General features: G+C 69.8%; 415 protein-coding genes, 15 tRNA genes and 3 pseudogenes (2 of these 433 running past the window's edge). 213 read left to right on the forward strand and 220 right to left on the reverse strand.

Annotated elements, in window-relative coordinates:
• Positions 1-210: the start of an SDR family oxidoreductase gene (locus EV186_RS20515; RefSeq protein WP_133850926.1), read on the reverse strand. 471 nt of this gene lie to the left of the window's left edge; 210 of the gene's 681 nt are visible here — the first part of the coding sequence; its start codon is at positions 208-210; the stop codon falls past the left edge of the window.
• A gap of 56 nt (positions 211-266) precedes the next feature.
• Between EV186_RS20515 and EV186_RS20520 the strand changes: the two genes are divergently transcribed.
• The 4 genes from EV186_RS20520 (at position 267) to EV186_RS40540 (ending at position 7,442) form a co-directional block, all read left to right on the forward strand.
• A complete protein-coding gene (locus tag EV186_RS20520) occupies positions 267-653 on the forward strand; it encodes a winged helix-turn-helix transcriptional regulator (protein ID WP_133850927.1) in 387 nt (128 codons plus the stop codon).
• A 475-nt stretch (positions 654-1,128) separates the two neighbouring features.
• Entirely contained in the window at positions 1,129-3,351 is a 2,223-nt protein-coding gene (locus EV186_RS40535; RefSeq protein WP_133850928.1) for a glycoside hydrolase family 6 protein, read from the forward strand.
• 21 nt (positions 3,352-3,372) lie between these two features.
• Positions 3,373-6,036, forward strand: a complete 2,664-nt coding sequence (locus tag EV186_RS20530) for a glycoside hydrolase family 48 protein (protein WP_133850929.1) — start codon at positions 3,373-3,375, stop codon at positions 6,034-6,036.
• Positions 6,037-6,062: 26 nt separating this feature from the next.
• A complete protein-coding gene (locus EV186_RS40540; protein ID WP_133850930.1) occupies positions 6,063-7,442 on the forward strand; it encodes a GH12 family glycosyl hydrolase domain-containing protein in 1,380 nt (459 codons plus the stop codon).
• A gap of 175 nt (positions 7,443-7,617) precedes the next feature.
• Here the strand turns inward: EV186_RS40540 and EV186_RS20540 are convergent, their stop codons facing one another.
• Positions 7,618-8,010 (reverse strand): ArsR/SmtB family transcription factor, encoded by a 393-nt coding sequence (locus tag EV186_RS20540; protein WP_243754162.1) that lies wholly within the window; start codon positions 8,008-8,010, stop codon positions 7,618-7,620.
• 55 nt (positions 8,011-8,065) lie between these two features.
• On the opposite strand from EV186_RS20540, the gene EV186_RS20545 reads away from it, so the two are divergent.
• The 3 genes from EV186_RS20545 to EV186_RS20555 are packed head-to-tail and all read left to right on the forward strand — an operon-like array spanning position 8,066 to position 10,434.
• Positions 8,066-9,034 carry a quinone oxidoreductase family protein gene (locus EV186_RS20545; protein WP_133850931.1) on the forward strand — a complete coding sequence of 323 codons (969 nt, stop codon included), beginning with the start codon at positions 8,066-8,068 and terminating at the stop codon, positions 9,032-9,034.
• Between the two features lie 45 nt (positions 9,035-9,079).
• Positions 9,080-9,853, forward strand: coding sequence for an MBL fold metallo-hydrolase (locus tag EV186_RS20550; RefSeq protein WP_133850932.1), 774 nt, complete (start codon positions 9,080-9,082; stop codon positions 9,851-9,853).
• A complete protein-coding gene (locus tag EV186_RS20555; protein ID WP_133850933.1) occupies positions 9,853-10,434 on the forward strand; it encodes a TetR/AcrR family transcriptional regulator in 582 nt (193 codons plus the stop codon). The genes EV186_RS20550 and EV186_RS20555 overlap by 1 nt, the downstream gene beginning before the upstream one ends.
• On the opposite strand, the gene EV186_RS20560 is transcribed toward EV186_RS20555, so the two are convergent.
• Both EV186_RS20560 and EV186_RS20565 read right to left on the reverse strand, forming a co-directional pair.
• Entirely contained in the window at positions 10,421-10,852 is a 432-nt protein-coding gene (locus EV186_RS20560; RefSeq protein WP_133850934.1) for a PaaI family thioesterase, read from the reverse strand. The two genes, EV186_RS20555 and EV186_RS20560, sit on opposite strands and share 14 nt — an antisense overlap.
• Positions 10,849-11,616 (reverse strand): class I SAM-dependent methyltransferase, encoded by a 768-nt coding sequence (locus tag EV186_RS20565; protein WP_243754163.1) that lies wholly within the window; start codon positions 11,614-11,616, stop codon positions 10,849-10,851. The genes EV186_RS20560 and EV186_RS20565 overlap by 4 nt, the downstream gene beginning before the upstream one ends.
• Before the next feature lie 108 nt (positions 11,617-11,724).
• Here EV186_RS20565 and EV186_RS20570 point away from each other — a divergent pair, with 108 nt between their 5' ends.
• Complete coding sequence (locus tag EV186_RS20570; protein ID WP_133850935.1) at positions 11,725-13,503, forward strand: hypothetical protein; 1,779 nt, start codon at positions 11,725-11,727, stop codon at positions 13,501-13,503.
• Between the two features lie 3 nt (positions 13,504-13,506).
• Here EV186_RS20570 and EV186_RS20575 read toward each other — a convergent pair whose 3' ends face one another.
• A complete protein-coding gene (locus tag EV186_RS20575) occupies positions 13,507-14,787 on the reverse strand; it encodes a hypothetical protein (protein ID WP_133850936.1) in 1,281 nt (426 codons plus the stop codon).
• 92 nt (positions 14,788-14,879) lie between these two features.
• Complete coding sequence (locus EV186_RS20580) at positions 14,880-15,875, reverse strand: alpha/beta hydrolase-fold protein (protein WP_243754164.1); 996 nt, start codon at positions 15,873-15,875, stop codon at positions 14,880-14,882.
• Between the two features lie 89 nt (positions 15,876-15,964).
• Here EV186_RS20580 and EV186_RS20585 point away from each other — a divergent pair, with 89 nt between their 5' ends.
• Both EV186_RS20585 and EV186_RS20590 read left to right on the forward strand, forming a co-directional pair.
• Positions 15,965-16,486, forward strand: a complete 522-nt coding sequence (locus EV186_RS20585) for a MarR family winged helix-turn-helix transcriptional regulator (RefSeq protein WP_133850938.1) — start codon at positions 15,965-15,967, stop codon at positions 16,484-16,486.
• A gap of 4 nt (positions 16,487-16,490) precedes the next feature.
• The gene (locus tag EV186_RS20590; protein ID WP_133850939.1) at positions 16,491-18,083 is read left to right on the forward strand and encodes a gamma-glutamyltransferase; all 1,593 of its coding nucleotides are present in this window, start codon (positions 16,491-16,493) and stop codon (positions 18,081-18,083) included.
• Positions 18,084-18,093: 10 nt separating this feature from the next.
• On the opposite strand, the gene EV186_RS20595 is transcribed toward EV186_RS20590, so the two are convergent.
• Together EV186_RS20595 and EV186_RS20600 are read right to left on the reverse strand one after the other, a co-directional pair.
• Positions 18,094-18,711, reverse strand: a complete 618-nt coding sequence (locus EV186_RS20595) for an SAM-dependent methyltransferase (protein ID WP_341815241.1) — start codon at positions 18,709-18,711, stop codon at positions 18,094-18,096.
• A gap of 573 nt (positions 18,712-19,284) precedes the next feature.
• Entirely contained in the window at positions 19,285-20,196 is a 912-nt protein-coding gene (locus tag EV186_RS20600; RefSeq protein ID WP_133850941.1) for a LysR family transcriptional regulator, read from the reverse strand.
• Between the two features lie 71 nt (positions 20,197-20,267).
• Between EV186_RS20600 and EV186_RS20605 the strand changes: the two genes are divergently transcribed.
• Both EV186_RS20605 and EV186_RS20610 read left to right on the forward strand, forming a co-directional pair.
• A complete protein-coding gene (locus tag EV186_RS20605) occupies positions 20,268-21,194 on the forward strand; it encodes an SDR family NAD(P)-dependent oxidoreductase (RefSeq protein ID WP_133850942.1) in 927 nt (308 codons plus the stop codon).
• Positions 21,191-22,003 carry an SDR family NAD(P)-dependent oxidoreductase gene (locus EV186_RS20610; RefSeq protein WP_133850943.1) on the forward strand — a complete coding sequence of 271 codons (813 nt, stop codon included), beginning with the start codon at positions 21,191-21,193 and terminating at the stop codon, positions 22,001-22,003. Before EV186_RS20605 ends, EV186_RS20610 begins: the two co-directional genes overlap by 4 nt.
• Positions 22,004-22,017: 14 nt before the next feature.
• Here EV186_RS20610 and EV186_RS20615 read toward each other — a convergent pair whose 3' ends face one another.
• A complete protein-coding gene (locus tag EV186_RS20615) occupies positions 22,018-22,233 on the reverse strand; it encodes an antitoxin (RefSeq protein WP_133850944.1) in 216 nt (71 codons plus the stop codon).
• A 494-nt stretch (positions 22,234-22,727) separates the two neighbouring features.
• Here EV186_RS20615 and EV186_RS20620 point away from each other — a divergent pair.
• From EV186_RS20620 to EV186_RS20670, 12 genes are all read left to right on the forward strand, one after another.
• A tRNA-Gly gene (locus EV186_RS20620) sits at positions 22,728-22,800 on the forward strand.
• A gap of 23 nt (positions 22,801-22,823) precedes the next feature.
• Positions 22,824-22,895 (forward strand) — tRNA-Arg (locus tag EV186_RS20625).
• 5 nt (positions 22,896-22,900) lie between these two features.
• Positions 22,901-22,972, forward strand: a tRNA-Glu gene (locus tag EV186_RS20630).
• Positions 22,973-22,978: 6 nt separating this feature from the next.
• Positions 22,979-23,052 (forward strand) — tRNA-Leu (locus EV186_RS39005).
• A gap of 10 nt (positions 23,053-23,062) precedes the next feature.
• Positions 23,063-23,139, forward strand: a tRNA-Leu gene (locus EV186_RS20635).
• Position 23,140: 1 nt separating this feature from the next.
• Positions 23,141-23,214, forward strand: a tRNA-Gln gene (locus EV186_RS20640).
• Positions 23,215-23,226: 12 nt separating this feature from the next.
• Positions 23,227-23,309 (forward strand) — tRNA-Leu (locus EV186_RS20645).
• 188 nt (positions 23,310-23,497) lie between these two features.
• On the forward strand, positions 23,498-23,815 hold the full coding sequence (locus EV186_RS20650; protein WP_243754165.1) for a tetratricopeptide repeat protein: 318 nt from the start codon (positions 23,498-23,500) through the stop codon (positions 23,813-23,815).
• A 6-nt stretch (positions 23,816-23,821) separates the two neighbouring features.
• A tRNA-Ser gene (locus EV186_RS20655) sits at positions 23,822-23,907 on the forward strand.
• An 8-nt stretch (positions 23,908-23,915) separates the two neighbouring features.
• Positions 23,916-24,005, forward strand: a tRNA-Ser gene (locus EV186_RS20660).
• A 15-nt stretch (positions 24,006-24,020) separates the two neighbouring features.
• Positions 24,021-24,092, forward strand: a tRNA-Arg gene (locus EV186_RS20665).
• A gap of 91 nt (positions 24,093-24,183) precedes the next feature.
• Positions 24,184-24,256 (forward strand) — tRNA-Val (locus tag EV186_RS20670).
• A 263-nt stretch (positions 24,257-24,519) separates the two neighbouring features.
• Here EV186_RS20670 and EV186_RS20675 read toward each other — a convergent pair.
• Genes EV186_RS20675 through folE form a run of 3 tightly spaced genes read right to left on the reverse strand, consistent with a single transcriptional unit; the run spans position 24,520 to position 26,894 of the window.
• Positions 24,520-25,122: an endonuclease gene (locus EV186_RS20675; RefSeq protein ID WP_133850945.1), complete on the reverse strand. Its 603-nt coding sequence runs from the start codon at positions 25,120-25,122 to the stop codon at positions 24,520-24,522.
• A gap of 9 nt (positions 25,123-25,131) precedes the next feature.
• Positions 25,132-26,262, reverse strand: a complete 1,131-nt coding sequence (locus tag EV186_RS20680; RefSeq protein ID WP_133850946.1) for an NAD(P)/FAD-dependent oxidoreductase — start codon at positions 26,260-26,262, stop codon at positions 25,132-25,134.
• A complete protein-coding gene (gene folE / locus EV186_RS20685; RefSeq protein ID WP_424983040.1) occupies positions 26,259-26,894 on the reverse strand; it encodes a GTP cyclohydrolase I in 636 nt (211 codons plus the stop codon). The genes EV186_RS20680 and folE overlap by 4 nt, the downstream gene beginning before the upstream one ends.
• A 63-nt stretch (positions 26,895-26,957) precedes the next feature.
• On the opposite strand from folE, the gene EV186_RS20690 reads away from it, so the two are divergent.
• Positions 26,958-27,623 carry a helix-turn-helix transcriptional regulator gene (locus tag EV186_RS20690; RefSeq protein ID WP_133850947.1) on the forward strand — a complete coding sequence of 222 codons (666 nt, stop codon included), beginning with the start codon at positions 26,958-26,960 and terminating at the stop codon, positions 27,621-27,623.
• Between the two features lie 5 nt (positions 27,624-27,628).
• On the opposite strand, the gene EV186_RS20695 is transcribed toward EV186_RS20690, so the two are convergent.
• The gene (locus tag EV186_RS20695; protein ID WP_133850948.1) at positions 27,629-28,198 is read right to left on the reverse strand and encodes a dihydrofolate reductase family protein; all 570 of its coding nucleotides are present in this window, start codon (positions 28,196-28,198) and stop codon (positions 27,629-27,631) included.
• Positions 28,199-28,307: 109 nt separating this feature from the next.
• On the opposite strand from EV186_RS20695, the gene EV186_RS20700 reads away from it, so the two are divergent.
• The 7 genes from EV186_RS20700 (at position 28,308) to EV186_RS20725 (ending at position 33,320) form a co-directional block, all read left to right on the forward strand.
• Positions 28,308-28,985: a SanA/YdcF family protein gene (locus EV186_RS20700; RefSeq protein WP_243754166.1), complete on the forward strand. Its 678-nt coding sequence runs from the start codon at positions 28,308-28,310 to the stop codon at positions 28,983-28,985.
• Positions 28,986-29,036: 51 nt separating this feature from the next.
• Entirely contained in the window at positions 29,037-29,747 is a 711-nt protein-coding gene (locus tag EV186_RS20705; protein ID WP_133850949.1) for a MerR family transcriptional regulator, read from the forward strand.
• Positions 29,748-29,757: 10 nt separating this feature from the next.
• A complete protein-coding gene (locus EV186_RS20710) occupies positions 29,758-30,453 on the forward strand; it encodes a TetR/AcrR family transcriptional regulator (protein WP_133850950.1) in 696 nt (231 codons plus the stop codon).
• A gap of 97 nt (positions 30,454-30,550) precedes the next feature.
• Complete coding sequence (locus tag EV186_RS39010; protein ID WP_166659248.1) at positions 30,551-30,718, forward strand: hypothetical protein; 168 nt, start codon at positions 30,551-30,553, stop codon at positions 30,716-30,718.
• The gene (locus EV186_RS20715; RefSeq protein WP_166659249.1) at positions 30,715-31,419 is read left to right on the forward strand and encodes a response regulator transcription factor; all 705 of its coding nucleotides are present in this window, start codon (positions 30,715-30,717) and stop codon (positions 31,417-31,419) included. The genes EV186_RS39010 and EV186_RS20715 overlap by 4 nt, the downstream gene beginning before the upstream one ends.
• A gap of 22 nt (positions 31,420-31,441) precedes the next feature.
• On the forward strand, positions 31,442-32,485 hold the full coding sequence (locus EV186_RS20720) for a hypothetical protein (RefSeq protein ID WP_133850952.1): 1,044 nt from the start codon (positions 31,442-31,444) through the stop codon (positions 32,483-32,485).
• A gap of 43 nt (positions 32,486-32,528) precedes the next feature.
• On the forward strand, positions 32,529-33,320 hold the full coding sequence (locus tag EV186_RS20725) for an isocitrate lyase/PEP mutase family protein (protein WP_208115748.1): 792 nt from the start codon (positions 32,529-32,531) through the stop codon (positions 33,318-33,320).
• Here the strand turns inward: EV186_RS20725 and EV186_RS20730 are convergent.
• Together EV186_RS20730 and EV186_RS20735 are read right to left on the reverse strand one after the other, a co-directional pair.
• Positions 33,313-33,975, reverse strand: coding sequence for a response regulator (locus EV186_RS20730; RefSeq protein ID WP_208115700.1), 663 nt, complete (start codon positions 33,973-33,975; stop codon positions 33,313-33,315). The genes EV186_RS20725 and EV186_RS20730 overlap by 8 nt on opposite strands.
• Positions 33,975-35,105 carry a sensor histidine kinase gene (locus EV186_RS20735; RefSeq protein WP_133850955.1) on the reverse strand — a complete coding sequence of 377 codons (1,131 nt, stop codon included), beginning with the start codon at positions 35,103-35,105 and terminating at the stop codon, positions 33,975-33,977. Before EV186_RS20735 ends, EV186_RS20730 begins: the two co-directional genes overlap by 1 nt.
• A gap of 93 nt (positions 35,106-35,198) precedes the next feature.
• Between EV186_RS20735 and EV186_RS20740 the strand changes: the two genes are divergently transcribed.
• From EV186_RS20740 to EV186_RS20770, 8 genes are all read left to right on the forward strand, one after another.
• Entirely contained in the window at positions 35,199-35,405 is a 207-nt protein-coding gene (locus EV186_RS20740; protein WP_133851383.1) for a hypothetical protein, read from the forward strand.
• Positions 35,406-35,483: 78 nt separating this feature from the next.
• Positions 35,484-36,275 carry an ABC transporter ATP-binding protein gene (locus tag EV186_RS20745; RefSeq protein ID WP_133850956.1) on the forward strand — a complete coding sequence of 264 codons (792 nt, stop codon included), beginning with the start codon at positions 35,484-35,486 and terminating at the stop codon, positions 36,273-36,275.
• Complete coding sequence (locus EV186_RS20750) at positions 36,268-36,975, forward strand: ABC transporter ATP-binding protein (protein ID WP_133850957.1); 708 nt, start codon at positions 36,268-36,270, stop codon at positions 36,973-36,975. Before EV186_RS20745 ends, EV186_RS20750 begins: the two co-directional genes overlap by 8 nt.
• A 17-nt stretch (positions 36,976-36,992) precedes the next feature.
• On the forward strand, positions 36,993-37,124 hold the full coding sequence (locus EV186_RS40545; protein ID WP_279538312.1) for a hypothetical protein: 132 nt from the start codon (positions 36,993-36,995) through the stop codon (positions 37,122-37,124).
• Between the two features lie 17 nt (positions 37,125-37,141).
• Positions 37,142-37,993 (forward strand): branched-chain amino acid ABC transporter permease, encoded by an 852-nt coding sequence (locus tag EV186_RS20755; RefSeq protein ID WP_133850958.1) that lies wholly within the window; start codon positions 37,142-37,144, stop codon positions 37,991-37,993.
• Positions 37,993-39,048, forward strand: a complete 1,056-nt coding sequence (locus tag EV186_RS20760) for a branched-chain amino acid ABC transporter permease (RefSeq protein WP_133850959.1) — start codon at positions 37,993-37,995, stop codon at positions 39,046-39,048. The genes EV186_RS20755 and EV186_RS20760 overlap by 1 nt, the downstream gene beginning before the upstream one ends.
• A complete protein-coding gene (locus EV186_RS20765) occupies positions 39,045-40,373 on the forward strand; it encodes an ABC transporter substrate-binding protein (protein WP_133850960.1) in 1,329 nt (442 codons plus the stop codon). Before EV186_RS20760 ends, EV186_RS20765 begins: the two co-directional genes overlap by 4 nt.
• A gap of 158 nt (positions 40,374-40,531) precedes the next feature.
• On the forward strand, positions 40,532-41,146 hold the full coding sequence (locus tag EV186_RS20770; RefSeq protein ID WP_133850961.1) for a TetR/AcrR family transcriptional regulator: 615 nt from the start codon (positions 40,532-40,534) through the stop codon (positions 41,144-41,146).
• A gap of 20 nt (positions 41,147-41,166) precedes the next feature.
• Here EV186_RS20770 and EV186_RS20775 read toward each other — a convergent pair whose 3' ends face one another.
• Together EV186_RS20775 and EV186_RS20780 are read right to left on the reverse strand one after the other, a co-directional pair.
• The gene (locus EV186_RS20775) at positions 41,167-41,763 is read right to left on the reverse strand and encodes a GNAT family N-acetyltransferase (protein ID WP_133850962.1); all 597 of its coding nucleotides are present in this window, start codon (positions 41,761-41,763) and stop codon (positions 41,167-41,169) included.
• A 22-nt stretch (positions 41,764-41,785) separates the two neighbouring features.
• Positions 41,786-42,988 carry an FAD-dependent monooxygenase gene (locus EV186_RS20780; protein ID WP_133850963.1) on the reverse strand — a complete coding sequence of 401 codons (1,203 nt, stop codon included), beginning with the start codon at positions 42,986-42,988 and terminating at the stop codon, positions 41,786-41,788.
• A 97-nt stretch (positions 42,989-43,085) separates the two neighbouring features.
• On the opposite strand from EV186_RS20780, the gene EV186_RS20785 reads away from it, so the two are divergent.
• On the forward strand, positions 43,086-43,664 hold the full coding sequence (locus EV186_RS20785; protein ID WP_133850964.1) for a TetR/AcrR family transcriptional regulator: 579 nt from the start codon (positions 43,086-43,088) through the stop codon (positions 43,662-43,664).
• Positions 43,665-43,832: 168 nt separating this feature from the next.
• Here EV186_RS20785 and EV186_RS20790 read toward each other — a convergent pair whose 3' ends face one another.
• Positions 43,833-44,927: an FAD-dependent monooxygenase gene (locus tag EV186_RS20790; protein ID WP_133850965.1), complete on the reverse strand. Its 1,095-nt coding sequence runs from the start codon at positions 44,925-44,927 to the stop codon at positions 43,833-43,835.
• Between the two features lie 76 nt (positions 44,928-45,003).
• Here EV186_RS20790 and EV186_RS20795 point away from each other — a divergent pair, with 76 nt between their 5' ends.
• On the forward strand, positions 45,004-45,585 hold the full coding sequence (locus tag EV186_RS20795; protein WP_243754167.1) for a TetR/AcrR family transcriptional regulator: 582 nt from the start codon (positions 45,004-45,006) through the stop codon (positions 45,583-45,585).
• Here the strand turns inward: EV186_RS20795 and EV186_RS20800 are convergent.
• The 4 genes from EV186_RS20800 to EV186_RS20815 all read right to left on the reverse strand — a co-directional run bounded on the left by EV186_RS20800 (position 45,530) and on the right by EV186_RS20815 (position 47,618).
• Entirely contained in the window at positions 45,530-45,823 is a 294-nt protein-coding gene (locus EV186_RS20800) for a DUF397 domain-containing protein (protein WP_424983049.1), read from the reverse strand. The genes EV186_RS20795 and EV186_RS20800 overlap by 56 nt on opposite strands.
• The gene (locus EV186_RS20805) at positions 45,705-46,610 is read right to left on the reverse strand and encodes a helix-turn-helix domain-containing protein (protein WP_133850968.1); all 906 of its coding nucleotides are present in this window, start codon (positions 46,608-46,610) and stop codon (positions 45,705-45,707) included. Before EV186_RS20805 ends, EV186_RS20800 begins: the two co-directional genes overlap by 119 nt.
• Before the next feature lie 99 nt (positions 46,611-46,709).
• The gene (locus tag EV186_RS20810) at positions 46,710-47,102 is read right to left on the reverse strand and encodes a DUF6292 family protein (protein ID WP_208115702.1); all 393 of its coding nucleotides are present in this window, start codon (positions 47,100-47,102) and stop codon (positions 46,710-46,712) included.
• 72 nt (positions 47,103-47,174) lie between these two features.
• Complete coding sequence (locus EV186_RS20815) at positions 47,175-47,618, reverse strand: Hsp20/alpha crystallin family protein (RefSeq protein ID WP_133850969.1); 444 nt, start codon at positions 47,616-47,618, stop codon at positions 47,175-47,177.
• Positions 47,619-47,712: 94 nt separating this feature from the next.
• On the opposite strand from EV186_RS20815, the gene EV186_RS20820 reads away from it, so the two are divergent.
• From EV186_RS20820 to EV186_RS20835, 4 genes are all read left to right on the forward strand, one after another.
• Complete coding sequence (locus tag EV186_RS20820) at positions 47,713-48,306, forward strand: HSP18 transcriptional regulator (RefSeq protein WP_133850970.1); 594 nt, start codon at positions 47,713-47,715, stop codon at positions 48,304-48,306.
• Between the two features lie 283 nt (positions 48,307-48,589).
• Positions 48,590-48,985, forward strand: coding sequence for a YciI family protein (locus EV186_RS20825; RefSeq protein ID WP_133851384.1), 396 nt, complete (start codon positions 48,590-48,592; stop codon positions 48,983-48,985).
• Between the two features lie 16 nt (positions 48,986-49,001).
• On the forward strand, positions 49,002-50,318 hold the full coding sequence (locus EV186_RS20830) for an RNA polymerase sigma factor (protein ID WP_133850971.1): 1,317 nt from the start codon (positions 49,002-49,004) through the stop codon (positions 50,316-50,318).
• 308 nt (positions 50,319-50,626) lie between these two features.
• On the forward strand, positions 50,627-51,202 hold the full coding sequence (locus EV186_RS20835; protein WP_133850972.1) for a TetR/AcrR family transcriptional regulator: 576 nt from the start codon (positions 50,627-50,629) through the stop codon (positions 51,200-51,202).
• Here the strand turns inward: EV186_RS20835 and EV186_RS20840 are convergent.
• Both EV186_RS20840 and EV186_RS20845 read right to left on the reverse strand, forming a co-directional pair.
• Positions 51,165-52,391, reverse strand: a complete 1,227-nt coding sequence (locus tag EV186_RS20840; protein WP_133850973.1) for an MFS transporter — start codon at positions 52,389-52,391, stop codon at positions 51,165-51,167. The genes EV186_RS20835 and EV186_RS20840 overlap by 38 nt on opposite strands.
• 61 nt (positions 52,392-52,452) lie before the next feature.
• Positions 52,453-52,938 carry an MgpC family cytadherence protein gene (locus tag EV186_RS20845; protein WP_133850974.1) on the reverse strand — a complete coding sequence of 162 codons (486 nt, stop codon included), beginning with the start codon at positions 52,936-52,938 and terminating at the stop codon, positions 52,453-52,455.
• A 174-nt stretch (positions 52,939-53,112) separates the two neighbouring features.
• Between EV186_RS20845 and EV186_RS20850 the strand changes: the two genes are divergently transcribed.
• Positions 53,113-53,490 (forward strand): acyl-CoA thioesterase, encoded by a 378-nt coding sequence (locus tag EV186_RS20850; protein ID WP_133851385.1) that lies wholly within the window; start codon positions 53,113-53,115, stop codon positions 53,488-53,490.
• A 128-nt stretch (positions 53,491-53,618) separates the two neighbouring features.
• Positions 53,619-54,182: a hypothetical protein gene (locus tag EV186_RS20855; protein WP_133850975.1), complete on the forward strand. Its 564-nt coding sequence runs from the start codon at positions 53,619-53,621 to the stop codon at positions 54,180-54,182.
• A gap of 5 nt (positions 54,183-54,187) precedes the next feature.
• Here EV186_RS20855 and EV186_RS20860 read toward each other — a convergent pair whose 3' ends face one another.
• The 4 genes from EV186_RS20860 to EV186_RS20875 are packed head-to-tail and all read right to left on the reverse strand — an operon-like array spanning position 54,188 to position 58,921.
• Positions 54,188-55,618, reverse strand: a complete 1,431-nt coding sequence (locus EV186_RS20860; RefSeq protein ID WP_133850976.1) for an aldehyde dehydrogenase (NADP(+)) — start codon at positions 55,616-55,618, stop codon at positions 54,188-54,190.
• Positions 55,619-56,740: a hypothetical protein gene (locus EV186_RS20865; protein WP_133850977.1), complete on the reverse strand. Its 1,122-nt coding sequence runs from the start codon at positions 56,738-56,740 to the stop codon at positions 55,619-55,621.
• A 25-nt stretch (positions 56,741-56,765) separates the two neighbouring features.
• Positions 56,766-58,022 (reverse strand): glucarate dehydratase family protein, encoded by a 1,257-nt coding sequence (locus EV186_RS20870; RefSeq protein ID WP_133850978.1) that lies wholly within the window; start codon positions 58,020-58,022, stop codon positions 56,766-56,768.
• On the reverse strand, positions 58,019-58,921 hold the full coding sequence (locus tag EV186_RS20875) for a 5-dehydro-4-deoxyglucarate dehydratase (RefSeq protein WP_166659250.1): 903 nt from the start codon (positions 58,919-58,921) through the stop codon (positions 58,019-58,021). Before EV186_RS20875 ends, EV186_RS20870 begins: the two co-directional genes overlap by 4 nt.
• A 117-nt stretch (positions 58,922-59,038) precedes the next feature.
• On the opposite strand from EV186_RS20875, the gene EV186_RS20880 reads away from it, so the two are divergent.
• Positions 59,039-59,821 carry an IclR family transcriptional regulator gene (locus EV186_RS20880; protein WP_133850979.1) on the forward strand — a complete coding sequence of 261 codons (783 nt, stop codon included), beginning with the start codon at positions 59,039-59,041 and terminating at the stop codon, positions 59,819-59,821.
• Between the two features lie 10 nt (positions 59,822-59,831).
• Positions 59,832-60,629: an NAD-dependent epimerase/dehydratase family protein gene (locus tag EV186_RS20885; RefSeq protein ID WP_279538313.1), complete on the forward strand. Its 798-nt coding sequence runs from the start codon at positions 59,832-59,834 to the stop codon at positions 60,627-60,629.
• Between the two features lie 195 nt (positions 60,630-60,824).
• Here the strand turns inward: EV186_RS20885 and EV186_RS20890 are convergent, their stop codons facing one another.
• Entirely contained in the window at positions 60,825-62,009 is a 1,185-nt protein-coding gene (locus tag EV186_RS20890) for an alginate lyase family protein (RefSeq protein WP_133850980.1), read from the reverse strand.
• Positions 62,010-62,308: 299 nt separating this feature from the next.
• Here EV186_RS20890 and EV186_RS20895 point away from each other — a divergent pair, with 299 nt between their 5' ends.
• Together EV186_RS20895 and EV186_RS20900 are read left to right on the forward strand one after the other, a co-directional pair.
• Positions 62,309-64,081: a glycoside hydrolase family 2 protein gene (locus EV186_RS20895; protein ID WP_133851388.1), complete on the forward strand. Its 1,773-nt coding sequence runs from the start codon at positions 62,309-62,311 to the stop codon at positions 64,079-64,081.
• Between the two features lie 345 nt (positions 64,082-64,426).
• Complete coding sequence (locus EV186_RS20900; RefSeq protein ID WP_133850981.1) at positions 64,427-66,025, forward strand: RICIN domain-containing protein; 1,599 nt, start codon at positions 64,427-64,429, stop codon at positions 66,023-66,025.
• Positions 66,026-66,629: 604 nt separating this feature from the next.
• Here the strand turns inward: EV186_RS20900 and EV186_RS20905 are convergent.
• The 4 genes from EV186_RS20905 to EV186_RS20920 all read right to left on the reverse strand — a co-directional run bounded on the left by EV186_RS20905 (position 66,630) and on the right by EV186_RS20920 (position 73,165).
• A complete protein-coding gene (locus tag EV186_RS20905; protein ID WP_166659251.1) occupies positions 66,630-67,751 on the reverse strand; it encodes an HNH endonuclease signature motif containing protein in 1,122 nt (373 codons plus the stop codon).
• A 236-nt stretch (positions 67,752-67,987) separates the two neighbouring features.
• Positions 67,988-68,884: an ROK family protein gene (locus EV186_RS20910; protein WP_133850983.1), complete on the reverse strand. Its 897-nt coding sequence runs from the start codon at positions 68,882-68,884 to the stop codon at positions 67,988-67,990.
• A complete protein-coding gene (locus tag EV186_RS20915; protein WP_133850984.1) occupies positions 68,881-71,727 on the reverse strand; it encodes a glycosyl hydrolase 2 galactose-binding domain-containing protein in 2,847 nt (948 codons plus the stop codon). Before EV186_RS20915 ends, EV186_RS20910 begins: the two co-directional genes overlap by 4 nt.
• A 19-nt stretch (positions 71,728-71,746) precedes the next feature.
• A complete protein-coding gene (locus EV186_RS20920) occupies positions 71,747-73,165 on the reverse strand; it encodes an APC family permease (RefSeq protein WP_133850985.1) in 1,419 nt (472 codons plus the stop codon).
• A 152-nt stretch (positions 73,166-73,317) separates the two neighbouring features.
• Between EV186_RS20920 and EV186_RS20925 the strand changes: the two genes are divergently transcribed.
• Positions 73,318-74,481 (forward strand): ROK family transcriptional regulator, encoded by a 1,164-nt coding sequence (locus EV186_RS20925; protein ID WP_133850986.1) that lies wholly within the window; start codon positions 73,318-73,320, stop codon positions 74,479-74,481.
• 159 nt (positions 74,482-74,640) lie between these two features.
• On the opposite strand, the gene EV186_RS20930 is transcribed toward EV186_RS20925, so the two are convergent.
• Complete coding sequence (locus EV186_RS20930) at positions 74,641-75,114, reverse strand: anthrone oxygenase family protein (protein ID WP_133850987.1); 474 nt, start codon at positions 75,112-75,114, stop codon at positions 74,641-74,643.
• Between the two features lie 65 nt (positions 75,115-75,179).
• Between EV186_RS20930 and EV186_RS20935 the strand changes: the two genes are divergently transcribed.
• From EV186_RS20935 to gndA, 3 genes are all read left to right on the forward strand, one after another.
• Positions 75,180-76,193 carry a glutathione S-transferase family protein gene (locus EV186_RS20935; protein ID WP_133850988.1) on the forward strand — a complete coding sequence of 338 codons (1,014 nt, stop codon included), beginning with the start codon at positions 75,180-75,182 and terminating at the stop codon, positions 76,191-76,193.
• A 142-nt stretch (positions 76,194-76,335) separates the two neighbouring features.
• Entirely contained in the window at positions 76,336-76,965 is a 630-nt protein-coding gene (locus EV186_RS20940) for a hypothetical protein (RefSeq protein ID WP_133850989.1), read from the forward strand.
• Positions 76,966-76,986: 21 nt separating this feature from the next.
• Entirely contained in the window at positions 76,987-78,423 is a 1,437-nt protein-coding gene (gndA, locus tag EV186_RS20945) for an NADP-dependent phosphogluconate dehydrogenase (RefSeq protein ID WP_133850990.1), read from the forward strand.
• A gap of 17 nt (positions 78,424-78,440) precedes the next feature.
• On the opposite strand, the gene EV186_RS20950 is transcribed toward gndA, so the two are convergent.
• Positions 78,441-79,502 carry a LacI family DNA-binding transcriptional regulator gene (locus tag EV186_RS20950; RefSeq protein ID WP_133850991.1) on the reverse strand — a complete coding sequence of 354 codons (1,062 nt, stop codon included), beginning with the start codon at positions 79,500-79,502 and terminating at the stop codon, positions 78,441-78,443.
• 67 nt (positions 79,503-79,569) lie between these two features.
• On the opposite strand from EV186_RS20950, the gene EV186_RS20955 reads away from it, so the two are divergent.
• Positions 79,570-80,763 (forward strand): MFS transporter, encoded by a 1,194-nt coding sequence (locus tag EV186_RS20955; RefSeq protein ID WP_133850992.1) that lies wholly within the window; start codon positions 79,570-79,572, stop codon positions 80,761-80,763.
• On the opposite strand, the gene EV186_RS20960 is transcribed toward EV186_RS20955, so the two are convergent.
• The 4 genes from EV186_RS20960 to EV186_RS20975 all read right to left on the reverse strand — a co-directional run bounded on the left by EV186_RS20960 (position 80,749) and on the right by EV186_RS20975 (position 83,369).
• Positions 80,749-81,264 carry a hypothetical protein gene (locus EV186_RS20960; protein WP_133850993.1) on the reverse strand — a complete coding sequence of 172 codons (516 nt, stop codon included), beginning with the start codon at positions 81,262-81,264 and terminating at the stop codon, positions 80,749-80,751. The genes EV186_RS20955 and EV186_RS20960 overlap by 15 nt on opposite strands.
• Complete coding sequence (locus EV186_RS20965) at positions 81,261-82,022, reverse strand: bestrophin-like domain (RefSeq protein ID WP_133850994.1); 762 nt, start codon at positions 82,020-82,022, stop codon at positions 81,261-81,263. The genes EV186_RS20960 and EV186_RS20965 overlap by 4 nt, the downstream gene beginning before the upstream one ends.
• Positions 82,023-82,212: 190 nt before the next feature.
• On the reverse strand, positions 82,213-82,935 hold the full coding sequence (gene dprE2, locus EV186_RS20970; protein WP_133850995.1) for a decaprenylphospho-beta-D-erythro-pentofuranosid-2-ulose 2-reductase: 723 nt from the start codon (positions 82,933-82,935) through the stop codon (positions 82,213-82,215).
• The gene (locus tag EV186_RS20975) at positions 82,932-83,369 is read right to left on the reverse strand and encodes an SRPBCC family protein (protein WP_133850996.1); all 438 of its coding nucleotides are present in this window, start codon (positions 83,367-83,369) and stop codon (positions 82,932-82,934) included. The genes dprE2 and EV186_RS20975 overlap by 4 nt, the downstream gene beginning before the upstream one ends.
• A gap of 105 nt (positions 83,370-83,474) precedes the next feature.
• Between EV186_RS20975 and EV186_RS20980 the strand changes: the two genes are divergently transcribed.
• Positions 83,475-85,172: a hypothetical protein gene (locus EV186_RS20980; RefSeq protein ID WP_133850997.1), complete on the forward strand. Its 1,698-nt coding sequence runs from the start codon at positions 83,475-83,477 to the stop codon at positions 85,170-85,172.
• Here the strand turns inward: EV186_RS20980 and EV186_RS20985 are convergent.
• Positions 85,169-85,564 carry a RidA family protein gene (locus tag EV186_RS20985; RefSeq protein WP_133850998.1) on the reverse strand — a complete coding sequence of 132 codons (396 nt, stop codon included), beginning with the start codon at positions 85,562-85,564 and terminating at the stop codon, positions 85,169-85,171. The two genes, EV186_RS20980 and EV186_RS20985, sit on opposite strands and share 4 nt — an antisense overlap.
• Before the next feature lie 43 nt (positions 85,565-85,607).
• Between EV186_RS20985 and EV186_RS20990 the strand changes: the two genes are divergently transcribed.
• Positions 85,608-86,030, forward strand: a complete 423-nt coding sequence (locus EV186_RS20990) for an SRPBCC family protein (protein WP_133850999.1) — start codon at positions 85,608-85,610, stop codon at positions 86,028-86,030.
• A 112-nt stretch (positions 86,031-86,142) separates the two neighbouring features.
• Here the strand turns inward: EV186_RS20990 and EV186_RS20995 are convergent, their stop codons facing one another.
• The 8 genes from EV186_RS20995 to EV186_RS21030 all read right to left on the reverse strand — a co-directional run bounded on the left by EV186_RS20995 (position 86,143) and on the right by EV186_RS21030 (position 94,661).
• Complete coding sequence (locus EV186_RS20995; protein WP_133851000.1) at positions 86,143-87,180, reverse strand: WD40/YVTN/BNR-like repeat-containing protein; 1,038 nt, start codon at positions 87,178-87,180, stop codon at positions 86,143-86,145.
• A 79-nt stretch (positions 87,181-87,259) separates the two neighbouring features.
• Positions 87,260-88,066 (reverse strand): S1 family peptidase, encoded by an 807-nt coding sequence (locus EV186_RS21000; protein ID WP_133851001.1) that lies wholly within the window; start codon positions 88,064-88,066, stop codon positions 87,260-87,262.
• 392 nt (positions 88,067-88,458) lie between these two features.
• On the reverse strand, positions 88,459-89,445 hold the full coding sequence (locus EV186_RS21005) for an SMP-30/gluconolactonase/LRE family protein (protein WP_133851002.1): 987 nt from the start codon (positions 89,443-89,445) through the stop codon (positions 88,459-88,461).
• Positions 89,446-89,452: 7 nt separating this feature from the next.
• Positions 89,453-90,097 carry a histidine phosphatase family protein gene (locus EV186_RS21010; RefSeq protein WP_133851003.1) on the reverse strand — a complete coding sequence of 215 codons (645 nt, stop codon included), beginning with the start codon at positions 90,095-90,097 and terminating at the stop codon, positions 89,453-89,455.
• Positions 90,098-91,159, reverse strand: a complete 1,062-nt coding sequence (locus EV186_RS21015) for a phosphotransferase family protein (protein WP_133851004.1) — start codon at positions 91,157-91,159, stop codon at positions 90,098-90,100.
• Positions 91,156-92,370: an acyl-CoA dehydrogenase family protein gene (locus tag EV186_RS21020; RefSeq protein ID WP_133851005.1), complete on the reverse strand. Its 1,215-nt coding sequence runs from the start codon at positions 92,368-92,370 to the stop codon at positions 91,156-91,158. The genes EV186_RS21015 and EV186_RS21020 overlap by 4 nt, the downstream gene beginning before the upstream one ends.
• Complete coding sequence (locus tag EV186_RS21025; RefSeq protein WP_133851006.1) at positions 92,303-92,983, reverse strand: hypothetical protein; 681 nt, start codon at positions 92,981-92,983, stop codon at positions 92,303-92,305. Before EV186_RS21025 ends, EV186_RS21020 begins: the two co-directional genes overlap by 68 nt.
• Positions 92,984-93,044: 61 nt before the next feature.
• On the reverse strand, positions 93,045-94,661 hold the full coding sequence (locus tag EV186_RS21030) for an AMP-binding protein (protein ID WP_133851389.1): 1,617 nt from the start codon (positions 94,659-94,661) through the stop codon (positions 93,045-93,047).
• A gap of 644 nt (positions 94,662-95,305) precedes the next feature.
• Here EV186_RS21030 and EV186_RS21035 point away from each other — a divergent pair.
• Both EV186_RS21035 and EV186_RS21040 read left to right on the forward strand, forming a co-directional pair.
• Positions 95,306-96,979, forward strand: a complete 1,674-nt coding sequence (locus EV186_RS21035) for a bifunctional 3'-5' exonuclease/DNA polymerase (protein WP_133851007.1) — start codon at positions 95,306-95,308, stop codon at positions 96,977-96,979.
• A complete protein-coding gene (locus tag EV186_RS21040; RefSeq protein ID WP_133851008.1) occupies positions 96,976-97,830 on the forward strand; it encodes a phosphotransferase family protein in 855 nt (284 codons plus the stop codon). Before EV186_RS21035 ends, EV186_RS21040 begins: the two co-directional genes overlap by 4 nt.
• Positions 97,831-97,840: 10 nt before the next feature.
• On the opposite strand, the gene EV186_RS21045 is transcribed toward EV186_RS21040, so the two are convergent.
• From EV186_RS21045 to EV186_RS21055, 3 genes are all read right to left on the reverse strand, one after another.
• On the reverse strand, positions 97,841-98,359 hold the full coding sequence (locus EV186_RS21045; RefSeq protein ID WP_133851009.1) for a hypothetical protein: 519 nt from the start codon (positions 98,357-98,359) through the stop codon (positions 97,841-97,843).
• A 76-nt stretch (positions 98,360-98,435) separates the two neighbouring features.
• On the reverse strand, positions 98,436-99,449 hold the full coding sequence (locus EV186_RS21050; RefSeq protein ID WP_133851010.1) for a tetratricopeptide repeat protein: 1,014 nt from the start codon (positions 99,447-99,449) through the stop codon (positions 98,436-98,438).
• 55 nt (positions 99,450-99,504) lie between these two features.
• The gene (locus EV186_RS21055; protein ID WP_133851011.1) at positions 99,505-100,143 is read right to left on the reverse strand and encodes an FMN-dependent NADH-azoreductase; all 639 of its coding nucleotides are present in this window, start codon (positions 100,141-100,143) and stop codon (positions 99,505-99,507) included.
• Positions 100,144-100,224: 81 nt separating this feature from the next.
• Between EV186_RS21055 and EV186_RS21060 the strand changes: the two genes are divergently transcribed.
• The 3 genes from EV186_RS21060 to EV186_RS21070 all read left to right on the forward strand — a co-directional run bounded on the left by EV186_RS21060 (position 100,225) and on the right by EV186_RS21070 (position 103,310).
• Positions 100,225-100,716, forward strand: coding sequence for a MarR family winged helix-turn-helix transcriptional regulator (locus tag EV186_RS21060; protein ID WP_133851012.1), 492 nt, complete (start codon positions 100,225-100,227; stop codon positions 100,714-100,716).
• Positions 100,717-100,779: 63 nt separating this feature from the next.
• Positions 100,780-102,081: a glycosyltransferase 87 family protein gene (locus EV186_RS21065; RefSeq protein WP_133851013.1), complete on the forward strand. Its 1,302-nt coding sequence runs from the start codon at positions 100,780-100,782 to the stop codon at positions 102,079-102,081.
• 11 nt (positions 102,082-102,092) lie between these two features.
• Entirely contained in the window at positions 102,093-103,310 is a 1,218-nt protein-coding gene (locus EV186_RS21070) for a multidrug effflux MFS transporter (RefSeq protein ID WP_133851014.1), read from the forward strand.
• On the opposite strand, the gene EV186_RS21075 is transcribed toward EV186_RS21070, so the two are convergent.
• Positions 103,274-104,503 carry an NAD(P)/FAD-dependent oxidoreductase gene (locus tag EV186_RS21075; protein WP_133851015.1) on the reverse strand — a complete coding sequence of 410 codons (1,230 nt, stop codon included), beginning with the start codon at positions 104,501-104,503 and terminating at the stop codon, positions 103,274-103,276. The two genes, EV186_RS21070 and EV186_RS21075, sit on opposite strands and share 37 nt — an antisense overlap.
• A gap of 201 nt (positions 104,504-104,704) precedes the next feature.
• On the opposite strand from EV186_RS21075, the gene EV186_RS21080 reads away from it, so the two are divergent.
• Complete coding sequence (locus EV186_RS21080) at positions 104,705-104,920, forward strand: hypothetical protein (RefSeq protein ID WP_133851390.1); 216 nt, start codon at positions 104,705-104,707, stop codon at positions 104,918-104,920.
• On the opposite strand, the gene EV186_RS21085 is transcribed toward EV186_RS21080, so the two are convergent.
• On the reverse strand, positions 104,921-105,580 hold the full coding sequence (locus tag EV186_RS21085; protein ID WP_133851016.1) for a response regulator: 660 nt from the start codon (positions 105,578-105,580) through the stop codon (positions 104,921-104,923). It abuts the gene before it with no gap.
• The gene (locus EV186_RS21090; protein ID WP_133851017.1) at positions 105,577-107,190 is read right to left on the reverse strand and encodes a sensor histidine kinase; all 1,614 of its coding nucleotides are present in this window, start codon (positions 107,188-107,190) and stop codon (positions 105,577-105,579) included. The genes EV186_RS21085 and EV186_RS21090 overlap by 4 nt, the downstream gene beginning before the upstream one ends.
• A 154-nt stretch (positions 107,191-107,344) precedes the next feature.
• Between EV186_RS21090 and EV186_RS21095 the strand changes: the two genes are divergently transcribed.
• The 3 genes from EV186_RS21095 to EV186_RS21105 are packed head-to-tail and all read left to right on the forward strand — an operon-like array spanning position 107,345 to position 110,067.
• Entirely contained in the window at positions 107,345-108,148 is an 804-nt protein-coding gene (locus EV186_RS21095) for an ABC transporter ATP-binding protein (RefSeq protein ID WP_133851018.1), read from the forward strand.
• Complete coding sequence (locus EV186_RS21100; RefSeq protein ID WP_133851019.1) at positions 108,138-108,998, forward strand: ABC transporter permease; 861 nt, start codon at positions 108,138-108,140, stop codon at positions 108,996-108,998. Before EV186_RS21095 ends, EV186_RS21100 begins: the two co-directional genes overlap by 11 nt.
• 40 nt (positions 108,999-109,038) lie before the next feature.
• Positions 109,039-110,067, forward strand: a complete 1,029-nt coding sequence (locus EV186_RS21105; protein WP_133851020.1) for an ABC transporter substrate-binding protein — start codon at positions 109,039-109,041, stop codon at positions 110,065-110,067.
• A 155-nt stretch (positions 110,068-110,222) separates the two neighbouring features.
• On the opposite strand, the gene EV186_RS21110 is transcribed toward EV186_RS21105, so the two are convergent.
• Positions 110,223-111,695: a glutamate-cysteine ligase family protein gene (locus EV186_RS21110; protein ID WP_133851021.1), complete on the reverse strand. Its 1,473-nt coding sequence runs from the start codon at positions 111,693-111,695 to the stop codon at positions 110,223-110,225.
• A gap of 48 nt (positions 111,696-111,743) precedes the next feature.
• Positions 111,744-113,279 carry a helicase HerA-like domain-containing protein gene (locus EV186_RS21115; RefSeq protein ID WP_133851022.1) on the reverse strand — a complete coding sequence of 512 codons (1,536 nt, stop codon included), beginning with the start codon at positions 113,277-113,279 and terminating at the stop codon, positions 111,744-111,746.
• Between the two features lie 85 nt (positions 113,280-113,364).
• On the opposite strand from EV186_RS21115, the gene orn reads away from it, so the two are divergent.
• The 4 genes from orn (at position 113,365) to EV186_RS21135 (ending at position 114,713) form a co-directional block, all read left to right on the forward strand.
• The gene (gene orn / locus EV186_RS21120) at positions 113,365-113,967 is read left to right on the forward strand and encodes an oligoribonuclease (RefSeq protein WP_133851023.1); all 603 of its coding nucleotides are present in this window, start codon (positions 113,365-113,367) and stop codon (positions 113,965-113,967) included.
• Positions 113,968-114,033: 66 nt separating this feature from the next.
• A tRNA-His gene (locus EV186_RS21125) sits at positions 114,034-114,106 on the forward strand.
• A 219-nt stretch (positions 114,107-114,325) separates the two neighbouring features.
• Positions 114,326-114,571: an RNA-binding S4 domain-containing protein gene (locus EV186_RS21130; RefSeq protein ID WP_243754168.1), complete on the forward strand. Its 246-nt coding sequence runs from the start codon at positions 114,326-114,328 to the stop codon at positions 114,569-114,571.
• 69 nt (positions 114,572-114,640) lie between these two features.
• Positions 114,641-114,713, forward strand: a tRNA-Lys gene (locus tag EV186_RS21135).
• Between the two features lie 209 nt (positions 114,714-114,922).
• On the opposite strand, the gene EV186_RS21140 is transcribed toward EV186_RS21135, so the two are convergent.
• On the reverse strand, positions 114,923-115,351 hold the full coding sequence (locus EV186_RS21140; protein WP_133851024.1) for an SRPBCC family protein: 429 nt from the start codon (positions 115,349-115,351) through the stop codon (positions 114,923-114,925).
• A 183-nt stretch (positions 115,352-115,534) separates the two neighbouring features.
• Here EV186_RS21140 and EV186_RS21145 point away from each other — a divergent pair, with 183 nt between their 5' ends.
• The 4 genes from EV186_RS21145 (at position 115,535) to EV186_RS21160 (ending at position 120,714) form a co-directional block, all read left to right on the forward strand.
• The gene (locus tag EV186_RS21145) at positions 115,535-116,341 is read left to right on the forward strand and encodes a helix-turn-helix transcriptional regulator (protein ID WP_133851025.1); all 807 of its coding nucleotides are present in this window, start codon (positions 115,535-115,537) and stop codon (positions 116,339-116,341) included.
• A 441-nt stretch (positions 116,342-116,782) separates the two neighbouring features.
• Positions 116,783-118,363 (forward strand): TROVE domain-containing protein, encoded by a 1,581-nt coding sequence (locus EV186_RS21150; RefSeq protein WP_133851026.1) that lies wholly within the window; start codon positions 116,783-116,785, stop codon positions 118,361-118,363.
• 8 nt (positions 118,364-118,371) lie between these two features.
• On the forward strand, positions 118,372-118,584 hold the full coding sequence (locus EV186_RS21155; RefSeq protein ID WP_133851027.1) for a hypothetical protein: 213 nt from the start codon (positions 118,372-118,374) through the stop codon (positions 118,582-118,584).
• Positions 118,585-118,941: 357 nt separating this feature from the next.
• Positions 118,942-120,714: a glycoside hydrolase family 3 protein gene (locus EV186_RS21160; protein ID WP_133851028.1), complete on the forward strand. Its 1,773-nt coding sequence runs from the start codon at positions 118,942-118,944 to the stop codon at positions 120,712-120,714.
• Positions 120,715-120,851: 137 nt separating this feature from the next.
• On the opposite strand, the gene EV186_RS21165 is transcribed toward EV186_RS21160, so the two are convergent.
• Positions 120,852-121,169 (reverse strand): DUF4190 domain-containing protein, encoded by a 318-nt coding sequence (locus tag EV186_RS21165; protein WP_133851029.1) that lies wholly within the window; start codon positions 121,167-121,169, stop codon positions 120,852-120,854.
• 225 nt (positions 121,170-121,394) lie between these two features.
• A complete protein-coding gene (locus tag EV186_RS21170; RefSeq protein WP_133851030.1) occupies positions 121,395-124,679 on the reverse strand; it encodes a glucodextranase DOMON-like domain-containing protein in 3,285 nt (1,094 codons plus the stop codon).
• A gap of 302 nt (positions 124,680-124,981) precedes the next feature.
• On the opposite strand from EV186_RS21170, the gene EV186_RS21175 reads away from it, so the two are divergent.
• Positions 124,982-128,308 carry a S8 family serine peptidase gene (locus EV186_RS21175; protein ID WP_243754169.1) on the forward strand — a complete coding sequence of 1,109 codons (3,327 nt, stop codon included), beginning with the start codon at positions 124,982-124,984 and terminating at the stop codon, positions 128,306-128,308.
• Positions 128,309-128,378: 70 nt separating this feature from the next.
• On the opposite strand, the gene EV186_RS21180 is transcribed toward EV186_RS21175, so the two are convergent.
• A complete protein-coding gene (locus EV186_RS21180) occupies positions 128,379-129,629 on the reverse strand; it encodes a helix-turn-helix domain-containing protein (RefSeq protein ID WP_133851032.1) in 1,251 nt (416 codons plus the stop codon).
• On the opposite strand from EV186_RS21180, the gene EV186_RS21185 reads away from it, so the two are divergent.
• Positions 129,628-130,287, forward strand: a complete 660-nt coding sequence (locus tag EV186_RS21185; protein ID WP_133851033.1) for a hypothetical protein — start codon at positions 129,628-129,630, stop codon at positions 130,285-130,287. The two genes, EV186_RS21180 and EV186_RS21185, sit on opposite strands and share 2 nt — an antisense overlap.
• A 74-nt stretch (positions 130,288-130,361) precedes the next feature.
• Here the strand turns inward: EV186_RS21185 and EV186_RS21190 are convergent, their stop codons facing one another.
• The 4 genes from EV186_RS21190 to EV186_RS21205 all read right to left on the reverse strand — a co-directional run bounded on the left by EV186_RS21190 (position 130,362) and on the right by EV186_RS21205 (position 135,646).
• Positions 130,362-132,095: a proprotein convertase P-domain-containing protein gene (locus EV186_RS21190; protein WP_133851034.1), complete on the reverse strand. Its 1,734-nt coding sequence runs from the start codon at positions 132,093-132,095 to the stop codon at positions 130,362-130,364.
• Between the two features lie 65 nt (positions 132,096-132,160).
• Positions 132,161-133,036: an XRE family transcriptional regulator gene (locus tag EV186_RS21195; protein ID WP_133851035.1), complete on the reverse strand. Its 876-nt coding sequence runs from the start codon at positions 133,034-133,036 to the stop codon at positions 132,161-132,163.
• Between the two features lie 43 nt (positions 133,037-133,079).
• Positions 133,080-134,861 carry an endonuclease/exonuclease/phosphatase family protein gene (locus EV186_RS21200; RefSeq protein WP_133851036.1) on the reverse strand — a complete coding sequence of 594 codons (1,782 nt, stop codon included), beginning with the start codon at positions 134,859-134,861 and terminating at the stop codon, positions 133,080-133,082.
• 221 nt (positions 134,862-135,082) lie between these two features.
• Positions 135,083-135,646, reverse strand: a complete 564-nt coding sequence (locus EV186_RS21205) for a TetR/AcrR family transcriptional regulator (RefSeq protein WP_133851037.1) — start codon at positions 135,644-135,646, stop codon at positions 135,083-135,085.
• A 96-nt stretch (positions 135,647-135,742) separates the two neighbouring features.
• Between EV186_RS21205 and EV186_RS21210 the strand changes: the two genes are divergently transcribed.
• Both EV186_RS21210 and EV186_RS21215 read left to right on the forward strand, forming a co-directional pair.
• The gene (locus EV186_RS21210) at positions 135,743-136,582 is read left to right on the forward strand and encodes an SDR family NAD(P)-dependent oxidoreductase (RefSeq protein WP_133851038.1); all 840 of its coding nucleotides are present in this window, start codon (positions 135,743-135,745) and stop codon (positions 136,580-136,582) included.
• 327 nt (positions 136,583-136,909) lie between these two features.
• Complete coding sequence (locus tag EV186_RS21215; RefSeq protein WP_208115705.1) at positions 136,910-137,308, forward strand: winged helix-turn-helix transcriptional regulator; 399 nt, start codon at positions 136,910-136,912, stop codon at positions 137,306-137,308.
• Here EV186_RS21215 and EV186_RS21220 read toward each other — a convergent pair.
• Both EV186_RS21220 and EV186_RS21225 read right to left on the reverse strand, forming a co-directional pair.
• A complete protein-coding gene (locus tag EV186_RS21220) occupies positions 137,275-138,504 on the reverse strand; it encodes a GGDEF domain-containing protein (protein ID WP_166659253.1) in 1,230 nt (409 codons plus the stop codon). The genes EV186_RS21215 and EV186_RS21220 overlap by 34 nt on opposite strands.
• Before the next feature lie 1,546 nt (positions 138,505-140,050).
• Positions 140,051-141,370, reverse strand: a complete 1,320-nt coding sequence (locus EV186_RS21225; RefSeq protein ID WP_166659254.1) for an MFS transporter — start codon at positions 141,368-141,370, stop codon at positions 140,051-140,053.
• Between the two features lie 245 nt (positions 141,371-141,615).
• Here EV186_RS21225 and EV186_RS21230 point away from each other — a divergent pair, with 245 nt between their 5' ends.
• The 3 genes from EV186_RS21230 (at position 141,616) to EV186_RS21240 (ending at position 144,586) form a co-directional block, all read left to right on the forward strand.
• Complete coding sequence (locus EV186_RS21230) at positions 141,616-142,329, forward strand: class I SAM-dependent methyltransferase (RefSeq protein ID WP_133851041.1); 714 nt, start codon at positions 141,616-141,618, stop codon at positions 142,327-142,329.
• A 37-nt stretch (positions 142,330-142,366) separates the two neighbouring features.
• Positions 142,367-143,548, forward strand: coding sequence for a glycoside hydrolase family 3 N-terminal domain-containing protein (locus EV186_RS21235; protein WP_424983175.1), 1,182 nt, complete (start codon positions 142,367-142,369; stop codon positions 143,546-143,548).
• Positions 143,549-143,629: 81 nt separating this feature from the next.
• Positions 143,630-144,586, forward strand: coding sequence for a hypothetical protein (locus tag EV186_RS21240; protein ID WP_133851042.1), 957 nt, complete (start codon positions 143,630-143,632; stop codon positions 144,584-144,586).
• A 267-nt stretch (positions 144,587-144,853) separates the two neighbouring features.
• Here EV186_RS21240 and EV186_RS21245 read toward each other — a convergent pair whose 3' ends face one another.
• The 4 genes from EV186_RS21245 to EV186_RS21260 all read right to left on the reverse strand — a co-directional run bounded on the left by EV186_RS21245 (position 144,854) and on the right by EV186_RS21260 (position 149,998).
• Positions 144,854-145,687: an SMP-30/gluconolactonase/LRE family protein gene (locus tag EV186_RS21245; RefSeq protein WP_133851043.1), complete on the reverse strand. Its 834-nt coding sequence runs from the start codon at positions 145,685-145,687 to the stop codon at positions 144,854-144,856.
• Between the two features lie 55 nt (positions 145,688-145,742).
• Positions 145,743-146,420 (reverse strand): hypothetical protein, encoded by a 678-nt coding sequence (locus EV186_RS21250; protein WP_133851044.1) that lies wholly within the window; start codon positions 146,418-146,420, stop codon positions 145,743-145,745.
• A complete protein-coding gene (locus EV186_RS21255) occupies positions 146,417-146,629 on the reverse strand; it encodes a hypothetical protein (protein ID WP_133851045.1) in 213 nt (70 codons plus the stop codon). Before EV186_RS21255 ends, EV186_RS21250 begins: the two co-directional genes overlap by 4 nt.
• Positions 146,630-146,692: 63 nt before the next feature.
• A complete protein-coding gene (locus tag EV186_RS21260) occupies positions 146,693-149,998 on the reverse strand; it encodes a GH92 family glycosyl hydrolase (RefSeq protein WP_133851046.1) in 3,306 nt (1,101 codons plus the stop codon).
• 259 nt (positions 149,999-150,257) lie between these two features.
• Here EV186_RS21260 and EV186_RS21265 point away from each other — a divergent pair, with 259 nt between their 5' ends.
• From EV186_RS21265 to EV186_RS21280, 4 genes are read left to right on the forward strand one after another with little or no spacing between them, the layout of a single operon-like run.
• Positions 150,258-151,244: a LacI family DNA-binding transcriptional regulator gene (locus EV186_RS21265; protein WP_133851394.1), complete on the forward strand. Its 987-nt coding sequence runs from the start codon at positions 150,258-150,260 to the stop codon at positions 151,242-151,244.
• Positions 151,245-151,261: 17 nt separating this feature from the next.
• On the forward strand, positions 151,262-152,020 hold the full coding sequence (locus tag EV186_RS21270; protein WP_133851047.1) for an ATP-binding cassette domain-containing protein: 759 nt from the start codon (positions 151,262-151,264) through the stop codon (positions 152,018-152,020).
• The gene (locus EV186_RS21275) at positions 152,017-153,048 is read left to right on the forward strand and encodes an ABC transporter permease (protein ID WP_133851048.1); all 1,032 of its coding nucleotides are present in this window, start codon (positions 152,017-152,019) and stop codon (positions 153,046-153,048) included. The genes EV186_RS21270 and EV186_RS21275 overlap by 4 nt, the downstream gene beginning before the upstream one ends.
• An 11-nt stretch (positions 153,049-153,059) precedes the next feature.
• Positions 153,060-154,052: an ABC transporter substrate-binding protein gene (locus tag EV186_RS21280; RefSeq protein ID WP_133851049.1), complete on the forward strand. Its 993-nt coding sequence runs from the start codon at positions 153,060-153,062 to the stop codon at positions 154,050-154,052.
• 112 nt (positions 154,053-154,164) lie between these two features.
• Here EV186_RS21280 and EV186_RS21285 read toward each other — a convergent pair whose 3' ends face one another.
• On the reverse strand, positions 154,165-155,439 hold the full coding sequence (locus EV186_RS21285) for a GGDEF domain-containing protein (protein ID WP_133851050.1): 1,275 nt from the start codon (positions 155,437-155,439) through the stop codon (positions 154,165-154,167).
• Between the two features lie 477 nt (positions 155,440-155,916).
• Positions 155,917-156,798, reverse strand: coding sequence for an SDR family NAD(P)-dependent oxidoreductase (locus tag EV186_RS21290; protein ID WP_424983178.1), 882 nt, complete (start codon positions 156,796-156,798; stop codon positions 155,917-155,919).
• Between the two features lie 356 nt (positions 156,799-157,154).
• On the opposite strand from EV186_RS21290, the gene EV186_RS21295 reads away from it, so the two are divergent.
• The 3 genes from EV186_RS21295 (at position 157,155) to EV186_RS21305 (ending at position 161,660) form a co-directional block, all read left to right on the forward strand.
• Positions 157,155-159,350, forward strand: a complete 2,196-nt coding sequence (locus tag EV186_RS21295; protein ID WP_133851052.1) for a phospholipase A2 — start codon at positions 157,155-157,157, stop codon at positions 159,348-159,350.
• Positions 159,351-159,691: 341 nt separating this feature from the next.
• A complete protein-coding gene (locus EV186_RS21300) occupies positions 159,692-161,119 on the forward strand; it encodes an LCP family protein (protein WP_133851053.1) in 1,428 nt (475 codons plus the stop codon).
• A 73-nt stretch (positions 161,120-161,192) separates the two neighbouring features.
• On the forward strand, positions 161,193-161,660 hold the full coding sequence (locus EV186_RS21305; protein ID WP_133851054.1) for a helix-turn-helix domain-containing protein: 468 nt from the start codon (positions 161,193-161,195) through the stop codon (positions 161,658-161,660).
• Here EV186_RS21305 and EV186_RS21310 read toward each other — a convergent pair.
• Entirely contained in the window at positions 161,657-163,129 is a 1,473-nt protein-coding gene (locus EV186_RS21310; protein WP_133851055.1) for a flavin-containing monooxygenase, read from the reverse strand. The two genes, EV186_RS21305 and EV186_RS21310, sit on opposite strands and share 4 nt — an antisense overlap.
• A gap of 46 nt (positions 163,130-163,175) precedes the next feature.
• Between EV186_RS21310 and EV186_RS21315 the strand changes: the two genes are divergently transcribed.
• A complete protein-coding gene (locus tag EV186_RS21315) occupies positions 163,176-163,805 on the forward strand; it encodes a TetR/AcrR family transcriptional regulator (RefSeq protein WP_341815269.1) in 630 nt (209 codons plus the stop codon).
• 78 nt (positions 163,806-163,883) lie between these two features.
• Positions 163,884-164,246 (forward strand): hypothetical protein, encoded by a 363-nt coding sequence (locus EV186_RS21320; protein ID WP_133851057.1) that lies wholly within the window; start codon positions 163,884-163,886, stop codon positions 164,244-164,246.
• On the opposite strand, the gene EV186_RS21325 is transcribed toward EV186_RS21320, so the two are convergent.
• Complete coding sequence (locus EV186_RS21325) at positions 164,243-164,464, reverse strand: DUF3618 domain-containing protein (RefSeq protein WP_133851058.1); 222 nt, start codon at positions 164,462-164,464, stop codon at positions 164,243-164,245. The two genes, EV186_RS21320 and EV186_RS21325, sit on opposite strands and share 4 nt — an antisense overlap.
• 98 nt (positions 164,465-164,562) lie before the next feature.
• Between EV186_RS21325 and EV186_RS21330 the strand changes: the two genes are divergently transcribed.
• Positions 164,563-164,636 (forward strand) — tRNA-Leu (locus EV186_RS21330).
• Positions 164,637-164,721: 85 nt separating this feature from the next.
• Positions 164,722-165,981: a tyrosine-type recombinase/integrase gene (locus EV186_RS21335; protein WP_133851059.1), complete on the forward strand. Its 1,260-nt coding sequence runs from the start codon at positions 164,722-164,724 to the stop codon at positions 165,979-165,981.
• On the opposite strand, the gene EV186_RS21340 is transcribed toward EV186_RS21335, so the two are convergent.
• Positions 165,978-166,778: a hypothetical protein gene (locus EV186_RS21340; RefSeq protein WP_133851060.1), complete on the reverse strand. Its 801-nt coding sequence runs from the start codon at positions 166,776-166,778 to the stop codon at positions 165,978-165,980. The two genes, EV186_RS21335 and EV186_RS21340, sit on opposite strands and share 4 nt — an antisense overlap.
• A gap of 201 nt (positions 166,779-166,979) precedes the next feature.
• Here EV186_RS21340 and EV186_RS21345 point away from each other — a divergent pair, with 201 nt between their 5' ends.
• Positions 166,980-167,561, forward strand: coding sequence for an NUDIX hydrolase (locus EV186_RS21345; protein ID WP_133851061.1), 582 nt, complete (start codon positions 166,980-166,982; stop codon positions 167,559-167,561).
• Here the strand turns inward: EV186_RS21345 and EV186_RS21350 are convergent.
• Both EV186_RS21350 and EV186_RS21355 read right to left on the reverse strand, forming a co-directional pair.
• A complete protein-coding gene (locus EV186_RS21350) occupies positions 167,508-168,638 on the reverse strand; it encodes an NsdA family TPR-like regulatory protein (RefSeq protein ID WP_133851062.1) in 1,131 nt (376 codons plus the stop codon). The two genes, EV186_RS21345 and EV186_RS21350, sit on opposite strands and share 54 nt — an antisense overlap.
• 149 nt (positions 168,639-168,787) lie before the next feature.
• Positions 168,788-169,159, reverse strand: a complete 372-nt coding sequence (locus tag EV186_RS21355) for a helix-turn-helix domain-containing protein (RefSeq protein ID WP_133851063.1) — start codon at positions 169,157-169,159, stop codon at positions 168,788-168,790.
• Between the two features lie 155 nt (positions 169,160-169,314).
• Between EV186_RS21355 and EV186_RS21360 the strand changes: the two genes are divergently transcribed.
• Genes EV186_RS21360 through EV186_RS21380 form a run of 5 tightly spaced genes read left to right on the forward strand, consistent with a single transcriptional unit; the run spans position 169,315 to position 173,081 of the window.
• A complete protein-coding gene (locus tag EV186_RS21360) occupies positions 169,315-169,596 on the forward strand; it encodes a helix-turn-helix domain-containing protein (protein ID WP_133851064.1) in 282 nt (93 codons plus the stop codon).
• Positions 169,590-169,961, forward strand: a complete 372-nt coding sequence (locus EV186_RS21365; RefSeq protein WP_133851065.1) for a WhiB family transcriptional regulator — start codon at positions 169,590-169,592, stop codon at positions 169,959-169,961. Before EV186_RS21360 ends, EV186_RS21365 begins: the two co-directional genes overlap by 7 nt.
• Positions 169,958-170,287: a hypothetical protein gene (locus EV186_RS21370; protein ID WP_133851066.1), complete on the forward strand. Its 330-nt coding sequence runs from the start codon at positions 169,958-169,960 to the stop codon at positions 170,285-170,287. Before EV186_RS21365 ends, EV186_RS21370 begins: the two co-directional genes overlap by 4 nt.
• Positions 170,284-171,009: a hypothetical protein gene (locus tag EV186_RS21375; RefSeq protein WP_133851067.1), complete on the forward strand. Its 726-nt coding sequence runs from the start codon at positions 170,284-170,286 to the stop codon at positions 171,007-171,009. The genes EV186_RS21370 and EV186_RS21375 overlap by 4 nt, the downstream gene beginning before the upstream one ends.
• Positions 171,006-173,081, forward strand: a complete 2,076-nt coding sequence (locus tag EV186_RS21380) for a P-loop NTPase family protein (protein ID WP_133851068.1) — start codon at positions 171,006-171,008, stop codon at positions 173,079-173,081. Before EV186_RS21375 ends, EV186_RS21380 begins: the two co-directional genes overlap by 4 nt.
• A gap of 154 nt (positions 173,082-173,235) precedes the next feature.
• On the opposite strand, the gene EV186_RS21385 is transcribed toward EV186_RS21380, so the two are convergent.
• From EV186_RS21385 to EV186_RS21395, 3 genes are read right to left on the reverse strand one after another with little or no spacing between them, the layout of a single operon-like run.
• On the reverse strand, positions 173,236-173,838 hold the full coding sequence (locus EV186_RS21385; protein ID WP_208115706.1) for a hypothetical protein: 603 nt from the start codon (positions 173,836-173,838) through the stop codon (positions 173,236-173,238).
• Complete coding sequence (locus tag EV186_RS21390; RefSeq protein ID WP_133851069.1) at positions 173,835-174,098, reverse strand: hypothetical protein; 264 nt, start codon at positions 174,096-174,098, stop codon at positions 173,835-173,837. Before EV186_RS21390 ends, EV186_RS21385 begins: the two co-directional genes overlap by 4 nt.
• On the reverse strand, positions 174,091-174,384 hold the full coding sequence (locus EV186_RS21395; protein ID WP_133851070.1) for a hypothetical protein: 294 nt from the start codon (positions 174,382-174,384) through the stop codon (positions 174,091-174,093). The genes EV186_RS21390 and EV186_RS21395 overlap by 8 nt, the downstream gene beginning before the upstream one ends.
• A gap of 146 nt (positions 174,385-174,530) precedes the next feature.
• Here EV186_RS21395 and EV186_RS21400 point away from each other — a divergent pair, with 146 nt between their 5' ends.
• Positions 174,531-175,700 carry an NsdA family TPR-like regulatory protein gene (locus EV186_RS21400; RefSeq protein ID WP_133851071.1) on the forward strand — a complete coding sequence of 390 codons (1,170 nt, stop codon included), beginning with the start codon at positions 174,531-174,533 and terminating at the stop codon, positions 175,698-175,700.
• A 29-nt stretch (positions 175,701-175,729) separates the two neighbouring features.
• Here the strand turns inward: EV186_RS21400 and EV186_RS21405 are convergent, their stop codons facing one another.
• Both EV186_RS21405 and EV186_RS21410 read right to left on the reverse strand, forming a co-directional pair.
• Complete coding sequence (locus EV186_RS21405) at positions 175,730-177,004, reverse strand: hypothetical protein (RefSeq protein ID WP_133851072.1); 1,275 nt, start codon at positions 177,002-177,004, stop codon at positions 175,730-175,732.
• A 1,042-nt stretch (positions 177,005-178,046) separates the two neighbouring features.
• On the reverse strand, positions 178,047-179,117 hold the full coding sequence (locus EV186_RS21410) for a competence protein CoiA family protein (RefSeq protein ID WP_208115707.1): 1,071 nt from the start codon (positions 179,115-179,117) through the stop codon (positions 178,047-178,049).
• Positions 179,118-179,712: 595 nt separating this feature from the next.
• Between EV186_RS21410 and EV186_RS21415 the strand changes: the two genes are divergently transcribed.
• Positions 179,713-179,958 carry a hypothetical protein gene (locus EV186_RS21415; RefSeq protein ID WP_133851074.1) on the forward strand — a complete coding sequence of 82 codons (246 nt, stop codon included), beginning with the start codon at positions 179,713-179,715 and terminating at the stop codon, positions 179,956-179,958.
• Positions 179,959-181,391: 1,433 nt separating this feature from the next.
• Here the strand turns inward: EV186_RS21415 and EV186_RS40810 are convergent.
• From EV186_RS40810 to EV186_RS21440, 4 genes and pseudogenes are all read right to left on the reverse strand, one after another.
• Complete coding sequence (locus tag EV186_RS40810; RefSeq protein WP_133851075.1) at positions 181,392-182,339, reverse strand: cold-shock protein; 948 nt, start codon at positions 182,337-182,339, stop codon at positions 181,392-181,394.
• Between the two features lie 488 nt (positions 182,340-182,827).
• The gene (locus tag EV186_RS21425) at positions 182,828-183,022 is read right to left on the reverse strand and encodes a hypothetical protein (protein ID WP_133851076.1); all 195 of its coding nucleotides are present in this window, start codon (positions 183,020-183,022) and stop codon (positions 182,828-182,830) included.
• Positions 183,023-184,015: 993 nt separating this feature from the next.
• Positions 184,016-184,846 (reverse strand): alpha/beta fold hydrolase, encoded by an 831-nt coding sequence (locus tag EV186_RS21430; protein ID WP_133851077.1) that lies wholly within the window; start codon positions 184,844-184,846, stop codon positions 184,016-184,018.
• A gap of 134 nt (positions 184,847-184,980) precedes the next feature.
• Positions 184,981-185,634 (reverse strand): annotated as a pseudogene (locus EV186_RS21440) (ATP-binding cassette domain-containing protein); the annotation flags it as partial.
• 233 nt (positions 185,635-185,867) lie between these two features.
• Between EV186_RS21440 and EV186_RS21445 the strand changes: the two are divergent.
• Entirely contained in the window at positions 185,868-186,650 is a 783-nt protein-coding gene (locus EV186_RS21445; RefSeq protein WP_166659255.1) for a winged helix-turn-helix transcriptional regulator, read from the forward strand.
• Between the two features lie 202 nt (positions 186,651-186,852).
• On the opposite strand, the gene EV186_RS21450 is transcribed toward EV186_RS21445, so the two are convergent.
• The 11 genes from EV186_RS21450 to EV186_RS21500 all read right to left on the reverse strand — a co-directional run bounded on the left by EV186_RS21450 (position 186,853) and on the right by EV186_RS21500 (position 202,389).
• A complete protein-coding gene (locus EV186_RS21450; protein ID WP_166659256.1) occupies positions 186,853-187,296 on the reverse strand; it encodes a Tn3 family transposase in 444 nt (147 codons plus the stop codon).
• A gap of 168 nt (positions 187,297-187,464) precedes the next feature.
• Positions 187,465-187,842 carry a hypothetical protein gene (locus EV186_RS21455; RefSeq protein WP_133851079.1) on the reverse strand — a complete coding sequence of 126 codons (378 nt, stop codon included), beginning with the start codon at positions 187,840-187,842 and terminating at the stop codon, positions 187,465-187,467.
• 900 nt (positions 187,843-188,742) lie between these two features.
• Complete coding sequence (locus EV186_RS21460) at positions 188,743-190,638, reverse strand: PEP/pyruvate-binding domain-containing protein (RefSeq protein ID WP_133851080.1); 1,896 nt, start codon at positions 190,636-190,638, stop codon at positions 188,743-188,745.
• A complete protein-coding gene (locus tag EV186_RS21465; protein WP_133851081.1) occupies positions 190,635-191,153 on the reverse strand; it encodes a dCTP deaminase in 519 nt (172 codons plus the stop codon). Before EV186_RS21465 ends, EV186_RS21460 begins: the two co-directional genes overlap by 4 nt.
• Entirely contained in the window at positions 191,150-191,683 is a 534-nt protein-coding gene (locus tag EV186_RS21470; protein WP_133851082.1) for a dCTP deaminase, read from the reverse strand. The genes EV186_RS21465 and EV186_RS21470 overlap by 4 nt, the downstream gene beginning before the upstream one ends.
• On the reverse strand, positions 191,674-192,258 hold the full coding sequence (locus EV186_RS21475) for a P-loop NTPase family protein (RefSeq protein ID WP_133851083.1): 585 nt from the start codon (positions 192,256-192,258) through the stop codon (positions 191,674-191,676). The genes EV186_RS21470 and EV186_RS21475 overlap by 10 nt, the downstream gene beginning before the upstream one ends.
• The gene (locus tag EV186_RS21480) at positions 192,242-193,390 is read right to left on the reverse strand and encodes a hypothetical protein (protein WP_133851084.1); all 1,149 of its coding nucleotides are present in this window, start codon (positions 193,388-193,390) and stop codon (positions 192,242-192,244) included. The genes EV186_RS21475 and EV186_RS21480 overlap by 17 nt, the downstream gene beginning before the upstream one ends.
• 33 nt (positions 193,391-193,423) lie before the next feature.
• A complete protein-coding gene (locus EV186_RS21485; RefSeq protein ID WP_133851085.1) occupies positions 193,424-194,644 on the reverse strand; it encodes an MFS transporter in 1,221 nt (406 codons plus the stop codon).
• Between the two features lie 599 nt (positions 194,645-195,243).
• Entirely contained in the window at positions 195,244-195,462 is a 219-nt protein-coding gene (locus tag EV186_RS21490) for a hypothetical protein (protein ID WP_133851086.1), read from the reverse strand.
• Complete coding sequence (locus EV186_RS21495; RefSeq protein ID WP_133851087.1) at positions 195,459-199,964, reverse strand: molybdopterin cofactor-binding domain-containing protein; 4,506 nt, start codon at positions 199,962-199,964, stop codon at positions 195,459-195,461. Before EV186_RS21495 ends, EV186_RS21490 begins: the two co-directional genes overlap by 4 nt.
• Before the next feature lie 517 nt (positions 199,965-200,481).
• Complete coding sequence (locus EV186_RS21500; RefSeq protein ID WP_133851088.1) at positions 200,482-202,389, reverse strand: S9 family peptidase; 1,908 nt, start codon at positions 202,387-202,389, stop codon at positions 200,482-200,484.
• Positions 202,390-203,061: 672 nt separating this feature from the next.
• Between EV186_RS21500 and EV186_RS39495 the strand changes: the two genes are divergently transcribed.
• On the forward strand, positions 203,062-203,676 hold the full coding sequence (locus tag EV186_RS39495) for a hypothetical protein (RefSeq protein ID WP_208115708.1): 615 nt from the start codon (positions 203,062-203,064) through the stop codon (positions 203,674-203,676).
• Between the two features lie 808 nt (positions 203,677-204,484).
• Here EV186_RS39495 and EV186_RS21510 read toward each other — a convergent pair.
• The 3 genes from EV186_RS21510 to EV186_RS21520 form a co-directional block, all read right to left on the reverse strand.
• On the reverse strand, positions 204,485-205,327 hold the full coding sequence (locus EV186_RS21510; protein WP_133851089.1) for a hypothetical protein: 843 nt from the start codon (positions 205,325-205,327) through the stop codon (positions 204,485-204,487).
• 976 nt (positions 205,328-206,303) lie between these two features.
• Entirely contained in the window at positions 206,304-206,939 is a 636-nt protein-coding gene (locus EV186_RS21515) for a hypothetical protein (RefSeq protein ID WP_243754172.1), read from the reverse strand.
• Positions 206,940-207,193: 254 nt separating this feature from the next.
• The gene (locus EV186_RS21520) at positions 207,194-207,844 is read right to left on the reverse strand and encodes a TetR/AcrR family transcriptional regulator (RefSeq protein WP_208115709.1); all 651 of its coding nucleotides are present in this window, start codon (positions 207,842-207,844) and stop codon (positions 207,194-207,196) included.
• A gap of 55 nt (positions 207,845-207,899) precedes the next feature.
• On the opposite strand from EV186_RS21520, the gene EV186_RS21525 reads away from it, so the two are divergent.
• From EV186_RS21525 to EV186_RS21540, 4 genes are all read left to right on the forward strand, one after another.
• Positions 207,900-208,379, forward strand: a complete 480-nt coding sequence (locus EV186_RS21525) for a methyltransferase family protein (RefSeq protein WP_208115710.1) — start codon at positions 207,900-207,902, stop codon at positions 208,377-208,379.
• Between the two features lie 76 nt (positions 208,380-208,455).
• Positions 208,456-209,430 carry a 5'/3'-nucleotidase SurE gene (surE, locus tag EV186_RS21530; protein WP_133851091.1) on the forward strand — a complete coding sequence of 325 codons (975 nt, stop codon included), beginning with the start codon at positions 208,456-208,458 and terminating at the stop codon, positions 209,428-209,430.
• A 118-nt stretch (positions 209,431-209,548) separates the two neighbouring features.
• A complete protein-coding gene (locus EV186_RS21535) occupies positions 209,549-210,604 on the forward strand; it encodes a carboxymuconolactone decarboxylase family protein (protein ID WP_133851092.1) in 1,056 nt (351 codons plus the stop codon).
• 46 nt (positions 210,605-210,650) lie between these two features.
• The gene (locus EV186_RS21540; protein ID WP_133851399.1) at positions 210,651-211,475 is read left to right on the forward strand and encodes a DUF72 domain-containing protein; all 825 of its coding nucleotides are present in this window, start codon (positions 210,651-210,653) and stop codon (positions 211,473-211,475) included.
• Between the two features lie 56 nt (positions 211,476-211,531).
• Here EV186_RS21540 and EV186_RS21545 read toward each other — a convergent pair whose 3' ends face one another.
• The 4 genes from EV186_RS21545 to EV186_RS21560 all read right to left on the reverse strand — a co-directional run bounded on the left by EV186_RS21545 (position 211,532) and on the right by EV186_RS21560 (position 216,580).
• Positions 211,532-212,962 carry an MFS transporter gene (locus EV186_RS21545; protein ID WP_166659257.1) on the reverse strand — a complete coding sequence of 477 codons (1,431 nt, stop codon included), beginning with the start codon at positions 212,960-212,962 and terminating at the stop codon, positions 211,532-211,534.
• 118 nt (positions 212,963-213,080) lie between these two features.
• Positions 213,081-213,842 carry an SDR family NAD(P)-dependent oxidoreductase gene (locus tag EV186_RS21550; protein ID WP_133851093.1) on the reverse strand — a complete coding sequence of 254 codons (762 nt, stop codon included), beginning with the start codon at positions 213,840-213,842 and terminating at the stop codon, positions 213,081-213,083.
• Positions 213,843-213,884: 42 nt separating this feature from the next.
• Positions 213,885-215,159, reverse strand: a complete 1,275-nt coding sequence (locus tag EV186_RS21555) for a class I SAM-dependent methyltransferase (RefSeq protein ID WP_133851094.1) — start codon at positions 215,157-215,159, stop codon at positions 213,885-213,887.
• Between the two features lie 23 nt (positions 215,160-215,182).
• Positions 215,183-216,580: an FAD-binding oxidoreductase gene (locus EV186_RS21560; RefSeq protein WP_133851095.1), complete on the reverse strand. Its 1,398-nt coding sequence runs from the start codon at positions 216,578-216,580 to the stop codon at positions 215,183-215,185.
• Between the two features lie 260 nt (positions 216,581-216,840).
• On the opposite strand from EV186_RS21560, the gene EV186_RS21565 reads away from it, so the two are divergent.
• On the forward strand, positions 216,841-217,794 hold the full coding sequence (locus tag EV186_RS21565; protein ID WP_208115711.1) for an acyl-CoA desaturase: 954 nt from the start codon (positions 216,841-216,843) through the stop codon (positions 217,792-217,794).
• A 17-nt stretch (positions 217,795-217,811) separates the two neighbouring features.
• Here EV186_RS21565 and EV186_RS21570 read toward each other — a convergent pair whose 3' ends face one another.
• The gene (locus tag EV186_RS21570; RefSeq protein ID WP_243754174.1) at positions 217,812-218,300 is read right to left on the reverse strand and encodes a MarR family winged helix-turn-helix transcriptional regulator; all 489 of its coding nucleotides are present in this window, start codon (positions 218,298-218,300) and stop codon (positions 217,812-217,814) included.
• A 58-nt stretch (positions 218,301-218,358) separates the two neighbouring features.
• Between EV186_RS21570 and EV186_RS21575 the strand changes: the two genes are divergently transcribed.
• A complete protein-coding gene (locus EV186_RS21575) occupies positions 218,359-220,401 on the forward strand; it encodes an MMPL family transporter (protein WP_133851096.1) in 2,043 nt (680 codons plus the stop codon).
• A gap of 10 nt (positions 220,402-220,411) precedes the next feature.
• On the opposite strand, the gene EV186_RS21580 is transcribed toward EV186_RS21575, so the two are convergent.
• Positions 220,412-222,895: an ATP-binding protein gene (locus EV186_RS21580; RefSeq protein ID WP_133851097.1), complete on the reverse strand. Its 2,484-nt coding sequence runs from the start codon at positions 222,893-222,895 to the stop codon at positions 220,412-220,414.
• Positions 222,896-223,015: 120 nt separating this feature from the next.
• Here EV186_RS21580 and EV186_RS21585 point away from each other — a divergent pair, with 120 nt between their 5' ends.
• The 5 genes from EV186_RS21585 to EV186_RS21605 are packed head-to-tail and all read left to right on the forward strand — an operon-like array spanning position 223,016 to position 240,843.
• Complete coding sequence (locus EV186_RS21585) at positions 223,016-227,878, forward strand: non-ribosomal peptide synthetase (RefSeq protein ID WP_166659259.1); 4,863 nt, start codon at positions 223,016-223,018, stop codon at positions 227,876-227,878.
• Positions 227,875-239,175, forward strand: coding sequence for a non-ribosomal peptide synthetase/type I polyketide synthase (locus EV186_RS21590; RefSeq protein WP_133851099.1), 11,301 nt, complete (start codon positions 227,875-227,877; stop codon positions 239,173-239,175). The genes EV186_RS21585 and EV186_RS21590 overlap by 4 nt, the downstream gene beginning before the upstream one ends.
• Positions 239,172-239,384 (forward strand): MbtH family protein, encoded by a 213-nt coding sequence (locus tag EV186_RS21595; protein WP_133851100.1) that lies wholly within the window; start codon positions 239,172-239,174, stop codon positions 239,382-239,384. Before EV186_RS21590 ends, EV186_RS21595 begins: the two co-directional genes overlap by 4 nt.
• Before the next feature lie 41 nt (positions 239,385-239,425).
• On the forward strand, positions 239,426-240,097 hold the full coding sequence (locus EV186_RS21600) for an alpha/beta fold hydrolase (protein WP_243754176.1): 672 nt from the start codon (positions 239,426-239,428) through the stop codon (positions 240,095-240,097).
• On the forward strand, positions 240,094-240,843 hold the full coding sequence (locus EV186_RS21605) for an SDR family NAD(P)-dependent oxidoreductase (protein WP_133851101.1): 750 nt from the start codon (positions 240,094-240,096) through the stop codon (positions 240,841-240,843). The genes EV186_RS21600 and EV186_RS21605 overlap by 4 nt, the downstream gene beginning before the upstream one ends.
• 16 nt (positions 240,844-240,859) lie before the next feature.
• On the opposite strand, the gene EV186_RS21610 is transcribed toward EV186_RS21605, so the two are convergent.
• The 5 genes from EV186_RS21610 to EV186_RS21630 all read right to left on the reverse strand — a co-directional run bounded on the left by EV186_RS21610 (position 240,860) and on the right by EV186_RS21630 (position 245,560).
• Positions 240,860-241,798: a DUF5829 family protein gene (locus EV186_RS21610; RefSeq protein ID WP_208115712.1), complete on the reverse strand. Its 939-nt coding sequence runs from the start codon at positions 241,796-241,798 to the stop codon at positions 240,860-240,862.
• A gap of 55 nt (positions 241,799-241,853) precedes the next feature.
• Positions 241,854-242,489: a hypothetical protein gene (locus EV186_RS21615; RefSeq protein ID WP_133851102.1), complete on the reverse strand. Its 636-nt coding sequence runs from the start codon at positions 242,487-242,489 to the stop codon at positions 241,854-241,856.
• 1 nt (position 242,490) lies between these two features.
• Positions 242,491-243,186, reverse strand: coding sequence for an L-threonylcarbamoyladenylate synthase (locus EV186_RS21620; RefSeq protein ID WP_133851103.1), 696 nt, complete (start codon positions 243,184-243,186; stop codon positions 242,491-242,493).
• A 118-nt stretch (positions 243,187-243,304) separates the two neighbouring features.
• Positions 243,305-243,757, reverse strand: a complete 453-nt coding sequence (locus tag EV186_RS21625) for a MarR family winged helix-turn-helix transcriptional regulator (protein ID WP_243754177.1) — start codon at positions 243,755-243,757, stop codon at positions 243,305-243,307.
• A gap of 9 nt (positions 243,758-243,766) precedes the next feature.
• Complete coding sequence (locus EV186_RS21630) at positions 243,767-245,560, reverse strand: ABC transporter ATP-binding protein (RefSeq protein ID WP_133851104.1); 1,794 nt, start codon at positions 245,558-245,560, stop codon at positions 243,767-243,769.
• Between the two features lie 422 nt (positions 245,561-245,982).
• Here EV186_RS21630 and EV186_RS21635 point away from each other — a divergent pair, with 422 nt between their 5' ends.
• Positions 245,983-246,849 carry a sugar phosphate isomerase/epimerase family protein gene (locus EV186_RS21635; protein WP_133851105.1) on the forward strand — a complete coding sequence of 289 codons (867 nt, stop codon included), beginning with the start codon at positions 245,983-245,985 and terminating at the stop codon, positions 246,847-246,849.
• Positions 246,850-246,909: 60 nt separating this feature from the next.
• Here the strand turns inward: EV186_RS21635 and EV186_RS21640 are convergent, their stop codons facing one another.
• The gene (locus EV186_RS21640; protein ID WP_133851106.1) at positions 246,910-248,220 is read right to left on the reverse strand and encodes a CHAP domain-containing protein; all 1,311 of its coding nucleotides are present in this window, start codon (positions 248,218-248,220) and stop codon (positions 246,910-246,912) included.
• 10 nt (positions 248,221-248,230) lie between these two features.
• Entirely contained in the window at positions 248,231-248,536 is a 306-nt protein-coding gene (locus tag EV186_RS21645; protein ID WP_133851107.1) for a hypothetical protein, read from the reverse strand.
• Positions 248,537-248,715: 179 nt separating this feature from the next.
• Here EV186_RS21645 and EV186_RS21650 point away from each other — a divergent pair, with 179 nt between their 5' ends.
• Positions 248,716-249,327, forward strand: coding sequence for a hypothetical protein (locus EV186_RS21650; RefSeq protein ID WP_133851108.1), 612 nt, complete (start codon positions 248,716-248,718; stop codon positions 249,325-249,327).
• A 120-nt stretch (positions 249,328-249,447) separates the two neighbouring features.
• Complete coding sequence (locus EV186_RS21655; RefSeq protein ID WP_133851109.1) at positions 249,448-249,651, forward strand: hypothetical protein; 204 nt, start codon at positions 249,448-249,450, stop codon at positions 249,649-249,651.
• A gap of 44 nt (positions 249,652-249,695) precedes the next feature.
• Here EV186_RS21655 and EV186_RS21660 read toward each other — a convergent pair whose 3' ends face one another.
• Positions 249,696-252,653, reverse strand: coding sequence for an AfsR/SARP family transcriptional regulator (locus EV186_RS21660; protein ID WP_166659260.1), 2,958 nt, complete (start codon positions 252,651-252,653; stop codon positions 249,696-249,698).
• A gap of 213 nt (positions 252,654-252,866) precedes the next feature.
• Between EV186_RS21660 and EV186_RS21665 the strand changes: the two genes are divergently transcribed.
• Together EV186_RS21665 and EV186_RS21670 are read left to right on the forward strand one after the other, a co-directional pair.
• Complete coding sequence (locus EV186_RS21665) at positions 252,867-253,565, forward strand: vWA domain-containing protein (RefSeq protein WP_133851111.1); 699 nt, start codon at positions 252,867-252,869, stop codon at positions 253,563-253,565.
• A 44-nt stretch (positions 253,566-253,609) separates the two neighbouring features.
• Positions 253,610-254,542: a hypothetical protein gene (locus EV186_RS21670; protein WP_133851112.1), complete on the forward strand. Its 933-nt coding sequence runs from the start codon at positions 253,610-253,612 to the stop codon at positions 254,540-254,542.
• On the opposite strand, the gene EV186_RS21675 is transcribed toward EV186_RS21670, so the two are convergent.
• Complete coding sequence (locus tag EV186_RS21675; RefSeq protein ID WP_133851113.1) at positions 254,533-256,002, reverse strand: glycoside hydrolase family 3 N-terminal domain-containing protein; 1,470 nt, start codon at positions 256,000-256,002, stop codon at positions 254,533-254,535. The genes EV186_RS21670 and EV186_RS21675 overlap by 10 nt on opposite strands.
• Positions 256,003-256,069: 67 nt before the next feature.
• Here EV186_RS21675 and EV186_RS21680 point away from each other — a divergent pair, with 67 nt between their 5' ends.
• From EV186_RS21680 to EV186_RS21700, 5 genes are all read left to right on the forward strand, one after another.
• Positions 256,070-256,729, forward strand: coding sequence for a DNA alkylation repair protein (locus tag EV186_RS21680; RefSeq protein ID WP_133851114.1), 660 nt, complete (start codon positions 256,070-256,072; stop codon positions 256,727-256,729).
• A 30-nt stretch (positions 256,730-256,759) separates the two neighbouring features.
• A complete protein-coding gene (locus EV186_RS21685) occupies positions 256,760-257,230 on the forward strand; it encodes a GNAT family N-acetyltransferase (RefSeq protein WP_133851115.1) in 471 nt (156 codons plus the stop codon).
• A gap of 69 nt (positions 257,231-257,299) precedes the next feature.
• Positions 257,300-257,815 carry a GNAT family N-acetyltransferase gene (locus tag EV186_RS21690; RefSeq protein ID WP_133851116.1) on the forward strand — a complete coding sequence of 172 codons (516 nt, stop codon included), beginning with the start codon at positions 257,300-257,302 and terminating at the stop codon, positions 257,813-257,815.
• A gap of 74 nt (positions 257,816-257,889) precedes the next feature.
• Positions 257,890-260,952 (forward strand): ATP-binding protein, encoded by a 3,063-nt coding sequence (locus tag EV186_RS21695; protein ID WP_133851117.1) that lies wholly within the window; start codon positions 257,890-257,892, stop codon positions 260,950-260,952.
• A 77-nt stretch (positions 260,953-261,029) separates the two neighbouring features.
• Positions 261,030-262,427, forward strand: coding sequence for an FAD-binding oxidoreductase (locus tag EV186_RS21700; protein ID WP_133851118.1), 1,398 nt, complete (start codon positions 261,030-261,032; stop codon positions 262,425-262,427).
• On the opposite strand, the gene EV186_RS21705 is transcribed toward EV186_RS21700, so the two are convergent.
• Positions 262,424-263,110, reverse strand: coding sequence for a class I SAM-dependent methyltransferase (locus EV186_RS21705; protein ID WP_424983182.1), 687 nt, complete (start codon positions 263,108-263,110; stop codon positions 262,424-262,426). The two genes, EV186_RS21700 and EV186_RS21705, sit on opposite strands and share 4 nt — an antisense overlap.
• A gap of 168 nt (positions 263,111-263,278) precedes the next feature.
• Between EV186_RS21705 and EV186_RS21710 the strand changes: the two genes are divergently transcribed.
• Positions 263,279-264,532 carry a right-handed parallel beta-helix repeat-containing protein gene (locus tag EV186_RS21710; RefSeq protein WP_133851120.1) on the forward strand — a complete coding sequence of 418 codons (1,254 nt, stop codon included), beginning with the start codon at positions 263,279-263,281 and terminating at the stop codon, positions 264,530-264,532.
• Positions 264,533-264,536: 4 nt separating this feature from the next.
• On the opposite strand, the gene EV186_RS21715 is transcribed toward EV186_RS21710, so the two are convergent.
• Positions 264,537-265,064, reverse strand: a complete 528-nt coding sequence (locus EV186_RS21715; protein ID WP_133851121.1) for a dihydrofolate reductase family protein — start codon at positions 265,062-265,064, stop codon at positions 264,537-264,539.
• Positions 265,065-265,172: 108 nt separating this feature from the next.
• Here EV186_RS21715 and EV186_RS21720 point away from each other — a divergent pair, with 108 nt between their 5' ends.
• From EV186_RS21720 to EV186_RS21740, 5 genes are all read left to right on the forward strand, one after another.
• The gene (locus EV186_RS21720) at positions 265,173-265,754 is read left to right on the forward strand and encodes a TetR/AcrR family transcriptional regulator (protein WP_133851122.1); all 582 of its coding nucleotides are present in this window, start codon (positions 265,173-265,175) and stop codon (positions 265,752-265,754) included.
• A 36-nt stretch (positions 265,755-265,790) separates the two neighbouring features.
• Positions 265,791-266,297, forward strand: coding sequence for a winged helix-turn-helix transcriptional regulator (locus EV186_RS21725; RefSeq protein WP_133851123.1), 507 nt, complete (start codon positions 265,791-265,793; stop codon positions 266,295-266,297).
• Entirely contained in the window at positions 266,294-266,791 is a 498-nt protein-coding gene (locus tag EV186_RS21730) for a PaaI family thioesterase (RefSeq protein ID WP_166659262.1), read from the forward strand. Before EV186_RS21725 ends, EV186_RS21730 begins: the two co-directional genes overlap by 4 nt.
• Positions 266,792-266,906: 115 nt before the next feature.
• Positions 266,907-268,331, forward strand: a complete 1,425-nt coding sequence (locus EV186_RS21735; protein WP_133851124.1) for an FAD-dependent monooxygenase — start codon at positions 266,907-266,909, stop codon at positions 268,329-268,331.
• 70 nt (positions 268,332-268,401) lie between these two features.
• Entirely contained in the window at positions 268,402-268,743 is a 342-nt protein-coding gene (locus EV186_RS21740; protein ID WP_133851125.1) for a hypothetical protein, read from the forward strand.
• 5 nt (positions 268,744-268,748) lie between these two features.
• Here EV186_RS21740 and EV186_RS21745 read toward each other — a convergent pair whose 3' ends face one another.
• On the reverse strand, positions 268,749-269,669 hold the full coding sequence (locus tag EV186_RS21745) for an NADP-dependent oxidoreductase (protein ID WP_133851126.1): 921 nt from the start codon (positions 269,667-269,669) through the stop codon (positions 268,749-268,751).
• A gap of 101 nt (positions 269,670-269,770) precedes the next feature.
• On the opposite strand from EV186_RS21745, the gene EV186_RS21750 reads away from it, so the two are divergent.
• Together EV186_RS21750 and EV186_RS21755 are read left to right on the forward strand one after the other, a co-directional pair.
• Positions 269,771-270,712: an AraC family transcriptional regulator gene (locus EV186_RS21750; protein WP_133851127.1), complete on the forward strand. Its 942-nt coding sequence runs from the start codon at positions 269,771-269,773 to the stop codon at positions 270,710-270,712.
• A gap of 76 nt (positions 270,713-270,788) precedes the next feature.
• Positions 270,789-271,712, forward strand: coding sequence for an XRE family transcriptional regulator (locus EV186_RS21755; RefSeq protein WP_133851128.1), 924 nt, complete (start codon positions 270,789-270,791; stop codon positions 271,710-271,712).
• Between the two features lie 51 nt (positions 271,713-271,763).
• On the opposite strand, the gene EV186_RS21760 is transcribed toward EV186_RS21755, so the two are convergent.
• The 5 genes from EV186_RS21760 to EV186_RS21780 all read right to left on the reverse strand — a co-directional run bounded on the left by EV186_RS21760 (position 271,764) and on the right by EV186_RS21780 (position 278,956).
• Positions 271,764-275,114 carry a protease pro-enzyme activation domain-containing protein gene (locus EV186_RS21760; protein WP_133851129.1) on the reverse strand — a complete coding sequence of 1,117 codons (3,351 nt, stop codon included), beginning with the start codon at positions 275,112-275,114 and terminating at the stop codon, positions 271,764-271,766.
• A 226-nt stretch (positions 275,115-275,340) separates the two neighbouring features.
• Positions 275,341-275,712: a nuclear transport factor 2 family protein gene (locus tag EV186_RS21765; RefSeq protein ID WP_133851130.1), complete on the reverse strand. Its 372-nt coding sequence runs from the start codon at positions 275,710-275,712 to the stop codon at positions 275,341-275,343.
• 63 nt (positions 275,713-275,775) lie between these two features.
• The gene (locus EV186_RS21770; RefSeq protein ID WP_133851131.1) at positions 275,776-276,792 is read right to left on the reverse strand and encodes an amidohydrolase family protein; all 1,017 of its coding nucleotides are present in this window, start codon (positions 276,790-276,792) and stop codon (positions 275,776-275,778) included.
• A 14-nt stretch (positions 276,793-276,806) separates the two neighbouring features.
• Positions 276,807-278,459, reverse strand: coding sequence for an MOSC and FAD-binding oxidoreductase domain-containing protein (locus EV186_RS21775; protein WP_133851132.1), 1,653 nt, complete (start codon positions 278,457-278,459; stop codon positions 276,807-276,809).
• A complete protein-coding gene (locus tag EV186_RS21780; protein ID WP_133851133.1) occupies positions 278,459-278,956 on the reverse strand; it encodes a CGNR zinc finger domain-containing protein in 498 nt (165 codons plus the stop codon). The genes EV186_RS21775 and EV186_RS21780 overlap by 1 nt, the downstream gene beginning before the upstream one ends.
• 89 nt (positions 278,957-279,045) lie before the next feature.
• On the opposite strand from EV186_RS21780, the gene EV186_RS21785 reads away from it, so the two are divergent.
• The 5 genes from EV186_RS21785 (at position 279,046) to EV186_RS21805 (ending at position 282,706) form a co-directional block, all read left to right on the forward strand.
• Positions 279,046-279,894, forward strand: a complete 849-nt coding sequence (locus EV186_RS21785; RefSeq protein ID WP_133851134.1) for a DUF427 domain-containing protein — start codon at positions 279,046-279,048, stop codon at positions 279,892-279,894.
• Positions 279,895-280,019: 125 nt separating this feature from the next.
• Positions 280,020-280,445 (forward strand): VOC family protein, encoded by a 426-nt coding sequence (locus EV186_RS21790; protein ID WP_133851135.1) that lies wholly within the window; start codon positions 280,020-280,022, stop codon positions 280,443-280,445.
• 39 nt (positions 280,446-280,484) lie between these two features.
• A complete protein-coding gene (locus EV186_RS21795) occupies positions 280,485-281,270 on the forward strand; it encodes an LLM class flavin-dependent oxidoreductase (protein ID WP_133851136.1) in 786 nt (261 codons plus the stop codon).
• 202 nt (positions 281,271-281,472) lie between these two features.
• Positions 281,473-281,595, forward strand: coding sequence for a hypothetical protein (locus tag EV186_RS40550; protein ID WP_279538314.1), 123 nt, complete (start codon positions 281,473-281,475; stop codon positions 281,593-281,595).
• 241 nt (positions 281,596-281,836) lie between these two features.
• Positions 281,837-282,706, forward strand: a complete 870-nt coding sequence (locus EV186_RS21805; protein ID WP_133851407.1) for an exodeoxyribonuclease III — start codon at positions 281,837-281,839, stop codon at positions 282,704-282,706.
• Positions 282,707-282,976: 270 nt separating this feature from the next.
• Here EV186_RS21805 and EV186_RS21810 read toward each other — a convergent pair whose 3' ends face one another.
• On the reverse strand, positions 282,977-283,339 hold the full coding sequence (locus EV186_RS21810) for a hypothetical protein (protein ID WP_133851138.1): 363 nt from the start codon (positions 283,337-283,339) through the stop codon (positions 282,977-282,979).
• Between the two features lie 201 nt (positions 283,340-283,540).
• Between EV186_RS21810 and EV186_RS21815 the strand changes: the two genes are divergently transcribed.
• From EV186_RS21815 to EV186_RS21830, 4 genes are all read left to right on the forward strand, one after another.
• Positions 283,541-284,230 carry a glycoside hydrolase family 75 protein gene (locus tag EV186_RS21815; protein ID WP_133851139.1) on the forward strand — a complete coding sequence of 230 codons (690 nt, stop codon included), beginning with the start codon at positions 283,541-283,543 and terminating at the stop codon, positions 284,228-284,230.
• 18 nt (positions 284,231-284,248) lie between these two features.
• On the forward strand, positions 284,249-284,632 hold the full coding sequence (locus EV186_RS21820; protein ID WP_243754178.1) for a hypothetical protein: 384 nt from the start codon (positions 284,249-284,251) through the stop codon (positions 284,630-284,632).
• Positions 284,625-285,011, forward strand: a complete 387-nt coding sequence (locus EV186_RS21825; protein WP_133851140.1) for a hypothetical protein — start codon at positions 284,625-284,627, stop codon at positions 285,009-285,011. Before EV186_RS21820 ends, EV186_RS21825 begins: the two co-directional genes overlap by 8 nt.
• 142 nt (positions 285,012-285,153) lie before the next feature.
• Positions 285,154-286,380, forward strand: a complete 1,227-nt coding sequence (locus EV186_RS21830; RefSeq protein WP_133851141.1) for an RNA polymerase sigma factor — start codon at positions 285,154-285,156, stop codon at positions 286,378-286,380.
• Here EV186_RS21830 and EV186_RS21835 read toward each other — a convergent pair.
• The 3 genes and pseudogenes from EV186_RS21835 to EV186_RS21845 all read right to left on the reverse strand — a co-directional run bounded on the left by EV186_RS21835 (position 286,358) and on the right by EV186_RS21845 (position 290,667).
• Positions 286,358-287,551: a glycoside hydrolase family 64 protein gene (locus EV186_RS21835; protein WP_208115713.1), complete on the reverse strand. Its 1,194-nt coding sequence runs from the start codon at positions 287,549-287,551 to the stop codon at positions 286,358-286,360. The genes EV186_RS21830 and EV186_RS21835 overlap by 23 nt on opposite strands.
• Positions 287,552-287,629: 78 nt before the next feature.
• Positions 287,630-289,708, reverse strand: a complete 2,079-nt coding sequence (locus tag EV186_RS21840) for a molybdopterin-dependent oxidoreductase (RefSeq protein ID WP_133851142.1) — start codon at positions 289,706-289,708, stop codon at positions 287,630-287,632.
• A pseudogene (locus EV186_RS21845) lies at positions 289,705-290,667 on the reverse strand (TIGR03619 family F420-dependent LLM class oxidoreductase). Before EV186_RS21845 ends, EV186_RS21840 begins: the two are co-directional and overlap by 4 nt.
• Between EV186_RS21845 and EV186_RS39015 the strand changes: the two are divergent.
• The 3 genes from EV186_RS39015 to bcp all read left to right on the forward strand — a co-directional run bounded on the left by EV186_RS39015 (position 290,649) and on the right by bcp (position 292,031).
• Positions 290,649-290,822 carry a hypothetical protein gene (locus tag EV186_RS39015; protein WP_166659263.1) on the forward strand — a complete coding sequence of 58 codons (174 nt, stop codon included), beginning with the start codon at positions 290,649-290,651 and terminating at the stop codon, positions 290,820-290,822. The pseudogene EV186_RS21845 and the gene EV186_RS39015 sit on opposite strands and share 19 nt — an antisense overlap.
• A 181-nt stretch (positions 290,823-291,003) precedes the next feature.
• On the forward strand, positions 291,004-291,540 hold the full coding sequence (locus tag EV186_RS21850; RefSeq protein WP_133851143.1) for a hypothetical protein: 537 nt from the start codon (positions 291,004-291,006) through the stop codon (positions 291,538-291,540).
• A gap of 17 nt (positions 291,541-291,557) precedes the next feature.
• Positions 291,558-292,031 carry a thioredoxin-dependent thiol peroxidase gene (bcp, locus tag EV186_RS21855; RefSeq protein WP_133851144.1) on the forward strand — a complete coding sequence of 158 codons (474 nt, stop codon included), beginning with the start codon at positions 291,558-291,560 and terminating at the stop codon, positions 292,029-292,031.
• Positions 292,032-292,035: 4 nt separating this feature from the next.
• Here the strand turns inward: bcp and EV186_RS21860 are convergent, their stop codons facing one another.
• The 6 genes from EV186_RS21860 to EV186_RS21885 all read right to left on the reverse strand — a co-directional run bounded on the left by EV186_RS21860 (position 292,036) and on the right by EV186_RS21885 (position 298,413).
• Positions 292,036-292,656 carry a GTP-binding protein gene (locus EV186_RS21860; protein ID WP_133851145.1) on the reverse strand — a complete coding sequence of 207 codons (621 nt, stop codon included), beginning with the start codon at positions 292,654-292,656 and terminating at the stop codon, positions 292,036-292,038.
• Positions 292,637-293,008 (reverse strand): DUF742 domain-containing protein, encoded by a 372-nt coding sequence (locus tag EV186_RS21865; protein ID WP_133851146.1) that lies wholly within the window; start codon positions 293,006-293,008, stop codon positions 292,637-292,639. The genes EV186_RS21860 and EV186_RS21865 overlap by 20 nt, the downstream gene beginning before the upstream one ends.
• 14 nt (positions 293,009-293,022) lie before the next feature.
• Entirely contained in the window at positions 293,023-293,433 is a 411-nt protein-coding gene (locus EV186_RS21870; protein ID WP_133851147.1) for a roadblock/LC7 domain-containing protein, read from the reverse strand.
• Positions 293,434-293,459: 26 nt separating this feature from the next.
• Complete coding sequence (locus tag EV186_RS21875; protein WP_166659264.1) at positions 293,460-295,853, reverse strand: sensor histidine kinase; 2,394 nt, start codon at positions 295,851-295,853, stop codon at positions 293,460-293,462.
• Positions 295,854-296,044: 191 nt separating this feature from the next.
• Complete coding sequence (locus EV186_RS21880; protein ID WP_133851149.1) at positions 296,045-296,959, reverse strand: terpene synthase family protein; 915 nt, start codon at positions 296,957-296,959, stop codon at positions 296,045-296,047.
• Positions 296,956-298,413: a hypothetical protein gene (locus EV186_RS21885; RefSeq protein WP_166659265.1), complete on the reverse strand. Its 1,458-nt coding sequence runs from the start codon at positions 298,411-298,413 to the stop codon at positions 296,956-296,958. Before EV186_RS21885 ends, EV186_RS21880 begins: the two co-directional genes overlap by 4 nt.
• Positions 298,414-298,730: 317 nt before the next feature.
• Between EV186_RS21885 and EV186_RS21890 the strand changes: the two genes are divergently transcribed.
• Entirely contained in the window at positions 298,731-299,546 is an 816-nt protein-coding gene (locus EV186_RS21890) for a class I SAM-dependent methyltransferase (protein ID WP_208115714.1), read from the forward strand.
• Positions 299,547-299,594: 48 nt separating this feature from the next.
• Here EV186_RS21890 and EV186_RS21895 read toward each other — a convergent pair whose 3' ends face one another.
• From EV186_RS21895 to idi, 4 genes are all read right to left on the reverse strand, one after another.
• Entirely contained in the window at positions 299,595-301,265 is a 1,671-nt protein-coding gene (locus EV186_RS21895; RefSeq protein WP_133851151.1) for a GMC oxidoreductase, read from the reverse strand.
• The gene (locus EV186_RS21900; RefSeq protein ID WP_133851152.1) at positions 301,262-301,774 is read right to left on the reverse strand and encodes a nitroreductase family deazaflavin-dependent oxidoreductase; all 513 of its coding nucleotides are present in this window, start codon (positions 301,772-301,774) and stop codon (positions 301,262-301,264) included. Before EV186_RS21900 ends, EV186_RS21895 begins: the two co-directional genes overlap by 4 nt.
• Positions 301,775-301,803: 29 nt before the next feature.
• Entirely contained in the window at positions 301,804-302,841 is a 1,038-nt protein-coding gene (locus tag EV186_RS21905) for a polyprenyl synthetase family protein (RefSeq protein WP_243754179.1), read from the reverse strand.
• Positions 302,842-303,155: 314 nt separating this feature from the next.
• On the reverse strand, positions 303,156-303,746 hold the full coding sequence (idi, locus tag EV186_RS21910; RefSeq protein ID WP_133851154.1) for an isopentenyl-diphosphate Delta-isomerase: 591 nt from the start codon (positions 303,744-303,746) through the stop codon (positions 303,156-303,158).
• Between the two features lie 165 nt (positions 303,747-303,911).
• On the opposite strand from idi, the gene EV186_RS21915 reads away from it, so the two are divergent.
• Positions 303,912-304,877 carry a serine hydrolase gene (locus tag EV186_RS21915; RefSeq protein WP_133851155.1) on the forward strand — a complete coding sequence of 322 codons (966 nt, stop codon included), beginning with the start codon at positions 303,912-303,914 and terminating at the stop codon, positions 304,875-304,877.
• Here the strand turns inward: EV186_RS21915 and EV186_RS21920 are convergent.
• The 9 genes from EV186_RS21920 to EV186_RS21960 all read right to left on the reverse strand — a co-directional run bounded on the left by EV186_RS21920 (position 304,870) and on the right by EV186_RS21960 (position 311,946).
• Complete coding sequence (locus tag EV186_RS21920) at positions 304,870-305,433, reverse strand: cysteine hydrolase family protein (protein ID WP_133851156.1); 564 nt, start codon at positions 305,431-305,433, stop codon at positions 304,870-304,872. The two genes, EV186_RS21915 and EV186_RS21920, sit on opposite strands and share 8 nt — an antisense overlap.
• A 4-nt stretch (positions 305,434-305,437) precedes the next feature.
• Entirely contained in the window at positions 305,438-307,132 is a 1,695-nt protein-coding gene (locus EV186_RS21925) for an MFS transporter (RefSeq protein ID WP_243754180.1), read from the reverse strand.
• Positions 307,129-307,575: a MarR family winged helix-turn-helix transcriptional regulator gene (locus tag EV186_RS21930; RefSeq protein ID WP_243754181.1), complete on the reverse strand. Its 447-nt coding sequence runs from the start codon at positions 307,573-307,575 to the stop codon at positions 307,129-307,131. Before EV186_RS21930 ends, EV186_RS21925 begins: the two co-directional genes overlap by 4 nt.
• Positions 307,568-308,251 carry a VOC family protein gene (locus tag EV186_RS21935; protein ID WP_133851157.1) on the reverse strand — a complete coding sequence of 228 codons (684 nt, stop codon included), beginning with the start codon at positions 308,249-308,251 and terminating at the stop codon, positions 307,568-307,570. Before EV186_RS21935 ends, EV186_RS21930 begins: the two co-directional genes overlap by 8 nt.
• A gap of 252 nt (positions 308,252-308,503) precedes the next feature.
• Positions 308,504-308,842, reverse strand: a complete 339-nt coding sequence (locus EV186_RS21940) for a DUF488 family protein, N3 subclade (RefSeq protein WP_133851158.1) — start codon at positions 308,840-308,842, stop codon at positions 308,504-308,506.
• Between the two features lie 12 nt (positions 308,843-308,854).
• The gene (locus EV186_RS21945) at positions 308,855-309,742 is read right to left on the reverse strand and encodes an RNA polymerase sigma-70 factor (protein ID WP_133851159.1); all 888 of its coding nucleotides are present in this window, start codon (positions 309,740-309,742) and stop codon (positions 308,855-308,857) included.
• On the reverse strand, positions 309,742-310,104 hold the full coding sequence (locus tag EV186_RS21950; protein WP_133851160.1) for a DoxX family protein: 363 nt from the start codon (positions 310,102-310,104) through the stop codon (positions 309,742-309,744). The genes EV186_RS21945 and EV186_RS21950 overlap by 1 nt, the downstream gene beginning before the upstream one ends.
• 70 nt (positions 310,105-310,174) lie before the next feature.
• Positions 310,175-311,182, reverse strand: a complete 1,008-nt coding sequence (locus tag EV186_RS21955; RefSeq protein ID WP_133851161.1) for a PHP domain-containing protein — start codon at positions 311,180-311,182, stop codon at positions 310,175-310,177.
• Positions 311,182-311,946: a fumarylacetoacetate hydrolase family protein gene (locus tag EV186_RS21960; protein ID WP_133851162.1), complete on the reverse strand. Its 765-nt coding sequence runs from the start codon at positions 311,944-311,946 to the stop codon at positions 311,182-311,184. The genes EV186_RS21955 and EV186_RS21960 overlap by 1 nt, the downstream gene beginning before the upstream one ends.
• A gap of 100 nt (positions 311,947-312,046) precedes the next feature.
• On the opposite strand from EV186_RS21960, the gene EV186_RS21965 reads away from it, so the two are divergent.
• Positions 312,047-312,691 (forward strand): S1 family peptidase, encoded by a 645-nt coding sequence (locus EV186_RS21965; protein WP_133851163.1) that lies wholly within the window; start codon positions 312,047-312,049, stop codon positions 312,689-312,691.
• On the opposite strand, the gene EV186_RS21970 is transcribed toward EV186_RS21965, so the two are convergent.
• Positions 312,688-313,230, reverse strand: a complete 543-nt coding sequence (locus EV186_RS21970; protein ID WP_133851164.1) for a lipoprotein — start codon at positions 313,228-313,230, stop codon at positions 312,688-312,690. The genes EV186_RS21965 and EV186_RS21970 overlap by 4 nt on opposite strands.
• A gap of 219 nt (positions 313,231-313,449) precedes the next feature.
• On the reverse strand, positions 313,450-315,090 hold the full coding sequence (gene cimA, locus EV186_RS21975) for a citramalate synthase (protein WP_133851165.1): 1,641 nt from the start codon (positions 315,088-315,090) through the stop codon (positions 313,450-313,452).
• Positions 315,091-315,529: 439 nt separating this feature from the next.
• Here cimA and EV186_RS21980 point away from each other — a divergent pair, with 439 nt between their 5' ends.
• Positions 315,530-317,575 carry an acyltransferase family protein gene (locus EV186_RS21980; protein ID WP_243754182.1) on the forward strand — a complete coding sequence of 682 codons (2,046 nt, stop codon included), beginning with the start codon at positions 315,530-315,532 and terminating at the stop codon, positions 317,573-317,575.
• A gap of 194 nt (positions 317,576-317,769) precedes the next feature.
• Here the strand turns inward: EV186_RS21980 and EV186_RS21985 are convergent, their stop codons facing one another.
• From EV186_RS21985 to EV186_RS22000, 4 genes are all read right to left on the reverse strand, one after another.
• Positions 317,770-318,807, reverse strand: a complete 1,038-nt coding sequence (locus tag EV186_RS21985; protein WP_133851166.1) for a 3-isopropylmalate dehydrogenase — start codon at positions 318,805-318,807, stop codon at positions 317,770-317,772.
• Positions 318,808-319,007: 200 nt separating this feature from the next.
• Entirely contained in the window at positions 319,008-322,430 is a 3,423-nt protein-coding gene (locus tag EV186_RS21990; protein ID WP_133851167.1) for a S8 family serine peptidase, read from the reverse strand.
• Between the two features lie 215 nt (positions 322,431-322,645).
• Entirely contained in the window at positions 322,646-324,244 is a 1,599-nt protein-coding gene (gene serA, locus EV186_RS21995; RefSeq protein ID WP_133851168.1) for a phosphoglycerate dehydrogenase, read from the reverse strand.
• 157 nt (positions 324,245-324,401) lie between these two features.
• Complete coding sequence (locus EV186_RS22000) at positions 324,402-324,680, reverse strand: DUF397 domain-containing protein (RefSeq protein WP_133851169.1); 279 nt, start codon at positions 324,678-324,680, stop codon at positions 324,402-324,404.
• 240 nt (positions 324,681-324,920) lie between these two features.
• Here EV186_RS22000 and EV186_RS22005 point away from each other — a divergent pair, with 240 nt between their 5' ends.
• Positions 324,921-325,259, forward strand: a complete 339-nt coding sequence (locus EV186_RS22005; protein WP_208115716.1) for a hypothetical protein — start codon at positions 324,921-324,923, stop codon at positions 325,257-325,259.
• A 145-nt stretch (positions 325,260-325,404) separates the two neighbouring features.
• Positions 325,405-326,667, forward strand: a complete 1,263-nt coding sequence (locus EV186_RS22010) for an ankyrin repeat domain-containing protein (RefSeq protein ID WP_133851171.1) — start codon at positions 325,405-325,407, stop codon at positions 326,665-326,667.
• Positions 326,668-326,972: 305 nt separating this feature from the next.
• On the opposite strand, the gene ilvC is transcribed toward EV186_RS22010, so the two are convergent.
• The 3 genes from ilvC to EV186_RS22025 are packed head-to-tail and all read right to left on the reverse strand — an operon-like array spanning position 326,973 to position 330,409.
• Positions 326,973-327,986, reverse strand: a complete 1,014-nt coding sequence (ilvC, locus tag EV186_RS22015; RefSeq protein ID WP_133851172.1) for a ketol-acid reductoisomerase — start codon at positions 327,984-327,986, stop codon at positions 326,973-326,975.
• A gap of 34 nt (positions 327,987-328,020) precedes the next feature.
• Complete coding sequence (ilvN, locus tag EV186_RS22020; protein ID WP_133851173.1) at positions 328,021-328,527, reverse strand: acetolactate synthase small subunit; 507 nt, start codon at positions 328,525-328,527, stop codon at positions 328,021-328,023.
• Positions 328,520-330,409, reverse strand: coding sequence for an acetolactate synthase large subunit (locus EV186_RS22025; RefSeq protein WP_133851174.1), 1,890 nt, complete (start codon positions 330,407-330,409; stop codon positions 328,520-328,522). Before EV186_RS22025 ends, ilvN begins: the two co-directional genes overlap by 8 nt.
• Positions 330,410-330,796: 387 nt before the next feature.
• Between EV186_RS22025 and EV186_RS22030 the strand changes: the two genes are divergently transcribed.
• Together EV186_RS22030 and ilvD are read left to right on the forward strand one after the other, a co-directional pair.
• Positions 330,797-331,267, forward strand: coding sequence for a PH domain-containing protein (locus EV186_RS22030; protein ID WP_133851175.1), 471 nt, complete (start codon positions 330,797-330,799; stop codon positions 331,265-331,267).
• Positions 331,268-331,355: 88 nt separating this feature from the next.
• Positions 331,356-333,200, forward strand: a complete 1,845-nt coding sequence (gene ilvD, locus EV186_RS22035; protein ID WP_133851176.1) for a dihydroxy-acid dehydratase — start codon at positions 331,356-331,358, stop codon at positions 333,198-333,200.
• Between the two features lie 481 nt (positions 333,201-333,681).
• Here ilvD and EV186_RS22040 read toward each other — a convergent pair whose 3' ends face one another.
• From EV186_RS22040 to EV186_RS22050, 3 genes are read right to left on the reverse strand one after another with little or no spacing between them, the layout of a single operon-like run.
• Complete coding sequence (locus tag EV186_RS22040) at positions 333,682-334,242, reverse strand: P-loop nucleotide/nucleoside kinase family protein (RefSeq protein WP_133851177.1); 561 nt, start codon at positions 334,240-334,242, stop codon at positions 333,682-333,684.
• The gene (locus EV186_RS22045) at positions 334,239-334,982 is read right to left on the reverse strand and encodes a DoxX family protein (RefSeq protein ID WP_243754183.1); all 744 of its coding nucleotides are present in this window, start codon (positions 334,980-334,982) and stop codon (positions 334,239-334,241) included. Before EV186_RS22045 ends, EV186_RS22040 begins: the two co-directional genes overlap by 4 nt.
• Positions 334,983-335,040: 58 nt before the next feature.
• The gene (locus EV186_RS22050; protein ID WP_243754184.1) at positions 335,041-335,964 is read right to left on the reverse strand and encodes a 2-hydroxyacid dehydrogenase; all 924 of its coding nucleotides are present in this window, start codon (positions 335,962-335,964) and stop codon (positions 335,041-335,043) included.
• 46 nt (positions 335,965-336,010) lie between these two features.
• Here EV186_RS22050 and EV186_RS22055 point away from each other — a divergent pair, with 46 nt between their 5' ends.
• Positions 336,011-336,985, forward strand: a complete 975-nt coding sequence (locus tag EV186_RS22055) for an alpha/beta fold hydrolase (RefSeq protein ID WP_133851178.1) — start codon at positions 336,011-336,013, stop codon at positions 336,983-336,985.
• 42 nt (positions 336,986-337,027) lie between these two features.
• Here EV186_RS22055 and EV186_RS22060 read toward each other — a convergent pair whose 3' ends face one another.
• Positions 337,028-338,662: a hypothetical protein gene (locus tag EV186_RS22060; RefSeq protein ID WP_133851179.1), complete on the reverse strand. Its 1,635-nt coding sequence runs from the start codon at positions 338,660-338,662 to the stop codon at positions 337,028-337,030.
• Positions 338,663-338,811: 149 nt separating this feature from the next.
• Between EV186_RS22060 and EV186_RS22065 the strand changes: the two genes are divergently transcribed.
• Genes EV186_RS22065 through EV186_RS22075 form a run of 3 tightly spaced genes read left to right on the forward strand, consistent with a single transcriptional unit; the run spans position 338,812 to position 341,338 of the window.
• Positions 338,812-339,270 (forward strand): hypothetical protein, encoded by a 459-nt coding sequence (locus EV186_RS22065; RefSeq protein WP_133851180.1) that lies wholly within the window; start codon positions 338,812-338,814, stop codon positions 339,268-339,270.
• A gap of 45 nt (positions 339,271-339,315) precedes the next feature.
• Positions 339,316-340,494: a PQQ-dependent sugar dehydrogenase gene (locus EV186_RS22070; protein WP_133851181.1), complete on the forward strand. Its 1,179-nt coding sequence runs from the start codon at positions 339,316-339,318 to the stop codon at positions 340,492-340,494.
• 52 nt (positions 340,495-340,546) lie between these two features.
• Entirely contained in the window at positions 340,547-341,338 is a 792-nt protein-coding gene (locus EV186_RS22075; RefSeq protein ID WP_133851182.1) for a class I SAM-dependent methyltransferase, read from the forward strand.
• 208 nt (positions 341,339-341,546) lie between these two features.
• Here EV186_RS22075 and EV186_RS22080 read toward each other — a convergent pair whose 3' ends face one another.
• From EV186_RS22080 to gatC, 6 genes are all read right to left on the reverse strand, one after another.
• A complete protein-coding gene (locus tag EV186_RS22080) occupies positions 341,547-342,176 on the reverse strand; it encodes a chorismate mutase (protein WP_243754185.1) in 630 nt (209 codons plus the stop codon).
• 246 nt (positions 342,177-342,422) lie between these two features.
• The gene (locus EV186_RS22085; protein ID WP_166659266.1) at positions 342,423-343,004 is read right to left on the reverse strand and encodes a chorismate mutase; all 582 of its coding nucleotides are present in this window, start codon (positions 343,002-343,004) and stop codon (positions 342,423-342,425) included.
• Positions 343,005-343,096: 92 nt separating this feature from the next.
• Positions 343,097-344,602, reverse strand: a complete 1,506-nt coding sequence (gene gatB, locus EV186_RS22090) for an Asp-tRNA(Asn)/Glu-tRNA(Gln) amidotransferase subunit GatB (RefSeq protein WP_133851184.1) — start codon at positions 344,600-344,602, stop codon at positions 343,097-343,099.
• The gene (locus EV186_RS22095; protein WP_133851185.1) at positions 344,599-344,793 is read right to left on the reverse strand and encodes a hypothetical protein; all 195 of its coding nucleotides are present in this window, start codon (positions 344,791-344,793) and stop codon (positions 344,599-344,601) included. Before EV186_RS22095 ends, gatB begins: the two co-directional genes overlap by 4 nt.
• Complete coding sequence (gene gatA / locus EV186_RS22100; RefSeq protein WP_133851186.1) at positions 344,790-346,310, reverse strand: Asp-tRNA(Asn)/Glu-tRNA(Gln) amidotransferase subunit GatA; 1,521 nt, start codon at positions 346,308-346,310, stop codon at positions 344,790-344,792. The genes EV186_RS22095 and gatA overlap by 4 nt, the downstream gene beginning before the upstream one ends.
• On the reverse strand, positions 346,310-346,609 hold the full coding sequence (gatC, locus tag EV186_RS22105) for an Asp-tRNA(Asn)/Glu-tRNA(Gln) amidotransferase subunit GatC (RefSeq protein WP_133851187.1): 300 nt from the start codon (positions 346,607-346,609) through the stop codon (positions 346,310-346,312). The genes gatA and gatC overlap by 1 nt, the downstream gene beginning before the upstream one ends.
• Before the next feature lie 222 nt (positions 346,610-346,831).
• On the opposite strand from gatC, the gene EV186_RS22110 reads away from it, so the two are divergent.
• Positions 346,832-347,485: an ACT domain-containing protein gene (locus EV186_RS22110; protein ID WP_133851188.1), complete on the forward strand. Its 654-nt coding sequence runs from the start codon at positions 346,832-346,834 to the stop codon at positions 347,483-347,485.
• Positions 347,486-347,550: 65 nt separating this feature from the next.
• Here EV186_RS22110 and EV186_RS22115 read toward each other — a convergent pair whose 3' ends face one another.
• From EV186_RS22115 to EV186_RS22145, 7 genes are all read right to left on the reverse strand, one after another.
• Positions 347,551-347,976, reverse strand: a complete 426-nt coding sequence (locus EV186_RS22115) for a hypothetical protein (RefSeq protein ID WP_133851189.1) — start codon at positions 347,974-347,976, stop codon at positions 347,551-347,553.
• Entirely contained in the window at positions 347,973-349,145 is a 1,173-nt protein-coding gene (locus tag EV186_RS22120; RefSeq protein ID WP_133851190.1) for a putative T7SS-secreted protein, read from the reverse strand. The genes EV186_RS22115 and EV186_RS22120 overlap by 4 nt, the downstream gene beginning before the upstream one ends.
• Complete coding sequence (locus tag EV186_RS22125) at positions 349,145-349,471, reverse strand: hypothetical protein (protein ID WP_133851191.1); 327 nt, start codon at positions 349,469-349,471, stop codon at positions 349,145-349,147. The genes EV186_RS22120 and EV186_RS22125 overlap by 1 nt, the downstream gene beginning before the upstream one ends.
• Positions 349,472-349,676: 205 nt before the next feature.
• Positions 349,677-350,183, reverse strand: a complete 507-nt coding sequence (locus EV186_RS22130) for a GNAT family N-acetyltransferase (RefSeq protein WP_133851192.1) — start codon at positions 350,181-350,183, stop codon at positions 349,677-349,679.
• Positions 350,176-352,284 (reverse strand): NAD-dependent DNA ligase LigA, encoded by a 2,109-nt coding sequence (ligA, locus tag EV186_RS22135; protein WP_133851193.1) that lies wholly within the window; start codon positions 352,282-352,284, stop codon positions 350,176-350,178. Before ligA ends, EV186_RS22130 begins: the two co-directional genes overlap by 8 nt.
• 119 nt (positions 352,285-352,403) lie before the next feature.
• The gene (locus EV186_RS22140; RefSeq protein WP_133851194.1) at positions 352,404-352,706 is read right to left on the reverse strand and encodes a DUF6199 family natural product biosynthesis protein; all 303 of its coding nucleotides are present in this window, start codon (positions 352,704-352,706) and stop codon (positions 352,404-352,406) included.
• 97 nt (positions 352,707-352,803) lie between these two features.
• Complete coding sequence (locus EV186_RS22145; protein ID WP_166659267.1) at positions 352,804-353,487, reverse strand: hypothetical protein; 684 nt, start codon at positions 353,485-353,487, stop codon at positions 352,804-352,806.
• A gap of 147 nt (positions 353,488-353,634) precedes the next feature.
• Here EV186_RS22145 and EV186_RS22150 point away from each other — a divergent pair, with 147 nt between their 5' ends.
• Positions 353,635-354,297: a YdcF family protein gene (locus tag EV186_RS22150; RefSeq protein WP_133851195.1), complete on the forward strand. Its 663-nt coding sequence runs from the start codon at positions 353,635-353,637 to the stop codon at positions 354,295-354,297.
• 58 nt (positions 354,298-354,355) lie between these two features.
• Here the strand turns inward: EV186_RS22150 and EV186_RS22155 are convergent, their stop codons facing one another.
• The 3 genes from EV186_RS22155 to EV186_RS22165 are packed head-to-tail and all read right to left on the reverse strand — an operon-like array spanning position 354,356 to position 357,674.
• Complete coding sequence (locus EV186_RS22155; protein WP_133851196.1) at positions 354,356-355,087, reverse strand: succinate dehydrogenase/fumarate reductase iron-sulfur subunit; 732 nt, start codon at positions 355,085-355,087, stop codon at positions 354,356-354,358.
• Positions 355,084-357,006, reverse strand: coding sequence for a fumarate reductase/succinate dehydrogenase flavoprotein subunit (locus EV186_RS22160; protein WP_133851197.1), 1,923 nt, complete (start codon positions 357,004-357,006; stop codon positions 355,084-355,086). The genes EV186_RS22155 and EV186_RS22160 overlap by 4 nt, the downstream gene beginning before the upstream one ends.
• Complete coding sequence (locus tag EV186_RS22165) at positions 357,006-357,674, reverse strand: succinate dehydrogenase cytochrome b subunit (protein WP_133851198.1); 669 nt, start codon at positions 357,672-357,674, stop codon at positions 357,006-357,008. The genes EV186_RS22160 and EV186_RS22165 overlap by 1 nt, the downstream gene beginning before the upstream one ends.
• A gap of 71 nt (positions 357,675-357,745) precedes the next feature.
• Between EV186_RS22165 and EV186_RS22170 the strand changes: the two genes are divergently transcribed.
• Both EV186_RS22170 and EV186_RS22175 read left to right on the forward strand, forming a co-directional pair.
• Entirely contained in the window at positions 357,746-358,645 is a 900-nt protein-coding gene (locus EV186_RS22170; protein WP_133851199.1) for a LysR family transcriptional regulator, read from the forward strand.
• A 4-nt stretch (positions 358,646-358,649) separates the two neighbouring features.
• Positions 358,650-359,381 carry a methyltransferase domain-containing protein gene (locus EV186_RS22175; protein WP_133851200.1) on the forward strand — a complete coding sequence of 244 codons (732 nt, stop codon included), beginning with the start codon at positions 358,650-358,652 and terminating at the stop codon, positions 359,379-359,381.
• Here EV186_RS22175 and EV186_RS22180 read toward each other — a convergent pair whose 3' ends face one another.
• Entirely contained in the window at positions 359,382-360,416 is a 1,035-nt protein-coding gene (locus EV186_RS22180; protein WP_279538315.1) for a methionine synthase, read from the reverse strand.
• Positions 360,417-360,478: 62 nt separating this feature from the next.
• Here EV186_RS22180 and EV186_RS22185 point away from each other — a divergent pair, with 62 nt between their 5' ends.
• Positions 360,479-361,375: a serine/threonine dehydratase gene (locus EV186_RS22185; RefSeq protein WP_133851201.1), complete on the forward strand. Its 897-nt coding sequence runs from the start codon at positions 360,479-360,481 to the stop codon at positions 361,373-361,375.
• A gap of 17 nt (positions 361,376-361,392) precedes the next feature.
• On the opposite strand, the gene EV186_RS22190 is transcribed toward EV186_RS22185, so the two are convergent.
• From EV186_RS22190 to EV186_RS22200, 3 genes are all read right to left on the reverse strand, one after another.
• Positions 361,393-362,175: a hypothetical protein gene (locus EV186_RS22190; protein ID WP_133851202.1), complete on the reverse strand. Its 783-nt coding sequence runs from the start codon at positions 362,173-362,175 to the stop codon at positions 361,393-361,395.
• 73 nt (positions 362,176-362,248) lie between these two features.
• Complete coding sequence (locus tag EV186_RS22195; protein WP_133851203.1) at positions 362,249-362,767, reverse strand: SRPBCC family protein; 519 nt, start codon at positions 362,765-362,767, stop codon at positions 362,249-362,251.
• Complete coding sequence (locus EV186_RS22200) at positions 362,764-363,090, reverse strand: ArsR/SmtB family transcription factor (protein ID WP_133851204.1); 327 nt, start codon at positions 363,088-363,090, stop codon at positions 362,764-362,766. Before EV186_RS22200 ends, EV186_RS22195 begins: the two co-directional genes overlap by 4 nt.
• Positions 363,091-363,143: 53 nt before the next feature.
• Here EV186_RS22200 and EV186_RS40130 point away from each other — a divergent pair.
• The 3 genes and pseudogenes from EV186_RS40130 to EV186_RS22210 all read left to right on the forward strand — a co-directional run.
• A pseudogene (locus tag EV186_RS40130) lies at positions 363,144-363,299 on the forward strand (sigma factor); the annotation flags it as partial.
• A gap of 34 nt (positions 363,300-363,333) precedes the next feature.
• Positions 363,334-363,723 (forward strand): hypothetical protein, encoded by a 390-nt coding sequence (locus EV186_RS40135; RefSeq protein ID WP_243754215.1) that lies wholly within the window; start codon positions 363,334-363,336, stop codon positions 363,721-363,723.
• 16 nt (positions 363,724-363,739) lie between these two features.
• Positions 363,740-364,204, forward strand: a complete 465-nt coding sequence (locus tag EV186_RS22210) for a hypothetical protein (RefSeq protein WP_133851206.1) — start codon at positions 363,740-363,742, stop codon at positions 364,202-364,204.
• A 66-nt stretch (positions 364,205-364,270) separates the two neighbouring features.
• Here the strand turns inward: EV186_RS22210 and EV186_RS22215 are convergent, their stop codons facing one another.
• From EV186_RS22215 to EV186_RS22245, 7 genes are all read right to left on the reverse strand, one after another.
• Complete coding sequence (locus EV186_RS22215) at positions 364,271-364,558, reverse strand: hypothetical protein (RefSeq protein ID WP_133851207.1); 288 nt, start codon at positions 364,556-364,558, stop codon at positions 364,271-364,273.
• 44 nt (positions 364,559-364,602) lie between these two features.
• Complete coding sequence (locus EV186_RS22220; protein ID WP_133851208.1) at positions 364,603-365,772, reverse strand: EndoU domain-containing protein; 1,170 nt, start codon at positions 365,770-365,772, stop codon at positions 364,603-364,605.
• On the reverse strand, positions 365,765-366,067 hold the full coding sequence (locus EV186_RS22225; RefSeq protein ID WP_133851209.1) for a type VII secretion target: 303 nt from the start codon (positions 366,065-366,067) through the stop codon (positions 365,765-365,767). The genes EV186_RS22220 and EV186_RS22225 overlap by 8 nt, the downstream gene beginning before the upstream one ends.
• A gap of 139 nt (positions 366,068-366,206) precedes the next feature.
• Entirely contained in the window at positions 366,207-367,145 is a 939-nt protein-coding gene (locus tag EV186_RS22230) for a cobalamin-binding protein (RefSeq protein WP_133851210.1), read from the reverse strand.
• An 83-nt stretch (positions 367,146-367,228) separates the two neighbouring features.
• Positions 367,229-367,912 (reverse strand): VC0807 family protein, encoded by a 684-nt coding sequence (locus tag EV186_RS22235; RefSeq protein WP_133851211.1) that lies wholly within the window; start codon positions 367,910-367,912, stop codon positions 367,229-367,231.
• Positions 367,909-368,871 carry a permease prefix domain 1-containing protein gene (locus tag EV186_RS22240; protein ID WP_133851212.1) on the reverse strand — a complete coding sequence of 321 codons (963 nt, stop codon included), beginning with the start codon at positions 368,869-368,871 and terminating at the stop codon, positions 367,909-367,911. The genes EV186_RS22235 and EV186_RS22240 overlap by 4 nt, the downstream gene beginning before the upstream one ends.
• Positions 368,871-369,212 (reverse strand): PadR family transcriptional regulator, encoded by a 342-nt coding sequence (locus EV186_RS22245; protein ID WP_133851213.1) that lies wholly within the window; start codon positions 369,210-369,212, stop codon positions 368,871-368,873. The genes EV186_RS22240 and EV186_RS22245 overlap by 1 nt, the downstream gene beginning before the upstream one ends.
• A 238-nt stretch (positions 369,213-369,450) precedes the next feature.
• Between EV186_RS22245 and EV186_RS22250 the strand changes: the two genes are divergently transcribed.
• Positions 369,451-370,437, forward strand: coding sequence for a helix-turn-helix domain-containing protein (locus tag EV186_RS22250; protein ID WP_133851214.1), 987 nt, complete (start codon positions 369,451-369,453; stop codon positions 370,435-370,437).
• A gap of 30 nt (positions 370,438-370,467) precedes the next feature.
• Here EV186_RS22250 and EV186_RS22255 read toward each other — a convergent pair whose 3' ends face one another.
• Positions 370,468-371,724, reverse strand: a complete 1,257-nt coding sequence (locus tag EV186_RS22255; protein ID WP_133851215.1) for a hypothetical protein — start codon at positions 371,722-371,724, stop codon at positions 370,468-370,470.
• Between the two features lie 129 nt (positions 371,725-371,853).
• Entirely contained in the window at positions 371,854-372,300 is a 447-nt protein-coding gene (locus EV186_RS22260) for an iron chaperone (protein ID WP_133851216.1), read from the reverse strand.
• 157 nt (positions 372,301-372,457) lie between these two features.
• On the opposite strand from EV186_RS22260, the gene EV186_RS22265 reads away from it, so the two are divergent.
• On the forward strand, positions 372,458-373,201 hold the full coding sequence (locus EV186_RS22265) for a class I SAM-dependent methyltransferase (protein WP_133851217.1): 744 nt from the start codon (positions 372,458-372,460) through the stop codon (positions 373,199-373,201).
• 27 nt (positions 373,202-373,228) lie between these two features.
• Here the strand turns inward: EV186_RS22265 and EV186_RS22270 are convergent, their stop codons facing one another.
• Positions 373,229-373,720 (reverse strand): MarR family transcriptional regulator, encoded by a 492-nt coding sequence (locus EV186_RS22270; RefSeq protein ID WP_133851218.1) that lies wholly within the window; start codon positions 373,718-373,720, stop codon positions 373,229-373,231.
• Positions 373,721-373,769: 49 nt separating this feature from the next.
• On the opposite strand from EV186_RS22270, the gene EV186_RS22275 reads away from it, so the two are divergent.
• Positions 373,770-374,636 carry an NAD(P)H-binding protein gene (locus EV186_RS22275; protein WP_133851219.1) on the forward strand — a complete coding sequence of 289 codons (867 nt, stop codon included), beginning with the start codon at positions 373,770-373,772 and terminating at the stop codon, positions 374,634-374,636.
• On the forward strand, positions 374,633-375,577 hold the full coding sequence (locus EV186_RS22280; protein ID WP_133851220.1) for an alpha/beta hydrolase: 945 nt from the start codon (positions 374,633-374,635) through the stop codon (positions 375,575-375,577). Before EV186_RS22275 ends, EV186_RS22280 begins: the two co-directional genes overlap by 4 nt.
• A gap of 11 nt (positions 375,578-375,588) precedes the next feature.
• Here the strand turns inward: EV186_RS22280 and EV186_RS22285 are convergent, their stop codons facing one another.
• Positions 375,589-376,491 carry a DMT family transporter gene (locus EV186_RS22285; RefSeq protein ID WP_243754186.1) on the reverse strand — a complete coding sequence of 301 codons (903 nt, stop codon included), beginning with the start codon at positions 376,489-376,491 and terminating at the stop codon, positions 375,589-375,591.
• Between the two features lie 82 nt (positions 376,492-376,573).
• Here EV186_RS22285 and EV186_RS22290 point away from each other — a divergent pair, with 82 nt between their 5' ends.
• Positions 376,574-377,446, forward strand: a complete 873-nt coding sequence (locus tag EV186_RS22290; protein ID WP_133851221.1) for a LysR family transcriptional regulator — start codon at positions 376,574-376,576, stop codon at positions 377,444-377,446.
• Positions 377,447-377,451: 5 nt separating this feature from the next.
• On the opposite strand, the gene EV186_RS22295 is transcribed toward EV186_RS22290, so the two are convergent.
• Positions 377,452-378,918 carry a serine/threonine-protein kinase gene (locus EV186_RS22295; protein WP_208115718.1) on the reverse strand — a complete coding sequence of 489 codons (1,467 nt, stop codon included), beginning with the start codon at positions 378,916-378,918 and terminating at the stop codon, positions 377,452-377,454.
• A gap of 132 nt (positions 378,919-379,050) precedes the next feature.
• Between EV186_RS22295 and EV186_RS39020 the strand changes: the two genes are divergently transcribed.
• A complete protein-coding gene (locus EV186_RS39020; protein WP_166659269.1) occupies positions 379,051-379,203 on the forward strand; it encodes a hypothetical protein in 153 nt (50 codons plus the stop codon).
• A gap of 1 nt (position 379,204) precedes the next feature.
• On the opposite strand, the gene EV186_RS22300 is transcribed toward EV186_RS39020, so the two are convergent.
• Positions 379,205-380,629, reverse strand: a complete 1,425-nt coding sequence (locus EV186_RS22300; protein ID WP_243754187.1) for a DHA2 family efflux MFS transporter permease subunit — start codon at positions 380,627-380,629, stop codon at positions 379,205-379,207.
• 86 nt (positions 380,630-380,715) lie between these two features.
• On the opposite strand from EV186_RS22300, the gene EV186_RS22305 reads away from it, so the two are divergent.
• Entirely contained in the window at positions 380,716-381,447 is a 732-nt protein-coding gene (locus tag EV186_RS22305; protein WP_133851222.1) for a TetR/AcrR family transcriptional regulator, read from the forward strand.
• On the opposite strand, the gene EV186_RS22310 is transcribed toward EV186_RS22305, so the two are convergent.
• The gene (locus tag EV186_RS22310) at positions 381,429-381,797 is read right to left on the reverse strand and encodes a YrdB family protein (protein WP_166659270.1); all 369 of its coding nucleotides are present in this window, start codon (positions 381,795-381,797) and stop codon (positions 381,429-381,431) included. The two genes, EV186_RS22305 and EV186_RS22310, sit on opposite strands and share 19 nt — an antisense overlap.
• Positions 381,798-382,119: 322 nt before the next feature.
• Here EV186_RS22310 and EV186_RS22315 point away from each other — a divergent pair, with 322 nt between their 5' ends.
• The 3 genes from EV186_RS22315 to EV186_RS22325 all read left to right on the forward strand — a co-directional run bounded on the left by EV186_RS22315 (position 382,120) and on the right by EV186_RS22325 (position 384,830).
• Positions 382,120-383,052 carry a hypothetical protein gene (locus EV186_RS22315; RefSeq protein WP_133851223.1) on the forward strand — a complete coding sequence of 311 codons (933 nt, stop codon included), beginning with the start codon at positions 382,120-382,122 and terminating at the stop codon, positions 383,050-383,052.
• 116 nt (positions 383,053-383,168) lie between these two features.
• Complete coding sequence (locus EV186_RS22320) at positions 383,169-383,756, forward strand: TetR/AcrR family transcriptional regulator (RefSeq protein ID WP_133851224.1); 588 nt, start codon at positions 383,169-383,171, stop codon at positions 383,754-383,756.
• Between the two features lie 48 nt (positions 383,757-383,804).
• On the forward strand, positions 383,805-384,830 hold the full coding sequence (locus tag EV186_RS22325; RefSeq protein ID WP_133851225.1) for an LLM class flavin-dependent oxidoreductase: 1,026 nt from the start codon (positions 383,805-383,807) through the stop codon (positions 384,828-384,830).
• Positions 384,831-385,232: 402 nt separating this feature from the next.
• Here EV186_RS22325 and EV186_RS22330 read toward each other — a convergent pair whose 3' ends face one another.
• A complete protein-coding gene (locus EV186_RS22330) occupies positions 385,233-386,354 on the reverse strand; it encodes an HNH endonuclease signature motif containing protein (protein WP_166659271.1) in 1,122 nt (373 codons plus the stop codon).
• A gap of 332 nt (positions 386,355-386,686) precedes the next feature.
• Here EV186_RS22330 and EV186_RS22335 point away from each other — a divergent pair, with 332 nt between their 5' ends.
• Complete coding sequence (locus EV186_RS22335) at positions 386,687-387,370, forward strand: LysE family translocator (RefSeq protein ID WP_243754188.1); 684 nt, start codon at positions 386,687-386,689, stop codon at positions 387,368-387,370.
• Between the two features lie 75 nt (positions 387,371-387,445).
• Here the strand turns inward: EV186_RS22335 and EV186_RS22340 are convergent, their stop codons facing one another.
• Complete coding sequence (locus EV186_RS22340) at positions 387,446-387,907, reverse strand: hypothetical protein (RefSeq protein WP_133851227.1); 462 nt, start codon at positions 387,905-387,907, stop codon at positions 387,446-387,448.
• Positions 387,908-388,217: 310 nt separating this feature from the next.
• Here EV186_RS22340 and EV186_RS22345 point away from each other — a divergent pair, with 310 nt between their 5' ends.
• Positions 388,218-396,794, forward strand: coding sequence for a SpvB/TcaC N-terminal domain-containing protein (locus EV186_RS22345; RefSeq protein WP_166659272.1), 8,577 nt, complete (start codon positions 388,218-388,220; stop codon positions 396,792-396,794).
• A 67-nt stretch (positions 396,795-396,861) separates the two neighbouring features.
• Here the strand turns inward: EV186_RS22345 and EV186_RS22350 are convergent, their stop codons facing one another.
• Complete coding sequence (locus EV186_RS22350; RefSeq protein ID WP_133851228.1) at positions 396,862-397,452, reverse strand: TetR/AcrR family transcriptional regulator; 591 nt, start codon at positions 397,450-397,452, stop codon at positions 396,862-396,864.
• A gap of 421 nt (positions 397,453-397,873) precedes the next feature.
• On the opposite strand from EV186_RS22350, the gene EV186_RS22355 reads away from it, so the two are divergent.
• From EV186_RS22355 to EV186_RS22395, 9 genes are read left to right on the forward strand one after another with little or no spacing between them, the layout of a single operon-like run.
• A complete protein-coding gene (locus tag EV186_RS22355; RefSeq protein WP_243754189.1) occupies positions 397,874-399,217 on the forward strand; it encodes an MFS transporter in 1,344 nt (447 codons plus the stop codon).
• Positions 399,214-399,669, forward strand: coding sequence for a MaoC/PaaZ C-terminal domain-containing protein (locus tag EV186_RS22360; protein WP_133851230.1), 456 nt, complete (start codon positions 399,214-399,216; stop codon positions 399,667-399,669). The genes EV186_RS22355 and EV186_RS22360 overlap by 4 nt, the downstream gene beginning before the upstream one ends.
• Complete coding sequence (locus tag EV186_RS22365) at positions 399,662-400,384, forward strand: SDR family NAD(P)-dependent oxidoreductase (protein ID WP_133851231.1); 723 nt, start codon at positions 399,662-399,664, stop codon at positions 400,382-400,384. Before EV186_RS22360 ends, EV186_RS22365 begins: the two co-directional genes overlap by 8 nt.
• Positions 400,381-401,994 (forward strand): AMP-binding protein, encoded by a 1,614-nt coding sequence (locus tag EV186_RS22370; protein WP_243754190.1) that lies wholly within the window; start codon positions 400,381-400,383, stop codon positions 401,992-401,994. The genes EV186_RS22365 and EV186_RS22370 overlap by 4 nt, the downstream gene beginning before the upstream one ends.
• Positions 401,991-402,779 carry an enoyl-CoA hydratase/isomerase family protein gene (locus tag EV186_RS22375; RefSeq protein WP_133851232.1) on the forward strand — a complete coding sequence of 263 codons (789 nt, stop codon included), beginning with the start codon at positions 401,991-401,993 and terminating at the stop codon, positions 402,777-402,779. Before EV186_RS22370 ends, EV186_RS22375 begins: the two co-directional genes overlap by 4 nt.
• Positions 402,776-403,279: a MaoC family dehydratase gene (locus EV186_RS22380; protein WP_243754191.1), complete on the forward strand. Its 504-nt coding sequence runs from the start codon at positions 402,776-402,778 to the stop codon at positions 403,277-403,279. The genes EV186_RS22375 and EV186_RS22380 overlap by 4 nt, the downstream gene beginning before the upstream one ends.
• A complete protein-coding gene (locus EV186_RS22385; protein ID WP_133851233.1) occupies positions 403,276-404,811 on the forward strand; it encodes an acyl-CoA carboxylase subunit beta in 1,536 nt (511 codons plus the stop codon). Before EV186_RS22380 ends, EV186_RS22385 begins: the two co-directional genes overlap by 4 nt.
• Entirely contained in the window at positions 404,811-406,517 is a 1,707-nt protein-coding gene (locus tag EV186_RS22390) for an acetyl/propionyl/methylcrotonyl-CoA carboxylase subunit alpha (RefSeq protein WP_133851234.1), read from the forward strand. Before EV186_RS22385 ends, EV186_RS22390 begins: the two co-directional genes overlap by 1 nt.
• On the forward strand, positions 406,514-407,326 hold the full coding sequence (locus tag EV186_RS22395) for an HpcH/HpaI aldolase/citrate lyase family protein (protein WP_243754192.1): 813 nt from the start codon (positions 406,514-406,516) through the stop codon (positions 407,324-407,326). Before EV186_RS22390 ends, EV186_RS22395 begins: the two co-directional genes overlap by 4 nt.
• A gap of 48 nt (positions 407,327-407,374) precedes the next feature.
• On the opposite strand, the gene EV186_RS22400 is transcribed toward EV186_RS22395, so the two are convergent.
• Entirely contained in the window at positions 407,375-407,815 is a 441-nt protein-coding gene (locus EV186_RS22400; RefSeq protein WP_133851236.1) for a hypothetical protein, read from the reverse strand.
• 290 nt (positions 407,816-408,105) lie between these two features.
• Between EV186_RS22400 and EV186_RS22405 the strand changes: the two genes are divergently transcribed.
• Both EV186_RS22405 and EV186_RS22410 read left to right on the forward strand, forming a co-directional pair.
• Positions 408,106-408,300 carry a hypothetical protein gene (locus EV186_RS22405; RefSeq protein WP_133851237.1) on the forward strand — a complete coding sequence of 65 codons (195 nt, stop codon included), beginning with the start codon at positions 408,106-408,108 and terminating at the stop codon, positions 408,298-408,300.
• A gap of 95 nt (positions 408,301-408,395) precedes the next feature.
• Positions 408,396-408,821, forward strand: a complete 426-nt coding sequence (locus EV186_RS22410) for an STAS domain-containing protein (protein WP_166659273.1) — start codon at positions 408,396-408,398, stop codon at positions 408,819-408,821.
• Between the two features lie 65 nt (positions 408,822-408,886).
• Here EV186_RS22410 and EV186_RS22415 read toward each other — a convergent pair whose 3' ends face one another.
• Entirely contained in the window at positions 408,887-409,684 is a 798-nt protein-coding gene (locus EV186_RS22415) for an immunity 49 family protein (protein WP_166659274.1), read from the reverse strand.
• A 1,087-nt stretch (positions 409,685-410,771) separates the two neighbouring features.
• Here EV186_RS22415 and EV186_RS22420 point away from each other — a divergent pair.
• The 10 genes from EV186_RS22420 (at position 410,772) to EV186_RS22465 (ending at position 422,528) form a co-directional block, all read left to right on the forward strand.
• Positions 410,772-411,233 carry a hypothetical protein gene (locus EV186_RS22420; RefSeq protein WP_133851240.1) on the forward strand — a complete coding sequence of 154 codons (462 nt, stop codon included), beginning with the start codon at positions 410,772-410,774 and terminating at the stop codon, positions 411,231-411,233.
• Entirely contained in the window at positions 411,230-413,557 is a 2,328-nt protein-coding gene (locus EV186_RS22425; RefSeq protein ID WP_133851241.1) for a hypothetical protein, read from the forward strand. Before EV186_RS22420 ends, EV186_RS22425 begins: the two co-directional genes overlap by 4 nt.
• A gap of 188 nt (positions 413,558-413,745) precedes the next feature.
• Complete coding sequence (locus EV186_RS22430; RefSeq protein WP_133851242.1) at positions 413,746-414,318, forward strand: hypothetical protein; 573 nt, start codon at positions 413,746-413,748, stop codon at positions 414,316-414,318.
• 470 nt (positions 414,319-414,788) lie between these two features.
• Positions 414,789-416,375, forward strand: coding sequence for an SAVED domain-containing protein (locus EV186_RS22435; RefSeq protein ID WP_208115720.1), 1,587 nt, complete (start codon positions 414,789-414,791; stop codon positions 416,373-416,375).
• 8 nt (positions 416,376-416,383) lie between these two features.
• Positions 416,384-417,334, forward strand: coding sequence for a hypothetical protein (locus tag EV186_RS22440; RefSeq protein WP_133851244.1), 951 nt, complete (start codon positions 416,384-416,386; stop codon positions 417,332-417,334).
• Positions 417,335-417,403: 69 nt separating this feature from the next.
• Positions 417,404-418,357, forward strand: coding sequence for a hypothetical protein (locus EV186_RS22445; RefSeq protein WP_133851245.1), 954 nt, complete (start codon positions 417,404-417,406; stop codon positions 418,355-418,357).
• On the forward strand, positions 418,354-419,406 hold the full coding sequence (locus EV186_RS22450; RefSeq protein ID WP_133851246.1) for an ImmA/IrrE family metallo-endopeptidase: 1,053 nt from the start codon (positions 418,354-418,356) through the stop codon (positions 419,404-419,406). The genes EV186_RS22445 and EV186_RS22450 overlap by 4 nt, the downstream gene beginning before the upstream one ends.
• A gap of 103 nt (positions 419,407-419,509) precedes the next feature.
• Positions 419,510-420,514, forward strand: coding sequence for a nucleotidyltransferase domain-containing protein (locus EV186_RS22455; RefSeq protein ID WP_133851247.1), 1,005 nt, complete (start codon positions 419,510-419,512; stop codon positions 420,512-420,514).
• Positions 420,511-422,070 (forward strand): ThiF family adenylyltransferase, encoded by a 1,560-nt coding sequence (locus EV186_RS22460; RefSeq protein ID WP_133851248.1) that lies wholly within the window; start codon positions 420,511-420,513, stop codon positions 422,068-422,070. The genes EV186_RS22455 and EV186_RS22460 overlap by 4 nt, the downstream gene beginning before the upstream one ends.
• Positions 422,067-422,528: a Mov34/MPN/PAD-1 family protein gene (locus EV186_RS22465; protein WP_133851249.1), complete on the forward strand. Its 462-nt coding sequence runs from the start codon at positions 422,067-422,069 to the stop codon at positions 422,526-422,528. The genes EV186_RS22460 and EV186_RS22465 overlap by 4 nt, the downstream gene beginning before the upstream one ends.
• Here EV186_RS22465 and EV186_RS22470 read toward each other — a convergent pair.
• The 3 genes from EV186_RS22470 to EV186_RS22480 form a co-directional block, all read right to left on the reverse strand.
• Positions 422,495-422,815, reverse strand: a complete 321-nt coding sequence (locus EV186_RS22470) for a WbqC family protein (protein WP_243754193.1) — start codon at positions 422,813-422,815, stop codon at positions 422,495-422,497. The two genes, EV186_RS22465 and EV186_RS22470, sit on opposite strands and share 34 nt — an antisense overlap.
• 369 nt (positions 422,816-423,184) lie before the next feature.
• Positions 423,185-423,259 (reverse strand) — tRNA-Arg (locus EV186_RS22475).
• Between the two features lie 15 nt (positions 423,260-423,274).
• Positions 423,275-423,772, reverse strand: a complete 498-nt coding sequence (locus EV186_RS22480) for a pyridoxamine 5'-phosphate oxidase family protein (protein WP_133851250.1) — start codon at positions 423,770-423,772, stop codon at positions 423,275-423,277.
• A gap of 256 nt (positions 423,773-424,028) precedes the next feature.
• On the opposite strand from EV186_RS22480, the gene EV186_RS22485 reads away from it, so the two are divergent.
• Positions 424,029-424,322, forward strand: coding sequence for a hypothetical protein (locus tag EV186_RS22485; protein ID WP_424983140.1), 294 nt, complete (start codon positions 424,029-424,031; stop codon positions 424,320-424,322).
• On the forward strand, positions 424,319-425,356 hold the full coding sequence (locus tag EV186_RS22490; protein WP_133851251.1) for a GNAT family N-acetyltransferase: 1,038 nt from the start codon (positions 424,319-424,321) through the stop codon (positions 425,354-425,356). The genes EV186_RS22485 and EV186_RS22490 overlap by 4 nt, the downstream gene beginning before the upstream one ends.
• A gap of 85 nt (positions 425,357-425,441) precedes the next feature.
• Here EV186_RS22490 and EV186_RS22495 read toward each other — a convergent pair whose 3' ends face one another.
• Both EV186_RS22495 and EV186_RS22500 read right to left on the reverse strand, forming a co-directional pair.
• The gene (locus tag EV186_RS22495) at positions 425,442-427,775 is read right to left on the reverse strand and encodes an ABC transporter permease (protein WP_133851252.1); all 2,334 of its coding nucleotides are present in this window, start codon (positions 427,773-427,775) and stop codon (positions 425,442-425,444) included.
• Complete coding sequence (locus tag EV186_RS22500) at positions 427,772-428,461, reverse strand: ABC transporter ATP-binding protein (protein WP_208115721.1); 690 nt, start codon at positions 428,459-428,461, stop codon at positions 427,772-427,774. Before EV186_RS22500 ends, EV186_RS22495 begins: the two co-directional genes overlap by 4 nt.
• A gap of 289 nt (positions 428,462-428,750) precedes the next feature.
• On the opposite strand from EV186_RS22500, the gene EV186_RS22505 reads away from it, so the two are divergent.
• Positions 428,751-429,542 carry a sensor histidine kinase gene (locus EV186_RS22505; RefSeq protein WP_243754194.1) on the forward strand — a complete coding sequence of 264 codons (792 nt, stop codon included), beginning with the start codon at positions 428,751-428,753 and terminating at the stop codon, positions 429,540-429,542.
• A complete protein-coding gene (locus EV186_RS22510; RefSeq protein WP_133851253.1) occupies positions 429,539-430,195 on the forward strand; it encodes a response regulator in 657 nt (218 codons plus the stop codon). Before EV186_RS22505 ends, EV186_RS22510 begins: the two co-directional genes overlap by 4 nt.
• Here the strand turns inward: EV186_RS22510 and EV186_RS22515 are convergent.
• Positions 430,159-431,712, reverse strand: a complete 1,554-nt coding sequence (locus EV186_RS22515) for an amidohydrolase family protein (RefSeq protein WP_133851254.1) — start codon at positions 431,710-431,712, stop codon at positions 430,159-430,161. The genes EV186_RS22510 and EV186_RS22515 overlap by 37 nt on opposite strands.
• A gap of 40 nt (positions 431,713-431,752) precedes the next feature.
• Here EV186_RS22515 and EV186_RS22520 point away from each other — a divergent pair, with 40 nt between their 5' ends.
• The 3 genes from EV186_RS22520 to EV186_RS22530 all read left to right on the forward strand — a co-directional run bounded on the left by EV186_RS22520 (position 431,753) and on the right by EV186_RS22530 (position 434,033).
• Positions 431,753-432,472: a MerR family transcriptional regulator gene (locus tag EV186_RS22520; protein WP_133851255.1), complete on the forward strand. Its 720-nt coding sequence runs from the start codon at positions 431,753-431,755 to the stop codon at positions 432,470-432,472.
• 70 nt (positions 432,473-432,542) lie between these two features.
• Entirely contained in the window at positions 432,543-433,577 is a 1,035-nt protein-coding gene (locus EV186_RS22525; RefSeq protein ID WP_208115722.1) for a hypothetical protein, read from the forward strand.
• A 135-nt stretch (positions 433,578-433,712) separates the two neighbouring features.
• The gene (locus tag EV186_RS22530; protein ID WP_166659276.1) at positions 433,713-434,033 is read left to right on the forward strand and encodes a hypothetical protein; all 321 of its coding nucleotides are present in this window, start codon (positions 433,713-433,715) and stop codon (positions 434,031-434,033) included.
• Between the two features lie 3 nt (positions 434,034-434,036).
• On the opposite strand, the gene EV186_RS22535 is transcribed toward EV186_RS22530, so the two are convergent.
• The 6 genes from EV186_RS22535 to EV186_RS22560 all read right to left on the reverse strand — a co-directional run bounded on the left by EV186_RS22535 (position 434,037) and on the right by EV186_RS22560 (position 440,168).
• Positions 434,037-435,677: an ABC-F family ATP-binding cassette domain-containing protein gene (locus EV186_RS22535; protein ID WP_133851257.1), complete on the reverse strand. Its 1,641-nt coding sequence runs from the start codon at positions 435,675-435,677 to the stop codon at positions 434,037-434,039.
• Positions 435,674-436,600, reverse strand: coding sequence for an epimerase (locus tag EV186_RS22540; protein WP_133851258.1), 927 nt, complete (start codon positions 436,598-436,600; stop codon positions 435,674-435,676). The genes EV186_RS22535 and EV186_RS22540 overlap by 4 nt, the downstream gene beginning before the upstream one ends.
• Before the next feature lie 90 nt (positions 436,601-436,690).
• Entirely contained in the window at positions 436,691-437,719 is a 1,029-nt protein-coding gene (locus EV186_RS22545; protein WP_133851259.1) for a thiamine-phosphate kinase, read from the reverse strand.
• Entirely contained in the window at positions 437,716-438,279 is a 564-nt protein-coding gene (dcd, locus tag EV186_RS22550) for a dCTP deaminase (protein WP_133851260.1), read from the reverse strand. The genes EV186_RS22545 and dcd overlap by 4 nt, the downstream gene beginning before the upstream one ends.
• On the reverse strand, positions 438,279-438,968 hold the full coding sequence (locus EV186_RS22555) for a hypothetical protein (protein ID WP_208115723.1): 690 nt from the start codon (positions 438,966-438,968) through the stop codon (positions 438,279-438,281). Before EV186_RS22555 ends, dcd begins: the two co-directional genes overlap by 1 nt.
• 33 nt (positions 438,969-439,001) lie before the next feature.
• Positions 439,002-440,168 (reverse strand): helix-turn-helix transcriptional regulator, encoded by a 1,167-nt coding sequence (locus EV186_RS22560; protein WP_133851262.1) that lies wholly within the window; start codon positions 440,166-440,168, stop codon positions 439,002-439,004.
• Between the two features lie 395 nt (positions 440,169-440,563).
• On the opposite strand from EV186_RS22560, the gene EV186_RS22565 reads away from it, so the two are divergent.
• Both EV186_RS22565 and EV186_RS22570 read left to right on the forward strand, forming a co-directional pair.
• Positions 440,564-440,830: a hypothetical protein gene (locus EV186_RS22565; protein ID WP_133851263.1), complete on the forward strand. Its 267-nt coding sequence runs from the start codon at positions 440,564-440,566 to the stop codon at positions 440,828-440,830.
• Between the two features lie 2 nt (positions 440,831-440,832).
• The gene (locus EV186_RS22570) at positions 440,833-441,333 is read left to right on the forward strand and encodes a hypothetical protein (protein ID WP_133851264.1); all 501 of its coding nucleotides are present in this window, start codon (positions 440,833-440,835) and stop codon (positions 441,331-441,333) included.
• A gap of 173 nt (positions 441,334-441,506) precedes the next feature.
• Here EV186_RS22570 and EV186_RS22575 read toward each other — a convergent pair whose 3' ends face one another.
• Positions 441,507-443,849: an alpha-L-fucosidase gene (locus tag EV186_RS22575; RefSeq protein ID WP_133851265.1), complete on the reverse strand. Its 2,343-nt coding sequence runs from the start codon at positions 443,847-443,849 to the stop codon at positions 441,507-441,509.
• A 299-nt stretch (positions 443,850-444,148) separates the two neighbouring features.
• On the opposite strand from EV186_RS22575, the gene EV186_RS22580 reads away from it, so the two are divergent.
• A complete protein-coding gene (locus tag EV186_RS22580; RefSeq protein ID WP_133851266.1) occupies positions 444,149-445,516 on the forward strand; it encodes a sensor histidine kinase in 1,368 nt (455 codons plus the stop codon).
• Complete coding sequence (locus tag EV186_RS22585) at positions 445,516-446,208, forward strand: response regulator (RefSeq protein WP_133851267.1); 693 nt, start codon at positions 445,516-445,518, stop codon at positions 446,206-446,208. The genes EV186_RS22580 and EV186_RS22585 overlap by 1 nt, the downstream gene beginning before the upstream one ends.
• Here EV186_RS22585 and EV186_RS22590 read toward each other — a convergent pair.
• Positions 446,174-448,594 (reverse strand): bifunctional lysylphosphatidylglycerol flippase/synthetase MprF, encoded by a 2,421-nt coding sequence (locus tag EV186_RS22590; protein WP_133851268.1) that lies wholly within the window; start codon positions 448,592-448,594, stop codon positions 446,174-446,176. The two genes, EV186_RS22585 and EV186_RS22590, sit on opposite strands and share 35 nt — an antisense overlap.
• A complete protein-coding gene (locus EV186_RS22595) occupies positions 448,591-449,817 on the reverse strand; it encodes an alpha/beta hydrolase (RefSeq protein ID WP_166659277.1) in 1,227 nt (408 codons plus the stop codon). Before EV186_RS22595 ends, EV186_RS22590 begins: the two co-directional genes overlap by 4 nt.
• Positions 449,818-450,181: 364 nt before the next feature.
• Here EV186_RS22595 and EV186_RS22600 point away from each other — a divergent pair, with 364 nt between their 5' ends.
• Positions 450,182-451,303 (forward strand): HNH endonuclease signature motif containing protein, encoded by a 1,122-nt coding sequence (locus EV186_RS22600; protein WP_166659278.1) that lies wholly within the window; start codon positions 450,182-450,184, stop codon positions 451,301-451,303.
• A 333-nt stretch (positions 451,304-451,636) separates the two neighbouring features.
• Here EV186_RS22600 and EV186_RS22605 read toward each other — a convergent pair whose 3' ends face one another.
• From EV186_RS22605 to EV186_RS22620, 4 genes are all read right to left on the reverse strand, one after another.
• Entirely contained in the window at positions 451,637-451,822 is a 186-nt protein-coding gene (locus EV186_RS22605) for a hypothetical protein (RefSeq protein ID WP_133851271.1), read from the reverse strand.
• Positions 451,823-451,956: 134 nt separating this feature from the next.
• On the reverse strand, positions 451,957-452,982 hold the full coding sequence (locus tag EV186_RS22610) for an LLM class flavin-dependent oxidoreductase (protein ID WP_133851272.1): 1,026 nt from the start codon (positions 452,980-452,982) through the stop codon (positions 451,957-451,959).
• Entirely contained in the window at positions 452,982-453,497 is a 516-nt protein-coding gene (locus tag EV186_RS22615; RefSeq protein WP_133851273.1) for an SRPBCC family protein, read from the reverse strand. The genes EV186_RS22610 and EV186_RS22615 overlap by 1 nt, the downstream gene beginning before the upstream one ends.
• A gap of 2 nt (positions 453,498-453,499) precedes the next feature.
• Positions 453,500-454,003: a winged helix-turn-helix transcriptional regulator gene (locus tag EV186_RS22620; RefSeq protein WP_133851274.1), complete on the reverse strand. Its 504-nt coding sequence runs from the start codon at positions 454,001-454,003 to the stop codon at positions 453,500-453,502.
• Positions 454,004-454,063: 60 nt separating this feature from the next.
• On the opposite strand from EV186_RS22620, the gene cutA reads away from it, so the two are divergent.
• Positions 454,064-454,381 carry a divalent-cation tolerance protein CutA gene (cutA, locus tag EV186_RS22625; RefSeq protein ID WP_133851275.1) on the forward strand — a complete coding sequence of 106 codons (318 nt, stop codon included), beginning with the start codon at positions 454,064-454,066 and terminating at the stop codon, positions 454,379-454,381.
• On the opposite strand, the gene EV186_RS22630 is transcribed toward cutA, so the two are convergent.
• A complete protein-coding gene (locus EV186_RS22630; protein WP_133851276.1) occupies positions 454,356-454,931 on the reverse strand; it encodes a TetR/AcrR family transcriptional regulator in 576 nt (191 codons plus the stop codon). The two genes, cutA and EV186_RS22630, sit on opposite strands and share 26 nt — an antisense overlap.
• A 97-nt stretch (positions 454,932-455,028) precedes the next feature.
• On the opposite strand from EV186_RS22630, the gene EV186_RS22635 reads away from it, so the two are divergent.
• The gene (locus EV186_RS22635; RefSeq protein ID WP_208115724.1) at positions 455,029-456,456 is read left to right on the forward strand and encodes an MFS transporter; all 1,428 of its coding nucleotides are present in this window, start codon (positions 455,029-455,031) and stop codon (positions 456,454-456,456) included.
• Positions 456,457-456,507: 51 nt separating this feature from the next.
• On the opposite strand, the gene EV186_RS22640 is transcribed toward EV186_RS22635, so the two are convergent.
• Both EV186_RS22640 and EV186_RS22645 read right to left on the reverse strand, forming a co-directional pair.
• A complete protein-coding gene (locus EV186_RS22640; protein ID WP_133851277.1) occupies positions 456,508-456,960 on the reverse strand; it encodes a globin domain-containing protein in 453 nt (150 codons plus the stop codon).
• 20 nt (positions 456,961-456,980) lie between these two features.
• Positions 456,981-457,808, reverse strand: a complete 828-nt coding sequence (locus EV186_RS22645) for a hypothetical protein (RefSeq protein ID WP_133851278.1) — start codon at positions 457,806-457,808, stop codon at positions 456,981-456,983.
• A gap of 341 nt (positions 457,809-458,149) precedes the next feature.
• On the opposite strand from EV186_RS22645, the gene EV186_RS22650 reads away from it, so the two are divergent.
• Positions 458,150-459,008, forward strand: partial view of a transcription termination factor Rho, short form gene (locus EV186_RS22650; protein ID WP_133851279.1) — the 5' portion only. The gene runs 248 nt beyond the window's last position; 859 of the gene's 1,107 nt are visible here — the first part of the coding sequence; its start codon is at positions 458,150-458,152; its stop codon lies off the right edge, out of view.

Consider the following 459,008-nt stretch of genomic DNA (forward strand, 5'->3'; position numbering starts at 1 on the left):
GGTGGAGATCACGTGGTCGAAGGCGCCGAGCGTCGCCGCGGCCCGGGCGATGGTGGCCTCGTCGGTGACGTCGATCCGGACGTCGGGACCGGATCGGGTGGCGACGACGACTTCGGCACCGGCCTGCTCGGTCCGCCGGACGAGCTCGGCGCCGATGGCGCGGGCACCGCCGATGACCAGGATCCGATTGCCTGTCAGGTTCTCGCTCATGGCCGTGACGGTATAGATTTGCTACCGGTATCTTCAACGCTACCGAGAGGACCCTCGTGGGCAAGGCGTACAACGTCATGGCGGCGACGTGCCCGAGCCGCACCGTGCTGCACCGCATCGGGGCGCGGTGGACGGTGTTCGCCGTCAACGCGCTCGAGCGCGGCCCGATGCGGTTCACCGAGCTCAAAGCCCACATCCGCGGCATCACCCCCAAGGCCCTCACCGAAACGCTGCGCGCCATGGAGGCGGACGGCCTGCTCACCCGCACCGACCTGGGCGGCAACCCGCCGCACGTCGAATACGCCCTGACCGAACTCGGCCGTTCCCTGCTGGTTCCGCTGCGTGCGGTACGACAGTGGGCCGAGGCGCACGTCCCGGACATCCTCGCCGCACGCGCACGAGCCGGCGTCGAGGCTCCCAACGAGGCCGGCGCCACGACCTGAGGCCAACAGGCTCCGTGGCCTCATATTCGACGGCGAGCCGCCGCCTTCACGAACACATCCAGATCGTCACGGATCCGTTGCCGCGCAACGTCGACCTGCTGACGCGAGCGCTTGTCAGCGACTCCGGGTCACCTATTGACATCTACCTGTAACATATCCGTGTGTGGGAGCGCTCCCACAGATCGGGCCCTCAACGGGGCCACGGCTGAAGCAAGCGTACTCATGGGGGCGTGGCGGCGAAGCCGGCGCGCCCAGGCCCGATGTTGCCGATGTCGGGCAGTAGATGCGGCGAGGCAAGCCTTTTTGCGTGCTGCCTGCCTCGTCGCGGCCTCCCCACCCCATCCGCATCTCCGAATCGCACACACACGGAACGCTCTGGGAGCGCTCCCAGAAATGTGATCAACCGGCGTACCACACCGGTCCGTCCACTTCGGATGGTTCGGGGATCCGCCGCTGCCCAAAAAGAAGGAGAGCCATGAGAATCAGAGCACGAAGGCGGTCGTGGGCCGCGGGCGCGGCGCTGGCCATCGCGGCCGCGTCGCTGTCGCTGACCGCGGCGGCCGTCCCGGCCAGCGCGGCGACCCTCGACAACCCCTATGCCGGCGCCACGCCCTATGTGAATCCCGAGTGGTCGAGCCAGGCGGCGGCGGACGGCGGCAGCGCGATCGCCAACCAGCCGACCTTCGTCTGGCTGGACCGCATGGCCGCCATCGGTGGTGTGAACGGCGGCATGGGATTACGCGCCCACCTCGACAAGGCGTTGAGCCAGGGCGCCAACCTCATCCAGTTCGTCATCTACGACCTGCCCAACCGCGACTGCGCGGCGCTGGCGTCCAACGGCGAGATCCCCTCGGGTGGGCTGAGCACCTACGAGCACAGCTACATCGACCCGATCGCGGCGATCATGTCCGACTCGAAGTACGCCGGCCTGCGCATCGTCAACCTCATCGAGCCGGACTCGCTGCCGAACCTGGTCACCAACGCCGGCAGCCAGGCCGGGTCCACCGACGCCTGCCGGCTGGCCAAGCAGACCGGCGACTACGTCAACGGCGTCGGTTACGCGCTGGGCAAGCTGGGCGCGCTCCCCAACGTCTACAACTACATCGACGCCGGTCACCACGCCTGGCTGGGCTGGGACACCAACTTCAGCCCGTTCGGTGACGTGGCCCTGCAGGCCGCCACCAGCAATGGCGCCAGCGTCAACGACGTGACCGGGTTCATCACCAACACGGCGAACTACAGCGCCTTGAAGGAGCCCTACTTCACCGTCAACGACACCGTCAACGGCCAGACCGTGCGCCAGTCGAAGTGGGTGGACTGGAACTACTACGTCGACGAGCTGCCGTTCGCGCAGAACCTGCGGACCATGCTGGTCGGCAAGGGTTTCAACGCCGGCCTCGGCATGCTCATCGACACCGGCCGCAACGGCTGGGGCGGCGCGAACCGGCCGACCCACACCAGCACCGCCACCACCGTGGACGCCTACGTCAACGAGTCGCGCACCGACCGGCGCATCCACCCCGGCAACTGGTGCAACCAGGTGGGTGCGGGCATCGGTGAGCGGCCGAAGGCGGCCCCCGCCTCCGGCGTCGACGCCTACGTCTGGGCCAAGCCGCCGGGTGAGTCGGACGGTGCCAGCCAGCCCATCGCCAACGACGAGGGCAAGGGCTTCGACCAGATGTGCGACCCGACCTACGGGGGCAATGCACGCAACGGCAACAACCCCACCGGCGCGATGGACGGGTCCCCGTTGGCCGGGCACTGGTTCTCCGCCCAGTTCCACCAGTTGCTGGCCAACGCCTACCCGCCCATCGGCACCAGCAACGACACCACCCCGCCGTCCGCACCGAGCGGCGTGACCGTCACCGGCACCACGTCCAGCAGTGTCTCGCTGTCCTGGTCGGCATCCACCGACAACGTCGGCGTGACCGGCTATGACGTGTACCGCAACGGAAGCAAGGTCGGAACCGCATCCTCGACGACCTTCACCGACACCGGCTTGACCGCGAGCACGCAGTACACGTACACGGTCAAGGCGCACGACGCCGCCGGCAACGCCTCGACCGCGTCCAGCCCGGTCACCGCGACCACGCAGAGCGGCAATGGTGGCGACACCACGCCGCCGTCCACGCCGAGCAGCGTGACCGTCACCGGCACCACGTCCAGCAGCGTCTCGCTGTCCTGGTCGGCATCCACCGACAACGTCGGGGTCACCGGATACGACGTGTACCGCAACGGAAGCAAGGTCGGAACCGCATCCTCGACGACCTTCACCGACACCGGCTTGACCGCAAGCACGCAGTACACCTACACCGTCAAGGCACACGACGCCGCGGGCAACGCCTCGACCGCGTCCAGCCCGGTGACCGCGACCACGCAGAGCGGTGGCACCGGCAACGGCTGCACCGCCACCTACCACGTGGACAACGACTGGGGCAGCGGCTTCACCGCGACCGTCACCGTGAAGAACACGGGGACGGCGACGACCCGCTCCTGGAAGGTCACGTGGGCCTGGGGCGGCAACCAGCAGGTCACCGGCTCCTGGAACACCAGCCTGACCCAGTCCGGCACCGGCGTCACCGCGGGCGACCTCGGCTACAACGGCGCGGTCGCGCCCGGCCAGACCACCACCTTCGGTTTCCAGGCCACGTACTCCGGCAGCAACCCCGCTCCGACCTTCACCTGCACCGCCGGCTGATCGGCACCCGAGGAGAAACCCATGACACGCCTGAACCGCAGACGGTTCGTGACGGCGGTCGGTGGTGCGCTGCTCGGCTTGGCGACCGCGTCCGAGGTCGCCAAGGCCGAGCCGCGCACGCTCGGCCGCACCCAGACCACCACCGCCACGGCCACGGCTGCCACGTCCAACGCCGCGGCCGACGAGTACGAGCAGAGGTTCCTCGACCAGTACAACAAGATCAAGGACCCGGCCAACGGCTACTTCAGCAGCGCCGGGGTCCCCTACCACTCGGTCGAGAAGCTGATGGTCGAGGCGCCCGACCATGGCCACCAGTCCACATCGGAGGCTTTCAGCTACTGGATGTGGCTGGAGGCCACCTACGGCCGGGTGACCGGCGACTGGGCGCCGTTCAACAGCGCGTGGTCGGCGGCCGAGAAGTACATCATCCCCACCCACACCGACCAGCCGTCCAACGACTCCTACAACGCGAGCAAGCCCGCGACCTACGCCCCGGAGTGGTCGAGCCCGAACAACTACCCCTCGCCGTTGGACAGCAGCGTCGCGGTGGGGTCGGACCCGATCGCCGGCGAGCTGAAGTCGGCGTACGGGACCTCCGATGTCTACGGCATGCACTGGCTGATCGACGTGGACAACGTCTACGGCTACGGCAACACCGCGGGCACCGGCGGTGAAGCCGGCCCGAGCGCGCCGGGACCGTGCTACATCAACAGTTATCAGCGCGGCGCGCAGGAGTCGGTGTGGGAAACGATCCCGCAGCCGTGCACCGACCAGTTCAAGTACGGCGGGCCCAACGGGTACCTGGACCTGTTCGTCAAGGACCAGAGCTACGCGAAGCAGTGGAAGTACACCAACGCACCGGACGCCGACGCGCGCGCCATCCAGGCCGCGTACTGGGCGCAGCGGTGGGCGACCGCGCAGGGCAACGGGTCGGCGATCTCCGCCTCGGTGGCCAAGGCCGCCAGGATGGGCGACTTCCTGCGCTACGCCATGTTCGACAAGTACTTCAAACGCGTCGGCAACTGCGTGGACGCCAACGTCTGCCCGGCGGGCAACGGCCGCGAGGCCCAGCACTACCTGCTCGGCTGGTACTACGCGTGGGGCGGCGCGGAACCGGGCGGCGGCTGGGCGTGGCGCATCGGTGACGGCGCGAGCCACACCGGCTACCAGAACCCGGTGGCGGCCTTCGCGTTGTCGTCGGTGTCGCCGCTGGTGCCCAAGGGGTCCACCGCGCAGTCGGACTGGTCCAAGAGCCTGGGCAGGCAGATCGAGTTCCTGCGCTGGCTGCAGTCCGCCGAGGGCGGCATCGCCGGCGGCTGCACCAACAGCTGGGACGGCCAGTACGGGACCCCACCCGCGGGCACGCCCACGTTCTACGGCATGGCCTACGACTGGGAGCCGGTCTACCACGACCCGCCGAGCAACAACTGGTTCGGCATGCAGGCATGGGGGATGGAGCGCTGGGCCGAGTACTACTACATCACCGGTGACAGCAAGGTCCGGCCAGTGCTGGACAAGTGGGTGGCGTGGGTGTCCGGTCAGGTCACGGCCGACCCGGCAGCGGGCACCTTCAAGATCCCGTCGACCCTGGCGTGGACCGGCCAGCCGGACACGTGGAACCCGGCGAGCCCGGGCAGCAACACCGGCCTGCACGTCAGCGTCACCGACTACAGCCAGGACGTGGGCGTGGCCGCGGCGACGGTCAAGGCGCTGCTGTACTACGCGGCGGCGACCAACGACACCGCCGCCAAGGCCAAGGCCAAGAACCTGCTCGACGCGATGTCGGCGCACGCCGAGTCCAAGGGCGTCACCACGGTGGAGACCCGAGAGGACTACAAGCGCTTCGGCGACCAGGTGTACGTGCCGTCCGGCTGGTCGGGCACCATGCCCAACGGCGACAAGGTGCAGCCGGGGGTCACGTTCATCGGCATGCGGTCGTTCTACAAGACCGACCCGCGCTGGCCGGACGTGCAGGCCTACGTCAACGGCACCGGGCCGGCGCCGAAGTTCACCTACCACCGGTTCTGGGCGCAGGCCGATGTCGCGATGGCGTTCGCGGTCTACTCCGAGCTGTTCGGTGGTGGCGGTGGCGGTGGCGACACCCAGCCGCCGACGACACCGACCGGCGTGACGGTGACCGCCACGACCTCCGACAGCGTGTCGCTGTCCTGGTCGGCGTCCACCGACAACGTCGGTGTGGCCGGCTATCTGGTCCAGCGCAACGGAATCCAGGTGGGTTCGGTCGCCACGACCGGCTTCACCGACACCGGGCTCGCGGCCGGCACGGCCTACAGCTACACAGTGCGGGCCCGGGACGCCGCGGGGAACCTGTCGACCGCGTCCAGCGCGGTGACCGGCACGACCAAGCCGGGCAGCACCGGCGGCTCGGTGACCGCGTCGTACCACGTGGACAACGACTGGGGCAACGGCTTCACCGCCACGATCACCGTGCAGAACAAGGGAACCACGGCGATCAGCGCGTGGGAGGTGAAGTGGACCTGGGGTGGCAACCAGCAGGTCACCAACAGCTGGAACGCCGGCCTGGTCCAGAACGGGACCGGCGTCGACGTCCACAACCTCGGCTACAACGGCTCGATCGCCCCGGGCCAGTCCACCACGTTCGGCATCCAGGCCACCTACAGCGGCAGCAACCCCGCGCCGACGTTGTCGGCGAGCGGGAGCTGACCGCGGCGAGGAAAGAAGGTCAGACCATGCGTGCATCCCGCGGTCTTCGCACCGCGCTCGCCGTGGTCGCGACCGGCGCGGCGGCCGCGTCGGTGCTCGTGCTCGGCACGGCACCGGCGTCGGCCGCCACGGTCAGCGACTGCACCCAGTGGGGCACCACCGAGCTGCAGGGTGGCGAATACACCTACCAGCAGAACGAGTGGAACTCCACGGACACCCAGTGCGCCGCCATCGACACCAGCACCGGCGCGTGGACCATCACCAACGCGGGCTTCAACCTCAGCGGCGGCGCCCCGGCGACCTACCCGTCCGTCTACAAAGGATGCCACTGGGGCGCGTGCACCGCAGGCAGCGGGCTGCCCATCCAGGTCAGCCGGCTGGGCAGCGCGCGCAGTTCGTGGTCCACCACGCAGCCCGGTTCCGGTGCCTACGACGTGGCGTACGACATCTGGTTCAACTCCACGCCGACCACCGACGGCCAGCCGGACGGCACCGAGCTGATGATCTGGATCAACAGCCGGGGCGGCGTGCAGCCCTTCGGCAGCCAGACCGGGACGGCGCACCTGGCCGGCCACTCGTGGAACGTGTGGACCGGCAACCAGTCCTCCTGGAAAATCATCTCCTACGTGCTGCAGGGCGGCGCCACCTCGGTCAGCGACCTGGACATCAAGGCGCTGGTCAACGACTCGGTGGCCCGCGGCTCGCTCAACCCGGCGCACTACCTGATCGACGCCGAGGGCGGTTTCGAGATCTGGCAGGGTGGCCAGGGCCTGGCCAGCAACAGCTTCTCGTTCTCGGCCTCGACCGGTGACAGCGGGGACACGACCCCGCCGTCGGTGCCCGCGAACCTGGCGGTCACCGGCACGACGTCGAGCAGCGCGTCGTTGTCGTGGCCGGCGTCCACCGACAACGTTGGCGTCACGGGATACGACGTCTACCGCAACGGGACGCGGGTGGGCAGCACACCGTCCACTTCGTACACCGACGCCGGGCTGGCCGCGACCACGGCCTACACCTACACGGTGCGGGCCCGGGACGCCGCGGGCAACGTGTCGGCGTCCTCGGCGCCGGTCACCGCGACCACGTCCGGCGGGAGCGGCGGCGGTGGCTGCAAGGCCGGCTACCACGTGGACAACGACTGGGGCAACGGCTTCACCGCGACGGTCACGGTGACCAACTCGGGGTCCTCGGCGCTGTCCGGCTGGCACGTCGGCTGGGCGTGGAGCGGCAACCAGCACGTCACCGGCTCCTGGAACGCCGGCCTCACGCAGAGCGGGAGTTCGGTGTCGGCGAGCAACCTGAGTTACAACGGCTCGGTCGCCCCCGGGCAGTCCACGACCTTCGGGTTTCAGGCCACCTATTCCGGTGCGAACCCGGCGCCGGCCCTGACCTGCGTGGTCGGCTGAGGAAGATCGTGGTGCCCGGCCGCCACCAGGCCGGGGACGGCACTTCAGTTCAAGTCCCGTCGGGGCTACACAGTGCGGCAAGGGCGTTGACGTAAGTCAGCGCCCTTGCTCGCGTCTGGCGGGTTTCGTCGAACATTTCCTGTGGGGCTTGGCGAACACGTACTGACTGCCGCGGTCAGGCTTGGGATGAAGTCGCCGGATCTGGTGCGGTGGCTTGGCGTTCGTAGGACGAGACGATCGTGTCCAGCAGCGCTGGGTAACGGGCGTCGAGGTCGTCGCGGCGCAAGGTCGTCCAGCGGCGGTTGCCGTCCTCCCGCTGGTGGATCACGCCCGCCTCGCGCAGCACCCGGAAGTGGTGGGTCAGCGTGGACGGCGCGACGTCGACGGGGAACGTGCCGCAAGCCCGCTCCGGGTCGGCGAGCAACGTCCGCACGATCGTCATCCGGGTCGGGTCGGCGAGCGCGTGCAACACGTCGAGCACGTCGAAGTCCTCGATCTCGGGGTGCACCAGCGGGGCGTTCCGGCGGCTTGAGCGGGCCATGTGGTCGTCACCTCTTTCGACGTTCATAGTACATGTGGTACGACTTATCACGTACGACGAACGTCGAATGAAGGAGCGGGCGATGCGAGCCCTGGTGATGACCGGACCGGCCGACGGGCCGGAGCTGACCGAAGTGCGAGAGGTCGAGGTGCCGCGGCCCGGCCCCGGCGAGGTGACGATCCAGGTCAGCCACGCCGGGATCAACTTCCTCGACGTCATGGCCCGGCGCGGCGATCCCGGCTACACCACCGGCTGGCCGCACCGGCCGGGCAAGGAGGTCAGCGGCACCGTGCTCGCGGTCGGCGACGGCGTGACCGGGCTGTCCGCGGGCGACCGGGTGGCCGCCTTCACCGCGGGCGGCGGGCTCGCGGAGGTGGCCCTCGCGCAGGCGTCGCTGACGGTGCCCCTGCCCGACGCGGTGCCCTTCGCGGTCGCGGCGGGCGCACCGCTGATGCTGAGCACGGCGTTGCTGCTGCTGACCGACGCGGCCCGGTTCGTCCCCGGTGAGCGGGTGCTGGTGCACTCGGCCAGCGGTGGCGTGGGCGGCGCGGTCGCGCAACTGGTGCCCGCGCTCGGCGGCGGCACCCTGATCGGCACGGTCGGCCGCGCCGGCAAGGTCGACGCGACGCGCGGCTACGACGCGGTCTTCGCGCGCGACACCGACGACCTGGCCGCCCGGATCGGCGCGGTGGACGTCGTGCTCGACCCGCAGGGCACCGCGCTGCTCGACCTCGACCTGGCGGTCGCCGCGCCCGGCACCCGGATCGTCCTGTTCGGCAACGCGGGCGGCGGCACGCGCGGCGACCTGCCCCCACTGTCCACTTTGGCCCGTGGCAACCTGAGCATCGCCGGGTTCAGCATCAGCAGCCTGTCGGTGAGCGCCCCGCACCGGGTCGCGGCCGGGCTGCGCCGCGTGCTCGACCTCCTCGCCGCGGGCTCCGTGACGGCCCCGGTCACCGAGGTCGCCCTCGACGACGTCGCCGCGACCCACCAGGCCCTCGCCGAAGGGCGCGGCACCGGCAAGTACGTCGCACGCGTCCAGCAGGCGTAGCAGGCGGGCTCGCGCTGGCGGCCGGACACCTGACACAGTGGACCGGTGCTGAATCAGGTTGCCGACGGCGTCTGGGTCCGGCAAAGCGAGTGGGTCTGGAGCAACACGACCGTCGTGCGCGTGGCGGATGGGTTGATCCTGGTCGACCCCGGCATCGACGGGGCCGAGCTGACCGCACTCGCCGACGACGTGGACCGGCTCGGCATCCCGGTGGTCGCCGGGTTCTCGACCCATCCCCACTGGGACCACCTGCTCTGGCACCCCCGGTTCGGCGACGTGCCGCGCTACGGCACCGCCGCCTGCGCCCAGGCCGCCGCCGAAGCCCGGCCGCGGGCCCAGGAGATGGCGGCCCAGGAGATGGCGACGCAGAGCGCGACGGGCATCCCGCTCGAGTTGATCGGGCTCCTCACCCCGCTGCCCGCGGACGGCGGACCCGTGCCGGGCCAGATCATCGAGCACGACGCGCACGCCGTCGGCCACGCCGCGCTCCTGCTCGCCGATCGTGGCGTGCTGCTCGCCGGCGACCTGCTCTCCGACGTCCTGATCCCCCTGCTCGACGCGCGCCGTCCCGGCCAGCTGGACGCCTACGCGACGGCGCTCGACCGGCTGGGCGAGGCCGCGCGGCACGTCGACGTCCTCATCCCCGGCCACGGCGCCGTCGCCGGCGGGCCCGAGGTGGCGGCCCGCCTGGCCGCCGACCGCGCCTACCTCGACGCGCTGCGGCGCGGGGAGGAACCGGTCGACCCGCGTCTGGACCAGGACTGGCTCGCCGGCCCGCACCGGTCGAACCTGGAACAGGCCCGGCAGAACGCCACGTGATGGGGCGGCCTCCCGCGCACTCCGCGGACGAGTTCGTCGACGCCGCCGTGCGGTTGTTCGCGTCCGGCGGGGCCCGTGCCGTCACGATGACGTCCGTGGCCCGCGAGCTCGGTGTCCACAGTGGATCGGTCTACTACCGGTTCCCCGATCGGCCGTCGCTGTTGTCCGCGATGTGGCTGCGGACCGAGCGGCGGTTCAACGACGAGTTGCTGCGGCTGGTCGACGAGCACCCCGGCGCCGAGGGGGTCGTGCTGGTGAGCGGGTGGATCGTGGACTGGTGCCGGGACAACGTCGAGCAGGCCGCCGTCCTGCACGCCGGCGTTCGCGCCTTCTCGCCGCACACCTGGCCGCAGCAGGCCCGCACCGAGCTCGCCGAGCACAGCGCGGCACGGGATCGGCAGACAGCGCGCGTGGTGCGGGCGGTGGGCGCGGAGACCGGGCGGGACGCCGACGAGATCCTGCTGGCGCTGATCGACCTGCCGATCTCCGTGGTCAGCCGCTACCTGGCCCGCGGCACCGCGCCGCCGCCGTCGGCCACCAAGCTGACCAGGCGGATCGCCAAGCTGATCATGGCCGGCTGACCTTCGTCGCGACGATCGTGCCCTGCGCGACCGCGCACAGCACCGGCTCGCCGTCGGGCGGGACGACGCGCAGCTCGGCCGTGCACACCGCCTGGTGCGCATTGGCATGCACGACAACGGCTTCCGCGCGCAGCACGCCGTCACGGGCGGCGCGCAGGTAGCTGATCGTGAACCCGGCCGTGACGACGCTGGGGCCCAGCACGCTGCCGCCGGCGAACGTCAGCACGTTGTCGGCCGCGTAGGCCAGGACACCGCCGTGCACGACGCCGAACTGCTGCCGGTGCAGGTCCTTGATCTCGATCTCCAGCGTGGCCGCGCCGGGATCGAGCACCGTGCACCGGGCGCCGACCTGCCCGTTGAACGGCTGCGCGGCCAGCACGGCGTTGCCGAGCTCGACCGTGGGCCGGAAGCCGGTCATGACGCGATCACCAGCCGGTAGCCGACGTCCAGCGTTTCCCGGGTCAGCAGGTCGTCGTGCCTGCGGTGCCACGCGCCACTGCGCAGATCGGCGGCCAGCCGGGCCATCGCCGGGCGCACCACGGTCTCCGGCAGCGAGGCCACGCCGGACATGCCGGCCCGCACGCCCTCGTCGAGGTAGGCCTCAGGCCGTCGCCAGTACGCCGCGAGGAAGCCGTCCGTGCAATCCCACGGCACCTCGACCACTTGCACCTCGACGACTTGCACCTCGGCAGCGCCGAACGCGGCCAGCACCGTGTCCACTGTGGCCAGTCGGCGCTCGCGGACGGCGATCTCGGGCAGGTAGTCGGCGACCAGCCAATAACGCGCCATGACCTCGACGTCCCAGGTGAGCACCACCTGCCGCCGGGCAACCCGGCGCAACTCGGCCAGGCCCGCCACCGGATCGGCCCAGTGGTGCACGGTCAGCAGCGCCAGCGCGACGTCGAACTGGTCGTCACGGCAGGGCAGGGCCTCGGCGGTGGCCCGCACGACCGGCGCCGAGCCGGGGCCGCGCTGACCCAGCATCGTGACGGACGGTTCGACGGCCAGCACCTGCCGGTCGGTGGGTTCGTAGGAGCCGGTCCCCGCCCCCACGTTGAGCACCGAAGTGGCGGTGCCGAGCGCGGCGTGCACCTGGCGGCCGATGGTGCGGTCCGGACGACGCACGTCCGCATAGCCACGACCGAGGACCCGGTACGGGTCGATCAACAAGGGCTTCGACACAGTTTTTGAGGATACCCCCAAAAAACCTGTTCGAGATCAAGGTGTTGCGTAACGGCTGGCGGTCGGTGGCGATGTCCTCCCCAGATCGCTACTGGGGAGTACAAGTTCATGACACTGGTCCAAACCGCGCGGCACGCGCGTCCCGCGGGCAGGCGTGCCGTGCGCGTGGCCGTTCCGGGTGCCCTCACCACCGCCGCGGCGGTGGTCGGGACGGTCCCGCTGCTGATCCAGGCGGTCCTGGCGATGCAGGGCTACTTCGCCCAGGACGACTTCCTGATCACGTACCTCGCCGCGCACAGCTCGCCGGTCTCGCCGTCGTTCCTGTTCCAGGACTACAACGGCCACGTCTCGCCCGGCATGTTCCTCTACGCCTGGCTCGTCACCGCTGTCGCGCCGCTGAACTTCCCGGTGGCCATGGTGCCGCTGCTGTTGATGCGCGCCGCGACCGTGGTGTTGTTCTGGCGGCTGCTGGTGCGCGTGTTCGGCCGGCGGTGGGCGCTGCTCGTGCCGCTGGCCGTGCTCAGCGGCTGCGTCGTCGTGCTGTTGCCGACGCTGTGGTGGGCGTACGCGATCGAGCTCGTGCCCTGCCAGCTCGCCCTGGTCTGCGCGCTGCACGCCCTGGTGTCCTACCTGCGCGGCGGCGGTTTCCGGCCCGCCGCGTACACGGTCGGGTGGGCGGTGGCCGGGCTCGCGTTCTACGAGAAGGCGCTGCTCTTCGCGGTCGTGCTGGTGGCCGTGACCGCACTGCTGACCCCCGGCCGGCTGCCGCTGGTGACCGCGCTGCGCGCGCACTGGCGGCTGTGGCTCGCCCACGCCGCGGTCGTGCTCGGGTTCCTGGCGCTGCACAGCGCCGTCTCGACGACGTCGGTGCGCACGGGCGCGGTGGCGGGCGGCGCACTGCTCGACCTCACCCGCCGGGTCGTCGTCGACACGTTCCTGGTCGGTGTGTTCGGCGGACCGTGGCGCGCGGTGCACGCCGCCGGCGCGACACCGTCCACCGGCGTGCTGGTGTTCGTCTGCGTGGCCACCGCGGCGCTCGTCGTCGGCGGCCTCTGGGCGCGGCGGGCGCGGGCGGGGCTGGCCTGGGCGCTGCTGGGCGGCTACCTGCTGCTGGACGTCGCGATGGTCGCGCTGGTCCGGCTCGGGCAGATCGGGCCGGTCATCGGCGCTGACCCGCGCTACACCGCCGACGCCATCGTGGTCGGTGCGCTGCTGGGTGCGTTCGCGTTCCTGCGACCGGGGCGCGACCCCGCACCGCCGGCGTGGGAGCGACCGCTGGCCACCGGTCTCGCCGTCGCGGTCCTTGCTGTCTCCACCGTCACGCTGCTGCGCCTCGCACCGGAGATGCGGTTCACCGAGGCACGGTCCTACGTGGACACCGCGTCGGCCGCGGTCGCCGCCGATCCGGAGCTCGTCGTCTACGACGCGAACGTGCCCGACGACATCATGATCAGCTGGTTCGGCGACGACGGCCGGGCCTCGCGGGTGCTCGGGCTGCTGCCGCACCCGCCGAAGTTCGACGCCCAGACCGAGCGCTTGCAACTGCTCGACGCGAGCGGCAGGCCGCACCCCGTGACCACGTTGCAGTACGCCGTGCCGGCCGCAACCAAGGGCCCCGTCAAGGATTGCGGCTGGCCGATCACCGCGACGCCCACGTCCATCCAGCTGCAGTCCCCCGTCGCCGACCGACGCGTCGTGATGCTGGACTACTACACGGCGGACACGGGAGCGGGCGTGCTGGTCACCGGCGCGGTGCGCACCCCGGTGCAGTTCCGCGCCGGCCTGCACCGGCTGTACGTGGTCATCGACGCGGCCTACGACCGGGTCGAGGTCAGCGGCCTTGGCACCCCGGTCTGCCTGGCCGGCCTGCTCGTCGGCATCCCCTGATCCTCAGGTCTTGTCCAGGGTTCCGTCGCTCCAGTAGGTCCACGAGTCCACGGCGCCGATCGGGTAGCGCGCGGCGTTGTCCTCGAGGGTCTTGCCCGTGGCCAGGTCGACGACGGGCGCCTGGTCGGTCGTCTTGAGGTAGATCCTGCCTCGGTACACCGCTTGCACGACGGCTTCGAGCTGGTAGGCCTTCTGCGCGTCGAGGATCCACGCGGGACGGCCGGTCGTGGTGTCCAGCACGCCGAAGGGCTCGACGCGCTGGGTGTTGCGGTCCGAGATGCGCCCGAGCGGGAAGACCAGGTCAGAGCGCGGGTCGGCGGCCACGACGGTCGCGGGCAGGGTGCGGTCGGCGCCGGTCCGTGCCTCGTAGGTGGACTCCTTGTCCGACGTGCTGGCGGTGATGCGCACGTACTTCTGCTTCTCGGCCTGCTGCGATGTGCCGCCGTTGGCGTCGATCGCGATCACCTCGATCGACGGGCACGGCGTGCCCATGGACGCGGAGTTGGTGGTGTGCAGCGTCTTCCCGGTCGCCACCTCGACGTCGAGCGCGACCTCGCACGGCGTCTTGTGGTCCTCCTGGGTGCCGGAACCCTTCGTGAACACCGTGACGGCGCCCAGCACCGGGCCCTGGATCCAGCCCTGCTTCTGCCACAGCTTCGCGCCGGTCATCGCGTCGAATGCGTAGCTCGTGGCGGGCGCTTTCGTGGTCGTGTCGGTGGCGAACGCGACCGCCGCCCCGTCGGGTGACCCGGTCAGCTTGTGGGGCGCCGAACCGGTCTGGTCGTCGCCGCGCAGCACTTCGGTGGTGTGCAGAACGGTCTGGCTCGCCGGGTCGATCGCCGCGAGCAGAATGACGAACTGCTGCGGGTCCAGCCCCTTCGCCTCCTCACGCACCTGCACCGCGGCCGCGATCAACGGCTTCGCCTCCGTGCCGATGCTCGTGTAGGACTCGCCGACGACTGCCTTGTCGGGGAACAGTTCGGCGGCTTTCAGGGTGACCGGCCCGTGCCCGATGACGTACAACTCGATCGGCCCGTCGACCCGCGGGTCCTCGCTCGTGTTGAACGGGCGCTTGTACAAGAAATGCCCGAACGGCTCGTAGTCCGGACCGACGGTGACCGCGGCGGCGCTCGCGGTGGAGGTCTGTGGGGCGCTCGTCGTCGACCTCGGCGCACCCGCGGTCGCCGCGCCGGTGCCGGTCGGCGTCCCGGCGGTGGCCTGGCAGGCGCCGAGCAGGCCGAGCACTCCGATCAACGCACCGCACATCCGGATCCGCTGCGCCATGTCTCCCCTTGGTGGACCTCGATCTCGGCAGGCAACGACCGTAGATCGCCGAGGGAACCCTTTGGGTTACCGATCCCGGCCGGCCAGGCGGGTCAGGCCAGCTTGTGCGCCAGCCACGCCAGGGCCAGCGGCTGGCGGTACTCGATGCCGTGGTGGCCCGCGTCGAAGAACTCCAGGTGGATGGATTCCTCCGCCACACCAGCGTCGAGCAGGGCGTCGTGCAGGGCTTGGGTGCCCAGGTCGAGGAACCACTCGTCGCGCGTGCCGGCGTCGAGCCAGATGGCGTGCAGGGAACGCAGGGCGTCGGCGTGGTTCGGGGCCATGCGCACCGGGTCCCAGGCCAGCCAGCGCGACCAGATCTCCGGGATCGGCGCGCCGGTTCGCGGGTTGAACGGCAGGAGCGGGGTGCCGTCGGTGTCCGGGGAGAAGCACGCGGAGACACCGAGGATTTCCAGCAGGCGCAGGTCTTCGTCCTTGGTGAAGGCGACTCGCGACGTGAAGTCCTGCCACCACGCGAAGATGTCGCCGTCGTAGGCGCGCAGGTGGCGGGCGGCCCACAGGAAGTGCGGGAGATATTGGGCCTCGGAGAGCGCGTCGCCCGAGTGGGCGGCGAAGGCGCCGAAGAGGTCGGGGCGGCGCATCGACGTCATCGACGCGCCGAAGCCGCCGCTGGACTTGCCCGCGATGGCGCGGTGGTCGCGGGTCGGCCGGGTGCGGTAGTGGGCGTCCACCCAGGGGACGACCTCGTCGCAGAGGTAGGAGTGGTAACGGCCGGTGCCGGCCGAGTCGACGTACTGGCTGCCGCCGTAGGTGGTCCAGGCGTCGACGAAGGCCAGGATCATCGGTGGGGCCTCGCCCTTGGCGAAGACCTCGTCGATGCGGACCGGCACCGGTTTGCGGTACGGGGCGGGGTGATTGCTCCACGCGGGCAGCGTGCCGCCGAAGCCCAGCAGCATGTACACGACCGGGTAGTGCCGGTCTCGGTCCTCGTCGTAGCCCGGCGGTGTGTAGACCCAGAGCGGCCGTACGTGCGGATCGCCCAGCGGGTTGTCCCGCAGCAGGTCGCTGTCGATGGTGTGTTCGTTCATCCTGCCCGCGAACTCCGGTGGCCACAGTGGCATACAGACGCCTCTCGTTTACTATGAATTCGTACTGTTCGAACTGATAGTATATGGATATGAAGGATTCCGTCGACAGACATATCGAGCACTGGGTGCGCGAGGTGCCCGACCTCGACGCGGACATCGAGGGCGCGATCACGCGGATGCAGGTGCTCGTCCGGCTGCTGCAGCGGCGCAAGGAACAGGCGCTGGCCGCGCAGAAGCTGAAGGGGTGGGAGTACGACATCCTCTGGCGGCTGCGCTCGGTGGGCGCGCCGTACCAGGTGACGCCCACCTGGCTGGCCCGCGCGCTGGACACCCACCCCGCCACCCTCACCAGCCGGCTGGACCGGCTCGAGGACTCGGGTCACCTCACGCGCACGCACGACCCGGACGACCGGCGCCGGCTGCTCGTGCGCCTGACCAAGAAGGGCCACAACGCCTGGGCGGCCACCATCGACGAGCAGGCGGTCACCGAGCGCGCGCTGCTCGGCGCCCTGACCGACGGCGAACGCCAGCGGCTCTCGAACCTGCTGCGCAAGGTCGTGTCCGCCGTGGAAGAACACGAGCCACCGCTCATGCCGCCCGTGGAAAGCTGAGGGTGTGGATCCGGAAGCCTGGGACAGCGAAGAGGTGCACCGCTACCTGACCCTCGGCCTGGACAAACCGGACCTCGACGGCGCTTCGGGCACCGGCACCAAGGCGATGGTCGTCGGGTCGACCGGACCGTTCGCGCAGCTGGCCGGGCGCAAGGCGCTCGAGGCGGGCGGCAGCGCCACCGATGCGGTGATCGCGACCGCGCTGACCCAGATCGCCCTGGCCGCCGGTTCGTGGGTCAGCTATGCGGGCGTCTTCCACCTGGTGCACGCAGGCGAAGACCGGACGGACTCGTTGAGCGCGGGCTATGCCACGTTCGCCGAGGAGGACGACGCGGCGAGCATCCCCAAAGCGCCCGAACCGAGCGGGCGCACGGCCCTCGTGCCGGGATTCATGGCCGGAATCGCTTCCGCGCACGAACGATTCGGTGTGCTGCCCTGGGCCGACCTGTTCGCGGCGGCGATCCACGTTGCGGAGCAAGGGTTTCCGGTCGGCGCGCTCCGCGCGGGCCAGTTCGCTCTGCGCAAGGACGTGCTGCCGGAGTCGTTCCGCGCGCAGCGCGGCGACACCTTCCGCCAGCCTGAACTCGCCACGACGTTGCGTGCCGTCGCCACCGAAGGCGCCGACTGGATGTACCGCGGGCCGTGGGCACGCGAGTTCGTCGCGGTCGTGCGTGCCGCTGGCGGCAAGGCCACAATGGACGATTTGGCGCGGTACCAACCGATTTGGGCGGATCCGCTCACCGTCGGCTTCCGCGGCACCGAGGTGCACACCATCGCACGGCCGGACACCGGCGGCGCCGCGCTCGCCGCGGCCCTGCGCCTGGCCGAGGACGTCGACGGCGATCCGCTCGAGGATCCCCGGGCGCTGCACGACCTGATCAAGATCACCCGCCAGGCGATGCGGCCCGGCAGCCACTCGGACTTCGTGCTCGCCGTCGACGAGCGCGGTAACGTCGCCGCCGCCTGCCACACGATCAACACCAGCCTGTGGGGCAGCACCGGGTTGTTCGCCGGCGGTGTGTCCATTCCGGACTCCGCCTGCTTCCAGCAACGCGCCCTGGCCGGCCTCGGGCCGGGTGAGCACCTGCCGTGCCCGGTGAACCCGGCGATCGCGTTGCGCGACGGACGGCCCGTGCTCGCGTCAAGCAGCATCGGCACCGGTCTGCAGTGCGCCACGCTGCAAGGCGTCCACGCGGTGCTCGGGCTCGGCCTCCCGGTGGACGAAGTCGTCCGGCGCCCGATGTTCCACGGTCCCGACTACCTCGCCGGGGACACCGTAACGACCACGTTGCAGGAGCGGCTCAAGGGCAAGGCGGTCGGATCAGCCTGGCAGAACGCGGTGGCCCGGGCGAAGGACGAGGGTGTGCCCCGCGAGCAGGTGTGGGACTACGTGATGGCGGCCGTGCCCCAGGTCATCGACGACCGGTTCGACCCGGCCGTGGTGCGTGCGACCGAAGAACTCGGCCAGGCGCTCGCTCCCCGGCCGCTGTCCGAACCGACGATGCCCCGTGGGTTCTGGGGCGGGATCCAGCTCGGCGACGGGCCGCTCGTCGGCGGGCGCACGCCGTTCTCGGGCGGCACCGTCGAGGGGCTCTGAGCCCCGGAGGTCACGGGATGGCAAGCAGGTCTTCGTGTTCGACGACCACGTGCGGCTCTTGCGACGATCGGCGCCGACGCCAGTCCCGCACCGCCTCGGCCAACTCCGGACGCCAGTCGCAGGCGGCGCCGAGCCAGCCTTCGAGCCACTGATCGAAGAGTTCGCCGGGCGTGAGCCGCCACGGGCTCGGCGCGCGGGTGACGGTGTACCCCAGCCGCGCGAATTCCTCGGCCGCCCAAGCGATCCCGTCCGGCCCGAGCAGGCGACGACCGCCCACTGTGCGCCTTTGGTGGGCGTTGAAGGCGGCCACCAGCTCGTCGTCGAGCGGGTCCGGCGGCGTGAAGCGGACCTTGCCCACGACGGACAGCGTGAAGAGGGCGGCGCACCGCGCGCCGGCGCACGACTCGACGAGGCCGGTGATCTCCTCGGCGGTCAACAGGTCGAGCACGGCCGAGCCGGTGACGAGGTCGGTGCCTGCGAGATCGTCCGCGCTCAAGGTGGTGAAGTCCCGCAGATCGGTGACCGCCCCCGGCACGGTGGCGGCCGCGATGGCCAGCAGGTCCGGGTCGTGATCGGTCAGGATCCACCGGGGCGAACCGGAAAGCCGCGCACCAAGCCACCGAGCCATGGCGCCGGTGCCGCACCCGAGGTCCCGCACCACCAACGGAGCCGACGGCAACCTCGCCGGCAAACTCCCGTCCCGAGCTGCCGCATCCGCCGCTTCCCGCACCGCCAACCACTCCGCGGCAAACCCAGCACCCATACTCCCGACCCTACGACCCTCCCTCCACCCCCCACCCATTCATTCCTCATGAATACGAGGCCGCGCGGAGGGAAACCGCAGGTCAGGCGCATTCCACCCCTCGCCGGCCGACGGAATTAGCGGGCTAATTCCGCACGAGCGAGCCGGAGGCGACCCGCGGCGGGACGAACGCGAAGCGGAACGCATTCATTCCTCATGAATACGAGCGCGTAGCGAGCAGAATCCCAGGTCAGGCGCACTGCATCCCGCGCCAGCCCCGGGAACTAGCGGGCTAATTCCCTCCGGGGTGGGGTGACGAGGCGTCGGCAGATGACTCGGAGCCACGACGCATTCATTCCTCATGAATACGAAGATGTGCCAGACAGAACCGCAGGTCAGGCGCACTCCGCCCCTCGCCGACCGCGGGAATTAGCGGGCCAATTCCCGTGGGGAAGCGGGTCAGGACTCGGATTCGAGGGTGGCGGTGCGGAGGGCGGCGGCCAGGCGGGCGGCGGGTTCGGAGACGGGGCCGGGGAGGCGGGCGAGGAGGATCCGGCGTTGTTCGCTGGGGCCGCCGCGCACGGGCAGGACGCGCACACCCGGCGGCGCCACCTTGGCCACCGGGGCGGGCACGGTCGTGATGCCGAGACCCGCCGCCACCAGGTGGAGCTTGGCCAGCCAGTCGCGCGCGGTGTGGACGATCTCGGGCCGTTCGTTCAGGCCGGGCCACACGCCCATCAGCAGTTCGCCGCCCGCCCCGGCGATCCAGCGCTCACCGTGCAGGTCGGCGACGTCGACGAAATCGCCGTGCGCCAATGGATGGGTGCTGGACAGCGCGATGCGCAGGCTGCGTTCGGTCAACGTCTGCAGTTCCAGCGGCGGCGTCTCGGCATCGGGCGAGCGGAACGGCGGGCCGGACGCCAGTAGCGCGAGATCGACGGTGCCCGCCCGCAACGCCCGGGTCAGGGCCGGCGTGCCGCCCTCGCGGGTGAGCACCGTGATCGCCGGGTCGGTGCGGCGCAACGCGGCCAGCGCGCGCGGCACCAGCCAGGCCCCGGCCGTCGGGATCCAGCCGAGCCGCACCGTGCCCGCCTCCTCGGGCAGGCCGGCCAGCTCGCGGCTCGCGGCATCGACTTCGTCGACGGCGGCGGCTGCCCGGCGCACCACGATCCGGCCGGCCGGTGTCAACCGCACGCCGTCGTGGCGGCGTTCCAGCAGTGGGGTGCCGGCGGCGCGTTCCAGTGCGGCGATCTGGCGGGACACCGCGGACTGCGTGTAGCCGAGCGCGGCCGCCGCGGCGGTGAGCGTGCCGCGTTCGGCGACCTCACGGAACACCCGCAGCGCGACGAGGGAAGCATCGGCGAAGGCCATGACACATACGCATACCATGGTTGCGCTTTTCTCGCTTTTCGCATGCACCAGCCGCGCCTAACGTCGAAGGCATGAGCTTGATCGAAACCCCGTTCGGATTCACCAGCACCGCCCTGGACGTGGTCGAGGGCATCGACCTGACCGGACGGCGAGCCGTGGTCACGGGCGCGTCGTCCGGCATCGGCGTGGAGACCGCGCGCGCCCTCGCCGCGACCGGCGCCGAGGTCACCCTGGCCGTCCGCGACACCGAAGCCGGCCACCGCACGGCCAAGGACATCGCCGCCACCACGGGCAACGAAGACCTGCACGTCCACCCGCTCGACCTGACCGACCTGGACTCGGTCGCCGCGTTCACGTCGGCGTGGGACGGGCCGCTGCACATCCTCGTCAACAACGCCGGGGTGATGGCCTGCCCGGAGCGGCACACCCCGCAGGGCTGGGAGTGGCAGTTCGCCACAAACCACCTCGGGCACTTCGCGCTGGCCACCGGGCTGCACGACGCCCTGGCCGCCGACGGCGCCGCCCGCATCGTCTCGGTGAGCTCGACCGGCCACCAGCGCTCGCCGATCGTGTTCGACGACGTCCACTTCGCGTTCCGGCCCTACGACCCGTGGCTGGCCTACGGCCAGTCGAAGACCGCGAACGTGTTGTTCGCGGTCGAGGCCACGCGGCGCTGGGCGGACGACGGCATCACCGCGAACGCCGTCATGCCCGGCGGCATCTTCACCAACCTGCAGCGCCACACCGGCGGCCGCGGCACCGGCCAGACGCCGCTCGAACTGATGAAGACGCCGGCGCAAGGCGCGGCGACGTCGGTCCTGGTGGCCACTTCCCCGCTGCTGAAGGGGATCGGCGGGCGCTACTTCGAGGACTGCGCCGAGGCCGTCACCATCGACCGCCGCGGTGAGGCGCCGCCGTTGCACGGTGTCGCCCGCTACGCGCTGGATCCCGAAGGCGCGCAACGGTTGTGGGACCTGTCGGAACGGAGCGTGGCATGACGGTCGCACTGGTCACCGGCGCCACCCAGGGCCTCGGCCTGGCGCTGGTCGAAGGGCTTGCCCAGCGTCTGACGCCCGAGGACACCGTCTACCTCACCGGCCGCGACCTCGGCCGGATCAACCAGGCCGTCGAGTCGCTGCCCGGCGGGGGCGCCCAGGTGCGTGGCGAGGTCTTCGACGTCGCCGAGCCGATGGCCGCCGCCCGTCTCGCCGACCGGCTGGGCGGGGTCGACATCGTGTTCGGCAACGCCGTCATGCGCGTCGGTCCCGACGACGATCCGCGCTCGATCGTCGAGGCGTACACGGAGGTCAACAACTTCGGCACCACACGGTTGTTGCGTGCCTTCGCCCCCATCATGCGCGACAACGGGCGCCTGATCGTCGTGGCCAGTTCCCTTGGCACGCTGCGCCAACTCGCACCGGTGCTGCACGACCGCTTCGACGGCTTGTCCTCTTTGGACGAGGTGGACGAGCAGGTGGCCGCGTGGCGGGATGCCGTGCTGGACGGCAGCGCACGCTCGGGCGCGTGGCCGGGATTCGTGAACATCCCGTCCAAGATCGCGCAGGTCGCCGCCGTGCGGGCGCTGGCCGAGCAACGCCGGGAAGACGACGCCGCCCGCGGGATCCTCGTCGCCGCCGCCTGCCCCGGCATGATCAACACACCGACTTCGGCACTGTGGTGGGACGTCAGCGACGCGCCCACGCCCGCGCAGGCCGCCGTCGCCCTGCTGGAGCTCGCGTTCCAGCCCGTCGACCCCGACCGCTACGGGCAGCTGGTCCGCCACGGCAAGGTCGTGCCCTGGCGGTAGCGCCGATCGCCTGCCTAGGGTCGACCCGCGTCCGGCCGCTGCCCGGTGAACGAGCGGACCTTGTGCATGGCGGTGTCGATCTGGCGGCGATAGCGGCCCTTGGTCTGCTTGTCGATGAACGCGCCCGCCTTCGCCGCGGCCTGGTTCACCTTGTCCGGGTGGCGCTTGGCGTAGTTCGTCGCGGCCGCCGCGGCGCCGGCGACGGCGGTGAGCTTCCTGAGCATCGGCATGACTGGTCCTTCCTGTCGGTGCTTCTCTCACCCAACGAACTACCCACCCGCCAAAGTTCCCAACCACGAATCGCCAAATAATGATTGACGGCCATCGGTGAATCGGCCATAGTGAAAACACACACCGACCACGAGGACCCGGGAGAAGCGATGTCGAGCATGCGAGAGCGAGGGTCGCAGCGCCAGCAGTCAGGCGCCGTGGCCGTTGCCGCGCGCCTGCTCGGCCGGCGGCAGTCCCTCGCGTGGTCCAGCGAGATGCTTCTGACCTGGGAAGGCTCTCCTCCGTGACGTAACCAGCGTCACGCACGGGAGCCGCCCATCGCACAAGCGATCCGGGCGGCTTCTTCTATTTCCCATGCAAAAAACAAATCGGTGAGCTTCGGAAGCGGCGTGGTCTCCAAAACCGCGGCGAGAGGGTTCGACACCTTCCACCGGTGCTTTACCGCGCAATTTCGGCGCCTGTTCTTTCACAACTCCACAGCGGAGCAAGACATGCGGTCGTGGTGAACTCGGCGGACACGCCAGGCTTCCACCCTGGAGCAGCGGGTTCGATGCCCGCCGGCCGCTCGGTTGAGCCTGCGGCTCAACGGACCCCCATAGCTCAACGGAGAGAGTGCGGCGCTACGAACGCCGAGGTCGAGGTTCGATTCCTCGTGGGGGTGCGCATGGCGCGTTGGTCCAGCGGTACGGATGCCCGGTTCTCGTCCGGGGGACGCGGGTTCGACTCCCGCACGCGCTGCGCCAGGCGGTTCTAGCCCAACCGGGAGAGGCACTTGGTCGAGGGCCAAGCCAGTCGGGGTTCGACTCCCCGGAACCGCACGCAAGACAAGCCCCTGTATCCCAACTGGCAGAGGACGCACGCTCAGAACGTGTGGGGTCCAGGTTCGAATCCTGGCAGGGGTACCAGTGCCCGTTGGTCCAGATCGGCAAGGATGCCGGACTCTGACTCCGGAGACCGAGGTTCGAACCCTCGACGGGCAGCGCAGGACATCGGCCCCCGTGGCGGAACGGCAGACGCACGCGGCTCAAACCCGCGGGCCCGCACGGGCGTGCAGGTTCGACTCCTGCCGGGGGTACTCAGCCGGTGCGACGGCGGCGACTTCCTCGCCACGGCGGCGACCATAGCCAGGCTGACCAGCGACAACACGGGCACGGCAGGGCGTGGCCGCGGCGGTTCACGCGAAGGAGTGAGCACGAGGGAATGTGGAGCCGCACCCCGTCGTTCCAGCGGTTGGTTGAACAGTCAACCAATTAGGAGGAAGCAGTGGACGGGACCTTGTTCGGTCGCTACCGCTACGCCGGGATGTTGTTCGACGACCGGCAGTACAGCGCGGCCGCGACGGAACTGGCGGAGCTGGTGACGGAAGAGCCGGACAACACCGCGATCCGGCTGCTGCTGGCCCGCGCGTACTACCACTCGGCGCAGCTCACCCGCGCCGAGGCGGAACTGCGCGAGGTGCTCCAGCGCAACCCGGCGGACGCCTACGCCCACCTGATGCTGGGCCGGGTGTTGCAACGCCAGAGCAGGCACGACGAGGCCGCGAGCAGTTTGCGGCTCGCCGCGGCCATGAGCGGTGAGTGAGAACTAGGAGGGCTGGCTGAGTGGCAAGGCACCGGGTTGCTAACCCGAGGTCCGGGTCTCCCCCGGCGCGCGTTCGATCCGCGCGCCCTCCGCGTTCTCGGGAGGATTGGCCGAGCCCGGTAAGGCAGCTGTTTCGAAAACAGTGGTCGGCGTGACGAGCGCCGCGCAGGTTCGAATCCTGCATCCTCCGCTCAGCGAAGTTCCCGCCCCTGTGGTCCAACGGACACGACTCCGCTCTCCGAAGGCGGCAATGCAGGTTCGACTCCTGCTGGGGGCACGGCAAAACCTTGGGGTACGCGCCGGCGCGCAGGTCATCCTTGCAAGATCACCGTGGGGGGTTCGACACCCTCGTACTCCACTTCGCACGCGCGCGTGTGGCTCAGCGGCGAGAGCATCCCGGTCACATCGGGGAGATCCCAGGTTCGAGTCCTGGTACGCGCACGGTCTTGTTCGAACGCGCGGGGCCCAGTGGCCAGCCGGGGCTCATAACCCCGGCCCGCCTGGTGCGACACCAGGACGCGCGACCATGCTCCGCTGTGGACGACCTGTTCGCATTCATACACTACGAATGCAAACAGTACGATTTCGTAGTAAATCCCATCAGGATCTACCGACCTTGGGCTCCCCGAGCGGTCGAGACCGAGCTACTTCGCATCGATACACTACGAATCCAAACACTATGATTTCGTAGTAAATGAGCGGGTTCACTTCGTGTCGAGGCCGTACCGGACCAACGCCGCCGCCAGCACCGCCGCCTGATCCGGCTTCACCCTGGCCGCCAACTTCGCCGGATCCGTCGGCAGACCGGCCTTCTTGGCCGCGTCGAGGGCCTTCTTGTCGAAGCTTGGCCGCAGGAACGGCCACACCGCCTGGGCCTCGCGGCAGAAGATCTCCGCACCCGTCGGCCCGATCTTCGGGAACTCCTCGAGCAGGCCGCGCACCTTCCCCGGGTCCTGGTCGGCCTCGGCGGCGAGCTTGCGCAGGTCGTCCTTGTACCGCTCGTGCAGCAACTCGGCCCCGTCCGCGAGGTACCGCGCCGTGCTCTCGTCATAGCGCTTGTACCCACCGCGCCCGAGCACGTCGACCCGTTGCTGCCAGGTCGAGTCACGCAGTTTCGCCGGCGTCTTCCACCCCGCGTCGAACAGGCAGCGCGCGGTCCGCACGGCGATGTCCGCCTTGATCCGGCCCGACAGCAACGTGGTCAGCACCAGCAGCTGGTAGAGCGGCCCGGGCTTGTCGGTCAGCTTGATGCCGGCCTCCTCCGCGTAGCTCGGGCCGTACCGCGAAAGCAGCTCCTCGACGTCCACAAAGTGCGGTTACCCGGCGGCACCCTTGGCAAACGACGTGCCGATGCTGGCGCGGATCGCGTCGCTCGCGTCCCAGTCGTTGGCGTGCATCGCCGCGACGACCACGCCATCGCGCTGCCAGTACGCCCGGAACGCCCCGGCGAGGTCGCCCTCGATGGTCACCTCGTCGTACCCGGCCGGGCCGACGTGGCCGACGTACTCCATCCCGAGGTCGTACTGGTCGGTGAAGAAGTAGGGCTGCCGCTCGTAGGGTGAGTCGTCGCCCAGCAGGTTGTGCGCGACGGTCTTGCCTTGCTCGATGGCGTTGTCCCAGTGCTCGACCCGCACGCGGTGCCCGAGGACCGGGTGGTCGTGGTTGGCGATGTCCCCGATGGCGAACACGTCCGGCGAGGACGTCCGCAGGGTCGCGTCGACCAGCACGCCGTTGTCCACGGCCAGACCCGCGTCGGCGGCCAGCTCGACCGACGGGACCGCGCCGATCCCGACCACGACCAGGTCCGCGGCGGCGAGGTCCGCGGCCGTCACCGCGGCGCCGAGTCGCAGGTCGACGCCGTGCCCGCGGTGCAGGTCGGCGAACGCCTTGCCGATCTCGGGCCCGAGCACCGCGTGCAACGGCTGCTCGGCCATCTCGAACACGGCGACCGCACAGCCCATCGACCGGGCCGCCGCCGCGACCTCGAGCCCGATCCAGCCGCCACCCACGATCGCGACGGACGGCGAAGAGGACAAGGCTTCCCTCAGCCGGCGGCTGTCCTCGATGGTGCGCAGGTAGACGACCGGCTTGCCGCACTCGTCGGCCAGCCGCATCCGCCGCGGCGACGAACCCGTTGCCAGCACGAGCTTCTCGTACGGCTCCTCGCCGTCGGCCGTGCCCAGCACGTGCCGGGCCGGGTCGATGGCCGTGACGCGCGTGCCCCGGCGCACCACGACGTCGTGTTCCCGATACCAGTCGAGGTCGTGCACGAACACCGAGTCCGGCTCGTCGTTGCCGAGCAGCACACCCTTGGACAGCGGCGGCCGCTCGTAGGGCAGGTGCGGCTCGGCGGCGTAGATGGTCACCGGGCCCTCGTGGCCGCGTTCCCGCAGTTCGGTCGCGACGGTGGCGCCGGCGAGGCCGCCGCCGACGATGGCGATGGTCATGGGTTGGTCCTCGCGTTCTTGGTCAGGGACAGGAATTCCGCGCGCAGGGCCGGGTTCTCCCGCACGTCGCCGTACAGCGCCGAGGTCACGGTGTGGGTGTTGCGTGCCCGCGCGCCGCGCAGGCTCATGCACGCGTGCTCGGCCATGACGACGACGCCGACACCCTTGGGGGCGAGGTTGCGGTTGAGCTCGTCGGCGATCTGCTTGGTCAGCCGCTCCTGGGTCTGCGGGCGGGCGGCGAAGAAAGCGACCAGCCGGGCGAGCTTCGAGAGCCCGAGGATGCGCTCCCCCGGCAGGTACCCGACGTGCGCGACGCCGGTGAACGGCAGCATGTGGTGCTCGCACAGCGACCGGAACTCGATCCCCTCGACGACCACGAGCTCGTCGTAGTCCTGGTCGTTGGGAAACGTGGTCATGTCGAACTCGGGCACCGTGAGCATCTCCGCGAACGCGTGCGCCATCCGGCGCGGCGTGTCCTCGGTCGCCTCGCTCGACACGTCGATGCCCAGCGCGACCAGGAAGTCGGCGGCGGCCCGTTCCGCGGCGGCAAGGTCGACGGGCGCGCCCGCATGGCTCAGGCGCGGGCGGAGCTTGCTGACCGTGGCGCTTCTATCGGAGAGGGAATTCGTCACTAGAAGAACGTAGAGCGCCGAGCCATGTATAGTCAAGCAAGTTCTCTTTTAGAGAGGAAGCCCATGGACGCGGCCGACATCTCGGGCATCGGCGCCCTCGCCGAGCCGGTGCGCCGCGCGCTCTACACCTACGTCGTGTCCCAGCCCGACGCCGTAGGTCGCGAGGAGGCGGCGTCCGGCGTGCACGTCCCGGTGCACACGGCCAAGTTCCACCTGGACCGCCTCGTCGACGACGGCCTGCTCGAGGTCGAGTACCGGCGGCTGAGCGGCAAGACCGGGCCCGGCGCCGGTCGCCCCGCCAAGCTCTATCGGCGCTCGGACCGGCAGTTCACCGTGTCGCTGCCCGAGCGCCGCTACGACCTGGTCGGCGACCTGCTGGCCTCCGCCGTGCAGCGCGCCGCCGAGGGCACGCCGCTGCCCGAGGCCCTGCACGAGACCGCCCACGCCGAAGGCCACAAGCTCGGCCGGACCGCCGAGCCGAGCGAGGCGCCCCCGCTCGACCGGCTCGCCGACACCCTCAAGGACCAGGGCTTCGAGCCGCGCACCGACGGCGACACGCTCGTGCTGGCCAACTGCCCGTTCGACTCTCTGGCCCAGAAGCACACGGAGCTGGTCTGCGGGCTCAACCTTTCCTACGTGCAAGGTGTCGCCGACGGGCTCGGCTGCCCGCGCGTGCGCGCCTTCCTGGAACCAGAGCCCGGCCACTGCTGCGTGAAGGCTATTTCTTGAGCTCGCTATTTCTTGATCTCGTAGCGCAGCAGCACCACGCCGTTGTCCGCCACAACAGCGTCGACCAGCGCCAGGTCCTGGCGATCGGTGAAGATCCGGGTCCCGGTGCCGCGGGTCGCCGGGCAGACCAGCAGCCGGACCTCGTCGACGACGCCGGCCGCCAGCAGCGAGCGCATGAGCGTCAGGCTCCCCCACAGCCAGAGGTCCTTGCCGCGCTGTGCCTTGAGCTCGCGGATGGTGGCGATCGGGTCGCGGGTCACGGTCGCCGCGGGGAAGTCGCCCCACGGGGCCTCGTCGAGCTTCGACGAGGCGACGAACTTGGTCAGGTTGTTGAGCTTGCGGCCCCATTCGCCCTGGTCCTCGGCGTGCGGCCAGTAACCTTTGGACTGGTGGTAGGTGTTCGCGCCGAGGATCATCGTGTCGATCGAGTCGCCGAAGGCCATCATGGCGTTCTGGAAGGGGTTGTCGGTGACCTCGTCGTCGAACGGCTCCCCGGACACGAAGCTCAGGCCGCCATCCTCCTCGGCGGCGATGTTGTCGACGGTGACCCACTGCTGGACGATGAGCTTGCGCATGGCTGTCCTCCCGTTGCTTGCGGCTTCTGCCCCAGGGACGGAACCGCCACGACGGTCTCGACACCTTCGCCTTGGCAACTTCGGCGGTGGTCCACGCGTCCCAAGGGGCATGGGGTGGATCCGGGGGTTGTGGCGGCGCGCGTGGGTGCGGCGCCCGTTGCTCGTGGCCATGGTCGTGGGGCCCGCAGCGGTCGTGGCGATGGTGGCGTCGTGGTTGTCGATCCGGGTCCTGACCGGCGACCGCGTCTATACGGCGGCGACCGTGCCGCCGGCGCCGGTGGGGATCGTGCTCGGCGCCCGCGTGCTGCCCGACGGCACCCCGCAGGCCTACCTCGAGTCACGGCTGCAGGCCGCGAAGACGTTGTACGACACCGGGAAGGTCCGCGTCCTCCTGGTGACCGGGGACAACGGCTCGGTCCAGTACGACGAGGTCACCGCGATGCGGACGTGGCTGACGCAGCACGGCGTGCCCGCGGACAAGGTGGTGGCCGACTACGCGGGGTTCGACACCTACGACTCCTGCACCCGGGCCGCGCGCATCTTCGGGGTGAGCAAGGCGATCGTTGTCACGCAAGACTTCCACGTGCGGCGTGCGATCTTCTTGTGCACCCGGGCGGGGATCGACACGAACGGCGTGGTCTCCCCCGCACCGGACAACGACTTCCGATACCAGGTTCGTGAGGTGGCCGCGTCCCTCAAGGCCGTTGTGGACTACCTCGTCCAGCCCGATCCGAAGTACCTCGGCCGCCAGGAGACCGGCGTGACCACCGCGCTCGCGAGCAAATGACCATCCAGTTTGCTTGACCTTCGAGCCGGGTCGAAGGTTTAGCGTTGGCGCATGCGGATTTCCGAGCTGGCCGAGCGGTCCGGGGTGCCGGCGAGCACCCTGCGGTTCTACGAGGCGCAGGGGCTGCTGCCCGCCGAGCGCACCCCGGCCGGTTACCGGGTCTACGACGAGCGGGACGTCGAGCGGGTGGCGTTCATCGCCGCCGCCAAGCGGCTCGGCCTGTCGTTGGCGCAGGCCGGTGAACTTCTCACGACGTGGGACGACGGCGTGTGCACGCACGTGAAATCGGACCTGCGGCCGCGGCTGGCCGAGCGGCTGGTCGAGGCCGACCGGCACGCGGCCGAGTCGACGGCGTTCGCGGTGTCGTTGCGGGCCGCGTTGGCCCGGCTCGACACGCTGCCCGATCGGGCCGGTCCGTGCACTGAGGACTGCCTTGCCCGCGACGTCCCGGTCGCTTGCTCACTGGGTGAGACCGAACTCGGCGACCGCGTCACCCGGTGGCGGGACCTCGTCGCCGACGCGACGCGCGTCGAGCTGCCCGGCGGCGTGCGGCTGACGGTGCCGGTCGACCGGGCGGCGGCGATCGCGGAACTGGCCGTCCAGGAGCAGCGGTGCTGCCCGTTCTTCGACTTCCGGTTGCACCTGGACGGCGCATCGTTGCACGTAGACGTGCTCGCGCCGGCCGAAGCGGCCGAGTTGGTGACCGATCTCTTCCCACCGTCGCGTTCGGACGGTGAGGTGCCGATTTCCCCTATGCCATAACCTGAATGGCGTGACGGGCAACGACGGTGCCGGAGACGGGCGGGCCACTCGCTGGGCCGGTCAGCGCGCCAAGCGGCGGGCGGAGATCGTCGCCGCCGCGCTCGACGCCATCAAGGCGCACGGGCCCGGCGTGTCCACCGAGCAGATCGCCGCAGGTGCGGGGATCGCGCGCACCCGGCTCTACCGGCACTTCGACGACGCCGACGACCTCTACGACGCGGTCGCCCAGGGCGCCGCGCAGGCCATCATCGAGCGGATGGTGCTGACGTTCGCGAGCCCGCGCGGCAGCGCCCAGGACCTGATCACCAAGTCGGTGCGCACCTACGTGGCGTGGTTGATCGAGAACCACGCGCTCTACCAGTACGTGGTCCTGCGCACCGTCGACGCCGTGTCCGGCCGGGACCCGCTGATCGTCGACGTGCGTGCGGCGATCAGCGCGCCGATGCGCTCGCTGCTCGCCGGCTACCTCGGGGTGTTCGGCCAGGACCCGGCGATCGCCGATCCGATCGCGTTCGGCATCACCGGGCTCGTCGAGTCGGCGACCAACCGGTGGCTGGCGCACCCCGGTCCGCTGGACCTCGACGCGCTCGTGGGAAACCTCTCCGGTTGGGTTTGGGGCGTGCTCGACGCTGCGCTGCGTAACCTCGGCATCCAGATGGACCCCACGGCACCCCTGCCAGAAGTCGCAGGTGAATCACCCGCCTGAGGTATCGAATCCGTCTTTTGCATGCGGTTCACTACCAGGTGTTACTGGTACAGTGGTGTAACTGTTACTCGCGGAAGCACCCGAACGGTGCAACGCAATGGAGGGCGGCTCGGTGCCGAACAAGACAGCGCAGCCCGACTGGCTGGAAACGGCGGCGAAGGAAGCGCGGGAGGTGATCGCGCGCCTGCACGCGGAGGCCAAGGCCGCATTCGATGCGATCGACGCGTCCGCGCCCGTCGCGCCGAAAGCGGAGACCGGGTCGTGAGGCCGGCCGCCGCCACCCGCCCGCACCTCGCGGCCGTCCCGTCCACCGGTCCTTCGGCCGCACCGGACGTGCTGCGCGTCCTGGTGGTCGACGCCCTGCCGCTGGCGGGCTTCGGCCTGCGGGCGTTGGTCGACAGCACGGCGGGCCTGTCGTGGTGCGGCGCGGTCAACAACATCGAGACGGCCCTGTCCGTGGCGGCCCGCCTGCGCCCGCACGTGGTGCTGATCGACAGTTGCCTGGACCCGGGGGCCTCCGGTGCCCGGTCGTTGCTCGCCACGGAACGGGTGGGCACGGTGATCGGCTTGGTGCACAACGACAATCCCCAGGCGGCGCAGTACGTGCGGGCGGCCCGCGCTTCGGGCGTCTCCGGTCTGGTGGCGCGTTCGTCGGCCCCGGGCGTGATCGTCGCGGCCGTGCGCGCGGCGCACAGCGGCCGCCCGTTCCTCGACCCCGAACTGGCCGGCCTGCAGAGCGCGCTGGCCGTGGAGACCGAACACCGGATGCCGTTGTCCGAACGGCAGCGCCAGATCCTGCACCTGATCGCGCAGGGCCGGCGCAACGGGGACATCGCGGAGTCGCTGTTCGTGTCGGTGGAGACGGTGCGCACGCACGTGAAGGAGATCCTGCGCCGGCTCGGTGCCCACGACCGGGCGCACGCGGTGGCGCGGGGTTACGAGGCGGGCCTGCTCGGCAAACGCTGAGCGCTGACATACCGTTGTCGGCATGGGTGCCGGACGGTCGTCGCTGGGGCGGGTGCAGCCGTACCTCGGCCGTTGCAGCCTGGCCGACGCCATCACCAACCGCGAACGGTTCGGTGGGGTCACCCTGCAAGGCGTCTCCGGGCTCACGGTCGCCCGCAAACTGGCCGCCGCCAATGCGCTGTCCGGCGTCGACCTCGACCCGGCCGCCTACTTGGCTCGTGGCACCGCCCGCAAGCCACCGGTCGTCGAAGGCCAGCTGGGTCTGGACCTCGACCTGCCCGAGTTCGACTGGGTCCAGGCCCAGGCCGAGCTGGGGCTCAGCGTGGTCCGCACCCCTGGCACCCGGTTGCGGGCGGGCGACCTCGACGCCCTGAAGGCCGAGCTCGACCGCGACCACCGCACCCCGGTCTCCGTCTCGCTGGTGCTGGACGGCGGCTGGCTCGGGTCCAAGCACAGCGGCGCCCTGGCCGAGGCGGTCCGGGCCGCGGACCGGGACATCTCGCTGGTCCTGAGCGCCCCGATCGACCCGGTGAACTCCTCCTACAAGGTCTTCGCCCTGCAACGACTGCTGCGCTGGAGCACCCGAACCGGCCGGAAGCTGGAACTGCTGCGCACCGGACCGGTCGGCATCCCGGCGATCGCCGCGGGCGCGTCCCTGGCCGCCATCGGCCTGTCGTCGTCGACCCGGCACCTGGGCGGCCCGATCGCGCGCCGGGCCGACGGTGTCCGCCCCAAACGCAGCCCCCAGGTGTTCGTGCCGCGGCTGCTGAGCTGGCTGCGCGGCATCGACGTGGCCCGCGGCGAGCTCCGCTCGTGCGAATGCGACGCGTGCACGAGCGCGGGCAGCGGCCTGGAACGCTTCGACGTCGCCTTCGACTCCACCGTGCCGACCGCGATCCGCGCCGCCGCCCGCGACCACGACTCGCACGCCTTGGCCCAGGTCGTCACGTCGGTGCGCACGGCGTCCGATCCCAAGGGCGAGCTGGCGCGGCTGCGCAAGGAGGCGCACGAACTGGCCGCTGACCTGGGCCTGGCCGTCCCGAAGTGGCTCGGGAACTGGGACTGACCGGTTTCTGTCGGTGGGTGCCGCTAACGTGCGCCGCGTGACGATGGATGTGGAGAAGGCCAAGGCGTTCCGCGCCTTGCACGAGGACTCGCTGCTGGTGCTGCCGAACGCGTGGGACGCGGGCAGTGCGGCGGTGATCGTGAATGCCGGAGCGAAGGCCGTGGCGACCACCAGCGGCGGCGTCGCCTGGTCCCTGGGGAAGGCGGACGGTCAGCAGCTGGGCCGCGCGGAGATGGTCGAGGTGGTCCGCCGCGTGGTGGCCGCGGTGGACGTGCCGGTGACGGCGGACATCGAAGGCGGCTACGGCCCCGCGCCGGACGACGTGGGCGCGACGATCGCCGCCGTGGTGGCGGCGGGTGCGGTGGGCGCGAACCTGGAGGACTCCAAACCGGACGGCACCCTGTTCGCCATCGCGGAGCAGGCCGAGCGCCTGAAGGCGGCCCGGGCGTCGGCGCCGGCGGAGTTCGTGCTCAACGCCCGGACCGATGTGTTCTTGCTGGGCGACAAGGACTTCGACGACCTGCTGGCCCGGGCCCGGGCCTACGCGGAGGCGGGCGCGGACTGCTTGTTCGTGCCGGGCTTGATCGACCTCGACGCGCTGCGCTCGCTGGTGGACCAGTCGCCCTTGCCGATCAACGTGATGGGCTTCCCCGGGGTGGCCTCGCCCAAGGAGCTGGCGGCGATCGGGGTGCGGCGGCTGAGCGTGGGGACCGCGGTGGCCCAGGCCGCCTACGGCACGGCCGCGCGTGCGGCCAAGGCGTTGCTCGAGGAGGGCAGCTACGACGCGCTCGCCGACGGTCCCGACTACGGCACCATGAACTCCCTGTTCACCTGAGCCGTCCCAGACCTGCCTCCTGGGCCAGGATCGCCGCCTGGACCCGGGAGCGCAGGTCCAATTTGGACAACACCCTGGACACGTGGGTCTTGACCGTGGTCTCGCCGATGAACAGGCGCGCCGCGATCTCGGCATTGGACAACCCTTCGCCGAGGCACGCCAGCACGTCCCGTTCACGCGCCGTCAACACGTCCAGCGACGGCACCGACGACACAGACGGCACCGACGCCGCTGGTCCCCCGGCGGCGAAAGCCGAGATCAGCCGGCGCGTCACCTGGGGCGCCAGCACCCCCTCCCCGGCCGCCACCAACCGGACCGCCTCGACCAGCCGAGCCGCCTCCACCGACTTCAGCAAGAACCCGGCGGCCCCGGCCCGCAACGCCGCATACACGTACTCGTCCAGGTCGAAGGTGGTGAGCACCAGCACCTCGCACACCCCCGCACCGACGATGGCCCGGGTGGCGGCAATCCCGTCCATGCCGGGCATCCGCACGTCCATCAGCACGACGTCCGGACGCAGCGCGCGGGCCTTGGCCACCGCGTCGGCGCCGTCGACCGCCTCACCGACGACCGAGATCCCCTCGGCGTTGGCCAGGATGAGCACGAGCCCGGCCCGCACCGCGCCGTGGTCGTCGGCGACCAGAACCCGGACCATCACGCCTCCACCGGCAGTTCGGCCTGCACCCGCCACCGGGCACCGTCGCGCCCGGCGGTCAACGACCCACCGACCACCTCCGCACGCTCCTTCATGGTCAGCAACCCGATTCCTGGTTCCTCGACCGCGGCACCGGTGAGGTCGTTCGCCACGAAGACCACCACCGAGCCGCCCGAGCACCGCACCTCGACCCGCACCGCGGCCCCGGGTGCGTGCTTCATCGCATTGGTCAACGCCTCCTGAACGATGCGATAGGCGGCCAGGTCCACGGCCGCGGGCAAACGACCCTCACCCAGGTCCACCGAGGCGGACAGCGACATTCCGCCGGCCCGGGCCGAGGAGAACAAGGCTGACAACTCGGCGAGCCGAGCCGGCGCGGCAACCGCGTCCTCGCCGCCGGACGACCGCAGCAACTGGATCATCGCCCGCATCTCGTCCAACGCGCTCAGGCTGTTCTCGCGCACGGCACGCAGGACGTCGAGGGACAGGTCCGAACGCAGGGACAACGCCGCCTCCGACTGCAGCGCGATGGCCGACAGGTGCCCGGCGATCACGTCGTGCAGGTCGCGGGCCATCTGCGCGCGGGTGGCGGCCACGGCCGCGACCCGGTCCAGCTCGGCGATCCTGGCCAGCTGCGCCACGCTCTCGTGGTGCTGGCGGACATTGGCCGCCCACCACACCGGCACCACGACGATCGGCAACGCGGCCAGGCACGACACCAGCGTCGTCCGCCAGTCCGGGGCGACCAGCAACGCGAGTCCCACCGCGACGACGGTGCCCAGCGCGGCCAACGGTTCCCAGCTCACCCGCCGTGGCCCGTACAGGGTGGCCGCGTACAAGAGGTCGGCGAACACGATCAGCACCGGCATCGTCAGGCCGAACACGCCGTCGAGCGCGAGCAGCGCGCCACCGACGGCCAGCACGGCCAACGGCGCCCGGCGGCGGAAAAGCTCCACGACGCACAAGCACCCGAACACGACCGGGTGCAGCCACCCGGCGTGGGGGCCGGTCGTGTACAGCGGGTTCAGTCCGATCAGGTACAGCAGCACACCGATCGCGACCGAGCCGGCCACGATCACCGCATCCTGTTGCCATTCCGGCAAGTCGCGCAGCCGCACCACGCCACCCATCCGATCACAGCAGCTCAGCCCGCCGCATCCGACGAACTGATGAGCACCGACGGCCGACGCGCGAGCCTGCCCGCGACCGCCAGGCTCGATGCCATGGCAACGGAGAACAAGTGGGCGCCGTGGTGGGTCTACGTCGTGGTCATCGTCGGCTGCAACTTCGCCAAGCAGCGGCTGATCGAGGACCGGGTCCCCGGCGCGGCGAACGTCGCGATCACCGTCGTGATGGTCGCGGTCCTGGTCGCGGCGATCACCGCCATCCACCGGGCGCGTCCCGGACGAGGGGCCGGGACGCGCCCGTAGGCAAAGAGGCCCTTGACATCCCTTGTGATGGCCATCACCCTTCGTCATACCGTCCGGTCGGTATGACGAAAGGCCTACATGACCAACGCCGAACAACCGCTGCTGAGCGTGGCCGGGGTGACCGTGCGGTTCGGCGGGCTGGTCGCCCTGAGCGACGTCTCGCTCGAGGTCGCCCCGCGCACCGTCGTCGGCGTGATCGGGCCGAACGGCGCGGGTAAGACCACGTTGTTCAACGTCGTCTGCGGCTTCGTCCGCCCCAAGCAGGGCACCCTGAGCTGGCGCGGCACCACCTTGCGCAACCACCGCCCCGACCAGCTCGCGAACCTCGGCATCGCCCGCACGCTGCAGGGCCTCGGCCTCTTCGCCGGGCTGAGCGTGCTGCACAACGTCATGGCCGGCGCCGATCGCACCGCCAAGTCCGGCCTTGCCGCGAGCGTGCTCGGCAGCCGGGGCGCGGCCCGCGGCGAGCGAGACCTGCGGGCCAAGGCGATGACCGCGCTGGCGACGCTCGGCATCGCCGACACGGCCCACCGCTATCCCGGCGAGCTGCCCTACGGCGTGCAGAAACGCGCCGCCCTCGCCCGCGCGCTGGCCGCCGAGCCGGAGCTGTTGCTGCTCGACGAGCCGGCCAGCGGACTGTCCGAACAGGACATGGCCGAGCTCGTCACGCACCTGCGCACCCTGCGCGAGGACATGGCGATCATGCTGGTCGAACACCACGTCGACCTGGTGATGCGGGTGTGCGACCGGGTCGTCGTGCTCAACTTCGGCGAGGTCATCGCCGAAGGCGATCCCGCGAAGGTGCGCAACGATCCGCTGGTCACCGAGGCCTACCTCGGCGACCCGGCCCGGGAGCGCGACAGTGCTTGAGGTCGAGGGGCTCACCGCAGCGTACGGGCCGGTCCGCGCGCTGGACGACGTGACCATGAGCATCGCGCCCGGCGCCATCACCGCGGTGCTCGGCGCCAACGGCGCGGGCAAGACGACCTTGCTCCGCACGCTCAGCGGCCTGCACCCGGCCAAGAAGGGCCGGGTGCGCATGGACGGCACGAACATCACCGCCCTGGCCGCCGATCGCATCGCCCGGCTGGGCATGGCCCACGTCCCCGAGGGCGGCGGCGTCCTGACCGAGCTCACCGTCGAGGAGAACCTGCGGCTGGGTGCGTTGTGGCGCAAGGACAAGCGCGATCGCGCCAAGGCGTTCACCGAGGTCTACGAGCTCTTCGAACCACTGGCCCAGCGGCAGCGCAAACCCGCGAGCACCCTGTCCGGCGGCGAACGGCAGATGCTCGCCATCGGCCGCGCGCTGATGGGCCGCCCGCGCCTGCTGCTGCTGGACGAACCGTCGCTCGGCCTCGCGCCGATGATCACCGCCAGCATCATGCGTGTCCTGGACGACCTGCGGGCACAGACCGGCCTGACCGTGTTGCTGGTCGAGCAGAACGCCCGCAGCGCACTGTCCATTGCCGACCGTGGGCTCGTGCTCTCGCTGGGCCGGGTCGTGGCCAGCGACGAGGCGAAAACGCTTGCGGCCGACGACCAGCTCCGGCACGCCTACTTGGGCTTCTGAAAGCAGAAAGGGCACCCATGACCCCCGACCGTCCCGCGCTCACGATCGGCGACGCGCGCACCGGTCCGCCGCTCCCGCCGCTGCCGGGCCGATCCCCACTGCGCCCAGCAGGCACGAACAAGCCCGTGACCCGGCACCTCGGTTTCTGAAGCAGAAAGGCGACCGCGTGGACCGGTTCCTCGACCTCACCCTCAACGGCATCTCCAGCGGCGCGGTCTACGCCGCGCTCGGGCTGTCACTGGTGATCATCTACCGGGCGACCCGGGTGGTGAACTTCGCCCAGCCCGCGCTCGCCCTGGTGGCGGTCTACCTGGCGTACGCGGTCAACAAGGCCACCGGCAACTACTGGCTCGCCTTCGCCGTCGCGCTGGGGGCCGGGGTGGTCATGGGCGCGGTCGTGGAACGGGTGCTGATCCGGCCGGTGCAACGCAAGAGCGAACTCAGCGCGATCATCGTCACCCTCGGCCTGCTGCTCGTCCTGCAGGCGCTGGTCGGCATGATCTGGTCGAACGAACCGCACGCGTTCCCCTACGCCTTCGACTTCCGCGGCCGCTTCTCCACCAACGACGCCTTCGCCGTCGGCCTCGTCGTGGTCACCGCGTCCGCTCTGCTCCTGTTGTTCAAGGTCACGCCGATCGGCTTGAAGATGCGGGCCTCCGCCTTCCGCCCGGACGTGGCGAGACTGCTCGGCGTGCGGGTCGGCCTGATGCTCACCCTCGGCTGGGCGCTCGCCGCGTTCGTCGGGTCGATCGCCGGGATGATCGCCACCGCACCGTTCCTGTACCCCAACGTGCTGGACGGCGTGTTCGTCTACGCCCTGACCGCGGCGGTGATCGGCGGGCTGGACAACCCGATCGGCACGATCATCGGCGGGTTCGTGCTCGGCGTCGGACTGTCCTATGTGTCCGGCTACTTGGGACCGGAGCTGGTCACCATGGCCGCGCTGGCGATCCTGGTCGTGGTGCTGGCCGTGCGGCCCAACGGCCTGTTCGGCACGACGATCGCGAGGCGGGTCTGATGGGGGCCGACACCGTGACCAAGCCCGCGACCCGGACGACCGCGCAGGCACGGCGCGCGATCCCGCCGCTGCTGCTGCACCTCGGCGCGGCGATCATCGCCCTGGTCCTCGTGGTCGCGCTGACGCTGGCCACCGACCCGTTCACCAACCTGCGCATCGCCACCGTCGGCTACTACGTGCTGGCGCTGGCCGGACTCGCCGTCCTCACCGGCATGGGCGGCCAGATCTCCTTGGGCCACGGCGCTTTCCTGTTCATCGGCGCCTACACCGTGGGCCTGCTCGTGATCCACGCGCCGAGCCTGCCGATCTGGGCGGACCTGATCGCGGCGGCCGTCGCCGGTGGCATCGCGGGGTTGCTCACCGGCGCTGCCGCCGCGCGGCTGCACGGCCCCTACCTGGCCGGGGCGACGCTCGCGCTGGCCGTCGGGCTGCCCGCGATCACGCAGCGGTTCCCCGACTTCCTCGGCGGCAGCAACGGGCTGAGCTTCACCGTCAACAGCGAACCAGCCGGCCTCGCCGTGCCCAGCACCCGCTGGCAGGCGTGGCTGGTCTGGCTGACCGTGCTGATCGCGTTGGTGCTGCTGGCCAACATCGCCCGCGGCCGCCTCGGCCGGCGGATGCGTTCGGTGCGCGACGACGAGGTGGCCGCCTCGCTCGCGGGCATCCACGTCGGCCGCACGAAGATCGTCGCGTTCCTGATCAGCGCGGCCTGCGGTGGCCTCGCCGGTGGGCTGCAGGCGTTCCTGCTCGGCACGGCCGCGCCCGGCTCGTTCACCCCGGCGCTGTCGCTGAGCCTGCTCGCCGCGCTGGTGCTCGGCGGGATCGGCAGCCTGTGGGGCGCGCTCTGGGGCGCGCTCGCGCTCGTCTACTTCCAGGCCTGGGCCGAGGACGTCTCCGACGCGCTGCAGTTGCCGACGCCCGTGGCCAACAACCTTCCGCTCGCGCTGTACGGGGTGATCCTCATCGTGATCACTTTCGTTGCGCCGCACGGCATCCAGGGCGGGTTGCGCCGTCTCGGCGCGCTCGCCCATCGCACCCGAGGAGGAAACCGATGAGACGATCCATCCGGTTGGGCACGGTCCTCGCCGCGGGCACGCTCGTGCTCGCCGCGTGTGGCGGTGCGGGCGAGACCGGCGGCGGGGGTGGCGGAAAACCGGCGTCGGGGGCCAACGCGACCGCGGGCGTCACCGACACCAGCGTCGTCATCGGCACCCACCAGCCGCTCACCGGTCCCGCCGCGCCCGGCTACAGCAAGATCTCCGTCGGCGCCAAGGCCGTGTACTCCTACATCAACGACGCGGGCGGCATCAACGGCCGCAAGATCGACTACCGGGTCGAGGACGACGGCTACAACCCGGCGAAGACCGTCGAGGTCGTCAAGAAACTCGTGTTGCAGGACAAGGTGTTCGCCATCGTCGGCGGCCTCGGCACGCCGACGCACTCGAAGGTCATCGACTACCTCAACACCGAGGGCGTGCCCGACCTGCTGGTCTCCTCCGGCGCGCTGATGTGGGACGACCCGGTCAAGCACCCGATGACCTTCGGCTTCCAGGTCGACTACACCCGCGAGGGCAAGATCCAGGGCAAGTACATCAAGGACAACTTCGGCGGGAAGAAGGTCGGCGACTTCTTCCAGAACGACGACGTCGGCCGGGACGCCCAGGCCGGGCTCGACCAGTTCATCAAGGACCAGACGGTGTCGCGGCAGGGCTACGACACGGCCAACACCGACGTCGGTCCGCAGATCTCGGCGCTGAAGTCCTCGGGCGCCGAGGTGGTCGTGTGCTCGTGCATCCCCGCGTTCGCGGCGCTGATGATCCTCACCGCGGCCAAGCTCGGCTACCACCCGCAGTTCGTGATCAGCAGCATCGGCGCCGACCCGGCAACGCTTTCCGGGCTGCTGACGCAGTTCGCGAAGCAGGCGGGCTCCACAGTGGACGGCAACGCCTTGCTCAACGGCATCATCGGCACCGGCTACCTGCCCGGCGTCGGGATGGCCGACGACCCGTGGACCACGTTCTTCAAGAAGATCCACGACAAGTACATCCCCGGCGAGGCCTTCACCGACACGCTGGTCTTCGGCATGGCGCAGGCCTACACGTTCGCCCAGGCGCTCAAGCTGGCCGGGCGCGACCTGACCCGCCAGAAGGTCGTGGACGCGATGGCGTCCGGGCAGATCGCCGGGCCGGGCCTGATCCCGTTCGGGTTCTCCAAGGACTCGCACTCCGGGTACACCGGCGCGCTGGTCTTCAAGCTGGACGGCAAGGGCAAGGAGACCGTCCTGCGGCAGCCACAGGTCACCGACCGGGGCACCGGCGCGGTCACCGCGGCCACCGGTCAGCGGCAGACGCCGGACCAGGTCGCCCTGGTCAGCGGGTGACGTGAGTGGTGCCTGCCGGTTGCGCCCCGGCAGGCACCACCCGCCGTTTAAGGTGTGCGGGACCGGAGGGAACACAGCATGAGCGAAGCTTGCGAGCGAATCGTGTATGCCATGCGCCAATGGGATCGGGCGCAGGCTCGCGGCAGCGAGACGATCGCATGACGACAGCGGGGAGCAGCGTCGACGCGGCCGCGGAGGCCCTGCCGATGCGGGACCGGATCCTGCGCACGGCCGCCGTGCTGTTCGCGGAGAAGGGGTTCGAGGCGACCTCGGTCCGCGAGATCGTCGAGGCGGCCGGCGTGACCAAGGGCGCGCTCTACCACTACTTCGACTCCAAGGACGATCTGCTGTCGGAGATCTACACCCGGATGCTGCGGATGCAGACCGAGCGGATGGAGCGGATCGCCGCCAGCGACCGCCCGCTGCGCGAGCGGGTGCACGCGATCATGGCCGACGTGGTGCTCACCAGCGTGCAGAACTTGGCGGACGCCACCATCTTCTTCCAGTCGATGCACCTGCTCCAGCCCGAGAAGCAGGCGCAGGTGCGCGCCGAACGCAGGCGCTACCACCAGCGGTTCCGCGGCCTGATCGAGGAAGGCCAGCGCAGCGGCGAGTTCCGTGCGGACGTCCCCGCGGACCTCGTGGTGCACTACGGTTTCGGCGCCGTGCACCGGTTGAGCATGTGGTACCACCCCGACGGCGAGCTCACCGGCGAGCAGGTCGGCGGCTACTTCGCCGACCTGTTGCTCTCGGGCCTGCGCCGGGAGGACTAGCCCGGCGAATCAGTCCGGGATCAGCCGAAGGCCAGGCGCTTGCCCGGCGTGCCGGGCTCGATCAGCTCGAACTTGCGCGTGAGATCGGTGCGCGCCAACAGCTCCACCTGCTGGGTGAACGGCTCGCTCGTGACATAGACCGTGTTCTCGAGCTGCCACGGCCCGGCGAACCACGCGCGGAGCGCCGCAAGAAGCCGTTCGTCCATTCCCGACTCCATCCGGGATCGGCGAACCCAGAAGAAGACGACCGCGTCCACGTCGCCCCACTCGTCGCCGCACTCGTCACCGCCGACCGGGAGCACCGTGGCGTTGGCGAGGAACTTGGCGCTCGTGGCGAAGACGTAGACGCAGCCCAGGCACTCGGTGCCCGCCGGGTCGAGCACCGTGTACGAGAATGCCCGACCCGCGGCATGGCGTTCTTCCATGTCGACGAGGTCCTCGCGGTTCTCCGCCACCGTGAAGTCGTCCTCGGGCCACGTCGACTGCCGCCACAACCGCAGGTGTTCGCGGGTGTCCATCACGGCGTCGTAGTCCAGTTCCGCGTCGTCGGCCACGATCGGACGCAGGACGAACTCGTCGGTCCGCAATTCGGCGGGCACCGGTTCGATGAAGGGCACGTGGCTCACGCTAGGGCGACCCTCAAGCGGTTTTGGTGGCCACCGAGGCCGCCGGCGCCGCCGGGTAGTCCGGCAACGGCGGCTTGTTGGCCGCGCGCAGGGACAACCAGGTGAACAGCCGCAGCATCGGCCCGCCGGTCAGCTTCTTGTACATCTTGTTGCGCTGGGCGATCTTCTTCGCCGACGTCGGCGCCAGGAACGGACCCGCGTTCTTCGCCTGCTTCTGCCCGGCCGCGGCGGCGGGGCGCAGCATCTTCTCGTAGTTGGCGAACGCGGTGTGGTGATCGGGCGCGGTGGCCAGCTCACCGGCCAGGATGTAGGCGCCGATCATGCCGAGCCCGGTGCCGGACCCGCCGATGCCCGCCGACCACGCCGCGTCGCCGAGCAGCACGACCCGACCCTGGGACCAGCGCTCCAGCGAGATCTGGCAGAGCGTGTCGAAGTACAGGTCCTCGACGCTCGCCATGTGCTCCAGCAGTTCGGGCACCCGCCAGCCCGCGCCGGTGAAGGCGTCGGCCACCAGCCGCTTCTGCCCGGCCGTGTCGCGGTGGTGCAGGTCCGGGCGCGCCATCTCCATCACGAGGCCGACGTTGACCGCTTCGCGATTGCGCCCGCTGCTCACCAGGACGCCCAGCCCCGGCCGGTTGTAGATCAGGCCCAGGTGGTCGAGCCCGAACGTGTTGGGTGCGTCGAACCCGGCGAGGACGTACCCGGTGTCCTTGCGGAACCGCTCTTCCGGGCCGAAGAGCAGCGCGCGCACCCCGGAGTGCGTGCCGTCGGCGCCGACGACCAGGTCGAACCGGCGCGTCGAGCCGCTCGCGAACGTGACGTCGACGCCCGCGCCGTCGTCGTGCAGGGCGGTGATCCAGTCGCCGAAGACGTACTCGGCCTTGTCCTTGGACTTGTCGTACAGGATCCGGGTGAGGTCGCCGCGCTCGATCTCGACGTCGCCGCTGAAGAACGCCGAGGGCAGCGCGGCCACCCGCTCGCCGCGCTCGTCGATGACGACCTGCTCACCCATGGCCGTCTGCAGCGCCCGGACGTCGTCGAGGATGCCCATCTTCGCCAGCAAGGTCGTCTGCTTGCCGCGGAAGTCGACGGCGCTGCCGCCCTCGCGCAGGGCAGGCGCGCGCTCGACGACGGTGACGTCGAAGCCGCGGTTGCCGAGTTCGTGGGCGAGCGCCGGGCCGGCGATGCCGGCTCCGGACACGAGAACGCTGGTCATTTCCTTCTCCTCCAGTTGGTGGCTGAGCAGGACTGTACAAGCGGTTTAACCATTTGGTCAATCCAGTTGGTCAAACCAGTTGGTCTAGACTGCTCGCATGGGCAACCGGGAAGACCTGCTGGCAGGCGCCGTGACCTGCTTGAAAGAGCGCGGCTGGGCACGCACGACCGTGCGCGACATCGCCGCCGCCGCGGGCGTCAGCCACGCGGCGATCGGCTACCACTTCGGGTCGCGCGAGGAGCTGTTGTTCCAGGCGTACGTGCAGGCCATGGACGAGTGGGGCGGCGAGATGACCAAGGCGGTCGAGGCGGCGGCCGCGCGTGGTGCCGACCGCAAGGAGCAGTACGCCGCGCTGTGGGACGAGCTCGCCGCGTCCGTGCGGACCAACCACCAGCTCTGGCTGGCCTCGGTCGAGGCGTCGGTGGTGGCCGAGCACAACCCGCAGATGCGCGAACTCATGACCAGCGCCATGCGCGAGGGCCGGCGCGGGCTGGCCGCGGGGCTGACCGAGATCCCCGAGGACGACGTGGACGACAAACTCGAGTTCAGCGTCGGCGCCGTGCAGATGGCGCTGGTGTCGGGGCTGATGTTCCAGTGGCTGTTCGCCGGCGAGAAGTCGCCGAGCGGGGCAGATGTGGTTGCCGGGCTCACCGCCCTGGCGGATCAACTCCGGTAGGCGGCGGTCGAGCGCTTGGTCGAATTCGTGGCTTGGTCGAATTCGTGCGCGAGACGGAGGCCCACCCTCCCGGGGGCTCCCCCTTGACCAGTCTATCGAGGTCAGCGGGGGTGTGGTGGGGCGAGCGCGGATCTGTGGACAACTGGTCGCCTGTGGAAAAGTGGGTCGTCAGGCGGCGTTCGGCAGGACGCGTGCCGCGAGGTTGCGGGCGGCGAGGCCGAGGCGCGTCTTGGGCACGAGCAAGGCCGCGGAACGCTTGATGGCGCGCTGTTTCGGCAGCACGCGGGCGCGGTGCTCGGTCTCGTAGCGGGCGAACCCGGACCCGTCGGCCAGCGCCGTCGCGAGGCTGTGCGCGCCCGCGATCGCGAGGCTGGAACCGTCGCCCAGCAAGGAAACGCAGGAGGCCGCGTCGCCGAGCAACGCGATCCGGTCCCGTGACCACGACGGCAGGTCGACCACGCTGACCGCGTCGAAGAACACGTCGTCGGCCGCGCGGAACCGGTCGAGCAGGTGCGGCACGCGCCAGCCGAGGTCGGCGTACGCCTCGGTGACGATTCGCTTGTGCTGGGCCGGATCGCGGTGCTCGAAGCCGTCGAGCGTGGCACGGAAGATGAACGCCACCAACGCTTTGTCGCGTCCCGGATGGATGGAGACCATGCGGCCGGGCGTGTTCTGGATGAGCACGTCGTGCGGGTGGTCGACCGGCTCGCCGAGCGGGGTCGTGGCGACGTGGATGCCGGTCGGGCGCACGTAGTCGCGCTCGGGACCGAAGGCCAGGCGCCGGACGTTGGAGTGCAGGCCGTCCGCGCCGATCACCAGGTCGAACCGGCGCGGCGTCGCGTGGTCGAACGTGACCTCGACGCCGTGCTCGTCCTGGCTCAGGCCGGTGATGGCATCGTCGAAGAGGTATTCGGCGTCGTCGCGGGCGGCCTCGTGCAGGACGGCGGCGAGGTCGGCGCGCGGCACCTCGACCTCGTTGACCTCGTTGCCGCGCGCGGCGGGCATGGCCATCGTGGCGACCTGGCGGCCCTCGGCGTCGAGCAGCCGCATCCTGGTCGTCCTGGTGGCGACCTCTTTCAGACGCGGCAGAACCCCCATCTTCTCGACGACGGGCACGGCCGGCCCACGCACGTCGACGGGGTTCCCACTGGAACGCAGGCCGCGGGACCGTTCGACGACCGTCGGCGCGAAGCCGTTGCGCGCCAGGAAGTAGGCGAGGGTCGAGCCGGCCACACCGGCTCCGGAGATCAGCACTGTTCGCATGCCGACCACTGTAACGGCAGTCATTGCAGATTTGCAATGACTGCCGATTTGCGGTGAGTGCCGTATGCTTCCCCGCATGACTCTGCGCGAGCGCAAGCGAGCCCGGACCCGCCAGGCACTGGTGGACGCGGCGACGGAGTTGTTCGAGCGCCAGGGCTACGACGAGACGACCATCGCCGACATCACGGCGAAGGCCGAGGTCGGCGCCCGGACGTTCTTCAGCTACTTCGCCAGCAAGGAAGAGCTGCTGTTCCCCGAGTCCGACGAGCGCGTGCAGGCGACCCTGGCCGCGATCGCGGACCGGGGTGCGGACGAGGGACCCGCCGAGGTGTTGTTGCGTGCGTTGAGTGGGGCGAGCGAGCGCAGCGACGACATGGTCAGCCCCCTGGCGGCGTTGCGCTTGCGGTTGGTCCAGACGGTGCCCGCGGTGCGCGGGAAGGGACTGCAGTTGCAGCTGGATGCGCAGCGGGAGATCGCGCGGCACCTGGCCGACGCGTTCCCGGAGCTCGACTACGTGCGCGCGAGCGCGCTGACCGGCGCCTTCATCGGCGCGATCACAGCGGTGCTCTACGCGCTGCTGGAGGAGGGCGACCCGGCCGTGCTCAAGACAGCGGTGCAGACGGCGGCCGAAGTGGCCCTGGAACCGTGGCGACGCTGAGGAAGGATCGCCAGGAGTCGAAGGGAACGAGAAGCCGGGGCCCGGCCGAGTTCTTGGAGTCGCGCACAGCGGCTTGAAGCTGGTCGAGCGCCACCTCTACGCAGTCACTGTTCCCGGTATCACCGCTGAAGGTGCTCTTCCTCCACTGCGCGGAGTCCATGTGTGCTGCTCCCTCGGTCGTACTCGTCCGCCAAGGCGGCGATGAACTTCCGAGATTGTTCCACGTTCGCTGCGACATCGGCGAGATGACGCACGAGCCTGTTGTAGCGCGCGACGAAGTCTTGATCCTCGAACCAGAAGGACGCCACAGCAAAGTTGTCCAGGTGAACGAGCGTCTCATGCTCATCGAACTCAAAGACACGGAACGAGCCAAGCAGGGTTGGGTGATCGCCGATCGAGCCGGGAATCACCCGAACCTCGACGTTCGGAGCGTGGCCCTCCAAGGCAAGCGCAAGCATTTGCTCGCACATGACGTCGGTGCCGCCGATCACCGTGCGGAGCGCCTGCTCGTGGATGTAGAAGCAAAAAGCGCAATCGCTACGACTGAGGACCCAGCGTCGATCCACCCTCGTCCGAACGCTCACGTCGACGTCTTCTTTGGTGTAGGTAAGGTTTCCGCCGATCAGCGTCCGCGCATAACGCTCGGTCTGCAGCAGGCCGGGAATGACCTGCGACTCATAGCTCGTCGACACGTTCGCGGTGGACTCGTGATAGAGCAGCGAGCTGAGCGCATCTGGGACCGACTCGCCGAATGGTGTCATCCAGAAACCTGGATTGTTCCTCGTCTGCCGACACCGGTCGATCAGTGGCACCGCAACTTCGCGCGGCACCTGGAGTTTGCCCAAGTACCAGCACACATCGGCGACGTCCAGGTGCACCTGGCCCGACTCGATGCGTGAGATCTTGGTCGGGTCCCAGCCCGTTCGGAAGGCGACACTGCGACCCGTCAGACCGGCTTCCTTGCGCAGATTCCGCAGCGCCGCACCGAGTTCGCGGTATCCGGCGGGGGCGTTCGTCCTTCCCATGCCCACAAGCTAGAACGCCCCGACCGCAGATAAAAAGACCAAGCGCGCGAAGCCACCCCAAAGGATCACCCGTTGGCACCGTGCCAATTCGGGGACGGCTCACGTTTCGCGCGTCAGGTACTCGTCCAAGTCGTTGGTGGGCGCGAACTCCGGCGGCCGCATGGTCGGCCGCCACCCGGACCGCACCGCGTCCACGAACCGCTTCACCTCGGCCGGGTCCGCGACCGCGTGCACGCCGCCGAGGTAGCCGAGCACGTTCACCTCGTCACCCGCGCCGGTCTCGACCGCCGCCGCCCAACCGTGCCGCTCGTCCCACAGCAGCGCGAGCTCGCCGTCCATGTGGCCCGGCGCGCCGCCGTCGAGGGCCACGTAGGCCGACGCCGGCGGGTCGAGGTCCACGGTGACGGACTCGATCCCCACACCCAAATATTCCGCGACCGCGCCCAGGTACCCCCACAACGCGGCCGGTGCGAGGAGTTCGGCGGTCAACATGGCGCTCCCTTCGGTGCCGTGCCACGGGCGATCGCGGTGGCCGGGCTCGTGGACCCGGCCACCGCGACGTCCTCAGGCTTCGATTTCGGTGCGTTGGGTGCCGCTGCCCGAACCGATCGCGATGCGGCGCGGCTTCGCCTTCTCGGCGATCGGGATGCGCAGCGTCAGCACGCCGGCGTCGTAGTCGGCCTTGATGTCGTCGGTGACCAGGGTGTCGCCGAGGAAGAGCTGGCGGGAGAACACGCCCAGCGGGCGCTCGGCGATCTGCATCTGCACGTTGTCACCGGTGGCGGCCGGACGGCGCTCGGCCTTGACGGTCAGCACGTTGCGCTCGACGTCGAGCTCGATCGCGTCGGGCTCGATGCCCGGCAGGTCGAAGCAGACGACGAACTCATCGCCCGAGCGGTAGGCGTCCATCGGCATCGCCGCGGGCTTCGACCACGTCCCAGTCGTCGCGCCGAACAGCTGCTGGGTCAGCCGGTCGAACTCACGAAACGGGTCGGTGCGCATCAACATCGGGGTTCCCTCCTCGTCTTCAGGTCTGGTGTCAACACGCACCTCTGTTTTAACATGTCGTCGAAACGATGACAAGCGGAAGGTCGTCAAAGCGATGACAGACGTCGGGGACACGGTCGCGAGGGTCGAACGGATCGTCGACGGGGCCGCGGAGCAGACCCGCGAGCAGCTCTTGTGGGCGCTGAACACCCTGCGGCTGCTCCGCGACGAGCTGGCCACGTGGGAGCCCGAGTTGATCACCGCCGCACGGTCGGCCGGCACGAGCTGGGCGGAACTGGCGCCCGCGCTCGGCGTCGCGAGCAGGCAGGCGGCGGAGCGCCGTTACCTGCGGCTGCGCCCGTCGGACACCGGCGCGACCACCGGCGAGGCCCGGGTGGCGGCCGAGCGGGGCAAGCGCGCGGCCGACCGGGCCGTGGCGTCCTGGGCGCGGGAGAACTCAGCGGCCCTGCGCATGCTCGCCGGGCAGGTCAGCGCGGTCACCGGCCTGGACGCGGCCGGCACCCGCAGCACCAGCCAGGTCGCCGAGGCCCTCGGCCACCACGACCCGGCCACCCTGCTCGGTCCCCTCGACGACGCGCGCGAGCACCTGGTGGCCAACCACAGCGACCTGGCCGAGCGCATCTCCGAGGTCACCCAGCAAACCGGCGCCCTGCGCCTCCACGTAACCCGCACCCGCGACCCCAAATAACCCCCACCGGGTGTGTCCCCCACTCACGCCGGGCGTGTCCCCCTTTCCGACCGGGCGTGTCCCACACTCAGGTCGGGTGTGTCCCACACTCAGGCGCCCCGTGTCCCACATTTCGTGCGCGCCCAACGTGGGACACACCCCACGCGAACGGGGGACACACCCTGCGGGAACGGGGGACACACCCGGAGAGGGAAATAACCTCGCGGTGGGTGTCCGGTTGACCGGGACGACTCCGACGTCCCTGCTGAAAGGCCGACCGACGAAGGAGACCACCGTGAAGTACATGATCCTCACCTACGGCTCGCAGCAGGACTACGACGGCATGTCCGGCAAGACGACGGACACCGAGTGGACCGGCGACGCGTTCGCCAAGATGGCCGAGTTCATGAACGCGTTCAACAAGTCACTCGCCGACTCCGGCGAACTGGTCGAGACCCGGGCGTGCGCCGCACCCGTGCACACCCGGCGCGTCGGCCCCGGCAACGTGGTCACCAACGGCCCGTACGCCGAGACGCAGGAAGTGCTCGCCGGCTACTGGATCGTCGAGTGCGACAGCTTCGACCGGGCCACGGAGATCGCGCTGCGGCTCGGCGAGTGCCCCGCGCCGGAGGGCATCACGGCCACGGCGTACGCCGACGTCCGCCCGATCATGGACGGCGCCGACGACATCGGCCTCTGACCCGGCCCGCGCGGACATGGCCGCCAACGACCGGACCCCCGAGAACCCGGCAGCCACCGACCCGGCCCCCGAGAACCCGGCCGCCGAGAGTCGGCCCGTCGAAGCCGCCGAGGACCGGGTCCCCGAGGGCCGGGTCGCCGAGGACCTGCTGCGTGGTTTCGCGCCGCGGGTCCTCGGCGCGGTCGTGCGCCGCTACGGCCACTTCGACCTCGCCGAGGACGCCACGCAGGAAGCCCTGCTCGCCGCCGTCACCCAATGGCCTGCCCAAGGCACGCCCGACGACCCCGCGGCCTGGTTGATCACCGTCGCGTCCCGGCGGCTGACCGACCTGCTGCGTGCCGAACAGGCCCGGCGCGCCCGCGAGGACAAGTGGGTCCTCGACCCAGCCCCCGAAGTGTCCACTGAGGACGATTCGCTGGTTCTGCTGTTCCTGTGCTGCCACCCGGCGCTGAGCCCGGCCTCGCAGATCGCGTTGACCCTGCGCGCGGTCGGCGGCCTGACCACCCTCGAGATCGCGCGCGCGTTCCTGGTGCCCGAGGCGACGATGGCCCGGCGGATCACCCGCGCCAAGCAGACCGTGCGCGACCACGGCGTGCCGTTCCGTTCGCCGCCGCCATCCGAACGCACCACACGCCTGGCCGCCGTGGCGCACGTGCTCTACCTGATCTTCACCGAGGGCTACGCCAGCACGTCCGGGCCCGAGCTGCAGCGCGCCGACCTGTCCGCCGAAGCCATCCGCCTGGCCCGGATGCTGTTCGGTTCGGTGCCCGACGACCCGGAAGTCGCCGGGCTGCTGGCGTTGATGCTGCTCACCGACGCCCGACGCCCGGCGCGGGTTGGCCCTGGTGGCGCGTTGATCCCGATGGCCGAGCAGGACAGGTCGTTGTGGCACAAGGACTTCATCGACGAGGGCGTTACCTTGATCACGTCTGCCCTGGCCCGGCGCACGCCCGGGCCCTACCAATTGCAGGCCGCGATCGCCGCCGTCCACGACGAAGCCCCGACGGCCGAGGCGACCGATTGGCCGCAAATCGAGGCGCTGTACACGAAATTGCTGGAAATGGCCGACAACCCGGTGGTGGCGCTGAACCACGCGGTCGCCGTCGCGATGGCCCGCGGCCCGGTCGCCGGCCTGGATCGCTTGGCGGTCCTCGCTTCCGACGACCGCATCGCCGACGACCACCGCTTTCACGCGGCCCGCGCGCACATGCTGGAAATGTCCGGCAATCCCACCGAAGCACGCGCCGCTTATCTCGCGGCGGCCGAGCGCACCATGAGCTTGCCGCTGCAACGCTACTTGCACCAGCGCGCCGGACGTCTTGCCGTGACATGACAATCCAGAACGTCCCACCTAACCGGGTGATTCGCGCACACCAATGCAAGAGTGGTCTTGCCGACATCGAGTGGCCCTTGCATACTCGGGTGCCTGAGTGAACCCGTTCACCCAGGGGTCGGTGAACGCTGGGAGCGTGGCGGCCGGCCGTGCGCAGGTGTGGCCAATGCGTGACTGGTGGGGTGGCGCGGTCGCATCCGCCGCCGGTGCCGCAGGAGCAACGTTCACCAACGGGGCACGCGTGCCCTGGTGGCCGGCGGGGTACGCCTCGTCGGCCACCGTCCGCACCCGTGGTGCATAGTGTCGCGGTGATCAAGAACACCCGCGAACGGATCATGGCGGCCGCACTCGACCTGTTCGCGGAGCGGGGCGTGCTCGGCACCCCGGTGACGTCGATCGAGGCGGCCGCGGGCCTTTCGCCGGGCAGCGGCAGCTTCTACCGGCACTTCAAGGACCGCCAGGAGTTGCTGGCCGCGGTCGTCGAGCGGGAGATCACCCGCGTGGCCAAACTCCCGGTGGACCCGTCGACCACCGACGGCACCCGGGCCAGCGAACTCGCCGCCCAGCTGTGCAACGACCTGGCCTTCCTCGGTGAGCTGCGCCGGCTGATCGCGATCCTGTTCTGGGAACGGGGAAAAGCGCCGGACGTGGCCGAACGCGTGCGTTCCCTGATGGTCGAACGCGGCGTGGAACTCGGCATCGCGGAGCTACTTTTGACCGATCCAATCGACGTCGTTCGCGCGGACCCCTCGGCCGCATCGACGGTGATGATGTGCGCGATGGTCGGCTATTTCCTGAGCATGGAGTACTTTGGCACGCCACCGGCCGAAGTGGATCCCGACCGCTTCACCCGGACACTGGCGCGGTTGCTGGTGCGGGGCTGACCACGCTCGGGTGGAACACCCGCCACGTGGTCGCCGTGACGGCCACCGCGACGAAGAACCCCAGCCAGTACGGCGCGGTGATCCCGAAGGCCGAGGCCAGCACGCCGCCCATCATCGCGCCGACGCAGTTGCCGCCCGCCGCGATGAAGAGCCCGGTGCTGCCGACCCGGCCCAGCATTTCCGGCGGCGTCAGGCGTTGGCGCAGCGAGCTCGCGACGATGCCCCACAGCGAACCGTGCACGCCGAACGCGAAGAGGATCACCCCGACCGCGTAGGCGTTCGGCACCGCGGCCAGGACGAGGTGGGTCGCGGTCTCGACCAGCAGGCCGATGCGCAGCGTCCAGGTCGGGGTCAGCCAGCGGATCAGCGGATCACCCAGCACCGAACCGAGCACGCCGCCCGCCGCCACCGCGGTGAAGAGCAGGCCGTAGCCGACCGCGTCCAGGCCGAGTCGTTGCCTGGCCAGCAGGACCAGCATGGCGGTGGCCGCGGTGAGGGTGAGGTTGAGCAGGCCGATCAGGATGGCCATGGTGCGCAGCAGGCGCTGGCGCATCAACCAGCGGAAACCGTCGGCGATGTCGCCGTGGAACGTCCGCGCTTTCGTCTTCTGCGCCCGGTAGGTGCCGGCGATGAGCGCCAGCATCAGCGCGCTCAGCGCGTAGGTGGCTGCGTTGAGGAAGAACGGCAGGCCGGCGGCGATCACGAAGAGGAAGGCGCCCAACGGGCCCGCGACCATGCCCTGCATCAGCTGGGTGCCGCCGAAGAGCCAGCCGTTGGCCTTCTCGAGCCGGCCGTCGACGACCACCGCCGGGATCATCGCCTGGCTGGCCGAGCGGAAGACGACTTCCCCGCTGTTGATGAGGAACAAAACAACGTAGAGGAAGGCGACGTTGGCCAGGTTCAACGCCATGGCCGTGGCCAGCACGCCGACGGCGAGCACCCGGAAGCCGTCGAGGACGATCATGAGCTTGCGCCGGTCGACCCGGTCGACCAGGACGCCACCCGGGAGCGCGAACAGCAGCCAGGGCAGCCAGGAGACCGCGAACGCGCCGGAGACGACCAGCGGATCGGTGGTCCTGGTGGCCACGAACAGCGGCGCGGCGACGGTGGCCACGCCGCTGCCCAGGGCCGAGGTGGTGCTCGCGGTCCACAGCCGGAAGAAGTTCGCGCCCAGTCCTTGCTCCCCCATGGGGTTGGACGCTAACAGCGCCGGCCTGGCTGGCCGGCGCTGTTTTCCTTACGGCATAACGTCAGTAGACGGTGATGTCCCAGTGGTTGCCTTCGTCGCAGTAGAGGTTGCCGGAGGCTGCCTTCCACTGCGGGTAGCCGTCACCGCGGTAGCCGATGTAGGTGAAGGAGTTGTGGATGTAGCCGTCGATGCAGCTGTTGTGCGAGATGTCGACCTTGTAGCCGTTCCAGTGGCTGTAGGTGCCGGACGCGTGGCCGGTCTCGGTGCCACCGGTGATGTTGATGGCGCAGCCGCTGGCGTTCTTCAGGGTGATGATCGTGTTGACGGTGCCGGAGTTGATCTGCTCGAACGAGGTGCACGTCGAGTTGTAGCGGTCGGTGCAGCCGCCACTGGAGCTCCACGTGATGCCCGCGCTGCGGAAGGCGGACGCGGCCTGGGACTGGGTCATCTTGTAGCCGCTCGCGTCCGCGGCGGGGGCGGCGAACACGAGGGCGGCGGCGGTCGCGGTGCTGACACCGGCCGCGGCGAGTACGGGGGCGAGGCGCATCGGGGGATTCCTTCGAACTCGGGGGAAGGTTCGGGGGACTCCGTTGATGGTGCCGTGCGTTCGTGAATTACTCACTAGTTGAGTGTGAAGTTCGTCCAGAATACGCAGACTGCTCGACCATTCGTCCCAGCGCGATAGGTTGGTCGGGTGGCCGATTCGAACCCTTTGGTGAAAATGCCCCTGCGGGTGCGCTACCACGAATGCGATCCGCAGGCCGTGGTCTTCAACGCCCACTACCTCGCCTACGCCGACATGGCCTGCGCCGAGGTCTTCCGCGAGCTCTTCGGCAGCTACCAGGCCGTCCTCGACCGTGGCTTCGACATGGTGGTCGCCGAGTCGAACGTCCGGTACCTGGCGCCGTGCCGCTACGACGACGAGTTGCTCGTCTCCGCGTACGTCGAGCGCGTCGGCACCACGTCGCTGGTGCTGCGGTTCGAGGTGCAGAACGGCGAACTGCCGGCCACGGAAGTCGTCAACCGCTACGTGTGGATCGACCAGGCGACCAAGCGCCCGGCCGCGCCGCCCGAGGACATCAGAGCCGCCTTCCGCTAGATGGCCCTGCGGGCATGGCGGTGTGCCCGATAGTGATCATCGAGCGGGCCGATCTTCGGACCTCGACGCTCATACAGTGCTGGCACCACCAGCGGGTGGGTCCTCTCGAGTTCCCCGAAAGGCCGTCGATGAACGAGACTCCGAAAGAGATCAGCAGGCGCGGCGCCCTGGTGGGCGGGCTGGTCGGCGCCGCGGCGATACCCTTGCTGGGACTCGGCTCGATCGCCCAGGCCGCAGGCCTTCCCGACGCTTTCGGACCGCTGCACCACGTGGGAGTGGCCATCGCGCCGAACTTCGACGAAGTGCTGGCCAAGCTGACGGCGACCATCGGTCTCGAGTTCTACCAGCCGGTGGTGGAAACCCTCACGTTGCGCGACGAAGCCGGCCACGTGCACACCTACACCGACCGGTTCACGCTCAGCAAGGGCCCCGAACCGCACGTCGAACTGCTCGACCCGGTGCCGGGCAGCTTCTTCGGCGCGAACCCGGCGCACCCGGTCGTCGAGCTCGGCTACGTCGTGGGTGATCGCCTCGCCGAGCTGTCCGCGATGCTCACCGCCAACGGCATGCCCCTGCTCGGCACCATCGCCGTCGACCCGCAGCCGGGTGCCGTGGGCGTCGCATGGCACCAGGTCTCCAACAACTTCCTGATCGAACTGCTGGCCGACGACCCGGTGGCCTCCATGGCGTGAAGGGCTCAGCTGAGCTTGCCGTCGACGCGTCGCGGGAGCTGCCAGGGGTTGGCCTCCCGCAACGCGGCGGGCAGCAACACGTCGGGGAATCCCTGCCACGCCACCGGCCGCAGGAACCGTTCGATGGCCGCCGTCCCGACCGACGTCGTGGTCGGCGCGGTCGTCGCGGGGTACGGGCCGCCGTGCTGCTGGGCCCAGCTCACCGTCACCCCGGTCGGCCAGTCGTTCCACAGCAGGCGACCGGCCAGCGCGGTCAGCACCGGCATCAGCGCCGCGACCAGCGGGGCCTCGGACTCCTCGCCCTGCACGGTCGCGGTCAGGCCCGGCTGCAGCCCGGCGAGCAACGCGATCAGCTCGTTGACGTCGGCGTACTCGACGACGATCGACGACGGGCCGAAGCACTCCTCGTGCACGGTCTCACCACCGGCGACGAAGTCGGCGGCGCCGATGGCCAGCAGCGTCGGCGGCCCGTCCGCGACCACCCGCATGCCGGACACGTCACGCAACGCCGAAAGCCCGGCGGTGAAGCCTTCCTGGATCTTCTCGGTCAGCATCTGCCCGGCGGACGCGCCCTCGACGGCGCCGCGCAACGCCTCGGTCATGCCGTGGCCCTCGGGCAGGAACAGCAGGCCGGGCTTGGTGCAGAACTGGCCGGTACCCAGGGTGAACGAGCCGGCGTACCCGGCGGCGATCTCCGCGCCACGCGCCGCGGCGGCACCCGGCGTGACCACGACCGGGTTCACGCTGCCGAGCTCACCGTAGAACGGGATCGGCACGGGCCGGGCGTTGGCGATGTCGAACAACGCGCGCCCGCCGTTGACCGAGCCGGTGAACGAAGCCGCCGCGATCCGCGGGTCCTTGAGCGCCGTGACGCCGACCTCCACGCCGTCGATCACCGCGAAGATGCCCTCGGGCGCGCCGGCGCCGACCAGCGCCTCACGCAGGATCTCCCCCGTCCGGTCGGAAAGCCGCGGGTGGCCGGGGTGGGCCTTGAGGATCACCGGGCACCCCGCGGCCAGCGCCGACGCGGTGTCCCCGCCGGCCACGCTGAACGCGAACGGGAAGTTGCTGGCCGCGAACACCAGCACCGGGCCGATCGCGATCTTCATCCGCCGGATGTCCGGGCGCGCGCCCATCGGCCACGCCGGGTCGGCGTGGTCCACGGTGGCGTCCAGGAAAGCGCCGTCGGCCAGCACCTCGGCGAACAGGCGCAGCTGGAACGTGGTGCGCGCCAGCTCCCCCGCGAGCCTCGGCTTCGCGGGCAGGTGCGTCTCGCCGGCGGCGAGCTCGATCAGCTCGTCGGCGGCGGCGTCCAGCGCGTCGGCCGCGGCGGTCAGCCACGCCGCGCGCTCGGCCGGCGTGCTTACGCCCGCCGGACCGGCCGCCTCGGCGGCAGCGGTCAGTACCCGTTCCAAAGCCTCTGGCGCTGTGTCCACTTAAGACCTCCCCGCGGCTTGTGCGGCTTGGACGGCCGTGCGCATGTCCGCCCAGCGGGCCGGACCGGCGAGGCCGAGGTGGTAGAGGTGCAGTTCGTCGGCGCCCGCACCGGCGAGATCGCCTACGTAGCCGGCGATGTCGGGCACCGGGTTCGCGGCGACGGCGGTGATGTAGCTGCCGATCGTGGTGTCCCCGAGCGTCGCCCGCGCGGTCGCGACGGTGTCCACGCTCGCCTGGCCCACCGCCCAGCCGGGCAGCACGACGGCGTCCACATCGGACGCGGCCGACGGCGTGAAGCCGGGCAGCGCGCCGGTCACCCACGGGTCGACGGAACCGTGCAGGACGGTCCGCACGCCTTGCGGCACAACGGAAAGCACGGCCTTGCGCAGGGTGTCGGTGGCCCGGTGCCGGGTCGCGAGCAGCTCCTCGGTCAGCGCCGGGGGCAGCTGGTCCTCGGTCGCGGTGAGGTCGCCGGTGGCGATCAGCCGCCGGACCTCGTCACGCAGCGCGCGCAGCGTCGCCGGATCGTCCACACAGGACGGGCAGCAGCAGATCGACAGCAGCCGCATGGCCGCGGGCGACCACACCGCGTCGGTCTTCTCGTGGTGGTTGTGGTGCGCGCACCCCATCTGGCCGCAGGACTCGAGGATCACCGACGCGACGTCGACGTCGCGCAGCGACTCGGCGACCACGGAGGCCGAGTACTCCTGGACCTCCGGGTGCGACGGGCAGAGCCCCCACCGGTACCGCTCACCGAAGCAGTTCTGCACGGCCAGGCCCGGGTTCAGCTCGCCGAGCAGCGAGTTGTGGGTCAGCACGACCCACGCCGCAGCCGGGATCCCGGCCTCGTTCAGCGTCCGGATCGCGTCGCCCGCGATGTCCTCGGGCATCCAGTTCGCGGCGCGCGGGCGCAACGCGCCCCAGACCTCGTCTCGCACCGGGCGGTAGAAGGCGCCGTGCGGCGCCATGACCGTCGTGTGGTCCGGCGACCACGGCGTCGCCGCGCGCGTCGCGTGGTACGACGTGGCGACGGCTACCTCGGCCACGCCGAGTTCCCGTACACGTTCGACGAATCCAGTCTCCTGGACATCCCAGCCGTACGCGTACCCCGTCACCAGCATCGCTCAGTCACCCCACATCGCTCGGCTACCACCGTGCCGTATTCGGATCGAAGGTTCCGGTGAACCGGCGCATGTAGGTCACGTCGTCACGCTTGGTCTGTCCACATCGGACATACTGCTCATGCAGCCTGGCCAGCGCGTCGGGATCCAGCTCGACGCCAAGACCCGGGCCTTGGGGCACCGCGACCTTGCCGTCGCGGAACACCAGCGCACCGGGAACCACCACATCCTCAGTCTTCCACGGCCAGTGCGTGTCGCACGCGTAAGAGAGGTGTGGTGTGGCGGCCGCCACATGAACCATGGCCGCGAGGCTGATCCCGAGGTGGCTGTTCGAGTGCATCGAGAGCCCGACGTCGAACGTCCGGCACAGCACCGACAGCGCCTGCGTGTCGCGCAGGCCGCCCCAGAAGTGGTGGTCCGACAGCACGATACCCACCGCACGCTGGCGAAACGCCGGCTCGACGTCGTCGAACCGGATCACGCACATGTTCGTGGCCAGCGGCATGGACGCGTGCTTGGCCACCTCGGCCATGCCCTCGATGCCCGGCGTCGGGTCCTCCAGGTACTCGAGCACGCCGTCGAGGTCCCTGGCGACCTTCTTGGCCGTCTCGACCCGCCAGGCGCCGTTCGGGTCGATCCGCAGCGGGTGGCCGGGGAAGGCGTCGGCCAGCGCGCGGATGCCCTCGACCTCCTGCGCGGGCTCGAAGACGCCGGCCTTGAGCTTGATCGCCGTGAAGCCGTACTCGTCGATCATGCGCTTGGCCTCGCCGACCAGCGCCTCGGGCGTGGTGACCTCGCCCCACGCGTCGTGCTCGGCGCCCAGGTGGCCGCCGAACTTGTAGAAGAGGTAGGCGGAGAACTCGACCTCGTCGCGGGCCTTGCCGCCGAGCAGGTCGGCCACCGGGCGGCCGAGCGCGTGGCCCTGCGCGTCGAGCATGGCCACCTCGAACAGCGAGTAGACGCTGGCGATCGTCTTGCCCGAGGAGAACCCGCCGGTCAGGCCGTGCTCGTCGACGAACACCGCGCCGCCGAGGGCCTCGGCGACCTTGCGGCGCAGGCCGGGCAGGTCGAACACGTCGTGCCCGGCCAGCAGCGGCACCACCTTGCGGGCCTGGTCGAGGAAACCGCTGTCGCCGTAGGACTCGCCGAGCCCGACCACGCCGTCCTCGCAGACCAGCTGCAGGACGCTGCGCAGCGCGAACGGCTCGTGCACGCCCATCGCGTTGAGCAGGGGCGCGTCGGCGAACGCGACCGGCGTGAGGACCGCTTCCCTGATCTTCACTTGGCCACCTCCGCGTAGCCGGCGTCGACGATGGCCGCGAGCCGGTCGAGCTGCTCGGGCGTCGGCTCCACGAACGGCGGCCGGACGCTGCCGACCTTGTGCCCGCGCATGCGTGCGGCGGCCTTCACCAGCGACACCGCGAACCCCGGCGTCTCGTCGCGCAAGGCCACCAGCGGCAGGTAGAAGTGCTCGAGCAGCTGGTCCATGGTGTCGTCGTCGCCCTCGGCGAGCGCCCGGTGGAAGCGCGTCGCGATCTCCGGCGCGAAGCAGTGCACGGCCGAGGAGTACCGCGCGACCCCGATGGCCGCGTAGGCCCGGGCAGCGACCTCGGCGGTGGGCAACCCGTTGAAGAACAAGAACTCCGGGCGCCGCGCACGGATCGTGGTGACGATCCGGGTCATCAGGTCGACGTCGCCGAGCCCGTCCTTGAGCCCCACGACGGCCGGGATGTCGAGCAGCGCGGCGGCCGCGTCCGCGGTGTAGCGGCCGGAGCCGCGCTGGTAGACGATCACCGGGATCGTGCTGTCGTGCACGGCGTAGCGGACGTGCTCGACCAGGCCCGACGGCGGGCCGGTCACGAGGTAGGGCGGGAGCAGCAGGACGCCGTCGGCGCCGGCCTCCTGGGCCGCGGCGATCCCGGCCCGCGCGGTCGCCGCGCCACCGCCCGCGCCGACCCAGACCGGCACCCGGCCGCCCACCACGTCACGCGCGGTGCGCAGGAGGGTGAGGTGTTCGTCGGGGCTGAGCGAGCTGAACTCACCCGTGCCGCACGCGACGAACAACGCGCCCGCACCGTGTTCGACGTGCGCCTCGACGCCCTCGGCGAACGCGTCCAGGTTCACCTCGAGGCTCTCGGTGAACGGGGTGAGCGGGAACGCCAGCAGCCCGGTCAGGTCCACACGCAACTCCTCGAGATGTTCACATATAGGAACGTTCACTGCTATCGTGAACGCATTCGGTACGCTAATGTCGCGCCGGACACGTGTCAAACGACGCAAAACCGCAGGAGGTTCCCCATGTCGGAGGCGACCGTCGTTGAGCCATCCGGCGTGAAGTCCGCCCGCCGGGCCGTGGACCTGCTGGAAACCTTCGCCGCGGGCGAGGTCTGGCTCTCCCTGGCGGACCTGCACGCACGCACCGGCTTCCCGCGCTCCAGCCTGCACGGACTCGTGCACACCCTCCTGGACGCGGGCTGGCTGGAGGCCGACCCGAACACCGCGCGCTACCGCCTGGGCGTGCGCGCGCTCATGTGCGGCACCGCGTACCTCGACCGCGACCCGGTCGTCCCGTTCGCGACCGAGGCGCTGGAACAACTGCGCGAGCAGACCGGTTTCACGGCCCACTACGCCCGCCGCGACGGCGTCCAGGTGGTGTACCTGGAGACCCGCGAGTCGCACCGGTCCACCCACCTGATCTCCCGCGTGGGCCGCACCCTGCCCACGCACGCGACCGCGCTGGGCAAGGCGTTGCTGGCCGAGCTGACCGCCGACGAGATCGACGCCCTGCTGCCACCGATCCTGCACGGCCTGACCCCCAACACCATCACCTCGCGCGACGCCCTCCACGAGGAATGCGCGCTGACCCGCGAGCGTGGCTGGGCCTCGGAGGTCGAGGAAGGCTCGATGGGCGTGCGGTGCGTGGCCGCGGTCATCCCGTACCGCATCCCCGGCACCGACGCGATCAGCTGCTCCATGCCGGTCGACGAGGCCGACGACGCCGCCGCGACCCGGGTCGGCGAGCTGGTCGCGGAGACGACCGCTCGCCTCGGCCAGCGCCTGCGCCGGGCCGGAATCCGTTGAGAGGACTGCAGTGGAACGAATCCTGATCACCGGTGCGGCCGGCATCGTCGGCACTTTGATGCGGCCGCGGCTGCGCAAGGACGGCCGGATCCTGCGGCTGCTTGACATCGCCGCGGTCGAGCCTTCCAGCGACGACGAGGTGATCACCGCTTCGGTCACGGACGCCGCGGCGATGGCTGAGGCGTGCGTCGACGTCGACGCGGTGATCCACCTGGGCGGGCACAGCCGGGAGAACAGCTGGGAAGAGATCCTGTCGGTCAACATCAACGGCACCCAGGTGGTACTGGACGCCGCGCGTGCCGCCGGAGTCCCGCGGGTGGTCCTGGCCTCGTCGAACCACGCGGCGGGCTTCCGCCCGATCGACGCGGAACTGCCCGCCGATTCGAGCCCGCGGCCCGACACCTATTACGGCGTCGGCAAAGCGGCGATGGAGGCGCTCGGCAGCCTCTACCACTCGCGGTTCGGCATGGACGTGATCGTCATCCGGATCGGCTCGTGCTTCCCGGACCCGTTGAAGCTGGGCAAGCGCGGCCTGACCACGTGGCTCTCCCCCGACGACGGCGCCCGGTTGTTCGAGGCCTGCCTGAGCGCGCCGTCGCCGGGATACCGCGTGATCTGGGGCGTTTCGAACAACACCCGGCGCATCTACTCCCTCGACGAGGCCCGAGCCCTGGGCTACGAACCGAAGGACGACGCCGAGTCCTATGCGGACCAACTGGCCGACGCCCCGGACCCTTCGGGAGTCGCCGCCGAATACGTAGGCGGCCCCTTCTGCACCGCCCCCCTAGGCCACTACAACCCCCTCTAGCCAAGCGTGTCCCCCACTCCCGCCAGGCGTGTCCCACATCCACGCCGGGTGTGTCCCACGCTCGCGTCGGGTGTGTCCCACGCTCGCGTCAGGCGTGTCCCACGCTCGCGTCGAGTGTGTCCCACACCTGAGTGTGGGACACACCCGGTCCCAACGTGGGACACACCCGCGCTGAACGTGGGACACGCCCGGGGCTCAGGCGGGGTTCTCGGCGTGGGTCAGGGTTTCCCAGGCCACGAACAGGTTGTTGCTCCCCGCCGGCCGGTTGCCCTCGGTCAACGCCTGCGTATTGGTCATCGCGATCCCGAGCCGGGTGTGCAGGGCGTTGAAGCCGACCTCGGTGACCGGCCCGAGCCCGCGCTTCACCGACCCGTCGCACAACCACGACGGCACCGCGGCCCCGCGCTCGTAGAGCGCCTGGAACCCCAGCGCGTACCGCAACCGCGTGCCCACGTCGGTCTGGTACAGGTCCTCGCCCTGGATCCACGCGGTCTCGGCAACGTCCGAAATGGACGCGATCCCGTACCCGGTGTGGGTGAAGTCGCGGCAGGTCTCCTGGGTCAGGCCCTGCACGAACGTGCTCTGCCCCTGCCAGTAGCTGACGATCTCGTCGCGGGTGTCGAGCCCGCTGCCCGGCACGGTCTTGGGCAGGGCACCGTCGCTGGTCAGGTACACGTACGCCGCCGTGCGGTTGCGGAACCGCGCCATCGCGCTGTCGTAGGCGCTCTTGTCGTCGAGGAAGACGGAGATGCCGACCGCGGCCTCCATCATCACGAGCTCCCAGTTGCCGTTGCTGTTGCTCCCGCCGGCGACCTTGGACAGGTAGACGTTGCGCAGCATGGTCTTGAACCGGTCGATGCTCGACGCGGACCAGCCGCCGTAGGTGTAGCGGATGATCTCCGCGGCCCGTGGCCACACCGCACCGGCCCAGCCGGTCTGCAGCGGCGCGTTGGAGTTCGTGTGGTTCTGGATCACCGCAGACCAGGCGTCCATGATCGAGATGGCCTTGTCGGCGTAGCGGCTGTCGCCGGTGAGGTACCAGGCGAGCGCGTCGGTGTAGGCCGCGATGGCGTCCTCGCGCTCGTCCGTGCAGCCGTAGTTGGGATTGGAGTAGGAACCGCATTCCACGATGGCCCGCGGTTTCGGCTGCCGAGACAGAGAAGCGTAGGAACTGCCCATCATCTGGTCGAATGCCGACGACCAGGGTTGCGCGCCGGAATTGACCTTCGCTTTCACGAAATCGAGTTGTGCCCGGCTGACGAGCACGCCCGGATGGCTGAACGCCGCCGGTGCCGCTTGTGCCTGGAGCGGGCCCGTGACCAGCGCGGCAACCCCGACGACCAGCGTGAGGACACACGTGGCCTTACGACGGAGGGACATGGTTCTCCTTGGACGAGCGTCAAAGGTCGAAGTGAGCAGGATCACTCCAGTTTCGAGACGTTCGTGCGCAACTGTCAAGACTCTTTCCAGTTGTTTGCCTATCCATTCCGGAAAATGTCATCACCGTGAATAGCCGTTCATCATGCTGATCAGCCACCGATGAATCTTGATCGGAGGTGTTGACTGTTGGTTCCTGACGTTCGATCCTGTTGGTTCGTGGATCGTTGACAGGATGGGGGCAGCACCTGATGCGGCGACGAACGGTGGCTCTGGTGACCGGTGTGCTCACGGCGGGTTCCATGATCATGGCTGGGCCGGCGCAGGCCCACGACGCGGGCGGCTGGCACCCCAAGCCACCGCCGCTGGCCACCCCGTGGACCCACGAGGTTGGCCCGGACAACGCCCTGCCCGAGTACCCGCGCCCGCAACTCGCCCGCGACCAGTGGCAGAACCTCAACGGTGTCTGGCAGTACGCGGCCGCCACCAGCGACCAGCCGCCCATCGGCCAGGACCTGGCCGAACGCATCCTCGTGCCGTACCCGCCGGAGTCCGGGCTCTCGGGCATCCAGCGCCACGACGACGCCATGTACTACCGGCGCACGTTCACCGTTCCCGGCAGCTGGCACGGCGAGCGGGTCCTGCTCAACTTCGGCGCCGTCGACCAAGTCGCGACCGTGTGGGTCAACGGGAAGCAGGTCGCCACGCACGCGGGCGGTTATGCCGCGTTCAGCGCCGACATCACCGACGCGTTGCGCGGGCACGGCCCGCAGGAACTGATCGTCGGCGCGGTGGACCGCAACCAGAACGGCGACTTCCCGATCGGCAAGCAGCGCACCACCGGCGACGGCGGCATCCTGTACCAGGGTTCGTCGGGCATCTGGCAAACCGTGTGGCTGGAACCGGTTCCGGAAACGCACGTGTCCACACTGGACATCACCCCGGCCGCGGACGGCACCTTCACCATCACCGCGCGGGCGACCGGCGACGCCCCAGTCGAAGTCGTCGCTCGCACCCCGCACGGTGCGACGGCCGGGACCGCCACCGGCCGGACGAACACGGCGCTCAAGGTGAAGATCCGCGATGCGCACTGGTGGAGCCCGGGGGACCCGTACCTGTACACGTTCAGCGTGACGGCGGGCCAGGACAAGGTGACCAGCTACGCGGGCCTGCGCACGATCAGCCTGGTCCGCGACGATGCCGGGCGCCCGCGGATGGCCCTGAACGGCAAGATCCTCTTCCAGTACGGCCCGCTCGACCAGGGCTTCTGGCCGGACGGCCTGTACACGGCGCCGACCGACGAGGCGCTGCGCTACGACATCGCCGAGACCAAGGCGTTGGGCTACAACATGATCCGCAAGCACACGAAGGTCGAGCCGGACCGGTGGTACTACTGGGCGGACCGGCTCGGCATGCTCGTGTGGCAGGACATGCCGGCGCTGCCGATCGACCTCGCCATCCCGCCGGAGCAGACCCCGGAGCCGAACGCGGCACAGCAGGTGAACTACCGCGCCGGGCTGGACGAGCTGATCGCGCAGCACCGCAGCGTCACGTCGATCGTGAGCTGGGTGCCGTTCAACGAGGGCTGGGGCGAGTTCGCGACGGCGGAGATCGCCGACCACGTGAAGTCGCTGGACCCGACCCGCTTGGTGAACGCGGACTCGGGCGTCAACTGCTGTTACTCCAAACCGGACTCCGGCGCCGGGGACATCTACGACGACCACACGTACGTCGGCCCCGGCACGCCGGCGGTGCGCGACGATCGGGCCATTGTGGACGGTGAATACGGCGGTCTGGGCCTGGTCGTCGACGGCCACCTGTGGCCGGGCAACCCGCACGCGTACGAGATGGAAGACACCAAGGCGCAGTTGACGACCAGGTACGGCGAGCTGTCCAGCAAACTCGAGGACCTGGCGGCCAACGGCGCCCTGTCGGCGGCGGTCTACACGCAGACGACCGACGTGGAGAACGAGGTCAACGGCCTGCTGACCTACGACCGCAAGGTGGTCAAGTTCGACGCGACCGCCATCCGCGCGGACAACCTGCGCGTCATCGCGGCGGGCTCCGCCACCTGACCAGGTTCGGCTCGGCGGGTTGGCGCGGGCGCTCCGCCACCCGCCCGCGCACGGGACTCCCCGCCGAGCCGAACCGCCCCACCCGGGCGTGTCCCCCCTTCCCGCCGGGCGTGTCCCCCGTTCCGGCCGGGTGTGTCCCCTCTTCCCGCGGGGTGTGTCCCCCGTTCCCGCCGGGTGTGTCCCCCGTGCCGGTTGGGTGTGTTCCACATTCGTGCTCGTCCCCGAGGAGGGACACGGGCGCGTGGCTACCCCGAACGGCCGATTGACCGGGGATTTGGTGAATCTCTACCGTCAAAGCAACGCTTTGGGTAATCGATTTCCCGGCCTTCGTCCGAGGAGTGCGCGATGCGTGCTGCCAGATCGATCCGTGCCCTGTTCGCGATGATCGTCGCCCTCGGGCTGGCCATACCCGCACAAGCAGCCGCGTCGCAAGTGCAGCTGGCGACCACCGGCCAACTGCTGCGCAACGACACCGGCCTCTACCCGCGGGTGATTCGGCTCCAGCACTCTGGCGCGGCCAACGGCCAGCTCATCGCCAGCGTCGTCGGCTTCGACGGCGGCGGGAACGGCGCCATCTACCGCAGCACCAACGACGGTGCCACGTTCACCCAGATCGGCGCCGTGCGCGATCAGGCGGCGCCGCTCGGGATCTGCTGCAATTCGCTCTTCGAGTTGCCCAAGCCGATCGGCGCGATGCCCGAGGGCACGCTGATCTGGTCGGTCTCCATCGGCCAGGACGCGCCGAACCGGCGGATGACGATCAGCCTGTGGCAGAGCCAGGACCACGGCGTGACCTGGTCGTTCCTCTCCACCTGCCAGAACGCGCCGAACACCGGCGGGCTCTGGGAACCGGAGGTCTCGGTGGACACCGAGGGCGACCTCGTCTGCCACTACTCCGACGAGACCGACCCCGCGCACAGCCAGAAACTGGTCGAACGCTTCTCCTCCGACGGCATCCACTGGAGCCAGGTCTACCCGACCGTCGCGCCGCCCGCGCAAGGCTTGCGACCGGGCATGGCCGTCGTGCGGCGGTTGGGCAACGGCCTGTTCTACATGACGTACGAGATCTGCGGCACCGGCAACCAGTACGACTGCGCGGTGCACTACCGAACCTCGGCCGACGGCGCGAACTGGGGGCCACCGGACGACCAGGGTCCGCTGGTCAGGACCGCGACCGGCCAGTACTTCACCCACGCGGCGACGCTCGCCGCGGCCAGCAACGGCCGGCTGCTGGTCGTCGGCCAGCAGTTCCGCGAGGCCAACGGCGCCATCGCCACCACCAGCGGGCGCACCGTGCTGGTCAACACCGAGGGCGGCGGCAACTGGTTCCCGATCAACGCGCCGGTCGCCGTGGACAACCCGCCGAACAATTACTGCCCCAACTACAGCTCCCCGCTGCTGCCGTCCACCGACGGCACCCGCGTGCTCGAGATCGCCACCGCGTATGACGGCACAATCTGCAAGCCCTACTACGCAACGGGTTCCGCCCAGGGCACCCAGGACTCGACGGGGTTCGGCCTGGTCAGCGGGCGCACCTATCGGCTGATCAACGTCCTGAGCGCGAAGTGCCTCGACGTGTCCGCGGACTCCCGCGTGCCCGGCGGCAACATCCAGCAGTGGGACTGCAACGGCCTGGGCCCGCAGAACTTCCTGTTCACCCAGGTCTCCCCGGGCGTGTTCACGTTGCGCGGCCAGAACAGCGGCCTGTGCGTTGGCGTCGACGGCGGCGGTACCGCGCCGGGGACCAACGTGAGCCAATGGGATTGCGGCGGGGCGGCCCAGCAGTGGCGCCCGATCAACGAAGGCGATGGTTACTGGAGTTTCCGCAGTGCCAGCGGGAACTGCCTTGATGTGGCGGGAGGTTCGGCGCAGGCGGGCGCGAATGTGCAGCAGTGGACGTGCAACCGGTTGTCGCCACAGATCTGGAAGCTGGAGCCTCGCTGATCTGTCGGTTGCTGCACCGGAGGCTGTCCCTGGCGGTGCGGCTGCGGGGACCACGTGAGCCAAGTGGGGCTACTGGAGGTTCTGCAGGACCAGCAGGAGACCGGCGGCTCGCGCAGGCTGCGGCCAACGTGCAGCAGTGGACGTGCAGCTGGCTCTCGCCCCAGATCTGGAGGCGGGAGCCCGGTGATCCCGGGGTTGCCGCAGGGGCTACCGCGCCGGGGCGACCTGGCAACAGCGCCCGACCGCGAAGCTGATGGGGTATTCGCCGCGACAGCGGCGCCTTGGTGTGGAGGGGGCTCGGTGCAAGCGGGGGTTCCGCAGATGGAAGTTGGGAGCCGCTTGGGCCGGGTGGCTCCGGGGTGCTGCTCTGGGCCGGTGAGACGTGTGGCGTTCGGTTGGGTGGCGTGTCGCCGGGGCTGCCGCGGGTGTTTCGCCGCGCGGTGGTTGGGACGGCGTGAGGTCGGGGCGGCGAAACACCCTTGCCACCGGGGCCGTGGTGGTTGCGCTGCGGGGGTGGCCCGGTTGAGTGGCTGCGTTGCGGTGGATGGCCGGCGGCGGCGTGGGTGGTCCATTGGTGGTCTGGCGCCGCTGAAGTCAGTTCCGTTTAAACGGCGTGCCTCAGCCACGGCGGTTTAGTGAAGACCGGCAGGCCGTTGTCCATATGCACCGTCCACCCGGCATGGTGGATTAGGCGATGATGGAATTGGCATACCAACACCATGTTGTCCAGCCTGGTCGGACCGCCGTCAGCCCAATGTTGTACGTGGTGGGCCTGACATTGGTTCGGCGTTCGCTCACATCCCGGGACCGCGCATCCCTTGTCTCTGATGGCAAGTGCTCTACGCAATCGCTTGTCGGCTAGGCGTTTCGACTCACCGATATCGATTGGCTGGGACTTACTGCCCAGCACGACCGGGATGATTTCGGCGTCGCAAGCGAAACGACGGGCCTGCTCCGGAGTCATCCACCGAGCGTCGTCGAGAGTGGCCTTGCCGATCGCGGTCTGCAAGGTCTCCAGGGACACGGTGACCGCGATGTGCGGGCGCTCGCCACCCTCGATCGGGGCCTGCCCGGAGTCGGCGGCGAAGCGGATCACCTCGGCCAGCGCGTCACCCTGACGCTCCACCAGCGTGCGGTCGTCGCCGGGCTGCGGGGCGGTCAGCGACGACAACAGAGGGCGCAGGACAGCAGCCGTTTCGGCGCCCAACTTGAATCGGCCCTCCAGCGAGCCGTCCTCGTTCTCCTGCAGGTCCAGGATGTTCTGGGCCTCCACCACAGTCGAATCGACTGGCTTGGGACCATCGGGATCCAGGGCGTCGACCATGCGCTTGCCCAGGCGGGCAAGCTGGGCGGGGTTGAATTCGCGGGCCAGCTCGGCCAGGTCAGCTTCGACTTGGTCGGCGTGCTCATGGGGCACCGCCGCGACTGTCTTCGCGATGCGGGTGACGTGCTCAGTGGAGATCGCACCCTCGGCCATCGCCGCACGGGCAGCGGGAAGCTGCGGCGGGATCACCTGACCGGTGATGCCCATCTTCGGGCACACCAGCGAAACCTGAGTCTCCAACTGCTTCGCTTCGCGTCGACCCACCCGCAACGCATCCATCAGAAACTGCCACAAATACAAATACCCGGACTCACGCCAATCAACCCGAGAAATCGAATCCAGGATCGCCAAATCAAGCCGCCGACGTTCGGCGACAAGCGACTGAAGCTCCCCCAGATCCATAACCCAATCATACCACAACATACGACCAAACGGCCTAACAGCAAACGGGCTCAACCCGACAAACCAACGCAACCGCAGCCCGGCAACACAAACCCACGAAAGGGCGAAACCACACCGCCCCCTCAACCTCGTCCGGGCGCCCTTTAGCACGCTGCGGTCAGGGTCAAGGGTTGCGAAGCAATCGGCGAAGCCGACGCCGAAGGCGCCCTTGACGCTGACCGCAGCGTGTTAAACACTCAAGCCCGAGGTTGAGCCCCAAGCGCCTGCAGAGCCAAAGCCAAAGCCCCCCGCAAAGAAGCATCAGCCCCAAAATGCGCAGGAACCACCTTGGGCGGAAACGGCACAGCCTGCGCCAACCGCCGCCGCAACGCGGGCAACACGAAATCGGCAGCCCCGAGAAACCCGCCACCCACAGCCATCAACTCCGGATCAACGGCGATGGCCAGGTTCGCCACGTGCACGGCCAGCTCGTCCAGGGCATCGTCGACCAGAGCCGAAGCGCGGGAGTCCGTCTGAGCCAAGGCAAACAACTGCGCCGCAGACGTGGGCACGCCGAACAGGGAAGTTGCACGGCGCCCCAACCCGATGCCGCCGACCGCTTCCTCCAGCGGCGCCGCGCCCGAGGCGAAGGCGTCCGGCGCGGACCGGTCGCGCACGTTGTAGCCGAATTCGCCCGCGGCGCCGTTGGCCCCGCCCAGCACCCGCCCACCGATCAGGATGGCCGCGGCCAGGCCGGTGCCGAGCGACAGGTAGACCGCCGGGTCGGCCTCGCCGAGCACCCCCCAGGTGTACTCGGCGAGGCCGGCGGCTTTCGCGTCCGTGCCGACGGCGACCGGGACCGCGCCGAACTCGGCGGTGACCAGTTCGGCCAGGCGTAGGTCACCCCAGCCAGGAACGTTGGGGGCCAACAGGATCCGGTCCGGCAGCACGATGCCCGGGCTGCACACGCCCACCGCCGCGGGGTTCGGTGCCAGCTCCCGCCCAGCCCGCAACGCGCGCTCGACGGCTTGTGCGGCACCGGATCCCGCGTCGGTGTCCAGGCGTGTGCTCGCCAGCAACTCCCCCGTGGGGGCAGCGACTCCGACGGCGATCTTCGTGCCGCCGAAGTCGATGCCCAACACCGCGTCCGTCATCCCGCGGCGACCCCGCATCGCCCACGTGGCGCGGCCACCACCAGCCGCTGGGTGTTCGCACCCCGCACGCTCACCACCGGCGCCGCGCCGTGCAGGTCGGCCGCGCGGTAGGTGGTGGTGATCGTCTGCGACTCACCGGGCCACAACGTCAGGTCGTTGTCGTCCCAGAGCGCGGCCGCGACCTGGTTGTCGCCGGGCTGTTCGTGCCCGTCCGCCGTGCCGCGTCGGAGATCTGCCCGCAGGAAGAAGCCGACCGCGGGCTTGGTGGACGTGTTGGTGATCGTCACCGTGGTGGCGGTGTCCGCACCGTCCGGGCCGGGGCGAGCGTCGGTCCGCGCGGTCACCTTCAGCTGAGCCGCGTCCAGGTTCTGCAGGTCCTGGTATGCCGCGTACTGGCTGAGCGTCGCCTGCGGGTTGCCGTAGGACGACGGCCAGTCCACCACGTCGCGCTGGCTGGAGATCCAGTAGACGTTGCGGTCGACGACCGTGCCGCCCTTGCGCACCAGCAGTTCCACAAAGGACACCTTGGCCTTGACCGGCGGAGTAGTCGTCGCCGGTACCGAAGGCGTCAGCACCTTGGTGCGGACTTGCTGGCTGGCCAGGTCGATGCCGTGCGCGGTCTGGTCGTCGAGCAGCTTGCCCGCCGTGTCGTACACCTTGGCTTGCACCGACAAGCCCTTCTGCGCCCCGGCGCCCAGGTTGTCCAGCGCGACCGTGCCGTCGTCGTAGGTGTAGATGGCGTGCACGGGGGCGTTGGCCTTCTTGGCCCCGAAGAAGCTGCCGGGCTGGTCGCCGTCGGCGTTGTAGAGCGACCACAACAGCGTCGGCCAGCCCTTGTTGAGCTGCCAGTAGATCACGCCGGTGGACGGCGCGTCCTTGTTGGTGGAGTGGGCGAGGAACGCCTCGAACTGCGAGCGGGTGTTCTCGTAGTTGGCGATCTGCGCGGTCTGCACGTAGGAGTCCAAACTGGACCACTGGCCGTAGCGGGTGGCCATGGCCTGGTCGAACGTGTAGAGCGTGCCGAACTTGTAACCGCCGTGCCCGGGTTCGTAGTTGGCGTGGTACTGGTTGTAGTCCGGCTCCTGCCAGAGCTTCGCCTGCTCGTCCGGGGTCAGGAACCGCTGGATCGAGTCCATTGTGGGCACCGTGTCACCGGCGCTCTGCTCGCTCGCGAAACCCCACGACCCGCCCACGTTGGTGCGGCTGTCGTCCTGCGGGTCGTAGTGCGTGGTGTCGTACCAGTAGCTCGGCGGCACCCAGTCGTACGGGCCTTCCTTCTCTCCCGCGGGCCCGAGCTTCTCGGTGCTCTTGTACTCGGCCGAGGCGATCAGCGGCTCCTGGAAGTCGGCCTCGTGGAAGCCGTTGATGGACTCCGTTTCCTGCCGGGGGATCGGGTTGTTGTCGCTCCAGCCGTAGTTCAGCACGCTCGGGTGGTTGCGCAGCCGCTGGCCCAGCGTCAGCGCCGAGTCGTGGATGACCTGGTAGTCGTGCTCGGTGACGCCGTTGCCGCTGCTGGGCAGCTCCCAGCGGTCGCAGCACATGAACCCGGCGTCGATCAGGATGCCCGCGCGGTCCATCTGCTGGTAGAAGTCGTCGGGCATGTCGTGGCCTTCGAGGCGGATGCCGTTCAGGCCGAGGTTGCGGATCAGCGCGATCTGGTGCGCCACATCGACTTTCGAGTACCGCAGGAACAGCTCCGGCGCGTACCCGCCGGCCCGGAACACGATCGGCTTGCCGTTGACGGCGAACTGCCGCACGCCGTCCGGTGCCTGCGGCGCCGCGCCGATCAGCTTGGTGCTGATCGTCCGGATGCCGAACGTGTCGCGAGTGGACTGTGCGGACAGCTCGCCCGAGCGCACCGAAGTGTCCAAGGTGTACAGCGGCTGCGCACCCATCCGGTACGGCCACCAGACCTGCGGGTGGTCGAGCGTCACCACCGGGAACGTCACCGTCGTGGTCTGGTGCGCGGCCACTTGCACGCTCGCGTGCACCACGATGGGGGAACGCGCGCCCGGTGGCGTGATCGTCGCGGTGGCGGCCACCGAGCGGGCCTGGTCGGTGTCGTTGGTGACGTCGGTCTTCACGGTCAGCTCCGACCGGGTCACGTCAGTGTTGTTTTGCTGCACGACGTGGGCGTTCGTGTCGGTGAGCCCGTCGGTGACGCGCAACTGCACCGGGAACTGGATGCCGGTGTTGTTGTCCGGCGGGATCTGGTTCCAGTCCGCGTCGTCGAGGGTGAACATCTTGTTGGGGTTGTTGGGGTGCATCTCGATGGCCAGCGCGTTCGGCCCGTCGTGCACCAGCGCGCTGACGTCGAAGGTGCGCTTGACGAACGCGCCCGTCACCACGTCGTGCCCGGCGACCTCGGTGCCGTTGACCCACACGTCACCTTCGCCGACCACACCGTTGAGCACGAGGTCGGCGTGCTTACCGGCCGGCGCTGTGAACTCCGTGCGGAACCACCACGGCACCGCGAACCGCGGCACCGTCACCGGGCCGCGCTTGCTCATGTAACCGAAGCACTGGCGCATGTTGTCGCCGACGAAAACATTCGGGCATTCGCCGTTCTGTAGCAGGGCGCCGAGTTCCGTGCCGGGTGCGCCCGCGTCGTCCGGGTGCACTTTGAGCCACGCGGCCGTGTCGAAACCCGGGGCCGAAACCTGCGCCCCCGGTTGAGTAGCGACCGCACTGCTCTGCACCTGCCAGCCGGCGAGGCCGAGCGTGGTGAGGCCGTCTTCACCCGCGTGCGGGTGGCCGTGCTCGGGTGCGGCACTCGCCGTCACCGGGCCGAGCGCGGCCACAAGAGCGGCGGCGGCCACGAGAGCGAGCCGTTTGCGAGCCATGGTGGGGTGTCCTCCCGGGTCAGCCCGCGGTGGCGGGGACGGAGTCGTCGGAATCGGACGCGTACTGCTCGTTGATCTCCTTGGGGCCGAACGGCCACGTGTGCTCGGCGCCCGCCCAGATCAGGAACGCGACGCCGCCGATGACCAGCCAGATGAGCGAGAGCCAGATCGACTGCCAGTTCGCGGACTTGTAGATGTAGACCCAGCCGACCAGCACGATGATCGCGGGCACCGGGTAGAGCCACATTTTGTACGGCCGGCGCAGGTGGGGTTGCCTGCGCCGCAACACAACCAGCGCGGCCACCTGCGCGATGCCCTGGATGAGCACCAGCACGGCGAGCGCCGCGTTGATCACGTCGGTCAGCGTGAACAGCGAGCCGACCGCGGTGATCACGCCCATGGCGAACAGGCCCAGCGTCGGGAAGTTCATCCGCGGGTGCAGGCGGGCGAACACGGGCAGGAACACCTTGTCCCGCGCGGCCTCGTACGGCACTCGCGAGCCGCCGAGCAGGCCCGCGAACACCGAGCCAAATGCTGTGATCACGATCGTGACCGTGAAGATCTTCGCGGCCGTGCTGCCCCAGGTCATCTCCAGCACCGTGGACGCGAAGTACGGCGAGGACTGGATCTTGTCGGCGGGCAGCACCCCGAGCACGCCGAGCTGGAACAGGAAGTACAGCGTCATGATCCCGAGGATCGCGGTGATGATCGAGCGGGGCAGGGTGCGACCGGGGTCGCGCAGCTCGGCGCCGAGGTAGGCGGTCGTGTTGTAGCCGAGGTAGTCGTAGACCGCGACGATCAGGCCGGCGCCGAGGCCCGCCCAGAACGCCCCGCCGAACAGGTGGAACGCGCCCGGGGTGTAGGCGAAGGCCAGGCTGCCGTGGAAGTGGCTGAACGCCGCGATGATCACGCCGATGATCGAGATGAGCATGATCGCGAAGAGCGCGGTGGTCAGCTTGCCGATCTGACCGATCCGCCGGTACAGCGCGACGACCACGACCACGGTGATGCCGATGCCCACGAGGTGCCCGAGCGTCGACGTGCTGCCGTCGGCGGTGAGCATGGCGGGCCACAGGTAGCCCAGGTACTGCACGAGGCCGATCACGCCGGTGGACATGATCAGCGGGATGAAGAGCACCGCGCTCCACGCGAAGAGGAACGGCATCAGTTTGCCGGTGCGGTACTGGAAAGCCTCACGAAGGTAGATGTAGGTGCCGCCTGCGCCCGGCATGGCGGCGCCGAGCTCGGCCCACACCAGGCCGTCGCACAACGCGATGAGCGCGCCGACGATCCAGCCGAACATCGCCTGCGGCCCGCCCATCGTCGCCACCATCGCGGGGATCGTGACGAACGGGCCGATGCCGCACATCTGGGTCATGTTGATCGCAGTCGCCTGAACGGGGCCGATGCGCCGCTCGAGACGCGGGTCTGCTGCCACCGCTGGCCTCCCTGTCAGAAGTTCGTAAAGTTTCTTAACATACGTGGAAGCGCGAGGGAAGAGCCCGATCCCCGTAAACTCGCGAACCAGGGAGTCGAGAGGTGGGGAACGTGACGGCGGGTAGTGGACCGCTGGTGGGTACGCCCGCGAACATGCGGCAGCTCAATCAGCGGGTGGTGCTGGAGCGATTGCGCACGGGCGGTCCCGCGACCCGCCCCAGGATCGCCACCGACACCGGGCTTTCCAAGCCGACGGTCGGCCAGGCGCTGCTGGACCTCGAGCAGGACGGCCTGGTGCGCACGGCCGGCCGCAGCATCGCGGGCCAGGGCCGGGCGGCGGTCGTCTACGAGGTGAACCCGTCGGCCGGGCACGTGCTCGCCATCGACATCGGCCGCCGGCACATCCGCTTCGCGGTGGCCGATCTCGCCGGCGAGGTCGTGGCGCGCCTGGACGAGCGCAACCGTGCCCGCTCAGCGCGCGCGCTGGTGCGGATGGTGCGCGAAGGCGCGGACCGCGCGGTCGCCGCGGCCGGGCTGACCCACGCCGACGTCGTGAGCACGGTGGTCGGCAGCCCCGGCGTGCCGGACCCGCGGGCCAAGGCGTTGCACCAGGCCCCGAACCTGCCCGGCTGGGAACGCAAGGGCTTGCTCAGCGAGCTGGAGGCGGAGCTCGGCCCCGGCCTGATCGTGGAGAACGACGCGAACCTGATCGCCCTCGGCGAGCACGAAGCCGGTGCCGCGCGGGGTGTCGACGTGTTCGTGTGCGTGCTGATCGGCACCGGCGTCGGCATGGGCATCGTGGTGAACGGCAGCCTGTTCCGCGGCGCGCACGGGGCGGCGGGCGAGATCGGCTACCTGCCCTACGGCTGGCCCGCGCACGGGATGCCGGACGCGTCCTATGTGGCCCCACCGCAGGGGATGTTGGAGGCTGCGGCCGGTGCCGACGCCGTCGTGCGCAGCGCGGTGGAGCACGGCCTCACCCAGGTGCGCACCGCGAAGGACGTGTTCGACCTGGCGCGCGACGGCGACGCGGCGGCGAAGCAGGCCGTGTGGGAGGAAGCCGCGCGGCTGGCTTTCCTCGTGTCGTCGGTGGTCGCCGTGGTGGATCCGGAACTGGTCGTGCTCGGCGGCGGCGTCGGCACGAGCACCGATTTACTGGTCGGCCCGCTGCAGGAGGCGCTCGCGCGGACCACGCCGCTGACGCCGACGATCGTCGCCGGGCACCTCGGCGAGGACGCGGTGCTCACCGGCGCGATCACCATCGGGTTGCGCCACGCACGGGAGATGGTCGTCGACCGCCGCCGCGCCCGGGCCTAGGCGCTGTCCTGTGGATCTCGGTCGATGGGCTTCGTGATCGAGGTGGTTGCTGGCAAGGCGGCGGGAAGCCCTCGGACCGGAGGTACTCGGGCTTTCCGCCAACGCCGCCAGGGGCCGCCTCGGCGCGAAGACCGCGACCACGGATCCGCAGGACAGTGCCTAACCCAGGGACAAGATCATCAGCACGGTTCCGGCGATCGCCGCCACCGTTCGCAGGTGGTTCCACGGCACCCACTTGGCGAGGAACTCCGCCCAGTAGGCGTGCCCGGCTTCGTCGTCGCGGTGGCGGTCGAGTGCGTTGTTGAGCGGCACGTTCACGACCGCGGTGACGCCGAACGCGCCGACGACGTAGAGCAGGGCGCCGATCGCGCGCAGAACCTCGTGCGGCTGGTCGGCGAACAGCGTGCCGATGGCCAACGCCAGGCACACCAGGCCCGTGCCCACGAACACGAGCAGGAACACCGGGTTCTGGATGAGCCGGTTCACCTGCTGCATCGCACGCATGCCCTCGCCCGCCGGCTGCTTGCGCAGCGCGGGCATGACCGCCGTCGAGAAGGCGAACAGCAGCCCACCGATGACCGCGCTGCCGGTTGCGCCGACCACGGTGCCCGCATAGGTGAGTCCGGTGACCACGCCTGTCCCCTTCGTCCGGTTTCCTGCGAAGGCTACCCGGCGGCGCCACTGGGTAAGTTCGAACCATGGACGCCAGTGCGACACCCACCGAGGAAATGAAGCGCGACCCCATGCACTTCACCGACCGGATCACGCCAGGTGGCGACTGGCCGGTGCAGGCGGGCCGCTACCGGCTGGTGATCAGCCGCGCGTGCCCGTGGGCGCACCGGGTGGTGCTCGCCCGGCGGCTCTACGGGCTGGACGAGGCCATCTCGCTGGCCGTGACCGATCCGGTGCAGGAGATCATCGACGACGAGAACCACTGGGTGTTCACCTCGCGCACCGGCAGCCCCGACGACAAGGACCCGGTGCTCGGCATCCACGCGTTGCGCGAGGCCTACCTCGCCCGCGAGCCCGGCTACGACGGCGGCGTCAGCGTGCCCGGCCTCGTCGACGTGCCGACCGGGCACCTGGTGAGCAACGACTTCAACCAGCTGACCCTCGACTTCGGTACGGAGTGGACGGAGCTGCACCGCGAAGGCGCGCCCGACCTGTACCCGAAACACCTGCGCGACGAGATCGACGCGCTGAACGAGGAGATCTACAACGACGTCAACAACGGCGTCTACAAGGCGGGGTTCGCCCCGACCCAGGCCAGCTACGACCGCGCGGTGCACGCGTTGTTCGCCCGCCTCGACCGGCTCGAGGACCGGCTCACCCGCCAGCGGTTCCTGCTCGGCCCCACCATCACCGAGGCCGACCTCCGGCTCTGGCCCACGCTGGTCCGCTTCGACGCCGTCTACCACGGGCACTTCAAGTGCAACATCCGCAAGCTGATCGAGTACCCGGCGCTCTGGGCCTACGCGCGTGACCTCTTCCAGCAGCCCGGCTTCGGCGACACGGTCAACCTCAACCACATCCGCGAGCACTACTACGCGGTGCACACCGGCATCAACCCGACACGGATCGTCGCCGCCGGCCCGGACCCGGCGCAGTGGCTGACCCCGCACCACCGCGAGGAACTGGGCGGCCGGCCGTTCGGCGAGGGCACGCCGCCGGAGCCGCCGCCGCTGCCCGACCGTGTTCCGCCGGTGGTTTGATGCCGCGCCGCCGCGAAAGGTTGGAGGGTCGCCGAAGAAATTTGCATCCGCTCTGACCTGGGGAAACACGCCGGTGCAACACACAACCTCCGCGTCACCGATACGTCTTTGAGCTCAACGACTGAGCGAGAGGACTACAACGATGAACGCGAACTTGCGAAGACTGGGCGGCTGGCTGGTCTGCGTGCCGGTGGCGGCACTCGGGCTCGCCGCGTGCGGCAGTCCGCACTCCACCGGTTCGGCCAACCCCCTGCCCGCGAAGGCCACCTCGACGCCGACGACCACGTCGTCGAGCAAGGCGCACGACGCCGGCGACGACCACTCGTCGGACTCCGGCAGCTCCGGAGGGTCCGGCAGTTCGGGTGGCTCGGGCAACTCCGGTGGCTCCGGGTCGGGCGGCTCGGGTTCGGGCGGCTCGGGCGGTGGCTCCGGCGGGGGCAGCAGCCAGCCGACCGCGAAGGTCGTGAGCCTGACCGTGGTCCAGCAGCCGAGCTGCCCGGTGAACGGCACCCCGGAAGCACCGTTCAGCTCGCCCGGCAACCCGGTCGTCATCTCCTGGAAGGTGTCCGGCGCGGACGGCGCCGCGATCGGCGTGGACAACCCGGGCACCTACGGCGCCTACGGCAGCAACTACCCGCAGAGCGGCACCGAGACCTTCCAGTTCGGCTGCGGGAGTGACAACGGGACGACGTCGCACCAGTTCACCGTGTGGCCCAAGGACCACCCCGAGACGTCCAAGACCATCACCGTCACCGCCAGGAACAACCCCTGATCCGTGGTTAGTGTGGGTGCCATGGCGAACAACCCCGATGCGACGATCGGTGTCACCGGCCTCGCGGTGATGGGCAGCAACCTGGCGCGCAACCTCGCCCGGCACGGCTTCCGGGTGGCAGTGCACAACCGCAGTCCACAGAAGACCAGAGATCTGATCGCCGACCACGGCGGCGAAGGCGACTTCGTGCCGAGCGAGTCGCTCGCCGAGTTCGTCGGGTCGCTCTCGCGCCCGCGGGCCATCATCGTGATGGTCAAGGCGGGCGCGGCGACCGACGCCGTGATCGACGAGCTCGTCCCGTTGCTCGACCGCGACGACATCGTGGTCGACTGCGGCAACGCCCACTACATGGACACCCGTCGCCGTGAACAGGCACTGGCCGTGCGTGGCCTGCACTTCGTCGGCTGCGGCGTGTCCGGCGGCGAGGAAGGCGCACTGCACGGCCCGAGCATCATGCCAGGTGGTTCGGCGGCGTCGTACCAGAAGCTGGGGCCGATCCTGACCGCCATCGCGGCCACTGTGGACGATGTGCCGTGCTGCGTCCACGTCGGCCCGGACGGTGCGGGGCACTTCGTCAAGATGGTGCACAACGGCATCGAGTACGCCGACATGCAGCTCATCGCCGAGTCCTACGACCTGCTCCGGTCCGGGCTCGGTGCCGGGCCGGCGGAGCTGGCCCAGACCTTCACCGAGTGGAACGAAGGTGATCTCGAGTCGTTCCTGATCGAGATCACCGCGCAGGTCCTCGGCCACACCGACGGGCGGACCGGCAGTCCGTTCGTCGACGTGGTGCTGGACCAGGCCGAGCAGAAGGGCACCGGCCGCTGGACCGTGCAGAGCGCGCTGGACCTGGGCGTGCCGATCACCGGCATCGCGGAGGCGACGTTCGCCCGGTCGCTGTCCGGGCACGCCGAGCAACGCGACGCCGCGGTGAGCGCCTTCGGCGCTGACGAACCCACTGGCTGGGCCTCCGACGGCTTCGTCGACGACGTGCGCCAGGCGCTGTACGCGTCCAAAGTGGTCGCTTACGCGCAGGGCTTCGACCAGATCGCGGCGGGCAGCGCCGAGTACGACTGGGACATCGACCTGGGCGCCATGGCCACCATCTGGCGTGGCGGCTGCATCATCCGGGCGAAGTTCCTCGATCGCATCAAGGAGGCCTACGCGGATCAGCCTGCGTTGCCTTCGCTCTTGGTGGCGCCGTACTTCGCCGACCTGGTGGCCAAGTGCGTGCCGAGCTGGCGGCGCGTGGTGGCGGCGGCGAGCACGCACGGCGTTCCGGTTCCGGCATTCGCGTCCTCTCTGTCGTACTTCGATGCGTTGCGGCGGCGGCGTTTGCCCGCCGCGTTGATCCAGGGCTTGCGGGACAACTTCGGCGCGCACACCTACCGGCGCGTGGACGCAGAGGGCGCCTTCCACACGTTGTGGGCCCGGGACCGTTCCGAACAGTCTCGATGAAGAACAGGCTCGATGAATCAGTGTGGTGCGGGGGCCGTACTCCCCCGCACCACCAGCTCCACGGGTAACGTCGCCGACATCGGCGACGCGCCCTCGAGCATGCGCAACGCGAACTGACCGGCCAGCCGTCCTTTGCCCGCAAGGTCCTGGCGCACGGTGGTGAGCGCGGGTCGCGACCACGCGGCCGACGGCACGTCGTCGTACCCGACTATGGACAGGTCACCCGGCACGTCAAGGCCGAGTTGCTCGGCCACGGACAACGCGGCCAAGGCCATCTGGTCGGACATGCACAGCAACGCCGTCGGCCGCGGTGTCCGGTCCAGCAACGCGAGCGCGCCCGGCCGTGCGTCCGCAATGGACGGTCCGGCCGACTCCCAGATCGCCACGGACTTGATCCTGGCCGCGGCCAGGGTGTCGAGGTAGCCGGCGAAGCGTTCGCGGGCGTGGCGCGCCTTGCTCTCCCGCGCCTGCGTGAGGCTCAACTCCCCGCCACCGGCGTTCAGGCAGCACGTGGACAGGATCGCGAACCGGCGGTGGCCGAGCTCGACCAGGTGCGCGGCCGCTTTCGCCGCGCCTGCGCGGTCTTCGACCCGCACGCTCGACGCGCCCTTGGCCACCGGCTGGTCGATCACCACCAACGGCAAGCCCCGCTGGCGCACCGCCCGCAACGACGGTGCGCCGTCCAGCAACGAGTACGCGACGACGACGTCGGCCTGCGCGCTCAGGACGCGTTCGGCCGTCGGCCCGTTGCCCTCGGCCGCGCCGGGCAGCAACAGCAACGCCTTGTCCTCCGGGTCCACCGCCGTGGCCAGCGCGTCCAACGTCAGCGACAACGCCGGATCCGAGAAGGCCGACGACAGCCCGGATCCGAGCAGCACCGCGATCGCCCCGGTGCGGCTGGTGGCGAGGCTGCGCGCGGTCGGGTTCGGCCCCGGGTAGCCGAGCTTGCGCGCCTCACGCAGCACCTTCACCCGCAGCTGCGCGGACAGCTGATCGGGGCGGTTGTAGGCGTTGGACACCGTCGCCCGCGACACACCACAGGCGTGTGCCACCTCGTCGAGCGTCGGCCGTTTGGTCATGTCCGGCATCGTAACGGGTGGACTTTCTGAAGCGCTTAAGTCAGCATGGCAGCAGGGAGGTCTGCCGATGGGACGCGACCGCATCGCGGTGTTCGCCGTGTTCGCCCTGAACGGGGCGGTGCTCGGCTCCTGGTCACCACGCGTGCCCGCGATCGCCGAGCAAGTGCACGCATCGCCTGGCGCACTGGGCATCGCGCTGCTGGGCGCGAGCATCGGCATGATCATCGCGGCGTCGCTGGCCGGACGGGCGATCGAGCGGATCGGCGCCCGCGCGGCGGTCGCGGCCGGGGTCGTGGCATCGGTGTTGCTGTTGCCGGTGATCGGCACGGCCACGTCGATCTTCGTGCTGGGCCTGGGGCTCGCCGGGCTGGGCGCGAGCGTGGGCACGTGGGACGTCGCCATGAACATCGCGGCGGTCGCGGTGGAACGCAGCGCGGCCAAGCCGTTGATGCCGATCATGCACGCGGGGTTCAGCGTGGGCGCGCTGGTCGGCTCGGCGCTGGCCGGGCTGGCCGCGGGCAACCACTGGACACCCGGCAGCCACCTGCTGGTGGCGTCGGCGGTCACGTTGTTGTTGCTGCTCACCGTGATCCGGTCGGTGCCCGGCGTCGAGCCGCGGACCCAGGCACAGACGCAGCCACGGGCACGCGGCAGCCTGCTCCGGCGGCCGCTGTTGTGGCTGCTCGCCTCGATCGCGTTGTGCTCCGCGATCGCCGAAGGCGCCAGCACGGACTGGTCGGCGCTGCTGATGGTGACCGAGCACGGCGTCGACCAAGGCGCGGCAGCACTGGCGTACTCGGTGTTCTCGCTGGCCATGGCGGCGGCCCGGTTCGGCGGCACGTGGCTGCAACAACGCTTCGGCGCGACCGCGACGCTCGTCTTCGGCGCCTCGGCCGCGGCGGTCGGCTTGCTGCTGACCGCCGTCCTGCCCTTCGCGGCGGCCGGGTACATCGGCTTCGGCATGGCGGGCGCGGGCCTGTCGGCGGCCTTCCCGGTGGCGCTCAGCCTCGCGGGCCACGCCGGCCGGCGATCCGACGGCAGCGGCGGCGAACGCGAACTCGCTTTTGTCACGATGATCGCCTACAGCGGTTTCCTGATCGGACCGCCGGTGATCGGCGGGATCGCGCAGCTGACGTCGCTGTCGTGGTCGTTCGTCGTGGTGGCGGTGGTCGCGGGGATGATCGTTCCTTCAGCGTTGCTGGCGGCCCGCTCCGGCGCCCGCGAAACCCGGCGCGTGAGTTCCCGCTCAGCGGGCGCGTGACCGGCGGCCGGAGCGCGCAGCGGCGCCCGCACCGGCCAGCAGGACCACGAGGGTCATCGCCCACCGGCGCTTCTTCTTCGTCGCCTCGTGGTTGTCCCTTTTCACCGCAACGGCCTTGGTCGGCAACGCGATCGTCGTGACCGGTGGCACGACCACGGCCTTGCGGGGCGTCGTCTTGGTGGTGGTTCTTGTGGTGGTGGTGGTCGTCGTCGTCGGCGCAATCGTGGTGCGCCGCGGAGTGGGGGCGGCGGGCGGCGGCGGGGGTGCGGGCGGCCGCGCGGGCGGCCTGGTCGGGGGTGGACGAGTCGTCGTCGTGGTTGGTGGTGGCGGCGTTGGTGGTGGCGTCGTGGTCGGCGGCGGGCGGGTCGGCCGGGGCGGCGGCGGATGCCCGGCAGCCAGCGGCGGGTGCGCCACCACGCCACCGCTCAGCACCTGGCCGAGCACCACCAGCACCAGCCCGACCATCACGCCGAGAACGACCGCGGGCAGCACCCGCTTCATCGCAGTCGCGCGGCCGCGGCGTCGAAGGCCGCGGGCTCGACCCGAGGCCCGCCGCTGAACGGGTTCTGCAGCTGCGCCGTCGCGAACAACAACAACGCGAGCGTGCCGGCGAGGATCGCCACGATCAGGATGTGCGTCAACGGCCGCGGCCCACCGAACATCAGCGGCAGGGCCACCGTCATGACGCTGCCCGCGATCAACGCGAACCACACCACCGAGCTCACGCCGGCGCTCTGCGCGGCGGTCAACCGCGCCTCGCGTTGCTGGTAGACCTGCCAGAGCTGGTTCGCCGCCTCGGACTTGCGATCGCCCGTCCAGTCGTCGTCGGCCTTGGCCGCGTCCACGGTGCGGCGCAGCTGGTCGAGTTCGGCCCAGCCCTTGCCGTCGACGTCGCGGCCCTCCCGCATGGCCGGCCATTCCTCGGTCGAGACGGTGGTCAGGTACTGGCGGGCCTGCGCACGCACATCGTCGCCGACGGGCGCGGGTAACGCATCGGCCGCCCACGTGGTCGCGACCATCGCCTCGGCCTCGGCGTACGAGCCGTCCTCGGCCGCGGAAACGGCGTCGAACAACGCGATCAGGACGAAGGCCAGGAGAACGGCCTGCAGGCCACCCACGATGGTGAAGACCTGACCGGCGGCCTCGTTGTTCTCCATCACGCCGTCGGACGCGCCGATCCGGCGGACCAGGTAGGCGACCACCCCGGCCACGATCGCGGCGCCGAGCACCCAGATCACGCCCTGGACATAGATCGACACCAGCGTTCCTTCCCCACCGTCAGTACATAGTGGACTGTCCACTGAGGATCGGAGCAGTGGCCGTCACGTTCCCTCGAAGACGTTAATGAGAACGGCGACGGCGTGACAAGGTGACCCGGCGAAAGCACTCGGTAGAGGGGCGCCGGTACACCGGTTCGGCGCAATGCGACCAGGCGCGGGACGCTGAGCGTCACCTGGGCAGGCGACGCCAGATCACCTGTGGGAGCAATCTCATGACGAAGAACACCGGACGGAGCATCCCCGGCACCCAGACGACGTCCTTGCCCTTGCGCACTGCGGCAACCGTGGCATCGGCCACCTGATCGGGCGTACTCGACAGCGGCGCCGGGGCCATGCCCGCGGTCATCCGGCCGATCACGAAACCCGGACGGACCAACACGAGCCGGACGCCCGTGCCGTGCAACGCATCGGCCATGCCGCTGGCGAAGCCGTCGAGCCCGGCCTTCGCCGAGCCGTACACGTAGTTCGCCTTGCGCACCCGTACCCCGGCCACCGACGAGAAGACCACGATCGTGCCGCTGCCCCGCTCGCGGAACCGGGCGGCCACCTCGGTCAGGATGCCCACGTGCGCGAGGTAGTCGGTGTGCACGATGGCCATCGCGTGCGCGGCGTCGCGCTCGGCCCGGGCCTGGTCGCCGAGGATGCCGAACGCGACGACCACCGTGTCCGGCAGGCCGTGCTGCTCGGTCACCTGGTCGAGGAACGCACCGTGTCTTGCCACGTCGTCCGCGTCGAACTCCACCGTCGCGACCTTCGCACCCGCCGCGGTCAGCTCCGCGACCTCGGCGTCGAGGTCGTCGCTGCGCCGCGCAGCCAGCACGAGGTCGCCGCCGAGCCGCTTGGCCACGGCGACACCGATCTCGCTGCGCCCACCGAGCACCAGGGTGCTCATGTGCGGAGCAGGCCGTCGAGGCGATCGAGGGTGGCCCTGATGCCTTGCTTGTTCTTGCCGGGGAAGCCCAGGAGCTCGATGCCCTTCGGGACCAGCGCGGTGGACCAGTCGAAGGTCTCGGTCACCTCGGTGCGTCCTTCGCCGGCATCCTTCAGCGACCAGCGCCAGCGGTGGCCGAAGAAGTGCCGCCACGCGATCAGCGTGCCGTCCTCGAACTCCACCACCGTGTTGCGGATCCGGTACGGCAGGCCCAGCTTCATGTCCATGCCGAACTTGGCGCCGAGCGAGAGCCGCTCGGGATTGCCGCCGCGCGCCGCGCGAACCGTGCCCGAGCCGTCGATGCGTGGGTGCTGGGCGGGATCGGCGAGCAGGTCGAACACCGCCTGCCGCGGCGCGTCGACGACCTTGGTCACGGAGATGGCGCGGTCCGGCATGCGCTGACCCTACGCGACCCCGGTGCGACCGAATCCAGGGCAACCTTGCATCCTGGTCAGGCGTGGACAGGGTCGGGGGACCCGGATGACCGAGGGGGCACAACCTTGAGTGCCGACACAATGGCCGCTCGCACGACCGAACCAGTCGAACCGCCGAAGACCACGGCGAACCTGTCGCGGCGGTGGGCGGCCGTGCTCGCGGTCGTGGTGCCGACGCTCGTCACGTGCGTGCACGCGCTGGGTTATGGCCGCTGGCTCGTCGACGACGCCGGGATCACGTTCGCCTACGCGCGCTCGGTCGCGCAGGGTAACGGTCCCGTGCTGCAGCCCGGCGCCACGGCGGTCGAGGGGTACTCCGACCCGGCCTGGCTCGGCGTGCTCACGGTCGGGCGCTGGCTCGGCCTGTTCGACCACGGCGCCTGGTTCGGCATCCCCGACTACGTGTTGTTCCCCAAGGGCATCGCGCTGCTCTGCTGCATCGGCGTCTTCGTCGCCCTGTACCGCACGGCGGCCGCCGTGACGGAGCGCCCCGCGCTGGTCGCCGGGGTCGCCGGCGTGATCACGGCGCTGGTGCCCTCGTTCGTCATCTGGTGCTTCTCCGGTCTGGAGAACTCGCTGCTCGCGCTGGCCGTGGTCAGCCTCGCATCGGTCCTGGTCCGGGCCGCCGCGTCGGGCACACTCGCGCGCCCGGGCGTGGCGATCGCCTGTGGTGCGCTGGCCGCACTGGCCGCGTTGACCAGGCCGGACGGCGCCCTCTACGCGGCCGCGTATCCCCTGGTCGCGCTGCTTTTCGTGACCCGCCCGGCGCTGCGCCGGACGCTGTGGGTGGTGCCGCTGTCGGTCGTCACGTTCCTGATCCCGTGGGGTGCCTACCTGGCGTGGCGCATCGCGGAATTCGACGCGGTCGTGCCGAACACCGCGCTGGCCAAGGGCCAGTCGGCGCCCACCGTCGACAGCATCCGCAAGGCCGTGGACCTGGCGAGCTACCTCGGCTGGCCGCTGGTGCTGGTCGCGGTCGTGTGCCTGGGCGCGGCGCTGGCACGGCCGTCGCGGACCAGGACCGGGCTGGTCGCCCTGCTGGTGCCGTTGGTGCTGGCCATCATCGGCTTCTCGGTGTTGTTGCAGGACTGGATGCCGCAGTACCGGTTCGCGACGCCGGTCTGGCCGCTGGCCGCGCTGGCCACCTCGATCGCCGCCGCGCACCTGCTGCCGCAGCTGGCCGTCCGGGGGCGGGCCGCGCTCGCCGTGCTCACCGCCATCGCCTGCACGCTGGCCGGGATCTCGTGGTGGCAGAACTACGACGAGTTCTCCACCGGCCCGACCGTGCCGCTGTGCGTGGTCGTCCAGCAGGCGCAGGAGTACGACGGTTACGCGCGGATCATGGGCGTGCGGGACGCGACGGTGCTGCTGCCCGACATCGGCGGCACCGCGCTCGCCGGCAACCTGCGGGTGGCCGACGTGGCGGGGCTGGCCGACAAGCGCATCGCCCAGTTCTGGAGCGACGAGGACATGGCCGGCCTGCGCGACTACGTGTTCACCGAGCTGCAGCCCGCGGTGATCCACATCCACGGCTCGTGGGCGAACGCCACCGGCCTGCTCGACGACCCGCGCATGCAGACCGACTACCTGCGGCTGCGCTGGACGTCCGCGACCGGCGCCAACCTGGTGCGCCGCGACCTGATCCCGAACCCGGCGGTCCAAGACGAGCTGATCAAGTTCGCCCGGCACTCGGCCACGGTCCAGGCCCAGCTCGGCCCCCAGCGAACCCGCTCCTGCGGTGACGTCCTGCGCCCTGAGGCCTAACCGACGGCGGTCACGTCCACCTCGACGAGCTGGCCGGTGAACCCGAGCTGGGCGACGCCGAGCAGGGTGCTCGCGGTGGTGAGCATGGCCGCGACCGGCGATTCGCTCAGGCGCGTCCACACCGCGGAGAGGTCCTCCTGGCGCGGCGAGACCACGTAGATGACGGTGCGCACCACGTGTTCGGGCTTGAGGTCCACACTGGACAGCGCGAGTTCGATGTTGCGCACCACGGCGTCGACCTGGGCGAGCAGGTCGCCCGCGCCCACCATGTTGCCGTCGGCGTCGAGCGGGCACTGCCCGGCGAAGTGGACCGTGCGCTCGCCGGTCGCGATCGTCACGTGGCTGTAGCCGGGCGGGGTGTGCATGCCGTCGGGGTTGCGGCGCTCGATCATGCGGTCTCCGGAATTGTCGGTGGGCGGTGCCAGACTCGCGCCCATGAGTGAGGTGGGACGCACGCAGGATGTCGGCTACGAGGTCGGCGTGTCCAAGACATTTGACGCAACGCTGGACCGGGTGTGGCAGCACTTGGTGAGCCCGGCCGGCTTCGGCACGTGGGTGGGCGCCGGTGCACGCCTGCCCAGCGGTCGCGGTGAGCAGTACCAAGCCGACGACGGCACCACGGGCGAGTTACGCAGCCTGCATACCGGCGACCGCATCCGGGCGACGTGCCGGCCGCCGGGCTGGACGCACGACACGACCATCCAGCTCACGGTCCGCCCGGCCGCCGGCGACCGGACCACGGTCCGGCTGCACCAGGAGTGGCTGGCGGACGCGCACGAACGGGAACAGCAACGCGAACACTGGCGGGCCGTGATGGCCAGATTGGAGCAGGACCTGAGCATCCCGACAACTGAATAGGGTGGCGTGGCCTGGCTGAATCACGCTGTCTTCGAGCCGGCTGGTCTCGAGCCCCGGTTCAGTGGATCCGGTTCGGTGGCACAGGACTTGGTTCCGTGACCCAGGTCTTGGTTCAGTGGCGCAGCACCACCACGCGACCGTCCACACCGGAGCCCCAGCACGCCTGGTCGCGGGTGCACTCGACCGAATCCAGGCTGCCTGAGTCGAAGCGGTGCCAGCTGCGGCCACCGTCCGCGGAGATGTCGCTGCCCGTTGGGCCGACGGCCAGTGCGACCCGGCCGGTCAACCACGCCGCGCCGGAGCGGTACTCGCCGGGGCCGGTGGCGGCGTGCCACGTGCGGCCACCGTCCGCGGTCAGGGCGAGGGCGTCCGGTGCGGAGTCGGGCACGGTGTAGTCGCCGCCGATGGCCAAGCCGTGCCGCGGGTCGTGCATGGCCAGGGCGTAGATCCCGGCGCTCGGCCCGCTGCGCACCGGCGTATCCGTGGCTTGCCAGGTGTGGCCACCGTCGCGGGAGTGCAGCACCCGGGCGGTCGCGCCGCCGCCGGTCGCGAGCCACGCATCGCGTGGGCCCGCGGTGACCAGGCACGTGCCGCTCGCGGCGAAGCCGAACTCGCCGTCCAGCGCGGGCGGCATCCCGGCGGGGTCGTCGACGGCCCATGAGGCGCCGCCGTCGGAGGTGCGGATGATGCGGAACTTGCCGTCCACCGGGTCGGACATGGCGATCCCGTGGCTGCGGTCGAAGAACGCCATGCAGTCGTAGAAGGCGCGGTCGTCGGTGTTGGTGAACCCGACCTGCCAGTGCGCGCCGCCGTCGGTCGTCCGGTAGACCCGTGACTGGTCGCCGGGGCCGATGGTCAGCGCGACCGCGTTCCGGGCATCGAACGCCTCGATGTCGCGGAACTGCAGGGCCGACGCCCCGGCAGGCGACACGTCGATCCAATGACGGCCGCCGTCGGTGGTGCGTAAGACCGTGCCGGACGTGCCCGCGACCCAGGCGACGTCGCGCGACACCGGCGCCAGCCCGCGGAACTCCGCGGTGGTGCCGGTCGGCCGCTCCTGCCAGCTCGGCAGCCGGGGATGCGCCGAAGCCGACGGAGCGAGAGCCACGACGGCCGCGGAAACGGCCAGCAGCGTGAGAGTTCGCCTCATGCCGACGCAGGTTATGCCCGCGGCGCCGAACAAGGAAGACGGTCCGGCGGGCGAAAGGAGAACCCGCCGGACCACCCCGCTATGGCAAGGAGTTCGCCGCGGCCAAGATCTGCGACGAGTACGTGCTCACCTGGGTGTAGACGCCGGGGAAGCCAGGCTCGGCGCAGCCCTCGCCCCAGCTGACGATCCCGACCTGGACGACACCGGACGTCGTCGACTTGATCATCGGGCCACCGGAGTCGCCCTGGCAGGTGTCGACGCCACCCTGGTCCATGTAGCCGGCGCAGATCATCGCGATGTCGACGAAGTTGTCGCCGGCGGCGCGGTACGCGCCACCGCACACCGAGTCGCTGACGAACGGCACGGTCGCCTTCAGCAGGTACCGCTGCTGGGCGCCGCCCTCACGCGTGGAACCCCAGCCCATGATCGTGAAGTTGCCGTTGTCGGCCGACGTGTCGCTGGCGAGCGTGATGTGCGGCTGGGTCACCGGCGAGGCCAGCTTGATCAACGCCCAGTCGTTGCCCTGGTCGTAGTTGACGTAGTTCGGCGACTGGTAGACGTAGGTCGACCGGACCTTGACCGCACTACTGGACTTGAGGTCCACAACGCCGAGCGTGGCCGTGATGGACGTGTTGTTGCCGGTGCCGCTGACGCAGTGCGCCGCGGTCAGGATCACCCGGTCGGTCAGCACCGAACCGCCGCACCCCATGGACAGCCGCACCATCCAGGGGAACTCGCCCTGGCTGGCCCTCGAGCCGCCGACCACGTTGGGGGACGCCGACGGTCCCGGCGACGCCGCCATGGCGGGCGCGTCGACCAGGGTCAGCGCGAGCGCGGCGCCGGCCGCGACGACCACCGCCGATCTGAGGATCTTGCTCAACCGCATGCGAAACCAGCCTCCTGCAGGGAAGGAACCGGATGAAGGTGACGAACCTGGTGAATCGTCAACCCATTCGCACCGTATGCGGCAAACAGCGACCGAACCCAGCGACTGGGAACGTCAGCCCTCGTTCGGCCTAACTCACCGGTGCCGCCCCCAAAGACAACCTTGAGCCCCCGAACCGACCCGAATCTCCCCGACGAGCCCGCAATCCGACCTACGCCACCCCTGCCCAAAACTTCGCGCGCGCGTAGCAAGCCCCCACCCTCCACCGGGGGCTCCCCTTCAGCCAGTCTATCGAGGTCAGGGGGCTGGCAGGGGCGCGAAGCCGGATCTGTGGACAACCGGGTGCCTGTGGAAAACCCAGTCCGCGGGAGCACCGCCAGCGGGTGAACAGGTCAGCGGGAGAAGGAGGCCACCGCCCGCCGGTGCAGGCTGCCCAGGTACACGGTGCCCTTGTGCTCGCGCACGCCGGTGACCATGTGGAAGTCGTCGCGCTTGCCGTAGTACTCGTGCACGGTGCGCCCGGTGTCCCCGTCGACAGCCCGCACCCAGATGCACGCGCGTTCCTTGGGCCGCACGGCCTCCGGCAACGCCCAAATACCCTTGCGCAGCAATGGGTTCATCCGGTGCGCGCGGTCCAGCAGCCGGTTGCGTGGGCTGGCCAGCGCCACCCAGATCAGCCCGTCGCTGCCCGTGGCGATGTTGTCCGGGAACCCGGGCAGGTTCTCCACCAGCGCCTCGTCGGCACCGGCGCGCGACCCGGTCAGCCACACCTTGTCCAGTCGGTACGACCCGGTCTGCGCGACCACCACATAGGACTCGTCCGGGGCCAGCGCGACGCCGTTGGCGAACTGCAGGCCGTCCAGCAGCACCGTCACGTCACCGGATGGCACCCGGCGCAGCAGGCGCCCGGTGCCGCTGTGCTCGATCAGGTCGGCCGTGTAGTGGTCCAGGTCGAAGCGCGAGGTGCTGTCAGTGAAGTAGACCGTCCCGTCGGCCGCGACCGCCGCGTTGTTGCACACCCGCAGGTCGTCGCCGCGCGGCACCAACGTTTCCAGCTCGCCGGACGTGCGGTCGGCCAGCAGCAGCCCGCGCGAAGCGTCGCACACCAGCAACCGGCCGTCGGGGTAGAACTCGAGACCGAGCGGACGGCCACCCGTGTCGGCCACGGTGTCCAGGCGCCGGCCATCGGCGGTCAGCCGCAGGATCCGGCCGTCCTCGACCCCGGTGTAAACACTGCCGTGCTCGGAGACCAGCACGTCTTCGGTGCCGCGCCCGTTCACCTGGAGGATCGTCAGCTCCGGCAGGTTGGACTTCGGCGTAGAGCGCAGCGACAGCTTCGGCGGCTGCCACACCACCGGGTCGACCTTCGGCTTGCCCATGATCTCCCTAGCGGTAGGTCAGCAGGTCGCGCGCGGGCCCGTCGAAATGCCCGTGCTCGTTGAACGATACGAGGGAAGTGCCGGACCGGCCGGTTACCAGCGTGGTGATGGACGCGTTGGCCACCACCCGGTTGACTGCCAGGAAACCGCGCGGCGGCAGCTCGAGCAGCCGCGCGCAGATCGACGCGATCACCCCACCCGAGGTGAACACGACCGCCGTCTCCCCCTTGCCCAGCCCGGCGACCAGTTCGTCGAGGGCGGCCACCGCGGTGTCGGCGAACGCGGCGAACGTGCCCGCGGCACCCGCGTCCGCGCCGTCCACGATCCACGCGTGCAACACGCGGTCGAGCGCGGCCTGGAACTCCCGCGGCGAGCTCACCCGCGCGTCGGCCGCCAGGTGCGAGACAAGCGCGAGGTGGTCGTACTCGTTCCAGCGGGGATCGACCTGGACGTCGGCGTCCGGCAGCGCGAGCTTCGCCGTGACCTGTTGGCGGCGCAGGTTGCCCGACCACACCGACACCGGCGTGACCTCGCGGCGGCGCAGCTCGTCGCCCACGGCCGCGGCCTGCCGCTCGCCCGTCGGCGAGAGCACGTCGTAGTCCTCGGCACCGAACGACGCCTGACCGTGCCGGACGAGGTGGACCGCCCCCATCTACAGCCCTCCGTGTTCGATCACCTGACGGCAGCGCCACTCCATGTAACCCACGAACATCCAGTAGTCCTTGAACCTCGGGTTCGTCGTCTGTCCGTTGTGGAACCGGTAGTAGATCTGCTGCATGATCACGGCCAGCCGGAAGAGGCCGAACGCCTGGTAGAAGGCGTAGTTCTCGGTCGGCAGGCCCATCAGCTTGCAGTAGCGGTCCCACATCTCGCGCCGGGTGGGCATGCCGGGCAGGTTGCTCGGCTGGCGCCGGGCCAGCTGGTAGACCTCGTCGTCGTCGGCCTGCACCCAGTACGCGAGCGTGCCGCCCAGGTCCATCAGCGGGTCGCCGAGCGTGGCCATCTCCCAGTCGAGCACGCCGATGATGTCCAGCTCCGGTGAGAGCACGGCGTTGTCGAAGCGCCAGTCGTTGTGGATCACGCACGTGCGCACGTCGTCGACCTGGTGCTCGGCCAGCCAGGCCATGACCGCTTCGAGGTCGGGCACGTTCTCGGTGCGCGCGGCCCGGTACCGGCGGGTCCAGCCCTCGACCTGGCGCCGCACGTAACCGGCGCCCTTGCCCAGCTCGGTGAGGCCCGCCTCGGCCGGGTCCACGCGGTGCAGCTCGGCGAGCCGGTCGATCAAGGCGGCGCCCAGACCGGCGGCATCGGCCTCGGTCAGGTGCAGACCCGGCGGCGGGTCGCTGCGCAGGATGATGCCCTGGATCCGCTCCATCACGTAGAAGTCGGAGCCGAGCACGCCCTGGTCGTCGCAGAAGCCGAGAACCGTTGGCACGTAAGGGAACACCGGCTTCAGCGCGCGCTGCACCCGGAACTCGCGGCGCATGTCGTGCGCGGACGCGGCCTTGTGCCCGGCCGGTGGCCTGCGCAGGATCAGCTCGCGATCCGGGTACCGCAGCAGGTAGGTCAGGTTCGACGCGCCACCCGGGTACTGCCGCACCTCGGGCGGCGCGGATGGCAGGTCGGCGACCTCGCCCTTCAACCAGGAGTGGACGGCCGCGACGTCGAAGGCGTCCTCGGTGCGCAGCTCCCCCGGCTCGTCGACCGCGGTCATCGCTTCAGCCCGTACTTCTGCAGTTCGAGGCGGGCGACGAGGCCCAGGTGCACCTCGTCGGGACCGTCGGCCAGGCGCAGCGCCCGGGCCCCGGCGTAGGCGGCGGCCAGCGGGACATCGTCGGTCATCCCGGCGCCACCGTGCAGCTGGATGGCCATGTCGATCACGTCGAGCGCCATGCTGGGCACCAGCGCCTTGATCTGCGAGACCTCCGAGCGCGCGCCCTCCAGGCCCACCGTGTCGAGCTTCCACGCCGTGTTCAGCACCAGCAGCCGCGCCTGGTCGATGGCGATGCGGGCGTGCGCGATCCGCTCCCGGTTGCCGCCGAGGTTGGCCAGCGGCTTGCCGAACGCCACCCGGTCCACCGACCGCCGGCACGCCAGCTCCAGCGCCTTCTCCGCGAGGCCGATCAGCCGCATGCAGTGGTGGATGCGGCCCGGTCCCAGCCGTCCCTGGGCGATCTCGAAGCCGCGGCCCGGGCCGGCGATCACGTTGTCCAGCGGCAGCGTGACGTCGGTGAACGTCACCTCGCCGTGCCCGAACGGCTCGTCGAGCCGGCCGAACACCGGCAGCATCCGCTCGACCGTCACGCCGGGGCTGTCGGTGGGCACGAGCACCATGGAGTGCTGCGCGTAGCGGTGCGCGGACGGGTCGGTCAAGCCCATGAAGATGGCCACCCTGCAGTTCGGGTGGCCGATGCCGGAGCTGAACCACTTGCGCCCGTTCAGCACGACCTTGTCACCGTCGACCACGGCGGTGGCCGCCATGTTCGTGGCGTCCGACGAGGCGACCTCGGGCTCGGTCATGCAGAACGCCGACCGGATCTCCCCGCGCAGCAAGGGGTCCAGCCACTGCCGTTGCTGCGCCGGGCTGCCGTAGCGGTGCAGCACCTCCATGTTGCCGGTGTCCGGGGCGCTGCAGTTGAACACCTCGGGCGCGAGCACCGAGTGGCCCATGGCCTCGGCGAGCGGCGCGTACTCCACGTTGGTGAGGCCCGCGCCGTGCGTCTCATCCGGAAGGAAGAGGTTCCACAGCCCCTGCTCGCGGGCCTTCGCCTTGAGCTCGGGAACGATCGGCAGCACGACCCAGAGATCCGGCGCCGCATGCAGTTCCCGCAGGTAGTCGCCCTCGACCGGGTCGATCTCAGCGCTGATGAACGCCTGAACCCGCTCGAGGTAGTCCGCCGCTCGCGCCGAGTGCGTGAAGTCCATGCGGGTCAACATACCGCGCGGTCGGACGGGAAACAGCGATCAACGCGATGGCCACCGCCACGCCGCCGAGCACCATCGGCCAGGCCACCTGCGTGGCGATCGTCAGGCTGCCGGCCAGGTAGAGCAGGGCCGCCCAGGCGAGCACCTCGCGGCGCACGGCCAGGTGCAGGAGCAGCACGGCGATCGCGGCCATCCCCAGCATGGGGACGACGCCGTAGAAGAACGCCTCGAAGCCGGGCAGGTCGTGGATGGACTTCGAGATCGGGCCCATGCCGGCCCGGCTGTCCGCGCGGAAGCCGACGATCAGGTCGATCACCATCTGGCCGAGGATCGCGACCGTCCCGAGCACCCCGGCGACGCCGACGACGTCCACCCCGATGCGTTCGGGGGTCGTGCGCGCCGCGCGCCGGCTGCGCGACCAGAGCGCGGCGAGCACCACGCCGAGCCCGAGGTTGCCGAGCACGTAGCCGCCATGCGCGACCGTCCACACGGTCAGCGCGGTCGGCCAGTCCAGGTCCGGGTGGCCCTTCCACCCGAACTTCAACGCGACGACGCCGACCAACAGCAACACCGGAGCGGCGACGAAAGTCCTTCTGAGCCAGGGATTTGTCATGGGCAAAGCCTGGCGTCCCGGTCTCGGGCGGACATCCGGCAAAGACCCCGCTCTTGATCCCCTAGGGGTGCTCGGCGAGTTCCCCGCGCAGGACCTTGCCGGTGGCGTTGCGCGGCAGCTCGTCGAGGAACACGACCTCGCGCGGCACCTTGTAGCGGGCGAGGTTCGCGCGCACGTGCGTCTTGAGATCTTCGGCGCTGACCGCGTCCCGGTCGCGGACCACGACGAACGCACGCAGCCGCTGGCCGAACGTCTCGTCGGGCACGCCGATGACGGCCGCTTCCGTGACGCCCTCGAACTCGACGAGCAGGTGCTCGATCTCGGCCGGGAACACGTTCTCCCCGCCGGAGACGATCATGTCGTCGTCGCGGCCGTCGATGAACAGCAGGCCCTGCTCGTCGAAGTGGCCGATGTCCCCTGTGGACAGCAGGCCGTCGACGATCTCCTTGGTGCGGCCGTCGCTGTAGCCGCTGAAGGAAAGCCCGCTCGCCACGAACACGCGGCCGGTGACGCCGGGCTCGGTGATCCGCGCGCCGTCGTCGTCGAGGATGGCGACCCGGCAGCCGACCGGCGCCCGGCCCACCGTGCCCGGCGCCGCGGCCCAGTCCGCAGGCGTGGCGACGCTGGCGACGGCGACCTCGGTGGACCCGTAGAGGTTGTGGATCACCGGGCCGAACGCCTCGGTCGCCCGGTTGCCGAGCTCCGGGGCGAGCGCCGAACCGGCGCAGAAGATGATCCGCAGCGAGCCGGTGTCGTAGCGGTCGAGCACGTCCGGGCCGAGGTCGACGATGCGCTGCAACATCGTGGGCACGACGACCAGCGCCGTGCACCTGTTGTCCTGGATCGCTTTCAGGGTGGATTCGGGGTCGAACCGGCGGCGCAGCACGACCGTCGAGCCGAGGCCGAAGGACAGGATGAACTGCGAGAGCCCGGTGCCGTGGAACAAGGGCGCGGCGAGCATCGTGCACTCGCCGGCGCGCAACGGGATCCGGTCGAGGAACTGCGCGGCGACCAGGGGCGAGCGGATCTGCCGTGGGGCGCCCTTCGGCGTGCCGGTGGTGCCGCTGGTGAGCAGGGTCAGCGAGCCGGCGGTGCGCGGGAGCGGCACCGGGCGGTCGCTGGTGCTGGTGATCAGCTCGTCGAGCGTCTCGACCGGGAACGTGCCGTGGCCGTCGACCCAGGCGAGGTAGCGGGGCAGGTCGAGCGTCTCGGCGAGCTCGGTGAACTCCTGGTCATGGATGAACGCGGCGACCTGCTCGCGCTCGGCGACGTCGGCCAGCTGCGGGCCGGCGAACCCGGTGTTCATGAGCAGCAGCTTGGCGCCGAGCTTGCCGGCCGCGAGCATCGTGTCGACGGCGCCGCGGTGGTCGCGGGCGAGCAGGGCGAGCACCGAACCCGGCCCGACGCCGCGGTCGGCGAGCGCGCGGGCCAGGGCGTTGGAGCGCAGGTCGAGCTGGCGGTAGGAGAGCTCGCCCAGCTCGTCGACCAGCCCGATCGCCCGGTGATCCCGTGCGGCCGCCACCTGCGCCGCACCGGCGATCGGGCCGAGGTGGCGCACCGCGAGCACCGACCGCACCACGAGATCAGGCCGCGTCACAGGCACCAACCCGGCGCGGCGCAGCACCTCCACACTGCGCACCACAATCGGCACCTGCTCGAGCGGCCCGAGCGGCCCCAGTCGCCCGAGCTGCCCCAGTGCGGCGTCGAGCACCTGACTTAGCCTGCCGATCACGGCGCCTCCCCGGTTCGTGGCCTACCTGCTGGTCACCTTCCCCAGCCACGCCGAGTCCGTCAACTCATCCTCAACGCGTGTGTCCCCCGTTCCAGCAGGGTGTATCCCCCGCTCCCGCCGGGCGTGTCCCCTGTTCCGGCCCCGCGAGTCCCCCGTTCCCGCCGGGCGTGTCCCCCGTTCCCGCTGGGTGTGTCCCCCGCTCCCGCAGGGCGTGTCCCCCGTTCCTGCCGGGCGTGTCCCCCGTTCCAGCAGGGTGTGTCCCCTGTTCCGGCCCCGCGAGTCCCCTGTTCCGGCCCCGCGTGTCCCCCGTTCCCGCCGGGCGTGTCCCACGTTGGCGTGGGGTGGGTTCGGTTTGGTCTCGGGGTGGGCAGCGGAGCCTTTCGGGGCAACCAAACGCGACTCCGCGTCCGTGCAGGGTGTGTGCCCCCGTTCCGCTCCCGTGAGTCCCATCTTCTGTCCGGGCTTGTCCGCGCGGAGCGGGGGACACACCCGGACGGAGCAGGGGACACACCGGGGCAGAGCGGGGGACACACCGGGTCGGAACGGGGGACACGCCTTGGTCGGCGGGAGTGTCGGTGGGGTGGCGCAGAATGCGAGGTGTGCTGGTCGTGGTGGCTCCCGAGGCGAACGGGGTGGGCCGGGTTCGCGTGGTGGGCGAGCCGGGCGACCTGACCGTGCGCTTGGCCGAGTGGATGGCCGAGACCGAGCGCAACCACCGGCCGCGCTGGGTGTTGCCGTCGGCGGCCGAGGTGTACCCGGGGCTGTTGAAGGCGGGCGCGCGGATCGAGCGGTGCCACGACCTCACGCTCGCGGAGGGCATCCTGCTCGGCTTCGCCGGCGAGCACCACCGGCCACGCAACCCCGTCGCGGCCTGGGCGCGGGCCCACGGCGGCCCTTCGTCCCCCGAACCACCCGACCCGCCGCCGCCCGAGCGGGACGAACCACCCGCGTTGTTCGAGGCCGACCGTCGGCCGGCCATTGCCGGGCTCGACCCGCTCGACTGCGCCGAAGCGGTCTACGCCGACCAGCAGCGGCGCACCGACCAGACCGCGCACCCCGACCGGCTGCGGCTGCTCATCGCCGCCGAGTCGGCGGGCGGGCTCGCGGGTGCGGAGATGACGCACTTCGGGTTGCCGTGGCGGGCCGACGTGCACGAACAGCTGCTCACCGACCTGCTCGGGCCGCGCCCGCCGAGCGGGGCGCGGCCGAAGGTCTTGCAGGAACTGGCCGAGGAGATCGGCGCGGCCTTCGGCGGGATCACGCTCAACCCCGACCACCCACCGAGCGTCGTGCGCGCGTTCCAGCGGGTGGGCATCGACGTCTCGTCGAGCCGCGCGTGGGAGCTCAAGCAGGTCGACCACCCGGCGGTGGCGCCATTGCTGCACTACAAGGAACTCTCGCGGCTGTACGTGGCGCACGGGTGGTCCTGGCTGCACTCATGGGTCCACAATGGACGTTTCCGGCCCGAGTACGTGGTCGGTGGCGTGGTGTCCGGGCGCTGGGCCACCCGAGGCGGCGCGGCGCTGCAGTTGCCGAGGGCGTTGCGGACCGCGGTGCGCGCCGATCCGGGGTGGACGTTGGTGGTCGCCGACGCCGCGCAGCTCGAACCCCGGGTGCTCGCCGCGTTGTCGGCGGACCGCAAGCTGGCCGAGGTGGCGGGCTCCACCGACCTCTACGCCGGGCTGGCCGAGGACGCCTTCGGCGGTGACCGCGGGCAAGCGAAGATCGCCATGCTCTCGGCCATGTACGGCGGCACCAGCGGCGGGGCCGGGCCGTTGCTCGCCGTGCTGCGCAAGCGTTTCCCCGAGGCGGTCGGTTACGTCGAGGAGGCCGCCCGCACCGGCGAACGCGGCGGGATCGTGCGCTCGCGGCTCGGCCGCACGTCGCCCGCACCCGGCGAGGCACGCCGCGAGCTGATGGAGAGCGAGAGTGGCGACGAGACCGTCGAGCGCCGGGCCCGGCAGGCGGCCCGCGAATGGGGCCGGTTCACCCGCAACTTCGTGGTCCAGGCCAGCGCGGCCGACTGGGCGTCGACCTTGCTCGCGACGCTCCGGCGCCGGCTGGCGGCCACGGCCCCGGCCGCCGAACTGGTCTTCTTCCAGCACGACGAGGTCCTGGTGCACTGCCCGGCCGACCAAGCCGAAACGGTCGCCGCCGAGGTGACCGCCTCGGCGCAGGAAGCGAGCGACCTGGTGTTCCCCGGCACCGCGGTGCGCTTTCCCTTGCAGGCCAACATCGTCGACTGCTACGCGGACGCCAAATGACCACGCTCAATGACTGGCTGGCCACCGTCCTACCCGGACCGGCGCCGCACATCCAGCCGCTCGCGGGCGGCTACCGCAACACCACGTTGCTGCTGACGCGCGACAACCAGCGCTGGGTCGTGCGCCGGCACCGGCACGGCAACCGGGCCGCGGTCGAGGTGGCGATCGCGCAGCGGGTGGCGGGAATCGTGCCGGTGCCCGCGGTGCTGGCCGCCGATCTCGATGGCTCCGCGAGCGGGATACCGACCTTGCTGCTCGACTACATCGACGGCAGGCCACCCCACCACGCCTGCGCCGACGCCGGACGAAAGCTGGCCGCGATCGGCACGGTGACCTTCGACCACCCAGGGACCTTCGACCGCCCCGGCGCACCGGACACCCCGGACCTCGTCCCGTCGCCCGACGGCATGCCCGGCTCGCTCCCGGAGTTCGTCGCCGAGTGCATGCGCTCGCCCCACGTCCGGCTCACCACCCCCGAACGCGACGCACTGATCCGCCTCGCCGAGCGGTGGTCGCCGCTGATCCCCCGCGACGCCGCCCACCTCGTCCACTCCGACTACAACCCGAAGAACCTGTTGGTGCGCAACGCGACCGTGGTCGCCGTGCTCGACTGGGAGTTCGCCTACAGCGGCAGCCCGCTGGCCGACGTCGGCAACATGCTGCGGTTCGCCGAGGAACCGGAGCACACCGAATTCCTCCGCGGCTACCGGGAAATCGCCGAGCTCCCCGACGACTGGCGCGCCATCAGCAAGGCCCTCGACCTGTTCGCGCTGGCCGAGTTGCTGACCCGCGAAGAAACCAACCCGGTCACCGAGGCGGTGACCGGGTTGGTACGCAAGATGATCTCTTAGCCCTGGGCGCTCAGCCTTGGGGGCCGAACGACTGCTGCGGACCGAACCCGCCCTGCGGCGCACCGTGACCGGGCTGCTGGTAACCCTGCGGCGGCATCGGCTGGCCGTAGCCGGGCTGCGGGCCCTGCGGCCCCTGGGACATCGGCTGGGGCATCGGCTGCGGCATCGGACGACCCGGCATCGGGCCCTGGCCCATCGGAGCCTGGGCCATCGGAGCCTGCATGGCCGGCATCGGGCCGGAGTTCGGGGCCATGGGACCGGCCGGCGGGCCGGCCTGGTAACCGGGCTGGGGCTGGAAGCCCTGCTGCGGCGCGAAACCGGGCGCGGCCGCGGGCTGCGGAGCCGGGTCCTTGTCCTTGCTCAGCGCCATCGCGAGCACGAGGACGAGCACGCCGGCGCCGCCGACGATCAGGCCGAGGGCGGGCTGCATCGGCTCAGACCACATCAGGATGCGGAACTGGATGTCCGTGAAATGCAGGATCGCCGAGACAAAACCGAAGAACATCAAGGTGCCGCCGAGCCTGACCATGCCGATCTCCACACACGAGGGGGTTTGCCGTTATCGACGCGCGGACCCCACCCCAGGTTCCGTCGACACAGGACCGTTATCTGGCCCGCACCGGCCGGATGCCCAAAGTGGCCAAACCGGACGCGAGCAGCGAACACACGGCCACCGTCACGAGCAAACCGAGCCCCCAGGCGCTCACCGCGATCGTCACGCAGGCGAGCACCAGCAACACCAAACCCAACGCGGTCAACGCACACGCCCCAGCCAGCACCGGACTGGCCCGCACCAGGGCCACCGGCGCGACCCGGGCCGGGGCGGGCGCGGCGAACCAGCCACGCACGCCCAGGTAGGCGAGCAGCACGAGCAACAACACCCCGGCCCACGCCAGGACATGCGAAGGGCTGGGGATCCCGGCCAGGATCAGCACGAAGCTGCCCACCGCCTGCCAGCCCGCGACCCTGCGCACGATGAGCAGCAACGCCCTGCGCGACGTCCGCCTGCTGCGCGGGGGCGGCGGCTGCGCGGCCGGCAACGCCGGGGCCGGGGTGCTGCCGACGGTCCCGGCGAGGCCGCGCAGGCTGGTCCGGGCGTGGTCGCTGGTCGGGTCGATCACCAGCGCGCGCCGGTACGCCTCCCGCGCGGCCGCCACGTCGTGGGCGTGCAGCGCGACGTCGCCGAGGACTTCGTAGGGTCTGGCCACGCCGTTGGACAGTTCGGCTCCGCGCCGGGCGGCCTGCACGGCCTCGGCCGGGTTCATGCCGTCGAGCGCCTCGGCCAGGGCGACGTGGCTGCGCCACTCCTCCGGGTCGCGGCGCACCGCCTCGCGCGCGGAGATCACCGCCTCCTCGCGCCGGCCCAGCTCGATGAGCGCCAGCGACGCGAGGCGGTGGCCCCACGACCGCTCGCCGAGGGTGATCGCCCGCTTCGCCGCGTCGAGCGACTCGTCGGCGTGCCCGGCGTCCAGGCAGGCGGCCGAAAGCCGGCACCACGCCTCGGAATTGTCCGGGTTTTCCGCGAGCACCGGCCGCAGCACCGCGACCGCCGCGAGCGGCTGGCCCGCGGCGGTCAGCTCCGCGGCACGCCGCAGAGCTGCGGTGATCGGCTCGACCATGCCCGCCAGTCTGGCACCACCGAGGCCGTACGGAGGGTAATGACCCGAACCCGGATCAGGCGGAGCGAGCCAGCTCACGCACGGTCTCGTGCGCCGCGCGCCGGGACTGGGCCGCGAAGTCCTTGAACTGGGCCAGTGCGGGCACCGTGTCGGCCAGGGTCATCTCGGTGTGCACGAAGGTGATGTCGAGCAGGCCGATCTGGCCCAGCACACCACGCAGGTAGGGCTCCTGGAAGTCGAGCGGTTCACGTGGCGTGCCCGGCGCGTACGAGCCGCCGCGCGCGGTCGCGATGATCACCTTCTTGTCGGACAGGATGCCGCGCCCGGTCGCCGGGTCGACGAAGTGCGCGGGCACGAACAGCCGGTCCATCCACGTCTTGAGCAGGGACGACACCGTGAAGTTGTACATGGGCGCGCCGATCAGGACGGTGTCCGCCCAGTGCAGCTCGTCGAGGAGATCCGCGGTGTGCTGGAACGCCTGCCGCTGCTCCTCGGTGTGCTCCGCGGGGTCGACCTGGGCCGCGGCGTGCGCGACGGCGTCGAGGTGCGGAACCGGGTTGCCGGCGAGGTCGCGGTAGCGGTAACCGCCGTCCGGGTGGGCCGCGCGCCACGCGTTCGCGTAGATCGCGGTCACCTCCTTGGACACGGACGCGGCACCTCGGAGGCTCGAGTCGATGTGGAGCAAGTTCGTCATGGCCCAAACGTACGACCTGAGATGTTCTCAGTCAAGATGAGTTTGAGTGAGAACATCCGGCATTCACGTATAATCGGACCCATGACCAGCGTGGACTCGGGCAACCCCTGCCAGCGCGCGGCGTTGCAGGAGTCGGACCTGAACTGGCTCATGCACCGGGCCGCCCACCGCCTGGGTGCCGCGCTGGACGAACGCGCCCAGCAGCACGGCGTCGGCATCCGCGGCTACGTGGTGCTCACCGCGCTGCTCGAGCAGCCCGGCCGCACGCAGCTCGCGCTCGGGCACTCGCTCGGCCTGGACAAGACCACGCTGACCGCCCTGCTGGACAAGATGCAGGCCGGCGGCCTGGTCGTGCGCCGGGACAACCCGGGCGATCGCCGCTCGCGCATCCCCGAGCTCACCGACACCGGCCGGGAAGTGCAGGCCACGCTGGCCGGCGAGCTCGCCGAGGTGGAGCGCCAGGTGCTCGGCGGCCTGTCCCACGCCGAACGCGACCAACTGCGGGTGATCCTCGCCAAACTGGTGGCCCCGGCCCTCGACGGCACGCCGGACCCCGGCGGTTCCTGCCTGTAGTACCCGGTAGCGGAGCTGTTAGCCTGCGTGGCCGGCGGAGCAGCCAGATCGGCGGGAGCAGACGTGGGTTCGGGGGACAACGACGCCAAGCCGCGCCCGGGCCAGGTCGACGCCAAGAACGCGGACCCCGGCCGGGTGGACGCCTGGGTCAGCCGCCGGTTCTGGCTGGTGCTGACCGTCCTGGTCCTGGTCATGGCCGCGGCGTACGTCACCGACGCCGTGCTCCTCGTCCGCGGGCTCGACCTGCGGGTCTACCGCGCGGGTGGCTACGCCTGGCTGCACGACGTGCCGCTGTACTCCGACCGCTTCCCGCCGCTGCTCGGGGTCAGCCAGCCGCTGCAGTTCACCTACCCGCCGATGTCGGCGATCCTGTTCGTGCCGATGGCGCTGCTGCCGTTCACGTTCGCGCTCGTCGTGCACGAAGTGATCAGCATCGCGTCGCTCTTCCTGACGTGCCTGCTGGTCGGCTACCACCGCTTCGCGAGCCCGCGCACGGCCGTCATCGCCTCGCTCGCGATCACCTCGGTCGCGCCCGCGCTCGAGCCGGTGCGCGAGACGCTGCACTTCGGCCAGATCAACCTGCTGCTGATGCTGATGATCGCGGTGGACTGCCTGCTGCCGCGCGACCGGCTGCGCTGGCTGCCGCGTGGCGTGCTGACCGGGATCGCCGCCGCGGTCAAGCTCACCCCGGCCGTGTTCGTGCTGTACTTCCTGGCCCGCAAGGACTGGAAGGGCGCGGCCACCAGCGTCGGGACGTTCATCGCGGCGGCCGGCCTCGCGTTCGCGCTGGGCCCCCGCGACAGCAAGGAGTACTGGCTGCACGCGTTGCTCGACCCGGACCGGATCGGCGAGATCGTGTTCTCGCACAACCAGTCCTTCAACGCCACGCTCTACCGCCTCGGCCTGACCGGCGAGCTGCGTTCGGCGTTGTGGCTGTTCGCGGCGCTGGTCATCGTGGTGCTCGGTGTGCTGGCCGCGCGCCGGGCGTTGCGCCAAGGCGACCAGCTCGGCGCGATGTTCGTGGTCGCGGCCGTCGGTCTGTTCGCCTCGCCCGTCTCGTGGGACCACCACTGGGTCTGGATCGCGCCCGCGATGTTCGTGCTGGTCTCGGCGATCCGGCGCTCGCCCGGCTGGAAGCGCTGGGTGTCGGTGCTGATCATCGCGTTGTACGTGCTGCCACCGCACGCGATCCTGCCCAACATGGACGACGCCGAGCTGGAATGGACCTGGTGGCAGCACCTGATCGGCAACACCTACCTCTACACCGCGGTCGGGGTCGTCATCTACGTGCTCGTGCGGCGCGCGCCCGCCGCGACGGAGACCACGGCGACCACGCCGGCGAAGCAGGCAGCACGCGCTAGGTAGCCTGGGTTCCCGTGTCCCGTGGCCGAACCCTCCGCTTCGCGCTGATCCTCGGCGGCCTGTCCGCTTTCGGCCCGCTGTCGATCGACATGTACCTTCCCGCGTTCCCGTCCATGGCGCACGAGTTCCAGACCGGGCAGTCGCAGGTGCAGCTCACGCTGACCGCGTTCATGATCGGGATCTCCACCGGCCAGGTGATCGCCGGCTCGCTCTCCGACGCACTGGGCCGGCGCCGGCCGCTGCTGGTCGGGCTGGTGCTCTACACCGTGTGCTCGGTCGCGTGCGCGTTCGCGCCGACGATCTACGCCCTGGCGGGATTGCGCCTGCTGCAGGGGTTCGGCGCGGCGGCGGGCGTGGTGATCGCGCGGGCCGCGGTGCGCGACCTGTACTCCGGCATCGAGCTGGCCCGGTTCTTCTCGCTGCTGATGTTGGTCAACGGGCTCGGCCCGGTGCTGGCGCCGCTGATCGGCGGCCAGCTGATGCGGTTCACCACGTGGGTGGGCGTGTTCGTGGTGCTGACCGGCTGCGGGCTGGTGCTGCTGCTCGCGTCGGCGTTCGGGCTGCCCGAGACCCTGCCGGACCGGTTGCGCGGGCCGGTGCGGCTCGGCTACACGGTGCGGGTCTTCGGCAGGCTGCTGGTCGACAAGTCGTTCGTCGGCTACGCGCTGTCGGCCGGTCTGCTCTTCGGCGCCATGTTCGGCTACATCGCCGGGTCGTCGTTCGTGCTGCAGGGCCTGTTCGGCCTCTCCCCGCAGGCCTACAGCCTGGTGTTCGGCGTCAACTCGGTCGGCATCGTCGCGATGGGCCAGGCGAACCGGTTGCTGCTGCGCCGTTTCGACCCACGTGCCATCCTCGGCGCCACGCTCGTGGTCGCCGCCGTCGGCGGGCTCGGCGTGTTCGTCGCCGTGGTCGCGCACCTCGGTCTCTTCGGGCTGCTTGTGCCGCTGTTCGTGACGGTGGCGAGCATCGGACTGGTGTTCCCCAACAGCACGGCCCTCGCACTGGCCGAGCACCCGGACACCGCGGGCAGCGCGTCGGCGTTGCTGGGGCTGCTGCAGTTCCTCATCGGCGGGCTGGTGGCGCCGTTGGTCGGCATCGGCGGCAGCGCGCTGCCCATGGGGCTCGCGATCGGCGCGCTGCCGCTCGCCGCCGTGCTGGTGTTCCGGTTCCTGACCCGGCCCGTCGAGACCGCGCCTCAGACGAGCGAGGACAGCTCCGCGCCGGTCAACTGATCCGCCGTCACGGTCATGTCGCCGTCGACCAGCGCCTGCAACGCCTCGCCGTCGTCCCACATGTTGACGTTCATGGCGGCCAGCACCTTGCCCGCACGCAACCAGAACGCGGTGAACTCGCGTGCCTTGAGGTCACCGCGCACCACCAGCTCGTCGGTGAACGGGTTGGCCAGCCCACGCACCTCCATGCCCAGGTCGTACTGGTCGGAGAAGAAGTACGGCGTCTTCGTGTACGGCGTGGTCTCGCCGAGCAGCGTGCCCGCCACGTGCGTGCCCTGGTCCTTGGCGTTGGCCCAGTGCTCGACGCGGATCCGCCGCTCGTAGCGCGGGTGGTAGTGCGCGGTGATGTCGCCGGCCGCGCAGACGTCGGGCGCGGACGTGCGCAACGCCGAGTCGACGTCGACGCCACCACCCGCGACCGAGTCCGACAGCTCCAGCCCGGCCGCCTTGGCCAGTTCGAGGCGCGGCGCCGCACCGACCGCGACCAGCACCAGGTCGGCCTTCAGCGTCTCGCCGCCGGCCAGCCGGACGCCGGACACCGTGCCCTCGCCGGTGAACCCCTCGACGCCCACGCCGAGGCGCCAGCTGACGCCGTTCTCGGCGTGCAGGTCGCGGAACACCTCGGCGCACTCGTCGCCCATGCTGCGGTGCAGCGGCAACGGCAGGGGGTCGATCACGGTGACGTCCGCGCCGTGCTTGCGGGCCGCGGCGGCCGCCTCGCAGCCGATCCACCCGGCGCCGACGATCACCACCTTCGTGCCCTCGGTGAGCAGGTCACGCAGGGCGCGCGAGTCGTCGAGGGTGCGCAGCGTGCGCAGGCCGTCGAGGTCGGCGCCGGGCACCGGCAGGCTGCGGGGTGCCGAACCAGTGGCCAGCAGCAGCCGGTCGTAGGGGTGTTCGGTGCCTTTGTCGTCGACCACGACGCGGTTGCCCAAGCGCACGGCGGTCGCGGTGGCGCCGGAGACCAGTTCGATGTCGTGCTCGGCCCAGAACTCCTTCGGGCGCACCCAGTCCGGCTCCTCGGCGTCGCCGAGCAGGATCTGCTTGGACAACGCGGGCAACTCGTACGGCGGGTTCGGATCGTTGCCGATGATCGTGACCCCGCCGTCGTAGCCACGCTCCCGCAGCGCGGCGGCGGCCGAGCCGCCCGCGAGACCGGAGCCGATGATCACGATGCGCTGTGGTGAGGTCACGATGGAATCTCCTTCGCCGGAAGCCGTGACTGAGGTCGTGCTTGGGCCGTTAGGGGGACGATCGGCCCTCCGCCAAGGAAAAGTACGGGAAAACCCGTGCGGCCGCGTCATGACGGGCTACCGTGCCCGTCGCACTTGTGTGTCGTACTGGCGGGTATGGCATCGCCGCAGGTGACAAGGTCGGTTCGCGTGGAGGTTGCTTTGAGTGCCCACAGGGAGTGGACGGTGGATTGCCTCGACATCGCGGGCCGCCACCGCGATCTTCAGGTCTTCGTCCGCCAGGGCCGGGTCGTGCTGGTGGCGCCGCCCGGCGAGATCGCCTTCCTGACACCGTTGGACGTCGGCCGGTTGCGTGCCGCGCTGCGCGACGCCGTGATGGATGCTTCCGAAGAACCCAGCAATGCCAAGAACAAATAACTAGCCGCGCCAGGTGTACTCGTGTTCGGGTCGGCCGGTGGTCCCGTACCGCAGACCCATGGCCGCCGTGCCGTCGGCGGCGAGCGCGGCCAGGTAGCGCTGGGCGGTCGCCCGGCCGATGCCCAGTTGCGCGGCGATCTCCGCGGCCGAGCGGGAACCGTCGGCCGAGCGCAGCGCGTCGGCGACCAGTCGCGCGGTGACCGGTGACTGTCCTTTGGGGACAGATGGTTTGTCGCCGTCGTGCAGCACCCGCAACGCGCGGTCGATCTCGTCCTGGTCGAGGTTCTTGTCCCCCGCCGCGAGCAGGCCGCGGTAGCGGGCGTAGGCGGTGAGCCGGGCCGCCAGGTCGGCCGCGGTGAACGGCTTGACCAGGTAGTTCAACGCCCCCGCGGCCAGCGCCGCACGCACGGTCGGGGCGTCGGACGCGGCGGTCAGCATGATCGTGTCGACCCGGAGGTCGGCCAGCAGCTCGATGCCGAGCTGGTCGGGCAGGTAGGTGTCCAGCAGCACCAGGTCCGGCTTCAGCTCCGCGACCTTGGCCCGGGCCTGGGCCGCCGTGCGGGCCGTCCCGACCACCTTGAACCCGCCGACCTGTTCGGTGAACGCGGCGTGCACGGCCGCCACCCGGAAGTCGTCCTCCACGACCAGTACGCCGATCATGTGGACACCACCGTGTCCACGACCAGGGCCGTTGGCAGGACCGCGACGAACACCGCGCCGGCGCCCGAGCCGCCGCCCCGGCCGCCGGGATCGGCGAGCCGGACGTCGCCGCCGAGGCTGCGCGCGGCCTGGCGGGCCAGGGCCAGCCCGAGCCCGTGCCCTGCGCTGTCCTTTGTGGACACCCCGTCGTGGAAGACGGTGTCGCGCAGCGGCGCGGGCACGCCGCCACCGCTGTCAGACACCGAGACGTGCAGCGTGTCGCCGTCGGCGAGCAGGTCCACCTCAACCCAAGCGGGGCTGCGGGCGCCGACCCGCGCGGCGTCCAGCGCGTTGTCGACCAGGTTGCCGAGCACCGTGGTCACCTCCAGCGGCACCCGCACCCGGCCGGGCACCCAGCTGGTCTCCCCGACGTCCAGCCGGACGTCCTTCTCCGCGGCCGCCGACGTCTTCGCCGCCAGGAACGACTGCAGCACGGGATCGCGCACGGCCTGTGCCGCCGCCCCGAGCCCCTCGATCGGCCCGCTCGACAACGCCTGCAGGTACTCCACCGCCTCCGCGTGGTGACCCATCTGCAGCAGGCCCGACAGCGCGTGCAGCCGGTTCGCGAACTCGTGGCGCTGCGCCCGCAGCCCGTCGGTGAGCCCGCGCACCGAGTCGAGTTCCCTGGTCAAGGTCTCCAGGTCGGTGCGGTCCCGCAGGGTCACCACGACGCCGAGGCGCCGCCCGCCGCGTTCGACCTGACGGCTGTTGACCACGAGCACCTTGTCCCCCGCGACCGTGATCATGTTGTCCACAGTGGACTCCTCGGCGAGCACCGCCCGCAACCGGCCCGGCAGGTCCACCTCGTCGACCGGGACGCCGGTCCGCGCCGTCGGGCCGAGCAGCCGGCGGGCGCCTTCGTTGCAGACCGACACCTTGCCGTCGGCGTCCACGGCGAAGACGCCCTGGTCGACGCCGTGCAGCACGGCCTCGTGCTCCTGCACGAGCTCGGCGAGCTCGTGCGGTTCGAGGCCGAGCGTGCGCCGCTTGAGCAGCCACGTCAGCAGCCACGAGCCGAGCACGCCCAGCAGCAGCGCGACCCCGGCGACCAGCGCCGCGACGCCGAGCAGGTTCATCAACGCGGTCTGGACGTCCTCGGCGTCGAACCCGACGCTGACCTCGCCGACGATCCGGTTCCCGTCGCGCACCGGCACCTTCGCCCGCGCGGACAGCCCGAGCGTGCCGCGCTCCACGGTCAGCACCTCCTTGCCGGCCAGCGCACCGGACGGGTCGGTGCTCACCAACCGGCCGATCTGGCCGGGGTCGGGGTGCGCGAGCCGGATGCCGCGGTCGTCGGTGATCACCACGAAGAGCGCCATCGTCGCGGCCCGGTTCCGCTCGGCGATCGCGGGCAGCACCCGCCCCGGGTCGTCGGCCGCCACCGCGGCCCGGACCTGCGGATCGGCGGCCACCAGGCGTGCCACAGCCAGCGCGCGCTGCTCGAACTGGTCGGTCATCGTCTTGTCCAGCAGCCACCCGACCAGCGAGAACGCGACGCCCAGCACCAGCGTCACCAGCCCGATCTGCAGGGCCAGGATCTGCCGCGCGAACCTCGGCTTCCTTGCCGACATAGCTGAAGAAGGTAACTCCAAACGGCCGCGAGCAATAAGCGCAGAACGCGCGCAACGCGGCTTTGACGGGTAACGGCCGCAAGCGTGCCCGGGGTGACCGGCGCCACTTAACGTCCCGGAAACCCTCCAGTGACGTGACAGGAAATGAGAAGCCATGGACCCCGTGATCGAACTGCGGCAGGCCACGAAGCGCTTCCGCAGCTCCTCCGGCGGTGTGCACACCGCCGTGTCCGACCTGACCATGACCGTGGCGGCGGGCGAGTTCGTCGCGGTCGTGGGGCCCACGGGCTGCGGCAAATCGACCACGCTCTCGCTGGTCTCCGGCCTGGAACCGCCCTCGGCGGGTGAGGCGCTGGTCGGCGGCAGCCCCGTGCGCGGCATCCCGGACGGCGTCGGCTACATGTTCCAGCAGGACGCGATCATGCCGTGGCGCTCGGTGCTCGACAACGTGGCCGCCGGCCCGCGCTACCGCGGAGCGACCAAAGCGGAGGCACGGGCCAAAGCCCGCGACTGGGTCGACCGGGTGGGCTTGAGCGGGTTCGAGCGGTACTACCCGCACCAGCTCTCCGGCGGCATGCGCAAGCGCGTCGCGCTGGCCCAGACGCTGGTCAACGAGCCGCGCATCCTGCTGATGGACGAGCCGTTCAGCGCCCTGGACGTGCAGACCCGCGGCCTGATGCAGGACGAGCTGCTGCGCCTGTGGTCGGGCAGCGGCGCCGCCGTCATCTTCGTCACCCACGACTTGGAAGAGGCCATCGCGCTCGGCGACCGGGTGCTGGTGATGACCGCGAGTCCCGCGACCGTGAAGGGGTCGTTCCCGGTGCCGCTGCCGCGCCCGCGCGACGTCGAGGAGGTCCGCCTGACCGCGGAGTTCCTGGAGATCTACCGGGAGATCTGGGACTCGCTGCGCGAAGAGGTCGAGACCGCTCGCGAACGGGGTGCCGCGAATGTCGCATGACACGCTGGTGCAGCCCGTGACCGCCGAGTCGCCCTTGCCCGATCCCCGGCGGGCCGCGACCAAGCGCCGGTACACGGTCTGGAGCATCCGGGTGCTGCTCGTCGTCGCCGTGCTGGGCAGCTGGGAGTACTCGGCCTCGACGTTCCTCGACCCGTTCTTCTACTCCAAGCCGTCGCTGGTCTGGCAGAAGCTCGTCGACTGGTTCACCGTCGGCACCAGCCAGGGTTCGATCTGGGAGCAGATCGAGGTCACCCTGGAAGAAGCGCTCGGCGGGTTCGTCCTCGGCGCGATCGCCGGCGTCGTGCTCGGCATCCTGCTCGGGCGCAGCCGCCTGCTCTCCGACATCTGCGCGCCGTTCATCAAGGCGGCCAACGCCGTGCCACGCATCGTGCTGGCGTCGCTGTTCGTGATCTGGTTCGGGCTGGGCATGTCGTCGAAGATCGCGACCGCGTTCGTGCTGGTGTTCTTCGCGGTGTTCTTCAACGCCTTCCAGGGTGCCCGCGAGGTCGACCGCAACCTGGTCGACAACGCCCGCATCCTCGGGGCGTCGCGCACCCAGGTGCTGCTGACGATCGTCGTGCCGAGCGCGACCTCGTGGATCCTCGCGTCGCTGCACTCGGCGTTCGGGTTCGCGTTGATCGGCGCGGTCGTCGGCGAGTTCACCGGTGCCGACAAGGGCCTCGGCCTGCTCATCAACCACTCCCAGGGCACGTTCGACGCGGCCGGCATCTACGCCGGGATGATCGTCATCACGGTGCTCGCCTTGCTGGCCGAATGGGGCCTTTCCGCGCTGGAGAAGCGCTTGCTGAAGTGGCGGCCGCCGGCCGCGGGCAACGAAATGCAGATCTGACAATGCCTATTGTGATTGGGGTGTGTCCACAGTGAACAAGATGCGGACGATCGCCGTGCTCGCGACCGCCGGGCTCGCGATGGCGGGCATGGCGGCCTGCCGGGACTCCCGCGACGCGGGTGGTGACGGCGGCCCGGTGACGATCATGGTCGGTGGCATCGACAAGGTGATCTACCTGCCCGCGAAGCTCACCGAGCAGCTCGGCTACTTCAAGGACGCGGGCATCGACGTCAAACTGAACACCGAACCCGCGGGCGCCACCGCGGAGAACTCGCTGATCAGCGGCGATGTACAAGGTGTCGTCGGGTTCTACGACCACACCATCGACCTGCAGACCAAGGGCAAGTGCGTCGAGAGCGTCGTGCAACTGGCCGACGTGCCGGGCGAGGTCGAGGTGGTGGCCACGAGCAAGGCGGCGGAGATCAAGTCACCCGCCGACTTCAAGGGCCGCAAGCTCGGCTTCACCAGCCCCGGCTCGTCCACGGACTTCCTGACCCAGTACCTGGCCACCAAGGGCGGACTGTCCACAGCGGACTACACGGGCGTCAAGGCCGGGGCCGGTCAGACCTTCATCGCCGCCATGGACAACGGCGGCATCGACGCGGGCATGACCACGGATCCCACGGTCGCGCAGCTCGTCGCGACCGGCAAGGGCAAGGTCATGCTGGACATGCGCACCGAGCAGGGCACGCAGGCCGCGCTGGGCGGGCTGTACCCGTCGAGCTCGCTGTACATGGACTGCGCGTTCGTGCAGGCGCACAAGGACACCGTGCAGAAGCTGGCCAACGCGTTCGTCAAGACGCTTCAGTGGATCCACGCGCACTCGCCCGCCGAGATCGCGGCCAAGATGCCCGCCGACTACGCGGGCAGCAACAAGGAGCTGTACGTCAAGGCGATCGGCGACTCGAAGGGCATGTTCAACAGCGATGGGAAAATGAAGACCGAGGGCGCGCAGAACGTGCTGAACGTGCTCGGCCAGTTCTCCCCGAGCGTGAAGCCCAACAAGGACAAGGTCGACCTGACCAAGACCTACACGACCGAGTTCGTCGACAAGGCTCCCCAAGCCTGACACCCAACCCGGGCGTGTCCCCCACTCGCGCACGGTGTGTCCCCCCTTCCGGCACCCCGTGTCCCCTCTTCAACGGGGGACACACGGGGTCGGAACGGGGGACACACCCGGTTCGAACGGGGGACACACCCGGCGCGAGTGTGGGACACGCTTGGTCAGGACCAGGTGTGGACGGGTTCGTTGGAGTGCATGTGGCTGGCGTAGCGCCGCACCATCTCGCGTAAGGCCTGCGCTCGATCGACCCCGCTCGACTGCTCGAGCGTACGCACCGTCTCGACCTGCCACGTCGCGCCGTTGCGCCGGGTGATGCACCGCTGTTCGATCACCCCGAGCAGCCGGTCCCGGTCCTCGGCCGACACGCCCCAGCGCTCCAACCCGATGTGCGCCAACGGAAGCAGCCGCCGCAGCACCAGCTCGGTCACCGGCACGTCACCGACGCCGGGCCAGAACAGCTGCGCGTCGATCCCGTTGCGGGCACCGGCGTGGAAGTTGTCCGTGGCCGCCTGGAAGCTCATCTGCGTCCACAACGGACGGTCCTCGTCGGCCAGCGCGCGCACCAGCCCGAAGTAGAACGCGCCGTTGGCCAGCACGTCGACCACGGTCGGGCCCGCGGGCAGCACGCGGTTCTCCACGCGCAGGTGCGGGCGCCCCTTCGCCACGTCGTAGATCGGCCGGTTCCACCGGTAGATCGTGCCGTTGTGCAGGCGGAGCTCGGCCAGCTGCGGGATGTCGCCGCTCGCGAGCACCTCGGCGGGGTCCTCGTCCTCGGTCAGCGGCAGCAGCGCCGGGAAGTACCGCGAGTTCTCCTCGAACAGGTCGAAGATCGAGGTGATCCAGCTCTCGCCGAACCACACCCGCGGCCGCACGCCCTGCTCCTTGAGCTCGTCGGGGCGGGTGTCGGTGGCCTGCTCGAACAGCGCGATCCGGGTCTCCGCCCACAGGTTCTTGCCGTAGAAGTACGGCGAGTTCGCGCCGACCGCGACCTGCACTCCGGCGATCGCCTGGCTGGCGTTCCAGTAGCTCGCGAACGTGTCCGGCTCGACCTGCAGGTGGTACTGCACGCTGGTGCACGCCGCCTCGGGCACGATCGTGTCCGCGTGCGTGGCCAGCCGTTCGGCCCCGGTGATCGCGATGTCCAGGTCCTCGCCGCGGGCGGCGAAGATCTGCTCGTTGAGCAGTTGGTAGCGCGGGTTCGCCGAGATCGTGTCGATGGTCATGTGCTTGCGTGCGAGCGTCGGCAGGATGCCGATCATCACGATGTGCGAGCCCGCCCCGCTCGCCTTCTCCTGCGCCTCGTTGAGGCTGGCCCGCACGTTGTCCTCGAACGCCTGCAGCCCGCCCTTGGACAGCGGCCGCGGCGCCAGGTTGATCTCGATGTTGAACTGGCCCAGCTCGGTCTGGAACGCCTCGTCGGCGATGGCCTCCAGAATCGCCGCGTTGCGCATCGACGGGTCGCCCGCGTCGTCGACCAGGTTCAGTTCGATCTCCAGGCCGGCCATCGGCCGGTCCATCTCGAACATCTGCTCGGTCAACATCTGCGCGAACACGTCAAGGCACTGGCGCACCTTCTCCCGGAACCGCTGCCGGTCGGCCCGGGTGAACACCGTCTGTTCGACATCCCTGCCCATACGTCAAGCCTGACCTGTGATCGGCCCGAGCGCTAGATCAATCGGCCATCAACGCTTGCGACGTGTCCCGAAAAGACCGCGGGTGATCTCCCGGCCCAGCGCGCTCGCCGTCGACCGCAGGAACGACTTGACCGCCGAGTTGCCCAGCGCCTTCTCGAAGAACCCGGGTTCGTCGTGCTCGGGCTCCGGCTGCTTCTGCTCGGGTGTCAGCTCCGGCTTCTGCTCCGGCGGCGGGGTCGCCTTCGCGGCCATCAGCTCGTAGGCCGACTCGCGGTCCACCGTCTGCGCGTACTTCTCGTGCAGGGGCGACGACGCGGCCGCCGCCTTGATCGCCTCGTCGCCGATCGTCCCCATCAGCGAGCGCGGCGCCCGCAGCCGGGTCCACGCGACCGGCGTCGGCGCGCCCTTCTCCGAGAGCACGGTGACGATGGCCTCACCGATGCCCAGCGAGGTCAGCGCCTCTTCCAGGTCGTAGTTCTTGGTCGTCGGGTAGGTCTTGACGGTCTTGGCCAGGGCCTGCTGGTCCTCCGGCGTGAAGGCCCGCAGCGCGTGCTGCACGCGGGCGCCCAGCTGCGACAACACGCCGTTGGGCAGGTCGGTGGGCAGCTGCGTGCAGAAGAAGACGCCGACGCCCTTGGACCGGATCAGCTTCACGGTCTGCTCGATGCGGTCGAGGAACGCCTTCGACGCGTCGTGGAAGAGCAGGTGCGCCTCGTCGAAGAAGAACACCAGCTTGGGCGCGTCCAGGTCACCCGCCTCGGGCAGTTCCTCGAAGAGCTCGGCGAGCAGCCACATCAGGAACGTCGAGAACAACGCCGGCTTGTCCTGCAGGTTCGTCAGCTCGAGCAGGCTCAGCACGCCCCGCCCGCGGTCCTGGCGCATCAGGTCGGCCACGTCCAGCTCGGGCTCGCCGAAGAACTCGTCGCCGCCCTGGGCCTCCACAGTGGACAACGCGCGCAGGATCACCCCCGCCGTCGCCGGGGACACGCCCCCGAGCCCGCGCAGGTCCTCCTTGCCTTCGTCGCCGGTCAGGTACGTGATGACCGAGCGCAGGTCCTTGATGTCGAGCAGCGGCAGGCCCTTGCCGTCGGCCCAGTGGAAGATCAGCCCGAGCGTCGACTCCTGCGTCTCGTTGAGCCCGAGGACCTTCGACAGCAGGATCGGCCCGAACCCGGACACGGTCGCCCGCACCGGGACCCCTCTGCCGCTGGTGCCGAGCGACAGGAACTGCACGGGGAACGCCGTGCCCGCCCAGTCGTCGCCGGTGTCCGCGGCCCGCGCGGTGATCTTGTCCGAGGAATCCCCCGGACGGGTCAGCCCGGACAGGTCACCCTTCACGTCGGCGAGCAGCACCGGCACCCCCGCCGCAGACAACTGCTCGGCGAGCAGCTGCAGGGTCTTGGTCTTGCCTGTGCCGGTCGCGCCGGCGACCAGCCCGTGCCGGTTCACCATGGCCAGCGGAACGCGGACCTTGGCGTTCGGGTCGGCGTGGGCGTCCAGGACCACCGTGCCCAGCTCGACCGCCGCGCCCGAGGTCGCGTAGCCCGCCGCGATCTCGCTCGCGGCCGCGTTCTCGTCCGTCATCTCCGGCCTCCTGCCTGGTCGCGGCCCGAGGGTAAACAACAACTGCGGATCCGGCCCGTCGGCGACCAGCGCTAACATCCACGGGGTGACCGACCGGCTTGTGTGGATCGACTGCGAGATGACCGGCCTCGACCTGCGCTCCGACGCGCTGATAGAGATCGCGGCCCTGGTGACCGACTCCGAGCTCAACATCCTGGGCGACGGGGTCGACGTGGTGATCCACGCAAGCGACGAACAGCTGGCCGGCATGCCCGACGTGGTGCGTGAGATGCACGCCAAGTCGGGCCTGACCGAGGAGGTCCGGCGCGCCGAGGTCAGCCTGGCCGAGGCCGAGAAGCTGGTGCTCGACTACGTGCGCGAGCACGTGCCCGAGCCCGGCACCGCGCCGCTCGCGGGCAACTCCATCGCCACCGATCGCGGCTTCATCGCCCGGGACATGCCGGCGCTGGACAGCCATCTGCACTACCGGATGGTGGACGTGTCGTCGGTGAAGGAGCTGTGCCGGCGCTGGTACCCGCGCATCTACTTCGCCCAGCCCGGCAAGGGCCTGGCCCACCGCGCGCTCGCCGACATCAAGGAGTCGATCCGCGAGCTGGCCTACTACCGGGAGACGGCGTTCGTGCCCCAGCCCGGGCCGACGAGCGACCAGGCCAAGGCCGTGGCCGACCGTCTGCTGGGCTCCGAGTAACCCGTTGCTAGGTGCCCCCGGGCACCCGGTACGATGTGTCTCGCTGCTTCCGACGAAGCAGCAATGGTGGGTGTAGCTCAGTTGGTAGAGCACCTGGTTGTGGTCCAGGTGGCCGCGGGTTCAAGTCCCGTCACTCACCCGGCAGAGCCGGCCCATGCCCGCGGAGAGCGCGGACCATGGGCCGGTTTCGTGTTTCTTGTGGGGGCCAAGCCCCCACACCCCTGGCCGGAGGGCTTCGCCCCCGGACCCCCATCCCCGCCGGCGGGATGTGCACCCCGGACCCAACGCCTCTGGACGGAGGGCTTCGCCCCCCAACCCCACACCCTGGCCGGAGGGCTTCGGCCCGCACCTTCATACGATGGCGAGGTTTGACATGCGCGACAGTGAGATCCGCGACATCGAAATCCGCGACGAGATGATCCGGCTCGGTCAGCTGCTCAAGCTGGCCGGCATCGCCGAGGACGGCGTGCACGCCAAGGACCTCCTCGACGCCGACGAGGTCACCGTCAACGGCACGATCGAGTTCCGCCGCGGCCGCCAACTCCACGACGGCGACGTCATCCAAGTGGGAAACGAGCAGGTCAGAGTGGTCGCGCGGCCATAGTGGATACCCGTTTTTGCCCCCGGTCCACGGCATGCTAAGTTTTCTCCCGTCGCCGGAGCGATCCGGCGAGCGCCGCTAGCTCAACTGGCAGAGCAGCTGGCTCTTAACCAGCGGGTTCGGGGTTCGAGTCCCTGGCGGCGCACAGTTTGTGCAGAACGGCACCATGATCATCAGCCACTTGGCGATCATGGTGCCGTTTTGCTTTCGTCTTTGGTGGACCGTCTTCTACGGCACCCAAGCCCACATCCACCACGTCGGCCTCTACCTACCGCGAAAAGAGCACCAAGCCGATTCGCTGGGGTGACCGCTTCCGTTCGCCCGACAGCACCGACGCCAGCCGCTGCGAGGACATCACGCTCGCGATCCATGCCGCGGATCGTGAGTGTCATCAAGGGTCCGTTTGATGACTTCCAGGCCGTGCGACATCGCGTCGGCCATTGACGCGCTCAGCTCGTCGGGGAGCACGTCGCGGATCCACACCAGCCGGCACCGCCGCTCGCCGTCGGCAACGACCTGCATGGAGGCGTTGTCGTGTTCCGGCTGCACGTCGCCGCCGACGACCGCGTAGACGATCCGGCGCGTATCGTGATCAACGCTGACGCGTCGTTCCCGGACCACTGTGCCGTTGACGAAGGTGACGATCCGGCAGTCGCCCTCGGCCTGGGTGTCCAGCACGAACCCCGGCGCCATCCGCGAGGGCCCTGCGGCGAAGTCGCCGATCACCTCCCACACATCCTCGGCACTGGACTCGATCACGATTTCCTTGCTGATGGACGCCATATCTCCTACCTGTGTTTTCTCCGCACTGCGTCAAACGGTGAGCTGGGTCAGCCACGAGCGGCAAGGCACAGAAGGTGGCCCTGCGACTCCTTCGGGTCCGGTGCGCACAAGCCTGCCCCGAGCCGCCCCGCGGGTCTTGAAGATCCTTGCGGGACTGTCAGACCCTCCGCATAGCCTCCGCAGGTGCTCTCCTTCGTTGATCTCGCCACCCGGCCGGAGTTCACCGTCGCAGCAGTCGATTGCCGAGACGACCACCGCGGCTGGTCGACCGAGCAGCCGCGCGAGGACGTGCGGCTCGTGCTCGTGCGCCACGGCGGTTTCCGCCGCCGGGTCCGCGGTGCCTGCGCGGACCTCGACCACACCGTCGGCTACCTCGGGGTGCCCGGCGAGGAGGAGCACTTCGCCCATCCCGCCGGCGGCGACCGGTGCACCTCGATCAGCCTGACACCCGCGCTCTGGCGCACCCTGGCCGGCGACAAACCACTGTTGGAGCGCTCATCGCTGTATGTGGACGGCAGGCTCGACCTCGCCCACCGACAACTCCTCGCCGCCACCCGCGCCGCCGACACCGACTACGCGGCGACCGAGAGCCTGATCGGACTGCTGGCCACGATCGTCCGACAGGTCGTGGCCACCACCACCCCGGACAACGACCGAGCAGGCATCGGTGACCGGGCACTCGTAGCCCAAGCCCGCGGCGTGATCGCCGACGGCCACCCCGCAGCGGCCGGCCTGGTCCCGCTCGCCACCCTGCTGGGTGTCTCGCCCTACCGGCTCAGCCGCGCCTTCACCCGCGAACTGGGGGTGTCACTGACCCGCTACCGCAACCGCGTCCGCGTAGTCCACGCGCTGGACCGGCTGGAGGCAGGTGAATCCAGCCTCGCCGTCCTGGCCGCCGACCTCGGGTTCGCGGACCAGGCCCATCTGTGCCGAACCGTGCGCGAACACCTGGGACACACCCCGACCGCACTGCGCAGACTGCTCTCCTGACGCCACGGGAGAAACTGCAGGCAAGAAACCCATAACACGACGACGTCACTCGGCCGGCCGATCGCCCGCTGGTCGATCACACTGCGACGGGGGGCAAGCGGGTGATCAAGTAGTTGGGTGGGGACCAGCACAATTTTCGTCCATGCCCGGACGGGTGTCCCGCTACCTCAGAGCGCCGCTAAATCCGTTGGTGGGCAGGCTGTAGCGGGTTACGCTTCTGGTAGTTGGGGATGCGGGCCGGAGTTTGTCGGTTACCTAATCTCAGGGTCACGGGTTCGAATCCCGTCCGGCGGTGCCGGTAGCTCAGTTGGTAGAGCATGAGGCCCCATCCGGCAGGCGATCACACGCCCGCAACCCCGTTCTCCCCTCAGCGCAGTTAATTCCGTTGGGCGCCAAGCTGTAACGCGTTACAGTTCTCCTCGTCAAAGAGAGGGGGAAGACGTGGACATCTTGAAGAGCATCGGCCTGCGGCGGACCAAGCAGACCGAGCAGGCGGACCCGCGCCAGGTGCCGAACAGCGCCGGTGGCTTCACCTTCGCCATCGACGACATGGCCCGGCTGCGCCGGTTCCTCGTGCTCGGTGTGGACGGTGGCACCTACTACGCGGGCGCACACGAGCTGGCCAAGGACAACGCGGCCGTCGTGCTGGAGCTCGCGGCGAGCCGCACCGCCGATGTGGTCGCGGAGATCGTCGCGGTGTCCACCGCGGGTCGCGCGCCCCGGCAGAACCCGGCGCTGTTCGCGCTCGCCGCGGCCACCGCGCTCGGCGACGAGGACGGCCGCCGTGCCGCGCTGGCCGCGCTGCCGCTGGTCGCCCGCACCGGTACCCACCTGTTCCTGTTCGCCGGCTACGTCGAGCAGTTCCGCGGCTGGGGCCGCGGCCTGCGGCGCGCGGTCGCCCGGTGGTACACCGACGCGCCCGTGGCCAAGGTGGCGTTCCAGGCGGTCAAGTACCGCCAGCGCGAGGGCTGGTCGCACCGCGACCTGCTGCGGCTCGCCCACCCGGCGACCGCCGAGCCGGACCGCAAGGCGCTGTTCGACTGGATCTGCGGACGCGAGTCCGCGCCGGCCGAGCACGACGCACTGCGGATCGTCGAGGGGTTCCAGCGCGCGCAGGCCGCGACCAGCGGCTGGGCGCGGCTGGTGACCGAGTACGGCCTGTCGTGGGAGATGCTGCCGGACCCGGCGCTGGACGACGCGAGCGTGTGGGAGGCGTTGCTGGACAAGGGAATGCCGCCCACCGCGCTGATGCGCCAGCTCCCCCGGCTGACCCGGCTCGGGCTGCTCGCGCCGACCTCGTCGCGGACCGCGGCGGTGGCGAAGCGGCTGGCCGATCCCGAACGGCTGCGTTCGGGGCGCGTGCACCCGGTGAACGTGCTGGTCGCGCAGCGCACCTACGCCTCCGGGCAGGGCGCCCGCGGCTCGGCCACGTGGGAACCGTCGCGGCCGATCGTGGACGCGCTGGACGCGGCGTTCTATGCGGCGTTCGGGGCGGTCGAGCCGACCGGCAAGCGGACCATGCTCGCGCTGGACGTGTCCGGGTCGATGGCCATGCCGATCTCCGGCATGCCGCTGAGCTGCCGGGAGGCTTCGGCGGCGCTCGCGCTGGTGACGGTGGCGACCGAGGCCGCGTACGAGGTCGTGGGGTTCTCGACGAGCCTCACGCCGCTGGCGATCTCGCCGAGGCAGCGGCTCGACGACGTGCTGCGCACGGTGTCGGGCCTGCCCTTCGCCGGGACCGACTGCGCGCTGCCGATGGTGGATGCGTTGCGGCGCAAGGCGGAGATCGACACGTTCGTCGTCTACACCGACAGCGAGACGTGGTACGGCGACATCCACCCGCACCAGGCGCTGCGGCGCTACCGCGAGCGGATGGGCATCGACGCGAAGCTGGTCGTGGTCGCCATGACGTCGACCGGGTTCAGCATCGCCGACCCGGACGACGGCGGCATGCTCGACGTCGCCGGGTTCGACTCGGCGGTGCCGACGGTGATCGGCGACTTCGCCCGGGGCGACAAGTGAGCGGTGGCGTGTCCGATGCTCGCGCGCAGCAAGCGCGCGAGCACCACCGCGCCGCCCAAGCCGCGCAGGAGGCGGCGAAACAGCACCAGCGGCAACGCAACGAGCTGGTTCGCCGCCTCCGCGCGGAGGATCCGCAACACTGGACATATCAGGCAATCGCCCGCGCGGTGGGGTGCAGCCCGGAGCTGATCGCCGCGATCATCAAGGAGCGCACGCCCTGATCGGGCCGGCCGGCACGGGCAGGACCGCTCGGGCGCACCTTCCTATTCCTTGCGAACGCGCGCAGGGCCGGAGTCGTTCCTGCGGTGCACCGCAAGGTTGCAGTGCCCGGGGCAATAGTGCGCCGCATGGTGGGGTTTGCGACACAGCCGTGCACCCACAAGGTTGCAGTCCCGGGGCCGGCGTCGACCGTAATCGAGCGGCCTACCTGCGAACGCACCCGTGCCCGGAGTCGTTCCCGCGTGCACCGCAAGGTTGAAGTCCGGGAACAGGCGTTGACAGGCACCAGACCGCGAGGTCGAATACTCCCAGTCGGGGCCCACCATCTGGTTAGAGATTGACATCCCCTGGGAGGGCACATGGTGCTCCGCCGGTTGACCGCACTGCTCGCCGTGACCGGCACGGCAGCCGCCGCATTCGCGTTACCCAGCGCGACCGCGGCCGCGAAGCCCACATCTCTCGACAGCCGCATCAAGGCGGCGATGGCGTCGATGACGCTCGAGGAGAAGGTGGGTCAGATGTTCGTGACCTACGCGTACGGCTCGACCGCGGACACCACCACGGCCGCCGACGTCGCCCAGAACCAGGCGCTCTACGGCGCGGACGTGCACAACGGCGCGGAGCTGGTCCGCAAGTACCACCTCGGCGGCATCATCTACTTCGCCTGGTCGAACAACCTGCAGAACCCGCAGCAGATCGGCGCGCTGTCCAACGGCCTGCAGCAGACGGCCATGAGCGCCGCGAACCCGATCCCGCTGCAGATCAGCACCGACCAGGAGGGTGGCACCGTCACCCGCATCCTGTCCGGCGCGGTGTCGCCGGGCAACATGGCGATCGGCGCGACCCACAACCCCGTCTCGGCGTACTCCGCGGCCGCGGTCACCGGGTCCGAGCTGCGGGCCATGGGCATCAACCTCGACGACGCACCGGTGGTGGACGTCAACACCAACCCGCGCAACAGCGCCGACGGGCCGCGTTCGTTCGGCGACCGCACCCTCGCGGTGTCGCTGGACTCCGCCGCCGCGGTGGCCGGCTACCAGAACTCGGGCGTCGCCGCGCAGGCCAAGCACTTCCCCGGCCTCGGTGACACCGAGGTCAACACCGACAACGGCGTCGCGGTCACCAACGAGACCCGCGAGCAGCTGATGTCGATCGACGTCCCGCCGTTCCGCGCGGCCATCGCCGCGGGCACGAAGTCGATCATGGCGGCGCACATCGTGGCGCCCGCGCTGGACCCGTCCGGCGCGCCCGCCAGCCTCTCGAAGCCGATGATCACCGGCATCCTGCGCGACCAGTTGCACTTCGACGGCGTCGTGGCCACCGACTCGCTCGGCGCGGGTGCGCTCGCGGACATCCCGAAGGACCAGATCATCCTGCGGGCCGTCGACGCCGGCGACGACGAGCTGCTGATGCCGGAAAGCCTGCCGATCGCCTACGACGCGCTGCTCAACGCGGTCAAGACCGGCGCGATCCCCGAGTCGCGGATCGACCAGTCGGTGTACCGGCTCCTGCGGATGAAGTTCGAGGAAGGCCTGTTCGACAACCCGTACACCACGGCCGACAAGATCACCGCGACCGTGGGTGCGCCCGCGCACATGAACACCATGGCGTCGATCGCGCAGAAGTCGATCACCCTGTTGCGCAACCAGGACGGCGTCCTGCCGATCGCGGCGAACTCCGGCAAGCACGTGCTGGTCGCCGGTTGGGGCTCGACCACCACGCGGACGCTCACGGATGCGTTGACGGCCAAGGGTTTGACGGTGCAGCGGTTCTGGACGGGCAACCCGAGCCAAGCCACCATCGACGCGGCCGTCGCGGCCGCCAAGGCCAACGACCTGACCGTGGTGACGTCGTACAACGCGTGGGGCGACACGACGCAGCAGAGCCTGATCAACCAGCTGCTGGCCACCGGCAAGCCGGTGGTGGTCGTGTCGATCGGCGGGCCGTACGACATCGCGTACTACCCCTCGGCGCCGACGTACCTCGCGACCTACGGCTACCAGGCCGTGTCGATGAACGCGCTGGCGAACACCCTGACCGGCACCGAGCCGACCGGCAAGCTCCCGGTGACCATCCGCTCGGCGGACGGCACCACGACCCTGTTCAAGTACGGGTCGGGCAGCGGGTTCTGACCGACCGGGCGGGATCCGCGTTCGCGCGGGTCCCGCCCGTCGCGGGCACGCCGAGGATCACCGAATGCCGGCGACGCTCCGACGGGCACCGCGTTACCAAGCGTCCAGTTTCTGTCCACTTTCGAGCGATGCGGCCGTCAGTGGACCGTGCCGAGGAACGCGATCGTGAAGAACACCGAGGGCACCAGGCCGATGATCCCGCACACCAGCCCGGTGATCGCCAGCCCGCGCCCGCTGTACCCCGAGGCCGGGTTCCCCGTCTGCGCCATGCCCACGCCGGACAACGCGACCGCGAGCGCCCCGAGCACGACGGACCCGATCGGGATCCACCACCCGACGACGGTGATGATGCCCAGCACCATGCCCGCGACGGCCATGCCGCTGGTCCGCTGCTGCGGCATCGGCTGGTAGGGCCCTGGGAACTGGGGCTGGTTCGAGTACTGGGGGTAGGACACCAGGGCCTGCCTTGGGCTGGAGGGAAGTTCACCCTCATTGAACCCGACCCGTGCCGAGGCCGGGCGGGAACGCCGGAATTACCCCGGACCGGGTGCCCCGAGCAGAGACCCGCCCCGATCGTTCAGGTGCCCGGATTCGGTGACGCCTCCCAAGCCAATGCACACCAGGCCGCGCCCGAACCCACGCTCCGGCCTCACGCCTGAGGCCGGAGCGCAAGAACCGAGTCAGGCCACCGGCACCCCACGCACCGCCACCGGGCCGAGGGTCGGGTTGAGTTCGGTCGCCTGGTCCACCCCGGCCGGCACGAGCACGTCCATCGCCTTCGGCATGGTTGCCGGGTCCGCGCCGCAGATCGGCTCGGTGCCGCCCACCGCGCACACGCCGAACGTGTACGGGCCGGGCGTCGGCGTGAACGGGCGCGCCTGGTCGGGGCTGTTGCCGTCCTGCCCGGACAGCACGACCGCCACCGTCCACCCCGGACCCGGCGTGCCCAGCGCCGCCTTCGGCACCGAGATCGTGATGGTCCGCGAGCCCTGGCTCGCCTGCACCGACGCACCGCCCAGCGGCGTGTGGCCCGGGTCGGTGAAGATCGGGTCGGCGAAGCCCTGGACCTCGACCATCCGGCTCCACGCGTCCTGTCCGGCCACCGCGTACCCCCGTGTCGGGAACGGTGGCGCCGTCGACGTCGTGGTGGCCGCCGGGTCGTGCAGGTAGACGTCCAGCAGTTGCGCGCCGAACGGCGACCCGAAGGTCGGCGAGAGGTCGCGCAACGTCGTGCGGAACACGATCGTGTTGCCCGAGTCCAGCACCTGGAAGCGCTGGATGTCGAACGCACCCGCGTGGAAGTCACCCGCGGTCGGGTACGCGAACGTGCCCGGCCCGTTGTCGTCGCCGGACGGGTCGGTGACGTCCATCAGCACGGTGCCCTGCACGAAGTCCGACACGATCGTCGTCTGCGCGTAGCCCGTCCCGGCGGCCGAAGTGGCCGTCGCGGTGATCACGTTGCTGCCCAACGGGGTCGACACGGTCACCGAGTACGTGCCGTCCGCGGCGGCCACGGTGGACACCACGGACGTGGCGCCGCCACTGTCCACAGCGGACGCCGCGACGTCCACCCGCGATCCGGCCGGCGCCGTGCCGGTCACCGAGGCCGTCGGCGTCGCAACGGAACCAGGGCCGGTGACGGTCACCGACAAGGCGGCGGGCGCGTGGTGGCGCACATAGCGGTCAGAGGTGTTCGACGGCTGCTCGACCGGCCTGCCCGCCTGGATCCCGCGGGCCAGCCGCACGTACTGCGACTGCGCCCACGTCAGCGGCGCCACCGACCCGACCGACTCACCGTTCTCGAAGCCAAGGGAAGCGGTCGCCGGGTCCGTGCCGAACGGCGACGCGGCCAGCGACGGGTCCTCCCAGATCTGTTCCGGCACCAGCCCGACGCCGTAGGCCTGCGCCCGCATCGCGTCCAGGAACGCGGCCGCGCCCCGCCGGTCACCGACGGTCAGCCGCTGCTCGCCGCGCTCCCCGCCGAGCACGGGCCACAGGTGCCCGGAGCCGGCATTGCCGGTGGGCCAAGGCCTCCCGCTCGGCGAGCAGTTCGTCGGGTCCGGCTCGTAGCAGTCGCCGTAGCCGTCCTCGCTGCCCGCGGTGGCGGTCCCGTAGCGGTACCAGCCGGGTCCGGTCGCGGTGTCGCGCTTGATCACGTCGTCCACAACGGACAGTGAACGCCGCACATCGGGGTCGTTCGGCGACAACTCGCCGAGGCGCACCAGCTCCAGGAAGCCGCCGTCGACGACGGAACGCTGGTCCACGTCGATCGAACCGTTGCCCAGGTTGTAGGTGGTGGCGGCGTTCGGGTCGCCGTTCTTGGCCAGGCGGATGAAGTAGCGCCCGTCGCCGTACGGGCCGGTCGTGGTGACCGCCCAGTCCTTGATGGACCGCTGGAAGTGGTCCGCCGCCGCCCGGTAGACGCGGGCGTGCGCCGGGTCCTGGTTGCGGTCGGCGATGTCCCCGGCCGACAGCAGCCCCGCGATCTCGGCCGCGATGGTCGACGGCGAGTACCCGCCCTGCTCCTCCCAGCGCTCCGAGCCGAACGACGGGCCGTGCGCGACGAGGAAGTCCGCGGCCGGGCGGATGTGCCCGGTGTAGAGCGCGTGGTCGCGGTCGAGGCCGGTCTGCAGCGCCAGCAGGATCGGGTACGCGGTCTCGTCGAGCTGGTCGCCGCCGGAGTCCGGCGCCTTGCGGCCGTTGAGCATCGAGTTGCGCGGGAACCGGCCGTCGGCTTGTTGTTGCTTGCTGAACAACCAGCGCACCGAGGCCCGCGCCGTCGACAGGTCACCGGCGGCGAGCAGGCCGGTCACGCTCTCGTACAGGTCGCGGGAGAAGATCTCGCGGTAGGAGCCGAAGTAGACCGGTTTGCCGCCCGGCGCGTCGCCCGCGCTGATCGCCTGACCCCACGGGCTGCCGAGCGAGGCGACCACGGCCCCCGGGAACGTCTTGTCCTCACTGGCTTTCAGCACGTTCGCCGACAGCAGGTAGTTGGGCGCGTCCGCAGGATCGACTCGGTGCAGGTGCCGGTCGTAGTCGCGCCATTGGTCGACGTATTGGTGGTAGCTCGAGGCGAACGACGCGTGCGCACCCGCGCTCGCGGTGCGCACCGCGTCGGCCGGCGTCCGACCGAAGCCGAGCGCCAGGGTGACCGCCTTGCCGGGACGCACGTCGAGTTGCGCGGTCTGCACGACGTTCCCGTTGGGCGCGTCGGTGGACGTGTCGGTCAGCTTGTGGGCCGCGTCCAGCTGGTTCAGGCCGTCGGTGGGCGTGCCCGCGTACCCGCTGCTCGTGGTCAGGAACCGCTTGTCGGCCACCAGCGCGGCGGACAGCGGGACGGCGTAGTCGCGGTTCGGCGCGCTGGTCACGGTGTTGGTGTCGGTACTGACCAACGCGGTGCTCGCGGGGTCGACCGACGCCGTGTCGCCGCCGCCGTTGACCGGGCCGCCACCGCCGTTGCCGTTCACGCTGGCGTCGTAGCGGACGTAGAGCTTCAGGTCCTTGCCGTTGCCGTGCAATGGATCCAAGCGGGTGCGCATGAGCACGCCGGTCCGCGCCGGGTCGGCGATGTAGTCGGTGACGATGCGGTAGCGGCCGTTGCGCGCGGTCGAGGTGACCTGGCAGGCCATGCCGCCGTCGTCGGTGGTGCGCACCTGGTAGGTGGTGTCGCGGGTCTGCAGATCGGTGAAGCTCGCACCGTCGGTCACCAAGAATTGCAACGTCTCGACGTTGGTGTTGTCGATCGTCGGCGCGTAGACGTCGGAGAGAACGCCGTTCGCCACGGTGTACCAGGCTTTGCTGGTGGTGTTGCGTGCGGTGCCGACGCAGTCCTTGCGGGCGACGTCGAAGTGCGAGAGCGCTCCCGGCGCGCCGGGAGCGGGGGCCGCGACCGCGGCCGGGACGACCCCGACCAGCGCGAACCCGAGCGCGAGCACGGACAGCAGAGCGGCACTGGACCGATTCATACCGGGCATCTCACCACCATCCGGCGCCACGCGACAGCGGCCGAACGGTCTACCCGCGCCGACGATCACGCATAAATTGTCCTTTTTAGCCGGAATTTGTACCGACGAAAGGACCTTGTGTTTTGCACAACTATCGGAAATAGTTCGTTCACACGTCATGGATGAGGCAAGCAGTGCTGCATTCCGTCGGGGGACGTGATTGGAGTATTCGCCCCATACGGAAACGGGAGCTGCACATGCGGCGTTCCACCCTCCGCGTCCGCACCGCGACAGGTGCGGCCGGCGGTTTGGTCCTGGCTTGCGTGGTCCAATTGACCACCGGCCAGGTCGCGAACTCGGCACCGGCACCAGCCGGCGCACCCCAGTCGGTGATCGTGGTCCTCGCCGACCAGCTGGCCGACGCCCCCGCCGCCAAGGCCGACAGCGGCCACCGGCACAGCAGGGCGACCGCCACCCAGGACGCCGTGCTCGCCCGCCTCGGCGGACCCGCACCGGCCAAGGTCAAGCACTTCACGCTGGGCAACGCGTTCTCCGCCACGGTGACCCCGGCGCAGGCCGAAGCCCTGCGCCACGATCCGGCGGTGGCCTCCGTCGTGCCCGACGCGCCGGTCGACCTGCCGGACAACCCAACCCCGGCGACGGCGGGTGGCAAGGCGGCGCCGAGCACCCCGAAGTCGCTCACGGCCGACCCGGGCGCCATCTGCCCCAGCGACCCGGCGAAGCCGCTGCTCGAACCCGAGGCGCTCACCTCGATCCGGGCGGCGAGCACCGACGGTTCGGCCAGCGCGGCCGACCTCGCGGACGGTTCTGGGGTGAAAGTCGCATTCCTGGCCGACAACATGGACCCGAATTACGCCGACTTCATCCGGCCGGACGGCAGTCACGTCTTCTCCGATTACCAAGATTTCTCCGGGGACGGTCCGAACACGGCCGATTCCGGTGCGGAAGCATTTGGTGACGCTTCGTCGATCGCCGCGCAGGGCGTCGTCGTGCACGACCTCTCGCAGTTCGTGAACCAAGCGCACCCGCTGCCGCCGGGCTGCAACATCGTGGTCAAGGGTGTCGCGCCGGGCGCGAGCCTGGTCGGGCTGAACGTCTTCGGCGGGACCGCGACCAACTCCGCGGTGCTGCAGGCCATCGACTACGCGGTGACCGTCGACCACGTCGACGTCATCAACGAGTCGCTGGGCCTGAACCAGTACCCGGACTACTCGATGCGCAACCTGTTCCAGGTCTTCAACGACAACGCGGTCGCCGCGGGGGTCACGGTGACCACGTCCTCCGGGGACGCGGGCATCACCAGCACCATCGGCAGCCCGGCGACCGACCCGCTGGTCATCTCCGCGGGCGCGACGACGGACAACCGCCTGTACGCGCAGACCTCCTACGCCGCGTTCCCCTTCTCCAACGGCAAGTGGATCAGCGACAACATCTCCGCGCTGTCCTCGTCCGGCATCACGCAGAACGGCCGCACGATCGACCTGGTCGCCCCCGGTGAGGGCAACTGGGCGGACTGCTCGCCCGCCTACGCCGAGTGCCGCAACTTCCAGACACCGCCGCAGCCGACGGACCTCGAGTCCTTCGGTGGCACGAGTGAGTCGGCGCCGCTGACCGCAGGCGTGGCCGCCTTGGTCATCCATGCCTACCGCGGCACCCACCACGGCCAGTCGCCGAGCCCGGCGCTGGTCAAGCAACTGATCACCAGCACGACCAGGGACCTCGGCCTGCCCGCCGACGAGCAGGGCACGGGTCTGCTCGACGCGCGTGCCGCCGTCGAGGCCGCGCTGACCTCGCCCGGTTCCACCGGCGCGCCGGTCAACGTGAGTTCGAATATTACGATTTCGAAGGATCAGGTCACGCTGACCGGCGCTCCGGGCAGCACGCAGAGCACCGGCGTCAAGGTCACCAACGTGGGCACCAAGAAGCTCACGGTGGCCACGGGCACCCGGACGTTCGTGCAGCGGTCGACGCACACGCAGAACATCGCGTTCGGGCCGACGGCCACGCCGTTCCCCTACTACAACGGCACGACGTGGCGGTCGCAGCTGGTGCAGTTCGACGTGCCCGCCAACGCCCAGCGGTTGCTCGCCCGCATGGCGTGGACCGGTGGCGCGTCGAAGGTCGTGCGGCTGACGCTGCTCGCCCCGGACGGCACGTTCGTGGCCAACAGCAGGCCGCAGGGTGGTGCCGCGAGCGCCAACTACGCCAATGTGGACGTTCGCAGCCCGCGGGCCGGTACGTGGACCGCGGTCCTGTACTCCTCGACGGACACGCACGGCTACACCGGCAACATCACCCTCGCGACCGACACGCAGCGGACCCAGACGGTCGGCACGGTCTCGCCCGCCACGTTCACCCTGAACCCGGGCCAGTCGAAGAACGTCACCGTGAAGCTGCCGACCCCGGCCAGCGGCGGGGACGCGACGTACTCGACGACCTTCGCCAGCTCCGACGGGCACAAGACGTCGATGTCGGCGGTGATGCGCAGCCTGATCCCGACCGACGGCAACGGCCGGTTCGGCGGCACCATCACCGGCGGCAACGCCCGCGCGGTCTCCCCCGCGCAGACGTTCAGCTACGAGTTCGACGTGCCGAAGGGCAAGAAGGACCTGAGCGTCGCCGTGCAGTTGGCGGACGCGGGCACCGTGGTCGACGGCGTGCTGGTCGACCCCAACGGTGAACTCGCCGACGTGAACAGCAACGTCTTCCTCGGCGACGGCGGGGACCTGCTCCAGGGCGACACCATCCAGATGACCGACGCGGCGCCGTTGCCGGGTCGCTGGCAGCTGGTGATCGTGGTGCAGAACCCGGTCGCCGGGGATGCGCTGGAGCAGCCGTTCACCGGCCGGGTGACATTCGACAAGGCGTCGGTGAAGGCGAACGGGCTGCCGACGTCGGCCAGCACCAAGCTGCCCGCGGGCAGCACGCTGAAGGTGCCGGTCAAGGTGCGCAACACCGGTGTCGAGCCGATCGCGGTCGGCGTCGACCCGCGCACGAACGACCAGCAGGTGTTGCAGCCCAACGTGATCCAGGGTCAGACGGAGTTGCCGCTGCCGACCCCGGGTGCCGACGAGCCGATCTACCTGGCACCGCCGGACACCTCGAGCCTGACGGTGGCCACCTCGTCGACGTTGCCCGCGCAGGTCGAGCTGCAGAGCTCGGCGGCAGGCATCGACGTCTTGGGTGACCTGAAGGCGGCCCAGAACGGCAGCACGGTGTCGGTGGCGACGGTCTCGGAGAAGAAGGGTTACATCTCCAAGGGCATCTGGTTCGGCTCGGTGCAGGAGATCGGCCCGTTCGGTCCCGACGGCGCGCCGTCCGGGCACGTCAGCTACACGCAGTCGATGACCACGGCCGGCTTCGACCCGTCGGTGACCTCGAGCACCGGCGACCCGTTCGACCTGGCCATCGACCCGAACGGCACCGGCGGCACGCCGACGACCATCAACCCCGGCCAGACGGCGACGATCATGGTGACGATCAAGCCGTCCGGTGCTCGCGGGACGGTCGTGCGCGGGCACCTGAACCTGGTGACGGTGCCGGTGCTGCCGACCGGCAACACCGGACTGCCGTTCTACGGCACGGGTGAGGTGATCTCGGCCTTGCCATACGCGTACAAGGTCGGCTGATCACCGAGTGAGGGAGAGGGCCGTCGGCGTGCATCGCGCGCGCCGACGGCCCTTCCCTTTGCGTCGTTTCCTAGAACTGGATGCCCGCCCATCGCGCGAAGTCGGCCAACGAGTCGGTGGTGCGGCGGTCGGCGGTCGCGATGGCCAGGACCGTCTCGCGTACCGACGGGTGGTGCCGGGTCGAGAACGGCGCAACCCGGCGGGCGGTGTTCAGCTCCGCCACGCACCGCTCCCGGTCACCGTGCAGCAACCATGCCCGGGCCTGGTCGATGTGGTGGTGACCGAGGCGTTCGGGTCGGGACTGGTTGGCGAGCCGGACCTCGCTGCCCCGGCGCAGGGCTTCGGCTCCGTCGGCCGCCTCGACCGGCACCGCGCACCAATGCACCGCGACGTTCAGCTCGGACGGGTCGATCCCCCGGTACTCGGAGCTGGACGTCCCGCAGGAGCGGGCCTCGGCCACGTGTTCATCGGCAAGAGCCAGGTCCCCACTCCGGGCGGCGAGGACAGCACTGCGCAAGTGCAGTTGCGTGGAGACGGCGGACCGGCCATCGAGATCGCGGCGGGCCCGCTCCAGGAGCCGCAAGCCGTCGGCATACCGACCGGCCCGAAGGTGGATCGACGATCGGTGAAAGGCACTGATGGCCTGCCGGATCGGATCACCCATCGCCTGGGCCAAGGCGATGTGCCGTTCGGATGCGACGGCGGCCAAGTCGGCCTGCCGGAAGCGACCGGCGACCGTGGCCGTGAGGCGGTAAGCGTCGTGCAACGCTGCCTGGGCACGCGCGCCGGCGGCACCCGTGGCCTCTGCCATGACGTACAGGTGGTGCAGCAGCGCCGCCAGGTCGACCGCCGCCGTGGCGTACGCGGTCGATCCGGTGGCGGTCCCCGCCGCCCGTTCCAGAGTGCGGTTGATCGCGTCCAATCGGCGGTCGACGAGGTCCAGGGTGATCGGCTCGCCCTCCGGCCGGGGATCGTCCCAGGCGTCCACGGCTGCACGGAGCACCATCAACTGTCCGTAGTCGGGCTCGTCGACCAACGGCTCGTCGGTGCCGAACAAGGTGTTCGGGTGAACACCCAAGGCTGAAGCGGCCGCAGCGACGAACGGCGCGCTCGGCGCGACAACACCGCGTTCGACCTGCTTGACCAGCGACACCGAGTAGTGGACGGCCGCCGCGAACTGCACCTGGGTGAGTCCACGAACTTTCCGCAGACGTGCCAGGCGTGCGCCTACCCGTTCCTCCGTGGCCATAGCCCGAGGGTAACCCCGATTGTCCTTTCGTTGTCCGTTCGCCGCTGCTGCGGACCGTAGCTTCCGACGCATGCACTTGATCTCCTCCGAGGCTCGCGCACAACACACCAACGGTGGCGAGCACCTCGTTCGCGGTCCGCTCGGTCCGGTGCCCTATGTCGCCCGATGGAGTGGCGAAAATGTCCTCGAGGCACCTCTTGTCGAGACACGACAAGGCATCGCCTACCGCGATGAGTCCTCAGTGGACCGCGACGGCCACGGACTGCTGTGGTCGCGGGTCACCTCGCGCCCCGGCGCCGGCGAACCGCTCTACCGCCAAATGCACCCACTGCGCCAACGCCGCGCCATGCGACGCCTGCTCTGCCAAGTCTGCGCCGGACCCGCCGACCACAACCAGCACGGCACCCTCTGGCTCATCCACGAGCAACCCCACCCCTGGCCCGGCTGGCCCGAACGCGCCCAGACCACCCACCCGCCACTGTGCTTGCGTTGCGCCCGCATCTCCGTCAAGGCCTGCCCCTCACTGCGACCGGCCCACGTCGTCCTCCGCGCACACTCCTTCGTCAGCGGCGCCTGGGGCGGGCTCTACCGCACCGGCTGGCCCAACCCACACCCATTCCTCACGGGCGCCCACACCCTGCAGTTCGGCGATCCCCGCATCCGGTGGCTGCAAGCCGACCAACTCACCCGCGAACTCGTCGGCTGCACCATCATCGGCCCGGAGGGCTGAGCGTGCCCGGTCCCACGGCGCGCCGAGAGGCCGGGCCGCGGTGCAGCGGTCCGGCCTCATCGAACCCGGGCCGGTCAGAGGGTCAGGGACCAGCCGTTCAGGGTGCCCGTGTCGCCCGCGCCCCAGTCGGCGATGCGCAGCTTCCACGTTCCCTGCGCCTGAGCCGAAACCCCTTGCACCGCAAAGGTCTTCGTACCGGACCAAGCCGTGCAGGTCGAGCCGCCCGAAGACTTCAGCGGGTACCACCAGCCCGATGGCGACACCAGCTGGACGTCCAGGTCCTCCGCGCACGTGTGCTGGATCGACGCCGTCACCGTGACCGTGCTCGCGGCCGGCCCGCTGAGCGTCACCGACACCGGGCTCGTCACGGTCTTGTAGTCGGCGATCGCGTAGTGGGCGTTGCTGGTGAACGTGCGCCCGGTGCTGCCCGGCTGGGTCCGGGCGGTCACCGGAGTGCTTGCCGCGGAACGGTTCCCGGCCGCGTCGCGGGCCTTGACCGTGAACGAGTAGGCCGTGTCCGGCGTCAATCCCGTGACCGTGGTCGACGTCCCGGTCACCGCGCCGCCCGGGCTCACCTCATAGCCGGTCACGCCGACGTCGTCGGTCGACGCGTCCCAGCTCAGCGACACGCTGCTCGAGGTGGTCGCGGTGACCCGCACGTTCGCGGGCGCGCTCGGCGGGGTGGTGTCGGTTGAGCCGCCACCACCAGTCACCAGCGTCAGGTTCCACTTGGTCAAGGCCTCGATCACCGGCTGGAACAGGGACATGTCGCCGTCGCTGGGATTGTCCACGCACTGCGACGGGCCGCCGTCGTGCAGGCCGGTGGCCTTGTCGCCGAGCAGCCAGCCCCCACCCGAGTCGCCGCCGAGCGAGCACGCCGTGGTCCACGTCAGGTCCTCGATCACGAGCCCGCCGCCGTAGTCGACCGCGCGGTGGGTGTACTTCACTTCACCGCACTGCCAGTGCGAGGTGTTGCCCGAGTGGCACACCGTGTCGCCGACCATGGCCTCCTCGGCGCCGCTGACGGTCACGGCGGGCTGGCCCCACGTGTTGACCGAGGGCGACAACGTCCAGCCAGGCTCGGTCGCCGCGACCACGCCCATGTCGCCTTCGCTGCCGTTGACGCTGTGCGAACCGCCCACATTGGACGTCCCGATGCGGTTTTGCTGGCCCGACGCACCATAAGCAGGCTGGTTGACGTCGTTGGTGCAGTGCCCCGCGGTCAGGAACTGCTTGGCCCCGCTGGCATCGGTGACCGGGAAGCCGACCGAGCAGTTGCTCTCGCCGCCCGGCCACCACGGGTTGCCGGTGCTGATCGTGCCGGACTGCTGGTGCGGCATCGACTTCGTGTGCACCACGCGCACCCCCAGCGCGGTCGCCTTGGCCTCGAAGTCCGCGGTCGCCTTGGTGGCACGCGCGTCGTCGACCGACACGGTCACCTCGTTGGCGCGCACGTCGGTGCCCCAGCCGAAGACGCCGGGCACGCCGTGGCCGACCAGGGCTCGCACCTGCTGGGTGGTCTTCTCGAGCTGCTGCCTGCTGTGCCGCACCACGACCGGCACCGCGCCGGCCGCTTCCGCCTGGCGCGCCGCCGAAGCCGTGGTGACGGCCACGGTCAGCCGTCGGGTCTTCGCGTCGAACCACTCGCCCGCGAGCTGGTCCTTCAGACCGGCCGGCAAGGACGCGGCGAGGCCGTGAGCTTGTTGTTGGCTCGCCGCGAGATCAGGGACCGGGGTGGCGTCCGCCGTGGGCACGAACACGATCGCGGCGAGCAGGGCGAGCCCGCTCGCCGCCGCGAATTGTCGCATTGGTGGTCTCCCTTCGATTTCGTTCGAAGATAAGACCGAAACGGCCGATCACGACCATTTAACAGTTAAGATCCCCACACCCACCGGAAACCGTAGCAACCCGGACCGAAGTCCAGGGCGACACCGTGGACAGACGGGCCAACCCGAACGGGCAGAACGTCTTCCGCGCTGGTGTAGCGCTCACAGGAAACGGGCAGCTCCCCCTGGAAACACACCTCGAGCGCATACTCCCGCACTGGAAACCGGAATTTCCGCTCGTAGTTCGTGGCCAGCGGATACGGCTCGCGATTCTCGATCACGTGCTCGGTGATCACCGTCTCGCCCCGGAACAACGGCCGGTCGAACACCAGCTCGGCGACCAGCAGACCGTCGCCCTCGCGCCCGACCACCCGGCCCAGCCTGCAGTTGCGCAGCGGCCGGACCCGCGGCAACGGCCGGTCGTGCTCGTCGATGTGCAGGATGACCACCCAGCGATCCGGACCGTCCGCCTCCGCACGCAACACCTGGCGCGAGACGAAGGAGACTTCTCCCCGCTCGGCGCCGACGGTCACGATGTCGTGCTGGCTGATCCGCGCGAGGCGCTCGTCCCAGCGGGTGTCCACCCCGCGCACCACGTCATCCACAGTGGACCGGACGGGCCAATACGTTGCCAGCTCACGGTGTTCGCGCAGCCGCGCCCGGCCCCGAGCCTTAGGTGGTGGCAGCAGGGCGGCGAGCGAGCCGGTCGGCACCTGCAGCACGTCTTCCAAGTGCCGCAACGCGATCAGCGACTCGCGCCGCTCCGGGCGGCTGCGCCCGGACTGCCAGTAGCTGAGCGTCGCCATGCTGACGCTGACCCCGCGCTCGCCGAGCCGGGAGCGGATCCGGTCGAGCCCGAGCCCCCGCGCGTGGATGGCCGCACGCAGGGCCTGGGCGAACGTCGGGTGCGCTTCGGCGCTCATCCTCACACGGTAATCGGCCAATCCGCCGAAAAGGAACGACCTGTTAACTGTTAAAGCGCACGGTGAACGCGACCATGAGGTGGTCCGACGCGGTCGTCCTGGGCGCCACGATGTCGGACGTCGCCAGTTCCCGGGTTACGAAGACGTTGTCGATCTGCTGCTTCGGCGCCTCGGCGGGTGACGTCGGGAAGGGCCGCACCTGGGCCAGGCCATCGGTGAACTGCTTCATCGCGACCATGCGCGGGTCGCCGGGCTCGAGGTTGAAGTCGCCGGTGACGACGACCGGCAGCTTCTGCTCGGCGATCAGCGCGGCCAGCTGGTTGGGCTCGGCCGCCGGGATGCCGTCCGAACCGGGCTGGAAGTGCGTCGTGACGTCGACGATCGGGCCCTGCGGCGTGTCGACGGTCGCGCGCAGGATGCCGGTCTGGGGTGCGATGTCCTTCTCGGTCATCGGCGTCGCGACGACGTCACGCAACGGCAGCCGCGACAGGATCGCCAGTCCCCACAACGGGTCCTTGGCCGGGAAGTAGTGGATCGCCATGCCGAGCCGGTCGGCGATCAGGCGCAGCGCGTCGTGGCCGCCGGTGATCATCATGCCGCGGTCGACCTCTTGCAGGTTCACGATGTCGGGGTGCTGGGCGGCGATCTGGTCGGCGATCACGTCGGGGTCGAAGCGGCCGAGCGCGGAGATGCCCGAGCGGATGTTGTAGTGCACGATCCGCAGCTGTGGCCCGGCTTGGGCGGGCGTCACGGGCACCGGGGTCTGGACCACCGCCGCCACCACGCCGGCCGCGGCGACCACGACGCAGCCGAGGGCGACCTCGCGCTTGGGCATCGTGGCGCGACCCCGGCCTTGCGCGGCGACGAGCACCGCGGTCACGAGGGTGAAGGCGGGCAGGTACACGCGGCCGAAGGAGTCGAAGGACGTGTTGTAGCCGGCGACCAGCAGGAAGAACACGAACACGCCCGCGAACCCGGCCAGCCCGCTCCGCTTGCCGTTCGGGGTTGCCGCTGCGGCGAGGGTGGCGGTCAGGGTGAGCGCGACGAGCGCCTGCCCGGCGAGCGCCCACACGGGCAGCGTGTTGTCGGCAGCGCGCGGGAGGTCCGCGAGCGCGGTGCCGACGACCAGCCCGACGGGCGCGACGAACCGAGGCAGCCGGATCACGGCTCCTGCGGCCGCCGCGACGGCGATCAGCGCTCCCGGCCACCAGTCCGTGCCGGCGGCGGCCCACGCCCGGCCCACGTTCGTGACGACCTGGGTACCCAGCAGCACCGCGGGTCCGAGCGCGAACCACAACGCTCCACCGCCTTGGCCTTCCGCGGCGAATGCCGTGCCGTACAAGGCGACCGCCGCAACTGCGAGCAGCACGAGCCACGGCACCACGCCGGTGAGCCACATGAGGTCGACGGATTCGGCGGCCAGGCCGAGGACGACGGTCAGCGCCAGGGCGACGCCGAACCCGGTGGCGACGTGTTCGCCGGGCCAGCCGCGGGTCGCTGCCGAGACGAGCCAGCAGAAGCCGGCCAGCACGGCGATGCAGGAGGCGTAGAGCTGGACCTGGCCGGTGGCCTGGGTCTGCAGCACGATCCGGGCGACGACCTCGACGCCGATGGCGGCGACGGGCACCGCGCGGCTCCTCGCGAGCGCGGCCATGAGCACCGGCGGGACCACCCAGGCGAGCGCGAAGAGGACGAAGACCCAGTCGGGAGTGCTGCCCGCGGACCCGAAGATCGTGGTCATGGTGGGCAGCCATCCGCGGATGGTGTCGATCAGCAGGAACCCGCCGAACGCGACCGCGAGCACCGTCGCACGATCAGACCGCATCCGTGAACTATGAAACAGATTCACGTTCAGGGCAAGACTACGAACGGCGGCTGGTCCGGACCGAGTTCCGCAGGACGTTCTACCGACTTTCGCGAAGCCTCGCGTAGGCCAAGCCCCACCCTCCCGGGGGCACCCCTAATGCCACTCTATCGGGTTTGAGCTGGGAAAACAGCGAGCGGCTGGGATCTGTGGACAACTCGATGCCTGTGGAAAACCCCGCCTCAAGCGAGCAACGCACGGACCGCGTCGGTGATCACCTTGCGGCGGTGCTCGACCGTCTCCGAGCGCACGAGGTCGTGGTACTCGGGGGTCATCGCGGTCCACATCCCCGCGATCGTCAGCACCAGGGCCAGCAGGTCCGCCGGGTCGAAGCGGCTCGGGAGCACGCCGTCGGCCTGGGCTTGCGCGATCGCGTCGACCTTGCCCTGGTTGGCTTTGAGGATCGACTGCAGCGGCTCGGAGGTCTCCGCTCGCTCCAGCCGGTACCAGCTGGCGATCCGGGTCAGCTCCGGGTGCCGCAGGTACCCGTCGAAGAGCCGGCCGGCGTACTCCGGCAGGTCGGCCGGGTCGATCGGCACCTCGCGCAGCGTCTGCGCCACGAACTCGTCGAAGACGGCGTCGAAGAGGCCTTCCTTGCTGCCGAAGTAGTGGTAGATCTGCGCCTTGTTGGCCGCCGCCGCCGCGGCGATGCGGTCCACGCGGGCGCCGGCGATCCCGTACTTGGCGAACTCCGCCGTCCCTGCGTCCAGCAGGCGGCGTTTCGTCGCCTCAGCGTCTCCGACCATGAGCTCGAGCATACTCAACTAACCGGATAGTTGACAGGCGGGCGACCCAGTGCAACTCTCGTAACTAACCATTCAGTTAGAAGAAGGAGACAGCAAATGGGCAAGGTCTGGTTCGTCACCGGGAGCTCGCGCGGCCTCGGCCGGTCGATCGTCACGGCGGCGCTCGAAGCAGGCAATCGGGTCGCGGCATCCGCACGGAACCCCCGCACGCTCGACGACCTCGTCGCGAAGTACGGCGAGCAGATCCACCCGATCGCGCTCGACGTCGCCGACCAAGCGGCAGCCGAGCAGGCGATCAAGGCGGCCGCCGAACACTTCGGCCGCCTGGACGTGGTGGTCAACAACGCGGGCTACGCGGACGTGGCCGCGATCGAGGACGTCGAGCTCGACGCCTTCCGCAGGCAGATCGAGACCAACTTCTACGGCACGGTGCACGTCACCAAGGCCGCGGTCCCGGTCCTGCGGGCGCAGGGCGGCGGGCACATCGTGCAGATCACGTCGATCGGCGGCCGGGTCGGCACGCCGGGGCTCGCCGCGTACCAGAGCGCGAAATGGGCGGTCGAGGGCTTCTCGGAGGTGCTCGCGAAGGAGGTCGCGCCGTTCGGGATCAAGGTCACCCTGGTCGAACCGGGCGGCATCCGCACCGACTGGGCCGGCTCGTCGATGACCATCCCGCCGATCAGCGAGCCGTACCGGCAGACGGTCGGCGCGATGGTCGAGATGCGAGAGGACTTCCCGTCGAGCGCACCGATCGACCCGGACAAGGCGGCCGACGCGATCGTGCGCATCACCGGCGTCGAAGAGCCCCCGCTGCGGCTCCTGCTCGGCCGTCAGGCGACCGCACTGGCCGCCGCCACCGCCCGGGCCCGCGACGAGGACGACGCCCGCTGGCGCGAGCTGAGCGAGTCGGTGGAGTTCGACGACGTTCCCGCCTGAGGCGGGAGCGGGGGACGGTGAACGGGAGTCGGAGCGCGTCGCCGGCGCGCGTTCCAGGCGACCAAGCGAACCGATCCCGTCCACGCCCCCCGAAGCCGCAAGCCGCGGTGACCGGGTCGGCATTGCCAGGCGAGCACTCGGCTGCCGCCCCACCGTCAGGCGACCGTCCAAGCCACCGCGACTTGCGTACCAGGGACTCGGTACATCCCTGGTGCCCTCTAGGAATACCCGGCGGGGTCCGGCTGAGTGCAACGTAAGCGCTCGCGCACGTTGGGCTCAGTGGGGGCGACCTGCCACAACAGTCCCCCGATCGTGTTAGCTGTCGGCATGACGAAGTGGGACGTCCCGTACCGGCAGGGCGTTCACGACGCGATGACCGTGCTTCGGGGACGATGGACCGTGGCCGTGCTCGCGGCCCTGGCGCTCGGCGAGCGGCAGTACGGCGAATTGCTCGCCGCGGTGAACGAGGTCGAGGAGCGGGTCGGGTGGGTGTCGCACGAACGCCCGCTGACCGAACGCACCCTGACCGACACCCTGCGCCGCGCCAACACCGACGGGCTCGTGCAGCGGCGCGCTGAACCAGGGCGCTTCGGCGCCGTCTGGTACGGGCTCACCCCGATGGGCCGGTCGCTGCTGCGGGCCCTGCGCCCGCTCGCGGAGTGGGCGCAGCAGCACCGCGAGCAGATGGAGAATCAGCCGGCCGAGGGCCGCACCGCGCGCACCTGATCGCGCCCGGCGTCCTTCGCCGCGAACATGGCGTTGTCGGCCGACATCAGCACCTCGTCGACCTGGCTGCCGTGATCGGGGTAGGTCGCGGCCCCGATCGACACGCTCAGCTTCAGGTCGGGCAGCAGCTCGCCGGTGTCGGCGTCCTCGATGCGCAGGGCACGCACCCGGCGGCAGATCCGCTCGGCGACGTCCACCACGTCGGTGGCCTTCGTGTCGGGCAGCAGCACGACGAACTCCTCGCCGCCGAAGCGCCCGCAGAGGTCGTCGGCGCGGACCTCGGCACGCATGGCGTCGGCGACCAGGCGCAGCACGTGGTCACCGGTGAGGTGGCCGTGGCTGTCGTTCACGCTCTTGAAGTGGTCGATGTCGACCAGCAGGACCCCGAAGGTGCTGTCGTGCCTGCGCGCGCGGTCGAGTTCGGCGGCCGCGAGGTTGTGCCAGCTCGCCGCGTTGAGCAGGCCGGTCTTCTCGTCGGTGGCCGCCGCGTGTTCGAGCTGGCGGATCAGCACGCTGCGGTGCAGCACGTAGAGCGGGAGCAGGACGAGCACCAGCAGGTAGGGCTGCCACAGCAGCAACGCCCCGGCGAGCACGCCCATGCAGAGGGTCGCGTACTCGATGCTGTTCTCCTGCCAGGTACCGATCAGCTGGCGGGCCGACCGGTCACCCGAGAGCAACGCGATCGCGACGCCGACGATCCCGGAGTTGATCACCGAGTACGTGACGATCACCAGCACGCCCCACACCAGGATCATCGGCCCGGCCATGGCCAGCACGCCGCCGGTCGGCACCGCTCGCGCCAGCGCCCAGACCGCGAGGCAGGACAGCACGGCGTTGCTCGCGCTGAACACGGCACGGTAGGTGTGCATCCCGGACAGGTTGCGCCAGCTGCGCAGCCAGAGGTGGCTGTAGAGCAGCGTCGTCGTGGCCGCGGCGAGGCCCGGGCTGGTGGTCACCGCGGCGGCGATGATCCACACCGAACTCAGGTTGACGTGCAGCGTGTCGGCGAAGCGCCGCCGCTTGCGCTCGACCTGCCGGGTCAACTCGGCTGAGGCCAGCCCGAGCAGCACGATCCCGCCGACGTGGCGCAGATCGGTCGCCGAGGTCGGGTACAGGACGAAGGCGAGCACCAACGCGAACGCGGCGAGCACGTCGACCGCGAGCACGAAGACGACGCCTCGTTTCGGCAGCGTCATGAGCACCCGGCGCGACCTGCGACGATCGCCTTTTCCTACCGCTCGTTGCAGCACACTCATAATGGTCCCACTCGCGTCCCCGGATGCCGAGTCCATGCTGGTCGCTGGGTCCGCCGGCGATCGATCCGGCGGGAAGCTGGTTCGGCGACGCCCCGAGAGGAGGTGCCGGCCATGCGCAGCAAGGACCTCTGACTGTTCCGTCCTGACCTCGAATATTTCATCGCACAACGAACACATTTCATCTCACCCCGGGCAGCGGGAGGGACCGCCATGTGCAGCAAGGATCGCTGACCGGCTGATCCACCCCCGACCCCCACCGCACGCGAAAGGAGCCCGCCGTGAGCAAGGACCTGTGAACACCGACCAGTCGCTACCGCATCAACCCTGGAGGTGACCCCCATGAGCAGCAAGGACCTGTGAACGGCCCCGGCATCCGCCACTGCCACCTCGAGAGGAAGGAACAAGTCGTGAGCAAGGACCTCTGAGTACCCACGAACGCCCGCATCACACAACTCGATGAAGGAGACCCCCATGTGCAGCAAGGACCTGTGACCGAACGGCCTACTCGCCCCACCGGAAAGGAGCGCCCCGTGAGCAAGGACCTCTGAACCCCCGGCCCGCACACCCCAGCCACGAAGGGAGACGGCAGTGCACAGCAAGGACCTCTGACCAGCCCCAGTCACGACCGCTCGACGAGAAGGGAGCCCGCCGTGAGCAAGGACCTCTGAACGCCCAGCGTCCCTGTCCCACGAGCCCAAGGAGATCGCAATACGCAGCAAGGACCTCTGGCCAGGCCCCGTCACAACCGCTCGACAAGGAGGGAGCACGACGTGAGCAAGGACCTCTGAACCCCGAACCCCCACACCAGAACCGGCGAAGGAGGCAGCAATGCACAGCAAGGACCTGTGATCAGCCCTCACCACGACCCCACCAGGAGAAAGGAGCGCGACGTGAGCAAGGACCTCTGAACGCCCGGCGCCCCCGTCCCACGAGCCCAAGGAGATCGCAATGCGCAGCAAGGACCTCTGATCAGACCCCGTCACGACCGCACCACAAGAAAGGAGACCGCGGTGAGCAAAGACCTCTGAACGCCCAGCGCCCCCGTCCCACCAGCCCAAGGAGATCGCAATGCGCAGCAAGGACCTCTGACCAGCCCCCGTCACAACCGCTCGACAAGGAGGGAGGACCTCGTGAGCAAGGACCTCTGAACCCCGAACCCCCACACCAGAACCGGCGAAGGAGGCAGCCATGCACAGCAAGGACCTGTGATCGCCCCGCACCACGACCACATCACCAGAAAGGAGCACCACGTGAGCAAGGACCTCTGAACCCCCAGGCCCACCACCACGACGACCAACGGAGACCGCCATGCGCAGCAAGGACCTCTGACCAGCCCGACCCACCACCGCTCCACAAGAAGGGAGCCCGCCGTGAGCAAGGACCTCTGAGCACCTGCAAGTTCCCCCGCCCACCGGTGCCACACCAACCCGTGCGGTGTCGCCCCGGGACGAAGGAACTCCAGGCATGTGCGACAAGGGCATCTGACTCAGTCCCCATCATTCGACGTCGACAATGGTCGCCCTTGCCCGCCGATCGGCGGGGACGCCGGCCGCGTATCACCGTCCGCGCTGGTGTCCGTCCGAGAGGAGGTACCTGAGATGCGCATCAATGGCATCTGATCGTCGTCCGTCATGTGTGGCTCGGCGCGGTCGTTCTCGGCGCGGGAACGACCGCGACCCCACCACACGCCGACGCAGGAGGCGAGCACCACACCCAGCAGACCCGCCCCGCCCACGGCCCGGAAGGGGCCGGTCAGCTCGCTCAGCGCGCCGCCGAGCACGACAGCGAGCCCTTGCGAGGTGTAAAGGCTCGTCGCAAGCCGGCCCATCACCAGGCCGCGGCGCTGGTCGGGCACCAGCTCGACCAGCAGGGCCTGCGCCTGGATCAAGTACGCCGTGGAGAGCCCGCCGGTCACGGCCCACAGGATCAGCGACGGCACCAGCGCCGGTCCCGCGCTGCAGAACAGCAGCGGCACGCCGGCGAGTGCCGCGAGCAACACCATCGAGTGCCAGGTCGGGGTGCTCCCGCGGCGGGCGAGCAGCCACGCGCCGAGTGCGCTGCCCAACGGGTCCGCGGCCATGAGCAACCCCACGCCGACCGGCCCGGCGCCGAGCGCGTCTCCATACGGCGCCGCGAGGCCTTCGGGCACCACGAACAAGCCGACCAGCATCACCATCGCGAAGATCGGTAACACCCCGGCGAACGGCGCCACCGGCGCGTCCGGTCGGGACACCGGTTCCTCGGGTTGCGCGGCGACGGCCGGACGAGCCCGGACGCCGGTGAGCACGATCAGGGCGCTGAGCGCGAACGTGCCCGCGTTGAGCCCGAGCACTGCGGCGGGCGGCACCACGGCGAGCAGCAGGCCACCGCACGCGAACCCGGCCAGCTGCGCCACCTGTGTGCTGGCCGCTCGCAACGACATCGCCGACACGTACTGCTCTTTGCCCACCACGGTCGGCAGCAACGACAGTTGGGCGGCTTTGAACGGGCCCGACGCCATGCTCAGCAACGCCACGAAGGTCCACAACACGCCGAGCGGCACGCCGGGCAACGCCATCAAGGCGGCCAGCACCGCCCGGACGACGTCGGTCACGACCAGGACGGCCCGCCGGGGGAAGCGGTCGGCGAGGCCGGAGAGGAAGGCACCGCCGAGCACGGCGGGCGCGAAGGTCAGCGCATAGGTGAGCGCGGCCAGCATGGCCGACGACGTGCGGCCGTAGACGAGCACGGCGAGCGCGACCCGGGCCAGCTGGTCGCCGAGGATCGACAGCAGCTCGGCCAGCCAGAGCGCGCGGAATTCCGGCACGCGCGCCACGGCTGCGAAGCCGGAGCCACGTCCGTCTGCCCTCGCCAATCCAGCCCCCTTTCTGCGGCACCTCGCCGAACCGCACCGGACGCCAGAAAACGAACGTAGGCTGACGATGCGGGGCATTCACCAGCCAGCTCTGACAACCACCCGCATGTAGTAGCCCGGTTACTCTGAGTCACTCACCACCGTACACGACAGCATGGTCGGCCGGATGGGTACAAGGTCGCCAGTAGGGTGGTGCGATGGATTCGGCGACTTCGGCCACTTCGGCGACCACCCCGGACCCCGACGAGCGCGCCCGGGCCCTCGCGGCCGTCTCGCTCGAGCAGGGCGACCCGACCGGCTGGTTCGAGCGGCTCTACGCCGAGGCGTCCGAGGGTTCGGCGGTGGTTCCGTGGGACGTCGGCCACCCGCAGGCCGTCCTCGTCGACTGGGCCCGTGAGCGCCGGGGCGAGGGCCGATCGGCGCTGGTCGTGGGCTGCGGGCTCGGCCGCGACGCCGAGTTCTTTTCCGGTCTGGGCTACACGACGACGGCCTTCGACATCTCCGAGAGCGCGGTGCGCACCACACGCGCCCGCTTCCCGGACTCCCGCGTGGAATACGTGATCGCCGACCTGTTCGACGTGCCGGCCGCGTGGCGCCGCGGCTTCGACCTGGTGGTGGAAAGCCTGACCGTGCAGTCGATGCCGCGCAGCGTGCGCGAACGCGCGACGGCCGCGGTCGCCGAGTTGGTCGCCCCGGGCGGGACGCTGGTGGTGAGCGCCGCGTGCCGGCCGGACGGGGCAGCCGACGATGCCGACGATGCCGACGATGCCGAGGCCGGTCCGCCGTGGCCGTTGACCGAGAAGGAGATCGCCGCGTTCGCGACCGGCGGCCTCACGACCGTGTCGATCGAGCGGAAGCCGCCGGCGGGACCCGGCGGGTTCGACCGCTGGATCGCGGAGTTCCGGCGGTAACCCGGTGCGAGTCGCCCGCAGGAGGAGCACCAGCCGGCTGTTGGTGACGGTCGCGGCCGGTGCCGTGCTCGCGGGGCTGGTGGTCGGCTGGGCCGAACACGAGCAGCCGGACCGCACGGTCGAGGGATCGCCGCTGGCCGCCACGCCCTCGTCGCCGACGCAACCGACGACGCAGCCGCCGCAGTCCGTGCCGCCGCCGGTCAGCACGACGTCGCGCGGCGACACGCCGTCGTGCGACACGGTCCTGGCGAAGCTGCCGGAACGCACGCGCCTCGGGCAGTTGCTGGTGACCGGCGTTCCCGGTGGCAGCGCGGAGAAAGCGACCGAGTTGGTGCGCGATGCCCAGGTGGGCGCGCTGTTCGTGCACGACAACGCCATGGCCTTGTTGTCCCGCAACGCACTCGCGCCGGTGGTCAAGGCGGGGAAGGTCGCGCCGCTGATCGCCGTCGACGACGAAGGCGGTCGCGTGCAGACCATCGACCCGGTCGCGGGCGACCTGCCGAGCCCGCGGGCGATGGCCGCGAGCATGACGCCGCGACAGGTGACCGACGTCGCCGCCAAGCGTGGCCGGTACCTGCGGGCGGCCGGGGTGACCGTGGACTTCGCGCCCGACGCGGACGTGAGCGACGAGCCGGACGATGCCGTGATCGGCGACCGGTCGTTCAGCAACGACCCGGCCAAGGCACGCAAGTACACGGTGGCGTTCGCCAAAGGCCTCGCCGCGTCCGGGGTGTTGCCGGTGCTCAAGCACTTCCCGGGGCACGGCCACGGTTCCGGCGACTCGCACAAGGGCACGGTGACCACGCCCCCGCTGGCCCAGCTCGAGCGCGACGACCTGGTGCCCTACCAGAACATCGGTGACTACGGCCCGGTCGCGGTCATGCTCGGGCACCTCGACGTGCCGGGCCTGACCAACGGCACGCCCGCGAGCCTGTCCCCCGCCGCGTACAAGCTGTTGCGCGAGAAGTACGCCTTCGACGGGCTGGCCGTCACCGACGACCTCGGCGCCATGCGGGCCATCAGCGCGCAGTACGACCTGCCCGAAGCGGTGTTGACGGCGATCAAAGCGGGCGCTGACATGGCGTTGTGGTCCTCGGGTGAACGCGCGAGTGAGGTGCTCGACCGGCTGGTGCGGGCCCAGGATTCCGGTGAACTGGAGGCGAGTCGCGCACAGGATGCCGAAGCACACGTATTGGCCGCCAAGGGCCTTTGCCACTAGATCTGGTTCGGCTCCAGGCCGCAGGGCCGTTCGTGTATAGCTGGTTTCGCAAGTTGCATCGACGTGGTTAACTGCCCCGCCGTGGACCCCCGGATCGTGGAAGTGGCGCGCACCGTCGTGGTGGACCGCTGCTTCGACGACCTCGCCCTGGACACGGGCATCGAGGTGGTGCGGGAAACCGCGTTGAACGCGGGCATCGCGCTGCTGCGGGAGACCCGCACCGACTACGACCTGCGCGCCCAGCGGGTGACCGCCCTGGCCGACGCGGCGATCGGGCAGTCGCATGACATCGGCCGGCTCTACCACGCCGGCATGTCGCGAGAAGACGGCGCGGACGTCCACTTGTGGCTCGGCGCGACGATCGTGGCCGAGGCGTGGCAGATCCGCGGCATCGGCGGCACGGACGCCGACCGCCTGGGCCTGTTCCAGGACATCCTGCGCGATGCCCAGGAGCCGCTGCTCACCGCCGCCGACCTCGCCCCCGACGACCCGGTGCCGTGGGCGATCCTGCAGAACTACGCGATGGGCATGGGCCTGGACCGCGCGAACCTCGACTCGTTGTGGTCGCGCGTGGCCGACCGCTGCCCGACGTTGTTCTTCGGCAACGTGCGCCGCCTGCAGGCGTTGGCCGCCAAGTGGGGTGGCTCGCACGAGGAGATGTTCGCCTTCGCCCGCGCCGCTTCGGTGTCGGCGCCGGCCGGTGATCCGTTGAGCGCGATGTTGCCGCTCGCCCACGCCGAATACCTTGCGGCGTCGGGGATTTCGGCGCGCCGGCACTTCAATGCAAACGTGGTCGACGAACTCGTGGCCGCCGAGAGCCGGTGGCGTGCGGCCGCCCGGCCGCGGCCGGATTCGTTGTGGGCGCACAACATCTTCGGGTGGGCGATGCTGCGGGCCGGCGAGGACGTGCGCGCGGTGTGGCACCTGTCGCGGGTGAACCGGCGCCCGAGCTCGATCCCGTGGGCCTACGAGGACGACCCGGCCTTGGCCTTCGCCAGCGCCCTGGTCGCCCTGGGCATGACCGTCGCCCAACGCTGACCCCAGCGCGTGTCCCCCGCTCCCGCACGGTGTGTCCCACACTCCCGCACGGTGTGTCCCACACTCCCGCTGGGCGTGTCCCCCACTCCCGCTGGGCGTGTCCCCCACTCCCGCTGGGCGTGTCCCACATCCGCGTAGGGCGTGTCCCACATCGCCAACGTGGAACTCGCCGGGTCAGAACGTGGGACACACCAGGTCCGAACGGGGGACACGCCGGGTCCGAACGGGGGACACACCCAGCCCCAATGTGGGACACGCCCGGGTTTGTCAGGAATGGGTGGCGGCGGGAACGTCGACTTCCATGGTCAGGATCTCCCCGGTGCGCTCCGAGCCGGCCAACCGCTTCAGGTTGGCCATGCCGTCGGCGGCACGCCACTCGGCGGTCAAGACGAACAACGTCCGCCCCTCGGGTCCGCCGAGCGCCAGCGCGAACGGCGCCCGGTCGACACCGAGCGTCACGCGCTGCAGGACCTCCCCGCCATCGGCGACCCGGACGACCTCGTTCCCGCCCGTGGACACCCACACCGCACCCGAGGCGTCCAGGCAGATCCCGTCCGGTCCGAGCCCGTCGGCGAACACGCGCCGCCCGGACAGCGAACCGTCCGCGGCGATGTCGAACGCCGTGAGCCGCCCGGCGAACGACTCCGAGATGATCAACGTTCGGTTGTCCGGCGTGACGACCATGCCGTTCGGGAACTGGATGTCCCCCGCCACCTGGCGCACCTCACCAGCCGGGGTCAGCAGCTTGATGTAGCCCGGCTTCGGTTCCTCACCGCCGCGGAAGTCGAAGTCGGCGCCGTTCAGGTAGACGTTGCCGCGCCCGTCGACCACGATCTCATTGGCCCGCTGCGAAGCGTGCACGACCGCGGACCCGTCCGGCCGCAGGGAACGCACCTTGTCCCCCGTAACCAGAAGCGTCCCGTCGGGCAGCCAGTCGATCGAGTAGCCCATCAGGAACTCGCTCGGGCTGGGCAACGTCTCCACGTCGCCATCCATGTCGACGGCCACGACCTGCTGTTCGACCCAGTTGCAGAACCACAGCCGGCCGTCGTGCCAGCGCGGCGACTCCGGGATGCCGAGGCCCTTCAGCAACACGTCCATGAGGTTCTCCTTCGCGTAGGCGGTCACCACCTACACGAACGGGCCCCGCCGAAATCTACGAGAGCCGGGCCCGTTGTTCGGGACTCAGGTGCGCGAGCAGGTCGGCGAACTGCTCGTCGAGCCCGTCGGCCGCGGCGACCAGCGCGGCGGCCTGCTCGTCGGTCAGCATCGCGGCGATCTCGTCCAGCCGGTCCTTGGCGTCGAGCACGAACCAGACCTGCAGCATCGCCGCGCCGTCCAGCGCCGACATCGTCGCGCGCAGGGTCGCCGCCGGCAGGTGACCGACGAACTCGCCCATGGTCACCCAGTCCTCGCGCCGGGCCAGCTCCGCCGCCACCTCGACGATCTTGGCGGCCGGCACGCCGACCACGACGTCAGCGGTCCGCATCGGGTCCAGGTGCTGGGCCACGTCGGCGAGGAAGCTCGCGGGCAGCCGCCCGGCCAGCTCACCGGCCTTCTCCGGCGAGAGCGACTCCGTGGCGCGCGCGGCCAGCATCGGCGACAGCACCTTCTCCGCCACCTTCGCCGAGATCGCGGCCGGGATCGTCCGGGCGAGCAGGCCGACCCGGGCGAACGCCTCCCGGTCGGCGGCGAACAAGCGCTCGCCGACCTGCCCGCGCAACGCCCGCAAGTCCGCCGGCGCGGCAGCCTCCAGGCCGGACAGCCGGGCCGGCGGCACGCCCAGCAACCGCCCCAGCTTCATCAGTTCGGCGTGGGTTTCGGCCGCGGTCATCCCACGAGCACCTTGCGCACGATGCCGCGCACCGGGAATGGCACGTGCTTGAGCGTGGCCTCGAACGCCTCGCCCAACTGCTGGGCCTGGTTGCGCCGGGCCTCACGCACCAGCCCCGCCAGGTCGGCGAGGGTGTCCTCGGGCAGCGCGGCGATGCCCGCCGGGGGCTCGGCGCGCAGGGCGTCCCGCAACTGGTCCAGACCGTCCATGCGGCCACCCTAAGCCACGACCCGCCGCTCCTGGTGGGGAACGGCGGGTCGTGGCGGGACGGGTCAACCAGCGGTGATGGTGAACACGTGCAGCGTTCCGCCGTCCACACTGGACGGCAGGGTCACGCTGGCGACCTGCTTGGCCGGGTCGAGCGCGATCGGCTCGGTGGCGAACAGGTACGTGGTGATCTGCTGCGACGTACCGCTGACCGCGTTGCGGTACGGCAGTTGCGCCGCCACCCGGTTGTTGAACGCCACCGGCTCGGAGCCGGCGCCCAGCGTCCAGTCCGAGAAGCCGACGTCCGCGGTCTGCGTGCTGCCGTCGGTGTAGGTGATCGTCATCGTGCCGTGGGTGTCACCGTTGGCCGCCGACCCGAGCATGGCCAGCTTGGTCGCACCCTGCGGCGCCGCCAGCTTCACCGTCTGCCCCGATGCGATCGCGTTGTCCGGCTCGCCCGGCGGCACCGACGGCCAGACGTGGTTCAGCCCGTCCACTGTGACCGTCGCCCCCGGGGTGACGCCCTTGCTCGCCAGCGCGTCGGCCGAGAAGCTCCAGCCCACCTGGTCGAAGTTGGCGATGGCCTGGTCGGAGTCCGGCGAGATGCCCGCGTTGTTGTACGCGGCCCGCAGGCTTCCCGGTTCGGCGACGAGCACCTGCAACGCACCCGCGCTCAACGCCGTGCCACCTGGCCCGGTGTACGAGATCGGGATGCGGTACGTGCCCTCCGCGGTCCCGGCCGACACCGACACGGTCACCGGCACGGTTGCCTTGCCACCGGCGGGAACGACGACGTCGCCGCTGGCCGGGGCCACGGTGAACCCGCTCGGCGGGCTGGCGGTGAACGACACCGTCGCGCCCTTGCCCGAGTAGTCCTGCGCGCCGATGTTCGCCGTGGCGCTGCCGCCGGCCGGGATGACCAGCCGGCCCGGGTCGACGTAGCCGCGCTGGCCGACCTCACCGTCGCGGAAGGACGGCGGGGCGTCCTCGGGCTTGCTGCCCCAGCTCGGGTCCGGAGTGGACGAGAGCTGGAAGTCGACGGTGCCGCCGGTGTTCACGAACGACTCCGGCAGGTAGGTCGACGTCGTGGTCTGGCCGTTGACCTTGAGCCCGGTGACGTACGGCGAGTTCGTGTCCGCCCCCGCCCCGGTGATCGTGATCTTCGCCCCGGTCGGCCGGGTGATCACGACTTGGGAGAACAGCGGGCTGTTCAGCACCAGCTCGGCGCGGCCGGGGATCATCGGGTACATCCCCATCGCGGCCCACACGTACCACGACGACATCTGGCCGAGGTCGTCGTTGCCGACCAGGCCGCTCTCGGTCGGGTTGTAGAGCTCCTGCTCCACCCGCCGGGTCAGCGACTGCGCCTTGTACGGTGCGCCGGTGTAGTCGTAGAGCCACGGCGTCTGCATCGTCGGTTCGTTGCCCAGGAAGGCGTACGGCTCGTCGGTGCCCGCGTTGAGCTGGGTGAAGAAGTCGTCCAGCCGCGGGTTGACCGCGTCCTTGCCGCCCATCGCCGTGACCAGGCCCTCGACGTCGTAGGGCACCATCCACGTGTACTGGGCGCCGTTGCCCTCCACCCAGCCGTCCATGCTGGCCGGGTTGAACGGCGAGGTGAACGAGCCGTCGCTGTTGCGCGGCCGGAGGTAGGCCGTGCTCGGGTCGAACAGGTTCTGCCAGTTCTGCGCCCGCTTCATGAACGTCTGACCGGCCGCGGGGTCACCGGTGCGGTTGGCCAGCTGCGCGATGGCGAAGTCGGCCGAGGTGTACTCGAGCGTGGTCGCGCCCGCACCCCAGACGCCGTCCGCGCCCATCGGCACGTATCCGTCCTTCATGTACTCGACAAGACCCGGTCGTTCCTCGTAGCCCTGGGTCGGTTGCGTGGCACCACGTTCCATCAGCAGCAAGGCCTTCTTGGCGTCGAAGTCCTTGGCCCCGAAGGCATAGGCGTTGGCGACGATGATGTGGTACGGGTCGCCGTTCATGACGCCGGTGTAGCCGTTCGCCACCGTCCAGCGGTCCCAGGACCCGCCCTGCTCGGCGAAGTTCACCATCGACGTGGCGATGTCCGCGCCCGCGGCCGGGTCCAGCAGGTCGAGCAACTGCGACTGCGAGCGGTAGACGTCCCAGCCGGAGAAGTTCGTGTAGATGTTGTGGCCCTTGGCCGCGGTGTGGATCCGGCCGTCGAAGCCGGGGTAGCGACCGTCCACGTCGGAGAACACGTTCGGCTGCACGAGCGAGTGGTAGATCGCCGTGTAGAACGTCGTGCGCTCGGCGTCGGTGCCACCAGTGACCGCGATCTTGTTCAGCTGCGCGTTCCACGCGCCGCGCGCGGCCGCCGCGATGGTGTCGAACGACTTGGTGCCGCTTTCCTTGGCCAGGTTGGCCTTCGCACCGTCCAGCGACACGAACGAGACGCCGACCCGCATGGTCACGTCGGGCTTGGCGAACGTGACGTAGCCGCCGCTGCCCGGACCCGACACCGTGGTGTCCGCCGGTGTGGCGGCGGCGCGCGCCTGCGCCTTGGGCTTGCGCTGGCTCTGCGCCTGCAACGTCTTCGGTGCGTCCACAACGGACAGGTCGGCCTTCGGGTTCGCGCCGCCGCGGACCTCGTTGCGCCCGGGCGTGACCGCGCCGTTCTTCCAGGTGCCGATGGCGGCGAAGTCCTGGGAGAACGTGGCGTGGAAGTAGACCCGGTAGGTGTGGTCGGCCCCGCAGAAGCGGCCGCTGGTCACCCAGCCGTCGATGGAGTTCCTGCCGATGACGGTCTCGGCGTCGTCCGCGCCCGCGATCGACCCGGACGTGTTGACCAGCATCGTCGCGGTCTTGCCCGCGGGGAAGGAGAACTTGCCGATGCCGCTGCGTTGGGTGACCGAGAGGTCGGCGCCGGCGCCGGAGTCCAGGCGCACCGCGTAGTGCCCGGCGGTGACGGTCTCGTTCGCGTGGGAGAATTTCGAGACGTAGCGGTTCGGGTCGGTCGCCGGCGAGGTCGTGACGTCACCGGGGAACGGCATGAACGGCACGTCTTGGTAGGTCGAGCAGCCCGCGCCGGACAGGTGGGTGAGGCTGAACCCCTTGATCCGGTTGTCGTCGTAGAAGTAGCCGCCGTGCTGCAGCGTGACCGTGTCCGGGCTCCACTGCACCATGCCGAACGGCACGTCGGCGCCGGGGAAGGTGTTGCCCGCGCCGCCGCCGGTGCCCTGGTCCGGGCCGCCCGGCTTGGTGCCGACGTAGGGGTTCACCCACTTCGCCAGGTCGGTGTCGGCCTTCGCGGCCGGTGCGGCGAACGCGAGCTGTCCCGGGACCAGCGCGGCGAGCACCGCGAGCCCGAGCGCGGCCGCGCCCGCCTTCCGCAAGCTTCTGATGGTCATCCCGCATCGCCTCCAGTGCGGCATTGACAACCTTGTCGGCAGGGATTCACCGCATCGGACACACTGCTGAGACTTGGTCACCGAAGTCAAGCTTCCGCCCGTTTAGCCCGCCGAATCGAACCCGAAGGCACCAACATCGACAAGGGACCACCGATCGGACCGTTGACAAACCGAGCGCTGCCGTTGTGCAATCCGCCGCACGATGACAACGATGTCCAGCACCAGCGACGGGCCTCGGCCGCCCACACGCCGCGCGACGATGAGCGATGTCGCGCGGCTGGCCGGGGTCAGCATCAAGACCGTGTCGCGGGTGGTGAACAACGAGCCCAGCGTGCACACGGAGACCGCCGCGAAGGTGCTCGCCGCGATCGAGCGGCTGGGCTTCCGGCGCAACCTCGGCGCCCGCAACCTGCGCCGCGGCTCGTCCAGCGGGATCATCGGCCTCGTCCTCGAGGACGTGGCGAACCCCTTCTACTCCGGGCTCACCCGGGCCGTGGAGGAGATCGCGCGCGCCACCGGGCGGCACGTGCTGACCGGCTCGTCGGACGAGGACCAGGACCGCGAGCGCGAGCTGACCCTGGAGTTCTGCGCCCGCCGGGTCGATGGGCTGATCATGATCCCGGCCGGGGAGCGGCACGGCTACCTGGTGCCGGAGATGCAGGCGGGCACGCCGGTCGTGTTCGTGGACCGGCCGGCGGGTGACATCGTGGCCGACACCGTGCTGGTGGACAACATCGGCGGCGCGGCCGCCGCGGTCACCCACCTCGCGGCCCACGGCCACCGCAAGATCGGCTTCCTCGGCGACGCCGAGGAGATCTTCACCGCACGCGAGCGGTTGCGTGGTTTCCGCGAGGGCTGCGGGAACGCGGGCATCCCGTTCGACCCGCGGCTGGTCGCGATGGGCCCGCACACCCAGGAGGGCATCACCGCGATCGTGCGCGAGTTCGTCCTCGGACCGACCGGGGCGACCGCGCTGGTCAGCGGCAACAACCGGATCACGGTGAACGTGGTGCGCGCGATCGCCGGCCTGCCACGCCGTCCAGCCCTCGTCGGCTTCGACGACTTCGAACTCGCCGACCTGCTCGACCCGCCGGTCACCGTGGTCGCGCACGACGCGGACGCGTTGGGCAGCGCGGCCGCGAACCTGCTGATGGCCCGCCTCGACGGCGACACTTCGGCGCCCAAGCGGCAAACCCTGCCCGTGCGGTTGGTCCCGCGCGGCTCCGGGGAGACCCCGCCACCCTGAACCACGACAGGAGGCCAATGCCTGTTCTCGAAGCACATGAGCTCGTGAAGCACTACGGCTCGGTGGAGGCCTTGCGCGGCGCGGACTTCACCGTCAACGCGGGCGAAGTCGTCGCGCTCATCGGGGACAACGGCGCCGGGAAGTCCACTTTGGTCAAATGCCTGTCCGGTGTCGAGCAACCCGACAGTGGCCAGATCCTGTTCGAGGGTGCGCCGATCCGTCTCGAGTCGCCGGTCGCCGCTCGGCGCCTGGGCATCGAGACCGTCTACCAGGACCTCGCCGTGGCTCCGGAGCTCGATCCGGCCGCGAACCTGTTCCTGGGCCGGGAAGTTCGGCGGTCCGGGCTGCTCGGCAAGCTCGGGATGCTGGACAAGGCCGAGATGCGACGGCGTGCCACGGCGGAGTTCGCGCGGCTCGGCGTGACGCTGCAACGCATCGACGTGCCGATCGGCTCGCTTTCCGGCGGCCAGCGGCAAAGCGTCGCGGTCGCCCGGTCGGTGGTGTGGGCCAGCAAGGTCGTGTTCATGGACGAACCGACCGCGGCCCTCGGTGTGGTGCAACGCGAACGCGTGCTCGACGTGATCCGCCGGGTCCGCGACGAGGGCATGGCCGTGGTGCTGATCAGCCACAACATGCCCGAGGTGCTCGCGGTGGCCGACCGGGTCGAGGTGCTGCGCCTGGGCCGCCGGGTCGCCCGGTTCACCGCGGCCGAGGCGACGCTGGCGGACCTGGTCGGCGCGATGACCGGGGCGCTGACCCAGGAGGAGACGCGGTGACGGCGGAGGAAGAGGTGGTCAACGGCGGCGCGATCGAGAAGCCGACCCTCGGGGCGCGGCTGCTCGGGGCGAACACGTTCTGGATCGGGCTCGTGCTGATCGCGTTGTGCGTGGTGTTCGGCGTGCTGGAGCCCACGGCGTTCCTGACCTTGTTCACCGTGCAGACGCTGCTGATCGAGACCGCCGTGCTGCTCGTGCTCTCGGTCGGGATGACGTTCGTGATCATCACCGGCGGCATCGACCTGTCGGTCGGTTCGGTGCTGATCTTCTCCGGCATGGTGTCGGCCAAGGCCATGGAATGGGTGTCCGGCGGGTCTTCCACGAACGCGGGCTGGGGCGTGATCCTCTTCGGACTCGTCGTGGCCATCGTCGCCGGCACCGCGTGGGGCATCCTCAATGGACTGTTGATCGCGGCCGCGAAGATCCCGCCCCTGATCGTCACGCTGGGCACGCTCGGCGCGGCGCTGGGCGCGGCCAGCCTGCTGAACAACGGCTCGGACATCCGCACGCTGCCCAGCACCATGCGCACGACGATCGGCTACGGGACGTCGTTCGGGTACGTGCCGAACCTGGTGATCGTCGCCGTCGTGCTCACGTTGATCGGCGCGTGGCTGCTGCACACCACGGTGTTCGGCCGGCACACGTTCGCGGTCGGCTCGAACGCCGAGGCGGCGCGCCGGTCGGGCATCGGCGTGACCCGGCACCTGACGTCGATCTACACGCTCACCGGCGCGCTGGCCGGGGTCGCGGGCTTCATGTCGTTGGCGTACTTCGGATCCACGACCATCTCGGCGCACTCGACGGACAACCTCAACGCGATCGCGGCGGTCGTGATGGGCGGCACGAGCCTGTTCGGCGGCGTCGGGACGGTGCTCGGCACGGTGATCGGGGTCTTCATCCCGGCCGTGCTGAAGAAGGGCTTCAACATCATCCACGTGCAGGACTTCTGGCAGATGATCGCGGTCGGTGCCGTGCTGATCGCTGCGGTCTGGTTCGACCAGCAGCGTCGCCGCTCGCGCAACAGGTGAGGAGTGATCTGATGACCCATCGACCGATCCTGGCGGTCGCCGCCGCCGGCGCGGCCGTGGCCCTGCTCGCGGCGTGCGGCGGCGGGCAAGTCGGCCAGACCCCTGGCGGTTCTGCCGGTCCCGCGCCAGGCAACAAGAACCTCGTGCTGGTGCCGGGCGTGCAGAACGAGCCGTTCTACATCTCGATGCAGTGCGGTGCCCAGCAGGAGGCGGCGAAGCTCGGGTACAAACTGGACACGCAGGCACCGCAGAAGTTCGACGCGTCGCTGCAGACGCCGATCGTGAACGCCTTGGGGGCCAACAAACCCGCCGCCCTGCTGATCGCGCCGACCGACGACGTCGCCATGGCCACGCCGATGACGACGTTGAAGAACATGGGCGTGAAGATCATCGAGGTGGACACGGCGTTGCAGGACAAGTCGGTGGCCCAGTCGAGCATCTCGTCGAACAACGCCGAGGGCGGCAAGCTCGCAGCGGACACGCTGGCCGGATTGTTGAAGGGGCAGAAGGGTTCCGTGCTGGTGCTCGACACCATCGCCGGCACCTCCACGACGAACGCGCGGGCCAAGGGCTTCACCGACGAGCTGGCGAAGTACCCGAACCTGAAGTCGGTCGGCGTGCAGTTCACCCAGAACGAGCCCGACCAGGCCGCCTCGAAGGTGACGGCGGCGTTGTCGTCCACACCGGACCTGGTGGGCGTCTTCGCCACCAACCTGAACACCGGTGAAGGTGCGGCGACCGGCCTGCACAACGCCGGGAAGATCGGGAAGGTGAAGCTGGTCGGCTTCGACGCCAGCCCGTCGGAGGTGGACGGGTTGAAGTCCGGCGACTTCCAGGCGTTGATCGCCCAGGACCCGGCGGGAATCGGCAAGCAGGGCGTGGATCAGGCCGTGGCCGCGGTGGAGGGCAAACCGGTGCAGCGCACCATCGACGCACCGCTGGTCGCCATCACCAAGGACGACATGGACTCGAAGTCGCAGTACTTCTACAAGTCCTCCTGCTGAATGCCATGAATGTCGCATTCGGGGCGTTGGGCGTCCCGAATGCGACATTCAAGGCAGTGCAAACCAACAGCCCTCGAGGTCGGCAGACCAACCCAGCAACACGCCTGGAGGGTTAGGCGGTGGTGAAGTCTTCGGCGGCGCGGACCTGGTCGCGGCCGCCGTTCTTGGCCTCGTAGACGGCCGCGTCGGCGCGCTGGAGCAGGACCTCGAGGTCCGGCTCACCCATCCAGTCCTCGTAGCCGGCCACGCCGATCGACGCCGTGCGGTGGTCGATGATCACCGGCTGGCCGCGCTTGTCGGTCGCCGCCACGCTCATCGCGGAGATGCCCAGACGCACGCGCTCGGCCACCATCACCGCGTTGGTGATGTCGGTGTCCGGGAACAGCAGGACGAACTCCTCACCGCCGAAGCGGCCGATGACGTCGCCTTCGCGGACGTGGGTGCCCAGCACCTCGGCCACCGTGCGCAGCACGGCGTCCCCGGCGGGGTGGCCCCACGTGTCGTTCACGTGCTTGAAGAAGTCCAGGTCGAGGATCGCCACGGCGAGCTTGCCGCCCGCACCCTGGCGACGCACGCGGGCGATCTCGCGCCCGGCCTGCTCGTTCCAGCCGCGCGAGTTCAGCAGGTCCGTCTTCGGGTCGGTGCGGGCGTCGCCCCGCAGCCGTTCGATCTGGCGGATCGCCCAGTCGCCGGTGCACAGCAACGGCACCACCAGCAGCGGCGCGAGCCACGCCCACGACGCGGCCAGGGTCACCACGGCGGCGAGGCAGAGCATCAAGCCGAGCAGCAGGTTGTCCGACCGCGAGCCGATCATCATCGACAGCGTGGCCTTCGGCGCGGTCAGGCCGATCACACCGGCGATCACGATGGCGCCGATCAGGAAGTACGCGACAGCGCCGATCGCGGTGACCGCGACCGCCTGGTTCGACGACGCCGTGAGGTCCCACGACGGCGTGCCCAGCCCCACCACCAGCGACGTCACCAGGACGCTCAGCACGACCTCGGCGCTACCGAAGACGTAGCGGTATAGGGGGCGGCGGCGGATGGGGTACATCAGCACGCGCAACCAGAGCACGAGCAGTACGGCGTACAGCGGCGGCAGCAGGATCCCGGCGGGGAAGGTCCACACGACCGTGGTGTCCACGTGGGGACCGGCGCTGTTGTCGCGCCGGCTCTCCTCGGCTCGCCTCGAGAACCACACGTGCACCGCGGCACACGCCATCAGCAGACCGAGATCCCGCAGGTCAGCGAGCCCGGGCGTGCGCGCGATCGAGGCGAGCACGCCGGTGGCCAGGACGACCAGGGCCTCGATGGACAGCAGGTAGGCCAGCGCCGGCTTGGGCAGCGACCAGAGGCCCCACGTGCGAAATTGAAACTTCCTTTGCACAATTGAGCCCCCGGGGTGTTCACTGCCTCCCGGGTCGGTCACACTTGACGTGGCTTCGGATTCGTTTGGATCATGGGATGGCGCGAGGGACTCGGCCTCGCTCGCGCGGTCTTCTCGAGGAGGTGCGGTCGATGCGGAACCGCGACTGGTGAGCTCCACCTTCTCATCATCCTGCCGGCGCGCAGTGTCCGCCGGACCAGCTGCTACCTGGGGAGACGTGCGATGAACGAACCGCTTAGCGGTGACCATCGCACCCCCTCCCGCGGCGACAACGGACCCCGGCCCACGTCGCGCTCTACCCCTACATCGTCTCACATCTCGGATCCGTGACCCCCGGAGATACTGGTTTTTCACCAGGATCCGCCGATTGACCGGACACAGCCCAGGGTAGCGAATCGACTACCAATCGCAGCGGCCGAATGGCCTAAAATACAGTCTCATTCCATCCGAACGGCGGGGGCCATTCGGATGTTCGGCCTAAGCGCTGCGCACCGGGGAGAGCCACTTCCGCAGCAACGGGGGCTGCCGCTTCTCCAACCCGTAGGGCTCGAGGTGAGCCCGGAACACCTCGGTGAACGCGTGGGTGACGCCTTCGACGTCCCACGAGGACCGCTCGAGGATGGGTTCCTTGAAGTAGGGCTGCCCGACGATGTGCAGCTGGGGGCCGTTGCAGCGGACCAGCTGGCCGGTGATGCCGGCGGCGGCGTCCGAAAGCAGGAACAGCACCAGCGGCGCGATGAGCGACGGGGTGCGCTCCGGCGGGCAGTTGCGTGCGGCCCGCGCGGACGCCCGCACCATGCGCGTGTGGGCCAGCGGGCAGACGCCGTTGACCCGGATGCCGGCCTCCTCGAGGTCCAGCGCCCACGAATACGTCAGCGAGGCCACCGCACCCTTTGTCGCGGAGTACGTACCGAGTGAGCGCTGGCCCAGAGACGCTCCCGATGAGATGTTCACGATCGACCCACCGCCGGTGGCCCGCATCGCCTTGATGGCCGCGACGCCCGGGTAGATCACACCGAGCACGTTCACCTCGACCATCCTGCGGACCTGCTCGGGGTCCTCGTCCCACGGCAGCGCGTCGTTGTTCAGGCCCGCGTTGTTCACCAGCCCGTCGACCCGGCCGTACTCCTCGACGCACCCGTCGATCAATGCCTGCGCCTGCGCCGGGTCGGCCACGTCGTGCCCGCTGACCCGCGCGGCGCCGCCTTCCTCGCGGATCGCCACGGCGACCTGCTCGGCCATGTCCACGTCGATGTCGTTGACCACCACCGCCGCGCCCGCACGCCCGGCGTGGCGCGCATAGGCCTCGCCGAGTCCCCGGCCTGCCCCGGTCACCACGACCACTTTGCCGTCCAGCATGGGTTCCACCTGCCCTCCCCTTGAGACCTGCCCCGATGCCAAGTCTTGGGGAGCGGTGACCACCCCGGTGAGCACGCTCGGCGAGCGGCCGTGACAGTGCGCCGAACGCCAGCACGGGCGACTACCCCGTAGGTACCAAGCGGCTGTACCGCCACCCCGAATTTTGGGCCGAGCGCGAGCTGGCCCAGGCGGCGCCGGCGGTGATCGAGGCGGAACGCCGAAACGCGTGGGCTGTCAGCCGCACCCAAGGGGAACGAGACGCAGCTCAACCGCGGAAAACCCCGCCACCCGCGGCCGACAACGCCCGGCAACCGGGCTCGGAAAACCCGGGGAGGCGGGACTGTAGCCTGGCTGGGATGCGCGTTCCAGCCACGGTTCCGGGTCCGGCACGGCGGTCGCCCCGGCCGGACTGGGCCGGGCACGGCCCGCTGTCCCGGTTGCCCAGGCTGCTCTGGGCGTTCGTGGTGATCCTCGCGGTGCTGGCGTTCGGCGTGGTGGCCTCCAGGCCCGCGGCGCCCCCGGACGACCGGCAGCTCTCCCCCGACGTCGCGGCCGCGGCCCAGGCCATCGACGACCTGCTGCACCCCGGCGCACCCGGGCGCGACGCGGTCGCCGACCTGCCGCCCGACTTCACCGCGGTCAGCCACGTCGTGCCCGGGCACATGCTCGCCCCTGACGGCACGGTCCGGTCGGTGCACACCGACGGCGGCTGCTCGACGCCGTGGGGCGACGACAACACCAAGTGGAACTACGGCGTCAGCTGCAAGGCCCACGACCTCGGCTACGACCTGCTGCGCTACGCGGCGGCCAAGGGCGAGCCGCTCGCGCCGCAGATCCGCCGCGACCTGGACAACCGGCTGTCCTACGACATGCACCACATGTGCGACATCGACCCGCAGAACTCGGCGGGCACGTGCCGGGTGGTCGCGTCGATCTACTCGGCCGGTCTCGTCGTGAACTCCTGGCACCAGCGCTGGGGCCCGCCGCGCGGCGATCCGTTCGGGTCGTGGGCGCTGGGCCTGCTGGTGATCGGGCTGCTGCTGGCCGTGCGGGTGCCGGGGCTGGCCCAGCCGCGCTCGCGGCGCAAGCGCGGCACCGTCGAGCTGACCGCGCACCGGCACGACCCGGCCCCGGCCAGCCCGATGTCGGCGTTGCGGGTGGCGAGCCTGGGCGCGATCGTGCTCGGCGAATCGGTGCTCGCGCTGGTGCACTGGGGTCCGGGCGAGCCGTCCTGGGTGTGGCCGCTGACCTGGCTCTTCCAGCTCGCGCCGCTGTTCTTCTTCGCGGGCGGGCACGCGAACCTGCTGGCGTGGCGGGCGACCCGCGCACAAGGTGGCGGGTTCGGCGCGTACCTGGCCGGGCGGGTGTGCTGGCTGATCCGGCCGGTGCTCGCCTTCGTGACCGCGTGGCTGCTCGTGCCGCTCGCGCTCGAGCTCCTCGACGTCCCGTCGGCCGCGGTCAACGCGGTCGGGCGCCTGGTGATCCAGCCGTTGTGGCTGCTCGGGCTGTACCTGATCGCGGTGGCGCTCACGCCGTTGCTGGACGCCGTGCACCGGCGCCTGCCGCTGACGTTGACCGCCGTCGTCGTCATCGTGGCGGTCGTGGTCGGCACCATCGGACGCACCGCGGTGGCGGGCGAGGTGTCCGGCGTCGTGCTCGCCCTGCTGTTCCAGCAGCTGGCCATGCTCTACGCCGACGGGCGGCTGCGTGCCTTGCCGCGGTGGGCCGGAGCGGCCGTCGCGGTGCTCGCGCTCGGCGGGCTGATCGCGTTGACCACGGCCGGCGGTCACCCGAAGATGCTGATCGCCGAGCCGACCGAGAGCGCGGTGCTGGCGCCGTCGATCGCCGGGGTGATGCTGCTCGGGCTCGTGCAGCTCGGCATCGTCCTGACCTACCACGGCGGGGCGCCGAAGCCCGGGCCGCGGCTGGCCCGGATGCTCGGCGCCGTGCGGACCGCGCCGATGACCGCATACCTGCTGTACCTGTGCGCGGTGCTGGTGGTCGCGGGCGTGATCGGCGCGATCCGGGTGTCGGGTGGTCCCGCGATCGCCGCGGCCTGGCTGCTGCGCCCGCAGACGTGGTTCGCGGTGTTGCTGGTCCTGGTGCCGACGATCGTGGTGTTCCTGTGGTTCGAGCGGCACCGCCCGCTGACCATGCCGGTGCCGCGGCCGGGCTCGCTGACCGACGGCATCGCGGCCAGCCTCGGCGTCGGGTACGGCGCGCTGGGCGTGCTCGGGTTCGCCGTGACCAGCCTCACCGGCGTCGACCAGACCCCGGTGCTCTTCGGGCTGCCGCTGGACCCGATGACCAACCTCATCCACCTGCTCCTGGGTTGGTACCTGGTGCACACGGTGCGGATCGGCACCGGCTCGCGGCCGGGTCCGTGGCTGCTCACGGCCGTGGCCTGCTGGCCACCGATGATCGCCACGTCCGGCATCGCCGTGACGGCCGTGCACGGCGCCACCATGGCCGTCGCCCTGGTGTGTGCCCTGGTCACGCTCGTGCAAGCGGCCCGTGAGCCGCTCGCGTGGGGCGCCGAGGCGGCCGGGTGAACAAGGCGTCGAGCGGTATGTGCCACCCTGTGCACAACCCACGGCGCTGCCCGGGCGTCTGATCCTGTGTCGGGGGCATTGCATCAGTCGGGAGGAACAGCGTGGAGTACCGGCCGCCGCGGTCGAACGACCCCGCGGGCCGATACGGCAGGCCCGCACCGGGGCGTGACCGAGCAGGCTCGGCGGGACGACCCCAGGGGTACCGTCCCCCGCCGCCACGCGACCGCGGCTCCCACCCATCGCGCCCACCTGTCGCACGCCGGCCCGCCCCGCGTCGATCCGGGCCGCCGCCGCGCTCGTCGTCGGGGGCCAAGGGCGCGCTGATCGGCGGCCGCACGCTGATGGCGCTGATCTCCGTGGCCGTCCTCGCCGTCACCGGGTTCTACTGGACCCAGGTCTCCGACATCAACGACGGCGTGACCACGGTCGACATCGGCGAAGGCCCCACCGAGACCGGCAAGGACGGCGCGATCGACATCCTGCTGGTCGGCATCGACGCCCGCACCGACGCGCAGGGCAAGCCGCTCCCGCAGGACAAGCTCGCCATGCTGAACGCGGGCGTGAGCGACGGCCAGCTCAACACCGACACCCTGATCCTGATCCGCATCCCGAACGACGGCCGGGCGGCCACCGGCGTGTCGATCCCGCGCGACTCCTACGTCGACATCCCCGGATTCGGCCAGCACAAGATCAACTCGGCGTACGCGCGGGCGAAGATCGCGAAGGCCAACGAACTGCGCAGCAAGGGCGAGACCGGCTCGAAGCTCGAGGTCGACTCCAACGCCGCGGGCGCGGTGGAGCTGATCGACACCATCGAGCAGCTGACCGGCGCGGAGATCGAGCACTACGCCGAGGTGAACCTGCTCGGCTTCTACGACATCAGCAACGCGGTCGGCGGCATCGACGTCTGCCTGAACAAGGCCGTGAACGACCGCTACTCCGGCGCGCGCTTCGGCGCCGGCGCGCAGACCGTCCAGGGCGCGCGGGCGCTGGCCTTCGTCCGGCAGCGCCACGGGCTGCCCAACGGCGACCTCGACCGGGTCGTGCGCCAGCAGGTGTTCATGGCCGGCATGGCGCACAAGGTGTTGTCGAGCGGCACGCTGACCAGCCCCGGCAAGATCAAGGCGCTCAAGGAGGCCGTGCGCACCAACGTCGTGCTCAGCAGGGGCTGGGACGTGTTCAGCTTCGCCCAGCAGATGGCCGGGGTCACCGGCGGCAACCTGCAGTTCAAGACCATCCCGACCGTCCGGCCGGACCTGCCGACGCCCAGCGACGGCAGCGCGGTCGAGGTGGATCCGGAAGCGGTGCGCAGCTTCTACTCGGGGATCATCACGCCTGCGACGACCGGCTCCTCCTCGTCGTCGGCCTCGCCGTCGAGCAGCAGTTCCGGCGGCGACCCCGGGTCGGTGAGCGTGACCGTGCAGAACGCGTCGTCCACCCACGGCCTGGCCAAACAGATGGGCGACCAGCTGGCCCAGCAGGGCTTCAAGGTGCCGTCGACCGGCAACGCGCCGCAGCACCAGACCACGTCGGAGATCGACTACGCCCCCGGCGAGAAGACCAACGCGCAGGCGGTGTCGAAGGCGATGGGCGGCGACATCACCATCTACAAGTCCGACGACTCGCTGAGCCCCGGGCACGTGCGCGTCGTCCTCGGCGGGGACTTCCACCCCGGGCCGCCGCAGCAGTTGGGTCCGAGTGGTCTGCTGCGCCTTGCCCCACAAGCCGCTCCCAAGGTGGGTTCGAACGGAGCACCCTGCGTGAACTGATCGTCCGTCACCCGAACGGAGCAACCTTGCGCATACCCGCGTAATAAGTCGCCCGTTCGTCGCTCTCCCAGCCGTGCACATCGACGTGGTGAGCTACCAACGCGTTCTCGGCGACGAGATCCGGCGCCTGCGCAAGCAACGCGGCTGGACCCGCAAGGAGCTCAACGACCGCCTGCAGAGCGACATCTCGCTGCAGACGCTGGCGACCTACGAGCTGGGCACCCGGCAGATCTCGGTGATCCGGCTGGTCGAGCTGTGCCTCGCGCTCGGCGAGCAGCCCCACGAACTGCTCGCGCGCGTGCACGAACGCGTGTTCGCCGGCGAGGAAAGCGGCCGGCTGCGGGTCGACCTGCGTGCCGTCGTACGGGACACCCAGCCCGAACTGCTGCCGTTGCGCCGGTGGGCGCTGGGCCGGCTGAACGACCCGGACAGCTCGTCCGAGGTGAACCTGGACATCGCCGCCCTGGAGCGCATGGCCGAGCTCAGCGGGATCGAACTCGTCGACCTCATCGCCCGCCTGCGCAACCTCGGCGGCGCCTAAGCAGCGCGCGCGCTCAGCTCGTAGGCGGCCGGATCGACCTTGCGGGTCTGCAGCCAGTACCGCCAGGTGAACCCGGGCCAGATCGTCCGGTTCACGCCTTGGGAGTCCAGGTACCAGCTCGTGCAGCCACCCTGCGTCCAGACGCCCTTCTCCAGCTGGCCCAGGATCTCCGCGTTGAACCGCTGCTGGACGCCGGGCCGCACCTCGACCGCGTCGGCGCCGTGCTTGTCGGCAAGGCGCATCGCATCGGAGATGTAGCGGATCTGGGCCTCGATCATGAACACCACGGAGTTGTGCCCCAGGCCGGTGTTCGGGCCGAGCAGGAAGAACAGGTTCGGGAAGCCGTTGACCGCGATCCCGTAGTAGGTCGAGATGCCGTGGGACTGCCACTCCTTGGCCAGGTCGCGCCCGTCGCGCCCGGTGACGTTGAGGTAGTCGAAGGCGTCGGTCACGTGGAAGCCGGTGCCGTAGATGATCGCGTCGACCTCGTGCTCGACGCCGTTGCCGTCGACCACGCTGTGCTCGCGGACCTCGGTCAGCCCGTCGGTGTTGAGGTGGACGTTGTCCCGGTTGAACGTCGGGTAGTAGTCGTTGGAGATCAGCACGCGCTTGCAACCCATGACGTAGTCGGGGGTCAGCTTGCGCACCAGCTCGGGGTCCTTGACCGCGCGCTTGATGTTCGCCGCGGCCAGCTTGGAGGCGAACTTCAGGATGCCCTGGTGGCCGTTGAAGCCGACCGCGCGCACCTCGTTGATCCAGTACAGCAGCGCGCGGTAGGCGTTGAGCGCGGGCGGGACCGCGGCGAAGAGCCGCTTGGTCCAGTCGGGCATCGCGTGGTCGGGCTTGGGCATGACCCACGGCGGCGTGCGCTGGAAGAGCGTGAGCTCGGCGACCTGCGGCGCGATCCGCGGCACGAACTGGATCGCGCTCGCCCCGGTGCCGACCACGGCGACCTTCTTGCCGGTCAGGTCGAAGTCGTGGTTCCAGTTCGCCGAGTGGAACGTCGTGCCCTGGAACTTCTCGATGCCGGGGATCTCCGGGATCGACGGGATGTGCAGCGCCCCGATGCCGGCCACGAAGTACTGGCAGACGTACTCGCCCCGCGAGGTCTGGACGTACCAGCGGTGGGTGTCCTCGTCCCAGCGCGCGCCGCTGACCTCGACGCCGAAGTCGATGTGCTTGCGCAGGTCGTAGCGGTCGGCGACCTCGCGCATGTAGGCCCAGATCTCCGGCTGGGAGGCGTAGGACCGCGACCACTTGGGGTTCTGGTCGAAGGAGAAGGAGTACATGTGCGACTGGATGTCGCAGGCGCAACCCGGGTAGGTGTTGTCGCGCCAGGTGCCCCCGACGTCGTCCGCCTTCTCCAGGACCACGAAGTCGTCGCGGCCGTCGCGCTTGAGCTGGATGGCCATGCCGAGCCCGGAGAAACCGGTGCCGACCACCACGGTGTGGAACTCGCGCTTGCTCATGGCCTGTACCTTACTACGAGTAGGTTACTTGCGGTAGAGTTTGGTGGTGACCTCAGCGGAACCCCGTCGCAAGCGCATGCCACGAGCAGAGCGTGAGCGGCAGATGCTCGCCGTGGCCGAGGAGATCTTCGCCGCGCGCGGCTACCTGAACACGTCGGTGGACGACATCGCCGAGCGCGTCGGCGTGTCCAAACCGATGATCTACGAGTACTTCGGGTCCAAGGAGGGCCTGCTGCTCGCGACGTTGCGCCAGGCGCGGGGCGAGCTGTTCGAGGCGTCCTCGCGGGCCGTGGTGGGCGCGGCGACCGCCGAGGAGGCGTTGCGCCGGGCGATGACGGCGTTCTTCCGGTTCGTGGACGAGCACCGCAGGTCGTGGGAGCTGCTGCGCAACGAGACAGCGCTGGCCGGCACCGGCGCGATGGCCGAGGTCGAGGCCATCCGGAACGAGCAGAGCCAGCTGAACGCGACGCTGATCTCGGCTTTCACGCCGGAGGTGCCGCAGCGGCAGTTGGAGGTGCTCGCGGAGACGCTCGTGGGGGCGTGCGAGCGGGTGGCGTTGTGGCACGTGCAGCGCGAGGACAGCACGCCGGAGGCCACCGCGGAGTACCTGATGAATGTGATCTGGGCCGGGATGGCGGGACTGGCTGACTCATACGGCGTGCGGGATCCGAAGTGAGCGGGTTAGCTGCGTCATGAAGCGGTTGCAGGGGCGTCGCTTCAAGTGAGTGCGTGACCACCGAGGGGCAGGAGCACCATGGACCCCATCCAGGCCGAATACGAACGCGACGGCGATGATTGGACGATCAAGGTCAGCACCGGCGAGAAGTCGCTGACCGGGCAGGCGCCGGGCCTGATCGCGGCGCGGGACCGGGCGGACCAGCTGGTTGAGAAGCTGGTGCCAGGCGTCGAACACCCCACAGTGGTGCACCTGCTCAATGGTGACGCCCTGGAATTCACGACGGCGTACCTGAACGCCCGCCTGGCCCCGGCCGAGAAGGTCCCGGCGCAGGCGACGTCTCCGGAGAAGCCTTCGCCCAAGCCGGTCCCGTCGCCGCCGAAGAAGAAGGAGAAGGAGGCGGACCAGGCCAAGGAGGCCCAGCCCGCCCCGCCGGCCTAGCGGAACAGCTTGCGAACCACCAGAACCCCGACGAGTACGCCCACGCCGATCAGCGCGTACTTGACCTTGGGGTCATCGAACTTCGAGCGCACCCCCGCCTTGGCGTTCTCGACGAGGCGCTGCGGGCTCGCTTTGGTGCCGAGCTGGTCCAGCGTGACGGCGAGCGCGTCCCGCGCTTGCTCGATCTCGCGCTGGATGGTGTCTGGGTCCCGGGCCACCTGTCGTCCTCCTCGAACTGTCGCAGGTGGCCAACGGTAGATCACACGGTCGAGGGCCGCCGCGCAGGCCACGCCGGGATCGCTAGGGTGGGAGGTGCGGGGCTGTAGCCCAATTGGCAGAGGCACTGGATTTAGGTTCCAGCCAGTGGGGGTTCGACTCCCCTCGGCCCCACCGCAACTGACCAGCTCATATATCAACTCTTGCATGGGTAACTTTGACCCTTGGGCATGAGTTTGGGCATGAGTATCATGGAGTCATGGCTTCGTCACGCTCTGCTAGTCGCCCGAAGGGCAACATCGAAGAGCGCGCTGGCTCCTTGCGCGTCCGCGTCTTCGCCGGCAACGACCCGGTGACCAACCGGCAGGTCTACCTACGCGCGACCATCCCCGGCACGTCTGACGCGTCCTGGCGCAAGGCCGAGAACAAGCTGACGGAGTTCCGCGCCCAAGTCATCAAGCAGCGCACCGTGGCCTCAACGGTCCCGTTCGCACACGCCGTCGACGAGTGGATGAAGACCAGCGAAGTAGTCGACAGCACCCGCGACGGCTACGTGAACTACATCGAGCGCTACATCCGTCCCGCGCTCGGCAAGGTGGCGGTCCGCAAGATCGACGCTCGCACGCTCGAAGGCTTCTACGCCGAGCTGCGCCGCTGCCGAAAGCGCTGCGACCGCAAGCCCTTCATCGAGCACAAGACGGAAGAGGAACACGACTGCGCCAAAGCAGGCTGCAAGGAACACGTCTGCAAGCCGCTGGCGAAGTCGACCGTCCGCCAAATCCACTCCATCATCAGCGGCACTCTGTCGGCTGCGGTCCGCTGGGACTGGATCGACTCAAACCCAGCTCAAATCGCCCGGCGTCCGCGCCCCAAGCCACCGGAGCCTGACCCGCCGACCCCGGCCGAGGCCGCCAAACTCGCCGAAGCCGCGTTCAAGCTCGACGAAGACTGGGGCGTGTTGGTCTGGCTCGTCATGACCACCGGCATTCGCCGCGGCGAGCTGTGCGCCCTGCGCTTCTCGCGAATCGACTTCGACGAAGGCGTGATCGACCTCCGCAAGAACTGGGTCAACGGCAAGGAGAAGGACACCAAGACCCACCAGAGCCGCCGCATCGCCCTCGACACGGAAACCCTCGTCCTCCTCAAGGAACAACGCGAGCGGGTCAAGGCACGTCGCGCCAAAGCCGAACTCGACTTCTCCGACGACCTGTTCGTCTTCAGCAGCACTCAGGCGCCCGACCACTCCAAGCCCTACCCGCCGAACGCCATCACCCAGCGATACAAGGACATGGCCGCCCGCGAAGGCGTGAAGACCCACTTCCACGCCCTACGCCACTACTCAGCCACCGAACTCCTATCCGCAGGCGTAGACCTCCGCACCGTCGCGGGCCGCCTAGGTCATGGTGGCGGCGGCGCAACGACCCTCCGCGTCTATGCGGCCTGGGTAGCAGCATCAGATCGCAAGGCCGCAGAGATCCTCGCCTCGCGAATGCCCAAACGGAATAAGACCTTCGACTAAACGCGCAGGTTCGCGGATGACAGCGAGATTCCCCACGTCACGATTGCAAGCACGCCAAACTGAACTAACGTGACAAACTCCGGCTCCAACGAGTCTTCACCGGTAAAGATCATGGTTGCAGAGGTTCCGGCAACGCAAGTCATTGACGTAACGATGGTGCTGATCGACAAGATCAATATCATCTTTTGGCGGACCTTACGCCGGATGAGAGCCTTCCGGGCACGCCACGTGGCCGCAGCCCCCACGGCGAACGTCACTATCACCAGCGCATATGCAACAAAGTCGACAGTGTGAAACCCGGCCGCGCGACCATACCTATGAACCTCTTGGTCGGCGGCGCCACCATATAAAAGAAAGATGACCAATGGGGAAATCCCAAACACAATACTCGACCGTATCACCGACGTCGTGATCCGCAAGACCTTCTTTGAGCCACGGTCAGGCGTCGTGGCACGCAGCAAAACCAATATTGAATAGAAGAGCATGTTTCCCGCTACGCAAAACCCCACACCTGCAACCGTCTCAAGCGAAGCACCCCTAGCGTTGTGTTCACCTTCCCCTGCAACGATAGCGTAGTCCAAACTGGTGGCAATAAGTCCAATAAATGAGGCTATCAGCGGGGCAAAACTAAAGACTACCACTTTGCCGCTTGCGGACTTGGGAGGCGTAGTAACCAGCGCTATAATCCCAACAAAAGCAAAGCCAGCTAGTACTCCCGCCAACTGCGAGTAGAGTCCCGCGATTGTTCCGTAGTCTTGAACCGCGTCAGATGGCCCCGACTGACCTAGGTAGATCATCAAGCCTCCGCGGAACATGAGGATCGGCGGGCTGGGAGAATCAATCTTGATGTCGACCGGAGATGGCCGCCGTTACTGATATTGTCCACGCTCAACTCGATTGGACGAATCCAACGAAGGCAAGTAGCAAAACTGTCATGTTTTTGACCACGTAGACCCCTGCTGAGCGGAGGCACGCCCATACGGCCGTAGGCTGCCGTCGTGGCTGAGGAACACGGAGCGTGGAAGACGTACGGCGAGCGGCTGATCTACGACAACCAGTGGGTCAAGCTCGGCCTAGCCGACGTACAGGCCCCCAACGGCGAACGCTGGGACTACCACGTAGTCCACCTGGCCAAGATCGCCATCGGCCTGGTCGTGGACAACAGAGACCGCGTCCTCATGCTCTGGCGCTACCGCTTCCCCACCGACCAGTGGGGCTACGAACTCCTCGGTGGCCTCGTCGAGGAGGGCGAACACCCCGCCGACACCGCCCGCCGCGAGGTCGAGGAGGAGACCGGCTACCGCCCAGTCGGCGAGCCCGAGCACCTCGTCAGCTTCGAGCCACTCCCCGGCCAGGTCACGGCGGACACCGATGTCTACCTCTGGCGGCAAGCCGAGAAGGTCGGCGAGCCCACCGACACGGAAGAGGTCGGTCGCCTGGAGTGGGTGCCGCTCAGTCGCATCATGGAGTTCGTCCAGCGCAAGCAGATCCTCGGCGCCGGCGCCCTTGTCCCCCTGCTGCTCTACCTAGCGACGCGCGGAACGACCGGTGGGCAGGACGACCCCATTGAGCCTGCGTAGCTGCCGGTCCGACTTGATCTGCGACGCCAACCGCTTGGCCTGCCGTGCATAGGCCAACGTGGCGTCGCGATCCCCCGTCGCGGCATAGGCGTTCGCGAGATCGACCAGCAGCGACGTTCGCGCCCGCATGAACTCCTGCGGCAACCGCGGGAGCGCATCGCCGAGCTGGTCGATCGCGTCGGACTCGCCGAGCTTGCTCAGCGCATGCCCACGCCAGCGGTCGAGGTGCCCCGGCCCGAGGAACAAGAACGGCAGCGCCGGGTCCACGGGATCGTTCGGCAGCAGCGCGTCAGCCTCGTCGAAGGCCCGCAACGCCTCGGCACGGCGGCCAACCGCGGCAAGACCCTCGCCATGTGCTGCGGCGAGCCACGCCCGCAGCAGCCGAGGCGCCGAAGCCCCAGCCGTCCGCGCCTCCCCGAGCTGCCCGACCGCCGCCTCCATCTCACCGATGTCGATCAGGATGAACGCCTGCTGTGCGGTGGCATGCGCCAGCAGTACCGATGATCCGGCCTCGCGCGCCCCAGCCTTGGCCTTCTCGTGGTGATCCCACGCCTGCCGAATCGCGTTGCGGTCCAACGCCTCCCACCCGGCCAACGCGGACGCCTCGGTCAGAACGCCGGCCAGCGCCTGGCGCTGCCCGCGCGTGGTGCTGTAGTCGAGCAGCCGCTCGATCTGCGCGATCTGACTCCGCAGCTCGTCGAGCACGGCAATGCCGCCGAACTTGCGGTCGACATGCCGCGCGTTCTCGACCTGCTGTCGGAACAGCTCGACGGTCCCGTCATCGACTGGGCGCGCGATGGTGAGCCGCGACCGTAGTTCCTCGACCTCGCTGTCGTCCAGCTCGGCAGGGAAGCCCAGCTCCTCGTTCGTGAGCCCGTAGACGTCCCGGAACAACCGCTGGTAAGTCGGACTGACCGCCGTCCGGCCGTTCTCCCAGCTCGACAACTTCGTCTTCAGACTGCTCGCAGTCATCACCGGAATACCCAGCATCTCCGCACGCCGGAGCATCATTTCGATGACCGCACTCGCGGAGTAGGCGCGCTGGCGACGCACCTCTTGCAGCCTGGTCGCAGGCATCGAACCATCCCCCTGGATATCCGCTGTGACCTGCGGAGTTAATTCGAGTTATCTCCTACCGGGTTAACCGCAGCCAGCTGTTTAACGGCACGAATCCGCCGTTTCCTTGAGGCATGAATGAACGCCGAAACGCCGCCACCGGGAAGCCTCTACTTCCCTCGGTTGGACCGCTCGATCGCCGCGGTCAGCTCGTCGAGACGCTTGGTGATCTCGCGCAAGTGGTCCTCGATGGCCGCCAGCCGCGCGGGCACGCCGTCGCCGCCGTAATCGATTGGATCATCCGGGGCCGGCGGGTTGTGTCCGAGCAGCACGGCGGCCAGATGACGCGGGTGCCAGCCGAGCGCGACGGACAGCGCTTCAAGGGTCCGGCCGCTGCGTCGACGCTGGACGGTGTTGCCGCGGAGCTCGCGCACGATGGACAGCGCGATGTTCGACCGCTCGGCCAGCTCGCGCTGGTTCAGCCCGAGCTCGGTCAAGCGCTCGTTGATCGCCTTCGCGACCGCCGCCCAATCCTCCGACACGTATTCCTCCGCGGTCCGCCTGAACATCGACTTTAACGGGACCACCCCATTTCGCGGGTGCGGGTTCGCCCGCGATTAGGCCAGACGTGTCTTCACTAGTGCCGATATCGGCACTTCATTAATACTTTGTCACCACTTACCTCAAGGAATCTTCCATGAACACACCCTTGTCGAATGCCGGAGACCCGGCGTTCTACACAGTCCGAGAGGCCGCGCGGATTCTGCGCGTGGACTCGTCAACCCTCTACCGGGCGATCAGGGAAGACGCGTTCCCTGCCGTCCAGGTCCGCACTCGCTACGTGATCCCGGCCGCGGTGCTGCACAAGCTGATCGTCGAGGCCGAGGCGTTCGGCGGCCGGGTCGACCCGGCCGCGATGGCCGCCGAGCAGCGCACGGCCCGCGAGGTCGCTCGCCTCCGCGGAGGTGCCGCATGGTGACCTCGGATGATCACTGGCGGTTCGTCGGCATCGCATGGCGGCTCGACCGTCTGCGCTGGGTGCCGCGAGACGTGCTCGCCGACGTCGTGATGAAGGACGGCGAATGCGTGTGGGCGTTCGCTGACGGCGACCCGCCCGAGCTGACCGGCCACGACGGCATCGACCGCGAATTGGCCGCCCGGCTGTGCGCACGCTGCCCGGTCCAGGACGAATGCCTGGAACTCGAGCTGCGCACGGCCGGCGAGCACACCACCGGCGTGTGGGGCGCGCTCAACGAGCGTGACCGCCGCGCCCTCTACCCCCACTGGCGTCAGCGCGGCGAACGCGCCGAGCCGCTCGACGAGGACGGAGGCGAGGAGCAGTGAACGAGATCAGCGTGACGCCGACGCAGCTCCTCGCCGGGGTCGGCGTGCTGGTGGTCCTGCTCTGGGTCTGGCGCGCGAGCGCACGCCGAGCCAAGGCCGCGGCCGAGGCAGCTAGGAACGGCGCACGGCTGCTGTCGCTTGCCGGGCGCGTGCTGTTCACGGCCGGGCTGATCGTGGGCGTGCAGTGGATCGTGATCCTGCACCCGGAGAACAAGTGGCTGTTGCTTACGGCGCTTGGACTTCCGGCGTTGTTCGCAGCGCACGCGCTCACTCGCGCGCTCACGGTGACCACTGTGGACAGTCCACGCAGGAGGGGTCGGCGATGAACGAGAGGAGGACCAGGGTGGCCGCCACGCGGCGGCCACCCGCCCCCGCCCAGCGTCTTGCCCGTGAGGCAGCAGAGGCAGCGGAGTTGCGCGCGTACCAGACCGACCCGGACGTGATCGCGCTTCAGGTCGAGCGCGTGCGGTCCCAGGTGGACCGCTTGTGCTGGACCGGCATCGTGCTCGGCTTGGCGTTCACGATGACCAATGTTCAGACGTTCGCCGCGGCCGGCACGGCGGCCTGGTCGCTACCTTGGCTGGCGGCATGGCTGCTCGATCCCACGGTGTCCGTCGTGTTGCTGGCGATCCTTCGCGCCGAGCAGGTGACCGCGAGATACCAGGTGCGCACCGGAGTGTGGGTGCGCCGGGCGAAGTGGCTCACGCTCGCGGCGACGTATCTCATGAACACTTGGGCGTCCTACGCGGCCGGTTCGCCGGCCAGGATCGTGCTGCACTCCGTACCGCCGCTCGTCGTGTTCGTGGCAGCCGAGGCCGTGACCGATCTGCGCGACAAGCTCACGGAGGCCGTGAACGCCGCGTTCGCCGAGGCCGTTCATGAACGCCCGCGCCCACGCCGATCGTTCACGGACTACCTCATGGACGCTCGGCGCGCGTGGAAGCCGGGCACGAAGGTGACGCCCGCGTGGGTTCGCGAGGTCACCAAGTGCTCGCGCGGCCTGTCCTCGCGCGTCGCCGCCGCGCTCGCCGAGGAGGTGCGTTCATGAACGGCACCGAATCGAACGAAGTCGTGGATGTCGGTCCCGTGTACGACGGTGAACTGGTCGACGAGTCGGAGGCGCAGTACACCTCGCCGAGGCTCGGCCGGTTCGCGTCGTGGTGGCTGCGATCGCCCCGCGTTCCGATGTGGCTCAAGGACCGCCGGCAAGCGCGGCAGGCCGCGAAAGACGCCGCTGCTGCGGTCCTCCGTTCACCGTGGCGGTACCTGCTCGCGGTGTGCCGCGGACTGCTCGCGGCCGCGCGGTGGTGGCGTCGATGGGTGACGGTGCGGGACTTCCGCGAGGCCGCTGAGTCGTCGGAGAAGTTGGCGGACAAGTTCACGGAGATCCGCGCGCTGACCTTGTTCCGTTGGAAGGTGACCGGGGCTGTCATGGTGGCGTCCGCCGTCGCGGTGGCGCTCGTGGCTCTGGTGTACGGCCACCGAGGTTTGTGGATCACGGCTGGTGTCACTTCTCTTGGGCTCGCGATCCTCGGCCGTCGCCGCGACGGCGCACCCGGCCGCAAGGCTGTGCTGGCAGGCCCGCGGTCGTTGTCATGGACCATGGACCCGCAAGTCCTGGTCGACGCGTTCCGGGACGCGAAGCTGATCGGCAAGGACGAGCTGCTGCGTCTGGTCGAGCGGGCAACCCGGGTCGGCGACGGTTGGGCGATCACCGTCGACCTGCCCGCGACCCGCAAGGCCGCGGACGTCATCAAGAACCGGGAAGCGCTGGCGTCCGCGCTCGCTGTCGACGAGGTGCAGCTCATTGCCGAGCGTGTACGCGGGAACGGCGGCCACGCCGGGCGGGTGTCCATGTGGGTCGCGGACTCCGATCCGTACGCCAAGCCTCCGTTGCGGACACCGTTGCTTGCCGCGCAACGCTGGGACGCGTGGCGTCCGGTGCCGTTCGGACGCGACGCGCGAGACCGCAAGGTCGACCTGCCGCTGGTCTGGACGTCGCTGCTCGTCGGCGCAATCCCCAGGCAGGGCAAGACGTTTGCGGCCCGGCTCGCCGCGGCCGGTCTGATCCTCGACCCGCACACCCGGCTCTACGTCGCGGACTTCAAGGCAGGCAAGGATTGGGATGCGGCAGGAAAGGTCGCGCACCGGTTCATGTCCGGCGACGAGGCGGAACACGTGGTCACCCTGGTCGGCTGGCTCGCCGAGCTTGTCGCCGAGGTCCAGGGGCGATACCGGCGCATGCGCGAGCTGGACGACACGGTATGCCCGGAATCCAAGGTCACCCCTGCCATGTCGCGGGACAAGTCGCTGAACATGCCGATCACGGCGGTGTTCATCGACGAGGTACAGGTTCCCTTGGAGGACCGGACGCCGATCGAGGTCGAAGGCAAGCGCTTGGCGGCCGGCGACTACATCGGCGAGCTGCTGACGTGGCTCGCCAAGAAGGGGCCGGCCGCCGGGATCGTGCTCGTGCTGGCCACGCAGCGGCCGGACTCGAAGACGATTCCGTCGGGCCTGCGCGCGGTCCTCGGCTCGCGGTTCGCGCTGCGGGTCATGGACTGGCGGGACTCCAACATCGTCCTCGGCGAGCAGATGAACACCCGCGGCTACGACAGTTCGCGGCTGCTCGCGTCGCACAAGGGTGTGGGCATCCTGCGCCCTGACGGCGAGGCGCAGGCAGGCGCGGACGTGCTGGCCTTGACGGTGCGCACGTACTACATGCCGAACGAGGACTGGCGCGAGCTGTGCGGCCGAGGCCGAGCGCTACGGGAGGCAGCCGGAACGCTGACCGGTCACGCGGCCGGGCACGACCTGCCGCCAGCCACGCCCGTCCTGTCGATCGGCTCAGTGCAGGAGGTCCGCGGACCGGTCCTGCCGGAACCGTTGGCGTCGGTGGTGGCGTACCTCGGCGACGACCTCGACGACCGCGAGTTCGTACCGACCGCCGAACTGGTGGACGCGCTGGACGTCGAGCCGAACGCGTTCGGCAGAGCTATGGCGGACCTCGGCTGCTCGTCGACACGAGACCGGATCACCGGCGACGACGGCGAAGCACGACGGGTCCGCGGGTTCCGAACAGCCGACATCCGAGCCGCGATGAGCCGGGACGGCAGGTGATGGAGGCGTCCCAGCAGCGGGGACGGCACGATATGCGCCCTGAGCTGGGCAGACAACAAAAGGGACGGCTGGGACGGCACCGCAAAGTGCCGTCCCAGCCGTCCACTTGTGGGGTCGGAACGCCCCTGAAGAGAGGCGCCCGGATGCCGTCCCGCTACGGCAGGTCCTCGAACGGGATGATCACGCAGTCGCCCAGTTCGCGGATGAGGTTCGTCGCGCGAACCCACGACACTGCCGGGTCGTCGAAGGCGACCGTTGTCGGCCCGACCGGAACCGGTCGACCGCCGCCACTGCGGTAGAGCATCCCGCGAACCCCGACGACCGGACACGACCCGACGCGGACCACCACGGCGCCGCGGCGCAGCGCCGGGCACAGCTTCGCCGACAGCCGAGCGCACGGAGCGCAGATCGGCGGCTCGGTGACGCCCATGCGATTCGGCCACGAGGGCCAGTCATCACGGTAGTCCCTGAGAATCCACAGCACGCCGTCCTCGTTCCGGCCGGCCGGACCGGCACACACCTGGCAGAGGAGCCGCGACATGGCTCGCCGCTGCCGCTGAGGATGGATGCGCCCGAACTCGGGTCGCCCATGCCGGAGGCGGAGTGGCGTCCGTGCCCACAGCACGCCATGACTGTCCCGGTCGCCGATCGTCTCGTCCGCGTAGCCGATCCCGCGCGAGTGCTCGATGAGCGCGTACGGCAGCTCCTGCTCCTCGGTCCACGCCGTGATGTACGGCGCCACGATGGCGGCCGTCACGACCGCTCCATCCGTGCATTGCGAAGGGCGTCAGTCAGCAGAACCGGCGCGGGCACGTCGAGGCAGCGGCACAGCTCAAGCAGCCGGACCACGGTGAGCTGCCGCGTGCCGTCCTCGTAGGACAAGAGGGTGCGCCCCTTGATGCCCGAAGGCAGGCAAGCGACGAGCCGAGCGCGCGACCACCCCCGCGCCTCACGGCGACGCCGCAACTCCTCACCCAGAGCCCGCGACACGTACCGATCAGCCCTACGGTTACCCACGGCCATCACCCTCGGCTTCCCGCCGCCGCGCCCGCGCTTCGATCGCGTCAGCAGCCGCTGAGACGAGATGCGCGAGCGACCACTCCTGCTCGACCGAGAACCCTCCGGTTCGGTAGTCGTCGGCCTTGCAGTAGTCGAGGATGTACTGGGCGATCTCGTAGTTGACCAGGCTCAACTCGCTCATCAACTGGCTGTCGGCTACCGAGATTCCGCCGGTCGGGATGATCGGCCGGCCGGTCGCCAACGATTCGAGCGGTCCCCACCCCGTTCGGTCGACGTTCGTCATGTTGCCCTCCTGCTTCCCATCACGCGCGCGCCCGCGACGCGCCACGAGACACGTACCGTGTAAGACTGAAATCAGTCTTCAGTCGGCACTTGTTCGGCAGAATGACAAGCGCATGCCATTGGGGTGACACACGTGAGGGGAAGGCAATGCCACTGGAGCAACAACCTGCGGCCAGGACGCTCCTGGAGCACCTGATCCGAACCGAGCGCGGCGAGACCTACGAAGAGTTCACCGAGTTCGCCGAGGGGTTCGCCCGCCGCAACCACCTGCCGGGCACCCTCAGCCTCCGCCACCTACTCCGCCTGGCCGCCGGCCGCCGCCCTGACGGCGGCCCACTCGGCAAGCCCCGCCCGGCCACCGCGGGCCTCCTGGAACGAATCTTCGGCGTCCCCGTGGCCGATCTCCTCCGCCCACCGAGCCCCGAGACCGACGATCACACGGCTCTGGAACTCCGCCAGCGTCTGAACGCCGCCCGCCACGTCGACATGGCAGTAATCGACCTCCTACGCCAACAGCTCGACGCCCTGCGGCGTCTGGACCGCCAGATGGGCGCCATCGTCGCCTACGACGAAGTCTGCGCCAAGATCAATCAAATCCATCAGCTCCACACCCACAGCCTCACCCCAAATGTCCGAATCGCTCTAGCCACCTTGCTAGCTGAACTCAACGCGTTGGCTGGCTGGGAAGCTCTCGACCGATACCAGCTCACCGATGCGTGGGAACACCATGAACGTGCCAAGCAAGCCGCAAACGAGGCTGAGTCGCCCAACCTTTACGCTCACGCCATGGCGCAACAAGCGTCGATCCTGACGGATCTTGCCGAGCCAAATGCCGCGATTGATCAGCTCGCCGCAGCCCGCAGCATGGTCAAACGAACCGCTCCGGCCGTTCTCCGAGCATGGCTTGCCGCCGCTCATGGTGAAGGCTTGGCAAACACCAACAACCGTGACGCGGCTCTTCGATCCTTCGATCGGGCCGAGCATCTACGGCCGGCCGACCCGACCAATGTCACGCTACCATTCCTATTCCTTGACGGGGTACATCTTCAACGCTGGCGAGGCCACGCTCTTTCCCGCCTCGGTGATACCAATGCGATAGACACGCTAACGAACGCGCTCAGTAGCCTCGATCCGACATTCAGCCGTGCCGAGGCGGCTCTCCGCATCGACCTTGGTATTGCATTGTGGTCACTGAACGAGCGACAACAAGCACAAGATCAGATTCATCGTGCTAGTCATATCGCCAAAGATATAGGTTCGGTTCGTCAACAAATAAGAGGCCGTGCGATCGCAGTCAACAGCAGTCACCTAATGTAGGTGATAGTCACGAAACTAACCTGGCAGCACTAGAGGCCCAGTTGCACCAGTGCGTAGCTAAACGACTTCGCCAGAGTAACTACCGAGTCCATTACGCGCACGTTCTTCTCCCAGAACCCTATCGGTACTGAATGTTCTGACGTCCGCGTGAACCCTTCCAAAAGCTCCACAACTTTCCGATCATTAAAGTTCAACGAAGGAGAGTTGCGGTCTCCATAACTACGGAACAGCAGCATCTCCGCGCCAGACAAGGCTCTTCCGTCAAGCCTGACGCGAAACGTCTTGCCTAGCGAGAAAATATCATGAAACGCCTGATTCCGGGCATCGGATATAGTCTTTCTGTAAGACTCGAATGAGACTTTGCTACCATCGCCCATATAGGTTGGCATTGACGACACTTCGGTGTACAGAGCAACCTGATCGGCGATCGTCATCCACAACAATATCGGTTTCAAATCGGACAACCCTTGAACCAGGCCCGCAAAGACGACCGCCCCATCCGCGAAGTTGTACGCAACTCGCAATATTTCGTGCCTAATCTCGTCGTTCAACGGGTTGTCAAGATAGCGTTCCAAGTAGGAGCCATAGCTAGCCCTCTGCTTCTCAAGCTGCCTGACTACATTGCTCAGTATGGTGTCTCCCGAAATATCGGAAAATGTGCGCAGGGAAATCGGCGCGTACGACATATTGCGCAACTTGACGTGTTCGCGCTTGAACGCGAGAGACAGGCTTTCAGGATCGACCCCCGATGCCACCAGAGACTTTGACGCCTCAACCCAGATAGCATCGATATCATCTAGGCTATTCACCACCAAGCGGTCACCAACGACTTCAGCGGAGCCCTCTTGGCGAGGATCATAACCGATCGCTCTAATCGACCCCCTACCACCAATCTCAATTTCGACCGCCTCATCCTGCTGTATCTCTGACACGAGCGCGAATATAATTGAGCCCAGATTTGCGCGCTCTTCGGCTATCTCCTGACGCAGGTCTGAGAGTTCCACTTTTCCGTCGAGCTGCTTCTCGGAAAGCTTCTTCGTGTCTCCCCTCAGCTGCCCAGGGTTCAAGACAATAACCGGGTCCCTCTCAGCAACACCTTCCTTGACGATTCTGACGCCGAGATATTTCGAGCTCTTAGTCGTCGATGCCTTCCCTCGATGGAAGTACGAGTTGTTTACAACAACGAGGTCACCTTCACTTGCCTTATGTCGGTCCAGCTCGAATTGCCAGAATTCCGAGCGGGTTAGCGCTGCTACTTGTTCACGAACGCAATCCCTGACATTGATGGCCGTCTTCCTTGCCATGCTTCTCCCTACTAGCGGGGTCATTTTGCTTGTTATCGCCCGGTTACCGGGCGCTGACATGTGTTACACGTTCGCCGACAAGCTAAGCGCACATCTATCAGCCGCGTCGGGCCAGACTCCGGTACACACGAACACCGAAGAATGCGCCTCAGGCAAGAGAGAAACGGACGCACACTTGCCGACCGGCACGAATGCTATACAAGATTGACTCGAACTGAAGGTCATTGGACCGTGGATATTGAGCCTCCCAACTAAGAAGGAGAGCCGCTGCCCGTTCGTCGCTCAAGGAAGGTAGCGGCATCTTGTCTATGCTTGCGTCGATTCCACTGGACGTTCGGGTGAGTAAAACCCAAACCGAGCAATCACGACCTGACCACAGCGATGCGGTCGCAGCCTCAATCAACTCATGGTCCGCTTTACGACGAGCTAACGTGATACCGCCAGCACGGTCGTGTGCGGGCAGAAAGAGCACAGTCGGATCTAGCGAATTCGCCGGGACCAGCATGTCCGGATCCGGCAGGTACAACTTGACATGCGAGCCGGGATGGCCGTCCGCGTCGATGATTATGATGCCACTGGACTCCACCGGACGACCAGCCGTCCGTAGCACGGGGGCATACCTCGACATGTCCACTTCCCACAGTGACCCGACTCTGGTCTCGCCGATCCTCACCTCAACTTCCGCGTGACCAAGGTTCACGACGACGTCGTCCAACCGCAGCGACCTCGGCCCTGTACGACCGCGATCAGCGATTACCTCCCTCAGCGCCCGCGCATCCTGAGCGGACGTACGTACCTCGATCCAACGGTCGCCGAAGCTAGTCCCACGCAACGCTGCCTCAGGCACAGGTCACCGCCTCCTCAGGGCCACGAGTCTGCCTTCAGCGTGAGCAGGAGATTCCGCTCACCGCATGTGAACAGCATCGTCAACGGGCCTGGGCGCGATACATTCCTCCAGCCGCACCTACGCTGACCAGCAATTGCATCCCTTCGTGGCAGTCTCGCTGCGTGCCGACGAACAGGACCTTCTCAGCGAGGGCGGTTAGTCCCACTTGAATCGCAAACTTGACGTCAAAGGGATCGGATCGCACCTCTGGCACCCATCACGGCCCGGCCGGCGCAGAAGGAGCTTCTGGCCGCAGCTGCGACAATGGGTTGGTGCCTCAGGCAGGCCAGGAGCAACCAGGTCCGCATCGAAGAGCCCGCCATCATGTTTGGGGCTCAAGCATTCTTGCGAAAGCTGCTGCCGCAGGGTCCGTTCGATCTGTTCCTTCTGACCGGCACGATATAGGTCGTCCCTCCCCGTCAGCTCGCGGTAGAGATCAAGGCTCTTCGGCGGCACGATGTAGATCTGCTTGCCGTTCCAGCGCATCGGCACTGCCTGCCGCGCTGGCATCATCGCCGCTACATCATCGATAGTGAGCCCTGCCCAGGGTTCATGCTGGGGGTGGTACCTACCGCAAGGACGTTTGTTTCGATCGGGGCATCGATCGAACACCCCAGCGGTGCATCTCGCCGCGGAGATGGTCCGCAAGCCGCGCGCGGCGGTAGCGGCCCTACGATGCGGCAGGCTGGTCCAGCCGATGCTGTTACAGCCGACGGAAGGCACCTCGAAGAACCACTTGGGTTGCGCGTCGGAGTCGGCGAACCAGACGGGCAGCCAACCCGCCTTGTAGGACTTCGTCGTGCGGGCCTTGGCGTGCGCAGCGGTGATATGGGAACGCTGAACTTCGACGCCGGTCTGGCAGGGACCCTTTATAGCGACGTCCAGGACGGTCTTGCCCGCCGTGCGGAATTCCTGTTCGGCCTCGAAACCGGCGTCGGTTGCCGCGCGGCACCAGTAGTCTTTCTGCCGACGATGCTCATCGCTTTCCAACCGGATCTCATGGTCTCCATGACCACCACCCGGGAAGTGGGCAGCCCAGAAGGTGTCACCACGTTTGCGGATGTACATCTCGTCCGCACCGTCTTGCGCCGGTCGCAAGCACAGCAGAACACGATCTCCACGGTCGATCTGGCCATGAAGTGCCGCGATCAAGGCGAAGTCGGCCGGCGACAGCCTGGACAAGTCCAGCTGCCGATCGTCAGGAACGAAGCGAACATCGGTGGTCATACTGCGCACCTCCATCGCCCAATGCCAGCAGCCATCGGAGACAACCAGCACCATCGAACGCTGACCCTGCCCCGGTCACGAGTAGATCCCGCTCGAACACGTCGCGCGTGCCACTCCGCAACCCACCCTCAACCATGGCACAGGGGACCGACAATTTTGAGGTTGATCAGAGGCCGGAGCGTCGTGTTCGTTACGCTGGCGACTGTCTGCCCTGCCCCGTCTTCTTGATTGTTTTTACCTTCGCTGCGGCGGACTTTGGCATCGCCCGTCCGGACTTCGTCTTGGTGATCGTTCTCGTAGCCGCGGTCTTTCCTGCGCGGCGCTTCGTGAGGTCGGTAATCGCCCCTTGTCGACTCCGTGTCCTGCCAGCTGTCGACTGCGTCTTCGTAGTCCTCGACGACTTCGCAGCAGCAGCCTTCTTCGGAGCTGCACTGGGTTCTTGTAGGAGCTGAGACACCCGTTGAGGCGAGATGCCCAACAGCGCTGCAGTATCTGCGCCCGTGAGACCAGCGGCTGACAGTTTGGCCGCAACTTGACGTGATACCCGCGCTGTCTCTCGCTGCACCTCGGCCAGTTGCTGCACGAGCGTGCGAGCGTGCCTAACCTCCGCAGGGGGAACAGCGCCGACCACGAACTCGACCTCTACCGACGGACTGTCGATCTCGAGCATAGCTTCGACCAGATCGACGGCCATGGCCTTGGCCTCGGCGGCGTTATGACCCTGGGTGACGCCGACGCCATCGACATCAACGACCCACCACCTACCCTCGCGGATGGCGGTGGCCTTGAATACTTGCTGGTTCACTGCTTCAACCATCCCTTCGGCAGGCATGCGATCTGACGTTCAATACTGTCGACTACCCCTGGCGTGATCGTCCCGTGGCGAGGCAGGGCGGTCCGGTGTATGCCGCACGCGCAGGCGTAAACCTCATGGTTGCCCTTGTTGCGAACCGACGTGCATCCGTTCGCAACAAGCCGGTCCGCCACCTCGCGTCTTCGCATCGACTTAAACACCACAACGGTAAGTCTAGCCCCCCTAGATGTCAAGGTAAAGGGGGGCTAGAGAAGCGGCGCTGCGGTGCAGCCCTCCACATCGATGCGGGATAGTCGACTCGCAGCGTTAGCAGTGTCACATGATGCCTGTTGCTGGTCCGTGCATCGAGTTGCGGCGCGAGCAGGCCGCCTCGGCGTGAGCCTTGGGCATGAGCGTGGGCATGAACTGACGCCCAACGGTGCCTCTGGCGTGCTGCGGAGAGTCACCAGAGCCGCTCATGCCCAGGTCGCCACCTGGTGCCGCGGGTTGTAGTCGATTTAGGTTCCAGCCGGTGAGGGTTCGAATCCCTTCAGCCCTACTAGCTCTGACCAGCGGTAACACTCGGTTTCGACCGCCGCTGAGCTGACCTCTGGGTGCGAAAACGGGTGCCAACATTCCACTCAGTTCAGCGGCTCGAGAGTGCTCAGGAGGCACCTGCCACCGACAAGCCTGACTACGACGGACCGCAGCCAGACGCGGTCACGCCGACCGAACGGCCGCCGGCCATACCCGCACAGCGGCAGATGAGCTCGTTTGGGTGAGAGCGGATGGCATGTATCGGGTCTACTTCGTGGTGAGCTGTCCAGTCGTGCCTGTGCGGCACTACTTTGGCCTGCACCGGCCTTTGGATCCCTGTCCCTACGCCTCAATGTGGAGGAGCGGCCTTCGGGTTGGGAGTGGCAGACTGCGTTGATGACCCTGGAGGCGGAGTTCCAGCGAGCCTGTGAGGAAGCCGTCGAGGAGTGCCGGCGACTGGGGTACGTGCCGACCGCGTGGATCGCCATGATGAGAGGGCCTGGGGGTGCTGCCGCGGCTGCTCGTCGTCTTCTAGCTAGTGGTGACATTCAGAGTGGGTTCGAGCGTCTGATTCGTATGGGCCGTCGGGATCTAACGGTTGAGCAAGCTGTTCTCGACGACTATTGGCGGCCGTTATTTAGCGAACTCCATCGCGACGCGGCGCGATGGAGGCTTGCGCAAGCAGGTGGCAGCGACTGCATGCCCCACGAGTAGCAACTGCTATTCCGTGTGGGACGAGATCGCTTCTGCCGCGAGTACCAACGCACCCTACGCGGCATGAGCGGACGTTCGTCCGCAGCTCTCAGCGGCTTAGGCCCGTTTCTGTCGTTGGGCGCTGGCTTGAATAGTTTGGGAGGCTGCAGCCGCGTTGCTGACGGCACCATCGACGGGGATGAACGAGCACTCTCGTCGGGAAGTGATCAGCGGTCGGTGGGGCCGCCTCTTCAGAGGCGTTCGATGCGGTCGGCCTGCGGGCCCCGGTCGCTCTGACGCACCGCGTACCGGACCCGGTCACCCTTCTGCAGCGGCTCCGACCCCATGATCACGGACACGTGGGCGAAGAGATCGGCGCCGCCTGCGTCCGGGGTGATGAAGCCGAAGCCGCGGTCGCCGTCGTAGCGCGCGACGACGCCCTCGCCGCCTCGTACGGGCACGTCCCGCGCCGCCGGCGCTGCGGCCGCGGCAGGTGCCGACCGCTGCGGCGCCGTCTGGGGCTCGGCGCCCCGGACCAGGTGCACGTCGCGGGCCTGCGGGCCCTTGTCTCCACTAGCCACCTCGTAGGCGACGCGGTCGCCCTCTGCGAGCCACGTCAGCCCCTCGGCCAGGGCCCGGACGTGAACGAAGACGTCCCCGGCGCCGGAGTCGGGGTTGATGAAGCCGAAGCCCTTGTCCTCGTCGTACCAGGCCACCGTGCCGTCGGCACCGTCCGCGATACCAGCCGCAGCGGGTGAGCCGGCCCCTGCTCCCAGCGGGATCACGTGCCCGGCCTGCGGGCCGCGCTCGCCTTCGACGATCAGGAAGGCCACTCGCTGCCCCTCGGTGACCACGCCGCCGGTCACGATGGCGGAGCTGTGCACGAAGATGTCGGCGCCGCCGCCATCCGGCGACGCGAAGCCGTACCCCTTGCCCGGCTCGTACCAGTTGACGGTGCCGAGCAGGCCCACGGCGCTGCCGGTGGCCGCATCGGCGGTGACGCGAACGCGCAGCGCCTGGGGCCCGCGGTCGTTCTCGCCGACCTCGAACACGACGGCCTGACCCTCGCGGAGCACTTTCGCGCCGCTGTCCTCGACGATCTCGGAGGCGTGCACGAACACGTCCAGCGAGCCGTCCTCGGGCGCGAGGAAGCCGAAACCCCGTTCGGCGTCGAACCAACGGACGGTCCCTTGCGGCATCAAAGGCTCCAGGTCGAGAGGGCGGGCACTGGCCCCCAGTCTCTCTGACAGACTTCCGGTCCGTCGGGCCGGGCCTACAGGCGGGCGGTGCGGAGCCAGGGACGGGCCGTTGGTTCACCTAGCGACACGCCGAGTTTTGAGACCAGGTCTAAGCACAGCGCCACCGACCGCTGGGTGCGAGTTTGGGTGCGAACGTGCGGCAACTGGTGCCCCTGCTGCCTCGATCCGGTCCTCGCGAGCCCTCGTATGCCCTGGTCGCACGCTGGTGCAGCGGGTTGTAGTCGATTTAGGTTCCAGCCGGTGAGGGTTCGAATCCCTTCAGCCCCACTAGCTCTGACCAGCGGAAACGCTCGGATTGGCCGCCACAAAGCTGACCCCTGGGTGCGAGAACGGGTGCCAACATTCCACTCAGTGCAGCGACTTGAGTGTGCTCAAGAGGCATCTGGCGCCGAGGTCCGCGGTGGCAGAGGCGCGCTGAGCGCTGGAAATCATGGTGCAAACACGTGGGCCAGTTCAACGACTCTGCTGTCAGAGTCGGCCTTCATCCGCTCGACTATCAGGGCGAAGCGCTTTCTGTCCGGCTCCGCCACGTTCAGCAGTTCAAGGGCACCTAACCGCACCATCGGCACGTCGTCGTCGAGGAGGACGTAGATGATCCAAAGTTCCTTTCCGTAGCTCGTCATAACAGAGACCGTGCAAGGAAGGTTCCGTCGGCTCGATCGGTATGCCCAAGGCGATCTCCACCAGGAGGTTCACGACGTGCTCACGGACGAACGCTGGCCGCTCGGTCGCCAGCCCCGCCAACAGCGGCCCGATCACCCACCTCGCCGACTCGAACAAGGTGCCCTGCAAGACAACGCGATCGTCCAGGCGCCAGTATGCATCGAGGACCTCACCCTCGGAGCTCGCGTCCAGAAGATCACGCATGGCGTCGGGAGCGAACTCCGCACCGCCGTTCGCGGAACGGACGTCAGCCCACGGAACTGAATCGACAAGAACCCTCGAAATCACGGTTAAACCCTTCTCGATCCCAGCGCCCCTCATTCGGGCATCAGGAACGGCCACGAGATCAACCTGATACCGGCGCCTCGACACTGCGCGTACCTCTACAACTTTCCGACACCATACGCACCAGATTGAGGCAGCCGGCGAGACCGCCTAGCACAGAACCACCAATCGCCAGCGGTGAGAACGGGTGCGTAGATTCCGCCCAGAGTCGCAGGTTGAGTGTGCTCCCAACGCATCGACGGCTGAAGGCGCCTCCTCGGCACCATAGGCATCACGGCTTGAAGCCAGCAAGCCACCGGCCGCTGCACCGTCGACCCGCTGGGTGCGAGTTTGGGTGCGAACGAGCGGCAACTGATGCTTCTGCTGCCTCGATCCCCTTCTCATGGGCCTGCTTCTGCCCTGGTCGCGCACCGGTGCCGCGGTTTGTAGTCGATTTAGGTTTCAGCCAGTAGGGGTTCGACTCCCCTCAGTCCCACCAAGCTTGACCAGCTCATATATCAATTCTTGCATGGGTAATTTTGATTGGTGACGAGCACGCCCAGGATCAGGCGTGTGATGCCGCCGACGACATCAACCTCGGCACCACCTGTCCGCCCCGTGTCCCTGGCGCGACGAAGATCTGCTTGCGCGGTGCGCAATCGGTCTTCCCGCACCACCTCGCGGGCCTCTCAGTGTTCGCTGCTGAAGAACCGTAGCAACAGTGGGCCGATGGTCTGTGGGTCGACGACGTGATCCGGCCCGTCGAGGGTCTCCCGTTGAGCGTGGGGTAGTAGGTCTGCAAGCTCGTCGGCTGCGCGGTCGAAGAAGTCCGAGGGCAGGCCTGCCATGTAGGGGACCGTGATCGGTCCTCCGGTGGTGACCAGGACCGGTTGGGTGACCGTTGCCAGTCGATCGGTCGGCAACTGGTAGCGGTTGTGGAAGACGCTGTCGTGGACCAGCGTGGGCGCGAGGGCGACCGAATCCGCCCAATGCGACGTCTGCTTGCCTGCCGCTTTCCTGGCCGCGATGTTGTCGTCGGAAGCGCCGGACAGGCGCATGAACAGTTCGAGAACCTCCTCGTCTCGCCCGGCGTCGAAGGCGTGTCGGGTGTCCGCGATGTACTCCTCGAATCGCGGGCGTATGTCGTCCCCGACCGCGTAGGGCACCTCCCACACGGCGATCGTGTCGATGGCTGACCCGGCCGCGGCTTCCAGCGCCAGCGCGCCACCAGAGGACGCCCCGAACAGGTGTGCCGAGCCACCCGCCTCCGCGATCAACGCATCCAGGTCCTCGATCTCTCTTTCCACGGCGTAGGGCTCGGTGAAGCCGCTCGCGCCGCGCCCCCGACGGGCATAGTTGTAGACCGTGAAGTGCTCGGCGAGAGCAGGTACCAAGGGAGCGTTCTCGGCTCCGTCGTCCAGCGCGCCGCCTACCAGGACAACAGCCGGGCCGCTTCCCTTCCGGTCGTAGGCGATGGTGGTGCCATCGTTTGATGTCACGCGAAAGTCCATCTCGTTCATCTCACATCTCCGTTCGAGAGGTTTGTCTCAGCGCCTGAGCAGCGTGCCGACGACGGCCTCGGTGCGCGACCACCGCGCCCTTGCGATCACGGCCGCCACGACGAGACAGGCGAGCGGCAGCCAAGGGCTCTGCTCGAGCCCTCGGCGATCACCTTCCCGTGGTCGATCACCGCTATCCGGTCGGCCAGCTGGTCGGCCTCGTCGAGGTACTGCGTGGTCAGCAACACGGTGGCGCCCTCGGCGACCATGCCCCTGACGATCTCCCAGACGTGGTTCCTGCTGCGCGGGTCGAGCCCAGTCGTGGGCTCGTCGAGGAAGATCAGTTCGGGGGTGACGACAAGGCTCGCCGCGATGTCGATGCGCCGGCGCATCCCGCCGGAGTACTTCTTCACCTGCCGATCGGCTGCCTCGGCAAGACCAAACGCGTCGAGCAGGTCGGCCGCCCGCTCCCTGCCTCGGCGGCGTGAGTAGCCGAGCAGCCTGGCGAGCAGCACAGGTTCTCCACCCCGGTGAGGTCCTCGTCAACCGACGCGAACTGCCCGGTGAGGCCCACCCTGCTCCGCACCGCCTGGGCGTCACGCACGACGTCGTAGCCGAGCACTTGCGCCTCTCCGGCGTCGGGGTGCAGGAGCGTCGCCAGTATGCGGATCGTGGTGGTCTTGCCCGCCCCGTTCGGACTGAGCACGCCGTACACGCCCCGGCGCTCACGGCCAGGTCCACACCGGCGACCGCGTGGGTCTTGCCGAGCTCTTCTTCAACCCGCTCGTCTCGATCGCGAACTTTCCCATGGGTTCGATTCCTTCTCTCGGTGTTGCGAACGGATTGGTTGAGCACGGTGCGCGGCCAGCGCCTCGGCGAGTGGGGCGTTCTCCGTTCCGTCGTCGAGACCGCCGCCGACCAGGATCACCGGGGGCCGTCGCCGTGCGTGTGTAGCCGATGACGGTGCCGTCGGCGGAGGTCACAGTGACCATACTCCTAATGTAGGAGCATGAACACCTGTTGTGCAAGTACACTCGGGTGCATGAGCAAGAAGCGGTTGTTCGACGACCCCTGCGGCATCGCGCGAGCGCTGAACGCGGTCGGCGAGCGGTGGGCGTTGCTCGTCGTGCGGGAGCTGGTCTTCGGCCCGAAGCGCTACTCCGACCTGCACCGCGGGCTGCCGCAGATGAGCCAGAACGTCCTCGCGCAGCGGTTGCGCGAGCTCGAAGCCGACGGCCTGGTGCGGCGAAGGCGCCTGGGACCGCCTGCGCCCGCCGCCGTGTATGAACTCACCGAGCGCGGGCAGGAACTGGAGCCCGTGCTCCGCGCGCTCGCCCACTGGGGCAGCCGCGCACCGCTGCCCGAGGACGGCGCGGCGGAACTGAGCGTCGACGCGCTGCTGTTCGCCCTGCGCGCCACCTTCGATCCGGCACTGGCGGGTGAGCTGTCGCTGCGCTGCCAGCTGGACGTCGCGGGCGATCGGTTCCGCATCACCGTTGCGGGCGGGCGCCTCGAGTTGGACCGCGGTGAGCACGCCGAACCCGATGCGTTGCTGACCGTGCCGGAGGCGGCGACGTTGCGCGATCTGGTGTTCGCTGGTGCGGCGCTGCACGACGCCGTCGAGCGGGCAGACACCGAGGTGGCGGGCGATACCGCGCGGCTCGCCGCACTGCTGCGCTGCTTTCCCGCAGCCGTGCGGTATCCGGCGCCACAGGACCCCGGGCCGCCGGATCCCGTGTCGCCGGGCCCCGTTTCACCTAGCCCCGAGTCACCGAACGCCGAACACCCGGATCCCGCCGTCAGCGCAAGAAGTCGTCGGGGGTGAGCGGCAGTCCGCGGACCCCGGACACCGGTGGCGAGGTTACGCCGGCCGACAGTTCAGACTCCGCGGGCTCGCGGAACTCATCGCCGAGACGACGACGCACCACTTGGATAGCGACCCGCAGCTCAACGCCTGGCGCTGGTCCACGACCGAGCATGATCGACTGTTGCAATAGCCCATCCTCCAACGGACGGATGTCCCTGTGTCAGCTCGTCATCAGGCTGAGGCGGTGCTGCATGTTCAGCCGGATCTCGCCGTAGGGCGCGATGTGGGTCCAGAACAGCGGGGTTAGGCCGCGGTGGTCGACCTCGGTCATTTGGTCGGCCCAAGCCTTGTCGGCCAGGACGTCTTGGACCATCAGAGTGTTCACGTACACCAGCGCTGATTGCAGCACTCTCAGGCACAGCACCGACAGTTCCTGTTCGTCGCGTCGGTTGGTGGCGATGTCGCCGCCCTGCCGGTGCGCAGCACGGCTTCCTTCAGCATGTCGATCAGCGGCACCGTGCCCCACCGGGTCCGGATCTCCGACTTCAACGCCCGGAGGTTCTTCGGCTCCGGGGCGGCATCCAGAGGAGTCAGTTTGATCGCGCCCCTGCTTGCTGCGGTCGCGGAACTCCACCCATCCGAGCTGGTCGGCCTGATCGTTCAACGCGGCGAGCTCCCCGCCCTCACTAGCCACACCACCGTGTAGGTGGCCATGCCCATCACGACCAGGAGTAGAAGCACCTCGCAGATCCTGCGTGCATTCCTCCGGCGCTTACGCACGGCAATCAACTAGCCGCCAACCAGGAGAGCCAGCACGACTTGGAGGACCAGCTCACCCGCCAGGTCGAAGGGCTTGAGATTGAGAAAACACCAAGAAAACCGTGCTCGTCACGAGATCTCGCATCAACGAGCGGAACGGTCGGCGATGCTTGCGCGGCTCGGCCATGCGGAACAACGGGACAAACCCCGCAATGATCCTCCAGTAGGCCGATTCGCCAAGCAGGCGACCATTCCAGATGCCGACAGCAGCACCAAGCCAGTGCACCCCGACCAGCCACACCACGTAGAGAAGCACCGACCCCGCGACCTTGACCCGCCAGAACGACCTGGCAGCGCCCGCCAGCCCCATCCGGCCGGACTTCGTAGCGAGACCCAAGGTTAGTAAACAGCCGAACAAGATAAGGGTAGCGAGCTGGCGATTGTCGAACACCTGGGCGCATCCTCCACAAAGCGACCATCATCGCCAAGTTGGCGCCGTACTAAGAAGTCGGTTCCACCAACCAGCCGTTATAGGTTTGCCCGGCATCCTTAGTCCCACCGGAACCGTGGACTTGAGGCCATGGGAATCGGCTCGCACTTCTGACACCCGTAACGTCCAGGTCGGGGAAGAAGGAGCATCTGCCCGCAACCCCGGCAATGGGTCGGCACCTCGAGTGCAGCAGGTACAGCCATATCTACGTCGATCAGCCCACCGTCGTGTTTCGGGCTCAGGCATTCCTGCGGCGACGGCTGGCGCCGGCTCCGTTCGGCGTGCTGCTTCTGGCGCCTCTACTGCCTCGATCTGGTCCTCGTGAGCCTGCGTCTGCCCTGGTCGCACGCTGGTGCCGCGGTTTGTAGTCGATTTAGGTTCCAGCCAGTGAGGGTTCGAGTCCCTTCAGCCCCACCTATCTTGACCTGCGGAAACGCTCAGGTCGGGCTGCCGTCGAGCTAACCGCTGGGTGCGAAAACGGGTGCCAAATTCCACTCAATGTAGTGGCTTGGGAGTGCTCCAGAGGCATCTGACGCCGACAGCCCGGCCATGACGGACCGCAAGGTAGGCGCGATCACGCCGACCGAACGGCCGCCAGCCATATCTGCACAGCGGCAGATGAGTGCGTCGATGGCGGCGCCCCGACACTCGCGCGGCGGCTGCACACCCGTCGCTCTCGTTGGGCGACGGTGATGGACCGTGAAAGTCTCCGAAGACCTGAATACGGCGTTCGGAGTGTCCGCACCCGATCACGTGAATTCGCCCGGCTCGGGCGTGACCAGCACCGGCGTCCGGCCCACGTGTCTTGGCCCGCACGTTCGAGCATGGTTGCGGTCCGGCGATCCGGACAAAGGTGCTGAGCTAATGTCTCCGCATCGACCCGGTGAGGACCGCGCCGTGCACCAAGTCGACAACGCAGTCCTCCGGCGGCAGGTTCCCGGTGCCGACGATGGCCGCCGGCACACCCGCCTCGCGCAGCAGGATGCCGAGATGGCTGAGCAGCGCACCTTCCTCGAACACGAAACCGTCAACCTGGCCGATGAGCAGCGACAGCACCGCGATCGGCCGAGCCGCCGCGACGATCAGCCCGTCACCGTCACCGTCACCGCCGCCGTCGGAGTCTGGGTCGATGCGCAGCCGGTCCCGGAGCTGGCGCACCAGCAGCGCCTCCTCGGTGGCTGACACCGGTTGCGCGATGCTGATGATCGGCGCGATGCTGGACTCGGTGAGCACGTCGTCGATGTCCAGATGCCGCACCCGGCCGCTGGCCAGGCCGGCGCTGAGTACCCGGCCGCCGAGCGCCGTCGGCGCACCGGCCTCCCCGGTGCTCGGCGCGGAGTAGTCGACGAAGATCAGCCGACCGTCGCTGATCACCCACTCCAGCACTGCGCGCGGGTGCAGTCGCCGCGCGTGCTGGCGGCTGGTGGCCGTGAGCGCCGCCGCCTGCGCGGCTCCCACCAGCCGGTCGAGCTGCTCGGCGTCGACCGGGCTGGCCTCGCCGAATCCCCGGTTGACCGCGAGCAGGCCCTCGTCGGACGCCTCCACGTAGACCGATCCGTCGGCGGCCACAGTGGACAGCAGCGCGAGTTCGCCGTGGATGTACTCGCGGCACAGGAACGCGAACACCCCGTCGGTGCCGTCGGCCAGCATCCGCACGGTGTCCGGCAGCTCGGCGCGGGTGAGGATGTACTGGCGCTGGGTCGGACTGGAGTCGACCACGACCCTGGCCGGCAGTTCCGCGCTCCAGGCCGCCAGCGCGTCGAACGCGGCGCCGGTGTCCCAGTTGACCAACCAGCCGCCGGGCACCGAGGCGCCCTCGGCCAGCGCGATCGCCCTCGGCAGCCGGCGCTTGGCCCGGATCCGGGTGTAGTCCTCGGCGCAGTCGCCCAGCAACAGGTCGTGCTGGTCGCCCTCGTACAGCGGCGACACCCGCAGTCCGTCGGTCGGCGCGGCCGCCCCGACAACCGCGGTGCGCGGCCGGACCTGCACGACCCACAGCCGTTCGCCGTCCCAGGCCCACTCCACGTCGTGTCCGGAGCCGTCCCGGGACAGCTCGACCAGCGCGGCGGACAGTCGGGCCCGCCAGCCGTCGACGGCGGTACGCCGGTCGAGGCGTTCGCCGGTGGGCACCGCCAGCCCTCCCATCAGGTCGGCGCCGTGTCCGGACACCCACTCGACGTAGGCGTCACCGGACGGCTCGCTGAACGCCACGCCGGCGGTGACCGGCCGGATCGCGTGTTGCACCAGCACGCTGAGGTGGTCGATGCGCGGCACCCGGCCGATCCGCCGGTACTGCCGCAGCGCCCGCGCGCCGAAGCCGGAGCACCAGACCTGCCAGACCGCCGCGACGATGTCGGCCTCGGCGACGTCGACCAGGCTGTCGAACACCCCGGCGAAGCTCAGGTTGGCGGAGTCCTCATCGGACGAGCTGCTGCGCACCACAACCAGCGGCCCCAGCCCGGTGCTCGCGGTCAGCAGTGCGCCGGCCCGCTGCACGTTGGGGCGCAACGGTTGCAGCAGCGCGTCGAGCTCGGCGGTGAGCCGGTCCAGCGCCGGCTCGTCGGCGTCGTCCACCCGACACAGCAGGTCGGCCAGCCGGGCGCGGGTGCTGTGGTCCAGACAGTGGGTCAGCCAGCTGCCCGGCACCAAGAGCCCGTCCGGCACCGACACCCGGGTGCACACCCGGGCCAGCCCGGCCGCCTTGTTGCCGTGCGCTTCCGGCTCGCCGGCCGCGGCCAGCGCGACGAAACCGTTCACTGGAAACTCCTGTACAGCATCGAACTACGCGGGCCGGTGGCGTGCTGGTACTTGCCGTCGTAGAGCGAGATGTCGCCGATGGTGCGCCACCACATCATCTGCCCGATCTGCATGCCCTCGTAGACGATCACGTCGTGCGTCGGGTAGAGCTGCAGCGTCCAGCGCCCGATGAACCCGATGTCGCCCAGCGGCGCGGACAGGTTGATGAACAGCCCGAGCCGGGCCACCGACGACCGGGCGGCGAAGGTCGGTACGAAGTGCTCGCTGCCCATCACCTCGCGGGTGGCGGCCAGGTACAGCCGGTTGGCCTGCAACCGCAGCCCGTCGGCCGGGATGCGCAGCTCCTCGGTGCGGTTCTCCCGGCTGGCGTCGAGCACGTCGTCGGCATAGATCACCAGGCGATCGGACAGGGTGAAGTTGTAGCTGTTCGGATTCACCGCGGTCTCGTCGAACGGATCGATGACGATCCGGCCGGCCCGCTGTTCGAGGGTGATCTGGTTCCCGGACAGGATCATCCGGCAGGCTCCCGGACCAGCCGGCTCTGCAGGACCGTGCGGGAGTTGGCGTAGCGGCCGGTGTAGGGCAGCACCGCGCCGTCGACCGACCAGAACGCGACCTTGCCCATGCGCATCCCGGCGTGCAGCCGGATCGCCTGGGCCACCCGGATCTCCAGTGTCCAGCGAACCACCGCGCCGGTGTGCCCGAGCGGCGCGCTGACCTGGACCCACACCCCGAGCGCGGCCACCGACAGGTTCCCGTACAGCTCGCAGGCGTGCCGGTTGCTGCCGATCACCTCCATCGTCTCGCCGAGGTAAAGCCGGTTCGGCCGCAACACGACACCGTCGGCTGGAATCCGCCGAGACGCGATCGGGGTGATCGGCTGCCGGGCGTCGAAGCCGGCATCCGCCCCGGCAGCACAGTCCAGCAGCCGGTGGCCGAGCCGGAAGCCGTAGCTGTTCTGCTCGATCTGGGCCGGATCGAACGGTTCGATCGAGACCACGCCGCGTCGGTACTCGTCGGCGATCTCGGCACCGGTCAGCAGCACCGGGCGACCTCGATCAAGTCGCGGCTCAGCTCACGGCAGAAGTCGCGCAGGTGCGCCAGACCGGGCCTGCTGTTGTCGAACTCGAGATCGCAGGCGATGGCGTCGAGCCGGAACTCCCGCTCGTCGTCGACGACGCTGATGTCGTCGCGGCGGCCGAGCCGGTGCTGGCGCACCACGCGGTCGCAGCGCAGCCGGACGAACCGGAACCCCAGCTCGCGCAACCGGACGGCGTCCACCGCGTGGTCGCGCAGGTCGGCGTTGATCACCACGGTGTCCGGCGGGGTGTCGGCCAGCGCGGCTTCGAACAGGTCGACCAGCGCGGTCGGCCGGATCCTTCGGATGTTGGTGGCCAGCGCGAACATCAGCTGCTGATCCTGCTGATCGGCCGCCTTCGGCTGACCGATCGTGCGGTACAGCTGGTCCTGCAGTTCGCGCAGCGGCGCTGCCAGCGCGATGAGGCGGGACCGGCGGCCGGCCGCGGCGAGGTACTCGGTCAGCAGCTCGGCGGTGGTGGACTTGCCGCTGCCGGTCGCGCCGACGAGACAGATCCGGCCCTGGTCAGCGAACACCGGCATGCTGTCTCCGCAGGAAGGTCAGCTTCGACTCGTGGCGCTGGTAGTGCACGATCGACCGCCGGTCGAAGAAGTCGTTCAGCAACGTCCGCAGTATCGCCAGGTCGGTATGCACCTGCCGGTAGTCGACCGGGGCCAACGACTGACTGAACCGGTACTCGACCTCGCACTGGACGAGCTCGGCCAGCCCCGGTAGCGCGGCCCCGGCGTCATCGACGATCGTGCTGTGGTCGTAGGAGATGACGAACGCGTTGCCGGTCTCGATCGACTCGACGCACACGTCGTGGCGCGCGCGGCGGAAGCTGGCGTGCCAGGCCGGGGTGAGTCCGAGCACGCCGCGCAGGTACTCGTCGAAGTCGGTGACGGCGACGCCGCGACTGCGCAGTTCGGGTCGCTCATCGCTGTCCACTGTGAAGATCTTGCGCTTCACCGTGTACCGGCCGTCGGTGGTCGGGATGAACGAGACGTAGCCGGCGTCCGCCGTCGGCTGCTCGATGGCATAGACGTGGTTCATGAAGTCCCAGGACTGGATGCCCTCATCCTGGAACTGCACCAGCCAGCCGGGCAGTCGGCCCGAGTCGGCCAGCTCGTAGGTGTCCCTGGCCAGTCGGCCCACATCGGGATTGTCGACCAGGGTGAATTTGTGTTCCAGTTCGACGTCCGGCAGTGATTTGACCTGATAGCAAAAGTGGTTGTTCACCTTCAGGAAGTGCTCGTCGGCGGCGGCGAACAGCGCGCGCACCGCTCCGTGGCGGGGAATCGGCGAACCGGGCACCCTGATGAATCGGTGTCGGTCGGCGCAGCTGCTGACGCGCAGGTACATCCGCACGCCGTCGGCGGCCTGCCGGAGCAGCCCGATGGGAGTGTTCGTCCCCTGCCGCAGCAACTCGGCGGGCGAGTGCATCGCCTCGGCGAGCACCGTGCCATCCTGGTCCAGCGTCCTGGACCGGACGGTCGGGCAGCCGACCTCGTCGAGCAGATAGAGCTGACTGTCGTCGACGGCCGGGGCGAATGCGTCTGTCGGACAGGCCAACTCGACGATCTGCCATTCGGGTGGCCGCCGAACGGATGAACGAAGACGGTCGGCGCCGACCACTAACCATGTCAGCGAAGTGTCAGGCACCGGCGTCCCCATCTCCCGTGGCCGAGAATCGGCAGAAGTTCGATGCTAGCCGCGCGTGATCGCCTTATCCACCGCCAATGAGACGGGTCTGAGCGCCAGCGCGGCGAGCAGGATCAGCGCGCCGAGCGCCGGCCAGCCCGCGTCGCCGAACTGGTGCAGCGCCCACACCACCACGAACGGTCCGAGTAGTTGCGGCAGCGAGATGTACATCGACCAGACCGACTGGTTGTGCGCGGTGAGGTCGTGTTTGCGCAGGCTGACCGACAGTCCCCAGGTGGCGGCCGACACCAGCAGCTCACCGATCGACAGTGCCGCCACGGCCAGCAGCAGCAGCCCGACGCCGACCGTCAGCTGGGTGCTGGTGCGTGCCCCCGCGTAGAACAGCAGGCACGCCACCGCCAGCACCGACCCGCCGATCACCCCGGCCCGGCAGGCGCCGCGGATGTCGGAGGTGCCGCGGCTCAGCCGGATCTGCAGGACGATCGCGATCGCGGTGTGCAGCGCGAGGCAGAAGCCGATCAGCCACCGGTGCTCGGCGAAGTGGCTCAGTACCAGCAGCGGCAGACCGATTGTCAGCACGCTGGTACAGGTGAACAGACAACCGAGCAACAGCCCGACCACCGCGTACTGCCGGCTACGCACCGGCGCCGGCCGGCGGCTCGCCGGGGCCGTGCTGCTCGCCGGCATCCGGTACGCCAGCACCGCGGCGAACAGGAACGACAGTGAGTTCGCGGTGACCATCAGGTACAGGCTCACCCGACCGGTCGAGTCCAGCAGCGCGAGCGCGCCGAGCAGTGAACCGGCCGAGAACGCCACGTTGTAGACCGACCGGTTGTACGCGGCGATCCGGACCCGCTGCGACAGCGGCGCGAACGCCAGCAGCACCACCTTGCGGACCGGGCTCTCCCAGCCGTCCACGACCAGGATGAACACGCTGAGCACCAGGAACTCGGTGTACCCGTCGATCAGCAGGTAACCGGGGAAGGCCAGCCCGCGCAACAGGTGTACCAGCACCAGACTGCGCCGGTGACCGAGCCGGTCGGACAGCCGACCGAGTGGCACCCTGGTGAGCACGCTGAGCACCCCGCCGATGCCGAGCGCGACGCCGATCTGCGTTGGGGTGACCTCGACAACGGTCACGAACAGGACCACGCTGACCGTCAGGAAGCTGCCGGTGCCGAGCGAGTCGATCGCGGTGATCGTCGCGTAGCGGCGCTCGTGCGGGCTGGCCGGCAACCAGCCGCGAACCCCCGTCCCCGCCGCCACACATGCCTCCTTCCCGGCTCACCATCGCGAAGGGCGGCACGGGCCAGTAGCTCGGCGATCTGGACGGCGTCGAGCGCCGCGCCCTTGCGCAGATTGTCATTGCAGGTGAACAGAATCAAGCCCGTGGCCGTCCGGCACGCTGCGGGTGGGCGGTAACGGATGGCCCAAAGTCGTCGACGTTGAGGCGACGGCGCATCGCGCTGGTAGTCAGTTCGGCGGCACCCTAGGACGCCACTGCGTCCGCCGCCACTGCGGTGGTCGCTCTACGTCGGCCGGGACTTCGCTTGGCTGATCACCGGCTCAGATACCGGTCTCGGACGCATGAATGTGGGCATGAACTGGTGTCCAGTACTGCCTCCAAGGTGCTGCGGAGAGTCACCGGAGCCGCTCATGCCCAGGTCGCCAACCGGTGCCGCGGGTTGTAGTCGATTGAGGTTCCAGCCGGTGAGGGTTCGAATCCCTTCAGCCCCACCGAGGTTGACTTGCGGTAGCGCCACATAGGACTGCCTGGTAGTTGATCTTTGGGTGCGGGAACGGGTGCGTAGATTCCGCTCAGAGCCGCTGCTCGAGTGTGCTCTCGAGGCATCGGATGGCTGAAGTCACCCGGCCATGTCGTGCCGCGGCCGTGCGACAACTCCGAGCCGGATCCCGGCGACCGGTGCCGGAAGAACAGGTCCTCCAGTCGCGAACAGCGCGTGCGGCGCCGGGTAGACCAGGCCGCGCTGGACGTGCTCCCAGAGGTCGTGGCTGCGCACGTCCGCGGCGGCGACTGTCATGGACGCGGTGGATTGTTCTTGCCGGACAAGCGAGTCGGTCATGAGGTGCTCGCATTTCCTTGGGACAGGTCGACTTCGCACGCCCGGCGGACTTCCTGCACCGTCGCCGGAGCGTCCATCCGGAACAGTCCGTCGAGTCCGCGTTCGAGGCGGGAGGCGCGCACGGCGTCCTTCACGGCGAGGAACACGCTCGTCGCCAGGACCAGTGGTGGCTCGCCGACCTCCTTGGCGGACAACACGTTCGCCGGGTTCTCCGGCACGTCGGGGGCAAGGTTGCGTGGGAACAGGTGGGTGTTGAACTCCAGCGGGATCGTCGTGACCGCGGGTGGCTTGTACCGCCAGGTGTTCACGGTGTTGAGCCTGCCTTCGTCGTCGCCTTCCGGCTGGTACACCAGGTCCTCGGTCAGCACGTAGCCGATGCCTTGCACGAACGCGCCTTCGACCTGACCGATGTCCAGCGCGGGGTTGAGGCTCCAGCCCATGTCGTAGGCGATGTCGGAGCTCAGCACCTTGACCTCCCCGGTGAGGATGTCCACCTCGACCACCGAGCACGCCGCGGAGTAGGTGAAGTCGCAGAACTGATTGACCGCACCGCCCGGCGCGGCGTCCCGGTCGACCGTGATGCCGGGGATGTCGTGCTGATCCTTCATCGGCTTGTAGGTGAGCGCGGTCAGCGGTGTTTCGCCGCCCTGCATCGGCGCGGTGAACGACACCACCAGGTCGACCCTTTGCTGGTAGGCGACCTGGACGAGGTTCTGCCAGATCAGCCGCGTGATGCCGGTGGCCCGGTTGGTGACCGGTGTGGCCCAGCCCTGCTTGCCGTAGTTCCAGAAGTCGATCTGGCGCTCGCAGCACCAGTCCGGCCCGTTCTCCGCCAGCATCCGGTAGCCGAACTCGGTGAGCCGGGCGCGCAGCTGCTCACACACCTGCTTGACCGCCTCCGCGCTGTAGGACGTGCCGGTGGAGGCGCCCGTGCTCGTCGGGTTCGGGATCACCCCGGTGTTCGGGCCCTCGATCCGCAGCAGGTCGAACGGCACGTTCAACATGTACGAGGCGGCCTGCTCGACCCGGGTGTTGAGCCCTTGGCCCATCTCCACGCCACCCTGGTGGATCACCACGCTGCCGTCACCGGCGTACACCGCGGCGTAGGCGACCGCCTGTTCGAGCTGGACGAGGTTGTAGCCGGAGCCGTACTTCACCGGCACCATCGCGATCCCGCGCTTGCGCCACCGGTTGGTCCGGTTGAAGGTGTCGACCACGACCTTGCGTGCGTCGTACCTGGCTTCCTTGCGCAGGTACGCCCAGACCTCACGCATGTAGCAGTAGGTCAGGGCCTGCCCGAACGGCGTCACGTCGCCGCGCTTGTACAGGTTGCGCTCCCGGACCACCGCCGGGTCGAGGCCTGCAGCGAACGCGGCGTCGTCGATCGCGTTCTCGGTGATCAGCTTGCCCTGGATGTCGCCGAACGCCCGGAACGCCGTGCTCGGCGCCTTGTTCGTGCGGCAGACGTCGATCTGGTTGCGGAAGTTGTCGACCTGGTAGGCGTTGTCGGCGCGCAGTTGCAGGCAGTTGGTGACGACGAAGGAGCAGTCGTAGAACGCGCCGCCGTCGGCCCACATCGCGGTGTCCAACCCGTGCAACACACCGGTCTTGCGGTCGATCGCGACCTGGTAGGCGCCGTACACCGCGTGCCGCTTGCCGATCATGCCGGTGTCCGTGTCGCGCGGCAGCACCAGGCGCACCGGCCGGTCGAGCGCGTTGGCGGCGACGATCGCGGGCCCGACGACGAACCTGGCCTGCTCGGTCTTGCCGCCGTAGGCGCCGCCGACCTGCGGCACGTCGACCTCGATGCGGTGGTACTCCACGCCGAGCGCCATCGCGGAGGTCTGGTGCATCTCCATGGGGCTCTGGGTGGACGGGATCACCCGCCAGCGGTCGCCGTCCACCGGCTCGACCACGCACGCCTGCGTCTCCATGTAGAAGTGCGCCTGACCGCCCGTGGTCTGCGTGTTGGCGACGATGACGCACTCGACGTCGTCGATCTTCGTGGTCCTGGCCGACGGCGTGCGGTCGAACGGCTCGCGCTTGGCCACCCAGGACAGGTCCGAATCCGGCCGGTTGATCTGCCACACGTGCGAGTTGAAGTTCGCGGTCGTCGGGTAGTCGGGGAAGATGCTGCCCTGCTTGACGGCGTGCTCGATGGTCAGCACCGGACGACGCCAGTGCGACGGCCACTGCGTGACGTCCGTGTAGTCGACGCATTGCTCGCTCACGAACGCGGCGATGTCGACCGCCTGCTGCTCGGTCTCGGCCACGACGAGCACGATCGCCTGCCCGACGTAGTTGACCATGTCCACCGCGAGCAGCGGCTGATCGCCGCCCATGCCTTGCATGTTGATGCCGTGGGGTGGCACCTGGTCGTGGCCGACCAGCCCGACGAACCCCGGCTGGTGCCCCGTCAGGTACTCGGCGAGGGCCGCCTGGTCGACCGGATCGGCGCTGCCGGGCAGGTGGAAGTGGAAGTTCGCCAGTGCGGCACGGCTCGCCACGAAGGCGGCGTTCACCGTGCGGGCAGGCACCTGCGTCTCGTGCGTGTAGGTCACCTTGCCGGTCGCCTGGTAGAAGGCCATGAGCTTGATGTAGGGCTGGGAGACCGGCGCCTTCCAGTCCTGGATGACGTAGGTCTGCCTGCCGCCCGACAGTTCCCAGCGTCCCCAAGTGCTCTCCCCCGCCGACTTGTCGGCCACGGGCACCTGGTCGGGGGCGACGCCCAGCAGCGCGTTGACGATCGCCTTGTACAGGAACGCGACCGCCAGCTCGGTGCGGTATTCGTCCGTGATCCCCTCCCAGGGCACCTGGGTCATCCGGTCGTGCCAGCGGGCGAGCTCCGCTGCCACCTCCGTGCGCAGGGTCGCGGCCAGCTGGGGGAAGTCGTTGAGGGACAGGGGTTTGTTCGCCAGTTGGGCCTCGGTGCGCACCGGCCGCCACGGGAAGGGCGCGATACCGCCGTAGACGATGGTCGCGGTGTCGACGCCCTGGCCTTCGAGCCGCAGCATCGTCGTGCCGTTGACCAGCGAGTGCGCGTTGACGTCGCGCAGGGCGACCTTCTGCGCGAACACCCTCGTGACCGGGTCCGGCGGCAGCGGCAGCACGTAGCTCAGGATGACGAGGCCGGCGAGCTTGCCCGAGTCGGCGCGGACCTCGTCGACCAGCTCGGCCACGGCCATCTCACGGGGTTCGTCATCCTGCAGCGCCCACCACACCTTCACCCGGGCGCCGAGCGCGACGATCACGGTGAGCAGGTCGGACGGGAAAGGCTCGCCGACCTGGATGTGCTCCAGCACCAGCATGGTGTTGCCGCCGATCGTGGCCGCGTTGCGCACGATGGCACCCGCCGTGCGGCGGGCCATGAGCCACAGGGCCCCCGCCGCGGTGTGCTCCGCCATGCCCCGGGTGCGGCGGATCTCGTCGAGCTGGTCGATCAGCTCGGCGTAGGTCGTGGACGCGCCGACCTCGAGGGCCTGGGCGGTCGCGGACGTGTGGTGCAGCTCCGGGACGATCTGGATGTCGATCAGCACCTCGGCGGCGCGCACCTCGTCCGGGTAAACGCCGTAGGAGGTGTTGCCGTTGACCATTCTGGTGCACTTGCCCACGAACTCCCGCAGCAACGCCCCGAGCTCTGCCAGCGTGGCGGGCCGTGCCCACACCCGGCCGTCGCTCTCGAACCGCTGGGTCCCCGGCGGGGGCCCGTCGTCGGGCGGCAGCGCGATCTTGGGCCGCGCGGCCGGGACCATCGCCGAGAGCGCTTCCTCGGGCATGCACTTCATCCGGGCCGACTCGTCCTCGGAGGTCCAGTCACTCGCGAAGGTCTCCATCCCGGTCAGGATCGGCCGGTACCCGGTGCAGCGGCACAGGTTGCCGTCGAAGACGTCCTCGATCTGGCGTTTGGTCGGCTTGGGGTTCTTCTCGAGCAACGCGCTCATGTTCATCACGAAGCCGGGCGTGCAGTAGCCGCATTGCGTGCCATTGTTGATCGCCAGCCGGTGGGCGACCGGGTTCATGCCTTCCAGGGCGGTGCCCGGCGGTACCTCGTCGATGCCTGCGCCCGCGTCGAGCGCCCGCGCCGTCGCGGTTTGCGCCTCGCCCCGGGACTGGCTGGCAGCCTTCGCCGCGTCCGCCTCGCGACTGGTGACGTAGGTGGGCGGCGCCGCAGCGCGGGAGTACGCCAGTTGGTGGGCGAGGTGCTCGGGGGCGGGCCGCGTCGTGTCGCCGGTGCCCTCGATGGTCGTCACCGACAACCCGTCCAGGGCGCAGACCGGGCGAAGGCACGAGTTGATGGAGCGGTGCGTGGCCGCACCGGACTTGGCATCGCGGCTGGAGAGGATCACCGTGCAGGCGCCGCAACCTCCTTGCCCGCACCCCTTCTTCGCGCCGGTCAACCCGACTTCCGGCGAACGGAGGTAGTCGATGAGGAGCAGGTCCGGCGACGGGTTCTCCAGCGTCACCAGTTCGCCGTTGAGGAAGAAAGAAATGGTGTCGGTCACAAAATATCAAGCTAATCCGGCGTATTGTTTCGTCCACCGCCGAACTTGGTGGCGTTCCGGCGGCCGATACCTACGGTGACGACCATCCCAGCACTTCATTGTGAAGCCTCACTCAACAGTGCAAAATACCGACAGATCATGATGCGGGCGGTCCTGGTGCCGTCGCTGCCGTCCTCGCTCGGCTGAACTCGAACGAGAACGCTCGATGATCTTCTTATTTACTAACGATTATTCCGTTGTCGCCGATCTTCGCAACTCCTGCCCGGAGTGTTACGAGAATGGCGTACCCAATTGTGTGGAGTTGCCGGCAGGCGCCCGTGATGTGATCCTCCCGAACTCCCGGTGGGCAACCCGTCCGGACCTCAGCAGCGACGGCTTCCAGCCGTTGCAGGCGGTTCCACTGGAACAGGTGCAACAGCTGCGGTGCCGGCAATTCTGGCCGTCATACTTCCGTGGTGCAGGTGCAGGTGCAGGTGCGGGTGCACGGGTCGATGCGCGGAACGACCAGGTATCCCTGTCAGGGCTGGAGCCAGCGCTCGAACCAGGCACGGGTGCGACGCAGGATGTCGAGTTGGTGGTTGCGTTCCCGGATCGAGTGGCCCTCTCTGGGGTAGATCACGAACTCGTGCACGGCACCGAAGTGGCGCAGTGCCCGGTGAAAGTACACGGCTTGGCCGAGCGGGACGTTGGTGTCCTCGGCGCCGTGCAGGATGAGCACTGGGGTGCGGATGCGGCTGGAGAAGGAGATCGGGCTGAGCGCGTCGTGCGGGTGCGGGCCGATCCCCTCCCACCCGATGCTGCCGCCAAGCGCGCCATCGAGCTGGCCGTACTCCCCGGTTGCGGCGAGCATCCCCCAGTCTGTGATACCCGCGTCGACCAGCGCGGCGCGAAACCGGTTTGTCTGCCCGATTGCCCAGGCGGCCATGAATCCACCGTGGCTCCCGCCGGCGATGCCCAGCCGGTCGGGGTCGGCGATGCCCTGGTCGATGAGCAGGTCGATGCCGGTCAGGATGTCGGTCCACTCCTCTCGGCCGACCCTGCCCGCGACGCTGGCGGCGAACTCGTGACCGTGGCCCTGACCGCCGCGCGGGTTGGGCAGGAACACCGCGTATCCGTCGGTGGCCAGCCACTGTGCCCGTGCACCGTAGAACGAGAACAACTGGAGTTGATCGGCGTACCGGTCGTAAGGGCCACCGTGCACGATCGTGACGAGCGGGAACGGGCCATCCGAAGCGGATTTCCCAACCGGTAGTACCAGCAGACCGTCCAGTTCGAGTCCGTCGACGGCACGGTAAGCCAGCGGTTGCTGGGTGCCGAACGTGATGCCGTCGAGTTCGGGGCGCGTGTCCGTGACCTTTCGCAGCGGCCCGACTGGCGGGCCGATGTGGATGTTCGTGGGTTGGTAACGGGTACCGGTCAGTGCCGCGATCGTCGTGCCCGCGGGGTTGGTGGTGAGGGAGTCGAGGCGGCCGGGGTGCTGCGACAGCGGCGTGGAGCCGTCGGGATCGAGCCGGGCGAGGGTCGTGTTCAGGCCGTCGGCGAACACGACCAGAGGGGCGGCGTCGGTCTGGCGTAGTTCGGTGGGGCACATCGGGAGGTTGGCGGTGCGGTTGCGTCGGACGCGGCTGCTGATGGCCAGGTCGAACACCGCGGTGCCGGCGTGGAGGACCGGTGGGGTGAGGGCGATGTAACCGAGGTGCCAACCGTCTTCAGCCGGCCACCAGGCCAGCGATTGTGCTTCGACCTCGACCGGTCCAAGGTCCTCAGCGGTCCCCGTTGCGAGGTCGAACAGGTGCAGCTGGCCGGTGCGGGGGCCGTAGTCCTTGTCGGCGCTGGCCTGGGTGAGCACGGCGAGCGGGCCACCGTCGGGTCGTTGCCGCAGTTCCACGACGTGCCGGTCACCGAACACACTCGGAGTGGTGACCTGGCCGGCGCGCAGGTCGAGCAGGCGCAACCGGGCACGCGGTTCGCTTTCACCGACGACGATGGCGTCGTCGCGGTCCTGGGCGCGGCGCGTGTCCTCCTCGGTGGGCTCGTCCTCGGCGAGCAGAGCGACAAGGCTGGGATCGGCGAGCGGCAGGTGGTCGATGATGCCGGCGCGCCAGCCGGTCACCGCGATCACCACGCCGTCGGCAGGGGTGAACCGGTGCAGCTGCGGAGTGCCACGCTCCGCGCGGTCGGACAGGAAGTACAGCGTGCGCGAGTCCGCGGACCAGCGGGGTCGGGACTCCGTCGCGGTGTCGGCGGTTACCCGATGCCACTCACCATCGCCTTCGATGTCGGCCAGCCAGAGCGCGGTGTCGAGGTGGTCACCGATTCGGCTGATGGGGGCGAGAACGTAGCAGAGCAGTTGCCCGTTCGGAGCGAGAGCAGGGGCTTGCGGGACGCGGCCCTCGACCACGAGTTCAGCGGTCAAACCTGTCATGTGATCAGTGTGCCCAACGTCAACAGCGCACCACGTTGACGAGTCGGTGCGCTCGGTCCGCTTGGCCAAAGCGTGCAGCCGCACCGACGGGTGCACACCCCACGCGCCCAGTCAGTCAAGGTGCAGACAAGCGCAGCCAACACAGGCCAAATCCGGCCAGTGCGCTCGCACTCGTCCCGCGCACCGAGCCCACCACCATTAGAGCCGCGCATGGGCATGAGTGTGGGCATGAACTGGTGTCCAGCACTGCCTCTAGCGCGCTGCGGAGAGTCACGAGATCCGCGCATGCCCTGGCCGCCAAGCAGTGCCGCGGGTTGTAGTCGATTTAGGTTCCAGCCGGTGAGGGTTCGAATCCCTTCAGCCCCACCAATGTTGACCAGCAGGAACATTCGGCTGGACTGTCATCAAGGCGACCCGTGGGTGCGAGAACGGGTGCGTACATTCCACTCAGTGCGGTGGCCTGAGTGTGCTCTCGAGGCACCGGGCGACGGAAGGCTGCCGGATACGTCGTGCCGCAGCCGGCGATCATCCCAAACTCGCAACCGCCAGACGGGTGCCCCGCACGTCGGCATGGGAGTGCAGTCCATCGTGCGAGCAAGGCCGCGGTCGTAGCGATGCGGGTGGCACGGCGATACTGGTGTTGATCGAAATAGCCACAAGTGGGAGTTAGATGTGATCGAGGCGGTGCACTTTGTCGTCACGGCGTTGACCGCTGGCGCTGAGGCGAAAACCAGCGAGACTGCATCGACCGAGTTGGTGGACGCATACTCGGACATGAAGGCGCTGGCGCTTCGGCTGCTGCGCCGTGCCGGCTCAGCACCGATCATGGTGGCTCACATGGTGGAAGCAGACTTGATCAAACTGACCACGATGTCAGAGCGGAAGGAACTCGAGGCTGTTTTCCGCGCCGCGAGAGCCGAGTCGGACATGGAGTTGCTGGCGGCGGCCCTCAAGGTCCTGGAGTTGCTCGACCCAGCCGGTCGGAAGGCGGACGAGTATCGGGCGCTGCTGCGCGATGACACAGCATTCCAGATCTTGGGCACCGCTGAAGCAATCGCCTACCTCCAGGAGATTGCCCAGGAGATGATTCTCCTTTTCCCCATCACGATGGGAGAGGCCATCGGGCGGATCAACCGACACTTCGCGGAACACCGGTTCTTCAGTCCCATCTCGGTTTCCAACCTTCTCCACGAAGAGCAAGACACGTGGGCCAAACACATCTACTACGGCAGAGACACATTTTGGTGGTTGGGCAAGGACGACCTCGAACCTCTACCTTATCCCTAGCAGGCCATCCTGTATCTACTCGACGGGACATCGTATCCGACATGCCGGTACGCCACCTCATGCGCACCCGCTCCTCCGCCGTAACCTGCCAACCGCCCGACATCATCTGGTCCCTTGGTTACTGTTCTCGCCACCGCCACAAAACGGGTCTGCCGTTACAACTGATTCCTCATCTAAAGGGTCGCGATCACTCAGCCGTCGGCATAAGCGCATGTTAACTGCCACAGGATCCCGATTCGATAGAGACGCGAGAGACAAACGAACTCGATGCCGACCTTGTCAGTGCATTGGCTCTACGGCTCCTCAGTACGTGCGCAGGCCATGCCTGGCGCGTTGGCCATGAGCTCTGGGCCGCCGTAGAGCTCGATGCCCGCGCCCTGTCGCAGACCAGCGATCGGGGTGCATTCACAGCGCTGCCAGCGGCGCCATCCAGCACCGCACGCCGATCGCTGGTGTGCGAGTTTGGGTGCGAGCGTGCGTCAACGGATGCCTCTGATGCCTCGATCGGGCCTTCTTGAGTCCGCGTCCGCCCTGGTGGGGCATCAATGCCGCAGTTTGTCGTCGATTTAGGTTCCAGCCGGTGAGGTTTCGAGTCCCTTCAGTCCCACTAGCTCTGGCCAGCGGAAACACTCAAGTCCCGTCGCCGCCGAGCTGACCTTTGGGTGCGAGAACGAGATCACGCCGACCGAACGGCAGTCGGCCACGTCCGCACAGCGGCAGAAGCGGATGTTCGTGGTTAGGTGAATCAGGTCGGCGGCAACAGCGGGCCTGATGTCTGCGTTGGCCTACGACCCGTAAGGGTTCCGCGCTATGCGGGACAGCTGTGGTGGAAGGTCGTTACTGTCGGGCCGATCGTGGTCGCGATGACGCCGTCGTCGGTGATCACCGGTGCGCTGAAGCCGTTGGAGTCCGCGCTGGTGACGAGGGTGTGCGTAAGGACTCCGTTGTCCCAGACTCCGAGCGCCTCGCTGCCGTCGGCGGTGCGGTAGGTGCCGGCCGTACGGGTGCCGGAATCGACGACGGGTCCGGTTGCCCATCTATCCAGCTGGCGGACAATCGTGCCGGACAGGTCCCATTCGATGGTGACGAATTGGTCGTTCTCGTACTTCTCGCCCGCGATGCGGCCGTTGCGGAACGCGTTGACGTAGTCGGTACCCAGCGCGAGCTTGGTCATCGTTCCGTCCGGATACCGTACGAAGTAGTCAGTTTGCGACGTCGACGCACTGATCAGGATGCGGCCTTGCTCATCGATCTCGACCGGGCTGACGTAGCCGTAGGCGGCGGGATCGGGATTGACCGTCAGCACCGTTCCCGGTGCGGAGGCCCGCCAGATCGTCAGGTCGAAGGTGTCGCCGATGCCACCTGCGGTCCCGACGATGTCGCCGGTGTCGTTGATGGAGAGGGCTCGCGCGGTCCGGTGGCCCGGCGGTATCGGCAGAGCGGTGAACCGGCCGTCGCGGTAGACGACCGCGTCGTCGGGTACGCCGTCGGCGATGGTCATGCCGACCGCGGTGCCGGTGGAGTTGATGTCGTTCAGTTCGGTTTGCTGACCGAACGCCCGGCCAAGATCTTCGGCGACACCGTTGTGCCAACGGATCGTGCCGGAGGAACCGCTGCCTGCCAACCAACCGCCGTTCGCGGCAGCGGTCACGTGCCCCCAGGACTGCCCGGCGGGCAACGGCAGAGGGGCCTGCGTCCAGGTGCAGTCGTCGGCGTCCCGCGCCGTGGCGATGCCTGATGTGACCGTCAACGTCGAGGCCAAGACCGCTGTGGCGGTCAGAACTGCCTTTTGTGTGCGTTTCATGGTTCCCCTCGTTCGCAAGACATCGCGGCCGCCTCCGCACCGACTCCTTTACGTCTGCGTCAGACGAAGCAGTCCGCAGTGGGCAGCGCATGTTGGAAGTCCTTACCTGCAGCACGCTCCGCAACGTCATTCGGTTGCCTGCCGTGCCCTCCCGAACTCAGATAGACCCATTCCTTTGCCTACAGACCGATCGACACCAAACCATCGCTCGTGGTCACGGGCCGCCCAGCAGCCAGAAGTACCTCGAACGGCAGGGTGCAACTTGGGCAAGGAACACACTCAACTCGGCATGAGCGGATGTTCGTTGGCAAGGTTCCAGTATCAGGTCGCCGCAAGGCCAACCTCGATGCCGGCACCTCGACACTGCGCGCGACCTCCGCACCCCCACACCCTGCGCAGCCCACCTTGAAATCAGCAATGAGACCACCTCCGGTACAACGCCGCCGATCGCTGGGTGCGAGTTTGGGGGCGTACGTGCGGCAACTGATGCCTCTGCTGCCTTGATCCGGTCTTCTTGAGCCCGGGTCTGCCGTGGTCGCACGCTGGTGCCGCGGTTTGTAGTCGATTTAAGTTCCAGCCAGTGGGGTTCGACTCCCCTCGACCCACCCGCAACTGACCAGCAGAAATATCCGTCTGCACGCTCGTCAAGAGGGCCCGCGCATGCAAACATTCCACTCAGTGCGCCGACGTACGCCGAGCGCGGGGCTACTGGCCGCTGTCCGCGATAGCTCTGGCTCAACGGAGACTTGACAGGAGGTACGCGCCGGATCCGGTTTTGCAGTGCGGCGGATGGTGGCGTTTCGCGTGGCGGCTGTTGTCCGCATTAACAATGCGGTCTGGTGATGTCGGCTGGGAATCGGGGGTCGATTTCGTAGTGGGTGTCGAATTGGCTGCTGAAGCCGGTCACGCGGACGGTCTGGCCCACGGCGAGACCGCTCAGGTCGATGCCGGTCTGGGTGTTGACGAAGATCGTGAGCTCACCGGAGCCGTCGTCGACGAGGAACTTGAAACCGAACGGTAGGTCCGACTCCGGTGCACTGGTGATCCTGGCGACGACGGACACCAGCAGTCCCTCGGTGTCTTCGCCGACGGCCCCGGTGCGCACCTTCCGGGGATCGATCGCGGCACCCTTGCCGTGCACGTGGACCGCGGCCGGATCGGCGGGGACGAGGATGCGCAATCCGAAGCTGTCAGCCAGCGTCCCGGTCGCGTGCACTCTGGCTCCCGGCGAGACATGCAGGTCGACCGCGACGCTGACATAGATCCCGGCGCTGTGGTCCTGGATCGCGAAGCCCTTATCGAAGAAGCTGGACTCGAACGCACCCGACGGAGTTGTGGCCACGCCCTCGAGCGTGACCACCGTGTCCGGAGGCAAGGTCCGGGCCCTCGCAATGGACACCACGTGGCGCGAGGTGTCCGTCGCCTGCGCAGATGGTGCCAAACCGACGCTGACCAGCACCAAGAGCAACGCCGCAATACCCGATCGCCGAGAGAACATGTACCGATCTCCATCCCATGCTCGAAATGGCCGGCTCACAGGCGCGTCACCTGGCGCTGGTAGTCGGTTTGGAACTTTCCCGGATATCTCGGAGGAATGAGTGCCCCCAGCTTGGTGAGCCACCCGGCCAGCCTCATCAGGATTATCAGGAAACCCCACCGAGCGGCTACGGCGATTGGACCTCAATCCATGCACCACGACGATGACGATTTTTTTCAGGCGCGTCGGTCGTTGGTGAGGATGGCTGCGGCGACGGTTTCCACGTACCACTGCTGGAACCGCTCGGCGGACCAGCCGCGGCGGCGGACCAGCCAGTCGTAGTTGTGCACGTCCATGGCCAGCCACAGCACGTCGGCCACGGTGTCGATTGTGTGGTCCGTTCGCAGTTCGCCGGTCTCGGCGAGTTCGGCGGCGAACCTCGTCATGCCGGTGCGCCGGTCGTCCATGTTCTTGCGCCAGATCGCCGCTGCGTCGGGGTCGGCGGTGGCGGCAGCCGCGAGCGCCAGCATCACCTGGGTCTGCCTGGCGTGGATCTCGGCCAGGTGCCGGGCATAGCGGCGCAGTTTGCTCCGGGCATCGGGCAGCGCACGGATCTCCGCCACGAACGAGCGCTCCGACAACTCGACCGGTTCGTCGTCGCCGGCAATGGTGACGTCGACCAGCGCCGAGAGCAGCGCCTGCTTGCTGCCGAACACCTTGTACACCGTCTGGATCGCCACGCCGGACTCCGCGGCGACCTTCGTCAACGGGGTTGCCGCATACCCCGGGTCGACGAAGAGGGTTGCCGCCGCGTCCAGGATCGCGCGCCGGGTCTGCCGGGCCTGTTCTTGCCGGTGTGCTGAGTCGTAACGCCTCTTGACAGCCACGGGTCGAGTGTAGTGCTCTATTGGATAGAGCAAGCCTCTACCCAAGGAGCCCGTCATGCCAGCTGACACGAAGACCCAGCGCGGCGCGCGAGTGGTCCTGATCCCGCCGCCGCTGTACTACGTCGCTGGGATCGCCGCGGGCATGGCGGTCAACGCCCTGGTCGCGTTTCCGGTCGGCGGACGTCCGGTCACGGTGGCCGTCGGGGCGGTGATTGCCGCGCTCGGATTGGCGTTGGCGTTCACCGGCGTCGCCGCGGTGATCAGGCACCGCACCACGATCGTGCCCCACCACCAGGTCGCCGTCCTGCTCACCGAAGGCGTCTACCGCCTGTCCCGCAATCCCATGTACACCGGCTTGGCCACGGCATACGTCGGCATGGCGCTGGTGTTCGGCTCCTGGTGGCCGCTGGTGCTCTTCCCGCTCGTCGTCCTCGTCGTGCGCGCACTGGTCATCCGACCGGAGGAGGAGTACCTCGCCCAGCGGTTCGGCCGGGACTACGCCGATTACGCGGCACGTGTGCGCCGGTGGCTCTAACGTCACCAATGTTTCGCTAATGCGCACCGTGCCGCCGTTACGCTGCTCCTCCATTCTTGATCCTTGAGGAGACGCGATGCGGTTGAAGGCTTTGCGAGTGGCGGTCGTGGCGGTGGTGGTCCTCTCGATGGCTGGGGCCGCGCAGGCCAGCCCGCAACACGAGCGGCCGGTTTCGTTGGCAGGCAAGAAGATCCTGCTCGTCAACGACGACTCGGTGCAGGCGGCGAAGCCCGACGGCTCGGACGGGCGCGGGCTGTACGTGCTGCGCCAACGGTTGTGCCGCGCCGGAGCCGACGTGGCGGTCGTCGGGCCGTGGCTGCCGCAGGGCGGCAAGAGCCGGGCCATTTCGGGTTCGCCCGCCGTGTCCGTCGCCGCGCCGTTGGCCGTGCCCGCCGAGTTCGCCACCGACTGCGCGACCGCGCCCGCGCACGGACTGGTGCTGGGCGTGTGCCAGGGCAGCGGCCCCTGTGGTCCGACCACCCCGTCGGTGACGCCGGCGGACGCGGTCGATCTCGCGCTGACTGCCCTGCTGGCGCAACGCCTCGGCTGGAACGACGGGCCGGACATGGTCATTTCCGGGATCAACGCCGGCCCGAACACCGACTTCGCGATCAACGGGTCCGCCACCATCGGCGCGGCCACCGCCGCGGTCGAACGGAAAGTGCCCGCCATCGCGGTCAACGCCGGCACGGGCGTCGCGACCCGACCGACGACGGAAACCTATGGTGCCGCAGCCGACGTCGTCGTCCGGCTGCTCACGCTGCCCCGCGTTTGGGCCTACGTGCGGGACATGGTCCTGTTGAACGTCAACCAGCCGGACGTCCAGCCCGGCGACGGACCCGCACCGGTGCGCTGGACGTCGGTCGGCCGGGCGACGCAGGGCCGGGCCGGCTACACGCCGACCGGCGACGGCACCTACCAGTTCGCGTACACGCCGGAAACGCCGACGCCGACGTTCGAGCCGGGCACTGACACGAAGGCCTTGCTCGACGGGTACGTGAGCGTGTCGCCGGTGGTCGTCGACCGCACCTACGCGGGCCGCTCGCACTGACGAGATCCTTTTGGGGGCGCGCCGCGGTTCGACTGTGGCGCGCCTTCAATTTGAACACCTGGCGAGTGCGGCGCAACGGCGGTTACGGTCGGCTTTCTGCCTCCGAATGGAGAGATCCATGAGCAGGTTGACGTTGGCCGTGCTCGGCGCGCTCGGGAACACCCAGGTGAAATACGTTCGGCCGGTCCGGTTCGGTGCGGCGCAAGGGTTGGTCGCCGAGGTCTATCGGCAGATCGAGCGCGATTTCGGTGTGCTCGCCCCGCCGATGACGCTGCATTCACCGGCGCCGGCCGTGCTGGCCGGTGCGTGGTCGATGTTGCGGGAGACGATGCTCGTGCCTGGTCACGTTGACCGGGTGGTGAAAGAGGCGATGGCCACCGCTGTGTCCGTCGCCAACACCTGTCCGTTCTGCGTGACGGTGCACGGCAGCACGTACGGGGGCATGACCGGGAACAGCGTCGAGACCATCGATGATCCGGCAGTTACGTGGGCGCGGGCGAGTGTGCACGCGGACACCGCGGCGAGCGCCGGCATCCCGTTCACCGCGGCGCAGGCACCCGAGTACCTGGGGCTCGTCACCATGATGCAGTACCTCAACCGGATGGCGAACGTGTTCCTCGGCGAGGTCCCGTTGCCGCCGGGTACGCCCCGGTTGGCGCTCGGTGGTGTGATGGGTGTGCTGGTGGGGTTGATCAAGTCAGCCGCTGGCACGGAGCCGGCGCCGGGCCGCTCGCTCGCATTGTTGCCCGAGGCGTCGCTGCCCGCCGAGCTCGGCTGGGCTGCCGCAGCTCCGACCGTGGCAGGGGCCATGGCAAAGGCGGCTGCGGCGGTCGAGGAGGCCGGCAGCCGAGCGGCGCCCGCCCAGGTGCGGGACCTGGTGCGGGCCGAACTGGCCGGCTGGCGGGGTGAACCCAAGGGGATCAGCCGGGCCTGGGTCGACCACCTGGTGGCGGCGCTGCCCACCGCGCGGCGACCGGCCGCCCGGCTCGCGCTGCTGGTCGCGTTCGCCTCGTACCAGGTCGACAAGCGGGTCGTGGCGGACTTCCGGCGGACGGATCCGTCTGACGCCACCTTGGTCGAGCTGGCGGCGTGGTCGGCGATGGCGGCCGCCCGGCGGATCGGCGAGTGGGCCGCACCCTCCGACAGCGCCGAACCGGGATATTTTGAGCCGTGATCGAGGGGAGCTGACGCCAGTGCCACGTCTTCACGTCGGCTGCGCGATGTGGACGCACAAGGCGTGGCCCGGGCGGTTCGTGCCGCAGGCGCTGCCGGCGAAGGAACGCCTGCGGGCCTACGCCGGCTGGTGCAACGCCGTCGAGGGCAACACCACCTTCTACGCGACCCCGACCCGCGACACCGTCGCGACTTGGGCGCAGCAGATCGACGCCGACTTCCGGTTCGTGGTCAAGCTGCCCAAGGTCGTCACGCACGAACGCCGGTTCGCCGGTGTCGAGGCCGACATGCGGGCGTTCCTGGACGCGATCGAACCGCTCGGCGAACGGGCGGTCCTGTGGACCCAGTTGCCTGGCTCGTTCGGCCCGTCGGACGTCGATGCCCTCGGCCGCTTCCTGCGCCGGCTCCCCTCCGACCGTCGGCGCGCGGTGGAGGTGCGCCACCCGGAGTTCTTCACCGACGCCCGCTCGACGTCGCTGCTGGAGCGAGCGCTCACCGACGCCGACGCCGAGTGGGTGCCGTTCGACACCACGGTCTTCTTCCGGAACCCGCCGACCAGTGAGGCCGAGCGGGAGACCTGGCCCAAGAAGCCGCGGGTGCCGCGGCGCACCCGGGCGCTGACCGACCGGCCGATCGTCCGCTACCTGGGCCGGGATTCGGTCGAAGAGACGGTCGCGGGCTGGAAGCCGTGGACCGCGGTGGTCGCCGGCTGGCTGCGCGAAGGCCGGTCGCCGACGGTTTTCGTGCACACCCCCGACAACAACGAGGCACCGGCGCTCGCCCGCCGGTTCCACGACGACGTGCGAGCGCTGGTGCCGGACCTCGAGGCACTGCCCGAGCCGGAGCCGGTCGCGCCCGCGACCCTGTTCTGAGGCAGGCCGGAGGGCCGGGCTCGTCATCGAGCACCGGCCCTCGAACGAACCTCGGCTCAATTGCCGGGTTCCTGCGGTGCTTTGCGGGGCATCAGGGCGACGACCGGGATGCTCAGGGCGGTGACGGCCAGGACGACGACGAGGCTGACCGTCATCGCGTGGTCCAGTCCGGAGCTCGCGGCCTGGAAGAAGATCGACGTGAGCGCGGCCGAGCCGATCGCCGAGGCGAGCTGCTGGATCGAGCTGAACGAGCCGCTGGCGCTACCGGCTTCATCGGGCTTCGCGTCGCCGAGGGCGACCACGGGGATCGTGGCGAAGCTGAGGCCGATGCCGACACCGATGACGATGAACGCCGGCGCCAGCGTCCAGAGGCTGATGTTCGTACCTGCGTCCGCCACGAAGGCCAGCACCCAACCGCAACCGACGAGGTCGACGGCGAGGCCGATGAAGACCAGGGTGCGACCGAGCTTGACGACCAGGCCGCCCATGGCGGCGAACCCGGCGACGACGAGCCCCACGGTGATCGGCAGCAGGCCGAGCGAGGCGTCCCTCGCCCCGACGTGCAGGCCCTCCTGCAGGAACAGCGACAGCACGAAGAGCAGGCCGGTGCCCGCCGCGACGGCGACCAGGCACACGAGCAGGCCGGACGTGAAACCCCGGTTCTTCAGCAGCGACGGCTTGATGAGCGGGTGGGTCGCGGTGCGCTGGCGATGGGCGAAGGCGGCGAAGAACAGGACTCCGATGGTGATCGAGGCGACGGGGACGGCGCTCCAGCCGTTGGTCGAGCCCTCGATAAGGCCGTACAGCACGCCGATCATGGTCACCGCGAGCAGGCCGGAGGCCCGGCCGTCGACGACGGTGGAGCGGTCGGCGTCGTCGTCGCGCGGCAGGATCCGGCCGGCGATGATCATGCCGACCACGCCGAGGATGATGTTGATCAGGAAGATCGGGCGCCAGGACAACCCGAAGACGTCGGCGCTGATGAGGAACCCGGCCAGGATCGGGCCGCCGACACTCGAGAGGGCGAGCACGGGACCGAACATCCCGAAGGCCTTGGCGAGCATGTCGCGGTCGAACGCCTTCGTCATGGTCGCCATCCCCTGCGGGATGAGCAGCGCTCCGAACGCACCCTGGGCGACCCTGGCGACGATGAGCAGGGCCGGGTCCGGCGCGAAACCGGCGACTGCCGACGCCACCGTGAACCCGCCCATGCCGATCAGGAAAAGCCTGCGCTGGCCGAACTTGTCCCCCAGCCGGCCGCCGACCACGAGCAGCACGCCCATGGCCAGCATGTACGCCGTTCCCAGCCACTTGATCAGGCCCACGCCGCCGTCGAGGTCACCGGCGATGGTGGGGGCGGCGATGTTGGTGACCGTCGAATCGATCACGTCGAGGGCGTCGGCGAGCAGCACCAGCGCCAGGATCGCCCACATGCGGCGACCGGAGCTGCGTGCGGTGGCCGTGCCCGGCTTCGTCAAGGTGGTCATGAGGAGCGTCCTTGCCTTCTGCGCCGGCCGCCCCGGCTGGGCAGCCTCTCGCCCCTCCTACGAACGCCCCCGACCCGATCCGACACCGCCTCGCAAAATTTCTTCGGGAAGAATCCGTTCAGCGTTTGCGCAGGCGCAGGGAGGTCCAGCTGGCGTCCGCGATCCAGCCGCCGTCGACGGGGAGCTGGGCGCCGTTGATGAAGCCGCTGCGGGCCGGGTCGGCGAGGAACGCGACGGCGGCGGCGATGTCCTCGGGGGTGGCGAAGCGGCCCATCGGGACCCGGTCGGTGACGTCCTGGTCGGTGTAGCCGCCCGAGGCTTGGTCGGCCGCGTCCATTTCGGTCTTGACCCAGCCGGGGCAGACGGCGTTGACGCGGACGCCGCGGCCGCCCCACTCCGCGGCCAGAGTCTTGGTCAGGCCGATGAGGCCGTGCTTGCTGGCGTTGTAGGCCGACCGGTCGGCCACCGCGTGCAGGCCCGCGATCGACGCGATGTTGACGATGGAACCCGCGCCTTTCTCGAGCATGCGCCGGCCGAACCGCCGGCACAGCAGGAACGGGCCGGTGAGGTTGACGTCCAGCACGCGGCGCCACTGCTGCGCGGTCGTCGTCTCGGCGGCCTCCAGCAGCGAGATGCCGGCGTTGTTGACCAGGACGTCGACGTCCTCGACCCGCGCGGCCAGGCGCTCGACGTCGTCCTCGCTGGCGACGTCGCAGACCACGGCGGTGGCGGCGCACCCGCGGTCACGGAGTTCGCCCAGGAGCTCCGTCTGGTCCTGGACGTCCACGAGAACGAGGTCGTAGCCCTCGCCGGCCAGCGTGCGGGCGACCTGCCTGCCGATGCCCATCGCCGAGCCGGTGACCACCGCGACCGGAGCCATGTCGTTCCTCCCAAGATGATCGGACCGGCTCCGGTGGGAACGTCAGAGACCCCAGTCGGGGCGCAGGTTCATGTTCGCGGTCCCGTCCGGTGCCGGTTTGACGCCGAGGAGCTGGTGCAGTTCGAGTCCGTGGCGTTCGAAGGCCAGCTGGGAGCTTGCCAGGTACAGCGCCCACGTCCGAACCCGGCCGAGGCCGGCGTCCTCGACCGCCGCGTCCCAGTTCTCGTCGAGGTTGGCGCACCAGGCGGCCAGCGTCTTCCCGTAGTGCTCACGCAGGTTCTCGTCGTGGCGGATCTCGAAGCCGTTGTCCTGCATGGCACTGGCGATCTCGCCGATGCCTTCCAGCTCCCCGTCGGGGAACACGTAGCGCTCGAAGAACGGGCCGAGCCGGTGGGACTCGGTGGTGGTCGTCCGGGTGATGCAGTGGTTGAGCAGCCGGCCGTGCACGCGCAGCTTGCTCGCGAGGAACCGGAAGTACGCCGGGAGGTTGCGGGCGCCGATGTGCTCGGTGAGCCCGATGGAGGACACCGCGTCGAAACCGGTCTCGGTGACGTCGCGGTAGTCCAGGTGGCGGACCTCGACCCGGTCGGTGAGCCCGGCCGCGGCGACCTGCTTGCGCGCCCACTGCGCCTGCTCGCGCGAGAGCGTCACGCCCAGGGCGGTCACGCCGTAGTGCTCGGCGGCGTGCATGACCATGCCACCCCACCCGCAGCCGACGTCGAGCAACCGCATGCCGGGTTCGAGCCCGAGTTTGCGGCAGACGAGGTCGAACTTGTGCGCCTGCGCGGTTTCCAGCGAGGCGTCGGCGGTCGGGTAGCACGCGCACGTGTAGGCCATCGACGGGCCCAGCACCAGTTCGTAGAACCGGTTGGACACGTCGTAGTGCGCGGCGATCGCGGCCTCGTCGCGACGGCGTGAGTGCCGCAGCCCGGACACGACGCGCCGCAGCTTGCTGGGCAGTTCCTCCGGCGGCGGGGACACCGGGCGCAGGTACTGCGGTGCGAGTTCCCGCAGCAACCGGATGCCGTCCTGCCAGCGCAGGGTTTCCAGCAACGGCAACATCACCTCGAGCACGGCGTGGATGCCGCCCGTGACCCGCAGGTGCCCGGTCACGTAGGCCCGCGCGAGCCCCAGTTCCCCGGGCGCGGACAACAGGTAGCTCAACGCTTTCGGGGACGTGAGCTCGAACCCCACGGGCGCGGCGGGATCACCCGCGACGCTGCCGTCGTAGAGCTTCACCGCCAGCGGGGTGCCGGGCGGGATGAGTCCCTCGAACGCCGCGGCGAGCGGACGGGAACCGGGTTCTCGGCGGAGCATGCCGTTCACCTCCAGGCGGGGTTTCAACGCCCGCGGACGCACTTGTCGTACAGGTCGGGTAGCCGGGCACCAGGGTCGTAGCGCTGCTTGAGCCCGCGGTAGACGGGGCCGTTGTAGAGCGACCAGAACTCGTCCTGCGGGTAGAAGCTCGCCGAGTAGAGCGACTTGCGCCCGCCCATCTCCGCCACCGTCCGCTCGATGAGCCGGTTGTGGGTGTCGGCGGGCTCGCCCGGGTCGAGCGCGACCGAGGACCAGAAGCCGAAGTTCACGTACAACGTCTCGGGATCCAGGTCGTACAACGGCCACTGGGTCCGGTCGCGTTGGCGGATCGGGCAGACCCACACCGGCGAGATCGGCACCTCCTTGTGCAGGAAATCGAGGAAGTCCGCGGCCCGGTCGACCGGCACCTCGATGTCCTGCACCACCACCTCGCGATCGGGCCGGCCCCGCAGCCGCTCCCACCGAGCGGCCAGGTTGTGCCTGCGCTCGAAGGCCACCGCCTTCCAGTAGACGTCCGAGCGAAGCCGTTTGCGGCCCAGCAGCAGGCGCACCAGGCGGTTCTGCACGCCGAGGGCGGCCGAGCACCAGAACCAGTCGGTGTCCCAGCGCCACAGGTAGTCCCGGGTGGTCAGGTAGTCCTCCCCGCGGCGCTGGATCGAGCGGTAGTAGATGTCCAGCCAGGTGTAGTCGCTGGTGTGCGGGGCCTCGTCGACGAACGTGCCGACGGTCAGGTAGTGCTCGTCGGAGGCGAAGACGGTGCCGTCGACGAAGTCCACGGGCTCGCCGTCGTGGCTGCGCGTGGTGCAGACCTCGGCGAGCTGGGCGAAGTAGCTCTCGGCGCTGGTGTGCCGGAGGTGGCGCAGGCGCACGAAGGGCCGCACGGGTTCCAGCGCGATCCGCACCCGGGTCGCGTACCCGAGGGTGCCGTAGGAGTTCGGGAAGCCGTGGAACAGCTCGCGGTGCTCGTTGTCCGGCCGGGCGAGCACCACCTCGCCGGCGCCGGTGAGCAGTTCCAGCTCGAGCACCGACTCGTGCGGCATGCCGTTGCGGAACGACGCGGACTCGATGCCGAGCCCGGCGACCGCGCCGCCCAGCGTGATCGTCTTGAGCTGCGGCACCACCATCGGCATGAGCCCGAACGGCAGCGTGGCGTCGACGAGCTGCTCGTAGGTGACCATGCCCTCGACGTCCGCCGTGCGGGCATCGGGGTCGACGTGCAGCACGTGGGTCAGGTCCGACACGTCCAGCGTTCCCGCCCCGGTGCGGGTGCGGAACAAGTTCGACGTGCCCTTGGCCAGCCGGACCGGCGCGCCGTCGGGCAGGCCGCTGACCTGGTCGCGAAGCCGGGCCACGCGCTCGGCGTGCGGCGCGGACGTGGACGTGGTCGTGGTCGTCGGGCGGTGGTCCTGCATGGAGGCCATGTTCGTCCTCCGACGTACGTTGCGCCACACGGCATCCCACACAGCGGCGCCCGGGAACCAATCCAGCCGCCGGACGTTGTACTGGGTAGGTCGTAGTCGAGCAGGGTCCGTGCCTCAGCGCACGCGAGCTGCCGACGATGGTAGGTAGCCGCTCCTCTTGCACTCGCGCGTGGACGAGCCGATGCAGTCGCCGTCCACCCCCGGCCTGGGACGTTCCGAAGCGTCCGGCCCCTGTTCCCGATCGCACGTGAAGGCTGTTCATGACTCATGCTGTACAAGATCGTCCGGCGCCCACCCGGCCCGCTCCCGAGCCGATGCTGGCTGGTGAGAAGACCCGGTTCGAGAACTTCCTGGTGAAGTTGTTCGCTGTGGTGCCGTTGCTCGCGGTGGCCGCGGCGGTGCCGCTGGCGTGGGGGTGGGGACTGTCCTGGACCGACATCGGGCTGGCCGCGGGGTTCTACTTCCTCACCTGCCTGGGTGTGACGGTCGGGTTCCACCGCTACTTCACCCATGGCGCGTTCAAGGCCAACCGGGCGTTGCGGATCGCGCTGGCCGCGATCGGCAGCATGGCCATGCAAGGACCGGTGATCGGCTGGGTGGCCGATCACCGCCGCCACCACGCCTACGCCGACCGCGAGGGCGACCCGCACTCGCCGTGGCTGTTCGGCACGTCGGCCGCCGCGCTGGCCAAGGGGTTCTGGCACGCCCACATGGGCTGGATGTTCGGCCGCGACAAAACCAATCCCCGCCGGTTTGCCCCCGACCTGCTCGCCGATGACGACATCACCCGCGTCGACAAGCTCTTCCCGCTGCTGACCGTGGCCACGCTGCTGACCCCGGCCCTGCTGGGCGGGCTGATCACGATGTCCTGGTGGGGTGCGCTGACCGGGTTCTTCTGGGCCGGGCTGGTCCGCGTCGCGCTGCTGCACCACGTGACCTGGTCGGTCAACTCCATCTGCCACATGATCGGCGAGCGGCCCTACGCCGCCCGCGACAAGTCCGCGAACTTCTGGCCGCTGGCGATCCTGTCCTGCGGTGAGTCCTGGCACAACTCGCATCACGCCGACCCCACCGGCGCCCGCCACGGCGTGGGCCGCGGCCAGATCGACATCTCCGCCCGCGTGATCTGGATCTTCGAAAAGCTCGGCTGGGCCACCCAGGTCCGCTGGCCCCGACCCGAACGCTTCGCCAAACTCGCCAACAAGCCGGCGTGACCCTCGGGTAGCTGTCGCTACTTCCTCGGCTTCGTCGCGGTCGCGTCCGTGCTGCCGTCCGCGGCGGCCCGGGTCGCGGCCGCGACTTCGGTCAGGAATTCGGCCACCAGGGCGCGTTGCTCGGCCGGGTAGCGCTCGATGGCCGGTCGCAGGTGCTTGGCCAGCGGGGCGAACAGCGCCCGCCCCACGTCCAGTGCGGTGTCGGTGAGCTCGAGGTCGACCCGGCGGCGGTCGACGGTGCTGCGCACCCGCCGGACGTGACCGGCGCTCTCCAGCCGGTCGAGCAGCGCGCTGGTGGCCGGGGCGCTCAACTGGAGCCGGCGGCTCAGCCGCCCCGGGGTCATCGCATCACCGGACTGGCCGGCCTCCATGATCGCGCCCAGGGCGTTCAAGTCGGTCCGATGCATCTCGTTGTCGGTGCCGAAGGCCGAGATGTAGCGCTCGGTCTCCATGGTGAAAAGGCGCAGCAACCGCACCAGGTGATCGACGCTCGACGTGTCCGGCACGACGCCCCCTTTGCCTCTCACCCTGCCGATCGCCGGATCCTATCCTAGTCTTTCCACCGTGGAATCATTCCAGCGTGGAAGTAAACGGCGATGGCTGTTACCGGCCGTCCTGCTCGTCCTGTGGCTGGGCGTCGGCGGCGTGGCCGGTCCGTTCGCCGGGAAGCTCAGCGAGGTCGTGGAGAACGACAGCGCCGCCTTCCTGCCGAAGAGCGCCGAGGCGACGCAGGCCCAGGACCAGGCCCGGGCGTTCGCCGACCGCGACGTGCTGCCCGCGATCGTCGTCGTGGAGCGCAAGGCCGGGCTCACCCGTGAGGACAACGCCTTCCTGGCCGATCGTGCCGCGCGCATCGCACGCGTGCCGGGCGTGGCCGGTCCGCCGTCACCACCCATCCCAGCGCCCCGCGACGCGCAAGCCGCGCAGGTCGTGGTGCCGGTGGACGCGAACCAGGACCCGGGTGCGGTCACCACCGAGGTCCGCTCCGTCCTGCGGGGCGCGCCGCCCGGGCTCACGGTCGCGGTCACCGGCCCGGCCGCGCAGATCGCCGACCTGGTCACCGCTTTCGGCGGCATCGACGGCGTCCTGCTGCTGGTCGCCGCCGGGATCGTCGCGGTGATCCTGGTCCTGGTCTACCGCAGCCCGCTGCTCCCGGTGCTGGTGCTGGTCTCCGCGGTGTTCGCGCTCGGCCTGGCCAGCCTGGTCGTGTACCTGCTGGCCGACAACGACATCATCGAGCTGAACGGGCAGAGCCAGGGCATCCTGTCGATCCTGGTGTTCGGCGCCGCCACCGACTACGCGTTGCTGCTGGTTTCCCGCTTCCGCGAGCAACTGCGCGAGTCCGCGAGCCGGTTCGACGCCATCAGGATCGCGCTGCGGGCCAGTGCCGCCCCCGTTCTCGCCTCAGGCGGCACCGTGATCCTCGGTGTGCTGTGCCTGCTGCTGAGCGACCTGAACTCCAACCGCACCCTCGGCCCGGTGGCCGCGATCGGCATCGCCTCGGCCCTGCTGACGTCGTTGACGTTCCTGCCCGCGGCGCTGGCGCTCACCGGCCGCGCCGCGTTCTGGCCGGCCCGGCCCGAGGTCGGCTCCGAACACCCCGAGACGAGCGGCGTGTGGGGGCGCATCGCGCGCTTCGTCGGGGCCCGGCCACGCTGGACCTGGATCGGGGCCGTGCTGGTGCTGGCGGCGGGTGCCGCCTTCGTCCCGCAACTGAGGGCCGAGGGGACCGCGCAGTCCGACGTGTTCCTGCAGCAAGTGGAGTCCACCACCGGGCAGGACGTGCTGAGCGCGCACTTCCCCGGCGGCACGGGCACGCCGACGACGGTGATCACCAACGCGAGCACCGCACAGGCGGTGCGGAACGCGGCCCTGGTCGCCGGGGTCGCCGAGGCCGAAGTCCAGCAACCGGCGGTGAACGGCCGCATCCGGGTGAACGTGGTGCTGCGCGATGCCGCCGACTCCACGGCAGCGACCGCGACCGTCCACAGAGTACGGACGGCCGTGCACGCGGTGCCGGGGGCGCAGGCGGTGGTGGGCGGTCAGACCGCGGTCCAGCTGGACACCCAGGCCGCGTCCGAACGCGACCGCGCGGTGATCATCCCGATCGTGCTGGTGGTGATCTTCCTGGTGCTGGCCGGGCTCCTGCGCGCGCTGCTGGCCCCGGTGTTGCTCATCGCGACCGTGGTGTTGTCGTTCGCGGCGACCATGGGCGTGTCCGCCCTCGTGTTCAACCACGTCCTCGGCTTCCCCGGCGCCGACCCGGTGGTGCCGCTGTTCGGCTTCGTCTTCCTTGTCGCGCTGGGGATCGACTACAACATCTTCCTCATGACGCGGGTACGGGAGGAAACGCTGACGCGGGGCACGAGATCGGGCACCCTGCACGGGCTCGCGGTCACCGGCGGCGTCATCACCTCCGCGGGGATCGTGCTGGCCGCGACCTTCGCCGCGCTCGCCGTGATCCCGATCCTGTTCCTCGCGCAGATCGCGTTCATCGTCGCGTTCGGCGTGCTGGTCGACACCCTGCTGGTGCGGACTCTTCTGGTGCCGGCGTTGACGATCGACATCGGGCGGGCCGTCTGGTGGCCGGCACGGCGCGCACCGTGAGGCCGGCCGATCAAGCCGAACGCAGGCGGTCGCGGACGGTGTCGGCGCGCGGGGAGTCGAGTTCGGTGTAGAGGCGCAGCGCCTGTTCCCAGTGGTCGCGGGCGGCCGCCGGGTTTCCCAGGCGGGTCAGGGCGTCGCCGATGCCGGTGTGCGCCCTGGCCCGTTCGGCGGGGGCGCCCAGCTCCTCGGCCAGGTGCTCGGCTTCGGTGTGCAGCCGGGCCGCCTCGTCGGGCTGGCCCATGTCGAAGCGGGTCTCGGCCAGCCCGTTCAACGCCTGCGCCTCGCCGTCGCGCGCGCCCATGGCGCGGGCCATGCGCAGCGCCCGCTCGTGGTGGTCCAGGGCCTCGGCGTGGCGGGCGAGGTCCCGGTACACCTCGCCGATGTTGTACAGCGCGTCGCGCTCGCCGTCGTGGTTGCCGGTGGCCCGGTACTTCGCCAGCGCCTGTTCGTGGTGGTGCAGGGCTTGTTCGTGCATGCCGAGCTGGCGGTAGATCCCGCCCAGCTCGTCGAGGGCGTTGCCCTCCACCACGTCGTCGCCGATGGCACGGGCCGCGGCCAGCGCCTGCTCCTGGTACTCGCGGGCCGTGGCCAGGTCGCCCAGTTCGGCGCGGACCAACCCGAGGTTGCCGAGGATCCGCGCCTCGTCGATGCGGTCGCCCATCCGGCGGGCCAGCGCGATCGCCCGCTGCAGGTGGTGTTCGGCGGTCTCGTAGGCGCCGGTGCGCCAGTGGGCGATGCCCAGGTTGTTGTGCGCGCCGCGTTCGGCGGCGTCGTCGGCGCAGGACACGGCCACGTCCAAGGACTCCTGGTAGTGGCGCAGGGCGCGCTGGTGCTCCCCCAGCCGGTCGCACACCGTGCCCAGGTAGCGCAGCGTCCGGGCCTTGGCCGCGCCGGTCGCGGCGGCCGCCGCGCTCTCGTGCAGCAGCCGGCCGTCGTGGTAGTGACCGCCCACGTCCAGGTGCCGCCACAGCACGTCGGCCATCCGGGCGGCGTGCTCGGGATGACCGTTGCGGGCCGCCCACACCGACGAGGCGATCAGGTTGGCGTGCTCGGTGGCCAGCCACGCCGTCGCCTGCTCCTCGTCGGCGAACACCGGACGGCTCGGTGCGGGCACCAGGCCCGGCCAGCGCTGGTGGACCGCCGCCTCCGCGTGCTCGCGGAAGTGCTCGAGCAGCCGCGCCACCGCCGCGTCGCGCTCCTCGTCGGTGCTCGCCTGCTCGGCGGCGAACTCGCGGAGCAGGTCGTGGAACTCCCAGCGGCCGGGCGTGGGCTGGGCGAGCAGGTGCACGCTGACGAGCAGGTCCAGCGACTCGGGCGTGGCGCCGGCGAGCACCGCGGCCGAGGCCAGGTCGAAGTCGTGGCCCGGGTGCAGGGCGAGCAGCCGGAACACCCTGGCCGTCGCCGGGTCCAAGGCGTCGTAGGACCACGCGCAGACGTCGCGGATGTTGGAGTACGGGTCGGCCGGATCGCCGTCGAGGGCGTCCAGCGGGCGATCCGCGGCCAGGTCGGCGACGAAGTGGTCGAGCGACTCGGACGCCTCACGGGCGGCCCGGTCGCCCACGATCGCCAGCGCCAGGGGCAGGCCCGCGCAGCGGTGGACGAGCGCGGTCACGGCGCTCGGGTCCGCGGCGACTCGCTGCGCGCCGACGAACCGGCCCAGCACGGTCGCCGCGTCCTCGTCGGGCAGGCCCCGCAACGTGATCCGGTGTGCACCGTCGCGGATGGACAGTCCACGCAGCTGGCTGCGACTGGTGACCACGGCCATCGAGGCCGACCCGGCGGGCAGCAGCGGCCGGATCTGCGCCACGTCACGGGCGTTGTCCAGCACCACCAGCACCCGCTTGCGGCTGAGTTCACCGCGGTAGAGCGCCACCCGTGCGTCCAGCCGGGCCGGCAGCTTGTCCGCCGGTTTGCCGAGGGCGTCGAGGAACAGGCCGAGCACCTGGGACGGGTCCACCGGCGGCGCGAGGCCGTAACCGTGCAGGTCCACGTAGAGCTGGCCGTCCGGGAACCGCTCGGCGACCCGGTGCGCCCACCGCACGGCGAGCGTCGTCTTGCCCATGCCGCCCATGCCGTCGATCACCACGAGCGCGCCCGGCTCCGTGGCGAGCACTTCGTCCAGGCGGGCGAGTTCGGCCTGCCGGCCGACGAACAGCCCGCCGACGGCCGGGAGCTGCGCGGGCGCGGTGGCGCGGGGTTGCCACTGCGGGGCCGTGCGGGGCCGGTAATGGTCGATGAATTCGCGCCGCGCCGAATCGTTCAATCCCAGCGCGTCAGCAATCGATTCCAGAGAGTGAAGCCGGGGCCGGCGCACCAGTCCACGTTCGATGTCACTGATGCTCCGCGCGGTGAGACCAGCGAGCGCCGCCAATTCTTCCTGCGTGTAACCGGTCGATTGGCGAAGCGTCACCAATAGGGATACATGCTGGTCCAGCCCCTGCACAAGGCCGACCCTACCCGAAGGTTCCGGACAAAACTTCAGGTTGAACTTCATGGCCGCGGATACCTCGGCCACGTTGGATTGTCTGGCTTGCCCTGTGGGCCCGGCTCGGGAACGCGCACAGCCAAGCGTGGGTCGAACCCAATTTCCCGGCAAACAAAGCGAGGTCTTCACGTGGCTGCCCCGGCGCAACCGATCGATCACGTCTCCGCGGGCCGCCCGTCAGTGCTCACCGAGTTCGACCGCTGGGTGCGCGAACGGCCGCAGGCACCGGCGGTGCTCACCGCGACGGAGTCGTTGAGCTACGCCGAACTCGACGCCGCGGCCGACGCGGTCGCCGCGCGGCTGGTCGCCGCGGGCGCGACGCCGGGCCGCATCGTCGCCGTGGTCGCGGACCTCTCCGCCACGTTGGTCGTCGCGGAACTGGCGGCGATGAAGCTCGGCTGCGCGTTCCTGCCGATCGCGCCGACCGACCCGCTCTCGCGCACGCGCACCGTGCTCGACGAGGCGGACGTGGTCGCCGTGGTCGCCGACCGGGAGCTCGACGTGCCGAGCCTGCTCATACCGGACGTGCTCGTGCCGGACCTGGCCGAGCGGTCGGCGGAGCACTTCACCGACGACCCGCACCCCGAGCAGCTCGCCTACGTCATCTACACGTCGGGTTCGAGTGGCCGGCCGAAGGGCGTCCAGGTGCCGCACCGCGGCCTGGCCAACGCCGTGGCCTGGGGCAGACGGGAGTGGGAGCTCGGCCCGGACGACCGGACCGCGCTCTTCGCCAGCCCGGCGTTCGACGCCAGCGTGCTGGAGATCTGGAAGACCTTCGCCACCGGCGGCGCGCTGGTCATCCCCGGCGCCGACGACCGCGGCTCGATGAGCGCGCTGCGCGACTGGCTGGTGCGCCGCGGCGTCACCCACTGCGACCTGCCGACGGCGGTGGCCGAGGGCGTGGTCGAGCTCGACTGGCCCGCGGACACCAAGCTGCGCGTGCTGCGCACCGGCGGCGACCGGCTGACCCGCTTCACCCCGCCGGGGCTGCCGTTCCTGTTCGTCAACGAGTACGGGCCGGCCGAGTGCAGTGTGGTCGCGACGTTCTCGATCGTGCCGACGGTCGCGGACGGCGTGCCGGCCATCGGGACGCCGGTGGACGGCATCGAGGCCCTGGTGCTCGACGAGGACCTGCGCCCGGCGACCGAAGGCGAGATCTACCTCGGCGGCGCGGGACTCGCCCGCGGGTACCTCGGCCGGCCGGGGCTGACCGCGCAGCGGTTCGTGCCGGACCCGCGCGGTGGCGGCGCCCGGCTCTACCGGACCGGCGACCGGGCGGTCGTGCGCGAGGACGGTCAACTGAGCTTCCTCGGCCGCGGCGACAACCAGGTGAAGATCCGCGGCTACCGGATCGAGCTGGGCGAGATCGAGACCGCGCTCAACGGGCACCCGTCGGTGCGCAAGGCGGCCGTGCTGGCTCGCCAGGACCAGCCGGGCGAGAAGGAACTCGTCGGGTACGTCGCGCTCGAGCCGGGCACCGACCCGGACCTCGCCGCGTACTTGCGTGGCGCGCTGCCCGAGTACCTGGTGCCGGCCCGCTACGTCGTCATGGACGAACTGCCGGTGACCGTCAACGGCAAGGTGGATCGCCGGGCGCTGCCCGCGCCGCCGCGCCTGGCCGGCGACACCACCGCGCCGCGCACGCCCACCGAGCACGCGATCGCCCGGTTGTGGTGCGCGGAGCTCGGCCTGGACTCGGTCGGGGTGTTCGACGACTTCCTCGCGATCGGCGGCCAGTCGCTGATGGCGTTGCGGATCGCCACCCGCGTCGAGCAGGAGCTGGGCAAGCCGGTCCGCGCGCACCACCTCTTCGCCAACCCGACCATCGCGGCGCTGGCCGCGGTTGTGGACGAGCTGGCCGTGACCACCGTCGACGACACCACGACCGACGAACCCGTCGTTTCCTTTGCCCAGCAACGGCTCTGGTTCACCGAGCAGCTGCTGCCGGACACCTCGCGGCACACCGAGGCGATGGTGGTCGGGCTGTCCGGTCCGCTCGACCGCGCGTCGCTGCAGGCGGCGGTCGAGGAGATCATGCGGCGCCACGACCAGTTGCGCGCCGGGTTCACCGCACGCGAAGGGCAGCCGGTGCCGTTCGTGGTCGACGACGTCACGGTGGCGATCCCCGAGGTCGACCTGCGTGATCGTCCGCCGTCCGCGCGCGACGAGCTGATCGAGTCGTTCGCCCACACCGTGTTCGACCTGACGCAGCCGCCGCTGATCAAGTTCGCGCTGCTGCGGCTGGCCGAGCACCGCCACGAACTGCTCTTCGCCACCCACCACATCGCCTCCGACGGGTGGTCCGCGCGGGTGTTCGTGCACGAGCTCGGCGAGCTCTACCGCGCGTTCGTGGCCGGGCTCCCCTCGCCGTTGCCGCCGCTGGCCGCCACCTACGGCGACATCGCCCGGCGCCAGCGCGCCCAGCTGGCCAGCGGCCGGCTCGACGACGGTCTCGCGTTCTGGCGCGCGCTGCTCGACCCGCCGCCGGCCGAGATGCCCCTGCCCACCGACCGGCCCCGGCCCAGCGAGCCGACCCACCGCGGCAAGCGGCTGGACCGCGCCGTGCCCGCCGAGCTGTGGGACGCCGTGCAGCGCCTGGCCCGCGACCACGGCGCGACGAACTTCCACGTGCTCTTCGCCGTGTTCCAGGCGGTGCTGCGCCGCTACACCGGCCAGGACGACCTGGTGTCGGCCATCGCGGCGGCCGGGCGCGAGGACCCCGACGCGGCGGGGTTGCTCGGCTTCTTCGTCAACACGCTGCCGGTGCGCACCGACCTGGCCGGCGACCCGTCGTTCGCCGACCTGCTGGACCGGGTGCGCGGCGTGCTGCTCGACGCGACCAGGCACGGCGAGGTGCCGCTCGAGCGCATCGTCGAGCACGTCGGCGCCGACCGGGACCTCAGCCGCCACCCGCTCTTCCAGACGATGTTCGTGCTGCAGGACACCGTGGCGCCGGTGCACGCGGGCGAGCTCACGGTGAGCCTCGGCCCCGAGTACGACAACGGCATGGCGAAGCTCGACCTGCTGATCAACTTCGACTTTCCCTTCGGCAAGCCGATGCTGACCGCCGAGTACGCGACGGAGTTGTTCGACCCGGCGACCATCGAGCGGATCCTGCGCCACTACGAAGACGTGCTGTGGTCGGTCACCGCGGACCCGGGCGTGCGGCTGTCCGAGCTGCCGCTGGGCCACGACGAGGTCGGCTTCGTCGCGCCGCGCCCGACCGAGTGCCTGCACACCCTGGTCGAGCAGCAGGTCGCCCGCACCCCGCACGCGATCGCGCTGGAGTGCGCGGGCGCCACGCTCACCTACACCGAGCTGGACCGGCGGGCCAACGCCGTGGCGTGTGCGCTGGCCGAGCTCGGCGTCGGGCCGGACGTGCTGGTCGCGACGCACCTGGAGCGGACGCTGGACCTCGTCGTCGGCATCCTCGGCGTGCTCAAGGCGGGCGGCGCGTACCTGCCGCTCAGCATCGAGGACCCGGCGGCCCGTCAAGCCGCGATCCTCAGCGATGCCAAGGCATCGGTGTTGCTGACCGACGGCTCACACCCCGACGGGGTCACCACCCCGCACGTGCTGCAGCTCGCCGACGTCCCGCCCGGCACCGACCGGCGACCGAATCCGGTGCTGGACGTGGAGAACCTGGCCTACCTGCTCTACACGTCGGGCTCGACCGGTCAGCCCAAGGGTTGCGCGATGCCGCACCGGGCCGTGATCAACATGCTGACCTGGCAGCGCACCGACGGCGGATTGGGCGCACCGGCCCGGGTTTTGCAGTTCACCGCGCTGACCTTCGACGTGTCGATGCAGGAGATCTTCGGAACCCTCGCGGTCGGCGGCACGGTCGTGATGGTCGAGGACACCGTGCGCCGGGATTCCGTGTCCCTGCTGGACTTCTTGTGCGACAACAGGATCGAGCGGCTCTTCCTGCCGTTCGTGGCGCTCAACGAGCTGGCCGCCACGATCGCGCGCACCGGCCGGATCCCGGCGCGGCTGGTCGACGTCGTCACCGCGGGCGAGCAGGTGCAGGCCAACGAGAACGTCGTCGGCATGTTCACCAAGCTGCCGCAGGCCCGCCTGCACAACCACTACGGGCCGACCGAGACCCACATCGTGGTGGCCTGCACGCTGGACGAGGACCCGGCCCGGTGGGCGCCGCTGCCGCCGATCGGCGTGCCGGTCAACGGCGTGATCGCCCGCGTGCTCGACGCGCACGGCGCGGTGGCCCCCGTCGGCGTCGTCGGCGAACTGCACATCGGCGGCCACGGGATCGCGCACGGCTACCTGGGCAAACCGGTCCAGACCGCGCAGCGGTTCATCCCCGACCACGACGGGAAACGGCTCTACCGCACCGGTGATCTCGCCCGCTGCGACGCCGACGGCGTCATCTGGTTCCTCGGCCGCACCGACGACCAGGTCAAGATCCGGGGTTACCGCGTCGAACTCGGCGAGATCGAGGTCGCGCTGGCCGAGCACCCGGAGGTCGCGGCCGCCGCGGTCGTCTACGACAAGGCGGCCCAGCGCCTGGTCGGCTACATCCTGGCCGAGGACGACGACCGGATCGTCGCGCAGTGCCGGGAACGGCTCAGCGCGCGGCTGCCCGGCTACATGGTGCCGTCGGTGATCATGGCGGTGGCCACCCTCCCCCGCGGCAAGACCGGCAAGCTCGACCGCAAGAGCCTGCCGGAACCGGTCGTGCACACCACGGCCACGCCCGCGCAGAGCGCGCTGGAGGCGGTCGTCATCGCCGTGTTCGCCGAGGCGCTGGACCTCGACCGGGTCGGGCGCGACGACGACTTCTTCGACCTGGGCGGCCACTCGCTGATCGCCACCCGGCTGGTGGCGTTGCTCGGTGAGGCGCTGGGCGTGGCGGTGCCGGTGCGCGACCTGTTCATCAACCACACGCCGGGCAAGCTGGCGGCGCAGCTGCACGACGCCCACGGCTCCACTGTGGACGACGTGGCCGCGGCCCTGCTCGGCGGTGCGCGATGAGCGTGCAGGACGGCGTCACCCCGGACGTCAGCATGGCCGCGCTGCGGCAGGTGCTGCGGGCCCGGACGCGAAACGCGAACCAGATCCCGCGGCGCGGCGGGACCGGCCCCGCGCCGATGTCGTTCGCGCAGGCGCGGATGTGGTACCTCGACCGGCAGGCGCCCGGCGCGACCAACTACCTGCTTCCGTTGGCGTACTGGCTGTCCGGGCCGTTGGACGTCGCGGCGCTGCGGCGCGCGCTGACCGCGCTCGCCGCCCGGCACGAGAGCCTGCGCACCACCTACGCCGGTGACGACGACGGCGCCGACGGCGCGCTGGTGCAGATCGTCGCCGAGCCCGCGGACGTGCCACTGTCCCTTGTGGACACCACCGAGGCGGAGCTGCGCGGCCAGCTGGCGGCGGAGCTCGCCCGCCCGATGGACCTCGCCGCCCAGCCGCCGGTGCGCGCCACGCTGTTCCGGCTCGACCCGGTCGACCACGTGCTCGTCCTGACGCTGCACCACATCGCGACCGACGCGCGCTCGATGGACATCCTCGTCAGCGAGCTCGGCGACCTCTACCGCGGCGACCGGGCCCTGGCCGAGCCGGCGCTGCAGTACGCGGATTACGCCGTGTGGCAACAGGAACGGTTTGCCGGGCCGGAGCGCGAACGGCAGCTGGCGTACTGGCGCGCGGCCCTCGAGGGTGCGCCGACCGTGCTCGACCTGCCCACCACGCGACCGCGTCCGGCGACGCAGTCCGACGCGGGCGCGGTCGTGGAGTTCGCCTGGCCCGCGCCGCCCGGCTTCGCGGCGTTGTGCAAGCAGCACCAGGCGACCCCGGCCATGGTGCTGTTCGCCGCGTACCAGGTGGTGCTGGGCCGCTACACCGGTCGCACGGACCTGCTCACCGGCATCTCCATCGCCAACCGGGAGCGCCCGGAGGTCGCCGGGGTGGTGGGCCTGTTCCTGAACACGCTCGCCATCCGGACGTCGCTGGCCGGTGCGCCGGACTTCGCCACGGTGGTGGAACGCGTCCGCGACACGATGCTCGGTGCGTTCGAGCACCAGGACCTGCCGTTCGAACACGTCGTCGAGGCGCTGCGCCCACAGCGGCTGCCGGGCCGCACGCCGCTGGTGCAGGTGCGGTTCGCCTACCAGGACGGCGAGGTGCCGCTGCCCGACCTCGGTGACGTGGCCGCGACCGCCGTGGACGTCCCGGACGACACCACGAAGGCCGACCTCAGCCTGATCGTCCGCGGTGCGCAGGCATGGCTGCAGTACAGCACCGACCTGTTCGACGAGGACGCGATGCGGCGGCTGGCCACGCACCTGCGCCGGGTGCTGGACGCCGCGGTGGCCGAGCCGGACCGGCCGGTGCACACCTTGCCGATGGTCGCCGACGAGGAGGTGGCGCCCGGCATCGGCGCGCCTTTGCCGGCCGAGACGCCGTCGCTCGCCGAACTGTTCGCCCGTGCGGTGGCCCGGGTTCCGGACGCCGTGGCGGTCACCTCCGGCGCGCAGACGATGACCTACGCCGAACTCGACGCCGCCGCCGAGGCGTGGGCGCGGGCCATCCACGCGCGCGGCGTCGGGCGCGGCGATCTGGTGGCGTTGTGCCTCGACCGCGGGATCGACCTCGTGGTCGGGATGCTGGCCGTGGCCAGGACCGGCGCGGCCTACCTGCCGCTGGACCCGGCGCACCCGGTCGACCGGCTGCGCTGGGTCGAGCAGGACGCGACGCCGGCGCTGATCCTGAGCCGGCCCGGGATCTTCGCCGGTCCCGTCGTCGACGTCACCGCCCCGCAGTGGCCTGGTGCCGCGGCGGCGTTCGAGCCGGTTCGCACCGGGCCGGACGACGTGGTGTACGTGATCTACACGTCCGGCTCGACCGGGCGGCCCAAGGGCGTGCTGGTCACCCAGCGCGGCGTCGCGACCTACGTCGGCTGGGCCGGCGGGAACTACCCGCTCGAAGGCGGGTCGCCGGTGCACTCGTCGGCGGCCTTCGACATCACCGTCACGAGCCTGTTGGTGCCGCTGCTCGCGGGCCACGGCGTGCACCTGCTGTCGGGCGGCGCCGAAGCACTCGGCGAGTTGTTGCGGTCGCGGTCGGAGCCGTTCGGGCTTGTGAAGATCACCCCGGCGCACCTGGACCTGCTCGCCGGGCAGCTCGAGCCGGGCGAGGCGGCCGGGCGGGTGCGCGCGATCGTCTCCGGTGGCGAGCAGCTGACCGCGGAGCGGCTGCGGTTCTGGCGGGCGAACGCGCCGGACACCAAGCTCTACAACCACTACGGGCCGACCGAGACGACCGTCGGCTGCGCCGGGTACACGATCCCGGACGACTTCCCGGACTCCGGCGCGGTCCCGATCGGGCGGCCCGTCACCGGCGCCCGGCTGTACGTGCTGGACGCGGCGTTGCAGCCGCTGCCCGCGGGCGTGCCCGGCGAGTTGTACATCGGCGGCGCCGGGGTGGCGCGCGGGTACCTGAACCGGCCGGGCCTGACCGCGCAGCGGTTCGTCCCCGATCCGTTCGCCGGTAGTGGGCAACGCATGTACGCCACCGGCGACCTCGCGCGGTGGCGACCGGACGGCACGCTGGAGTACCTCGGCCGGATCGACCGGCAGGTCAAGGTCAACGGCTACCGGATCGAGCCGGGCGAGATCGAGCACCTGCTGGCCCGGCAGCCGTCGGTGACCGCGTCGGTGGTGAAGGTCCGCGAGGACGAGCCGGGCGATCGGCGTCTGGTGGCCTACGTGGTCGGTCAGGCGACCGAAGCCGCGTTGCGACAAGCGCTGGGCGAGGCGCTGCCCGCGTACATGACGCCCGCCAACTTCGTCTTCCTCGACGCCCTGCCGCTCACCGCGAACGGCAAGGTCGACCACGCCGCGTTGCCGTCGCTGAAGCAGGCCCGGACCGCGCCCGCGCCGGTGACCGGTGGGGTCACCGAGGTGCTGACGCGGATCTGGGGTGAGCTGCTGGGCCGCGAGCACGTCGGGCTCAACGACAACTTCTTCGACCTCGGCGGCCATTCGCTGCTGCTGCTCAAGATGCACCGCAAGCTCCGCACGGAGTTCGGCGAGCGGGTCACCGTCACCGATCTGTTCCAGCACACCACGATCAGCGCGCTCGCGCGGTTCCTCGGCGCGGCGGCACCCGCGCCGAAGGCCGCGGCCAAGACCACGGTGAGCACCGGCGACATCGCCATCATCGGGATGGCGCTGCGGTACCCGGGGGCGAGCAACCCCGAGGAGTTCTGGTCGACGATCACCGCGGGCACGGACGTGGTGCGCCAGTTCAGCGCCGAGGAGATGATCGCCGACGGCGCCGACCCCAGCTGGCTCACCGACCCCGACTACGTCACCTCGGGGGCCGTGCTCGACGGGCTCGACCGGTTCGACGCGGCGTTCTTCGGCATCAGCCCGCGCGAAGCGGAGATCCTCGACCCGGGCCACCGGCTCTTCCTGGAATGTTGTTGGGAGGCACTGGAAACCGCCGGGCACGCCCCCGAGCAGAGCGGCCGCAAGGTCGGGGTCTTCGCGGGCGCGAGCCGCAGCATCTACCTGACCGAGAACATCGCGGCCGCACCGGACGTGGCGCGGGCCATCGGCGAGTACCAGCTGCAGCTGGCCACCGACAAGGACTACCTGCCGATCCGGGCGTCCTACAAGCTCGACCTGCGTGGCCCGAGCATCAGCGTGAACACCGCGTGCTCCACGTCGCTGGTCGCCGTGCACATGGCCCGGCGCAGCCTGATGGCGGGCGAGTGCGAGGTGGCCATCGCGGGCGCGGCGAGCATCGACCCGCAGCAGCGCCGCGGCTACCGCTACGACCCCGGCGGCATCATGTCGCCCGACGGCCACTGCCGGCCGTTCGACGCGGGCGCCCGCGGCACGATCTCGTCCAATGGCGTCGGTGTCGTCGTGCTGAAGCGGCTGGCCGACGCCCTGCGCGACGGTGACCCGATCCGTGCGGTCATCCGCGGTTCCGCGGTCAACAACGACGGCGGGGCCCGGGCCGGGTTCAGCGCACCCGGGGTCGACGGCCAGGTCGACGTCATCACCAGCGCGCTCGCCGACGCGGGGGTCTCGCCCCGGTCGATCGGCTACGTCGAGGCGCACGGCACCGGCACGGTGCTCGGCGACCCGATCGAGGTCAGCTCGCTGACCAAGGCCTACCGGGCCAGCACCACTGACACCGGGTACTGCGTGCTCGGCTCGGTCAAGGGCGTCATCGGGCACACCAGCGCGGCGGCCGGGGTCGCCGGGCTGATCAAGACGGTGCTCGCCATGGAGCACAAGACGTTGCCGCCCAGTGTCAACCTGGTGGAACCCAATCCCACAGCAGACTTCCCGGCGAGCCCGTTCCGGTTCACCGCCGCGCCCACGCCCTGGGTCGCGGACGGTCCGCTGCGGGCCGGGGTCAGCTCGTTCGGCATGGGCGGCACCAACGCCCACGTCATCCTGGAGCAGGCACCGCCGGTCGAGGCGCCCAAGCCGACGACTGCGCCGACGGCCGAGCCACAGCTGGTCGTCTTGTCCGCCAAGACCCCCACGGCGCTCGATGCGATGGCCGCCCGCCTGGCCGACCACCTGCCCCAGGCCGAGCTGGCCGACGTGGCCGCCACCCTCCAAAAGGGACGGACGCGCCTGACCCACCGCCGGTTCGTGGTGGGCAGCAGCCGGGAATCGGTCGCCGAGGCGTTGCGCCGGCCCGACAGCCCGCGCACCGGCACCGACCGCGACCTCGCGTTCGTCTTCCCGGGCCAGGGCGCGCAGTACCCAGGCATGGGCGCCGGGCTGTACGCGACGCCGGGCGTCTTCCGGGACACCGTCGACACCTGCGCGGACATCCTGCGGCCGCTGCTCGGCATCGACCTGCGTGACGCGCTCTACGGCGACGGACCGTCACTGGACGAGACGTGGCTGACCCAGCCCGCGTTGTTCGTCACCGAGTACGCGCTGGCCAGGATGCTGATCGCGCGCGGGGTGTCCGCGACCGCGTACGCCGGGCACAGCATCGGCGAGTACGTCGCGGCGTGCCTGTCCGGGGTGTTCTCCCTCGAGGACGGCCTGCGGCTCGTCGCCGCCCGCGGCCGGTTGCTGCAGGACCTGCCCGCCGGCGCGATGCTCGCGGTGGCGTTGCCGGAGCACGACGTCCTCGACCTCGTCGGCGGCGACGTGTCGCTGGCCGTAGTGAACGGGCCGTCGGCGTGTGTCCTCGCCGGACCGCGCGCGGCGCTGGAACCCGTTGCGGCACAACTGGAAGCACGCGACGTCGGGCGCCGTTGGTTGCGCACGTCGCACGCCTTCCACTCGGCCATGGTCGAACCGGCGGTGGACGGGCTGCTCGCCGAGGCGAGCCGGGTGACGTGGCACGCGCCCGAGCGGCCCTACCTGTCCAACACCACGGGCACGTGGATCACCGCCCAGCAGGCGACCGACCCGCACTACTGGGCGACGCACCTGCGCCGGCCGGTGCGGTTCGCCGACTGCGCGGCCGAACTCGTGCGGGCCGGGCTGATCACGGCCGAGGTCGGGCCGGGCAACTCGCTGAGCAAGGTGATCCGCCAGTCCAGTAGCCACCAGAGCAGCGGCGACGCGGTGCCGATGATGCGGCGCGGCACCGACGACGTGACGACCTTGCTGTCCGGGATCGGTGGCGTCTGGGCCGCGGGCGCGCCCGTCGACTGGACCGCCTTCGGCGAAGGACAGCCGGGCCGGCGCGTGCCGCTGCCGACGTACCCGTTCGAGCGCAAGAGCTTCTGGCTCGCGGCCGGCACCACGCGGTCGGTCGGCGCCCCGGCGCCTGCGGCCGCAATCTCACCGGCAACGGTGACGGCTCCGGTGGTGACCAGCGCGGTCGAGCTCACCGACGACGAGTCGCGGATCGCGGCCGTGTGGACCGAACTGCTGGGCGTCCCCGACGTCCAGCCCGACGCGAACTTCTTCGACCTGGGCGGGGACTCGCTGCTCGCCACCCAGGTGGTGTCGCGGCTGCGCAGCAGGTTCGGCATGACCGTGCCGATCGAGGCGGTGTTCGAGCACCCGACCGTGCGCGGCATGACCGCGGCGGTGACCAGGGCCGTGACCACGGAGCGCCCGGCGGCCACCCCTGAACCTGCGCGGCGGACGGGCCCGATCCCAGCGACGCCAATCCCAGCGACTCCAATCCCAGCAACGCCCGTGCAGCGGCGGATGTGGTTCCTCGACCAGGCCCACGACCAGCCGGCCGCCTACACGGTGCTGAACGCGATGGATCTGCACGGCGAACTGGACACGACGGCGTTGTTCGAGGCGCTGCGCGACGTCGTGCGCAGGCACGAGGCCCTGCGCACGGTGTTCCAGGCGCCCGAGGGCGAGCCGCTGCAGGTGATCCGCGACGAGGTGCCGGTCGAGCTGGACGTGGTCGAGGTGCCCGCCGCCGACGTCGACGACGTGCTGCGCGCGGCCGCGCGGCAACCGTTCGACCTGGCCGAGGGGCCGCTGTTCCGGTTCCGCCTGCTGCGGGTGGCCGAGCACCACCACGTCCTCGCGCTGGCCGTGCACCACATCGTGTGCGACAGCTGGTCGTTCGGCGTGCTGCACCACGAACTCGCCGTGCTCTACGACGCGCACCGCGCGGGCAAGCCGTCGCCGTTGCCACCCGCGGTCCAGTACGCGGACTGCGCGGAGAACGACTACCTGGTGTCCGATCTGGACTACTGGCGCCGTCAGCTGGCCGGGGTGCCCGACGGCATCGACCTGCCGACCACCGGGGCGCGGCCGCCGGTGCAGACCTTCGACGGCGCGGTCGCCACGCGGGTGCTGAGCCCGCAGCTGACCAGCCGGCTGCGCACGCTGGCGGGCGCGCACGGCGCGACGATGTACATGGCCGTGCTCACCGCGTTGCAGACGCTGCTGTACCGCTACTCGGGCGAGACCGACATCTGCGTCGGTTCGCCGGTGGCCGGGCGGATGCGCGACGAGCAGGAGCAGGTGGTCGGCTGCTTCCTCAACACCTTGGTGCTGCGCAGCCAGGTCGACGGCGCGGCGAGCTTCGCCGAGCACCTGGCCGCGGTCCGGTCGACGGCGCTGGGCGCGTTCGCCCACCAGGCCCCGCCGTTCCAGCGGGTGGTCGAGGAGCTCAACCCGCCCAAGGACCCGAGCCGCAACCCGTTGTTCCAGGTGTTGTTCAACCTGCTCAACACGCCAGGCGACGGGCTGGCGCTGACCGGCTTGCGGACGACGTACCGGCCGGTGCACCTCGGGGTGTCCCAAGTGGACCTGGGCCTGATCGTGTTCGAGTCCGACGCCGGGCTGGACTGCCGGCTGGAGTACAACACCGACCTGTTCGCACCGGCGGTCGCGCAGCGGATGCTCGGCCACCTCGAGCGGGTGCTGGCCGAGGTCACCGCCAACCCGGCCGTGGCGCTCGACGAGATCGACCTGCTCACCGCGGCCGAGGCCGGGCTGGGGCTGACCGCGGGCGACGACCCGGCCGGTGCGCCGCCGGACTGCGCGTTGCACGAGCTGGTGCGCCGCCAGGTCGAGCGGACCCCGGACCGGATCGCCGTGACGTGCGGGCCGAAGTCGTTGACCTACAAGGAACTCGACGAGCGCGCCGAGCGGTTGGCCGGTGTGCTGCGGGCCGCGGGCGTGGGCACCGAGTCGCTGGTGGCGGTCGCGCTGGAGCGGTCGGTGACCCTGTCGGTCGCGCTGCTCGCCGTGCTCAAGGCCGGGGCCGCGTACGTGCCGCTCGACGTGGACTACCCGGCCGAACGCCAGCGCCACGTGCTCGACGACTCCGGCGCGGCCGTCCTGCTGACCGAACGGAAGGTGGCCGAGCGCTACCGCCAGTTCGACACGAAGGTCGTGCTGGCCGACGACGACCACCCCGCGAGCACCGCTGCACTGCCTACTGTGGACGGTGCGAACCTGGCCTACGTGATCTACACGTCCGGCTCCACCGGCAAACCGAAGGGCGTGCGGATCGAGCACCGCTCGGTGGTCAACTTCCTGCACGGGATGCGGCACCGGCTCGACCTCGACCCCGACGACACGCTCGTCGCCGTCACCACGGTCGCGTTCGACATCTCCGTGCTGGAGCTGTTCCTGCCGCTGACCTGCGGCGCCCGCGTCGTGCTGGCCACCCGCGAGGTCGCGCACGACCCCGCCGACCTCGCGGCCCTGCTCGTGCGCGAGCGGGCCACGGTGTTGCAGGCGACCCCGGCGACGTGGCAGCTGCTCGTCTCCGACGACTGGGCCGGGCGGCCCGGGCTCACCGCCGTGTGCGGCGGTGAGGCGTTGCCCGCGGCGCTGGCCGAACGACTGGTTCCGTTGGTGGGCAAGCTGGTCAACGTCTACGGCCCGACCGAGGCGACCATCTGGGCCACCATGGCCGAGATCGCGTCCGGGTCGGACCCGATCACCATCGGCAAGCCGCTGGCCGGGGTGACGGCGCAGGTGCTCGACCAGCGGCTGCGGCCGGTGCCGATCGGGGTGCCCGGCGAACTCTTCCTGGGTGGTGCCTGCCTCGCGCGGGACTACCTCGGCAGGCCCGAGGAGACGGCGAAGAAGTTCGTGCCGGATCCGTACGGGGCTCCGGGCGGCCGTCGTTACCGGACCGGAGACCTCGCCCGGTTCCGCGACGACGGCAGCCTGGAGTTCTTGGGCCGCAACGACAACCAGGTCAAGGTGCGGGGCCACCGGATCGAGCTCGGCGAGATCGAGACGCGGCTGGCCGAGCACCCGGCGGCGGACCGCGCGGTCGCGGTGGTGCGCGGGGACGGCGCGGAGAAGGCGATCGTCGCCTACGTGACGCTGACCGGTGGAGCCGCCGAGTCCGACGCTGGGCCCGACGCTGGTCAGTGGCGCGAACACCTGCGCGGCAGCCTGCCGGACTACATGCTGCCTTCGGCCTTCGTCGTGTTGCCGTCGTTCCCGTTGACCCCCAACGGAAAGGTCGACCGCAAGGCGCTGCCCGCCCCGCCGAAGCCGACCACCGAGCCGACCGGGGCGGGACCGCGCGACGCGTTCGAGACGATGCTGGTCCAGCGCTGGTCGGAGTTGCTGGGCGTGGCGTCGCTCGGCATCGACGACAGCTTCTTCGACCTCGGCGGCGACTCGTTCAAGGCCGTGCGCGCGGTGCGCGACCTCGGCGTGCCCGCGACGGTGATGGACCTGTTCACCAACCCGACGATCCGCGCGTTCAGCGCGCACGTCGGCGGCGCCCGCACCCAGGCGGCCAATACTCACGTCAGGAGCGTGCTGCACGAGCTGACCACGCCCCGCCAGGCCGAGCTGTCGGTCGTCGCCGTGCCGCTCGCGGCCGCGGGTGCCTTGAACTACAAGGAACTCGCGGCGGCGCTGCCGCGGCACATGTCGTTGTTCGCGATCGACCCGCCCGGGCACGACCTGAGCAACCAGACCGAGCAGGCGCTGGGCTTCGACGAACTGGTCGAACGGGTCGTCGACGAGGTCAAGGCCAAGGTCACCGGCCCGACGGCCCTCTACGGCCACTGCATCGGCGGCGCGCTCACCATGGCGATCGCCCGGCGGCTGGAGGACGAGGGCGTCGACCTGGTGCGCGTCTACATCGGCGGGCACTTCCCGGCACCCCGGCTGCCCGGCCGCTACCAGCAGTTGATGCGCAAGCTGATGCCGATGCAGCGCGTCATGTCCAAGCGGCGGGCGATGGAGTTCCTGCGTGCCACCGGGTTGTTCACCGAAGTCCTGGACGATCAGGAGAAGGACTTCCTGATGCGGGTGTTCATCGACGACACCCAGGCGGGCGAGGACTTCTACACCGACGCGTTCCACGGCCGGGGCTACCGCAAGCTGAAGGCGCCGATCGTGGTCGTCGTCGGCGACGGCGACCGGGCCACCGAGCTCTACCAGGAGCGCACGTCGGAGTGGATGCACTTCTCCGACTCGGTGTCGTTGCACGTCATCCCGAACGCGGGGCACTACTTCCACCAGCACCAGGCCGACCAGCTGGCGGCCCTCATCGACGAGGGACCCGGCACGCCGGTCGCGCCGCCGCCACCGGCGGACATGCGGGCGTTCCTGCTCGTGGCGCTGGGGCAGTTCGTGTCGTTGATCGGGTCCGGGCTGACCACGTTCGCGCTGGGCGTGTGGGTGTACCAACGGACCGGCTCGGTGTCGCTGTTCGCGTTGGTGAGCGTGATGGCGTTGCTCCCGGCGGTGGTGCTGGCCCCGATCACCGGAGCGCTGGCCGACCGGTGGGACCGGCGCAAGATCATGCTCGCGGCCGACTCCGTCTCGGCGGCGACGGCGCTGTCGCTGGTCGGTCTGTTGTGGACGGACGCGTTGCGTGGCTGGGAGATCTACCCGCTGGTCGCGCTCGGCGCGGTCGCGGTGGCGTTCCAGCAACCGGCCTACCGGGCCGCGGTCACGCAACTGGTGCCCAAGCGCTACTACGGCAAGGCGAACGGCCTGGCCCAGCTGGGCGGCGCGACCGGATCCGTGCTCGCCCCGATGCTCGGCGGTGCGCTGGCGATCGGCATCGGGTTGACCGGCATCGTGGTCGTCGACCTGCTGTCGTTCGGTTTCGCGTTGATCACCTTGGCCCTGGTGCGGTTCCCGGACCGGATGTTCCGCAAGCTGGAGGAGCCGTTCGCCAAGGAGGTCACCGGCGGCTGGCGCTACCTCGTGCGCCGTCCGGGCCTGATGGGGATCATCGTGTTCACCTCGGCCCTGAACTTCATGTTCGCCATCGTCGACGTCGTGGCCACGCCGCTGGTGCTGGACCTCGGCTCGGTGCCGACGCTCGGGCTGGTCATGTCGGCCGGTGGCATCGGCCTGGTGGTCGGCAGCTCGGTCATGAGCGTCTGGGGCGGGTTCCGCCGTCGCACCACGGGCATCCTGAGCTGCTTCGGGATCATCGGCGGCTCGATGTTCGTCATGGGGCTAGCCCCGAACTCGCTGTTTCCGGCGCTCGGGTTGTTCGGCGCCGGGTTCGGGACCGCGGTGCTGAACGCGCACTGGTCGGCGATCGTGCAGACGAAGGTCGGGCTGGACCTGCAGGGCCGGGTGTTCGCGGCGAACATGATGATCAGCTGGCTGATGATCCCGATCGGGTTCGGGCTGGCCGGACCGTTGGTCTCCGGGGTGTTCGAGCCGCTGGCCGCATCGGCCGGGCACCCGGGCCGGGGCATGGCGTGGCTGGTGATGACCGCCGGGGTGCTCGCGGTGCTGATCGGCGTGGCCGCGTGGCGCAAGCGCAGCGTGCGGCTGCTGGAGGACGAACTGCCGGACGCCATCCCCGATCCGGTCGTGGTGAAGGACAAGGACATCATCCAGGAAAGGGCAATCGCATGAACGACAAGACCGACACGACCGCCGGGCAGTTCACCGTGGTGCTCAACCACGAGGAGCAGTACTCGATCTGGCAGGAGGGCCGCGATCTGCCCGACGGCTGGCGGGCGGCCGGGAAGACGGGCACCGAAGCGGCGTGCCTGGCCTACATCGACGAGGTGTGGACGGACATGCGCCCGCTGAGCCTGCGCGAGCGGATGTCCGCTTCCTGAGCTGGGCGTCGGGCGTGATCCACGGTTCCTAGGATGGCGCCGTGAAGTTCGTGATGGTGCCGGGTGGCTGGCAGGGCGGCTGGGTGTTCGACGCGGTGGCCGACGAACTGCGCGACGGCGGCCACCAGGTCGAGGCGGTCACGTTGTCGGGGCTCGAGCCGGGCGGACCGTCCGAAATGGACCGGCCGGCCAACCTCGACGACCACATCGATCAGGTCGCCGCGGTGGTCGAGCGCAGTGGCGAGACGCCGCTCGCGTTGTGCGGGCACAGCTACGGCGGGATGGTGATCGCCGGGGTCGCGGACCGGGTCGGGGCGCGGCTGGCGCACCTCGTCTTCATCGACGCCTACGTGCCCGGCGACGGGGACTCGTGTTGGTCGCTGACCAGCGACCCGTTCCGGGAGTTGTTCATCGCCGGGGTCCGCGCCGACGGGCGGTGGGTCGCAGTTCCCGACGGGCTCGACCCGCGCGCGCGACCGCATCCCCTCGCCAGCTTCGTCCAGTCGATCAGGCTGACGGGCGGCGCACGGCACGTGCCTGCCCGGACGTACATCAGCGGTGGGCCGTGGCCGGGCAGCCCGTTCGTGGAGCTGACCGAGCGGTTGCGCACCGACCCCGGCTGGCAGGTCCACGAGATCCCCGTCGGCCACAACATCGCCCGCCGCGATCCCCATCGCCTGGCGGCCGCCCTCGACGGACTGGCGCAGCGATGACCCTCGATGGAACTCGGGCCCTGGTCATCGGCGGTGGCGGGGACGGCATCGGGCGCGGGATCACCCGGGCCTTCGCCGCGGCCGGCGCTGCCGTCGCGGTCGCCGACCTCGATCCTGAGCGGGCCCGGGTGGCCGCCAAGGAGGTGGGCGGGACGGCGGTGAGCGGTGACGTCCGCTCGGCGGCGGACCTCGACGCCATGTTCGCGGGAGCGGTGGCCGGGCTCGGCGGGCTCGACGTGCTGGTGACGGTCGTCGGCGGCCAGGTGGCGTTCGTGCCCGCGGTGCGGTTGCACGAGATGCGCGACGAGGACTGGGACCTGGTCTACGAGGTGAACCTGCGTTACGTCGCCCGCGCCGCGGCGGCGGCGATCCGCGTCTTCCTCGAGCAGGGCACCGGCGGCACGATCATCAGCGTCGGCTCGGTCACCGGCCTGATGGCCGCGCCGAGGCAGGCCGCTTATGGTGCGGCCAAAGCAGGTCTGGCCAGCCTCGCGAAGACCGTGTCGGCCGAGTACGCCGCCGAGAAGATCCGGATGAACGTGATCGCCGCGGGCGCCATCGCCACCGCGGTCGGCGCCGCCTTCCAGGACCCCGAAGGGGTGGCCGAGATCCCCGCCGGCCGCTACGGCACCGTCGACGACGTCGCCGAAGCAGCGCTGTTCCTGGCCTCGCCCGCCTCGGCCTACGTGCTCGGCCAGCAGCTGGTGATCGACGGCGGCGTCTCCACCCGCGGCCCGTTCGCCTAGATCACCACGGCATCGCTCAGGGCGCGGGGAAGCTCCACACGGCATAGCTACCCGGGCCGACGGTCAGGGTGGACCGGCCGAGGTGCTCGACGTGGCGGTACCAGACCGGGTGGTTCAGCGACATCGTCACGCGGCGGAGCCCGGCCGCGTCCGCGGTGGTGGGATCGAGGCGGATGGTGGTGCCGCCGTGGGTGGCGATCACCGTGCTCCCGAGGTGGTGCACGGAGAAACCGCCGGCCCGCAGCAGCGGCACGGTGCTGTCGAGGTCGCGCTGGGTCACCGCGAGCCGCACGCTGGTGACGTCGTGCATGAGGTGCGTGCGGTAGTCGTCGTTGAGGTAGCGCTCGCGGCCGACGTCGCCGGGGTGCGACGCCGGTTCGGTGCCGCTGCGCGGATCGGCGAAGTACTCGGGCCGGTATTCCATGGCCCACGGGCTGAACTTGTCGTACGCGGTGGTGGTGAACAGCGCGTCGAACCACGGGATCGGGACGCCGTCGCCGAAGTCGCGGGTCTGCTCGAAGTCGATCGGGGTGGTGCCCAGGTCGACCAGGCGCTGGCGCACCGTGGTCAGATCGCCCGCGTTCTCGGTGGACAGGCCGAGGCCGCTGGAGCCGAACTGCGCGTCCTGGCCGGGCAGGTCGCCCACGCCGAACAGCTCGAGGTAGGTCTCGCGGCCCAGCAGGTAACGCCCGGTCCAGACCTCCCCGTTCGAGCCGGTGGTGGTCCGGACCTGGAAGTTGGCGAACCGGCGCAGGTACGCGGAATCCTCGATGGCGTCCGCGGTCTCCCGGTCGAGCACGGCGTAGAGGTGGTTGAAGAACAGCAGTTGCCGGGCGTGGTGGCGATCGGCTTGAGGCGACGCCTGCGCGGCGGCCGTGCCCGCGCCCACCAACGGCACCAACGGCATCAACAGCACCAGAGCGGTGATCACGCGCAGCATTCGCCGAAGGCTCATGCGGACGATCCTATTCAGAAAGCCCGACACGTTGCCGAACGTTGTCCGCAAATACCTAACCGGACGTGCGTGGGCGGTGGTGCGCGTCGTCCGGGGACAGGGGCAGCGTTTCTGGGGCGTGGTGGCCCAGGAACATCGAGGCCGCCGCCGACAGGATCGTCAAGGCGTCCTGCGTCCCGGCCCGGCGCAGCGCGGCCTGCAGGAACAGGATGGCCGCGCGCTTCTCGCTCAGGCGCTCCGCGGCGATGCGGGCCTGCTGGTGGATGCGGAAGACCGCGAACGAATGCGTCGCCAAGGCGGCCAACGCCGTACCGGCGAGGCCCGCGGTCAGGACGTCGGAGAGACCGAGCCAGTGGCTGGCGAACACCGCCAGGCCGAACACGATCAGCACCGCGAGCGGCAGCAGGTAGAAGCCCTGGCGGTACTGGCCGTGCGCGATGCGGCGCCAGTGCTCGGCCTCGGCCTGCATGCCGTCGAGGAGCTTGACCCACTCCGCGCCGACCTGGTCGTCGGTCAGGTCGGCCTCGCCGGTCATCCGGCCCTGGTAGAGGGCGCCGAGCCGGCGCGCGCCCGCCGACTCCGACAACTCCCCGCCTGCCACCTGCTCGGCGATGCGCTCCACCGCGGCCTGGTTGACCAGCGCGCTCCCGCGGGCGGCGGCGAGCAGGTCCGCGTACGTCTCGGCCGCCACGTCAGTAGTCCTGCGGCATCTCGTCGAGCGCGGCCCGCAGGTCGGCGAACGGGAGATCGCCCTCGCGCAGCAGTTCCAGCCCGGAGCCGGTGAGCCGGACCACCGTCGAGTGCCGGGAGCGGAACCCGCCGTCACCCTCGACTGCGTCCCACTCGGGCAGGCCCGTCGCGGTGAGCATGGCGACGGCGTCGTCGAACGAGCGCACCACCTCACCGTCGGCGGTGCGCAAGGCCGTCGACGTCACGGGGAACGACGTGCAGCCCGCGATGTCGCGTTCCACGTGGGAATCCGGGATGCGCACGCCGACGGTCAGGTCGGTGCTGCCCACCGCGCGGGTGGCGAAGCCCTGCTCGGCGAACCGGGTCGTGACCGGGCAGACCAGCGTGAGCGGGCCCGGCGTGAAGGTCTCGAGCAGGTGCAACGCCCGCACGGAGAGCGCCGCGACGTCCCGGACCGCCCGGATTCCCGGGAACGCGAGGGAAACCGGCCACTGCGGCGGCCGGTTCAAGATCGTGTTCACTCGGGCCCGGGTGTGTTCGTTGTGCGGGATCATCGCCAGGCTGTAGCAGGTGTCGCTGGGCACGAGCACCGCTCCGCCGCTGGTCAGCCGCTTGGCGATGAGCGCGAGGTCGTGCGACTTCAGCGCGCCGTGCGCGGTGCGCGCGTCGGCCCGGAACACCCGGCCAGGTTTTGGCATTGCCAGCAATTCCTTCGCATCCCGACGACGGCACCGCCGGATGATCGTGGGGGAACGGGCGGCTGTTACCGGATTCGGTGCGCCGAGTCGCCCGCGTGTCCGATGTGGACGGCCGGCGTCACGCGTCGGCGACGCGCACCAGCAGTTCCGCGGCCAGGCCGAGCAGCTGCCGCTCGGTCGGGCTGAGCGTCTCGTCGAGCGCCCCGGCCAGCCAGCGCTCCCGGCTGGCGGTGTACTCGCGCAGCACCGCTCGCCCGGCCGGCGTGATGTCTATCAACGACCGGCGCCCGTCCGCGGGATCCGGGCCGCGGGTGACCAGGCCGCGCTCGGTCAGCGAGGCGAGGACACGGGTCAGGGACTGGGGCTGGATCCGTTCGGCGTCGGCCAGTTCCTTCGGGGTGTGGGTGCCCGCGCGGATCAGCCGGCTGAGCACCGCCAGCACGGTCGGGCCGGGGCTGCCGGCGTCGCACTCGGCCCGCATCCGCCAGTTCAGCCGGCCGACCCCCTCCCGCACGGTCCGGGCCAGCCGCGCGAGGTCGGGGTCCGTGGACTGGGTGTCGAGATCGGTCACCTCCCCAGACTAAAGCGCGTCCCCGCGCACCAAGCGGGCATAGCGCCCATCGAGAGCCATGAGTTCGTCGTGCGTGCCACGTTCGGCGATCCGACCCTCGTGCAGCACCACGATCTGGTCCGCACGCCGCACCGTGGACAGCCGGTGCGCGATGGTCAGCGTGGTCCGCCCGGCGGCCAGCCGGTCCAGCTCGGCCTGCACCGAACGCTCGGTGCTGGTGTCCAGCGCGCTGGTCGCCTCGTCGAGGATCAGCACCGGTGGGTTGCGCAGCAGGATCCGGGCGATCGCGATGCGTTGCTTCTCCCCGCCGGAGAATCGGTAGCCGCGCTGGCCGACGACGGTGTCGTAGCCGTCGGGCAGCAACGCGATCGTGTCGTGGATGTGGGCGGCCTTGGCCGCGTCCTCGATCTCCGCGTCCGTGGCGTCCAGCTTGGCGAACCGCAGGTTCTCCCGCACCGTGTCGTGGAAGAGGTAGGTCTCCTGCGACACCATGCCGACCCCGGCGGCCAGCGACGCGAGCGTCACGTCGCGGACGTCGGTGCCGTCGATGCACACCCGGCCCTCGGTGGCCTCGTACAACCGCGCCACGAGGTAGGCCAGCGTCGTCTTCCCGGACCCAGTCGAACCCACCACCGCGGTCGTGGTGCCGGCCGGGACGTCGAGGTCGATGCCGCGCAACGTCCACGGCCCGGACTCCTCGTAGCGGAAGGAGACGCCTCGCATCGCGATCGCGCCGCCGCGCACGGCCAGCTCGCCGGCGCCCGGCCGGTCCTCGATCTCCACCGGCAGGTCCAGCACCTCGAAGATGCGTGCGAACAAGGCCTTCGACGTCGCGATGTTCTGCCCGATCGACTGCATCGCGCTGGCCGGGGCGATCAGCCGGTTCATCATGCTGGTGAACGCGACCACGGTGCCCAGCGAGATCGGCGACGCGCCACCGGCGAGCGCCAGCCCGGCGATCCAGTACACCAGCGCCGGGATCGCGGTGAGGCTCATCCGCCGCGAGGCGATCTGCCAGCGCCCGGCCATCGCGGCACTGCGCTCGAGCGCGGCGATCTCCCGCGACTCGGCGCCGAACCGCTCGCGCATCACCTTCTCGTTGCCCATCGTCTTGGCCAGCAGCACCCCGGCGACCGACAAGGACTCCTCGACCATCGTGGTCAGCCGGGCCATCCGCCGGGAGCGCCCGCGGGCCAGCGTCCGGCGCTTGCGCCCGAGCCGGAGGGTGAACAACAGGAACAGCGGGACGACCACCAGGCAGAGCAGGGCCAGCTGCCAGTCGAGGACCAGGATCGCGGTCGCAATGGCCAGCGTCGTGGTCGCGTTCTGCACGACCGACCCGGCGGTCGTGGTGATCACGTTGTCCACGCCGCCGATGTCGTTGAAGACCCGCGACAACACCTCGCCGCTCTTGGTCCGGGTGAAGAACGCCAGCGACATCGCCTGCAGGCGCCCGTACACCGACACGCGCAGGTCGTTCATCACCCGCTGGCCGATGGTGTTGGACAGCGCGGTGGTCGCGACGCCGAGCGACCCGCTGCCGACCGCGGCCACGACCATCCCGCCGGCCAGGACGCTGACCAGGACCGGATCCCGGTGCGGGAGCGCGTCGTCGAGGATCATGCGCAGCAGGAACGGGGAGACGACGCCCAGCCCGGCCTCCAGCACCAGCAGCCCGAACAACCCGGTCATGGCAGCGCGGTGCGGCCGGAACAGCCCGGCGATCCGGCGCAACGGGACCGGCGGATCGGTGTCGGTGGCTGGTTCGGCCAGCGTGGGCCGTGCGGTGGTCGCAGAAGTCATACGCCTATGTTTACTAGATCCGCCGCGCTTGGCGACTGTTTTTCCGTCATGTAGCCAGCTCTGCCTGCTGAGCAAGTCGGACATAGTACGCATAGGCGTATGAGATGGCCGGCCGGACTACACCGCGCGCTACGCCCGTCCCCGCACCGGGCGCGGCTGCGTTCGGCCCAACGCGCATTCCTTTTCTTGCTCAAAGCGCAATATGTGGACGACTGCCATAACACCGTCGATCAATTCCCGCGCTGCGCCGAACGGGTGGAACCGACAGCGAGCCGGCAGTTAGGGGTGTTTCGGGCACAGCGGCGCTGCCATCGTGGATTGGCGGCGGGTTCTGGGGCCCGCACGCTTCCTGTACTGGGGGTTTCGGCAGTCGGCCACACGCTCACGTGGCTGTTTGGCGTGCCCAAAACGAGAGGTTCGTCATGAGTCTGGTGCAGCCACAAGAAATGATCATGGGTTACCTGCAATTGACCGGAGCGTTTTGGGACCAGCCGCCCCGCGATTCGCTGGAGGAGCGGATCGCCGCGCTCCGCGAATTCGGCTGCGTCGGCATGGGGATGAACATCGACGAGCTGGAACGGGTCGAGGCCGCGACCTCACGCGACCACCTGCGCGGCATGTTCGCCGGCTACGGGGTCGGGCTCGTGGAGTTCGAGATGCTGGCCGGCTGGGAGGAGGCCGACGACTACCAGGGCCCGCTGCGCGAGCGCGAGGTCCGCACGTTCGCGCTGGCCGAGGCCTACGGCGTGCCCAAGGTCAAGGCGTTCGCGATGGCGATCCCCGGGATCACCCTGGCCCCGGTGGAGGTGCTCGCGAAGCGGTTCGCCGCATTGTGCGACCGGGCCGCCGACCACGGCGTGGACATCGCCCTGGAGTGCCTGTCCTTCATGCCCGGCTTCAGCCACGCCAAGATGGTCGACGTCGTCACGCTGGCCGACCGTCCGAACGCGACGGTGCAGGTCGACATGTGGCACCTGATGCGCGACCCGACGGGCGTGCCGTCGCTGGATCGCCTGACCGGCAAGCAGATCGCGGGCGTGGAACTGTGCGACGGCCCGGCGCAGCCGCCCGCCGACCTGATGAAGGAGGCCGTGGACGGCCGCCTGCTGCCCGGGGACGGCGAGTGGGACATCGCCGGGGTGCTGCGCACGCTGGACGCCAAGGGCGTGGACGTGCCGATCTCGGTGGAGATCCTGTCCGAGGAACTGCGCACGCTGACCCCGCGGGAGAACGTCGCCCGCACCGTCACCGCGGTCCGAGACTACCTGGAGCGCATCCGCACCAGCTGACCCGGCGCGAGCGCCTCCGACCCCCAAGATCACGATGGCGGAGGCGCTCGCCCGGGCGGGCTACGGCGTCGGGTGCACGCCGCCGTAGAAGTTGCCGCTGGACAGGTTGTAGGTCACCCGCTGGACGCGGTCGCTCGAGTTGCCCTCGATCAGCGTGACCTTGCCGCCGTCCACCGACTCGACCACGCCGATGTGCGTGCTGGTCGACGGGCTCTGCGGGCCGGTGCCGAACAGCAGCACGTCGCCGGGGCGGGCCTGGCCAAGGTTGTTGCTGTCGTAGGCCTGGTTGTGGGCCACGCCCCAGTTGTAGACGTCGCCGGTGAACGGCAGCGACGGGATGTCCACACCGGACTGCCGCCACACCCACGTGGCGAACGACGAGCACCACGCCGCGGGCGGCCCGTACTTGTTCTCGTCGTTGGGGCCTTCCTCGTAGCCGAGTTCGCCGCGCGCGGTCGCCAGGATCTTGTCCGTCGTCGCCTGACGGTCGGCGGGCGGCTGATCGCCGGGAGGCTGGTCGCCAGGGGGCTGCTCACCGGGCTGACCCTGGGCGCCACCGGCCTGGGGGTCACCAGCCTGGGGAGCGCCGGGCTGCGGTGAACCGGGCTGCGGCGCCCCGGCCTGCGGATCGCCGGGCGGCGGCCCACTGCTTTGGGGATCGGTCTGGGGCGCCTCGGCCGGCGGCGCGGAGCTCTGCGGGCTGTCGGTCTGCGGGGCGGTATTCGGGTCGGTCTGCGGGTCGCCGGGCGCAGGCCCGTCCGGCACCACCGGGGTCCACTCCATCGGCCGGCCGCCGCCGGGGGTGAATGGGCTGGTGTCCGGGTCGCCCAGCTCGGAGAACTTCGAGGTGAGCTCGGTGAGCCGCCCGGTCACCGCGGTGGCCACGTTGGTCAGCACCCCGTTCGCGGCGTTGACCTGCTCCTCGACCTGCGGGCGGTAGCGCTCGACCGCCTCGTTGATCTTGTCCGTCGGGTCTTCGTCGGACTGGCCCTGCAGGGACTGCACCTCGGTGACGAGGTTGGCGAAGATGCCTTCCAGCACGTCCCGTGCGCCCTCGATGGCGGTGCCCGCGTTGCGCAGGTCGTTGGCCACGTTGGTCAACGCGTCGCTGACCGAGTGCCCGGCGGTGGCGAAGGTGCTCATGTAGTTGACGAAGCTGTCGGCCGAAGCACCGTCCCAGGCGCCGTCGACGCCCTCGATCATCGACTTGAGCTTGTCGACCACCGCCACGACCTGGCCGCCGGCCACGGTGAACCTGGTCGCGAGGTCCTCGATCCCCCGGCTGTTGACCGCGTTGTAGACCGGGTCGGCCAGGGTGGCCAGCTGCGGCGCGTTGCCGGGCAGGAAGCTGACGTCGTCCTTGTGCGTCATGGTGTCGTCCTCATCCGGCCGGGGTCAGCGTCGCGGCGGTGTCCTGCTCGGTCGCGCGGACGGTGTCGATGACCGCCTGCAGCGCGACGCCCACGTGCTCGAGCTTCGAGCTGGCCTGGTCGATCTCTGCCCCGATGCTCTGGGCGAGCGAGTTCACCGCGTCGGCGAGCGCTCCGGCCCCGTCGAGGCCGCCGAACGCGTCGGCGCCGACGTCGGCGGGCAGCCCGTCCCCGGCCGCGGCCATCGGGCCGACCTGACCGGTCACCTCGATGCGGCACTGCTCGAGGGCTTCGAAGTTGGCGTCCAGTCCGTCCATGACATCCCCTACCTCATTGCCGGAGGCGTTGCGTGCGAAGACGAACCGACGGTCGCACGGGCTCGGGCGCCGGACGAGGACGGCGGACCGGACATCTATGTCCTGCCGGGGAAACCGCAGGTCCGGCGGTGTCGCAAAGTGAGACATCCGGGCCGGCCCGGATCGGGTTTGCTTGGCTGGTGGCCACTCACACGGTTTCCGAAGCACGCCGGCTCACCGGGCCGAGCGCCCAGGCGCTGGCCGACCTGACCGCCATCTTCGACGACCTGCAGTTCGTGCTCGGCTGTTGCGAACGGCTGCTGCGCGAGCTGGCCAAGGCCGAGCACCAGGACCCGGTGCTGGTCGAGTCGCTGTGGGCGGCCGCGCTGAACGCCTACGCCCGCTGCTTCCGCTCCGGCGACGACCGGCCCGAGCTGACCGTGGACGACGTGACCGCGACCGGGCTGGAGGGTGACGTGATCCCCTGGCACGAGTCGCTGGGCAAGCTGCGCAACTTCCTGGTGGCGAAGGCGGCCAACCCGCGCGAGGTCTTCTCCGTCGGCGTCTCGGTGTCGGAGCAGGGTCGGGCCGAGGGCATCGTGGTGTCGTCGATCCCGTTGCCCGGCGTGGACGAGAACACCGTGCGGCAGACCGGCCGGATGGCCTACGAGCTGGGCCGGCTGGTCGACGGTCGCATCCAGGAGACGCAGAAGGCGCTGTTCGCCGAGGTCAAGGACATGCCCGCGGCCCGGATCAGCCGCCTCGACAAGCTGCCGGTGGATTTCTCGCCCACCGCGGAACCCGACGACTGAACCGTTTCCCGTTTCCGGTTAATGCGGGAAACAGGCACCATCTTTTGCGGCGACACGACTCGATGAATTCTTTTGGGCAAGCGCACAAGCGCTTTTCACCAAGCCCAAGAGGAGCACATCATGTCTCGTACCACCACGCGTGTGGCCAAGGTTGCCAAGGTCACTGCCGCCACCGTGACCGCCGCCGCGTTCGTCATCGCGCCGCTGGTCACGACCGGTACCGCGCTCGCCGACGGGGACCCGGACCCGGGCACGACCCAGACCACCCAGCTCCCGCCGCCCCCGCCGAAGGACGACCCGGACGGCCACATCTGGATCGACTGAAGGCGATTGAAATTCGGGCTCCCCGGCGTTTCGGGGAGCCCGAATCACTGTGCGCAGGCACAATTGTTCTCGGCCAATTCCGCGCGCACGGTCGAGGCCGTCGACCACTCGAGGTCGGTGAAGCCGTCGATCGCGGCCCGCCATCCGGCCGCCGCCTCGTCGTGGCGACCGAGCGTGTGCAGGACGCGGGCGATGCCGTGGTGGGCGTGGGCCTGCTGGCCACGGTCGCCCGTGCCCGCGGCGAGGTCCAGGGTGGCGCGGTAGGCGGTGAGCGCGGCGTCGTCGTCACCGCTCGCGTGGTGGGTCGCCGCCCGGTCCAGGTAGAGCTGGGCGCCGAGGCCGGGGTCGCGGACCAGGTCGGCCACGGCGCGGGCTTTCTCGTGGTGGGTCAGGGCTTCGGCCAACTCGCCGCGGCAGCGGTGGACGTTGCCGAGGTTGTTCAGCGCGTACGCCTCGCACACGCGGTCGCCCAGCTCGACGGCCAGCTGGTGGGCTTCCTGGTGGCTGGCCATCGCTTCGTCGAGCAGGCCGAGCTGCCGCTGCACCGCGCCGAGGTTGTCCAGCGCGTGGGCCAGTCCCTGCGGGTAGTCGAGGTCGCGGAAGATCTCGGTCGCGGCGCGCTGGCGTTCGTGTGCGGCCCGCAGCTCTCCGCGCAGTTCGTCGAGCGTCCCGAGGTTGCTCAGGGCGTGGGCCTGACCACGGCGGTCGTCCAGCGCCTCGAATTTGGTCAGTGCCGCTTCGAAGTACTCCCGCGCCGCGCCGTAGTCGTTGTCGTCGTAGGTGGCGATGGCGAGGTTGGCCAGCGCGGCCGCCTGGCCTCGCTCGTCGTCGAGGTCTTCCCACAACGCCAGCGCACGTTTGACCAACGCGAGCGCTTCGGCCTGCTCGCCGGCCTGACGACGAGCCCCCGACAGCCGCAGCAGCACGTAGGCCAGGCCTTGGCGATCGGTCCCGGTGGCGTCGAGGGTCTCGCGGGCCAGTTCGAGGGTTTCCGCCCAGTCGGCGACGTAGCCGCGGGTGAAGTGCCAGCGCCACAACAGGACCGCGAGCTGCCAGGTGTGCTCGCCGCGGTCGTGCTCGGCGGCGTACTTCACCGCAGCCAGCAGGGTGAACCGTTCGGCGTCCAGCCACTCCCGGGCCGCGGCGGCGTCGGCGAACACCGCCGCGACCGGGCTGACCCGGGTGATCTCGGGCCGGTGGTCGCGGTCGCGGGGGAACGCCGCGTTCATCGCGTTGGCCGAGGTCACCAGGTGGAAGTCCAGCCAACGGTCGAGCGCCTCGGTCAGCTCGTCCGGCCACGCCGCCCGCGACAGGGTCCCGGCGAACTCCTTGAGCGGGTCGAGCATGAGGTAGCGCTCCGGCGCGACCTCCTCGATCAGGCTCACCGACTGCAACTCGGCCAGCAACGCCCGCGCCTCGGCGATCGTGCTGTGCAGCAACGCGGCCGCGGCCCGCACCGTCAGGTCCGGTCCGGGTAGCTGCCCGATGAGCCGGAACAGCGTGCGCTGTGCGTCGGAGAGCTGCTGGTAGGACACGGTGCAGGCAGCCCGCTCCGCCACCGCGATCGGCGAATCGGTACCGGCCTCGGCGCCGGCATCATCGAGCAGTTGGACCAGGTGATCCAGCGGCCAGCGGTGGTGCTGGCGGAACTGCGCGGCCGCGACCTTGATCAGCAACGGGATCCGCCCGCAGCGCTGCACCACGTCATCCACCAGCAACGGCCACGCGTCGGTCCGCACCGCCCCGACCAGGTCGGCGAACATGGCGGCCGCGTCCGGCAGCGGCAACGGTTCCAGGTGCACGGCCGCGTCCGCCGCGAGCGTGGCCACGCTGCGGCTGGTGACCAACGCCAGGCAGCCCGGTGCGTCGGGCAACAGCAGTTCCACGGCCTTCTCGTCCGCCGCGTTGTCCAGCACCACCAGCGTCCGGGTGTCGGCCAGGCTCGCCTGGTACAGCGCCGCCCGCTCCCCCAACGACGCGGGCAACTGCTCCGGCGCCACGTCCAGCTGCACCAGCAACTGCGCCAGCGCCTCCATCGGCTCCACCGGCGCCATGTTCGGCGTGAACCCGTTGAGCTGCACGAATAGTTGACCGTCCGGGAAGTGCCTGCGCAGGCCCTGCACCGCCTGCAACGCGACCGCGGACTTGCCGATCCCCGGCGTGCCGCTGACCCACACCACCGCCGGGCGCTGGGCCGCGACCCCGGTCAACGCCGCCGACGTGATGACCTCCAGCTCCGCGGCGCGCCCGGCGAACCGGCGCGGCCCCGCGGGCACCCGGCTTGCCCCACCCGTGTGCTGAGTGAGCCGGGCCTGACGGCGCAGATCCGTCGAGGCCTCCATGCCGTACTCGTCCAACGCGTCCCGGCACCGGAAGTACACGTCCATCGCCTTGGCGCGGTCACCATTGGCGGTCAGCGCCCGCATCAGCACCAGCGCCACGCGCTGCCGGGTCGGATCGGCGTTGAACAACGGCCGCAGGTGATCGCGGGCCCAGCGGTGGTTGCCCTCGACCACCTCCAGCTCGGCCAGATCGGTGACCGCATCGACATAGCGCTCCGCGGGCGAGATCAACTCGCTCGCGCCGACCCGCTCGGTGTCGATGTCCTCCAGGTACTTCCCGCGCCACAGACCCACCGCCTCACGCAGCTTCGTGAGCCTGGTCCGCGGGTCGGCCGCCGCCTCGGCCTCGGCACACAGCCGGTGGAAGCGGTGCATGTCGATGCGGTCGACGTCGACGTGCAGCACGTAACCGGTGGTCTGGCGGCTGATCGAGAGCCCGTCCGTGCCCTGGAACGCCTTGCGCAGCTTGGTGATGTAGCCGGGCACGAGGTTCGTCTTCGGCGGGTTGGCCCAGACCGTGCCGATCAACCGCTCGACCGAGATCGGCTTGTTCGCGTTCAACACCAGGACGACGAAGATGAAGCGCTGCTGGAGGTCGCCGAGGTCGATCGGCCGACCATCGACGACCACTTCCAACGGCCCGAGCAGTCGGATCTGCACACGGTCTCCTGTCTCCTGGTGAAACCGTCTCCAGTGAACCGCATCCGGCGGTGCCGAACGAGCCCGGGAAAGCACAGGTCCACTAATAGTCAACCTTTTGTCCAGTCCGTCGCGCGCTGGCCAGAAAGGACCGTCAATCAACGTGCCATCCATATCTGATCGGCCGGTGCGCGACACACTCGGCGGACCCGACACGTCGACTGAGGAGCTCCCATGCACGCCCGGATCCTGCCGTTCTACCTGGTCTGCGACGAGTCGTATTCCATGTCCGACCACCTGGACGTCGTCCGCGACAGCCTGCGGGAGGTGCACGACACCGTCCGCTCGGACCCGGCCGCGCGACGGCACACCCGGCTTTGCCTGATCGGATTCTCGGCCGAGGCCCGGGTCATCACCCCGCTGTCCCAGCGGTGGGACCAAACAGCCGATTTCACATTCCAGCCGAACGGCGGGACGAATTTCGCGGCGGCATTCACTTTGTTGCGCCGAACAATAGACGACGACGTCGCGGAATTGACCGCGGCCGGGCACGACGTGCTGCGCCCGGTGGTGTTCTTCCTCTCCGACGGACAACCCACCGACACCGCCTGGCCGCACGCCCACGCCCGGCTCACCGACCCGGGCTGGCCCGCGCGGCCGCGGGTCGTCGCCTTCGGCGTCGGCGACGCCGACGTGGCGACCATCAGCCGGGTGGGGTCGTTCAAGGCCTACCTCGGCAACGGCCGCGCCGGTACCGGCGCGGCCGGTACCACAGCTGCCCTGCGCCAGTGCGTGCGTGCGCTGGCCACGACGATGGTCCGCACCGGCGCCGCGATCACCGTCCGGCTCGACCCGGCCGAACTCGCGGGCTTCACCGAGATCTCGAGCGCGCTCTCCACATCTGATCCAACTTTCGTCCACACCGCCGGTTGATGCTGCGATCGCTCGCCACCGTCTCGACCCGGAGGAGACCGCACATGATCGAGCTGCTGCAGCGACCCGCGGTGCGCCACGACCAACTCGTCCACGAACTGAAGACGCTGCGCAAGGGGCGCGGCATCCACGCGAGCCGGATCGGCGAGCGGATCGGTGCGACGCTGCGCCAGCTCGCCGGGGTGGCGGACGGCGAGGGTCCCGTGGCGATCAGGTCGAAGGTCGAGGCGCACCTGGAGATGCTGACGCGGTACCTGCCCGCGGATCTGCGCACGGCCGCGCTCATCGCCTTGGCGATCGCGCCCGACTCCCGCCACCCTCTCTACAAGGACCGGGTCACGCTGGCCGCCGCGCGTATCCACCGCGACCCGCGCACCGCCCGCAGGCGCATCGACGAGGCGTTCGAGCGGCTGGCCGAGCTGGCGGTCGCGCCGGACCGCCTGCTCGGCGACCCGGCCCCGGTGACCAGCACCGGCTGGCACCTCGACGAACTCGTCATGACCGTCGCGCTCGACCGGCCCAAGCCGGAGCTGATCGAACGGGCCCGGCTCACCTCCGACCAGGACGGCCTGCGTGAGGTGACCGTGCTGACCGATCGCGTGCTCGATCGGATGAGCGGGTCACCGGCGGTCGTCGACGTCTTCCACGGCGGCTCGCTGTCCGGGCGCCGCGACCCGGCCGGCGCCACGCTGCTGGCGCTGCCCAGGCCGCTGGCCTACGGCGAGCGCCACGAGTACACGGTGCGCGGCCAGACCGAACCAGGTGGCCTCACCCGGATCGAGTTCACCCCGGCGCACCCGTGCGAGCAGTTCCACCTGCACGTGCGCTTCCCCCGCGCCGACATGCCCAGGTACCTGCGGCGCATGGGCGACGAGCACCGGCGCGAGTGGGTCGACGACGCGGGCGAGCTGCACCTGCGGTTCGACGGTCTCGTGCCCGGCCGGACGTACGGCGTGCACTGGGAGCGTCAGCTGTAGGCGACGGTGATCGCGCCGGTCGTGCGGTTCCAGCTGATGGTGCCGTGTTCGAACGCGCTGGTCCGGCCGACGCTGGTGGAGTACTCGTCGGTGGTCGGGAAGCCGAGCGCACCGGCCGCGCCGCCCAGGCTGTGGTACTTCGAGGCGATGGAGCCGTGCACGGCCCGGGCGCCGGTGCGCCAGGACCACACGACCGAACCGCGGGAGTAGTCGCGGGCGCGGCCGCCGGCCACCCGGTACTCGCCCGTGGTGGGGTTGCCGTAGGCGGCGGAACCACCCATTTCGGTGTAGTGCAAGGCGATCGGGTCCGAGGCGGCCGGGCAGGACAGCAGGCCCGCGGTGTACTTGCTGGTGAGCACGAGGCGGGCGTTCTCGGTGACCGTCGAGCGGAAGGTGGTGTCGGCGTTCGCCTTGGCCACCACCGCGTCGACCATGGGCGTGATGTCCGCGGCGTTGGTGTCCAGCACGACCGTGCCGCCGTCGAGCAGGAAGTCGACGGCACGCGTGCCGGGCGCGAGGTCGTTGACCGCGGCGGCGGCCATGCTGTCGGAGATGATCAGGCCCTTGAAGCCGAGGTCGCCACGCAGCATGCCCTTCATGACGGTCGAGGAGAACACCGCGCGCTGGCCGTCGATCTTGTTGTAGCGGGCCGCGGAGATCATGATCGCGGTGATCCGCGCGCTCGCGGCCGTGCTGAACGGCCTGAGGTAGGTGTCGTCGCGAACGGTGACGTTGTCCGCGACCCCGAAGGTCGTGTCGGTGTTGTCGCGCACCCGGCCCAGCCCGGGGAAGTGCTTGCCGGAGGTCTGCACCCGGGCATCGCTCATGCCGCTCGCGAACGCCATGCCGTGCGGGGTGACCGCGTCGGTGGTGTAGCCGAACTCGCGGTGGTAGTAGCCGATCGGCTTGTTGCCGGTGCCCAGCGACGCGGGCACGGTGTCCAGCACCGGCGCGAGGTTGAGCGTGATCCCGGCGGCGAGCAGCTGCCGGCCCCAGGTCCCGGCGTTGGCACGCAACGTCGTCGCGGACTCGGTGCCCTGGGTCAGCGCGGTGGGCATCGTCGAGAACCCGGTGCCCTTGAGCACCTGGACCTCGCCGCCCTCCTGGTCGACGGCGACGGTCAACGCCGTGCCCGCCGTGGTCGTGGCCCGCGCCTGGAGGGTGTTGGCGACGGCCTTCGTGGCCGACACGCCCACGCTGGAGTGCCCCATCAGGATCACGCCGCCCAGGCTCTTCGACGTGATCAACCCCAGCTGCTGCGACGTGGGCGCCGTGCTGCTCACGCCCATGATGAACAGCTGACCGACCTGCTGCTGCAGGCTCATCGAGCCCAGCACCGCGGACACGCAGTTCGCCGGGTCCTCCGACGCTGCCGACGCCGCCGACGCTGCCACCGGCGTCACGCCCGCCGCCAGCACCCCGGCGACCACCACCACGACCGCCGCACGTTTGGTCCCCATGTAGTGAGGACGCTCCACGCGTTCCGAGGTTGCGCCCATGATCAAACTTGTCTCCTAGGCTTGTGGGATGACGCTAGGCGAGGTGATGGCGGAGCTGGCAGGGCTCGAAGACCCGAAGACGCGCGCGGTCAACGAGAAGCACGGCGACGACCACGGCGTGAACCTGACCAGGCTGCGTGCGCTGGCCAAGCGGTTGAAGACCCAGCAGGAGCTCGCGGTCGAGCTCTGGGGAACCGGCGACACCGCGGCGCGGCTGCTGGCGTTGCTCGTCTGCCGCCCGAAGGCCTTCTCACGCGACGAGCTGGACGGCATGCTGCGCGCGGCGCGCACGCCCAAGGTGCACGACTGGCTCCTGAGCAACGTGGTGAAGAAGAGCCCGCACTGCGAGGAACTACGCGTTGTCTGGCTGGCCGACCCGGACCCGGTGGTCGCGAGCGCCGGGTGGGCGTTGACGACCGACCGGGTGGCCAGGAAGCCCGAGGGCCTCGACCTGCCGGGCCTGCTCGACGTGATCGAGGCGGAGCTGAAGGACGCACCGGACCGGTTGCAGTGGGCGATGAACCACTGCCTGGCGCAGATCGGCATCGAGCACGCCGAGCTGCGCGCCCGGGCCATCGACATCGGCGAACGCCTGCAGGTCCTGAAGGACTACCCGACGCCGCCGAACTGCACCTCCCCGTACGCGCCGGTGTGGATCACCGAGATGGTCCGCCGGGCTTCCCGCTGAATGACGGTGCCCGGGTGTTGGATCAAGACCATGGAACTGCGCGCGGTGCGGGATGCGGACCTGCCGGTCATCTTCGACCTCGAACGTGACCCCGAAGGCGTCCGGATGGCGGCGTTCACCGCGGCGGACCCGTCGGATCGCGCCCGGTTCGACGAGCACTGGCAGCGCATCCGCGCCGACGCGGAGATCGTCGCGCGCGTTGTCGTGGACGACGACGGTGTCGTGCTGGGGCACGTCGCCGTGTTCGGGCCGCCGGCCGAACGCGAGGTGACGTACTGGATCGGGCGGTCGTACTGGGGCCGCGGCGTGGCCACAGCCGCCCTGCGTCTGCTGTTGGCCGAGGTGGCGGAGCGGCCGCTGCACGCCCGCGCGGCCGCGGACAACGCCGGCTCGGCCCGGGTGCTGGCCAAGTGCGGGTTCGAGCCGGTCGGACGGACGCGGTCCTTCGCCAACGCGCGCGGCGAGGAGATCGAGGAGACGTTGTTCACCCTGTCCGGCTGACGTCCATTCGCCACGGGGAGCGCCGCGAGGCGAACGGCCGGAGAACGCCGTCTTCCTACCGTCGGTGACATGAGAACTGGACGCGCGACGACAGCCTGCGTTCGACTGCGTGAGCTCGGGCCGGACGACGCGGACGTGCTGCAAGCCGTCTTCGACGGCCTGTCCCCGCTCAGCCGCCACCGCCGCTTCCACGGGCCGATGCCCGTGCTGACCCGGCTCGCGAAGCAACGGCTCGCCGCGGTGGACGGCCGCGAGCACCTCGCGTTCGCCGCCTTCGCCGGGACGCGGGCGATCGGCATCGCGCGGCTGGTCGCGACCGGCGACCAGGCCGGTGAACTGGCCGGTGAACTGGCGGTCGAGGTCGTCGACGCGTGGCACCGGCGGGGCGTCGGCACCCGGCTGGCGCGGGCCGTCGTCGCGCGTGGGTGCCTGCTCGGTTACCGGGAGTTCGCGGCGGACGTGCTCGCCGAGAACCGGGCCGTGCAGGCGTTGTTCCGGAAGGTCTTCGGCGACGTGGCGGTCGCGGTGGACGGCTGGGAGCTGCGGCTCACCGCCCGCCTCGCCGACCGGACCTGCGCGGCCTGAGCGCAACTGTGGGTATTTGGCCTCCTCCCGGCGACCTCTGCGCGGACTACCGTCTGCGCGGAGGTACCGCCACGATGCTGCAGGTCACGCTGCTCGGCGAGCAAGTGCTCACCGACCCGGACGGCGCTGTCCGGCTGCGGTCCTCGCGCACCCTCGAACTGATCGCGTTCCTGGTCGTGCACAGCGACTCTCCGCAACCACGCCAGCGCATCGCGACGCTCTTCTGGCCCGACTCGTCCGACGAGCAGGCGCTGACCAACCTGCGCCGCGAACTGCACCACCTGCGGGCCGTACTGGGCGACGCCAAGTCGCTCGAAGTGACCACAAGGGACCTCTGCTGGCGCGACACGACGGAGTGCGTGGTCGACGTCCGGGCGTTCGGCGCCGCCCGCGCGGCCGCGCTCGCGTCGACCGACAGCGCGGGGTTCCTGCGGCACGCGGAAGAAGCGGTGCGCCACTACGGCGGCGACTTCCTGCCCGGCAGCCACGACGACTGGGCCCTGGAGATCCGCAACGCGCTGGAGCAGCAGTGCGTCGACCTGCTCGACCGGATCGCCGACGGACAGCGCGACCTGGACACCGCCGTCGCCGCCGCGAAGCGCCGGATCCAGCTGCGTCCGCTGGAAGAGGTCGGCTACCGCACGCTGATGAAGCGGCAGGGCGACCTCGGCGACCGGGCCGGCGCGGTCAGCACCTACCACCACTGCGCGTCGGTGCTGGAGCGCGAGCTCGGCGTCGAGCCGGATCCGGTGACCCGCAAGACCCTCAGCACCTTGCTGGCCCGCGGCGAACCGGCCGTCAGCACCCGCCGGCAAGGCCGCGCGGGCACGCGCTTGATCGGCCGCACAACGGAATTCAGCGCGCTGCTCGAACTCTGGCGGACCGCGTCGGAGGGCCGGCCCAGCCTCGCGCTGATCCGCGGCGACGCGGGCGTCGGCAAGTCACGCCTGATGACCGAACTGGCCGGCACGGCCGCGCGCGCCGGTGCCGTGGTCGCGAACGCGCAGTGCTTCGGCACCGCGGGCCGGCTCGCGCTCGCCCCGGTCGCCGACTGGCTGCGCACCCCCGCCGTGCGCGCCGGGCTGGGTGGCCTGGCGCCGGTCTGGCGCACCGAGGTCGACCGCATCGCGCCGAGCGCGCGCACCCGCGCCGACCCCGGCCCCAGCACCCGCGCGATGGCCGAGGCCTGGCAGCGGCACCGCTTCTTCGAAGGCCTGACCCGCGCGCTGCTGGCGGTGGACCGGCCGATCCTGCTCACCCTGGACAACCTGCACTGGGCCGACCCGGAAACCCTGGCGTTCATCACCTTCGGCCTCAGCCTGAACCCGCGGGCGCCGATCATGGTGGCCGCCACCATGCGCGACGAGTTCACCGACCACGAGCCGGGGCTGGACCAGTGGATCGACCGGATGCGGGCCACGGGGTCGCTGAACACCGTGGCGCTGAGCCCGTTCGACGCGCAGGAGACGGCCCACCTCGTCGAGTCGGTCACGGGGCACCGGCCGAGTCCGCAGGACGCCGCCATGGTGCACGCGACCACCGGCGGTTTCCCGTTCTACATCGTCGAAGCGGCGCGCTCCGGCGACGGTGAGGCGACGGCGGCCGACCTGACCACGGTGCTCGACGGACGCCTCGAGCAGGTCAGCGGGCCCGCGCGGCAGGTGATCGAACTCGCCGCCGCGGTCGGCCGCGACTTCAGCCTCGACCTGCTCACCGAGGCCGCCGACCTCGACGCCGACGGCGTGGTCGCCGCGGTCGACGAGCTGTGGCGGCGGCGCATCCTGCACGAGTGCGGCGACTGCTACTACTTCTCCCACGACCTGCTGCGTGCCGCCGCATACGACCGGATCAGCCCGCCGCGGCGGTGGCTGCTGCACCGGCGCATCGCCCAGGGCCTCGAACTGCTGCACCCGGACAACCCGGACGCGGTGTCCGCGCAGCTGGCCGAGCAGTACGCGCGCGGCGGCCGCGGCGAGCGCGCGATCGCGTACTACCGGCGGGCGGCCGACGTCGCGGCCGGGCGGTTCGCGCACAGCGAGGCGATCCGGCTGCACGAAGCGGCCCTGGCGCTGGTCCGCGAGCTGCCGGAGGGCCTGGACCGCACCGCCAAGGAGCTCGAACTGCTCGAGGCGACGGCGGGCCCGATGAACGCCGCCTTCGGCTACTCATCGCCCCGCCTGCGCCAGACGTTGACCCGGACCATCGCCTTGGCCGAGGAGCTGGGCCGGCCGCACTCGGTGCTCGACGCCCTGATCGGGCTGTGGGCCTCGCTGTTCGTGCACGGCGACGCGGTGGGCGCGGACCGCACGGCGACGCGGATCCTGGCGCTGGCCACCCCCGGTTCCCAGCTGCTCGGCTCGGCGCACTTCGCGTTGGGCGGCTCCTCGGTCAGCCGCGGCCGGCTGGCGGAAGGGTTGCGGCACTTCGCGTTGGCCGCCGAGCACGAGGACCGGTACTCGCTGCGGATCGGCAACCGGTCGGACGTGCACGGCCCGGCGTGGGCCGCACACGCCCACTGGCTGGGCGGCGACGACGACCGGGCGCTGGCCACCGCCGCGAGCGCGCTGTCGGTGGCACGCACCGGGGACAACCCGTTCTCGCTGGCCCTCGCGTTGTCCTACGGCGCGATCACCCACCAGCTGCGTGGTGACCGCGGCGCGCTCGCGGCCGTGCTCGCCGAACTCACCGAGCTGTGCGCGCGGTACGAACTCGCCTACTACTGCGAGTGGGCGCTGATCCTGGGCGGGTGGCTGCGTGGCGACGAGGCCGGGCTCGCCGCGGCCAAGCGCGGGATCGACAACCTCACCGCGGCCGAGGCGTTCGCGCGGATGCCGTACTGGCTGGCCTTGGTCGCCGAACTGCAGAACGGCGTGGGCCGCCCCGGCGAGGCCCGCGCGACCCTGGACGCCGCCATCGCCACCGCGCACACCCGCGACGACGTCTGGTGGCTGCCGGAGGTCCTGCGCCTGCGCGCCGCCCACGACGACGAAACCGGTGCGGTGAAACGGTTGCGTGCCGCCGCCGAGCTGGCCACCGAGCACGGCAGCGTCGCGCTGGCCCGCCGGTGCGCCGCCGACCTGGCCGCGCGCGGGGTGGCGTTCGACGTTCGGCCGGCGGCGCTCGCGGGCGAACGGTAGGCGAACGGCCCGCTCCTACCGTCGGCGGTGCAGCGCCCGGGGCTGGTTCGGGTGCACCGTCCGAAGGAACCGAGACCGTGACCCTCACGTCCATCGACACCGCCTCGTACGACGAGCTCGCGGCCCGGCTGCGCGGCGAACTGATCCGCCCGGGCGATCCCGGCTACGACCAGGCACGCGCCGTCTACAACGGAATGGTCGACAAGAGACCGGCGGCGATCGCGCGTTGCCGCGACAGCGCCGACGTCATCGCCGCGGTGGGCTTCGCCCGCGCCGGCGGGCTGGAACTCGCCGTGCGCGGCGGCGGCCACCACGCGGCCGGCTTCGGCGTCTGGGACGACGCCCTGGTGATCGACCTGTCGCTGATGCGCAGCACCACCGTCGACCCGCAGCGGCACACCGTCCGCGTCGACGCGGGCTGCACCTGGGGCGACGTCGACCACGCCACCGTCGCGTTCGGCATGGCCACCCCGTCGGGCTTCCTGGCCTCCACCGGGGTCGCCGGGCTGACCCTGGGCGGCGGCATCGGCTACCTGTCCCGGCGCTTCGGGCTGACCGTGGACAACCTGCTCAGCGCCGACGTGGTGCTGGCCGACGGCAGCTTCGTCACCGCCGACGAGCACTCGCACCCGGACCTGTTCTGGGCGCTGCGCGGCGGTGGCGGCAACTTCGGCGTCGTCACCTCGTTCACCTTCCGCTGCCACGACATCGGCGAGGCGGGCAACGTCATCGGCGGGCCGGTGCTCTACGACATCGCCGACACCGCCGCGGTGATGCGCTGGTACCGCACGTTGCTGCCGTCGCTGCCCGAGGAGCTCAGCGGCTGGCTCGGCCTGCTCACCATCCCGCCGGCACCGCCGTTCCCGGAGGAGCTGTGGGGACGCAAGGCATGCGGGATCGTCTGGTGCTACACCGGCGCGCACGCGCGGGCCGACGAGGTGCTCGAACCGATCCGCACCTTCGGCGCACCGCTCGTGGTCGGCCTGCAGGAGATGCCGTTCACCGCGCTGCAGAGCGCTTTCGACCCGCTGTACCCGGCGGGACTGCAGTGGTACTGGCGCACCGACTTCTTCCGGGAGATCTCCGACGCGGGCATCGCGGTGCACGAGCGGTTCGGCGCGGCCCTGCCCACCGGGCACTCCACGATGCACCTGTACCCGATCGACGGCATGGCTTCGCGGGTGCCGGGCGACGCGACCGCGTTCGCCTACCGCGGCGGCGGGTGGGCCGGCGTGATCGTCGGCGTCGACCCGGATCCGGCCAACGCCGGGCTGATCTCCCAGTGGGCCAAGGACTACTCGGACGAGCTGCACCCGACGGCCGCCGGCGGCGCCTACGTCAACATGATGATGCACGCCGGCAACGACCGGGTCCGGGCCGCGTACGGGCCGAACTACGAACGGCTCAGCCGCGTCAAAGGCCGCTACGACCCGCAGAACCTGTTCCACGTCAACCAGAACATCCAGCCTGCCTAGGTTTTTCGCCCCAGCAGGTGGAAGACCCGGCTCAGCCCGCGGTAGGGGTCGCGCCGGCTGGCCTCGAGTTCGACCTCGGCGGTCGCGGCCAACTGGTCCGCGTCCCCGGGGTCGAGTTCCGTCCCACCGAACTCGAGCCAGTCGACGAAGAGCCAGACGCCGTACCAGCGCACCGGTTCCACGCCGTCGCGGCGCAGGAGCTCGCTGAGTTCGTCCACTGTGTCCGCTCGGCCCGGCACGCCGAGGACGCCGACCTCCCGGCGGGAGTCGAACGCGGCCAGCGCGTCGGTCCAGCGCCGTTGCATGGCCGGGCGCACCGCCATCGCGTTGGCGTTGCCCGTCATGATCGAGACAAGGCCGCCGGGCGCGGCACACCGGCACAGCTGCTCGACCATGGCGTCGGGCTGGTCCAGGTAACCCAGCACGCCGTGGCACAACACGGCGTCGAAACGCCGGCCGCCCACCGCCTCGGCGGCCCGCTCGCCGTCGGCCTCGACGAAAGCGACCTGGACCCCGTCCGGCAGCCGCTTCCTGGCCGCCTCGAGCATCGCGGGCGAGGAGTCGAGGACCGTGACGTCGTAGCCGAGCTGGGCCAGCGGGAAGGACTGGTGCCCCGCTCCGCCGCCGACGTCGAGGATCGTCGCCGGGGCCGGTGGGAGGTGTTCGAGCAGGTGCCGGTGCATCACGTACGTGCGCACATACCCCTTCACCGAGGCGTAGGCCTCGTCGGCGAACTGCTTGACCAAACCGGCCCAGACGTCATCGCTCACCTGGCCCAACTTAGCCCGCGACCAGCGCCACGACCCACCGCGGCTGACTACGGTGGGTACCGCAACTGCTACCGGTCCGGGATGGTGCGCATGCCGATCAACGCCGCTGGTGAGCTGTACGCCGCGCTGCGGAACAAGGAGCCCGACCTCGTCGTCGAGGCGAAGGCGGAGCTCGAGCTGCACCGCCCGATCGTGCTCGACTACCCGGTGCGGGTCACCGGCGGCCGGTTCAAGGTGCAGGACGGTCCCGCGTTCGTCATCGCCGCGTCCGGGGTGACCCTCGACTCGTGCACGATCATCGGCGGCCGCGACGAGAACGACAGCTACTCCAGTGCGCAGAAGCTCATCCACGCCACCGGCACGCAGGAGCGACCGCTGGCCGGGATCACCGTGCGCGGCTGCCGGTTGTGGCGCTCGCGGGCCGACAACGTCTGGCTGGAGTGGTGCGTCGACAGCCTCGTGACGAACAACGTGATCACCGAGTACCTGTACTCGGGCGTGATGGGCGTCAGCGCGAACCGGGTGGTGGTGTCCGGCAACGTGATCCGCGACGCGCCGCTGTCCGACGGCGTCGTCAACACCTACGGGATCGCGTTCACCGACCTCGACAACACCGAGCAGGCGCGGTCGCGGGACTGCTCGGCGGTCGGCAACCAGGTGTCGCTGATCGACTGGGAGGGCATCGACACTCACGGCGGCGACGGGATCAGCGTGGTCGCCAACACCGTCGTCGGCTGCCCGCGCGGGATCGCGCTGGTCACCGGCAACGAGACCCGCCACGCCGCACCGACCCGCTGCGTCGTGTCCGCCAACACCGTCAACGGGGCGGGCTCGCGCCGGCCCGTGCGCGAGGCGATCTTCCTCGGTGGCATCCCGAACGTGCCCGCCAACGCCACCATCACCGGCAACCACATGACCGGTCACCAGTCCGCGTTCGGCGGACTGTCCTACATAGACCGTCCGAAGACGTTCATCGGCGACAACAACTTCCCGCTGCTCGACTGGTCGGCCATCACGATGGACGGCGACTACACCGCCGATCCCGCCAACCCGCCGCAGTACCGCATCGACGGCAACACGATCTGGTTGCGCGGCAACGTGATCCCGAAGGCGGACGGCCGGCGCACGGTCATCGGGCACCTGCGCAACGGGCACGCGTGGCCGGGTGCGCTGATGTGGCTCGGCGAGTCGCACGGCCTGGACCCGGCGGCCGGGCGCGGCGTGGTCGGCGTGCTGGGCGCCGACTCGGACAACCCGGGACGGGTGCAGATGTTCGCCGTCGAGGGCACCGACACCAGCCCGTACCCGTTGTCCGGCTCCTACCAGGCGCTGTAGCCGATCAGACCGCCGCCACCGAGTAGACGATCTCCACCGAGCCACCCGGCAGCGGTCGCGAGCTCTCGAAGGACAGCCCGGTCCGCGGGTCGAGCGACTCCGACAGCCGCATGCCGGCGCCGACCATGAACGGGAGCACCACCAACTCCAGCTTGTCGACCACGCCGAGGGCGCGGAAGGTCTCGATCGTGCGGGGGCCGCCGACGAGGTGGACGTCGCGCCCCTTGTTGGCAGCGCGCAGCTTCTCCAGCAGCCGGACGGGGTCGTCGTCGAAGACGACGTCGTCCGGTGCGCCGGGGGTGCGGTGCGAGCCGAGCACGAACACCTCGAGGTCCGGCCACGGCCAGGGGTCGGCGGCCAAGGCGGGTTCGAAGGTCGTGCGCCCCATCAGCACGGCTTCGCACCCGACAATGAAGTCGCTGATGCCGTGGCTGCCGGGACCGTGCACGGGGTCGACGACCTGCGGCGGGATGCCGTCCGGCGTGGTCACGTAGCCGTCGGCGGTCATGCACATGCGGCTGATGATCTGCATTGGATTCCCCTCACGAGACGGTGCGTATCGTCTCGACACAGCTTGCCGCGGGCTCAGCAGCGTGTCAAGACGAGACGTCTAGTCTCGTGTCGCGATAGGGTCGCGGGTATGACTCCCCCGAACGCCGCACGGCGCAGCGAGCGCGCGCACCGGGCGATCCTCGAAGCCGCCTACGCGCTGGCGGTGGACCGCGGCGCCGCCAAGGTGACGATCGAGGCCATCGCGGCCCGGGCGGGGGTCGGCAAGCAGACCATCTACCGGTGGTGGCCGTCGAAGGGCGCGTTGCTGCTCGACGTGCTCATCGACGCGGTCGGCGCGGTCAGCGAGATGCCGGACACCGGCGACGTGACGGCCGACCTCAAGGCGCAGATGACGGCGGTCACCAGGCTCTTCCAGTCGGATTTCGCCCGCTTCTACACCGGCCTGATCGCCGAGGCGCAGGGCGACGAAGCGGTCGCCCGCGGCCTCGCCGAGCAGCTCCTCGACCGTGCGGACGGGCCACGGCGGGCCCGCCTGGCGAAGGCGCAGCGAGACGGGGAGCTGCGGGCCGACGTCGACGTGGCCGCCGCCGCGGAAGCGCTGTACGCGCCGATCTACTACCGGCTGCTGCTGCGCACGGCCCCGCTGGGCGTCGACCAGGTGCACGCCTTGCTCGACGTGGTCCTCGACGGGCTGCGCCCGCGGGAATAGCGGCTATCATCTTGGTAGTCACTGCTGGAGGTGCCCATGCGGCGCACGAGTTTCCGGGACGCGGAGTGCCCGATCGCACGCGGCGTCGACCAGGTCGGCGACTGGTGGAGCCTGCTGATCCTGCGTGACGCGCTGGGCGGGCTGACCCGGTTCGACCAGTTCGAACGCAGTCTCGGCATCGCGCCGGCGATGCTGACCAAGCGGCTGCGCGCGCTCGTGGACTCGGGCCTGCTCGAGCGGCGCCCCTACACCGAGCGGCCGGTGCGCCACGAGTACGTGCTCACCGAACGCGGACGCGATTTCCACTCCGTGCTGCTGGCGTTCTACGCCTGGTACGAGCGCGCGACCCCGGCCGACGACCTGGTCATGCGCCCGGTCGACCGCGACGGCACGCCCGTCGACCCCGTGCTGGTGGACCGCGCCACCGGCCGGCCGCTGGACGAGCTGGACGTGCGGTTCGCGCCGGGTCCGGCCGCCAGCCCCGCCCTGCACCGCAGGCTCACCAGGCGACCCACGAAGGCGACCCACGAGGAGAACCGTTGACTGACATCGAGAACCGCAAGCGCGGGTACACGTGGGGCGACCCGTCGGTGACCGCGGCCGGCGCGGCCGGGCGCACCGGCCTGGAGTTCCTGCGCGCCATCGCCTCCGGCGAACTGCCCGCCGCACCGATCGCGGAGACCCTCGGCTTCACCCTCGGCGAGGTCGAGGAGGGCAAGGTCACGTTCGTGCTCGACGCCGGTGAGTTCCACTACAACCCCATCGGGTCGGTGCACGGCGGCGTGTACGCGACGCTGCTGGACTCGGCCGCCGCGTGCAGCGTGCACAGCATGCTCCCGGCCGGCGTCGGCTACACGAGCCTGGACCTGAACGTGAAGTTCCTGCGCCGCTGGACGGCCGACACCGGGCCGGCGAGTTGCACCGGCACGGTCGTGCACCTGGGTTCGCGCACGGCCCTGGCCCGCGCGGAATTGCGTGATGCCAACGGAAAACTGCTCGCCGAAGCGACGTCGAGCTGCCTGATCCTGCGCGGCTGAGGCCTGCGCTCCCTCTCCCCACTTCAACATATAGCGCACAGGGGGCCTTGCGGCAAGGCCCCGGTCGTGCTCCACAATTCGCCGGCCGAAAGCGGAAATGCGAATTGGGGGAACGATGTTCGACGTGATCATTGCCGGTGGCGGACCCACCGGCATGATGCTCGCCGCCGAGTTGCGGCTGCACGACGTGCGCGTCGTCGTGCTGGAGCAGGGGATGGCACCGACCAGGCAGGTGCGGGCGCTCGGCCTGCACGCGCGCACCGTCGAGGTGCTGGACCAGCGGGGCCTGCTGGAGCGCTTTCGCCCGCACATCAAGGAATACCCGCTCACCGGGTACTTCGCGGGCATCATGAAGCCCGCACCGTCGCGTTTGGACACGACGTACGACAAGGTGCACGGCATCCCGCAGACCACCACCGAACGCCTCATCGCCGAGCGCTGCACGGAGCTGGGCGCCGAGGTCCGCCGGGGGTGCGCGGTGGCCGGGCTCGACCAGGACGACGCCGGGGTGACCGCCACCCTGGCCGACGGTTCGCAGGTGCGCGGGCGTTACCTCGTGGGCTGCGACGGCGGGCGCAGCACCGTGCGCAGGCTGCTCGGGATCGAGTTCCCGGGTGAGCCGTCGGGCAAGGAGTGGCTGCTGAGCGAGCTGGAGGTGACGCTCTCGCCGCAGGAGATGGCCGAGGCGGCGGCCGAGCTCGGCTCGCCCGCGGTGCGGTTCGGGCCCGCGCCGCACGACCTCGGTGCCTACCGCATGGTGCTGGAAGCGAAGGAGGTGGCGGCGGACCGCACGGCCGAGGTGACGCTCGAGGAGTTCAAGCAGCGCCTGCGGGAGACCGCAGGCACCGACTTCGGCGCGCACACCCCGCGGTTCGTGACCCGCTTCGGCGACGGCACCCGGCTCGCCACGCGGTACCGCGACGGTCGCGTGTTCCTCGCGGGCGACGCGGCACACGTGCACCCACCGCTGGGCGGCAACGGCCTCAACCTCGGTGTGCAGGACGCGTTCAACCTCGGCTGGAAGCTGGCGGCCACGCTGCACGGCTGGGCGCCGGCGGACCTGCTGGACAGCTACGAAGCGGAGCGCCGCCCGGTGGCCGCGGACGTGCTGGACTTCTTGCGGGCACAGGGTTTGCTGCTGACCCCGGAGCCGGGCCCGCAGGCGGTGCGGCGCCTGTTCGAGCGGTTGATGGACTTCGACGAGGTGAACCGGTTCCTGATGGAGAAGGTCATCGGGGTCGGCATCCGCTACGACTTCGGGTCGGATCACCCGCTCGTGGGGCGGCGGTTGCGGGACGTGCCGGTGAAGCAGGGCCGCCTCTACGACCTGATGCACGCCGGGCGTGGTGTGCTGCTGGACCAGACCGGCCGGCTTTCCGTTGGGAGCTGGGCGGATCGGGTCGACCACGTGGTCGAGGTGAGTGAGGAAGTGGACGTGCCGGCCGTGTTGCTGCGCCCGGACGGCTACGTCGCGTGGGTCGGCGAAGACCAGGGCTCCCTGGCCGCCCAGCTCACGAAGTGGTTCGGCGCGGCGGCCTGATCTGCCTGCCCGATCTGGGGGTGCGGCGCGGCCGGTGCTCGCGCCGGCCGCGCCGCCTAGACTCGGGTTGGTGATCGAGTTCGGCTCCCGGGCCCGGAAGCTGCCCGCACCGCCCGCCGTGGTGTGGGAGTCCCTTGTGGACCGATCGTGGCTCGCCTTGCTGGCCGATGAAACCGAGCCCACGGTCATCGCGGCCGAGAAGCCCGCGCGGGTGGTGTGGTCGTCGTTGTGGGCCGACCGCGCGACCGACGAGATCCACTTCGACCTGACCCCGGCCGCCGACGGCGGGACCTTGGCGCGATTCACCTTGCTGACCCCTGGCGAGGCGCCCGACGAGAGCAAGACCGGGCACCTGCGCCGCCGGCTCAACCAGCTGTTGTTCGCCGACCTCCGGTACTCCTACGGGCAGTAGATCCCTTACGGCACAAGCACGATCTTGCCGCGCGTGTGGCGGTGCATCAGGTCTTCGTAGGCCGCGCGGACCTCGCTCAGCGGGTACGTGGAGGCGATGGGGACCTCGAGGTCGCCCGCGGCCACCAGCTTGACCAGCTCCCCCAGCACCTCGGCGTTGGCCGAACCCGTCATGCCTTCGGCCTTCACGCCGAGGCGGGCCGCGCCGGCGAAGTCGATGATCGTGTTGATGCGGTCCTTGGCCACCCCGAGCGAGAGCGCCAGCTCGAGGTAGCCGTCGCCGAAGGTGTCGACGAAGGCGTCCACGCCGTCGGGCGCCGCCGCGCGGATGCGGTCGGCGACGCCGTCGCCGTAGGTCACCGGGACCACGCCGTGGACGCGCAGCCAGTCGTGGTTGGCCGCGCTCGCCAGGCCGATGACCGTCGCCCCGGCGTGGCGGAGCAACTGCACCGTCAGCGAACCCACGCCACCCGCGGCCCCCGCCACGACGATCGTGTCGCCCGGGCCGGCGCCGACGGCACGCACGTTCGCGTGCGCGGTCGTGCCCGCCACGAACAGCGCGCCACCCGCTTCCCACGGCACCGCCGGGTCGCGGGGCACCAGGTTGGCCGCCGGAACCACCACCAGCTCGGCGTGGCTCGCGCGGGTGTCGACCCAGCCGATCACCTCGTCGCCGGCCGTCCACGTCCGCACCGCTGAGCCGACCTCCTCGACCACGCCCGCGAGGTCGCTGCCCTGCCCGGACGGGAAGGTCGCCGGCCACCGGTCGTGCAGCGCACCGCTGCGGATCGTGTTCTCGCCGGGGTTGATCCCGGCGGCACGAACGCGAACCACTACCTCGTCGGCCGCGGGCTGCGGCCGGGGCACCTCCCTGACCTGCAACACATCCACGTCGCCGTACTCGTCGAACCGCACTGCCTTGGGCACGTCGCCCACTCCCTTCGAAGTTCCTGACACCCAGGAAACCCGCAGACGGTGACGGCATCCATGCTGGATTCGCGCGAAAAGATGTGCGATCGTCTCATCGCATGGACGTCCTCACAGACCTGTTGCAGCGCTCGCGGGCGCGCGGGGCGGCGTTCTCGCACTCGACGGCGCACGGCCGCTGGGGCGTGCGGTTCCCGGTCGGCGCCAAGCTCGCCATCCACGGGCTGCTCGGCGGCGAGGCGTTCGCGTGGACCCACGAGCGCGGCCAGGCGCGCCACGTGCTGTCCGGCGACATCGTGCTGGTGCGCGGGCCGTCGCCGCACTTCATGGCCCACTCGCCGGACACCGAGGTGGTCTCGTTCACCGACCACCGGCCCGTCAACCCGGCCGGCGGCGCGCAGCAGCTGGCGTACGGCACGGGACCGGGCAATGCGACGACGTTCTTCTGCGGCGCGTACTCGTTCGAGGGCGACCTGTGCGCCGGACTGCTCGCGAGACTGCCGAACCTGACGGTGGTCCGCGCGCCCACCGGGTCCAGCCTGCGCGCGACGATGGACGTGTTCGCCGCCGAGGTCCTGCGCGAGGCACCCGGGCAGCAGGCGCTGCTGGACAGCCTGCTCGACGTGATCCTGGTGCAGGCGTTGCGCGAGCAGCTCGCCGCCGACCTCGAGGCCGCGCCCGCGTGGTTCCGCGCCATGGACGACCCGGCGGTCGGCCCCGCGTTGCGTGCCGTGCACGCCGACCCGGCCCGCCCGTGGACCGTCGCCGACCTGGCCGCGACGGCGTCGGTGTCCCGCGCGACGTTCGCCCGCCGCTTCACCGCGTTGCTCGGCGTGGCACCGCTGGCCTACGTGACCGACTGGCGGATGGCGCTGGCCCGCGAACAACTCCGCGACGGTGACGTCGGCCTGGCCGCGGTCGCGCGCTCGCTCGGGTACTCCTCGGAGTTCTCGTTCGCCGCCGCCTTCAAGCGCCACCACGGCGTGTCACCCGGACGCTGGCGGACTTCGGCGGGTGGCGATCCACGCAAGCGGCAAGCGTGATCGCCGGGGGCTGGACCGCGAGCCGCCGGGCGCCGATAGTGGACGGGATGATCGCCGGTCACTTGGGAGGTGTGCGATGCCGGGTGCACCGTCGCTTCCCGCGGATCGGGAGCTGCGCCGGTTGTTGCGGCACGGCACGTTCGCCCAGGTGCTCGACCACGCGCTCAACACCCGCGGGCTGAGCCTCGAACGCGTGCAGCACCACCTTGCCGCACACGGGGTCCGGGTGAGCCGGGCCGCGTTGAGCTACTGGCGGCACGGGCGCAGCCGGCCCGAGCGGGCCGAGTCGTTACGGGCCGTGCGGAGCTTGGAGACCGTGCTCGACCTGCCGGCCGAGTCGCTGGTGTCGCTGCTCGGGCCGCCGCGACCGCGCGGGCGGGGCAGCAAGGCCGAGCCGGACGCCATCGACCGGCGCCGGCTCTGGCCCACGCACGGACCGCTGCTCGCCGCCCTCGATGCGCCGCCGGACAACCGGATCCGGCCGTTGGACGTGCACGAGCACGTGCTGGTCGGCGCCGACCGGCAGTTGCGGACCCTGCGCACGCGCCTGGTGCTGGAGGCCGTCGCCGACCAGGTCGACCGCACCTTGGTGTTGTTGTGGACCGAGGCGTCGACGGCCGCGACGCCCACCGACCTGAAGTACTGCCGGCTCGGGCGGGTCCGCGCCGACCACGCCGCCGGGGCGACGGTGTGCGAGTTGCTGCTCGACCAGCGGCTGGCGGCGGGCGAGCGCACGGTTGTCGAGTACACCTCGCGGTTCCCACCGGGGCCGGAGCTGACGTTCTTCCACCACCGGTTCACCCGGTCGATCCGCCAGTACGTGCTGCAGGTGGAGTTCGAGGGCGCGGTGCCGGTCGGCTGCGTCCCCTACCGCCAAGCCAACGTGCACGCGCCGCGCCACGTCAGCGCTCCACTGTGGATCGGCGCGTCGCGCACCGCGCACCTCGTGGTCACCGACTCCCGGCCCGGGATCGTCGGCCTGGCTTGGGAGTGGGACTGACCGGCGGCCCTGCGCCGGGGCCGCCGGTCAATCCGTCATCCGGTCACTCGATCAGTAGATGTACCAGTGGAACACCACCTTTCCGCTGCCACCCGCGCTGTCCCTTGCCGTCACCGTCACGTCGAAGATCCGGTTGTTCGGCGCGGGCGTGCCGGTGATCAGCCCGGTCGACGAGTTGATCGACAGCCCGGTCGGCAGGCCGGTGGCCGACCAGGTGTAGCTGCCGGTGCCGCCACTCGCGTGCATCTGCAGGCTCACCGGCGTCCCGTGCTGGGTGATCGGGAAGCCGGGGTCCTGCACGGTGATCGGGCCCGACGTGCCCGGTTGAACGGTCAGCGTGAACGTGGCGTTGTGGCTGGCCGTCGCGTTCTTGCCGGTGACGGTCAACTGGTAGGTGCCGGCCGGCGTGGACGCGCTCGTGGCGATGGTCAGCGTGGACGAGCCGCCCGCGCTCACCGACGTCGGGTTGAAGCTCGCGGTCGCCCCGGAGGGCAGGCCGCTCGCCGACAACGCGATGTCACCGTTCGGCGGTGGCGGGCTGCCACCGATCTGCTGGTTGGCCCAGTCGCCCATGTCGTTCCACAGTCGCGCGTGGACGTCCGCGCCCATGCAGTTGGTGCGCAGCCACGAGAAGACGCCGTAGATCTTGCCGTTGTAGTAGTACGGGCCACCGGAGTCGCCCTGGCACAGACCGATGTGGCCGTCGGCGTAACCGTCGCAGAACATCGTCGCCGGGTTGAAGATGGAGTCGATGTTCTTGCAGTTCTGACCGTCGATCACGGGCAGCACGGCCTCCCGCAACAGCGTGTTCTGGCCGCTGTCGCTCGATTCCGTCTTGCCGTAGCCGATCGCGGTGCCCTGGGTGCCCACCGGCAACGTGTCGGCGGAGGTGGCGATCTTCGGGTAGACCATCCCGGCCGGCACCGGGATGTCGGTCTTGGTGAAGATGATCGCGACGTCGTGCCCGTTGCGCCAACCGGTGTCGTCCTGCGGCGAGTAGTCCGGGTGGATGCGGAACTCGGCGATCTCGATCCGGGTGCCCTTGCTGGTGTCCGCCAGGTTGTCCCGCCCGTAGATCAGGTACTTCGGGTCGCCCTGGGCGAACTTGCAGTGCGCCGCGATCAGCACGGCCCGCGGGGCCACGACCGAACCGGTGCAGGACTGCTCCTGCGGGCGCACGCCTCCTGTGCGGTGCTCGGAGATGATGAACGGGTACTTCGCCACCGTGGTCGGGCTGCCGTTCACCACGCTCGGCGAGGCGCCCGGGCTGGAGCCTTCGAGCTGGGTGCCCGTGGCCGAGTCGCCGGTGGACGCCGCCGAGCCGTTGACCGCCGCGGCCGTCTTGACCGTGGTCGAAGTGGACTGTCCCGCCGTCACCGTGCCCGAGGCCGGGCTGAGGCTCAGCGAGAAGTCACCCTGACCGGAACCGTTGACGGTCAACGACACCGCGGCCGTGTGCGTCGCGTCGGTGGCCGTGCCGGTCACGGTGACGCTGCTCTGCCCGGGCGACGCCGAGGACGACGCGGTCAGCGTGAGCGTCGAGGAACCGCCCGCGGTGACCGAGGTCGGGTTGAAGGAAGCCGTGACGCCCGAAGGAAGTCCACTTGTCGACAACGCAATCGTTTGCGCACTGCCCTTGACGACCGCGGTCTTGATCGTCGTGGTCACCGCCTGGCCCGGGTCCACGCTGACCGACGCGGGGTCGGCGGTGATCGAGAAGTCGTTGGCCGCGGGTGGTTGTGCGCCGTTGATCAGCGGGTCGGCGAGGTTGTCGCCCTGCGGGGAACCCCAGCCGGTGCACAGGTCGTAGCCGGTGCCCGCGCTGTACGTGCCGTTGTTGCCGGACGTCACGTCGTGGAAGGTCGACGAGTACTGCGCGGACTTGGCGACGGCGTAGAGCGTGGGGTTGATGCCGCCGAGGTTGCCCTTGCCCGCCGCCTTGGCCTTCTGGTTGACCATGGCGATGTAGCCGGCCCACAGCGGCGACGACAGGCTCGTGCCGCCGACGTCCTGCCAGCCACCGTTCATGTAGACCGACAACGCGCCCGCGCCGTAGTCCGCGTCGAGCGCCACGTCGGGCACCGACCGGTACTGGTTGGTGCCGGGCTGCCAGTCGGGCCGCGCGAAGATCGACGAGTAGGCGCCGCCGGAGCGGGTGTTGCCGCTGCTGCCCTGGTTCCAGCACGACTCGGACTGGTAGGTGCCCGCGCTGTCGCTGGTGCGCAACTGCGTGCCGCCGACGCCGGTGAACAGCGGGTCGCTGGGCGGGAAGTCGGCCTGGATGGTCGAGTTGTCGCCCTGGTAGCCGCAGCCGGTCGCGCCCCAGTCACCGGACGCGGACAGCATTGTCACGCCCTGCGCGGCCATCTGCGTGTACGAGTCGTGCGAGGCCTGGATGGGCGCGGACTCGCACTTCTCGCCGTTGAGCCAGGAGCCGGACAGGATCGTGATCTTGTTGTCGCTGGCGATCCGGGCCATCTCGTCGACCCACGCGTTGTCGGAGTTCGGTGCCTCGTAGACGACCTGCTTGGCCCCCGGGGCGGTGGCCGCGACGGCCTCGATGTCCAGAGTCACTTCCAGCTGGTCGCTGCCGGGGCTCGGTTTGCCGCCGTCGACCGCCACGACCTCCGGGGTCACCGAAGGCTGGCCGAAGTACTGGGTCCAGGCGTTGATGTCGGACTGCTTGAACGCGTCGAACTCGATCAAGCCGACGGTCTGGCCGGAGCCGTTGTAGGCGCTGGAGAGGTTCTTCATGCTGTAGGCGGTGCGGAACTGGGCGGGCGTGTAGCCGCCGCCCGGGCCGCTGGGACCGGCCGGGCCGCTGGCGCGGTGGGCGACCTCGCGGTTGGTCAGGCCGGTCACCGCTCGCACGGTGCCGGCGAGGTCCTGCGGCACCGAGACGGCATTGTCGCTGGCGTAGAAGCGTTTCCCCGTCGTGTCGGTGTAGTCGCCGATCGACGTGCCGAACGCGGCCTGCACCTGCGCGGTGGTGCCGACGGCGTCGACCACCTGCCGGTTGCCGGCGACCGCGGTGACCTTGAGACCGTTGCCGCGCAGGTAGTCCCGCACCTTGTCCACATCGGACTGCAGTGGGGCGTAGCGCGCGTTGTACTGCGCACTGGTCAGGTAGTGCCGGTAGTTCGGCGACGCCGGATCGCTGACGTCCGCGACGAACCGCTGCAGCCCGGCCGCGTCCCGGGGCTTGAGCGCAACGGCCAGCGAGAGCTGCCGGTCCGCGGCCGCCGCGCCGACCCGGTGCGCTCCGGCGGGCGCGGAACCGCTGGGCCCCAACGGAACCCGTGGATTCGGGCTTGGCCCCGCGGCCGCGGCCGGCGTGACCACCAGCGCGACCGCCGTGGCCAAGCAGGCCGCTGCCGCGACCGATTTGGACAATCGTGACACGATTCCTCCAAGCTGGGCAGGGGTAGGAACCGAGCCAAGTTAGCCAGCGGAATGACTATTTCTGTCGGTCAACTGAACATTTCACGACGTTCGAGGAGTGTTGTGAACGTGTCCTGTTTCCGCTGGTCAGCAGTGCCCTGTGGAGTCAGTTGTCAACAGAGTGGGGCGCGGCATTCACGTGTTGCGCACGGCCATGGGCAGCGCGGGCCGTTTTGCCGACAATCTGTCATTGCACGAACGTCGCGTGCGCCGCGATGACGCGCCAGCCGGATTCGGGGTCGGCGAGCCAGGTCCGCGTGTAACGCATGCGCGCGGTGATCGGCTGGCCGTCCACGGTGGCCTGCAGCGTGCCGAGGAACCAGGTCACGCCGACACGGGCGGTGGCCAGGACGTCCAGGTGCTCCTCGTCGAGCCGGCTGAGCACCTGGCGGCCACTGGCGTGCACGGCCAGGTCGTCGGCCTTGGTCGCGAGGGCGCCGTCGGGACCGGTGAACCGGGCGGCGTCGTCGATCAACTCGGCCAGCGCGTCCACATCGGAGGCGAGCTGGGCCGCCTGCAGGCGGCGTTCGGCAGCGCGCAGGCTCTGTTCGTCGGACATCGGCCCAGTCTGCCGACGAACGCCCGGGAGCGGGCCGGTCTTCGCTCAGCGCGAAACAGTGGTTCAGCTGACGCGAGTTCCACGCAGCACAACGGCCGCCGGGTGGCGCAGGGTTTCCGGGTCTTCGCGGGGATCCTTGTCGTAGGTGACGAGGTCGGTGCCGGCGACGCCGAGGAACTCGCGGGCGCTGGTGGTGGCCGCGCGCAGCGCCGCTTCCGGCGTGACGCCGTGCTCCACCAGCTTCGCGATCTCGCCGGCGACCGAGCCCACGATGTCCGAGCCGGTCATCACGTGCACGCCCGAAGCGATCGCGTGCGGCAGCAGTTCGCTCAACCGGTTCGACAAGGCGCGGCCACGTTCGCTGTAGCCGGCCGGGTCCGCGCCGAGAACCGCGGTCAACGTCGGCGTCCAGCCCCCGCCGCGGGCGGCGAGGGCGGCGATGTCGTCCGATGTGAGGGCCGTGCCGTGCTCGATCGAGTCGACGCCGGCGGCGATCAGGGCCGCCGCCAGCTCCGTGGTGCAGTGGGCGGCGACGCGGACCCCGCGCTCGTGCGCGGCGCCGACGACCGCGGCCACGGCCGCCGTCGAGTAGGTCTGCTCGGGCGTCGAACCCGGCACGCGCTCGCCGTCGACGAAGAGCGGGAAGTCGGCAACCAGCTTGATCCATCGGGCGCCGTCGTCGATCTCGCGGTGCACGGCGGCGACCAGCCCGGCTTCGGGCACCGGCTCGTGCATCCGCGGGAAGTAGCGGCCCTCGGGCGCGAAGAACCGGCCGGCCGCCTGGACCTCGGGCCGGCCGTCGCGCGGGCCCAGTCGCAGGGTCGCGGTCCGCTCGCCGCCGACGTCGCGCACCAGCCCGACGCCCTGGCGCGCCAGCTTCGCCAGGTTCTCCTCGGCGAGCCGGGGCGCACCGAGGTAGGGACCGTCGTCGTCGGCGGTCACCGAGAGGTGGCAGTGGGCGTCGACCAGACCGGGCAACGCGAACCGGCCCGGCAACCGCGTGGGTTCACCCGCGCCGGCGGTGACCTCACCCTCGACGTCGTCGGGCAGCACGGTTCCGCGAAACACCCAAGTCGGCACCCGGCCGACCCTACTCAGAGGTCCAGCACCACATCGTTTTCCGGGCGGGCGCAGCAGACCAGGACCGAGCCGGGCTCCGGCGGCTCCAGCGGATCCGGCCGGTAGCTCACCGATCCCGCCAGCACCGGCGTCACGCACGTGTGGCACACGCCGGTCCGGCACGACCAGCGGGTCGGCACGTCGCAGGCCTCGGCGAGCTCCAGCACGCTGCCGTAACCCGGCCCCCACCGCACCGTGAGGTTGCTGCGCGCGAACGTCACCTCCGGGCCGGTTCCCACCGGGCCGGGCGGCTGGTGCGGCGTGGCCGTCACGGCGTCGGTGATGCCCGGGTTGATCGACGACAGCGAACCGAACACCTCCTCGCGGATGTCCGTGATACCCAGCTCGGCCAGCAGCCCGCGCATCGCGGCCATGAAGCGCTCGGGCCCGCACATGTACACCTGCCCGTCGCGCGGAAGATCAAGCGCGGCAAGGGTTTCCCGGTCGATCCGGCGCCCTTCGGAGGTGTGGAAGACGTGCTCGTGCGCACCCAACGCCGACGCCAGCTCGTGAGCCTCGGCGGCGAACGCCTGCTCCGCCGCGGAACGCGCGGTGTGCAGCCACCAGACTTCCCGGCCGGGTCGCAACGCGGCCAGCATGGCCAGCACCGGCGTCACGCCGACGCCCGCGGAGAGCAGGACCACCGGCCCGTCGCCCGCGTCCGGCAACACGAACTCGCCGCGTGGCGCGGCGACGTCGAGGTCGGTGCCCGCCGCCAGCGCGGTGTGCAGATACGTGCTGACGATGCCGTCGCGCTTGACGCTGATCCGGTACTCGCGGTCCGACGCGGCCGACAGCGAGTAGTTGCGCACGGCCCCGGCGGCACGCAACGTCAGGTACTGGCCCGGCTTGGCCTTGGGCAGGGCCGCACCCGACGGGTCGACCAGGTGGACCGACGCGATCGTCGTGCTCTCCGGCACCACCCGGGACACGCGCAGCGGCCGGAACCCCGGCCACGCGGGGTCCGTGCCGATCGCGGGCGAGGACCCGCCGGCCAGCAGGTCCTCGAACGACCCGCGCCAGCCCGGGCTCAGCTCCGGGATGTCGACGGCCTTGCGCAGTTGCTCGACGTCCCGGCCCGGCAGGTAGAGCAGCGCGTCGATGGCGGCGACCGACATCCGGTGGCGCCCGAGGTGGGTGCGGACGATCTCGTCGCCCGCCTGGACCCGGCCCTCCTTGATCACGCGGAAGTAGAAGCCGGGCCTGCGGTGGGCCACCAGCAGCGACGGCATCCGTGGCTCGCGCAGGCGCATGCCCACGCGGAAGCACGTCACACGCGGCTGCGTGACCTCGAACTCCGCTTCGCCGATCCGGTAGCGGTCGCCGATGCACACCTCGTCGTCCGGCATGCCGTCCACGGTGAAGTTCTCGCCGAACTGGCCGTACTCGAGGTCGTCGCGACCGAGGTGGTCGCGCCAGTGCTCGTAGGACTGGCGCTGGTAGACCAGCACGGCCCGGATCTCGCCGCCGTGCCCGCCCAGGTCACCCTGCCCGTCGCCGTCCACGTTGAGCTTGCGCACCATCCGCGGCCCGTCGACCGGGTGCTTGAAGATCCCGGTGTGGACCGTCCTGCCTTCCCACGGCACGTCCTTGGGCATGCCCACGTTCAGCGACACCAGCGTGGCCATCAGTCCTCCGCTCCGGTACGCGTGCGCCGGTAGTGCCTGCGTGCCTTCATCCGGTTGCCGCACAACGCCATCGAGCACCACCGTGCGCTGTTCGGCTTGCTGTGGTCGATCAGGAACCGGCGGCACTCCGGGTTGGCGCACGGACGCAGCCGCCCCGGGCTCGACACCCGCAGCGCGTCCCAGGCCAGCACGGCCCGCGCCGCGCCGGACCGGCCGGCGGGCAGGTCCAGGGTCCAGGTCACACCGTCGCCGTCGAACCCGGCCGTACGGCGCACGCCGTCGACGAAGCGGCCGAGTGACGCCGGACCGGCGTCGCCGCGCACCACATCCTGCAGTGTCCTTCGCACGTCAAGCAGGGCGCTGAGCTCGGCGTCGGACACCGGCAGGTCGTGCTCGGCGAGCCACCGGAGGCCCGCGCCGGCCAGGTCGTCGCGCGGTGCCCCGTCCACGATCGGCGTCGTGTTGAGCAGCTCCAGCAGCAGCTTCTCGTCCACCATCTACCTAACCTCCAAATTACCTCTTGACAGGTTACTCTACTGCTACCTAACCTTCTAAACAAGCTTAAAAGGTTAGAGAGGAGCCGGAGATGGGCTTGGCATGGCAACAAGGGCCGCTGGCGACGAAGGCGGTCGGCCAGTTCCTGGTGGCGCAGCCGCTTCCCGAGCGTCTGTTGTTCGCGGAGTCGCTGCGCCGCCGGATGCGCGTGCGCTTCGGCGACCAGTGGGTGGCCGACAGCGAGGACGTCGTCCTGCTGCACGAACCCGGCCGCTACCCGGTCGCGTTCTTCCCGGTCGCCGACCTCGCCGAAGGCGTGCTCGCGGCCGAGACCCGCACGACCGACCACCGCGACCTGGGCGCGACGGCGTGGTTCACGGTGCGAGCGGGGCAGGCGCAGGCGAAGCACGCGGCGTGGCAGTTCACCGACCTGCCCGAGCACGCCGCGATCCTGCGGGACCGGGTGGCGTTCGCGTGGCGTGCGATGGATGCCTTCTACGAGGAGGACGAGCGCATCGTCGGGCACGCCGCCGACCAGTACCACCGCATCGACATCCGCAGGACCTCGCGCCACCTCGTGGTCCGCGACGGCGCCCAGGTGATCGCCGAGACCCACCACCCGCTCGCGCTCTACGAGTCGGGGTTCGCGCCGCGCTGGTACGTGCCGCGCGAGGACATCAAGCCCGACGCGCTCACGTCGGTCGAAGGCCAGACCTTCTGCCCCTACAAAGGTTTCGCCGGTTACTACGACATCGGCGAGCACAAGCGTGCCGCCTGGTCGTACCCGCAGGCCTGGCCCGAGGTGGCCCCGGTGTCCGACTGGGTGTCGTTCGAACCCGACCTGGTCGACGTCTACCTCGACGACCGCAAGCTGGCGCTCGAACCCGGGCAGACCGTGGTGCCGCACGGCATCGACCGCGACCTCGCCCCGACGCACTGAAGGACAGCCATGACCACGCAACGCAAGGACCCGGCTCCGGTGATCACCCCGGCGCTCGGCCCGGTCCCGCCCATCTACCTGCCCCACCTGCCGCGCCGGGCCAAGGCACCCAAGCGGGGTGCGTGATGGACTACCGCATCGAGGTGCTCACGCTGGCGGTCAGCGACGTCGACCGCGCGCTGGAGTTCTACACGGAGCGGCTGGGCTTCGCCCTCGACGTCGACTACCGGCCCAACGACGGGTTCCGCGTCGTGCAGGTGAGCCCGCCCGGGTCGGCGGCGTCGGTGCAGTTCGGCATCGGGCTCACCAACGCCCAGCCCGGCTCGACCCGCGCCACCTTCCTGGTCGTGACCGACCTCGCGGCCGCGCACCGCGAGCTGACCGAACGCGGCCTCGCGCCGAGCGCCATCCGGCACAAGGCCGGCCTCGACTGGCAGGGCGAGCACCGGCCCGGACTCGACCCGGACCGCCGCGACTACGCCAGCTTCTTCGACTTCGCCGACCCCGACGGCAACACCTGGACCGTGCAGGAACGTGGTTTCACTGGCTGAGATGGGAAGGCCATGGGGCCTGTCGTGGTTGCTCCGGACATGACAGTCGAAATCGGCGTGATCCTCCCGACGTCCACGCCCGACCCCGCCAATCCGATCGTCGGCGACGTGCGGGCCAGCGCCCGGTTCGCCGAGGAAGCCGGGCTCGACTCGGTCTGGTCCACCGATCACCTCGTGGCCAGCGCGCCCATGCTGGACAGCACCGCCGTGCTGGCCACCGCGGCGGCGGTCACCGACCGGATCAAGATCGGCTACAACGTCCTGCTGCTGTCGTTGCGGCCGGTCGCCTGGGCGGCGAAGCAGGTCAGCACGCTGCAGATCCTGTCGGGCAACCGGCTGGTGCTCGGCGTCGGGACCGGCAACCCCGCGCACGGCGACGTGGCGTGGCGGGCCAGCGGGCTGTCCTACGACGACCGTGGCGCCCGCACCGACGCCGCGCTCGCAGTGCTGCCCGACCTGATCGCCGGGAAGACCGCCGTGGTGGAGAACGGCGTGGAGGTCGCCATCGCGCCGGGCGCCGCCGTGCCGCCGATCGTGGTGGCGGGCAACGGGAAGCGGGCGTTGCGCCGGGTGGCGCGGTTCGCCGACGGGTGGGCCTCGATCGGGTTGTCACCTTCGGAGGTCGCCGCCGGCTTGGCCGAGATCGGCCGACCGGCGGTGAAGGCGACGATCGTGGCGCCCGCGGTCGGCGACGACCCGAAGGCGGCGGCGGAACTGCTGGCCCAGTACGAGGCGGCCGGGGTCGAGCGGGTGATCCTCGCGCCCACCGGCGCCGACTTCCGCCGCGACTACGAGTTCGCGGCGGCGATCAAGGCCGCGAGCTGATCAGCCGTTCTCGCAGCCAACCCCGTCACCGTCGCGGTCGAGGTCGTAGATGTCACTGCCGACGACCGTGACCGGGCCCACGACATATGCCGGGCCGTTGCCATTGCCGCTTGAGCAGTCGACATCGCTGGCGATCGGAACGCAAGCGCCGGTGTAGTTGGGATCGCAGTTGCTCTTCTTGGGGGCGGGTTTGTGCGTTGTCGTGACCGGGACGCGTTTCCGCGTGGTGACCGCGGGCGGTTTCGGTTTCGGCCTCGCCTTGGTCGTGGTGACCGGTGCCGTCGTGGTGGATGTCGTGGTCGACGTCGTGGTCTCCGAGGTGTAAGTCGGAGAACTTGTGGACAACGGCAATTCCGTAGTGGACAGCGAACTGGACGCCGAAGGTGTTTCCGAACCGCACGCGGAAAGGCTCAGGACGAGCGCGCCGGCGACGACGAAACTATTGCGAACCAGAGCGACCCGCCGAGATAAATTGACTGTCACGATGGGAGGTATCGGCGCCGCGGCGGTCGCGTTACCGCCATCCGGCGACGGGCTTTTCGAGACTGTCGGTGGACGGCGCTACGGTGGACGGCGTGCGCGTGGCTACTTGGAACGTCAACTCCGTGAAGCAGCGGCTGCCCCGGTTCCTGCCGTGGCTCGACCAGCGGCAGCCCGACGTGGTGTGCCTGCAGGAAACCAAGCTGACCGAGGAGGCCTTCACCGCCCTGCTCGGTGACGAGCTGGCCCAGCGCGGGTACGCGGTCGCGGTCAGCGACGAGGCGCAGTGGAACGGGGTGGCACTGCTGTCGAAGGTCGGGCTCGAGGACGTCGAGGTCGGCTTCGCGGGGATGCCCGGCTTCCCGAACCCGGAGGCCCGCGCGGTCTCCGCGACCTGCGGCGGCATCCGGGTGCACTCGCTGTACGTGCCCAACGGCCGCACCCCGGACTCCGAGCACTACCACTACAAGCTTGCCTGGCTGGCCGCCCTGTGCGAGGTGGTCGCGGCCGACGAACGCGACACGATGCTGTGCGGCGACATGAACATCGCCCCCGCGGACGCCGACGTCTTCGACCCCGAGGCCTACGTCGGGCAGACCCACGTCACCGCGCCGGAGCGGGCCGCGCTCAGCGCGTTCGTCGAGCTCGGCCTGCACGACGTGGTGCGCGACCGGTGGCCGGCCGAGCGCGTGTTCACCTACTGGGACTACCGGGCCGGGATGTTCCACCAGGACCTCGGCATGCGCATCGACCTGGTGCTCGCCGCCGCGCCGGTCGCCGAGCGGGTCAAGGCCGCCTGGGTCGACCGGCACGCGCGCAAGGGCACCGGCCCCAGCGACCACGCCCCGGTCATCGTCGACCTCGACGAGGCCCCCGACGGCGACATCGGCCCGGTCGTCCCACCCCCGTCCGCCCGAGGCGCCAAGAAGAAAGTCAAACTCCCCCAATCCCGCTAACCCCCGCGTGTCCCCCACTCAGACCCGGCGTGTCCCCCCTTCCGACCGCGCGTGTCCCCCGCTCCGGCCGGGTGTGTCCCCCGCTCCGATCCGGCGTGTCCCCCCGTCCGACCGGGCGTGTCCCCCATTCCGACCGCGCGTGTCCCCCGCTCCGACCCGGTGAGTCCCCCGCTCCGACCCGGTGTGTCCCCCACTCCGGCTGGGCGTGTCCCCCACTCCGGCTGGGCGTGTCCCCCGTTCCGGCCCGGTGAGTCCCACATTGGCCGGCCGCTAGACGGCTGCGGTCGTGCCGGCCCGTGACCGGAGCACCACCGCCACCCCGAACGCGATCGCGGTCAGCATGCCGATCCACTGCAACGCGGTGCCGAGGAACTGACCGAACTCACCCGGATCCGCGAGCCTGCCCCAGCTCGAACCCTCGATCACCCCGCCGACGGTGATCACCAGCGGCGCCAGCACCCCGACCACCGGCACCCACGCCCGGCGCACCGCCAGCAGCGCGATGCCGACCACGCCCAGGATGATCGGGCCGGGCGGCACGGTCGGGTAGTCGATGCCCGCGGCGATCTGCATGATCATCCCGGCCACCGCCGTGAACAACGACATCGCTTGCAAGACAACCAATCCACGCATCTGAGCCACATCCTTCGAACACGAGGTCCACAACGGATTCGAGTCTGGTCGCCCGGCCCACCACCGGGCATCCGGGCGCAGGCGACACCACGACTACGTCCGCACGCGTACCTCAGCGAACCCTCAGTCACCCCTTGCGTACGTCCGGCGACTGTGCGCATACTCGTTAAGAAAGTTTCCTAACTCTGTCGGGGAGATCTCATGCGCCACCGCTTCCGACCGTTCGCCGCCCTCGCCGCGCTGGCCCTCATCGCCGGATTCGTGCTGGTCACGCCCGCCGCTCAGGCGGCACCACGGGTCGAAACCGGCCCCACCGCACAACAACTGCTCGACGCCGTCTCCAACTGCGACCAGATCTCCAACGGCACCTACGAAACCGACGAGGGCGAAGGTGGCGACGTTCCGGTCTGCCAGACCGACGGCGCCGTGTTCTACACCGCCGACATGGACATCGACTGCGACGGCCAGCGCACCACGCAGTGCAACGAGGACACCGACTGCTGCTTCTACCCGGACACCGCGTTCCACACCTCCGACGACCAGCCGCTCAACGCCGCCGAACTCCCCTACATCGTGCTGCCCAGCCCGTCCGGCACCTGGGACTACGGCGACTACGGCCTCGACGGCGGCTCGGTCGTCGCGATCGTCTACAACGGACACGTCGAGTACGCCGTGGTCGGCGACACCGGCCCGACCGGCATCATCGGCGAGGCCAGCTACGCGGCGGCCAGCGGCCTGGGCATCGACCCCGACCCGTCCACCGGCGGCACGGACGGCCCGGTGACCTACATCGTGTTCCCAGGTTCGTCGGTCGACCCGATCGAGGACCACGGCGCGGCCGTGTCCGTCGGCGAGCAGTACGCCAACGACCTGGTGGCCGCCCACCGCTGAGCCGAGAGCACCCCGCCGGTGACCGTCGTGGACACTGGCGGGGTGCTTCCCGTGCTCGCCACCAGCTTGATCACCGCGACGCTCGTGACCGCGCTGTGGTCGCTGGTGCTGTTGCTGCTCTCCCGCCCGATCGGCAAGCGCTACCTGCTCGGCGCGCTCGGCCTGATCGAGGTGGCGCTGCTCGTGCAGGCCGTGCTCGGCATCGTCCGGCTGCCCGGCCACCACATCGAGGCGGCCACGTTCGTCGGCTACCTGCTCGCGTCGCTGGTGATCCTGCCGCTGGCCGGCTGGTGGTCGCTGCAGGAACGCACGCGCTGGGGCGTCGGGGTCCTGCTGGTCGGCTCGCTCGCGGTGACCGTCATGATCGTGCGCATGAACCAGCTCTGGAGCGGCAGTGCCTGACACCCGCAGCGGACCCGGCCGCCTCCTGGTCGCCGTGTATGCGATCTTCGCCCTCGCGGCGACGGCCCGGTCCGGCGTGCAGCTGAGCACCAAGTTCCACACCGCGCCGCTGGCCTACCTGCTGTCCGCGCTGGCCGCGGTCGTCTACATCCTCGCGACGGTGTGCCTCGCCCGCGACTGGCGGCAGGTCGCGTTCGTGTCGTGCAGCGTGGAACTGGTCGGGGTGCTGGTGATCGGCACGTGGAGCCTGGTCGACAACGCGGCGTTCCCGGACCAGACCGTGTGGTCGGACTACGGCATCGGCTACGGCTTCGTGCCGCTGGTGCTGCCGGTGCTGGGTCTGCTGTGGCTGCGCCGCCTCGGGTCCCGCCCCGCCTGACCCGGCGCCCGAACGTGGGACACACCCGGCGCGAACGTGGGACACACCCGGTCGGAAGAGGGGACACGCGCGACGCGAGTGTGGGACACACCCGGGCTGAGTGTGGGACACGCCCGGGTGGGGCGCGGATTAGAGTTGGTGCATGGGGGACGGATCGCCTGACCTCGACGCCGTGCTGCGACCGCTCGCGCCGCAGGTGCTCGGCACGCTGGTGCGCCAGCACGGCCAGTTCGACGCGTGCGAGGACGCGCTGCAGGAGGCCATGCTCGCCGCGGCCACCCAGTGGCCGGACGACGGCGTGCCCGACAACCCGAAGGCCTGGTTGATCACGGTCGCCAACCGGCGGCTGACCGACATGTTCCGCAGCGAGTCCGCCCGCCGCCGGCGCGAGGACACCATCGCCGCGATGCCGGTGCCCGAGCCGGACGACACCCCGGACACCGACGACACGCTCACGTTGATGTTGCTCTGCTGCCACCCCACGCTCTCCACGGCGTCGCAGGTGGCGTTGACGCTGCGGGCGGTCGGCGGCCTGACCACCGGCCAGATCGCCAGCGCGTTCCTGGTGCCCGAGGCGACCATGGCGCAGCGGATCAGCCGGGCGAAGAGCACCATCAAGAAGGCCGGGGCGACGTTCACGCTGCCGCCACCCGACGAGCAGGACGTGCGCCTCAGCGCGTTGCTGCACGTGCTCTATCTGGTGTTCAACGAGGGCTACACCGCGAGCTCCGGGCCGTCGTTGCAACGCGTGGAGCTGACCGCAGAGGCGATCCGGCTGACCCGGCTGCTGCAGCGGGTGCGCCCCGACGACGGTGAGGTCACCGGCCTGCTCGCGTTGATGGTGCTCATCGACGCGCGCCGAGACGCGCGGACCGACGCCGACGGCCGGCTGGTGCCGCTGGACGAGCAGGACCGGTCCAAGTGGAACCAGGACATGATCGCCGAGGGCGTCGGGTTGATCAGCGGGGCGTTGACCGGCGGGCCGCTCGGGCCCTACCAGCTGCAGGCGGCGATCGCGGCCGTGCACGACGAGGCCACGACCGCGGAAGCCACCGACTGGCCGCAAATCCTTGCGTTGTACCGGTTGCTGGACCGCGTCGCGCCCAGCCCGGTGGTCACGCTGAACCATGCCGTGGCGCTCGGCATGGTGGACGGGCCGCGGGCCGGGCTCGAGTTGCTGGCGACCGTCGACGAGCTGGCCGAGCACCACCGACTGCACGCCGTGCGCGCGCACTTCCTCGACCAGGCGGGCGAAGCCGAGCGGGCACGCGAGGAGTACCTAGCCGCCGCGGAGCTGACCACCAGCGAGCCGGAGCGGGAGTACTTGCGGGCCAAGGCCGACCGGCTCAGTGCAACGCGCCCACGCTGATCGTCAGCGTGCCCGGCTCGCTCGACTGCACCCGGCCCTCGAAGTCCACACCGGACGGGTGCACGTCGTCGTAGGGGAAGCCGTAGCCGAGGCCGTCCGGGGTGAGCTGGTGGACCATGCGGGCGTAGTGGTTGGTCTGCGCGTTCTGGTAGAAGGCGCCCGGGTTCTCGTTGGTGGGCTGCACGGGGTTGCTGAGCAGCGTCGTGCGGTTCAGCGCCGCGGCCAGGCGGGCGGAGAGGTTGCCCATCTCGTCGTTGTTGGTGGTGAACGGGGGCTGGCTGCAACTGAACACCGCCGGTGTGGACGGCTGGGTGAACGAGCCGACGCCGGGGAACTGCAGCACGCCGCCACTGACCCGGCCGGTCACGGTGCCCCACGTGAACTGGGTGTCGATGGTCAGGTCGTTGGACGCATAGTGTTGCCAGCACTGGGAGATGTAGCTGTCGAGGTAACCCGCGAACAGCCCGCCGTCGACCGAGATGGCCTGGTTCGGGCTGAGCACGCGGCGCCCGCCCGCGGACACCAGCCTGGGCCAGTCGCCACCGAGGCTGTTCATCGCGGCGATCATCTGGTCGACGCCGCCGGGCTGCAGACCGCGCACGATCTGCGTGCCTTGCGGGGTGTCCAGCGAGCACGCGATGGGCAGCGACACGAAGTCGACGAAGGTGATGTTGCCGTAGAGCTGGGAATCGTCGAAGGTGAGCTCGCAGAAACCCCAGTCGATGTCGTAGTTCGGGTCCGACGGGTTGGTCACCGACGGCATCGCGATGCCCGGGCCCGGGTTGACCAGGAACGTCAGCGGCGCGCCGATCGAGAACCACACGCGCCCGCCGACGATCTTGGGCAGGGTGATGGTGCGCGGGCCGGAACCGCTGGCGTTCAAGGCGATCGAGCAGTCCGCGCCCAGCGGCGTGCCCGGCTGCGACGGCGACGGCGGGTAGTAGGGCGTGTGCCCGTCGGCCTGCAGGAACATCCACGCGTTGCCGTTGTGCGGGTCCATGCCAGTCACATAGCAGTAGACCGTGTTGTTGCCGGTGTTGTTGGCCAGCGCGACGTTCAGCGTCGCCGGAGTCGCGGACGCGGTGCCCTTGCTGAGCACGGTCGCGGACAGCCCGGTCAACGCGGCGGCACTGAGAAATGTTCTACGGGTGAATCCTCTGCGGGACATCATGGACCTCCCCGACGGTGGTTCAGACCACCGTAGGCAGGCGGCCCGCGGCCCGCCGAGGCCCTTGCCCGAAGGGGCAGGCTAGCCTGCCTGGACTGTCACGGGCACGCCGTTGAGCACGGCGTTGCCCGACGCGTCCACGACGGCCGGGTCGGTCAGGTCGTTGCTGCTCACGCCCTCGACCCCCGAGGCCACCGACAGGCGGACACCGTCGCGTCCGTGGCCGAAGCCGTGCGGCAGGCTGACCACGCCGGGCATGAGGTCCTCAGTCGCCGTTACCGCGACCCGCACCTGCCCGACCGCCGACCGCACCAGAACCGTTGCCCCGTCGGCGATCCCGCGGGCGGCGAGGTCGTCCGGGTGCATGAGCAGGTGGTGGCGCGGCTTGCCCTTGACCAGGCGCGGGGCGTTGTGCAGCCAGGAGTTGTTGCTGCGCAGGTGCCTGCGGCCGATCAGCAGCAGCTCCTCGTCGGCGGGCGCGGTCAGCTCGCGGGCCGCCTCGGCCGCGGCCGCGCGCAGGACCTCGGGCGCGGCGTGCACCCGGCCATCGACCAGCACGCCGGGCATGCGGGAGCTGAGCGGGCCGAGGTCGACGCCGTGGGGTGCCTTGCGCAGCTTGCGCAACGACAGCTTGTACGGACCGAGCCGCAGCAGGAGGTCGACCAGCCGGGCGGGCGGGATCCGCAGCCGCAGCCGGGTGGCGAGCTTGCCGCGGAAGCGTTTGGCGTACCGGAGGCCGAGGTCGCGGAAGATCTCCCAGTCGTGCTTGGTGCCCGCGGGCCTGGGCAGCACGGCCGGGCTGAACCGCGCGGTGTTGCGCACGGCGAACGCGTGGAAGATGAGGTCGTAGTGGTCACGCTCGAGCGGGCCGGTCGGCGGCAGGATCACGTCGGCGTGCCGGGTCGTCTCGTTGAGGTAGAAGTCGATGGCGACCATGAAGTCCAGTCCCGCCAACGCCTTGTCCAGCCGTGCACCGTCCGGTGTGGACAGCACCGGGTTGCCGGCGGAGGTGACGAGCGCGCGGATGCGGCCCTCCCCCGGTGTGTCGATCTCCTCGGCGAGCGCTGCCACGGGCAGCTCGCCGCCGAACTCCGGCAGCCCGCGCACCCGGCTGCGCCACGCGCCGAAGTGTCCCTTCGAGACGAACTTCAGCACGTCGACCGCCGGCTTCGGGATCATCGCGCCGCCGGGCGCGTCCAGGTTGCCGGTGACCACGTTCATCAGCTGCACGGCCCACTGCGCGGCAAGCCCGAAGCGTTGCGTGGACACGCCGACCCGGCCGTAGCAGACCGCGGACGGCGCCGCCGCGAACTCGCGGGCGATCCGGTCGATCGTGGCCGCGGGCACGCCGCTGACCCGCTCGGCGAACTCCAGGGTGAACGGGGAAACCGCGTCCCGCACGGCGTCCAGATCATCCACATAGGACGCGACGTGGCCCAGGCCCTCGGTCAGGATCACCCGCACCATCGCCAGCAGCACGGCGGCGTCGGAGCCCGGCCGGACGAACACGTGCTCGTCGGCGCGGGCCGCGGTCTCGGTGCGCCGCGGGTCGAAGACCACGAGCTTGCCGCCGCGCTCGCGCAACGCCTTGAGCCGGTTGGCCACGTCCGGCACCGTCATGATGCTCCCGTTGGACACCAACGGGTTCGCGCCGAACACCAGGAAGTAGCCGGTCCGGTCGACGTCAGGGATCGGCAGCAGCACCTGGTGGCCGTACATCTGGTGCGCGACGAGCTGGTGCGGCAGCTGGTCGGCCGACGTGGCGGAGAACCGGCTGCGGGTGCGCAGCATGCCGAAGAACGGCAGGCCGTGGGTCATCGCGCCGAGGCTGTGCACGCTCGGGTTGCCGAGGTAGACCCCGACCGCGTTCGCGCCGTGTTCGGTGCGCACCGCGGCCAGCCGGTCGACGACCAGGTCGTACGCGGCGTCCCAGCCGAGCTCTTCCCAGCCGGTCGCGGTCCGCCGCAGCGGGCGGCGCAGCCGGTCCGGGTCGGTGTGCAGGTCCTGCAGGGCGACCCCCTTGGGGCAGAGGTGACCCCGGGACAGCGGATCGTCCTTGTCGCCGGTGATGGACACGATCCGGTCGCCGTCGAGCTCGAACCGGAGCCCGCAGATCGCCTCGCACAGGTTGCACGCCCCGAACCGGACGCTGGTGGTCATGGCTTGAAAGCCTCCAGTGCTTCGTCGGCCTTGGCAAGGGACTCGGCGGGGTCGGCGTCCGGGGAGCCGATCCGCTCGTCGAAGTTGAGGTCGACGAAGAACTCGGTGACGCCCTGCTGCTCGAGTTCGGCCATGTCCACGCGGATCTGCTCGAGCGTGCCCGACAGCATCCGGTCGCGCTCGCCCTCGGGGCGCACCCGCACCGCGCCGCGGCAGACGAAACGCAGGGCGTCCGCATCGCGCCCGGCCTCTTCGGCGGCTGCCTTGATGGTGCGGATCGCCGTGCCCATGACCGTCAGGTCGGCGCGGCTGGCGCTGATCCAGCCGTCGGCGAGCCGGCCCGCGCGGCGCAGCGCCGCCTCCGCGCCGCCACCCAGCAGGATCGGCGGGCCGCCGGGCGTCGCGGGCGCGGGGTGCTGGACCGCCAGGGGCACCTGGTAGAACGCGCCGTCGTGGTCGACGACCTCGCCGGTGAACAGGGCGCGCAGCAGCGGCAGGTACTCGTCGGCCTGCTTGCCGCGGGTGGACTTGTCGGCCCCGGTGGCCGCCTACTCCTCGGCCGACCAGCCGATGCCGAGCCCGGCGTCCACCCGCCCACCACCGGAGAGAAGGTCGACGGTGGTCAGCTGCTTGGCCAGGTAGGTCGGCGAGAGGAACGGCAGGTTCACCACGGCCACGCCGAGCCGGATCCGCTCGGTGATGGCGGCCAGGTGACCCAGCACCACCAGCGGGTCGAGCACGCTGCGGTACACCGGGTCCCAGCCGCCCGCGGCCGGGTACAGCAGCCGCTGGAAGGTCCAGAGCTCGTGGTAGCCGAGTTCCTCGGCGCGGCGGGCCACGTGCGCGATCGTGTCCGGGGTGGCCCATGACCCCGACACCGGCGCGGCGAATCCGATCAGCACGCCTCCCACGGTAGAGCGCGCCGCGTACGCTTCTCGGTATGCGGGCGCTGCGACCACTCATGCGGTTGGTCGACCGGTTCGAGACGCGGGGCGTCTACGTGCCGGGCGAGGACAACCGCCCGCTGTCCCCGTGGCGGGATTTCGGGTGGCTCATCGCGGTCTGGCTGGTGACGGTCGGGGTTTTCGTGATCTTCTTCGCGCTCGCCGCCTGAACCGATCCTCACTCGATCGGAGTGACGGCACTCACCTTGCGTGCCCCGCTGATCACAGGTCGGTGACAGCCGGACGACAGGTCTGAATCGACCGCCCGGATCAACACACCAGGCCGTTTGGATGCCTCCATAGTGGGTGTCGGCAGAGTCACCGGCCGCTGCACCAGAGATGAGGAACGTCGTGAAGACCGTCGCCATGGCGGCCGCCGTCGGGGCGGCGCTCGCCTGCTTTGGCCTTGCGGCATGTTCCTCGTCATCGGCCAGCCCGCAACCCACGGTCATCACGCAGGCGGCCGCCGAAGCCGACGTCCCGCCCGCGGGCACCAGCCCCGCCGCGTTCGGCGAGCGCCGGTCCGTCCCGGGCGGCCTGGTCATCGAGGTGTCGGAGCCGAAGTCGATCACCCCGAGCGACACCGCCTACCCGGCGAGCAAGCGGGCCGTGGCGTTCGAGATCACGGTGACCAACGAGGGCAACGAGGAGTTCCGCACCGACCGCTTCCAGGTCAGCGCGACCACCGACGGCCACACCGCGCGCCAGGTCGTCGACTCCACCCAGGGCTACGCCGGCAGCGGCGACATGCCACCCGTGCTCGCGCCGGGCAAGGCCGCGCACGTGACGATCGCGTTCGCCGCGCCCACCGAGCCGGTGGCCGTGGAACTGCGGATCGAACCCGCCGACGTGTCCGGCGGCACGGCTGATTTCGCAGGTCAGGCCTGACCGGTAGGTTCGGGGGCATGACTGAGCAGAGCCGCTTGTCCGCAGGCGACAAGGCCCCCGAGTTCACCCTGCCGGACAGCACCGGCAAGCCGGTTTCGCTGGCCGACTTCCGCGGCCGCAAGGTCGTCGTCTACTTCTACCCGGCGGCGAGCACGCCCGGCTGCACCAAGCAGGCCTGCGACTTCCGCGACAACCTCGCCGAGTTGAACGACGCCGGGTTCGAGGTGCTGGGCATCTCCCCGGACAAGCCGGCCAAGCTGGCGAAGTTCGCGGAAGCGGAGGGCCTGACCTTCCCGTTGCTGTCCGACCCCGACCGCGAGGTGCTCACCGCGTACGGCGCGTACGGCGAGAAGACGATGTACGGCAAGAAGATCACGGGCGTGCTCCGCTCCACGTTCGTCGTGGAACCGGACGGCGTCCTCAGCGAGGCGATGTACAACGTGCGCGCGGCCGGGCACGTGGCCAAGCTGCGTAGAGACCTGAAGATCTAGGGCGCTACCGCTGGCGCGCCTGCGTCTGGGCTTGGGCGTGGGCGCGCATCGTCCGGGCGATCAGGTGCTGCAGCAACGTTTCCAGCACCTTCTTGCTCGAGTCGCGGTCGCGTGCGTCGCACTGCACGACCGGGATCTCCGCGTCGAGGTCCGCGGCGTCGCGCACCTCGTCGGTGGTGTAGGCCTGTTCGCCGTGGAAGTTGTTGATCGCCACGATGAACGGGATCTTGCGCCGCTCGAAGAAGTCCACCGACGCGAAGCAGCCGTCGAGCCTGCGGGTGTCCGCGAGCACGACCGCGCCGAGGGCGCCGGTGGCCAGTTCGTCCCACATGAACCAGAACCGCTCCTGGCCCGGCGTGCCGAACAGGTAGAGGATCAGCGACCGGTTGATGGTGATGCGGCCGAAGTCCAGCGCGACCGTCGTGGTGCGCTTGTCCTCCACGCCGCTGAGGTCGTCGGTCCGGTTGCTGATCGCACTGATCATCTCCTCGGTGCGCAGCGGCTGGATCTCGCTGACCGAGGTGACCATCGTCGTCTTGCCCACGCCGAAGCCGCCGGCGATGAGCACCTTGACCGCGGAGGTGCCCAGCCCGGGGCCGCCCGCGTCAGAGCCGCCGAATGCCATCGAGCACCGCCTGCAAGAGATTCATGTCCGGCACATCCGTCTCGTAGGACGACATTGGCGAGCTAAACAGGAGATACCTTCCCTCGATCAAGTCACTGATAAGGATCTTCACGGCGGCGAGCGGCAGGTTCAGCTTCGCCCCGATCTCCGCGACGGACATCGGGGACCGGCACAGCCGAAGGATGTCGAGGTACTCCGCGTCCAGCCCCCGGCCTGATTCGCCGGGGGCCGCGATCACCATCGTGATCATGTTCAGGTCTGTGCGCGAGGCCTTGGTGCGACCGCGGGTCACGGTGAAGGGCCGCACCAAGGGCCCGGCGTCGTCGTCGTACCAGGACTCCCGACCGTTCATCGGCTACACACGGATCACGTGCCGGGGAATCGCGGCTGCGTGGCGAAGTAGGCACCGACCTGCTTGATCATCATGTTCATCTCGTAGGCGACCATCCCGATGTCCGCGTCCGCGTTGGCGAGCAGGGCGAGGCACGCCTGGTTCGCCGCCGCGGTCACCACGAGGAACGACTGGGTGAGCTCGACGACGGTCTGCCGGACCTCGCCGCCATCAAACTGCCGCCCGACCCCGCGCGCAAGGCTGTGGAATGCCGAAGCCATGGCGGAGAGGTGTTCGCCGTCCTCGCGGCTCAGGCTGCGGGACCGGCCGACGAGCAGGCCGTCGGTGGAGAGCACCACCGCGTATCGCGCCCCGACCACGCGGTTGGTCAGGTCGTCGAGCAGCCAGTTCAGATCGCTCGGCTTGGACTGGTCCGTGACACTCATTGCCCGCTCCACTAGTCGGCAACCCCTCACCAATTGTTCGGGTCGTGACCCGCGCGCCCGTTGCGGGTACCCCGTTGGAAGGCCAGCATCCGGTTGCGTGCCCGCTCCGCGGAGCGCACCACATCGGTGTCGTCCATGTTCGCGACGTCCGCGACCGGGGCGGTGAACTCGTCGGCCAGTTGCGGCGCGAGGTTCGACTGCCGTCGCCTGCGCGGCAGCGCGGGCTTGCCGTCGTTCTGGTGCCCGCCGGGCCGGGTGTGACCGTCGCCGTTGCGCCCCGCCGACGGCGTACGACGCACCCGGCCGTCCGGCTCGGCCTGGCCGGCGTGGCCGGCCTGCTGCGCTTCCCCGTCGGTCATCAACGCGCCTTCCAAGCGTCCGGTCATCTCCGGATCATCTTGGACCATCGGGTCTTGGGAAGTGGTGCCGTTGGGAGAAGTGAACAACCTGCGGGGGTGATCCGGCTCCGGCACGGCCGGGCCGACCTGCTTGGGCACCGAGCGCGGGTGGTTCACGTCGTCGTCCGCGATGGACGCCGAAGGGACCAGCACGATCGCCCGCACGCCGCCGTAGAGCGACTCGATCAGCTTCACGCTGATGCCGTGGCGGATGGCCAGCTGCGACACCACGAACAGGCCGAGCCGCGCATCCTCGGACAGCGCCATCACGCCGAAGTCCGGTGGGTTGCGCAGGAACGCGTTGATGCGCTCGAGTTGTGGTGTCGCAAGGCCGATGCCCTGGTCCTCCACCTCGATCACGACGCCCTTGCCGACGATGTTGCCGCTCACCTCGACGCGGGAGTCCGGCGGCGAGAACGACGTCGCGTTGTCCACCAGCTCGGCGAGCAGGTGGATCAGGTCGGCGACGACCGACCCCGCCATCCGGACGTCGGGCAGCCGGCCGGTGGTGACCCGCTTGTAGTGCTCGGTCTCGCCGACGGCGCTGCGCACGATCTCGCCGATCGGCACAGGGTTGCGCCACTGGCGGCCCGGCTGGTCGCCGCCGAGGATGAGCAGGTTCTCGGCGTTGCGCCGCGCGCGGGTCGCGAGATGGTCGAGCTGGAAGAGCTGCTCGAGGTGCTCGGGGTTCTCCTGCTCGCGCTCGGCCTTGTCCAGCACGTCGAGCTGGCGGTGCACCACGACCTGGCTGCGGTGGGCGATGTTCAGGAACACCGAGCGCACGCCGTTCTGGATCTCGGCTTCCTGCGCGGCGGCCGCGACCGCGGTGCGCTGCGCCTTGTTGAACGCCTCCGCGACCTGACCGATCTCGTCGGTGCCGTACTGCAGCGGGGGAACCTCTTGCTCGACGTCGATCTGCTCACCGCGGCGCAACCGGCTGACGATGTCGGGCAGCCGCGTGTCGGCGAGGTCGAGGGTGTCCACACGCAGCCGCTTGAGCCGGTTGACCAGCCGGTTGGACAACCGGATCGCAACGAACATGGCGATGAGCGTGACGAGCAGGATCGCCCCGCCGCCGAGAAGTGAGTTGATGTAGTTGCGGTGCCCGGTGTCGTACGCGGCATTCGAGCCGTGGGTGTGGTGTTCGGCGTACAGGTTGAGCAACTGGGCGTGGACCTGCGTCACCGCGTTCTGCCAGTCGGCGATCGGCACGGGCAACGGCGCCGCGTCGAACGCCGGCTTGCCCGGGCCACGCGCGATGATCGCGTTCTCCATCGACGTCAGCTGCTGCCACGGCTTGCTCTTCACGAGCTGCCCGTACTGCATCATTTCGTCCGGGGTCAGCTTCATCTGCAGCATGTCCAGCATGCCGTGGTAATGGCCGACCTGGTGGGCGAACTCCTGGAAGGTCTCGTTCGTCAGCCCGGGCCCGTTGCCGTTCTGGCCAAGCGCGCCCACCGCGAGTGCGTTGCTCCTGGACAACGACTCGGCCGAGCCGAACAGGTCCGCGGCGGCCGAGGCGTCCAAGGCGGCGGTCGGGTCGGGGGAGGTCGCCGCGACGCCCTGCAGGGCCAGCGACAGGATGTCGATGACGCTGTTGTAGTAGTCGTAGACGTCCTTCGGGTTCATCTGCCGCGCATCGACGCCCTGCCGAATCTGCGGCATTTTCTTCACGAGTGCTTCGAGGATGTCGTTCGCTTTTTTGGTGGCCTCCGCGGCCTGCGCGTTCGAAGCGATCCCGGATTGGCCGATCTGGAAAAGAGCGTAAAGCGATTGGTCGCTCAGGCCTCGTTGCTTCTTGAGCTGGTCGGTGGCGGAGCTGTCACCGCCGAGGACCCGCAGGCTCAGGTTGCGTTCCTGACCGAACTGCTCGACGAAGTTGTTGGTGATGTCGATGGACGACGACCGGCCGGTCAGCTCGGCCCAGTCCTGTGTCACGGATCCCTCGTGCACCAGGTAGCCGGCGGCACCACCACCGATGATCAGCAGCGCCGCGCTGGGGATGAGCACAATGGCCAGCATCCGTGCCCGGATACTCCTGCGCCTAGGACGCGCGGTGCGACTCATCACAACCCCGACTTCCGGTTCTCTTTTCGAGTTGGTGACATTTCCCTTGTGCCTATGCTCGGCGATGACCACGCACCCTATCGGTTACGCCCACCCGTGGAAAGGTGTCCGGCGGATACCCTGTCGACGGCTTGCCCATTGTGGACTCACGCCTCGCTCGGCCGGCGGGCCAGGTCGGCCGACGAGACGTGCAGGTCCGTGCGCGCGTACAGCCCCACTGCCCATTCGGCGCGGCGGATCAGCCCGACGGCGGGTAGGTGGTCCTTGGCCACCAACGGCGCCAGGCGCTCACGGACCGCGTCGAGGCGACGCTCGATCTCCGCCCGGACCCAGTCCGGTGCGACGCCGTACATGAGCACGTTGTTCTCGCGCGGGTCGTCGCGCTCACGCCAGTAGCTGGCCAGGTCGTTGGCCAGCCGGCACACCACCGCGATGTCGTCGAGCGCGGGCACCAGCACGTCCAGGTGTTCGACCGGCCCGGCGTCCTCGGGGCTCACCCAGCACGGCAGGTGGACCTGCCAGATCGAGATGCTGTCGGCGTTGTCCAGGTACTCCGCGACGGTGGTGTTCATGGACGTCGTGCCGGTGCCGTTCGCCCGCGCCGTGCCGACCACCCAGTCGTAGCGCATGGCCCGCAGGCACGCCGCGAACTTGCGCTCCCACAACGACGCCAGCGCCGGGTATCCCGGCCGGTCGGCCAATTCCCGTTGCCAGCCGGACAAGGCGGCCAGCAGTGTGTTGCTGTCGTCCGGTCGTCCCGTCCGCACCACGGAGTTGCACCTGTCGATGAACTCGTCCAGCTTGTCGAGCTCGCTGACCTCTCGCTCGATGTGGTCGTCGATGGCGCACACCCACACGGCCATCCGTCCGGACAGGGCCGTTTCCGCTGCGCTCGCCCAGGGCTGGACCACGGACTCGGTGAGCGCGATGGCGGACAACGGCGCGTCCCGGTAGCCAGGCAGCTCGGCGGCGGTCCAGCGCTCCAGGTCGGCCAGCGACCGCATGACCGACAGCGCAACCGGAACGTACGACGCCACCGGTGGGTAGCGAAGATCGGTCACGGTTGTCCCCGGCTCACGGCGTAGGCCGACAGCACCGCGGCGCGCGCCGGCGCCACCGGGATGTACAGGCCCTTGCTCATCCACAACTCGGCGTAGCTCGGGTCGTCGAGGTGCTCGCCGAGGTAGTCAGCAGCGCGGCGCATGGTGTCGGCCGGCACCGGCCCGTGCTGGTCTCCCATGGCGTCCAGGGACAGGACCGCATAGGCGGTCTCCTCCGGCTGACCGCCTGCCATGCCCCACGAACCGTCCGGGTGCTGGCCGTCGAGCAGCCACTTCCTGGTGGCGGACAGGGTGTCCGGCGGGGTGGAGCCGGCGAGCCCGAAGACCACCTGTGCGGTGGCGTAGTACGGCGAGAGGTGCCATTTGTCGTCCCACCACGCCCCGTCGTGCCGACTGTCCATGAGGAACGTGATGGCCTTCTTGATCTGGCTGGCGAACCGGTCCGGCCGCCGGCTGAGCGCCTCGGCTATCCGCGCGTTCGCGGTGACCGGCGTGCCGCGTTCGTAGGGGAAGCCGATGAAGTGGTCGTCCTTCTCGTAGTGCAGCAACGACTCGAGCAGTGCGGTGTCATCGTGGCCGAAGGCGTGCACCACGTTCGCGACCATGGCGGTGTCGTCGGAGTCCGGCACCGGGAACTCCGCGCTGGTCCCGAGTCCGAACTCGGCACCGTCGGCCAGGGCCAGCAGTCGATCGACATGCGGTTTGGCCTCGTCCGTGGTCAGGCCGGCGCGGTGCAGCAGGTAGATGGCCCAGGCCGGCTCCGTCACCGAGATGGGGAAGATCTCCGGCATGCCACCGTCACCCGTCGACTGCGCGGCACTGCGCAGGTACTCCAGTGCCGTCGGCGCGCCGGTCGCCGCCCACAGCGCGGCAGTCGCCGGGGGATTGTTGGACATCGAGCCGTTCGGCCCGGCGAAGCCGACCACATCCCGCGGCTGCACCAGATCGCCCAGCACCTCCAACGAGTACAGCAGGGTCGTCGGCTCCCTGGTCAGCGCGCCCGCTGGGACACGGGCGAGCTTGTCGGCACGCAACGCGACGAGGTCGGCGAACCCGTCGAGCGAAAGCAGACCCGCCTTGGACGCCTGTTCGGCCAGGTATGGCGCGGCCAACTCGAAACCGACCACCTCGCCTGGCGCGCCACGCCAGTCGGTCGCGTGCTTGTGCAGGTAGTCCACACCGGAGCGGACCGCGGAACTCGCCCAGGGTTCGTCGATCTCGCGCAGCGCGAGCACAGCGGCCAGGGTGCACACCAGCCGGTCGTAGGGGTTGGGCACCGAACCACCCCACGAGCCATCGGCGTGCTGGTGGTCGGCCAGCCACGGGCGGGCCTGCGGGAACACCGGTTTCCCGTCGTCGCCGGTCAGCCGTGCAGCCCATGCCGTGGCGTAGGCCGTCGACGCGACCGTAGACCGCGTGAGATCGGCGAGTAGACGGCTCACCCGTTCAGTCACGCCGTGCATCCACCGCGCCCCTTACGTGGAAGGTCAGTTCCGGACGGATTGATACCCGATCGGGTGATCGCTCCACCACCCCTGATTGCCGGGCGGTCCGAATTCGGCCCGCACCGGCGCCGCCACTGTGGACAATCGTCCGACGTCGCAGTGCCACCAAGCGTTATGGACTGCGAGCGAATGTGACGAAGGTCATATTCGCGACTTGACGAACCCTCGTCCGACGTGGTCGACAGCGGCGCTGAACTCGTGGGCTGACACCCCGCCGGAGTTCGCTAGGGTGTGCGGTCTTCGTCCACGGTCGATTGGTTCAGCCAATGTCTGAGATCGCCGATGTGTCCGACACCGCTCGTTGGGTAGCGACTTTCCGTGCGCGGGAGTCGTCCCGGCCGGACGCGCTGTTCCACGATCCGTACGCCGCCCTGCTCGCCGGCGAGCGTGGCGAAGCGATGGTGGCGCAGACTTCGGCGCTCGCACGCAACGGCTGGTCGTTCACCGCTCGCACCAAACTGATCGACGACCTGATCACCGACTGCCTCGGCGACGGCTGCGACCGGGTGGTCAACCTGGCGGCCGGTCTCGACGCCCGCCCGTACCGGCTGGACGTGCCCGACGACCTGGTCTGGGTGGAAGCGGACCTGCCGGTGATGGTCGAGGAGAAGGAACGCGCGCTGGCCGACGAAAAGCCGCGTTGCGAGTTGGTCCGCCGGTCGGTCGATCTGGCGGATGCCAAGCAACGCAAGCAATTCCTTGCCGCGCAGGTCGCCGGTGCGCAGCGTGCGGTGGTGATCACCGAAGGGTTGCTGCCCTACCTCGCCGACGACGATGTGCGCGCGATGAGCGCCGACCTCGCCGAGGCAGGTGTGCGCTGGTGGATCACCGACATGATGTCGCCGGCCGATGTGCGGATCGGCCGGCGGGTGAGCCGCAAGCAACTCGCGTCCACACCGGTCAGGTTCGGGCCGGAGGAAGGCACCGGGTTCTTCGCGCCGGACGGCTGGACGGAGATCGACGCCGAATCCGTGCTCAGAGCCGCGGCGCGCTTCAAGCGGCTGCCGTGGCCGCTGCGTCCGCTGTGCCTGCTGCCGGTGGGCAAGTTCGGGTCCACCGTGGTGCGGCTCGCCCGCGGTTAGCCGACCGCGGCCGACCCCGGTCGCCGGAGTCGGCCGCCTGGGTTTTCCTTACCTCTCAACGGGAAACAGCGGCAGCCGCAACGCGCCCGGCGCGGCTTCGGGCACCGTCGGGTTCTTCGGCGCGACCGGCTTGACGCGCTGGTACGGCTGGCCGAGCTCGGGACGTGGATCCACGCCGTCCTTGTTGGGCCACATCGCGACGGCCCGCTCGGACATCGCGGTGATGGTCAGCGACGGGTTCACCCCGAGGTTGGCGGACACGGCGGTGCCATCGATGATGTGCAGTCCGGGGTGGCCGTGGATGCGGTGGTACGGGTCGATCACGCCGTCGGCCGCGGTGCTCCCCATCGGCGCTCCGCCGATGTAGTGCGCGGTGGACGGGATGTTGAACACGTCGAAGTAGTTGCCGAGCGCGTCACCGCCGATCTTCTCCGCGATCATCCGGCTCGCCTCGTGCCCCAACGGGATCCACACCGGGTTGGGTTCGCCGATGCCCTGTTTGGTGCGCAGCTTGCCGCGCTTGCGGTAGGAGGTCAGCGAGTTGTCCAGCGACTGCATCACCAGCAACAGGACCGACCGCTCGGAGGCGCGGCGAACGTTCAGCGCCCGCAGCAGGGACATCGGGTGCCTGAGGACCTGCCCGAGGAAGCGCAGTGCCCGCCGCGGACCACCGTCGATCATCGGTCCGAACATCATGTAGAGCGAGTTGTACCCCTTGCCGTGGTGGCAGATCTCGAAGTGGGTGTCCGGTTCCGGGTGGATCGACGAGGTGATCGACACGCCCTCCGCGAAGTCGGTGCGGGTGCGACTGCGGGCCATGACCTGGGCCTCGGAGTTGGACCGGGACAGCTCACCGAGCCGCGGTGAGAGGTTGGGCAACCGGCCGGTGTCCTTCAGTTTGTGCAGCAGCTCCTGGGTGCCGAGTGCGGCTGCGGAGAACACCACCTGCTCTGCGGTGAACTCCCGCTTTCCCTTGCGCAGCCACGCACCTGAGCGCTGTGTGGACACCACGTACCCGCCGTCGGGCAGCGGGCGCAGGTCGGTGACCGTGGTCATCGCGTGCACCTCGGCCCCCGCCTTCTCGGCCAGGTACAGGTAGTTGGCGTTGGTGGTGTTCTTCGCGCCGTGCCGGCACCCGGCGAAGCAACTCGAGCAGCCGATGCACCCGGTGCGCTCCGGCCCGACGCCGCCGAAGTAGGGGTCGGGCACGGTCTTGCCCGGCTCACCGAAGTAGACGCCGACCTCGGTCGGGTGGTAGGTGTCCTCGACCCCCATGTCCCGCGCGACGTCGCGCAGCACCTCGTCCGACGGTGTCGTGCGTGGGTTGGTGTTCGCGCCGAGCATCCGCTTGGCCTGGTCGTAGTACGGCGCCAGCTCGGCCCGCCAGTCGGTCAGGTGCGCCCACGACGGGTCTTTGTAGAAGTTGTCCAGCGGCTCGTACAACGTGTTGCCGTAGATCAGCGAGCCACCGCCGACACCGGCCGCCGTGAACACGACCACCTTGCCAAGTGACGTGATCCGCTGTGTTCCCGTCATCCCGAGCTTCGGTTTCCAGATCGTCTTGCGCATGTCCCAGCCGCTCTTCGGCAGGTCGTCGTCGGCCCAGCGGCGACCGGCCTCCAGCACGCCGACCCGGTAGCCCTTCTCGGTCAGGCGCAGGGCCGACACGCTGCCGCCGAAGCCGGAACCGATCACCAGCACGTCGTAGTCGAAACTCATGCGTCTGCTCCTACCAGTTTGAAGACCCGGAACTGCCGGGCGGTCCGACCGCGGTACGCCCGATAGGCGCTGGTGATCTTCACGAGCTCGCCGAACACCCACTCGCTTTCCTCGTCCCGCAACAACTCCGCCCGCACGGGGATGTCCTTGCCGCCGATGGCGACCGTCGCCAACGGATCGGCCAGCAGGTTGTCGGTCCACGCGGGGTGGTGCTGCCGGCCGAAGTTGCTGCCCATCAAGTAGATGCGGTCGCCATCCTGGTGGTAGTACAGCGGTGTGGTGCGCGGCTGCCCGGACTTGCGGCCGGTGGTGGTGAGCAGCAGGGTCGGCGGGGCGATCGAGCCGAGCAGACCGCGCCGGCCGTTGCTGCGCTGCAGCAGCCGCCGATCCAGTGGGACGAACAGCCGGCCCAGCCGTGAGCCCAGCTTCGAGCCGCCGACCCCCTCGACCGCCTTGAAGAGCGCACTCTTCTTGGACCGCACGGCATCGGGAAAGACCTGTTCACCCATCGTGTCCTCGCTTGTTCCTTCGGGACGGTTCACTGCCGCAGGGCCAGCCGTGCCAGCTCGACGAGCTCCGCTTCCGGCTGCTCCTCCAGCTCGGCGGAGCGCAGGCAGTCCATGGCGCGTTCCTGGTGCTCCGCGGCCCGCTTCTCGGTCCACTCCCGACCGCCGGCGACCTCGATCAGCTCCACCGCGCGGTCGACGTCAGCCGCGGGCAGTGGGCCGTCACCGTGGTAGAGCTTCGCGAGCTCGTCGCCCGCGGGCAGCCCCGAGCTCAGCGTCGCCACGACGGGCAACGACTTCTTGCGGTTGACCAGATCGGACCGGGCGACCTTGCCCGTATCGCGCGGGTCGCCCCAGATGCCGTGCACGTCGTCGAGGCACTGGTAGGCCAGACCCAGGTGCGCGCCGAAGCCGCGCAGCTGCTCGACCTGGGCCGCGCTGCCACCGCCGAGCGCGCCGCCGAGCGCGCACGCGCCACCCAGCAACGCTCCGGTCTTGCCCGCCGCCATCCGCAGGCATTCGCTCAGGTCGACGTCCGCGCGTTCCTCAAAGGACAGGTCCGCCCCCTGGCCGTCGACCATCTCCAGCAGCACCCCTGCGAGCAGGCCGTGCTCGGAACCGGTCGACCGCGTGCAGCGGCTCAGCTCGTCGAAGGCCAAGGCCAGCAGGGCATCGCCGCCGAGGATGGCCGCGCTCGGGCCGAACACCGTCCACGAGGCGGCGCGGTGGCGCCGGGTCGGGTCGCGGTCCATCAGGTCGTCGTGCAGCAACGTGAAGTTGTGCACCAACTCCACCGCACACGCGGCGGGCACCGCCCGCTCGGCGGTGCCGCCGACGGCACGGGCCGCCACCAGCACCAATGCCGGCCGGATCGCCCGCCCACCACCGGAATCCGCGGTCTGGACCACTTTGCCCTGCTCATCGCGCCAGCCGAAGTGGTACTGGGCGACGTGCCGCACGGAATCGGGCAGGCGGTCCACCGCCGCGCGCAGCGCCGGGGTCACCAGATGCTTGCTCCAGTCCAGCACCTGTGTTCCGGAACGGCGCTGGGTGGTACCGAACTGCACCACCGCGGTCCCCTTCCTCCGTGTCGGATTTCGCGCGCGGGAGGTCCCAGCGCGGCGACCGGCTCTTACTACGCCATGTTGGGGGTCGTGGGGAACCTCCACTTGGCGGTATGTTCTCGTAGTTGGTGAGGCGTAAACAAGTACCTTTGCCCGACTGTCGCACGGGGACTGACAGCGGTGCGCGAGGAGACCCTCGGCCATCAGGCATGGCTCCAGGCAGCGAAAACCCGCCTCGAAGCTCCACAAAGGACTGTCGCGGAAACGTGATCTCGGCGATCAGTCGCGGCCCGCGGCCGTCACCAGGCCGGCGAAGACCCTCATCCCGTGAGGACTCGGGCGGCCGGGGGCAGCGCGTCGACGTCCCCGGCGGCCCAGCGCACCGGGTCCGGCCCCAGCGCCGCCAGCTCCTCGACCTGCAACCGGCACCACGGCGACACCGGCCGGGTGCCGTCGAGGACCTCGCGGGTGAACTCGGGCCACGCAACCCACTCGACGTCGTCGACCTCGGCCGGGTTCGCCACCGGCTCGGCCGACGTCACCGCCCGGAACACCGGGCACAGTTCGTTCTCCACGACGCCGTCGGGCATGACGGCGCGGTACCGGAACGCGGGCAACACCAACGTGAGGTCGTCCACGACCAGGCCCACCTCGTCGGCCAGCCTGCGGGTGACGGCGTCCGCGACCGGCTCGCCGGGCGACGGGTGACCGCAGCAACTGTTGGTCCAGACCCCTGGCCAGGTCTTCTTGCCCAGGGCGCGCCTGCTGAGCAGGAACCGGCCGTCGGGGTCGAACACGTAGCACGAGAACGCCAGGTGCAACGGCGTCGTGGTGGTGTGCACGGTCGCCTTGGGGGCGTGCCCCAGCGTGTTGCCGTGCTCGTCGAGGAGGACCACAAGTTCATCTGTCATGACGGGCGTCACCATGCCATCGTGGCAGCGGCGCGATCAACCCCGGCCCGAGGGCAATTCGCCGACCCAGGCAACCTTTTCGCCCGCTCGTGCGTACGCCGCTGACCAGCAAAGGTTGTCACTCGAACAGGTCAACTTTGCCGCGCACGAGGGCGTATTTCCCCCGTGTCGAACAAACGAGCTCTACCTGTCGCCGTGCTGTTGAGCGGCATCCTCGCCGGAGCCGGCTGGATGGCGGTCGACACGATGGCGAACCGGGGGAACGCGACCGTGGCCGTGGCGCACCAACTGCCCACCGAGACCGCGACGACCACCACCACCACGGTGGCGACGCACACCTCGTCGAAGCCGAAGCCCAAGCCGACGACCTCGGCCACCAAGACGAAGCCGAGCACGGCGCGGACGCCGACCAAGACCGCGAAGTCCGGCGCGCAGTTCTCCCCGGCCGCGGTGAGCCGGGCGGTGCAGTCGGTGGAACCCCAGGCCGTCACGGGCGCGGTGGTGGTCGACCGCCAGAGCGGCAAGACGCTGCTGTCGGTCAACTCCAGCCACCGGTTCCACTCGGCGTCGCTGGTGAAGCTGCTGATCGCGATCGACACGCTGCACTCCGGCGCCGGCGCGCAGGAACGCAAGGACCTCGCGTACATGATCAAGATGTCCGACGACGGCACGGCCAGCCAGTACTGGGTGCGCCAGGGTGGGGCTTCGCTGGTCAGCCGCGAGGCGTCACGGCTCGGCCTGCACGACACGGCGCCGCCGACGCCGGCGGGCCAGTGGGGCAACACGTGGGTCTCGCCCCGCGACATGGTGGCGATCTACCAGTACATCCTCGGCATGCCCGCCGCCGACCGCGACCTGATCGTGAACGCGATGGCCGCCGCCCCCGAGCACGCCTCGGACGGCTTCGACCAGTGGTTCGGCATCCCGTCCGGGCAGCGGGCGGACTGGGCGATCAAGCAGGGCTGGGGCTCGAGCTCGGACAGCATTTGCTTGCACAGCACCGGTTTGGTGAACACGCACTGGCGCTACATCGTCGTGGTGATGACCCAGCACCCGCTGGGCACGAGCCTGTCCACCGGCACGAGGGCGACGACCGCGGGCGTGCGGGCGGTGGCACCGCTGATCAACTAGTTCGCAGCGACGCCGCCCAGTCGGCCAGGTTGGTGATCTCCGCCTGGCGCGCGAACACCTTCTCGACCAGCACGCGGTGCACCTCGGGGTCCGCGTCGAGGCAGCCGTCGGCGGGCACGACGAGACCGAAGTCCAGGTCCGCGGCCTGGCGCAGCGTGGAGAGCACCACGCCGCTGGTCGCGATGCCGGTCAGCACGAGCGTGTCGATCCCCTTGGCCCGCAACACGACGTCGAGGTCGCTGCCGGCGAACGCGCTGACCCGCCGCTTGGTCACCACGACCTCGTCCAGGCGGGGCGCGACGGCCTCGTGCACCTGGAAGGCATCGGCCGTGGCGGGGTTCGCGCCACCGGAGGTGAGCGCGCCGAACATCCGGTTCCGCGACGACACTTCGGGAAAGCCCGGGCGGAAGCCGACGACCACGTAGATCACCGGCACGCCCGCGGCCCGCGCCGCGTCGATCGCCTTGGCCAGGCGCGGCAGGTACTCGGTGTCCGACGCGATGCGGCTCACGACGGAGTTCTGCACGTCCATCACCAGCAGGGCCTGGTTCGCCATTGCTTCACTGTCCTTTCGAGGGCGTGCGGCCGCGGGCCAGCGACGCCAGCGCGGCGATCACGGCCATGACCGCGGCCGCGGTGAACACGGTGACCAGGCCGTGGTGGAACGGCCCGGACACCAACTGGGGGAAGAACTCGTTGCCGGTCAAGGTGGCGGCGTGCTCGGGTGGGATCGCGTCCAGCGCGTGGCTCGGGCCGAGCAGGTGCCCGATCGGGTTGTTGCCCAGGAACGTGGCGAACAGCGTGCTCACCGGGGGCAGCGAGGCGACGTCGTGTGCGGTGGAGGCCGGAATCCCTTGCGCCTGCAGGCCGTTCGACAGCGTGTCCGGCAGCGACGCGGCCAGCCCGGCGATCATCAGCGAGAAGAACACGCCGATCGAGAGCGCCGTCCCGGAGTTCTGGAACGTGGACCGCATGCCCGAGGCGACCCCGCGTTGCCCCGGCGGAACACTGCTCATGATCGCCGAAGTGTTGGGCGCCGAGAACATGCCTTGCCCGATGCCGCTGAGGAACAGCAACGCGGCGAACTCGGGGTAGGCGAAGTTCACCGGTACCAACAACAATCCGACGAACGCGACGGCCACCAAGGCGAGACCTGTCGTGGCGAGCGGACGTGCGCCGAACCGGTCCGACAGCGTGCCGGAAAGCGGGCCCGCCACAAGGAATCCGACGGTGAGCGGCAACATGTAGATGCCCGCCCACAGCGGCGTTTCCTCGTAGTCGAAGCCGTGCAAGGGAAGCCAGATGCCTTGCAGCCAGATGATCAGCATGAACTGCATGCCGCCGCGCGCGATCGCGGTGAGCAGCGCGGCGAGGTTGCCCGCGGCGAACGCCCGGATGCGGAAGAGCCCCAGCCGGAACATCGGTTCCTTGATGATGGTCTGTGAGATGCAGAACACCACGAGCAGGCCGACCCCGGTGCCGAGCCCGGCGAGCACCCACGGGTTGGTCCAGCCGGTCGGGTGACCGCCGTGCGGCTGGATGCCGTAGGTGATCGCGGCGAGCAGGGTGCCGCTGCCTGCGGTGAACGTCAGGTTGCCGATCCAGTCGATCTTCGCGGGGGTCCGGGCGCCGAGTTCGTGCAGGCTCCGGTAGGACCAGATCGTGCCGACGACGCCGATGGGCACGCTGACCCAGAACACCGCGCGCCAGTCCCAGGTGGCGAGCAGACCACCGGCGAGCAGGCCGAGGAACTGCCCGGCGAGCGCGGTGATCTGGTTGATGCCCAAGGCCATCCCACGCTGCCGGGACGGGAACGCGTCGGTGAGGATCGCCGCGGAGTTCGCTGTGAGCATCGAGCCGCCGACGGCCTGGACCACCCGCCAGCCGATCAGCCACAACGCGCCGTGGCCGCCGGTGAACGGATCCAGGGACAACGCGATGGAGGCGAACGCGAAGACCGCGAAGCCCATGTTGTACATCCGGACCCGGCCGAACATGTCGCCGAGGCGGCCCAGCGCGACCACCAGCACCGCGGACACCAGCAGGTAGCCCAGGATCATCCAGAGCAGGTAGCCGATGTTGCCGGGCGCGAGCGGGTCGAGGCCGATGCCGCGGAAGATCGCGGGCAGCGAGATGATCACGATCGAGCCGTCGACGGTGGCGATGAAGACGCCGAGCGTGGTGTTGGACAGGGCGATCCACTTGTACCTCTCGCCCTGCGCGGATGCGGCCGGCGCGCGTTCGTCGATCGTCACAGCGCGTCCGCGAGGCGCTCGAGCAACGGCACCATGGCCGCGAACTTGCGCTGCTCGGCCTGGGTGAAACCGGCGAGCACCGCGGCGACGTGGCGCACGCTCTCGTCGCGGCGGCTGGTGAGCACCTTGGTGCCTGCGGCGGTCAGGCTCATCAGCACCTTGCGCCCGTCCTGCGCGTCCGGGCGCCGGCGCACGAGTCCCTTCTCGGTGAGCGCGGCCAGCGTCGAGGCCATGGCCTGCGGGCGGACCCGTTCCTGGTCGGCGAGCACGCCCGGCGTCGTCGCACCCTCGCGGTCGAGCCTGGACAGCACCGACACTTCGGACATTGTCAGGTCGCCGACCGCGTGCCGTTGCCGCAGCGCACGCGCGATGCGACCGATGGCGAGCTTCAGGTCAGCGGCGGTCTTGCTCGGATCCGTTGATACAGCCGGAGTGTCACCCACAGATAGTTACAATAGGCTTATCAGTCTGGGTGAGCAAACCTGAGCCGCTGCGCGCGGTCGAGACCAGCACGAACGCCACGCCCTGGTTGTCCGCGACGGTCGCGACGCGGCCGAAGTCGGAGTCCTCGGGAGCCGTCTTGACCCGCCCGCCGAGGGCGAGCACGGTCTCGGTCGCGTCGTCGGTGTCGGCGACGGAGAAGTAGGTGACCCACTCGGCCCGCCCGCGCGCGGCACGGCCGAGCCCGCCGATGGCCAGCCCACCGGGTGCCTGGAAGGTCACGTACCCCGCCGGTCCCGCGTGCTGGCACAGGTAGCCGAACGCCTCCTGGTAGAAGGTCCGGGCCTGCTCCGGTTCGCGCCCGCGGTGCTCGACCCACACCGGCGCGCCGGGCTCGTAGGCCTCCTCGTCCGGGCCGGCCAGCCCGAACACCGCGCCGAACGGGTCGGTGACCAGCCCGTCCGCGCCGAGCCGCCCACCCGCTCGCAGGACCCGTTGCCGTGCGTCCGCCACGTCGTCGACCGGCAGGGACGGCACCCACCCGCGGTGGCGCCCCGGCCGGATCCCGGCCACGGCCCGCTCCCCCAGGTGGCAAACCCCCCGCTCGACCCGCCAGCCGAACAACGCCGGGTAGAACGCGGCCGCCGCGCCCGGGTCACCGGCGATGTCCACCCACATCTGGTGCCTCCCTAGGTCCCGTGACGTGTTCACCATGGCTCGAAACCTGCCGCTACCGCTCGCAAACGCGCAGCGACGTGCCCGGTCATGCTCGCGAGCCGGGGTAAGTTCGGGCAGCAAACCGCTGGGCCGGAAACACCTGTTGCGCGCGCGTCGTGGCGACCCGGCTGGCGCTCGGTGACCGGAGCCGGGTCGCGGGCGTCGCGGGCACGGTCACCCGGCTCGATCAGTCCTAATTGGACTGCGAAGGTTCTACTCGGCCAGCAAGTCCCGCAGCACGGTAGCGTGGCTGAGGTCCAGGTCCTTGGTCGCGGTCAGCAGGGTGAGCGGGCCGGTCACCGAACGCAGCTCGGCGAGGGCCGCGGCGGCGTCGCCGCCGGACAGCTCTTCCCGGTACCGCGAGGTGAACTCGTCGAAGCGGTCCGGGTCGTGCGCGTACCACTTCCGCAGCTGCGTCGACGGCGCCACGTCCTTGAGCCACTCGTCCAGCTCGAGCGCGTCCTTGCGCACGCCACGCGGCCACACCCGGTCGACCAGCACCCGCCGGCCGTCCGCGGACGCCGGCGGGTCGTACACACGTCGGATGCTCACCACCCACCGACCTTAACCCCGGGTCAGCGGGATCTCCGCGGCGATGTGCGCCAGCTTCTCCGGGTTGCGCACGTAGTAGAGCCCGGCGACCCGGCCCGCCACCACGTGGACGGCCATCACGCCGTCGATCTCGTCGTCCAGGCGCAGGAACAGCGCCGGGTTGCCGTTGACCACGGTCGGCTCGACGGTGATCGTCTCCTTGGTCTTGCCGGTACCGCCGAGGATGAAGCGGACGATCTTGTCCGCGCCGACGATCGGGTGCTGCGCCGCCTGCTTGATGCCGCCACCGTCGGCCAGCAGCACCGTGTCCGGCGCGAGCACGTCCAGCAAACCCTGCAGGTCACGGGTTTCCAGCGCACGCCGGAACGACTCCACCACGGCCCGGCTCTCGCTGGCCGACACGACCTCGCGCGGACGGCGCGCCTCCACGTGCTGGCGCGCCCGGTGCGCGATCTGGCGCACCGCGGCCTGGCTCTTGTCCACGGCCGCGGCGATCTCCTCGTAGTCCAGGGCGAAGACCTCACGCAGCACGAACACGGCCCGCTCGGTCGGCGAGAGCGTCTCCAGCACCAGCATCAACGCGATCGACACGCTCTCGGCCAGTTCGACGTCGTCGGCCACATCCGGGGCGGTGAGCAGCGGCTCCGGCAGCCACGGCCCGACGTAGGACTCCTTGCGGCGCTTCATCGTGCGCAGCCGGTTGAGCGCCTGCCGGGTGGTGACGCGGACCAGGTAGGCGCGCTGGTCGCGGACCTGGTCCAGGTCCACCCCGACCCAGCGCAGCCACGTCTCCTGCAGCACGTCCTCGGCGTCGGACGCCGAGCCCAGCATCTCGTAGGCGACGGTGAACAGCAGGTTGCGGTGGGCGACGAAGGCCTCGGTCGCCGGGTCGGTGGCCATCAGAACCGCCCCAGGGCGATGAACGCCGCGATCGCAAGGTAAGCCACGTTCAGGGCCACGAACTTGGCCTCGCCGCGGCGGCCGTGGGTGATCATCGCGCCGATCATCAGCAACACCCAGCACGTCGCCGTGATCGGCACCAGGACCGGCGCGATGTCGACCAGGGCCGGCACGATCAGCCCGACCGCGGCCAGGAGTTCCAGCACGCCGAGCGACTTGACGAACCCCGCGCTCGCGTCGCCGGTCCATCCCCCGCCCGGGGTCGCGGCCAGCTTCGCCTTGGGCACGAACGTCTTGCTCACGCCGCCGGTCAACGCGACCGCGGCGAGCACGCCGGCGGCGATCCACAGTGCGGTGTTCATGGGCTTCCTTCCTTCAACAGGAGTTCGGCCCCAAGACACCGCCTGCCCGGTTCTTGTGACAGCACGTGACTCAGGTCACCCGCGACCAGGCGGTCAGCGTGTCGGCGTCCCACGTGTTGATCACGCGGTCGACCGGCACCTCGCACTCGATCGCCCGCTCGCACCCGTAGCCCAGCCACGACAACTGGCCCGGCGCGTGCGCGTCGGTGTCGATCGAGAACTTGCAGCCCGTCTCGACGGCCAGGCGCAGCAGCCGCTTCGGCGGGTCGAGGCGTTCGGGCCGCGAGTTGATCTCCACGGCCACGTCGTGCTCGACGCACGCCGCGAACACCTGCTCCGCGTCGAACTCCGACTCCGGCCGTCCCCGGCCGACGACCAGCCGCCCCGTGCAGTGCCCGAGCACGTCGACCAGCGGGTTCCGGATCGCGGTAAGCATCCGCCGGGTCATGTCCTTGCCGGGCATGCGGAGTTTCGAGTGGACACTCGCGACCACGATGTCCAGGCGCGCAAGGAGTTCCTCGTCCTGGTCGAGAGTTCCATCGAGGTTGATGTCCACCTCGATCCCGCTCAGGATCCGGAACGGGGCCAGCTTCGCGTTCAGCTCGTCGAGCACGTCCAGCTGCTTGCGCAGCCGTTCGGCGGTCAGGCCGCGGGCCACGGTCAGGCGCGGCGAGTGGTCGGTCAACGCCACCCACTGGTGGCCCTCCTCGAGGGCCGCGACCGCCATCTCCTCGATCGGGCTGCCGCCGTCGGACCAGTCGGAGTGGGTGTGACAGTCGCCCTTCAGCGCGTCCCGCATGGCACCGCCGTCGGGGATCCTCGGGTGCGACTTCGCCAGGTAGTGCTCCAGGTACCCCGGCTCGCGCCCCTCGACGGCGTCGGTGATCACGCCCGCGGTCGCCTTGCCGATGCCGCTGAGCTGGGTCAGCGTCCCCTCGGTGGCGCGCTTGGTCACCTCGTCGGGTTCCAGCCCGTCGACCACGGCCGCGGCCTTGCGGAACGCCGCGACCCGATACGTGGGTTCGCCGTGGCGCTCCAGGTGGAACGCCACGGTGCGCAATGCCCGGGCCGGGTCCATCAGCGGTTCTGCACCGGGTTGGTCAGCGTGCCGAGCCCCTCGATGCTGACGGCCACGGTCTGCCCGTCCTTCATCGGGCCGACGCCCGCCGGGGTGCCGGTCAGGATCACGTCGCCGGGCAGCAACGTCATCACGCGGGTGACCCACTCGATCAGCTTCGGGATGTCGTGCAGCAGCAAGGAGGTCCGCGAGTCCTGCTTGACCTCGCCGTCGAGCTCGGTGCGCAGCGCGAGGTCGTCCGGCCTGATCGTCGTGTCGATCCACGGGCCGAGCGGGCAGAACGTGTCGTGCCCCTTCGCGCGCGTCCACTGGCCGTCGTGCTGCTGCTGGTCGCGGGCGGTCACGTCGTTGGCGATGGTGTAGCCGAGCACGACCGAGGCGGCACGCGCCGCGGGCACGTCGCGGCAGGGCTGCCCGATCACCACGGCCAGCTCGCCCTCGTAGTCGACCCGCTCGGCGTCGCGCGGCAGCTTGATCGCGGCCTGCGGGCCGATCACCGACGTCGACGGCTTCATGAAGATCACCGGGTCGGCCGGGGCCTCCCCGCCCATCTCCTTGGCGTGGTCGGCGTAGTTCTTGCCGACGCACACCACCTTGGTCGGCAGGATCGGCGCGAGCAGCCGCACGTCGGCCACCGGCCAGGTGCGCCCGGTGAAGGTGGGCTGGCCGAAGGGGTGCTCGGCGATCTCACGGGCAGTGCCTGCGTCGGCGTCCATCTCCACGAACGCGACGCCGTCAGGGTGGGCAATCCTTGCGATACGCACCTGGCCACCCTAAATCCCGCCCGGCTTCACCGTTTTGCCGGATGGGCTGACCTCGGCGTCCGTGGTTTGTTCGAGGGAAACCCTTCGATCGGAGATCCCGATGCGTCGATTACTCGTCCTGCTCGCCACCCTGCTGCTGTGCGCCACCCCCGCGACAGCGGCCACCCGCAGCGCCGCCCCGCTCGGCGGGGGCAGCCACCTCTACAGCGTCGCGGGCACCCGCGGCTGCACCGCCGGGTTCGCCGCGCTCGGCAGCTCCGGCTCCTGGTACCTGATCGCGAACCAGGGCTGCGGCAGCACCGGCACCACCGTCTACAGCGGCAACGGCGTCCTCGTCGGGACGATCACCGCCGGGCAGACGACCAGCGGCGCGGCCGTCGTGCTGGTCACCAACCACACCGACTGGACCCTCGTCGGCTGGGTGGGCGGCGGCGTCACGCTGACCGGCAGCACCCAGGCCCCGGTCGGCGCGTCGGTGTGCCTGATCGGCACGGCCACCGGTTACCACTGCGGGACGATCCAGGCCCGCAACGTCACCGTGAGCTTCCCGACCGGGGTGCTGACCGGGCTGACCAGGACGAACGTGTGCGTCGAGCCCGGTGACACGGCGGTCTCGTTCGTGTCCGGCAGCCAGGCGCAGGGCGTGCTGGTCGGCGGCTCGGGCAACTGTACGAGCGGCGGCACGTCCTTCTTCGCGCCCCTCAACCCGATCTTCGCGCAGTACGGGCTGACGTTGAAGGTCTAGCGAATGGTGTGCTGGGCCAACAGGTACGCGCCGATCATCGCGTCGTACTCCTCGCTGTCGAAGGCGTCGAGCACCACGAGCACCGTTCGCCCGTTGACCGTCGCGGCGTAGGCGCGGCTGCGCACCTGATCGCCCCCGACGTCGGAGAGGTAGGTGAGCTCGACCCCCGGCTTGCTTTCGCGGTACTGCTCGCCGTTGACCTGCTTGGACTTCGCGACAACCGCCTTGAGGAGGTTCTTGGGCTCGACCGGCGAACCGGTCACGTAGATCCGCAGGAAGCCGAGGTGCCCGGCGGGCTTGGCGTCGACCTCGCAGGCGAGCGCCGCGTCCCCCATCGAGCCGGTGCCGGCCGGAACGCCAGCGGCCTTCCAGCCCTTGGCGATGGTCATGGTGACCGGCAACGGGCACGGCCCGCTGGTCCCGCCGATCGTGGCGCCGGCGGGCGCCTGCTCGGCACCGTCGCTCCACGGCCCGTTGCCCTCGTCGGGACCGCACGCCGCGAGCAGGACGAGGCCGAGCACGAGCGCAACCGCACGCATGGTTCCCCCCAAAGGAATCGAAGTCCGCGGAAGTGTAGAGCCCTGCGTGTGTCGCATTCCGTGCCGACACCGTTTCGCTTCCGCCTCGCGCGCGCAACGGCAGCCCCCACCCTCCCGGGGGGCACCCCTTGAGACCAGTCTATCGAGGTCAAAGGGGGTGTGGGGGCTGTCGCGTGGATCTGTGGACAACTACCCGCCTGTGGAAAACCGCACCGGCGGTCAGCCGCGCGCGACCACCGATTCCCGGTCCATTGCCTTGTGCACCAACGCATCGCAGAGCGCCAGCCAGCTGGCCTCGACGATGTTGCCGTGCACGCCGACGGTGACCCATTCGGTCTCGTGGTCGGAGGTCTCCACGAGCACCCTGGTCACCGCGTCGGTGCCGGCGCCACCGCCCGGGGTGAGGATGCGGACCTTGTAGTCGGTGAGCCGCACGGTGTCCAGCCACGGCAGGTGCGGCAGCAGGGCCCTGCGCAGGGCGGCGTCCAAGGCGTGCACCGGGCCGTTGCCCTCCGCCGTCGCGATCACGCGCTGGCCCCCGACGTGCACCTTGACCGTCGCCTCGGCCACCACGTCGCCGTCGGCGGGGTGGTCGATGATCACGCGGTAGGACTCCAGCGCGAACGGCGGCGCGGCCACCGCCTGCTGGTCGGCGGTGGCGACCTCCCTGCGCAGCAGCAGCTCCAGCGAGGCGTCCGCCGCCTCGAACGACCAGCCGCGGGCCTCGAGTTCCTTCACCTTGCGCACGGCCGCGGACAGCGCCTCGGGCCGGCCGGCCAGGTCCACCCCGAGCTCACGTCCCTTGAGCTCCAGGCTGGCCCGGCCGGCCATCTCGGTGACCAGCACCCGCATGTCGTTGCCGACGAGGTCCGGATCGATGTGGTTGTACAGCTCCGGATCCACCTTGATCGCGCTCGCGTGCAACCCCGCCTTGTGGGCGAAGGCCGAAGCCCCGACGTAGGCCTGGTGGGTGTCGGGGGCGATGTTCGCGATCTCGGCAAGGGCATGGGAGACCCGGGTCAGCTCGGCGAGCTTGCCGTGCGGTAGCACCGGCTTGCCGAGCTTGGTCACCAAGTTGCCGACGACGGCGAACAGGTCGGCGTTGCCGGCCCGCTCGCCGTAACCGTTGGCGGTGCACTGCACGTGCGTGGCACCCGCCTGCACCGCGGCGACGCTGTTGGCCACAGCGCACCCGGTGTCGTCCTGGCAGTGGATGCCGACCCGGTAGCCGGTGCGGGCGATGACCTCGCCCACGGTGTCGGCCAGGCCGAGCGGCAACTGTCCGCCGTTGGTGTCGCAGAGGACGGCGACGTCCGCGCCGTTGTCCATGGCCGCGCCCAGCACCCGCAACGCGGTGTCCGGCTCGAAGGCGTAGCCGTCGAAGAAGTGCTCGGCGTCGAGGAAGACCCGCCGCCCCTCGCCGACGAGGAACGCGACCGTGTCGGCGACCATCGCGCACGCCTCGGTGACGTCGGTGCGCAGCGCGAGGTCGATGTGCCTGCGGTCGGACTTGGCGACCAGCGTGACCACGGGTGCCTGCGAGTCGAGCAGCGCGCGCACCTGCAGGTCGTCGGCCGCCTTGGCGCCGGCCTTGCGGGTGGACCCGAACGCGACCAGGGCCGCGTGCTTCAGGTGCAGGTCCGTCGCCGCGCGGGCGAAGAACTCGGTGTCCTTGGGCATCGCGCCGGGCCAGCCGCCCTCGATGAAGCCCACGCCGACGTCGTCGAGCAGCCGCGCGACGGCGAGCTTGTCGGCCACGGAGTAGGAAATGCCCTCGCGCTGCGCCCCGTCGCGCAGGGTGGTGTCGTAGACGTGGAAGTCGTCACCGAGCGGGGTGCCGGCGGGGGTCGTGCGGGTCACGGGAGTCATCTCCTGGAGATTTCGGGGCCTTAACGCAAAAAGACCCCTCGCAAGATGCGAGAGGTCAGCGCGCCGGGGTGGTAGGTGAACTCAGCTACCCGGAGCGCTTGGCGATAATGATCACGGCGTGGTGTGCCACGCCAGCATCCTGACACAGCGGACGCGCCCGTACCAACTCGCGGGCCCCTTCTCCCGGATGCTGAGAGCGTCACCGAGCTGACCGCCGGACTCCGCCACGACCACCCGATGCTCGCGAAGCTGGTGCGCGCGCTGGTTCGGTAAAGAGATGGCAACCCACCGACCCGCTCAGGCGTGGTTCTGGTGACGAAGAAGCTCCCTTGGTAAAGGGGCGGTCAAGATCAGCAAATCGGCTGGTGCAATCATGCTTGCTTTGTAGAAACCGCTCCCCTTGTCCCCGCCGGAGAGGATTCGCGCGTCGATGGCCGCCACGGTCGAGATGGTCCCCGAGGCTCAACAGCCCGTCGTGGCCCGCAAGTTCCGGCCTGAACTGCAGGGTCTGCGGGCGCTCGCCGCGCTGCTGGTCGTCGTCTACCACGTCTGGCTCGGCCGGATCTCCGGCGGCGTGGACGTGTTCTTCCTGATCTCCGGCTTCCTCATCACCGGGCAGCTCTACCGGGCCGAGAAGCGCGGCAAGCTCGAATTCCGGCCGATGTGGGGCCGGATGATCAAGCGGCTCTTCCCCGCCGGGCTCACCGTGCTGCTCGCGGTGATCGTGGCCAGCGTCGTGCTGCTGCCCGAGTACCGCTGGTTCCAGACCATCCGCGAGGTCGTCGCGGCGTCGGTCTACGCGGAGAACTGGCAGCTCGCGTCCGACTCGGTCGACTACTTCGCCCAGCACAACACCGCCAGCCTGGTCCAGCACTACTGGTCGCTGTCCATCCAGGGCCAGTTCTACGTGGTCTGGCCGCTGCTGGTCGCGGTGGTCGCGTTCATCGCCGCCCGCGCCAAGTTCGACCTCTGGTGGTCGCTGCTGGTCACGATGATCGTGGCGTTCGTCGGCTCGATCGCCTTCTCGATCTACCTGACCACCGTGAACCAGCCGCTCGCCTACTTCCACTCCGGCACCCGGATCTGGGAGTTCGCGCTCGGCGGTGTGCTCGTCCTCGTCATCGACCGCGTGGTGCTGCCCAAGGCGGTCGCACTGGTCCTGGGCTGGATCGGCGTCATCGCCGTCGCGATCTGCGGGCTGGTACTGCGTGTCGGCAGCGAGTTCCCCGGTTTCCTCGCGCTCTGGCCGACGGTGGGCGCCGCGCTGGTGATCGCGGCGGGCGCGACCGGCAGCGTGTTCGGCGCCGACCGGTGGCTCTCCAGCCGCCCGCTGGTCTACCTGGGCAACCTCAGCTTCTCGCTCTACCTGTGGCACTGGCCCGTGCTGCTGCTCTACATGGTCGCCCGCGACCGCCCGAGCGTCGGCCTGCTCGGCGGCGCGTTCGTGATCGGCCTCTCGCTGGCGCTGGCCGCGGCCACCTACCACTTCGTCGAGGAGCCGGTGCGCCGCTCGTCCATCGGCACCGTGCGCCCGTGGGGTGCCTACCGCTTCGGCGTGCTCGCGCTGGTCGTCCTGCTCACCGCCGCCGGCGGGTGGCAGTACTACGGCAAGCAGCAGGAGTCGAAGTACGCGCTCACCGCGGACGACCCGCGCCACCCCGGCGCGCAGGCGTTGAAGAACGGCAAGCTGCTCAGCACGCCGACCAACGTCCCGCTGGCGCCCGCGATGGTCTCGCTCAACGACGACTGGATCGCCAGCGACTCGGCCACGTGCGCGACCTCGTCGCGCAACAAGGAAATGCTGATCTGCCCGACGAAGGAACCGGCGCCGGTCAAGCGGATCGTGCTGGTGGGCGACTCGCACGCCGAGCAGTACCTGGGCGCGCTGCGGCCGTACGCGGAAAAGCAGCACTGGCAGGTGTTCTCGATCCTCAAGGGTGGCTGCCCGTTCTCGCTCACCGCGACGCCGCCGGCCACGCCGAACTGGTGCCAGCGGTGGAACCTCGACGCCACCGCCGAAATCCTCGCGTTGCAGCCGGACGCGGTGGTCACCGTCGGCAGCGCGGAGGTGCGGCCGGGGCTGACCGAGAAGGTCCCCAGCACCTACGTCGAGGGCTGGCGACAGCTCAGCGCCGCCGGCATCCCGGTGGTCGCGTTGCGGGACAACCCGCGCTTCGAGAAGTCACCGGTACCGTGCCTGCGCTCCAAGGGCCCCGCGGCCAAGGAGTGCGCGACGCCGAGGGACCAGCTCTACCGCGATGAACTGCCGTTCGAGCCAGGGGTGAAGTTGCCGGAGGACGTGCACTTCATCGACACCGCCGAGTACTTCTGCACCGAGACGACGTGCCCGCCGGTGATCGGCAACGTGATCGTCTACATGGACGACAACCACATCAGCGGCACCTACATGAGCACGATGGCGACGCCGCTCGGGAACGACATCACCGAGGCCCTGGGCTGGAAGACCGCCAAGTAACGTCCACTGTGGACCGGCCCTGAATGGCCCATTCGGGGCGTTGGGTGTCTCGAATGGGCCATTCAGGGCTTGCGGGGAGCTCAGTGGTGGGTTGGTCTCGCTGGTGGTCAGCCTGCCTCTGTCGAGCAGGTGGTGCGGGGACGGCAACGGCCCCGCACCGTCCATTGCAGACAGTGCGGAGCTGGTTGCGGTCGTTACGCCGTACGGGCGCCCGAGGACACCAGCGCGGCCAAGCGGTCACCGATCGCGTGGGTGCCACCGGGCTGGTTGTGGTCGCGGGTCGCCAGGTCGAAGGCCACCGAGGCCTCGATGCGGCGCGCGGCTTCCTGCTGCCCCAAGTGGTCGAGCATCATCGACACCGACAGCACCGCGGCCGTCGGGTCGGCGATGCCCTGACCGGCGATGTCCGGCGCGCTGCCGTGCACGGGCTCGAACATGCTCGGGTTGCGGCGCGTGATGTCCAGGTTGCCGCTGGCCGCGAGGCCGATCCCACCGGTCACCGCGGCCGCCAGGTCGGTGAGGATGTCGCCGAAGAGGTTGTCGGTGACGATCACGTCGTAGCGGGCCGGGTCGGTCACCATGTGGATCGTGGTGGAGTCCACATGCTGGTACGCGACCGTCACGTCCGGGTGCTGCAGCGAGATCTCCTCGACCACCCGCGACCACAGCGAACCGGCGTGGGTGAGCACGTTCGTCTTGTGCACCAACGTGAGGTGCTTGCGCGGGCGCGCCGCGGCCCGGCCGAACGCGTCGCGCACGACCCGTTCCACGCCGAACGACGTGTTGACGCTGACCTCCGTGGCCACCTCGTGCGGGCTGTCCTTGCGCAACAGGCCACCGTTGCCCGCGTACAGGCCCTCGGTGCCCTCGCGCACCACGACCATGTCGATGTCGCCCGGCTCCGCCAGCGGGCTCTTCACGCCCGGGTACAGCCGCGCCGGCCGCAGGTTCACGTGGTGGTCGAGCTCGAAGCGCAGCCGCAGCAGCAGCCCGCGCTCCAGGATGCCGCTGGGCACCGACGGGTCACCGACCGCGCCGAGCAGGATCGCGTCGTGCTCGCGCAGCTCACCGAGCACCGACTCGGGCAGCAACTCGCCGGTCGAGTGCCAGCGGGCGGCGCCGAGGTCGTATCGGGTGATCTCCGCCGACGGCACGACCTCGCCGAGCACCTTGAGCGCTTCGGCGATCACTTCCGGCCCGATCCCATCTCCTGGGATCACCGCGAGCCGCATGCACACCTCCTGGGTAATCGGCCCAGACCTCAGGGCCTCGCAGTCGTCGAAAGGCTACCCGTCGTCTGACGATCCGCCGTAGCGCGGCCACTCCTCCGGGTGCACTTTGGGGTGGCACGCCATCCGTCTGGGTGTACCTCACGGTAACGCGAAGGGCCCGCCGGAAACCCGGCGGGCCCTTCACTTCCAACAATTCCCGCCTAGCGGGCGCCGCCCGCGGTCACCACGAGAGCACGCGGCTTCTTGTGGTGGCCCGGCTTGGTCTGGCTGCCCGGCTTGGCCCCGGCCACCTTGATCACGTCGGCGCGGTGGCCGCTCGCGTTGTGGTGTTCGATCGCCAGCAGGCCGAGCGCGCCGTCCTTGTCCAGCGACGCCTGGTTCCGGTTCACCACAAGGGCGGTACCCGGCTGCGCCACATAGGACAGTGCGGGGTCGCCGCCGCCCTGCACCCACAGGCCGGGGGCGAGGACGTCGAACGACGCGGTGCCGTCCATCTGGTCGATGTTGCCGTTGTCGTTGCCCGGCGCCACGTAGTAGCCGGCGGTGCCGACGGTGTACGTGATCCGAGCGGACGCGGCGCTGGGGTCGATGCCCAGCGTCGAGATCGCCACCGGCAGCACGGCCACGTTGGTGTCGAAGACGTTGGCGTCCACGTCACCCAGCAACCCGTTGAGGGCCTCGAGGTCCACGGTGTCACCCGTCTTCAGGTCCACCGTGGCGGCCACCAGCACGTCGGTGCCGGTCAGCTTGGTCACGTAGGTCTCGAAGTCGGGGTTGTTGTCACCGGTGACGTCGAAGTCGACGTACGGGATGGTGTTGCTGCCGAGGTTGTACCAGTCACCCCAGGTCGCGATGCCGAACGCCAGCAACGCGTTCTCGGGGTGGCCCTGCGCCTTGGCCAGCGGCGCGGTCGAGGCGACACCGACGTAACGGAGGTCGCCGCCCTTGGCCGTGTCGTTGATGGTGCAGTTCGACGTGGTCCTCTTGGTGCACTTCGGCAGCTTCGGCGAGGACGCCTGCAGCTCCATCACGCTGACCAGCGACTGGTAGCGCTGGTCGCCGCTGCCCTGGTTCAGACCACGGCCGCCCAGGTTCAGCACGGTCTGCGTGTCGTTGCCGCGGAACTTGATGCCGTCCGGCGTGGTGACCGCGGCGACGGGCTTGGGCGCCGAGTACACCGGCACCCGCAGCCCGACCGTGGCACCGGCCGTCGGGGTCAGCTTGACCAGGCCCGACGCGTCGGCGAGGAACTGGCGGGGCAGGTCGTTCTGCAGCTTCTGCACCGTCGGGTCGGCGACCTTGCGCAGCGCGGCCGGGTCGGCGATCGACAGCGTCACCCGGACGGTGGCGATGCCGCGCGGGCTGAGCTTCACGTGGTTGGCGGACACCGTGTAGGTGACGCCGGGCAGGGTGGTGATGCCCTGGTAGGCCACGTCGTACTCGACCGGGTTGCTGCTCTTGTTGACGACCTTGATCGTCTTCGAGAGCGTCGTCGGCTTCGCGACCTCGACGGTGCCGAAGCCCACGCTCACCGCGCCCGGGTCGTCCTTGACCATGGCCAGCGTCGTGTTGTCCAGCGCCGAGAGCGCGTCGATGCGACCGGCACCCACGCGGTTCGGGGCCTCCAGCGGACCGGAGGCGTTCTCGCCGGCGTGCACGTCGCCGTCCGCGGTGTTCATGACCGCGGCCTTGACCTCTTCCGGCGTCCAGTCCGGGTGCGCCTGGCGCACCAGGGCGGTGATGCCGGTGGTGTGCGGTGCCGCCATGGACGTACCGCTGATCACCAGGGTCTGGTTGCCGCTGCCGCGCAGCGCCGAGGCGATGGTGTCACCAGGTGCGGCGACGTCGGGCTTGACCGCCGGGCCGCGCACGCCACGCGAGGTGAACGACGACGGCGTGTCGGTGATCTCCGGGGACATCGTCTTCAGCGTGGTGCGCAGGTTGCCCGCGAGGTGGACCTGCAGCGTGCCCGCGTCCAGTGCCGGACGGATCTTGGCGGTCTCGTCCCTGGTGAACTGGAACATCGGCACCTCGGCGTTGCCCGCGATGCCCGCCGAGAACTGGTTGAGCTGCGAGCTCAGCAGCACACCCTTGGCCCCTGCGGCCTGGGCGTTGTTGTCCCGGCCGGCCGAGCCGCACTTGCGGGTGGAGTCGTTGTCGTCCCACTCCAGCCAGACGAGCTTGCCGGCCACCGCTGCCTTGTCGGCGGCGTTGAACGGCTTGCAGCCGTCGAGGTTGGCCTGGTCGGACATCTTCACGACGGGCCCGGTCAGGTCCAGCGTGTCGAAGTGCGCGTAGTCCTGGCTGTACTGGCCGGCGTGCGGACCCGCGAGGTTGGCCGGGGCCTTGACCTCGGCCGCGTCACGCAGCACGTAGGCGTCACGCGTGCTGGCCACGGTCAGCGCCTCGGGGGTGCTGCCCGGCGAGCCGCCGACGTCGTAGAGGTCGTTGCCGTTGCCCGCGGAGATGACCGGCAGGACGCCGTTCTGGGTGAGCTTGCGGACGAACAGCGAGTCCGGGTCGTCCGGGGCGCCGAAGTCGCTGCCAAGCGACATGTTGACCACGTCGAGGTGGTCGGTGAAGTCGCCGTCACCGTCGGGGTCCAGGGCCCAGTCCATGGCCTGCGCCGTGAGGTTGGTCGAGCCCTCGCAGCCGAAGACCTTGATGCCGTAGAGGGTCGCCTCGGGCGCGGTGCCCGGGCCGATCCGCATGGCGTCGAGCTTGGCGGCGGTCAGGTCGCCGTAGTTGCCCGTGAAGGTGCTGCCGTCGGCGTTGACGCCGTAGCCGCCGATGGTGCCCGACACGTGCGTGCCGTGCTCACCGCAGGCCAGCGGGTTCGGGTCCGGGTGCGGCACCAGCTTGGCCGGGTCGTCGCTCGCGGCGTCGTAGTCGTTGCCCGCGAGGTCCGTGCCGCCCGCGACCTTCTCGGTCGGGAAGTACGACGGGTCGACCTTGGTCGGGTCGATCGCGGTGTACGCGGCGGGCGTGCCGGGACCACCGAAGTCCGCGTGGGTGTAGTCGATGCCGTCGTCGATGACACCGATCCGCACGCCCTCGCCGTAGCGGTGGGTCTGCTGCCAGGTGTTCAGCGTCTTGGTCAGCTGAACGGCGCTGGAGTTGGAGCGGGTCTTCGGGACCACGGTGCGCACCGAGGCGACCTGCGGCAGCGACGCGAGCGCGCGCACGTGCGCCGCGTCGGCCTGCACGACGACGCCGGGAACGGCGTTGGACGTCTGGTACAGCACCTTGGTGTTCGGGTCGCTCGAGCGCAGCTTGCCGACGACCGCGCTGGACGTGCTGGCCACGTCCTGCTTGGCGCGCTTCGCCGCGGCCTTCGCCTGCGCCTTGCCCTTGCTCTTCTCCGCGTTGAACGCGTCGACGGCGGGCTGGCTGGTGAACTGGACGAACGCCGTGACCTTGCCGCGCGCGGCCGCGAGGCTGGGCGAGACCTTGCCCGCCAGCTTCGCGGTGTTCAGCTTCGCGGGGCTCACTCCCGCGGCCAGGTCGGACTGGTCACCGCTGGCGCTGCCCACCCCGACGAGCACGCCGGCACCGAGCACACCGACGCCGAGCAGCGCGATGGACGATCTCTTCGCCCACCCAGGTATGCGAATACGACTCACTTGATGTGACCCTCACCCGAGGCTGGCCTGAAACCGCTGGCGGCGGCTACCGATCGCCCCCGCTGACCGATGCCGACAAACGCCCGATGCCGCGCCCTCCACGGCATCCGGTGCTGCCTCGTCTTGGGCAACTTAAACCGTGGATGGGTGTCCGACCCAATACTTTCGTAGGGTCGTTCGGTCACGGTCCAATCACGACGTACCGCACAAGACGGTTATTCGAAGTGGATCGCCCGCACGGTCCGCGCGCCCACCGCCGCACCGATCGAGTCGAGCACGGAAGCGTCCACGGCGCGGTCGACGCGCAGCAGCATCATCGCGTCCGAACCGTCCTGGGTCTGGCTGATCTGCGCGGCGTCGATGTTGATGCCGGCCTCGCCGAGCAGGGTGCCGACGGTGCCCATGACGCCCGGCTTCTCCGGGTACTCCAACAGCAACGCGATGCCCTCGGCGCGCAGGTCGAAGTGCCTTCCGTTGACCTCCACCAACTTCTGCACCTGGTCGAGCCCCGACAGCGTGCCGCTGACCGTGGTGATCGTGCCGTCGGCGTGCCCGGCGCGCAGGGTGAGCAGGCTGCGGTGGCTGACGCTCTCGGGCTCGGTGACCACGTCGACGGCGACGCCGAGCTCCTCGGCCAGGCGCGGCGCGTTGACGAACGTGACCTGGTCTTCCACCACAGCCGCGAAAGCACCGCGCATGGCCGCCAGCGGCAGCACCGAAACGTCCTCTGCGGACAGTTCGCCGCGCACCTCGACGGTCAGCGACGACGGGGCCTTGGTGCCGAACGCGGCCAGCACGACGCCGAGCTTGTGCGCGAGCGGCAGGAACGGCCGGACTTCCTCGCTCACGGCGCCGCCGGAAGCGACGTTCACCGCGTCGGGAACGAATTCGCCGCGCAGGGCCAGCTGAACCGAACGGGCAACGTCGGTGCCCGCGCGGTCCTGCGCCTCCGCGGTGGACGCGCCGAGGTGCGGGGTGACGACGACGTTGGGCAGCTCGAAGAGCGGGCTCGCGGTGGTCGGCTCGGTGACGAACACGTCGATGCCGGCGCCGCCGACGTGCCCGGAGCGGATGGCGTCGGCGAGCGCGTCCTCGTCGATCAGGCCGCCGCGGGCGGCGTTGACGATGATCACGCCCGGCTTGGTCTGCTTGAGCTGTTCGGCGCCGATGAGACCCTTGGTCTCCGCGGTCTTGGGCAGGTGCACGGAGATGATGTCGGCGCGGCGCAGCAGCTCGTCGAGGCTCAGCAGCTCGATGCCCAGCTGGGCGGCCCGCGCGGCCGAGACGTACGGGTCGTAGGCGACGATCTTGGTGTTGAACGCGGCGAGGCGCTGGGCGAAGAGCTGGCCGATCTTGCCGAGCCCGACGACGCCGACCGTCTTGTGCTGGATCTCCACGCCGCCGAACGAGCTGCGCTTCCACTCGCCGCCGCGCAGGCTCTGGTCGGCCGCCGGCACCCGGCGGGCGACGGCGAGCAGCAGCGCGACCGCGTGCTCGGCCGCGCTCACGATGTTGGACGTGGGGGCGTTGACCACGAGCACCCCGCGCTCGGTCGCGGCGGGCACCTCGACGTTGTCCAGCCCGACGCCCGCGCGCGCGACGACCTTCAACCGGTCGGAGGCGGCGAAGACCTCGGCGTCGACCTTGGTGGCCGAGCGGACCAGGAGCGCGTCGGCACCCGCGACCGCGGCGAGCAGCGCCGGGCGATCGGTGCCGTCGACCTGACGGACCTCGAACTCGTCGCCGAACACGTCCAGGGTGGACGGCGCGAGCTTCTCGGCGATGAGGACGACAGGGCGGCTGGCAGTGGTCACGACGGAAACTCCCAAAGCTGTGGGTGGTGGAGTTCGGTTACGACGCTGTAACCAGTTGGCCGCAGTCTAGTCGTCGTCCCGGTCCCGACCCGAGTGCCGGTGGCCGACCCCACACGATCGGGGCAGCGAATCCCACCGGTCGGAACGATTCAGCCGATCACCAGGGCTCGTCGAACTCCCCCGCCTTGGCCCCGGCGACGAACGCATCCCACTCGGATTCGGTGAACACGAGCACCGTGTCGTCCGGCCCGGTGAACTTGGAGTTGCGCATCGCGATGTAGGTCTTGCCATCGGTGTGCTCGACGAAGGCGATCTCCACGTACTCGCCCTCGGGATCGGCGTCGGGCTCGGCCGCCCGCTGCCACTCGGCCCCGGTCAGGTCCAGGTTGCCGCGCACGTGCGCTTTGTCGTCGTAGATCGGCGCGCTGTCAGCCATCGTTGGAACATCCCCTGTTCGATCGTGTGACGGAAGGTATACCGCACGCCACTGACCGTGCATCACCCGCGCGCGGGGTCCGCTCTCGCGACGCGGTGAGCCCGTTCGAGTGACTCCAGTCCAGTTTGACGCCTACCGCCCTGGTCTCCTGACTTACGTTCGGTCGCGCATCGACCACTTGGGGGGAACGTGTCCGACGCGCGAGGCCATTCGGAGATGAGAAGGCCCAGGGCCAAGCGCTTGATCATCTCGTTCGTTTTGGTGACGGCATTGTGCGGGTGCACTACGTCGACCGGCGGCGAGCCGGTGCCGCTGGAGACGCCGCCGCCCGTGCCACACCCGCTCGACATCGCCAGTCATTCCTTCCAGAGCGCGGTCATCGACGGGTACCCCGCCATCTTCGACAAGGCGCCCGCCGTGAGTGAGCGTCGGAACTCCGGCTGCCAGGTGATGATCGCCACCGCCACCAAGCAAAGCTTCCAGTTGCGGTACGACAACCTGGAGACCGCCGACATGGCTGCCTCCTGCCGGCTGGTCACGGAGCTGGCCGATCGCGTCTTGCGGCGGTTGGGCGGCTGACGGTTATCCTGGCGGCGCGCGGCCGGGGCCGCGTCCGGTCCGCGGACAGGGCAGTGCCCACCCCGATCGCCCCACCCGAACACACGCCCACCTTCTTTCCGGGCCCGAGCAGGCGGACACCGGGCAATGCGGGAGGGAGGCCTCAGTGGACCTCGGACAGTTGCGCAAACAGGCCAAAGAGCGGGTCCGCGCGACGCCGTCGCTCAAGCTCGCCGATGCCCAGCACGCGATTGCGCGTGAACACGGGTTTCCCAGTTGGCCCCGGCTCAAGGCCTACGTGGAGCGAAGCGGTGTGCAGCAACCGTTCCGCGGCGATCTCGACTACTACGCCGAGCGCGCCTACGGGCTGCTCGCGTCCGCGCAGGACGGAACGCCTTCGGCCGTCGCCGAGTTCACCCGGCTGGGGCAACCCTTGTCCCGGGCGGGAGCGCGCGCGGTCGTGGCGCGGCGGCACGGGTTCAGCGGCTGGCAGGCGCTCGCACACCACCTGCGTGGACTGGACGCCGAGCCGTTCGCGCGGGCGTTCCGGTTGATCGAAGCGCGGGACGTCGAGGGGCTGGCGGCCCACCTCGACCGGTTCCCGGAGTTGGTGTCACGCAAGGGAACCAACGGCAACGACCTGCTTGGCCTGGCTGCAAGCACCTGCGACGAACGGCTGGTCCGGATCGTCCTGGAGCGGGGTGCGGACCCGGCCGCGGCCAACGCGCACGGCTGGACGGCGCTGCACCAGGCCGGGTACTCGAACCTGCCGTGGATGGCGCGGCTGCTGCTCGACGCGGGTGCACCGCCGGACGTCCACGGCCGCGGCGACGGCGGCACTCCCCTTGTGGTCGCGTTGTTCTGGGGGCACCGCGAGGTGGCGGCGGTGCTGGCCGAGCGGTCCCTCGCGCCGGGGAACCTGCGGGTGGCGGCGGGGCTCGATCGGGTGGATCTGTTGCCGACGGCCACCGCGGACCATCGTGGGTTCTACCGACCGCACAGCGGTTTCCCGGCTTGGACGCCCGGCGACTCCGTTCAAGAGGCCCGCGACGAGGCGCTGGCTTGGGCCGCGCGCAACGGCGCCACGCAAGCGATGGACTGGCTGGTGCGGCACGGAGCGCGGCCCAACGCGGACGTCTACCGCGGGACGCCGTTGATCTGGGCGGCCTGCCGCGCCCGGGACGAGGCCGTCCGGTGGCTGCTGGACCACGGCGCGGACGTGAACCAGCGGGCGACCTTCGGTGGCCCGCAACACGGGCAAGGCGTGACGGCCCTGCACATGGCGGCCGAGAGCGACCACCGGAGCACGGTGGAGATCCTGTTGGCGGCCGGCGCCGACCGGACCCTGACCGACGACCTCTACAACGCCACCCCGGGCGGCTGGGCCGAGTTCAACGGCCACCCCGAACTGGCGCACCTGCTGTCCTGATCACGCCCGCCACCCGGGCGTGTCCCTCCTTCCAACCCCGCGTGTCCCTCCTTCCGACCCCGCGTGTCCCCCGCTCCGACCCCGCGTGTCCCCACTCCGGCTGCCGACGCAACGGCGGGAACGAGGGACACACCCAGCCGGAAGAAGGGACACACCCGGCGGGAAGAGGGGACACACCCCGCCCGAATGTGGGACACACCCTGCCGGAATGTGGGACACACCCTGCCGGAATGTGGGACACGCCGGGGACGGCGACGAGCCCCGCGCGCGAGGGCTGCGCGGGGCTCGTCCTTCCCGGTGGTCTGTCAGGCCGTGTCGGTCAGCGGGCGGTCCACCCACGACATCAGGCCACGCAGCTTCTTGCCGACCTCTTCGATCGGGTGCTGCTCGCCCTGCTCCTCCAGCTTGGTGAAGTTCGGCCGCCCGGCCTCGTCCTCGCCGACCCACTCGCGGGCGAACGTGCCGTCCTGGATCTCGCCGAGGATCTTCTGCATCTCCTGCTTGACCGCCGGGCTGATCACCCGAGGGCCGCGGGTGAGGTCGCCGTACTCCGCCGTGTCCGACACGGAGTAGCGCATGCGGGCGATGCCGCCCTCGTACATGAGGTCGACGATCAGCTTGAGCTCGTGCAGCACCTCGAAGTAGGCGATCTCGGGCGCGTACCCGGCCTCGGTCAGCACCTCGAACCCGGTCTGCACCAACGCCGACGCGCCACCGCACAGCACCGCCTGCTCGCCGAAGAGGTCCGTCTCGGTCTCTTCCTTGAACGTCGTCTTGATCACGCCGGCGCGCGCGCCGCCGATCGCCGCGGCATACGACAAGGCAAGCGCTTGCGCGCCACCGGAAGCGTCCTGCTCGACGGCGATCAGGCACGGTACGCCCTTGCCGTCGACGAACTGGCGGCGCACGAGGTGGCCCGGGCCCTTGGGCGCGACCATCGCCACGTCCACACTGGACGGAGCCTTGATCAGCTCGTAGCGGATGTTGAAGCCGTGGCCGAAGAAGATGGCGTCGCCATCCTTGAGGTTCGGCGCGATGTCGTCTTCGTAGATGGAGCGCTGCTTGGTGTCCGGCGCCAGGATCATGATCAGGTCGGCCTCGGCCGACGCCTCGGCCGGGGTGAGCACGCGCAGGCCCTGCTCCTCGGCCTTCGGCCGTGACTTGGAGCCCTCCGGGAGTCCGATGCGGACGTCCACTCCGGAATCGCGCAGGCTGAGCGCGTGCGCGTGGCCCTGGCTGCCGTAGCCGATGACGGCGACCTTCCGGCCCTGGATGATGCTCAGGTCGGCGTCGTCGTCGTAGAAGATTTCAACGGCCATGACGGATGGGTACTTCCTCTCGGGAAAAGGGGTTCTAACGAACTGTGGTGGCGGTGATGGACCGCGGGCCACGACCGATGGCCACCATGCCGGACTGGACCATCTCGCGCACGCCGTACGGCTCGAGCATGCGCAGCAACGCCTCGAGCTTGTCGGCAGTGCCGGTCGCCTCGATGGTCAACGCCTCCGGCGAGACGTCGACCACCTTGGCGCGGAACAACTGCACGGTCTCGAGCACCTGGCTGCGCACCGTCGCGTCCGCGCGCACCTTGACCAGCAACAACTCACGGCGCACCGCGGCACTCGGGTCGAGCTCCACGATCTTGATCACGTTGACGAGCTTGTTGAGCTGCTTGGTGACCTGCTCGAGCGGGAGGTCCTCGACGACGACCGAGATCGTCATGCGGGACACGTCCGGGTTCTCCGTCGGCCCCACCGCGAGCGACTCGATGTTGAAGCCACGCCGGGAGAACAGGCCGGCGACACGCGCCAGCACACCGGGCTTGTTCTCGACGAGCACCGACAGGGTGTGACTACTCACCGGAGTTCGCCTCCTCGGTGATGTTGGCCTCGGTCGACACGTCGTCCTCGTCGAACAGCGGCCGGATGCCCCGCGCGGCCATGATCTCGTCGTTGCCGGTGCCCGCGGCGACCATCGGCCACACCTGGGCGTCCTTGCCGACGACGAAGTCGATGACCACGGGCCGGTCGTTGATCTCCATGGCCCGCTGGATCGTGGCGTCCACGTCGTCCTTGTTGTCACACCGCAGGCCCGCGCAGCCCAGCGCCTCGGCGAGCAGCGTGAAGTCCGGGATGCGGTGCTTGTGCGTGCCGAGGTCGGTCTGCGAGTAGCGCTCGGCGTAGAACAGGTTCTGCCACTGCCGGACCATGCCGAGGTTGCCGTTGTTGATCACGGCGACCTTGATCGGCGCGCCTTCGATGGCACAGGTGGCGAGCTCCTGATTGGTCATCTGGAAGCAGCCGTCCCCGTCGATCGCCCACACCGGGGTGTCCGGCAGGCCGAACTTGGCGCCCATGGCGGCGGGCACCGCGAAACCCATCGTGCCGAGGCCACCGGAGTTGATCCAGGTGCCCGGCTTCTCGTAGTTGATGAACTGCGCGGCCCACATCTGGTGCTGGCCCACGCCCGCGGTGTAGACCGCGTCCGGGCCGACCAGCTTGCCGATCCGCTCGATCACGTACTGCGGCGAGAGCGTCCCGTCGGCCGGCCACTCGTACCCGGCCGGGAACGTCTTGCGCCAGCCCTCGATCTGCGCCCACCACGGCGTCAGGTCGGCCTTCGGCTTGGGCTCGGCCCGCACCGCGGCGATCAGCTCGGTGATGATCTCCCGTGCGTCCCCGACGATCGGCACGTCCGCACGCCGGTTCTTGGAGATCTCCGCCGGGTCGATGTCGGCGTGGATGACCTGCGCGTCCGGCGCGAACGACGACAGCTGGCCGGTGACCCGGTCGTCGAACCGGGCGCCGAGAGCGATCAGCAGGTCGGCTCGCTGCATGGCGCCGACGGCCGGCACGCTGCCGTGCATGCCGGGCATGCCCAGGTGCTGGCGGTGCGAGTCGGGGAACGCGCCGCGCGCCATCAGCGTGGTGACCACGGGGATGCCGGTCATCTCGGCCAGCTCCAGCAGCTCCTTCGACGCCTGCGCCTTGATCACCCCGCCGCCGACGTAGAGCACCGGGCGCCGGGCCTGCACGATCATCTTCGCCGCCTCGCGGACCTGCTTGCCGTGCGGGCGGGTGGTCGGCCGGTACCCGGGCAGCCGCAGCTCCGGCGGCCACGAGAACGCCGTGGTCTCCTGCAGCACGTCCTTCGGGATGTCCACCAGCACCGGGCCGGGTCGCCCGGTGCTCGCGATGTGGAACGCCTCGGCGATCGTGCGCGGGATGTCCGCGGGGTCGGTGACCAGGAAGTTGTGCTTGGTGATCGGCAGCGTGATGCCGCAGATGTCCGCTTCCTGGAACGCGTCGGTGCCGATCAGCGGGCGGCTCTGCTGGCCGGTGATGGCGACCACCGGAACGGAGTCCATGTTGGCGTCGGCCAGCGGCGTGACCAGGTTGGTGGCGCCGGGCCCCGACGTCGCCATGCAGACCCCGACCTTGCCGGTGGCCTGCGCGTACCCGGTCGCCGCGTGCCCCGCGCCCTGCTCGTGGCGGACCAGCACGTGGCGCACCTTCGTCGAGTCCAGCAGCGGGTCGTACGCGGGCAGGATGGTGCCGCCCGGGATGCCGAACACGACCTCGGCGCCCACCGCCTCGAGCGAGCGGACGAGCGACTGCGCGCCGGTCACCCGCACCGGGGTGCCAGTCGGTGGGGCCGGTTTCGGGCGCGGCGGCGGCGCCGGCGTCGGCGCGGGGCCGTGGGACGCGGCGACCGGGTTCGGTCGCGAGGTTGCGCTGGTCATCGGGTCAGCCTCGTTGGTCGAGTGGTCGGGGCATGAAAAAACCCTCGCCGACCGTGGGTAGGTCGCACGAGGGTCGCGCGTCGACGCGGGAAACGGACTTCCTAGGCGTCGACGCGCCTGGGAAGTACGAGACCGGTCTGTGCTGTCACGCAAGCGACGCTAGTGCGAACGCCGTAACGGAGTCAACTCTGCGGGATTGTGATCTCGGATATTGGGCAGTGCCCAATGCGCTCTCTCCGTTCGCGCGGACCGCGGCCTCTTGGCCGCCTGGCTCGCTCCGGTCGTGGCCGACCTGCACGAACCAGGCGCGGCCGCGGTCGTGGTGGTCGGCAACGAAAGACCACCCGATCGTGGGGCTGAATCGGCGCGCGGGACAATGTGGGAACCATGAGTGATCAGTACGAACGCGTCGTTTTCCGGGTTCCGGCCGTCGGCATCCTCGCCGCGTTGTTGCTCGCCGCGTGCGCGACGCCGATCGCGGTCACCTTGCGCTACGGCTGGCTCGTGTACCTCGTCCCGCTGGTCATCATCGTGTTCGTCATGCGCACGCGCACGGTCGCCGACGGCAACGGCATGGTCGCGCGCACCTTCTTCGGCCGCACCGTGGTGCCGTGGGACGCGCTCCGCTCCCTGCGCGTGCAGGAGAAATCGTGGGTCAAGGCGGTGCTCGACGGCGGCCGCGAGGTGACGCTGCCCGCCGTGCGCACCGGGTCGATCCCGCTGCTCTCCCAGGTCTCGGGCGGCATCGTGCCGGACCCGAGCGCACCCGTCGAGGATCCCGCCGCCGAGCCCGCCGAGACGTCTGCGGAAGAGGAAGCGGTCGAGGAGACCGGGAAGCCGGCCGAGAACGCGGAGTAGCCTGAACGGCACCGGCCCGCTCGAGGCACCGCGCCCACCGGCGCACGCCACCGCTACAACACACCGTTTTTCGAGCTTGGAGATAGCCGTGCCCGCGCTGCGCTCCCGAACCACGACCCACGGCCGCAACGCCGCCGGTGCCCGCGCACTGTGGCGTGCCACCGGGATGACCGATTCCGACTTCGGCAAGCCGATCGTGGCCATCGCGAACTCCTACACCCAGTTCGTGCCCGGCCACGTGCACCTGCGCGACCTCGGTGACATCGTCGCGGAGGCGATCCGGGAGGCCGGCGGGGTGCCGCGCGAGTTCCACACGATCGCCGTGGACGACGGGATCGCGATGGGCCACGGCGGGATGCTCTACTCGCTGCCCTCGCGCGAGATCATCGCCGACGCCGTGGAGTACATGGCGAACGCCCACGCGGCCGACGCGCTCGTGTGCATCTCCAACTGCGACAAGATCACCCCGGGCATGCTGAACGCGGCCATGCGGCTGAACATCCCCACGGTGTTCGTCTCCGGCGGGCCGATGGAGGCCGGGAAGGCCGTCGTGGTCGGCGGGGTCGCGCAGGCGCCGACCGACCTGATCACGGCCATCTCGGCATCGGCGAGCAACGAAGTGGACGAGGCCGGGCTGACCACCGTCGAGCAGTCCGCGTGCCCCACCTGTGGTTCCTGCTCTGGGATGTTCACCGCGAACTCCATGAACTGCCTGACCGAGGCGCTCGGGCTTGCCTTGCCGGGCAACGGTTCCACCCTCGCCACGCACGAGGCCCGGCGCGAACTCTTCGCCGGCGCCGGCCGGACCGTGATGGACCTGGCGCGCCGGTGGTACGCCGAGGACGACGAGTCCGCGCTGCCGCGTTCGATCGCGAGCAAGGAGGCGTTCGAGAACGCGATGGCGTTGGACATGGCCATGGGCGGCTCGACCAACACGGTGCTGCACATCCTCGCCGCCGCACAGGAAGGCGAGATCGACTTCACCCTCGACGACATCGACGCGATCAGCCGGCGGGTTCCGTGCCTGGCCAAGGTGTCGCCGAACTCCGACTACCACATGGAAGATGTGCACCGCGCGGGCGGGATCCCGGCCATCCTCGGGGAACTGTGGCGCGGTGGGTTGCTGAACGAAGGCGTGCGCACCGTGCACAGCCCGTCGCTGGCGCAGTGGCTGTCCGAATGGGACATCCGCGCCGACGCGCCGTCCGAGACGGCGGTCGAGCTCTTCCACGCGGCGCCGGGCGGCGTGCGGACCACGAAGGCTTTCTCGACGGCGAACCGCTGGTCGTCACTGGACAAGGACGCGGCCGGCGGCTGCATCCGCGACGTCGCCCACGCGTACACAAAGGACGGTGGGCTCGCCGTCCTGCGCGGGAACCTCGCCGAGCGCGGCTCGGTCATCAAGGCCGCGGGCGTCGACGAAGAGCTGTGGACCTTCCAGGGCCCGGCACGGGTCGTGGAAAGCCAGGAACAAGCGGTTTCGGTGATCCTGAACAAGGAGATCCAGCCCGGGGACGTGCTCGTGGTGCGCTACGAAGGTCCCGCGGGCGGGCCGGGAATGCAGGAGATGTTGCACCCCACCGCTTTCCTCAAGGGCGCGGGCCTCGGCAAGAAGTGCGCGCTGATCACCGACGGCCGGTTCTCCGGCGGCACGTCCGGGCTCTCGGTCGGGCACATCGCGCCCGAGGCGGCCGGCGGCGGCACCATCGGCCTCGTCGAGGACGGCGACCAGATCCTCATCGACGTGCACGAGCGCCGGCTGGAACTGCTCGTGGACGACGAGGTCCTGGCCGAGCGGCGGGCCAAGATGGAGGCCAGCGAGCGGCCGTGGCAGCCGGTGGACCGCCAGCGCGTGGTGAGCAAGGCCTTGCGCGCCTACGCCCGCCTCACCACCGACGCCGCAACCGGCGCCGTCCGCGACCCCAACCTGTAAGGCGTGTCCCACGTTCCGGTCGGGTGTGTCCCCCCTTCCGACCGGGCGTGTCCCACGTTCACGCTGCGCGTGTCCCCTGTTCCGGCCGGGTGTGTTCCCTCTTCCGACGGCTTGGTTTGTGGTGCCGGTGTTTGGGTGCGGCTTGGTTTGTGGGCCGGGAGCTCAGTGGTGGGTTCGGTTTGACAGGGGGACCCCCACGGCGGCCGGCAAGCGCGGAACAAGGGGCAGGCGGTGCTGCCCTTGCTTGCCGGACAGCGTATGGCCGCCGTGCCCCGTGTAAACCGAACCCAGCGACGTCACGTTGACTTGGTCTCGCTGGTGGCGCGCTTCTGGTGCGGCTGGTCCTGCGGGAGTGGGGGACACACCCTGCTTGAACGGGGAACACGCCCGGTCGGAACAGGGGACACACCCGGCGCGAACGGGGGACACGCCCGGTCGGAACGGGGGACACACCCGACGCGGGTGTGGGACACGCCCTGAACTAGTCGGGGATGTGGGTGGTTAGTTGGGTGGGCAGGGCGGGGGCGCCGGGGCGGTTGTCCACCTCGGTGTGCGGCACAACCGGCGGATCGTCCATGCGGATCGCGTTCACGAACGCGTCGAAGTTGCGGAGTTTCTGCTCGTCGCGCGCGAACTTCCGGTCGACCAGGCGGGACCTGACGGTCGCGGCGTCCGCGCGGACCCAGATCAACCGCACGTCACCGCCGCCGAGGTCGGCGACCATCCGCTCCCACAGCGCGGCGTCGTGCACCTGGGCGGTGAACGGCGCGGTCAGCAGCACCGGGCAGCCGTGCCTGCGGATCTCCGCCGCCGTCGCGACGAGGCCGCGGTACTCGTGCACCTTGACGTGCTCGTCGTACCAAGGGCCTTCGCGTTCACCGTGCGGGCGACCGGCCGCTTCCAGGGTGGCGGCGACGAAACCGCCGTAGACGGTGTCCTTGTCCAGCAAGGCGGGCGTCGGCCGCAGGCGGGCGAGCAACAGCTCGCACACCGTCGACTTGCCGGACCCGGGCGGCCCGCTGACCACCCAGGCCGTGCTCACCGAAGCCCGTAGTAGACGCCCGCGGCCGCACCCAGCGCGATGACAAGGAAGATCACGCCGAAGGTCGGTGCCTTGCGGTACCACGGGGTGTGCCGGTCCAGCGAGATGCGGCCGGGACCGGCGAACAGAACCGTGAAAGCCGCGGCCGCGTAGACGATTTCCAGTTCGGCACCGGCGGCGAAGAGGTTGACGTCCGCCTTGACGGCGATCGCGCACGCCATCACGCCGAGGATGGCCGCCGCGCCCGCCGGGGTGAACAGGCCGAGGCCGATCAGAACGCCGCCGAGGATCTCGCTCACGCCGTTCAGCCAGGCCAGCAGCGTCGTCTGGTCGAACCCGAAGCCGGCGAGCATCTTCTCCGTGCCGCCGATGCCGGGGCCGTTCAGCCAGCCGAACAGGTGCTGGACACCGTGCGCGACGAACAGCACCGCGAGGGTCACCCGCAGCACGAGCAGACCGAGGTCCGCACCACCGTGCCAGGCCGGGGGCTCCCGGCGGCGCGGGTCGTCGAACGGGTCGTAGTCGTCGTCCGCGTCGACGTCGTTCGACAGGCCCGGCGCCTTGATGACCTGCGTCGCGCCCTGCGTGAAGTCGTACTGGCCGAACGCCTCGTCCGCGCCGGTCATGTCGTGCGGGATCTTCGACGTCGAGCCGCCCGAGCCGCCAGGGGTGAACAGGCCGCCACTGCTGCTGGTGCTGTATCCGCCCGTCGACCCAGGGCGGTCGTCTTCGGTGCTCACCCGGGCAGGCTATTGGATAACAGCAAGTGATCTCGACTGGTTGCCCCAAACTTCTCGCTCAGTAAGCACCCGCAACCAAATTGTGCGGCCGCTCCCCCGCGACGAACCGGCGGATCTCCGCGATCGCGATCGCGTACGCGCGGTCGCGGTGGCCCCGCGTGCTCCCGGCGACGTGCGGGGTCAGCAACAACCCCGGCGCTGTCCACAGTGGATGGTCGGACGGCAGCGGTTCCGGATCGGTCACGTCCAGCGCCGCCCGCAGCCGCCCGGACTTCAGCTCGGCGAGCAACGCGTCGGTGTCCACGACGGGCCCGCGCGCCGCGTTGACCAGCACCGCACCGTCGGGCATGCGGGCGAGGAAGTCCGCGTCGACCATCCCAGTGGTCGCTTCGGTCAGCGGGACCACGAGCACCGCGGCGTCGTGTTCGGGCAGCAGCGCGGGGAGTTCGTCGGCGCCACGCACGCCTTCGCGCGCCTTCGTGGCGACCACAGTGGAGTACGCGTCGAACGCGTCCAGCCTGCGCACCAGCTCCTTGGCCAGGTCACCGGCCCCCACGATGAGAATCCGCTTGTGCCACAACGTGTCCGTGACGTGCTGGTCCCACCGCGCCTGCTTGACGTCCTCGCCGAACTGCGGCAGCTCCCGGTAGATGGCCAGCAGCGCGGCCAGGACCCACTCGGCCGTGCTGCCGCCGTGCGCGCCGCGGCCGCTGGAGAGCAGGATGCCGTCGGGCAGCCGGCCGACCCAGCTCTCGACGCCCGCGGTCAGCAGTTGCACCAGTTTGAGGTTCGGCAGCTCGGTCAGGTCGAGGCCGTTCATCGGGGTCAGGAATCCGGGGACGAGCACCTCGGCCTCGCGAGCACCCTCGGGCCACGGCTCGCCCGGGGTGTACCGCACCGGGGTGAGACCATCGACGCCGGTCAGCGCGTCGAAGCCGTACTCGTCGGGGACCAGCACTGTAGTGTTCGAGCGGATCGTCACGGATCACACAGTAAGAGGTCCGGGCCTTACCGCACACCGAGGCACGATGCACGAACACGACCTGCGTTCCGCCGACGGAACGCGCATCCGCGGTTGGCGCACGGACAACGACGGTCCGGACGTGTTGCTGTGCCCGGGCCTGGGCACGATCCCCGAGGCGTGGCCGACGCTGCTGCTGCCCGAGTCCGGTGTGCGGGTCCTGAGCTGGTACCACCGCGGCACGATGGGTTCGGCCCGACCCGCTGACGAGAGCCGCATCCGGCTCGACGACCACGTCGACGACGCGATCGCCGTGCTGGACGCCGCCGGGGTGCGGCGTTGCGTGGTGATGGGCTGGTCGGTGGGCGTGATGGTCGCGTGCGAGCTGGCCCGACGGCACCCGGATCGGGTGGCCGGGTTGCTGCTGGCCGCGGGCGTGCCCGGCGACCTCTTCGGCGCGATGCTGGCCCCGCCCGGGCTGCCCGGCGCGGTGCCCAAGTCGGTGCGCCGCGCGGTCGCGATCGGTACGACGCAGGCGTTGCGTGCGGTGTCACCGCTGGTCGACGCGGTGTTGCACCGGCTGCCGGTGAACGAGCTGACCACGCGCGTGCTGCAGCACTCCGGCTTCATGCTGCCCGGCGGCGACCCCGCCCACGTGGCGGCCGCGGTCCGCCGGTTCGTCCAGCAGGACGCGCGCTGGTACACCGCGCTCGCCCTGGCCCTGGCCGACGTCCCCGAGCCCGACCTGCGTGGCATCGGCTGCCCGGTCACGGTCCTGGCCGGGCGCTACGACATCCTCGCCGACCCGATCAGCGCGACCACCCCGTTCTCGGCGTTGCCGCAGGCCCGCACGCGGCTGCTGCCCGCGTCGCACTTCCTGCCGCTGGAAGCGCCGAGCGTGATCGTCGAGGAGCTCGAGGCGCTGATCAACCGGGTGGCCGCGGTCGAGCAGGCCCGCACGGCTGTGCGCCCGAGTCGACAGCACGGGGGTCAACGGCACGCGCAGCCGCTGGACGCGCTCATCCCGCCGGTCGAGGTGTGAGGCTGGGGCGGCGGCCGGAGCCGGTCGCCGCCCCAGGTCACCTCAGACGCAGCTGGGGAACTTGAACGACCCGATCCGGGTCTGCCAGTCCGCGCCGGTCTGCTCGTAGTACTCGGTGGTGTACCAGAACGTGCAGCCGTCCACCGGGTCCACGCTCATCTGCGAGTAGTCGCCCCACCGGTTGAAGTTGCCGGTCGTCGGCGCGCCGGTGCCTTCCACCAGTGAGGTCTCCGCCTGCCCGAGCGTGTTCAGCGGGTCGCTCGGCAGCCGGCCCGCGTAGCGGATCGACGGGTTCTTCGAGCCGCTGCCCACGCTGTAGCCCACGGCCATGTCACCGGCCTTGTCCACGGCCAGCGACGGCATCCACCGGTACAGGCCGTCCGCCGGGGCGTAGGTGCCCTGCTGGCGGATGGCCGGCGCCGACAGGTTCGACACCTCGTACCAGCGCACGCCCGCCGTGCTGCCCGCGGCCACCGTCTGCGACACCCAGATCGAGCCGCCGCGCTGCTGCGCCTGGTTCATCGCCCGCGGCGACAGGCTGTCGACCGCCTCGCCCGGCGTGGGGATGCTCCCGACCGAGCTGTAGCTGATGCCCAGGGACGCCACCTGCGTGAACTTCGAGTTGGCCGCGTTGGCCCAGTCGACCTTGAACGTCCACGTGGTCAGCTTGCCGCTCCACGTGGAGACGACGTACTCGGGCGCACCGGCCTGCGGCGCTTCCTGCAGGTTGGCCGGCAGCAGGCTGAAGAACTTCGAGCTGGTGGTGACGTGCTGGCCCTGCAGCGTGGCCGAGCCGAGGCTCTCCCGCTTCAGCGCGTACACGCCGGCACCCGCGTACGAGTTGCCCCGGAAGTTGTTGGTGGTGAAGTAGACCCCGTCCGGGCCGGTGCCGAACTTGGGGTAGTCCGGGAACTTCCCGTCACCCGCGGGCACCGAGTAGAAGGTCCACGTCGTGTTCACCGGGTCGGCGCTGGACGACACGGCGACGCACTCGTAGAACGGGCCCTTGTTGACGTCGAGCCAGGCGAAGTCCGCGATGACCCACTTGCCCGACGGGGCGTCGTAGATCACCGTGGGGTCGCCGCCGTTGTTGGCGTCGCACTCGGCCGTGCCGCTGTTGGCGAAGAAGTCGTCGAACGTGAAGGCGGCGAGCCGGCTCCCGTTCGTCTTGGCGTAGATGCCGACCGAGGTGTTCACCGACTGCACGAAGTGGTTCGGCCCGATCGCGCCGTTGGTGTCCGGCGGGTGGCCCGCGCCCCAGGTGTTGAAGTCGAGGCCCTTGACGTTGACCACGGGCGCCGGCGCGGCCGTGGTGCCCGCGTTGGTCTGCACCGGAGCTTCGGGCACCGTGCCTTGCCTGCCGCTCTCGGTGAGCTCGGCTTCGACCTCGGGCCGTTGTTTCTTGACGGCCTTGGACTTGAGTTTGCGCGCGTCGATGTGGACGGCGTGGCCCTTGACCGTGAATGCCGCCGGCGCGCTGCCCTTCGCGTCGGGGTCGGCCACGGCGTGGTCCTCGTCGGCGTCCGCGTCGGCGTCACCGTCCACTTCGGCCGGTGCGTTGATGCCGGGGTGGTCGGCATCGGTGTCGGGTTCGGCGGTTGTCGTCGAACAGGCGGGTAAGACGACCGCGACCGCCAGCAAGGCGGCCACGAGCAAGCCGCGACGAGCAGGGTTCATCGCTGCGCTCCGAATCGTGGGTCGGGGTAATGGCCACCGGATTCAAAGACGTCGGATGATTGGGTACAAGACTGGAACGGGGTGGTTCCGTTGCCAGTTGACCCGCTGTGGACGGCAACCGGGAAAGGTGTCGGCTCCGTCCTCTGGACATGAGACGGGTGGTTGTGCTCGCAAGCGTGCTCGTGGTGGCGGCGTGCGGTTCGGAAGGCGGCACCGCGCAACTCCGGCCGACGCCGACGAGCGTGGCCGGCGGGACCATCACCCGGCTGCCGACGAGCACGACCGCGTCCGCCGGCCGAACGTGCCATCGACGGTCGCTGCGGATCGAGCCCGGCGACAAGCCGGCCCCCGTGTGTGTCCGGGAGGGCGACGAGCTGCCGTTCCGATCGTCGGCGTCGCCGCACCAACCGTGGCTGCCGCTGACGTCGTCAGCACCCGCCGTCGTGCGGTGTTCGGCGAACCCGGCGCCCGACGGGGGCATCGCGGGCACCTGCACGGCGGTCGCCGCCGGCCACGCGACGTTGTCGACGTCGACCAGCCCCTTCGCGGGCGACCCGGGCGGCCCGCCGCAGTTCGGCTGGCAGGTCCGCGTGACGGTGACCGGCTGACGTGCTCACCTCGGGTTCACTTGGGCGCACCTAGCCTTGGTCGTCGTGGGTGTACGTCCTTTGCTGGTCAGCGCGGCGGCCGCCGTGGTGACGCTGTGTGCCGGCTGCGCGACGTTCCCCGAGCAGCCGCCGCAGCAGAAGTGGCAGTCGACCGCAGCGCTCACCCCGGAAGCCGGTCCGACACCGGGGTTGCCCGAGGACCCGGGCGGTGGCTCGCCCGATTCGGGTGGTGGCCAGCAGAACAGCGCCGAGCCCGTGCCCCCGCCCGACGGCTGCACCGACTACAACCCCGCGGTCATCGGCACGTGCCTGGACACGGTCTTCGCGGTCGCCGCCCTGCCGGGCGACCCCCGCAACCCGGTGGCCCTGGTCGGCGAGCGGCGCACCGGACGGATCCTGAAGGTGCAGAAGGACACGAAGCCGGTCGTGGTGGCCAAGCTGGCGGTGAACCCGGCCGGCGACGGCGGCCTGACCGGGCTCGCGCTGTCCCCCAGCTACAGCGAGGACCAGCTGATCTTCGCCTACATCACCACCGGCAGCGACAACCGGCTGGTGCGGATCGCCCCCGGGGACAAGCCCAAGCCCGTGATCACCGGCATCCCGCGCGGCTCGACGGGCAACCGGGGTGCGCTGGCCGCCGACCACAAGGGCGCGTTGCTGCTGGCCACCGGCGACGCGGGCAACGCGAGCGCCGCCACCACCGAGTCGTCCCTCGCGGGCAAGGTGCTGCGCGTCGACGCCACCGGCAAGGCCGCCGAGGGCAACCCGCACGGCGAGCGGGTCATCGCCAGCGGCCTGCACGCACCGGGTGGGGTGTGCGCCTCGGTCGACGGCGCCATGGCCTGGGTGACCGACCAGGGCGCCAAGGAAGACCTGCTGTACCGGCTCGTGCCGGGCCGGGCGCTCACCACGCCCGCGTGGACCTGGCCCGACCGGCCCGGCGTGGCCGGTTGCATCGCCTGGTCGAACATGGTCGTCGTGGCCACGTCGAAGGCAGGCAACCTGCAGAACCTGCCGCTCGCCCCCGACGGGACCTTCACCGGCAAGCCCGCCACGACCATGACCGGCGAGGACGGCTTCGGCCTGCTCGGCGGCGTCGACATCGTCAGCGACGCGCTCGCCATCGGCGCAACAGTGAACAAGCAGGGCGGCAAACCGGTTTCCAGCGACGACCGCGCAATCGTGATCAACCGGCAGAACGCGGGTGGCGGCGGAATCGACTAGTTGTGCCAAGGTCGGAGGACCACTGCCGCCGATTCTCCAGGAGGTCCGCCCCGTGCACTTCGACGCGACCGGCAAGGTGTCGCTCGACCACATCTACACCCAACCCGATCCGCGCGCGTATTTCAGCACGCTGCGCCGGCTCGAATACGGCATACCAGAGCTGGCGAAACCGCATTTCACCGCGTTGCTCGAGGAATACCGGTCGGTGACCGGCACGGCACGGCCCCAGGTGCTGGACATCGGCAGCTCGTACGGGATCAACGGCGCCCTGCTGCGGTGCGGTTTGTCGATGGCGGACCTGTACGAGCGTTATGGCACCGAGTCGGTCCAGTTCGACGCCCGCGACGATTTGATCGCGCGTGATCGCTCGCTGCCGCGTTCGGATTCACTGAGATTGGTGGGCCTCGACGTGTCCGAGCCCGCGCTGGATTACGCGCGGGAATCCGGATTCCTCGACGATGCCGTGTGTGCCGATTTGGAGCGCGGCGACCCGACCGAGGCGCAGGCGGCGTTGCTGGAGCCCACGGACGTGGTCATCTCGACTGGCTGCCTGGGCTACGTCGGCGCACCGACCATCGAGCGCGTCGTCACGGCGTGCGACCGGCCGCCGTGGATGGCGCACTTCGTGCTGCGTATGTTCCCGTTCGAGCCGATCGCCGAGGTGCTGGCCAAGCTGGGGTACGAGACCGAGCAGAAGGAGGGCGTGTTCCGCCAGCGCAGGTTCGCGTCCGCGGACGAGCAGTCGCAGGTCCTGGACACCCTGGCGTCGGCCGGTGTGGATCCCAGCGAGCACGAAACCGACGGCTGGTTCTACGCCCAGCTGTTCATCTCCAAACCCCGCTGACCCCCGGGCGTGTCCCACATTCCCGCAGGGTGTGTCCCCTCTTCCGACCAGGTGTGTCCCCCGCTCCGACCGGGTGTGTCCCCTCTTCCGGCCAGGTGTGTCCCACGTTCGGGCGCCGTCGGACACCGCTGGACACGGGCTCATCACATGGCGAAGCCCGTGTTCCGGAGGCCACCGAGGCGCCTTCGGAACACGGGCTCTCACGGTTCTACTGGTGGCAGATCGACGGCACCGCGCGCACCAGGGCGACCGTGTGCAGCGCGTCGAAGTGACGCGCCCGGTCGACCTGGACGAAAGCCGCGGTCAGCCGGCCGTAGCAGGCCGAGCTGGTCTGGGTCGTGCCGGTCGCCTTGATCTGGTTGATCAGGTCGACGGTGATCTGGTCGAGCAGCGGGCGGACCACGGTGACCAGGTCGGGCTTCTCGGTCGGGGCCAGCTCGGGGTGCGCGGTCCAGAGCGCGTACAGGCCGCGCTGGATGACCTTGTTGGCCTCGATCTGGTCGCGGAAGATCGCGGCCGTGACGTCCGGGTCGATGCCTGCCTGCACGGCACGGTTGCGGGCGTCGTTGAGCACGACCTGCTCGCGAGCCGGGTCGTCGATCGGGGCGCCGGTGCCGAACTTGGCCGCGGCCACCAGGTCGCCGACCAGGATGCGGCGGGCGGCCACGTCGACGATGCCGTTGAGGGCCGGCAGGCCCTCGGACGCGGACGCCGCATCGGCGGCGGCGGGCGCGGCGGAGGCCACGGCCACCGGGCCGGTGACGACAGCCGCGAGCGCGGTGCCGACGACCAGGACGCGGGATAACGCAAGGGGAAGACGCACTGATGTGCCTTTCACACGGGGACGGTACGGTCGCAGCCCCGCCCACGACCGTTAGTCACCCTAAACACTATCGGGTGACCCAGTCACTAGTCCGCCACCCCGAATTTTCCGGAAATGGTGGCGCTGGGTGGTGAAATCCGGTTGGCAGCCCCTCCGTGGCTGAGTCGCGTCCCGTTCCCCTTGGCCTGCGGCTGGCAGCCACGCGACAGACGAACGGGACGGTGCGATGTGCACCGTCCCGTTCGCTTACGGCCAAATGGGTCAGCTGTGGCAGACCCGGGCGAGCGCGTGGTGCAACGCCTGCGAGTGCAGGCGGTCCAGGTTCCGGCGCTGTTCGACCACATTGGTGGCGGCGTCGAGCTGCTCGCCGCAGTTCTTCGCCACCTGCAGGTCGGACGTCGCCTTGATCTGGTCCATCAACTCGGTGGTGATCTTGTCGAGCTCGGGGCGGATCACCGTGGTGAGGTCGGGCCACTCGGTCGGGGTCAGCTCCGGGTGCGCCGTCCACAGGTCGAAAAGCCCGTACTGGACGATCTTGTTGCCGTCGATCTCGTCACGGAAGATCGCCTGCGCGACCGCGGGGTCGACGCCCAGCTGCGTGGACTGGTCGGCGACCGAGTCCAGCAGCACCTGCTCACGCGCCGGGTCCTCGATGGACCCGCCGGTGTTGAACTTGAACGCGGCCACGTCGTCGGCGATGAGGGCGCGCTGCGCCGACACGTCGACAAGGGTGACGAACGATTCGTTGTTGGCCTGGGCCGAGGCGGCCGGCGCTAACGCGACGGCAGCGGTCACGACCGCGGCGCCGGCAACGCCGGCCGCCAGGAATGCACGAAGACGCACCAGTGGCACCTTTCGCGGGACGGGGGTGGGACCCATGCACCCTAATGGGTGAATGTTGATTATTCACGCACCCACGGCCCACATGGTGGGAGTCAGTTTTGACAACGCTCCAGCACCAGCTCACGGACCCTTTTCGCGTCCGCCTGCCCCTTTGTGGCCTTCATCACAGCACCCACGATGGCCCCTGCCGCCTGCACCTTGCCGTCGCGAATCTTGGCCGCGACGTCGGGATTCGCTGCCAGGGCCTCGTCCACGGCCGTGGTCAGCGCGGAGTCGTCCGAGACGACCTTGAGGCCGCGAGCCGCGACGACCGCGTCCGGCTCGCCTTCGCCGGCGAGGACACCGTCGACCACGGTGCGTGCAAGCTTGTTGGTCAGCTCACCCGATGAGACCAGCTCGATCACCCGGGCGACCTGACCGGGCGTGATCGGCAACGCGGCCAGTTCGACGCCGCGGTTGTTGGCCTGCTGGGTCAGGTAAGAAACCCACCAACTGCGCGCCTCGCCGGACGGCGCGCCTGCCTCGACGGTGGCCGCGATCAGGTCGACGGCACCGGCGTTCACGAGGTCGCGCAGCTCGGCGTCGGAGAGCTGCCAGTCGTTCTGGATGCGCTTGCGCCGCTCCCACGGCAGCTCCGGCAGCGTCTTGCGCAGCCGCTCCACCCACTCCTCGGACGGCGCGATCGGCACCAGGTCCGGCTCCGGGAAGTACCGGTAGTCCTCGGCGGTCTCCTTGGTGCGCCCGGCCGCCGTGGTGCCGTCGGCCTCCTGGAAGTGCCGGGTCTCCTGCTTGATCTTGCCGCCGCCGGCCAGGATCGCGCCCTGGCGGGTCATCTCGAACCGCACGGCCCGCTCGACGCTGCGCAGCGAGTTGACGTTCTTGGTCTCGGTGCGGGTGCCGAAACGCGCGGTGCCTTTTGGCATGAGCGACACGTTGGCGTCGCAGCGAAGCGAGCCTTGGTCCATGCGCACGTCGGAAACGTCCAAGGCACGCAACAGGTCGCGCAGCGCCGTCACGTACGCGCGCGCCACCTCGGGGGCCCGCGCGCCGGTGCCCTCGATGGGCTTGGTGACGATCTCGATCAGCGGCACGCCGGCCCGGTTGTAGTCGAGCAGTGAGTACTCCGCGCCGTGGATGCGCCCGGTGGCGCCGCCGACGTGCAGCGACTTGCCGGTGTCCTCCTCCATGTGCGCGCGCTCGATGGCCACGCGCACGACCTCGCCGTCGTCGAGGGTGACGTCGAGGTAGCCGTCGAAGGCGATCGGCTCGTCGTACTGCGAGGTCTGGAAGTTCTTCGGCATGTCCGGGTAGAAGTAGTTCTTGCGCGCGAACCGGCACCAGGACGCGATCTGGCAGTTGAGCGCGAGCCCGATGCGCATGGCCGACTCGACCGCGGCCTCGTTGACCGCGGGCAGCGCGCCCGGCAGACCGAGGCAGACCGGGCAGACCTGGGTGTTCGGTTCGGCACCGAACGTGGTGGAGCAGCCGCAGAACATCTTGCTGTGGGTGGAGAGCTCGACGTGCACCTCGAGCCCGAGCACCGGGTCGAACCGCTCGATGACCTCGGCGTAATCCATCAGCTCGTCGGTCGAGGTCACTTCTCGAGGCCCTTCTCGCGCATCGACCGCACGGCGAGCAGCGCGCCGGTGACCGCGACCAGCAGGCTCGCGATCGCGTTGGCCAGCGTGAGCTTGTCCCCGGTCTTCTTCACCGTGCGCAGGCTCGAGAACGCCGAAGCGCCCGCGGACGCCGCGCTGATCAGGCCGAACACGCCCTGGTTCTTCTTCATGAGGTCACGACCTCCAGCTCGGGGACACGGTGGATCAAGGGGCCGCCTTGCGCGGCGTTGCGGGCGGTCTCGTAGGCCGCGCCGACCCGGTAGAGCCGGTCGTCGGCCAGCGGAGGCGCCATGATCTGCAGGCCCACCGGCAGACCGTCGTCCTCGGACAGTCCACACGGGACACTCATGGCCGCGTTGCCGGCCAGGTTGGACGGGATCGTGCAGAGGTCGGCGAGGTACATGGCCATCGGGTCGTCGACCCGCTCGCCGATCTTGAACGCCGTGGTCGGGGTCGTCGGCGAGACCAGCACGTCGACGCGTTCGAACGCCGCGTCGAAGTCCTGCTTGATCAGCGTGCGGACCTTCTGCGCCGAGCCGTAGTAGGCGTCGTAGTAACCCGAGGACAACGCGTAGGTGCCGATCATGATGCGGCGCTTGACCTCCGCGCCGAACCCGGCCTCGCGGGTCAGCGACATGACCGCCTCGGCGCTGTGCTCGCCGTTGTCGCCCACCCGCAGCCCGAAGCGCATGGCGTCGAAGCGGGCCAGGTTGGACGAGCACTCGCTCGGCGCGATCAGGTAGTACGCGGGCAGCGCCAAGGTGAAGCTCGGGCAGGAGACCTCGACGACCTCCGCGCCCAGCGCGCGCAACTGCTCGACCGCGGCGTTGAACGCGCTGGTGACGCCCGGCTGGTAGCCCTCGCCCTGGAACTCGGTGATCACGCCGACCCGCACGCCGGTCAGGTCGCCCTTCGCGCCCTCGCGGGCGGCCGCGACCACCGCGGGCACCGGGGCGTCGATGGACGTCGAGTCGAGCGGGTCGTGCCCGCCGATGACCTGGTGCAGCAGCGCGGCGTCGAGCACCGTGCGGGCGCACGGACCGCCCTGGTCGAGCGAGGAGGAGAACGCGACGAGGCCGTAGCGGGACACGCCGCCGTAGGTCGGCTTCACGCCGACGGTGCCGGTGACCGCGCCGGGCTGGCGGATCGAGCCGCCCGTGTCGGTGCCGATGGCCAGCGGTGCCTCGAACGCGGCGAGCGAGGCCGAGGAGCCACCGCCCGAACCGCCGGGCACCCGGTCGAGGTCCCACGGGTTGTGCGTGGGGCCGTACGCGGAGTTCTCGGTGGACGAGCCCATCGCGAACTCGTCCATGTTCGTCTTGCCGAGGATCACCACGCCCGCCTGCAGCAGCCGCGTGGTGACCGTGGCGTCGTACGGCGGGCGCCAGCCCTCGAGGATCTTCGACCCGACCGTGGTCGGCATGGTCTGGGTGACGAAGACGTCCTTGAGCGCGAGCGGCACCCCGGCCAGCGGCGACGCGGCGTCGCGGCCGGCCGCGACGTCCTCGTCCACCGCGCGGGCGGCGGCCAGCGCGCCCTCGGTGTCGACGTGCAGGAACGCGTGCACGGCGTCGTCGACCGCGGCGATGCGGTCGAGGTGCGCCTGGGTGACCTCCACCGAGGACACCTCGCGGGCCTGGATCATCGCGGCCAGTTCCGCCGCGTCGAGCCTGGTCAGGTCGCTCATCAGGCCTCCTCGTCCAAGATCCGCGGCACTCGGAAACGGCCCTCTTCTGCGGCGGGGGCGCCCGACAGCGCCTGCTCCTGCGTCAAACCGGGGCGCACCATGTCGGCGCGGAACACGTTGGTGATCGGGAGGGCGTGCGAGGTCGGCGGGATGTCCTGCTCCGCGACCTGGCCGACGCGCGCCACCGACTGCAGGATCACGTCCAACTGGCCGGCGAACTTGTCGAGTTCGTCCTCGGTGACGGCAAGCCTGGCAAGCCTGGCGAGATGCGCGACCTCGTCGCGGGAGATGGTGGTCACGGGCGGGACTTCCCCTGGTGTGCTCGGGTGTCTGACCCGCTGAAGTCTAGGGCGCAGGCCGGATCGGTTTCGAACGGGTTGTTCCGGTTCGCGGCGCGGTGTAGACCGGAGACGATCCCGCTGGGCGGGCAGCCGGTTCGCCGCTGTCGCCGGGTCTGCGACAATCAGCGGCCGGTCACCACGCGCGGACCGCCCGCGCGGCAACGGCAGGAGGCGTTCGCCTTGTCCTTCCTGATCCGGGTTCAGCTCCCGGACGCCCCAGGCAGCCTCGGTGCGGTCGCCACGGCTCTCGGCGCCATCGGCGCCGACATCCTCAGCGTGGACGTGGTCGAGCGGGTGGGCGGGACGGCGATCGACGACCTCGTTGTCGAGTTGCCGAGCGGCAGGCTGCCGGACGTGCTGATCACCGCGGCGGAATCCGTGACCGGCGTCGAGGTCGACGCGGTCAGACCGTACGCGGGCGTGCTCGACACGCACCGCGAACTGGAACTCGTCGAGGAAGTCGCAGCGGAGCCCGCGGAGGGGTTGCGGGTTTTCACCGAGGGCGTCCCCAAGATCGTGAGGGCCGGCTGGGCCTTGGTGGTCGCCTCTGACGCGGTTGGTGCCCAGCGGCTCGCCGCGAGCACCGCGGCGCCGGAGATCCAGACGCTCGAACTGCCGTGGATGCCGCTGGCCCGGGCCAGCGTGCTCGACGGTGAGGAGTCGTGGGTCCCGGAAACGTGGCAGGAACTGGGCACCGAGCTCGCCGCCACCCCGTTGGGGAAACCCGATCGGGTGTTGTTGGTGGGACGGCCCGGCGGCCCGTTGTTCCGGGCCGCCGAGGTGGCGCGGCTGGCCCACCTGGCCGGAATAGTCTCGGTAGTCCTGCCGGACTAGGCGTCGATTCTGTCAGGCTTGCTTGCGTCCCAACGCAAGCGCCGCTTTCGCTTTGCGGCGCCCCGTCAGTAGCTCGCCAGGTCCTGCACGATCGGGCCGTCCTTGGGGACCCGGAACCACCACCAGCCGCGGCCCGCGACGTCCACGCCGGCGATGAACCCGATCTTGCGGCCGGAGTCCTCGACGGTGAACGAGCGGAACTGCTCGTCGGCCGCCCGCACGTCGTCCGCGAGCCGCTCCCGCAACGCCGGGCGCAGCGCGGTGAGCGCGCGCTCCAGGTTGTCCCGCAAGAACAACGACCCGGCGAGGTCGTGCTCGGTCCACACGCTGCGGTCGGTGTAGGGCAGGGCCCGGTCGGCGTCCAATTTGGACACGTGCTTGGCCCACGCCACGGCGAGGGTGGCGGCGTCCGGAGTGCTGCCGTCGGGCAGGGCCACCGCGTCGGCCGCCAGCGCGGCCCGCTCGTCCTCGGTGAACTCCAGCATCATCACTGTCCGATCTTGTAGCTCGTGGAACGCCAGGGCATATCGTAGTTGACGATCACCCGGACGCCGTTGTACTCGAACTTCTCCGCATTCCGGGGCGTTCCGTCCTCGTTGTAGAGCCGCTCCGGCGTGCCCTTGTTCAGCGCGTCGCTCACCTGTTGCTGCGAGGGCCGGTTCATCGTCGGATCGCCGTCGCCGGTGTGGCCGTTGACGAACTCCTCGATCTCGTCCTGGCTGTACTCGCTGCCGCGGAAGCCCTCGGTGTCCTCGAACTCGCCGCCGCCGGAACCCTCGTAGTCGGTGCGCATCGGCGAGACGCTGTCGTCGCTGGCCGCGTGCATCGCCATGTCGCCGAGCCCGCCGACGGCCATCACCCCGCCCGCGGTGATCAGCCCCGCGGACGCGATGTTGATCGGCACCCCCGCGATGGCGCCGACGCCGGTCGCGTCGAGCAGCCCGCCGCCGAACTCGCCACCAAGGCCGAGCGCCATCAGCCCCACGCCGGCCGCGGTGGTCAGCATGTCGCCCGGGTGGTTGATCATCGCGTTGCCGAACGACGCGAGCCCGTTGACCACCTCGCCGCCGAAGTTGGCCAGGTCCGCGCCGATGTCGTCGAGCACATCGCCGACCTTGTCCCAGAAACCGGGCTTCTCGGGCGCCTTGTCCCGCGCCGCGCCGACGGTGCGGTTGGCGGTGTCCTCGGCGGTGCCGAGCTGGCTGCGCGCGGAGTTCAGCGTGCTGCGCGCGGCGTTGCGCTTGGCCTCACCGGGGTCGTCGAAGGGCAACTCGTGCCCGGCGTCCTTTTCCTTCTGCTGGTGCTCGGTCTTCGCGGTGGCCGTGGCCGATTCGCCCTCGTTCCACTGGCGGATCGCGTCGGCGGCCTGGCCTTGGGCCCAGGTGAGCGTCTTGTTGTAGGTCTCGAGCGCGGTGGCCGCGCTGTGGAAGCAGTCCGCCGCTTCCTGCCACTTCCCGGGCTGGCCGTGGAAGACCGCGCGGAACGCGTCCCCGGCGTCACCGCGCCAGCCGTCGGTGGTGTCGATGCGCTTGAGCCCGGCGGCGGCCTTGGCGAGCGCGTCGCCGTAGCTGCGCATGGCCGTGACCGTGCTGGTGACCGAGTCCGGTTTGCCTGGTACGAGGGCCTTCGGGTCGTTCGACTCCCCCAGTTCCTTCGCCATCAGTGCACCCCCGGGTCTTCGCCGGACGAGCGCTGCAGGATGCCGTCCATGTAACCCTTGAGGTTCTTGTCGACCAGCAGGTACTGCTGCACGCTCTTGCTCAGCCGGCCCGCGATCTCCTGCCCGTCCTTGGCCAGGTTCTCCACGCCGAGTTCCCACCGTTCGCAGAAGTCGGACACCGTGCCGCCGAGGTCGCCCTCGCCGTAGTCGCCCTCGTCGGCGTCGATGTCCTTGACCTTCTTCTTCTGGAGTTCGTAGAGCGTGCTGTTGACCCCAGAAGCCGCGTTCTCCAGCGCACCGAGGTCGACACTGAATCCATCACCCATGGTTGGTGCCCCCTTCCCCTCAATGGATGAGATGGCGGGTGGGCCCCACGGGTTCCGTCAGAAGTGGTTGCCGGTCAATGGTTTGCTCGTGCTACTCCGGTGGCGGGACGGGCACTGGGTGTGGCCGGAGTCGGCGCGGCTCACTTCGTGTCGCGGATCTCCAGGTCGGTTCGGCGGCTTTGTCGTGCTGCTGCCGTGCAGCTGCTCAGTGCTCGATCTCCGCGGCGAAACCGAGCAGCAAGAGGTTCGGCTCTGGGCGCCAGTCGCGCTCCGGGATCCGTCGGAAGCCGTGCCGCTCATACAAAGCGTGCACTTTCACCCGATCGGCCACGCTGCACAGCACCACCCGCGCGCAGCCCTCGTCCGCGGCCATCCGCAGGACCGCGCGCGTCAGTTCGGAGGCCACGCCCCGGCCGCGAGCTTGCGGCGACACGGCCAGCATGCGGATCTCCAGCTCGCCCTCGCGGACGAGCTCGGCACCCCGCGACCCCGGGCGGATCACCGTCACGGTGCCGAGGAGGGTGCCCGATTCGTCCACGGCCACGAGCACATCCGAATCCTTGGCGCGGTCCTCGGCCGCCGCCAGTTCCTCGGCATAGCCGTCCATCGACACGTCTTCGAAGTAGCCGTCGGCGGCGTAGGCGGCCACGGTCAGTTCGCCGACGGCCGCGTACTCGTCGGGCCGGCCCTGGCGGATGGTCAGCTCACTCATCGGCATCGCCGCCGATCGTGGCCACGTCGCGGGCGGCGTCGGGACCGGACTCCAGCAGGACGCGGAAGCCATCCTCGTCCAGCAACGGGACCTTGAGCTGCAAGGCCTTGTCGTACTTGGAGCCTGGGGCATCGCCCGCCACCACGAACGACGTCTTCTTCGACACCGATCCCGCCGCCTTGCCGCCGCGGGTCATGATGGCTTCCTTCGCCTCGTCCCGCGAGAACCCGGTCAAGGAGCCGGTGACCACAATGGACATGCCTTCCAGGGTGCGCTCGACCGAGTCGTCGCGTTCGTCGACCATCTTCACGCCGGCGGCGCGCCATTTCTCGACCACCTGGCGGTGCCAGTCGACCTCGAGCCAGGCCCGCAGCGACCGGGCGATGGTGGGGCCGACACCGTCCACATCGGCCAGCCGCTCCTCGTCGGCGGCCTCGATCGCTTCCATGGAGCCGAATTCCCGGGCTAGGGCCTGCGCCGCGGTCGGGCCGACGTGGCGGATCGACAACGCGACCAGCACCCGCCACAGCGGGCGGTCCTTCGCCGTGTCGAGGTTGGCCAGGAGCTTGCGGGCGTTGGCGGAGAGCTCGCCGGCCTTGGTGCGGAAGAGATCGGCTTTCGTGAGCTTCTCCTCGTCGAGGGCGAACACGTCGCCTTCGTCGGTGAGCACGCCGGAGGTAAGCAACGCCGTCGCGGCCTCGTAGCCGAGGACCTCGATGTCGAACGCGCCCCGACCGGCCAGGTGGAACAGGCGCTCGCGCAGCTGCGCGGGGCAGGACCTGGCGTTCGGGCAGCGGATGTCGGCGTCGCCCTCCTTCTCGTAGGCCAGTTCGGTGCCGCACTCGGGGCAGTGGGTCGGCATCTCGAACTCGCGCTCGCTGCCGTCGCGGACGTCGACGACCGGGCCGAGCACCTCGGGGATCACGTCGCCGGCCTTGCGGATCACGACCCGGTCGCCGATCAGCACGCCCTTGCGCTTGACCTCGCTGGCGTTGTGCAGGGTGGCCATCGAGACCGTCGAACCGGCGATCTTCACCGGCTCCATCACCGCGAACGGTGTGACGCGGCCGGTGCGCCCGACGTTGACCTCGATGTTGAGCAGCTTGGTGGTCGCCTCTTCGGGCGCGTACTTGTAGGCGATGGCCCAGCGCGGCGCCCTGGACGTGGTGCCGAGCCTGCGCTGCAGCGCGACCTCGTCGACCTTGATCACGATGCCGTCGATCTCGTGCTCGGCGTCGTGGCGGTGCTCGCCCCAGTAGTCGATGCGCTGCTTGATCTCCTCGACCGACGACAGCACCTTCGTGTGCGGGGACACCGGCAGGCCCCACGTGCGCAACGCCTCGTAGGCCTCCGACTGGCGCTGCGGCTCGAAGCCCTCGCGCTTGCCCAGCCCGTGGCAGATCATCCGCAGCTTGCGGGACTTGGTGACCTTGGGATCCTTCTGCCGCAGCGAGCCGGCCGCGGTGTTGCGCGGGTTCGCGAACGGCGCCTTGCCTGCCTCGACCAGGGCGGCGTTGAGGTCCAGGAAGTCCTCGACCCGGAAGTACACCTCGCCGCGCACCTCGACCAGCGCGGGCACCGGGTACTGCGCGGTGCCAGTCAACCGCTCGGGCACGGAGTCCATGGTGCGCACGTTCAGCGTGACGTCCTCGCCGGTGCGGCCGTCGCCCCTGGTCAGCGCCCGGGTGAGCTTGCCGTTCTCGTAGAGCAGGTTGATCGCGAGACCGTCGATCTTGAGCTCGCAGAGGTAGTGCGCGCCGTCGCCGATCTCCTTGTGCACGCGCTCGAACCAGCCGGACAGCTCGTCGGGGTCGAACACGTTGTCGAGGCTGAGCATCCGCTCGAGGTGATCGACCGCGCGGAACTCGGTGGAGAAGGTGCCGCCGACCCGCTGCGACGGCGACTCCGGGGTGACCAGCACCGGGTGGCGCTCCTCGATCTCCTCGAGCTCGCGGAGCAGCGCGTCGAACTCGCCGTCGGTGATGGTCGGCGAGTCGAGCACGTAGTAGCGGAACTGGTGGCCGAGCAACTCCTCGGCGAGCGCGGCGTGGCGCTCGCGGACGTCGGCGGGCACGTCTGCAGGCAGGTTCTCACTGGTCACAGGGTCAGACTAGTCAGGACCACCGACAATTTCCGGCTTCCCCGGGCCCGGCCGGGCGATCGCTGCCCGCGGCGCGCCGCGGCGACCGCGGCGACCGCGGGCCGAGCCACCACGCCGTGCTATCCGGTGAAGCCGAGTACCAGGAAGACAATCCCGACAACGGCGGCGAAGCAACCGCCAATCCTCGTCAAGAGCAACGCCTTGTCGCTGGGTGCCACCGCTTCCGGATTGCGGAACTGCCACTTCGACAATTTGTACGCCAGGTCGGGTCTGATCATGTTCGCGACCCCGCCCACCAGCGCGGCCGCGCCGATGATGAAGTCGGCCGAGTGGTTGGGGGATGAACCATCCCCAGGCGTGCCCGGCGCGGCCGGGCCGGCCATGATCGCCTGCAGCAAATGCGTCGCCAAGGAAATCAACACGCCCTCCCTCGTGTCAGATGAAACAGTGCAACAAAACGTAACGCCGCACGAGGGCTTCTGCCGGACGAGTCACCTGATTGGACGCATCAATTGCTTTCTAGTCAGCACCACGGACAATTTCGGGGCCGCCGGGGTCGGGCAGGCCGGCCAGTTCGAAGACGAGGGTGCGCAGTTCGAGCAGGCCGATCGTGCCCTCCGGCTCGGTGGCCGCGGTCTCGACCCGGCGCAGGCGTTCGGCGGCGACGCGTTCACCCAGCGTGGCGTCGAGCGGGATGAAGGTCATGGCTTTCTGCGCGGGCTCGTCGAGCTCGGCGAGGGCGGGGTGATGGACCGCGACGTCGACCACGCCCTCGTCGGCGTCGACCTGGGCGACCACGCGGACGTCGGCCAGCCGGATGCGGTGCGCACCCAGGTTGACCGTGACCTCGGTCGGGTCGGGCACCGGCGGGACCGAGTCGTGGTACTCCCAGATGGCGTCGTCCGGCGGGGCGGCGGCCTTCCACGCGTCGGTGTACGGGCGCAGGGCCGGGTCCTCCTGGCCGGAGACGACCAGCGCGTAGACCGACCGGCGCCCCCGGTCGAGGGCGAAGTGCAGGTCGGGGTGCACATCGGCGACCAACTCGCACAACCGGTGCTCCACCCGCTGCGGCTCGCGATCACCCAGCGCGGCGGAGGTCTCGGGCAGCAGGTCGAACCAGCGCTGCCAGAACCGCTCCGCGCGACGCGCGTGCTCCTCGGGTGCGGGCGTCGGTGGTCGCTTACGCCGGGAGAACCAGGCCATGGGTTCATGGTGCCTGCAATGGTGTCGGTGCCGGACAGCCGGGCTCCCCCACCTCACCGTCTCCCGCGGCACGGCCCGTGCTCCGATGGCACGGTGTTGACCCGCCGTTCACTGACGGCCTTGACCCAGCCGGACCAGGGGGAGCCCATGAACGTCATCCCCGCCGATGTGTGCGCCGACGTGGAGACGCTGTGGAACTACCACCGCATCGACGACGACCCACACCGGACTGATGTCGGGATTGGTCTCGGCTCCCACGACATAGGCGTCGCCGTGCGCACCGCAGGGTTGTTCCGCGACGGGATGTTCCCCCTTGTCGTGTTCACTGGCGCGAATGCTCCGACCACGGTCGACCGGTTTCCCCGCGGGGAGGCCGTGCACTACCGGGAGCGCGCACTCAGCGAAGGTGTGCCCGACGACGCGATCCTGGTCGAGCCAAGGGCGCGGAACACAGCTGAGAACTTCCTGTTCACCCGTGATCTGCTGGCAGCCGGCGGAATCGCTCCGACGTCGGTGACCATCGTGTCTCGCCCGTACCAGCAGCGGCGTGCCTACGCGACCTGCCGGAAGTTGTGGCCAGAGGTCGAGCTCGTCTGCACCGGCCAACAGGTCGCATTGGACGACTACGCCGCCCACATCGGCGATGTCACGCGGATGATCAACGTGTTGGTCGGCGACACGCAACGCATCCGGCTGTATGCCGAGCTCGGCTATGCCGAGCCGCAAGAGGTTCCGGCAGCCGTGTGGGCCGCGTACGACCGTTTGGTCGCCGCGGGCTATGACGCCCACCTCGTGCCCGAGACCAACTAGCCGTACAGGACGTCGTGGTTGAGGTGGGCTATGACGCCCACCTCGTGCCCGAAACCAGTTAGCCGTACAGGACGTCGTGGTTGAGGTGGGCTATGACGTCCATGCCGATGCCTTTGGGGCACGCGGCGACGCATTCGCCCATCTGGGTGCAGCCGCCGAAGCCCAGGTCGTCTTGCGCTTCGACCATGGCGGCCGCCCGCGCGGCGCGTTCGGGTTGGCCTTGCGGCAGCGTGCCCAGGTGGGCGACCTTCGCCGCGGTGAACAGGGTTGCCGAGCCGTTCGGGCAGGCCGCGACGCAGGCGCCGCAGCCGATGCATGCCGCCGCGTCGAAGGCGCGGGACGCGTCCGCTTTGGGCACGGGCACGGCGTTGGCTTCCGGGGCGCTGCCGGTGGGTGCGCTGATGTAGCCGCCCGCCTGGATGACCTTGTCCAGCGCCGACCGGTCGACCACCAGGTCCCGGATCACCGGGAAACCCTTGGCTCGCCACGGTTCCACCGTGATCGGCCGGCGGGTCGGCAGGTCACGCAGGTACAGCTGGCAGGTCGTCGTCTCGCGGCGGGGGCCGTGGGCGCTGCCGTTGATCATCATCCCGCACATGCCGCAGATGCCCTCGCGGCAATCGTGGTCGAACGCCACCGGGCGCTCGCCGGCCGCGATCAGCCGCTCGTTCAGCACATCGAGCAGCTCCAGGAACGACATGTCCGGCGACGCGTCCTCGACCTCGTACGCGACGAGACGCCCCGGGTCGTATTCGCCGGCCTGCCGCCAGATCCGCAAGCGCACCTTCATCGGTAGCTCCGCGTGCTCGGCTGGACCTCGGTGAACACCAGTTCCTCCTTGTGCAGCACCGGCACCTGCCCGGTGTACTCCCATGCGGCCACGTAGCTGAACTCCTCGTCGTTGCGCAGTGCGTCGCCGGTGGCGGTGCGGCTCTCCGTGCGGTAGTGCGCGCCGCAGGACTCGGTGCGGTGCAAGGCATCCACGCACATCAGCTCGGCCAGTTCGAGGAAGTCCGCGACCCGCCCGGCCCGCTCCAGCGCCTGGTTGAGGCCGTCCGCGTCCCCGGAAACCCTGACGTCGGCCCAGAACTCGGCACGCAGCTCGCGCACCCGGTCCAGGGCCTTGCGCAGACCCGGCTCGTTGCGTTCCATCCCGCAGTGGTCCCACATCAGCCGGCCCAGCTCGCGGTGGAACTCGTCGACGGTGCGGTGCCCGTCCACGGCGAGCAGCGCAACCACACGGTCGTGCACATCCCGCTCGGCCTCGCTCACGGACTGCGGGTCGACCGAGTCGAACGGCGCGTCGGCCAGGTAGTCCGCAATGGACACCGGGAGCACGAAGTACCCGTCGGCCAGGCCCTGCATCAACGCGCTCGCGCCGAGCCGGTTGGCGCCGTGGTCGGAGAAGTTGGCCTCGCCGATCACGAACAAGCCGGGGATGGTGCTGCGCAGGTCGTAGTCGACCCACAGACCACCCATCGTGTAGTGCACGGCGGGGTAGATGCGCATCGGCGAGGTGTACGGATCCTCCGCCGTGATCCGCTGGTACATCTGGAAGAGGTTGCCGTACCGGGCCTCGACCGCTTGGCGGCCGAGGCGATTCAGCGCGTCGGCGAAGTCGAGGTAGACGCCGAGCCCGCCCGGGCCCACGCCGCGGCCCGCATCGCACACCTCCTTCGCCGCACGAGACGCGATGTCGCGCGGGACGAGGTTGCCGAAGCTGGGATACATCCGTTCCAGGAAGTAGTCGCGGTCCTCTTCAGGGATCTCGGCGCTCGGCCGCGGATCGCCGGCCTCGCGGGGCACCCACACCCGCCCGTCGTTGCGCAGCGACTCGCTCATCAAGGTCAGCTTCGACTGGTGCGCGCCGCTGACCGGGATGCACGTCGGGTGGATCTGCGTGAACGCGGGATTGGCGAACAACGCACCACGCCGGTGAGCCCGCCAGATCGCGGAGGCGTTGCTGCCCTTGGCGTTCGTCGACAGGTAGTACGTGTTGCCGTAGCCGCCGGAGGCCAGCACCACGGCGTCGGCCAGGTGCGTGGAGACCTCGCCGGTGACCAGGTCGCGCACCACGATCCCGCGTGCCCGTCCGCCGGACACGACGAGGTCGAGCATCTCGGTGCGCGGGTGCATGGTCACCGTGCCCGCCGCGACCTGCCGGGACAGCGCCTGGTACGCGCCGAGCAGCAGTTGCTGGCCGGTCTGACCGCGGGCGTAGAACGTGCGCGAGACCTGGGCGCCGCCGAACGACCGCGTCTCCAGCAGGCCGCCGTAGTCCCGGGCGAACGGCACGCCCTGCGCCACGGCCTGGTCGATGATCTGCACGCTCAGCTCGGCCAGCCGGTACACATTGGACTCGCGGGACCGGAAGTCGCCGCCCTTGATGGTGTCGTGGAAGAGGCGGTGCACGCTGTCGCCGTCGCCCGCGTAGTTCTTGGCGGCGTTGATCCCGCCCTGCGCGGCGATGCTGTGCGCGCGGCGCGGGCTGTCCTGGAAGCAGAACGCCGCGACGCGATACCCCAGCTCGCCCAGCGTCGCGGCGGCCGAGCCGCCGGCCAGGCCGGTGCCGACCACGATCACCGAGCGCTTGCGCCGGTTGGCCGGGCTGACCAGCCGCGCCTCGAAGCGGCGCCGTTCCCAGCGGCCCGCCAGCGGGCCGTCGGGCGCGCGGGTGTCGGCGATCGGGGCACCTGTGGTGTAGTCCATTACTTCACCAGTCCGAAGTAGACGGAAAGCGGAACGACCGCGAACCCGGCGGTGACCAGGACGGCCAGGCCGACGGCGACCGGTTGCACGGCACGCGCGGAGCCGAGGCTGCGCAGTGCGCTCGCCGCGCCGTGGCGCAGGTGCAAGCCCAGCGCGACGACGGCGAACAGGTAGAACAGCACGACGTACCAGCGCTGGAAGCTCGCCACGACGTTCGCGTAGTCCTCGCCGGGCACGCCGTGCGGGTTCACGGTGCCGGTCGTGATGTCCAGCACGTGGTAGACCACGAACAACGCGATCAGCACGCCACCCCAGCGCATCGTCCGCGCCGCGTAGCTGCCGTGCACACGCGGACGGACCTGGTAGGCGACCGGGCGCGCGGCGTGGGCCCGGCGGGCGAGCTGGACCGCGGCCGTCATGTGCAGCACGACCGCGGCCACCAGCACCACCCGGGCGATCCAGATCAGGCCGCCGTAGCCGAACGCGCCCGCACCGAGCCCGCGCAGCCAGCGCCCGTAGCCGTCGAGCGACTCCGGCCCGACGAAGATCTTGAGGTTGGCCGCCATGTGCGCCACGACGTAGAGCAGCAACACCACGCCGGTGACCGCCATGACCGCCTTCTTGCCCACGGTGCTGCTCCACAGCCGGGGCGCGGTGAACGTCGCCATGTCCTCGACCGTAGGAACGTCACGACGCTAGGTCCAATATATGGAAAAGCTCATGACGATAGACTGAGGCTATGACCCTGCAGCAACTGGTCTACTTCCTCGCGGTGGCCGGCACCCGGAACTTCACCCGGGCCGCCGAGCTGACCCACGTGGCCCAGCCCTCGCTGTCGAAGCAGATCCAGAGCCTGGAGACCGAGCTCGGCGCGCCGCTCTTCAGCCGCGCACGCGGGCACGTGGCGCTGACCCCGGCGGGCGAGGCGCTGCACCCGATCGCCGAGCGCATCCTGTCCGATGTGGACCTCGCGCGCCGCGAAGTCGGTGAGCTGCTTGGCCTTCGCCGCGGCCGAGTCCGCATCGGTGCGACGCCGAGCTTGTGCGTGAGCATGCTCGCCGACGTGCTGCGCCGCTTCCACGCCGAGGCCCCCGGAGTCCGGCTGGTGGTGCACGAAGGCGGCTCGCAGGACCTGACGGCGGCCCTGGTGCGTGGCGAGCTGGACCTCGCGTTGGTGATCGAACCGCCGCAGGGCCTCGACCCCGCGTTGGAGACAACGCCCTTGCTGCGCGAGGAACTCGTGGTCGCGACGGCCGCGGGCGCGGAGCCGCCGCGTGCGGTGCGCATCACGTGGTTGCGGGACAAGGACATGGTGATGTTCCGCGACGGCTACGACTTGCGGGAAAGCACCTTGCAGGCGTGCCACCAGGCCGGGTTCGAGCCGCGGTTCGCCGTCGAGGGCGGCGAGATGGACGCGGTGCTGCGGTTCGTGGAGTCCGGGCTCGGGGTCGCGGTGGTGCCGAGCATGGTGCTGGCGAACCGGCCGTTGCTGGGTTCGGCGAAACTGACCCCCGCCCTGACACGCACGGTGTCGTTGGCGCACCGCAAGGACGTGACGCCGACTAACGCGGCGCGGGCGGTGCGCGAAACGCTGACGACGTTCCTGCGCGACGCGCCGCTTGCGGGCGTTATAGCGTGATCGCATGTCCCGACTGGTCGAAGCACTGGACGCGCAGGCGGCGACGGCCGGGGTGATGCGCCTGCGCGACTGGGCGCACGCGGAACTGGCCGCGCGACCGGGCGAACGCGCACTGGACGTCGGCTGCGGAACCGGCTCGACGACGATCCAGTTGGCTGACGCCGCGGGAACCGCTGTAGGTGTGGAGCCCAATGCGGAGGTGCGTGCGGAGGCGGTGCGGCGCGCCGCCGGCTCGGCGAGCTTCGTGGCCGGGGATGCTTGCGCGCTGCCGGTGTCGGACGCGTCGATCGATGTCTTGTGGTGTGAGCGGGTTTTCCAGCACTTGAAGGCGCCATCGGTGGCGGCCGCGGAGTTCGCGCGGGTGTTGCGGCCGGGTGGACGGGTGGCGTTGCTGGACACCGACTGGGCCACAACGATCTTGCATCCCGGCGATCCCCGGGTGGTGGCCGCAGTGAGCGAAGTGCCGATGCCGCAACCGTTTGCGGGACGCATGCTGGCGGGCTGGCTCTCCGCGGCCGGGCTGGAGATCGACGACGTGGGCTCGCAGGCGTTGATCCGGCCGCACGACGAGGTGGCCTGGGACCTGGTGCGGATGATGGCGGACGGGGCGCTGCGGCGTGGGGCCATCTCGGAAGCCGACCGCGACCAGTTGTTCGGTGAGCTGGCGGAGGCGGCCGAGCGCGGCGCCCTGCACTTCTCGGTGACGATGTTCGGTGTGGTGGCGCACCGGCCGTAGTCACCAGGACTCGGGTGGCTCCACGAACGCCTTGCCGAGGTCCCGGCACAGGCCCAGCGCGCGCGTGGCCCACGAAGCCGAGGCGCCGGCCATGCCACACGTGGGCGTGGCCACGGCGAGATTGGCCAGCGTCGAGCGAGCGAACCCGAGCCGGTCGGCCAGTCGCAACGCGGGCCCGGCGACCTCGGCGAGCGTGACCGGCCTTCCGGGGTCGACGCTCGGCACCAGCCCCAGGAACAAGACGACCCCGGAATCCCAGGCCTCGCCCAATTCGTCGGCCACCGCGGTGGGCAGCCCGTCCAACGACGTCGCGTCCAGCGACAACGCCCCGGCGCCGGCGGACGCCAGCAGGCCGACGGGTGGTCGCGCGGCACAGCAGTGCACGACGACCGGCTGCCCCGTGACCGCGCCGGCGGCCTCGATCACGCCGTGCAGCACGTCGCGGGCGTCGGGCTCGGGCACCGCGGGCACGTTGCCGTAGCCCGACGGCGTGGGCAGCGCGCCGGCCAGGACGCTCGGCAGCGACGGCTCGTCCAGTTGCACCACAACCGAAGCGCCGATCCGCTTGGCCACCTCGGACACGTGCGCGGCCAGACCTTCGTTCAACGACTCGGTGAACTCCCGCAACGCCCCCGGATCGGTCATCACCCGTCGCCCGCGCGGCAGTTCGATCCCGGAGGTCAGCGTCCACGGCCCGGCCGCCTGCACCTTCACCACGGACGGCCGCACCCCGGAACGCTCGACGGCCTCCTCGAACGCGTCGAGATCACGGCGCAGCGAGTCGACGGCCCGCCGGTGGTCGCCGCCGGGGCGCGCGGTGACCCGGTAACCCGACGGCACCTCCTCGACCGCCAGGTCGACCAGCAGCGCGGCGGACCGGCCGATGATGTCGGCCCCGAGACCACGCGCGGGCAACTCGGGCAGGTGCGGCAGCCCGGGCAACTCGCCGACCACGACCGAGGCGGCTTCGACGGGGTCCACACCAGGCATCGAACCGACGCCGGTCGCGGTGCCCGGCCGCCATGGAGTACTCACGCGCCCAGTGTCCAGGGTCACGGCACGGGCGCGCAGGCCGGGGTTTGGTCCAAGGTGGAGGCATGACCCTCCCGACCTCCGCCGACGTCTCCGCCGCGGCCGACCGGATCCGCGGCCGGGCCCGGCGCACCCCGGTGCTGCGCGCGGAACTCGACGGCAGCCCGCTCGTGCTCAAGCTCGAACTGGTGCAGCTGACCGGTTCGTTCAAGATCCGCGGTGCCCTCAACGCCCTGCTCGGCGGCTCCCGGCCCGACCGCGTGGTGACCGCGTCCGGCGGCAACCACGGCTTGGCCGTCGCCACCGCGGCCCGCCTGCTCGACCTGCCCGCCACCATCTACGTGCCCGAACCCACGCCCGCGGTCAAGGCCGACGCGATCGCCGCCACCGGCGCGAAACTGGTCCGCGGCGGCGCGAGCTACGCCGAGGCCGCCGAAGCCGCGCAAGCCGATGCCGACGGCGCCCGCTACCTGCCCGCCTACGACGACCCGCTGGTGGTCGCGGGCCAGGGCACGCTGGCGGCGGAGGTCGTGGCCGACGCGCCGGACGTGGACAACCTCGTGGTCGCGGCGGGCGGCGGCGGGCTCGCGGCCGGAACCGTGCTCGGCAGCGGCGGCCGGAACGTGGTCGTGGTGGAGCCGGAGGGTTGCTCGGCCGTGCACCAGGCTTTGAAGGCCGGGCGTCCGGTGGACACGCGCGTGGCTTCGGTCGCGTCGTCGGCGTTGGGGGCGACCCGCGTCGGCGAGATCCCGTTCGCGGTGCTGAAGGATGCGGACATCCGATCGGTCCTGGTCAGCGACGAGGAAATCCTCGCGGCGCGGGACGTGCTGTGGTCGCACTTCCGCCTGGCCGTCGAGCCGGCCGCGGCCGCGCCCTTGGCCGCGTGGCTCGCGGGGCGGGTGCCGGGTGAGCTGCCTTGCCTGGTCGTGTGCGGGGCCAACGCCGCCTGGACCCCGGCTTAGCGGTTTTCCACAGGCACCTAGTTGTCCACAGATTCGGCCGCTCCACCGTTTTCGCTGGTCAGAGCCGATAGGCTGGTTTCAGGGGTGCCCTCGGGAGGGCGGGGGCTGCCCTCGCGCGCGCGAGAAATACCGGCGCCGGGTAGGGCGAAATGGGTGTCCTCCACCCAGCCCCACCGCTTCAAGTGCGGCACGTAGACCTTGGTCCACCCGCTCGAGTGCTCGTCGGTCACGCGCACGTGCCAGCCGGGGAACACCGTGCCGATCACGAACCGGTTGGCCGTGTCGCGCAGGGTGCCCATCGAAAGGACGGTGCGAGCGCCGGTCACGCGGCCGGCCGACGGCCGGAACGTCACCGGCCGGTAGTGGTCGCTGGTGACCGCGCTGCGGCCCTCGAGCTCCCGCAGCGGCACCACGCGACCGGACGGGTAGCGGCTCAGCGAAGTCGGAAACGCTTCGCCCCCAAGGGAAGTGCCGATGCAGTCGCGGCGCACGAAGCCCCACGCCGGGTGCGCGGTGCTGTCGCGGTACTTGTCGTCGGCGACCACCGACCACGTGGCGTCCGCGTTGTACAGCCAGGCCACCGTGTCGCCCGGGGCGATCCGCCAGCCGATGTCGTTGCCCGGCGCGCGATCCCCCGGGTAGTTCGGGTGCACGTCGCACGCCTGGGCCACCGAGTAGTCGAGGACGAGCGACACCTGGCGGGTCCGGATCGGGGTGCCGCCGGCCGCGACGCCCACCGTCGCGGCCGAGGCGGCCACGACGAGGCACGCCCCGATGGCCAACCGCAGGTGCTCTCGCATGGCTCCACGATCGGTCATGGGGCGTGTCCACCAGGCCCGTCACTGCACGATCCGGCAAACCTTGTGCACGGGATCAGTTCCCGAGCGTGGCCCCGGTCTCCAGCAGCGACTTCAAGTCACTGAGCACCCACGCCCAGCCACCGCCCGCGCCCTTGTCCTCGTCGGTGCCCTCGATCATCTGGCCGATGCCGGGCGCGCCGGTCACGTCGTGCGAGACGGTCAGCTTGACCCCGCCCGACGCCACTTCCTTGATCTCCCACGTGAGCGTGGTGAAGCCCTCGGCCGCGAGACCCGGGTCCATCAGCATCCGCCAGGTGACGACCAGTCTGTTCGGCGCGTCGGCCTCGACGACCTCGCCGTCGACGATCACGTCGGGGGTCGGGAAGCCCATGTCCTCACCGGCCTTGACCATGGCGTCGCTCGGGTGGGTCCGGTAGGGCGCACCGGGGGTGAGGTCGTAGTCGGTCTTGCCGCCGTAGCCGTAGCGGTCCGTCCACTCGGGCTTGGTGATCGCGTCCCACACGGCCTGCTTGGTCGCCTTGATGTAGATCCGGTAGACCTGCACGGTCCGGGCAGAGGTGGCGGTGGTCATGGCTGTTCCTCCAGTCGGCGTTTGAGCTCGGTGAGCGCCGAGACCTGGCGCTCGGTGTACTTGTCGATCCACCGGTCGTGGATCAGCTGGATCGGCACCGGGTTGAGGAAGTGCAACTTCTCCCGGCCCTGCTTGCGCGTGATGACCAAGTCGGCCTCTTCGAGGACCTTCAGGTGCTTCATCACCCCGAACCGGCTCATCTCCAGTTCGGACTCCAGCTCGGTCAGCGTGCGGCCGTCCCGTTCGAACAGCCGGTCCAGCAACAGCCGCCGGGTTGGGTCGGCGAGGGCCTTGAAGACCTTGTCGCTTCCGTCGCTCGGCATGACAGAAAGATATGTGACCAAAAGGTCACATGTCAACTGGCAAGATGACCCGCATGGACGAAGGGGCGTTCGCGGAGCTGGTCGCGGCCCACCGGCGCGAGCTGCACGCGCACTGCTACCGCATGCTGGGCTCGGTCCAGGACGCCGAGGACGCCGTGCAGAACGCGCTGCTCGGCGCGTGGCAGGGGTTCGCGTCGTTCGAGGGCCGCAGCTCGGTGCGCCCGTCACTCCACTGTGGACACAATGCTCGAGGGGCGCGTGACGCACGCGGCCTTCGAGACCAACTTCCGCGCCGAGGTGGCGGCTCCCGCGAGCCGCGAACTCGCCGAGGAGGTCGCAACGGCCGGCGTGACCAATTGCGGGCCACACCGCAATGCTGATTGCCTTTGCCAACACCTCGGGATCAGACGGAAATTCCGCGAGCGGTTCGTCGGCGCGTTCCACCCGGCCTACGGCCCACGCCCAGCGCTCACGAAACCCCGATTGTTGACGGTGAATAGCCAACCGAACACGGTGTGCGAGTACCTGGCGACCGCGATGCCATTTCGTTACCGCCTGGCCTCGGGCGCGTATCTAATCGGCAAGACCCGGCGATGTACCTTTGCGCGCATTCGTTTGCTTTTGGGGGTATGAGGAAGGGTGTCATCACATGGCGCAGTTCGACGCTAAGCGAGTCTCCACCTTGGAGTGGGCGGGGATCGGCGCGGGCGTGCTGGCGTTGCTGGCAAGTTTGTTCCCGTGGTGGTCGGCCAGCGTTTCCGGCCTGATCAACACGAGCGTCAGCGCCAGCGCTTGGGAGGTCGGCATCGGCGGGTGGCTGCCCGTGCTGATGCTGATCGCCGCGGCGGTGCTGGTGCTCCTGCCGCACTTCGGCACCCAGGTCCAGCGGCTGCCGCTGATCTGGCTGATCCTCGCCGGGGCGGCCACGGTGATCATCGTGATCCGCTGGCTGACCATGCCCAGCGACAGCGAGTTCGGTGTGCTCCCCGCGGACGCCGGGTTCAGCGCCGGGACCAGCTTCGGCCTGTTCATCGGTCTCATCGCGGCGATCGTCTCGACCGTCGGCGCCGGCCTTGCCTTCCGCAACGCCTCCGCCCCGTCGGCCGCGGCCTGAGCCAAGGCCAGCCGAGCCAAGTCCACGAAGGACTCGCCCCGAGCCGGGGCGAGTCCTTCGTGCTGTCTAGGCCTCGACGACGAGCTGGGTGAGCACCTCGTCGCGGCGGGCGATGTACTTGTACGTCTGGCCGGGCGGGTCGAACGCGTAGAGCAGCTCGCGCAGGGAGTCGCGTTCGGACGGTCGGACCGCGATCCCGTCCTGCACCAGGGCCGCGGTCAGCTCGTCGACCAGCACACCCCATTCGCCCACGGCGTTGTACCGGCGCAGCTGGCTCAGCTCCGCGGCGGGCAGCCGGTCGGCGAGGCGGTCGAGCAGGGCCGCCGACTTGTCCCGCAACTCGATCGGTGTCATCGGTGTCATCGGTGTTCTCGCCGTCGTCCTCGGGTCGTTGGGGCTCACCAGGGCATCTCGATCAGGTAAGTGTCCGCGTCCTCAGCCTGGTCGGCACGGCGGCGGTGGCGGTCGGCGGCCAGCTCCGCGGCGTCGGCGCCGGCCTCGCTCTCCTCGGCCGCGCCTGCCTCCTCCGACGCCATGTCGTCGTCGCCGATGTGCTCGGCCTCCTCGGCCCGCCGCCGTTGCTCCTCGGCCTTGTGGCGTTCCCAGGCCGCGTCCTCGTCCTCCTCGTCGGCTTCTTCCCGCTCCTTCTCCGGGTCGATCTCTTCCTTGTCACCGTCGGGGTCGTCGGAGTCGTCCTCGGGGTTGATCGGCTGCGGGTCGCCGTTCTCGTCGTTGACCGCGACGCCCGGACCGTCCACCGGGTACGCGGTGACCACGTTGCCGTTCTCGTCGATGATCACCTCGACGCGCACGCCATCCCTTGTGCCCTCGGCGATCCAGTTGCCGTTGCGTTGCTGGCGTGGCGGCTGGTCCGGGTTCTTGGCGACGTCGTTGACGTTGTCGATGATCTTGTCGTCGTCCCAGCTCTCCGGGAAGACCGTCTTGCCGGGCTTGCCGCTGTCGTGGTGGTGCCCACCGCCCCACTCGTCACCCCAGAGGATGTGGACCCGCCGGCCCTCGGCGTTGATCGCGTTGGGGTCCGGGTGCTCGGTCGGCACGTCCTCCCAACCGGAGTAGCGGCCTGGCCCGCGCCCGGCCGCCGGAGCGACCATTGTGGACATTTGCGGGGCCGGTGGCTTCGGGTGGGCGGCGGCGAGCGCGCGGGCCGCGTCGTCGCCGGAGCCGGTGACCTGCGCGCGGATCCGCTGCAGTTCGGTCGTGGCCGCGGCCTTGCCTTCCGGGGTGGTTGCCCGCTCGTGGTCGTCGACGACCGTGGTGACCGCGCCGTGCGCCCACTCGAGGGTGTCGGCGTAGCGGGACACCGCGTCCGCCGCGCCGCGGTAGGCGTCGCTGCCGCCGGTCCAGCTGGGCGTCGTGGCGCGCAGGTAGCCGGTGTACGCCTGGCGCGCTTCACCTTGCCATGGGCCGGGATCCGCGCCGTTCAGGTCCTGGTGCGCGGTGTCCACCGCGCCACCGAACGTGCGCCAGCCCTGCGCCCACGACCGCAACGCCTGCGGGTCGCCGGGGATCAACGCGCGGGGATCGGTGGTCTCGCCGAGCTCAGCCACCGGGGTACACCTTGGTCAGCGCGGCGGCCACGTCGGAGTCGACCCGTTCGTAGTGCTCGGCGACGGCGTGGAGCCGGTCGCCGATCGACGCGCTCTCGTCGGCGAACCCGCGTGCGGCGGCCCGGCCACGCGTGCCGAACGCCCGCAGTTCCCGGTCCAGCCCGTCGTGCCCGACGCTCACCCCGTCCTCGGTCGGCGCCTTGGCCACGCTTGCGCGCAGCTCGCCGGTGACCGCGTGCACGCGTTGCCCGGCCGAGCGCAGACCCGGCAAATGCGTGGCGAAGCCGTCGCTCACCGTAACCTCCCGTTACTCACTGGTACACAAGTACACGAAGGTCCGGCGCCGTGTTCGGGCGTATCCGTCCGATGCGACGGGGTTCACACCGCTCGCCGGCGCGCACGCGTGCCGCGTTCTTCGTGGTCGGTGACCACTCTCAACGAGAAGGCTTCCGGCCCGCTTCCGTCCGGCTTCCGCCGCCGTGCAGGCTTCGCGCTTCACCCGGCGTCACCGGGGGATCCGCTTCGACGCCATGCAGGACCCACGCCAGCACCTCGGCGCCACGGACCACCCGCGGCCCGGGCCGGTTGAAGTAGGCCGGGCCGTCGAGCACCCACACCTCGCTCAGCTCGGACCAGCCGGGCAGCCGCGTGAGGACCTCGAGTTCGGCCAGCGTGCGGTCCGGGCTGAACCCGCAGGGCGCGAGCAGGACGACGTCCGGCCGGGCCGCGACGACCGCCTCCCACGCGACGGGTTCGGTGTGCTCGCCCGGCGCGGCGAGCAGCGGGATCCCGCCGGCGGCGGTGACCTGCTCCGGCACCCAGTGCCCGGCGGGCCACACGGGATCGAGCCACTCGATCACGGCGACCTTCTTGCGTGGCTTGCCTTTCGTGCGACTGGTCAGCCGGTCCAGCCGGGCCCGCAACTCGGCCACCTTCGCCGCGGCGAGGTCCGGCACGCCGAGCACGTCGCCGACGACCCGCAGGCAGTCCAGCACGTCGTCGAGCGTGCGTGGCTCGAGGCTGACCACCTTCGGCCCGACGTCCATCACCCGCACGGCGTCGGACACCCGCTCGTAGGACAACGCGCACACGTCGCACAGGTCCTGGGTGAACACGACGTCCGGGGCGAGCTCGGCGAGCAGCTCGCTGTCCAATGTGTACAGCGAGGAACCTTGATGCCCCTTGCCGACCGCGGCCCCGATCTCCCGGCTGGACATGTGCTCGGCGTCGATGTCGCTGCCGGTCAGGACCGGAACGCCCGCGACCGCCGCCGGCGGCCAATCGCACTCGTGCGTCCGGCCGACGAGCTCGTGGGCCCGTCCCAGCCAGGCCACCAAGTCGGTCGCGGCGGGCAACAACGACACGATTCGCATGACCCCAGCCTAGTTCGACGTGCGCCGGGGGCGGAGCGCTCCGGCCGTCCACGATGGACAAGGCCGGGAAGCGGCCGTCGTCATCACAGGTACCGCTGGCCCGACTCGGCCTCGACGGCGGCCGCGATCCCCTTGCGGCGGGCGAAGATCCGGGTGAGCACCTCGAGCGTCACGTACAGCGCCGCGTACTGCAGGCCACTGATCAACAGCACCTGGTCGACCGGCAGCGTGTACGCCAGCACCACACGCACCCCCGCGTCGAGCACCAGTGCGACGCCCCACATCGTGGTGATGGCACGCAGGACCCGCCGGTAGGTCGGCGAATCGCGCCACTTGAGCTCGGCGCGCTCGGCCGCCGGGCCGGTCAGGAACGTGCGCACCACCTGGAAGATGAACGGGGTCCGGGCCAGCGTGACCAGCATCCAGGCCCCGGCCGCCGCGGTCATCCAGCCGTCCTTGGCCAGCAGGAACCGCGGGCTGCCGGACACGAACGACATGCCGACGCTGAGGACCAGGATGCTGAGCGTGAACACGGCGAGCGTGTCGATCTTGCGCCGCTTGACCAGGGTGTACCCGGCGCGGATCCCCGGTGGCAGCACCCCGAGCAGCAGCGCCCACCACTGGTTCACGCCGAGCGCGCGCAGGCCGTAGAACATCGCGGCCGGTGCGACGAGGTTGACCGCCAGGTTGATGATCATCTGCTTGCGCAGCCCGGTCGGCGGTTCGGTCGCGGGCGGCGGCGTGGCCGCCATCGTCTGCGTGCTCATGTCGTGGTTCCCCCTTCGGTGGTGCGGTGCCGCCAGGTCTTGACGAGCACCGCGACGGTGCCGAGCACCAGCACGGCGATCGCGAGCCAGCTGACCCAACTGCCTTGCGTGGCAAGGGTTTCGTTGCCGAGCGCGGGGTTGAGCACCTTCGCCTGCCAGAACAGGACCGCCAGCGGCACGGTCGCGGCGAGCACGAGCACGCTGCCGAGCACCGCGGTCGGCACGGTCCACTTGACCAGGCGCAGGTTCAGCACGGCCAGCCCGACCCCGAACACGACCAGCGCGATGAAGTAGTAGATCCAGAAGCTGTCGAGCCCCGGGTCGAGGATCGGCACCCGCGCGCCGCCCGCGGTGGTCACCGGCATCGCCCGCTGGACGAACAACGCGACGATCAGCAGCACACCGAGCACGGCTCCGGCGCCGACTTCGGCCCACGTGGTCGACCGCCTGGTGTCGCCGAACGGCAACCGCGCGGGCGTCCACTTGTCGTCCTCGCTGTCGTGGTCGCCGTCGTCGGTGCCGAACCGGTCGACGAGCACGTACAGCAGGGTCACGCCGGCGAACACGTACACGGCCGCGGTCAGCGCGACGCCGAGCGGGCCGAAGATCGCGTCGCCCGCGTTGGCGTGCTTGACCCAGCGCCCGATCCCGTTGACCAGGTAGGTGATCGGCAGGATGGTCAGGAACGCGAACCCCAGCGCCCGCTTGTAACCCGGGTAGACGCCGGGTCCGATGAGGACGGTCGAGCGATCGGCGTAACGGGTGGCCAGGTGGTCCGGGTCGCCGAGCTCGGTCAGCGCGGCGTACTCGGCGTCCTCGGGCGACTCGCCGAGCTCGACCCGGGCCTCGACGTCGTCGGCGATCGACGACCGCAGCTCGCGTTCGATCTCCTGGCGGTGCCTGCCCGCCACGTGCCGCACGGTCGCGGCGACGTAGCGATCGGTCAGTGATGTGGTCACTACTCCCCCTCTTCGGTGTCCAGTTGGGTGAGCGCGGCGTCGATGGCCCGCCACTCGCGTTGCAGCGCGCGCGCCAGCCGGACCCCGTCGCGGCTGGTCCGGTAGAACTTCCGCGGCCGCGAGCCGCTGGTGTCCCATTCGCTGGTCAGCAGGCCCTGGCCTTCGAGGCGGCGCAGCAACGGGTAGAGCGTGTTGGCCGGGGCGGGTACCCCGGCGCGCTCCAGCGCGTCCAGCAATCCGTAGCCGTAACCCGGCTTCTGCAACGCCAGCAGGCTGGCGAGCACGACCGAGCCCCGCCACAACTCCTGCCGGTGCGCGTCCAGCAACTCGTCTCCGCTCACACGACACACGATACTGTGCGACACACACTATCGTCAACGCACGACAACGTGCGTGCTGCATCACTGTTGTGTCAAAGCCCGGCTGAGCAGCAGATCTCTTTGGAGATCACCCGGTCAGGGCATGGGTTCGCCAGGCGCTACCGCGAGCCGAAGTAACGGCTGCCTGCCTTCACTCGGTTGAACCAGCAGAGTGGGCCAAATGGGATGATCGGTTCATATAGGTGAACGGAGGGGCGCCATGACCGGGGGCGAGCTGCTGACCGGGTCACCGGCCGTTGAGTTCGGACTGCCCGAACCGGCCGAGATGATCTACCGGGCGATCGTCCAACGCGAGCGCGCCGACCCGGACGCGCTCGCCGACGACGTGGCGATGCCGGCCGGCGTGGTCAGCGAGGCCGTCGACCACCTCATGACGCTCGGCCTGGTCCAGCTGCACGACGGCGCGCTGGAGGCGATGCCGCCGCGGCTGCCGATGCAGGCGCTCGCCGACCGGTACGTGCGCGCGGCGGCCGCGGCCCGCGAGACCGCCGAGACGCTCGCCCGGGTCTGGACCCGGCAGTCCACCGGCCCGGACTACCTGGAGCCGCTGACCAGCACGGCCGCCGTCGTCGCGGCCGCCGTCGCGCTGCACGAACACGCGACCAAGGAGGTGCGGGCGCTGTCGATCGGCCCCAGCGGTGACAGCGCCCCGCCACCGCACCAGCACCCGGGCGCGGCCGAGGCGTTGCGCCGCGGCGTGGCCTACCGGGTGGTCTACGGGGCGCAGATCCTGCGGCAACCCGCGGTGATGGCGATGGTCCAGGAGTCGGCCGAGGCGGGTGAGGCCGCCCGGGTGTTCCCGACCGTCCCGTGCAACCTCCAGATCGCCGACGGCGAGCGGGCGGTGCTGATCGCGCCCATGTCCGGGCCGGAACGGTTGCACGGCCTGGTGTTCTCGCCGAGCGGCTTCCTCGACTCGTTGATCGAGGTCTTCGAGACCTACTGGACGCTGGCGATCCCGATCAGCGCGGGCAAGGTGGCCTTCGACGCCGAGCAGGGCCCCAACGACGACACCCGCAAGCTGCTCGCGCTGCTGGGGGCCGGGCTCACGGACGCGTCCATCGCGCGGGAACTCGGGGTGAGCGAACGAACCGTGACGCGGCGGATCATGGCGTTGCAGGACGCGCTCGCCGCCCGCAGCCGGTTCCAGCTCGGGGTGCAGGCCGCCCGGCGCGGCTGGCTCTGACGAGCAGTTCGCGCCGGGCGGGCCTTCAGATCACGCGGCCGACGTGGCCGGCTTGGCGTCCGGCTTCACGAGGTTCGGCAGCTTCTTCTCGAACTTCGTGTCCAGCTGCAGCGACGGCATCACCGGGAACGGCGGGGGCGTCGCCCGGGCCAGCTCGGCACCCCAGACCGACGCCTTGAGGCGCTGGTTCGGCGTGCCGTGGTGACCGGCGGAGGAGAACTGGCAGTCGCCGACCTCGTAGAAGGCCTGCTCCACCTGGTGGAGCTGCACGGCGTTCATCGCGAGGCCACGCTTGTGCGCCACGAAGTACGTGCCGAACGCGTCGGCCATCAGCTCCGTGCGACGGGTCGCCTCCGCGCCGGCGAGCGGGCTGTCGAACAGGCCGTCCTCGAACTGCACGTGGTGCGACATCTCGTGCCCGATCACGCCCTTGGCGCCAGTGGTGCCCAGGCCGAGGTGGTCGAGCGCGGTGCCGAGGCCCTCACCGAAGACCATCTTGTCCGGGATGCCCTGGAACACGGGGTCGGTCTCGCCCTCCGCGCTGAACGCGAACGCGTTGAGCGTGAAGATCGGGTTGCGGCCGCCGTCGAGCACCGGCGAGTCGTTCAGCACTTCCTGGATCAGGTCCGCTTCCTCGGACGCGGTCGCGTCGTCCAGGCCGAACAGGATCGCCATGGTGGCCGCCACGCGGTCGTGGTCGGTCAGCATGTCGTTCTGCATCGCCATGGTCTGCACGTCGAACAGGTCGACGTCCCAGAACTTCTGCGCCGCCTTGACCGTGTGGGTCACCGCGCCCTTGTACTCGGGCGTGAGGCCGTAGTCCTCGGTGTTGCCCGGCTTGCCGAAGAAGATGGCGTCGTAGGTCGGGTAGTCCAGCACGTCGAGGAAGACCAGGATCAGCAGGTCGTCGAACGAGATGCCGTCCAGCAGCGAGTTGGCGTACTCGGTGAACTGCGTGTCCTGGCACTGGTACTGCGTCGGATCGATCACGTTCGCGACGATCCGGTCCGGGGTGGAGCTGTCGATGTCCGCGGCGTCCCGGTGGCGGGCGAGGCGCTGCTGCCAGTCGGCCGGCAGCTTCGCGGTGATCGCGTCGAGCTTGGCCTGACCCGCCGGGCTCAACGTGTGGCCGCCGAGGTTGACGCGCAACGGGGCGACAAAGCCGACCGCAGCGGAAGCGTTGACCGGGGCAGCAGTCGTTGCGCTACTGGCAACGGCCTGGCCCGGGATCATCGCGACCGCCATGCCGACGACCGCTGCGGCGAACAGCGGGGTCCTTCGTCTCATGAGCGTGCCCTTCGTACGTGCGGCGTGCCCTCGCGCACGCCGGACCCGCTCAGTATTTGCAAGGTCACCCTCGGAGTACAGTGCTCACCTGTGGCGCAAACCAGCCATGGCGGACATCCGACAACTCGGTCAGGCCACCGCCTGCTTGAGCAACGCGATGATCTGCTTGCGCACGGCCGGAGTCATCTTGGTCAGGGCATACCCCATCGGCCACATCGGACCGTCGTCGAGCTGTGCGGCGTCGCTGAACTCGAGGGTCGCGTAGCGCATCTTGAACTTCGCCGCCGGCTTGAAGAAGCAGACGGGCTTGCCGTCCAGCGCGTAGGCGGGCATCCCGTAGTAGGTCCTCGGCGCGAGCGCCGGCGCGTGCTCCTTGACCAGTGCGTGCAACGCCTCGGCGAGTTCCTTGTCCGTGCCGGACATCTCGGCGATCTTGCCCAGCACGTCCTGCTCGCCGTCGACCTTGGCCGTCTTGGGGCTGCGACGCGCGCTCTTCTTCATCTCCTGCGCGTGTTCCTTCATCGCGGCCCGCTCTTCGGCGCTGAACCCGTCGTAGGTGCTCTTGGTGGCGGCCATGGCCGTGCCTTCCGTCGTCGGTGTGCTGGTTCCGACTTTATGCGCGCCCTGTGACCAGCGCTTCTCCATTCGTGCTCGATCGGAGGCTTGACGCCGCCGGGCGCGCGGAGCAGCGTATTCATCACGTGTTGATTTACGACCGCGGGGAGGGTGCACGATGACGGAGCGGGGTTTCCGGCTGGACGAGGTGGACTTCGACGGCGTCTACGAGGGCGGTTCGATCCTCAAGGGCGCCGACCTGCCGTTCGCCGAAGGCGTGCCGTGGGACATCAAGGCGCCGCAGCCCGCCGTGGTGCGGCTGGCCGACGCGGGCGTGCTGCACGACGAGGTGCTCGACGCCGGGTGCGGGCTCGGCGAGAACGCGATCTTCCTGGCTTCGCGCGGGTACCGCGTGACCGGTGTGGACGGATCGCCGGTGGCACTGGACACCGCGCGGGCCCGCGCGGCCGAACGTGGCGTGGACGTGACGTTCCTGCACGCCGACGTGACCACAATGGACGGTGTGGACGCGAAGTTCAGCACGGTGCTGGACAGCGCCCTCTACCACTGCCTCACCGCTTCCCAGCGCGACGCGTACGCCGCGGCGCTGGCCCGGGTCACGCTGCCGGGCGCGCGGTTGCACCTGTTCTGCTTCGCCGACGAGGGCAACGAGGGCTTCGGCCTGCCCATGACCGTCAGCCGCGACGACCTGCGCGAGCACCTGGGCAACCACTGGACCATCCGCGACATCGAACTGACCGAGTACACGACCGCGCTCAAGGGTGAGGCGTGGGCGGGGATGGGTGAGCGGTTGCACCGGATGGGCGTTCCCATGGACCCCGCGGACCGGTCGAAGCTGCGCACCGACGACCAGGGCCGGATCATCGGCCGGGTCTGGTATGTCGTGGCCGACCGCGCCTAGCGTCCCGAACGCGCGGCGGCGGACGCGTCAGCTCTCGGCCAGGTCGGCCGTCGCCGTGTGGCCGGCCTCCGTCGCACGGCGGAGGAACTCCGCTATCAGCTCCAACTCCGCCTCGCTGTAGCCGTCGCAGAGCTCGTCCATGGCGGTGTTCATGCCCGAATACAGGCGGAACAGCTCCGCGTTGCGGCCGCGGACCGCCCGGACGGCGATCGCGCGGCGGTCAGCGGAGTCCGGGTTGCGCTCGCGGACTATCCAGCCGCCCTTCTGCAGCCGATCGAGGATTCCGGTCATCGTCGCCGGGTGCAGGCCGGCCCGGCGGGCAAGCGTGCTCGGGCTCAGCGGGCCGTGGCGGGCGATCAGCTCGAGGCAGTCCAGGTCGACGTCCTTGAGCGTCAGACGCGCGCTGACCTGGTGGTTCAACAGCGAGAGCTGGTTGCGCAGCTCGCGCAGCGACTGCTTCACCGCCACGGTCGTCCGGCGTCGGCGACGACCGGCATCGCCACCTCTTACGGACTTCATATGATATGCTCCTCGTATTATCTGAAGTTCAGAGACAGGATAACCCGCCATGATCGTGCTCACCGGGGCGACCGGAGTCGTCGGACGCCTCCTGGCCGCCGAACTCGCCGAGGCCCATGAAGTTCGCGCCGTCACCCGCTCCCCGCGGGAAGCGGGACTGCCCGCCGGCGTCGAGGTCGTCGAAGGCGACCCGCAGCAGCCGGAAACCCTCACGGACGCACTGCGCGGCGCGGACGCGTTGTTCCTGCACTCCCGCGCCGTCGGCGATGCCGCCCACCGCCTCGTCGCGCTCGCCCGCAACCTCGGCGTCCGCCGGGTCGTCGCGCTCGCCGCGGCCAATGTGGACGATCCGCTCGACACGCAGCCGTCGCGCTTGCGCGGCGACCGCAACAAAGAGGTCGACGACGCGGCCGCGACGAGCGGTCTCGACTGGGTCAGCCTGCGGCCCAGCGCGTTCGCGCTCAACGCGCTGGCCGCCTGGGGTGGCCAGATCCGCGCGGGCGACGACGTCCGCTACGTGTACGCCGGCTTCGAGGAATCGCCCCTGGACGAGCGCGACCTGGTCGCGGCCCTGGTCAAGGCCCTCACCGAGGACGAGCTGCTCGGCCGGCGCATCGACCTCACCGGGCCGGAGTCGTTGTCGCACGAGGAGATGGTCCGGCAGCTCGGCGTCGCGCTCGGCCGGCCGCTGCGGTTCCACGAGGTGCCGGCCGAAGCCGCGGCGCGCGGCATGGTGGCAGGCGGGCTACCCGAGCCGTTCGTCACCGCGATGATGGCTCGCTACGCCGCGAACTGCACGCATCCGCAGTTCCCGCCGACGTCGGAACTCGAGAAGATCCTGGGCCGCCGGCCGCACACCTTCGCCGAATGGGCCGCCCACCACGTCGCCGACTTCGAGCCCGGGAGGGCATCGTGACCGCGTCCAGCGAACGGAAACTGGTCCGCTTCGCCAGCGGTGACAGCGAATGCGCCGCCTGGCACTACCCGGGGACCAACGGTGCCTGCGTCATCATGGCCGCCGGCGGCGGGGTGACCAAGGAACCGGGCACCGACCCGTTCGCCCGGCGGTTCCACGAGGCGGGGTTCACCGTCCTCGCCCTCGACTACCGGCACCTCGGGCAGAGCGGTGGCCGGCCACGCCAGGTCATCCGCGTCAAGGAGCAACTGGCCGACTGGCAGGCGGCGATCGAGTTCGCCACGACCTTGCCGGGCGTCGACCCGGCGAAGCTGGCGATCTGGGGCTTCTCCCTCTCGGGCGGCCACGTCCTGCGCGTCGCGGCCCGCAACCCCCGGCTGGCGGCGGCGATCGCCCAGACGCCGCTGGTCGACGGCCAGGTGGCCGCGCGCAAGACGATGCGTCACCGCAGGCCACTGCCGATGTTGCGGCTCATGGGCCGAGCGTTGCGCGACGCCGTGGGCAGCCCGCTCGGCCGGCCGCCCCTGCTGGTGCCGCTGGCCGGGGAACCGAGCACGGTCGCGTTCCTGACCACTCCGGACGGCCTCGACGGCGACCGGGCGCTCAACCCGGGCAACCGGTACCCGCAATGGCCGCAGACGGTCGCCGCCCGCACCACGCTCCGGATCGGCTTCTACCGGCCCACCCGGGACGCGGCCCGCGTGCGGTGCCCGCTGCTCGTCGTCGTCTGCGACCACGATCAGTCGGTGTTCGCCGAACCGGGCGTCCGCGCGGCCCAGCGCGCCCCCCGCGGTGAGCTCGTCCGGATGCCCGGCGGCCACTACGAGCCTTTCCTGGATGGGCACGAACAGGCTGTCGCGGCCGAGTTGTCCTTCCTGCACCGCCACCTGCTCGATCCCGCGCCGGCAGTTCGCCCCGCGACCGGCGCCGCAGCGCCGTGATCCGCTAGCCGCTACCGCCGGCGGGAGATGGCCACACCCGTCAGGCAGACCGCGCCGCCGACGAGGCTGTACACCGTCGGGATCTCGGCGAGCACCAGCCACGACAACAGCACGGACACGGCCGGCACGGCGTAGGTGGTGGCGGTCAGCCGGCCGGCGTCCGTGCGGCGCAACGCGTACGCCCACGCGGTGAAGCCGATCGCGGTCGGGAAGATTCCCATGTAGACGGTGGCGAGGATGGCGCCGGCCGGCGCCACCCGCAGTTCGCCGACCAGTTGCGGCGCCCACGGCAGGAGGACCACGGTCGCGATGACGCAACCCAGCCAGATCGCGGTCAGCCCGTCGACGTTGCGCAGCGCGACCTTCTGGATCAGCACCCCGGCGGCGTACAGCACCGCGGCCAGCACGCAGAGCAGGACACCGGCGACGTTGCGCTGCGCGGTAGCCCCCGTCGCGATGATCGCGGCCCCGCCCAGGGCGACCAGGGAGCCGGTGATCAGCGGGCGCGAGAAGCCTTCGCGCAGGAATCGTCCGGCGCCGAAGGCGACCATCAGCGGCGCGAGGTTCACCAGCAGCGCCGCGGTCCCGGCGTCGATGAACCGCTCGCCGGCATTGAGCGCGACGGTGTAGCCCGCGAGCCACAGCACGGCGTACGCCCCGACCAGCAGCAGTGACGTGCGCGAGAGCCGGACGCGAGCCGCGCCCTTGACCAGCACCAGCGCGGTGAGCGCGGCGGCGGCGACGCCGAGGCGCAGCAACGCCATCGGGGCGGGCGACAGGGAATGCCCGACGACGCGGATGGCGATGAAGGCCGAGCCCCAGAGCACGACGGCGAGCACGATGGCCGCCGCCGTCCGGCCGGTGTCGGTTGGCCTGGCGGTCACGAGTTGATTGGTCAGGAGTTGGTCGGTCACCAGTCCATCGTCAGCGCGATCGACCGTAAAGCACAAGCGACCAATTCTGTACAACCGTTAAGTGTGTCTGTACGGTCAGGGAATGGACATCGCACGTCTCCGCGTCCTGCGTGCCGTCGTCGCGACCGGTTCGATCCGGGCCAGCGCGTCCGCCCTCGGGTACACGCCCTCCGCGTTGAGCCAGCAACTCGCGGCCCTGCAACGGGAAACCGGCCTGCGGTTGTTCGAGCGGGTCGGGCGCGGCATCGAGCCCACCACGGCCGGCCGGGCCCTCGCCACCGAGTCGGAGGCGTTGTTCGAAGCCGTCGGCCGGGTCGAACGCGTGGTGGGTGACCTGCGGGAGGGGCGGGTGGGCAGCCTGGCGATCGGCTACTTCGGGTCGGCCGGTGCGACCTGGCTGGCCCCGACGGTCGCGGTCCTGCGTGCCGAGTTCCCCGAACTCCGCCTGGACCTGCGGATGACCGAGTTCACCCCGGCCGACCCGGACGTCGACATCTTCGTCGAGGAGCAGGGCGGCGGGCACTCGCCGCTGGTCGACGTGCGCCGGCTGACCGCCGACCCGTACCGCGTGGTCGTGCGCGTCGACGACCCGCTGGCCGAGTCGGCGCAGGTGCCGCTCGCGGACCTGGCCGGCCGGGACTGGGTGGACAACGACCTGCGGGACGGACCGTGCCGCCAGGTCGTGCTCGCGGCATGCGCGCAGGCCGGCTTCGTGCCGCGCTTCGTGGTCGAGACCCACGACTACCGGACCGCGATCGCTTTCGTGGCAACGGGAATCGGGATCACCGTGGTACCGCAGCTCGGCCTCGGCGAGTTGCCGAAGGACCTGGCGGCCGTCGCCCTGGTGTCACCGACCCCGGTCCGCCACATCGGCGTCGCGGTCAAGAAGTCCGTCGCCCAGCACCCCGCCGCGCAGCGTGCCGTGGAGTTGCTGGAAGGGCTGGTCTGTCCCTAGAGCTGTTACTTGCGCGGACGGAAGGCCGAACCGCTGACCGTGTGCCCGGTGGGCGTGCCCAGGCAGCGGTAGATCCGCCGCCCCGCGGTGCGGTCGTCGGGCGTGGGCGGCAGCACCTCGAGCGTCCAGTCCTTGTACTGCACGGCATCGCCGAAACGCGACGCCATCAAGGTCTTCTGCGAACACACCGCCTTCACCGACGAATCGGCTTCCAGCACGTCCATGTAGTCCTCGGCGAGGGTGGCGGGCACCTCGGCGATGGCGAAGGTCTCGTACACGTGCTCGGTGCTGCAGTCGATGCGCCGGATGCTGGTCACCTCGCCCTGGATCACGACCATCCCGCTCCAGCACTCGGCGCGCTGGGTGCACCGCGCGTGCGCGCCCGCCACCGACGCCGCCGGGCAGCCGTCGGTGGTGGTCTGGACGCCGTAGGTGGTGGTGGCGTCGGGGGTCTGGGCGATGTTCGGCGACGGGCCACCCGCTACCGGGGTGCCGGCGGTGTTGTCGTGGTTCACCAGGATCCACACGCCGGCCAGCACCAGCACCGCCGCGACGCCGATGGCCAGCGCCGCGATCAGCTTGCTGCGAGCCGGTTTCTGGGTCGTCGACTGTCCGGAGTGGACTTGCGGCACCGGCATCGTGGTCAGGTTGGCCGACACCGACGCGGGCATGCCGAGGTCCATCAACCGGTTCAGGTCGGCACGCAACGCCGCCGCGTCCGGGTGGCGCTGGGCGGGATCGGACGCCATGCCGCGGCGCAGCACCGCGGTCACCTCCGGCGGCACGCCGGGCAGGTCCGGGATGGGCTCGTCGTGGTAGCGGACGATCTCCGGCAGGCTCGGCTGGCGGTCGCCGGGGAAGCGCGGCGGGCGGCCGGACAGCAGCGCGTAGAGCGTGGCCGCGAGCGAGTAGACGTCCGAGCGCGGGGTCGGCGCCTCGTGCCGGAAGGCCTCCGGTGGCGCGTAGGCGGGAGTGAGCGCGGCGAGCGTGACCGACGAGTCCCGGCCGGGATCGACCAGGGCGGCGAGACCGAAGTCGGCCAGAGCCGGGGTGCCGTAACGCTTGCGCAGGATGTTGCCGGGCTTGATGTCGCGGTGCAGCACGCCGAGGTCGTGCGCGGCGACGAGGGCGTCGGCGATCTGCGCGCCGGTGCGGACCACGTCGGCGACCGGCATCGGGCCGCGCAGCGATCCGTTCGGGCACAGCTCCATCACCAGGTAGGGCCGCCCGTCGGGCAGCACACCCGCGTCGTAGATCTCGACCACGTGCGGGTGCCCGGACAACCGCCCGGCGGCGCGGACCTCGCGCAGGAACCGGCGCTGGTCACGCTCGTCGAGCACGACCCGGCCGTCGACCTTGATCGCGACCTCGCGGTCGATGGTGGTCTGGCGCGCACGGTGCACGACGGCGAACCCGCCACGGCCGAGCACGTCGATCACCTCGTAACCCGGCAGCGACAACTCCGCGAACACGGCGAAACCCTAACCCCCACCGGATTCCGCCCAATCGCCGCTCGCACCGATCAACGCGCAGGTACAAAGGGTGGACCGACGGCTACCAAGAATCGCGGTAACGGGCGTTTCCCCGCTTCGGATAAGGCGATCGTGACGGGGGATCTCACCGAAGAGGACTTGCGCAACCCGCGGATCTGGCGCAGGCGCGCAGTGCAGCGCATCGCGTTGCGCAAGATCAGCGAGGTCCGGACGGTCGAGGTCACAAGCATCGACAAGTCCTTCTTCCGCAACCACGTCCGTTGAGCTAATGCGTCTGCTGCGCGTGTTTGGGTAGCAGACCCACTAGGACCAGCACGAGGACGTCCAGCCCGGCGATGATGGCGAACACCATCTCCGCCGCACCGAAGTACGAGTGCCCGGTCCGGGCCAGGAACACCGTGCCGAGCGCGGCGACGCCGATGGCGCCCGCGAACTGCTGGACGGCGTTGAGCAGCCCCGCGCCCGTGCCGACCTCCTCGGCGGTGGCGTCGCCGAGGATGAAGTCGACCAGCGGGACGAAGACCAATCCGGAGCCGAACCCGGTGACCAGCAACGCCGGCACCAACTTCCACACCGTGATCTCGGCACCCCAGTGGGCGAAGCACCACCACAGGGCCAGCAGGCCGACGACGGCAACGGACAGGCCGAGGTGCAGGCTCGCGCGTCCCAGCTTCTCGGCCAGCACGGCACCGGCGAGCAGCACGGCGACGACGGTGCCGAGGGCCCACGGGATCAGCGTGAAACCGGTCTGCAGCGGCGTCCAGCCCAGGCCCAGTTGCAGGACCAGGTTGAGCACGAGGACGAACGCGCCCTGGGCCGCGTAGAACCCGGCCACGATCGGGAGGCCGACGACGAAGCTGCGCTTGCGGAACAACGACGGCGCGATGACCGGGTGCGCGGTGCGCCGCTCGGACATGACAAACAACGCGAGCAGGACGACCGAAGCGCCCATCATGGCGTAGGTCCAGGCGGGCCAGCCGAGTTCGCGGCCCTGGATGAGCGGGATGATCAGCAGCGCCGAGGCCGCGGTCAGCAGACCGACGCCGGTCAGGTCGAGGCGGGCCGTGCGGTCTTCACCGCCGCGGCGCGGCAGGACGCGCCAGGCGAGCACCCCGGCGACGACGCCGAACGGCACGTTGATCAGGAAGATCGACCGCCACTGGCTGCCGAACAGGTCCAGGTGCAGCAGCCAGCCGGCCAGGATCGGCCCGGCGACGGTGGCCACGCCCATGATCGGGCCCATCGGCATCAGCGCCTTGCGCAGGTGCCGCGGCGGGAACACGACCTTCACCAGGGCGAGGCCCTGCGGGATCATGACCGACCCGAACAGGCCCTGAAGCGTGCGGGCCACGATCAGGAAGACCACGTTCGGGGCCAGCCCGCAGGCCAGCGAGGTCAGGGTGAAGCCGGTCATGCCGAGCAGGAACAGCCGGCGCCGGCCGAGCAGGTCGCCGAGGCGGCCCGAGGTGACCAGGCCGAGGGCGAACGCCGCGGTGTAGGCGCTGAGCACCCATTGCAGCGTGACCTGGCCGCCGCCGAGGTCGGCGCGGATGGACGGGCCGGCGAGGTTGGCGATGCTGGAGTCGAGCAGGTCCATGACGTCGGCCAGAACCACGACGACGAGGACGAGCCATGCGGTGCGCAACGGCAGGACGGTGGTCGCTGCCGGTATGCGCAGGTCAGTAGTCACGAACGCCGTTCTACTTACGAACAGCGTTCGTGTCAATGCGAATGGCGTTCGCCGTGATTCAGAACACCGTTCGTTAGACTGCGCGCATGTCGCCGACCCCGCAGCAACGCCGCGCCGCCCGGCACCAGCTCGACCCGAGCGCGCCGGCCGCGCGGCGCGGCCCGTCCGGCAGGCGCAAGAAGCCGATCACGGTCGAGGCGATCATCAGCACCGCGTTCGACATCGTCGAAAAAGAAGGCTACGAAGCCCTGACGATGCGGCGCGTGGCCGCCGCGCTGGAGACCGGACCGTCGTCGCTGTACGCCCACGTGGTCAACAAGGAGGACCTAGACGAGCTGCTGATCGGTCGGCTGTGCGCCGAGATCGAACTGCCCGCGCCCGACCCGGCCACCTGGCGCCGCCAGCTCATCGACGTCTGCACGCAACTGCGTGACCAGTACCTGCGTTACCCGGGGATCTCACAGGCGGCCTTCGCTGCCGCTCCGTCCAACTTGGACACGCTACGGGTGAGCGAGGGGATGCTGGCCATCCTGCTCGCCGGGGGCGTCGACCCGCAGACCGCCGCGTGGACCATCGACGCGCTGACCCTCTACGTCAACGCCCACAGCCTCGAGGTCTCGCTGGCCGCTCGCCGCAGCGACGAGGCCTGGGTGCGCAGCCGCGACGAGATGCTGAACCGGTTCGCCGCGCTGCCCGACACCTTCCCGCAGACCAAGCGCTACGCCGCCGAGCTCACCGCCGGAACCACCCACGACCGGTTCGCGTTCACCCTCGGCCTGATGCTCGATGGGCTCCCGGGTCAGCCGTCCTTGGCGTAGACCCGGGTGAGGGCGGCGAAAGCGGTGCCCGCCACCGCGATGACGACGCCCAGCACCACCAGACCGGACAACGCCAGGATCAGCCCGGTCGCGGCGAACAGCAGGAACTCCACGACGAACCGCAGCGGCTCGGCCAGGCGCCGGTTCGCCCGCGGCGCGATGAACAGCCCCCACAACGCCGCGGCCGCGGCCGGGAACACCACGGCCTCGATGATGCTGAACGCCGCGTTCTGCCCCAGCCGCGCACCCGCGACGGCGAGACCGGCCAGCAGCGCCAGCTCGGTCAGGAACCGGACGGCCAGCACCAGCCCGGAAATCCCCTGCATCTTGGGGGCCTGTTCGGAGGTCACGGCGTCAGCCTAGGGCCGCCTGGACGCGGTCCCGGCATGCGCACGGCCCTCCGGCGCGGGTCCGACGACCCGGGTCAGTTTCCCGCTAGCCCGAACGGGAGTGTTGAAACCGCGACTTTGCAACCGACCGCGCTCGAGAACAAACCAACAGTCATCAAGAGTGCCTGCCCGGTAGGCCATTCGGTCGCTCTTCGCGATACTTTGATCAAGTTCTGGCCTGTGACCTTGACACTGTGTTTCGCCTCACTATAACGTCCGGCTCGCCATTCACCATTTATCGGCCCTTTTCCCAGCTGCGCTGGCGTATTCTCAGGTGGCACTGATGTCAATCAAGAAAGTCAGACCCGTTCAATTCGTCGTAGCCATGCTCTCGGCGGCGACGCTGCTTGCCGGCGGCTCGGCGGTGGCGAGCGGGACCCCCGACAACCCAGGCGGGCACCCGGTGCCCTGGCGTGCGAAGACCCCGGTGGTGTCGGTGGACGTCACCGCCGAGGGCGGCTTCCAGATGCCGAAGGTCTTGCATGCCGGATATGTCACGTTCCGGTTCACCACGCCCGAAAACGTCTTCCACGCCATCCAGGGGTTTTCGCTCAACCCGGGCGCGACCCTCGACATGGCGAAAAACGACATCGACATGGCCCTGTCCGGCATCGAGGGTCAGACGGTCCCCGGAATGCAGGGCCTCTATCGTGACATAACCGAAATCGGCGGCGCGGTAACGAGCACGTACGGTGCTCAGGAAGTCACGATTCCGTTGACCGCGGGCACGTACTACTTCGTGGACATCTACGACATCGACTCCCCGCCGATCGTGCCGCGCTACCACGAGGTGAAGGTGGTCGGTGCGTTCCTGTACTCGCCGCTGCCGACCTACACGGCGACCATCGACGCCACGATGTCCGCCGAGGACCCGCGGTTCCAGGGGGTCCCGGAGACGTTCCCGCACGACGGCACGTTCCTCAACATCGTCACCGGTGACGAGATGCACGAGACGGTCTTCCGGCCCGTGAGCGACGGCATCACGGACGACGACATCACCGCCTACTACGACGCTGTGATGTCGGGCGGCCCCCGGCCGCCCAAGCCGTTCACCGGCCTGCAGGCCGGGTTGCAGTCGATCTCCCCCGGGCGCTGGGCCATCGTGCACCTCGACCTGAAGCCCGGCCGGTACGCGGTCGTCTGCTACGTCCCCAGCGACGAGGACGGCATGCCGCACACCTTCATGGGCATGCACAACGTCCTCACCCTCACCTGATCCCAGGCGAGTTCGGCGGCGGGGCGGCCCTCACGGGGTCGCCCCGCCGTTTTCGTCTGCGTCGGACCTCGTTCGCTACGATCCGGTATCGGACCGCACCGAGCAGGAGGACCGACATGGCCGCATCACCCTCCACCGACCCCCGGGTCCAGCGCTCCCGGGAGGCGATCCTGGCCGCCGCGGTCGAGGTGCTCTCGGAGCGGGGCTTCGAGGGCGCCACGATCGAGGCGGTCGTGGTGCGTTCGGGCGTGGCGAAGACGACCGTCTACCGCCAATGGCCCAACCGGCGCGACCTGCTGCTGTCCGCGGTCGAGACCGCGGTGCCGAGGGCCGAGATCGCCGACACCGGCAGCCTGGCGGGCGACCTCAAGTCCTTCGTTCGCGAGCTGGTCGCGGTGCTGAACACCGAGCCTGCAGGCCGGATCCTGCCCCGGCTGATCGCCGCCGCCGAGGACGACGCCGAGCTCGCGCGGCTGCTGTCCGAGTTCACCGCGCAGCGGCGCAAGCCCATCGAGACCGCCGTGCTGCGCGCCGTCGAGCGGGGCGAGCCGGACGCGGGCGCGCGCGATTCGGACACCCTGGCCAGCCTGGTGCTGGGACCGCTGTTCTACCGGCGCCTGCTCTCGCGCCGGACCCTGACGATCGAGTTCGCCGAGCGGGTCGTCGACGACGTCCTGGCCCGCCTTTCCCAACGCTTCCCCTGATCGAGTTGTGCTACGCTACCGTAGCGTAGTGAATCTCAGGAGGAGGCCATGAAGTTCGGTATCGAGGTCCCGACCTGCACGGCCGGGATGATGCACCCGGTTCCGTTCGCCACCGCCACGGAAGTGGTGGACACCGCGCTGGAGGCCGAGCAACTCGGCTACCACGACGCGGGCGGCAACGACCACCTGAACACCATGCAGTTCGTGCGGGACGCGTGGGCCCAACCGCCGGACTACTTCGAACCGCTGATCACGTTGTCCCACATCGCGGCCCGCACCTCGGTGCTGCGGCTGACCACCGGGATCATGGTGCTCCCGCAACGCGAGCCGGTGCTGCTGGCCAAGCAGGTCGCCACGCTCGACCAGCTCAGCGGCGGGCGCGTGCTGCTTGGCGTCGCGGTCGGCGGCTACCGCGACGAGTTCGAGCGGGTCCGGCCCGACCTCGCGAAGGCCAACCGGGCCGAGCTCACCCGCGAGACCATCGAGTCGCTGCGCGCGCTGTGGGAGCAGGACATCGCCGCCTACGACGGCAAGTACGTGCGCTTCGAGAACGTCGAGAGCTTCCCGAAGCCGGTCCAGTCACCGCTGCCGGTCTACTCGGGCGGCAACTCCCCCGGGTCGCTGCGCCGCGCCGCCGAGCTGTGCCAGGGCTGGCTGCCGGCCAAGATCGGCCCCGACAAGATCGCCGAGGGCCGGGCCAAGATCGCCGAGCACGCCCGCGCGATCGGCCGCGACCCCGGCGAGATCGCCACCGCGCTGCAGTCGGTGGTGTGCCTCGGGGACACGCCAGAACAAGCACGCGAGACGTTCCTCGACTCGTCGTTCGACCTGTTCCGCAAGTCGTTGAGCCACACCATGACCAAGGGCGTAGGACTCGACGAGTACCTCGAGATGAACCTCGTCGGCACGCCGGAACAGGTGTGCGCCAAGGTCGACGCCTACCAGCGCGCGGGGCTGGAGCACCTGACCGCGTTGTTGTTCGTGGGCAACACCGTCGAGGAGATGCGCGGGCAGATCCGCCGCTTCGCCCGTGACGTGATACCCGCATTCTCTGGCCGGTCGCTCTCGAAGTGAGGGTTGCTTGTCGTGGGTGGCGGCTGGGGCCGGGTGACTGATGTTGGTTGACAGGTCGTTCCCGGTTGCTCTCGTGTGGATGTTGCTGCCGTGTCGCCGTCTCCGGGTTGGCGAGCGCGTGCCGTTGCGGTGGAGCGGCGGCGGTTGGGGGTAGTGGCTGGATCGTTGGCGCGGGGTTGATTGTTCGGGGACGGTGGCCCTCGAGTGGGGTGGCTGCCGCGGGTGTTCGCCGCTGGTGGCTGGTTTGGCCTCGGGGCTGGGGGCGGCGAACACCCTTGCCACCGGTGCCGGTGGTTGCGTGGCGTGGGTGGCCCGGTTGAGCGGTTGCGTTGCGAGGGCAGCCGGCGGTTCGCCGGGGTGGTCCCGGCGGTGGCTGAGTTACAGGAATTTACGCTGCGTCTTTTAGCCGGCGCGTTGTAGCCACGGCGGCGGGGTGAATACCGGCAGTCCGTTATCCATGTGCACCGTCCATTCGGTGTGATGGATCAGCCGATGGTGATATGGGCATACCAGGACCAGGTTATCCAATGTTGTTGGTCCGCCGTCTGCCCAGTGTTGAATGTGGTGGGCGTGGCATTGGTGTGGTGTTCGTGCGCAGCCCGGGGCGGCGCAGCCCCCGTCTCGGATAGCGAGGGCTCTGCGCAATCGTTTATCGGCCAGGCGGCGGGTTTCCCCGATATCCAGTGGCTGGGATTGGCCACCGAGAACGACCGGGATGATTTTCCCCTCGCAGGCCACGCGGCGGGCCTGCTCCGGGGTCAGGGTGCGGGCGTCGTCCAGGATGGCCCGGCCGATCCGAGTCTGCAGCGTCTCCAAAGAGACCGTCACCGCGATGTGCGGACGCTCGCCACCCTCAGCGGGAGCCTGGCCGGAGTCGGCGGCGAAGCCGATGATCTCGGCCAGGGCGTCACCCTGACGCTCGCTCAGCGTCCGGTCGTCCTGAGGCTGCGGCTTGGCCAGTGGGGAGAGCAGCGCGCGTAGCACGCTCGCGTCTTCGCCGCCGAAGCGGAACTGGCCTGACAGCGACCCGTCGCGGTGTTCGTAGAGGTCCAGCGTGTTCTGCGCATCGACCACGGTGGGTTCGATGGGTTTGCGACCGTCGGGGTTCAGGGCGTCGACGATGCGCTCGCCCAGGCGGATGAGCTGGGTCGGGTTGAACTTCCGCGCCAACCCCGTCATGTCCGCCTCGACTTGCTCGGCGTGCTCGACCGGGACCAGCTCCACCGTGGTGGCGATCTTGTCCACGTGCGCACCGGAGATCTCCCCAGCCGCCATCGCCGCCCGCGCGGCAGGCAGCCGCGGCGGGATCGACTGTCCGGTGATCCCGACCTTCGGGCACAACAACTCGACGCGATGTTCAAGACGCTTGGCTTCAGGAGCGGTCAGATGCAGGACATCCTGCAGAAACCGCCACAACTGGGGATACCCGGACTCTTTCCACTCCAAGTGGGAAATGTCGTCGAGCAGCTTCAACTCCAGACGCCGCAACTGCGCAACAGTCGAGTTAAGCTCCCCCAGCTCCATACCCCAGATCATACCACGCCATTCGAACAAATGGTCTAACACGAATGGGGGAACAATCGACGGAATATTCCGTCTTCGACGCAGCCCAGCCACCCCCCGGAACCACCCAACAACGGCAGGGAACAGCGCAACGCAACCATTCAACCCGGCCACCTACGCAGCGGAACCGCCGGCACCGTTGGCAAGGGTGTTCGCCGCCCCGGCCCCGAGACCAACCCAACCACCCGGCGGCGAACACCCGCGGCAGCCGCCCCTAATAGAGGCCAGCGCCGAAGCCAGACCGCCGTCCACTACGTGGAAAGGATCCACCGCAAACGAGACATCAAGGGAAGATGACATGGCAGGACAACGAAGAGAGGCATGACGAAGTGGTGATCTCCGGCCCAGCGGCCATCGGCATGGTGCTGACCGCGCTCGCGATGGTGCTCACGCCCGGCCCGAACATGATGTACCTGGTGTCACGCAGCATCAGCCAGGGGCGGCTCGCGGGCTGGATCTCCTTGTCGGGCACCGGTGTCGGCTTCGTGGTGTACATGACGATGGCCAACCTCGGGCTCGCGGTCGTGTTCGTCGCGGTCCCGTGGGTCTACATCGGACTCAAGGCGGCGGGTGCGGTGTACCTGGCCTACTTGGCCTGGCAGGCGTTGAAACCGGGCGGGCGTGGGATGTTCGAGACCCGCGAGCTCGCCGGTGATTCGCCGGGGAAGCTCTTCCGGATGGGCCTGATCACCAACCTGCTGAACCCGAAGGCCGCGATCATGTACCTGGCCCTCATCCCGCAGTTCATCGATCCGGCTCGCGGCCACGTCGTCGCCCAGGGTTTCACCCTCGGCGCACTGCAGATCGCGGTCAGCATGATCGTCAACGCGGTGCTCATCCTGCTGGCCGGGTCGGTTGCCCGGCTCGTGCGCACCCGCCGGTCGTGGGCCGTTTGGCAGCGCCGCATCACTGGCACGGCTCTCGGTGTGGTGGCCGTCCTGCTCGCCCGGGAGGTACCCGCGCGAGCCCGGGTGTGACTGCGCGAGCCCGGGTGTGACTGCGCGAGCCCGGGTGTGACTGCGCGAGCCCGGGTCTGACAGCCCGAGCCCGGGTCAGGATTGGCTGCCGCGCGGGAAGGTGCGGATGACGCACTCGCCGGGCGCGCCGTTGTCGACCTCGCACAGCTGCAGCTGCATGTTGGTGATGTCGCGGTTGGGGAACGTCCAGTATTCGCTGAAGGTGGTGCCGGAGTTGCCGCAGCCGTTGCTGTCGCCTTCGAATTGCGACCACGCCGTGTAGTCGCCGTTGGCGAACTGCACGCGGCCACGCATGTATGCGCCGGCCCCATCGCCCTTGCCGTCGACGCCGCATTCGTCCCAGATGGCGCCCGAATAGTTCGCCTGGTGCTGGCGGACGAGGTAGGTGTAGACGTCGGCGTAGGCGTAGTCGTCGGTGATGGCGGTGCTGGTGTACATGGTGACCAGACCGGTCGCCTGCGCGGGGGTCGCCGTCGTCGCGAGGACACCGGCGATGCCGACCACGCACAGCCGCGCGATCCACGACTTCTTCGACATGGCACTCCTTCGTCCAGCCACGGCCGGTGCGCGGCACCGGCCGGATGCTATGCGCAACGAGCCACATTGGACATACGCTGAACAGCCCAATCACGCCGCCGTTGCCCGGCAGCCGGGTCGTCGGCCGATCTAGGCGCGACACCAAGGTCAATCGGCTGATCGAGTGTCATCCGGATTGCTTTGAGTTGCCCGATCGCGCGCCCGTTGGGTGATTCGGGTGATCTACCGCGATTGACCGGGCCCGTTCCGTAACGGCGGTTTCGGGGTGGCGATGCGTCCCTCAGCGTCTGCGCCCGGAAGGGGTTTGCGAATGTCCACACGAGGTCGTCGCTATGCCGTTCTCGTTCTCGTTCTGGTCGCGGCCGCGTTGGTCCCGGGGAGCCAGACCCATCCACTGATCCCGGTCAGCGGCAGCGATGCCGTGTCGGCGCCGGACCACTCGGAGGGTGCGGGGTTCAACCCGAACCAGATCAAGGGGCTGGAGGCGGCCAATCCGGGTGAGGGCGTGGCGCTGATCGATGCCCCGGCCGCGTCGGCCACCGGCGAGGCCAAGCTCAGCTACCCGCTGCAGACACCACCGGGACGGGCTGGGATACAACCGAATCTGGGGCTGCAGTACAACTCCGCGGGCGGCAACGGCTGGCTGGGCGTCGGCTGGGACATGGCCGCCCCGGTGCTCACCGTGGACACCCGGTGGGGCGTGCCGCGCTACAGCGGCGGGAAGGAAACCGAGACGTACATGCTCGGCGGCGAGCAGCTGACGCCGGTCGCGCACCGCGCCGCGCCGCCCGCGCGCACCGCCGAGAAGGTCTTCCACACCAGGGTGGAGGGCTCGTTCGCCAGGATCGTGCGGCACGGCGACGCGCCCACCAACTACTGGTGGGAGGTGACCGACAAGAAGGGCACCGTTTCGGTGTACGGCTCCGACGGGGAAACCCGGCTGACCGACGCCACCGGCAACGTCGCCACCTGGGCGCTGCGCGAGACGCACGACCCCAACGGCAACCTGATGCGCTACCACTACGCGAAGATCTTCGACGGCGGCGTGGCCAACGCGACGGTGCCGGGCAGCAACCTCTACCTGCAGCGGATCACCTACACGGGCACCGGCACCACCGAGGGCCGGTACTCGGTGACGTTCCTGCGTGATCGCGACCGCGGCGAGCCGCGCCGCCCGGACGTGCAGATCGACGCCCGCCTCGGGTTCAAGAAGGTGACCGCGGACCTGTTGCGCCGGGTCGAGGTCCGGTTGGACACCCAGTTGATCCGCGCGTACGAGTTCAACTACCGCACCGGCGCGTTCGCCAAGACGCTGCTGCAGTCGGTGTCGCAGTTCGACGCGGACAACCACCTGTTCACGACGCACTCGTTCGACTACTTCGACGACATCCGCGACGCCTCCGGCGCCTACGACGCGTTCAGTTCCTCGGCCAACTGGTCGGTGCCGGACGACGGGCTGTCCGCCGGGATCGTCGACGGCAACGCGAGCGCGCTGCAGGCGAACTCGACCGACAGCGCGGGCGGTCACCTCTACGTCGGCTACAACCCGACCGGCATCACCAAGTCGAACTCCGCGGGGGTGAAGGTCGGCTACAGCGAGGGGTCGAGCGAAGGTCTGCTCGCGCTGGCCGACGTCAACGGGGACAACCTGCCCGACAAGGTGTTCCGCACCGGCGGTGGCATCTTCTACCGGCCAAACCTGTCCGGCCCGGACGGCCAGACCCGCTTCGGCGACACCCCGATCCGGCTCAACAACCTGCCGGGCATCTCCACCGAGGACTCCAGTTCCGGCACGGTCGGCATCGAGTCCTACTTCGGCGTTGCCGCACAACTGGACTACGTCTCGACCACGACCACCTCGGACCGCTACTTCGCCGACGTCAACGGCGACGGCATCACCGACCTGGTGAACAACGGCAGTGTCCTGTTCGGACACCTCGACGCCAGCGGCAACCCCACCTACACGGCCAACAGCGCCGACACGCCTTCGCCGGTCGGCGTGGGCGCGGTGAACGGGCCGGTGGTCGGTGACCGCACCGCCGAGTTCGAGCGCAAGGTCGACACCTTCCCGTTGCTGGACAGCGTGCGCCGGTGGGTCGCCCCCTACGACGGCACGGTCGCGGTCGACGGGCGGGTGCGGCTGGTGCAGGACACCAGTCCCGGCCGTGCCGCCTACCCCAAGGCCGACGGCGTGCGGGTGACGATCCAGCACGAGAACAGCGAGCTGTGGGCGCAGCGGATCGGCCCGAACGACTACATCGAGTTCGCGCCGACCGGCGTCGGCTCGGTCGCCGTGCACCGCGGTGACGCCTTGTACTTCCGCGTGCAGTCCGTTTTGGACGGCCGCTACGACCAGGTCGCCTGGGACCCGCGGATCACCTACACCAGCATGCCGGCGTCCACCGACGTGAACGGGTTGGCGGACAACAGTTACCTCGCCTCGCGGGACTTCACGCTGGCCGGGCGGCCCTCGTCGGTGGTCGCGCCGCTGACCGGCACGCTGCGGTTGACGGGCGACCTGGCGAAGACCGCCGCGACGACCGACGACGTGCGGGTGGTGATCACCCGTGGCGCCACGGAGGTGTTCGCGCAGAACGTGCCCGCGTCCGCGACCGGGACCACGCCGATCGCCCTGGACGTGCCCGTGACCGCGGGCGACACGCTGTCGTGGAAGCTGCGGGTCGACTCGCCGATCGACGCGAGCGCGTTGCACTGGACCCCGAGCGCGCACTACACCGCCGCGCAGGGCGGGGTGCCGGTGACCAACCAGGCCGGTGAGCCGACCATCGTGATCAACCCGCCGTACGAGCAGGACGTGTACCCGGCGACCACGCTGACCGCGCCGCAGCAGTCGTTCACCGCGACCGGCACGGGCACCGTGTCGGTGCAGCCGAGCCTCGCGATGACCGGCTCGGGCGACGCTCGTGTGGTGTTCACCGTGAAGAAACGCGGTGCGCTGCTGGGCAAGCGGGTCATCCAGGTGGATGGCGGTGTGGTGCCGTCGATCCCGGCACTGGACGTCGCGGTGACCGCGGGCGACGAGTTGTTCTTCGACTTCTCCGCCACCGACCCGGCCGTGCTGGGCCGCGTCTCCGCGCACGGCGCCACTGTGGACGGTGCGACGGCGCCGACCGCGGTGCACGCCGCCGCCGCGCAGGGCGCCTTCGCCCAGCCGTACCGTGGCTGGGGTGCGATCGGCTACCAGGGCAACCGCGACCGGGCCAGCGCGCCGATCGTGCAGTCGGACCTGGTGCTCGACGAGAACTTCCGCGACCAGCTGCCGGATGCCCCGACCGAGGCCGACGTGCCCGGTTTCACCGCCGACCCGAAGGTGACCGCGCCGAAGATCGTGGTGTTCGCACCGATGCCCGGCCAGCAGCGCTGGGCCGGATCGGACGACGGCACGTGGGTCGCGGCGGGCGGCGCGTCCAGCTCGCGACTGGGCACCGACACCATCGACGTGGCCACCGACGCCGACTTCGCGGGCGCGAGCGCCGTGTCGCGCCGCGGCGGCACCGAGCAGATCTCCACCACCCTCGGGGTCGGGCCGCTGGGCGGCAGCATCGCCACCGGCGACGCTGAGTCCACTGTGGACTTCCTGGACCTCAACGGGGACCGCTACCCCGACGTGGTGGGCTCCGGCGGGGTGCAGTACTCCGACATGACCGGTGGCCTGGGCTCGACCCGGGGCAGCCTCGGCGGCAACGTCCGCGAGTCCAGCTCGACCGCCTTCACCGTGTCGGCCAGCGGCGGCAGCCCGGCCCGCACCTCGGGCACCGCGCGCGGCACCGACCTGCCTGCCGGGCGCAGCACTGCCAACACGACCCGGTCCGGCTCGGAGATGCCCTCGCTCGGCATCGGCGGCAACCTGGGTGGCGGCGACTCGCAGACCAAGTACGACCTGGTCGACATCAACGGCGACAACCTGCCGGACAAGGTGTACGACAACGGCGAGGCCGCGCTGAACCTCGGCTACAGCTTCGCCGCCCGCGAGCCGTGGCCGGGCGGGCCGGTCAACACCGGTTCGACGCGCAACGCCGGGGTGAACCTCGGGTTCAACACCGACTACTACGGCTTCGCCGGCGGTGTGTCGGCCTCGACCGGCAGCGGCAGCGCGCACGCCTCGCTGATGGACATGAACGGCGACGGCCTGATGGACCGCGTGTTCGCCGGCAACCCGGTGACCGTGGCGATCAACACCGGCAACGGGTTCACCGCGCCGACCCCGTTCCGCGGCAGCCTCGCGGGGCTGAACACCGACGCCAACGCCAACTTCGGTGGCGGGGCGTACTTCACCTTCGGGTTCTGCTTCGTGTTCGGGTGCATCGTGTTCAACCCGGGCGCGGACGCCTCCACCGGGGTCGGCCGCACCGAGCTGGCGTTGCGCGACGTCAACGGCGACGGCTACACCGACCACGTCCAGTCCACGAAGGACAACCAGTTGGTGGTGGCGGAGAACCGCACCGGTCGCACCAACCTGCTCAAGACGGTGAACCGGCCGCTGGGTGGGCGCATCGACCTGGACTACAGCCGCGACGGCAACACCTACGACCAGCCCGACTCGCGGTGGGTGCTCGCGCGCACGGCGGTGTTCGACGGGCACCCCGGTGACGGCCAGGACACCCGGCTGACCACCTTCCGCTACGACAAGGGCCACTACGACCGCTTCGAGCGCGAGTTCTACGGCTACGGCACGGTGGTCACCGAGGAGCGCGACCCGGGCCACGGTGACGCGCTTTACCGGTCGCTGACCAACACCTACCACACGGACAGCTACTACACCCGTGGCCTGCTGGCCAAGACCAGCACCACCGACGCGGCCGGGCACCTGTTCGCCGACGTGGTGAACACCTACCAGCTGCGCGACGTCACCACCGGCGGCGCCGCCAACGCCGCCAGCCCGACGGCGACGGTGTTCCCGCAACTGGTCCGCATCGACCGCAACTTCTACGAAGGCCAGGCCACCGCGGGCAAGTCCACGTCGGTGGAGATGACCTACGACGAGTACGGCAACTCGATCCGCACGATCGACCGCGGTGACCCCGGGGCCGCCGACGACCTCGACGGCGCGTTCGGTTACTCGGCGAGCGATCCGGCCTGCCGGGCCCGCAACATCGTCGGGGTGGCCACCACGTTGCGGGAGACCGACGGCACCGGCACGGTGCTGCGCCGCCGGGAGTCCACAGTGGACTGCGCGACGGCCAACGTCACCCAGGTCCGCGCGTACCTGGCCGACAACTCGGCCGCCGTGACCGACATGACCTACTTCCCCAACGGCAACCTGGCCTCGGTCACCGACCCGGTGACCAAGAACAACCAGCGCTACCGGCTGGACTACGGCTACGACCCCGTGGTCGGCGTGCACGTCGAGTCGGTGACCGACAGCTTCGGCTACCGGTCCACCTCGACCCACGACCTGCGCTTCGGGCAGCCCACCAGTGAGACCGACAAGAACAACCAGCAGATCCGCCGGACCTACGACCCGGCAGGCCGGGTCGACACCGTCACCGGGCCGTACGAGATCCCGGAGAACCGGTACACGATCGACTTCGAGTACCACCCGGAGGCGGCGGTGCCCTACGCGGTGACCCGCCACGTCGACCGCGCCGCCGGCGGTGTCCGCGACGACACCATCGACACCATCACCTTCATCGACGGCGTGAAACGCCTGCTGCAGACCAAGAAGGACGCCACGGTGGCCACCACGGCGGGCGCCGACCCGCAGGACGTGATGACCGTGACCGGCCACACGGTGGTCGACTTCCTCGGCCGCACGACCGAGCAGTTCTACCCGGTCACCGAGCCCAAGGGCGACGCGAACACCGCGTTCAACCCGGGCGTCGACACGGTGGCGCCCACCCGCACCACCTTCGACGTGCTCGACCGCACGACCAGGTCCGTGCTGCCCGACCAGACGTCCACGTCGACCGCGTACGGGTTCGGTCCCGACCGCGCCGGCACCACCCAGTTCGAGACGATCACGACCGACGCGAACGGCAAGGCCCAGCGCACCTACGAGAACGTCCGCCACCTCACCACCGCGGTGAAGCAGTTCAACCCGGCGGGCGGGCAGCCGGTGATCTGGACCAGCTACCGCTACGACGCGCTCGACGAGCTCACCGCGGCGGTCGACGACCACAACAACGCCACGACCGCCGCGTACGACAACTTCGGCCGTCGCACGATCCTCGACAACCCCGACGCCGGTCGCACGGAGACCCGCTACGACCTCGCGGGCAACACCACCCAGAAGATCACCTCGAAGCTGCGCGCAGCCGGCAAGGCGATCGAGTACGACTACCAGTTCAACCGCCTGGCCGCGGTCCGCTACCCGACGTTCACCGGCAACAACGTCACCTACACCTACGGCGCGCCGGGCGCCGCGGACAACGGCGCGGACCGGATCACCAAGGTGACCGACGGGGCGGGCACCGAGACCCGGGCCTACGGTCCGCTCGGCGAGCAGACCCGCCAGACCCGCACCGTGCCGGACTCGCTGCTCAACGGCCCGGCCCGCACCTACACCACCAGCTACCGCTACGACTCGTTCAACCGGGTGCTGACCCTGACCTACCCCGACAGCGAAGTCCTCACCTACAACTACGACAGCGGCGGCCAGGTCAACCGGGCCACCGGCCACAAGGGCGAGTTCGACTACACCTACCTCGCCCGCCAGGACTACGACAAGTTCAACCAGAAGCTGCTCACCGACACCGGAACGGGCGTGCGCACCAGCTACACCTACGACGCCGCCGACCGGCAGCTGACCAACCTGAAGGCGCAACTGCCCGACGGGTACCGGTTCCAGGACATCAACTACACCTACGACAACGTCGGCAACATCCTGCAGTTGCACAACAACGTCGCGCTGCCCAGCGGCAAACCGGTCGGCGGGCCGAGCACCCAGACCTACACCTACGACGACCTGTACCAGCTCACCTCGGCCCACGGTGAGTACACCTACGCCGACAACAAGCTCGACCGGTACACGCTGACCCAGTCCTACGACTCCATCCACAACATCGTCGACAAGGACCAGACGCACGAGATCGTCGTCAACCCGGACACGCCCGCGTTGTCCAGCCAGGCGATCGACACGTCCGGCTCGACCGGCTCGCTGTCCGACGGTGCGGTGACCCAGCCGGCCACCGGCCCCGACCCGGTGTCCACAGTGGACGACCCGGTGGTGAGCCCGGCGCCCGCCGACGACCTCGCGCCGCTCGGGGTGATCGAGGAACCCGACCCGGAGCCGACCGCGGTGACCGATCCGGCCGACGGTGTGGTCGCGCAGTCCGACTCGCCCCTGGCCGACCCGGCACCGGCCGACTCGAACCTGGCCACCGCGAACTTGGCCGACTCCACGCTGGCCGCCAGCGGGCCCACCGTGCAGCCGCAACGCAAGGACAGCTACACGTACGACTACGCGTTCACCGGCACCAAGCCGCACGCGCCCAGCAAGATCGGCCCGATCAACCAGGGTTACGACGCGAACGGCAACCTGATCGACACCGTCAACACGATCCCGCCGGAGCCGGGCAAACGACGGCAACTGGTGTGGGACGAGGAGAACCGCCTCGCCTGCAACCAGGACCACAACCGCAACCAGGTCATCGCCCAGGACCCGAGCACCTGCACCAGCCCCAACCAGCCGGCCACCGTCCGCTACTACTACGACGACCAGGGCACCCGGGTGGTCAAGATCGCCGGGCCACAGCACATCTACCCCAACCGCAACTACAGCGAGACCAACGGAACCGGCTACAAGCACATCTTCATCGGCGACACCCGGCTGCTCACCAAGATCGTCAAGCCGGACACCAGCTACGAGAACCACGTCTTCTACTTCCACGAAGACCACATCGGTTCCTCCGGCTACGTCTCCGACGAGTCCGCCGGGCTGACCGAGCACATCGAGTACTTCGCGTCCGGCGAGACCTGGGTGAACGAGCACCCCGGCCAGCCGACGCCGGTGCCCTACCAGTTCGGCGCGAAGGAACTCGACGAGGAAACCGGGCTCTACTACTTCGGTGCCCGCTACTACAACCCGCGCACCAGCGTGTGGCAGTCACCCGACCCCGCGCTCGGCTCCTACCTGGACGGCAAGCCGAACAACGGCGTCTACGACAGCGCCAATCTGGCGAGCTACACCTACGCCCAGAACAACCCGATCACCTACCGCGACCCGAACGGGATGTGGGGCATCGTCGGGCACCAACTGACCCCGCAGGCGGCGGCGTTGGCGGTCGGCTTCTCCCCGACGGTGTCGAGAGCGATCGGCGCGGCGGCGTGGGCACCGGACACCGACGGCCGCAGCGCGACCGCGGGCAGTTCGATCATGGGTTCGCTGGTGCCCGGTTACTCGGGCGCGGACTCGCGGCGGATCCACCTGCTGACCGGCGGCAGCGCGGCGCAGACCCAGGCGGCGGCACGGGCGCGGTTCCAAGAGGTGGTGAACAACATGCCGTTGACCGGCACGTTCACCGAGGAGCAGCAGAACATCATGCACGCGTTCGGTGACTCGTTCGCCCACGTCGACCTCAGCACGGGGCGGCCGCGGACCGTCTACACGAGGGGTGGACCCATCACGATCCCACCCGACCCGAACTGCCCGTGCATGTTCAGCCTCCCGGCCGGTCACGCGTTCACGGCGGACGGCGGGCACCAACCGGACAACCCGAACCTCAACCCGGGCCAGTACCGGCAGTACCTCGGCGGGCTGTACGACGTGTTGTCCGTCCGGGCGCAGCGCGAGCACCTCACCCCGAGGATGACCCGCGACCAGTTCGTGAACACGATGATGCGTGAGGTGGCCGGCACGGCAGGCGAAACCCGCCAAATACAGGCAGCGAACGCGGTCATCGGCCGGATGGAGAACCCGTCACCGTAGTTCCCCGCCGCCCCGCCCAGTCCCCGCGCACCTCGAGCGCGGGGACTGGGTCGCGTCCGGGGCAGGTCTACGACGAGGGCCGGTGGCCGACGATGCGCAGGGCGAACGTGCCGTACAACGCGGCCACCTCGGTGGCGGTGTACTGACCGCCCGGGTGGAACCACGCCTTGGCGTTGTTGCCCATCTCGAGGATCGCGAACGAAGCCACGCGGGGCTCGGGTACGTCGAACAGGCCCTGCGCGCAGCCGCGCTCGATGATGGCGACGATCTGGGTGCTGTAGGCGTCGCGCTTGTCGATGATCGCCTGCCGGAAGGGCTCTTCCAGGTTGCGGATCTCGGTGTTGCAGACCGTGACCTCGGCCGGGTTCTGCAGGAAGTCCAGCACCGTGACCTCGGTGGCCTTGCGCAGCTGCTCCGCCAAGTCGGTGACGCCGTCGAGAGCGGTCGCCAGCGCGGCCAGGGCGCGGTCCATCGCCACGTCCATGATCCGGTACAGCAAGTCCTGTTTGGACGGGACGTGGTTGTACAGATTGGGCGCCGAGACGGCCAGGACCTGCGCGATGTCCTTCATGGACGTGCCGCGGTAGCCACGGCTCGCGAACAGGTCGCGAGCGGCTTCGTGCACGGCTTGCGGTGAGACCGCCGTTGACTTGGTCACGCCCCCAGGTTAGCGTGTTCCCACTGCCTGAATGAACGTTAATTAACCATCGATCGGCGACGCCAGGCCGGTCGGTGTCGCGAACGGCCGACCCCAGCCACGCGGCCGTCCTCGCGCCCAGGCGCTGTCCTGTGGATCTCGGTCGACGGGCTTCGTGATCGAGGTGGTTCCTGGCAAGGCGGCGGGAAGCCCTCGTACCGGAGGTACTCGGGCTTTCCGCCAACGCCGCCAGGGGCCGCCTCGGCGCGAAGACCGCGACCACGGATCCGCAGGACCGCGCCTAGATGCCAGAGAAGTCATCAGGGGGCGGACGGCGTTCGCGCTGTCCTCAAGCGACGAGGAAACCGACACCATGGCGAGTGAACTCACGCCCGAACGGCTCGAGGAACCGTCGGCCACAGCACCCCGGAGGCCACCGTCGATGCGACGGGTCGCGCTGTCGGTGCTGATCGGCACGACCATCGAGTGGTACGACTTCCAGCTCTACGGCATCGCCGCCGCGCTGGTCATCGCGCCGCTGTACTTCCCGTCCGCCGACCCGGTGGCGGGCACCCTGCTCGCGTTCTCCACCTTCGCGATCGGCTTCGGCGCCCGGCCGATCGGCGGCATCGTGCTCGGGCACTTCGGCGACCGGATCGGCCGCAAGCGGATGCTGGTGCTGTCGCTGACCCTGATGGGCCTCGCGACCTTCCTGATGGGCGCGCTGCCGACGTACGCGCAGATCGGCGTCTGGGCTCCCGTCATCATGGTGCTGCTGCGCCTGGTGCAGGGCTTCGGCGTCGGCGGCGAGTGGGGCGGCGCCGTCCTCACCGCCGTCGAGTACGCCTCGCGGCGCAAACGCGGCTTCTACGGCAGCCTCCCGCAGATCGGCGTCCCGGCCGGGCTCGTCCTGTCCACATTGGCCTTCCTGCTCGTCTCCAAACTGCCCGAGCAGCAGTTCCTGTCGTGGGGCTGGCGGATCCCGTTCCTGATCAGCATCGCGCTGGTCGCCGTGGGCCTGGTGGTGCGGATGAAGCTCACCGAGACGCCGGTGTTCGAGAAGGTCCGCGAACGCAAGCAGGAGCAGCGCGCGCCGCTGGTCACCGCCCTGCGCGACTACCCGGTGCAGTTCCTGCTGGCCATCGGTTCCATGATCAGCACCGGCGCCTACTTCTACGTCGTCAACGCCTACGCCCTGAGCTACGCCACCTCGGCGAAGACGATGGACAAGTCGTCGATGCTCACCGCCGTCATGATCTCCGGCGTGGTCGGCGTCGTGGCGCTGCCCTACTTCGGTGCGATGAGCGAGCGCTTCGGCCGGCGCCGGATGATCCTGATCGGCCTCGCCGCGATGGCCGTGTGGATCTACCCGACGATCCTCGCGGTCCAGAGCGGCAGTTTCGCCGCCGTGCTGGGCGCATACGTGATCGGCGCGATCCTGTTCAGCATCAGCTACGGTCCACAAGCGACATTCATCGTGGAGTTGTTCGACGCCCGGGTCCGGTTCAGCGCGTCGTCGACCGCGTTCCAGCTCGGCGTGCTGCTGGGCGGTGCGCTGGCCCCGATCATCGCGGCCGCGCTGGTGCGCTCGACCGGCACGGTCGTGTCGGTGGCCGTCTACGTCTGCCTCGTTTCGCTGCTGTCGCTGGCGTGCGTGCTGGCCGTCAGCCGCGCGGCGCTCGCCCGCGGCAGCGCCGACCTCAACAGGGCCGACCTGCACGGTGCTGACCTGAACAGGGCCGACCTGAACAGCACCGGCCTCGACAGCGCGGAGGCCCCTGCGTGATCACGTCCTACCTCGGCGACATCGCGGTCGGCGACACCTCGGTGTCCCGGCAGCGCACCATCACCGAGACCGACATCGTGTCGTTCGCGATGTTCACCGGCGACTGGCACCCGATCCACACCGTGGTGCCCTACGCCGAGGCGGATCCCCGGTTCGGCCGGCGCATCGCGCACGGCGCGCTGGTCCTGTCCGTCGCGCTCGGGCTCGTCGAGTTCTGGCCGCCCGCGATGCTCGCGTTCTACGGGTTCGACCGGTTGCGGTTCGTGCACCCGACCCACATCGGGGACACGCTGCGGGTCGAGACGGAGGTGCTCGACATCCGCGAGCGCGACGACCGCACCGGCGTCGTCACCTACCGGTTCGTGGTGTGCAACGACAAGGACGAGCAGCTGTGCGTCGCCGACCTGCTCGCGCTCGTGGCGGCCCGGCCCGGGGAGGGCGGCGGTGGCTGATCGTCCGCTGGTGCTGGTGACCGGGTCGACCTCCGGGATCGGCCTGGCCACCGCACGCAGGCTGGCCGCGGCCGGCACCCGCGTCGTCGTCACCGGGCGCACGGCCGAGCGCGTGGACGGCACCGTCCGCGAGCTCGGCCCGGACACCCGGGGTGTGGTCGCCGACCTGCACACCGCCGAGGGCACCGGGGCGGTGGCCGACACGTTCTCCTCACTTGACGGGCTCGTGCTCTGCCACGGCGGCGACCAGGTGCCGGGCATCTTCCGCGACGCCGACCCGGCCGGTTTCGCCGAGCTCGTCGAGGCGATGTTCCTGACCAACGCGCGGCTCGTGCACGCGTTGCTGCCCCGGCTGACCGGTGGCCGGATCGTCCTGGTCACCTCGGCGGCCGGGCACGCGCCGACCACCGGCGAGGTGATGATCGGCGCGCTCGCCGCGGCCAACCTGATGTTCGTCCGGACGCTGGCCCGGGAAGCCGCGCGCGATCGCATCCGGGTGCACGCCGTGAGCGTGAGCCTGACCGAGGACACCGAGACCCACGACCGCGTGATGCGGGCCAGCGAGTTCAGCCGCAGGCTCTTCGAGAAGGCGGCCGACCGGATGCCGTTCGGCCCCGTCCGCGCCGCCGACGTGGCCGAGGAGATCGTCCACCTGCTGGGGACTTCCGCCACGACCGGGCAGCTCGTCCCGGTCACCGGAGGGTTGACCACATGAGCGAGATGCACGTCCACCCGTACGCCGAGCGCACGATCGGCAAGGTCCTGGCCGAGAAGGCAAGCCGGGTCGGCGACCGGCCGTTCCTGCACTGGGACGGCGAAACCACGACGTACGCGGAGGTCGACCGGCTGACCAACGCCTACGCCCGTGGCTTCGCCGCGCTCGGCATCACCAAGGGCACGACCGTCGCGGTGATGCTGCCGAACTGCCCGGAGTTCCTCTGGGTCTGCTGGGGCCTGGGCAAACTGGGCGCGGTCGCGGTGCCGCTCAACACCGCCGCCAAGGGCGAACAGCTCGCCTACTACCTGCGCCAGTCCGGCTCGCGGTGGGTGTGCGCCGACGCGCCCTACCTGGAGGTCCTGACCGGCGCACTGGCGGGCATCGCCGTGGACGGCCTCGTGGTGCGCGGTGCCGCCGAACCCGCGCACCACGACCTGGCTTCCGTTGCCGCCGCGTCGGACGAACCACTGGACCTGGACCACGAGGTCGGCCCGGCCGACCCGATGCTGATCATGTACACGTCCGGGACCACCGGGCCGTCCAAGGGCGTGATCAGCCCGCACTCGCAGGGCCACGCCGTCGGCGAGCAGATGGCGCGCCACTGCGAGTACCGCCCCGACGACGTCCTCTACACGTGCTTGCCGCTCTTCCACGGCAACGCCATCTGGTACACCGTGCACGCCGCGCTCTGGGCCGACGCGTCGGTGGCGCTGTACCCGCGGTTCTCCGCCCGCGCGTTCTGGTCGCAGATCCGCGAGTCCGGGGCGACCGTGTTCAACGCCCTCGGCGCGATGGCCAACATCATCTGGCAGCTCCCGCCCAGCCCCGACGACCGCACCCACGGCGTGCGCGCGGCGATGATCGTCCCGACCAGCCCGCAACTGGTCGAGGGCTACCGCGAGCGGTTCGGGATCACGGTGACCTCGGTGTTCGCGATGACCGAGAACTGCGCGGTCACCGTGCTCGGCCCGCACGACGCGAGCGCCGACCCCGCCAAGGCCGCGTCCGCCGGACGGGTCCGCGACGACGTGGCCGTGCAGATCACCGACGACAACGGCTTGGCACTGCCGGTCGGTGAAGTCGGCGAGATCTGCATCCGGCCCAACCGGCGCGGGATGATCATGCTGGGCTACCACGACATGCCCGAGGCCACCCTCGCCGCGATCCGCGACCTGTGGTTCCTCACCGGCGATCGCGGCCACCTCGACGCCGACGGCTACCTGTACTTCGCCGACCGCAAGAAGGAGGCGATCCGGCGCCGTGGCGAGAACATCTCGGCCTACGAGCTGGAAACGATCCTGTGCCGCCACCCGGCGGTCACCGAGGTGGCCGCGGTCGCGGTGCCCTCGGAGCTGTCCGAGGACGACGTCATGGTCTACGTCGTGCGGGCCGAGGGCGCGGATCCGGCGTACCAGGAGCTCGTCGAGTACGCGATCGCCGAGATGGCCTACTTCATGGTGCCCCGGTACTGGCAGTTCGTGGACGAGCTGCCCAAGACGCCGAGCCTCAAGGTCGAGAAGTTCAAGTTGAAGAAGGCCGCCGTCGAGCGGAAGGAGCAGCTGTGGGACCGCGAGAAGGCGGGGATCCTGGTGCGGAGGAACGGATGACGCCGGTGACGGTCGTGCTGCGTGACGACGGCGCCGCCGAGATCACCCTGACCAGGGAGCGCGCGCTCAACGCGTTGAGCCCGGACCTGCTGACCGCACTCCGGTCCGCGATCGACGAGGTGGCCGCGGCCGGGTGCCCGGTCGCGCTCGTGCGGGGCCGCGGCCCGGCCCTGTCCGCGGGAGCCGACCTGCCGCACCTGCTCGGGCTGCTGGACGACCGCGACGCCGTGCGCGAGTACATCACCTCGATCGGCGCCGTGCTCGACGCGCTGGAAGCCGCGCCGTTCATCTCACTGTGCATTGTGGACGGTTACGGCCTGGCCGGGGGCTGCGAGCTGATGCTCGCCTGCGACCTCGCGATCGTCAGCACCGAAGCGAAACTGGGCGACCGGCACATGGAGTACGGCCTGCTGCCCGGCGCGGGCGGCTCGGTCCGGCTGCCGCGCGCGTTGCCCGTGGCGCTGGCCCGGCGCCTGCTCTACACCGGCGAGATCATCGACGGGACGACCGCGGCCGCGTGGGGCCTGGTCGGCTGGGTCGCGCCGCCCGCGGAGCTGGACGCCACGGTCGAGCAGATCGTGGCCCGGCTGCTGCGGCACTCCCCCGCCGCGCTGCGCCTGATGAAAACCCTTGAGGCAGAAGGAAGAACCCGCACCCACGGGGACGCGCTGGCCAACGAGGTCGTCGTCGCGTCCGCCCACATCGCCACGCACCCCGACGTCCGCGAAGGCCTGGCCGCCTTCGGGCAGAAGCGGTCGCCGCGATTCGCCGGAGCCGCCCGGTGAACGCACTCCAGCAACGCCGGGACCGAGACGGTCGCGTGGTGTCCGGCCTGTGGTTCGAGGACCTGACCGAGGGCCTGGTCGTGGAGCACGCGATCCGGCGCACCGTCACCGAGGCCGACAACGTCCTGTTCACGACCATGTCGATGAACCCGGCGGCGCCGCACCTGGACGCCGAGTACGCGGCCGCGAGCGAGTTCGGCCGGCCGCTGGTGAACAGCATGTTCACCGCGGCGCTGGTCGTCGGGCTCTCCGTGCCGGAGCTGACCCTCGGCACGATCATCGCCCAGCTCGGCCTGGACGCGGTCGTGTTCCCCGCGCCGGTGTTCACCGGCGACACGATCCGCGTCGAGTCCGAAGTGGTCCAAGCCCGGCCCTCGAAGTCCCGCCCGGCCGCCGGGATCGTGGTCTTCGAGCACCGGGCGCACAACCAACGCGACGAGCTGGTCTGCCGGATGCGGCGGACCGGCCTGATGCACCGCGCACCGGAGGGGCACGCATGACGAGGCAGCTCAACGGTTCCACGACCGGCGAGACGGTCCGCGACGCCCGCGCGCGGGCACTGGCCGGGCTCGACCCGAGCCGCTGGCCCACCAAACTGCCGGTGCGCGACCGGCTCGCCGTGCTGCTCGACCCCGGCAGCTGGGTGGAGGACGGCCTGCTCGCCAACGCGGGCAAGGACGGCCTGCCCGCCGACGGCGTGCTCACCGGGGTCGGCCGGATCGACGGGCGCCCGGTCGCGGTGATCGCCCACGACTACACCGTGAAGGCCGGGTCGTGGGGCGAGCTCAGCTGCGAGAAGCAGATCCGCATCCTCGAGCGTGCCGACCGCGACCTGCTGCCCGTGGTCTACCTCGTGGACTCGGCGGGCGGGCGGCTCAACGACCAGATGGGCTTCTTCCCCGGCCGCCGCGGCGCGTCGCGGATCTTCCACCTGCAGGTGCGGCTGTCCGGCCGGGTTCCGCAGCTCTGCTGCCTGCTCGGTCCTTCGGCCGCGGGCGGGGCGTACATGCCCGCGTTCACCGACTGGGTCGGCATGGTCGAGGGCAACGCGTCGATGTACCTGGCCTCGCCGCGGATCGCCGAGAAGGTGACCGGCGAGCGCACCACGCTGGAGGAGATGGGCGGCGCCACCATGCACGCCACCGTCTCCGGCTGCGGCGACGAGGTGTTCGGCACCGACGGCGAGGCGATCGCCGCGGCCCGCCTGCTGCTGAGCTACCTGCCGGATTCCTTCCGGGACAAGCCGGCCGCGGTCCCGGGGCGAGCGCCGGAACAGCAGACCTGGCCCGAGGGCCTGGTGCCCGCCGACCCGAACGTGTCCTACAACGTGCTCGACGTGATCGACCGGATCGTCGACAGCGGCTCGTTCTTCGAGATCAAGTCCGGCTGGGCGACCGAGATGGTGACCGGCTTCGGCCGCGTCGACGGCGAGGTGGTCGGGTTCGTGGCCAACCAGCCGTCGGTGCGCAGTGGCGCGATCTTCGTGGACTCGGCGGACAAGGCGGCCCGGTTCATCACGTTGTGCGACGCGTTCAACATCCCGCTGGTGTTCCTGCAGGACGTCCCCGGCTTCATGGTCGGCGTCGCGGTGGAGCGCCAAGGCATCATCCGCCACGGCGCGAAACTGGTCACCGCCATGGCTTCCGCCGAGGTCCCCCGGTTCACCGTGGTGCTGCGCAAGGCCTACGCGGCCGGCTACTACGCGATGTGCGCGCCCGGGTTCGAACCACGCGCGACGCTCGCCCTGCCGACCGCGACCATCGGGACCATGGCGCCGGAGGCGTCGGTGAACGCCATGTACGCCAACCGGATCGCCGCGATCGAGGACCCGGACGAGCGGGCCGACTTCATCGCCCGCCGGGTCGCCGAGCAGGAGGCCGAGATGAACCTGCTGCGGATGGGCAGCGACCTCGTCGTCGACGCCGTCGTCGAACCCGCCGACCTGCGTGCCGAGCTGATCCGGCGCCTGGCCGACGCGTCGGGCTGGGAACGCACGCCGGGGCGCCGCCACCACCACGTGAGCCCGGTCTGATGCGCGCCGTCTTCGTGGCCAACCGGGGCGAGATCGCGGTCCGCGTGGTGCGGGCCTGCCACGACCTCGGGCTGCGCGCCGTGACCTGCTACGTCGACGCCGACGCGGGTGCGCCGCACACGCTGCTCGCCGACGAGTCCGTCCGCCTCGCGACCGGCACCTACCTCGACGCGGACGCCCTGATCGAGGCGGCGCGTTCGGCCGGGGCCGACGCCGTCCACCCCGGATACGGGTTCCTGTCCGAGGACGCCGGGTTCGCCGCGCGGGTCATCGACGCCGGGCTGACGTGGGTCGGGCCGTCCCCCGAGGCGATGAAGGCGTTGGGCGACAAGGTGTCCGCCCGCGCGATCGCCCGGCAGACCGGGGCACCGATGGCCCCGGGCACCACCGCACCGGTGACGGGCCCGGACGAGGTCCGCCGCTTCGCCGAGGAGCACGGCCTGCCCGTCGCGGTGAAGGCCGCCATGGGTGGTGGCGGGCGCGGGCTGAAGGTGGCGTGGACGCTCGAGGAGATCTCGGGGCTCTACGAATCCGCTGTGCGCGAAGCGAAGCAGGCGTTCGGCGCGGGCGAGTGCTTCGTCGAACGGTTCCTGCCCCGCGCCCGGCACGTCGAGGTGCAGGTGCTGGCCGACGCGTTCGGCACGGCCGCCGTGGTGAGCACGCGGGACTGCTCGGTGCAGCGCAGGCACCAGAAGCTCGTGGAGGAGGCGCCGGCCCCGTTCCTCGACGAGGCCGTGGTGACCCGCCTGCAGGACGCCGCGCTGGCCATCTGCGCGGCGGCCGGTTACACGAGCGCGGGCACCGTGGAGTTCCTCGTCGACGCCGACGGCACCGTGACGTTCCTCGAGGTGAACACCCGCCTGCAGGTCGAGCACACGGTGTCCGAAGAGGTCAGTGGCGTCGACATCGTGGTGGAACAGTTGCGGATCGCCGCGGGGGAACGGCTCGCGGTCGGTGGCGTGTGGCCCTCGACCGGGCACGCCCTCGAGTTCCGGGTCAACGCCGAGGACCCGGCCCGCGGGTACGTGCCGTCCCCCGGCACCATCACGCGGCTGCGGCTGCCGGGCGGGCCGGGTGTCCGGGTCGAGTGCGGGGTGGCGGAAGGCTCCGAGATCGGTGCGGCGTTCGACTCGCTGATCGCGAAGATCGTGGTGTGGGGCCGCGACCGGACCCAAGCGCTGGCCCGCGCGCACCGCGCGCTGGCCGAGACCGAGGTCGAAGGCGTGCGGACCGTCCTCTCGGTCCACCGCGACCTGCTGACCAGACCCGAATTCGCCGGCGAGAGCCTCCAGGTGCACACGCGGTGGCTGGAGGAGGACTACACGCCACCCGCCGAGCCGGTCTCCCCCACCGCCGGCCACGTCCGGCTGGGCCGCCGCCGGCTCGCGATCGACCTGCCCGGCCTGCCCCTCATCGCCGGCCCCGCCGCCGATCTGACCAAGAAGGCCCTGACCGAGGCGGTCGACCGCGCCGGTCCAGCCGGCATGTCGGGCGATTTCCTGGTGAGCCCCATGCAGGGCACGGTCGTGCAGGTACTCGTCGAGGAAGGTCAACACGTGGAAGCCGGCGAGACGGTCGCGGTCGTGGAGGCGATGAAGATGGAGAACCCGGTGCGGGCCGGGATCGCCGGGACGGTCGAGGACCTCGCGGTGAGCCTGGGTGACTCGGTGGCCCAGGACGCGCCGATCTGCCGGGTGGCCTCGTGATTCGCAGCCTGCTCTTCGTCCCCGGCAACCGGCCGGGGCTGTTCGCGAAGGTCGCCCGGGTGCGGCCGGACGCCGTGGTCGCCGACCTCGAGGATGCCGTGGCCCCCGCCGAAAAGCCCGCGGCGCGCGAGGCGGCGCTCGACGCCCTGGCCGCGGCGCGCCCCGGAGCCGGGCTGGTGCTGGTCCGCGTCAACCCACCCGGCACGTCGTGGTTCGCCGCAGACCTGGCGGCCGTGGCCGAGGCCTGCGCCCGTGGTGTCGCGGACGGCGTGGTCCTGCCGAAGTACGAGTCGGCCGCGCAACTCCAGACGGTGCGCGCGGCGCTGCCGGCGGGCGCGACGGTGGTCGTGGGCGTGGAGAGCGCCTTGGGGGTGGCCGACGCGCGGTCGTTGCTGGCGGCCGGTCCCGACGCCGCGTACTTCGGTGCCGAGGACTACATCGCCGACCTCGGCGGGCGGCGGACACCCGCGGGCACGGAGGCGTTGTACGCGCGCAGCGCGGTCGGGCTGGCGGCCCGGCTGGCCGGAGTCCCGGCCATCGACGAGGCCGTGGTGGACGTGCGGGACGAGGAAGCCTTCCGCCGCAACGCGACGGACGGGCGCAATATCGGCTACCGAGGCAAGATCTGCATCCACCCCAGCCAGGTCGTGCTGGCCCACGAGGTGTTCACGCCGACGGCCGCGGAAGTCGCCGAGGCGGAGGCCGTCGTCGAAGCCGAGGCGCAGGGCGTCGCTGTGATCAACGGCCGCATGGTGGACGCGGCCCACGTGAAGATGGCCCGCGAGGTCCTGCGACGCACTGGCCGGTGAGCAGGCGAGGGCCGTCCGGCGCATGCACCGGACGGCCCTGTGCCCTGCTCAGGTGTAGGGATTGTCGATTTCCTGCCAGGCGGTGCAGATATCCGGAAGGGAACCGTTGTGGTCCTCTTCGCACATTCTGCCGTCGATGTGGGAGAGCCTGCCGTAACTTGTCGGCCACCACACGCCACCAGAGCTCGTGGTGTTACATCCGTTGGAATTGTATGCGGTGCCACCGCCGTACCAATCCCCGGAACTGGTGCGCAACCGCAAATGCATGTACACACCGTATCCGTTTTGCGGACACACGTCGGTCAGCGAAACACCAACCGAGGCCGAGCTGGCGGAGTTCCAGGTGACCGCGAGGACCCCGGTGGCATAACCGGCATTACCGCGTCCCGCCGTGGTGAAATCGGAGTAACGAGTGGTGGCGGCCGACGCGATTGCCGTGCTTCCCAGCAAGGCCAGGGCCGTCACCACCAACACGAAGAGTCTGCGCATGAACACTCCTTCGCGAACGAAACAAGAAGCAGAACTTAACCCCCACCCGCGCATTTGAGAAGTCTCGATTTCCTGACCGGTCGCGGTCGTAGCGGTGGGTGCCGCGCCGACCACCGCCAGCCAACAGGGCGCCGGCCGTCAGGTCACCCCCGTTGTCCATTGTGGAATCACGGCCTGGGATCGGCCGTGAAGAGTTCTCCGGAAGTTGGACCACAGTGACGGTGGAGGGCGTAGAGTTACGTCAAGTGCCCTGGACCCCGGTGTGAGACCAGTCAACCGAGGGAACCCCCATGGCACATCTCGACATCGCCCCTGTTTCCGGGACAGTCGCGGGGATCGCGGAACCTCATCGGAGCACGATCGAGGCCATCCTGACGGCGGTCTGGCAGGGTCTGTTCACCACAGCCGAGGGCGAACAGCTGATCGAGCGCGTCCTCAGGCTGCCCTTGTCCGTCGGTGACGACCGGCCTGGTCCCGGCGGATGATCCTTCCTGAGCGGTCAACCAGCGCGGCAGTGCCGGTCGCCTGGCGCCGGGGGCTCGGCTTCCACCTGCACTTCACCCACCGAGAAGAAGATGCCATGACCGGCGTGCTCCCATCCGTATCGCCTGATCGCCGCCAGGCCGGCGCCGTTCCTCCTGGCCTGCGGCGAGGCCGGGCGCCCCTGACTGTCACCGCACACCCGGGCGTGGCCAGTGCGGTCGTACTCACGGTGTGCGGCGAGGTGGACCTCTACACCAGCCTGGTGTTGCGGGATGGGCTGCTCGCGCACCTGCCGGACACCTCCGCGCGGGTGGTCGTCGACCTCACCGGCGTGGGCTTCTTCGCGGCGGCCGGGATCGCCATCCTGGCCACCGCCAGGCAGGCGGCGGTCGCGGCGGGAATCGGGTTCTGCGTGGTCGCCAACAGCCGCGCGGTCCTGCTGCCACTGAGGATCACCGGCCTGGACCGCGTGCTCGACCTCCACCCCGACCTCGCGCACGGCCTGCGGTGCCAAAGCGGGTAACCCACCAAGTGCTCCTGCCGCGCCACGCGGTACTTGCACCGTCGGGCGCTGCCGATTCGCCCCGGTCAGGTGGAGATCTCCCCGACCCGGGTGCCGACCAGGGGGTGGTGGGGCAGGTAGTCCGACTCGACCTCGATCGCCATGCCCGCGTCGTGCGCGAGGCACGCGACGGCCAGCGGGGCGAGCGCGACGAGCCCGACCTCGTTGCGGGGGTCGGTCGCCCAGTACCGCTTGTGCAGGTCGAGCGCGGCGGGCAGGGAGGCGTCGAACTTCGCCTGGTCGCGCTGGGTGTAGTGGTAGAAGAGCTCCATCGGCGGGAAGAAGTGCACGTTCACGAACTCCTGCACGGACGCCGGCGAGAGCTGCTCGGTGTCTCGCATCGCCTGGAGCACGGCGTCGATCAGACCGTCCTCGCCGCGCGCGAACAGCTGCAGCGCCCGGATCCACGCGAATTCGAAGTCGTCCCGCTCCGGCGCACACGCGCGCAGCAGCTCGATCGGGACGCTGGCCAGCAGCTCGACCCGAGCCCGGTCGCGGGCCACGATCGCCAGGTACATGGTCCGCAACCAGGTGAGCGAGGTGCTGTCGGAAGTCGGACCGGTGGCGGCGCGGCGGATGGTGTCCTCCCCGTACCGAAACTCGACCGATTCGCCCCGCGGCCGAGTCGCCATGAGGAACAGCGCCCCACCCGCTTGCAAGGCACGTACCATGGCCAGCCACGTCGCGTTCTCAGCCGCCCGCCCGTCGGCGACGCACCGCTGACAGAACTCGTGGTAGGACCGATCCATCGCGAGGCCAGGTCCAAGGGTGTCGGTCTCGATGTCCTCGCGCGCCTCGTGCAACCGCGCAGTCAGCCGCGCCACAGCCCGTTCAGCGTGCTCATGATCCAGTTCATGACGTTCCACAACCCCCATGACCAGCCACCTTAGTAGGCGCACTCCCGAACCTCCGGGAAGAAGGGTCCGAGCCCAGGCCGGCCCCGAGAGCTCGCCCTCCGCCTGGGAGTCCGAGGGCTGGGGCCTAGGGCCGGCCCGCCGACTGGAGACAGGGAGCTCACCCGCCAGCTAGGGGGTCCGGGGGCGCAGCACGCGGCCGGGGGCCTGGGGGCTTGGCCCCAGAAAGGCGACACGGTTCGCACTCTCTGCGAACACACGTCACCCTTCACCTTCGGTGTCCCCGGCAGGATTCAAACCTGCGCACCCTCGGTTATGGAGGGCACCAGCGACCAACGACGCGCCGTCCCCTCGTAGATGCCGTCTGCTCATCCATCGATAACCCACTCGAGCACGGCCAACTGCTTGGTGCTCAGCACGGCGTTCCGCACCATTCGCTTCCTCCTCTCGGTCAAACCTTCTGGAGGGCCTCCTTAGTCTCATCATTGTGGCTCCGCAGCTTCAGGGCTGTGTCTACCTCGCTTGCACTTCTGGCACCACCAGCCCGGATTCGCGGGCCAGAGGGCTACAACAACGAATACGGTCCGTTCCACGGGCTGCCAGGTCCTCGCGCGTTCGTGTCTGAGATCGGTCATCCCTTCGATGCGCCGCGCCGGCATCGGCCGACCTGGCGGCACTCGTCGCGCCGGCGGCGATCAACGCAGCGCGTTCGGACGGACCGTACGACTCGCTGGTACGCGCGGCCGCATCCACACCCTGATCCACGTCCGAGCGCGGACACACCTAGCACAGCAGCCGAGCGCAGCGACCGCTGCCTGTCTGCCCGCGCGGCCGCAGTGTTCATGTCGCTGGGATGGGACATTGCCTGGCTTTAACACTGCAACTGCGCCATCCAGCTCAGACTTTAGGGAAGAATTAGGGTTAAATTCGTCCTCCTGGGTGGAAAGTGACGACAACCCTTGCACTGTCGCAGGCCGAGCGGCAACCTGTAGGAACTGTGCGCGAAGCGCAAGGGGCCGAGAGGGGCGCTATGTCCGAGGCAGTATCTCTTGCATCCATGACGGCGCCCATGTTAAGCGCCGCGTTCAAGTTTCTTTTCGACCGGGCAAGTTCGACGCTGGACCGGCGTCGTGCGGAGAAACACGATTCCGGAGAGGCAGGCGAGGCTGTCACGGAAGAGGCGAGCGCCGCTGGCCAGTTGGAAAGCGCGATGAATACTCTGGCAGTTTACAAGCAACATAATTTCGCATTGAAACCTGATGATTCGGTTCTGATTCGGAACCTGACAACTGTCCAAGCCGAGTTGGAACGAATCGAGGGTTCCCCCATCGACATCGCCGCGATCACTCGTGCCGGTGTCGTGGTGGAGGTGGACAGCGGTGATGTCGAGGGAAGGGTCACCGGTTTGACTGCCGGGGAGATCGCCTCGACGGGGCACGCCGACGTGCGCGTCCGCACAGAGACTGTCAAGGCCAGCGGCGAGGTGACCGGTATGCAGATTGAGCGGAGGCTCGGGTGAATCCGTTCGGCGACGACGGTCGTCATCCGCAGCCAGTGCCGTGGTCGAAGGACTATACGGGGAACGTGTACGAGCCGGTTCGGCACGAGGACAGTGCCACGGAGGCCACTGACCCCGCTCCTGGCGTCGACGAAGCGATCTACAGCGAAGTCCCGGCAATGCTGTCCGATGTGAATGAGATTTCGCCGACCGCTGCCGCGGCGGTAGCGGACAGCATTGTCCAAGCAGGCAGCGCGACCGCGAGCGCGAGGACTAATCATGGTGAAGTCAATGCGGTCAAGGTAGTCAACTACTTGCAAGAATCCCTCGAACAGCTGAAGGCGAACGAGGAGTTTCTTGACCGAGTGCTCGAGTTGTTCGCTCCACCGGAAGACTTCGCGAGCCATTATCACCACTGGCTGGAGTCGCACCTGTTGGTCATCGCCTTGAACCAAGATCAGGGCCGGTTCATCACCGCGCACGCGCTGCTGGCCAAGATCCGCAAAGACCAGAAGATCTCGGTCGGGGCCCTGAGTTTCGGGGGCGGATCGACGTTCCCGGTTGGGCGGCTGCCACATGCGCGCAACTGGGCTTACGTTGTCGAAGTTCCTGCTGAAGAGGACGAATTCAAGCTGCGGTCGAGCTTCGGCAGCAGCCTGAACACATTGCAGGATAGGTTGCGTCAGCAGTCGTGCTGGATGGTGTTGGTGATGGCTGCCGACCAATGGGATCGCGCGCGGGCCCAGGCTCCAGGGATCACCGAACTCAGGGAAAGCCACGTAACACCGGAAGCGATTGTGCGACGGGCACTGCTCGCCCGAGACAAGCAGATCCCGGTAGATCGGTGGCTGGAGGATCCGCGTGTGCAGAAACTCATCGCAGAGCAACCCCCTGCGCAGGCACAGGAAGTCGTAGATCTCATCTTCGCCGCTCAACAATTGACCAACCCCGAGTCGGAAGGACACCGTTCGGCGGGGACGCGGACGAGTGGTGCAAGCCAATTGCTCGACAGTTCTGACTCAACTTTCGAAAGACAAGTCGAGATGGTCATCGCCGCCCGAACCAATTGGCGGAAGCAGCTCTTGCACTGGCATCGAAAAGAAGGTCGTACCGGGTTTCAACGTAATTTCCTGATTTCTGCCGCGGTTCAAAATGGAGTGCCGGTCGCACATGTCTATCTCGGCGCCACCGAGTTGGCTCGAGCGCTGCAGGAAAAGAAGTTGCACGCGCCGGCGGGACAAAACGCACCAGGCGTGATCGACCTCGTGGATGCGGTACACGCCGATCTTACCGAACAAAACACGGTGGTCTTTGACCGCCTCGGGTGGGACGATGCTGCTCTGCAGTACTTCTGGATCGACCGACCGTTGTCGCGCGGGTTGTTCATCGGCTGGCTGGCCAAACGAGCAGTGCAGACCCAGCAACGAGAGTCGTTCGAGCCCCTCACGGAAGTGCAGCGACGTGCGCTGGCGTCGCGCATCGCGCAACTGGCTGTCGATTGGGCGGTGCGGCTAGGCCGGCTGCATCCACTGAAGCGAATCGCGGAAGAATGGTACGACCAAGGAACGGTGTGGTCGGAGTTCGTTGACGTTCTAGATCACGCCGCGGTGCAGCCGAGCACAGCGCGCAACATCCATCCGATGCTCTTGAATTGGGCGAACGTGCCGCCAGCCGTCAAGCAGCCGGGCAAGCTGGCGGTGGCCGAGATATGCGCCGGGCAGTTCGGTCGGAAGTACACCGGCAAAGCCCTCATCCGCCTCAAGCACGCAGCCAACTCGGACGACCCCAGGGTCATCGAAGCCGTGCAAGCAGGAGTGCAGACGCTGTGGGAAGACAGGTCGGTTCGTGATGCCCTGTTCGCAGCGGTAACCGGGTGGTGCAAGGACGAGAAGACGGCCGCCGCAGGACGGCAGTCCTTTTTCACGCTCGCTCGCCATGACACCCGGACCGACGATCGACGGCCAAGGTTGTTGATCGAACCCGATACCGATGACGATCGCTCAGGACCTGATGACGAAGATCTGTCCTACGGATGGCGAGGCCTGCTGGCGCCGGACAACAGCGATGAGCGTCTTGAGGAAGTCTTGTTCTTCTGGCTGGATGCGGCACTGGCCTTCCCGGAGTACGAAGGCCGAATCGTCAAGGTTCTGTGCGGCGCCGTAAGGGGACCGGAGGTCGCGGGGCGAGAATCTCCGAGAAACCGGCTGACCGGACTGGCACGGCTGTGGAGCAAACAGGCCATGGACGACGCACAACGCCGCGAGCATGTCTACAACACCCTGACAGGCCGAGTGGACGACGAATTCATCGCTCGGCGCCCCTCGACATCGGCGAGCTTTGAGTGATGCGCCGACGGACTCGAGGTGGTGAGCCTCCTCTCACCTGTGAGTACCAAGAGTACCTGCCGAGCCGAGACGAAGGGTTGCACTTCGCTGTCCACGTCCGGCTGTTCGGAATCGCGTCAACAGGGGCAAGCTCACGCGGCAAACTTGATGACGCTGGAGCCGATCACCTTCGAGCTGAGTTCGAGAGGGTGACCTGCCAGCATTCGGTGGTCCGGTGGCGGGTCGTACGACAACTGCTGGCCGCACGGTTGTCGGAGCTGGTGCCGTTCTCCTTGCCAGGTGCCGAGCTACGCGAAGCGACGGTCGTGGTGCACGTTGCATCCGAGCACTTGGACGCCGGTTTGCAGATCGAACACGCTCGGCACGAACTGGAACTCGACGAACTGGCGCATCGACAGGTCCGAGCGCGGATGAGGTTCCTCCGCGAAGAGTGCCTGCGTGATCCTGCGTCGGCCGAGCTGTTCACTTTGCTGCCGCCGTCGCCGCGACTCGCTGATTCGAGTCCGGCTGGTGATCCAGACCGACTGGTCAACCTGGTGCGGAACTGGCAGCCGACCCGCGGGTGGGTGCGTGCGGCTGAGGTGCTCATCGAGTTCGGCAACAAGCTCACTTCAGAGCAGCTGCTCATGCTGGGCACCGTCGGCCGCCAGGTCATGGAGAGCTTCAGCGAGGCTGAACGAGGACAACAGTTCGCCGAGGCCCTGAAGTCCGAGGCCGGTCGAATGAACGGAGCCGGAGGCGAACCACTACCGCAGACTTGACGTCTTGATGAAGGCCAGTACGTCGCCGACCAGGTCGGCGACCACGGAGATCGCCACTGCCATCTCGTCACCCGAGCGAGTCCTCGCCAATCTGAGCCACCAGACTTGCATCCGAGCGCCGTCCAGTGCCAGGCCGAATAGGATGTCCTTGCTGCTCCAGCATGGTCGGCGATCTACACGAGCCATGCCGTTCAAAAGGCGCCGTGCGACTACTGGTCGACACGCGGGAGCGTACGCAATGCGCCCGGCTCCACAGGGCGTGCACGTCAGATCGACTGACGCGTCGGCGTGCACGGCATCGACCTCGTGCAGACCCTTCGCACACCCCGCCCTGATTGTCTCACGTCGACGTCGGCCGACAGCGCATCCATATTTGATGCACTTTTGGTCCACAGCCGATGTGAAGGATGGCCGGGCTCGTGTCCCACATGAGCATGCGTTGTCGTGACGCGGGCTGGGCGCCAGGACGGGTGGAGTCGAACGAGGTGCTGATGGACGTCGATGCTGGTCGAGCTGCCGACGCCGAGACGCTCATCTTTGTCAACTATCGAGGCAGGGATGCGGGGACGGCCGCCGCGTTCGTCCACACTGAGTTGTCGCGGCGTTTCGGTGCGCGTCTGGTGTTCTTAGACTACGAGTCCATTCCGCTCGGGCGCGACTTCAAGCCGGTGCTGTTCGCCAGGGTGCGAGGCAGCGCGGTTCTACTGGCGATCGTCGGCAGCCGGTGGCTGGAGGGTGTCGTCGGGCAGCGGCCGATCGATGATCCGGACGACTGGGTCCGAATGGAGATCTTGGAAGCCCTAGAGCACGGGGTTCCGGTGGTTCCAGTGCTATTCGACGGCGCGACATTGTCATTGGACCGGCTGCCGCCTGAGCTGGCCGTGCTGGTCGACCTCCAGTACTTCGAGATCCGGACTAGGCGGCAGCGGCACGACATCGCCGGGCTTGCCGACCACCTTGCGCGGGAGATCCCCGGCTTGCGTGATCTTCCGGTTCATGAGCTGACTCCGTGGGAGGCTGTCGTAGCCGCCCTCCAAGATGGCATGGACCCAGCTGCTGGATCCGGTGTCTCGATCTCCATTGAGGTGAACGAGACCGGCGATTTCGACCAGGTCAGTCTTCGTCGCCCTGTCGCGACGGTGGTCGACCGGCAAATTGGCAACGATCCGCAGCTTTTCCATGACATGGTGCGGGCCGCAGGGCTCCGCGACAACGGTGACGCCGACCGGGCGGTACGGGAATGGATGTTCGGGCGGTTATCCCATGGCCACATCGCAGCGGATCGTGATGCCCTTGAGAGAGCGGTAACTGAGCTGGGTCTGCGGGACAGTCGGCCTAGGACCGTGCTGTCCATTGCGACGCTCAAACCCGACCTTATGGCAGAGCGGGCTGACTATGCGCTGGATTGGGTGGATCGATTCGATGGTGACTCGGCGTATCTCAAGCGGCGCCCGCTCGCACCGTCATCATGGGCCCAGCTCCAAGCAGACATCGAAGCGATCCCCAGCAAGCTACCTAGGGACCGCTCCGAAGTCTTGGTAACGGGAAGCCTTCGGCAGGCGACAGCGTTCGCGGTGGGTGGTGCCCTCCGCATGGTTACCGGTCTGGACGTCGCGCTCAACCAGCGTGGCGAGCTGTGGTCGTCGAACGCGCAATTCGATGCCTTGATAGCGCCAAGCCTCGCAGAGCACCGTGTCGAAGCTGGCGACGAATTGGCCGTGGCCATCTCGGTCGCCGCCGATCCTGTCGAGGACGTACTCGCCTTTGTCGAAGACGCCGGACTACCCGTGGAACGGTTGATATCCCTGTCCCCTGTCGCCGGCATCCGTGACAACGCTATCCCCGACGCCAAGGCGGCTGCGGCGTTCGCACAAGGGTGCCGTGACGCCGCACGGAAGGCCTGTCGTCGAAACACCCGGATACACCTGTTTCTAGCCGGACCGATGGGGCTGGCACTGCTTCTCGGGCACCGCTGGAATCGACTACGCCCGACCGTGGTGTACGAGGACGTGCAAGGCCCCGCCATCTACGAGAAGGCTTTTACTGTCGACGCTTGAGGAGGTGCGTGATCACCGCGTTCGCGGAGTTGCAGCGACTCGGGCACTTCGGCCCAGAAGCCTTGCGGCTTGTGCAGGGGCTGATGTCCGAGGAGATGCGCCGGTTCCCCGCGATCGAGCCAGCTGCTGGATGGCAGCGGGCCGACGTCGAGGACCTCGTCCAGGACTTTCTGGAGCAGCGATTCGCTGCGTTGACGACGATGTTGCTCACGACCGCGAGGAATGACGAGTCAATGGGCCGTCTTCTGCGTCGGTCGATCCGCAACTGGTTGATCGATCGTGCCCGGAAGACGGGAACGGGCCGCGTCAGGCAGCTGTTGGAGCGAGTGCTCGGCGAGAGCACCGAGTTCGAACAGGTGCCGCCTGGCCAGCCGGGTGCGGGACAGTGGCGGCTCGCGCGAACGTCGTCCGAGCCATGGTCAGGAGATCATCGAGAGCTAATCCGAGCTGCTGACGCGGTACGGGACATACGAATCGGACCCTGGTCAAGCACGACGCGACGTGCGCCGGTTGCTGCGCGAGATTCCCTGATCGCGGTAGCACGAGCCGTGCTATCCGCGGCTGGCGGTTCGGTGGAAATCGCTCAGCTCACGCATGTCTTCCTGATGCGGTTCCCGGTGGCTCTGGACTGGGCAGTCGTACCATTGGACGCCGGAGAAACTGAGCGTCACGCTGACGTACGAACACCGGAAGAGCAGTCAATCGCGGAATGCGACGAGATCGACTCAGCGGGTGGTGCCGCCGAGATAGCCGGCATGCTGACACCTCAGGAGAGAGCGCTCGTGCCACACCTGGACGACGTGGAGGCTGCACAGAGAGTGCTCAGTTGTCGGCGAAGCAGCGCATACCACCAGATGAAGCGCCTTCGAGAGAAGCTGACCCAGCTGGCTGGTGTCGGCGACGACAGGCACGCGGTGATCCTGGAGGTGATCCGCCTGTGTCCCCCTCCGAGCGATTGAAGGCGGACGATTCGCGCGATGTGTCGTCAGGTGTGAATGGCTACCAGCCGGACCCGATCGGAGGGCACCATGAGTGACTCGGATGTGCCGAAGTGGTTCCTCGATCTCGCTGGCCGAAACACAGGAATGAGATCCTTCACTGAGTCAGGACTACGCGACCGTTTCGGAGAACCGAGCGAGATCAACCTTGAACGCGGCCAACTATGGAGAGCGGGTTGGGCCGACGTAGCGGTGTTACTCGTCCTGTTGGAGCTGGGCGATGGGGAGGTGCGTGCATCGCCAGTGACGATCGACCCACCCGCCGAGGACGAGAACGGCTTCGTGCTCGCACCAACGTGCACTGGGCTCCCGACATCGGCGACTGTGTGGACTGGCTTCACACGATTCTTTCCCCAACGGGTCCTCGACACCCTTGTTGCGGCTTGGTCGGCGGACCTGACGACGTGTTTGGCGAACCCGGCCTCTCTGGATCCCGGATCGAGGCTTCCAGTTGGTATGCGGCGCGGTCGGCCGATCGATTCGGAATTCGACCACCGCAGCATGATCCGGGCTGGCCTCGAAGATGACGTCGATCAACTTGGTCAGATGCCCGGTCTTCCTGTGGAATCACCCGGCTCATCGTCGACGACTCTCGCTGCGGTGCTCGGTGATGTCGACCTGGCTGCTCTGTGTGCGGCCTTGAAGCTTCCCCAACCTGCTGTTATGAAACTCCTCCGCGGTACTGCCCCGCTAACCCCCGCCCAAGCCGCCGTCATCGCCCAGACCACAGGGATTTCGCAAGAGCGTGTTCTGGGAGCTGTCCGCAGCATGCCGCGAGGTCTGGTGCAGGCAGCTGACCATCCGAGATGGCGGCAGGTATGGATCACCCGAGCCCGACGCCTCGGCACCGATGAAACCCAGGCACGGCTCGACGGGTGCCAGCAGGCTTTTGCGCTCGCCGCACGCCAGACCGGCGGCAGCGAGCCGGACTGGGATGCGCGACTCCAACGCGCCCTGTTCGGCGAGGGCGGTGAACTGCGATGACCGCCAGAGGACGTCACCACCAGGCCAAACGCGAGCAAGCAGCCGCGATGATCCAGGTACTTGAACGCGGGGACTTCGCAACGATTGAAGGGTTGCGCGACGACCCGCTGAGTGTGCTCCGCACGTGGCCTGGAATTCAGCTCATCCTGGCTCCCGAATCCTCGGCCGGTTCCGGATGCTCCATCGCTGGTCGGTATGACGACGAGACCGACCCGCCCACCCTGGTCGTCGGGACCTCGAGGTCGTACCGCAGACGTGGGTTCACCGCTCTGCACGAATTTGGTCACCACCTGCAACGCACGAATGTCGAACTCGGACAAACACTCTTCGCCGGCCTGGATTCCGAAGGCCTGGAGGAGACAGCCTGCGACGAGTTCGCTTCCCGCGTGCTCCTGCCGGATGACCTCGTAGCCGAGTCGATCGGTACGGCAGGACCCGCTGCCAGCGACGTCGTAGATCTGTTTGTCAGGTCCCAAGCTTCACGAGAGGCGTGTTGTGTCCGAGCGGCGAACATGCTGAACGGTGCCGGTGCGGTGCTGCTGCTCGACGATACCGGCACGGTCCTGTTCGCGGCACCGCGTGGTCTGGTTCCACCAGCCCGTGGCTCCGACCAGTCGAAGACGCCCCTTATCGAAGCCGCACTACGCCAACGGACCAGTGCTCAACGGGACAAAACGTTTGTTACCTATCGGAATGGTGACACCAGCGAATACTTGTACGGTCAAGCCGCATGGTGCGACGACCACGAGTACCTGATCGCTGTAGTGGCCTCCGACAACGTCCCGTGGATGCCTTTGGCACTCCCAAGGCCCGGCACGCGACGAAGCCGTTACGGCACATGGTGGACCTGCGAAACCCCGGGCTGCGGCGAAACGTTCAAGATCATGAAGCCTCCGTGTCAGCGCTGCGATCAGCCGAGCTGCGGACACGGACACTGCGGGTGCACCGCCGTACGGACACAGCGGGACCGGGAATGTACTGCGTGCCGCCTGACACTGCCGCCACGATGCTTCGAAGGCACCAGCCCGATCTGCCGAGATTGCGTCTGATCCGGCAATCGCACCTCTGTGGACAATCCCCGAGATGTGCCGTCAGGAGGTGATGACAGAGGCAGCCGCCTCAACATCGCATACCGTTTAGAAAGGCATCCGCATGGCCACCCTTCCCAGCTACTTCCGAGAAGCCCTGAAGAACATCGAGCCAGGCGACGACGCGGCCAACGCGAAGAACGCGCACGCCGAGGTCTCCAAGTACCTCAAAGCAGATCCCTGGCTCAAGAACCTAGGAGTCGACCCGTTCCTCATCGGCTCTTACGCCCGGGACGTAAGCATCCGCAGGGTCAAAGACGTCGATGTGTTCGCAAGACTCCGGAAGGCCACATCGGACCTCCGGCCTGGCCAGGTCCTCGACAAGATGGAGGACGTGCTGACCGTGGCGTTCGAGGAGGACCGCGTCGAACGCCAGCACCGGTCGATCAAAGTCGACTTCCCCACCTACGAGCTGTCCGTGGACGCCGTGCCCGCCCGTCCCTGCAACGACCACTGGGAGATCCCCAACCGCCCCGAACACGCCAAACGTGCACAGTGGGTGGAGACCAACCCCATCCACCTCGGCGAACTCACCACCGAGGCGAACAAGGATTTTCTTCTCAACGACAAGGGCATCTACGTGCCAACGGTCAAGCTGGTCCGCCAAATCCGTCGGACGTGGGTGGACGACCAGCCCGGAGGCCTCTACTTCGAAATCCTCACCTACTGGGCGTTCCAGCAGACCAACCCCTCCGAGAACACCGTCGCGGAGTACCTCACCACCATCCTCGCGACCATCGCCGACCAGGTGCTCCCCGAGGCGGTGGAACACGGTCTCGATGACCCCACCATGCCGGACAAGAAGATCACCACCAAAGCCACCGACGATCAACTTCTTGCCGCTCTCGACCGCACCCGCGAGGCAGCCGATCTCGCCCAGCGGGCACTCGACGAAGACGACGACTGCCGCGCCGCGCTCGCTTGGCAGCAACTGTTCGGCAAGACAACCGAAGGTGAAGTTGTCTTCCCCATGCCGTCCTACTGCAACGCTGACGGCACTTGGAAGTCCACCGGCATTATCCCCAAAGGTTCCCCGAACGTGGCCGCCGGAACCGGCCGATACGCATGAGCCACGAGCACGAGGCACAAGGTGCTGCGCTAGACGCCGAAGTCGCGCGATGGCGCGCCGACTTCGGCGCCCGGCACTTCAGCGACGACGGCCGCACCCTACGTGGCAGCATCGAGTGGAATGGCCCCGAAGGCCCGGCCACCGCGCTGGTCGAAGTGGAACCGGGTCGATCCTTCCCGTTCGCGCCACCAGTTGTTCGCGTGCTCGATCCCGGGGCAGACGTCGAACTGACCTTTCACATGGACGTTGCGGCAGATGGTCACCAACACGGGGCTCTCTGCCTCTGGGCCGACGAGTACACGTTCGACGTGGCCCCCTGGCGTGACGCCGACGAACTAATCACCCGCGTACGTACCTGGTTGGAAGACACAGGAGCGGCTTGGCCCAACGACGACACCTGTGATCTGGAACGGTATCTGCCCAACGACGGCCGCATGGTGCTCTACGACGGCGAGACACTCAAAGAACTTTGTAGAGACTCCGTACGAGTGGCCGGCAAAGGCACATCGGTCCTGACTATCACGACGGAACGAGGCCTCCAGAGACGTAACCGCGGTCGCCGACTCCCGGCTCGCAAGGACCGCAAGCTGTGCTGGATCGGCGACCTCGGCCAAGTGGACCGCCCAATCCGCAGCTGGGCGGACCTCCGCGACGCGCTCGGCGAGCACAGCAGTGACGTCGAACGCAAGATCCGGTTCGGCATCGTCCAGTTCCTGCTGCTCGAATACCGGCGTGGCGTCAACTCTGCCGTGCTCGCCCTCATCGTCCAGGTCGTGCCCGGCACCACCAGGCTGAACGTCACTGCAGCGGAGGCTGCCGACATCAGCAGAACAAGCAGGATGCTGCGCGGAGGTCCGGCCAGCCCTGCACTAGCAGAACGCTCGGTCGTAATCATCGGTGTAGGTGCAGTGGGCTCCTACATCGCCGACCTCCTATTCCGGTCCGGCATCCGCAAGCTCACTGTGATCGACTTCGAACGCATACGGCCCGGCAACATCGTCCGCCATCTGACCGACAACCTGACCGTCGGCATGTACAAAGTGCACGCCGTCCGATCGCGTCTCGCCCTTCGAGGTCTGGACGCCTCCCAGGTCAACCCGGTTATAGAACGAATCAGCACATTGGACGAGGCGTACCGGATCTTCCAGGGACACGATGTGGTCGTCGACGCGACTGGGTCGGACCGGACCACCAGCCTCCTCACGTGGATGGCGACAGCAACCGACATGCCGCTTATATCGGTGTGCTTGCAACGCCAAGGCGCGCTGGCTCGCGTCGATCGCTATCCACTCCGGTCAGAAGAAACTCATCTGCCAGCAGTCCATGACACGAGCAGCGATCCCGTACTTCGCGAGCCAGGATGCGGACAGCCGGTCTCGCCGACCCCACCGTCAGCTGTCGTATGCGCAGCTGAACTGGCAACCAGGGTCGTCCTCGACGAGCTGCAGGACGTCCCGTCACTCCCCAGCACTCTCGTTGACGTCCGTGTCCCCCAAGATGACCCTCCGTACGATCGTCTTGGCCTAGCCACATCTCGCTCGCAGGACGCGACATGAACAACGAGCTGACCGTCACTTTCGCCGCCAACGTCGCCACGACAGTCAAGGCCATCACAACGGCCGCCTTGCCGCGTGAAACCGGCGGTCTCCTAGTTGGCTGGTGGGACTTAGGAACAGTGTTCATCAAGGATGCCGTCGAGGTCGTGGATCCCGAGGCAACCAGCGTCGGGTGGAGCCGCCATCAGGAAACCGCTCAAAGGATCCTCGACCAGACCCTCGAACAGATTGCCCACCCCTGGCTCGGTTACGTCGGCGACTGGCACAGCCACCCGAAGCCATGCCCGCCGAGTGACACAGATCTGCGTACGCTGGCCCAATCCTCTCTACAGTTCACCAACCCACTAATCCTGCTTGTCCACGCTCCGCCAGACACTTTTGAAGTACGCGCAGCACACACTGGACAGTCATGTAGCCCATATGTTCAGTACCGCACCTTACAAATTATGGCCGACTGAACAGGGACCCTGCTCGCCAGCAGTGGCCAGTGCGGGCTACGTCCGTAGTACTGCTGGATCAAGTGACGCGTGCGGCGGGCGCTTTTGGCGGGCTCGACCAGGCGCAGCTCGTTGATCCGGCTGGCTCGACCCGCCGGCCGATGGACCGACAGTGTCAGCCATTGCTGCTGGTTGGCGTCGTCCAGGGCTGCCAGCCGTGCCCGGTGCTGGTGGTCGCGCCGAGCGAACTGAACATCGTCCAGGACCACCCACACGTCAGCCATGAGCAACTTGACCAAGGTGCTCATGGCGTGGAAAGAAGTTCGGCTGGTGGATTGGCACAACACCGTTGTCCGGGCATGCGCAGTGACGACCCGCCGCGGCGTCCAATTGGCTGAACGGCGGTGTCCCGCCGACCACGGGGGCGAAATGGGCCGGCCACTCCGTCGAGGTGCTCCTGGCCATTTACGCCAAGTGCCTGGACGGCATTGACGCAACTGTGCGGCGTCGCGTCGAGGAGGCGCTCGGCACCCCCGAAACTTCGGGACACCTTCGGGAGGGCTGACCGGCCACGGCCGGATACGGCCGGACACGACCGCGCAAACGACGAAGCCCTCTGATCAGCGTTGCCGCTGGTCAGAGGGCTCGTTTGTGCTGGTCATCCTACTTGCCACTGGTGGTGCCCCCGGCAGGATTCGAACCTGCGCACCCGCCTCCGGAGGGCGGTGCTCTATCCCCTGAGCTACGGGGGCCAACCAGCGAAGAGCCTAGCGCATGCCGCCTGGCTGGTCGCGCGGGCCCACGTCTACGCGTAGTCGGTCGTCGGCGCCTCGGGCGTTGTCCGGGTCGCCGCCGCGCAGGAGGACGTAGTGTTCCGTGGCGACCGCTCGGTACAGGCGGAACGGGGCCTCGCCGGTCATGTCTTCGACCGGTATCGAGCGGGCGATGCCCGAGTTGAACACCGACGCGCCGTCTTCCAGGGCGTCCGGGGGGACCTCGGCGGCGGTCGCGGCCAGGTACACGGCTTCTGCTGTACCGGGCACGACTGACGAGTCGAAGATGGTGATGGCTACCTGGGGGCGCACGGCGATGTTCGCGGAGTGACGCGCTTCGGGCGACGAGACCCAGAAGAACTCGCGGTCGTCGCGGGAGCGGTAGTACACCGGCGTCGCCCACGGCGTGCCGGTCTCGTCGGCGGTGGCCAGCACCATGTAGGTGCTGGCGCCGATCACCCTGCTGGCCTGCTCAGCCCGCGTCTCCGTCATGGCGCCACCCTAAGGCGCGATCGACCCAGCGGGACAACGGCAGGCACAGCACCCCGACTGCGAGCGCCATGACACGGCCGCGCCGAACACGGTGGGCGGGCCACCCAGAACACGATCATGTGCGTCGCCTACGTGAAGTGGGTGGGTTTCGTCCCGCTCGAGAAGGTGTGGACGCACCAGAACATGAAGTCGTTCATGCCCGAGATCACCACCAGCAACGCGCAACGCCATCGACGAACTCCGCGATGACCCCGACGTGCTCACACAAGCGGCACCCGGCCGCACCGACCTCGACGCGCACGAGCTGGCCCTGCTGCTCAACGCCCACCGCGCCCGGCAGGACGAGCGGGCCTGGGTGGGTGGTCAGCGCTCGCGCACCGGCGGACTGCACATGGACACCCGCAGCCCACTGTCACCATATGTGGGCAAGCTGGCGTGCAGGCCGGAGCTGGCCGCCGGTCGCGCGTTGCTGCAGGTCAAGCGCGCCTTCGGGGTCGGCACCCGGGACCTCACGACGCCGGCCGCGCCGAGGCCGGTGATGGGCCGGTGAACGTCGAGGTCCTCGACCCGCGCGTCGATCCGGAGCCGGCCGGCTGGGCGGAGTTCTGCCGCGCCCAGCACGCACACCCCAACTGGGATTACTCGCTGCTGCGGGTGGAAAGCCGCGCCGCGGGCAGCCCGAACGTGCTGGTGACCGTGCGCGTCGACGGTGTGCTGGTGGCCGCGATCACCGCGCTGCTGGCCGGCTACCGGTCCGGGCTGCGACGCGAACCCGGTCGCGTGCGCGGCCTCGCCACGGTGGCACCGCGCTGGGTCGAGGTGCAGCACCGCTGGCTCTCGGGCTATCCGGGGTGGGCGTTCGCCGAACACCTGGACGCCCGAGCCCGCCGGGAGATCTTGCGCCGGTTCGAACGCCTCGTGTGCCGTTTCGCCGGGCCCGGCTGCGTCGGCGTGGTCTACCGGGTCGTGCGGCCCGGCGAGCTGGACCTGGTCGCCGGGCGCGGGCGCGTTGTGCGCAAGTCCATGGGCTACGGCGAACTGGAGAACTCGTTCACGTCGCTGGACGACTGGTACGCCTCGCTGCGCAAGAAGCGGCGCCACCACGTGCGCAGCCTGGCCCGCAAGGTCGCCACCGACCCGAGCCTCACCATCGAGTTCGGGCCGGGGCGCACGGAACTCGATGGTGCCGAACTGGCGGCGCTGATCGACGAGCACCGCGACGGCTACGGCCGGTCCCCGTTCGACTCCCGCGGCTGGCAGTCGCCGCAGTACCTGGCCGCCCTCGTGCATCGCCCGGACGTGCACACGCTGACCTACCGCGACGACACCGGCCGCCTGATCGGCCTGGCCACCCTGCTCGACCACCCCACGCACCCGTCGTACCAGCACTGGGCCGCGGTGCGCGCCGAGGAGAGCGGCAAGCACCTCTACTTCGACTCCTACGCGAGGCTCGTGCGGCACATGATCGACAACGGCGCCAAGTCGCTGAACGCGGGCCGCGGCATGCTCGAACTGAAGGCGACGCTCGGGTTCACCCCGCGTGAGCTGTACTGCGTGATCGTGCCGAGGCCGGTGGCCGGCTGAGGGACACCGATCGTCGCGGCCGCGTGGGCCGGATCGTCGACGCGCCGGGTGGTGGCCGGGCGCGACCCGCCCTGCTCTAGACCCGCTATTCGTTGTGCAGCACGGTCGCGATCGTCAGCCGGCCGGCCGAACGAGCCGGCAGGTACGCACCGAGCACGGCGATGAGCACCCCGGCCAGCCCCAGCAGGGCGAGCACCGGCCACTGGTAGACGTGCACCACGAAGTCGAAGATGTCGGACTGCGCGGCCCGCATCATCGCCGGCAGGACCACGTGGTGCGCCACGAGACCCAGTGGCACCCCGAGCAGCCCGCCGACCACGCCGAGCCCGCCCATGGACGTCACCATTATCACCACGACCTGGCGCGGCGTCATGCCGATCGACTTCAGCATGCCGAGGTCGCGCCGGCGTTCGCGGGCGTTGAGCGCCACCGTGTTGAACACGCCGAGCGCCGAGACGGCGCCGAGGATCACGGTGAGCACGGTCGCCGAGCTGACCAGCACCACGGCCTGGGACGACGTGGAGTCGCGCGGCGGCATGACCACCAGGCCGGGGTCGCCCTTCGCCATCGCCGCCGCGTAGGCGGTCTGGTCGGTACCCGGAGCCAGTTGCACGACATAGGTGTCGGCACGCGCGTCCGGCGCGAGCCGGGCGAGGCCGGCCCAGTCGGCATAGACGACCGCTTCGGGGTTGGTCAGGGTGATCCCGGCGATCCGCAGCGGCAGCCGGTGCCCGGACCGTTCGAAGGTGACCGTGTCGCCGACGGACAGGCCACGCGCGTTGAGGAAGCGCGACGGCACCACGACCTCGCCCGGTCCCGGCCAATGGCCTTCCAGGAGCTTCGGCCCGAGCACCTCGTTGTCGCCACGGGAGAACTCGATCTCGGCGGCCTGGTCGCCGCCGACCACGGCCACCTGCAGGTCCACGGTCGCGGTGACGTGCTGGGTTCCCGGCAGGCCACGCAGCATCGCCTCGTCCTGGGCGTCGGTCAGGGACGCCCCGGCCGGCGGCGGTCCGCCGGGCTGGGCCGGCATCGGCGGCAGCTCGTGCACGCCGCCCGCGAGCACCTCGATCCGGTCGGGGTACACGGGGCGCACCGCGCCGTTGTACGCGTTCGCCGACAGGGTCACGCCGATCGCCAGCGTCACCGTGGTCACCCCGAGCACGATCGCGGCCAGGGTCAGCAGGCTGCGGGCCGGTCGGGCGAACGGCACGCCGAGGCCGAGACTGACCGAGCGGGGCAGCCGCACGCCGCCCAGCCAGCGCTGCACGCGCAGGGCCCGGCCCCGGCGTTGCCTGCTGCTCGCGCTGATCGCCTCGGCCGCGGGCAATCCCCGCGCCCGCAGCGCCGACACCAGCGCGGCCAGCGCGACCACCAGCGGGACGCCGATCAGCGCGGCCACGTCCACCCACAGGTCGACCCCGACGTCACTGGTGCCGAAGATCGCGAACGCGTCGGCCAGCACCGGCCGCGCGACCACGTTCCCGGCCACGATCCCGACCACGCAGCCGGCCAGCGCGGGCACGCCGACCATCACCAGGTACACCGCCATCACCTGGTTCGGGCTGAACCCGAGCGCCTTGAGCACGCCGATGTTGCGGTAGCCGGCCACGACCGCGCCACTGACCACGTTGGCCACGATCAGGATCGCGACCGCCAGTCCCAGCAGCCCGAAGACGACCAGGAACGGGATGTAGACGGCGGTCTCGGAGTTGAACCCCGCCTTGACGGCCAGGTAGGAACCGCCGCCGAACACGGACTTCGCCGGCAGGCCCGCGAACACGGCCGCCTTGCCCGCGTCGATGTCCTGCTGGGTGTCGGCCTGGGCGAACCGGTACAACATCTGTGTGGTGGTCGGGTGCAGCGCCGCCGCCTGCGCCGGCGTGACCCACGCGTCGGCGGACCCGCTGATCGAGTAGGCGGCGCCGACGACGGTCAACGTCGTCCCGTCGGCCAGCTCGATCCGGGTGCCGTTGGACGCCATCGGCTGACCCGGGACCTCGTTCAGCACGACTTCGCCGGGGGCGTTCACCCACCGGCCGCTCCAGAGGTCGAGCCGGTCGACCGGGCCCGCGGGATCGGCCCGGCCCACCGTGGTCATGCTGCGCTTGAGGAAGTCACCGCCACCGGTCGTGGCCACCGTGAGCTGCGCGAACGGCCCGGCCACCGCCTCGACCCCCGGCTTGCGCGCGGCCGCGCTGACCTGGGCGTCGGTGACCAGCGTGCGGTCGAACGCGGCGACCACGTGGGCGCCGCGCTGCGCGGCGAACGCCCGGTCGTACGGCGCGGACGTCGAACTCAGCAACCCGAGCGCCATCACGATCGTGCCGGTGGACGCGGCCACCACCAGCCAGATGACGATCGTCTGCAGCTTGCGCCTGCGCACCGCCGCCCGCGCCACCCGCCAGACCGCGTTCACAGCGTCCGCTCCAGGGTCTGCTCGCGGGCGATCCGGCCGTCGACGATCTCGACGAGCCGGCTCGCGCACCGGGTGGCCAGCCGCTCGTCGTGGGTGACCAGCAGCAGCGTCTGGCCGATCTGGTTCAGGTCGAGCAGCAGGTCCATCACCTGCTCACCCGAGCGGGTGTCCAGCGCGCCGGTCGGCTCGTCGGCCAGCAGCAGCGCGGGCCGGTTCATCAACGCCCGCGCCACCGCGACCCGCTGGCGCTCACCCCCGCTGAGCTGGGCCGGGTAGATGTTCTTGCGGTCGGCGATCCCCAGCTCGCCGAACAACTCCAGCGCGCGCTTGCGTGCCTGCGCGGCCGGTGTCCCGGTCAGCTGCGCGGCTAGCGCGACGTTGTCCAGCGCGGGCAGGTCGTCGAGCAGGTTGAAGAACTGGAAGATCATGCCGATCTTGCGCCTGCGGAACAGGGCGAGGCCCGTCTCCCGCAGCTTGCCGAGGTCCTCCCCCTGCACGACCACGGAACCCGACGTCGGCCGGTCCAGGCCGGCGATCATGTTCAGCAAGGTCGACTTGCCGCTGCCCGACGGGCCCATGACCGCGACCGCCTCCCCGGCGCACACGGTCAGCGTCACCCCGTCCAGCGCGACCGAGTCGCTGTACTCCTTGCGTACCGCGGTCAGGTGGACCACCTCGTTGCTCATGGTGGCCATCCTGTTCTGTTCGCCCACGCGGGGCATCGCACCGCGGAGGTAACCAGCGGGTGGTGTCATCCCTGCGATGTAGTCTCCGTTCGCTGGTCGGAGTCGACTCCCTGTCCGGGATACCAACCTTTCGGTGCACCTCAGGAACGACTCGAGGCCTGTTCACGACCGACTTCGCCCCCGGGAGCGCAACCCTTCGGTGCACCGTGGGAACGACTCCGCGCTCGCCCGCGTTCGCAAGGAATAGGAAGGTGCGCCCGAGCGGTCGCGGGCTTCTACAGTGAGGTTCGTGGTGGCCTGGATGATCGCGGCGGTGGCGGTGCTGATCGCCGCGGTGTGCGCGCTGCGCCTGGTGCGGGTGCGGCGGGCCCACGCGGCGGCGATCGGCGAGCGGGGCTGGCTGCTGGAACGGGAACGCGAAGCGGCCGCCCGCACGGCGGTGGACGCCGAACGCGCGCGGATCGCCCGCGAGCTGCACGACATCGTGAGCCACAACGTGAGCCTGATGGTCGTGCAGGCCGGTGCGGCGCGCCAGGTCGTCGCCACGCAGCCGGACGAGGCGACGGAGGCGTTGCTGGCGGTCGAGACCGCGGGCCGGGACACGATGACGGAGCTGCGCAACCTGCTCGGCGTGCTCGCCCCGCCCGCGGACGGGTCCGAACCGGACGACCTCGCGCCGCAACCGAGCCTGGCCGAACTGAGCACGCTGATCGACCGGATCGCGTTCGCCGGATTGCCCGTGGAGGTAAGGATTTCCGGCGACCCGGTGCCGCTGCCGTCCGGTGTGGACATGACGGCGTACCGGATCGTGCAGGAGGCGCTGACCAACGCGCTCAAGCACGGCGACGGCCGCAAGGCCGAGGTGACCGTGCGCTACGCCGAGCACCAGCTGCGCATCGAGGTGCTCAACACCGGGCCGAGCGTGTTGTCCGGCGACCGCCCGCCCCCGGTCAAGGACGGCGGTCGCGGCCTTTTCGGTCTGCGCCAACGGGTCGCGGTGTTCGGCGGCGACTTCGACGCCCGGCCTCGCCTCGGCGGCGGCTTCCGGGTCCGCGCCAAGATCCCCTTGGAGAAACCGTGACCCGCGTGGTGATCGCCGACGACCAGGCGTTGGTGCGCACCGGTTTCCGGATGATCCTGACCGCCGGCGGCATCGACGTGGTCGGCGAGGCGGCCGACGGGCTCGCCGCGGTGACCGCCGTCCGGTCGCTGCGCCCGGACGTCGTGCTGATGGACATCCGGATGCCAGCCATGGACGGGCTCGCGGCGACCCGCCGCATCCTGGCCGAGCAGTCGGACTGCCGAGTGCTCATGCTGACCACGTTCGACCTGGACCGCTACGTCTACGACGCGCTGGCCGCGGGTGCGAGCGGGTTCCTGCTCAAGGACGTGACGCCGGAGCACCTCGTCGCGGCGGTGCGCTTGGTCGGCACCGGCGACGCGTTGCTCGCGCCATCGATCACCCGGCGGCTCGTCGAGCGGTTCGCCGCCGGTCCCGGCACCCCGCCGGTGGTGCACCGCGACCTCACCGCGTTGACCCCGCGCGAGCGCGAAGTGCTGGCGCTGGTCGGGCGCGGCCGGTCCAACACCGAGATCGCCGACGACCTGACGTTGAGCGAGGCCACGGTGAAGACCCACGTGACGCGGATCTTCGGCAAGCTCGGCCTGCGCGATCGCGCGCAGGCCGTCGTGCTCGCCTACGAGACCGGGCTGGTCGCACCCGGGCGCAACTGATCGCCACGCAGCTCCAGCACCGCGTAGGGACGCGGGTGGCCGAGGTCGACCACCTGCACGCGCACCTTCTGCCGGGTCGCCTCCTGGATCACGCAGGCGTACCACTCGTCGCCGTCACGCACCTGCCAGCGCTCGGCCAGCACCGCCAGCCCGCGCTCGTGCACCAAGTCCACCGCGTCGTCCCGTGTGGACGGTGGGCCGAGCGGGTAGCCGAAAACGGTGCAGGGCAACCAGGTCCCGTCCGGGCAGGGACGCAAGTAGCCGAGCAGGGCGTCGTCGTCCTCGCGGATGACCTCCTCTTCCTTCAGCAGGGCGGGAAGGGCGTCGAGCACCTTGTCGACCTGGGCCTTGAGCGCGGTGATCAGCTCGCGTTCGTGCTCGCTGCCGGGGAATGCCTGCCGGTCGTACCCGACACCGGCGCGCCAGATCCCCTTGATGCGCCTGGTGTCGGTGATCCGCTGAGTCGGGTCGCCGTCGACCAGCACGAGGTCGGCGCGCTTGCCCGGCGCGACGACGCCTCGGTCGGTGAGGCCGAACCGCCGGGCCGGTGCCTCGGTGGCCGACCGCAGCGCCTGGGCCGGGGTGAGCCCGGCTTGCACGAGCAGTTCCAGTTCGCGGTGCAGGCTCGCGCCGTGGACGGTGCCCGGGTTGGGGACGTCGGTCCCGGCGAGCAGTTCCACGCCGGCGTCGATGAGCTTGCGCATGTTGCCGAGCGCGCGGTCGTAGCCGATGTCGGTCCAGCCGGTGGGCACCTGCGTGAGCGCCGCCTTCCAGAACCCGCCGAGCCACGGGCTCAGGTGCGGGTCGGCGAGCATCGTCGCGCCACCCGCGCCCTGGAAGACGTTCTCCAACGTGGCCAGCGTCGGGGTGACGAAGACGTTGTGCGCGACGAGGGCCTGGACCAGCTCGTCGGGCAGCTCCTCGTCCATGGGCAGGTGCTGCAGGCCGTCGGCGCCCGCCTCGACCGCGTCCAGCGCGGCGACGCAGGTGGTCGTGTGCACGGTGACCAGCAGGTTCCGGGCGTGGGCGGCCTTGGTGAGGGCTTCGACGGTCGGCCGGTCGAGGGTGGGCACCGGGTACCGCGAGCCGCGGTCGTAGATGATCTTGAGGTAGTCGGCGCCTTCGCCGATCCGCGCCTCGACGAACGCCTCGGGGTCCTCGACGTACGGGATCGGCGCGTACATGGCCGACGGGTGACCGCCGGGCGCGGTCGCGCCGATGCCCGACGAGCGGAAGTCGGCGCCGCCCGACGACCTGAGCCGCACGAGCAGGTCTGGCTTGGTGAACATGTCCAGTTCGGTGGTCACGCCGAAGCTCAGCGCCTGGTGCGGGGCGCCGGGCAGCAGGTGGACGTGCGCGTCGATGAGGCCGGGCAGCAGCGTGGCGCCGCGGGCGTCGACCACCTCGTCGCCGGCCTCGACCCGTGCGTCGAACCCGGCGATGACACCGTTCTGGATCCGCACCGCGGTGCTGTGGGGGCCGTCGAAGACGCGGGCGTGCTGGATGACGAGTGACATGCCGCGACCGTAAAACCTGACGTCACGTTAGGTTCAAGTCATGGGTGAGACGTGGAAGGTCGGCAGGCTGGCCGAGGCGACCGGGCTGAGCGTGCGCACGCTGCACCACTACGACCAGATCGGCCTGCTCACCCCGTCGGCACGCACGGCCTCCGGCCACCGCCTGTACACCGAGGTCGACGTCGCCCGCCTGCACGCGATCATCACCCTGCGCGACCTCAAGGTCCCGCTGCCGACGATCGCCACCTTGCTGGGCGGCGAGCCGGACGTGCTGAGCCTGCTGGAGGGTCACCGCCGGCGCATCGACGACGAGATCGCGGTGCTGCGGGAGCTGCGTGGTCACCTGGCGGTGCTGACCGAGACCGTGCGCGCGCAGGGCCCGTCGGCGTCGGCTTTGCTGGCGTCGATCGGCGAAGTGGTCGCCGCGCGCCGCGCCTTCGACGACTACTTCACGCCCGCCCAGCGCGCCTCGCTGGCCGACCGCCAGGAGGCCGGACAAGCGGCGGCGGCGCAGTGGCCCGCGCTGATCGCCCGCGTGCGCGCCGAGATGTCCGACGGCACCAGCCCTCGCGATCCCCGCGTCCAGGCCCTGGCCCGCGAGTGGTCGCAGCTGCTGGAGTCCTTCCACGGCAAGGATCCCGCGATGCGTGCGGCCCTGTACCGGATGCACACCGAGAACTCCGCCCAGATCGCCGCCCGCGGCGGCCCGGACCAGGAGATGATCGACTACATCGCCGCGGCCATGCACCCGGATGACTGAATTTTTCACCACCCGGCGCCATCCTGTGACACATTTACCCCCATCTGTCACGGCTTGACTGGAGGCGATCATGACCCTTGCCCGTCGGTTCGCCGTCGCCACGGCCGCCGTGGCGACAGCGTTGACCACCCCCGTGTTGACCACCACCGTGCTCGCGCAGGCGGCGCCATCCGCCACCACTTCCGTCACCGCGGACCGCGTGCTGCGCGTCTACACCGACAACATCGAGAACCTGGTGCGCAACAACCCCGACGGGACGTGCACGCGGATCTCCGGTCCGGACCACCTGGCGTCGATGCTGGTGGACGACAACGGCAAGACGAGCACGTCGTCGGTGGTGGCGCCGGATCTGCTGATCGTGCAACAGATCCGCGGCCAAGGTCAGGCCGATGCCTACGCAGACCAGCTCTCGGCGAAGTTCGGGCTCCCGGCGGGTGCGTACAAGGCGATCGTGGCGTGGGCCGACCCCGAGGAGTGGGGCGGCAGCCACCACTGCAGCGACCAGTCGCTCGGCGACCTGAAGAAGCGCCAGACCAACGGCCTGATCTACAACTCGCAGCGGCTCAGCCTCGCCGCCGGTGACGTGTCGAAGTACTGGAGCGCGGGCTGGCTCAAGCCGGGCACCGCGTACGACGACGGCGCGGGCTGCACGTTGTACAAGCCGCCGAACGCCGACAGCGACAGCACCGACCAGTACAAGTGGAAGCGCACCACGGCCATCGCGGCCCGGTTCACCATCAAGGCGACCGGAACCAGCGTGTTCGCCGCGACCATGCACCTGCCCCAGGAGAACGCGTCGCACGCCTGCGCGGGCGACGGCGACAAGGGCATCGGCGGCAGCGGCATCCACGTGGCCGCGGACGCGACCAGCCTGATGAACGCCTCCACCATCCGCGTCATCGGCATCGACGCCAACCGCACCGGCATCGCCGCGAACACGTTGAGCGGCTTCGGCATGACCGGCCACGGCACCGCCGCGACCGACGGGTCCCGCAAGATCGACTACATCTTCGTCCGCGGCACCGTGCAGCCCTCACCCATCGACTACACCGTGGCGAGCACGAAGTCCAACCACCTCGCGCTGTACGCCTTCATCACGTTCTGAACCCAAGACGTGTTCCACCACGGTCGCCGAATCGGCTGAGCGGCCTGCGAGGGGCCAAGCGTATGGTCAGGTTGACCAGGGCCGTTGGTGGTTTCCGCGCATGAAACGGCCCGGAGCGGGAAAGAGGTACGCGTGATGACCCGCATGGCGGCCGGCCCCGTCCGCACCGACCACCCGAACTACGCGAGCCACCGGGCGGCGCCGCCCGGGTACTGGCTGCGCCGCGGCGTGCGCACCGCGCTCGCCGAACTCGACCACGCCGAGGTCGACCAGGCCACGGCCCACCTGCTCGACCTCGTCCTGCGCGACGCGCTGGCCCTGACCGCGGCCACCGGCGACACCTGCCGGTTCCTGCCCGCGATCTCGGCGGTCAGACAAGCCCGCACCGCGCTGCGTTCCGGCGAGGTCCGCCAGGCCCGCGACGCCCTGGCCGCGGCCGGCACCGCGCTCGGCTAGCGCCTAGCTCCGGTCGAACACCTGCCCGTCCCGCACCTCGAGGTGGCGGGTGGTGTGCACCTGCGCCAGCATCCGCCGGTCGTGCGTGACCAGCAGGAGCGTGCCCTCGTAGGCGTCCAGCGCCGACTCCAGCTGCTCGATCGCGGGCAGGTCAAGGTGGTTCGTGGGCTCGTCCAGGACCAGCAGGTTGACCCCGCGTGCCTGCAACAACGCCAACGCGGCGCGGGTGCGTTCGCCCGGTGACAGGGTCGCCGCGGGGCGCAGGACGTGGTCGGCGACGAGGCCGAACTTGGCCAGCAGCGTGCGCATCTCCTCCGGGATCAGGTCGGGCACCGCGGCGCCGAAGGCCTCCAGCAAAGGTGTGTCGCCGAAGAAGAGCGCGCGTGCTTGGTCCACTTCGCCCACGACCACGCCCGAGCCGAGTGACGCCGTGCCCGAGTCCAGCGGGACCCGCCCGAGCAGCGCACCGAGCAAAGTGGACTTCCCGGCGCCGTTCGCACCGGTGATGGCGACCTTGTCGGCCCAGTCGACCTGCAGGTTCACCGGGCCGAGGGTGAACTCGCCGCGCCGGACCACCGCCCCGCGCAGGGTCGCGACCACCGAGCCCGACCGCGGCGCCGCGGCAATGGACATCCGCAGCTGCCACTCCTTGCGCGGCTCCTCCACGACTTCCAGCCGCTCGATCATCCGGTCGGTCTGCCGCGCCTTGGCCGCCTGCTTCTCGCTGGACTCCACGCGCAGGCTGCGGCCGATCTTGTCGTTGTCCGGCATCTTCTTGCGTGCGTTGCGCACGCCCTTGTCGGCCCAGCCGCGTTGTGTCCGGGCCCGCTCGAGCAGCCCCGCCCTGGTGTCGGCGTACTCCTCGTAGGCCTCGCGGGCGTGCCTGCGGGCGGTCTCGCGCTCCTCGAGGTAGCTCGCGTAACCGCCGCCGAAGGTGTTGACCTGCTGTTGCGCGAGGTCCAGCTCGACCACGGCGGTCACCGTGCGGGCGAGGAACTCGCGGTCGTGGCTGACCAGCACCGTGCCCGCGCGCAGGCCGTCGACGAACCGCTCCAGCCGGTCGAGGCCGTCGAGGTCGAGGTCGTTGGTCGGCTCGTCGAGCAGCAGCACGTCGTAGCGGCTGAGCAGCAACGACGCCATGCCGACGCGGGCGGCCTGGCCACCGGACAGCGACGTCATCGCCTGCTCGGCGGCGACGCTGAGGCCGAGGTCGGCGATGGTGCCCGCGATCCGCTCGTCGAGGTCGGCGCCACCGAGGGCGAGCCAGCGCTCCAACGCGATCGCGTAGGCGTCGTCGGCCCCGGGTGCGCCCTCGGTGAGCGCCTCGGTGGCCTGGTCGAGCTCCTGCTGGGCGGTGGTGACGCCGGTGCGCCTGCCGAGGAACGCGCGGACCGTTTCACCTGGTCGCGGGCCCGGCTCCTGCGGCAGGTAGCCGACGGTCGCGGTCGGCGGGTTGAGCGCCACCGAGCCCTGCTCGGCGGGCAACAGCCCGGCCAGCGTGCGCAGGAGCGTGGTCTTGCCCGCGCCGTTGGCGCCGACGAGCCCGATCACGTCGCCGGGTGCGACCACGAGGTCGAGCCCGGAGAACAGCACCCGGTCGCCGTGCCCGGCGGCCAACCCCTTGGCCACCAGCGTCGCACTCATCGTTTCCTCACCAGGTCAGCGGCCGCGGTCGGCCAGTCGGGGAAAGTGAACTCGAAGCCCGCGTCGAGCAGGCGACCGGGGACCACCCGCCGGCTCTTGAGCAGCAGTTCGGTGTCCGAGCGCAGCACCAACGCACCGAGTTCGGCCATCCATTTCGTCGCGGGCGACCCGACCGGCATCCCCACCGCCGCCCGCAGCACGCGCATGAACTCGCGTTGCGGCAACGGGTTCGGCGCCGCCAGGTTCACCGGTCCCACCAGCTCGGACGCCAACAGGAACTCGACCGCTCGGACCAGGTCGGCACCGTGGATCCACGAGACATACTGCCTGCTGCCCGCGACCGCGCCGCCGAGGCCCAGCCGTGCCATCTTGCGCAGCACGTCGAACACGCTGCCCCGGTCCCGGCTCATGATCACCGCGGCACGCAAGGCGACCTTGCGGGTGTCCGGCGTCGCGGCTTCCTGCTGGGCCGCCTCCCACTGCTTGGCGATCTCGACGCTGAACGCCCAGTAGTCCGGCACGTCCGGCTCGGCGCCGCCGACGATGCCGGCGGCCTCGTCGTTGGCCGCGTCGAACCGGTGGGCGTAGATGGTGGCGGTGCTCATCTGCAGCCACACCTTCGGCGGCTTCTTCGCCGCGGCGATCGCCTGTCCGACGACCCGGGTGGAGTCGACCCGCGAGTCCATCATCTCCCGCAGGTTCTCCGGCGTGTAACGGCAGCTCACGCTGCGTCCGGCCAGGTTGATCACCGCGTCGGCGCCGTCGATTTCCTCGGTCCAGGCTCCGGCGGTGCGACCGTCCCAGCGCACGGTGCCCGGACTGCCGGAGCGGGACAGAACGACGACGTCATGGCCGTTGTCGGCGAGGGCGCGGCACAACATGGCGCCCGCGTTGCCGGTGCCACCGGGAACGACGATCTTCACACGGACATGAAACACCCCTCGGCGCCGCCAGGTCGGGGGTCCGCCGGCACCGAGGGGTTCAGTGTGTCCATCGGAACACGCTCGTGTTCGTTACACCGAACCTGAAGAGTTTTTCTGTAAGGCGCGGATCTTCTCCTCGATGCCCCCGCCCTGCCACGACCGCTCGCTGAACCGCTCCTGGTCGACCCCGGTCCACTCGACCCCGCCGACCGTCAGCTCAGTGTGCGAGTCGGTCATCGTGCCGATCCGGCGCACGCCGATCTTCGCCATCTTCAACGCCAGGATCGCGTCCTCGAGGTGCTCGGGGTGGACCGCGACGAGCAGGCTCCAGTCGCCCCAGGTCTGGCCAAGCGCGAACGAGTCGAGCCCGGCGAGCTCGCACACCTTCGCCAGCTCCGCGTCCAGTTCGATCTCGCCGGCCAGATCGGCGCCGAGCCCGTTCGCCTCGGTCAGCAACCGGACGCTGGAGTACAGCCCGTCGGACACGTCCACGGCCGCGGCCGCAAGCCCCTTCCAGGCCAGCAGCCGACCGGCCTTGAGCTGTGCCTTCGGCCGGCTGGCGCGCTTCCACAACCGCCGGCGCAGCTGCTTGGGAAGGTCCTCCCGCTCGCGCGTGGCCGCCCACGCCCAGAGGTAGCCGGGATCGCCGATCAGCAGCAACGCGTCCCCCGGCTCGGCGCCGCGGCGGCTGAGCCTCGGCTCGGCCCACCCGATGGCGGTCGCGGTCAGGTACTTCTCCTTGCCGTCGCGCAGATCGCCGCCCACCACCTGGGTGCGGTGTTTCGCGGCACAGGCGTCCACGCCGTCCATCAGCTGCTTGAAGTACTCGGTGGTCGTGGTCGCGGGCAGCGTGTAGTTGACGACCAGCCCGAGCGGCTCGGCCCCGGCCGCGGCGAGATCGGACAGGTTGATCGTCGCCAGCAGCCAGCCCTCGTGGAAGGCGGAGATGCCGGGCTCGAGCTTCTCGATCAGCGGCGTCGGGCAGGAATCGGTCGACGCGACGAGCCCACGGCCGAGCACCGCGCTGTCGTCGCCGAAGCCCTCGACGTGCTGGTAACGAGGGGTCAGCAGCGTGCGGTAGATCCCGCGTTCGCCGAGGTCGCCCAAGGTCTTGCTCATGACGCTCCCAGCCTCGAGGCCCGCACCACGGTGTCGGCGGAGTAGTTCGCGGGCATCCGGGAGTACGGCCGGTGCGCGCCCGCGCAACGCAACAACATCAGGTTGCCGATCCGGGTACCCGGTCGCAAGTAGACGGTCTGCGACAGTCTGGACACGATTTCCAGGGTGAGGATCGCGCCGTTGGGATACCCGAAGCCCGGGCTCACCTGGTGGCACAAGACAACGCTGATGCCGAGCCGTGCGTAGTCCGACGTCCCGTCCAGCAACCCGGCCAGGTTGGGGCTGAGCGCCACGCGTTCGAGGGTCGGTGCGAGCAGCACCTCACCCGGGTCGAGACGCAGCCGGCCCCGGGCGTCCGGCTCGCGCGGAACCAGCCGCGGATGGGTGGCGGGATCGGCGATGTCGACGGGCTCGTCGGCCTGCAGGACGAAGGCCTGCGCGCCGAGCCGCACGCTCAACGCGGCCGGGCGCACCAGATCGGCGTCGAACGGGCTCACGACCAGCTCGCCCTCCGCGATGGCGGAGACGATCTCGTGGTCCGCCAGGACGCCGATGCCCATCAGCGGTCCCCTCTGGCCTCGACGACCGACCGCACCAGGGCCGCCACCTCGCCGGGCGTGATGGCCTTGATGGGTTCGTCCACGGCCTTGCCCGGCACGCAGAAGACGTCGGTCTTCTCGGTCAGCGCGTGGCTCTGCACGACGAGCGTCGCCACGACGTCGGTGCCGAGCGGGTGCACGGTGTGGATCACCGAGGTGTTCACGGTGTGCTGTTCGTTCGCACGCACGGACCGCCTGCCGGTGGACTGCAGCTTGACGTGCTCGATCGGCGCGAGGCTGTTCAGGCCGCCGAGGTAGCAATACCGGATGTGTTCGACGCCGTCGGGCGACACGCGGTAATCCTCGGTTTCCAATCCGTCACCACAAAGCACCTCGGAAGCGAAATTCCAACGGTGGCCGTGCGGATTGGTTTCCCCCAGCCGATGCGCACCGGCCGGCCAAATGTGCATGCGGATCCGGAAACCGTCTTCCGCGTGGAGCACCAGCTTGGCGAAACCGTTGTGGTGCCAGTACGAACGCGCTGCCACCGCGGCCGCGCGATCCGGCCGGGTGAAGCCGTCAAGCCATTCCGCCAGCGCGGCCCGGTCGCTGGTCGTGGCTTTCACCGCGGCCAGCAAAGCGGGGATTTCCTCGCTGCGGTCCCCGAGCACCGCGGCGGCGGTATCGGGCAACGACCGCACGGCGGCCATTGGCGAAATGGCGGTCAATTCGGGTGCTCCGGTTCAGGTGGCCGCGATGGGGGTCGCGGACATGGATAGCAGGTGGGTCTGGAGGGCAGCTACAGCGTCGTGCGTCATCCAGCTGGGCAGCGACGCGTCGGCCCGCCACGCCCAAAGGCCCAGCTGCGGCGTGAAACAGTCCCACAATGCGTCGAGCGCGATCTCGCGTCGCGCATTGGGGACATTGTCCGCACCGGCCATCGCCCGCAGCGTCCAGGCCGCGGTGAAGTGCTTCACCGGAACGTCCGCGCCGCGGTTCTTCGGGTCGGATCGCAGGATCTCCGTGATGCCGTTGTCGGCGCCATCGGCATCCACGATCCAGGCGAGCGCCGCCCCGACGGCGTCCTCCACTTCCGCACGGTGGGTGTCGGTGCGGATCTGCCGCAACACGGTGGTGGCGCGAGCGGTGTGGGCCAGCGAGGGTTCGACGATCTCGGGGTCGGCCGAGGCGTCCATTGTCCACAGCCGGCCCTCTTCGCGGAACGGGGTCCGGGCATCCAGCAACGCGCGGGTCAACTGGTCGGCCAGCGCCGAGTCCGGCCGCAACGACAGCACGCACTCCAGCACCGTCGCGAGGACGTAGGGGCGGGTCCGGTCGAAGGCGTCGAGGCTCTCCTCGAGCCGGGCCAGTTCGGCGTCGACGTGCCGGACGTGGCCGAGCGCGGCCATGGCCGTGAGCACGACGGCGTTGGCCTCCGGCTTGGCCCAGCCCGGCCGGTTGCTCCAGCCGAACTCGCTGTGCCGCCGCGCGAGCTGCTCGGTGATCGCGCTGCCGTCGACCCGGGCCAAGCGGCGGAGCAGTTGCAGGGTGCGCAGGACATAGGCGGTGCTGAGCGGGGTCGGCTCCGGATCGGGCAGGTTGTGCGCCCAGCCGAGCTCCCGGCCCTTGTCGTCGCGGACCACCTTGGCGATCAGCGAGTCGGCGACAGTCTCGAAGACTTCGGCGTAGGAGAGCCGGCGTGAGACGGGTTCGCGGAAGCCGGCGAGGTCGCCGGCGGCGCCGTACAGCTCGTCGAGCCGGGAGAGGTGTTCGGCCGACGGTTTGTGCTTGTCCGTCTCCCATTGGGAGAGGGTTGGGCGCTGCACGCCGAGCTCGGTGGCCACCGCGCGCTGGCTCAGCCCGGCCGCTTCGCGGAAGCGGCGGAGCTCGGCACCGAGGCTCGCTGTCATGAGCCGCAACGCCTCCCCTCAGGCATGTTGTCCTGTTTTTGGGCTGTTCGTCGCGCACCTACCGAGGTAACCTGGAGGTAGGTGCACCGAACCTACCTCATACATACCAGTGAAAGACGGGTGGCGACATGAACTACCCGGCGGAACACTACAACAGGCTCATCGACGCCCGGGGGCGGGTCGCTACAACCGCACCCAAGTTCGTGACCCAGCGGCCTCGTTCGGGGCCCTTGAGTTAGCGGACGTTCGTTCACCTGCGAACACGTCCGTTCTGAGTCCACAAGAGACATCGGCTCGACCCGGCTTTCGCTTCGCGCGGACCACCAGTCTGGTGCGCGGTAACCCCCAGCGCAACCAGGCTTACCTACCCCCTCCCCATCGACGGAGGAGGCACGATGTCCGACCAGCCCTCCCGCACCTCCTGGCTCACCCGCCTGCTCGACCGCATCGACGACCGGCTCAGTGCCCGGGCCGACGCCGCCGCGAAGGCGCGGGGCCACTCCATCACCCGCGTTCGCGGCTCCCGGACCAAGGTCTACCGCAACGACGCCCTCTGGGACATGGTCCGCGAACTCAACGAGCTCTCCGAAGAAGTCGAGGAACTCGACGACTTCGAGGACTTCGACGAAGACGTCCCGGCCGAGGCAGGTGAGGTGTTGTGACCATGACCAACCTCCGCCGCGTCCTGCCGCCACCGCGCCGCAGACCTTCGCTGGTCACCATCGCCGTGCGGTGGCGCATCGAGTTGCTGCTCGGCACCGCGATCGGCCTGTGGGTTGGCCTGCTCGGCTGGCTGCCGCTGACCGTGGCCGCCGGCGCGGTCGCGGTGGCGCTGGCCGTCAACCCCAGCCTGCGCCGCGGCGCGGCCCGGGTGCTGCGGGCGGTGATCGTGCCGCACCGGGTGCGGTCCGGGCTGCTGCAGTCCGGCGTCACGGACCGGTCGGGCCGGCTGCCCTGGCTCGTGCGCGCCTATTCCCGGGGCGAGACGGTGTTCGTGCACGTCTGGCTCCGCGCGGGCACGACCACCGGGGACCTGCGCCGGGCCCGTGCCGTGCTCCGTGCCGCTTGCGGCGCGGCCGACGTCGACGTCCACCACCACCCGACCCGCCACGACCGCGCCGTGATCGTCGTGTTCCGGCCGCGGTGGGGGTGGTTCGGGAAATAGGGGGAAAAGGTGGGCCCCGCGCGTTCTGGGTCGGGCCACGCGCGCGGGGCTCACCTCACCACAAGCAAGGGCTCACCTCACCACGGACAAAGGTGAGCCCCGCGGCGTTGCTGGGTCGGGGGTCCATCAGCGCCGCGGGGCTCACCAGATCGATCGTGCTGGGCCGCTGGGTGTTACATCCACTCGATCTTGAAAACCCACGCGTACTTGCCTCGGGCCCGCACCGCCTTCGGGACCTGCACGGACAGCGTTCCGTTCGCGTACTCCCAGTCGAGCGCGGCGGGGTGGCCGAGCATGCTCACCCGGTCGCCCTTGCGGATCGGGACCGGCGCGGCGACGGTCAGCTTGGCCCCCGGCTCAGCGAACGAGGTGATGTAGAACGCCGAGTTCTGCTTGACGGTGAAGCGCAGGTCGCCCAGCTCCGCCATCCGCGACCAGTACGTCGTCCCGTAGATCGACTCGCCGTTGATCGCCAGCCACCGGCCCGTCTCGCGCAGGCGGTCCTGCATCACCTGCGGGATGGTCCCGTCGGCGCGCGGGCCGATGTCGAGCAGGAGGTTGCCGTTCTTGCTGACGATGTCGACCAGGGTCTGCACGACCTCCTCCGCGGTCATGTACAGGTTGTCCGGCGTCGCCTGGTTGTAGCCGTAGCTGCGCGGGTCCAGGCCCCGGCTCGCCTCCCACTTCGCGACCACCGTGTTGTGGTAGGTCGCGTACTCCGGCGTCGTGAAGTCGTGGGTCGAGATGCCGGACCGGTCGTTGACCACGACGTCCTTGGGCGTGCCGCGGTTCTTGGCGTTGTTGAAGAACTCCGCGAGCACGTGCTGGCTGTCGTTCTCCCCGCCGATGTCGCACCACATCACGTCCGGGTCGTAGCCGTGGATCAGCTCACGCATCTGCGGCGCCTGCAACCCCTGCACGTAGTCGCGCCCGGCCGTGTACCCGGTGTAGGGCAACGCCTCGAGCGTGTACGGGTTGCGTGGCGCGTGCCCCAGCCACGGGCTGTCCGGGTTGAACCACTCGGGCATCGAGAAGTACAGGCCGTTGCGCAGGTGCGGCGTGTAGGTCCGCGACGCGTCGAACAGCGCCTTGACCAAGTCCTTGCGCGGCCCCATCTTCACCGCGTTGCGGTCGGTTATCTTGGTGTCCCACAAGGCGAAACCCTCGTGGTGCTTGGACGTCAGCACGTAGTACTCGGCCCCAGCATCGCTGATCAGCTCCACCCAGCCGCGCGGGTCGAACCGCGACGCGGTGAACATCGGGATGAAGTCGTCGTAGTTGAACGACTCGCCCCACGTCTGCTTGTGGTAGGCGTAGGTCGGGTCGCTCGGGTTCTGCATGTTGGCCCAGTACCACTCGGCGTACTCCTGGCCGACCGGTCCCCACGCGGGCACCGAGTAGACGCCCCAGTGGATGAAGATGCCGAACTTGACGTCGTCGAACCAGTACGCGGCCTTGTGCGTGCCGAGCGAGGCGTCGGTCGGCTGGTAGTCAGGCACGCCGAGGGTCAGCGGCGTCGAGCGGGACGCCGCCGTGCCCCCGCGCCCGGTGACGGCGACCGTGCCGTCGCGCTGGGTGCCGTCGGGGACGCTGTCCTGGATGCCGATCCGGACCCGCGCCTGCTCGCCGGGGGCGAGTGAGCGGATCTTCGCGGGCGCGACAGTCCGCGCTCCGGCCACGTTCACCGCCACCCGGACGTCGTCGGCTGCGGAGATCCACGTCGTGCCCGCGTTCACCACGGTCGCCTCGACGCTCTGGGAGTGCGGGTCGTACAGCAAAGTCGTGGACGCGGCGTCGAGCAGTTGCAGCGCGCGGCCGGTCACGGCGGGCTGCAACGACATCGCGAACACGTGCAGGGCGGCGACGCCCTCGCGCAGAGGTCCGATGTCCGGCAGGGTGATGGCGACCGCGCGGCGGGCCGGGTCGAGCCAGAGCGAGGTCGCGGTGATCGCCACCGGGTGCTGGTCGACGGCACCGGGGCGGTAGCGGTAGGTCGTGTTGATGACGCCGGAACCGCCGCTGTACCAGTCGGACCCGCCGAGCTGGGCCTGCGACGTCGAACCGTCCGAATAGGATACCGTGGCGGTGCCGGCCGCACCGCCGTACGAGCACGCGACCAGGAAGTACGCGACGAGGTAGGAGCCCTCGGGGACGGGGATGCGCTGGCCGGTGGCGACGATGTTGTTCTTGGCGCCCGGGGCCGAGGACGGGAAGACGTACTTGACGCCGGCGATGGTCGTGGGGCCGGCCGGCGGGAGTCCCTCACCGGGGTAGGCGCTGGCGGAGCCGTCGAAGTCGCCGTCGTGCGAGTCGGCGGTGTCGATGCCGTCGTTGTCGAAGAAGTCGTCGAGCGGGACGGGCACGGCGTCGGGCACCGGCGTCCAGCTCGGGCCACCGAGGCTGCCGCGGGCTTGACCAGCGGGAGCAGCGGTGGCAGTGGCGGTGGTAGCGAGCGGAATGGCCGCGGCGGCGCCTAACGCGACGCCGAGCGCGGCGCGGCGGTTCAAGTCGGTCACTGGTCCGCCTCCCCGGATTTCACTCCGCCGGTCGCCTGGCGCGCGGAAAGTGCCGATTGGTCTCGTGATCGTGGCTGAGCTGCGTCACGTTCCCCTGAGGTGCGGTTGCCAGCCCCGCGACCTGATCTCGATCCGGCGGTTGACACAAGGGGTGTCATGGGCCCTCCAGCATGGGCGGTAGGGGCGACGAAGAGATCCGATGACTGGCATCATTGACCCGCCGAGTTGTCATCGTCAAGACTCTGAACGAGGCATTGATCGGATGAATCGGCGAAAGCGCTCGGCCTTAAGCTGCGACAATGCGGCCCTTGGCCAGGATCGGCGTCCGCGCCCGGACGACGGTCATCGCCCTCGTCACGCTCGCGCTCGCCCTGGGCGCCGCGGGCGTGCTCGTGGTCGTCCTGCTCAGCCGCCAGCTCGACGGCACCGTCACCGACAGCGTGCTGTCCACCGCGCGCCAGGTCGCCGGCGAGGTGTCGGCCGAGGGCGTGAACCGCCGCGAGATGGTCGGCCTGGTCGGTTCGCGCGACGCCGCCGTCACGCAGGTGCTCGACGGCACCGGCTCGGTGGTGGCCCGCAGCCAGGCGGCGACCGGGCGGCCGCCGCTGACCGACGCGCGACCGCGACCCGGCCAGGAGATCATCCGCACCCAGCACCTGACCCTGCCCAACCAGGTCGGCGAGTTCCGGATCGCGGCCATCGGCGTGACCGGCCCCGACGGCACCTACACGGTGATCTCCGCACGGTCGATGACGTTCGTGACCGAGCCGACCGGCCGGCTCGCGCTGGTGGTCACCGTCGTGTTCCTGGCCCTGCTCGTGGTGGCGGCGATCGCCGCATACGGCGCCGTCGGCGCGGCCCTGCGCCCGGTCGAACGCATGCGCCGCACGGTCGCCGACATCTCCACCAGCGACCTGTCCACCCGCGTCGCGCCGCCGCCGGGGCGCGACGAGGTGCACCGGCTCGCGATCACCCTGAACGACCTGCTCGACCGGCTCGCCTCGGCGCAGGCCGCGCAGCGGCGGTTCGTCGCCGACGCCAGCCACGAGCTGCGCTCGCCGCTCTCGGCCATCACGACCGCGTTGTCGGTCGCCGACCGGCACCCCGACACCGTCGACCTGCTCCCCCTGATCGACCGGGAGACCGGCCGGTTGCGCGGGCTGGTCGACGACCTGCTCCTGCTGGCCCGCACCGACGACAGCACCGACCGGCTACCGCGGTCCGAAGTGGACCTTGACGACCTTGTGCACGCGGAGGCCCAGCGGCTGCGGACCTCGACGGCGCTGGAGGTCGAGGTCACGGCGACGCCGGTGAAGGTGCGCGGCGACGAGGGTCAGCTGCGCCGGGCGGTGCGCAACCTGGTCGACAACGCGCAGAACCACGCGTCGGGCCGGATTCGCCTCGTGTCCCGGGTGGACGGCGAGCAGGCGGTGATCGAGGTGTGCGACGACGGTCCCGGCATCGCGCCCGAGGACCGCGAGCGGGTGTTCGAGCGGTTCGTGCGCGCGGACACCGCGCGCGACCGGGAACACGGCGGCGCCGGCCTCGGGCTGTCCATCGTGGCCGGGATCGCGGCCCGGCACGGCGGTCACGCGGCGGCGCTCGGCCCGGTCGACGGCTACCCGGGCGCACACGTGGTGATCGAACTGCCGGCCGAGGTGTTGTGATGCGGATCCTGGTCGTGGAGGACGAGCGTGGGCTCGCGGACACCCTCGAGAAAGGGCTGACCGCCGAAGGGTTCACCGTGGACGTCGCCCACACCGGCACCGACGGCTTGTGGGCGGCCACCGAGACCGACTACGACGTGGTCATCCTCGACATCATGCTGCCGGGCCTCTCCGGCTACCGGGTGCTGGAACAGCTGCGCGAACGTGGCCGGTGGACGCCGGTGCTGATGCTGACCGCCAAGGACGGCGAGTACGACGAGGCCGACGCGTTCGACCTCGGCGCGGACGACTACCTGACCAAGCCGTTCTCGTTCGTGGTGCTGCTGGCCCGGCTGCGTGCGTTGCTGCGCCGCGGCGCGCCGAAGCGGCCGACGGTGCTGACCGTCGGCGACCTGCGCCTCGACCCCGCCGCCCGCACCGTCCACAGGGGAGAGACGCCGATCGAGCTGACCGCACGGGAGTTCGGCCTGCTGGAGTTCCTGCTGCGCCGGGCCGGTCAGGCGCTGACCAAGATGGAGATCGTGCACCACGTGTGGGACGCCAACGCGGACGTCGACGCCAACGCCGTCGAGGTCTACGTCGGCTACCTGCGCCGCAAGATCGACGCGCCGTTCGGTACCCACACCATCGAGACCCTGCGTGGCGTCGGCTACCGGCTCATCGACGGGCAACCCGGCGCACCAAACGCGTAGCCGCCGCCGGGGTGAGGTGCGGCAGGTAGGCGTGGCTGATCGCGTAGCCGATGGCGGGCAACGAGATCGGGTCCGGGTAGGCCAGGTACAGCGGCCGGTAGCGCGGCTGGAACTTGGCCTTGAACGCGAGCAGCGACTGGAACCCGTACACCGGTTCCAAGGCGCGACCGACCTTCTCCAGCAGGCGCTGCAACGACTGCACCGGCTCGCCGCGGTCGAGGCGGGCCAGCGGCGCGCCGGACAGGCTCAGGAACTCCAGGCCCTGTTCCTTGTACTGCAACGCGGCTGAGGCGATCAGGAACTCCATCACCCCGTTGAACGCCTCGTGCCTGCGCCGCATGAAGTCCAGCGTCCGTCCGATGAGGACACCGTCGCGGTGCACGGGCAGCCAGCTGGTCACGCCGTGCACGACGCCGTCGCCGTCCACCGCGACCAGCACCGCGACCTCGTCGTCGGCCAGCTCGTTCAGCCCGCCGAGGGTGAAACCCATCTCCGGCAGGCCTTTCTCGGCCACCCAGGCCGCGGAGATCGCCTTGATCTGGTCGGCGATCTCGGCCGGCGCCTCCCGGTACCGAAGCCAGATGGCCTTGATGCCCGCGCGGTCGGCCCGGTTCAACGCGGTCCGGACGTCCTGCCACTTGCGGCCGGTGAACGCGAGGTCCGGCAGGCTCAGCACGGTCTCCTCGGCGACCTGCACGCTGTGCCAGCCCAGCGCGGTGATCCGCTCGGTGAGCTCCTCGCCGACGCTGTACAGGCACGGCGTCCAGCCCTGCCGGGCGCAGTGGTCGAGGAAGCCGCGCACCGCGTCGAGGTGGTGGCGCGGGTCGCCGATCGGCTCGCCGGTGGTGATCGCGACGCCCGCGCACAGCCGGTAGGCCACCGCGGCCCGGCCGTCCGGGCTGAACCAGTACGACTGGCCGGCCCAGCTCGCCAGGTGCGCCAGCGACGAACCGCCGGTCTCGGCCAGAAGCCGGCGGACGCGCACCTGGTCGGTCCGGTCGGCGCTCATCTCGTAGCGGATGAACGTGGCGAGCGCGCCGACGCAGGCCACCGACCAGAACACGACGCCGGTCCACTCGTAGAGCGCGGTCGTCGCGAAGTTCGTCGGCTGGAACGGCAGCTCGAGGTCGCCGAGGTAGTTCGGCGGCAGGTAGCGGGTCGGCAGGTCGAGCAGCAGCCGGTGCAGGTCGGCCGCGGGCGTGTAGTCGTCGGCGAGCAGGAAGCTGCCGACGACGTAGACCGCGGCCGTGCTCGCCAGCGTCAGGCCGGTGAACCGGAGCCAGCGCCGGTAGGCGCCCGCGGGGGCCCGCACGGCGAACCGGTCCCGGGTCAACGCGAGCAGCACGACGACCAGAAGCGGTTGCACGGCAGGCAATCCGACCACGAGCCACGTGTGCAGGTGCGGCCCGGGGCCGAGGATCAGGCGCTGCTCGGCGGGCGCGTGCGCGGTGCGGGTGGCGAGCTGGATCCCGAGCGCGAACAGCACGAGGTTGGTGCCCACGGCGGTGAACCACGCGGCGCGCCGGCCCCGGCGCAGCCCTTCGGCCGCGGCCAGCAGGACCAGCACCGGGATGATCGACATGATCGCCGGGCCGAGACCGGAGAGCCGCTGCTGGGCGTGCAGCTCCGCGCAGTGGTGCAGCAGCAACGGATCGGAGCAGAGCTGGGTGACGGTCGCCGGGTCGAGCTGCGGTGAGGTGAAGACGTAGCGCAGCACCGACAGCGGGCCGATCCGCGTGCGGCCGATGGCGGCGATGAGCGGGCCGATCGCCGACGCGGCGACCAGGACGGCGATCAGCAGGCGGCTCTCCGGCAGGGACGGTCGCGGCGCGCGGACCCGGCCACGCAACGTCCGGCCGAGGGTCAATCCGGCGAGTCCGGTGGTCAGGCGCAGGATGTCCGACAGCAGACCGGAGTAGAGCGCGAACATCGCCAGGCCCAGGACCAGCGTGATGCGCAACCGCCGGCGCCAGCGGACCGGGAGCACAGCGGTGGTGGCCAGGCCGAGGCCGATCACCGCGCCGGCCGGGCCGACCACGACCTGGTCGGTGAGCCGGTACGCCCAGGCGCCGCCCGTGTCGACCATGGCGCTGGCCAAGAGGAGCCCCGCCAGCTGACCGAGCACCTGCGACCCCAGCAGGAGCGCGGTCGCGCGGATCGAGCCGATCGTGCGCTCCGCGACCGGCACCAGCCCGCCGATCAACGCGGTGGTGACCACAATGGACGGCCAGTCGGCGCACCAGCCCAGGCTGGTGAAGATCCCCCACCAGTGACCCGCCGTGAGCGGCGCGCCGGTGCCGACCCACCAGCTCTCCGGGTGCGGCAGAACCGACAGGATCCACAGCGTGGCAAGGGAAACCAGCGTCAACGGGTATCTCTTCATCATCGTGTTCCCCCCATACGGGTGACCAGCCAGGGCAGCGCCTGCGACAACGCGGGTCCGAAGCTCATCCAGCCGTGCCGTCCCGGCAGGACGCGGAACTGCACGGACACGCCCGCGGCTTCGAGCGCTTGGCGCACGCGCTGGGCTTGCGGGCCGTAGACGTCGTCCTGGTCGCTGGTCGTCAGCATCGCGGCGAGCCCCGGGTAGTGGTGGGTGGCGAGCTCGTCGAGCGGGTTCTGCGCGCGGAAGGCGGCTTCGTCGCCACCGAACGTCGCGGCGACCGTCTGTTCGCGGGTGCCCAGCGTCGGCTCGTCCTGGCCCGCGATGTCCAGGAAGGTCGGGAACAGCTTGGGTTGCCGCAACGCCGTTTGCAGCGAGCACGTGCCGCCGTTGGACGCGCCGCCGACCGCCCAATGGCCGTCGACCCGCAGGTGGTGCTCGATCCACTGGGGCACGTCATGGTCGAGGTAGGTGCCGACCTTGCCCAGCCGCGAATCCATGCAGAGCGGGTTGTCCAGCGCCGAACCGAGGACGTCGGGCACCACGACGATCGGCGCGAACCCGTGGTCCGCGGCGGCGAACGCGTCCATGCGGTCGGCGAGGTCGCCGCTGGCGAACCAGTCGCGTGGTGAGCCGGGCTGGCCGGCGAACAGGATCAGGACCGGGAGCGGCGGGCTGTTCCGGACGAGGTACACGGGCGGCAGGTAGATCATCGCCGGGCGGGCGGCGAAGCTGCCGGGGATGGTCAGTTGCGCGACGTCTCCGTGCGCGGGTGGCGTGCTTTGATCCGACGGTGGCAGCACGCCCGCGGGCAGCTCGTCGTCGACGGGGGCACCGAGCAGCGCGCCGAGGGTCGGGAACTGTCCGTAGTAGATGTTCACGCCGTTGGCGGCCGCGAGCAGCACGACCGTGCTGATGACGACGGCCAGCGGGCGCACCGGCCAGGTGCTGTGCCGCACGCGGGGCACCAGCAGGACCAGCCCGAGCACGCCGACCCCGATCAGGGCGATGACCGGCGCGGGAAGTGCGTCGGGGAAGGGCTGCCAGATGTTCTCGGTGTAGTAGACGAGGGCGGCGGTGATGAGGGCCGAGAGGATGACGGAGAGCACGATCGAGCGCAGGCGCCAGCGGCGTCTGCGACCGCCGGTCAGCCAGATCAGCCCCAGAGCGGCGGCGACGAACAGCAGGGCGGGAACCGCGCCGCCCAGCAACGACCACCTCAGCACGGTTGGACATGGTTCGCGGTGGTCGCTGTGAGGACGCTGAGAGGCTGCTGTGCTCTCTGGTGGGGCTCTGTCGGGGCTCTTTCTGGTGTCGGCTCTCTGGTGGGCGCTATTGGGAGCTATTAGGGCGGCTGCCGCGGGTGTTCGCCGCCGGGTGGCTGTGTCGGTCTCGGGGTGGGGCGGCGAACACCCTTGCCACCGATGCCGGTGGTTGCGGTGCATAGGTGGCCGGTTTGAATGGTTGCGTTGCGCTGTTGCCTGCCGTTTGTGGGTGGTCCCGGCGGTGGCCGGGGTGCCGTGAAAGACCGGAATATTCCACCATTCTCGGTTAGGCCGTTTGGTCGATTGTTGTGGTATGATCAGGGGTATGGAGCTGGGGGAGCTTTACTCGACTGTCGCGCAGATGCGGCAACTGGAGTTGAAGCTGCTCGACGACATTTCCCAGCTCGACTGGAAAGAGTCCGGGTACCCGCAGTTGTGGCGGTTCCTGCAGGACGTCCTGCACGTCACCGCCCCTGAAGCCAAACGCCTCGAACGCCACGTCGAGCTGTTGTGCCCGAAGATCGGGATCACCGGTCAACCGATCCCGCCGCGGCTGCCCGCGGCGCGGGAGGCGATGGCGGCGGGGGAAATCTCCGGCGCGCACGTCGACAAGATCGCCAACACGGTCCAGCTCGTTCCCGTCGAGCACGCCGAACAGGTCGAAGCGGACATGACCGACCTGGCCCGGAAGTTCAACCCCACCCAGCTCATCCACCTCGGCAAGCGCATCGTCGACGCCCTGAACCCCGACGGTTCCAAGCCCCTCGACCCCACCGTGGTTGATGGCCGGAACACGTTGGACCTGTGCGAAAACCGCGACGGATCGCTGTCCGGTCGGTTCCGGCTCGGCGGGGAGGACGCGAGCGTGCTCCGCGCGCTGCTGTCCCCGCTGGCCAAGCCACAGACCGGCGATGACCGGACGCTGAGCGAGCGTCAGGGTGACGCGTTGGCGGAGATCATCGGCTTCGCCGCCGACTCCGGCCAGGCCCCGGCCGAGGGTGGCGAACGCCCGCACATCGCGGTCACGGTCTCCCTGGAGACTCTGCAGACCCGCATCGGCCGCGCCATCCTCGACGATGCCCGCACGCTGACCCCAGAGCAGGCCCGCCGGGTCGCCTGCGAAGCGAAAATCATCCCCATCGTCCTCGACAGCAAATCCCAGCCACTAGATATCGGCGAAACCCGCCGGCTGGCTGATAAACGGTTGCGCAGGGCCCTCGCCATCCGCGACGGGGGCTGCGCCGCGCCCGGTTGTGCGCGAACCCCGCACCAATGTCACGCCCACCACATCAAACATTGGGCAGACGGCGGACCAACAACGCTCGATAATCTGGTATTGGTGTGCCCGTATCACCATCGGTTGATCCATCACACCGAATGGACGGTGCACATGGATAACGGACTGCCGGTATTCACGCCACCGCCCTGGTTGCAACGCTCCGCGTAAATTCCTGTAACTCAGCCACCGCCGGCACCACCGCGCCCGCTGCAGGCTGCCCTCGCAGCGCAACCCCTCAACCGGGCCACCCAAGCAGCGCGACCACCGGCACCGTTGGCAAGGGTGTTCGCCGCTCCCCGCCCCGAGGCCAACCCAACCACCGGCGGCGAACACCCGCGGCAGCAACACCCACTCGAGAGCAACCGGGAACGAACACTCAACCAACGTCAGTCACCCATTCCCAGCCACCACCCACGACAAGCAACCCTCACCCCAAGAGCAACCACCTACGAAAACCCAGCCACCGCCCAGCATCGCCCCCGACGACCGCATGCCCGCAACTCAGCCACCGCCGGGACCACCGGCGAACCGCAGGCTGCCCTCGCAACGCAACCCCTCAACCCGGCCACCCACGCCACGCAACCACCGGCCACCGGTGGCAAGGGTGTTCGCCGCCACCGCCCCGAGGCCAACCCAGCCACCGGCGGCGAACACCCGCGGCAGCCCCACCCACCCGAGAGCAGCCATCCCCGGAGGACTCAACCAACGTCAGTCACCCATTCCCACCCACCACCCACGACAAGCAACCCTCACCCCGAGAGCACCACCCCGGAACGCTCACCCCAACGACAAGCAACCCTCATATCGAGAGCAACCCACCGCTACAACGCACGCACCAGCTCAATCGCCCGCCCCAGAGTCGCCAGCCGCTCATCGAGGCTGGACCCAGCCGGATACAACCGAACCGTGTCCACCCCGGCCGCCTGCCACACCAGCAAACGTTTGCGGACCATCTCCCCGGTGCCGATCAACGTCGTCGCGAGCACCATCTCGTCGGTGATCAACGACGTCGCACCGGAGCGGTCGCCGGCGACCCAGCGCGCCCGGACCTCCGCTGCCACGTCGGCCCAGCCCTGCCGGCTGTACGCCTGGTTGTAGAAGTTCGTCGACGCCGAACCCATGCCGCCGAGGCTGAACGCCAGTTCCTTCTTGCGCCCGGCGACCATCTCGCGCAACGCGTCCTCGTCGGGTGCGAAGGCCACCTCGGCGCCCTGGCAGATGTCCAGGTCCGCGCGGCGGCGACCCGCCGAGGCCAGGCCCGCGTCGAGGTGCGCGAAGTACGCCGACCCGGCGCCTTCGGGCACGAAGCTCGTCCCCAGCCAGCCGTCGGCGATCGCCCCGGTCAGGCGGAGCGTGGCCGGTGACAACGCCGCCAGGTAGATCGGGATCGGGTGCTCGGTGCGCGTCGACAACCGCATGGGAACTGAGCCGGGCCGCGGGATCTGGAAGTGCGACCCGGCGAAGGCGATCTTCTCCCCCGTCATGGCGGCGCGCACGATCGACACGGTCTCGCGCAGCCGCCCCAGCGGGTGCGCGAACGGCACGCCGTGCAGGCCCTCGATCACCTGCGGCCCGGACGCGCCGAGACCCAGCACGAACCGGCCATCCGACAGGTTGGCCAGGGTGATCGCGGTCTGCGCCACGGCGACCGGCGTGCGGGTGCCGACCTGGATCACACCGGAGCCGAGTTGCATGCGCGAGGTGCGTGCGGCGAAGAAGCCCAGCGCGGACGGCGCGTCCGAACCCCAGGCCTCGGCGACGAAGCACACGTCGAGGCCCAGCTTCTCCGCCTCGACGACGAAATCGGCCGAATCCGTGGCGGCCTCGACGGTGGTCGCCGTGCGCATCACGCCTCCGCGCGCTCTTTGACGGCGGCGAGCGTCGTGGTCATGTTCTTCTCGAACTCGCGCATGCGCACGAACACGATCTTCTGTTCCTTCTCCGGCATCCGTTCGATGGCAAGGGAAAGCCCCGAGCGTCCCGGTCCCATCCGGACCCACTGGGACACCTCGGTCCCGCCGTCCTTGGGAGTCAGCCGGAACCGCCAGGTCGCCATGAACTCGTCGGAGTCGCTGAAGCCTTGCACCGCCCACGCGAAGACGGCGGGCCGCTCGCATTCCACGATGTGCGAGGTGGTCTCCCACTCACCGAGCATCTCGTGGTGGTTGCGGCCGCGGAACCGCGCCCCCACAACGGGTTCCCGCGCCCCGTCGAGCCACTCGACCGCCTGCAACTCGGTGCTGAAGCCGGGCATGGCGGTCGGGTCGGACACCAGCGGCCACACCCGGTCGGGCGGCGCGTCGACCCACGTCGTGACCTCGACGGTGGGCTGGTCGGCGTAACACGCTCCGGTCCATTCCATGGTCAACTCCTCGTCGCAAACCGGCGTTGCACGTCCGGTCGTTGCTTGAGCTTCTCGGGGAACCCGGGCCCCATCTGCCAGGCCGTGTCCTCGGCCCGCAGCGGCGAACCACAGTGTCCACACACGACAGAAGCGTGCGTGTCGTGGCCGCATGCCTTGTGGTGGAACGTGATCGGCGGCCCGGCGGGGTCGGCGAGCCAGCGGTCGCCCCACGCGGTCATCGCGGCGAGCACGCCGAAGAACTCGCGCCCCTTCTCGGTGAGCAGGTAGTCGTAGCGCCGCGGTTCGGCCTGGTAGAGCCGTTTCTCGAGCAGGCCCTCGTCGACCAGCCGACGCAGCCGGTCGGTCAACGTGTTGCGTGCGATGCCCAGCGCCTGCTGGAACTCGTCGAAGCGCCGGATCCCGTAGAACGCCTCCCGCAACACCAGTGGCGTCCACCAGTCACCGAGCAGGTCCATGGTCCGCGCGATGGAGCACGGCCAGCGCGCGAAGGACGTCCGTCTCATGCTTGGCGAGTCTATCTACGCAACTCAGCCGGTCAAGATGGCAGCACTAAGTTGAACCGCATGGAGCACTACCAACTTGTGACGACCGTGGAGTCGGCGTCGGCGGCCGGCAAACTGGCTGAGGCGATCGTGACCGCGCGGCTGGGCGCGTGCGCGCACATCATGCCGATCACCAGCGTCTACCGGTGGGACGGCGAGGTGACCCGGGAAGCGGAGTGGCGGCTGGTGGTGAAGACGACGCGGGACCGGCTCGACGAACTCATGGCGTTCGTCAAGCAGCGGCACAGCTACGACCTCCCGCAGCTCGTGGCCACCGAGCTGGCTGCGGGCAGTGCGGACTACCTGGACTGGATCACTGCGGAGACTCGTCGTCCTTAGCACCCATGTCGAAGGTGCTCATCAGCTCGGCCAGCGCGCACCCCGGCGTCTCCGGGTCCGGCCCGATCACCCGCATCGCGGTCAGCACGGTCAGCAACATCCCGGACGCCATGAACTCCCGGACCTCCACCGGCGACGCGCCGGTCAGCTCGCGCACGAGCTTGCAGATCCGGTCGAACCGATCGCGCACCACGGTGCCGACAGCCGGCTCGGAGGCCGCGGCCAACCCGTGCAGGAACACCAGCAGCAGGTCGCGGTCGGCCAGCAGCGACTCGTAGCTCTGACCGAGCGAGGCGAGGTCCGGCTGGCGCGCGCCGGCGTCGCGGAACACCTGCTCGATGGCGTCGCACACCCGCCCCAGCGCGGCCAGGAAGAGCTTCTCCTTGGTCCCGAACAGCCGGATCACGTAGGGCTGCGTCACGCCCGCGAGCCGCGCGACCTGGTCGGTGGTGGTGCCCGCGTAGCCCGACTGCGCGAACGCCGTGACGGCGGCGGTGATGAGCTGGTCCATCCGCTCGTCCGCCGACATCCGGGTCTTCGACCTGGTCATCCGTGCCTCCTGAAGCCGATGGGTTGACATGTTATCAGTCCATAACTACATTCCGTCCAACGCAAGTTATCAGTGGATAACAACAAGGAGCTACGAGATGACTACCGCGGTCCAGGCCACTCCGGTCGCCCCGCCACGGCGCGCCGCTCGCCCCCGCCCGTTCGCCGCCGTGCTCGCCGCGGTCGGCATCCCGATGTTCATGGTCACGCTGGACAACCTCGTGGTGACCAACGCCTTGCCGGTGATCAAGAGCGACATGCAGGCGTCGCTGTCGGACCTGCAGTGGGTCGTCAACGCCTACACGCTGGCGTTCGCCTCGCTGCTGCTCACCGCCTCGGCCATCGGCGACCGCATCGGCCGCCGGCGCACGTTCCTCGCGGGCATCGGCCTGTTCACCATCGCCTCGCTCGTGTGCGGGCTCGCCACCGAGCCGTGGCAGCTCATCACCGCGCGGGCGTTCCAGGGCCTCGGCGGCGCGATGGTGATGCCGCTGTCGCTGACCCTGCTCGCCGACGCGGTCCCCGCCCGGCTGCGCAACGCGGCGATCGGCATCTGGGGTGGCATCAGCGGGCTCGGCGTCGCGGCCGGGCCGGTCGTCGGCGGCGCGGTCGCCGAGGGCCTGGACTGGCACTGGATCTTCTGGCTGAACGTGCCCGTCGGCATCGTCGCGATCCCGCTCGCGGCCTGGGCCCTGGGCGAGTCGCGGGGCAGCGCATCCCGGTTCGACCCACTGGGCCTGGTGCTGTCCTCGGGCGGCGTGCTCGCCGCCGTGTGGGGCATCGTGCACGGCGCCGACGACGGCTGGACCTCGGCGGAGGTGCTCGGCTCGCTGCTCGCCGGGGTGGTGCTGCTGGTCGCGTTCGTGCTGTGGGAGCGGCGGACGAGTTCGCCGATGCTGCCGATGGGCCTGTTCCGATCGCGCAGCTTCAGCCTGGTCAACGTCGCGTCGTTCACGTTCTCGCTCGGCGCGTTCGGCTCGGTGTTCCTGCTCGCGCAGTTCTTCCAGGTGGTGCAGGGGCTCAACCCGCTGCAGGCGGGACTGCGCACGATGCCGTGGACGATGGCGCCGATGGTGTTCGCGCCGCTCGCCGGGCTGCTCGTCGGCCGGGTCGGAGCCCGCACGCTGATCTCCCTCGGGCAGGGTTCGCTGGCCATCGCGTTGGGTTGGATCGCCCTGCGTGCCGGCGCCGACACGGCCTACGGCGACTTCGTGGTGCCGTTCCTGCTGGCCGGGGCGGGCATGGGCCTGGCCTTGACGCCGACGTCGGCGACCGTGCTGGGCAGCGTGCGCCCGGAGTCCACCGGCGTCGCGTCCGGCACCAACAACACGGTCCGCGAGATCGGCGTGGCCATGGGCGTCGCGGTGCTCTCGTCGGTGTTCGCCGCGCACGGCAGCTACGTGAGCCCGCAGTCCTATGTGGACGGCCTGATCCCCGCCGTGTGGGTCGGCGCGGCCGTGGTCGGGGTCGGCGCGGTGCTCGCCCTGCTGCTGCCGGGCCGCCGCCACGTCGAGGTTCCCCAGTAGCCACAACGCGAAAGGCCCCGCGCGAAGCGGGGCCTTTCGCATGCGCGGAACTCAGCGAAGACCGTCCCAGGACCAGTGCGGCACCGCCAACCCGTCCGGCGGCCGCGTGTCGTGGTCCGGGTAGGCGGTGAACTCGACCACGGCCCACTCCATGTAGGCGCGCAGGGCGGCCCGGAACTCGGGGTCGGTGGGCAGGCCGGCGTCGTCGGCGGCGAGCACGAAGCACTCGACGAACCGGCGGGCGAGATCGGTCATCTCCCCGTTGCCCGAGTGCATGGCGATCAGGCCCGTCTGGTCGCCGTGGCGCTCACGCGAGTAGAGCGGCGGGCCGCCCAGCACCTCGGCCCAGTACGCGGCGAGGCGTTCGACGTGCTGCGGGTGCTGGCCGGGGTGGGAGAACGGGTGGTTCAGCTCGGGATCGGCGAGGCAGCGGGCATGGTGGGCCGCGGCGAGGGCCAGGAACGCGGGCTCACCGCCGGCGAACTCGTACAACGTCGGGCGCACGGGCCCAGCGTACGGCCGCGTCACCGCTGGAAGCGATAGGTCTTGCTGTCGAAGGCGACGCAGATGCTGGGCGACATGACCACCACGCGCAGCGTCGCGTCGGCGTAGTCGAGACCCTCCACTTCGAACTCGCCCCCGCAGCCGCTGCGCAGCGGCAGCTGACCCAGCGACGTGACGTGCCCGGTGACGTCGGAACCGCCGACCGGGGCGCTGAGCTCCACTTGCAGCAACGGTTTCGTGGTGCCGAACAGGCTGCCGTCGGGGTCGTCGGAGGAGCAGAGCAGTTGCGTGGCACCGACGAAGTCGCAGCCCTGGACGTCCCGCACCTGGTGGTCGAGGCGGATCGCCGACGCGTACGGCAGGTTCTGCGCGGGGTCGGTCGCGGCGACCCCGGGCATCGGGTAGACCAGCAGGCGGTCCATGGTCCCGTACTCGCCGCCGACCAGCCACCGCGCGTCCGGCGAGACCGCGGCGAAGCTGTTGTTGTTGGCTTCCCACGATTCCAGCGCGTGCGTGTAGTTCGCCCACGTGCCGTCCGGTGCCTGGACCCGGAAGAGCTTCCCGCCGCGGTCGTCGCGCTGGTAGGGCTCGACGTACCAGCCCTGCGCGGCTCCGGGGTCGCCGACGTGGTTCCACCCTTGCGCCGACAGGTCGGCCGGCACGGTGGCGATGCCGGTGTAGCGGTACTCCGTGCTGCCACCGTGGGTCACCGTGGCGAGGCCCTGGCTCTCGTCCAGCGGGCGCGCGTAGTCGGAGCCGACCTCCGTCCACCCGGTGACCGCCCCGGCCGGGACCGGGATCGCCACGACCGCCACCATGACCGCGAGAACCGCCAGTGACCTGCGCATCCTTCGGTTCTAGCAACTCCGCACCGGCCTGGCCCACCCCCCGAATGAAGGGATTTCACGTTCGCGCTGGGAACAATGCCCGGGCGTGCGGCGTTGAACAAATCGGTCGAGGGTGAACCCGGCTGATCCGGCGCCACTCCCCCGCGGCTCGATGACCGCGGGGTCGAGAATCGTGGCCGACGCCGATCGCCACTGACGGTACTTGCACACTGCCGCGGCGTGCCCTACGCTGACGGCGTCTGAACCCGTGTGGATGCCGGCGCTCAGCCCCCATCGGGACTTCTTTCCCACATCAGCGACACATCGTCGCCGCATTCCCCCATACCTGAAGGAACAACACAATGACCCAGTACACAGAGGACGGCGGCACGCACGTCGCCGGGATCCTCGACATCCAGAACAACAAGGCCCGCTTGCGCACCGAAGGCTACCTGCCGAGCGAGAACGACCTGGCCGTGTCCATGAAACTGGTGCGCGACAACGGTTTGCGTCGTGGCGACGCCGTCACCGGCACCGCCGACCGCGAACTGCGCACGGTCGAGGCGGTCAACGGCCGCGAGCCGGGCCGCCGGCCGAACTTCACCGACCTGACCCCGCTCTACCCGACCGAGCGTCTGCGCCTGGAAACCGGCGCGCACGACCTGACCGCCCGCGTGACCGACCTGGTCATGCCGGTCGGCAAGGGGCAGCGGGCCCTGATCGTCGCCCCGCCCAAGGCGGGCAAGACGACGATCCTGCGCTCGATCGCCCACGGCATCGCGGTCAACCACCCGGAGTGCCACCTGATGCTGGTGCTGGTGGGCGAGCGCCCGGAAGAGGTCACCGACCTGTCCCGCGCCGTGCCCGCCGAGGTGATCGCCGCGACCTTCGACACCGATCCACGCGATCACATCGCGTTGGCCGAACTGGCCATCGAACGCGCGAAACGCTTGGTGGAGCAGGGAAACGACGTGGTCGTGCTGCTCGACTCGCTGACCCGCCTCGGCCGTGCCTACAACCTGGCCGCACCCACGTCGGGTCGCATCCTCACCGGTGGCATCGACTCCGGTGCGCTGACCCCGCCCAAGCGCTTCCTCGGCGCCGCACGCAACATCGAGGGCGGCGGCTCACTGACCATCTTCGCGACCGCGCTGGTCGAGACCGGCTCGGTCGGCGACACGCTGATCTTCGAGGAGTACAAGGGCACCAGCAACGCGGAGC

The organism is Labedaea rhizosphaerae, assembly GCF_004362825.1.
In the GTDB taxonomy this organism is placed as follows: Bacteria; Actinomycetota; Actinomycetes; order Mycobacteriales; family Pseudonocardiaceae; genus Labedaea; species Labedaea rhizosphaerae.

Excerpts from the sequence above, each read along its gene's own strand:
- EV186_RS40535 (WP_133850928.1), top strand. The coding sequence starts at position 1,129 with ATGAGAATCAGAGCACGAAGGCGGTCGTGGGCCGCGGGCGCGGCGCTG.
- EV186_RS20530 (WP_133850929.1), top strand. The coding sequence starts at position 3,373 with ATGACACGCCTGAACCGCAGACGGTTCGTGACGGCGGTCGGTGGTGCG.
- EV186_RS40540 (WP_133850930.1), top strand. The coding sequence starts at position 6,063 with ATGCGTGCATCCCGCGGTCTTCGCACCGCGCTCGCCGTGGTCGCGACC.
- EV186_RS20540 (WP_243754162.1), bottom strand. The coding sequence starts at position 8,010 with ATGAACGTCGAAAGAGGTGACGACCACATGGCCCGCTCAAGCCGCCGG.
- EV186_RS20545 (WP_133850931.1), top strand. The coding sequence starts at position 8,066 with ATGCGAGCCCTGGTGATGACCGGACCGGCCGACGGGCCGGAGCTGACC.
- EV186_RS20555 (WP_133850933.1), top strand. The coding sequence starts at position 9,853 with ATGGGGCGGCCTCCCGCGCACTCCGCGGACGAGTTCGTCGACGCCGCC.
- EV186_RS20560 (WP_133850934.1), bottom strand. The coding sequence starts at position 10,852 with ATGACCGGCTTCCGGCCCACGGTCGAGCTCGGCAACGCCGTGCTGGCC.
- EV186_RS20570 (WP_133850935.1), top strand. The coding sequence starts at position 11,725 with ATGACACTGGTCCAAACCGCGCGGCACGCGCGTCCCGCGGGCAGGCGT.
- EV186_RS20575 (WP_133850936.1), bottom strand. The coding sequence starts at position 14,787 with ATGGCGCAGCGGATCCGGATGTGCGGTGCGTTGATCGGAGTGCTCGGC.
- EV186_RS20580 (WP_243754164.1), bottom strand. The coding sequence starts at position 15,875 with ATGAACGAACACACCATCGACAGCGACCTGCTGCGGGACAACCCGCTG.
- EV186_RS20585 (WP_133850938.1), top strand. The coding sequence starts at position 15,965 with ATGAAGGATTCCGTCGACAGACATATCGAGCACTGGGTGCGCGAGGTG.
- EV186_RS20595 (WP_341815241.1), bottom strand. The coding sequence starts at position 18,711 with ATGGCTCGGTGGCTTGGTGCGCGGCTTTCCGGTTCGCCCCGGTGGATC.
- EV186_RS20600 (WP_133850941.1), bottom strand. The coding sequence starts at position 20,196 with ATGGCCTTCGCCGATGCTTCCCTCGTCGCGCTGCGGGTGTTCCGTGAG.
- EV186_RS20605 (WP_133850942.1), top strand. The coding sequence starts at position 20,268 with ATGAGCTTGATCGAAACCCCGTTCGGATTCACCAGCACCGCCCTGGAC.
- EV186_RS20610 (WP_133850943.1), top strand. The coding sequence starts at position 21,191 with ATGACGGTCGCACTGGTCACCGGCGCCACCCAGGGCCTCGGCCTGGCG.
- EV186_RS20615 (WP_133850944.1), bottom strand. The coding sequence starts at position 22,233 with ATGCCGATGCTCAGGAAGCTCACCGCCGTCGCCGGCGCCGCGGCGGCC.
- EV186_RS20680 (WP_133850946.1), bottom strand. The coding sequence starts at position 26,262 with ATGACCATCGCCATCGTCGGCGGCGGCCTCGCCGGCGCCACCGTCGCG.
- EV186_RS20690 (WP_133850947.1), top strand. The coding sequence starts at position 26,958 with ATGGACGCGGCCGACATCTCGGGCATCGGCGCCCTCGCCGAGCCGGTG.
- EV186_RS20695 (WP_133850948.1), bottom strand. The coding sequence starts at position 28,198 with ATGCGCAAGCTCATCGTCCAGCAGTGGGTCACCGTCGACAACATCGCC.
- EV186_RS20700 (WP_243754166.1), top strand. The coding sequence starts at position 28,308 with ATGGGGTGGATCCGGGGGTTGTGGCGGCGCGCGTGGGTGCGGCGCCCG.
- EV186_RS20705 (WP_133850949.1), top strand. The coding sequence starts at position 29,037 with ATGCGGATTTCCGAGCTGGCCGAGCGGTCCGGGGTGCCGGCGAGCACC.
- EV186_RS39010 (WP_166659248.1), top strand. The coding sequence starts at position 30,551 with ATGGAGGGCGGCTCGGTGCCGAACAAGACAGCGCAGCCCGACTGGCTG.
- EV186_RS20720 (WP_133850952.1), top strand. The coding sequence starts at position 31,442 with ATGGGTGCCGGACGGTCGTCGCTGGGGCGGGTGCAGCCGTACCTCGGC.
- EV186_RS20725 (WP_208115748.1), top strand. The coding sequence starts at position 32,529 with ATGGATGTGGAGAAGGCCAAGGCGTTCCGCGCCTTGCACGAGGACTCG.
- EV186_RS20730 (WP_208115700.1), bottom strand. The coding sequence starts at position 33,975 with ATGGTCCGGGTTCTGGTCGCCGACGACCACGGCGCGGTGCGGGCCGGG.
- EV186_RS20735 (WP_133850955.1), bottom strand. The coding sequence starts at position 35,105 with ATGGGTGGCGTGGTGCGGCTGCGCGACTTGCCGGAATGGCAACAGGAT.
- EV186_RS20740 (WP_133851383.1), top strand. The coding sequence starts at position 35,199 with ATGGCAACGGAGAACAAGTGGGCGCCGTGGTGGGTCTACGTCGTGGTC.
- EV186_RS20745 (WP_133850956.1), top strand. The coding sequence starts at position 35,484 with ATGACCAACGCCGAACAACCGCTGCTGAGCGTGGCCGGGGTGACCGTG.
- EV186_RS40545 (WP_279538312.1), top strand. The coding sequence starts at position 36,993 with ATGACCCCCGACCGTCCCGCGCTCACGATCGGCGACGCGCGCACCGGT.
- EV186_RS20760 (WP_133850959.1), top strand. The coding sequence starts at position 37,993 with ATGGGGGCCGACACCGTGACCAAGCCCGCGACCCGGACGACCGCGCAG.
- EV186_RS20765 (WP_133850960.1), top strand. The coding sequence starts at position 39,045 with ATGAGACGATCCATCCGGTTGGGCACGGTCCTCGCCGCGGGCACGCTC.
- EV186_RS20770 (WP_133850961.1), top strand. The coding sequence starts at position 40,532 with ATGACGACAGCGGGGAGCAGCGTCGACGCGGCCGCGGAGGCCCTGCCG.
- EV186_RS20780 (WP_133850963.1), bottom strand. The coding sequence starts at position 42,988 with ATGACCAGCGTTCTCGTGTCCGGAGCCGGCATCGCCGGCCCGGCGCTC.
- EV186_RS20785 (WP_133850964.1), top strand. The coding sequence starts at position 43,086 with ATGGGCAACCGGGAAGACCTGCTGGCAGGCGCCGTGACCTGCTTGAAA.
- EV186_RS20790 (WP_133850965.1), bottom strand. The coding sequence starts at position 44,927 with ATGCGAACAGTGCTGATCTCCGGAGCCGGTGTGGCCGGCTCGACCCTC.
- EV186_RS20795 (WP_243754167.1), top strand. The coding sequence starts at position 45,004 with ATGACTCTGCGCGAGCGCAAGCGAGCCCGGACCCGCCAGGCACTGGTG.
- EV186_RS20800 (WP_424983049.1), bottom strand. The coding sequence starts at position 45,823 with ATGTCGCAGCGAACGTGGAACAATCTCGGAAGTTCATCGCCGCCTTGG.
- EV186_RS20805 (WP_133850968.1), bottom strand. The coding sequence starts at position 46,610 with ATGGGAAGGACGAACGCCCCCGCCGGATACCGCGAACTCGGTGCGGCG.
- EV186_RS20810 (WP_208115702.1), bottom strand. The coding sequence starts at position 47,102 with ATGTTGACCGCCGAACTCCTCGCACCGGCCGCGTTGTGGGGGTACCTG.
- EV186_RS20815 (WP_133850969.1), bottom strand. The coding sequence starts at position 47,618 with ATGTTGATGCGCACCGACCCGTTTCGTGAGTTCGACCGGCTGACCCAG.
- EV186_RS20820 (WP_133850970.1), top strand. The coding sequence starts at position 47,713 with ATGACAGACGTCGGGGACACGGTCGCGAGGGTCGAACGGATCGTCGAC.
- EV186_RS20825 (WP_133851384.1), top strand. The coding sequence starts at position 48,590 with ATGATCCTCACCTACGGCTCGCAGCAGGACTACGACGGCATGTCCGGC.
- EV186_RS20830 (WP_133850971.1), top strand. The coding sequence starts at position 49,002 with ATGGCCGCCAACGACCGGACCCCCGAGAACCCGGCAGCCACCGACCCG.
- EV186_RS20840 (WP_133850973.1), bottom strand. The coding sequence starts at position 52,391 with ATGGGGGAGCAAGGACTGGGCGCGAACTTCTTCCGGCTGTGGACCGCG.
- EV186_RS20845 (WP_133850974.1), bottom strand. The coding sequence starts at position 52,938 with ATGCGCCTCGCCCCCGTACTCGCCGCGGCCGGTGTCAGCACCGCGACC.
- EV186_RS20850 (WP_133851385.1), top strand. The coding sequence starts at position 53,113 with ATGCCCCTGCGGGTGCGCTACCACGAATGCGATCCGCAGGCCGTGGTC.
- EV186_RS20855 (WP_133850975.1), top strand. The coding sequence starts at position 53,619 with ATGAACGAGACTCCGAAAGAGATCAGCAGGCGCGGCGCCCTGGTGGGC.
- EV186_RS20865 (WP_133850977.1), bottom strand. The coding sequence starts at position 56,740 with ATGCTGGTGACGGGGTACGCGTACGGCTGGGATGTCCAGGAGACTGGA.
- EV186_RS20880 (WP_133850979.1), top strand. The coding sequence starts at position 59,039 with ATGTCGGAGGCGACCGTCGTTGAGCCATCCGGCGTGAAGTCCGCCCGC.
- EV186_RS20890 (WP_133850980.1), bottom strand. The coding sequence starts at position 62,009 with ATGTCCCTCCGTCGTAAGGCCACGTGTGTCCTCACGCTGGTCGTCGGG.
- EV186_RS20895 (WP_133851388.1), top strand. The coding sequence starts at position 62,309 with ATGATCATGGCTGGGCCGGCGCAGGCCCACGACGCGGGCGGCTGGCAC.
- EV186_RS20900 (WP_133850981.1), top strand. The coding sequence starts at position 64,427 with ATGCGTGCTGCCAGATCGATCCGTGCCCTGTTCGCGATGATCGTCGCC.
- EV186_RS20905 (WP_166659251.1), bottom strand. The coding sequence starts at position 67,751 with ATGGATCTGGGGGAGCTTCAGTCGCTTGTCGCCGAACGTCGGCGGCTT.
- EV186_RS20910 (WP_133850983.1), bottom strand. The coding sequence starts at position 68,884 with ATGACGGACGCGGTGTTGGGCATCGACTTCGGCGGCACGAAGATCGCC.
- EV186_RS20915 (WP_133850984.1), bottom strand. The coding sequence starts at position 71,727 with ATGGCTCGCAAACGGCTCGCTCTCGTGGCCGCCGCCGCTCTTGTGGCC.
- EV186_RS20925 (WP_133850986.1), top strand. The coding sequence starts at position 73,318 with ATGCGGCAGCTCAATCAGCGGGTGGTGCTGGAGCGATTGCGCACGGGC.
- EV186_RS20935 (WP_133850988.1), top strand. The coding sequence starts at position 75,180 with ATGGACGCCAGTGCGACACCCACCGAGGAAATGAAGCGCGACCCCATG.
- EV186_RS20940 (WP_133850989.1), top strand. The coding sequence starts at position 76,336 with ATGAACGCGAACTTGCGAAGACTGGGCGGCTGGCTGGTCTGCGTGCCG.
- gndA (WP_133850990.1), top strand. The coding sequence starts at position 76,987 with ATGGCGAACAACCCCGATGCGACGATCGGTGTCACCGGCCTCGCGGTG.
- EV186_RS20950 (WP_133850991.1), bottom strand. The coding sequence starts at position 79,502 with ATGACCAAACGGCCGACGCTCGACGAGGTGGCACACGCCTGTGGTGTG.
- EV186_RS20955 (WP_133850992.1), top strand. The coding sequence starts at position 79,570 with ATGGGACGCGACCGCATCGCGGTGTTCGCCGTGTTCGCCCTGAACGGG.
- EV186_RS20960 (WP_133850993.1), bottom strand. The coding sequence starts at position 81,264 with ATGAAGCGGGTGCTGCCCGCGGTCGTTCTCGGCGTGATGGTCGGGCTG.
- dprE2 (WP_133850995.1), bottom strand. The coding sequence starts at position 82,935 with ATGAGCACCCTGGTGCTCGGTGGGCGCAGCGAGATCGGTGTCGCCGTG.
- EV186_RS20975 (WP_133850996.1), bottom strand. The coding sequence starts at position 83,369 with ATGCCGGACCGCGCCATCTCCGTGACCAAGGTCGTCGACGCGCCGCGG.
- EV186_RS20985 (WP_133850998.1), bottom strand. The coding sequence starts at position 85,564 with ATGATCGAGCGCCGCAACCCCGACGGCATGCACACCCCGCCCGGCTAC.
- EV186_RS20990 (WP_133850999.1), top strand. The coding sequence starts at position 85,608 with ATGAGTGAGGTGGGACGCACGCAGGATGTCGGCTACGAGGTCGGCGTG.
- EV186_RS20995 (WP_133851000.1), bottom strand. The coding sequence starts at position 87,180 with ATGAGGCGAACTCTCACGCTGCTGGCCGTTTCCGCGGCCGTCGTGGCT.
- EV186_RS21000 (WP_133851001.1), bottom strand. The coding sequence starts at position 88,066 with ATGCGGTTGAGCAAGATCCTCAGATCGGCGGTGGTCGTCGCGGCCGGC.
- EV186_RS21005 (WP_133851002.1), bottom strand. The coding sequence starts at position 89,445 with ATGGGCAAGCCGAAGGTCGACCCGGTGGTGTGGCAGCCGCCGAAGCTG.
- EV186_RS21010 (WP_133851003.1), bottom strand. The coding sequence starts at position 90,097 with ATGGGGGCGGTCCACCTCGTCCGGCACGGTCAGGCGTCGTTCGGTGCC.
- EV186_RS21015 (WP_133851004.1), bottom strand. The coding sequence starts at position 91,159 with ATGACCGCGGTCGACGAGCCGGGGGAGCTGCGCACCGAGGACGCCTTC.
- EV186_RS21020 (WP_133851005.1), bottom strand. The coding sequence starts at position 92,370 with ATGGACTTCACGCACTCGGCGCGAGCGGCGGACTACCTCGAGCGGGTT.
- EV186_RS21025 (WP_133851006.1), bottom strand. The coding sequence starts at position 92,983 with ATGACAAATCCCTGGCTCAGAAGGACTTTCGTCGCCGCTCCGGTGTTG.
- EV186_RS21035 (WP_133851007.1), top strand. The coding sequence starts at position 95,306 with ATGCGAGGTGTGCTGGTCGTGGTGGCTCCCGAGGCGAACGGGGTGGGC.
- EV186_RS21040 (WP_133851008.1), top strand. The coding sequence starts at position 96,976 with ATGACCACGCTCAATGACTGGCTGGCCACCGTCCTACCCGGACCGGCG.
- EV186_RS21045 (WP_133851009.1), bottom strand. The coding sequence starts at position 98,359 with ATGGTCAGGCTCGGCGGCACCTTGATGTTCTTCGGTTTTGTCTCGGCG.
- EV186_RS21050 (WP_133851010.1), bottom strand. The coding sequence starts at position 99,449 with ATGGTCGAGCCGATCACCGCAGCTCTGCGGCGTGCCGCGGAGCTGACC.
- EV186_RS21055 (WP_133851011.1), bottom strand. The coding sequence starts at position 100,143 with ATGACGAACTTGCTCCACATCGACTCGAGCCTCCGAGGTGCCGCGTCC.
- EV186_RS21060 (WP_133851012.1), top strand. The coding sequence starts at position 100,225 with ATGACCAGCGTGGACTCGGGCAACCCCTGCCAGCGCGCGGCGTTGCAG.
- EV186_RS21085 (WP_133851016.1), bottom strand. The coding sequence starts at position 105,580 with ATGATCGGCGTACTGGTCGTGGAGGACGACTTCCGGGTGGCGGCCGTG.
- EV186_RS21090 (WP_133851017.1), bottom strand. The coding sequence starts at position 107,190 with ATGTCGGCAAGGAAGCCGAGGTTCGCGCGGCAGATCCTGGCCCTGCAG.
- EV186_RS21095 (WP_133851018.1), top strand. The coding sequence starts at position 107,345 with ATGGACCCCGTGATCGAACTGCGGCAGGCCACGAAGCGCTTCCGCAGC.
- EV186_RS21100 (WP_133851019.1), top strand. The coding sequence starts at position 108,138 with ATGTCGCATGACACGCTGGTGCAGCCCGTGACCGCCGAGTCGCCCTTG.
- EV186_RS21105 (WP_133851020.1), top strand. The coding sequence starts at position 109,039 with ATGCGGACGATCGCCGTGCTCGCGACCGCCGGGCTCGCGATGGCGGGC.
- EV186_RS21110 (WP_133851021.1), bottom strand. The coding sequence starts at position 111,695 with ATGGGCAGGGATGTCGAACAGACGGTGTTCACCCGGGCCGACCGGCAG.
- EV186_RS21115 (WP_133851022.1), bottom strand. The coding sequence starts at position 113,279 with ATGACGGACGAGAACGCGGCCGCGAGCGAGATCGCGGCGGGCTACGCG.
- EV186_RS21130 (WP_243754168.1), top strand. The coding sequence starts at position 114,326 with ATGGCGAGGTTTGACATGCGCGACAGTGAGATCCGCGACATCGAAATC.
- EV186_RS21140 (WP_133851024.1), bottom strand. The coding sequence starts at position 115,351 with ATGGCGTCCATCAGCAAGGAAATCGTGATCGAGTCCAGTGCCGAGGAT.
- EV186_RS21160 (WP_133851028.1), top strand. The coding sequence starts at position 118,942 with ATGGTGCTCCGCCGGTTGACCGCACTGCTCGCCGTGACCGGCACGGCA.
- EV186_RS21170 (WP_133851030.1), bottom strand. The coding sequence starts at position 124,679 with ATGAATCGGTCCAGTGCCGCTCTGCTGTCCGTGCTCGCGCTCGGGTTC.
- EV186_RS21185 (WP_133851033.1), top strand. The coding sequence starts at position 129,628 with ATGCACTTGATCTCCTCCGAGGCTCGCGCACAACACACCAACGGTGGC.
- EV186_RS21180 (WP_133851032.1), bottom strand. The coding sequence starts at position 129,629 with ATGCGTCGGAAGCTACGGTCCGCAGCAGCGGCGAACGGACAACGAAAG.
- EV186_RS21190 (WP_133851034.1), bottom strand. The coding sequence starts at position 132,095 with ATGCGACAATTCGCGGCGGCGAGCGGGCTCGCCCTGCTCGCCGCGATC.
- EV186_RS21195 (WP_133851035.1), bottom strand. The coding sequence starts at position 133,036 with ATGAGCGCCGAAGCGCACCCGACGTTCGCCCAGGCCCTGCGTGCGGCC.
- EV186_RS21200 (WP_133851036.1), bottom strand. The coding sequence starts at position 134,861 with ATGCGGTCTGATCGTGCGACGGTGCTCGCGGTCGCGTTCGGCGGGTTC.
- EV186_RS21205 (WP_133851037.1), bottom strand. The coding sequence starts at position 135,646 with ATGGTCGGAGACGCTGAGGCGACGAAACGCCGCCTGCTGGACGCAGGG.
- EV186_RS21210 (WP_133851038.1), top strand. The coding sequence starts at position 135,743 with ATGGGCAAGGTCTGGTTCGTCACCGGGAGCTCGCGCGGCCTCGGCCGG.
- EV186_RS21215 (WP_208115705.1), top strand. The coding sequence starts at position 136,910 with ATGACGAAGTGGGACGTCCCGTACCGGCAGGGCGTTCACGACGCGATG.
- EV186_RS21220 (WP_166659253.1), bottom strand. The coding sequence starts at position 138,504 with ATGACGCTGCCGAAACGAGGCGTCGTCTTCGTGCTCGCGGTCGACGTG.
- EV186_RS21230 (WP_133851041.1), top strand. The coding sequence starts at position 141,616 with ATGGATTCGGCGACTTCGGCCACTTCGGCGACCACCCCGGACCCCGAC.
- EV186_RS21245 (WP_133851043.1), bottom strand. The coding sequence starts at position 145,687 with ATGGACGTGTTGCTGAAGGGCCTCGGCATCCCGGAGTCGCCGCGCTGG.
- EV186_RS21250 (WP_133851044.1), bottom strand. The coding sequence starts at position 146,420 with ATGACCGCGGCCGAAACCCACGCCGAACTGATGAAGCTGGGGCGGTTG.
- EV186_RS21255 (WP_133851045.1), bottom strand. The coding sequence starts at position 146,629 with ATGGACGGTCTGGACCAGTTGCGGGACGCCCTGCGCGCCGAGCCCCCG.
- EV186_RS21260 (WP_133851046.1), bottom strand. The coding sequence starts at position 149,998 with ATGACCATCAGAAGCTTGCGGAAGGCGGGCGCGGCCGCGCTCGGGCTC.
- EV186_RS21265 (WP_133851394.1), top strand. The coding sequence starts at position 150,258 with ATGAGCGATGTCGCGCGGCTGGCCGGGGTCAGCATCAAGACCGTGTCG.
- EV186_RS21270 (WP_133851047.1), top strand. The coding sequence starts at position 151,262 with ATGCCTGTTCTCGAAGCACATGAGCTCGTGAAGCACTACGGCTCGGTG.
- EV186_RS21280 (WP_133851049.1), top strand. The coding sequence starts at position 153,060 with ATGACCCATCGACCGATCCTGGCGGTCGCCGCCGCCGGCGCGGCCGTG.
- EV186_RS21290 (WP_424983178.1), bottom strand. The coding sequence starts at position 156,798 with ATGCTGGACGGCAAAGTGGTCGTGGTGACCGGGGCAGGCCGGGGACTC.
- EV186_RS21295 (WP_133851052.1), top strand. The coding sequence starts at position 157,155 with ATGCGCGTTCCAGCCACGGTTCCGGGTCCGGCACGGCGGTCGCCCCGG.
- EV186_RS21300 (WP_133851053.1), top strand. The coding sequence starts at position 159,692 with ATGGCGCTGATCTCCGTGGCCGTCCTCGCCGTCACCGGGTTCTACTGG.
- EV186_RS21310 (WP_133851055.1), bottom strand. The coding sequence starts at position 163,129 with ATGAGCAAGCGCGAGTTCCACACCGTGGTGGTCGGCACCGGTTTCTCC.
- EV186_RS21320 (WP_133851057.1), top strand. The coding sequence starts at position 163,884 with ATGGACCCCATCCAGGCCGAATACGAACGCGACGGCGATGATTGGACG.
- EV186_RS21335 (WP_133851059.1), top strand. The coding sequence starts at position 164,722 with ATGGCTTCGTCACGCTCTGCTAGTCGCCCGAAGGGCAACATCGAAGAG.
- EV186_RS21340 (WP_133851060.1), bottom strand. The coding sequence starts at position 166,778 with ATGATCTACCTAGGTCAGTCGGGGCCATCTGACGCGGTTCAAGACTAC.
- EV186_RS21350 (WP_133851062.1), bottom strand. The coding sequence starts at position 168,638 with ATGCCTGCGACCAGGCTGCAAGAGGTGCGTCGCCAGCGCGCCTACTCC.
- EV186_RS21360 (WP_133851064.1), top strand. The coding sequence starts at position 169,315 with ATGAACACACCCTTGTCGAATGCCGGAGACCCGGCGTTCTACACAGTC.
- EV186_RS21365 (WP_133851065.1), top strand. The coding sequence starts at position 169,590 with ATGGTGACCTCGGATGATCACTGGCGGTTCGTCGGCATCGCATGGCGG.
- EV186_RS21375 (WP_133851067.1), top strand. The coding sequence starts at position 170,284 with ATGAACGAGAGGAGGACCAGGGTGGCCGCCACGCGGCGGCCACCCGCC.
- EV186_RS21380 (WP_133851068.1), top strand. The coding sequence starts at position 171,006 with ATGAACGGCACCGAATCGAACGAAGTCGTGGATGTCGGTCCCGTGTAC.
- EV186_RS21395 (WP_133851070.1), bottom strand. The coding sequence starts at position 174,384 with ATGACGAACGTCGACCGAACGGGGTGGGGACCGCTCGAATCGTTGGCG.
- EV186_RS21400 (WP_133851071.1), top strand. The coding sequence starts at position 174,531 with ATGCCACTGGAGCAACAACCTGCGGCCAGGACGCTCCTGGAGCACCTG.
- EV186_RS21405 (WP_133851072.1), bottom strand. The coding sequence starts at position 177,004 with ATGGCAAGGAAGACGGCCATCAATGTCAGGGATTGCGTTCGTGAACAA.
- EV186_RS21410 (WP_208115707.1), bottom strand. The coding sequence starts at position 179,117 with ATGACCACCGATGTTCGCTTCGTTCCTGACGATCGGCAGCTGGACTTG.
- EV186_RS40810 (WP_133851075.1), bottom strand. The coding sequence starts at position 182,339 with ATGCCGCAAGGGACCGTCCGTTGGTTCGACGCCGAACGGGGTTTCGGC.
- EV186_RS21425 (WP_133851076.1), bottom strand. The coding sequence starts at position 183,022 with ATGACGAGCTACGGAAAGGAACTTTGGATCATCTACGTCCTCCTCGAC.
- EV186_RS21430 (WP_133851077.1), bottom strand. The coding sequence starts at position 184,846 with ATGAACGAGATGGACTTTCGCGTGACATCAAACGATGGCACCACCATC.
- EV186_RS21445 (WP_166659255.1), top strand. The coding sequence starts at position 185,868 with ATGAGCAAGAAGCGGTTGTTCGACGACCCCTGCGGCATCGCGCGAGCG.
- EV186_RS21465 (WP_133851081.1), bottom strand. The coding sequence starts at position 191,153 with ATGATCCTGTCCGGGAACCAGATCACCCTCGAACAGCGGGCCGGCCGG.
- EV186_RS21475 (WP_133851083.1), bottom strand. The coding sequence starts at position 192,258 with ATGCCGGTGTTCGCTGACCAGGGCCGGATCTGTCTCGTCGGCGCGACC.
- EV186_RS21480 (WP_133851084.1), bottom strand. The coding sequence starts at position 193,390 with ATGGGGACGCCGGTGCCTGACACTTCGCTGACATGGTTAGTGGTCGGC.
- EV186_RS21490 (WP_133851086.1), bottom strand. The coding sequence starts at position 195,462 with ATGACCGACTCGCTTGTCCGGCAAGAACAATCCACCGCGTCCATGACA.
- EV186_RS21500 (WP_133851088.1), bottom strand. The coding sequence starts at position 202,389 with ATGACAGGTTTGACCGCTGAACTCGTGGTCGAGGGCCGCGTCCCGCAA.
- EV186_RS21525 (WP_208115710.1), top strand. The coding sequence starts at position 207,900 with ATGCCAGCTGACACGAAGACCCAGCGCGGCGCGCGAGTGGTCCTGATC.
- surE (WP_133851091.1), top strand. The coding sequence starts at position 208,456 with ATGCGGTTGAAGGCTTTGCGAGTGGCGGTCGTGGCGGTGGTGGTCCTC.
- EV186_RS21535 (WP_133851092.1), top strand. The coding sequence starts at position 209,549 with ATGAGCAGGTTGACGTTGGCCGTGCTCGGCGCGCTCGGGAACACCCAG.
- EV186_RS21540 (WP_133851399.1), top strand. The coding sequence starts at position 210,651 with ATGTGGACGCACAAGGCGTGGCCCGGGCGGTTCGTGCCGCAGGCGCTG.
- EV186_RS21545 (WP_166659257.1), bottom strand. The coding sequence starts at position 212,962 with ATGACCACCTTGACGAAGCCGGGCACGGCCACCGCACGCAGCTCCGGT.
- EV186_RS21550 (WP_133851093.1), bottom strand. The coding sequence starts at position 213,842 with ATGGCTCCGGTCGCGGTGGTCACCGGCTCGGCGATGGGCATCGGCAGG.
- EV186_RS21555 (WP_133851094.1), bottom strand. The coding sequence starts at position 215,159 with ATGCTCCGCCGAGAACCCGGTTCCCGTCCGCTCGCCGCGGCGTTCGAG.
- EV186_RS21560 (WP_133851095.1), bottom strand. The coding sequence starts at position 216,580 with ATGGCCTCCATGCAGGACCACCGCCCGACGACCACGACCACGTCCACG.
- EV186_RS21565 (WP_208115711.1), top strand. The coding sequence starts at position 216,841 with ATGACTCATGCTGTACAAGATCGTCCGGCGCCCACCCGGCCCGCTCCC.
- EV186_RS21580 (WP_133851097.1), bottom strand. The coding sequence starts at position 222,895 with ATGAAGTTCAACCTGAAGTTTTGTCCGGAACCTTCGGGTAGGGTCGGC.
- EV186_RS21590 (WP_133851099.1), top strand. The coding sequence starts at position 227,875 with ATGAGCGTGCAGGACGGCGTCACCCCGGACGTCAGCATGGCCGCGCTG.
- EV186_RS21595 (WP_133851100.1), top strand. The coding sequence starts at position 239,172 with ATGAACGACAAGACCGACACGACCGCCGGGCAGTTCACCGTGGTGCTC.
- EV186_RS21605 (WP_133851101.1), top strand. The coding sequence starts at position 240,094 with ATGACCCTCGATGGAACTCGGGCCCTGGTCATCGGCGGTGGCGGGGAC.
- EV186_RS21610 (WP_208115712.1), bottom strand. The coding sequence starts at position 241,798 with ATGAGCCTTCGGCGAATGCTGCGCGTGATCACCGCTCTGGTGCTGTTG.
- EV186_RS21620 (WP_133851103.1), bottom strand. The coding sequence starts at position 243,186 with ATGCCAAAACCTGGCCGGGTGTTCCGGGCCGACGCGCGCACCGCGCAC.
- EV186_RS21630 (WP_133851104.1), bottom strand. The coding sequence starts at position 245,560 with ATGACTTCTGCGACCACCGCACGGCCCACGCTGGCCGAACCAGCCACC.
- EV186_RS21635 (WP_133851105.1), top strand. The coding sequence starts at position 245,983 with ATGAGTCTGGTGCAGCCACAAGAAATGATCATGGGTTACCTGCAATTG.
- EV186_RS21640 (WP_133851106.1), bottom strand. The coding sequence starts at position 248,220 with ATGACGCACAAGGACGACGTCAGCTTCCTGCCCGGCAACGCGCCGCAG.
- EV186_RS21645 (WP_133851107.1), bottom strand. The coding sequence starts at position 248,536 with ATGGACGGACTGGACGCCAACTTCGAAGCCCTCGAGCAGTGCCGCATC.
- EV186_RS21655 (WP_133851109.1), top strand. The coding sequence starts at position 249,448 with ATGTCTCGTACCACCACGCGTGTGGCCAAGGTTGCCAAGGTCACTGCC.
- EV186_RS21665 (WP_133851111.1), top strand. The coding sequence starts at position 252,867 with ATGCACGCCCGGATCCTGCCGTTCTACCTGGTCTGCGACGAGTCGTAT.
- EV186_RS21670 (WP_133851112.1), top strand. The coding sequence starts at position 253,610 with ATGATCGAGCTGCTGCAGCGACCCGCGGTGCGCCACGACCAACTCGTC.
- EV186_RS21675 (WP_133851113.1), bottom strand. The coding sequence starts at position 256,002 with ATGGGGACCAAACGTGCGGCGGTCGTGGTGGTGGTCGCCGGGGTGCTG.
- EV186_RS21680 (WP_133851114.1), top strand. The coding sequence starts at position 256,070 with ATGACGCTAGGCGAGGTGATGGCGGAGCTGGCAGGGCTCGAAGACCCG.
- EV186_RS21685 (WP_133851115.1), top strand. The coding sequence starts at position 256,760 with ATGGAACTGCGCGCGGTGCGGGATGCGGACCTGCCGGTCATCTTCGAC.
- EV186_RS21690 (WP_133851116.1), top strand. The coding sequence starts at position 257,300 with ATGAGAACTGGACGCGCGACGACAGCCTGCGTTCGACTGCGTGAGCTC.
- EV186_RS21695 (WP_133851117.1), top strand. The coding sequence starts at position 257,890 with ATGCTGCAGGTCACGCTGCTCGGCGAGCAAGTGCTCACCGACCCGGAC.
- EV186_RS21705 (WP_424983182.1), bottom strand. The coding sequence starts at position 263,110 with ATGCACCGGCACCTGCTCGAACACCTCCCACCGGCCCCGGCGACGATC.
- EV186_RS21710 (WP_133851120.1), top strand. The coding sequence starts at position 263,279 with ATGGTGCGCATGCCGATCAACGCCGCTGGTGAGCTGTACGCCGCGCTG.
- EV186_RS21715 (WP_133851121.1), bottom strand. The coding sequence starts at position 265,064 with ATGCAGATCATCAGCCGCATGTGCATGACCGCCGACGGCTACGTGACC.
- EV186_RS21720 (WP_133851122.1), top strand. The coding sequence starts at position 265,173 with ATGACTCCCCCGAACGCCGCACGGCGCAGCGAGCGCGCGCACCGGGCG.
- EV186_RS21725 (WP_133851123.1), top strand. The coding sequence starts at position 265,791 with ATGCGGCGCACGAGTTTCCGGGACGCGGAGTGCCCGATCGCACGCGGC.
- EV186_RS21735 (WP_133851124.1), top strand. The coding sequence starts at position 266,907 with ATGTTCGACGTGATCATTGCCGGTGGCGGACCCACCGGCATGATGCTC.
- EV186_RS21750 (WP_133851127.1), top strand. The coding sequence starts at position 269,771 with ATGGACGTCCTCACAGACCTGTTGCAGCGCTCGCGGGCGCGCGGGGCG.
- EV186_RS21755 (WP_133851128.1), top strand. The coding sequence starts at position 270,789 with ATGCCGGGTGCACCGTCGCTTCCCGCGGATCGGGAGCTGCGCCGGTTG.
- EV186_RS21765 (WP_133851130.1), bottom strand. The coding sequence starts at position 275,712 with ATGTCCGACGAACAGAGCCTGCGCGCTGCCGAACGCCGCCTGCAGGCG.
- EV186_RS21775 (WP_133851132.1), bottom strand. The coding sequence starts at position 278,459 with ATGGCCACGCTGGTGTCGCTGAACGTGGGCATGCCCAAGGACGTGCCG.
- EV186_RS21780 (WP_133851133.1), bottom strand. The coding sequence starts at position 278,956 with ATGGTGGACGAGAAGCTGCTGCTGGAGCTGCTCAACACGACGCCGATC.
- EV186_RS21785 (WP_133851134.1), top strand. The coding sequence starts at position 279,046 with ATGGGCTTGGCATGGCAACAAGGGCCGCTGGCGACGAAGGCGGTCGGC.
- EV186_RS21790 (WP_133851135.1), top strand. The coding sequence starts at position 280,020 with ATGGACTACCGCATCGAGGTGCTCACGCTGGCGGTCAGCGACGTCGAC.
- EV186_RS21795 (WP_133851136.1), top strand. The coding sequence starts at position 280,485 with ATGACAGTCGAAATCGGCGTGATCCTCCCGACGTCCACGCCCGACCCC.
- EV186_RS21810 (WP_133851138.1), bottom strand. The coding sequence starts at position 283,339 with ATGCGTGGATTGGTTGTCTTGCAAGCGATGTCGTTGTTCACGGCGGTG.
- EV186_RS21815 (WP_133851139.1), top strand. The coding sequence starts at position 283,541 with ATGCGCCACCGCTTCCGACCGTTCGCCGCCCTCGCCGCGCTGGCCCTC.
- EV186_RS21830 (WP_133851141.1), top strand. The coding sequence starts at position 285,154 with ATGGGGGACGGATCGCCTGACCTCGACGCCGTGCTGCGACCGCTCGCG.
- EV186_RS21835 (WP_208115713.1), bottom strand. The coding sequence starts at position 287,551 with ATGATGTCCCGCAGAGGATTCACCCGTAGAACATTTCTCAGTGCCGCC.
- EV186_RS21840 (WP_133851142.1), bottom strand. The coding sequence starts at position 289,708 with ATGACCACCAGCGTCCGGTTCGGGGCGTGCAACCTGTGCGAGGCGATC.
- EV186_RS39015 (WP_166659263.1), top strand. The coding sequence starts at position 290,649 with ATGCGGGCGCTGCGACCACTCATGCGGTTGGTCGACCGGTTCGAGACG.
- bcp (WP_133851144.1), top strand. The coding sequence starts at position 291,558 with ATGACTGAGCAGAGCCGCTTGTCCGCAGGCGACAAGGCCCCCGAGTTC.
- EV186_RS21860 (WP_133851145.1), bottom strand. The coding sequence starts at position 292,656 with ATGGCATTCGGCGGCTCTGACGCGGGCGGCCCCGGGCTGGGCACCTCC.
- EV186_RS21865 (WP_133851146.1), bottom strand. The coding sequence starts at position 293,008 with ATGAACGGTCGGGAGTCCTGGTACGACGACGACGCCGGGCCCTTGGTG.
- EV186_RS21870 (WP_133851147.1), bottom strand. The coding sequence starts at position 293,433 with ATGAGTGTCACGGACCAGTCCAAGCCGAGCGATCTGAACTGGCTGCTC.
- EV186_RS21875 (WP_166659264.1), bottom strand. The coding sequence starts at position 295,853 with ATGCTGGCCATTGTGCTCATCCCCAGCGCGGCGCTGCTGATCATCGGT.
- EV186_RS21890 (WP_208115714.1), top strand. The coding sequence starts at position 298,731 with ATGTCTGAGATCGCCGATGTGTCCGACACCGCTCGTTGGGTAGCGACT.
- EV186_RS21895 (WP_133851151.1), bottom strand. The coding sequence starts at position 301,265 with ATGAGTTTCGACTACGACGTGCTGGTGATCGGTTCCGGCTTCGGCGGC.
- EV186_RS21900 (WP_133851152.1), bottom strand. The coding sequence starts at position 301,774 with ATGGGTGAACAGGTCTTTCCCGATGCCGTGCGGTCCAAGAAGAGTGCG.
- idi (WP_133851154.1), bottom strand. The coding sequence starts at position 303,746 with ATGACAGATGAACTTGTGGTCCTCCTCGACGAGCACGGCAACACGCTG.
- EV186_RS21920 (WP_133851156.1), bottom strand. The coding sequence starts at position 305,433 with ATGGCGAACCAGGCCCTGCTGGTGATGGACGTGCAGAACTCCGTCGTG.
- EV186_RS21935 (WP_133851157.1), bottom strand. The coding sequence starts at position 308,251 with ATGTGGGTGGACATCGCCGGTGACCCGGGCGCGGCGGCCGCGTTCTAC.
- EV186_RS21945 (WP_133851159.1), bottom strand. The coding sequence starts at position 309,742 with ATGGCCACCGACCCGGCGACCGAGGCCTTCGTCGCCCACCGCAACCTG.
- EV186_RS21950 (WP_133851160.1), bottom strand. The coding sequence starts at position 310,104 with ATGAACACCGCACTGTGGATCGCCGCCGGCGTGCTCGCCGCGGTCGCG.
- EV186_RS21955 (WP_133851161.1), bottom strand. The coding sequence starts at position 311,182 with ATGGACCCGGCCCGGGCATTGCGCACCGTGGCGTTCCACCTGGAGCGC.
- EV186_RS21965 (WP_133851163.1), top strand. The coding sequence starts at position 312,047 with ATGCGTCGATTACTCGTCCTGCTCGCCACCCTGCTGCTGTGCGCCACC.
- EV186_RS21970 (WP_133851164.1), bottom strand. The coding sequence starts at position 313,230 with ATGCGTGCGGTTGCGCTCGTGCTCGGCCTCGTCCTGCTCGCGGCGTGC.
- EV186_RS21980 (WP_243754182.1), top strand. The coding sequence starts at position 315,530 with ATGGCCGCCACGGTCGAGATGGTCCCCGAGGCTCAACAGCCCGTCGTG.
- EV186_RS21985 (WP_133851166.1), bottom strand. The coding sequence starts at position 318,807 with ATGCGGCTCGCGGTGATCCCAGGAGATGGGATCGGGCCGGAAGTGATC.
- EV186_RS22000 (WP_133851169.1), bottom strand. The coding sequence starts at position 324,680 with ATGGCTGACAGCGCGCCGATCTACGACGACAAAGCGCACGTGCGCGGC.
- ilvC (WP_133851172.1), bottom strand. The coding sequence starts at position 327,986 with ATGGCCGTTGAAATCTTCTACGACGACGACGCCGACCTGAGCATCATC.
- EV186_RS22025 (WP_133851174.1), bottom strand. The coding sequence starts at position 330,409 with ATGACCAGCGCAACCTCGCGACCGAACCCGGTCGCCGCGTCCCACGGC.
- EV186_RS22030 (WP_133851175.1), top strand. The coding sequence starts at position 330,797 with ATGAGTGATCAGTACGAACGCGTCGTTTTCCGGGTTCCGGCCGTCGGC.
- EV186_RS22055 (WP_133851178.1), top strand. The coding sequence starts at position 336,011 with ATGCACGAACACGACCTGCGTTCCGCCGACGGAACGCGCATCCGCGGT.
- EV186_RS22060 (WP_133851179.1), bottom strand. The coding sequence starts at position 338,662 with ATGAACCCTGCTCGTCGCGGCTTGCTCGTGGCCGCCTTGCTGGCGGTC.
- EV186_RS22065 (WP_133851180.1), top strand. The coding sequence starts at position 338,812 with ATGAGACGGGTGGTTGTGCTCGCAAGCGTGCTCGTGGTGGCGGCGTGC.
- EV186_RS22095 (WP_133851185.1), bottom strand. The coding sequence starts at position 344,793 with ATGAAGAAGAACCAGGGCGTGTTCGGCCTGATCAGCGCGGCGTCCGCG.
- gatA (WP_133851186.1), bottom strand. The coding sequence starts at position 346,310 with ATGAGCGACCTGACCAGGCTCGACGCGGCGGAACTGGCCGCGATGATC.
- EV186_RS22120 (WP_133851190.1), bottom strand. The coding sequence starts at position 349,145 with ATGGCGAAGGAACTGGGGGAGTCGAACGACCCGAAGGCCCTCGTACCA.
- EV186_RS22125 (WP_133851191.1), bottom strand. The coding sequence starts at position 349,471 with ATGGGTGATGGATTCAGTGTCGACCTCGGTGCGCTGGAGAACGCGGCT.
- EV186_RS22130 (WP_133851192.1), bottom strand. The coding sequence starts at position 350,183 with ATGAGTGAGCTGACCATCCGCCAGGGCCGGCCCGACGAGTACGCGGCC.
- EV186_RS22145 (WP_166659267.1), bottom strand. The coding sequence starts at position 353,487 with ATGGCCTGGTTCTCCCGGCGTAAGCGACCACCGACGCCCGCACCCGAG.
- EV186_RS22150 (WP_133851195.1), top strand. The coding sequence starts at position 353,635 with ATGAACGTCATCCCCGCCGATGTGTGCGCCGACGTGGAGACGCTGTGG.
- EV186_RS22155 (WP_133851196.1), bottom strand. The coding sequence starts at position 355,087 with ATGAAGGTGCGCTTGCGGATCTGGCGGCAGGCCGGCGAATACGACCCG.
- EV186_RS22160 (WP_133851197.1), bottom strand. The coding sequence starts at position 357,006 with ATGGACTACACCACAGGTGCCCCGATCGCCGACACCCGCGCGCCCGAC.
- EV186_RS22165 (WP_133851198.1), bottom strand. The coding sequence starts at position 357,674 with ATGGCGACGTTCACCGCGCCCCGGCTGTGGAGCAGCACCGTGGGCAAG.
- EV186_RS22170 (WP_133851199.1), top strand. The coding sequence starts at position 357,746 with ATGACCCTGCAGCAACTGGTCTACTTCCTCGCGGTGGCCGGCACCCGG.
- EV186_RS22175 (WP_133851200.1), top strand. The coding sequence starts at position 358,650 with ATGTCCCGACTGGTCGAAGCACTGGACGCGCAGGCGGCGACGGCCGGG.
- EV186_RS22185 (WP_133851201.1), top strand. The coding sequence starts at position 360,479 with ATGACCCTCCCGACCTCCGCCGACGTCTCCGCCGCGGCCGACCGGATC.
- EV186_RS22190 (WP_133851202.1), bottom strand. The coding sequence starts at position 362,175 with ATGCGAGAGCACCTGCGGTTGGCCATCGGGGCGTGCCTCGTCGTGGCC.
- EV186_RS22195 (WP_133851203.1), bottom strand. The coding sequence starts at position 362,767 with ATGACCACCGCCACCTCTGCCCGGACCGTGCAGGTCTACCGGATCTAC.
- EV186_RS22200 (WP_133851204.1), bottom strand. The coding sequence starts at position 363,090 with ATGCCGAGCGACGGAAGCGACAAGGTCTTCAAGGCCCTCGCCGACCCA.
- EV186_RS40135 (WP_243754215.1), top strand. The coding sequence starts at position 363,334 with ATGCTCGAGGGGCGCGTGACGCACGCGGCCTTCGAGACCAACTTCCGC.
- EV186_RS22210 (WP_133851206.1), top strand. The coding sequence starts at position 363,740 with ATGGCGCAGTTCGACGCTAAGCGAGTCTCCACCTTGGAGTGGGCGGGG.
- EV186_RS22215 (WP_133851207.1), bottom strand. The coding sequence starts at position 364,558 with ATGACACCGATCGAGTTGCGGGACAAGTCGGCGGCCCTGCTCGACCGC.
- EV186_RS22230 (WP_133851210.1), bottom strand. The coding sequence starts at position 367,145 with ATGCGAATCGTGTCGTTGTTGCCCGCCGCGACCGACTTGGTGGCCTGG.
- EV186_RS22235 (WP_133851211.1), bottom strand. The coding sequence starts at position 367,912 with ATGAGCACGCAGACGATGGCGGCCACGCCGCCGCCCGCGACCGAACCG.
- EV186_RS22250 (WP_133851214.1), top strand. The coding sequence starts at position 369,451 with ATGACCGGGGGCGAGCTGCTGACCGGGTCACCGGCCGTTGAGTTCGGA.
- EV186_RS22255 (WP_133851215.1), bottom strand. The coding sequence starts at position 371,724 with ATGAGACGAAGGACCCCGCTGTTCGCCGCAGCGGTCGTCGGCATGGCG.
- EV186_RS22260 (WP_133851216.1), bottom strand. The coding sequence starts at position 372,300 with ATGGCCGCCACCAAGAGCACCTACGACGGGTTCAGCGCCGAAGAGCGG.
- EV186_RS22265 (WP_133851217.1), top strand. The coding sequence starts at position 372,458 with ATGACGGAGCGGGGTTTCCGGCTGGACGAGGTGGACTTCGACGGCGTC.
- EV186_RS22270 (WP_133851218.1), bottom strand. The coding sequence starts at position 373,720 with ATGAAGTCCGTAAGAGGTGGCGATGCCGGTCGTCGCCGACGCCGGACG.
- EV186_RS22275 (WP_133851219.1), top strand. The coding sequence starts at position 373,770 with ATGATCGTGCTCACCGGGGCGACCGGAGTCGTCGGACGCCTCCTGGCC.
- EV186_RS22290 (WP_133851221.1), top strand. The coding sequence starts at position 376,574 with ATGGACATCGCACGTCTCCGCGTCCTGCGTGCCGTCGTCGCGACCGGT.
- EV186_RS22305 (WP_133851222.1), top strand. The coding sequence starts at position 380,716 with ATGTCGCCGACCCCGCAGCAACGCCGCGCCGCCCGGCACCAGCTCGAC.
- EV186_RS22315 (WP_133851223.1), top strand. The coding sequence starts at position 382,120 with ATGTCAATCAAGAAAGTCAGACCCGTTCAATTCGTCGTAGCCATGCTC.
- EV186_RS22320 (WP_133851224.1), top strand. The coding sequence starts at position 383,169 with ATGGCCGCATCACCCTCCACCGACCCCCGGGTCCAGCGCTCCCGGGAG.
- EV186_RS22325 (WP_133851225.1), top strand. The coding sequence starts at position 383,805 with ATGAAGTTCGGTATCGAGGTCCCGACCTGCACGGCCGGGATGATGCAC.
- EV186_RS22330 (WP_166659271.1), bottom strand. The coding sequence starts at position 386,354 with ATGGAGCTGGGGGAGCTTAACTCGACTGTTGCGCAGTTGCGGCGTCTG.
- EV186_RS22335 (WP_243754188.1), top strand. The coding sequence starts at position 386,687 with ATGACATGGCAGGACAACGAAGAGAGGCATGACGAAGTGGTGATCTCC.
- EV186_RS22340 (WP_133851227.1), bottom strand. The coding sequence starts at position 387,907 with ATGTCGAAGAAGTCGTGGATCGCGCGGCTGTGCGTGGTCGGCATCGCC.
- EV186_RS22345 (WP_166659272.1), top strand. The coding sequence starts at position 388,218 with ATGTCCACACGAGGTCGTCGCTATGCCGTTCTCGTTCTCGTTCTGGTC.
- EV186_RS22355 (WP_243754189.1), top strand. The coding sequence starts at position 397,874 with ATGCGACGGGTCGCGCTGTCGGTGCTGATCGGCACGACCATCGAGTGG.
- EV186_RS22370 (WP_243754190.1), top strand. The coding sequence starts at position 400,381 with ATGAGCGAGATGCACGTCCACCCGTACGCCGAGCGCACGATCGGCAAG.
- EV186_RS22375 (WP_133851232.1), top strand. The coding sequence starts at position 401,991 with ATGACGCCGGTGACGGTCGTGCTGCGTGACGACGGCGCCGCCGAGATC.
- EV186_RS22385 (WP_133851233.1), top strand. The coding sequence starts at position 403,276 with ATGACGAGGCAGCTCAACGGTTCCACGACCGGCGAGACGGTCCGCGAC.
- EV186_RS22390 (WP_133851234.1), top strand. The coding sequence starts at position 404,811 with ATGCGCGCCGTCTTCGTGGCCAACCGGGGCGAGATCGCGGTCCGCGTG.
- EV186_RS22400 (WP_133851236.1), bottom strand. The coding sequence starts at position 407,815 with ATGCGCAGACTCTTCGTGTTGGTGGTGACGGCCCTGGCCTTGCTGGGA.
- EV186_RS22405 (WP_133851237.1), top strand. The coding sequence starts at position 408,106 with ATGGCACATCTCGACATCGCCCCTGTTTCCGGGACAGTCGCGGGGATC.
- EV186_RS22410 (WP_166659273.1), top strand. The coding sequence starts at position 408,396 with ATGACCGGCGTGCTCCCATCCGTATCGCCTGATCGCCGCCAGGCCGGC.
- EV186_RS22420 (WP_133851240.1), top strand. The coding sequence starts at position 410,772 with ATGACGGCGCCCATGTTAAGCGCCGCGTTCAAGTTTCTTTTCGACCGG.
- EV186_RS22445 (WP_133851245.1), top strand. The coding sequence starts at position 417,404 with ATGAGTGACTCGGATGTGCCGAAGTGGTTCCTCGATCTCGCTGGCCGA.
- EV186_RS22450 (WP_133851246.1), top strand. The coding sequence starts at position 418,354 with ATGACCGCCAGAGGACGTCACCACCAGGCCAAACGCGAGCAAGCAGCC.
- EV186_RS22455 (WP_133851247.1), top strand. The coding sequence starts at position 419,510 with ATGGCCACCCTTCCCAGCTACTTCCGAGAAGCCCTGAAGAACATCGAG.
- EV186_RS22460 (WP_133851248.1), top strand. The coding sequence starts at position 420,511 with ATGAGCCACGAGCACGAGGCACAAGGTGCTGCGCTAGACGCCGAAGTC.
- EV186_RS22465 (WP_133851249.1), top strand. The coding sequence starts at position 422,067 with ATGAACAACGAGCTGACCGTCACTTTCGCCGCCAACGTCGCCACGACA.
- EV186_RS22470 (WP_243754193.1), bottom strand. The coding sequence starts at position 422,815 with ATGAGCACCTTGGTCAAGTTGCTCATGGCTGACGTGTGGGTGGTCCTG.
- EV186_RS22480 (WP_133851250.1), bottom strand. The coding sequence starts at position 423,772 with ATGACGGAGACGCGGGCTGAGCAGGCCAGCAGGGTGATCGGCGCCAGC.
- EV186_RS22500 (WP_208115721.1), bottom strand. The coding sequence starts at position 428,461 with ATGAGCAACGAGGTGGTCCACCTGACCGCGGTACGCAAGGAGTACAGC.
- EV186_RS22515 (WP_133851254.1), bottom strand. The coding sequence starts at position 431,712 with ATGTCACTCGTCATCCAGCACGCCCGCGTCTTCGACGGCCCCCACAGC.
- EV186_RS22520 (WP_133851255.1), top strand. The coding sequence starts at position 431,753 with ATGGGTGAGACGTGGAAGGTCGGCAGGCTGGCCGAGGCGACCGGGCTG.
- EV186_RS22525 (WP_208115722.1), top strand. The coding sequence starts at position 432,543 with ATGACCCTTGCCCGTCGGTTCGCCGTCGCCACGGCCGCCGTGGCGACA.
- EV186_RS22530 (WP_166659276.1), top strand. The coding sequence starts at position 433,713 with ATGACCCGCATGGCGGCCGGCCCCGTCCGCACCGACCACCCGAACTAC.
- EV186_RS22535 (WP_133851257.1), bottom strand. The coding sequence starts at position 435,677 with ATGAGTGCGACGCTGGTGGCCAAGGGGTTGGCCGCCGGGCACGGCGAC.
- EV186_RS22545 (WP_133851259.1), bottom strand. The coding sequence starts at position 437,719 with ATGAGCAAGACCTTGGGCGACCTCGGCGAACGCGGGATCTACCGCACG.
- dcd (WP_133851260.1), bottom strand. The coding sequence starts at position 438,279 with ATGGGCATCGGCGTCCTGGCGGACCACGAGATCGTCTCCGCCATCGCG.
- EV186_RS22555 (WP_208115723.1), bottom strand. The coding sequence starts at position 438,968 with ATGGCCGCCGTGCGGTCGTTGCCCGATACCGCCGCCGCGGTGCTCGGG.
- EV186_RS22560 (WP_133851262.1), bottom strand. The coding sequence starts at position 440,168 with ATGACAGCGAGCCTCGGTGCCGAGCTCCGCCGCTTCCGCGAAGCGGCC.
- EV186_RS22565 (WP_133851263.1), top strand. The coding sequence starts at position 440,564 with ATGTCCGACCAGCCCTCCCGCACCTCCTGGCTCACCCGCCTGCTCGAC.
- EV186_RS22570 (WP_133851264.1), top strand. The coding sequence starts at position 440,833 with ATGACCAACCTCCGCCGCGTCCTGCCGCCACCGCGCCGCAGACCTTCG.
- EV186_RS22580 (WP_133851266.1), top strand. The coding sequence starts at position 444,149 with ATGCGGCCCTTGGCCAGGATCGGCGTCCGCGCCCGGACGACGGTCATC.
- EV186_RS22585 (WP_133851267.1), top strand. The coding sequence starts at position 445,516 with ATGCGGATCCTGGTCGTGGAGGACGAGCGTGGGCTCGCGGACACCCTC.
- EV186_RS22590 (WP_133851268.1), bottom strand. The coding sequence starts at position 448,594 with ATGATGAAGAGATACCCGTTGACGCTGGTTTCCCTTGCCACGCTGTGG.
- EV186_RS22600 (WP_166659278.1), top strand. The coding sequence starts at position 450,182 with ATGGAGCTGGGGGAGCTTTACTCGACTGTCGCGCAGATGCGGCAACTG.
- EV186_RS22605 (WP_133851271.1), bottom strand. The coding sequence starts at position 451,822 with ATGGCTGCTCTCGGGTGGGTGGGGCTGCCGCGGGTGTTCGCCGCCGGT.
- EV186_RS22610 (WP_133851272.1), bottom strand. The coding sequence starts at position 452,982 with ATGCGCACGGCGACCACCGTCGAGGCCGCCACGGATTCGGCCGATTTC.
- EV186_RS22615 (WP_133851273.1), bottom strand. The coding sequence starts at position 453,497 with ATGGAATGGACCGGAGCGTGTTACGCCGACCAGCCCACCGTCGAGGTC.
- EV186_RS22620 (WP_133851274.1), bottom strand. The coding sequence starts at position 454,003 with ATGAGACGGACGTCCTTCGCGCGCTGGCCGTGCTCCATCGCGCGGACC.
- cutA (WP_133851275.1), top strand. The coding sequence starts at position 454,064 with ATGGAGCACTACCAACTTGTGACGACCGTGGAGTCGGCGTCGGCGGCC.
- EV186_RS22630 (WP_133851276.1), bottom strand. The coding sequence starts at position 454,931 with ATGACCAGGTCGAAGACCCGGATGTCGGCGGACGAGCGGATGGACCAG.
- EV186_RS22635 (WP_208115724.1), top strand. The coding sequence starts at position 455,029 with ATGACTACCGCGGTCCAGGCCACTCCGGTCGCCCCGCCACGGCGCGCC.
- EV186_RS22645 (WP_133851278.1), bottom strand. The coding sequence starts at position 457,808 with ATGCGCAGGTCACTGGCGGTTCTCGCGGTCATGGTGGCGGTCGTGGCG.